The organism is Streptomyces sp. B5E4 (genome assembly GCF_039871555.1).
Lineage (GTDB): Bacteria > Actinomycetota > Actinomycetes > Streptomycetales > Streptomycetaceae > Streptomyces.
The window spans coordinates 1-461,373 of sequence record NZ_JBDPMI010000002.1; the positions used below are offsets into that span (position 1 = coordinate 1).

Sequence of the window (461,373 nt, forward strand, 5' to 3'; positions counted from 1 at the left end):
CCGTCCTGGCCGCGGTTTCCGCGCCGTCGTCCCTGGCCGTCGACCTCGCCGCGGAGACCGGCATGACACTGGTCGGCTTCCTGCGCGGCGACACCATGAACGTGTACGCAGGCGAACACCGCATCGCCTCGCACCGTACGGTCGCGGGTGTCTGATCGGCCCCGTCGCGTGCGCGGGCGCGGGGCCGGCCGGCGGGGTGCGCCCCCTGCGCCGGCCGGCCCCCGACGCCCGCGCGGCCGTGCCGCGGGCCGCCCTCCGGCGTGCCCTCTCGACCGGAGCTTTGGGCCGTCCCTCTTGTCCCGGCCGGGCGTTCACCGAAGACTTGACGCAATGAGCAAAATGCACACCTGCGTTGGAGCGTGAGCGACCACCGTGACCGGGAAGAGAACGCTGGGTCCTCGGGTGCGGCCACTCGGGCCCCGCCCCGGCCGTCCCGACACCAGGGCGGACATCATCCGCGCCGCCAAGCGCATGTTCGCCCGCGGCTACGGCGCCTGCAGCCTGCGCGCGGTCGCGCGCGAGGCGGGCGTCGACCCGTCCCTCCTCGTCCAGTTCTTCGGCAGCAAGGAGGGGCTCTACCTGGCCGCCATCGCCGACGTGATGCGCCCCGACGACGTGCTCGGGCGGATCATCGGCGACGCCTCCGACGGGCTGGGCGGGCGGCTCGCCGCCTATTACTTCGATCTGTGGGACGACGCCGAGACCAGGTGGCCCTTTCAGGCGATCCTGCTCTCCGCCGCGTCGTACCAGCCGGCGGCCGCCATCCTGCGCGACTTCATCACCCGTGAACTGGTCGCCCGCATCGCCTCCCGCGCCGTGAAGGACCGCGCGGAGCTGCGCGCCGGCCTCGCCGGCTCCCACCTCGTGGGCACCGCCCTGGTGCGCTACGTGGTGCGCTTCGGCCCGCTCGCCGAGTTGCCTCGGCCGGAGTTGGCCGAGATCGTGGGCCGTACCATCGACGGCTATCTCTTCGGCCCGCTCCCGGCCGCGCAAAGTTAGCGCGCCGAGTCAACCTCAGCGGTGTCTGCTGCGTCACGGGTGGGGGCAGTGGCGTGCGGGACCGGCCGCGATCTAGAATCCCGAGCTAACTCAACAGATGTTGATAAAGGGCTTCGTGCCGTGATGGACTCGGCGCAATCGGCGTATCTGCCGGAGGGAGAGCAATGGCCTTCGACATACCGGGCTACATCAACACGGCCGGACGCGTCCAGGTCGACGATCTGGACCTCGACGCGTTCGTCGAGCGCCCGCTGTCCGCGGAGGCCTTGCGCTGTCTGCGGTACATGTCGGACGTCGAGAGTCACACGGTCTGCTACCTGCGGGACGTGCTGGTCACCCCGTCGCACCGGGACCCGGACGTGACGGCGTTCATGTCGATGTGGGCCTTCGAGGAGTTCTGGCACGGCGAGGCGATCGACTCCGTGCTGCGCGCCCACGGGCAGAAGGCCGACTACGACCACATCCGCGAGGTGCGCGAGGCGCAAGGGCTCAAGGACCGGCTGGCGCCGATCTACCAGTCCATCGCGGCCAACGCCATCGGCGACGACTTCGTCGCCGTGCACATGACGTGGGGCGCCATAAACGAGTGGTCCGCGCACGCCGCGTACGGCAGCCTGATCGAGAAGGAACAGCACCCCGAGCTGACCAAGCTGCTCGGCCGCATACAGCGCCAGGAGTCCCGCCATCTCGCGTTCTACGCCAGTCAGGCCAAGGAGCGCCTGGAGCGCTCCCAGCGCGCCCGTTCGCTGGCCCGCTGGGTGACCGAGCGCTTCTGGCAGCCCGTCGGCTCCACCATCCAGCCGGTGGAGGAGACCCGGTTCGTGCTGCGGCACCTGCTGGGTGACGACGCGGGCGCCGACGCCGTGCGCAAGATCGACGAGAAGGTGCACAAGCTTCCCGGCATGGCCGGGCTCAACCTGGTCCAGCGCGGCGTCGCGGGCTTCGGGGCCGGCGTGCCGGTCGCCGACCTCGCCGCCGGTCGGCGCTCCCGCAAGCGCTTGGTCGCCGGCGCCGCGGTGGTCGCGGGCGCGGCCGGGATCGCCGCCGTACGACGTCGATCGGCGGGCTCACACGCATGACGGACGCCGGCCCCGCCGCGCACGACGGCCCCGCCGACCGGCGCGGGCCCACCGCAACCGGCGCCGGTGACCCCGCGGCCGCCCCCGCCGCGGGGCCGGCCGCCGCGGACTCCGGCGCGGCGGACGCGGACGCGGGCGCGGCCGCCGCCGCGCTGCTGGCGGAAGTCGGACGACTCGGCAGCGTCGCGGTGGCATACTCCGGTGGCGTGGATTCCACGGTCGTCCTCGCCGCGGCCGTACGCGCCCTCGGCCCCGGCCGGGCCGTCGGCGTCATCGCCGACTCGCCCGCCCTGGCCCGCGGCGAGCTCGCCCTCGCCCGTGACACGGCGGCGGACCTCGGCGCCGAACTCGTCGTGCTGGACACCGACGAGCTGTCCGTCGCGGGCTATCGCGCCAACGCCGGCGACCGCTGCTACTTCTGCAAGCAGACCGTCCTCGGCCGGGTGTCCGGCTACGCCGCGGAGCGCGGCTTCGCGCACGTCGCCACCGGCACCCACCTCGACGACCGCCGCGCCGCCCACCGCCCCGGGCTGCGCGCCGCCAAGGAACTCGCCGCCGCCGAGCCGCTGGCCGACGCCGGGCTCGGCAAGGCCGCGGTGCGCGCGGTCGCGCGGGCATGGGGGCTGCCGGTCGCGGAGAAGCCCGGCATGCCGTGCCTGGCGTCCCGCATCGCGGTGGGCATCACGGTCTCCAAGGACCGGCTGCACCTGGTCGAACGGGCCGAGGAGCGGGTGCGCGAGACGCTGGACGAGCACCGGGTGGGCGCCCGCGACGTCCGCGTACGCCTGCTGAAGCAGGGATTCCGGATCGAGCTGGACGCCCCCGCCCACCGCCGGGTCACCGCCGCCCACGGCCTCGGCGACACGCTGCTGCGCGAGGTCGCCGCCGTCGGCCCGCTCGGCGAGGGCAGCCTCGCCCCGTACCGTACGGGCGCCGTCAGCACCGCCGCCCGCGCCGCCTCCCGCACCGTCTCTTCCGATGGAGCGCCGACGCGATGAGCGAGCCGCGCGGCAGCGCCCTCGACGCCATCGGTCTGGCCGGGCTGCTGGACGGAGATGTCGCGGAGGTCGGCGACTTCGCCCGCCTCGACGTGGGCCGGCGCAGCCGCACCGGCGTGCCCGAGGTCGTCTACGCGGACGGCAAGACCCCGCAGCAGACGCTCCAGCTCCTCGCCGAACTGCGCCGCCGCACCCCGGACTCCCCGGCGCTGGCCACCCGCTGCCCCGAGGAGGTGCTGCGGGACGCGCCCGACACCTTCGCCGACGAGCCGGTACGGGTCGACACCCGCGCCCGCACCGTCACGGTGGGCCCGCTGCCGGCCCCGCGCGGCACCGTGGCCGTGCTCACCGCCGGCACCAGCGACCTGCCCGTGGCCCGCGAGGCCGTCACCACCCTCGACGCCCTCGGCACCGGCTCACGGCTCTACGCCGACGTCGGCGTCGCCGGGCTGTCCCGGCTGCTCTCGGTGCTCGGCGAGGTGCGCGCCGCGGACTGCGCGATAGTCGTCGCGGGCATGGACGGCGCACTCCCCAGCGTCGTCACCGGACTGCTCACCGCCCCCGTCGTCGGCGTCCCCACCAGCGTCGGCTACGGCTTCGCCGACGCCGGCCGCGCCGCCGCCGGCGCGATGCTCGCCTCGTGCGCCCCCGGGCTCACGGTCGTCAACATCGACAACGGCTTCGGCGCCGCCGTGCACGCCGCGAAGATCGTGGGGGTACGCGCCGGTGACTGAACAGCACAGCGCACGCCCGGCCTTCGCGTACGACGTCGCTCACACGGGGGAGGCCGCCCCGGGCGCCGGTGTGGCGGGGAAGACGTACGGGAAGGGCTCTCCCCGTGATCATGAACGGGACTCGTCGGGGGTGACGCACGGTGGCTGAGGGGACGGCCGCGGCCCATCTGGACTGCACCGCGGGGGTGGCCGGCGACATGCTGCTCGGCGCGCTGCTCGACGCCGGCGCGCGCCTCGACGCCGTACGGGACGCGGTCGCCGCGCTCACGATCGACGGACTCGACGTGTCCGTGGCACGCGACCGCCGCGGCGGCTTCGGGTGCAACCGCGTCACCGTCCACCGCCCCGCCGTCCCCGACCGCCACCGCCACCTCGCCGACGTCCTCGCCGACCTCGACCGCGCCACCGGCGCCGGACTCGCCGCGCCCGCCGCGGACTTCGCCGCCCGCGTCTTCCGGCTGCTCGCCGAGGCCGAGGGCCAGGCGCACGGCACCACCGCCGAGGAGGTCCACTTCCACGAGGTCGGCGCCTTCGACGCGCTCGCCGACGTGGTCGGCTGCGCCGCCGCGCTCGCCGACCTCGGGCTCCTCGCCCCCGGCGCCGCCGTCACCACCTCCCCGCTCGCCGCCGGCAGCGGGGAAGTCGACTGCGCGCACGGCCGGATGCCCGTCCCCGTACCCGCCGTGCTGCACCTGGCCGCCGCCGGCGGCCTCGCGCTCACCGGCGGCGGCCTCGCGGGCGAGCGCACCACCCCCACCGGCGCCGCGCTCGTCGCCGCCCTCGCCGCCCCGGGACCGCTGCCGGACATGGCGGTACGGGCCGTGGGCACCGGCGGCGGCCGCCGCGACACCCCCGACCGCCCCAACATCACCCGCGTCGTCGTCGGCACCCTCACCGCCCCCGCGGCGGGCGGGCCCGCCGAAGGTGAGGTCACCGTCGTGGAGAGCACCGTCGACGACCTCGACCCACGGCTGTGGCCCTCGGTCCTCGCCGCCCTGCGCGCCGCCGGCGCGTGGGACTGCTGGACCACCGAGACCGTCGGCCGGCACGGCCGCCCCGGCCGCGTCGTCACCGCGCTGTGCGCGGCGGAGATGCGGCCCGCCGTCGCCGACGCGCTGTTCCGCCACACCACCACGCTCGGCGTCCGCTGGTCCGCCCACCGGCGCGTGATGCTGCCCCGGCGCAGCGCCGTGGTCGCCGTGGGCCCGCCCGGCGCCGAGCAGCAGGTCACCGTCAAGGTCGCGGACGGCCCCGGCGGCGCGCTCACCGTACAGCCGGAACTGGCCGAAGCGGAGACCGCCGCGGCCGCGCTGGGCTGGCCCGTGCGCGCGGTGTGCGAAGCTGCCGCAGTCCGCTACCGGGGCGACCTGGCGGTGCCGCGGCCCGCCACCGGTTGACGCCGGTCCACAACAGAAACAGAGACCGGCATATGCAAGACCAGACCAGGGGAGGGCACGAGTGACGGGGACTTATCGCATCGGGCGACTCGACGACGCGCACGTCCTGCTGACCGGGGCCACCGGCTTCATCGGACAGGCGCTGCTGGAGCGGCTGCTGTCCGGCCATCCCGGCACCCGCGTCTCGATCGTCGTCCGCCCGCGGGGCAACGGCGGCGCCGCCGACCGCTTCCGCCGCCTGCTGCGCAAGGACGTCTTCCGCGCCTGGCGCGAACAGGTCGGCGCCGAGGCCGCGTTCGCCGAGGCGGAGCGGCGCGTCACCGTCATCGAGGGCGCGCTCGACCGGCTGGAGGACGTCGAGTTCCCCGCCGACATCGACGTCGCCATCCACTGCGCCTCGTCCGTCTCCTTCGACCCGCCCATCGACGAGGCGTTCCGCAGCAACGTCTCCGGCGCCGTCGCGCTGTACGAGAAGCTGGGCAGGCAGGAGCGCCCGCCGCACATCGTGCACATCTCCACCGCGTACGTCTCCAGCGGCGGCCAGGGCCTCGTACGCGAGGGCCGGCTCACCCACGACGTCGACTGGCGCGGCGAGCTGGCCCAGGGGCTGGCCGCGCGCGACGACGTCGAGCGCGCCTCCCGCCGCCCCGAGGTGCTGCGCAAGGCGCTGGAGAAGGCCGGCCGCGACCACGGCAAGGCCGGGCCGCAGATCGCCGCCAAGGACGCCGAGGACGCGCGCCGCGCGTGGGTCGAGGAGCGGCTGGTCGAACACGGCGCCATCCGCGCCGAGATCCTCGGCTTCTCCGACGTCTACACCTTCACCAAGGCGATGTCCGAGCGCGCCGTCGAGGAGCTGTGGGCGGACCGGCCGCTGTCGATCGTGCGGCCCGCGATCGTGGAGAGCGCGCTGCGCCACCCGTACCCGGGCTGGATCGACGGCTTCAAGATGGCCGACCCGCTGATCATCGCGTACGGCAGCGGGCTGCTGCGCGACATGCCGGGCCAGCCGGACACCGTGATGGACGTCGTCCCCGTCGACCTCGTCGTCAACGCCACCCTCGCCGCCGCCGCGGCACCGCCCGAGGAGGGCGCCGGGCCGCACTACTTCCACGTCGGCTCCGGCGCCACCAACCCCCTCACGCTGCGCGACCTGTACAAGCACGTGCACTCCTACTTCCGCCGCGACCCGCTGCCGGAGAGCAGCGGCCGCGGCCACGTCCGGCCGCCGTCGTGGACCTTCCCCGGTGCCTCCCGCGTGGAGTTCGCGCTCGGCGCCGGCGAACGCGCCGCGAACTTCGCCGACAAGCTCCTCGGCCAGTTGCCCGGCACCGAGCGCACCCAGGAGTGGGCGAGCAGGCTGCACAAGGAGAAGCGCTCGCTGGAGACGCTGCGCCGCTACTCCGACCTGTACGGCGTCTACACCCGTACCGCCGTCGTCTACGACGACCGCGAGCTGCGCGCGCTCAACGCCGCGCTGCCCGCGGAGCGCGCCGCCGAGCACGGCTTCGACCCCGCCGAGATCGACTGGTACACCTACCTCGAAGAGATCCACTGCCCCAAGGTCACCGCGCCGCTGCGGGCCAGAACCGGCGGACGCCGCAACGCCCCGCAAGCCGAACCCCGCCGTGCTCCCGCCCGGCGACGCCGCCGCGGGCAGCACCGCCGCCGTCTTCGACCTGGACGGCACGATCATCGCCTCCGACATCGTCGAGTCCTACGTCTGGACCCGGCTGGCGTCGCTGCCCCGCGGGCGCTGGGCCCCCGAGCTGTTCGACCTCGCCCGCAACGCGCCCCGCTACCTGCTCGCGGAGCGCCGGGACCGCGGTGACGTGATGCGCTCCTTCTTCCGCCGCTACGAGGGCGCACGCGCCGAGGAGTTGCGCGCCCTGGTCGCCGAACAGGTCGGCGACGCACTGCTGCACCGCATGATGCCCGAGGCCGTACGCCGCATCCGCGCGCACCGCGCCGCCGGCCACCGCACCGTGCTCATCACCGGCAGCCTCGACCTGCTCGTGGAGCCGCTGCGGCCGCTCTTCGACGACATCGAGGCCACCCATCTCGCCGAGCACGACGGCGTCCTGACCGGCTTCCTGCGCACCCCGCCGATCGTCGGCGAGGGCCGCGCGGCGTGGCTGCAGAGCCACGCCCGCGAGCGGGAGCTCGACCTCGGCGCCAGCTTCGGCTACGCCGACAGCTACTCGGACCGGCCGCTGCTGGAGGTCGTGGGCAAGCCGCACGCGGTCAACCCCGACACCCGGCTGTTCCGGCACGCCAAGCGCCACCGCTGGGAGATCGCCCGCTGGGGGACCCACACCGCGAGCCGCTGGGACGCGCTCGCGGGCACCGTGATCAGCCACACCCGGCCGCGTCCCGTACGGGCCCTGCCCGCGGCCGGCCGCACCGCATCCGACGGAGAGGCCCGATGAGCCTGGCGCTTCAGTACCACCGTTCGCCCGCGCGCTTCCTGGCCGCCCGCGGGCTCAGCCGCACCCGCAGCCGCGCCGCCGGCTCGCTGGCCGGCTCGCTCGCGCCGCTGCGGCTCACCCGCGACCGGCGCGATCTGCCCAAGGGCGACGGCTGGACCCGGCTGGCGCCCAGCCTGTCCGGCATCTGCGGCTCCGACCTCGGGATGCTGGGCGGCACCGTGTCGCCGTATCTGGCGGCACTGACGTCGACGCCGTTCGTGCCGGGGCACGAGGTCGTCGGCACCACCGTCGACGACCTGCCGACCATCCCGCGCGGCACCCGCGTCGTGCTCGACCCGGTGCTGTCCTGCGCGGTACGCGGCCTGCCCGAGTGCGGCGCCTGCCGCGCGGGGCACACCAACCGCTGCGACCACATCACCTCCGGGCACCTCTCGCCCGGTATGCAGACCGGCTACTGCGCCGACACCGGCGGCGGCTGGGCCCAGCGCATGGTCGCCCACGAGCACCAGCTCCGCCCGGTGCCCGACGACCTGCCGGACGAGCGCGCCGTGCTCGTCGAGCCGCTGGCCTGCGCGATCCACTCGGTACGCCGGGTGCCGATCGCGCCGGGCGCCTCGGTGCTGGTCATCGGGGCCGGCACGGTGGGGCTGTTCACCGTGCTGGCGCTGCGGCAGCTCACCGAGGCGGGCACCATCCACGTCGTCGCCAAGCACGGCCACCAGCGCGAACGGGCGCTGGCGCTGGGTGCGGACGAGGCCGTCGAGCCGGACCGTGCGCTGCGCGCCTTCCGCCGGATGACCTCGGCGCTCGCCCAGCGCCCGGAGATGGGTGCGGAGTTCCTGCTCGGCGGGGCGGACATCGCGTTCGAGTGCACCGGCGGCGGCGCCGGCCTCGACACCGCGCTGCGTACCGTACGGGCCGGGGGGACGGTCGTCGTGTCCGGCATCCCGGGGGGCGCCGACCTGACGCCGCTGTGGTACCGGGAGCTGAGCCTCGTGGGCGCGTACACCACCAGACGCCGCGAGGACGTCACCCCGGACGACCCCGACGCGGGCCCCGACGGTCGCGCCGGGACCGACTTCGACAAGGCGGTGCAGCTCGCTGCCACCGCGCCCCTGGACGGCTACGTCGAACGCTATGCGCTCCAGCAGTGGCGCCCTGCGCTGGAGCACGCGTTCGCGGCCGGCTCGGCGGGCTCCGTCAAGATCGCCTTTGATCCGACCCTGGACGGCTGACCGGGGACGAATGGCAGGGTAGGGGCCGATAGCGTAGTCGGCCGCCCCCCACCGCCGTACGCAGCCGCCGGGCACCCGACGCCCGCACCGCCGCCCGCTGCAGGCGCCGGCGACCACACTGAGGAGAGAGCGTGAGCAGACCAGGCTTCGTGCTGGAAGTCGACGAACGAACCCCGCCCCTGCTGGTGCACGAGGGCGAGAATTTCCGGCTGGAGCGGCTGCCCCACGGCACCCGGGTGATCTACCCGCCCGACTCGCTGCCCGGCATCCGCGACCTCGACGGGGTCATCCGCCGCGCGCTGCTCGAACCGCACGGCAGCGAGCCCCTGCCCGAGCTGCTGTTCGCCGGTATGCGGCTGACGATCGTCTTCGACGACCTGTCGCTGCCCCTGCCGCCGATGCGCCGGCCCGACGTGCGCCAGCGCATCATCGAGCAGGTGCTGGAGATGGCGGCGGCCAAGGGCGTCGACGACGTCGAGCTGATCGCCGCCAACGCCCTGCACCGGCGCATGACCCCGGCGGAGCTGCAGCACGTCGTGGGCGACCGGGTGTTCCGGTCGTTCTTCCCGCAGCACCTCACCAACCACGACGCCGAGGACCGCGACAACCTCGTGCACCTCGGCGACACCGCGGAGGGCGAGGAGGTCGAGATCAACCGGCGGGCGGCCGAGAGCGACCTCGTCGTCTACGTCAACATCACCTCGACGGCGATGAGCGGCGGGCCCAAGTCGGTGTCGGTGGGCCTGGCCAGCTACCGCAGCATCCGCCACCACCACAACGTGCACACGCTGCGGCACTCCCGGTCGTTCAACGACCCGCCGAAGTCGGCCATGCACCACTCGTACAACCGGATGCACGACCTGATCGGCGGCCAGGTCAAGGTGTTCACCGTCGAGACGACGCTGAACAACGACACCTTCCCGTCGGCCACGCGCTTCCTCAACAAGCGCGAGTGGGAGTGGAACTACGGCGACCAGGCCGCCTACCTCGCCTCCCGGCGCGGCAACGCGCTGATGACGCCGTCGATGCGGCGCCGGCTGTGGCACAAGACGGAGGCGCCGTACGGGGTCACGGGCGTCAACGCCGGCGCGCCGAGCGAGGTGCACCCGATCACCCTGCGCAACGTCCACCGCCAGCAGCTCACCGAGGTGCAGGGGCAGGCCGACGTCGCGGTGTACGGACTGCCGTACATCTGCCCGTACAACGTCAACTCGGTGATGAACCCGATCCTGACGATGTGCCTGGGTCTCGGCTACTTCTTCAACATGTATCTGAACAAGCCGATCGTGCGGGAGGGCGGCGTCGGGATCTTCTACCACCCGATGCCGAACGAGTTCCACCCCGTGCACCACCCCAGCTACATCGACTTCTACGAAGAGGTGCTGGCCGAGACCACCGACCCGGCGGTCATCGAGGCCAAGTTCGAGAAGCAGTTCGCCACCGACCCGTGGTACACGCACCTCTACCGCAAGAGCTACGCCTACCACGGCGTGCACCCCTTCTACATGTGGTACTGGGGCGCGCACGCGATGCAGCACCTGGGCCAGGTCATCTTCGTCGGCGCGGACCGCAGCGCGGCCTCCCGGCTCGGCGTGCAGTCGGCGTCGACGCTGAACGACGCGCTGCAACTGGCCTCGCAGACGGTGGGCACCAGCCCCTCGATCACGTACCAGCACATGCCGCCGCTGACCCTGGCGTCCGTCCGATGAGCGGCGCGAAGGGCCTGGGAAAGGGCGGCAAGCGGGGCAGGGGAAGCCTGCGCGGCGACCTCGCCATGGTGCGGTCGGGCCGCGACTGGCGCGGCCGGGCCCTGGCCCCCCGCGGCTACCGCACCCCGGGCGGCAGCGCCGCGGGCTTCGGGGCGGGGAAGGTCGAGCAGAAGACCTTCCCCACCGCGTGGGCGCGCACGCCCGCGGCCCGGGCGGTGCGCAACGTGCTGCAGCGCGGGGTGCTCAAGCAGTACGCCTGGGCCAAGACCCGGCCGCAGATCGAGGGCCTGGACCTGCTGGAGTCGCTGCGCGGCCCGGCGATCTTCGTCGCCAACCACTCCAGCCACCTCGACACCCCGCTGATCCTCGGCTCCCTGCCGCGGCGCATCGCCGACCGCACGGCGGTCGGCGCGGCGGCGGACTACTTCTTCACCTCCACGGCGGTCAGCATCACGACGGCCCTGATGTTCAACGCCTTCCCGGTGGACCGCCACGGCTCGCGCCGCGGCGGGGTGTCGCTGCCGGCGGAGCTGATCGACGACGGCTGGAGCCTGCTGCTCTATCCGGAGGGCACGCGGTCGCACGACGGGTGGATGAGCTCGTTCAAGATGGGCGCCTCGCGCCTGTGCGTGAACATGGGCATCCCGGTCGTCCCGGTGGCGGTCCGCGGCACGTTCGCCGCGATGCCCCGCGGCAAGGCCCTCCCCACCCGCACGGGCACGCGCCTGGTGGTCCGCTTCGGCCGTCCCCTGCCCCCGCAGACGGGCGAGTCGGTCACCGACTTCCGCGCCCGCATGCTGCGCCACATCGCCGCGCTGTGGGCGGAGGAGGACCTGGGCTGGTACCAGTCGCTCCGCGCGGCGGAGGAAGGTCGCCTGACGCTCCCCGAGGGCCGCACGACGGCGCTCCCGCTGACGGCGACGCCGGTGGAACAGGGCAAGCCGGTGGCGGAGTGGCGCCGGGTCTGGGAGGCGACGAGACCGTCGCTGGGAGACGGCCGCCGGAAGGTGTGGCGGGACGACTGAGGGTTCGGCACCGGGGTCCGGGACGGAGCCCCCGGCTCGGCCGCGCCGCAGGCGCGGTCGCGGGGGCCGGGGCGGAGCCCCGGTTTCTGGAAGGGGCGCCGTCGGGGGAGAGCAGCCCCGCCACCGGCACGGTGTCAGTGGGGGGTGCGAGACTCGGCCCCATGCGCTGGGCCATGGCCGACGGACCCCGCGGCGGGGTCATCGTCTGCCCCGTCGATGCCACAGGCAACCCCCACGGCCCCGAACACACCTACCCCCACCCCGCCGATGCCCTGAGCCACCACCCCACCGCCGACCGCTGGATCTGGTCCTCCACCGCCCGGTTCTATCCCCGCCTCCTCGACGCCGGCGGCTCCGTCCCCCGCTGCCACGACGTCGAAGCCGCAGAAGCCGTCCTCCTCGGCCACGAGGGGATGTGGGGCCTGCCCCGCTCCCTCGCCGCCGCCTGGGCACGACTCCGCGGACACCCCGTGCCCGAGGACCCGCCGCCCCGCTCGTTCGCCGGCGAGAGCGAGCCCACCCTTTTCGACGCCACCCCCGCCCGCCCCCACGGCACCGACGACCTGCCCGCCCTCCTCGCCGTCCACGCCGCCCAGCAGGACCGCATCGCCGCCTCCGCCCACCCGCACCGCCTGCGCCTCCTCGTCGCCGCCGAGTCCGCCGGCATGCTCGTCGCCGCCGAGATGCACCGCGCCGGCCTCCCGTGGCGCGCCGACGTGCACGACGCGTTGCTCACCGAGCTGCTCGGCGGCCGCTACCCGGGCGGTCTGGAGCCGCCGCGCCTCGCCGCGCTCGCCGACGACGTGTCCCGCGCGTTCGGCGAGCGGGTCCGCCCCGACCTGCCCGCGGAGGTCGTTCGCGCCTTCCGCAAGGCGGGCGTGAGGATCACCTCCACCCGCAAGTGGGAGCTGCAGGACGTCGACCACCCCGCCGTCGCCCCGCTGCTGGAGTACAAGAAGCTGTACCGGCTGCACACCGCCCACGGCTGGTCCTGGCTGCAGACCTGGGTGCACGACGGCCGGTTCCGCCCCGAGTACCTGCCGGGCGGTGCCATGTCAGGACGCTGGACCACGCATGGCGGCGGCGCGCTGCAGATCCCGCGGGTGGTGCGCCGCGCGGTGGTCGCTGACGAGGGCTGGCGCCTGGTGGTCGCCGATGCCGACCAGATGGAGCCGCGGGTGCTGGCCGCCGTCTCCGGCGACGCGGGGCTGATGGCGGCGGCGGACGGCACCCGGGATCTGTACGAGGCGCTGGCGGCCCGCGCCTTCGCGGGCGGGCGCGCGGAGGCGAAGCTCGCGCTGCTGGGCGCGATCTACGGTCAGACCTCGGGGGACGCGTTGAAGTACCTGGCGGATCTGCGCCGCCGCTTCCCCGTGGCCGTGGCGTACGTGGACGAGGCCGCCCGCGCCGGCGAGGAGGGCCGGCTCGTCCGCAGCCATCTGGGCCGTACGTGCGCGCCGTCGGACGCGGCGGACGACGGCGAGGCGGGGCTGCCGCAGGAGGACGACGGGGGCGGGCCGACGGCCCGCGGGGGCGCCGCGGCGCGGGCGCGGGGCCGGTTCGCGCGCAACTTCGTGGTGCAGGCGAGCGCGGCGGAGTGGGCGCTGTGCCTGCTGGCGGCGCTGCGTCAGGAACTGGCGGGGATGCGGGCGGAACTGGTCTTCTTCCAGCACGACGAGGTGATCGTGCACTGTCCGGACGCGGAGGCGCCGGCGGTGGAGAAGGCGCTGACGGCGGCGTCGGCGCGGGCGGGGGAGGTGATGTTCGGGGAGACGCCCGTGGTGTTCTCGTTCACGACGGCGGTGGTGCAGTGCTATGCGGACGCGAAATAAGGACGGGCAAAGCGTACGGACCACAAGGTAGAACGGGTACGTGCCAAAGACCCCGCCGCAGAACGGCCCGCACCGCGAAACCGCACGGCACGAGCCGGCACCGCGGAAAGCCGCACCACACGTACCCGCACCACACGTACCCGCACCGCAGGAACCCCCGCCGCCCCGGCCCGCCCCCCCCGCCCTCCTGGTCGCCCGCCTCCGCGCCGCCGGCTGCGTCTTCGCCGAGGACGAGGCCCGCCTCCTCCACGCCGCCGCCTCCACCCCCGCCGAGCTGGACGCCCTCGTCGCCCGCCGCGTCGCCGGCCGGCCGCTGGAACAGGTCCTCGGCCGGGCCGAGTTCTGCGGGCTGGACATCGCCGTCGAGTCCGGCGTGTTCGTACCCCGCAGGCGCAGCGAGTTCCTGGTCCGCCACGCCGCCGAGGCGGCGGCAGCGGCCCTCCGCCCCGTCGTGCTCGACCTGTGCTGCGGCTCCGGCGCCATCGGCGCCGCGGTCGCCGCCGCCGTGCCCGGCGTGGAACTGCACGCCGCCGATGTCGACCCCGCCGCGGTCCGCTGCGCCCGCCGCAACGTCGGGCCCGGCGGCACCGTCTACGAGGGTGACCTCTACGCGCCGCTGCCCGGACGCCTGCGCGGGCGCGTCGACGTGCTCGTCGTCAACGCCCCGTACGTACCCACCGCCGAGGTCCCGTTCCTGCCGCCCGAGGCCCGCGACCACGAGCCGCTGACCGCGCTGGACGGCGGCGCCGACGGGCTCGACGTCCAGCGCCGCGTGATCGCGGCGGCCCCGCGGTGGCTGGCGCCCGGCGGGCTGCTGCTGGTGGAGACGAGCGAGCGGCAGGAGCCCCGCACCCGCGCGGCCGTGGTCGCCGCCGGACTGACCGCCCGCACGGCGACGTGCGCGGACCTGGCGGCGACGATCGTCACCGGCCGCGTGCCGCGGGCGACAAGCCCGCGGCCCGCCGCGGGCCCGCCTACACGAACCCCCGCACCCGGTGCTGCATGACCCGGTACGGCCATCCCTCGGCCGTGTTCCACTGACTCACCGCCAGATGCAGGTTGTCCGGCGTCGACCCGGGGATGACATAGCCGCCGTACAACTGCGCCACGTGTGAGTCGTCCTCGTTGCCCCACTGCCCGCCCCACACCAGCGTGCGCCGGTGCGCCTCGTACAGGTTGGACGTCGGGGTGTCCATGAGGATGCCGTCGATGCGGTAGTCGGCCTCGTTGAACCACGTGAGGATCCACTTGCCCGCCATCGGCCGCAGGCACATCTCGCCGAAGCGCCCCTCCAGTACGGGGGTCGGCGGATTGCCCCACGCCCAGGCGCCGTTGCGGTAGCCCCACGGCTCGTACGCGCGCGGGTCGGCGATCCGGGCCGCCGGCACCCGTTGCAGGATCATCGGCTTGCTGCGGGTGAACTCCGTGGAGAACACGTACACGAAGCCGTCGTTCCCCTCCGCCCAGGTCAGCAACTGGAAGAGCCCGCCGTGCAGGTCGGGGGCGAACTTCGCGCCGGTGTGCACCCAGGTGGCGCCGTTGTCGTCGGAGCGCCAGATCTCCGTCCAGACGACGTTGCCGAGGCCCTTGTTGACCATGGCGTGCAGGTACATCGTCGAGCCGATGGTGATGACGTCGGACGGCAGGACGGTGGAGAAGACGGGGTTGTCGTGCTCGTACGCCCACAGTTGCTGTGCCGCCGCCCCGCCCACCGCACCGGACCAGGTGACGCCGGCGTCGAGGTTCGTCGTCCTGGAGTACAGCGCGACGGGCGAGCGCCACCAGCCGCCGCCGACGCGTGCTCCCTCGAAGGTGTCGCCGAAGACGAAGAGCATCCGGCCGTCCGGGGTGCGCACGGGGATCCCCAGGTCGGTGGCCTCCATCCGGTACGCGGTGGTGATCCCGGGCCCGGTGAGGTCCCGGATCTTGGTCACCTGCAGGGCCCGTGCGCCGCGCCCGGCGCCCGCCGGGTCCGCCGCCGCCCGCCCGCTCCCCAGCAGCGCCCCGCCGCCGACGGCGGCACCGGCCGCCGTTCTCAGGAACCGCGCCCTGGTCATGGGCGTGCGGCGCCCGGTTCCGACTTCGCGATGACTGCCCATGGGCCCTCCCGAAGGTCCCGAGAAATCGATTTCACGAACTCGGCAACCGAGCCTCCCACCGCGTTCCGGCACCGTCAACAACGCCGGCACACCCCCGCGCGGCAGCTCGCGATGAGTTCCGGCCGCCAGGCTGGTCGACACCCGTGAGGAAACGCAGCACACAAAAGGCCGCAAAAGAACGTGCACCCCAAGGAGTCACCATGGCGGAAAAGACACCCCGCGAGCCCGAGCCGGAGCTCCACCCCGACTTCAGCGACCCCGACGCCACCGCCACCCCCTGGCCCGACGCCCGCCGCGAACTGGAGACCGCCGGGGTCCTCTGGCTGACGTCCGTACGCCCCGAAGGCCGCCCCCACGTCACCCCGCTGATCGGCGTCTGGCTGGACGGCGCCGTGTATTTCTGCACCGGCGCCGAGGAGCGCAAGGCGCGCAACCTCGCCGCCAACCCGCACTGCACCGTCGTCACCGGCACCCGTGCCCTGGACGAAGGGCTCGACGTGGTCGTCGAGGGCGACGCCGCGCGGGTCCGCGACCGCGCCCGGCTCGGCCGGGTCGCGGACGCCTACATCGACAAGTACGGCCGTACCGTCACCTCGCCGGAGGGCACCTTCCACGGGCTGCCCGATTCCGTACGCAGCGGCGAAGGCCCGCTGGTCTTCGAGGTGGTCCCGCGGGTCGCCTTCGCCTTTGCCAAGGGCAAGCCGTTCGGCCAGACCCGCTACCGCTTCCCCGCCCGCCGGCCCGGCGGCGCCTGAGCCGCGGGCGCTCCGGCGCGGCGGCCGGCCCGCCGGGTCACGGCTTGCGGCCGACGCCTCCGGCCATCAGGCGCTCGTAGAGCTTCAGATCCGTGCGGACCGGCCTGTCGGGACGCCAGTGCGGCAGCGAGACCACGCCCGGCTCCAGCAGGTCGAGACCGGTGAAGTAGCTCTCGATCTCGGCGGCGGTGCGGAAGCGGCCGGTGCCGAGGAAGGACAGGAAGGTGTCCTGGAGGGCCCGGGCCTCCTCGCCGACGTCGCAGAAGGCCGTGATCACCAAGTGGCTGCCCGACGGGACCGCGTCCATGTACGCGTCCACGATGCCCTGCGGGTCCTCGTCGTCGTGGAGGTGGTGGAGGATGCCGACGAGCAGGATCGCCACCGGACGGGAGAAATCGATCAGCCGGCGCACGTCGGGGTGCTCCAGGATCTCCTGCGGGCGCCGCAGGTCGGCGGTGATGACGAAGGTGTCGTCGTTCTCCTGCAGCAGCGCGCGGCCGTGGGCGAGGACGATGGGGTCGTTGTCGACGTAGACCACGCGGGCGCCCGGCAGGTGGCGCTGGGCGACCTGGTGGGTGTTCTCCATGGTCGGCAGGCCGGCGCCGAGGTCGATGAGCTGGTCGATGCCCGCCTCGGCGGTCAGGTAGCGCACCGTGCGGCCGAGCGCCTCGCGGTTGAGCCACGCCAGGTCGTCGATGTGCGGCATGGTCTGGCGCAACTGGTCGGCGACGGCGCGGTCGACCTTGTAGTTGTCCTTGCCGCCGAGCACCACGTCATAGGCCCGGGCGATGCTGGGCTTGGTGGTGTCGATGTCGCCGGGTCCAAGTTTGGCCGCCCGCCCGTTGCCCTCGTCTTGCACAGCAGTCCCTTTCTGCCCGCCCGGTGACGTGGGAATGAGCCTAGCCGCTGGCACCGGGTGCCGCATCACGGGGCAACGACGTTGAGCCATGGGGCAATTGGGGATGGCGAGATGTGCGGGTTCGCCTTGACGGGCGGCGCGGGCGCTCAATAGCGTTCCGGTACATGCCAGCCCCGAACGAACCCGCCACCGAACAAGAAGCCCTCGTCGTGCAGTTCTTCGCCGACATGGGCAGCACCTACGCCGAGATGGTGCCCGCCTTCCGCCGCCATCTGGCCGACGACTGCGTCTGGGACAACCAGGGGCTGCCGGAGGTCCGCGGCACGGAACAGATCCTGGGCTTCCTCCAGCAACTCGTCGACCAGACCGGACTGGAGAGCGTCGGGGGAGAGGTGCTGCGGATCGCGAGCCGGGGCGGCACCGTGCTCACCCAGCGCCACGAGCACTGGACCGGCAAGGACGGCGCCGTCCTGGTCGAGTCGCTGCCGGTGATGGGCACCTTCGAGGTCGTCGACGGCAAGATCACGTCCTGGCGCGACTACTACGACTCCGCGCTCCTGGCCCCTCTGATGGCGGGCGACGCGTGACCGCGCAGACCGGGGACGCCCCCGGCGGGCGGTTCGCGGGCCGGACCGCCGTCGTCGCCGGCGCCAGCGAGGGCATCGGCCTGGCGGTCGCCGCCGGGCTCGTGGCCGGCGGCGCCAACGTCGTCCTGGTGGCCAGGCGCGAGGACGTGCTCGCCGAGGCCGCCGCCAAGCTCGGCCCGGCCGCCTCCGGCATCGCCGGCGACGTGGCCGACGAGACGACCGCCGCCCGCGCGGTCGCCCACGCCGTCGACACCCACGGCGGCCTGGACCTGCTGCTCTTCAACGCCGGCACGCTGCTGCCCGGCGACATCGCCGGCCAGCCGCTGGCACACGTCGACCGCATGCTCGCGGTCAACCTGCGCGGCCCCATCGCCTTCGTCCGCGAAGCGGCGCCGGAGCTGGCGAAGCGGCCCGGCGCGGCGGTGACCCTCACCTCGTCGGCCACCGGCCGGCTGCCCGTCCCCGGCCTCGGTGTGTACGGCGCCACCAAGGCCGCGCTGCACTACCTGGTGTCCACCTGGGCCATCGAGCTGGCACCCAGTGGCATCCGGGTCAACGCCCTGTGCCCCGGCGGTACGTACACGCCGTCGATGTACGAGGCGGCGAAGGCCATCCCGGGGCTGGAGGAGGCCACCATCGCCACCAACCTCGTCAAGCGGATGGCCACGCCGGAGGAGATCGCCCGGCCGGCCCTGACCCTGCTGGACAGCGCGGAGAGCGGGTACGTCACGGGCGCCGTCTGGGACATCGACGGCGGCTACCAGCGCGACCGTTCGGCCGGCTGAGCGCCCCCGGCGGTACGCGCCCATCCGCCCCGGACCGCGCGGCGGCCGGGGCGGGAGGGCCCGTACGCCGCGGCCTCAGTCGCCCTGCTGCGCCGCGACGAGCACCTCGCCGGCCGCCGTGCGGTAGTACAGCACCGACCGCCCCGCGCGCCGCCGCCCCACCAGCCGGGCGTCGCGGAGCACCCGCAGATGCCGCCCCACCGAGCCGAGGCCCTGCCCGGTGAACGCGACCAGCTGCGTGGTGGACTTCGGGGTGTCCAGCAGCGCCAGCACCGTCGCCCGCCCGGGGCCGAGCAGCCGGCCCAGCGACTCCGGCGGCGCGGCGGAGCCGGTGTCGGCCAGGGCGCCGGCGCAGGGGTAGACGAGGGCGTAGCGGTGCGGCGCCTCCCAGCAGACCCAGCCGGTGCGCGGCACGACGGCCACGAAGAGCAGTTGTGCGCCGGAGACGTCCCGCGGCGGGTAGTCGCGCACGTTTATCTGCAGCCGGCTCGCGCCCAGCCACCGCGTCCCCGGCCGCAGCGCGTCCAGCGCCGCCGCCCAGCCGCCCTGCCCCACCTGCGCGGTGCGCGCGACGATGTCCGCCTCGATGATCCGCCGGCGCCACGGCCAGTCGGGCAGGACCGTCTCCCGCCACACCCAGTCCATGATGTCCGCCGCCCGCTGCGGCAGGTCGTCGCGGCGCAGCCGCTCAGGCAGCCGGCCGTCGAGGGAGACGGCGACGTCGGCGCGGGCGGAGTCCGGGGGCGTGGCCCGTACCGCAGCAAGCTCCTCCTCGAAGGTCACCCCGGCCGCGCCCGTGGGCGTCGGGGTGAGGAAGTCCGCGTTCCACGGCCGCAGCAGCCCCACCCGGACCAGCTCGTCGGTCACGGGGTCCGCGGCCTGCCGTGCGCGGTACGCGGGCAGGTGGGCGTCGAGCCAGATGCGCTCGCCGGGGTGGGAGGGGGTGCCGCGCGCGAGCGTCTTCAGACACGCGAGGGTCTCGGCGAGCGGCGAGACCACGAACCGGCTGCCCGCCAGCGTGTCCGCGTCGACCTGCCACCACCCCATTGTTTCGCCTCCCGGCGAAACTCTAACCCCCGGGCCGCGGTCTCCCCGATGCTGCCCGGCATGCGCACGTATCGCGAGCTGTTCCGCGCCCCGGAGTTCACGCCGCTCTTCGCCACCTCCTCCCTGCAGGTCGCCGGGCTGACGATCAGCGGCCTGGCGCTGGGCACGCACATCTACGAGAAGACCGGCTCCCCGCTGCTGTCGGCCCTCGCGATGTTCGGCCCCTCGCTCGCGCAGGTGGTCGGCGCGACCCTGCTGCTGTCCGCCGCGGACCGGCTGCCGCCGCGCGGCGCGATGACCGCGCTCGCCCTCGTCTTCGCCGCCGCCACCGCCGCGCAGGCCGCGCCGGGGCTGCCGGTGTGGGCCGCGTTCGCGATCCTGTTCTGCCTCGGTCTGCTCGCCTCCGTGGGCGGCGGGGTGCGCTACGGGCTGCTCAACGAGATCCTGCCGCGCGACGGTTACCTGCTCGGCCGGTCGGTGGTCAACATGTCCGCCGGTGCCATGCAGATCACCGGCTTCGCGATCGGCGGCGTGCTCGTGACCGCCCTGTCCCCGCGCGGCACGCTCCTCGTCGCCGCCGCGGCGTTCCTCGCCGGCGCCGTCGTCGCCCGCGCGGGGCTCGGCCGCCGGGCGCCGCGTGCGGCGGGGCGGCCCTCGGTCGCGGAGACGTGGCGGGTCAACGGCCTGCTCTGGTCCTCGCGGCACCGCCGCATCCTGTATCTCGCGCTGTGGCTGCCCAACGGCCTCGTCGTCGGCGCCGAGTCGCAGTTCGTGCCGTACGAACCGGACCGCGCCGGCGTCCTGCTGGCCCTCAGCGCGCTGGGCATGCTCACCGGCGACGTCCTCGCGGGCCGGGTGCTCCCGGCCCGGTGGCGGCCCCGGCTCGGGGTGCCGCTGCTGTTGCTGCTGGCCGCCCCCTACCTGGTCTTCGCGCTGCGCCCGCCGCTGGCGGTGGCGGCGGTGGCCGTGACCGTCGCCGCGGCCGGCTTCGCCGCGAGCCTCGTCCAGCAGGAGCGGCTGATGGCGCTCACGCCGGACGAACTCAGCGGCCAGGCCCTCGGGCTGCACACCTCCGGGATGCTCACCATGCAGGGCGTGGCCGCGGCCCTCGCCGGCGGGATCGCGGAGCTGACCTCCCCGGCGACGGCGATGGCCGTGATGGCAGGGCTCTCGATCGCCGTCACGCTGGCCCTGACACCGGGCCTGCGCGCGGCCGGTACGGCGGCCCCGGCCCCGGCCGAGGACCCGGCCCCGCGTCCGCCCGGTGGCGGGGGCGGGACACGGGACCGGGAGTCGAAGGGCAGGCCGCGGGCACCGCGGGCCGGCCGGAGGTGACGACCGCCGGCGACGCCCGGTGGCCCGCGGCGGGCGGGCGCCGTGGAGGGCGCGGGGCGGGTGCCTCGTGCAGGGTGCGGCTCCTTGGAGATCGGGGGCGTGACCGCCCGGGTACGCCGTCGTGGTGGGGGGATGCCGTGCGGGGCACGCGGCGGCGGACCCGGGCGGAGCGTGGTGCCGCAGGGGCTACGCCGCGCGCCGCGCCGCCGCGCGGTGGCCGCGGATCAGCTCGGCGTAGCGCCGGCCGCTGCCCTTGACGGTGCGCCGCTGGGTGTCGTAGTCGACGTGGACGAGGCCGAAGCGCTTGTCGTAGCCGTACGCCCACTCGAAGTTGTCCAGCAGCGACCAGGCGAAGTACCCCGCCAGCGGCACGCCCCGGCGCACCGCCTCCGCGCAGGCGGCGAGGTGCTCCTCCAGATAGCGGGTGCGCTCCGGGTCGTCGATCTGGCCGTCGGGACCGACCGCGTCCGGGTAGGCGGCGCCGTTCTCGGTGACGTACAGGCAGCGGGCGCGGTAGTCGTCCGCCATCCGCTCCAGCGTCTTCGTCAGCCCTTCGGCGTGCACCTCCCAGCCCATCGCGGTGCGCCGCACGCCGGGCAGGTCGACCTGGCGCGCGTACGGCAGCGGGCCTTCCGGGTCGTCGGCGACGACCTGGCGGAAGTAGTAGTTCAGGCCCAGCCAGTCCAGCGGCGCGGCGATGGTCTCCAGGTCCCCGGGGCGCTCGGGCAGGTCCACGCCGTAGAGCCGGCGCATGTCCTGCGGGTAGCCGCGGCCGTGGACCGGGTCCATCCACCAGCGGTTGGTGTGCCCGTCGGCGCGTGCGGCGGCGGCGATGTCCTCGTCGCGGTCGGAGGCCGGCTCGCAGTGCGTGAGGTTGTTGACCAGCCCGATCCGGGCCCCGGGGACCGCGGCGCGCAGCGCCTGGACCGCGAGGCCGTGGCCGAGGTGCAGGTGGTACGAGGCCCGTACCGCCGCCGTCAGATCGGTCAGCCCCGGGGCCATCCGGCCCTCCAGATGACCGATCCAGGCCGAGCAGAGCGGCTCGTTGAGCGTGGCCCAGTCGGTGATCCGGTCGCCGAGCCGGCGGGCCACCGCGTCCGCGTACGCCGCGAACGCCTCGGCGGTCTCGCGCTCCGCCCAGCCGCCGCGGTCCTGCAGCGCCTGCGGCAGGTCCCAGTGGTAGAGCGTGGGGAAGGGGGTGATGTCGGCTTCGAGGAGCGCGTCGGTGAGCCGGTCGTAGAAGGCGAGGCCGGCCTCGTTGACGGGTCCCACGCCGCCCGGGACGACGCGCGGCCAGGCGATCGAGAAGCGGTACGCCTCGGCGCCCAGCCCTCGCATCAGCGCGATGTCCTCGGGCCAGCGGTGGTAGTGGTCGCAGGCGACGTCGCCGGTGTCGCCGCCGTCGACCTTGCCGGGCGTGTGCGAGAAGGTGTCCCAGATCGACGGGGAGCGCCCGTCCTCGCCTACGGCGCCCTCGATCTGGTACGCGGCGGTGGCGGTGCCCCACACGAAGTCGGACGGGAGGCGGTCGAGGTGCAGGTCGGTCACGGAGTTCCTTTCGGACAAGGTCACTTGACGGCTCCGGCGGTCAGCCCGGCGACGAGATAGCGCTGGAGCAGCAGGAAGCCGGCGACGACGGGGAGGCTGACGACGAGGGAGGCGGCCATGACCTGGTTCCAGTACACCTCGGTCTGGGTCGCGTACCCCTGCAGCCCGACGGAGAGCGTCCGGGTGACGTCGTTGGTCATCACCGAGGCGAAGAGCACTTCGCCCCAGGCGGTCATGAAGGAGTAGATGGCGACGGCGACGATCCCGGGGACCGCGGCCGGCACCACGACACGGAAGAGCGCCTTCAGCGGCCCGCAGCCGTCGACGAGCGCCGCCTCGTCCAGGTCGCGGGGGATGGAGTCGAGATAGCCGACCAGCATCCAGATCGAGAAGGGCAGGGTGAACGTCATGTAGGTGAGGATCAGGCCGCCGCGGGAGCCGTAGAGGGCGATCCCGGTGGTGTTCCCGATGTTGACGAAGATCAGGAACAGCGGCAGCAGGAACAGGATGCCGGGGAACATCTGGGTGGACAGCACCGTGACCGTGAAGATCCGCTTGCCGCGGAAGCGGTAGCGGCTGACCGCGTACGCGGCGAAGACGGCGATGACGACCGAGCAGGCGGTCGCGGCGCCCGCCACGATCAGTGAGTTCAGGAAGTAACGGGCCAGCGGCACCGTGTCCCAGATGTCGAGGTACGGCCGGATGGTCAGCCCGCTGGGGATCCAGCGGAAGGCCCCGGTGACGTCTTCGAGCGGCTTCAGGGAGCTGCTGAGCATCACGTACACGGGCGTGACCGCGAAGACCGTCAGCAGCGTGAGCACGATCCGCCGGGTCCAGACGAACGACCGCGGCGGCGCGGTGGGGGAGCTATGCACGGGCCGCCTTCCTTCCCCGGGAGGTGAGCAGCAGATAGCCGGCCGTGACCACCAGCAGGAAGAGCAGCAGCAGCACGGACATGGCCGAGCCGGCGCCGAAGTTCCAGGTGACGAAGGACGACTGGTAGATGTGGAGGGAGATGATGTCCGCGGACTCGGGTGCCGACTTGCCGAAGAGGATGTACGGCACGTTGAAGTCGTTGAAGGTCCACAGGAACAGCACCAGGACCAGCACCTGGTTGACCGGCCGCAGCGACGGCAGCGTGATCCGGCGGATCTGCTGCCAGATCCCGGCGCCGTCGATCGCGGACGCCTCGTACACCTCGCGCGGGATGTTCTGCAGCGCGGCGGTGAGCACGAGGAAGGCGAACGGCCAGGTGCGCCAGACCGAGACGACGACCAGCGAGACGAACGCGTTGTCGCCGATCAGCCAGAACGCCGGCTGGTCGGTCAGCCCCAACTGGTCGTGGATCACGTGGTTCACCAGGCCGTTGTCCCGCTGGAGCAGGAACGACCAGGTGATGACGGCGGTGTAGACGGGCAGCGCGTACGGGGTGAGGAAGAGCGCGCGCAGCAGTCCCCGGCCGCGGAAGGCGTCCTGCATCAGGATCGCCGCGGTGACGCCGAGCAGCCACGAGAGCCCGACCGCGAGCACCGTGAACGCGCACGTGAGGAAGAACGAGCGCAGCAGCGCCTCGCCCACGGGGGCGTCGAAGTCGACGGCGATACGGAAGTTGTCCAGGCCCGACCAGGGCGCGGCGCCCCAGTCGCGGATGTAGTGCTGGGTCAGCTCCTTGAAGCTCATCACCACACCGACGGCCATCGGCACCAGGTGGATCAGCAGCTCCAGCAGCAGCGCGGGCAGCAGCAGGAGGTACGGCAGGGCGCCGCGCCGTACGCGGCCGGTGCGGCGGCGCTTGCGGGCGGCGCCCCGGCCGGCGGGCGGCTTGTCGCCGGGGCCGGCCGGAGGCGTGTCGAGGGTGGTCGCGGTCATCCGGGGCCGCTCACTTCTGCATCTGCTGCTGGGCCTCGGTCAGCCGCTTCTGGACCGACTCCGTGGTCACCTCGTCGCCGGCGGCGGCGTCCGCGAACAGCTCCTTCATCGCGTCGCCGACGAGGGTCTCGAACTGTGCCTCGTCCGGCACCTGCGGCAGCGGCGCCGAGGTGGTGGAGAGCACCTCGCGCAGCACGGTCAGGTCCGTGCTGCTGAACGCCCTGTCCTCCTGCGCCTCCTTCACCGGCGGGATGGAGCCGTAGGTCGAGTTGAGGACCAGCTGCTCCTCGTTGGAGGTCATGAACTCCACGAAGTCCAGGGCGCCGTCGAGGTTGTCGGTGTTCTTGAAGACGGCGATGTTGATGCCCGCGACCATGGAGTTGACGTCTCGTCCCTCCGGCGGATTCTCGCTCTGCATGGGCACGGGCGCCACGCCGTACTCCTCGGGCTTCATGCCGTGTGCCTTGAGCGAGCTGCCGGCGGCCTGCCACAGGAGCATGCCGGCCTTGCCGGTGGCGAGGTCCTTGATCGACTGGTTCTGCGCGTACTCGGCGTTGCCGACCGCGGCGATCTTGTCGTTGGCGAGGAAGTCGACGTACTGCTTGACGGCCGCGACCGCCCCGGGGCTGTCGAACGTGGGGTTGCCCCGGGCGTCGAAGAAGTCCGCGCCGTGCTGCTTGCCGAAGACGAAGGCGTGGTGGGAGTTCTCCACCGGGTTGCCGCCCTCGACGGCGACGCCGTACTTGCCGTCCTTCGTCAGCCTCTTGCCGACCTCGACGAACTCCTCCCAGGTGGCGGGGGGTTCCTCGATGCCCGCCTCGGCGAACATCGCCTTGTTGTAGTAAAGGGCGTACGAGAGGGAGTACAGCGGCACCGCCGCCGGCGGCTGGCCCTCGGCGCCCGCGGCGGCCAGCGCGGCGGGCACGAACCGGTCCTTGCCGCCGATCTTGTCCAGCGTCTTGTCGTCCCAGGCGAGCAGCCCGTCGGTCGCCTGCAGCGAAGCGGACCAGGTGTTGCCGATGTTGAGCACGTCGGGGCCCTGCCCCGACGTGGTGGCCGCGAGGATCCGGTCGAGCAGGCTGTCCCAGGGGATGACCTCCAGCTTGACGTCGATGCCCGTCTTCTTCTCGAACTTCTCGATCTCCGGGGTCAGCACCTCTTTGTCGTGCTCCAGGCTGGTGCCCTGGTTGCTCGCCCAGTAGGTCAGCTCCTTGGGCTTGTCGTTGTTGCCCTCCGAGCCGGTCGAGCTGCCGCCGCCGCAGGCGGCGGCGGTCACGCTGAGGGCGGTGGCGAGTGCGGCGGTCGCCGCCAGGCGGATTCTGCGCATGGTCGTGGGGCCCCTCTCCGGGCACATGTCTTCAGGCTGTGAACGCGGAGCGTGCTTAATTCAGGGCGTGAGTTAAGTAGTGAAAGAAGTCCCCGTCAACCCTTCTCACACGCGTTTCCGGGCACGTATCTTTCCTCCGGGAAGGAGCCACATGGCGAGAAACAACGGCCGTACCGTGCGCGACCTGCGCCGTAGCAACCGCTCCGCGGTACTGCGCCACCTGTACTTCGAAGGGCCGCTGAGTCGCCAGGAGTTGGGCCCGGTCACCGGGCTCAGCTCCGGGTCGATCAGCAACGTCGCCGCGGAGCTGATCGCGGAGGGGGTGCTGGAGGAGGCCGGCGCGGTCGACTCCGACGGCGGCCGGCCCCGCACCCTGCTCCGGGTGGCGCCGCGCTGCGGGCACATGGTCGGCGTCGACGTCGGCGAGACCCGGGTGCGGGTGGAGCTGTTCGACCTCGCCCGTACCGAACTCGCCCGCGCCGAGCGCCCGCTCGACGACGGCGGCCGGGACGCCGGACGGGTCGTCGCCCACATCGCCGAGGGGCTGGCCGCCGTGCTCGCCGACGCGGGCGTCGCCGCCGGGGAACTGCTCGGGGTCGGCCTCGGCGTTCCCGGCATCGTCGACCGCGAACCGGCCCGCGGCGGGGCGGTGGTGTACGCGCAGACCATCGGCTGGGACGCCGTACCCCTGGAGGCGATGCTGCGCACGGCCGCGACCGGCCTGGCGGACGTGCCGTACACCGTGGCCAACGGCGCCAAGACCCTGGGCCAGGCCGAGATGTGGTTCGGCGCGGGACGCGGCGCGCGCAACGCCGTCATCGCGCTGATCGGCTCCGGCGTCGGCGCCTGCGTCGTCACCGACGGCACCGCCTACGGCGGCTCGTCCAGCGGCGCGGGGGAGTGGGGGCACACGACGATGCAGATTCGCGGACGGCGCTGCCGGTGCGGCGCCCGCGGCTGTCTGGAGGCGTATGTCGGGGCGGAGGGGATGCTGCGGCGCTGGCGGGAGGCGGGCGGTGAACCGGTCGCCGCCGACGAGGAGTCGGCGCTCGCCGAGCTGATCGCCGCCGACGACCCCGCGGCCCGCGCGGTGCTGGACGAGACCGCCGAGTACCTCGGCGCCGGCATCGCGGACCTCGTCAACCTCTTCAACCCGGAGCGCATCGTCCTGTCCGGCTGGGCCGGACTGCTGGCGGGTCCCCGGCTGCTGCCCGCCGTACGCGGGGCCACGGCCATGTACGCGCTGCGCTACCCGGCGGCGCGCGCGGCGATCGAGATGGGCGAACTCGGCACGGACGCCGTCACCGTCGGCGCCGCGACGCTCCCGCTGAGCCGCTTCCTCGACGCGGGCGGCACGTCGTACCGCGACACCGCGGCAGCCCCGGCACGCTGACGCCGCCCGGAGCGGGAGCGGGGCCGGGCCCGGTTCACTCTCGGCGCCCGGTCCCGCCGCCCCTTCCGCGGGGTCCGCGGCATGCGAGCGGCGGCCGGACCGGGGCATCCCCGGCCGGCCGCCGCCGTGCGGTGTGTCAGCTCACCGCCGGATCACTTCAGTTCACCGTCACCTGCACCGCACCGGTCGTCAGATCCCCGGTGTCGTCCGTGACGGTCAGATGGGCGGTGTACGTCCCCTTCCTGGTGTACGTGTGCGTCGCCGTCGCCGCACCGTCGCCGGTCGCGTTGTCCCCGAAGGTCCAGTGGTACGCCGTGGCCGTACGTCCCTCCGGCAGCGTCACCGCGCCCTCGAAGGAGAACCCCGCCGGCGCCGTCGCGCTCTCCGGCGAGGCCGTCACCGTCACCTTCGCGGCCGACTCCTTCTCCGCGCCGCGGCCGTTGAAGTGCAGCCAGTCCAGCGCCACCAGGTCGGGGCTCGTCGGGGTCCACGCCGGGTTGGTGAAGACCACGTAGACCTTCTCCACCCCGCCCGGGTCGGTCAGCGGCACCGTGGGCGAGACCACGTTGGCGAAGCTCCCCGTGTTCGGAATGGTCGCCTTGCCCAGCAGCTCGCCGTCCGGCGCGTTCGCGCGGAACTCGACGTCGCCGCCGAGCCCGCCGGAGGCGGCGCCGACCGTCACCGATTCGATCCCGCTCGGGGTTCCCGGGTCCAGCACGATCCAGTCGCCGTGCTCGATCTCGCCCAGCCGCTTGCCCCCGGAGGAGTCCTCCCTGGCCAGCGTCTCCACGCCGCCGTTCGCCCCGCCGGTGCCGTTGTGGTGCTCGGCCTCGCGGAACTTCTGCCGCAGGCTCAGCGAGTCGGAGCCGACCAGGCTCGGCACGCCCTCGGCGCCGTCGTCCTCGTACTGCGCGCTGATGCCGTAGTAGAGGTTCTGGCCGGGGCCGTGGCTGTCGCCCGGGTCGGTCGTGAACTCGCCCTCGCAGCCCGTGAGGTTGTCCAGCGGGTGCAGGTGGTCGTCGTGCCCGAGCTGCGTCTGCACCACCACGCGCGAGCAGTCGACGGCACCGTCCTCCGGGTCGTCGACCTCCACCTTGTACGGAACGGTGTCGCCGAAGTCGAACGCGGTGCCGTTCGCCGGTGTGATGACCTTCACCTCGGGACGGGTGTTGCCGACGGTGACCTCGTGCACCGCCATCGCCGTACGCTCCGGCGGCCCCTCCACCGTCAGCCGGGCGGTGAACCGGCCCTTCTCGGTGTAGGTGTGCGTCGGGTTGGGCTCCGTGGAGTCGGTCGTGCCGTCACCGTCGAAGTCCCAGGCGTAGGTGATCGGGTCGTCGCCCGGCGAGTGCGAGCCCTCCGAGGAGAACTCCACCGCCAGCGGCGCGGGCCCGGAGTCCGCCGACGCCGTCAGCTCCGCCACCGGCGGCCGGCCCTCGGCCACGTAGTCGATGCGGTAGATGCCCGCCTTCTCGTTGCTGCCGCCGCGGCCGGTGCCGCTGCCCTCGCCGAAGTCGATGACGTACAGCGAGCCGTCGGGGCCGAAGTCCGCCTCGAAGGGCTGGATCCAGCTCATGTCGCCGAAGATCCCGTTGATCGACTGCAGGTCGCCCTTCTTGGCGGGCGCGAACCTGGGGTCCTCGAACTCCTGGTCCTTCTCCTGGAACGAGAAGGTCTTGAACCACTTGCGGGTCAGCTCGTACGTGATCCACTTCCCCTCGAAGTACTCGGGGAACTTGTACGGGCTGTCGTTCTTCGCGTCGTAGTCGTAGACCGGGCCGCTCATCGGACCGCCGCCGCCGGTGCCCAGCTCGGGGAACTCCTGCGAGGCCGAGTACGCGTACCAGACCGTGGCGGGCTGCGCCGGCGGCAGGTTCTTCTTGCCGGTGTTGTTCGGCGAGTCGTTCACGGGCGCGGAGCAGTCGAACTTCTCACCGGCCTGGCCGGTGGCGAAGTCGTAGTCGTTGAACGGCGTGTTGTTGCCGATGCAGTACGGCCAGCCCTGGTTGCTCGCCCTGGTGAGCCGGTTGTACTCGACCGTGCCCTCGGGGCCGCGGTTCGGGTCGGCGCCGCGTGCGTCGGGGCCGTAGTCCGCCACCAGCAGGGCGCCGGAGACCGGGTCGGTGGTGATGCGGAACGGGTTGCGGAAGCCCATCGCGTAGATCTCGGGACGGGTCTTCGACTCGCCCGGCTTGAAGAGGTTGCCCTTCGGGACGGTGTAGCCGCCGCCGGTCGTGGGCTTCACGCGCAGCACCTTGCCGCGCAGGTCGTTGGTGTTGCCCGAGGTGCCCTGGGCGTCCCAGGCCCGCCGGCCGTCGCGCTCGTCGATCGGCGTGAAGCCGCTGGACTCGAACGGGTCGGTGTTGTCGCCGGTGGCGACGTACAGGTTGCCCTGGGTGTCGAACGTCAGCGAGCCCGCCATGTGCACGTTGGCCCGGCCCTCGCCGCGCCACGTCGGGACCGTCAGCAGCACCTTCTGCGACGCCGGGTCCGCGGTGTTCCCCTTCATGGTGAAGCGGGACAGGTTGATGAGGTTCTTCTCCTTGTCGGAGTGCAGGAGATAGACCCAGTTGTTGTGCGCGAAGTGGGGATCCAGGGTGAGCCCGAGGAGGCCGTCGGACTGGCTCGTCATCTCGGGGGTGTAGTCGAAGTCCAGGGCGGTGGTGACGTTCAGCGTCTCCTGGTCGACGACCTTCAGCTCACCGGTGCGCTGGGCGTAGAACACCCGCCGGTCGGGGGCGACGGCCAGCTCGAAGGGGTCGGCCAGGTCGTCGGTGACCAGCGGGGTGCGCTGGAAGTTGCCGGTCTGGGTGGCCGAGCAGTCGCCGGGCGCGGCGCCCGCGGCCCACCGGATGCCGCCGAGCAGGTGCTTGAGGAACAGCGGCTCGTCGAAGGACGACGCGTCGTGGCCGCCGGCGGTGAACCACGACCGGCCGCCGTCGTACTTCTGGCACCAGGAGAACGCGTGGTCGACGCCCTCGTCCAGGCCGGTGATGCCGTCGCGCACCTTGATCTGCGCGAGGGTGTGCACCTTGCCGGTCGGGTTGGCGCGCCAGTTGTACCACTCCTCGTTGCGCTCCCAGAGCTGCGGCAGGCCCTTGGTGGAGGGGTGGGCGTCGTCCAGCACCTTGATCCGGCCGGTCTGCGGCACGGGGTGCTTGTCGAAGATCGCCCCGACCAGGCCCTCGTACCAGTCCCAGTCGCGCTCGCTGGCGGAGGCGGCGTGCAGGCCGAGCCAGCCCCCGCCGCCCTGGATGTACGACTGCAGTGCGGCCCGCTGGTCCGCGTCGAGCAGATCGCCGCTCTCCGGCGTGGAGTTGGTGTTGTTGAAGAGGACGGCCTCGTACGTCGCGAGGTTCTCCTCGGTGAACGCGGCGGCGTCGTCGGTCGAGTCGACCTCGAACCCGTACTCCTCGCCGAGCTTCTCGACGGCCTCGATGCCCGCCGGGATGGAGTCGTGGTAGAAGTTCGTGACCTTGGAGAAGACCAGGACCCGGAAGTCGGCCTCCTCGTCCTGCGGGGCGGCCGTCGCCGAGGCCGTGCCCAGGAGCAGCGCCAGCAGCGCGGCCAGGACGGCGATGGGTGACAGGGGTGGTCTGGCTAGGCGTCTCATAGTGCTCCCAGTCGTGCCGGAACGCGGGCGCGTCGGAGGGCGGGCCCGCTGGGTAAGGCGTATAGAAAGCGCTTGCTGACGGTGCCCTGTCAAAGTAAGGCCTTACCTACGGGTGGTCAACGGTCGTGCGCGGACCGGGATCCGGCGGTCTTCCGGGGCGTACGGCCAAGGGCCGGAACCCCCGCCAGGTGGTGCCTCGGACGTCACCGCGCGCCCGGCACACCACCCGCCCGCGGCGTCACGCAGAGTTCAAGATCTCGTAGCCGGGTATCCTCACAGGATGGGCGAGGACCTGAGCGCGGCGGCGGCCAAGGGCTGGGCGGTGCGCTGGGAACTGCAGCGGGAGCAGCAGGAGGCCGGCCGCGAAGAGCGGTTCACCGTCGTCGGTGACCTCGTGGAGCTGGTCACCGACGGCCACGATCACCCCGCCGTCCTCGACCTCGGCTGCGGTACGGGCTCGCTGGCCGCCCGGCTCAAGCGCCGGATGCCCGCGCTCGACGTCGTCGCCGCCGACGCCGACCCCGTGCTCCTCGGCCTCGGCCGGCGGATGCACGGCACGCGGGTCCGCTTCGTCGACACGGTGATCGGCGGCATCGGCTGGCAGGACGAGCTGGAGCTCGACCGCCCTCTGGACGCCGCGGTCTCCGCCACCATGCTGCACCGCCTCCCCGAGCGCGTGCTGCTGGAGGTCTACGGCCGGCTGCACACCCTGCTCCGCCCCGGCGGACTGCTCGTCAACGCCGACCGGCTGCCCCAGGAGGACGAAGCCGTCGCGGAGCTGGCCGGCGAGGTCGGCAGCCGGCTGGCCGAGCGGCAGCGGATGCCGGGCGGCGAGGACTGGTCGTCGTGGTGGGACGCGGCGGCCGAGGCGCCCGAGCTGGCGCGGCTGTTCGCCGAGCGGCGCCGCCGCGGCGCGGCCCTCGCCGCGGACAACGGGCTGAGCCTGGCGCGCCACGTGGACCTCCTGCAGAAGGCGGGCTTCGCGTCGGTCGGCACGGTCTGGCAGCGCGGCGACAGGTGCGTGCTGGTCGCGGTCCGCGGCGAGTAGCCCCGGGCGCTCGCCGCCGCGGTGCTCAGCCGCCCCGGCGGACGTACGTGCCCCGTACTCTGCCCGCCTCCGCCGTCCCCACGCGGGCGAACGGCAACGGGCCGAGCGGGACTTCGCGATGCAGGGCGCAGGCGGCGGGGGCGCCGCGGGCCGGGTTCCGCGCTCCGGCCCCGCAGTGGCCCTGCCTGCGGTCGGTGCGCTGCCGGGCGGCCGGGCGCGTCACGGTAGCCGGCGGCTTCCTGCCCCCGTCGTTCCCGCGCCGAGGCGCCGAGCGCGGCCGGCGGTTCGCCGGGCGGGTGGCCCTGAAGGGCCGGGCCCGGCGGAAGAATCAGGAGGGGCGTACGCCGGCGGGCCTCAGGCCGCGGTCGTCAGCAGGCCGGGGCGCACCTCGCGCCGCGGCGCGACGACGGCGCCGGTCGGCAGCAGTTCACCCGTGTCGTCGAAGACGATCGTCCCGTTGCACAGCAGGCTCCAGCCCTGCTCGGGGTGGAAGGCCACGGTCTGCGCGGCATCACGGTCAGGGCGGTCGGCGGCGGGGCACTCGGGCCGGTGGGAGCACATCGGACACCTCTCGGTCGGGAGGCGGCGGCCCTGCCGGGCCGCCGGTGGCGGTGTGGTTCCTTCTGGAAGGTGAGACCCGGCGGGCGCCGGAAACTCATCGCCCATCCTCAGGAAACCACCGCCGAGTTGAGCCCCGGTCCGCGCGCGGTCACAGTCCCGTCTCAGCGCCCGCGGGTGCCCGGCCCCGTACCGGCACGCGCCGTACGCGGCCGGTGCGGGAACGCCGGGCGTCAGTCGCGCGGCTCGTCGCGCTTGTGCAGGTCGGGACCGTCCGGCGCCGCCTGCCCGGCACGGGCCAACTCACTGCGGCGGTAGGAGTACGCGAAGTACACGATCATCCCGACCGCGAACCACACGCCGAACCGCAGCCACGTCTCCCACTTCAGGAACGTCACCAGCCAGATGGAGAACCCCACCCCCACCAGCGGCACGACCGGCATCCCGGGGCAGCGGAACGTCCGCGGCAGGTCCGGCTGCCGGTAGCGCAGCACGATGACCGCGACGCACACCACCACGAATGCCAGCAGGATCCCGATGTTCGTCAGCTCCGCGGCCTCACCGATCTGCAGGAAGCCCGCGATCAGCGCCGAGCCGACACCCACGATCCACGTCACCCGCGTCGGCACGTGCCGGGTCCGGTGCGTCTTGGCGAACCACTTCGGCAGCAGCCCGTCGCGGCTCATCGAGAACCAGACGCGGGTGACGCCCAGCATGAAGGTGAACATCACCGTGAGGATGCCGATGATCGCCCCCACCGCGATCAGGTTCGCCAGCCACCCCAGCCCCACCGACTCGAACGCCGTGGAGAAGCCGCTCTCCGGGTCGACGCCCTTGTAGTTCTGCATCCCCGTCAGCACCAGGGTCGCGGCCACGTACAGCAGCATCGAGATCGCCAGCGAGTAGAGGATCGCCTTCGGCATGTGCCGCTGCGAATCCCTGGACTCCTCGGCGGCCGTCGACATCGCGTCGTAGCCGAAGACCGCGAAGAACACGGTCGCGGCGCCGGTGAACGCGCCGCCGACGCCGTAGGGGAAGAAGGGGTTGTAGTTGGCGGTGTCGATGTGGAAGACGCCGACCAGGATGACGACGAGCACGACCACGACCTTCAGCACCACCACGACGGTCTCGAAGCGCGCCGCGTTCTTGATGCCGAGGGTCAGCAGGTACGCGACCAGCAGGCACAGCACGACCGCGAACAGGTCGACCTTGTGCCCCTCGCCGGTGCCCGGGGCGCCGAGCATCCATGCCGGCAGGTCGGCGCCCATGTTCTCCATCAGGAAGGAGAAGTAGCCGGAGATGCCGATGGCCACCACCGCGACGATCGCGGTGTACTCCAGCAGCAGATCCCAGCCGATGAACCACCCGGCGAGTTCGCCGAGGACCGCGTAGCCGTACGTGTACGCCGAGCCCGCCTTGGGGATCAGGCCGGCGAACTCCGCGTACGACAGCGCCGCCGCCGCGCTCGCCACCCCCGCGATGAGGAAGGAGACGAGCACGGCGGGGCCCGCCGTGCCGTTGGCGACCGCACCGGCGAGCGCGAAGATGCCCGCGCCGATGATGCCGCCGACGCCGATCGCCGTGAGCTGCCACAGCCCGAGGACCCGGGTGAGCTGTTCGCCGCTCTCACCCTCGGTGGTCTCGATGTGCTCGATGGGCTTGCGGCGCAGTACGCCGTTCGTGCTCCAGAGCCCTGCCATGGTGCGTCCCTCTCCGTCGAGGCCGTTCGATCACAGGGGAGCACGATGACGGATGAGGTGCCTTTCAGGAAGAGGGGCGCGTGCTCACCTTGAAGACCCAGGCGTGCCTGCCCGCCCTGCGGGCCGCCGCGGGCACCTCGATGACCAGCGCGCCGCCGTCGGTGTCCCAGCTCAGCGGACGGTCGCCGTAGCCGAGCATGGTGATCTCGTCGCCGGCCCTGACGGGCACCGGGGCCTCGACGATGAGCCGGGACGAGGGTGCGGTGAGCGAGTGGATGTAGAAGGCGTCGCGGGTCATGGTGAACCGCAGGTCCTCGCCGAGCTGCGCCATGCGCGACCAGTAGGTGGTGCCGTAGATCGCCTCGCCGTTGACGCGCAGCCATTCGCCGGTCTCGCGGAGCCGCCGCTCCATGATCTCGGGGATGGTGCCGTCGGCGCGCGGGCCGATGTCGAGGAGGAAGTTGCCGTTCTTGCTGACGATGTCGACGAGGCTGTGCACGACCTCTTCCGTCGTCATGTACGCATCGTCGGGCGTCTCGGCGTTGTAGCCGTAGGACCGCGGGTCGAGCCCGCGGCTGGCCTCCCACTTGGCGACGACGGTGTTCTCGTACACCTCGTACTCGGGCGTGGTGAAGTCGTGCGGGCCGATGCCGGAGCGGTTGTTGACCGTCACCTCGATCGGCCGCGGCCGGTTCTTGGCGTGGTTGAAGAACTCGGCGAGCACCCGGTGGCTGTCGTTGTCGCCGCCGATGTCGCACCACATGATCTCGGTGTCGTACTCGCGGATCAGCTCCAGCATCTGCCCGGCCTGGTAGTGGCGGACGTAGTCCTGGCCCGAGGTGTAGCCGGTGTACGGCACGGGCTCCAGCGTGTACGGGTTGCGCGGGGCGTGGCCGTACCAGGGGTTGTCCGGGTTGAACCACTCCGGCATCGAGAAGTACAGCCCGCGGTGCAGGTCGGGGGTGTACCTGCGGGACGCGTCGAACAGCTCCCCGATCAGGTCGCGGCGCGGCCCCATCGCGACGGAGTTGCGGGTGGAGAGCTTGGTGTCCCACAGCGCGAAGCCCTCGTGGTGCTTGGAGGTGAGCACGTGGTACTGCGCGCCCGCGTCCCGGAACAGCTCGACCCACGAGCGCGGGTTGAAGCGCTCGGCCCGGAACATCGGGATGAAGTCGTCGTACGCGAAGTCCTCGCCGTACACCTCCCGGTGGTGCGCGTGCGTCGGGTTGTCCGGCTGGTTCATCTGCTGCCAGTACCACTCCGCGTACTGCTTGCCGACCGGCGCCCAGGCGGGGACCGAATACACGCCCCAGTGGATGAAGATGCCGAACTTGGCGTCGTTGAACCAGTACGGCGCCTGATGACTGCTCAGCGAGGCGTCGGTCGGCTCGAAGTCGGGCACCCCGAGGGTCAGCGGGCGGGTGACCTCGGCGGCCGTGCCGCCCCGCCCGGTGGCGACGACGCGGCCCTCCTCCACGGTGCCCGGCGCCACGCCCGCGCGGTTGCGGATGCCGACGGTGACCCGGGCCTGCTCGCCGGGGCCGAGGCGCGGCACCGGGACGGGGGCGACGGTGCGGGCGCCCTCGGTGTCGACGGTGACCGACAGGCCGTCGCGGGCGGCGATCCACACCGCGCCGGCGTTGATCAGCGTGGCCTCGACGGACTGCGCGCCGGAGCGCTCCAGCGAGGCGGTGGTGGAGCGGACGTGGCGCAGCGCGACGGCGCGTCCCTCGGCGACCGGCTGCAGGGAGAGCGCGAAAATGTGCAGCGCCGACTTGTCGGGCTCCGCCCGGTTGATGACCGGCAGGGTGAGCGCGACCGCCTCGCGCACCGGGTCCAGGCCGAGTTCGACGACGGCGATGGACACCTGGTGCGGGTCCTTGGTGCCGTCGGGAGCGTAGCGGTACGGGGCCCTGAGCGAGCCGCCGCCGGAGTACCAGTCGGGGGCGGACAGGCCGGCGGTGGCGGTGCTGCCGTCGGCGTAGTGCACGGTGGCCTCACCGGAGGCGGTGCCGTACGAGGAGGAGGCGAGGAACAGCACGCTCAGGTAGTGGCCCGGGGGCAGTTCGACGCGCTGCCCCATGGCGACGACGTTGTTCGGTGCGCCGGCGCCCGCGCCGGGGAAGTCGAAGGGGAAGCCGTCGACCTCGATCGGCCCCGCGGGCAGCTCCTCGCCGGGGTAGGTGTAGCCGCTGCCGTCGAAGTTCCCCCCGCGGGTGTCGGCGGTGTCGACGCCGTCGTTGTCGAAGTGGGCGGTCAGCGGCACCGGTACGGGGTCGGGGACCCTGCCCCAGTCGTCGGCGGTCGCGTTCTCGTCCGCGGCCCCGGCCGGGCCCTGTGGTGCGGCGCCGGCGGCGGTGGGCGCGATGCCCAGCGCGGAGCCCGCCGCGGCTCCGGCGCTGATCGCCAGCACGTGCCGTCGTGCAAACCCGTTCATCCCATTCTCCCTCAAGGACCTTGATCCATCCGATGTCTATGGGAGTTGTGCCAGATTCAAGCGCTTACTGGGGAGGGAACGTAGAGATTCATCGGATGAACGTCAAGGCTCGGCGCAACGGGCGGCACCGAGCGGCAACGCACCGGGGCCCGGTGGCGCGAACGCCACCGGGCCCCGGTCTGTTGTTCGTTGCGGTCCCGCGGTGCCGTGCACCGCGGGACGTTGTTCAGCGCACGCCGGTGGGCTCGGGCTCCCGCTCCTCGCCGGCCGTCGGCGGCGGCACGGAGGTCGCGGCGAGCTGCTTGTACAGCTTCTCGCCCTCCACGTCGACGTTCGGCAGGATCTTGTCCAGCCACTTCGGCAGCCACCAGGCGGACTTGCCGATCAGCGCGAGCACCGCCGGGACGATGGTCATGCGGACCAGGAAGGCGTCGAAGAGGACCGCCACCGCCAGACCGAAGCCCATCATCTTCACCATGTCGTCGCCCGCCCCGATGAAGCCGGCGAAGACGCTGATCATGATGACCGCGGCCGCGGTGACCACCCGGGCGCCGTACCGGAAGCCGGTGACGACCGCGTCGCCGGCCGACTCCCCGTGGACGTACGCCTCGCGCATCCGGCTGACGAGGAAGACCTCGTAGTCCATCGCCAGGCCGAAGACCACGCCGATCAGGAAGATCGGCATCATCGACATGATCGGACCGGTCTCCTCGATCCCGAAGACGCCGGACAGCCAGCCCCACTGGAACACCGCGACGACGGCGCCGAGCGCGGCCAGCACGGAGAACAGGAAGCCGAGCGCGGCCTTCAGCGGCACCAGCACCGAGCGGAACACCAGCATCAGCAGGACGAACGCCAGGCCGACCACCAGCGCCAGATACGGCACCAGCGCGTCGTCGAGCACCTTCGAGAAGTCGATGTTCACCGCGGTGCTGCCGGTGAGGTACAGCTCCGCGCCGGTCTCGTCCTGCAGCGAGGAGGACAGGTCGCGGATCTCGCGGACGACCTTCTCGGTGTCGGTGTCGCTCGGCCCGGTGGACGGGGTGACCATGACGGTCGCGGTGTCCCCGGCCTCGTTGAACCCGGCGGGGGTGACGGAGATGACACCGTCCACGTCGGAGATCCGCGCGACCACATCGTCGGCCGCCTGCTGCGGGTTCTCCGCCTCCGTGGCGTCGATGACGCCGGTGACCGGGCCGTTGAACCCGGGACCGAACGCCTCGGACAGCATGTCGTACGCCTTGCGCTGCGTGGTGTCCGTCGGCTGGCTGCCCTCGTCGGGCAGGCCCAGCTCCATGCTCGCCACCGGCGCGGCCAGCGCGCCGAGCCCGATGATCGCGGCACCCAGCACCAGGACCGGGCGCTTGAGCACCTGACGGGCCCAGCGGGTGCCCATGTTCGGCTTGGCGTCGTGGTCGGACGCCTTCGGGGCACCGGTCTCCGGGTTGGCCTTGCGCACCTTCTTGCCGTAGATCCGCTTGCCCACGATGCCCAGCGCGGCCGGGACCAGCGTGAGCGCGATGAGCACCGCGAGCGCGACCGTGCCGGCCGCCGCGAAGCCCATCTTCGTCAGGATCGGGATGTTGACGACCGCCAGGCCCGCCAGCGCGATGATCACGGTGAGGCCGGCGAAGACGACCGCCGAGCCGGCCGTGCCCACGGCGCGGCCCGCCGCCTCCTCGCGGGAGTGGCCGTCCGTCAGCTCCGCCCGGTAGCGGGAGGCGATGAACAGGGCGTAGTCGATGCCGACCGCGAGGCCGATCATCATCGCCAGGGTGGAGGTGGTGGCGGACAGGTCGAGCACGGTCGCCAGCGCCGTGATCGAGGAGATGCCGATGCCGACGCCGATGAGCGCGGTGATGATCGGCAGCCCGGCCGCGACCAGCGAGCCGAAGGTGATCACGAGCACGACCAGCGCGATGCCGACACCGATGATCTCGCCGTTGCCCATGTCGGGCTCGACCATCAGCGCGTCACCGCCGGCCTGGATGTTCAGACCGTCGTCGCGCTGTTTCTCCACCACGTCGGTGATGGCGTCGCGGGTCGAGTCGTCCAGCTCCATGGACGTGACCTTGTAGTCGATGACCGCGTAGGCCGTCGCGCCGTCCTCGCTGACGCCCGCGTTGTCCGCGAACGGGTCGCCGACCTGCTCCACCTGGTTCCCGGCGAGGCCGTCGAGCACGCCGTCGACCGCCTCGCGGTTGTCGGCGGCGGTGATCTTCTGGCCGTCGGGTGCCTCGAAGACGATGCGGGCCGTCGCGCCGTCGGCGGACTGCCCCGGGAAGCGCTCCTCAAGAAGGTCGAAGGCCTGCTGTGCCTCGGTGCCGGGCAGCGCGAAGTCGTCCTCGGGCGCGGTGCCCGCAGACGACGCGCCGAACCCGGCGAGGCCGAAGAGCAGCAGCCATATCAGCGCCGTGATGCGGCGCCGCCGGAAAGCTAGCCGGCCGAGTTTGTATAGGAAGGTGGCCACGAGCAGGTATCTCCTGATCTCGACTGTGGGTTGTGTTGAACCAGCCCGACGACGAGAGCGGCGTGCGCCAGGTGGAGCCGTGTTCTGTTGTGTAGGCGAACGACAGGTCAGTTCATATGCAGAGCGGGGAGAATCACTGCGTCGACATAACGGACAAGATAGTCGCTGGTGACCGGCGCGTTCTCGATGAGGGGCCGGGCCAGCATGGCTCCCAGCATCATGTGCGGGACGAACTCCGCGGCGGGGATTCCCGCGGTCAGCTCGCCGCGCGCGATGGCGCGATCGATCAGCTCGTGGAAGGCGGCCAGCTCCGGCTCGATCAAGAGCTGTCGCATGGCCTGCTGCAGTTCCTCGTTCGACTGCTGGGCGAAGGCGACCGCGCGCAGGAGGGCCGAGTCCTTCTCCGCGCTTTGGCACACCCCGTCGGCGAACTGCACCAGGTCTCCGCGCAGCGTGCCGGTGTCGATCCCGGCCGTCCTCACCGGCTTGCTGTGCCGGAGCGCCGTGGCGACCAAGTGCGGCTTGGAGTGCCACTGGCGGTAGAGGGTGGCCTTGCTCGACCGCGTACGAGCCGCGACCGCGTCCATGGTGAGGGCCTCGTAGCCGACTTCGCGCAGATGGTCGAGCACGGCCTCGAACAGCTCGTGCTCGCGCTCGGCGCTCAGCCGGCTGCGGCGCCCGGTGGTACTGGTGTCCTGCACGACCATCGGGCCCCCTCCCCAGTCAGCGGAACGAAACGGTTTCGTACTCAAAAAATGATAGCGGCTGTCAGAACCCGTTCACGCCAATAAGGGTGTGGTTTGCGTCACTCCGTGAAGACGACCCAGACCGGGCCGCGCGCGAAGCGCAGCCGCTCGCCGTCCGCGTCGGTGAACTCCGTGCCGTCGCCCGCCGATCCGCGCTCCCATCGCGCCTGATGCGACCTGCCGCCGCGCAGCACCTCCGCCTTCCCCGCGCCGACCGTCTCGGTGAAGGGGGAGACGTTGCCCGAGCGGTCGCCGAAGTCGGAGTCGCGGATCTTCACGTGCTGGACGACGACGGTCGCCGCCGACAGCCGCCCGCCCGCCGCGGTGGCGGCCGGGGTGCCGTCGAAGGAGATCAGCCAGCGCTTCTCGCCCGCGTCCCAGGTGAAGCCGAAGCTCGCGGCCGGGTAGCGCACGGTGCGCTCGGCGGTGGCCTCGCCACCCTTCGGCGCCGGGCCGAAGCGGAAGCCGATGTCGCGCGGCCGGTCCGCGTCGGGCGCCGCGGCCAGCGCCTGCTCCGGCCGTACGAAGAGGTTGTGCGGTACGGGCTTCGCGGGGTCGCGTACGTACGCGTCGCCCGCCTTGTCCGGCCCCACGGGGAACAGGGGCGCCTCGTCGATGACCGGGAGGAGCTTGGACTGCGCCCCGGAGAAGGCGAGCGCGGGCCTGCCGAACTGCTCCAGCAGTTCGACGTCGGACTCGCGGGCGCTGCGCACCGGGCCGGCCCGCTCCGGCCGGTGCGAGGAGTAGACCGCCAGCAGCCGGCTGAGGCCGGTTTCCACCCGTTCGACGTAGACGATGTCCGCGCGCTCCAGGCCCGCCTGCGGGCGGGCGGGCTCGGCGTTGTCGATCTTCACGCCCAGGACCGGCCCGCCGCGTCCCGCCAGTCCGGTGAACGGCGAGCCGCTGCCCAGGCCCTCCTCGGGTTTCCCGGGTTTCTGCGCCTCCTCCCTGGTGCACCCGCCCGCGAGCAGCAGCAGCGGCAGCAGAAGGAGGACGGCGGGCAGGGCAGCGGGCCCGCGCAGGAGACGGGGTATGCGGCTGGCGCCCATGGCGTCCCTTCCCGGGTTGAATGACCGTTTTATATGAATGTGGCCTGATTCTAGAATCGATCCGCGCGACCGGATAACGCCGGGCGTCCCCGGCTTCGAGTCGTTACCCTGTGGAAACGGACATCCCCGCCCGCGGGGAAGGGCCGACACCCTCGGACCGTCCGCGAGCCCAGCCGGCGCCACCGCGTCCGAACTGCCCACCCGAACAGCCCGGGGTGTCCGCCGCCGACACCCGACGCCCACGCAGGGGCTGACCAGTTCACATGACCCGGAGGAGTGCACCTTGACCACCGAAGCCGTACCGGAACGGGAAACCCGGCCCGCCCCCCGGCCGCACCCGCGCCCGCGAGCGGACGGGGAGTCCCTGACCAGCCTGGACGTGTGGGCGCGCTCGGCCCCCATCCGGCTCGCCGGATACGAGGACGACCCGGCCGACACCGCCGAGCTGCACATCCTGCGCGGCATCGACTGATCCGGCCGGGTCCCCGGCGCCCCTGCTCCCGGGCGCGCTAGCCGACGAACGTGCGGACCGCCGTCTTCAGATCGGCGAGCCCCTTCTTGGCGTCGGTGAAGAACATCCCGGTGTTCTCCGCGGTGTACAGCTCGTTGTCGATGCCCGCGTACCCGTGGCCCATCGACCGCTTGATCACCACCACGCTCTTGGCCCGGTCCACGTCCAGGATCGGCATGCCCGAGATCGCGTTGCCCGGCCGCCGCGCGGCCGGGTTGGTGACGTCGTTGGCGCCGATCACCAGCGCCACGTCCGCCTGCGGGAACTCGGGGTTCGCCTCCTCCATCTCCTTGAGCTGCGGATACGGCACGTTGGCCTCGGCCAGCAGCACGTTCATGTGCCCCGGCATCCGGCCGGCCACCGGGTGGATCGCGTACGTGACCTCCACGCCGTGCTCCTCCAGCAGATCGGCGAGGTCGCCGAGCTCGTGCTGCGCCTGCGCGGCCGCCAGGCCGTACCCCGGCACGATGACGACCTTGCCGGCGTACGCGAGCTGGATCGCCACGTCGTCGACGGAGACCGGGCGCACCTGGACGTCCCCGTCCGTGCCCACGGCCGCCGCCTCGTCGCCGGTGCCGAAGCCGCCGACGATGATGGCCGGAATCGAGCGGTTCATGGCGTCCGCCATCAGCTTGGTGAGGATCGTGCCCGAGGCGCCGACGAGCGCGCCCGCGATGATCAGCGCCGGCTCGTTCAGCACGAAGCCGGCCATGCCGACCGCCGTGCCGGTGAAGGCGTTGAGCAGCGAGATGACCACCGGCATGTCCGCGCCGCCGATGGGCAGCACCATCGTGACGCCGAACACCAGCCCCGCGAGGGTCAGCAGCGTCAGGGCCGCGACGCTGCCCGGGTCCACCACCAGCCAGACGCCCGCCCCGGCGAAGACCACGGCGAGCCCGGCGTTCAGCGCGCGGGTGCCCGGCAGGACGATCGGCCTGCCCGGGATCAGGCCCTGCAGCTTCCCGGCGGCGATCAGCGAGCCGGAGAAGGTGATGGCGCCGATGAGGATGTCGATGCCGCCCGGCACGGTGGTGCGCGCGCCCAGGTCTTCCGGGTGCGCGTGCTGGAGCACCTCGACGATGGCCAGCAGCGCGGCGGCGCCGCCGCCGACCGCGTTGAACAGGCTCACCAACTGCGGCATCGCGGTCATCTCGACGGTACGGGCCAGATACAGCCCGGCGCCGGAGCCGACGATGGTCGCGGAGAGCAGCACCAGCCAGCCGGTGGCGGTGATGTCGCCGCGCTCCGCCAGCAGCACCGCGGTCGCCGCGATCGCCACCGCCATGGCGCCGGCCGAGAGGGTGTTGCCGCGGCGGGCGGTGGCGGGGGAGTTCATCAGCCGCAGGCCGAGCACGAAGCACGCGGCGGCGGCCAGCAGGACGTACCGTACGGCGGTCTCCAGATCGCTCACTTCGCCGCACCTCCCTTGGCGCCGCCCGGCGTCGGCCGGGCGCGGAACATGTGGAGCATCCGGTCCGTGACGACGTACCCGCCGACGACGTTCATCGCGCCGAACGCGACGGCGACGAACGCCAGCGCGTACTCCAGCGGCTCGCTGGCCAGGGACGTCACCAGCATCGCGCCGATCAGCACGATCCCGTGGATCGAGTTGGCGCCGGACATCAGCGGCGTGTGCAGCGTCGCCGGCACCTTGCTGATCACTTCGAAGCCGACCAGCACGCTGAGTACGAAGATCGTGACGGCGGTGAGCAGATCGAGGTTCACCGGTTCCCTCCGTTCTGCGGGGCGACCGCGGCGCTGACGACCTCGCCGCCGTGCGCGACGACCACGCCGGCCTGGATGTCGTCGTCGAGGTCGATGTGCACCGCCTCGTCGGCCACCAGATGCGCCAGCAGCGCGCTGACGTTGCGGGCGTACGCGGTGGAGGCGGCCGTCGCCATCACGGAGGGCAGGTTGCCCGCGCCGATCAGCGTCACGCCGCCGGCGAGCACCGCGGTCTTGTCCGGCTCGGACAGCTCCACGTTGCCGCCGAGTTCGCTGGCGGCCATGTCCACCACCACCGAGCCGGGGCGCATCTGCTCCAGGGCCTCGGCCGTGACCATCAGCGGCGGCTTGCGGCCCGGCACCCGGGCGGTGGTGATCACCACGTCGAAGCGGGGCACCGCCGCCGTCAGCGCGGCGAGCTGCGCCCGCTGCTCCTCGTCGGTGAGCACACGCGCGTAGCCGCCCTCGCCCGCCGCCGAGGCCACGCCCTCCAGCTCCAGGAACTTCGCGCCCAGCGACTCGATCTCGCCCTGGGCCGCGGGCCGGACGTCGTACGCGGTGACGATCGCGCCGAGCCGGCGCGCGGTGGCGATGGCCTGCAGCCCGGCGACACCCGCGCCGAGCACGAGAACGGCGGCGGGCTTCGAGGTGCCCGCCGCCGTCGTCAGCATCGGAAAGTACCGGTCGTAGTTGTCGGCGGCGAGCAGCACCGCCTTGTATCCCGCGACGTTGGCCTGGGAGGTCAAGGCGTCCATCGTCTGGGCCCGGCTGAGCGTACGGGGCAGCAGGTCGAGGCTGACGACGGTCACCCCCCGGGCGGCCAGCTCGCCGATCAGGGGGGCCTGGCGGAGCGGGTCGAGCAGGCCGATGAGCGTCTGCCCGGAGCGCAGGGCGGCGGCGGTCTCACGGTCGGGTGGCGCGACGCAGAGCAGGACGTCGGCGCGGCGGATCAGCTCGTCCACGCCGACGACCTCGGCCTCCGCGGCCGTGTAGTCGGCGTCGGTGAACCAGGCGCTCGCGCCCGCGCCGGTCTCGACGAGGACGTCGACACCCGACCGGCGCACACGGGTGACGACTTCGGGGGTGAGGGCGACGCGGCGCTCGTCCGGCGCGCGCTCCCTCAGGACCCCCGCGGTGACGGCTTGGGCTCCCATGCTTCTCGCTCCCTCTTGGGCGACTTGCGGGCGACCTCAGGGTGCTGCCCTCGGTCCGCGGTGGGGACACCTCGGGCAGTGGTGGTGCGGTGTGCGGTGGGTGGTGCGGCGGGCGGTGGTGGTGCCGGGACGGGCACGCTATCGGATAACCGTTCCGTTCGGACCGCCCCGGACGTGCGGTTCCTGCGGGCCTGGACCGGCGGACGGGCCGGTGCCGACCGGGAGGTGAGCCAGGCTCTCGCCGGCCGCGAGCCGGCGGACGAGGTCCTGGAAAGTGGGGCAGCGGGTGAAGTCGTGCGCCTCGCACTCCAGCGCGTGGTCGATCATCGCCTTCGACCGCTCGATCTCCCGCATCCGCTCCTGCAGCTCCTCCCGGTGCCGTGCCAGCAGCGCGTGCCGGTCGCCGGGGCCCTGCGCGGCGAACAGCTCGCGCAGTTGCTCCAGGCTGAGCCCGCCGCGCTTGCCGCCGATGATCATGGCGACCCGGGAGACGTGGTCGGAGGTGTAGCGCCGGCGGCCGTTCACGCGTTCCGCCGGGGTGAGCAGGCCCATGGCCTCCCAGTGCCGCAGCACGTGGGCGGCGAGGCCGAAGCGCCCGGCCAGCTCGCCGATGGTCATGGACTCGCTCGACTTCATGTTGACATTAACTTGCAGAGTGGGCGTGGAGTCAAGGGAGGACACCCATGGACGACGTGATCACCGTGGGCAGCGGGCCCGCCGGGCCGGCCGCCGCCCTCACCCTGGGCCGCTCGCGCCGCAGCACCGTCGTGCTCGACGCCGGCGAGGGCCGCAACGCCCCCGCCCCCGCCGTGGGCAACTTCCTCACCCGCGGCTACGGGCTGCCGTACCCCTTCCCGGAGGTGGCCGCGGCTGCTGCGCCGGCCGGGTGAGCGCGTCCGATTCGTTCAAGACGCGCCCGCCCGCACCTTCCTAGGGTCGGAGCCATGACCGCACGATTCGACGCCATCGGAATGGTGACCGCCGACATGGCCGCCACCCTCGCCTTCTACCGCCTGCTCGGCCTGGACATCCCCGCCGACGCCGACGGACAGCCGCACGTCGAGGCGTCGCTGCCCGGCGGGCTGCGGCTGATGTGGGACGCGGAGGAGGCGATCAAGTCCTTCGCGCCCGACTTCGAGCCGCCGACCGGGGAGGGGCGCATCGGCCTGGCCTTCCGCTGCGACGGACCCGCCGACGTCGACGCGACGTACGCGATGCTCACCGAGGCGGGGTACAAGGGCGCCATGGCGCCCTGGGACGCGGCGTGGGACCAGCGCTATGCGCAGGTGCACGACCCGGACGGCAACGGCGTGGACCTCTTCGCCCCGCTCGGCTGACGGCCCGTGCCGAGAAGAGCGCGGCCGGGGCTCGCTACAGCAGCGCCGTCAGCGGCACCCCGGCCAGCGCTCGCATCTCGCGTGCCAGGTGCGCCTGGTCCGCGTACCCCGCCAGCGCCGCCGCCCCGGCCGGCGGCGTGCCCGCCCGGGCCAGCGCCAGCGCGCGGTTCATCCGCAGCACCCGGGCCAGCGTCTTCGGCCCGTACCCGAACGCCGCCAGGCTGCGCCGGTGCAACTGCCGCTCGCCGAGCCCCACCGCCCCCGCGACCTCGGCCACCGGCCGGCCCGCCGCCAGCGCCGCGACGACCGCCGGGACGTACGGCTCCGGCGGCTCCGCGTCCGCCAGGCGCGCCCGCGCCAGCGCCTCCAGCGCCGCACCCGGGTCCGCCGCCCCGGCGACCTGCTCCGCCGCGATCCGGGCCTGCCGCTCGCCCCACAGATCCGCCAGCGGCACCCGCAGGTTCCGCAGCTCGTGCGCGGGCGCGCCCAGCACCGCCGGGCCCTGCCCCGGGGCGAAGCGCAGCCCGGTGTACGTGTCGCCCGCGACGCCGGTGCCGACGTGCGCCCGGGTGTCGGGGCCGGCGACGAGCAGCCCGCCGGGCGCCAGGATCAGGTCGGTGCCGCCGTCCGGAAGCACCCGGTACGGGCCCGGGCTGACGTCCCGGCGGCGCCAGACGACCGCGCCGCCGAGCAGCGCCGGCCTCTCCTCGTACATCACTCCAGGATGCCGCAGACTGGAAGACATGCCCGAGCTTCCCGAAGTCGAAGCACTCAGCGGATTCCTGACCGAGCACCTGGTGGGGCGCTACGTCGCGCGGGTGCAGCCGGTCGCGATCAGCGTGCTCAAGACGTACGACCCGCCGCTGACCGCGCTGGAGGGCGCCGAGGTCACGGCCGTCGGGCGGCACGGCAAGTTCCTGGACCTCACGGTCGCCGACGAGCTGCACCTGGTGATCCATCTGGCCCGGGCCGGCTGGCTGCAGTGGAAGGACAAGCTGCCGGCCGCGCCGCCGCGCCCCGGCAAGGGGCCGCTGGCGCTGCGGGTGCGGCTGGCCGAGCCGGAGGGTGCGGGCTTCGACCTCACCGAGGCGGGCACGCAGAAGCGCCTCGCGGTGTACTGCGTACGGGACCCGCAGGACGTGCCCGGCGTCGCCCGGCTGGGGCCCGACCCGCTGGACGCGGCGTTCACGGCGGAGGCGTTCGCCGGGCTGCTGGCCGGCGAGCGGCGGCAGATCAAGGGCGTGCTGCGCGACCAGTCGACGATCGCGGGCATCGGCAACGCGTACTCCGACGAGATCCTGCACGTCGCCAGGCTCTCCCCGTACAAGCTCGCCGCGAACCTCACCGACGAGGAGACCGCCGTGCTCTACGCGGCGATCGGTGACACCCTGCGCGGCGCCGTCGAGCGCTCCCGCGGGGTGGCAGCGGGGCGGCTGAAGGCGGAGAAGAAGGGCGGGCTGCGGGTGCACGGGCGGGCCGGGGAGAAGTGCCCGGTCTGCGGCGACACCATCCGCGAGGTGTCGTTCGCCGACTCGGCGCTGCAGTACTGCCCCACCTGCCAGACCGGCGGCAAGCCGCTGGCCGACCGGCGGATGTCCCGGCTGCTGAAGTGACCGCGCCCGGGGGAGGGCTTTCAGGAGCCGTCCGGTTCCTCCAGCCGGAAGCCCAGCTTCAGGCACACCTGCCAGTGCGCCACGACACCGTCCTCCAGTTGTCCGCGCACCTGCGTGACCTCGAACCAGTCGAGGTGGCGCAGCGTCTGTGCGGCGCGCGCGACGCCGTTGCGGACGGCGTCGTCGACGCCGACGGGGGAGGAGCCGACGATCTCGGTCATGCGGTACGTGTGCTGGGTCATGAACCCACCGTGCCGCACACCAGCCGGGGGCGCGACACGGGCGATCCGCGTCCGGCCGCGGGGGCTACGGCACCACCGTCACCGGCCATCGGCCCGCCTTGACCAGCCGTACCGCCACCGAGCCGACGAGCCGGTGTCCCGCCTGCTCGGACGCACCGACGATCACCGCGTCCGCCTTGAGGTCCTGCGCCGCCTGCACCAGCCCGCCGTACGCGTCGCCGTGCAGGGTGTGGAACTCCCAGCGCACCTCGAACAGCCCGCGCAGCTGCTCCACCGCCCGCCGGATCTCCGCCACCAGCTCCTCGGCCACCTCCGCCGTCGTGCCCGCCACCGGCGCGCCGAGCGCCGCCGCGGCGGCCAGGGTCGGCTGCACGTACACCACCGCGAGCAGCGAGCCCTGCCGCCGGGCCAGCCCGGCGGCGTAGGCGGCGGCGCGCCAGGAGGTGTCGGAGCCGTCGACGCCGACGAGGATCACCTTGGGGCCGTCCGTGCCGCGCTCGAAACCGGACACGCCCTCGGGCCGGTCGGCTGGGCGTTCCCCGGTCGCGTCCCCCGGCCCGTCCGCCGACCTGCTCTCCGACCTGTCTTCGAGGTTGCCCTCGGCACCGGCTTCGCTCACAACCCGGACGGTACCCGACGCGCCGCATCACCGGCGCCGCCCGGTGCGGTGCGCGCGGCCGGGCGGTGCGGTTGACTGCGGGGCATGACGCAATCCCACCCGCCCGCCGGCGCACCCGCGGATCTACGGCTCGCGCAGCCGGCCGGGCGCTGGCTGCTGACCGCGGTGGTGATCGGCTCCGGCATCACCTTCCTCGACGCCACCGTCGTCAACGTCGCCCTGCCCACCATCGGCGACGACCTCGGCGCCTCCCTCGGCGGTCTGCAGTGGACCGTCAACGGCTACACCCTCACCCTCGCCGCGCTCATCCTCCTCGGCGGCGCCCTCGGCGACCGCTACGGCCGCCGCCGGCTCTTCGTCTTCGGCACCGTGTGGTTCGCGGTCGCCTCGCTGCTGTGCGCGCTGGCGCCGAACGTCGGCATCCTCATCGCCGCCCGCACCCTCCAGGGCATCGGCGGCGCCCTGCTGACCCCCGGCTCCCTCGCCCTCATCCAGGCGTCCTTCGCCCCCGAGGACCGGGCCCGCGCCATCGGCGTCTGGTCCGGCCTCGCCGGCATCGCCGGCGCCCTCGGCCCGCTGCTCGGCGGCTGGCTGGTGGAGGCGGCGAGCTGGCGGTGGGTGTTCGCCATCAACGTGCCGCTGGCCGCCGTCGTCGTGGCCGTCGCCGCCCGGCACGTCCCCGAGAGCCGCGACGAGACGGCCGCCGGACGCTTCGACTGGACCGGCGCCGCCCTCGGCGCGCTGGGCCTGGCGGGCGTGACGTACGCCCTGATCGCCGCCCCGGAGAAGGGCGTCTCCCCGCTGCTGCTGGCCGCGACCAGCGCCGTGGGGGTGGCCGCACTGGCGGCGTTCGTGGTCGTCCAGCGGCACGGCAGCCACCCGATGCTGCCCACCGGGATCTTCGGCTCCCGCCAGTTCACCGCGGCGAACCTGGTCACGTTCGTCGTCTACGCCGCCCTCGGCGGCGTGACCTTCTTCCTCGTGCTGGACCTGCAGATCTCCGCCGGCTACTCGCCGATCGCCGCGGGCTCCGCGCTGCTGCCCGTGACGCTCATCATGCTGGCGCTCTCGGAGCGGTCCGGGAAGCTGTCGGAGCGCATCGGGCCGCGCATCCCGATGACGGTCGGCCCGGCGATCTGCGCCGGCGGGCTGCTGCTGATGCTGCGCATCGGCGGTCCTGGCGCCGACGTGTCGTACGTACGGGACGTGCTGCCCGGCGTCGTGCTCTTCGGCTTCGGCCTGGCGACGACGGTCGCTCCGCTCACCGCCACCGTCCTCGGCGCGGTCGAGGACAGGCACTCCGGCATCGCCTCCGGCGTCAACAACGCGGTGGCCCGCGCCGCCGGGCTGCTCGCCGTCGCCGCGCTGCCGCTGGCCGCCGGGCTCTCCGGCGACGACTACCGCAACCCCGGGGCGTTCGGGGACGGCTTCCGCATCGCCCTGCTCATCTGCGCCGGGCTGCTCGCCGGCGGGGCGGTGCTGTCCTGGCTGACGATCAGCTCGGCGAGGGAGCCCGCGGCGGCGGCGCCGGAGCTGCCGTGCCACGTGCACTGCGCGGTGGCGGGCCCGCCGCTGCAGTCGCTGGTCGAGGAGCCGGCCGTCGACGACCCCGAGGAGCCGGAACGGCCTTAGGGCCTGTGGGGAGTCGCGATCAAGGTGTCGGTTGGAGGCTGTGACGCCAGATGACGGTGCCGCGGAGGTGGAGGGCGGCGAGGTAGCTGTCCGGCGTCTTGTCGTACCGGGCGGCGATCCCGCGCCACGCTTTGAGCTTGTCGATCAGGCGTTCGACGGTGTTGCGGTCCTTGTACAGGTCCGCATCGTGGGTGACCGGCCGTCCGCCGCGCCGTCCAGGGTCCAGTGGCCGGGACGAGCAAGCCATCGGACATGCCGACCCCTCGGGTGCCGGCCCGACCCGCTCGCGGGAACCTCGGCCAGTTCGAGCGGTGGATGCGCCGCCGTTCCGGCTTCGGTGGAGCAGTGGCCTACCTGGTGATCCTTGTAGACGTCATTCGTCCTACAACGTCACACACTGGCACGCGGGGCTCTCCCGGCTCACCGGAACCACCGCGGGCACCAGGCCCTGGCGCACGCCAGCCTCGACATGACCGCCGAGACCCTTACCAACTGACTGTCCGACCTGGGGTGCGACGTCCGCCGCAGCTACCGTGACCTCATCCATACCGCCTACGAGAACGTGGCAGTCGTCCCCGCCGTCCCGATCCCCGTCCACATCAGAAAGGGCCAGTATGCGATCAGCGGCTACGTCACCACCGGTACCGACCGGCGCGAGCGCGGGAAACCCCGTGCCGCGCCCCTGCGCGTCGAAGGAGGCAGGGGTGATTGGGAAGCGATCGACACCTCTGGATGACCGGCGAGCTCACCGACGCCGAGTTTGAGGACCACTTCATCGACGACGTCATCGTGCAGGACATCCGGAGGGGCGCCGCTTCGCCGGCGCGGCAGTGACAGAGCAGGAACACCGGCACCTGGTCTACCCCGAGGGCTTCGCTACGTGCGCACCGTGTGCCAGTCCAGGTCGGGCTCCCCGGCCACGGAAGGGCGGCTCCGGCCGGTGCGGGTCAGGGCGTGCACGTCCTCACAACAGCCTTCCGGCATGGTGCCTGACACGGGTGATCGGTCCCGTTGGACCGAAGGAATCGAGCACCTCGCGCAACTGTTGTTCTCCCGTATGAGCGAAACGATTGCAGTAGTGGCAGGCGCATATGGCGGCCCTGAGGTCCTGTCGGTGATCGATGTCGCCGTACCGGAGCCGAGGTCGAACGAGGTACGGATCAAGGTCCGCGCGGCCGGCGTCAATCCCTTCGACTACAAGTCGTACAGCGGTGCCTTCGGTGTCGATCCGGAGAGACTGCCGGTGCGGCTCGGTGTCGAGGCGGCGGGCGTGGTGACAGCGGTCGGTGCCGACGCGATCGGCCCCGCGGGTCCGATCGCGGTGGGTGACGAAGTGATCACCTACTCGGCGCCGGGTGCCTACGCCGCCGACATCGTGGTGCCGGCCTCGTCCGTGGTGCCGAAGCCTGTCGCCCTGTCCTGGGAGCAGGCCGGCGGGCTGCTGGCCGCCGGGGTCACCGCCGTACACACGCTTGAGGCGATCGGCTTGGGCAAGGGCGAGACGGTGCTGATCCACGGTGCCGCGGGGGGCGTCGGTCTCGTGGCCGTGCAGCTCGCGGTGGCACGCGGCGCGACGGTTGTGGCCACGGCGAGCCGGGGCAAGCACGACCTCCTGCGAGAGCTGGGAGCGATCCCGGTCGTCTACGGGCCGGGACTGGCGGACAGGGTGCGCGCGGTGGCGCCGGAGGGCGTGCACGCGGCTGCCGATCTCGTGGGCACCGAGGAGGCGGTGGACGTCTCTGTGGAGCTGGTGCCGGACCGCTTGCGTATCGCCACCATCGCGGGCCACGAGCGCGGGGTTCGCGTGGGAATCAAGCTCCTGGGTGGTGTGCCGGGCGCGGATCCCGGCACCGAGATCCGGGAAGCCGCCCGCCTGCAGCTCACGGAAGCCGCGACTGCAGGCCGCCTGCGCATCGTGATCGCGGACAGCTACCCTCTGCGCGAGGCCGCCACTGCCCACCGCGAGATCATGGCCGGCCACACCACGGGAAAGATCGTCCTGGTCCCGTAACCCGTTCCTGTCCCCGCACCGCTGAAGCCACACCGCGAGCGGCCGCCCGCGCAATCACCGGTCCCGGTACGCAACGGATCGGGTGCGTGGGCGGCATGCGACCGGCTCGTCAGGTGTCCATGTCCTCGTTCTTGGCACTCCATTCGATCAGCGGATGCAGGACACGCATCAGGCTGGCGCCTTGTTCGGTGGGCCGGTACGTGATCTGGACCGGCGTCGTCGGTACCACGAGCCGCTCAATGAGTCGGTGGCCCTCGAGCTCACGCAGACGCTGGGACAGAAGGTGGTTCGAGATTCCGGGGATCCGCGCTCGGTAGTCGACGAATCGGCGCGCGCCCCGCATCGCCGCCAGAAGCACCGCGGCGCTCCACTTCTTGCCCACGATCTCGACCGAGCGTTGAAAACTGCGGCACACGTCGTCGTCGATGTGTTCGTAGCCCGCTTCCGGGCGGCTCTGGCCCGCGGTGGCGGAGGAATCATCGGGCTGTCGAGGACCGGTCATACGGTCACGATACTGGAGCGTGTCACTTTTGATGACCTGGTCATGTCCCGTTTGTTTCCTGTGATCATCGGCGTGCAGCCTTGGTCCATGAACGCACACTCGGCCTGTCACCACGCGCGATGAACTACGGGCATGCGCTGAGGTTCGGGCTGCACCTGCCCTCTGACGCCGACTGCGGTCCCGGCCGGTTGGTCGCAGTGGCGGGCCTGGCCGAGCAGTGGGGACTGGACTTGCTGGTCGTCCCGGCCGGAACCGCCGGCGACGATCTCGAACCGTCGACTGTGGCGTCCTGGATCGCCGCGGCGACGGTCTCTCTCGGACTGGTGCTGGAGGCACGCCCCGCCACCCTCCATCCGGCGATGCTCGCACGAGCCGTCGCAAGCCTGGATCGGCTCACCGAAGGCAGGGTCGAACTGGCTTTCCGAGCGGGCCCGCCAACCGCCGCGTCCGGGACAGCCGATTCGGTCGCGGCACTGGGTGAAGCGATCGCCGTCGTTCGCGAGCTCTGGAATGTCCTCGACCGTGGCCTTGGCCGGTTCACCGGCCGCTTCTACCGTCTCGCGGGAGCTGAGAAGGCCGCGCCCGCGCACGACGTGCCGATCTCCGTGGACGGCCAGGGCCAAGACCTGCTCCGGCTGGTCGGGCTGCGGGCTGACGAGTGGTCGACGGGGTGCGACGCCGTCACGTTGACGCAGGGCAACCGCGCAGTCGACGAGGCGGCGCGAGGGGCAGGCCGCGATCCCCGCGAGATCCGCAGACGGGTCACGATCCGCGGTGGCTTCGGCGAGCGGACAGGCAGGTTCACCGGGACCGCCGCGGACTGGGTGAACGACCTGCTGCCACTCGTCGTCGAGCACGGGGTGGGCACCATCGTGCTGGACACGGTGGAGCGAGACGTCGCGGCAGGCTTCGCGAGCGAGGTCGCCCCGGCCCTGCGGGCGGCCGTGGACGCGGTGCTTCCGCGCGGATGGTCGGGCGCGCGGGTCCGGCGGTCCGCCGTGCGCGCCAGGCGCCGGCCGGGGATCGACTACGAGGGCGCTCCGCCGGAGATGGCCGAGGTCGTCGAGCCCGGTGATCCGGCCTACGCCCGGCTGCGGTCCGGGTACCTGCGCGGCGGTGCGCCCGGCATCATCCTGCGGGCGGCGACGAACGAGCAGGTGACCCAGGCGCTCGCGTTCGCCCGCCGGCATCCCGGCGTGGCCCTGTCTCGGCGCAGCGCCGGACACGGGGTCTCCGGCCGCTCCACCAATGACGGCGGGATCGTCATCGACGTGTCACTGATGAATGCGATCGAGGTGCTCGACAGGAAGACACGCCGGGTGCGCATCGGCCCGGGTGCGCGCTGGGCCGAGGTGGCGGCCGCACTGGAGCCCTACGGCTGGGCGCTGAGTTCGGGCGACTACGGGGGTGTCGGGGTGGGCGGCCTGGCCACGGCGGGGGGCATCGGGTACCTCGCGCGCGGGCACGGACTGACCATCGACCGCCTGCGGGCCGTGGAGATGGTGCTCGCGGACGGCTCCGTCGTGCGGGCGGACGATTCGGAGAACCCCGATCTCTTCTGGGCAGTGCGAGGGGCGGGCGCGAACTTCGGGATCGTCACTGCCTTCGAGTTCGAGGCCGACGACGTGGGCGCGGTCGCCTTCGCCCGGCTCACCCAGGACGCGAGCGACCTCGAGCGCTACCTCGTCGAGTGGGGCCGGGCGGTCGAGGACTCACCGCGGGACCTCACCAGCTTCGTCATCGTGCCGCCCCCGCGCGGCGGGCGACCAGCGCTCGCGGTGAGCCGCACCATGGTCGACTCCTCGGACCCGGAGACCGTGCGGGCCCGGCTGGAGCCACTGGCCGCGATCTCCGCGATGTACGACCAGGACATCGTCATCACGTCCTACGCGGCCGTGATGGACAACGCGAGCGATGACCCACCGGTCTCCCACGGTGAACCGGTCTCACGCAGCGGTCTGCTCCGGCACGTGACCCCGCAGTTCGCCGCGGCGGCGGCTCGCGTGATCCGCAGCGGTGCGATCGGATGGTTCCAGCTCCGCTCGGTCGGCGGCGCCGTCGCCGATGTTCCCGCGGACGCCACGGCCTACGCCCACCGCGACGCGAACTTCTCGCTCGTGGTGATGGGCGGTGCCGACGAGGTGGTCGACCGGGCCTGGGCCCGGCTGAGCCCCTTCCTCGACGGCCTCTACATCAGCTTCGAGTCCAGCCTCCGGGCCGAGCGGATCGCCGCGGCCTGGCCCCCACGGACCCTCTCGCGTCTGCGTGAGCTGAAGAGCGTCTACGACCCCGAGGGCGTGTTCAGCGACAACTTCGCCCTCACGCCCGCCGCGAACCACCCCGGAGGAAGCACCCCATGAGCGACTACGGCCACGAACTGTGGTTCGGCAGCTTCATCACCCCCACCGCCCGCCCGCCTCAGGCGCCGGTCGAGCTGGCCCTGACCTCCGAGAGGGCCGGCCTCGACCTGGTCAGCTTCCAGGACCACCCCTACCAGTCGGCGTTCCAGGACACCTGGACCCTGATGTCGTACGTCGCCGCACGCACCGAACGGATCCGGATCAGCGGCAACGTGCTGAGCCTTCCGCTGCGGCCCCCCGCCGTACTGGCCCGCGCCGCCGCGAGCCTGGACCGGCTGACCGGTGGGCGAGTCGAACTGGGCATCGGCGCGGGCGCGTTCTGGGACGGCATCGTCGCGATGGGAGGCCGCCGGCTCGAACCGGCCCAGGCCGTGCGGGCGGTGGAGGAGGCCGTGGACGTGATCCGGGGGCTGTGGGCCACCGACGAGACCGGTCCCCTCGGTGTCACGGGGGAGTTCTACACCGTGAACGGCGCCAAGCGCGGGCCGGCGCCCGCCCATCGCATCCCGATCCGCATCGGTGCCTACAAGCCGCGCATGCTCCGGTTGACGGGCAAGATCGCCGACGGTTGGCTGCCCTCCCTGGGATTCCTGCCCGAGGGCCCGGCATCGCTGCGCGCGATGAACCAACAGATCGACGAGGCCGCCTCCGCCGCCGGTCGGGAGCCCGCGGCGGTCAGCCGCCTGCTCAACCTGAGCGGCCGATTCACGTCCGGCGCCGGCGGCGGCCTGCTGCAGGGGACTCCCGGCGACTGGGCCGAACAGATCGCCGACCTCGCCCTGCAGTACGGCGTATCGGGGTTCATCCTCGCCTCGGACGAGCCTGCCGACCTGAACCTCTTCGGTCACGAGGTCGCGCCGCGCGCCCGCGAACTCGTCCAGTCCGAACGCGTGACGTGATGCGGTGGGCGCGTGGCGGGCCCGGTGACGGAGCTGCGACAGCGGCAGCGCCGACGGAGCTGTTCGGACGCCGCGAGGAGACCGCGGTTCTCGACGGGCTGCTTACGCAGGCCCGCGGCGGGAGCGGTGGCGCGCTCGTGGTGTGGGGCGAGCCGGGTATCGGCAAGTCAGCTCTGCTTCGCCACGTGCACGGCCAGGCCGCGGACTTCGTCCGGCTGGGCCACTCGGCCACCCGGCCCGAGTCGGACCTGGCTTTCGCGGGGCTGCACGGGCTGCTGCGACCGCTGGCCGATCGTGTCGAGCTGCTGGCGACGGCCCAGGCCGCCGCTGTGCGTACCGCGCTCGGGCTGAGCGGTGAGCCGACGGACCGCCTGGTGGTCGGGGCGGCCGTGCTGTCGCTGCTCTGCGGACTCGCCGAGCGGCAGCCCGTGCTCGTCGTGGTGGACGACGGGCAGTGGCTCGACGAGGCCACCGCGCTGTGCCTGGGGTTCGTCGCTCGACGCGTGGGAGCGCATCCCGTCGTCGTCGTGCTCGCCGATCACAGCGATCCGGCCGCCCGGCCCTGGGAAGGCGTGGCCGACGTGCGGGTCGACGGCCTGAGCGACGAGAGCGCGCGGCAGCTTGTGGCGGCCGTGGCGCCGCTCACCGACAAGGCGACGACGCGGAACATGGTCCGGGAGGCCGGGGGCAACCCCTTGGCGCTGCACGAACTGGCCGCGCTCGGGGGCGACATCGACGACGCCGAGCATCGCCGGAAGCGAGGACGACCGCCCGTCGGGCCGCGCCTGCAGCGGGCTTTCCGTGCCGGGATCGAGGCCCTGAGCCCTCCGGCGCAGTTGCTGACCGTGCTCGCGGCGGCCGAGGAGCACGGCGACCGGCTCACGGTGCAGCGGGCCGGCCGTGCGTCGGGTGCCGGTGACGCCGTCTGGGAGGAAGTGACCAACGCGGGCCTGCTCCACGTGGCGGGCAACCGCGTCGGTTTCCGGCACCCTGTCGTGAGCAGAGCCGTCTACGAGGGCTGCGGTGCCGCGACGAGGCGCCGGGCTCACCGCGCCCTGGCCGCCACGATGCCGGACGAGGCGGAGGAGCGCGCATGGCATCTCGCCGCCCTGGCCCACGGACGCGATGAGGACGTCGCGCGGCTCCTCGAACGGACCGCCGCCCGCTCCCGGCTCCGCGGGGCCACGAACACGGCGGCACGGGCGTGGTGGCGGGCCGCCGAACTGTCGGCCGCACCGATCGACGGCTCACAACGCCTTGCCGAGGCGGCCCGGGCTTCCTGGGACGCCGGGTGGGGAGCCACGGCGGAGCGCCTGCTCGATGACGCGGAACGGCTTGCCCCCGGTGCTCACGTCGCCCGGCGGAGCCGGGGACTGCGGGGGATCATGGAGTTCGCCCGGGGCATGCCCGAGATGGCGCACCACTTCCTGATCACCGACATGAAGCGCGTCCCGGAACCGGGAACGGCGCTGGAACTGGGCACGCTGGCCATGCGCGCCGCCTGGTCCGTCGGACGCGGCGACCTGCGGGACAGAGCGCTGGAACTGCTGCGCGAAGACGACGTCGCGGGCCGGACCGGATTGCCCGGCACGCTTGCCTGGTGGAGCGACGACGTGTCTGCCGACGCGGCGCCGGCGGACACCCCCGACCTCGGTGATGCCGCCGCGCGGGCCCGTACGACCATCCTGCCGTTGCTGCCGCCGACACCCCTCGCCCTGGCCTGGGGGATCGACAAGCCGATGGCGGATGCGCTGCGCCGCCGGCTACCGCACCTGCGGCGGCGCAGCGAGCGCGCTCGGCTCGCCGCCGCCCTGGCCCAGACCGCGATGCTCGACAACGCTGCCGGCCGCTGGCCGCAAGCGGAGTCCTCGGCCGCGGAGGGACTGCGGCTGGCCCAGGACCTCGGTGCCGACCACATCGCCTCCCACTGCCGCACCAGCCTGGGCTGGCTCGCCGCGGCGCGTGGTGACGAACGCGCCGTCGCGGAGGCCACCGCCAGGACTCTGGAGACGTCACTCCCGCAGGGCGTCCGCGCGCTGAGCGCCGCCGCGTACTGGAACCGCGGCATGGCCTCGCTGTTTCGCGAGCGTCCCGAGGAAGCACTGGACATCCTGGTGCGCCTGACCGAGCCGGGCCATGGCGCGGAACACCCGACCTTCGCGCTCCTGGCCGCTCTCGACACGGCCGAGGCGGCCGTGCGCGTCGGCAGAAGCGACCTCGCGGACGAACGGGTACGGGTGCTCGAAGCCTGGGCGCGGCGCACGGGAGCGCCGTGGGCCCGCTGTGCCGCGCACGTCACGCGCGGGCTCCTCGGCGGCGCCCGGGCCGAGGGTGCCTTCCGGGCCGCACTCGACGTGCCGGGTGCCCGATCCCACCCGCTGCTCTACGCGCGCGCTCAGTTGTCCTACGGCGAGTGGTTGCGACGGGGCCGCCGGCGGACCGATGCGCGCGTCCGGATCGGCGCCGCCTTGGAGGCGTTCGACCGGCTCGGTGCCGAGCCGCTGCGCCAACGCGCGCAGCGCGAGCAGGACCTCACCGGAGCGCCGGGACGCCGGGGAAGCTCGGACACCAGGGCGATGAACCGGCTCACCGCCCAGGAACAGCGAGTCGCCCAACTGGCCGCCGAACAGCTGACGAATCGCGAGATCGGCGTACAGCTGCGGATCAGCCACCGCACCGTGGGCCACCACCTCGGGAACGTGTTCGCCAAGCTCGGCATCAACACCCGAACCGAGCTGAGCCACCTCCACGCCGGTTGCGAGCCGACGTGAGCGCAGGTAGGCCGCGGCGGAGCGGGCACACGACACCGCCGGCGGAAACGACGGATTGCCCGCCCGATTCGCTCACCGGCCCTGATTTGTAGCGTCGCTGACGTTGTCCCGCGGACCCGCGGCGAAACGCCGTGCGACGCATGACGAGAGGTCACCTCATGCCCACGTCCGAAACCCTGCCCCACGCGCGCCACTACATCGACGGGCAGTGGCAGGACTCCGGCTCCCGCGGCGAGTCACGCAGCCCCGCGACCAACGGCCTGCTCGGCACCTTCGCCGACGGCGGTGCGCGGGAGGCGAGGGCCGCCGTGGCCGCGGCCCGAAGGGCCTTCGACTCCACCGCCTGGTCCCGCGACCGTCACCGGCGTGCGGCAGCGCTGCACGAACTGGCCGACCGGCTCGCGCAGCGCAAGGACGAACTGATCACCCTCCTGGCGCGGGAGAACGGGAAAGTACTCGCCGAGGCGGCCCTCGAAGTCGAAGGCACCGTGCCCAAGCTCCGCTACCACGCGGCGCTTTCCCTCACCGACCACGGCAGGGCCGGGGAAGTGCGGCCCGGCATGTACTCGATGACCCTGCGCGAAGCCGCGGGCGTCGCCGCGGTGATCGTGCCGTGGAACTCACCGGTCATCCTCTCGGCGCGATCCTTCGCACCCGCCCTGGCGGCCGGCTGCACCGTGGTCATGAAGATGCCGGCGCAGACCGGCCTCGTCAACGGAGTGCTGAGCGAGATCGTCGCCGACACGCCGAGCCTGGACCCGGGCGTGTTCAACGTCTTCACCGAGAGCGGCAACGCCGGGGCTCCGGAGCTGGTCTCCTCCCCGGACGTCGACGTGATCAGCTACACCGGCTCCACCGCGGTCGGCCGCGTGATCATGGAACAGGCCGCCCCGACGCTGAAAACGCTGTCCATGGAGCTGGGCGGAAAGACGCCGATGCTCGTCTTCGACGACGCCGACCTGGACGCCGTCGTGCCCGTGCTCACCAAGGCCGTCACCATGTTCGCGGGCCAGTTCTGCATGACGGGCAGTCGGATACTGGTCCAGCGCGGCGTGGCCGACGAACTCCGGCGGCGGCTCGTCGCCGCCCTCGAAACGGTCCGGGTCGGGCCCGGCGACGACCCCGCCAGCGAGATGGGCGCCATGATCGACGAAGGAAACGCCCAACGGGTCGAACAGACCGTGGCCGCCGCGGCCGACTACGCCACCGTCCTCGTGCGGGGCAAGCGGGATCGGGCGCTCCTCGGGCCGTCCCTGATCGAGGTCGCCGACGTGTCCTCGCCGATCGTGCAGCGTGAAGTGTTCGGGCCGGTCGCCACCTTCGAGGTGTTCGACTCCGAGGCCGACGCCGTGGCGCGTGCCAACGCCACCGAGTTCGGCCTGGCCGCGAGCATCTGGACCCGTGATGTCGACCGCCCCCTGCGCGTCGGCCGCGAACTGCGGGCCGGGACCGTCTGGACCAACACCTGGGCCATGGTCCACGACCAGTTCGAGGAGGGCGGCTTCAAGCAGTCGGGAGTGGGCCGCCTGAACGGCATCCGCGGGATCGAGGAATTCCAGGAGACCAAGCACCTCGTGCATGTGGCACCGCAGCTCTGACAGCTCTCGACGGCGGAATGAGAATCGATGACCGAGACGGACGACGTCGGCCCGGCCGACGTCACCCTGCTGACCGCGCGAGCTGTGGAACCCGGCTACGAGCAGGACTTCCGGGAGTGGTTCGGGCGGGTGACCGACACCGCCTCAGCGTTTCCCGGACACCTGGGGGACGGGTTGTTCCGGCCTGCCACGGCCGCCGGGCCATGGGTTCTGATCCACCGGTTCCGCGACCAGGAGTCCGCGCGGCACTGGACGACGTCACCTGAGCGGGCCGCACTGTTCGACCACTGCGAGGGCCATCATCAGAGCGAGGTGGCGCGTCGCGAACTCTCCGGCATGGAGACCCTGTTCACCACTGCGCACGACACGCCCACGACGGCGCCGCCTCGGTGGAAGATGGCGCTCGCCGCCTTCGCGGCCGTACTCCCGATCTCCCTGATCGGCAACGGTCTTTTGGGGCCGGCGCTCCGTGCGTGGCCGCTTGTGGCGCGGGTGCTGATGCTCGCGCTGCTGTTCAGTACGTTGATGACGTATCTGATGATGCCGGCTGTGACCCTCGTCCTTCGCCGTTGGCTCTATGCCGCCACCTCAACCGCGCGCGGGGGACCGACACGATGACGCGGCCCCCGGGGCGGACCGCGCCGTCTTGCGGCTCGGCGTTCAGCGGGACAGTTCCATCGTCTGACGCAGCAGTTCCAGGGCCTGGTCCACGCCTTGGCCGGCCAAGTGGACGAAGTCGACGAAGACGTGGTCGACGTCCGTCTCGTCTCCCGTACGGAGGATGACGTCCGCGATCTCCGGCACGGTTGACTCGATGGTGGGGTTGATCCTCAGGATGGCGTCGATGCCGGCCGGGTCGCGGCCCTCGGCCCCGGCGAGGCGGCGGACTTCCCGCAGCGGCTGGTTGATCACGGTGGCGGGGTCGAATGCGGAACCCCGGACGGGCACCGCGACGGGAAGTACGCCGTCCGTGCGGCGGGCCGCCCGGCGTCGGGAGGCCGGGGCGAAGCCGGACAGGCAGATCGGGGCCGGGGACGCTGGAGCGGCTTGGGCCCGATGTGGGCGGCGGGGAAGGTGTAGTGCCTGCCCTCGTGTCGCGCGACGGGCTCGGTGGTCCACACGGCTTCCAGCACGTCCAGACACTCGTCCAGCCACGCGCCCCGCTCCTGCCAGGGAACGCCCACTCCCTGGTACTCCTCGGGCGACCAGCCGGTTTCGAGGCCGGTGATGAGACGTCCCCCGCTCACCACGTCGACACCGGTCAGCGACCGGGCGAGCAGCAAGGGGGAGTACCAGGGTGCGACGAGGGCGGAAGTGCCCAGCAGCACCCGTTCGGTGACGCTCGCGGCAACGCTCAGCGCCACGAACGGGTCGAGCATGGTGCGCTGCTGCCACGGAATCGTGTCCGTGTCCATGTGGGGCTCTTCGCAATCAGGGGTGTAGTCGCGGTCTGAACTTCCATCTTGGAGGGCCTCGACCTCTACCCGGCGCCGATCGGGCGCCCCGTTACTACACCCTCATCTGCGAAGAGCCGCTTATCGGGACTGATCGTGACATTCGACACCGCATCGTCGAACTCGCGCGAGAGCGTCTCCATCTGCATATCCTCCTGAATCGCTGGGTCGTCGAATTCAGGCGGACTGCCACGCTCAAGCCTCTCCAGTTGGGATAGAGATTAGCGAGGGGCACCGACATCGGCGGCCGATATTATCCGGCTCGTTGGCTGGCCCGCTGTGGGACGTTGAGGTTGGTCTTGCGCAGCCAGCGCTTCAGCGGGTTCGTTCGCGCGTCGATCTCCGCCACAGCCCGCGCTCGCTCTGCTTCAGCCCGGTCGCGACCGCGTTCGATCGAGCGGCGCACGCTCGCCAGCGCCCACGCCTTGACCGTCCAGGTCACAGGCCGAGCCGCAGAGCGCCTCGGATACCGCAGCGCGATAAACCCGCCGACGATGATCAACAGGCTACTCGCGACTCCCGACCACCCCAGACGGAGCGCGAGTGCCAACGCCCCCTGAAGCATCGTCAGCACGATCATCACGAGCGGGATCACGATGCCGAATCGTTCTCGCCCTCGCGAGTCGTACCAGAGGTAGGCAGCGCCGACCCCGCCAAGCGCCAGCACGCCGCCGGTCAACCCCACGATCGCAGCCGCGATGGCTGCGTCGGCAGTGCCGCGGTTGAGTAACACCGTCGTGACCCCGACTGCCACGGCCGGGAACAGGACATGGGTGAGCGGCAGAAGCCATCCGGGCCTCGCCGTTCTCACCGGGAATCGCCTCAGCTTCGCCTCGGCCGCTGCGATCGCTAACTCCGCCGAGGCCTGCCGCTCCGCGGCATCTACAGTAGCTCGCGGATCGCCATCTCCTCGGGTCCTGCGGCAGTGCCTCTCCCGGGTTCAAAGATTGGAGTTCATTCGGTCGGGGCGGGACAGATGCTGCCGATGACCTGTTTCAGCGGCCCGTGTGATCGCCTCGAGTACCCGGTGGCGATCGATTGCGACCGCGAAATCCGGCGCATCGGCGGTTCCGCCGCGGAGGTCGGCGGCGAACTGGGCGTAGAGGCGGGCGACCCCCGCTGCGGGTGCGTCGAGTTGCAGGTCAGGAGCCGCATAAGCGGGGGGGACCTGTAGCACTTGGACAGGCTCGCTGCCGCGGCGCAGCATGATGGTGAAATCGGTGAAATGGATGTAGCCCGACGCCGACTCCACACGCACACTGCCCTCGGTGCCCTGGATCTCCCATACCATCGCCGAGCCGGCAGACTGCCCGGCGCTGTAGTGCAGCGAAGTGACGATCCCGCTTTCGAGAACGCCGGCGACGACGATCTCATCCGGCGCGTCCTTCGGCAGCGACGCGCCATCGGAGAGGCGGACGCCGTCACCGCGCTGATTGGCGACGACGGCGGACAGACTCTCGAACGTGCCGAGCACGCGCGCAAGCGGTTCGAGCCCGTGGCCGAGCATGATGCTCAGAAGCGTGGCGCCATGCTTTGCGTGAGCCATGTACTCGACCGGTGGGTCATATCGGCCGACCCACATGTCGTCGGTCAAATGCGCTCGGATGCTCGTGCTGAGCGGCTTGCCAATCACGCCTTGCGCGATGAGGTCGCGAAGGAAGAGGATCGGCGGGTGCAGGCCGCCCTGCAACCCGACAACCGTCCGCAGCCGCCGCTCGCGGGCAAACCCCTCCAGCGCTTCGGCCTCCGATAGGTTTCTTGCGAGCGGCCATTCGCAATAAACCATCTTGCCCGCGGCCAGCGCGTCGGAAACAATCTGCTTGTGCTCCGGCACCTTGACCGCAACCACCACCAGGTCGACCTCCGGTCGCACGACCAGAGCCTCATGTGTGTCGAAGGCGAGATCGGCGCCCAGCCGACGAGCGGTCGCGTTCGCGCTCTCCATACGAGTCGTACTGACGGCGCGGATCTGGAACGCGTCGAGCGCCTGCAGCGCCGGGACGTGAGCAATTCCGCCCCAACCCCGATCGGCACTAGCTCCGATAAGGCCGACGCCGATCCGGGTATTTGCTGAATTCGTCATTAGGATGCTCCTGCCGTGTGCAGCCCCGGCAACGCTCTCCGGGCTGCGTCACGATGATTCGTTTCCGGAAAAATGCGTGGGCACTCGGGCTCACCATGGCGAGCGAACAATTGTTGCCGTTCGCGTAGCGGCCGCGGGGTTTGAGCCCGAGTGACCCAAGCGCAGGTTTTACACGTGAGCCCAATGGGCCTCGAGTTCGCGCGCGACATCGGCCGGACGCTCTATCATCGGCCAGTGCGAGCTGCGCAGCTTGAAGACGGCACGTGCGCGTGTGGCATTACCGAGCTCGTCGGCGAAGCGGTGAGGAAGAAACGGATCGTCCAGGCCCCAGATCACTAGCGCTGGTGCGGTCACGTTGCTCAAACCTGGCTTCCACTCCGCCCCGACCTCGATCGCCGAACGGTAAAGGGCGAGAATGCTTGCTCTCATAGTGGCATCGAGATGCCGGACCGATTCGTTTGCCGCGTCGCGCGGCATCTGCGCCTCGTTGAGGCTTGCTGCGAACGCCTCAAGGTCGAGGTCCGCCATCCATTGCTCGCCCTCGCCTGGCGTTTGCCAGATCTTGGCAAGATAGTGCCACGGATACTCCGGATCGATTGGTCCGCTGATGCCTGTCCATGTCCGCACCAGATCTGGTCGGATAGACGCGAGACGGCCCGTGAGTAGAGACCCCCAATCATGACCGACCAGGTCGACGGGTTCGCCGATTTCTTCGATCTTCTTAATAAGCCAATCGAGATACTCTTCTTTCGTCGACGTGAATCCCGCTGGTAGGGGTATGCCAAACCCGGGGAGATCGATCGTCACAATATCTTCGCGTTGAAGATAGGAACGGACGGTGTCCCAAAGCCGGTGGGTATCAGGTACACCATGGACGAGGACTGCAGGCATTTCGGATTCTCCAATTGATTGTTGTCGTGGTTGAATGGCCGGTCGGCCGAGTCAGGGAAGGAGGATGACTTTGCCGTGGGTGTGGCCCGTGGCGACGAGGCGATGAGCCTCCGCGGCCTCGTCGAGTGGGAAGCTCCGGCCGATGCGTGCGGTCCATGCGCCGGCGGCGATCAGATTCAGGGCTTCCTGGACAGGGCCGCGGTCGCGGTTCCCGCTGCCCCCGGGGCTGAATGCGACGCCGTGTTGTGCGGCATCGCGGTCGGCGAGCGTCACAATCCGGTCGGGGCCGCCGAGAAGATCGACGAGGGCGGGAAGGAGCCCCTTGCCGGCGGTGTCGAGCGCGGCGTCGACCCCGCCCGGAGCGGCGGCACGGATGCGATCGACCAGGCCCGGGCCGTGGGCGACAGGGGTCGCTCCGAGACTCCTGACGAAGTCGGCGTTGGCAGTCCCGGCGACGCCGATCACCGTCACACCGCGCTGTCGCGCGAACTGCACGGCGGCGCCGCCCAGAGCACCGCTCGCGCCGGTGACCACGAGCGTTTCACCCGGGCGAATGTTCAGAAGCCCGAGAGCCCTCGCCGCGTTGTCGGCGCCGATGACAGTAGCCGCGGCCTCCTCGAAGGAAACGCCGTCGGGGATCGTCGCGAAGTGGCTGCTGACCGTGTACTCGGCGTAGGAGCCCTGGGTGGCGGAGTCCGGCCACCCGGCGACGCGGTCGCCGACCACGCCCTCGTCGACGCCCGGGCCGACCGCCTCGACGACGCCGGCGAACTCGAATCCGATGATGGCGGGAGCACGCAGGCGGAACGCTCCGGCGCGTGCCTGGATCTCCGCCGGGTTCACCCCGGCGGCGTGAACCCGCACCAGTACCTGACCCGGACCCGGCACCGGTCGCGGAGCCTCCGCGACCCGCAACACGGAGGGTTCGCCGAACGAGGTGATGACGGCGGCTTTCATGATGATCCTTCTCCTTCTCATATCGAGCCTGCGGCACTTCCGCTGCGGCGTGCTTCGGCGTGCTCGCTCACGCAGGCCCGGTAAGGGTCATTTGCTCGCACCGTTCAGAACGGTGTCAGGTCAGGAAGACCGGAGGATTCTCGCCCCGCAGGCGGTAGTCGGGCCGGGGCCGTTCGAGGCGGATCGATTCCAGCACGGTGTACGCGTGGTACTTGGTCTGGGTGGTGGCTCCTGCCAGCCGTTCCCACCAGAGCCGGCCGTCGCTCGTCTCCTTCTCGAGGACGTGGCAGGTGGTGTAGTTCGCCATGGAGCTGATCCAGTTCTCGGTACCGACGAAGATCCTGTTCCAGCCGGTGCCGGTCACGATGTCGGCGAGCGCATCCGAGCGGCTGAACCGCTCGACCGCCGCAGTCGCCCCCTCGAGCACGTCGGTGAAGTACTCCACGCACAGCTTCACCTGCTCGTAGGTGCCGTAATGCATGTGGTGCCCGCCGACGAAGTAGTCGAAGTCGTATTCGAGGATCTGGGACTGAGCTTCGTACCAGCCGGAGATGTTCTGCGAGGCGTCGCAGTGCATGAACGTGACGCTTCCCGGACTGACGATGTCGACGGCCGTGAGCACCTTCTGCCGCGGTGCGTAGATGAAGATGTTGCCGGGGCAGTGGTTCTCTCCCCTGTAGGAGAGCTGCAGGCTCACGCCGCCCACTTCGAGGACGAGTTCGTCGTCGAACGTCCTCGTCGGCAGGGGGCGCTTCGGGTCGGGGAAGCGCTCCAGGAGTTCCTTGGTGATGCGGTGGGCGACGATCTCGACGTCGGGACCGAACACGGAGGCCGCGCCGATGTGATCGGCGTGCCAGTGGCTGTAGATGACGTGCGTCACCGGTCGGTCGGTGACGTCCTCGATCGCCGCCAGCATGTTCTCGCCCAGCGTCGGGGGTGCGTCGATCGCGACCACGCCCTCCTCGGTCACCACGAATGCGGCGTCGTAGCCGGCACTGGTGACCCAGTAGAAGCCGCCGCGCAGTTCTTCCACGTGGTAGCCGTACTTCTGGAAGTGCTCGCTCTGGAAATACGGGGGGTAATAGCCCGCGGGGTCCAACGGGTCGTCCGCCCCCGCGCGGGGGAATCCATAGTGGTCGATCCCGTAGAAGCTCGGGGTTTCTTCGACGCTGATGGGTATCTGACTGCTCTGGCACATCGGCGGGACGCCTTTCTGCGTTCTTGGGAAGCTGTCGAACGGGTGGTCTATCCCGGTGACGTGAATCGAAGGACTGCCTTGGTGACGCGGCCTGAGCCCGCATCCTCGAACGCGGTGTTGATATCGGCGAAGTCGTAGAAGGACAGCAGTCGGTCGATGGGGAACCGGCCCGCTCGATAGAGCTGGGCAAGGTCGTTGATCAGGAGCGACGAGACGGCGTCGCCCTGGATGATGCCCTGAAGCGACTGGCCGAGCGTGAGCCGGCCGGCGTCGAGCACGGCGCCCGCTCCTTCGTGGAACGCCACGAAGCCGAATCGGCCCATCGGTGCCAGGGCGCCGACCCCGGCGTCGAGGTTCTCCGCGCGGCCGCTCGTGTCGAGGACGTACTCCAGACCGCGTTCGTCGACGGCGTGGAGCGCGCCGGTCAGATCCTCGACCCGGCCGGGGTCGACGAGGTGCGTCGCTCCGAGATCGCGGGCCAGATCGAGGCGGCCGGCGTCGACGTCGACGGCGACGATGGTGGTGGCACCCGCGACATGTGCCGCCATGACCGCCGCCAGGCCCACCGCTCCCACGCCGAAGACCGCGAAGGACGCTCCCGCCGGCACGGCGAGGGACTTGAGTACGGCCCCCGCGCCCGTCTGCAGCCCGCACCCCAGCGGAGCCATGACGTCGAGGGGCAGATCGCGGGGGACCTTGATCGTGTTCCGTTGGTGGGTCAGGGCGTGGGTGGCGAACGAGGACTGGCCGAAGAAGTGACCGTGCGGCTCAGCACCGTGGGCGACGTGGAGACCGTTCGAGCCGTCCAGGCGGGCACCTGCGAAGTTGGCCGCCCAGACGTTGTCGCAGTAGGCCGCGTGCGAGGACATGCACGGCTTGCAGCGGCCGCACGAGTGGTAGGAGAGGACGACGTGGTCACCGGGCTCGACGGTGGTGACAGCGGCCCCCACGCGTTCGACGACTCCTCCTCCCTCGTGCCCCAGCACCACCGGCAGCGGCGTCGCCATGCGCTGTGCCCGCACGTGAGCGTCGGTCGCGCATATTCCGGTCGCGACCATGCGAACGAGTACCTCGTCGGACCGCGGGTCCTCGATCTCGATGTCGCGGAATTCGAAGGGCCCGTCCTGCGCTTCGAGAACAGCGGCGCGCGCGGAGGTGGTCATACGCCGTGAGCCTGCCGCGAAGCGCCGCGAGGGCCATGGTGACGAGGGACTGACATCATCAACGACTCCCTGATCGGGGGTGGGCCTCAGGAACCCTTCAGCGGGTCCGAACCTATGTCGGCCGCCCGTGCCCGCGGATCGGTCGCCGTATCCGTCACGGCAGTAAGGCACGGTGCCGCGAGGTGCGGTGGCGTCAGTGCCGGACGCCGGTCCGGGCGGCTTGTTCGACTCGGGCGATGAGACGGCTGTTGTGGGCGGCGTGCTGGAATCCCGGGGTGTGGTGGGTGCCGTTCGTGATGTCGCGGGCCAGGCTGGCGTAGACCTCGCCGACGTTGATGGAAGCGCCCGTCCAGATGTCGGCGGCGGTGGGTCCCGCGCCGGTGGCGACCGGGCGGTCGGGCGCGGTGAAGTCGACGCTCGACGAGAGGGTGAGGTCGCCGACCTGAACGCCCGCGGGGTGGTCGCCCGTCAGCTTCAGCCAGCCCTCCGATCCGCGTACGTCCAGACTGAAGTGGGCGTCGGGGGCGGGCACGCCCGCCAGGATCTGCACCCCGACCGGCGCCCCCGAGGAGGTCTTGGCGATGGCGTCGAGGTGATCCGGGACCTCGCGGACGGATATCGCGCCGGTGTCGACCAACTTCACCTGGGGCCAGAGGAGTTCGGTGCGGGCGTCGATCTCGGTGATGTCGCCGAGAACGGCTTCGACCACATCCAGGACGTGGCCCGCGGCGATGGTGAGGAAACCGGCTCCGGACGCTGCCTTGTCGAAGTATTCGTACGCGCTCACCGACTCCGGGCCGTTGCCGAAGGTCGTCGCGGCGACTCGCGCCGAGAGCAGCCGCCCGAGCCGGCCCTCAGCGATGATCTCCCCCGCGCGGCGTACCGAGGGGTTGAGCCGGCCCTGCAGGCCGATCGCGGTGTGCAGAGAGCCGGCCGCGTCAGCCATCTCTTCCGTCTGCGCAACGGTCGCGCCCAGCGGCGACTCCGAATACACGGCCTTGTTCGCCGCAAGGGCCGCCAGGACGAGCTCGCGGTGAGCCGGGACCTTCACCGCGACGGTGACGAGGTCGATCGAAGGGTCACCGATGAGCGCGTAGGGGTCCGCGAACCAACGCTCGGCGCCGAACGCCGCGGCAGCGCCGCGTGCGCTCTCCTCGTGCCGCGTCGCCACACCGGCCAGATGGAAGTCGGGCTGTGCCGCCAGCGCGGGTATGTGCGATGCGCCCGCCCAGCTCGCCTTCGTGTCCGCGCCGATGATGCCGACCCGAATGAGATTGCCTGACATGATGTGGTGTTCCGTTTCTTTCGCTGAAGCAAGACGTGGTGTGGTGCGCGGGGCGAATCGGCGCGTTCGCGCTTTTCTCACTGGTCGACGGCGGCCATGTCGGGCTCGGCATGGCGTTCGCCGGACGCCGGTGTGAGGTTGTTCAGGCGGGCGATCTGGCCCGGGGTGAGTCGGATGCCGTCGGCGGCGCTGTTCTCCTTGAGGCGGTCGATGCGTTTCGTCCCCGGAATGGGCGCGATGCCGTGGCCTTGCGCGAGCAGCCAGGCCAGAGCGACCTGCGCGGGCGTGGCCCCGACCTCGTCGGCGACCTCGCGTACCTGGTCGACGATGCGCAGGTTGCGCGTGAGGTTGTCGCCGGTGAACCGGGGATTGGAACGACGCCAGTCGGCGGCGTCCAGGCCGTCCAAGGTGCGGATGTCACCGGCGAGAAAGCCGTGTCCCAGCGGTGCATAGGGAACCAGTCCGATGCCGAGCTCACGCAGCGTAGGCAGCACCTCGGTCTCCGGGTCCCGTGTCCACAGCGAGTACTCGCTCTGGACAGCGGCCACGGGATGGACCGCATGGGCCCGGCGGATGGTCGCCGCTGCCGCCTCCGACAGTCCGATGTGGAGGACCTTGCCCGCCTCCACCAGCTCACTCAGCGCCCCCACCGTCTCCTCGATGGGAGTGCCGGGGTCGACCCGGTGCTGGTAGTAGAGGTCGATGTGGTCGGTTCCGAGCCGTCGCAGTGAGCCGTCGACAGCCGTGTGAATGCTGGCGGGGGTGCTGTCCGGGCCCGGCCGACCGGTGTGGGAGACGAGGCCGAACTTGGTGGCGAGAACAACTTCGTCCCGGCGGCCTTTGATCGCGCGGCCCACCAGTTCCTCGTTGACGTAGGGCCCGTACACCTCGGCGGTGTCCAGATGGGTGACACCGAGGTCGACGGCACGATGAATGGTGCGGATCGACTCGGCTTCGTCCCGACCGGCGCCGGTGTAGTACGCCGACATCCCCATGACACCCAGGCCGATGCGCGAGACATCGAGCCTGCCGAGCGACGTGGACTGCATCTGTTGTCCTTTCCTGAACCTGTCCGCCGGCCCTGCGTTTCCCAAGGGCAGGCCTCAGCGCCGCAGAAGGGTGTGTAACGGCGTCGATGGCACATGGCGCCGCTATCGGTTACGCGCTCGGTCGGCAGCGAAGAGAACTTGACGCGTCAAGTTCTACTCCATCAAACTTGACGCGTCAATAAGCGTCTAGGATGTCCTCATGGCGAGCACGGCAGATGACACGAACGGCCAGCGACGCCGGCGTCCATGGACCGGGTCCGAGGCGGCGGCGCCTGCCGGAGAAAGCTCCGGCTTGAAGAAGTCCACTGGTCCGGTTGCCGAGACGCGATGGCTGAACGGCGACGAGCTGGCGGCGTGGCTGGCCAACTCCGCGATCATGATCAGCCTGCCGGCTGCGCTGGATGCGCGCATGCAGCGCGAGGCTCAGCTGACTTTCTTCGAGTACATGGTGCTCTCGGTCCTGTCCGAGCAGCCGGATCGCACCATGCAGATGAGCGCCCTGGCCGCGCGAACGGCGGCGTCGCTGTCGAGGCTGTCCCATGTCGTCGGTCGGCTTGAGAAGCGCGGACTGCTCGCACGGAAGCGGATCCCTGGTTCCGGAAGGCGCACCACTGCGACGCTGACCGAGGCCGGTTACGGGGTAGTCGTGGCAGCGGCGCCGGGACACGTCGCCGCAGTCCGCGAGTACCTGATCGATGGTCTCGAGCCCCAGGAGCTGGCGGCACTGCGCCGCATCGGTGCCGCAGTGGACGCGGCCATCAAGCGCGAGCAACCCGATGCGAGCTCTGCGGCTTCGCCTCCGCCCGAAGCGCCGACGATCCACAGCGGACCGAGGCGTACTGCGGACTGATGGAGGAGCAGCGCCACGCGGGTCCGCCAGCACGTCCGCGGCGCGTCCTCGGCGTTCTATGGCCTGTGGGGGTCGTGATCATTCGGTTGGTAGAACACTCGTGTGGCGAGGCGTGAACTGAGCGATGACGAATGGGCGTTGGTGGCGCCGCTGCTCCCGATAGGCACCTACGGCCCGTATCCGCACCGGCTGCGGGATCACTTCGAGGGCGTGATCTGGAGGTTTCGCTCCGGAGCCCAGTGGCGGGAGGTCCCGGAGGAGTTCGGGAACGGGTCCACGGTCTACGACCGGTTCCGCCAGTGGCGCGACGCGGGCGTCTTCCAGGCCCTGACGTTGGCGGTGATCGCTGAGGCCGCACGGCGGGACCAGGTGGACCTTTCCCTGGTCAGCGTCGACTCCACCACAGCGAGAGCGCATCACGACGCGGCCGGCATGAGGGTGGACGCCAAGACGCTGGCAGCGCTGGAGAAAGCACTGACGGAGGAAAGGGGGGCCGCGGCAAGGAACAAAAGGATCAATGTGCCGCAGAACCTGGCGATGCGGCCGAAATCGCCCGCCGGGACGAGCGCCGACGCCTGCACCAACGACGCCGGGCACGGCTGAAAACAGCCGCCCTGGGCCGCTCACGCGGCGGGCTGACCAGCAAGGTCCACGTGGCAGCCGACCGCCGCTGCCGCCCACTGGCCTTCACCCTCACCCCGGGGCAGGCCGCCGACAGTCCCCAGTTCGTCCCGGTCCTGGCCGAGGTCCGGGTCCGCGGCCGGGTCGGCCGCCCCCGCACCCGCCCCGACGCGGTGGCTGGCGACAAGGCGTACTCCTCCCACGCCAACCGCGCCCACCTGCGCGAACGCGGCATCAAGGCCGTCATCCCGGAGAAGAAGGACCAGGCGGCCAACCGGAAGAAGACGGGACGGCGCGGCGGACGGCCGGTCACCCACGATGCGGACCTGTACAAGGACCGCAACACCGTCGAACGCCTGATCAACAAGCTCAAAGCGTGGCGCGGGATCGCCGCCCGGTACGACAAGACGCCGGACAGCTACCTCGCCGCCCTCCACCTCCGCGGCACCGTCATCTGGCTTCACAGCCTCCAACCGACACCTTGATCGCGACTCCCCACAGGCCCTAGTCCGCGGGCCCGTAGACCAGGTGCAGCACGCCGGAGCCGAACGCCTTCGAGTCCAGCAGCTTCAGCGGGATCCCGGCGTCGCCCTCGTCGAAGAGCCGCTCGCCCCGGCGCACCGCGACGGGGTGGACCAGCAGGTGCAGCTCGTCCAGCAGCCCGTGCCTGAGCAGTTCGCGGATCACGGAGACCGAGCCGCCGACGGAGACGTCGCCGCCGGACTCCTTCTTCAGTGCGGTCACGCCGGTGACCAGGTCGCCCTGGAGTTTCTCGGAGTTGCGCCAGGACAGGTCGACCTCGCCGCGACTGACGACGATCTTGCGGGCGTCACCGAGGATCTTCGCGAACTCGGCGTCCTCGTGGTCGGTCCCCTCCCGCTGCGGCCACGCCTCCGCGAAGCCGTCGTAGGTCTTGCGGCCGTAGAGCATGGTGTCGGACATCAGCCCGCCGACCGCCTCGCCCATCTCGTCGTCGAAGTAGGACATGTGCCACTGGTCCGGCGCCTCCACGACGCCGTCGAGGGAGATGAACAGGCTGGCGACGATCTTTCTCACGAAGGGCTCCAGGAGGCGGGGGGTCGGCGGATGTGCAGTCCGTCGGGACGTTAGCGGGCGCCGGGCGTCAGGTCTTGTACAGAAGCGCCAGCGGCTGGGCGGGTTGCGGGTCGTCCCGCAGCCGGCCGGCGGTCCGGCCGATGAAGCGGGAGAGCGCGCGGGCCAGATGGGGCTCGTCGTAGTAGCCGAGGCGGTGGACGACGTCGTCGGCCGCCGCGCCTCCGCGGAGCAGGACGGCGGCGTGCCGCGCCCGTTCGATCTGCCGGGCGGCGCCGTGGGTGAACCCGGTCGCGGCCTGGAAGCGCCGCTGCGCGGTGCGCGCGGAGACGCCCGGCGTGCCGCCGCGCATCACGTCGGCGACGAGGGGGTCGCGGACGAGCACGCCGGCGCGCACCAGCCGGTCCGCGAACGCCTCGGCGTCGTCGGGTCCCGGCACCGGCCAGTGGGAGCCCTTCAGCCAGAACGACCGGCGCGTCGCGTCGGGTATGTCCACACTGGCATCGACCAGCCGGGACGCCGGCAGGTGCGTCAGCGTGGTGCCCAGCGCGAAGGTGATGCCGAAGAACGCGGCGTCCTCGGGCACCGGCGCCGTGCTCGTCCGCGACTCGGGGCCCGCCACCGCGGCCTGGAACCCGGCGGGCGACTCCCAGAACACCAGATCCCAGCAGGCCGACGCGACCGCCGTCATCCGGTCGACGCCCTCGCTGCGGCTGCGCCAGACGTACGAGAGGTACGGCGAGTCCGACGGCCGCCCCTCGATCTCCAGACCCATCGCGCCCCCTCGCGGCAACCGGCGCCCGGCACGGGCGCGCTCAGGGTGTGCAGTCTGGCACGCGCCACCGACAACGGGCCGGTGGCGACCGCGGCGGTCCCCGCGGGGCGTTCTCCGCCCGGTTCTCCGCCCCCGCTTCGGTGCTGGGGCAGGCCGATCCGACCGTTCGCACGCACCGCCTTGCGACTGCCGCGAACTGACGGATTCAACGTTCGGCCGTGCCCGGCGCGACATGGGTCTCCGCGCCGGAGCCGAGGGCAGAGGAAAGCAGACGGGGCCGGCGCGTTTATGCCCGCTTTCGGGGTCCAATGCTTCGATGCAGGCCGCGAACGACCCACCGAGCTCCCTGAGGGGGACCCCTTGAGACGTCTCGCCACGGCCCTGGTCGCCGTCCTCGCCGGCGCGTCCGCGCTGACCCCGCTCGCCCAGGCCGCCTCGTCCGCGGCAGCGCCCGACCCCGCGCCCGGCGGGCCGCAGCGCCCGTACGAACCGGATGTGGAGGGCACCGACAACATCGACACCCTGGACGTCACCGCGACCCGCGGGCCCGGACGGAGCGTGACCGTCGCCTTCGACCGGCGCAGCCGCGCCGCCGAGGGGGCGACGCCCGCCGGGGCCCGCCGCTTCGTCTTCCTCTTCGACCGTTCCGTCGGATTCCGGCCGGAGTCCTTCCCGACGTGCGCCCGCGCCGTCGTCGAGGCGGACGGCGTGGCGGCCTGCCCGCCGGGCTCCCGCGTCGGCGAGGGCCTCGGCACCTGGCCGGACGGCTCGGAGCACGAGGTGGCCGTGGTCAACTCGCGCGTCGACGGCACGCCCGGGGTGCTGGTGGTCATCCCCGGTGTCGACTCGATCCTGGAGCAGACCTTCGAGCGGGTACGGGACCCCTACCGCGGCGACTACCGGTGGGCGGCCGACGAGATCGTGCCGCCCAGCCCGGTGCCGCCGGGGGAGCGCGCGGGCACCACGCGCTTCCAGTTGTCGTTCGGCGCGACCCGCGAGGACCGGGGCCGCACCGTCGGCTACGTCGAGACCACCGCGCGGCCCGGTGACAAGCTGCGGTTCGGGCTGTGGAGCGAGTTCGTCACCGGCCAGGTCGTGCTGCCGACGGCAACCGTGCGCCTGCTGCCCTGACCCCGTCGCGCCCCGGCGGGCGGTGGCGTTCGGAAGTCCCGCAGCGTCACCGCCTCGCCGGGCGCCAGGCCCACCCGCCGCGTCCGCCCGCCGTCACCGTCCAGACGGCGCCGCCCTCGTGCACGTCAACACCGTCCCCGGATGAGCGGGGTGCTGCGGATCAAGGGCTTCGTGCCCGGGCGCACATCGAGGCGAGACGCTTCGTCCGTCTATGGTGGGGTCATGGCTTTCCTCTTCTTCGTCTGAGTCCGGGCACGGCCCCTGCCGCCGTTTCTGCTGCCCGTAGACCCTTCGTATGCGCAGGGAAAGTCCTATGCGCGACCGCGCTCATACCGCCCTGCCCACCGCCATCCCCGCTGTGGCGCAGCTGGCCGTCAGGTCCGTCACCAAGTCGTACGGCACCCGGACCATCCTCGACCAGGTCTCCTTCACCGTCCGGCCGGGCGAGAAGGCCGCCGTCATCGGTGAGAACGGCTCCGGCAAGTCCACCTTGCTGCGGCTGCTCGCCGCGGCCGAGACGCCGGACGCCGGGGAGGTCGCCGTCCGCTTCCCCGGTGGCACCGGCCACCTCGCCCAGACCCTCGCCCTCGATGCGGACCGCACCGTGGCGGTGGTCGCGGTCTCGCACGATCGCGACTTCCGCGCGCGCTTCGAAGCCGAGCGGCTGGAACTGCACGCAGGCCGCAGGCGCTGACCCGGTCCGGCCCGCCCCGCCCTCACGCTTCGCCGTCGGCATGAGCCCGTCGTCGTGAGCCGCGCCGGAGTTACGCAAGAAATAACCAAGAAATGTAAGTGAATTGCGCTCCTCCACCCCCCGGGATGCCCGTCGGTCACCGGGGTGTGGATGTTCCCAGCTCCACACGCTGCCAACTCGCGTGCACGCCGCCCTCGTCCGAGTGCTGTCATGTGCACGCAAGTCGGTCCGGCATGGCCGCGCACGGGGGGACGGCCGCCGTCGTGACCGTAGACTTACCATGATCGTTCTGCAATTCTGCGATATCTCAGCGCAATTAGCTAACTCACAGGTTGGACGACCCCCATGAGAAAGCACCGCTCGAGACATCGGCCCACCGTCGCCGCCCTCGCCACCGGACTGCTCCTGTTCGGCCTGCCCGTGCTCCCCACCGTCGCGGCGGCCGGCTCCGACGCCGCCGCCGGCCGGCCCGCCGCCGCGAGCAGCGCCGCGCCGCGGCACGCCGCCGCGGAGGTCACGGACGGCGACCGGGACACGTACTGGCAGAGCCGGGGCACGGGCCCGCAGTGGGTGCAGACCGACCTCGGCCGGCAGGCACGCGTCGACGAGGTCGTGCTCAAGCTCCCGGCGGACGCCGCCGCGCGCAAACAGAAGCTCGCCGTGCAGGGCAGCGCCGACAGCACCACCTTCCACACCCTGTCCGCCGAGGACACCCGCGCCTTCCGCCCCGCCGCGGACAACACCGTCACCGTCGGCTTCCCCGCCTCCCTGACCCGCTACGTGCGCGTGCAGTTCGCCGGCGCCACCGCCGACCGCCCCGCCCGCCTCGCCGAACTCGTCGTGCGCACCGCCGCGGACGGAGCCGACGACCTCGCCGCGGGCCGCCCGCTCAAGGCCAGCAGCCACACCGGCGAGCAGACCGCCGCACGGGCCGGCGACGGCGACCGCGACAGCTTCTGGCAGAGCGGGAAGAGCAAGCGCGAGCAGTGGCTACGGGCCGACCTCGGCGCCTCCGTCGGCATCGACCGCGTCGTGCTCAAGCTGCCCGAGGGCGGCGCCGCACGCGTGCAGAACCTCAAGCTCCAGGGCAGCACGGACGGCCGGGAGTTCACCGACCTGACCGCCGCCCGCGACATCGCCTTCGGCGCCGCAAGCGGCCACAGCGCGACCCTCTCGTTCGACACCGCCGTCACCCGCCACGTACGCGTCCTCTTCACCGCGGGCACCGGCAGCGCCCGGCTGGCCGAACTGGAGGTCTACGGCCCGGCCGAGGGCGACACCCGGCCGCCCGGCACCCCCCGCGACCTGACCCGCACCGCGCTGCCCGACGGCCGCGTCCAGCTCGACTGGCGGCCCCCGGCCGACGGCGCCGACGACATCGCCGGCTACGACGTCTACGCCGACGGCCGGCTGCGCACCGGCGTCGCCGCCGACGTGACGACGTACATCGACACCCCGGCGCCCGGCGAGTCCGTCACGTACCGCGTACGCGCCCGGGACGGCGCCGACAACCAGTCGCCGGACAGCGGCAAGGTGACCGCCGAGGCCCGCCCGGCCGCCACCGCCCCCGCCGCGCAGCCCGCCCCGCCGGGACCCGGCACCGCCGCCGCGACCGCGGCCGCCGCCGACCCCGACCTGGCCGGAGGCAAGCCGATCTCCGCCTCCTCCCACGTGCACAACTTCGTCGCCACCAACGCCAACGACGGCAACCGCGGCACCTACTGGGAAGGCGCCGGCGGCAGCTACCCCGGCACCCTCACCGTCCAGCTCGGCGCCAACGCCGACGTCAGCGCCGTCGTCGTCCAGCTCAACCCCGACCCCATCTGGGGCCCGCGCGCCCAGACCTTCTCGGTCCTCGGCCGGGAGCAGGGCGCCTCCTCCTTCACCACCCTCAAAGCCGGCGCCTCCTACGCCTTCGACCCCGCCACCGGCAACAGCGTCACCGTCCCCGTGACCGGCCGCGTCGCCGACCTGCGGCTGTCGTTCACCGCCAACACCGGCGCCCCGGCCGGCCAGGTCGGCGAACTCCAGGTCCTCGGCACCGCCGCGCCCAACCCCGACCTGGAGGTCACCGGCCTCACCCACACCCCCGCCGCCCCCGACGAGACCCAGTCCGTGACGCTCTCCGCGACCGTGCACAACGCCGGCGAGGAGCCCGCGGCGGCCACCGGCGTCGACTTCCTGCTCGGCGGCGAGCCGGCCGGCTCCGCCGATGTCGGCACGCTGGCCCCGGGCGCCACCCGGACCGTGACCGCGAACACCGGCGCGCACGACGCCGGTGACTACGACGTGGCCGCCGTCGTCGACCCCGACGACACCGTCGTCGAACAGGACGAGGACAACAACGAGTACACCAGCCCCACCCCGCTGCGCGTCTCGCCCGTGCAGAGCAGCGATCTCGTCGCCGCCTCGGTGGACTGGACGCCCAGCTCCGCGACCGGCGGGGAGTCCGTCGCCTTCTCCGTGACGCTGAAGAACCAGGGCACCCGGGCGTCGGCGAGCGGCAGCCACCCGATCACGCTCACCCTGCGCAACGCCTCCGGCGGTACGGTCACCACGCTGAACGGCGCGCACAACGGCACCATCGCCGCCGGCGCCGCCACCGCCCCGGTCGCCCTGGGCAGCTGGACGGCGGCCAACGGCTCGTACACCGTCGAGGTGACGGTCGCCGCCGACGCCAACGAGGTGCCGGTCAAGCGCGAGAACAACACCAGCACCGAGTCGCTGTTCGTCGGCCGCGGCGCCGACATGCCGTACGACACCTACGAGGCCGAGGACGGCGCCGTCGCCGGCGGCGCGCAGGTCGTCGGCCCGAACCGCACCATCGGCGACGTCGCGGGCGAGGCGTCCGGGCGGCGCGCGGTGACCCTCGACCAGACCGGCGAGTCCGTCGAGTTCACCACCAGGGCCAGCACGAACACCCTGGTCACCCGGTTCTCCATCCCCGACGCCCCGGGCGGCGGCGGCATCGACGCCACCCTGAACGTCTACGTCGACGGCACCTTCCACAAGGCCATCGGCCTCACCTCGAAGTACGCCTGGCTGTACGGGGCGGAAGCCAGTCCGGGCAACAGCCCGGGCGCCGGCCCGGCGCGGCACATCTACGACGAGGCGAACCTGATGCTGGACAGGACCGTGCCCGCAGGCAGCAAGATCCGGCTCCAGAAGGACGCGGCCAACACCACCAGCTACGCGATCGACTTCGTCAGCCTGGAGCAGGTCGCGCCCCAGGCCAACCCGGACCCCGCGGCGTACACCGTGCCCGCCGGAGTCACCCACCAGGACGTGCAGAACGCCCTGGACCGCGTCCGTATGGACACCACCGGGCAGCTCAAGGGCGTCTACCTGCCGCCCGGCAACTACCAGACGTCCAGCAAGTTCCAGGTGTACGGCAAGCCCGTGCAGGTCGTCGGAGCCGGACCCTGGTACACCCGCTTCCACGCGCCCCCGGGCCAGCAGAACACCGACGTCGGCTTCCGCGCCGAGCAGCAGGCGGCGGGATCCGCCTTCCGCGGCTTCGCCTACTTCGGCAACTACACCAGCCGCATCGACGGGCCCGGCAAGGTCTTCGACTTCCAGAACGTCTCGGACATCACCATCGACGACATCTGGAACGAGCACATGGTGTGCCTCTACTGGGGCGCGAACACCGACGACATCACCATCGAGAACTCCCGCATCCGCAACTCGTTCGCGGACGCCGTCAACATGACCAACGGCAGCACCGGCGCCCACGTCGTCAACAACGAGTCCCGCGCCACCGGCGACGACAGCTTCGCGCTCTTCTCCGCGATCGACGCGGGCGGCTCCGACATGCACAGCAACGTCTACGAGAACCTGACCTCGCTGCTCACCTGGCGGGCCGCGGGCATCGCCGTCTACGGCGGCTACCACAACACCTTCCGCAACATCCGCATCGCCGACACCCTCGTCTACTCCGGAGTCACGGTCAGCTCGCTGGACTTCGGCTATCCGATGAACGGCTTCGGCACCCAGCCCACGACCCTGGAGAACATCACCATCGAACGCTGCGGCGGCCACTTCTGGGGCGCGCAGACCTTCCCCGGCATCTGGCTCTTCTCCGCCTCGAAGGTCTTCCAGGGCATCAGGATCAACAACGTCGACATCGTCGACCCGACGTACTCCGGGATCATGTTCCAGACCAACTACGTGGGAGGCCAGCCGCAGTTCCCGATCAAGGACACGATCCTCACCGACATCACCGTCTCCGGCGCCCGCAAGAGCGGTGACGCCTTCGACGCCAAGTCCGGCTTCGGCCTGTGGGCGAACGAGATGCCCGAGGCCGGCCAGGGCCCGGCCGTCGGCCAGGTCACGTTCCGCAACCTGACCCTGAGGAACAACGCGCAGGACATCAAGAACACCACGTCCACCTTCGCCATCGACATCCAGCCCTGACCCACGGTCCCTCGCGGGCAGGCGCCCCGGCCGGAGTTCGACGCCCGGCCGGGGCGCCGTGGCGTCCCAGTCCTTGAGGTCGACGGTGCCCTTGCCGGTGCCCGGCGACGCGGTCAGCGCGCGGCCGCTCGCCTCGTGGCACATGTGGGAGCAGTCCGGCAGGTTGTTGGTGCCCGGTTCCCGGGCCATGGGCTGGTAGAGGAACGTGGCCTCGTTGCCGAGCCGGCCGGAGGTGTCGAACGCGGCCCGGCCCGGGTCCTCCGGCTCCCTCAGGGCGCGGCCGACCGTCTCGAACGCGTCGTTCCAGCCGACCGGTACGTAGTGGTCGGTGTCCGGGTCGTACGCCATGGGTTCCGTGAGCCGGCCCTGATCCTCCAGGGCGTGATCGGTCCACCCGGACAACTCGGTCACCGAGTGCGCGGCGAAGAACTCCCGGCCCACCCGCTTGGGGGTCATCTCCCAGGTGACGTGCTTGATGCCGTTCTCGCAGATGTCGACGTGCAGGCCCTTGAAATCGTCGGGCCAGGCGCACCCGGGGCAGTCGAACCCGCCGTCCTCGTGGTTCATCCGCCTGACGGCCCGCGCCCCCTCCACCGCCGAGCGCTGGTGCAGCAGCACCTCTGCGACGCCGCGCGCGGCGCCCCGGCCGGCGGAGGGCGGTGGTACGGCCGGGACCGCGGTTCGCCGTCGGGCACGGGCCGACGAGGGCCTGCGGAGTTCTCTCCGGGTCGTCGTGGGCGCTCACGGCTGTGATCCTCCGCGGTGGCGGGCAGAAGGTTCCGGGAAAGGGCTCTCGTGCACCTTAGGCCCCTTGGTCCCGGTTCGCCGCGTGGTCCGGTGCCCGTGTCCCCGCGTGCGGCGGGCCCCGTATGCCTGCACAGTCATCGCCGCAGGTGGCCGGATTGCGCCCTGGCGCAGACGGACCGCTTCGCAACTGCGCTACTGACGCGTAGTCTTCTGTTCGGGCCCCGTTGTTCCCCCGGCAGCGGGGCCCATAGCGTGCCCGGCCCTCAGCGCGGCTTGAGCGGCGTCGGCGGCAGGGGCGGCGCCTCCAGCCGGGGGCCGTCGTAGCCGTGGACCTCGCCGAAGCGGGTGCCGCTCATCCAGTCCTTACGGGCCCGGTCGATCTCGTCGTGGTGGCGGCCCACGAAGTTCCACCACACCACGATCCGCTCCGCGAACGGCTCGCCGCCCAGCAGCATCAGCGAGCTGTCCACGTCGGCGCGCAGCGGCAGTTCCGTACGGCCGCAGCCCAGGTAGACCATGGACTCCGGCGCCAGCCGCAGCCCGTCGACCTCCGCCTCGCCGGACATCGTCAGCGCCGCGTACTCGTAGTCCGGCTCCACCGGCAGCCGTGCCTCCGTGCCCGCCGCCAGAGTGACGTCAGCGCCGACGATCGGCGTGTACGTCGTCCCCGGGGATGCCGCTCCGGCCAGCTCGCCGAGGATCACCGTCGCCGACAGGCCGCCGCCGGCCAGGTGCGGCAGCTCGGCGTGGTGCTCGAAGGCGGGGGCGGTGGTGCGGTGGGCGTCGGGGAGCGCGACCCACAGCTGTGCGCCGTGCAGCAGCCGCGAGTGGTCGCGCGGCGACTCCTCCGAGTGGGCGATGGCCCGGCCCGCCGTCATCAGCCCCAGCTCCCGCGGCCGCACCGTCTGCAGGCTGCCGAGGCTGTCGCGGTGCAGGACCTCGCCGTCGTGCAGCCAGCTCACGGTCTGCAGCCCGGTGTGCGGGTGCGGCGGCACCTGCATCCCCGGCTCGCCGGCGATGTCGTCGGGGCCGTAGTGGTCGACGAAGCACCAGGCGCCGACCATCCGCCGGCCCAGGTTCGGCAGCAGCCGCCGTACCACCGTGCTCTCGCCCAGCGGCATGTGGCGCGCCTCCAGCACCTCGCGCACCGGCTCCGCCGTCACGCCCGCCCGCCCGCCGCAGGCGGCGACCGGGGGCTTCATGTCGAGATTGCTCATAGTGGCCATGGTAAGGAAAGCAGCCTTGAACTGCGATGATGTGAGCTTTTTGACGGGCTCCGCGAGCCCCTGGGACTTTTCAGGGACATCCGGCTCCCAGGTAGCCGGAGTGGACCGCGTGCCTGTCACCGAACGACGTCTTTCGGCTGGCGGCCCGCGCATCAGGACGCCCTCGCCGGGCTGGCGCAGGGCTGACCGCCCGTGATCCGGGCGTCGCGTCCCCTCACCCGGTCAGTCCGGCTGCTTCTCCATGTGGTCCAGGACACGCTTGGAGATCCGGGCGAGTGTGCTGAGCTGGTGCGGGGTCAGGGCATCGATGAACAGTCGGCGGACGTGCTCGACGTGCGGGGGTGCGGCCTCTTCGATCGCCCTGTAGCCGGCCGGAGTGGCGACGATGAATGCTCCGCGTCCGTCGTCGGGACATTCTTCCTTGGCCACGAGCCCGCGTTTCGCCATCCGCGTGACCTGGTGGGACATCCGACTCTTTTCCCACTCCACGAGTTTGGCCAGATCCAAGAAGCGCATACGCCCGTTGCCTCTTTCGGTGAGGCTGACGAGCACCAGGTAGTCGGAGGCAGACATTCCGGAGTCGGCCTGGATGCGGCGGGACAGCCGTCCGATGAGCGTCTCCTGCATACGGATGAAGCTGTCCCAGGCAGCCTTCTCTTCCGGGTTGAGCCAGCGCGGTGGTGCCTCCATAAGGGCAGTCTAGTAGCACCGGACCGGCGGCCGTCGGCGGCGCGGATCCGGTTCCGCGGCGTCTCGGTGTTCTGTCCGGATCGGCGGCGACCGACGTGATCGTCGCTCCCGGACGCGACTGGTCCAAACGTTGATGCATCAACCTGATGGGCTAGGGTCATTCCTGGCTGACGGGATTCTGTCGAGTCGCGCGGGATCAGATCCAAGAGGAGAACACATGGCGGTCGAAGTGAGCGATGAGCCCGAGGCGAAGCGCTACGAGGCCCGCGTCGACGGAGAGCCCAAGGTGGCGGGCGTCGCGGAGTACATCCGCACGACGGAACTCATCGCGTTCGTGCACACCGAGGTCGACGCGGAGTGCAAGGGCAGGGGAGTCGGGTCCGCGCTCGCCCGCACCGCCCTTGACGAGGCACGCGCCGCGCACCTGCGGGTGCTGGCCACCTGTCCCTTCTTCGCGGGCTGGATCAGCCGGCACCCCGAGTACCAGGACCTGCTGTACCAGTCCCGCAGCAAGGTCAGTGACTGAAAAGCCGGGCATGGCAATGACGACTGCCGGCATGAGCGGCGAATCCGAGAAGAAGGCATACAAGTCACCGCGAGCCCCGGGTGGGTGCGGCTCGTGGTACGGGCCCGGCTCATGACCGACAACCTCTCAAGCGCTGCCAAGGATGTGAGAAGCGATGACCACACCAACGACGAGCTGGCCGAGCCTCCGGGTCTCGGACTGGACCGCCACCCGCGACACTCTGCACCGTTTCGCGCGCCGCCGTCGCTGCTGCGGGGTCACCTGCCACCAGTGGCCTGCACACGCTCGATGAGCTCGGGATCGAGGCCCCGATCCATCCGCACCCCAACGAGTCGAACCGGCGATCCCCTTTGCCGAGGACCATGACCACGCCTCCTACGACGGTGAAGCGGCTGCCCTGTTCTGGCGCCAGCTGTTGCAGGCGAACCGGGTCATGGGCGAGTTCCGGTCGCACTTCGTCGGCAAGGTCAGCCCGGTGCACTTCTTCTGGGGGGCGATGGATCTGGCCTGCACCCGTTTCTCCGGGCGGTCGGCTCCTCTGCACCCCGGTGGGGCACCCAACTGCGGGGACTGGGTCATGGTCGAGGGCTGCTCCCGGGAACTGTCCAGCTGCGGGTTCTGGCCTGGCGGCGGAGAGGAAGGTGCCTTCTACGCCTACGCCTACCCCGAACCTGACGGGTTCGCCGATTACCCGGTCGGCCCCCAAGGCGCCCACTTCAGTTCCGAGTTCAAGCAGTTCCTTCTGCCCTACGAGGCCGTCCGCGCCGCACCCGACCCCGACCGCACTGTCGCCGAGTTTCTTCACACAACCTACGAAGCCGCCGCAGTGCGCGGACAGTGGGACCGCTCCGCGCTGGAAGACGACCCCTTCCGATGGGACGGAACCTCTTCGTCTCGGCGGGCCTCAAAGTAGCCAGGACCGACAAGTCGTCCACCCTGGCCGACCGCTTCAGGATGAGTCGAGGTGCGAGTCCTGTGTTCGGCGATCGTGGTCGGCGGGGTCCCTGCAACGTGTGCCGATCTCGTTCCTGATGACCTTGTGGGAGCGGGTGGCCCCCTACCGCCCGCTTCCCGGCGGAGCTGTGAAGAGGGGCGACCCTGACCGGCGGCGTGCAGCTGCACACGCCCATGCCGGAATCTAGTTGACATGTAAACCAAAATGCTGTCATGGTTTACATGTCAACTAGATCGGCGGGGGTGGTGGGGGTGGCCAAGGGGACTGCGAAGCGGGACATCCGACCGTTCGGCGAACAAGTTCCCCTCCCGTCCGTGCGTGAACCGCCGGCCGGAGACGGCAACACGCGGGACTCGGCGGCAGGGAACTCTCGCAGGTCGCCCGGGACGGACGTCCCGCCCGGCCGTCACGAACCGCGCACCGCCACACCCCGACACAACGAAAGCGTTGAGCGAAGTGAACACGACGGATGTTTCGCAAATCGAGTTCGGTATCGACAGCTTCGGAGACCTGCCCCGAAACGACCAGGGCGTGATCGTCTCGCACGCGCAGGCGATCCGCGCCGCGGTGACCGAAGCGGTCCTTGCCGACCAGGTCGGCATCGACAACGTTACGTTGGGTGAGCATCACCGACCTGAGTACGCGATCTCCAGCCCTGAGACGGTTCTGGCGGGTATCGCGACGGCCACGAAGCGCATCCGGCTCTCCTCGGGCGTGACAGTACTGTCCTCGGACGACCCGGTGCGGGTCTTCCAACGGTTCGCCACAGTCGACGCGCTGTCCAACGGCCGCGCCGAGGTGATCCTCGGACGCGGTTCCTTCACCGAGTCGTTCCCGCTGTTCGGGTACGACCTGAAGGACTACGAGGTGCTGTTCGAGGAGAAGATCGATCTTTTCCATCGGCTCCTGGACGAGAAACCGGTCACGTGGGAAGGCACCACGCGCGCCGCGCTGCACAATGCAGACGTGTACCCGAAGACCGATTCGGGACGCCTCAAGACCTGGGTAGGAGTTGGCGGGACACCGGATTCCGTGCTCCGCACCGCTCAACATGGCTTCGGGCTTATGCTCGCCATCATCGGTGGCTCCCCCGACCGGTTCGCTCCCTACGGAGATCTGTACCGGCAAGCGAGCCAGGAGTTCGGCACGATCGCGCAGCCGATCGGGATGCACTCACCCGGCTTCGTAGCCTCCACTGACGAAGAAGCCAAGGAGCTCTTCTACCCTGGGTACAGGGATATCCGCGACCGGATCGGGGCGCAGCGCGGCTGGCCGCCGCTCCGCCGGGAAGAATTCGCCGCCGAGGTGGACCGCGGGTCGCTGTATGTCGGCTCGGTCGAGACGGTCGCGGCCAAGATCGCCCGTGCCATCCGGGTACTGAACGCGGGCCGGTTCGACATGATCTACTCCGCCGCCGGCACCGTCTCAGCCTCCGCACGCCTGCGTTCGGTCGAGCTGTATGGCACCCGAGTCATCCCTCGGGTGCGCGAACTTCTGGCCGAGCAGCCCGCGGCCACGGCGGGAGCGAGGCGATGACCGACCCTGTCACCACGATCGGGATCCTGGGAGCCGGGAAAGTCGGCACCGTCCTGGCGCGCCTGGCGGTCGCCGCCGGCTATCGAGTCCTGATCTCCGGGTCCGGTGACCCCTCCAAGATCGCGCTTACCGCCAGAATCCTCACACCCGGAGCGACCGCCGTGTGGCCGGCCCAGGCGGCGGATGCCGCCGACGTAGTGGTCCTGGCTCTTCCGCTCGGCAAACACCGCGACCTCCCAGTCCGGAAGCTGGAGGGAAAGCTGGTCATCGACACGATGAACCACTGGTGGGAGGTCGATGGTCCCCGCGACGCGATCCTCCCGCCCGACACCTCGTCCAGCGAAGTCGTTCAGCGGTTCCTGACGGGCGCACGTGTGGTGAAAGCCCTCAACCACATGGGCTACCACGACCTCGAAGACGGGGCTCGTCCAGCCGGCGTCCCCGGACGCAGGGCCATCGCGATCGCCGGTGACTCGCCCGAGGATCTCGCCGTGGTGTCTGCGCTGATCGACACTCTCGGATTCGACCCACTCGCCGTCGGGGACCTTGCAGCGGGCGTCCGGCTCGAGCCTGGAACCCCCGCCTTCGGAGCCAATGTCGACGCCGACCGGCTTCGCGTGCTCACCTCCGCCCTTGCCCCGACAAGACTTTTTGAGCACTCGTCAACACAAGATCGGAAAACGTCACTCAGCCAAGCTGGGCCTTCAGCCACCGCAGGACGTCGGGCGTGACCGGGTCGGTGATGTCCGCGAACTCGTCGTGCCGCTTGAGGAACTTGGCGACGTAGGGGCAGACCGGGATGATCCGCATCCCGGATGCGCGTACGTCGACGAGTGCCTGCTGGACGAGCTGTGGGCCCAGCCCTTGGCCGGCGAAGGCCTCGTCCATCTCCGTGTGGAAGAAGACGCGTTGCCCGCCCAGGTCACGGTAGGCGGTCAGACCGGCCCGTTGGCCGTCGACCAGAATCTCGTACCGGCGATCGGCGTCCACACGCTCGACGGCCGTGGTGGTGGAGGACTTGCTCATGGTGTGCCCTTTCGTCGGGGAGGTCGGCGGGTTCCGGCGCGGTGTGATGACGGCGTTCGGCAGGGCCGGTGCGGGCAGGGGACCGCCGGGAAAGTCCTCGATGACGCCGAAGCGGTCGGAGGAGGCTTCCCAGTCCTCGCGGGCCTTCACCATGTCTTCGTGGCTGCGGCCGATGAAGTTCCACCACATGACGATCTCCTCCCCGAAGGGGGGTCCTCCGAGAAGGATGGTCCGCGCTGGGGCATGGGTCTCGTTCACCATCGTCAGGGTGTCCGCGCCGCGAGGGACGTAGCCGAGTTCGGCAGGCCGCAGCACAGTGCCGATCAGGCGAACGTCCCCGCTGTCCACAAGGAGGCCGTGCTCGAAAGCCGCGTCCACGGCGAGAGTGAGCGTCACGTGCGGTTCGATGACGATCTCGGCGCCGAGCAGGGGCGTGAAGGACCGGGCCGGGGAGGTCCGGCCGACGAGCGAGCCCAGAAAGACCCTGATTTCGGCCCCGTCGACCTGCGCGGGTTCGGGCACGTAGTGCTGGAAGTCCCGGGCGGTGTCGCGGTGTTCCTCGGGCAGCGCGACCCACAACTGGACGCCGTGGATGACGGCGGTGTTCGGGGTGGAGACCTCCGAGTGGGCGATGCCATATCCGCCGGTCATGAGGTTCATCTCGCCGGGCCGGACCAGGGCGTGGGTGCCGAGGGTGTCGCGATGTTCGACCTCTCCGCTGAACAGCCAGCTCACTGTCTGCAGTCCGGTGTGCGGGTGCGGGGGCATGTGCATGCCGCCCGAGACGGCGACCTGGTGCGGGCCGTAGTGATCGGCGAAGCACCAGGCGCCGATGAGTGTGCGCTCCCGCTGGGGCAACGTCCGCCGCACGCGCATCGCGCGCGGACCCCCGAGAGGGACCTCACGCGCCGACAGGACATCGACCCTGGGGGCTCCTGCCGGCCGGTCGCCTTCGACGGGCGCACCGCCGCGTAGAGCCGTGGCATCGGTCTCCGCGTTGCTCATCGGGAGCACCTTCCAAGCATCTGGTTGTCGTATCAACTATAATGCCACAGGTCAGGTGCATGTCCACAGCACCCGCACAAGACCGGGCCACTCCGAGTACGGCCCGAAGGAGGCCCCGACGTGACCGATCACACCCGCAGTTCACCACGCCGCCGGATCTTCATCGACAAACAGAGCCCCAAGGCCTTCCATGCCCTGGTGCAGGTTTCGGAGGTGGTCCGAGCAACAGCCTCCGAGGCCGGACTCGAGCGCACCACCGTGGAACTCATCAACCTGCGCGTATCGCAACTCAACGGCTGCGCCTACTGCCTCGACGCGCACACCAGAGCGGCCCTGCGCGCCGGTGAATCACCGCAGCGACTCGGAATCCTGAGCGCATGGCGGGACACCGACCTGTTCACTCCCTCGGAGCGAGCCGCCCTGGCGCTGGCCGAGGCCACGACCGATCCGGTGGACGCCGCGACCCGGGTATCCGCCATCGAGGCCACTCGACAGGTTCTCTCCGAAGACCAGATCTCAGCCGCGATCTGGGTGGCGGTCACCATTAATGCGTTCAATCGCGTGTCGATCATGAGCAAGCACCCCGTACCGCCGTTTTCATGACGAGTAGAGGCGGCCGGCCCGCCACGGCGGTGGCAGGGCGTCCGCCGGAAGAGCGGCATTCCCGGGGCATGGCCTGCCGGCCGTAGCGGGTCCGCCCACCTCGATGTTCGCGGCGTTCTCAGCGAGCCGGTGGCGGCCAGGCGAGTCGGCCGGTCGGCTCAGCGGGGCATTGCGGTGTGACTCAAGGACCTCCGTGTCGTGGTGCAGGTTGTGGTGACCCGCGCCCGACCCGGAGGTCCTCCCTCACTCCAAGAACAACCGCCTACGGGTCCCGGCGTTCACCATTTCCCCGGAGGGAACACCTGGGTTCAGGCTGGGGTGCGGACCGTCCGCAGGGCCTTCGTCCAGCTCACGAGCTGGTCGAGTGTGCTGTCCAGGGCCGCCTTCTGGTGGTCACCGGGCGTGAACACCGAATGATTCTCGAAGTCCGTGGCGAGGGAGAGCGTGACCTGGGCTCGTACGGTCGCCACCTGCAGCTCGGCCATGATCAGACGCAGGTGCTCGACGGCACGGGCGCCGCCGACGCTGCCGTAGCTGACGAAGCCGGCGGCCTTGTTGTTCCACTCGCCGTACACGAAGTCGATGGCGTTCTTCAGCGCGCCGGAGGTCGAGTGGTTGTACTCGGGGGTGATGAAGAGGTAGCCGTCGAAGGAGGCGACCTTCTCCGCCCAATTCTGGGTGTGGGCGTTCGCGTACTGGCCCATGGACGCGGGGACGGCCTCATCCAGCTGCGGCAGCTTGAAGTCGGCGATGTCGACGAGTTCGAACTCCGCATCGTCGCGCTGAGACGCGATCCCCTGGGCCCACTTGGCGACGGCCTCGCCGTTACGGCCCGGACGGGTGCTGCCCAGGATGATCGCGATCTTCACACTCATGTCCCGCTCCATGGTTGATACGTCAACTGACGGCTCATCTTGCTCATGGTTGAAGTCTCAAGTCAACCGGCCGCGGTGTCGGTCGGGACGGTCGAGGCGCCCCCGGACGGCGACACGCCGTGGCTCACCCCGACCGGGCTGGAGTCCTGGGTCCCGTTCGGCGGGATGCTGGTCGCGGCTGGCGTGCCGGTCGGCGAGACGGTGGTTCACCGCCGCTCTCACCGGTGCTGTCGATGCGGGTCCGCGGTTTCGGAAGCCGCCGACCTGAACTGGACGACGAGATGCCCGTGGTCCGCTGGTCCGGGCAGGGCCTGCCGGACGAAACGTCCCCGGGCGCACTGCGGGGCCGGGCGGTCGGAGGTGTCGAGGCGCTGTACTGGGTATTCCCGGCCTTTGCCGCTCCCTCGCTGATGAAGGCCGACGGATGCACGGCCCACCTTGCAGGGCTGGACGGCGAGCCGGTCGGAACCGGCATGACGGCGGTGACGGGGCACGTCACCGCTCTCTTCAACCTCGCGACACTTCCGCGCCATTGTCGGCCCGGAGCCAGCGCGCGGCAGTGAGGCCATCGCCGCCTCTTACCATGCCCACTTTGCCGCCCACGCCGAGATGAAGCACTTCTGGAACACCACGGTCCTTGATGACGGCACCCTCAGGGCCGAGTAGGTCTGCGCGGCACGCAAGACGGACGGCAGCCTCATCACCGTCGCCGGGGTGGAGCACGCCGCGCTCGATGCTCAGGGGCTCATCAGCCATCTCCGCAACGAGTTCACCCGTCTGCCCGGCTGAGCCGGCCCGGTCGTCACGGCTCCAGGCCGACTCCGCTTCGATCGCCGACGTCGCGCAGAACGCGCACGGTCTCCGCGTCCAGACGCCGCTACGGACGCTCCGTCATCGACTCCTTTCATACCGTCTGGTCGACCGGCGCTGTGCCCGGCGGCTCGATGACCGCCTTCTGCGCGATCGCTCTCGACAGCGCCCGGTCCACGGCGGCGGGCAGTGCGGTGTCGTCGTCGATACCGGCCCAGGCGACGTGCCCGTCGGGGCGGACGAGGGCGGCGCGCACGGTGGCCCATGCGGCCCGGCGGTCGGTCGAGGGCCGCGGTGTGCACCGCGAGACCCGGCCGCGTCCGGTCCGCCAGGACGCCCGCCGTCAGGTCGAGCAGGAGGTGGGTGTCCGGGCGCAACCGGGAGAACAGGCGCTTCTCGGAGCCGGTGAAGGCCAGGTCGGGGGCTCGGGTGCCGGTAAGCGGGCAGCGGCGCGACCATCACCCCACCCCGGAGCCCGAAGGTGCTGAACCCGGGAGGAGGCGGCCTGTCGAGGGTGACGTCGCCGAGCCAGCCCACGACGGTGGAGGGCGTACCGCTGAAGTCGATGCCGGCGGCGGTACGCACGGTGCTGCGGGAGCCGTCGCAGCCGATGAGGTACACCGCCTGGAGTGCGTACGACTCGTCCGGCCCGTCGACCTGCACGGTCACCGACTCCGTGTGCTCGGTGAACCCGCTGACGCGGCGACCGCGCACGAGGGTGGCGCCGAGCGCGAGCGCGTGCTCCCCCAGCTCATGCGCCCACGCTACGCGCGCGGGCGGCCGGAGTCCGCGTGCCGGCCCGGCCGTCCGCGCGTCACCCGGCGTCCGTCAGCCCGGTGCCGCGACCAGCCGCCACAGGTGGTCCGCGGTGCCGTTGTCGTCGTACTGCACCACCTGCGCGCTGTTCGCCGTCGACATGCCGTCCACGCCGAGCACCTTGCCGCTGTGCTCGTTGCGGATGCGGAACCAGCCGTCCGCGTCGGGCACGATCCGCCACAGGTGGTCCGGCCCACCGTCGTCCTCGTCCTGCACGACGGGCGCGCTGTTGGCGGTGGCGCCGCCGTCGACGGCGAGCACCTTGCCGCTGTGCCCGTTGCGGATCACGAGCAGCCCGCCCTCCCGCTCCAGCAACTGCCAGGAGTGGTCGGACGTACCCGAGTTGTCGAACTGGTGGACCCGCGCGCCGTCCGCCAGCGACATCCGGTCCACCGCCAGCACCTTGCCGCTGTGCTTGTTCTGCACCCGGTGGTGCGGCGGCTCCGGTGTCCACGGCGTGCCGTCCGGGTCCGCCGTCGGGAACGCGGTGATCCGCAGCCGGGCCGCGCCCATCGGTATCAGCGTCACCGTCTCCGGCGCCTCCGTGCTCCGGGCCGGGCTCTGCTGCAGCGGCGCGACGACGTGCTGCCGGTCGGCGACCCACTCCGGCAGCCGGCGCGCCCGGGCGGTGATGCGCACCGGGGTGTGCTCGTGGGTGAACGGGTCGCCGGTCAGCGGCCCGTCCTCGCGGTGGAACTCCAGGCCCGCCGGGGCGTCGGGGGCCAGGGCGTAGTTCCACGGGGTGGTGGCGTGCACGGCGAGGTGCGGGAAGTCGTCGCTGCCGCCGGTGCGCTCGTACGACTCGCCGATGCGCAGCGAGTACGTCAGCGGCCCCCGGTCGACGCTCACCGCGCCGCCGTTGGCGTCCCACACCCGCACCGACGTGCGCTGCGGCAGCCGCAGCACGACGGTGTCACCGCTCGCCCAGCTCCGCTTCACCCCGGCGAAGCCCGGCCCCGGAGCCGCCGCCACCGGCCGGCCGTTGACCGTCACCTCCGGCGCGTCGCACCAGCCGGGGACCCGCAGCCGCAGCGTGAAGGGCACCGTGCGCGCGGCGGTGACCCGCAGGGTGACCGTCTCGGTGAACGGGTAGTCGGTCTCCTCGGTGATCGTCACCTCGGTGCCGCGCACCCGGGTGCGTACCTCGCACGGGGCGTACATCGCCGCCGCGAGCCCGCCGTCCGGCGTGCTCAGCCACAGCTCCTCGGTGAAGTACGGCCAGCCCATGCCGTAGTTGTGCGGGCAGCAGCGGTACTGGTCCACGCCCGGCTGGAACGACTGCATCGCGAAGCCGTTCTGGAACTGGCCGTCGTTCTTGCGCACGTCGTCCAGGTCGATCGAGTTGGCGCTCGTCACGTAGTGCACGCCGCGGCCCGCCGGGTCGGTGGCGGCGGGCAGCAGGTTGAACGCCAGCTCCTCGCAGCGGTCGGCCCACAGCGCGTCGCCGGTGATCCGGGTCAGCAGCTCGTGGCTGGCCATGAACTCGACGACGCCGCAGGTCTCGAAGCCCTGCCGGGGGTCGCCGAAGCCGGGCCTGGCGTTCTCGTCGCCGGCGAAGCCGCCGCCGGGGAACTGCCCGTACTCCGCGAGGATCCGCTCGTAGCCGCGGTACGTCGCCCGGGTCAGCCCGGCGTCGCCGGCGCGCAGCGCGTACTGCGCGGGCTCCCGGAAGCCCTGCGCGACGTTGACGTTGTGCAGGTCGGGGAAGTTGTCCACCCAGTTCCCGCCCCACCGGTGCATCTTGTCCGTCAGCTCCAGCAGGAAGTCCTCGCCGGTGCGCGCGTGCATCCAGTACGCGATGTCGATGCCGTCGCCCCACCGCTTCGACACCCAACTGGAGTCGAACGCGCCCTTGCCCTGCGCGTTCATGTACCGCAGGAACGGCAGCACGAACGGCACGATCCGCTCGTCCCCGGTGAACTCCTCGTGGCTGCGCAGCGCCTGGAGCAGCGGCAGGTACGGCCAGAAGTCGGGGCCGCCGTTGAGAGCCGTGCGCAGCCGGGCGGGGCCGAAGAAGCCGTCGGGCTGCCCGGTGGCGAGGACGGCGTCGATCCAGCGGCGGGCGCTCGCCTGCGCGGCAGCGTCGCCGGTGAGCGCGGCGAGCGAGACGTAGCCGCGCAGCCAGTACGTGACCTCCTCCCAGCCGGCGCGGTCGGGATGCACCCAGCCGGAACCGTCGTGGTCGAGGAAGTGGGAGATCCGGTCGTAGCGGCCGAAGAGTCCGCCGAGGAGCGTGCCGAGCTGCCCGGCGAGCCAGCCGCGCGGGGTGACGCTGCCGAGCGGCAGCTTGCCGAAGGAGGCGGCGGCGTACGGGGTGCGCGCCGGCGGGCCGGCTGCGGGCCCGTACGCGTGGGCCGGGAGGGCGGTGGCGCCGAGTGCGAGCGCCCCGGCCCCGGCGGCGGAGGCGTGCAGGAAATGGCGGCGGTGCAGCGGAGGAGGCATGTCGGGTCCCTGGGTGCCTGGAAGGGGAGGGTGCCTGGTGCCTGGTGCTCGCGCCGGTGCCCGGCGGGGCCGCCGGGCGCGCGGGGGCCCGCCCCCGTCCCGGCCGCGGCGGGCGCCGCGGCCGGGGGTGCGGGGGCGGGCGGTGCGTCAGGAGGCGTCGCAGGTGAGGGTGTTGTCGGCGGCCCCCTCGATCAGCGCCTCGTGGGCGGCCCTGATGCGTTCCACATCGGGCTTGAGGACCTTGCGGTCGTAGGTGAGCAGTCCGTTCAGCTCGCCCTCCACATCCGTGATCTGGGTGTAGACGGCGCCGCTGCTGCCGTTGCAGGCGGCGAACCGCTCGACTTCGGCCAGCTTGATCAGGTACTCCTCGGTGTACGCCTCGCGGTCCACGCCCACGTAGGTGTGCCTGACCGGCCAGGCGTTGCCCGGGATGGCCAGCCCGAGGCCGCCGTACTCGCCGCTGACCAGCGCGCGTCTGCCGTCGGGCCGGGGCAGTTGGGCGCTCGGGTAGCCGTGCGCGTCGGAGATGTCGCCGTTGCCGCCGTCGACCGCGCCGCAGCAGTTGTGGCCGCTCATGTTGTTGACCAGCCGGGTCGGGTCCAGCTCCTTGGCGTAGTCGGCGATACGGGCCTGGTCGTACTGGCCCCAGCCCTCGTTGAACGTCACCCACATGACCACCGACGGGTGGCTGTCGTGCTGCTCGATCATCTCCTTCAGCTCGTGCTCGAACTGGGTGCGGGAGCTCTGCGAGGGCGTCTTGGTGTTCATCGACGGCATGTCCTGCCACACCAGCAGGCCCAGCTTGTCGGCGTGGTAGAACCACCGGTCGGGCTCGACCTTGATGTGCTTGCGCACGGAGTTGAAGCCCATCTCCTTGTGCATGTCGAGGTCGTACTTCAGCGCCTTGTCGGTGGGCGCGGTGTGGATGCCCTCGGGCCAGAAGCCCTGGTCGAGGGTGGCCATGGAGAACACCGGCTCGCCGTTGAGCGTCATCCGCTGCCGGCCGTCGACGGTCTCGACGCCCACGGTGCGCATGCCGAAGTAGCCGCGCACCCGGTCGGCGGAGTCGCCGCGGCCGACCGTCACCTTCAGGTCGTACAGATGCGGGTCGTCCGGGGACCACAGCTTCGGGTCGGGCACGGGCACGGTCAGCGGCTCGCCGGTCCTGCCGGTGGCGGTGCCGACCTCGCGGCGGCCGTCGTACGCGGTGGCGGTGACCGGCACCCCGTCGCGGACGCCGCGCACCTGGACGGCGGTCTGCTCACCGGCCACGTCGGGGGTGATCTTCAGGTCCTCGGCGCGGTCGGTGGGCACCGGCTCCATCCACACGGACTGCCAGATGCCGGAGGAGGAGGTGTACCAGATGCCGCTGGGCGACAGCCGCTGCTTGCCCATCGGCGGGTTCTCGCCGTCGGCGGAGTCGGTCGGGTCGTAGACCCCGACGATCAGCTCCTGCTTGCCGCTGCCGCGCAGGGCCTGGGTGACGTCGGCGCTGAACCGGTCGTAGCCGCCCTTGTGGGATGCGACCTGCTTGCCGTTGAGCCAGACGTCGGCCTTCCAGTCGACGGCGTCGAAGTTGAGCTGGAGCCGCTCGCCGCTCTGGCCGACGCGCCAGTCCCGCGGCACGGTGAAGGTGCGCTTGTACCACATGCGCTCCTCGTGCCGCTGGACGCCGGACAGCTCGGACTCGACCGGGTAGGGCACGACGATCTTCTCGTCGAGCGTGCGGCCGAACGGCGGGCTCTCGCCCTCCGTGGCGCCGGCGAACTGCCAGGTGCCGTTGAGGCTCTGCCAGTCCTCGCGGGTGAGCTGCGGGCGCGGGTACTCGGGGAGCGGGGCGCCCTCGTCGACGTCGTCGGCCCACTTCGTCCGCAGCTGGTACTCGGAGTCGTTCGCCCCCGAGGTCCAGAACTCGCCGATCTGCGAGCCGTCGGCGCCGGTCAGGCCGCCCTCGCCGTCGTAGCGCACGTCGGCGGAGCCGCCCTGGCCCACGACCGGCTCGTCGAGCGGGACGATCAGCCGCGAGGGGTCCTCGGGGTCCAGCCCGGCCGCGGCGCGCGGCCAGTCGGCGCCGCCGATGACGGTCTCCAGATGCTCGTCGAACGTCGCCGGGGGAGCGGCGAGCGGCTGGGCGAAGTCCAATGTCAGCGTGCGGCCGTCGGGCTGCACGGCGACGTCGGTGGGGCCGGTGTAGTCGAAGTCCCCGGGGAGCGAGAACGCGGACTGCGGCACGGCCTCCTTCGGGGCGCCGGGCTTGGTCCAGCGCAGGTGGAAGTTCGAGCCGCCGTGGTGCTCGAAGTACTCCACCTTGATGTCGTACGTGCGGCCCGCCTCCAGGGTCACGGGCTGCGAGGTCTGTTCCTTGTCCCAGTCGTCGATCCAGTGGTCGATGACCACCTCGCCGTCCACCCACAGGCGGAAGCCGTTGTCCGCGCTGACGTGGAAGGTGTGCGCGCCGGAGACCTCGGGGGTGATCCCGCCGGTCCAGCGGACGCTGACGTTGTCGGCCTGGCCGGCGCGGGCCGCCAGGCGCGGCTCCAGGTTGTCGAAGTCGAGCGACGGGTCGAAGGCGGTGGCCTTCAACTGGTCGAAGTCGAACGTGCCGGGGGCACTGTGGGTGTAGTACTCGCCCTTGAGGCCGTGGACCTCCGCGGCTGCGCGGGAGTCGGCGGCCTCGGCGGCGGCCGGGCGGTCGGCGCTCGTGACCGTGAAGCCCGGACCGGCGGGGACCAGGGTCAGGGCGAGTGCCGCGAGGATGGGCGTCGGCCAGCGGAGTAGTCGCCGCCGTACGCGTCTGAGGGAGGGGTGCACGGGTACCTCCGGAAGTCGGAGAATGCGGGTGCCAGGGCTGCCCTTTGCCCCCGGGCGTCTTGTATAACGTTGGAAACAAGGGCAGTTGGCATGACAGCACGCCTCCTGCGTTGTGTCCAGTGCATGACCAAACGGCGTAGGAGGAACGCGGTGAGAGTCAGCCTGAAGGATGTGGCCGAGCGGGCGGGCGTGTCGGTGAAGACCGTCTCGAACGTGGTCAACAACTATCCGCACGTCACGCCGGCGATGCGGGCGCGGGTGCAGCAGGCGATCGACGAGCTGGGTTACCGCCCCAACCTCACCGCCCGCCACCTGCGCAAAGGCCGTACGGGCATCATCGCGCTCGCCGTGCCCGAGCTGGGCAACCCCTACTTCGCCGAGCTGGCGGGACACGTCATCGACGAGGCCGCCCGGCACGACTTCACCGTCCTGCTCGACCACACCCAGGGCCGGCGCGAGCTGGAGCTGCTGGTCACCCAGGGCTTCCGGGCCCGGGTGATGGACGGGCTGATCCTCAGCCCGCTGGAGCTGGACACCGAGGATCTGCGCGGCCGGGCCGAGGAGAGCCCGCTGGTGCTCCTCGGCGAGCGGCGCTACGACCTGCCGTACGACCACATCGCGATCGACAACATCGCCGCCGCCCGGCAGGCGGTCGGCCATCTGCTGGACCTCGGCCGGCGCCGCATCGCGTTCCTCGGCGCCCGTGAGGACCGCGCCCATCAGCCCGCCCACCTGCGACTTCTCGGCTGGCGGGCGGAGTTGGCGGACCGCGGCGTGCCGGTCGACGAGGCGCTGGTGGCGTACATCGACGGCTGGGAGCGGGCGGACGGCGCGGTGGCCATGGCGGGCCTGCTGGACTCCGGCCAGCGGCCCGACGCGGTCTTCGCGTACAACGACCTGATCGCCATCGGCGCGATGCGGGTGCTGTCCGAACGCGGTCTGCGGGTGCCGGAGGACGTGGCGGTCGTCGGCTTCGACGACATCACCGAGAGCCGCTACGGGGCCGTCACGCTGACCACCATCGCGCCGGACAAGCAGGCCATCGCCAGGCTCGCCGTGGAGTCCGTCGTCAAGCGTCTCGACGCCGCCCACGGCGACGGCAGCGTGCCCGAGTCGCAGGAGATGAACCCCGCGTTCTCGCTGGTGGAGCGCGAGAGCACACGCGGCCGCGCCGGCGGCTGACCCCCGCGGAGCACCCCGCCCGGGACGGTCCCCGGGCAGGTGCCCCGGCCTGCCTCCGTTCGCCCTGACAGTTCGTCAATTCCCGTACGGCGCACGGGTGATGGCGATCTTCGCCGGACAAATCCGTGCTGCGGGAGGTGTTTACAGCGTCCTTCCAACGATGTAAAACATCCCCTGAATTCTTCCGGTCCCGCGCAGCGGCCCGGCCCTCGTACTCCACCGCCCGAATTGGGGTATCACCATGAAGCCGCACGCCCGTACCGCCGCCAGAACGCTCCTCGCCGTCGCGCTCAGCGCGAGCCTCGCGCTCGCGGCCGGCTGCGCCAAGTCCGAGGACGACGACGAGGGGAGCACCGGCGCCGCCGCCGGCTCCGAGGAGGCCGGGGGCGGCGAGCAGAAGGTCTCCGGGGGCTCGGGCCCGACCTGTGTGATCGGCGACTACGGCGCCGAGAAGACCGACCTCGCCGGCGCCACCGTCGGCTTCTCGCAGTCCGAGAAGGAAGCCAACCCGTTCCGTATCGCCGAGACCGCCTCCATCAAGGCCGAGGCCGACAAGCGCGGCATCGAACTGCTCACCGCCAACGCCCAGTCGCAGTTCTCCAAGCAGATCAGCGACGTCCAGGACCTCATCGCCAAGGGCGCCGACCTGCTGGTCATCGCCCCGCTGAACTCCGACGGCTGGGACCCGGTGCTGAAGTCCGCGGCGGACAAGAAGATCCCCATCGTCACCATCGACCGGAAGATCAACGCCGAGCCCTGCAAGGACTACGTGAGCTTCATCGGCTCCGACTTCACCGAGCAGGGCAAGCGGGCCGCCGACAAGATGATCGAGGCCACCGGGGGCGAGGGCGAGATCGCCATCCTGCTCGGCACCCCCGGCAACAACGTCACCACCGAGCGCACCGAGGGCTTCAAGGACCGGATCGCCGAGAAGGCCCCGGACCTGAAGGTCGTCTTCGAGCAGACCGGCGAGTTCGCCCGCGAGAAGGGCCAGCAGGTCACCGAGCAACTGATCCAGTCCAACCCGGAGATCACCGGGATCTACGCCGAGAACGACGAGATGGGCCTCGGCGCCGTCAACGCGCTCAAGGGCGCGGGCAAGGAGCCCGGCGCGGTCAAGATCGTCACCATCGACGGCACCCGCAACGCCGTCCAGGGCATCGTCGACGGCTGGATCGACTCCGTCATCGAGTCCAACCCGCGCTTCGGCCCGCTGGCCTTCGAGACCCTCGACGCCTTCACCAAGGGCGAGGAGGTCGGCCAGGACATCGTGATCGAGGACAGCGAGTACACCGCCGACAACGCCGAGGCCGACCTCGGCAAGGCGTTCTGACGCCGATGGCCGCAGCGAACGAGCCGCCCGAGCGGCCCGGACCGGGCGGGCCCGCCGGGCCGGCCCGGTCCGCCGGGCCGCGTCCGGCGGACGCCCAGGAGGTCCGCGACACCCCGGACGCCCGGGGCCCCCGGGACGGCGCGGCCGAGCGCCCCGCCGTCCTGGCCGTACGCGACCTGACCAAGCGCTTCCCCGGCGTCCTCGCCCTCGACGGCGTCGACTTCACCGCCCGCGCCGGCGAGGTGCACGCCCTCGTCGGCGAGAACGGCGCCGGGAAGTCCACCCTCATCAAGGTCCTCACCGGCGTCTACCAGCCCGACGAGGGCGAGCTGACCTACCGCGGCGAGCGGGCGTCCTTCGCCACCCCGCTCGCCGCCCAGCAGGCCGGCATCTCGACCATCTACCAAGAGGTCAACCTCATCCCGCTGATGAGCGTGGCCCGCAACCTCCTCCTCGGCCGCGAGCCGCGCCGCCGCGGCGGCCTCATCGACTTCGGCCGCATGCACCGCGAGTCCGAGCGCATGCTCCTCGACTACGGCGTCCGGGTCGACGTCCGCCGCCCGCTGGCGGAACTCGGCGTCGGCGCCCAGCAGATGGTCGCCCTCGCCCGCGCCGTCTCGGCGGCCGGCCGCACCGACGTCGTCGTCATGGACGAGCCCACCTCCTCCCTCGAACCCCGCGAGGTCGAGACCCTCTTCGGCGTCATCGGCCGGCTGCGCGCCGACGGCGTCGCCGTCGTCTACGTCAGCCACCGCCTCGACGAGCTGTACGCCGTCTGCGACGCCGTCACCGTGCTCCGCGACGGCCGCGTCGTGCACACCGGACCGCTCGCCGGGCTCGACCGGCTCCGGCTGGTCTCCCTCATGCTCGGCCGGGAGATGGGCGAGGTGCGCGCCGAGGGGCTGACCAAGTTCACCGGCGACCACGGCACCAGCGCCGAGCCGGTGCTGCGCGCCGAGGGCCTGACCCGCCGGCACGAACTGCACGACGTCTCGCTCGACGTCCGCCCCGGCGAGGTCGTCGGCCTCGGCGGACTGCTGGGCTCGGGACGTACCGAGACCGCCAAGGCCATCGCCGGAGCCCTCCCGCTCGGCGCCGGCCGCGTCACCGTCGCGGGCGTGCCGGTACGCACCGGCTCCACGCCCGCCGCGATCCGCGCCGGCATCAGCCTGCTCCCGGAGGACCGCAAGTCCGAGGGCATCGTGCCGGGGCTCTCGGTCCGCGAGAACATCGCGCTGGCCGCGCTGCCGCGCATGTCGCGCTACGGGCTGGTCTCCGAGGCCCGTATCGACGCCGTCGTCGAGACGTTCGTCAGCCGGCTGCGCATCAAGGCGGCGAGCCCGCACCAGAAGGTCGGCGAGCTGTCCGGCGGCAACCAGCAGAAGGTGCTGCTGGCCCGCTGGCTCGCCATGCAGCCCAAGGTGCTGCTGCTGGACGAGCCGACGCGCGGCATCGACGTCGGCGCCAAGGCCGAGGTGCAAAAGCTCGTCGACGAACTCGCCGAGGACGGCCTCGGCGTGCTGCTGATCTCCTCCGACGTGGAGGAGCTGATCGAGGGGTCCGACCGCGTGGTGGTGCTCAGGGACGGCGCCGTCGTCGGCGAGCTGACCGGCGACGACGTCACCGAGGACAGACTCATGGAGGCCATCGCGGCCGCCGCGGAACCGGGCGGCGACCCGGACCCGGCGCCCCGCGGAGCCGGTGCGCAGGCGGCCGGCCATGGCTGACCTCACGCTGCGCCGCGCGCTGCCCGCCGACCGCGAGCGGGTGCTGCGCTGGCTGCAGGAGTACGGCGTCTACGCCGGCGTCGCCCTTCTGCTGCTCGTCAACATCGCCTTCACCCCGCACTTCCTGTCCGCCGAGAACTTCCGCACCCAGGCCGTCCAGGTCGCGCCCGTCGTCATCGTCGCGCTCGGCATGGCGCTGGCCATCGGCAGCGAGGGCGTCGACCTGTCCGTCGGCTCCGTCATGGCCCTGTCCACTTCGCTGGTCGCGCTCTACATGGGGTACGGGCCGTGGATCGCGCTGATCGTCGCCGTCGTCGGCGGCGCCGCGGTCGGCCTGGCCAACGGCTCGCTCATCGCGTTCATCGGGGTCCAGCCCATCGTCGCCACGCTCGCGCTGATGGTCGGCGCCCGGGGCCTCGCGCTGGTGCTGCTGCCGCAGCTGGAGGACATCCGCGACCCGGGCATGGCCACCCTCGGCTCCGGCGAGTTCGCCGGCGTGCCGTACGTGGTGCTGATCGCGGCGGCGCTCGCGCTCGTCGTCGCCTTCGTCGTCCGCCGCACCACCTTCGGCCGCCAGTTGCTCGCCATCGGCGACAGCCGACCGGCCGCCAAGCTCGCCGGGCTGCCGGTGCGCCGGGTACTGATCGTGGTGTACGTCGTCTGCGGTGTGCTCGCCGCGGTCGCCGGCTTCCTGGCCACCGCCCGGCTGTCGGCCAGCGACCCCACCTCGCTGGGCAACCTGATGGAGCTGTCCGCCATCACCGCCGTCGTCGTCGGCGGCACCCCGCTGACCGGCGGCCGGGTCCGCATCGGCGGCACGGTGGCCGGCGCGGTGCTCATCCAGTTGCTGACGGCCACCCTGATCAAGCACGACCTGGAGCCGTCGTGGACGCAGATCGCGCAGGCCGTGGTGATCGTCCTCGCCGTCTACGCGGCGAGGGAGAGGGGGAAGCGGTGATGGATCCGCGGGATACGACCCGGGTCCCCAGCCGGGCGGATGCGGCCGTCGCACGGCGCGGGCGGACCGCGGTCGGCCGCTGCGGCGAGCAGTCCGCGGCGAGGGAGAGGGGGAAGCGGTGACCGTCGTGAAAGACGAACCCGTCGCCGTGGCGTACGGAGCCGACGAACCCGCGGGCTCCGGGCGCGGCGAGCGGCTGAGCGCCCTCGCGCAGCAGCACGGCGCGCTGGTCGCGCTCATCGCCCTCGCCGCCGTCGCCTCGCTGTCCTTCGACTCCTTCGCCACCACCGGCAACATCGAGAACATGGCGGTCTCCTCCGCCTTCCTCGCCATCGTCGCCCTCGGCATGACCTTCGTCATCGTCACCGGCGGCATCGACCTGTCGGTCGGCTCGGTGTTCGTGCTCGGCGGGGTGCTCGCCGCCTGGGGCTCACGCCACGGCACGCTGGTGGCGCTGCTGCTGCCACTCGCCGTCTGCGGACTCTTCGGCCTGGTCAACGGGCTGCTCATCGCCCGGCTCAGGCTCGCGCCGTTCATCGTCACGCTCGCCGCCATGCTCGGCGCGCGCGGCGTGATGCTGTCGATCACCGACGAGGGCGCCGACACCTACCTCGTCGCGGAGGGCTCGTTCTTCGCCGACCTCGGCCAGGGCAAGCTGCTCGGCATCGGCGTCCCGGTCTGGATCACCGCCGCGCTCTTCGTCGCCGGCGGCATCGTGCTCCGCCGCACCCGCTTCGGCCAGCACGTGTACGCCGTCGGCGGCAACGAGGACGCCGCCGCGCTGATGGGCGCGCCCGTGGCCCGTACCAAGACCCTGGTCTACACCCTCAACGGGCTGCTCGCCGGCTTCGCCGGGGCGCTCAACGCCGCCTGGCTCGACTCCGGCGTGACCATCCTCGGCTACGGCATGGAGCTGGAGGCGATCGCCGCCGTGGTCATCGGCGGCACCCTGCTCTCCGGCGGGATGGGCTTCGTCGGCGGCTCGCTGGTCGGCGTGCTGCTGCTGAAGGTGATCCAGAACGTCATCAACCAGATCGGCTCGCTCGACTCCGCCTACCAGCAGGTCGTCAGCGGCGGCTTCCTGGTGGTCGTCGTGATCGCGCAGACCTGGCTCGCCCGGCGCCGCCGGGTGCCCTGACCGGCCGCCGGGCAACCGGGCGGGTTGGCCCGGCGGCCGTACGGCGGCCGGTCGCGGCATGCACCGCGGCCGGCCGTCGACATCGGTCTGGACCAGTGCCGCCGCGCAGTTGGGCGGCAGCCGGGCTGACGTGCAACTTTCGTGCCCCTGGGAGGGATTGACGGGTACGCGACCGAGTCGGTACCCCTGATACGCACCGCACGCGCACGTCCTCGTCCCGACCCCCTGAGGAGTACCGTTGCCTCCCACCCCAGCCACCCGCCTGCGTGTGAACCTGCGAAGACGACCCTGGGCGACGGCCGCCGTCGCCGCCGGCCTGCTGCTGCCGCTGACCTCGGCGTCGCTCCCGGCCACCGCCGGCGACGGCGCGCAGGCGGCGCCCGCGACCCGGCAGGCGGCGTACGCCGCGGCGGCCGACGAGTACGGCGTGCCGGAGAGCGTCCTGCTCGGCGTGTCGTACCTGGAGTCCCGCTGGGACACCCACGCCGGCGAACCGAGCACCGACGCCGGCTACGGCCCCATGCACCTGACCGACGCGCCCACCGTGCTCGCCGAGGACCACCACTCCGGCACCGCGGAGGACCCCCGCGGCGACACCGAACGGCCCGTCGGGGACGAGACGTTCGGCCCCGCGCTCACCACGCTGTACACGGCCGCCGAGCTGACCGGCACCGACGTGGCGACGCTGCGCGCGAAGCCCGCCGAGAACATCGCCGGCGGCGCCGCGCTGCTGGCCGCGTACCAGGAGGACCTGGGCGCGCCGGCCTCCGCCGACCCCGCCGACTGGTACGGCGCGGTGGCGAAGTACGCGGGCGCCGCGTACGAGCAGGACGCGGCGACCTTCGCCGACGAGGTGTACGCGACCATCCGCGACGGCGCCGCCCGCACCACGGACGACGGCCATGCCGTCCGGCTCGCGGGCGACCCGTCCGTGGCGCCGCAGCAGCGGTGGCTCGGCGAACTCGGCCTGCCGCGGCTGGAGAACGAGGAAGTGGAGTGCCCGGTCCGGCTCGGCTGCGAGTGGATCCCGGCGACGTACCGCCAGACCGACCCGGCGAACATCCAGGCGTACGTCAACCACGACAAGGCCGACCGGCCGCGCGACCAGAAGATCGAGTACATCGTCATCCACGACACCGAGGGCCGCTACCCCGGCGTCATCAACATGGTCCAGGACCCCAACCGCGCCGCGAGCTGGCAGTACACGCTGCGCAGCTCGGACGGCCACATCGCCCAGCACATCAAGCACAAGGACGTCGCCTGGCAGGCGGGCAACTGGAACATCAACGCCAAGTCCATCGGCCTGGAGCACGAGGGCTTCGCCAAGGACCAGGGCACCTGGTACACCGAGGCGATGATGCGCAGTTCGGCGACGCTGGTGCGCTACCTGGCGGCCACGTACGACATCCCGCTGGACCGCACGCACATCATCGGCCACGACAACGTGCCCGGCACCACCACGGCGAACATCCGCGGCATGCACTGGGACCCGGGCCCGTACTGGGACTGGGAGCGGTACTTCGAGCTGCTGAAGGCCCCGCTGCGCAGCCCCGGCGGGTTCTCGAAGTCGATGGTGATGATCAAGCCGGACTTCGCGGAGAACAAGCCGCAGTTCACCGGCTGCAGCTACGAGTCGGGCTCCGACCCGAAGGAGCCGTGCCCGCTTTCGCCCTCGTCGTCGGTGATCCTGCACTCGCAGCCCGACGCGGACTCCCCGCTGCTGGCGGACATCGGTCTGCACCCCGACGGCCGGGCGTCCGACATGCACGTCTCGGACGTCGGCAGCCGGGCCTCCGCCGGGCAGTCGTACGCGGTCGCCGAGCGCAGGGGCGACTGGGTGGCGATCTGGTACCACGGCCTGAAGGGCTGGTTCCACAACCCCGCGGGTGCGCGGGTCGCCGACTACACCGCCGGGAAGATCGTCACGCCCAAGCCGGGCAAGGAGTCGGTGCCGGTCTACGGCCGGGCGTACCCGGAACAGGCGGCGTACCCGCCGGAGATCCCGTACCAGCCGATCTCGGCGCACCCGTACGAGTTCAAGGCAGGCCAGGCGTACTCCTACGGCGGCACGGTCCCCGGCGAGTACTACCGCGCCGTGTCCTTCGACGGCTCCGCGCCCGGGGACCGCACGGTGGTCCGCGGCAAGACGAAGTACCACATTATCCAGATCGGGCACCGCATCGGCTTCGTCAACGCCGATGACGTGAACGTGCGCCGGGTCCTCTGACCCGTCGCACACCGCGGCGCCGCCGGTCCCATGCCCGGCGGCGCCGCTCGCGTGCGCGCCCTGCCCGTCAGCCGCAGTCCAGCCGGTCGCCGGGGGCGACCCGGCCCGCCCAGCGGGGGGAGCGCCATGGGGGCCTTCCCGGTGGGGTACGGGACACCGGATGCTGCGGGGCGGAATGCTCAGTAATATCCCTTAAGCCCGTCGTATCCCATCCCGGGTCACCCGGCCGACGCAGGAAACGGGAGCCGTCCCGTCCGGCGCATGGTCGCTGACCTCGGCGGACCACCCGCCCACCGGGTGCCCACGGAGTGGACTCCTCATTGCGCGGTACACCGATCATGGGTTCTAATTGCGAACTGTTCGCAATAACAGCCGGCCTTCAACAGGGGAGTGGGCATGTCAGTCCGCGGCATACGCGCAGCGGTCTCGGTCACGGCGGCGGCGGCGGTGCTCGCGGGGGCCGCCGCCTGCTCGAACCCGGACGCCGACGACGACTCCGGCGGCTCCGGCGGGGACGGCAGCGCCGCCGTCATCGGCGTCGCCAGCGAGCCCGACACCCTCAGCCCGCTCCTCGGCTACGGTAAGGACGGCAACTCCAAGCTCTTCGACGGCCTCCTCGCCCGCGACAGCGACATGGAGCTGCGCCCCGCCCTCGCCCGCGCACTTCCCGAGATCACCGACGGCGGCACCACGTACACGTACGAGCTGCGCGACGACGTGACGTTCAGCGACGGCGAGCCCTTCACCGCCGCCGACGTCGTCTTCACCTACGAGACCATCCTCGACCCCGGCACCAACAACGCCTCCAAGGGCGACCTGGACGCCGTCGAGAGCGTCGAGGCCGAGGGAGACGACACCGTCGTCTTCACCCTGAAGTACCCCTACGCGCCCTTCGCCGAGCGCACCGTGCTGCCCATCGCGCCCGAGCACGTCGCCGGCAAGGGTGACGTCAACACCGGCGCGTTCAACACCGAGCCGGTCGGCACCGGCCCGTACGTCCTGGACGGCTGGCGCAAGGGCGAGAAGCTCACCTTCTCCGCCAACCCCGGCTACTGGGGCGGCAAGCCGAAGGTGCAGAAGCTGACCATGGCGATCATCGCCGACGACGACATCCGCGCCACCCGGCTGCGCTCCGGCGACCTCGACGGTGCCATCCTGCCGCCGAACCTCGCCAAGAGCTTCGCCGGGGACGACGACAAGCAGACCGTCGCCGCCACCACCGCCGACCACCGCGCCGTCACCCTGCCCACCGGCAACCCCGTCACCGGCGACGTCGCCATCCGCCGCGCGCTCGACGTGGCCGCCGACCGCGGCGCCATGGTCGACAAGCTGCTGGAGGGCCGGGGCAAGGCCGCGTACGGGCCGGTGCCCACCGACAGCGAGTGGTTCGCCGAGGGCACCGAGCGCCCCTATGACACCGGGCTGGCCGAGAAGATCCTCGACGACGCCGGCTGGCGTGAGGGGGACGGCGGCATCCGCGAGAAGGACGGGCAGCGCGCCTCGTTCACCCTCTACTACCCCTCCGGCGACAAGCTCCGCCAGGAGCACGCCCTCGCGTTCGCCGGCGACGCCAAGAAGGTCGGCATCGAGGCCAAGGTGGAGAGCGGCACGTGGGAGGTCATCGAGCCGCGGATGGGCGAGGACGCCGTGCTCGCCGGCGGCGGCAGCCCCGCCGACCCCGACTTCGACCTCTACCCGATGCTCTACTCCGAGCTGGCCGGCCAGGGTTTCAACAACATGGCCTCGTACGAGAACCCGGACGTCGACACCGCCCTCGTCGAGGGCCGGGAGTCCGGTGACAAGGCCGACCGCAAGCGGGCGTACGACAAGGTGCAGCGGGAACTCACCGAGAACCCGGGCTACATCTTCCTCACCCACATCGACCACATCTACGTCATCGCCGACACCTGGCGCGGCCTGAGCACCCAGGTCGAACCGCACGAGCACGGCTTCGGCAGCGGTCCCTGGTGGAACGTCGAGAGCTGGCAGCCCGCGCCGTGACCGGGCTGCCGCTGGCCCCGATGGCGCGGATGGCCGGACGGCGGCTGCTGTATGCCGTCCCCGTCCTGCTGGCCGTCACCTTCGGGGTGTTCGCCATCGCCGCCGCCTCGCCGTTCGACCCGGTGAAGGCGTACGCCGGCACCGCGGGGTTCAGCGCCTCCCAGGAGGCGCTGGACCAGCTCCGCGACAGCCTCGGCGCCGACGACCCGTTCGTCACCCGCTGGTGGGACTGGCTCTCCGCCGTCGTCACCGGCGACCTCGGCGAGTCGACCAGCATGCGCCAGCCGGTCGCCGACGTCATCGGCGAGCGCATCGGCTGGACGGTGCTGCTGTGCGCGGTCGCGTTCGCCGTCGCCATCGTCGTCGGCACGCTGCTCGGCGTGCTCGCCGCCCGCCGCCGCGGCGGGCTGCTCGACCGGGCCGTCACCTCCGTCGCGTACGCGCTGGAGGCGGCGCCGCCGTTCTGGCTCGGGCTGCTCGCCGTCTGGTTGTTCGCGCTCCAGCTCGACGCGCTGCCGGCCGGCGGGCTCACCGACACCGGCACGGACGTCGTCACCTTCGGGCAGGTCGCCGAGCACGTGCTGCTGCCCGCCTCGGTGCTCGCCGTCTCGCAGATGCCGTGGTTCGTGCTCTACGTCCGCCAGGGCGTCGGCGACGCGCTGGACGAGGACCCCGTGCGCGGCGCCCGCTCCCGCGGCCTCGCCGAGCGCACCGTGCTGCTGGGGCACGCGCTGCGCTCCGGGCTGCTGCCCGTGCTCACGCTGATCGGCACCCGGGTGCCGGAGCTGATCACCGGCGCGCTGCTCATCGAGACCGTCTTCAGCTGGCCGGGGATCGCCGCGGCCACCGTCGAGGCCGCGACGTCCGTCGACTTCCCGCTGCTCGCCGCGCTCACCGTGCTGGCGACGGCGGCGGTGCTCCTGGGCAACCTGCTGTCCGACCTGTTGTACGGGCTCGCCGACCCGAGAGTGGGCTTCGATGGCTGAGGCAGTAGGGAAGCCGGGCGCGCTCGACGACCCGCCGGACGCGACCCGTTGGCGCATCCGCGGGACCGGCCGCACGTCGGTGCGCACGCTGCGCGTGCGCACCTCGGCCGCGGTCGTCGCGCTCGCGGTCCTTGCGGTGCTCGTCGTACCGCCGCTGGTCCAACTCGACCAGCAGGCCGTCGACATCGGCAACAAGCTCGCCGCGCCGTCCCTCTCCCACCTCTTCGGCACCGACGACGTCGGCCGCGACGTGCTGCTGCGCTGCGTCTACGGGCTGCGCGTCTCGCTGCTCGTCGGCGTGGTCGCCGCGCTCGTCGCCACCGTGGTCGGCACCGCCGTCGGGGCGCTGGCCGGCGCGCTCGGCGGGCACGTCGACCGGGCCGTGATGCGGCTCGTGGACGTCTTCGCCTCCGTACCGCACCTGCTGCTCGGCATCTTCATCGTCGCCCTCTTCCAGCCCGGGGTCTGGCCGGTCGTCGCCTCCGTGGGGCTGACGCACTGGGTGTCGACGTGCCGCATCGTGCGCGCCGAGGTGCTGTCGCTGCGCGGCCGGCCGTTCGTGGACGCCGCCGTCTCCGGCGGCGCCTCGCGCACCCGGGTCGCGATCCGCCACCTCGTGCCCGGGGTGCTGCCGCAGGCGGGGCTCGCGGCCGTGCTGATGGTGCCGCACGCCATCTGGCACGAGTCCGCGCTGTCGTTCCTCGGCCTCGGGCTGCCGCCGCACCAGGCGAGCCTGGGCGCGATGGTGCAGGGCGCGCGCGGCGCGCTGCTGGCGGGGGACTGGTGGCCCACCCTCTTCCCGGGCCTGTTCATCATCATCCCGACCCTCGCCGTCGCGGGCCTCGCCGGCGCGTGGCGGGAGCGGCTGAACCCGCGCCGCCGATCGGAGCTGACGCTGTGACGGACCGCACGGATCGCAAGGACCGGAACGACCGCGACGACCGTGACACCGCAGGGGCCGCCCCACTGCTGGCCCTCGACCGGATGTCGGTCCGCTTCCGGATGCGCCGCGGCCGGTACGTCGCGGCCGTCACCGATGTCTGTCTGGCCCTCGCCCCCGGCGAGTGCGTCGCGCTCGTCGGCGAGAGCGGCTGCGGCAAGTCCGTCCTGGCCTCGGCGCTCCTCGGGCTGCTGCCCGAGAACGCCGAGACCGCGGGCGCCGCGCACCTCGGCGCGCTGGAACTCCTCGGCGCCGAGGAGGCGGAGCTGGCCCGCCGGGTCCGGGGCCGCCGCGTCGGCCTCATTCCGCAGTCCCCGGCCGCGCACCTCACGCCCGTACGGACCGTGCGCTCCCAGCTCCAGGAGGTCGTCCGGGAGCTGACGGACACCCGCGGCAGGGCCGGGCTGCGCGCCGCCGCCGAAGAGGCCGCGGAGCGGGCCGCGTTCCCCGCCGACCACCTCGACCGCTACCCGCACGAACTGTCCGGCGGCCTCGCCCAGCGCGCCGCCACCGCCCTCGCCCTCGTCGGCGGCCCGCCGCTGCTGCTCGCCGACGAGCCGACCACCGGTCTCGACCGGGACCTCGTCGAGCGCACGGTCGACGAGCTGCGCCGCCAGGTCGACGACGGGCACGGGCTGCTGATGATCACCCACGACCTGGCCGCGGCGGAGCGCATCGCCGACCGGGTGGCCGTGATGTACGCCGGGCGGATCGTCGAACTCGCCGACGCCGCCGCCTTCTTCGGCACCCCGGGACCCCGGCACCCGTACGCCCGCGGCCTCCTCGACGCCCTCCCGGAACGCGGCTTCACGCCCATCCCCGGCATGCCGCCGGAGCTGGGCGCGCTGCCGCCGGGCTGCGCGTTCGCCCCGCGGTGCACGTACGCCACGGCCGCCTGCGCGGCGGTGCCCGTCCTCACGGCGGGGGTGGCGTGCCACCACCCGCTGCCCGCCACCGTGTTCGTGGGGAAGCCCGGGAACACCGGGGCGAAGCAGTTGCCGACGCCGCGGACCGGCGAGCCCGGTCCGCCCCAGCAGCCGGAGGCCGTCGATGTCCGCTGAAGCCCCGCCGCTGCAACTCCGCGCCGTCACCGCCGGATACGACCGCCGCGCCCCCGTCGTCCGCGACGTCTCCTTCACCCTCGCCCCCGGCGAGGCCGCCGGGCTCCTCGGGCCCAGCGGGTGCGGCAAGTCCACCCTGGCCCGCGTCGCCGCGCTGCTGCACCGCCCGGACGCCGGCGAGGTGCTGCTCGACGGCGCGCCCGTACCCGGCTGGCGCCACCGCGCCCCCCGCGCCCAGCGCACCGCCTTCGGCGTCGTCTTCCAGCAGCCCCGCCTCGCCGCCGACCCGCGGCTGACCCTGGCCGCACTGATCGGCGAGCCGCTGCGTGCCACCGGCCGCCGCGCCGAGGCGCAGGGCCGCACCGGGGAACTGGCCGCGCTCGTCGGCCTCACCCCCGACCTGCTGGCCCGCCGGCCCCACGAGGTCAGCGACGGCCAGCTCCAACGGGCCTGCCTCGCCCGCGCGCTGGCGCTGCGCCCCCGGATCCTGGTGTGCGACGAGATGACGGCGATGCTCGACGCCTCCACCACCGCGGCGCTGGTCGCGGCGGTCGAGGACTACCGCCGCGGCTCGGGCGCCGCGCTGCTGGCCGTGGGGCACGACCGGACGCTGCTGGAGCGCTGGTGCGACCGCACGGTCGCCTGGGACGAACTGGCCCCGCAGGCGAAGCCCGCGCCGAGTGGCTGATTGCTTTCGTACGGACGGACGGTGCGTGAGGGCGCCGTCACGGACAGCCCAGCCGGTCGGCCAGATCGGTGAAGTCCGCCGCCGTGACATCGCCCGGCACGTCCGTGTCCCCGCCCGCCGGACCCTTCTCCCGCGGGCGGGTCACGAACGCCGTCCTGAGCCCCGCGCCGCGCGCCCCCGCCAGGTCCCAGCCGTGGCATGCCACCATCAGCAGCTCACCGGGCGCGACGTCCAGCAGGCCCGCGGCCGTCAGATACGGCGCCGGGTCCGGCTTGTAGCGCTGCGCCAGCTCGGCGGAGAGGATGCAGTCGAAGGGCAGCCCCGCCGCCTTCACCAGCCGCGTGAGCAGCGCGAAGCCGCCGTTGGACAGCGCCGCCACCACATACCGGCCGCGCAGCCGCGCCAGCCCCTCGGCCGCGTCGTCCCACGCGGGCAGCCGGTGCCAGGCGCGTACCAGCTCAGCGCGGTCGGCGTCGTCGAAGGCGGCCGCGACGCCGTGGCGTTCGAGCAGCTCGTCCAGCGACTCGCGGTGCAGCACGTCGAGATACGCCCACGCCCGCTCGCCCTCGTTGACCCGGCCCATCGACGGCAGGTACATCTCCCGCCACTCGTCGGCGAAGCGAGCGCCGTCCAGCTCCACCCCGCGCCGCCGCGCCAGATGCGTCACCTGCTCCGCGACGCCCGTACGCCAGTCGACCGTGGTGCCGAAGATGTCGAACGCGACGGCCCGTACCGCCCCCGGATCGAACTCCGCTCGCGTCACTCGCTCCCCGCCTTCCTTCCGACACCGCCGAACAGGTCGACCGGCTCCGGCTCCCCGCCGCCCTCCGGCCGCCACCGGGGACACGACACGACACCGGGAGCCAGCGGCTCCAGGCCCGTGAAGAAACCTTCTATCTCCTGCGGCGTGCGCAGCACATACGGCACCGCGCCGCTCCTGTTGTACGCGTCCTGCGCCCGCCTGGCCTCCCGGTGCACCACGCCCGTCCCGTCGCTCAGCACCAGATGGCTGCCCGCCGGCAGCGCGTCGACCAGCCGGGCGACGATCCGGCGCGCCTCGTCGTAGTCCGCGACGTGCCCCACGATCCCGCTGAGGATCAGCCCCACCGGCTCGTCGAAGTCCAGCGTCTTCGCCGCCCCGGCCAGCACCGCGTCCGGGTCGTGCACATCGGCGTTCACGTAGTCGCACACCCCGGTGGGCCGGGAGACCAGCAGGGCGCGCGCGTGCGCGAGGACCATCGGGTCGTTGTCGACGTAGACGACCCGCGCCGACGGATGCACCGCCTGAGCCACCTCGTGCGTGTTCTGGGCCGTCGGCAGCCCGGTGCCGACGTCGAGGAACTGGCGTGTCCCGGCCTCGACGGCCAGATGGCGCAGGGTGCGGGTGAGGAAGGCGCGTGAGGCGCGGGCGATGTCGACGATGGAGGGCGAGGCCCGCACGTACGCCTCGCCCGCGAGCCGGTCGACGCGGTAGTTGTCGCTGCCGCCGAGCCAGAAGTTCCAGATACGCGCCGACTGCGGCACGGTGGTGTCTATCACCGGTGCTCTTCCGCCGCCATCTGCGTCCCCCATCAGATCTCTCCCACCCGCCAGTCGCGCTGAAGCCCCACAAAGTAGTCCAACGGCCCGTGCACCGTAAGCGATCCGGCCACCCGGGCGCACGTCTTGCGGTCGTCGCGGGTGCGCCACCGTGGAATGATCCGGGTCCATGAGGCTGGACGGTGTCGGGCGGCGCTACGGCAGACGCGGACCGTGGGTGCTGCGCGGCGTCGATCTGCGGGTGCCGGCGGGTGCGCTCGTACGCGTCGAAGGCGCCAACGGCGGCGGCAAGTCGACGCTGCTGCGGCTGCTGGCCGGTATCGACCTGCCCAGCGCCGACCGCCCCGCGCGCACGGCGTACGTGCCGGAGCGCTTCCCCGCCGCCCTGCCGCTGACGGCTCTCGGCTACCTCACGCACCTGGGCCGGGTGCAGGGGCTGCGCGGGGCCGAGGCGCGGCGGCGGGCGGGGGAGTGGCTGGAGCGGTTCGGGGCGGGGGAGTCGGCGCGTACGCCGCTGGACGAACTGTCGAAGGGCGGCAGCCAGAAGGTCGCGGTGGCGCAGGCGCTGCTCGCGGAGCCGGAGTTGCTGGTGCTCGACGAGGCGTGGACCGGGCTGGACGCGGGGGCGCGGCGGAGCTGGACACGGCGGTGGCCGAACGGCTGGCGGCGGGCGGGGCGGTGGTCTTCGTCGACCACGACCCCCGGCGGCTGGCGGACGTGCCGTACGCCGCCTACCGCGTCGGCGGCGGGCGGGGCGTCGCCCGGCCGGCGGGCGGCGGCCCGGCGGTGGTGGTCGAGGCGGTCGGACAGCCGGGCGCGCGCGTGCCGGACGATCTGCCCGGGGCGCCGCTGTGCGAGGAACTGCCCGGCGGCGGCCGCCGGATGACGGTGCCCGCCGCGCACTCCGACGCCCTGCTGCGGGCCCTGCTCGATGCGCGCCCCGGCTGGCACATCCGCGGCGTGCACCCTCTGCCGTGCGCACCGCGGGAGGACCCGGCACCGTGACCGCGCTCGTGCGCTACCAACTCGCCCTGCTCGCCAGGTCGCACCGCTGGCTGCCGCCGCTGCTGGTGTACGCGGCGGCCGTGGCCGTCGGCGTCCAGCCGGGACAGGCGGTGCTGGACTCGCTCGGGGTGGCCGCGGCGGCGGTGCTGCCGGTCGCCGCGTGGCTGGTGCGGGTGTGCACGGGCGTGGAGCCGCCCGCCGCACGGGCCTGTCCGGCCGCTGCCGGGGGCCCGGGGCGGGCCCATCTGGCAAGCCTGGCCGCGGCGTTCGCGGCGGCCTGCGCGCTGGGCGCGGCGGGCGTGGCCGTCGTCGTGCTCCTCAGCGACGCGCACGGCTCGGACCGGGCCTCGGAGACGGCCGTCCCGGTGGCGGCGGCCACGGGCGCGGGGCTGCTGGCGACGCTGACGTGCGCGCTGCTGGGGACGGCGGTGGGCGCGCTGTGCAACCGGCCCCTGCTGCGCAGCCGGGCGTGGTCGGTGCCGGCGACGCTGGCCGGTGCGGGGGCGGTGCTGGTGGCGGCCGGCTCCCCGGCGAACGCCGCGGTGACCGGCCTGGTCAGCGGCTCGCGCGCGGCGGAGGTACCGCTGCCGCTGCTGCCGCTGGCGGGCGCGGCCCTGGCCGCGGCGGCGACGGCGGCACTGGCGGCGGCGCTGAGCGCCCGCCGCTGACCCGCCGCCCCCGACGACCCGGCCCGCCGCCGACGCGGCCCGCCGCGGTGCCGGGGTTTCGTCCCGTATGGACCGGCCCCCGCCGTCACACCACCCGCAGCCGCACCGGCGCCTGCGCCGCGGGCTCCGGCAGCCGCAGCGGCCGCGCGCCCGGGGTGATCGAGCCCAGCAGCGCCGCCTCGCGCGCGCCCGTCGCCGACGGGACCGACGCCGGCAGCCCGCACACCGACAGAAAGCCCAGCAGCGCGAAGAGATAACCCTCCTTGCCCTGCGACGACAGCCCGTGGTCCTCCATCCGCGACACCCGCGCCGGCGCGCACAGCTCGGCCAGCCGCGCCATCAGCGCCGGATTGCGCACCCCGCCGCCGGAGACGACCAGTTCCTCGACCCCGTACTCCCGGCACGCCGCCGCGACCAGCTCCGCGGTCAGCTCCGTGACGGTTGCCACCAGGTCGTCCAGCGCGAGCCGGGCGCCCGCCGCCGCCACCTGCTCGCGCAGATACGCCCCGTGGAACAGCTCCTTGCCCGTCGACTTGGGCGCCGCCAGCGCGTAGTACGGCTCGGCCAGCAGCCGGCGCAGCAGCTCCCGGTCCACCGTGCCGCGCCGTGCCCGCGCGCCGCCGGTGTCCATCGTCTCGGCGCCCCCCGTGCCGTCGGCCACCGCCGCGTCGATGAGCGCGTTGGCGGGACCCAGGTCGTACGCGACGACCTCCCCGGAGCCGCCGCGAACCGTGATGTTGGCGATGCCGCCCAGGTTCAGCGCCCCGCGCCGCGGGCCGGGCCCTTCGCCGAGGAGGAGCAGCGCGTCGAGGGTGGAGGCGAGCGGAGCGCCCTGGCCGCCGCGGGCGATGTCGCGGGTGCGTACGTCGGAGACGACCGGCAGCCCGGTGGCCTCGGCGATCCAGGCGGCGTTGCCGAGCTGGAGGGTGCCGCGGGCGCGGCAGCCCTCGACCCAGTGGTAGACGGTCTGGCCGTGCGAGACGACGAGGTCGGCGTGTCCGCCCGCCGCCGCGTCGACCGCCTCGGCGGCCACCCGGCCGAAGAACCGGCCCAGTTCGGTGTCGAGCCGGCACACCTCCGCCATCGTCGTCCGCGCCGGGGGCAGGCAGGCGGCGACGGCGCGGCGCAGCTCGCCGGGGAAAGGGACGCTGTGCAGGCCGCGGGGGTGCAGGAGCAGTTCGTCGCCGGCCAGGCGCAGGTCGCAGACTGCGGCGTCCACGGCGTCGTACGAGGTGCCGCTGAGCAGGCCGACGACGGTGAGCGCGGGGGCGGGGTGCGGGTGGGTCATCGGGCCATTGTCGTCGGCGCGTTCGCCGGGTGCCGGCGGCACGGGCCCGGGTGGCGTCGAGGTCGCAGGCCCGGCGGCCGGGTGCCGTCCTTGCGCAGAGGCGCGGCGACGGGCCTGCGACCCCGCTGTGCCAGAACTATACATTTCGGGCATTCTGCCGCAAGAAAGAGCGCGGCCCGACTTGTCAGGCCGTCTGCTGGAATTTCACTGCACGCCCATTGACGTCGGCCGCGGTCGGCCGTCAAGCTCCCTCCAGTGCGTGTTAACGATAACACGAGCACTGTGACCCAGGGAGCCGCCCGATGTCAGGTCGTCATCCGCCGATCCCCCCACCACCCGCCGACCCGAGCACGACCACCCCCCGTCGCAACCCCTTCGACCGCCGTACCCTGCTCCGTGTCTCCGCGGCCGGCGCGGCCGCCACCGCCACCGGCGGACTGGCCGCCGCCTGCGGCAGCGCCGCGGGCCAGGGGCCCGGCAAAGTCGCCATCCACGGCGACAACGCCACCTGGGAGGCGCCCCTGCAGGCCGCCGGCAAGGCGCTGGAGGCCACTGCCGGTTTGCAGCTCGTCCCCGAGGTCATCCCGTCACTGGAGTCCTTCGAGCAGATCGTCAAGTCCTCGCTCCGCACGAACAAGACCCCCGATCTGCTCAAGTACTGGTCCGGCTACCGGCTGCGCGACCTCGCGCGCACCGGCGGCATCGAGGACCTGTCCCGGCAGTGGGAGTCCGCCGAGTCCCAGGGCTGGGTCGACCCCTCGCTGCGCGAGGCGTTCACCTACGGCGACCGCGTCTACGGGCTGCCGATGAACCTCGCCTACTGGGTGATCTTCTACAACCCCGAGGTCTTCGCCGAGCACCGCCTCCAGAAGCCGGAGACGTGGGACGACTTCCTCACCGCCTGCACCCGGCTGAAGGACAACGGCATCACCCCGCTGCACGGCACCACGGCCGGCCGCTGGCCCGCGTTCATCTGGTTCCAGGAGATCCTGAGCCGTCAGGACCCCCAGTTCTACGACGACCTGATGAACGGGCGCGAGCGCTACACCGACCCGCGCGCCGAACGCGCGCTGCGCACGATCGCCGGCTTCTTCGACAAGAACTGGTTCACCAGCATGGACGTGGACCACAACGCCGCCGCCGCCGCGGTCGTCCACGGCGACATCGGGATGGTCGCCTGCGGCACGTGGCTGGGCGGCGTCTTCGCCGGTGCCGGCGCCAAGCCGGGCAAGACCGTCGACGCCTTCGTCCTGCCCATGGCCGACCCCGCAGCGCGCCCCTGCGTGATCTTCGAATCCAGCGCCTTCGCCGTCACGGTCAAGGGCCCGGACAAGGAAGAGGCGTTGAAAGCCGCCGGCGGCTGGCTGCACCCCGAGGTCGCCACCGCGTTCGCGCACGGCCTCTCCGACGGCAGCCCCAACCCGAAGGTCAAGCCCGCCAACGCGGTCATCGAAGGCGTCATCCGCCAGTCGAAGGACCTGTGGCTGCTCAACCGCTTCTGGGAACAGGGCCCGCCCGAACTCGTCGAGTCCACCGTGGACGACCTCGCGGGCATGCTCATCGACCCGCACTCGTACCGCGGCGGGCTGCGGACCATGCAGGAGCGCGCCGACGAGGCGTGGAAGGTGTGGCGGGAGGCGGAGAAGTCATGACCGACACCGTGGGCACGGCAGACGCCGCCAAGCCCGTACGCCTCCGCCGCCGCATACCCGTCCGCAGCCCGCACCAGGCCGCGAAGAACACCTCCGCCCGCCGCATGGGCGGCCCGTTCGCCGGCGTCCCCTGGGCGCTGCCCGCCCTCGCCCTCGTCGGCGTGCTGCTCGTTTATCCCTTCCTCCGCAGCATCTACGGCAGCTTCTTCGAGGACAACGGCTTCACCAGCAGCTTCACCGGCATCGACAACTACACGCGGCTCGCCGAGGACCCGATCTTCGGCCGCTCGCTGCTCAACACCTTCATGTGGGTCGCCGGCACCCTGCTGCTGCCCGTCGTCGCCGGCCTCGCCATCGCGGTGGCCACCCACCGGATGCGCCGCTTCGGCGGACTCGCCCAGCTCGTCATCGTGCTGCCGTTCGCGATCTCCGGCGCCGCCACCGCCTCGCTGTGGCGCTTCATGCTCACCACCGACGGCGCGGTCAACCAGGTGCTGCGCGGCGTCGGCCTCGACTCCTGGGCGCAGGGCTGGCTGCTGGAGTGGCCGCAGAACACCCTCTCGATGATCGTCGCCAGTACCTGGCAGGCCACCGGGCTGAACGTCGTCCTCTTCGCCATCGGCCTGCGCGCCATCCCGCGCGAGACGATCGAGGCCGCCGAGCTGGACGGCGCCACCGGCTGGCGGATGTTCCGCCACATCACGCTGCCGCAGTTGCGCGCCGTGACGGTCGTGGTCGTCGGCATGGCCATCGTCAACAGCCTCAAGGCGTTCGACATGATCTGGGTCCTCACCCAGGGCGGTCCCTCGCGCAGCTCCGAGACGCTGGCGCTGACCATGTACCGCGAGGCGTTCCGCCTCTTCCACGTCGGGTACGGATCCGCCGTCGCGCTCGTGCTCTCCGTGATCGTCGTCGCTTCCTCGTGGCTCTATCTGCGCCGCCAGATGCCCGGTGCCAAGGACTGAGAGGAGACACCGACATGGGACGCCACATGCGCAACCTCTTCGTCGCCGGCTGCGTGCTGCTCTGGCTGCTGCCGCTCTACATCCTGATCGTGAACTCGCTGACGCCGCCCGAGGAGTTCACCGGCTCGGTCGACTGGACCCCGCAGGGCTTCGCCATCTTCGACAACATCAGAGCCGCGTGGACCGACGCCGGCATCGGCGACGGCTTCGGCAGCTCCATGCTGTACGCCGTGGTGTGCGGAGGCGTGGCCGTGGTGGTCGCGGCGATGGCCGCGTTCGCCGTCATCGTGCTGCCGATACCCAGGCCCGCCCTGTGGTTCTGGGTGATCTTCTCCGGGACGCTGTTCCCGCTGCAGATGTTCCTGGCCCCGCTGTTCGGCATGTACGCCGACGCCAACCTCTACGACACCCGCCTGGGCCTGATGCTCGTCTACGCCGCCTGGGCCATCCCCTTCGCCTTCTTCCTCATCCGCAACCAGATGACGACGATGCCGCCGGAGATCACCGAGGCCGCGATGCTCGACGGGGCTTCCCTGCGCCGTATCTTCTGGCGCATCCACGTGCCCCTGATGCGCTCGGGGCTCGGCGCCGCGTTCATCTTCCAGTTCACCGCCGTCTGGAACGACCTGCTGTTCGGCATCACGCTCAGCCGCAGCCCCGAGGTCCAGCCGGTGATGGCCACCCTCAACTCCCTCACCCAGGCGTACAGCACCGCCGGGCCCCCGGTGGTCCTCGCCGGCGCGTTCATCGTCTCGCTGCCCACGCTGCTGGTCTTCCTGGTGTTCCGCGGCCTGTTCCTGCGCGGCATCACCGCATCCGCCCGCTGACCCACCCGCCCGCCGACCTATCCGCCCGCCGACCCCTGCCGGGCCCACGAACCCGCCCGCTTCACCGCCCGCATCGCCGCGGGAGAGTACGGAGACCACCGCATGACCACTCGGGCCCTCGTCAAGACCACCGACTGGGACAACGACCGCATCCGCGACAGCCTGCGCAGCAGCGTCGTCACCGCCGGGGGCAGCCTCGCCGGCACCGCCCTGCGCCTGACCCAGGAGCCGCTGCTCAAGCACGCCGAGGGCGGCGGGCTGCTGCAGAGCCTGCGCGTCGAGGCCACCGGCGGCGCCCTGCCGGACGGCTTCGCCGCCGGTCTCGTCGTACGCACCGAATCCGGCGCGGCGCTGCCCGCCGCGCCGGAACCGGGCCCCGGCGGGTCCGTACGGCTGCTGCTGCCCGCCGTCGACACCGCCCAGCGCGTCACCGTCGGCCTGGCTGCCGATGCCGGTGGCGGTGTCGCAGCCGACACCGGCATCGAGCTGACCCTCACCCCGCAGCGGCAGTGGACCCTGCACCTCGTCCACCACTCCCACCTCGACATCGGCTACACCGACCCCCAGGGCCGCGTCCTCGCCGAGCACCTGTCGTTCCTCGACTCCTGCCTGGAGCTGACCCGCGCCACCGACGACTGGCCCGCCGAGTCCCGGTTCCGCTGGTGCGTGGAGTCCCTGTGGTCCTTCCGGCAGTGGGCCGACGCCCGCCCCGCCGAGCAGGTCGAGGAGTTCGTGCGGCGCGTCCGGGAGGGCCGTATCGAGCTGACCGCCATGCCGTTCAACCTGCACACCGAGACCTGCTCCACCGACGAGCTGCACGAACTGCTGCGCCTCGCCGACGAGGTGCGCGACGAGCACGGCGTCGAGTTCACCTCCGCGATGCAGACCGACGTGCCCGGCGCCGTCGTCGGACTCGTCGACGCACTCGCCGCCGCGGGCGTCAGGTACCTGTCCGTGGCGCACAACTGGGCCGGCCGGTCCGTGCCCCACCTCGTCGGCGGCGAGAAGCTGCCCCGCCTCTTCCGCTGGCGCGCACCCAGCGGCAACAGCATCCTCGTCTGGGTCACCGACACCCCGCACGGCCTGGCCTACATGGAGGGCCCGCTGCTCGGCTTCGACACCGACTACGACAGCGTCGACGACCTGCTGCCCGCGTATCTGACGTCGCTGGCCAGCAACCCGTACCCGTACCGCGGCGGCATCTTCGGCTGGGCGATGGACCAGGCCGACGTCAAGCGCGAGCCGTACCCGTGGAACATCCTGCACCTGCGCGTGCAGGGCAAGTTCGGCGACAACGCACCGCCCCGGCGGATCATCGCCGACACCGTCCGCCGCTGGAACGAGACCTGGGCCTACCCGCAGCTCCGGCTCTCCCGCAACGAGGACTTCTTCACCGACGCCGAAGCCCGCCTCGGCGACGAGATCCGCACCTTCGAGGGCGACTGGACCGACTGGTGGGTCGACGGCGTCGGCTCCGGCGCCCGCCCGCTGTCCCTGGCCCGCACCGCACAGGCCACCGTCGCCGACGCGCAGACCCTCGGCACCTTCGCCGGCATCCTCGGCGCCGCCGGCGCCGCCGACGACAGCCGGGATTCCGCACCCGTCTACGAGGCCGTGTCCCTCTTCGACGAGCACACCTGGGGCGCCGGCGACCCCTGGACCCACGGCGACCACGGCGGCCACAGCGGCGAGGAGCAGTGGCACTGGAAGTACGGCCAGGCGCTGCGCGCGTACGACGACGGCAACTCCCTGCTCGACCGGGCCCGCGCCCGCCTCGGCCAGCGGCTCGCCGGTGCGCCCGACGCCGTGTCGTACCACGTCGTCAACACCTGCTCCTGGGCCCGCACCGACGTCGTACGGATCTTCCTGCCGGAGAGCAGCGTGCCGCTGGAGCAGCGCGTCGCCGTGCGCGACGCCCGCACCGGCGAGCGGCTGCGGCACGAGGAGCAGGCACAGGTCAACGACGACCACCGGGACGCGGGCCGGTTCCTGCTGGTGTGCGTCGCCGACGTGCCGCCCGCCGGCTCCGTCCGCCTCGACGTCGTCGCCGAGGGCGCCGAGGACGGGACGGCCGACGGCGAGGGCACCGTCCTGAAGGCCGCCACCGGCTGGAACCCCACCGGCGGCACCGAACAGGAGGACCCCGCCGAGACCGCGGCCGCCGCGCACGCCCAGGCCGACCCCACGCTGCTGGAGAACGAGCACCTCGCGGTCCGCGTCGACCTCGCCCGCGCCTGCATCGCCTCCCTCGTCGACAAGGCCACGGGACGCGAACTCGTCCGCGCTGACGCCGTCGCCGGCTTCAACGCCTACATCCACGACAGCTACACCACCGCCGGCGGCTTCAACCACAACTCCAGCCGCACCACCGGCTCCGAGCGCCTGGAGCACCTCGGCAACCGCTCCGTCGCGCCGCCCGCCGCGCTCATCGCGCGCAAGTCCACCGCCACCGGGGAGACCCTCACCTACGAGACCCGCCCGGCCGGCGCCAACCGGGTGCGGACGACACTGACGCTGCCCCACGGCGCCGCGCGCCTCGACATCGACAACCGCGTCGACAAGGACGCCACCCTCGGCAAGGAGAGCGCCTACTTCGCGTTCCCCTTCGACTTCGAGGCGCCCACCGTGCGCATGGAGGCCACCGGCGGCGCCACCGGCACCGGCCTGTCCGTCATCCCCGGCTCCGCGCAGCACATGCGGGCCGTACGCCGCTGGGTGACGCTCGCCGACGACGGGCTCGCGGTCGCCTGGGCCACCCAGGACGCGCCGCTGGTGCAGTTCGGGAACATCGCGCTGCCGTACGCTCCGTTCCCCAAGACGATGGGCCAGGACGAGTCCGCCACCGTCTTCTCCTGGATCCACAACAACCTGTGGGACACCAACTTCCCCAGCGAGCAGGGCTTCGAGTTCACCTTCCGCTACAGCCTGGCCTGCGGTCCGGGCGGCGCCACCCCGCACGGCGCTCTCGGCGCCCGCACCGCCGCGGGACTCAGCCGGCCGCTGCACGCCGTACGGGCCCGCGCCCCGCATGCCGGGGGCCCCGAGGCCACCGCCGGGCTGGCGTTCGCCGAGGTCGGCGACCCGCGGGTGCGGCTCGTCGGCGCCACCACCCCCGGCGGCGAAGCCGGCGAAGGCGCGGTGCTGCTGCGGCTGCAGTCCTTCGCCGAGGAGCCCGTGGCCTGCCCGGTACGCGCCCTCTTCCCCGTCACCGGGGCCGGGCTCGCCGACTACCTCGGCCGCCCGGGAGACGACCTGCCGGTACGGGACGGAGAGGTCACCGTCGACCTCCCCGCCCTCGGCACGACCGCGGTGCTCTTCCGGCGCCGCTGAACCACATCCGAAGGAGACTGCGTGTACCGGCTCGACCCGCGCTACGCACCCGCCCCGCCGGCCGTCCTCACCACCGGCTGGCGGGCCGTGGCGGCGGAACTCCCCCACGGCCCGGCGGTAGTGGCCGTCGAGGGACCCCCGTCCGCGGACTGGGACGCCCTCGCCGGCCGGCTCCGGCGCGAGCTCACCGCCCGCGGCACCCCCGTGGCCCTCCTCGACGTACGGCGCCACTACGCGCCCGCCGACGAGGTCAGGCGCCGCACCGAGCGGCCCGAGGACACCGCCGACCCGCACTACTGCAAGCTCGCCGAGAACCCCCTCGGCGACCTCTTCGACACCCCGCCCGCGGCGCGCCGCCCCGACGCCGGGCTGCTGATCGTCTACGGCCCCGGCGCCGCCGTCGTACCGCACGACCTGCTCTGGTACGCCGACGTGCCCAAGCGCTACGCCGAGGCCGCCGTCACCGCCGGCACCACCGGCGCCAACCTGGGCCTGCCCGGTGAAGCACCCGCCCACCGGCGGCTGTTCTACGTCGACTGGCCCATGCTCGACCGCCACCGCGACGCGCTGGCCGGCCGCATCGACGGCTGGCTCGACGTCCAGGACCCCGACCACCCCGCCCACCTCGACGGCGACGGGCTGCGCGACACCCTCGCCGCGCTCGCCCGCCGGCCCGTACGCACCCGGCCCTACTTCAACTCGACCCCCTGGGGCGGCCACTGGGCCCAGCGCGAGCTGGGCTTCGCCCCCGACGCACCCAACACCGCCCTCGGCTACGAGCTGATCGCCCCCGAGGCCGGCATCCTGATCGGCACCGGGCCGGACGCGCAGGCCGAGGTGCCGTTCCAGCTCATGTGCGTCCTCGCCCCCGAGGACGTCCTCGGGGCCGAGGTGCACGCGCGCTTCGGCACCTCCTTCCCGATCCGCTTCGACTACCTCGACACCGTCGACGGCGGCAACCTCTCGCTGCACTGCCACCCGCGCGACGCGTACATGCGTGAGCGGTTCGGCTGGTCGTACACCCAGCACGAGACGTACTACATGACGCTCGGCAGCGCCGGGACGAAGGTGTACCTCGGGCTGCGCGAGGACGCCGACACCGGGCAGTTCCGCAAGGAGATCGAGAAGGCGATCACCGACGGGGTGCCCATGGACCCCGAGGACCACGTGCTGGCCTTCCCGGGCGAGCGGGGGCAGTTGTTCATGATCCCCGCCGGCACGCCGCACGCCAGCGGCGCCGGCAACCTCGTCCTGGAGATCAGCGCCACGCCGTACCTCTACAGCCTCCGCTTCTACGACTGGCTGCGGCCCGGCGCCGACGGCAGGCCGCGGCCCATGCCGTACGAACACGGGCTGGCGAACCTCGACACCGCACGGCGCGGCGAGGCCGTGGCCCAGGAGCTGGTGCAGGACCCGCGCGAGCTGCGTTCGGGACCCGGCTGGCGCGAGGACCTGCTCGGTGCGCTCGACGAGATGTTCTACGAAGTCAGGAGGTACACGCTGGACGAAGGCGCCGAGGCCGGCGACGACACCGAGGGCCGCTTCCACGTCCTCAACGTGGCCGAGGGTGCGGGCGTCACCGTGCACACCGCGGCCGGCGACATCCACGAGCTGTCGTACGCCGAGACGCTGACCGTGCCCGCCGCGGTCGGCGGCTACCGGCTGGTGGCCACCGCGGGCGGCGGGCCCGTGCGGGTCGTCAAGGCCCTCGTCAGGAAGGCCGCCGAACGTTGATCCCCGTCCTGGAGATCGGCGGCACGCACGTCACCGCCGCGCTGGTCTCCCCGCGGACCGCCGCCGTCGCCACCCGCGTGCGGCGTCCGCTGGACGCGCGGGCCCGCGCCGAGGACATCCTCGGCGCGGTCCTGCGCTGCGCGCGCGCCCTGCCGGCGACGCCGGCGGGCGCGCGGTGGGGGGTGGCGGTGCCGGGTCCCTTCGACTACGCGACGGGCGTCGCGCTCTTCGCGGACGTCGGCAAGTTCGAGTCGCTGTACGGGGTGGACGTGCGCGCGGCGCTGCTCGACGGGTTGCCGGGGAGCCCGTCGGGCGTCGCCTTCCGCAACGACGCGCACGCCTTCCTCGCCGGCGAGTGGGCCGCGGGCGCCGCCCGCGGCCACACCCGCGCGGTGGGCGTCACCCTGGGCACGGGCGTCGGCTCGGCGTTCCTCGCCGACGGGACGCTGCACACGACGGGCCCCGGGCTGCCGCCGGAGGGCCGGATGGACCTGGCAAGGATCGACGGCAGACCGTTGGAGGAGGTGGTCTCGCGCCGGGCGATCCTCGCCCGGTACGGGGCCGCCGCGGGCGCCTCCGGCGGGTCGCGGCCCGCGGGAACCGGAGACGGGACGGGACCGGGCTCCGGAAGAGGGCCGGGCGCCACGGGCGGACCCGGAAGGGCGGGGACCTACGGCGGCCCGGAGGGTGCGGACGGCGCGATCGCCCCCGTCGGCGCGGACGTCGCCGTCGACGTACGCGAGATCGCGGAGCGGGCGCGGGCGGGGGAGGTGCGTGCGCGCCGGGTGCTCGACGCGGCGTTCGGCGCGCTCGGCGCCGAACTGGGCCCGCGGCTCGCCGCGTTCGGCGCCACGGCGCTGGTCGTCGGCGGGTCGATGGCGGAGTCCTGGGACCTGGTCGCCCCACCCCTGGCCGCGGCCCTCGCGGCGGGCGGCTGGCCGCCGGCCGCGGAGGACGCGGTGGGCAACGCGGCCGCCGCGCCGCGGCGCGGCACGCGAGCCGGCGGGGACCCGGGCCCGGCGGGCCGGGACGGCCCGTCGCGGCCCGGGAGGCCGGACGGACGCGACCGCCCGGCAGAACCCGGCCACCCGGCAGAACCCGGCCACCCGGCGGAACCCGGCCACTCGTCGCGAGCCGTCCGGCCGGCAGGACAGGACCACTTCGCGCAATCCGTCCGTGCGGCCGGAAGCCGGCCGCGAGGTGGCGAGCCCGACGGCGCGCCGGAGACGGGCCGCACGCCCGCCGAGCCCGGTCCCCCGACTCCACCGGCCCCCGCCGGCCCGCCCCCGGGCACTCGCCGGCTGCTACGTGCCCTCCTCGGCGAGGACGCCGGGCTGATCGGGGCCGCCGCCGCCGTCGGGGGTGCCGGGTGACGCCCGGGGCCGGCGGCGGGGCGGCGCCGCGGGACGCGCAGCCCACGCTGCGGGACGTCGCGGAGCGCGCCGCCGTCAGCGCCATGACCGTCTCGCGGGTGCTGCGCGACGACCCCAAGGTCCTGCCCGCCACCGCCGCCCGGGTCCGGGCCGCCGTCGCCGAACTCGGCTACCGGCGCAACGAGGTCGCCCGCAGCCTCCGCCTCGGCAGCGGCACGGGGCTCGTCGGCCTCGTCGTCACCAACCTGGCCAATCCCTTCTACTCCCGCCTCGCCCTCGGCGTCGACGCCGTCGTCGCCCAGCAGGGCCTGAAGGCCGTCATCGGCAACACCGGCCAGGACCCCGACACCGAACGCAGCCTCGTCGAAGACCTCGTCGCCCGCCGCGTCGACGGCATCGTCGCCGTCCCCGCCGGCGGCGACCAGCGGCACCTGGCCGCCGCCGCGGCCGAGGGCGTGCCCGTGGTGCTGGCGAGCCGGCCGCCCGTCGGGTTCGCCGCCGACCACGTCCTCGTCGACGACTACGGCGGCGCCCGCGCGGCGACCGAGCGACTGCTCGCCGCCGGGCACCGCCGCATCGGCTTTCTCGGCTCCCCGCCCGCCGTCTACACCGGCACCGAACGACTCCGCGGCTACGCCGCCGCCCTCGCCGCCGCCGGACTGCCCGCCGACGGCACGTACATACGGCAAGGCCAGCAGCAGACCGCGGAGGCCGCCCGCGCCGCCGCCGCCCTGCTCGCCCTGCCCGAGCCGCCGACCGCGCTGTTCTGCTCCAACAACCGCAACACCATCGGTGCCTTCCGCGCCATCCGCGAGGCCGGCACCGCCACCGCGCTGGCCGGCTTCGACGACTTCGAGATGGCCGACGCCCTCGGACTGCCGCTCACCCTCGTCGCGTACGACACCGATGAACTGGGCCGCGAGGCCGGCCGCCTGCTCCTCGCCCGCCTCGGCGAACGCGCCGCCGCCGGCGCCGGCCCTCGCGTGGACACCGCACCGGCGCCGCCCGAGCGCCGGACCATGGTCCCGACGACCCTCGTCTCCTACGGCACCCCCGACCCGTAACGGGTTCCGCGCACCCGACCCCTCTCATCCATGTAACATCCGCTATCTGGATGAGCCATCTTCCCGCCAGGGGAACGGGGGCCGGGACCGGGAGCGGAGGTCGCGATGGCGGCAACGGGAGGCACCGCGTCGGGCACGCAGAGCGTGGAGCGCGCCCTGTCACTGCTGTCGTACTTCACCGACGAGCAGCCGGAACGCCGCATCGCCGAGCTGGTCGAGCTGAGCGGGCTCGGCCAGTCCACCGTCTCCCGGCTGGTGGCCGCCCTGGAGTCGCTGGGCTATCTCGTCCGCGACGAGCGCAGCGGCCTGCACCGCATCGGCCCCAAGGTCGTCGAGCTCGCCGGCGTCGCCCTCAACCAGTCCGCCGTCCACCGCGCCGCCCGCCAGGTCGCCCAGAACCTCGCCCACGAACTCGGCCTCGGCGCCAACGTCGCCGAACGCCACGGCGACCGCATGTTCTACCTCTGCCACTTCGAAGGCCCCCTCGCCCCGCGGACCTTCACCCTCACCGGCCGCTCCGCCCCGCTGCACGCCACCGCCATGGGCAAGGCACTGCTCTCCGGGCTCGCGGAGGACGAGGTCCGCGACCTCATGGGCCCCGACTACCCCGCCTACACCCGCAGGACCCTCACCGATCTGCCGGGCCTGCTCGACGCGCTGGCCGAGACCCGCGCCCGCGGCTACGCCACCGAGGTCGAGGAGCTGGCCTTCGGCCGCGCCTGCCTCGCCGCACCCGTGCGCGACCGCTCCGGCGCGGTCGTCGCCGCGCTGTCCGTCTCCGGCTCGCTGTCCGCGATGGACCTGACGGCCCGCCAGGACACCCTCGCCGCCAGGACCGTCGAGTACGCCGACCAGATCTCCACCGGCCTCGGCTACCTGGCCCACGCCCGCCCCGCCGCGCTCTGAAAGCCGCCCGGCCGTACGTCCGTTCCGCACCGCCGGAGACGAGTGAGCCCGGTCCCGGGGTGCGGGCCTCGGGACCGGGCTCCGGCGGGCGTCGGCCGAACCCTCGACGGCGACGACCGCCCGCTTCACCCGCGGACGCTCAGGACCTCCCGCCCACCAGCCGGTAGTCGTGGCCCGCGCGCAGCGGGAACTCGACCGCCCCGGTGACCGGGTCCACGGAGAAGTCGACCGCCCGGCCGGTGGTCGTGTCCAGCACCCTCAGCGACTTCGCGTGCCAGCCCGCGTTCGCGTTCACGATCCGGGACGTGCGCTCCCCGTCACCGTAGCTGTACACCGAATCCCGCGTCACCGGGAATACCTGTGCCTGAAGCCGGGCCGAGGAACCCGCCTCCACGCGGCGCACCAGCACGCCCTTCCCGCCGACGAACGCCGGCACGTCGCCCCGGGCCACCTCGTGGTCCGCGAGCGTCACCGGGCCCTCGTGCCGCTCACCGGTGTTGACGTCGATCCACGTCCCCGCCGGCAGGTACACGTCCCGCCCGGTCGCCGTCGCGAAGTCCGCACCCCACACCGGCGCGGCGAGCAGCGACTCGCCGAGCATCCACTCGTACCGCCGGGTCGACTCGTCGACCAGGGTGTACGTCCGCTCGTCGGCCGGATACGCCAGGTGCAGCGGCGTCATCGCGTACGGAAAGCCGGACGCGTGGCCGTCGAGGACGGCGTCGTAGATGTACGGATGGAGCGCGTCGTGCCACAGCGCCAGCTTCTTGGCGTCCGCGGCCACGTCGTCGCCGAACCGCCACGGCCCCTGGCCGAAGCCGAGCACCGGGGTGAGCGCGTTGAACTGCACATTACGGGCGAAGTACGCGCGGTACGCCGGGTCGGTCGGCTCCGCCTTGCCCGGGGTGCCGCCGACGAAGTCCGGATAGAGGTTGCCGTAGCCGCTGGCCGCGATGTTCAGCAGGTTCACCGGCATCCGGTCGGGGTCCTCGTGGTACACCGCGCCCGTGCCGTAGATCGTGTCGTTGATCCGGGCCCAGTCGCCGGGCAGCGAATAGGCGGTGTTGCGCACCATCACCGCGTCCCCGGCGTCGTGCAGCGCCTTCAGCAGCGCGTTCCAGTTGCCGTCGCGCCACAGGTCGGGGCTGTAGAGCATGGTGTCCTCCTTCCAGCCGTCCACGCCCCACTTGCGGGTCTGCGCCACGTACCAGTCGACCGCCTGCGGATTCCGGCCGTCCAGCACGTACGACGCGCCGGAGGGGAACTGCGCCCTGGTGACCTTCACCGGCTCGCCGTCCGCGTCGGCGAGCAGATATCCGCGGCTCCTGGCCTCCTCCATGAACCCGGCGTCGGTGACCGGGTTGTGGTTGCCGCCGTCGTCCTTCGCGGCCTTGAAGTTGTTGCGCGCGCCGAGGAGGAGCGCCACGTCATTGCTCGCGAAGAGCCGCTTCAGCGCTTCCGGGTCCGGGTAGCGGGGGTTGGGCAGGTCGTCGTCGCGGCCCTCCTCGGCGGTGTCGTCCCACATCCCGAAGGAGTTCGTGGTGCCCTCCGCCGGATTGCCGCGCTCACCCGGCCAGAAGCCGGATCCGACCACGCCCCACCCCAGCGGGTAGCCGTGGTCGAGGAAGTCGCGCACCGTGGTCTCCACCGACGACTGGTACGTGTTCCAGCCCAGCGCCCCGTACGCCTCCCAGCCCAGTTCGAACATCCGCGGCCGCGGCCGGACGTCCGCGTAGCCGGCGGCGTGCCGGGCACGGCGGTAGTCGGCGTAGAGCTGCTTGACGTCCGTGCCGAGGAAGTAGTGCAGTCCGTCGACGCCGTCGGCGCCGGCCACTCCCAGCCGGTTCTCCGTCCCGGTCAGACCGACGCGCTTTTGCCCCTCGGCGAACAGCACTTCGGCGAAGCTCTGCCGGGGAAAGACCGCGAAGGTGGAGACGAAGCGCTTGCAGGAGCCCTGGTTGGTGACGTTGTCCAGGACCAGCCCGGTCAGCTCCGCCCGCGGGCGCGCCTCCACCTTGCCGCTGCACGGCGTGCCGGTCTCCGGCCGGCCGTCCCCGAACGAGCCGTGGTCGCCGAGCCCGTACGCCGGGCCGACGTGCCCCGTGCGCAGGTCGACGGTGCTCGACGCGGGCACCCCGGTCACCGCCACGCCCACCGAGCGGGCCTGCGGACGCAGCACGACGCGCACCGTGTCGCCGTCGGCGAGCCGCACGTCCAGCACCGCCGCCGACCGGCCCGCCGTGACGAGCCGGGCGGACTCCGCGTCCGCGAACTCCGCCTCCCCAGGGCTCTTCACCCGCAGCCCGGACGCGGCGTGCGGCGGCGCCACGGCCGTGCCGTCGCGCCGCTCGAAGCCGTAGCGGAAGCCGTCCTGCGCGATCGTCATCCGGTACGTCGCGCCCATGACGACCAGGTCGCGCCCCCGCTCGGTGACGCGGTACCCCACCGGGCTTCCGGCGGAACCCGCCACCCCGGGGACCCCGGCCCCCCGCTCCGCGGGCGCCGGCTGCGCGGCCTGCGCGGGCGGCAGCAGCGCCGGGAGCAGCGCGAGCGGCAGCACCGGCAGCAGCGTACGGCGCACCGCACGCGCTCTGGCACCTCTGCGCACGCTCACTCCTCGATCAGGCGGGCGACGTCGTCACCGGCCGTCCTCATCGCGTCCTTCGCCGAGGAGTCGCCCACCAGCACCGCCTGCACCTGCTTGGCCACCGCCTCCTCGATCTGCGCGTTGTTCGCGTACGTCCAGAACGGCCCCGGCGTCGCCGTCGCGGTGATCTTCTCCGTCCACTCCGCGGTGAACGTGTCCGACGCCACCTCGGGGGCCGCAAGCCCCTCCGCCGTCGTCGGCGGCAGCGCCAGCTTCCCGAAGTAGTCGACGACCGTGGCCTGGTCGGACGTGGTGTGCACGGCGAAGTCCGTCGCCGCGGCGGAGCCCTCGCCCTTCGTCACCACGAGGACGTGCCCCCACAGCAGCGCCTGGGGGTCGTCCCCCTTCTTCAGCACCGGCCGCGGCACCGCGACCATCGCCTCCGCGAGCGACTCGTCCGCCGCCTCCGCCAGCGTCGCGCCCTTGCCGACCAGCGCGTCGTCGTAGAAGCCGACCTTGCCCTGCGCGAACAGCGCGCGGGCGTCGAACCGGTCCACCGCCTTGGCGATCAGCTTCTCGTCGTAGAGCTTCTTGAACCACTCCACGGCGTCCACCGAGGCGTCGTCGCCGATCGCGACCTCGCCGTCCGCCATGATCGGGCAGCCGAAGGTCTGCATCCACGGGAAGATGTCCTTGAGCTGTTCCACCTTCGTCGCCGCCGCGTACGGCGTCACCCCACCGCCCAGGTCCTTCAGCGCCCGCAGCGCGTCCTCGAACTCCGAGATCGTGCCCGGCAGCCGGCGGATCCCGGCCTCGTCCAGCAACGTCCGGTTGCCGATCAGTCCGATGGAGCCCGTCGTCCACGGCAGCCCGTACTGCACCCCCTCGTACTGCCCGCTCTTCAGCGCCACGTCCGTGTAACCCGCGCCGGCCGCCGCGTCCCCCAGGTCCAGCAGGGTGCCCATCTGCGCCACCGCCGCCAGCCACGCGATGTCCAACTGCACCGCGCCGCTGATCTCCCCGCTGCTCAGCTTCAGCGTCAACTGCTTCAGGTACTCGTTGTACGGATACTCCGTCGTGGAGACCTCCACCTTGCCGGCCTTCTCCCAGGCCGTGATGATCCCCTCCACGACGGGCTTGCTGGCCTCCTCGTTGAGCGCCCAGGAGGTGAAGCCGAACTTCTTGGCGTCGGCGTCGCCGCCGTCGCCCGAGCCGCCCCCGGAGGGGGCGCAGGCGGCCAGGGCGCCGGGCACGGCGAGCCCGAGGGTGCCCAGGCCCAGCAATCTGAGGGTGTCTCGGCGGGGAAGTGCGTGGCGGGACATGCCGACTCCTTGAAGGTTGGGAAGCGTGGCGCGATAGGGGACGGGCGTGGCGGCGCCGGTCAGCTCTTGACGGCTCCGGCGGTCAGTCCGCCGACGAGGTACCGCTGCAGGAACATGAACGCGACGACCACCGGCACCGAGACGATCAGCGACGCCGCCATCAGCGCCGGCCAGGCCGTCTGGAACTCGCCGATGTAGGTGTTCACCAGGCCCGGCGGCAGCGTCATCGTGTCGTCGCCCGACAGCGTCAGCGCGAAGATGAAGTCGTTCCAGCCGCGGACGAACGCGAACAGCCCGGCCGCGATCATCCCCGGCGCCGCCAGCGGCGCGACGATGCTGTGCAGGGTGCGCCAGCGGGACGCGCCGTCGATGGCCGCGGCCTCCAGCAGAGCGTCCGGGACCGTGTCGAAGATGCCCTTCAGCATCCACACGCACAGCGGCATGGTGAAGGTGGTGAAGGACAGGATCAGCGCCGTGTACGTGCCGAGCAGGTCGAACTGGCGGAACACCGCGTACAGCGTGATCAGCAGCAGCGCCTGCGGGAACATCTGCGAGGCGAGCACGAAGTTCATCAGCGACTTGCGGCCGCGGTAGCGGAACTTGGAGAACGAGTAGCCCATGTACGTGGAGACCACCACGCTCAGCAGCGCGGTGAGACCGGCCACGATCATGCTGTTGACCATGTAGTCGAAGAGCTTGTCGTTCTCCGCGAACGCCCGGAAGTGCGCGAAGGTGATCTCGGTGGGGAAGAACCGCGGCGGGAAGCGGAACGCCTGCCCCGGCGGGCTGAGCGCGGTGACCAGCATCCAGTACATCGGCAGCAGGCCGAACAGCCCGATGACGCCGACCGCGGCCCACGCGGCGACGGAGGAGCGGACCTGGTCGGGGCGGCGGCGCGGGCGTCGGCCGCGGGGGCGGCCGCCGTCGGTGGACCCGGGGCCGCCGGCGGGCGGGGCCTTGGGGGACGCGCCGTCGGCGGCGGTGGACTGGGCGGTGGTCACGAGTGCTTGTCCTCCCGTTCGGAGGTCTTGAGGTACACCCCGACGAGGACCAGGAGCAGCAGCATCCACAACCCGCCGAGCGCGGCCGCGTGGCCGAGGTCGAAGCCCTTGAAGGCGTCCTGGTAGACGGCGACCGCGAAGGTCTCCGTGGCCCCGGCGGGCCCGCCGCCGGTGAGGACGTAGATGGTGTCGAAGTGCTGGAAGTTCCAGATGAACTCCAGCAGGAGCACGATGGCGGCCACACCCCGTACCCCCGGCCAGGTGACGGCGCGGAACCGGCGCACGGCCCCCGCTCCGTCCACGGCCGCCGCCTCGTGCAGCTCGCGCGGCACGGTCTGCAGACCGGCCAGCATCATCACCATCATCCACGGGAAGCTCGCCCAGGTCTTGGTGACGATCACCGCGACCATCGCCGTCGTCGGCTCGCCGAGCCACGACACGCTCTCGTCGATGAAGCCCAGCTCCAGCAACGCACCGTTGAGAACCCCGTAGTTCGCATTGAAGATCCACATCCAGAGGAAGGACACCACGACACCGGGGATCACCCAGGGGAAGAGGAAGAGACCGCGCAGGAACCCGCTGCCCTTCAGCCCGGTGTTGAGCGCCAGCGCGAGCGCGAATCCGACGGCGAACGGCGCGAGGGTGGCGCCGACGGTGAAGACGAGGGTGTTCTCCAGCACCGGCCAGAAGTCGCGGTCGAGCACGTCGGCGTAGTTGTCCAGGCCGACGAACGTACGCCCCGGCAGCCGGAGATCCTGGTCGAAGAAGCCGGTCACGAGGGAGGCGACGAGCGGGTAGAAGACGATCGCCGCGAAGAGCGCCAGGCCCGGCACAGTGAGGAGGAAGGCGAAGGCGCCGTTCGACAGGCGCTGCCCCTCGTGCTTGGACGGCCTGCGGGCGCGGGCCGGCGCGGGGGAGGCGACGGGCGGCACCGGGGCCGCCTGCTTCGGCGAGGCGGACGGGGGCGGCGTCACGGCCGGCTCCTCTCGGGCTCGCTCGGGTGGCCCTGCCCGTTCCCGGGTCCGCGGCCGGTACGGGTGGGCGGCGCGGCGCGCGGGCCGACGTAACCGAGGCCGACGCTCACGGAGTCGGCGGCCTCGACCGCGGCGCGGGACAGCTCCTCCTCGCGCCGGTCGAGCGCGACGGTGGACAGCGGCCCGGAGATGGAGATGGCCGCGACGATGTCGCCGGAGCGGTCCCGGATCGGCGCGGCCACGCAGGAGCGGCCGTGCGCCAGCTCCTCGACCTCGGTGGCGTAGCCGCGGCGGGCGACGGCCTCCAGCTCGGCGTCGAGCGCGGCGTGCGAGGTGAGGGTGGCCTGCGTGTAGCCCGGCAGTCCGTCCTCGGGGAGCAGCTCGCGGCGGCGCTGCGGAGCCAGGCCCAGCAGCAGGCACTTGCCGAGCCCGGTGGCGTGCAGCGGCTTGCGCTGGCCGGTGAGCACGGTGGACCTCGGGGCCAGCCTGCCTTCGAAGTTGAGCAGGTAGAACAGCGCGGCGCCGTGCCGGATGGCGACGTTGGCGCCGAGGCCGAGCCGGGCGGCGAGCTCCTGCGCGAGCTGGCGTGCCTCGCGGTGGACGGGGTGGTGGTTGACGGCGACGCCGCCGAGGGTGATGGGGGCGGTGCCCAGGCGGTACAGGCCGCTGACGGCGTCACGTTCGACGTAGTCCAGCGACTCCAGGGTGGCCAGCAGCCGGGAGGTGGTCGAGGTGCCGAGGCCGGTGATGCGTACGACGTCGGAGACCCGCAGCTCCGGGTGACCGTTCTGGAAGACCGCGAGCACGGCCACCGCGCGCTCCACGCTCTGATTGTTGCCCTGATCCGATGCCATCCGCGACTCCAGTGAATCTGCTTTGCAACATGCGGGATCGTTGCCCACATATTGCGACGGCGTCAACCCTTGTGGCGGAGCTTCTGCAGTAACGGGCTGCATCCGGGCCGCTGATGACGTCCGGTTTTCTCGTGCGGCGGGGGTTGACGGCCGTGCAGCATGTGGACACTCTTCCTGCATTACGGATGTCAGTTGCATTGTGGGGAGCGTGTCATCGATGCCCAGCCGCCGGAGCTTCGTGAAGGCCGCGGGAGTCACCGCCGTGGCAACGTCAGCCCAGGCAGGCGCGGTTGCCGCCGCCGCGGGAGACCGGGACGCGGGCCCGGACACCCTGCACCTCGACGGTGACCGCGTCCGCCTCACCTGGGGCCGCACCGACGCCGGCTGGCGCGCCGTCCGGGTAGGCGTCCGCACCGGCCGCGGCTGGCGCGAACTCCCGGGCGCCCTCGGCGAGTACGGCCTCACCCACCACGCGGGCGCCGAACCGCCCGACGCCCAGCAGGTCCGCCGCGAGGAGGCCGGCACCCACCACGCCTTCCTCCCCGCGGAAGCCGCCGTCGAGGGCACGTCCCGGAGCAAGGCGGTCGTCTTCCGCCACACCCACCCCCTCGGCACCCTCGAAGCCCGCTGGCGCATCGACGGCCGCCACCCCCACGACGTCCGCGTCACCCTCACCTGGACCGCCGCCCAGGACGGCTGGGTCAGCCTGCGCACCCCCACCCTGTGCGCCCTGCCCGAGCAGGCCCTCGCCTTCGGCTGCGTCCCCGGCGGCTGGTACGGCCACGAGACCAACCCCGACCTGCGCATGGCCGCCGAGTACGGCCACGGACTGCCCGCCGTCCCGCACCTCTTCTACGACGACCTCGCCACCACCCTCGCCCCGGTCCTCAGCACCACGGACGGGCTCACCCTCGCCGCCGTCGCCGAACCCGGCATGGCCCGCGACCCGTACGCCGCCGACCGCGTCACCCACCGCGACGTACGCCTGGCCCTGTCCACCCGCGACCCCGCCGGCCGCCTCACCCCGCACCTGGCGAGGCCCATCCTCGGCCGCGCCGACTCCCGCTGCACCGCGGGCGACCGACGGGTCCTCGACTTCCGCTTCACCCTCACCGACGCCGACTGGTTCGAGGCGCTGCGGCACGCCGCCACCGACGTCTACGGCTTCGGCCGCTACCTCGAACTCGCCGCCAACAAGCACGCCCTGACCGAGCGCCTCGCCCGCATCCAGGCCACCTACATCGCCGACCCCGTGCTGTCCCAGTGGCTCACCGACGAGTACGAGGGCACCACCATCGGCGCCCAGAAGTACAACGGCTTCGTCCAGGGCGCCGACAAAGACGCGATGAAGAACTCCGACATCGGTGCCATGTGGGGCCTTGCCGCCGCCACCTCCGACGCCCTGCTGGAGCGCGACCGGCTGCCGTACGTACGCAGCTTCAAGCTCGCCCAGCAGCAGACCGCCGCCGGCCACTACCGTGGGGCGCTCAAGGGCCAGTACTACCTCTTCAAGTCGGACCGCTTCGTCGAGGAGGGCAACCCCGACGCCGACATCGCGGACTACGTCGAGCCGCTGGCCACCGCGTACTACGTCATCACCGACCTCGCGCACATCCTGCTCTTCCAGCCCGGCGACGCCGAGTTGAAGGGCCGCATCCGGCTCGCCGCCGACCACCTCGCCGACGCCCAGAAGCCCGACGGCTCCTGGGAGGTCGCCACCGACAAGGAGCCGCCGTACGCGGTCACCTACCCGCACCTGACCGAGGACCTGCGGCCCACCTGGTACGGACTGCTCGTGGCCCACCACGCCCTCGGCGACCGGCGCTACCTCGACGGCGCCGTGCGCGGCGCCGACTGGTACGTGACGCACGCCGTCGAGCGCGCCCGCTACCTCGGCTCCACCGGCGACTCCGGCTTCCGCATGGACCTCTCCCTCTCCCAGGGCATCCAGGGCCTGCTCGACCTCGCGGACGCCACCGGCGAGCGCCGTTACCGCGACGCGGCCATCGAGGTCGCCCGCCTCCACACCACCTGGATCTACACCCACCCCGCCCCGTCCACCGAGCCGCGCACCCGGGCCGGCGCCACCTACGAGGCGTGGCAGCTCACCCAACTCGGCCTGCAGAAGGAACAGAACGCCAGCGCCCCCGGCAACGGCCCCATCCTGCTCTCCAGCTTCGCCGGCACCTATCTGCGCATCCACCGGCTGACCGGCGACCCGCTCTTCCGCGACATGGCCCGCGCCGCCGCGCTCGGCCGCGACGCCTTCGTCGCCGAGGCGCCGGGCGTGCACTCGTACTACTGGGTGAGCTTCACCGGCGGCATCGGCTCCTTCCCGCACCACGCCTGGTGGCAGATCGGCTGGATCCTGGACTACCTGCTGGAGGAGGTACGCACCCGCACCGGCGACCGGATCAGCTTCCCCCGCGGCTACTTCACGCCCAAGGTCGGCGGCCAGCTCACCTACGGGTTCGCGCCCGGCCGGGTCCACGGCACCCCCGCGACCCTGCGCATCCCGCCGCGGCTGCTGACCGCCGACACCCCGCACGCCGAGACCCTCGGCGCGCTGGCCACCTCCGGCGACCGGCTCTTCGCGCTGGTGCTGAACAGCAGCGCCCGGCCGCTGACCGCCACCGTGACCGTGGACCCGGCGCTGGCGCACCCGGACGGGCCGCGCACCGTCACCGGCATCAGCGCCGTCTCCGGCCGCCTCACCGCCGCCGATGCGCCGCGCTTCACCGTGGCGCTGAAGCCCCACGGCATCGCGGTCGTCGCGCTCGACCTCGCCGAGTAGCCCGTACGCCGACGCGACCGGAAGGACGCCCCATGCCCCGCGCCACCCCCCTCGCCGCGGTGATCGCAGCCGCCGCCCTGCCCCTGCTCGCCGTCGCCCCGCCCGCCGCCGCGGTCCCGGCCGCCCCCGCCGTGGAGCACGCCGCGGCGGGGGCGGCCGCCGGGCCGCCCGGGTCCGGCTGGACCCAGGTCTTCGGCGACGAGTTCGGCGGCGGCGCCGTCGACACCGCCAAGTGGAACTTCCGCACCGACGTGAAGGCCAACAGCGCCCAGCGCCCGCAGAACGTCACCCAGTCCGGCGGCGCCCTGCACATCGCGCTGAAGAAGGAGGACCACGCCGGCAAGCAGTTCACCGGCGGCGGCGTCGTCTCCAAGAAGCACCTGCGCTACGGCTACTACGAGACCCGCGCCAGGATCAACGACGGCGCCGGCTGGCACACCGCCTTCTGGCTCCAGGCCGGCGACGGCAGCACCACCTTCCCCGCCGAACAGCGCAGCGAGATCGACGGCTTCGAGACCGACTCGGTCAACCCCACCAGGACCTCGCACAACGTGCACGGCTGGGTGGGCAGCGGCGTCCACGGCCCGGTCACCTACGGCTCCGGGACGTACGACACCGGTCTCGACCTCAGGCAGTGGCACACCTACGGCATCGACTGGTCCGAGAGCGGCGCGAAGTTCTCCATCGACGGCGCCCTGAAGTACACGGCCCCGTACACCCCCGGCCAGTGGATGCACGACTACACCGCCGTCTGGCTCACCAGCATCGCCACCGGCGGGCTGCCCGACACGGGCAAACTGCCCTCGGCCGCCTCTTTCGACTACGTCCGCTACTGGCAGCGCGACTACTACGTCGACAACGACGGCGCCGCCGCCTACGGCTACTCCACCACCGGCACCTGGCAGCCCAGCGCGCTCACCGGCTGGACCAGGGACTCGCCCGTCTCCTACGGCTGTGCCGCGGGCGCCGAGGCGACGTGGCGGCCCCGGCTGCGGGCGGCAGGAGCGTACGAGGTGTTCCTCCACAAGTCCGTCTCCGCCACCGGCGGCGACCCGGCCGCGAAGGTGACCCTGGACAATGCCGGCGCCGTCATCACCCGCACGCTCGACGAGCGCTCCGGCAGCCCCGGTTGGGTCTCGCTGGGCACGCAGACGTACCGGGCCGGTGAGAGCGCGTCGGTCTCGCTCACCGCGAGCGGCACGGGCTGCGCACACGCCGACGCGGTGAAGTTCGTACGCCGATGAGGCCGGGAGCCGCGCCGCTGACGGCGCTCGTCGCACTCCTCGCGCTCGTGCTCCTCGTCCCGGCGGCGCCGGCTCCCGCCGTGCCCGCTGCGCCCGCGGGTCCCGCCGGGACGGGGTCGTCCCCGGCGGCCGGCCGCTGGACGGTCACCGCCCCCGGCGGCCGGACCGGCGCCACGCTGGAGCGGCTCGGCGACGGCGCCCTGCGGCTGTCCGTGAGCCGCGACGGGCGCACCGTGCTGCGGCCCGCACCCGTCGGGATCACCACCGCCCACGGCGACTTCACCCGCGGCCTCACCCTGCGCGGCACCGCCGGCCGCCGGGTCGACGAGCGCTACGACACCGTCGTCGGCAAGCGGCTGCGCCACCGCGCCGACGCCGTCGAGCACACCTTCCGGTTCGAGAACGCGGACGGCGGCCGGATGACGCTCGTCGTCCGCGCCGACGACGACGGCATCGCCTACCGCTATGTGCTGCCGCACGAAGGCCCCGTCACCGTCACCGCAGAGGCGTCCGCCTTCGCGCCGCCGCCGGACGCCACCGCGTGGCTCGCGCCGTACGGGGTGACGTACGCGCAGCGGCCCTTCGAGGCGGCGGTCGCCGACGTGCCGGACGGCGCGTACGCCTACCCGCCGCTGTTCCGCACCGCGCCCGGCACGTACGCGCTCGTCACCGAGGCCGACGCGGACGGCCGCTACGGCGGCACCCGGCTCACCCGCCGCGACGGCGCCTTCGCCGTCACCCTCCCCGACGCCGGCGGCGAGACCGCACCCGGACCGCTGGCCACCCCCTGGCGCGTCGCGGTCGTCGGCGACCTCGCCGGCGTCGTCGAGTCCGATCTCGTGCAGGATCTCGCCCCGCCCTCGCGCGTCGCCGACACCTCGTGGATCGGGCCGGGCGCCGCCGCCTGGTCCTGGTGGTCGGACTCCGCCAGCCCGCACAGCCTCGCGGCACAGAAGAAGTACGTCGACCACGCGGTCCGGCAGGGCTGGGAATACGTGCTCGTCGACGAGGGCTGGGACGCCGCGTGGGTGCCCGACCTCGTCGCGTACGCCCGCGCCCGCGGTGTCGGCGTGTGGCTGTGGAGCCGCTGGAACGACCTGGAGACGCAGGAGCAGCGGGACGCGAAACTCCCGCTGTGGAAGTCCTGGGGGATCAGCGGCGTGAAGCTCGACTTCATGGACTCCGACAGCCAGGAGCGGCTGGCCTGGTACGACGCCGTGCTGGCCGACACCGCGCGGCTGCGGCTCCTGGTCAACTTCCACGGCGCCACGCTGCCCCGGGGCATCGAGCGCACCTGGCCGCACGTGCTGACGGTGGAGGCGGTCGCGGGCGCCGAGCTGTACAAGATCGACCCGAAGCGCATCGGCCCCGACGTGAACGCCACGTATCCCTTCACCCGCAACGCCGTGGGCACGATGGACTACACCCCGGTCACCTTCTCCACCGCGGACCGGCGCACCAGCGACGCGCACGAACTGGCGCTCGCCGTGGTGTACGAGTCGGGGGTGCAGCACTTCGCCGACAGTCCCGAGTCGTACGCCCGGCACCCGGAGGCGGAGGACCTGCTCGCGTCGGTGCCGGCGGTGTGGGACGAAACCCGGCTGCTCGACGGCGAGCCGGGCGAGCGGGCGGTGCTCGCCCGGCGCAGCGGGGACGGGTGGTACCTCGGCGGGATCACGGCGGGGAACCGGGCGCAGGCCGCGGACTTCCGGCTCGGGATGCTGTCCCCGGGGCGGCATCTGCTGGAACTCTTCCGGGACACGGACACGGACACGGACACCGACGGCGGGAGAGGCGGCATCACCGTCGAGTGGCGCACGGTCGCCCGCGGTGACCGGCTGACCGTGCCGCTCGCCGCCGACGGCGGCTTCGCCGCCCGCCTCTGCCCCGCGGAGCCGGGGCGTACGACCTGCGGTCGCGGCCCCACCGACGCGCGGCTGACGGCCGACCCCGGTGGCGTCCTCGCCGCGCCCGGCCGGGCCGTCCCGGTCACCGCCGACTTCACCGCGCCCCCGGACGCCCCGGCCCGGAACGTCGTTCTCGACGCGGTGGTGCCGGACGGCTGGCGGCTTTCCGCACCCGACGGACCCACCCGGGCCCGTACCCTGCCCCCGGGCCGCACCCTGACCGCCACGTGGCGGGCCACCCCGCCGTCCGGCGCCGGACTGCGCTCGTACGAGGTCGTCACGCGCGCCCGCTATGACGCCGTGGACGTGCCGCGTGAGCACGCCCGGCGGCTCCTGGTCGACCCGGCAGAAGTCGTGCTGCCGCCGCCGGGGATCTCGCATGTCGAATCCGACGTGGGCCACGCGCTGACGCTCTCGTGGATCCACGCCACCGCCACCTCGGCGTACGTCGAGTGGCGGCGGGAGGGGGATGCGGAGTGGAGCCGTACGGACGCCGACTTCGACGGCGTACGCCACCGCGCCACCGTCGGGCCGTTCGAGGAAGGGCTGGTGGACCTGGAGTACCGCATCGTCGCGGGTGACGACGTCTCGCCCGCGTACACCGCGAGGCTCGTCGACCCCGGCGCCGTGACCGTGGTCGACGACGGCGCCGCCGGGCACACGGAGAACGGGCGCTGGCTGGGCAGCAGCGTCACGGGCTGGGACGGCGGCCGGACGCGCTACACCGGCACCGCCGGAGACACCGCCGCCTGGCGCGCGGAGCTGCCGGACGGCGTGTACGAGGTGGCCGCGTACGTGCCCGCGCACGAGAACTCCACCGCGGCGGCGTCGTACGCGGTGGGGGAGCGGACCACCGGGGTGGACCAGCGGGCGGCGGGCGGTACCTGGGTCGGCCTCGGCCGCCACCGGCCGGACGCCGGCGCGCTGGCCGTCCGGCTCACCGCGGGGCCCGGCCTCACCCGCGCCGACGCCGTCCGGTTCATCCGGGTCGACTGACCGCGCGGCCGACCGGCCGCCGGGCGCAGCGAGTCACGCCCGCGCGGCCTTCGGCTGCTCGCTCCGTACGGCAGAGAACCCATCCGTCATCGTCGATGCCTGCCCGTAGCCGTGAGAGAACCGCACCACGGAAAGGAATCCCACTCATGCGCAGACTTCTGCGCGCCGCCCTCGCCGCCGCACTCTGCGGGGCGATCACCGCAACCACCCTGTCCGCGGCGGCCGATGAGCGGGCCCCCGCGAACGTGGCCGCCGTCATGCCCGCCGCCGACGCGGGGGGACCCGGCCACCAGATACCGGCCGGGCAGCGCACCACCGACCTGGGCGGCACCTGGCGCTTCACCACCGACCCGGCCGCCGACCCCGCCGACTGGGACGCGATGCCCGTTCCCGGCAACTGGGACCAGCACGACGCGTACGCCGAGCACCAGGGCGACGCCTGGTACCGGCGGACGTTCGGCACCCCGCGGCTGGGCTCCGGCGAGGTCGCCCGGCTGCGCTTCGAGGCCGTCAACTACACCGCCACCGTCACCCTCAACGGCCGGGAACTCGGCACCCACGTCGGCGGCTACACGCCCTTCGAGTACGAGGTCGGCGACCTGCTGAAGCGCGACGGCACCCCCAACACCCTTACGGTGCGGGCGAACAACGACTACGCCGTCGGCGCCACCTGGCCCTGGGGCGGCATCTCCCGCCCCGTCACGCTCACCGTCGACCCGGCGGTGCGCATCGAGCGGCAGCACGTCGTCGCCGAGCCCGACCTCGACGCCGGCACCGCGGCCGTGACCACCGAGGTCACCGTCTCCAACGCCGGCGGCACCGAGCGCACGGTGCGCGTCGACGGCGCACTCACCGACACGCGTGGCCGGCCGCTGCCCGCGGGCGTCCTGCGCGGCCGGGACGTCACTGTGCCGGCCGGCGGGACGCGCACCGTGGAGCTGGCGGCCCGGCTGCCGCGCGGCTCGTACGGGCTGTGGTCGACCGACGACCCCCGCCTGTACCGCGCCACCGTCGCGCTGCGGCAGCAGGGCCGCGCCGGCTACGCCGTCTCGGACCGGTTCGGCATCCGCAGGATCGACATCGTGCCCGACGGGCTGCTGCTCAACGGCGAGCGGGTGCGCACCGCCGGGTTCAACCGGGTGCCCGGGGACCGGGTGCACGGCGCCACCGAGCCGATGTCCGTCGTACGCGCCGAGATCGACCGCATGAAGGAAGCGGGCGCCACCATGACCCGCATCCACCACGTGCCGCAGTCGCCCGAACTGCTCGACTATCTGGACGAGGTCGGCATGCTCAACATCGGCGAGATCTCCGTGTGGGGCAAGGACGCCTCGCTCGACCCCGAGCGCTGGCGGCCGGAACTGCGCGAGATGGTGCGGCGGGACGCCAACCACGCCTCGGTCATGGCCTGGTCGGTCGCCAACGAGATCGCCGGGAACACCGAGACGGGGCGGCACTTCGTCAGGTCGATGATCGACTACACCCGGGCCGAGCTGGACGACTCCCGTCCGCTGACGTACGTCAGCAACACCTTCAGCGGCATCGAAGGCCCGGAGGACGAGGCGCTGCAGTACGCCGACTTCCTCGCCGTGAACCTGTACGGCGGCTTCACCGACCGGGTGCGGGCGCTGCGCGAGCACTTCCCGGACAAGCCGGTGTTCGTCAGCGAGTTCAGCGCCGACGGCTACACCTTCACGCCGGACCGGGAGAGCGTGGAGTTCGTGTCGAGGAGCGACGGTGCCGTCCCGGCGCAGCTCTCCGCCCTGCCGTGGGTCATCGGCGTGTCCCGCTGGACCTTCGACGACTACCGCAGCCGCTACTCCGGCACCTCGCCCAACCAGTTGCGCGGCTGGGGCGTGCAGACCGACTGGGGCGGGCTGAAGCGCAACTACGACCAGATGCGCGCCGCATACGCCCCCGTGGCCGGACTGGACGTCGCGGCGGCGGACGGCGGCAGCGAGATCACCGTCACGCCGCGTGCGGCCGGTGAGCTGCCCAGCCACATCCTGCGCGGGTACCGGCTCAGGTGGAAGGCCCTTGCGGCGGACGGCTCGACGGTGGCGCGGCGCAGCATCCCGCTGCCGCGGGTCTGCCCCGGGGACGGGGCGCTCACCCGGCCGGTGGCAGGGGACGGCGGCGGTGCCGCGGCCGGGGCGGTCACCGAGCATGTCGGGCTCCTCGACCCGCAGGGGTACGAAGTCGCGGTCGCCGACCGGGACCTGGCGGCGCCGGCGGCACCGGAGGTCACGCAGACGGTGGCGGCGGCCGGCGCGGTCCGCGCCGGGTTCGCGCACGTCGCCGGCGCCGACTCGTACCGCGTCGAGGCACAGGCGGTGACCGGCGGGGCGGTGCGTTCGGCGGTGGTCCACAAGGACGACCACGGCGACGTCACCGGGCTGGCCGACGGCACGGCGCACCGGGTGCGTGTGGTGGCGGTGAGCGGGGCGGGCGAGACGGCCTCGGAGTGGACGGAGGTGACCCCGCGGGCCGGGGCCGGCGCGCTGCCGCCGGACGCGCAGTCGCTGGAGCCGGTCGCCGGCGGCACGGTCTTCCAGTGGCGGGGCGTCGCGGCCGACGAGGCGTACGAGCTGGAGGTCACGGACGCCGCGGGCGAGCCCGTCCGCTCGTGGACCACCCGGCTGCGCGGCTTCAGCCGCATCGAGGACCTGGCGGCGGGGACGGACATCCGGGTGCGCGTCCGCAGCGTCCGCGGCGACGCGACGAGCGCGTGGTCGGAGTGGACGGAGGTGTCAACGGGCTGAGCGGGGAGACCCGTTGCGGTGTCCCGGCCCGTACCCGGAGGGGACGGGCCGGGACACACGGGCGCCCGCAACGCGCGGCCGGTTCCCGTCATACAGGACTGGTCCCCGACATACGCGCACGGAATCCGCGTCCCGCGTCGGCATCGGCGCGGTGCAGCGGAGCGATCCCCGCCGGGGAGTCCAGGACCCCCGAGCAGGCGACGCGCACGCGGGGGATCCCGGCTACAGGAAGCGCTCCCGGAGGTCCGGGCGGAGCCAGGCGGCGGGGGAGGAGATGCTGAGCCCACCGTCCACCGGCAGCACCGTGCCCGTGATGAAGGACGCCCCGGGGGAGGCCAGGAAGTGCACGGCCGCCGCGACCTCCGGCGGGGTGCCGGTACGGCCCAGGGGGTAGCCCTCGGCGACGTGCGCCAGCGGCGGGGTGCCGATCATGCCCGGCGCCACCGCGTTGACGCGGACGCCGCGCGGGCCGTAGTCGAGGGCGAGTTGGCGCACCAGGCCCTCGACGCCCGCCTTCGCCGCCGCGTAGCCGGGCAGACCGGGGGCGGCGAGGAAGGCGTTCACCGAGGTGACGGCGACGATCGCGGACCCGGCCGGGAGCCGGGGGAGCGCCGCGCGGGCGACGTAGAACGCCGTGTCCAGCGTGGCGGACTGGGCAAGCCGCCACTGTGCGTCGGTGGTCTCGGCGGCACGCGCCACCGGCTGCGCCGCCGCGGCCAGCACCACGACGTCCAGCCGCCCCAGCGCCTCCGCCGCGGTCCGGACGCACCGGGCGGCGTCGGCCGGTTCTGCGCAGTCGGCGGTGACGTACGCGGCGTACGACGGGTGCGCGCAGTCCGTCAGCCCGCAGCCCGCGACCCGGTCACCGGCCTCCGCGAAGGCGTCGGCCACCGCCAGCCCGATGGCCGAGTCGCCGCCGACGACGAGCACTCCGCGCGCGTGCCCGCGCCCGACCGGTGCCGCCCCTTCGCCGGTGCCCTCGTCGGGGCCCATGTCCGCGCCCTCGCCCGGGGGCTCGTCCGCGCTTCCGGCCGGCTCCCCGCCCGCCCCGCTCACCGCGTCTCGCCCGCCGCCAGCGGCGGCAGCGCCAGCCGTTCCAGGATGCCGTCCAACTGCGCCCGCAGCGCCTCCGTCAGCCCCTTCGCCGGCAGCCGCACCGCCGCGGAGCCGATCACCCCGCGCCGTACCAGCACCTCCTTGTGCACCGCCCACGCGAACCCCGCCTGCATGCCGAAGCGGATCAGCGGCAGCAGCCGCTCGTACGCCCCGTGCGCGTCCGCCGTCCGGCCCGCGGCCCACGCGTCCAGCACCGGCCGCAGCACGTCGGTGAACTCGCACGCCGGCATCGTCCCCACCGCGCCCGCCGCCAGCTCCTCCAGCAGGAAGAAGGCGTTCTGCCCGCCGAGCACGTCGAACCCGGCGGGGGCCGCCGCGACCGTCTCCGCGATCTTCGGCACGGTCGGCGCCGACTCGACCTTCACCGAGTCCACCCCTTCGAGCTTGCCGAACTCCGTGATCAGCGGCACCGGCATCGCCACCCCCGTCGTCGCGGCGGCGTCCTGCACCATGACCGGCGCCCCGGCGCGCTCGCCCAGCGCGCCGTAGAAGTCGACGAGTTGCTGCGCGCCGGGCTTCGCGAGGTACGGCGGCAGCACCATCAGCGCGTCCGCGCCGCCCGCGACGGCCTGCCCGCACTGCTCCAGGGCCGTCGCCAGGCTCGTCGGGCTGACCCCCGCCACCACCGGCACGGCGCCGGCGACCACGTCCCGTACGTCCGCGAGGACCGCGTCCCGGTCCGCGGCGGTCAGCGCGAAGCCCTCGCTGGCCATGCCGAAGACCGCCACTCCGTCGGCACCGGCGCGCAGTTGGAACGCGGTGAGCCGGCGCAGTGAGGCGCGGTCGAGGCTCCCGTCCGGGTGGAAGGGGGTCGCGAGGACGGGGACGAGACCTCGTACGGGCCGGCTCATGCTGGGGTCCTTTCGTTCGCCCGGCCGGCCGCGCGGCGGGCGGCGCGGCCTCGTGGCGGTCGGGTCGGGGTGCGGTGTGCGGGGCGGGGGGTGCCGGGCGGCGGCCGGGCGGGCCGTCCCGGCCTCCCTCAGCCGGTGATCTCCTGCGCGTGCCGTACGACGAACTCCGCGTCCACCTCCACGCCCAGGCCGGGTCCCGCGGGCAGCGGGATGCCGGTGTCCGGGCCGCCGGCGAGCGGGGTGCGCAGGATGCGGCTCGCGACCTGCCAGGTGGTGGGCTGGTACTCGAAGTACGGCATGGCGGCGACCGCGGCGGCGAAGTGCAGCCCCGCGGCGGTGGCGACGCCGAGGCCCGTGGAGTGGTGCGGGGCCACGGGCACGTGGTGGGCGGCGGCCAGTTCGGCGATCGCCAGGGCCTCGGTCAGGCCCGTGCGGCCGGCGTCGGGCTGGGCCAGGGCCAGGGCGCGGCGGCCGAGCCAGTGGGCGAACTCGTAGCGGTTGCGCAGGGCTTCGCCGACGGCGACCGGGAGGTCGAGGCGGCGCTGCAGGTCGCGGTGGCCCTCGACGTCCTCGGGGGCCAGCGGCGCCTCCAGGAACAGCACCCGGCCGCGCCGCTGCAACTCGCGGCCGAGGCGGGCGGCTTCGGCGGGCGCGTACGCCCAGTGCGCGTCGACGGCGACGCGCAGCCGCTCGTCGGCGGCGAGCACCGCGTCGACGGTGGCGAGGTCGGCCTCGACGCCGCGGCCGAGGTGCAGCTTGATCCGGTACGCGCCGCGCCCGGCCCACTCGGCGGCCAGCTTCGCGCGTTCGGCGTCGGTGTCGCGGGGCAGCCCGGAGACGTAGGCGGGCTGGACGGTGCGGAACACGCCGCCCAGCAGCTCGGCGACGGGCAGGCCGGCGCGGTGTCCGGCGAGGTCCCACAGGGCGATGTCGACGGCGGCGAGCGCGTCGGCCTGATGTCCCGTCAGATGGCCGCGCTCGCGCATCAGGTCGCGCAGCCGGTGCCAGGCGGGGCGGACGGCGCCGGCGGGGGCGCCGAGCAGCGCGGGGCGCAGCAGCGTGGCGACGGCCTGTCCCGGCACCTCGGGGCCGACGGGCGCGAGCGCTTCGCCCCAGCCTTCGGTGCCGTCGTCGGCGACGACACGGACGAGCAGGGTCTCGAAGCGGGCGGAGTACAGGCTGCGCCAGGGTTCGCGCACCACGTACCCGCGCTCCTCGGTGAGATCGCTGCCGTCGTCGAGCCGGCCCAGATACGCCTCGCCGTGCGGCAACTTGAGCGCGTAGACGCGGACATCGGCGATGCGGGCCATGCTCACCATCCCTGCTTCGGTAACGGGCTCAGGCGATGGCAGATTCCCACATCATGCAAGCGATATGCAAGAAGTGCATTGGCCTTTACGAAAAAGGGAACCCGGTGAGCGGCAACACCCCTGAGCCGCCCACCGGGAGCTCGTGGACCCGGCGCCGAGCCTCAGGCGGCCCGTACCAGCGTCATGTACTTCGTCCAGTTCCAATGGGGGCCGGGGTCGGTGTGGGTGGCGCCGGGGACCTCGTTGTGGCCGATGATGTGGTCCCGGGTGCGCGGGATGCCGTAGCGGGTGCAGATCGCGGCGGTCAGTTGCGCGGACCGCCGGTACATCACGTCCGTGAACCAGGCCGGCTGGTCCACCCAGCCCTCGTGCTCGATGCCGATGCTGCGGGTGTTGTAGTTCCAGTTGCCGGCGTGCCAGGCGATGTCCTTCTCCCGGACGAGCTGGGCGATGTAGCCGTCGGCCGAGGCGATGAGGTAGTGCGAGGAGACGTCGCGGCTGGGGTTCTGGAAGATGTCCACGGCGTCCTGGAAGTACTCCTGGGTCACGTGCACGACCACGAAGTCCAGCGGGTACGCGGTCGGGCGGGTGGAGACCGTGTAGTTGGACCGGTCCGCCGGTATCCAGTGCGTCGGAGGGTACTGCGCCGCCTGCGCGGGGGTGGCGGCGAGGCCGCCGAGGCCGGCCGCGGCGGCGGTGGCGGCGGCGCCCTGGATCAGCCGCCTGCGAGGGAGGTTCGCGAAGTCCATGGGGCTCCTGACAGCGGAGGGACATTTGCGCGTACATGACATTCCGGAACCCATCATGAGGACACGTCAGGCCCTCTGCCAAGACATGGCCGGATATGCCAATGGGCGTACCAAAGGCGGTGGTCGGGGACGGCGGGCGCGGCGGGGGTCCTGTGGGGGGAGGGTCAGCCGGCGGCGATCGCGCCCGGCGCCTCCATGACGGCGTCGACCTCGCTCAGTGCCGCGCCGAGCAGCGGCCCCTCGGCGCCGAGCGCCGAGACGGCCAGCCGTACGGTACGGGCCGGGTCGGCGAGCCGGCGGGCCAGCTCGCGCTCGACGGCGGGTACCACCCAGGGCGCGAGGCCGGCGAGTGCGCCGCCCAGCACGACCGTCTCCGGGTCGAGGATGTTCACGGTGCCGGCGAGCGCGATCCCCAGCGCGCCGCCCGCCTCGCGCAGCGCCGTCCGCACCAGGGCGTCGCCGTCGGCGGCGCGGGCGGCGAGCATGGCGATCCGCCCGCCGGGGCCGGGGTGCGCGGCGCGGGCCTGCGCCGGGTCGATGCCGGAGGCCCGCAGTACGGCCTCCTCGCCGGCGTACTGCTCCAGGCACCCGCGCCCGCCGCAGGCACACGGCCGGCCCTGGGGCCGTACGGGCACATGGCCCAGCTCCCCGGCGAACCCGTGCGCCCCGCGCAGCAGTTCGCCGTCCATGACGACGGCGGCGCCGATGCCGATCTCGGCGGAGACGAAGAGAAAGTTCCGCCCGGGGCCGGGGGAGCGGCCGTCTCCCGCCGGGAGCGCCGCGGCCGGCTCATCCGCGGGGCCGGTGCCGGACTCCCCGTCCTCGCCGGTGCCGGGCGGCTCCGGCGTGCCGCGCTCCTGGCGCTGTTCCGCCAGCGCGCCGAGGTTGGCCTCGTTGCCCACGCGGGCCGGGGGGGCGGACGGGAGCAGCGGGCCGAGGTCGACGCCCTGCCAGCCGAGGTTCGGGGCCCGTACGACGGTCGACTCGTCGCGCGCGATCAGGCCGGGGACGGCCACCGTCAGCCCGGTCGGGGTGAGGCCCTCGTCCCGTAGCTCCGCCACGACCTGCTCGATCAGCCCGGCGAGCCGCGCCAGCACCGGCCCCGGCGGGTGGTCGCGGTTCGCGGCGTCGGCGGCGACCCGGGCCCGTACCCGGCCGCTGAGGTCCACCGCGCAGACCGCGAGGTGGTCCACGCCGATCTCGGCGCCGAGGCCGCACGGCCCGCGGTCGTTGAGCGCCAGCGCGCTGCCGGGCCGGCCGACCGTGCCGGGGCGGCCCGGACCCAGCTCCACCAGCAGCCCCGCGCGCAGCAGCTCGTCGACGACGGCCGCGACCCCCGCCCGCGTCATCCCGATCCGCGCCGCCACGGCCGCGCGCGACAGCGGGCCCCCGGCGGCCACGGCGCGCAGGGCCAGGGACAGGTTCCGCTGCCGCAGCGCCTGTTGCGTACGGGGTGAGGGCGCCGACACGGGCGACTCCTTCGGGGCGGTGAACGGGCGGTGAACGGCGGTGACGACCGTCACGTGGGGCTCGGGCACGACGACCCTACGGCCTGGCGGCGCGGTACCGGAGCATGTGGGGCAGGCCCGAAACCGCGAGTTGCGCGGACTGCGCAGAAAATCTTGAGTGGACTGCTTGTTTCACGCAGGTTGCGGATGCATGATGTGCGTGTCCGAACGGACGTCCACAGCAAAGTCGGAGGAGGATCGGCGTGGATCTTCAGCTCTTGGCGGCGCTCGTGCTAGGTATCGCCACGATCATCGTCATCGTGCTGCGCACCAGGCTCGACGCCTTCGTCGCACTGCTCGTCGCCTCGCTGGTGACCGGCTTCGTCGCGGGCGCGCCCGCCACGGAAATCCTCGATTCGATCACCGCGGGCTTCGGCACGACGCTGGGGTCCATCGGCATCGTGATCGGCCTGGGCGTGGGCCTGGGCAAGATCCTGGAGGTCTCCGGCGCCGCGGACGCGCTGGCCAGGATGTTCGTCCGGGCGTTCGGCAAGGGCCGGGAGCCGTGGGCGATGGGCACGACCGGCGCGGTCGTCTCCATTCCGGTGTTCTGCGACTCCGGCTACGTGATCATGAACCCGCTCGCGCGCTCCATAGCCCGCGTGAAACGCGCAGGTTACGTGACGCTCGCGCTCGCACTGGGCTGCGGCATGACGCTCACGCACCACCTGGTCCCGCCGACGCCCGGCCCGCTGGGCGTGGCCGGCATCCTCGGCGCCGAGCTGGGCGCGCTGGTGCTGGCGGGTCTGGCCTTCTCCGTGGTGCTGCTGCCCATCGTGATCGGGTACGCGCGCTGGATGGGGCCGAAGCTGGAGAGCGAGATCTCGGACGAGGTCCGCGAGGCCGTGTACGGCAAGGCCGCGGTCCCCGCCGGCGTCGGCGGCGGCTCGGGCTCCGCGGGGGCGCCGGCCGACCTGTCCAAGGCCGACGACACTGCCGACCCGGAGCCGGAGCCGGACCCGGCCGCCGCCCTCGGCACCCCGCCGCCCGGCGCCAAGCCGCACCGGATGACCCCCGGCCTCGCCGTCCTGCCGCTGCTGGTGCCGCTGCTGCTCATCGTCGCCAACACCGTGGCCTCCGCCATCGACCAGAACCGCCAGGACGCGATCGGCTCCGACGAGTACGAGCCCTCGGCCCTGCCGAAGGCCCTGGCCTTCATCGGCAGCCCCGTCGTGGCGCTCCTCATCGGCATCGTCCTCGCGGTCTACGTGCTGCTGCCCCGCTGGACGACCCGCACCCAGGTCGGCGGCTGGCTCTCCGAGGCTGCCGCGTCCGCCGGACTGATCATCCTCATCACCGGCGCGGGCGGTGCGCTCGGCCAGGTCCTGCGCGACACCGGCGTGGGCGACGAGCTGGCCGAGGCCATCTCGTCCTGGAGCCTGCCGGGCGTGCTGGTGCCGTTCCTCATCGCCTCACTGGTGCGCGTCGCCCAGGGCTCCGGCACGGTGGCGATGATCACCGCCGCGTCCGTCACCGCACCGCTCGTCGACGGTCTCGGGATCTCCGCGCTGCTCGCCGCGCTGGCCTGCTGCGCCGGCTCGATGGTCTTCAGCTACTTCAACGACTCCTACTTCTGGGTCGTCACCCGCTTCACCGGCCTGGACGGCGTCGCCGCCATCCGCGGCTGGTCGGGCATCACCACGGCCGTGTGGCTCGGCTCGCTGCCGCTGCTGCTCGTAGCGAGCACCTTTCTATGACAGGCCGGACGAGCGGAGCGGCGGCCGGCCCGAAGAAAGGGCCGGCCCCCGGGCGGGGTGCGGGCCGGCGGGCGGCCGTGCTGGTGGCCGCTGACGACCTGACGGGCGCGAACGCCACGGCGGCGGGCTTCGCCCGGGCCGGGCTGCGCGCCGTGACCGTCGGCGCCGACCAGGGTCCCGACGTCCTCGCCGGTCTCGCGGAGCGGTTCGACGCCGTGGTGGTCAGCACCGACAGCCGCCACAGCGCGCCCGCCGAGGCGGCGCGCCGGGTGGCCGAGGCCGTACGTGCCGGCTGGCCGGCCGAGCTGGTCAGCAACCGTGTCGACTCCACCCTCCGCGGCAACGTCGGTGCCTCCACCGAAGCCCTGCTGGAGGCCGTGCGCGCGGCCTCCGGCCGGCGGGCCGTGGCCCTGTGCGCACCGGCCCACCCCGAGGCGGGCCGGCACACCGTGCAGGGCACCCAACTGCTCGACGGAGCCCGGCTGGAGGAGACCGAGCTGGCCCGCGACCCGCGCTCGCCCGTGCCCACCTCGGACATCGCGGAGCTGCTGCGCCGCCAGGCGGACCTGCGGATCGCCCGCGTGCCGCTGTCGGTGGTCACCGCCGAGGCCGGGACGCTGCGGGCCCATCTGGACAAGGCCGTCGCCGACGGCGCCGAGGTGATCGTCGCCGATGCGCTGACCGTCGAGCACCTGGAGCGCACGGCCGCGGCGGCCGTCGCCGCCGGCGGCGACGAGATCGTGTGGACCGGCGTCGACTCCGGGCCCGGCTCGGTGGCGCTGGCCCGTGCGCTCGGCATCACCGGCCGCGCCGCGGGCGCCCCGGTGCTCGCCGTCTCCGGCTCCGCCACCGCGCTGACCCGCACCCAGCTCGCCCGGCTGCAGGCCGCCGAGCCGGTGCGCGTCGTGCGCCCCGTCACCGCACCCGGCTCGCCCGTCCCCGAGCCGGCCGCCACGGCCGAGGTGCTGGCGGCGGAGCTGGCCGCCGCGGGCCCCGGCGAGGTCGTGCTGCTCGCGACCGTGCTGGAGGAGGCCGACGTCGTCGCCCTCGACCCCGCGGACGCCGCCCGGCTCCCGGCGGAGCTGGCCCGTACGGTCCGTACCGCCCTGGAACGGCAGCCCGTCGACGGCCTCTTCGCCACCGGCGGCGATGTCTCCGCCGCCCTCTTCGCCGCGCTGGGCGCGGCCGGGCTCGACGTCGAGGAGGAGCTGGAGCCGCTGGCGGTCGCCGGCAGCTTCGTCGGCGGCGACTGGGCCGGGCTGCCGGTCGTCACCAAGGGCGGCCTGATCGGCGGCGCCGACACCACCGTCGCCTGCGTCGCCCATCTGCGCCGGGCCGCGGCCGCCGCCCGGCGGCACGTTCCGACCGCCACAAGACGTTGACCCCGTGAGCCCCGGCCACCCGAGCACACTGTGAACCCGTTGAGCCCCGTGCACACCGACCGGCCCGAGGAGTTCGGGCCGACCGCACCACACCGGACGGCGAGCGCGCCGCGCCGCCGCACCACGAGGAGGAACCACCGATGACCCGCCCCGTCCTCGCCGTCACCCTGGGCGACCCCGTCGGGATCGGCCCGGAGATCACGGCGCGCACCCTCGCCGAGGTCGCCGGGCAGACCGGGCACCACGGCATCGCCGTCGGCGACGCCGAGGCGCTGCGCCGCGGTGCCCGCGCCGCCGGCCTGGACGTCGAGGTGCGCGCGGTGAGCGGCTTCGACACCGAGCCCGCGGGCCCCGGCGTCATCGACGTCCTCGACACCGGCGAACTCGGCGCGGACGTACCGGAGTGGGGCAAGGTCGACGCCCGCGCGGGCCGCGCCGCCGTCACCGCCATCGAGGTCGCCACCCGCGCCGCGCTCGACGGCCGGGTCTCCGGGATCGTCACCGGTCCCATCAACAAGGAGGCCATCTGGAAGGCCGGCTCGAAGCACCTCGGCCACACCGAGATGCTCGGCGAGCTGACCGGCGTGACCCGCCAGGACACCATGTTCGTCGTGCGCAACACCGCGGCCGAAGGCCACCACCTGCGCATCTTCTTCACCACCCGGCACGTCGCGCTGCGCACCGCGCTCGACCAGATCACCGCGGAGCGCGTCGGCAAGTCGATCCGCGAGGCCGTCACCGCGCTGCAGGTCTTCGGCACCGAGTCGCCCCGGCTGGCCGTCGCCGCGATCAACCCGCACGGCGGCGAGAACGGTGCGTTCGGCGACGAGGAGATCGTGCACATCGCCCCCGCCGTCGAGGCGGCCCGCGCCGAGGGCCTGGACGTCAGCGGGCCCGTCCCCGCGGACTCGGTGTTCCACCAGGGCCTGGTCGGGCGCTACGACGGCGTGCTGTCCCACTTCCACGACCAGGGCCACATCCCCGCCAAGACCTACGACTTCGACGGCACCATCTCCGTCACCGTCGGGCTGCCGATCCTGCGCACGTCCGTCGACCACGGCACGGCGTTCGATATCGCGGGCACGGGCCGCGCCGATCACGGCACAATGCTCTCGGCGTATCTCGCGGGCGTGGACTACAGCCCGTTCGCCGAGCGGATCCGCCGGACGTACGGCTGACCCACCCCGCCCGCCACGGGACCCGCCGCGGCGGGCGGACACGACAGACGGAGGCACGTGTGGCCCACCCGACGGCGCGACGCGGCACGCGCGAGCGGCACGAAGCCCTGCTGCGGCTGCTCCGCGAAGGCACCACGCAGGTGGAGGAGCTCGCCGCGGCGCTCGCCGTGTCGCCGTCGACCGTACGGCGCGACCTGGGCCGGCTCACCGAGGGCGGCCGGGTGACGCGTACGTACGGCGGCGCGGTGGTGCCGGAGGCGTTCCCCGAGCGGCCGGTGGGGGAGAGCGCGCTCGTCCGGCTGCACGCGAAGGCCGCGATCGCGGAGTCCGCGCTCGCGCTGGTGCCGCAGAGCGGCGCGGTGTTCGTCGACGCGGGCACCACGTGCGCCGCGCTGGCCCGCCAGCTACTCGACGCCGACGCGCACGCGGGCGGCAGCGTCGTGGTCACCCGCGGCCTGGAGACGGCGCAACTGCTCGCCGGGGCGCCCGACATCGACGTGGTGATGCTCGGCGGCAGCGTGCGCCCGCTCAGCCACGGTCTCGTCGGTCCCCTCACCGACCTGGCGCTGGACCGGCTGTCGTTCTCGGTGGCGTTCCTCGGCGCGGACGCCGTCGACCCCGAACGCGGCATCGGCGAGCCGACGCTGGAGGAGACGGCGGTCAAGGAGCGCGTCGCCGCCCGGGCGCACCGCGTCGTGGTCCTGGCCGACGCGACGAAGCTGGCCGTCGACGACGCCCCGGCCTGGACCCGGCTGCCCCGGGGCTGGACGCTGGTGACCGACGCGGAGGCGCCGGCCGACCTGGAGGGACGCTGCGCGGCGGCGGGCGTGACGCTCGTCCGCGCGGGCTGAACCGACGCTCCGGTACGCGGCCGGACGGCGCCGCTCGCGCGGCGCTGTCCGGCCCGATCCGCCGCCCCGCACCGGCCGGTTCGTACGCGCCCGGCCGCCCGGTCCGTACGTCCCCTCAGCCCGCCCGGCGCAGCAGCGTACCCGCGTCCGCGAGCACCGCGCCGATCCGCTCCAGCGTCGCGTCGTCCCGCTCCACCGGCTCGTACGTGCGCCCCTCCGCCGTGCTCCAGCGCCGGGCCACCGCCGCCGGGTCCTCGTCCAGCAGCAGCCCCGCCGCCTGCGCCGCCGCGCCGAGGGCGACCAGCTCCTGCGCCCGCGGCACCTGCACCGCCCGCCCGGACAGCCGCCGTACCGTCTCCCGCCACGCCGCGCCCTGCGCCCCGCCGCCGATGAGCAGCAGCGGCGCGTCGGGGTCGGCGTCCGGACCGGAGACCTCCGCCAGCGCCGTCAGCAGCGCGTGGACCGCGCCGTCGTACGCGGCCTGGAGCACCTGCCCCGGGGTGGTGTCGTGGCGCAGCCCGTGGATCAGGCCGGAGGCGTGCGGCAGGTCGGGGGTGCGCTCGCCGTCGAGGAAGGGCAGCACGACGGCCGTGCCGCCGGGCCGCACCTCCTCGCGGTAGCGGCCGAGCAGCGCGGCGATCCGGTCCACGGCCTGCGTGCAGTTGAGGGTGCAGGCCAGCGGCAGCCAGTCGCCGCGTGCGTCGGCGAAGCCGGCGACGGTACCGGTGGGGTCGGCGGGGCGGTGCCCGGAGACGGCGTAGACGGTGCCGGAGGTGCCGAGGCTGAGCACCGGCTGCCCGGCGGCGAGGCCCAGGCCCAGGGCGGCGGCCATGTTGTCGCCGGTGCCGGCGGCGACGAGGGCGCCGCGGGGTACGGGCAGGTCGTCGGCGCGTACGGTGCCGGCCGCCTCACCCGGCCGCAGCACGCGGGGCAGCCGGTCGGGGGAGAGGCCGACGTGCTCCAGGGTCTCGGTGTCGTACGTCTCCGTCGCGGCGTCCCACCAGCCGGTGCCGGAGGCGTCGCCGCGGTCGGTGACGGCCTCGCCGGTGAGCCGTTCGGTGAGGTAGTCGTGCGGCAGCCGGACGGCGGCGGTGGCGGCGGCGGAGTCCGGCTCCTGCTCGGCGAGCCAGGCCCACTTGGTGACGGTGAAGGAGGCGACCGGCACGCTGCCGGTGCGCTCCGCCCAGCCCTTGGGCCCGCCCAGCTCCGTGACCAGCCGGTCGCGCTGGGCCGAGGAGCGCACGTCGTTCCAGAGCAGCGCGGGACGCACCGGACGCCCGCCGGCGTCCAGCGTCACCAGCCCGTGCTGCTGCGCGCCCACCGCGAGGGCCGCCGCCTCGCGGACCGGCTCGCCGCAGGCGGCCAGCGCGGCGCCGAGCGCCTCCCACCACTGCTCCGGATCGCTCTCCCGCCGGCCGCCGGTACTGACGGCGTGCGCGGCCTGGCCGTGCGCGACGACCTGCCCGGTCTCGCTGTCGACGACCAGCGCCTTGGTGGACTGCGTCGAGCTGTCGACGCCGATGACGAGGGGCCCCATGCTGTGTCCTCCGCGACTCGTTCGTGGGCCGGCTCTTCCCTCCGACCCGGTCGGCATCCTATTTTGTAAAGCGGCCTTACGAAATAGATCCGCCGAAGGAGCCGTCATGTCGTATACCCCCACCCCCGAGGACAAGTTCAGCTTCGGTCTGTGGACCGTCGGCTGGCAGGGCCGCGACCCCTTCGGCGAGGCGACCCGAGCGCCTCTCGACCCGGTCGAGAGCGTCCGCCGACTGGCTGACCTCGGCGCGTACGGCGTCACGTTCCACGACGACGACCTGATCCCCTTCGGCGCCTCCGAGACGGAGCGCGAGTCGCACGTCAAGCGCTTCCGGCAGGCGCTCGACGCCACCGGGATGACCGTCCCCGCGGCCACCACGAACCTCTTCACCCACCCCGTCTTCAAAGACGGCGCCTTCACCGCCAACGACCGCGACGTCCGCCGCTACGCGCTGCGCAAGACGATCCGCAACATCGACCTGGCGGTGGAGCTGGGCGCCCGCGTCTACGTCGCCTGGGGCGGCCGGGAGGGTGCCGAGTCCGGCGCCGCCAAGGACGTGCGCGTCGCGCTCGACCGGATGAAGGAGGCGTTCGACCTCCTCGGCGAGTACATCACCGGCCAGGGCTACGACCTCAAGTTCGCCATCGAGCCCAAGCCCAACGAGCCGCGCGGCGACATCCTGCTGCCCACCGTCGGCCACGTGCTGGCCTTCATCGAGCGGCTGGAGCGCCCCGAGCTGTACGGCGTCAACCCAGAGGTCGGTCACGAGCAGATGGCCGGGCTCAACTTCCCGCACGGCATCGCCCAGGCGCTGTGGGCCGGCAAGCTGTTCCACATCGACCTCAACGGCCAGAACGGCATCAAGTACGACCAGGACCTGCGCTTCGGCGCCGGAGACGTGCGGGCCGCGTTCTGGCTGGTGGACCTGCTGGAGACGGCCGGCTACGCGGGCCCGAAGACCTTCGACTTCAAGCCGCCGCGCACCGAGGACAAGGAAGGCGTGTGGGCGTCGGCCGCGGGCTGCATGCGCAACTACCTCATCCTCAAGGAGCGCGCCGCCGCGTTCCGCGCCGACCCCGCGGTCCAGGAGGCGCTGCGCGCCTCGCGCCTGGACGAGCTGGCGCAGCCCACCGCGGACGACTCCGGCCTCGCCGGGCTGCTCGCGGACCGCGGCGCGTACGAGGACTTCGACCCGGAGGCGGCGGCGCGGCGCGGGATGGCCTTCGAGCACCTGGACCAGTTGGCGATGGACCACCTGCTGGGCGTCTGACCCAGGCGGGGCGGCGTACGGGCCGCGTCACCGGGGCCCACGGCCCCGGCGAACCGGCCCGTACACACCCCCACTCCCCCAGTCCCGTCTGCCCCCGTCCCCTGGTCCCCGGGCCCCTCGTTTTCCGGCCCGCGTCCCTCTGGCCCCGCGTTCCTCTGGCCCCGCGTCCTTTGGCCCCCTGACCCTCGGCCCCCTGGCCCCTTCTGTCCTCCACGCCCCCGATGTCCCCACGCGCCCGCCCCAGGGTAGGCCGCCCCTCGGACAACGCCGGGTGCATGCCTGTAGCGCGGTCGCCGGTTCCACCCCCGGCGCCACCGGTCGCGTACGGGACCCGGCACGCCTGTACAGGGCCCCTGGCCCTCTGACCGGCGGCGGAGTGTCGCAACCCTGTCACGAGGCCGGCGGAGCCATCCCTTCCGCCGCCCCCGCGGGTGAAGCTGGGGCCATGAGTTACCCGCCGCCCGCAGACGCCCCGCCGCCGGACCACACACCCCCGCTCGGCAGCAGCACCCAGCACTGGCCCGCCCCGCCCCCGCCGCCCGACGGCGGCAACAAGAAGCGGTGGCTCGCGGTGGCCGCGGCGGTCGTGGTGCTCGCCGGCGGCGTCGGCGTGACGTACGCGCTCGTCAGCGGCGGCGACGACGAGAACGTGCCGTGTTCCTGCCAGCCGCCGCCCAGGGAGAGCCCGTCCGCCGGTCCGGACGACGCCAAGCTCCCCGACGACATCCCGACCGAGCTGCTGCCCAGCGGCCTGGACCCCGAGGATCTGCCCAGCGGGCTGAACCCGGAGGACATCCCGACCGAGCTGCTGCCCAGTGACCTCGACCTCGACGACCTGCCCAGCGGCCTGAGCCCGGAGGACATCCCCACCGAGCTGCTGCCGGAGGGGATCTCCTAGGCCGCGGCCCGCCGCAGGACGCCCCGCCGTAGGATCGATCATCATGACGACCCGGGCGGAGACCGTACGGCGAGCCGAGCGGCACGAGTTGACGTTTCGCGGGCGCCGCCGGCGCTTCCTGCTGCTCCGCCCCGAGCCTGAGCCCGGCACGGGCACCGGCACGAACACGGCCGTCCGCCCCGCGCCGCTCGTCGTCGACCTGCACCCCAGCGGACTCGGCCCCGCCGCCCAACTCCGCGGCAGCGGCCTCGGCGAGCTGACCGCGCGCGGATACGCCGTCGCGGCGCCCCAGGGAGTGCTGCCCTACCAGGCCGGCTGGGCCTGGTCCCTGCCCGGGGTGCCGCTGGCGGGGGAGGAGCGGATACGGGACGAGGCCGCCGACGTCGACGACGTCGCCTTCCTCGCCGCGCTGCTCGACACCCTCGACGGCATGCTCCCCCTCGACCCCGCCCGCCGCCACCTCTCCGGCTTCTCCGGCGGCGCCCGCCTCGCGAGCCAGGCCGCCGTCGCCTTCGGCGACCGCCTCGCGTCGGTCGCCTGCGTCGGCGGCGTCCGCCGCCCGGGCGGCCCCGGCGACACCGCTCCGCCGCTGCTCGCCGTGCACGGTCTACGGGACGACACCAACCCGTACCACGGCGCGGCCGGCCCTCGCTGGGACGAGCCCGTGCCCGACGCCGTCGCCCGCTGGGCCGAAGCCGCGGGCTGCGCGGCGGAGCCGGTACGGACCGAACCCGCGCCCGGCGTCACGGAGTTCCGCCACCGCGACGCCGCAGGCCGCGAACCCGTACGCCTCGTCGCCGTCGCGTCCCTGGGCCACGCCTGGCCGGGCACCCCCGACCCGCTGCTCGGCGGGCACCTCAGCGGCACGGGCAGTGACGCGTACGACGCCTCGGCGGCCGTGAGCAGCTTCTTCGACGAGTTCGACGGCGAACCGACCGCGCCCTGACCGGACGGCCCTTGAACGGTCCCTGAACAGCCCCAGGGCAGTACTCCGTCAGCCCCCGGACGCAGCGGAACAGCCCCGGGCAGCAACAGGGGCCCCGGACGCCCGCCGAAACCGCCCCTACAGCTCCGCGACCTCCGCCGCCGCCGGGTCCAGCACCCGCGCCAGGAACGTCCGCGTCCGCCGGTGCTGCGGGTTGCCGATCACCTGCTCCGGCACCCCCTGCTCCACGATGGCGCCCTCGTCCATGAACACCACCCGGTCCGCCACCTCCCGCGCGAAGCTCATCTCGTGCGTGACCACCAGCATCGTCATGCCCTCGTCCGCGAGATGCCGCATCACCGCCAGCACGTCGCCGACCAGCTCCGGGTCGAGCGCCGAGGTCGGCTCGTCGAAGAGCATCAGCTCCGGCTCCATCGACAACGCCCGTGCGATCGCCACCCGCTGCTGCTGCCCGCCGGACAACTGCGCCGGATACGACGTCTCCTTGTCGGTGAGCCCCACCCGCACCAGGTTGGCCCGCGCGACCTTCTCCGCCTCCGACCGGCTGCGGCCGAGTACCCGCCGCTGCGCGATGGTCAGGTTGTCCAGCGCCGTCAGATGGGGGAAGAGGTTGAACGACTGGAAGACCATGCCGATCCGGCGCCGTACCCGGTCGATGTCGACGTCCGGGTCGGTGACTTCGGCGCCGGCCACGCTGATCCGCCCCGCGCTCGGCTCCTCCAGCATGTTCACGCAGCGCAGCAGCGTCGACTTGCCGGAGCCCGAGGGGCCGATGACGCACACCACCTCGCCGCGGGCGACCGTCAGGTCGATGCCGCCGAGCACCTCCAGGTCGCCGAAGGACTTGTGCAGCCCCTCGACGCTGATGGCCGGCCCCTCAGGCGCGGTCTCGTCCGTGGCCTTGTCCACCGTGGTCACCTGGCCTTCGCCGCCTTCGCCTCTAGCCGCCGGACGAGGTGCCCGAGGGGAATGGTGATGATGAGGTAGCACAGCCCCGCGACGAGGATCGGCGTCAGGCTCAGGTTGTCGTTGAGCGCATCGCGCCCGAACTTCGTCAGCTCCTGCTCGTCCACCGCCAGCCCCAGCACATAGACGAGCGACGAGTCCTTGGTGAGCAGGATCAGCTCGTTCGTCAGCGGCGGCAGCACGATCCGGAACGCCTGCGGGATCACGATCGTGATCATCGCCCGCGTCTGCGACATACCCAGCGACCTGGCCGCCTCCAACTGCCCCTTCGGCACCGCCTGGATGCCCGCGCGGATGGTCTCCGCCATGTACGCGGCCCCGACCAGACCGAGCGCGAGCATGGTGGTGAAGAGCAGGTTGATGTTCACCTGGAAGGCCAGCGGCACGCCGTAGCCGAGGGCGATGAACACCAGCAGTGCGGGCACGCCGCGGAAGAACTCGATGTACGCCGTCGCCAGCCACCGGTTCGGCGGCACCGACGACAGCTTCATCAGGGCCAGCAGCAGCCCGAGCGCCAGCCCGAAGACGAAGCCGAGCGCGGTGTACGTGACCGTGTTGACGAGCGCGGTGGTGAGGACGTCGGGGAACTGGTCCTGCGCGACGTCGAGGTTGAAGAACGCGTCCTTGACCTCGCCCCAGTCGGCCAGCAGGCCGACCGCGACGGCGGCGGCGGCGAGCACCCCGTACTGCGCGCCGCGCGCCAGCTTCATCCGCTGCCGCCGCGTCAGGGACCTGCCGCCGCGCGTTGTGCCGGGCTCTTTCACTGGGGCGCCTCGCCGAACCACTTCTGGTAGATCTCGTCGTACGTGCCGTCGTCCTTCGCCTTGGCGAGGACGTCGTTGATCTTCTTCAGCAGTTCCTTGTTGTCCTTGCCGACGCCGATGCCGTACTGCTCGCCGGTGTCGAACTCGGTGGAGACCTCGAAGTCCGGGCGGTCCTTGACCCAGTCGTAGAGCACACCGTTGTCGTTGATCGCGGCCGGGATCTGCCCGCCCTCCAGCGCCTGCAACTGGAGCCCGAGGTCCTCGTAGTCCTTGACCTCGACACCCTCGGCGTTGTCCTGCGCGTACATCTGGCCCGTGGTGTCCATCTGCACGCCGAGCCGCTCGCCCTTCAGCGCCTCCAGCGAGTCGAAGCCGGAACCCTTCTTCGTGGCCAGCGCCTGGGTGGCGTCGAAGTACGGGTCGGAGAAGGCGAACTTCTTCTTCCGCTCCTCCGTGATGGTCATGCCGGCCGCGGACAGGTCGCACTTGTTGGAGGCGAACACCGCGCCGGACTCGATGCCCTCGAAGGGCGTGTCGATGACTTCCTGCTTGACGTCCAGTTCCTTCGCGACGAGATCGATCAGCTCGATGTCGAAACCGACGATGTCACCGCTCTTCTTGTCCTTGTACTCGAAGGGCTCGTACGGCAGTCCGGTGCAGTTGAGCAGCTTCCCGTCCTTGACGAGCGACACCTCGCCGCTCTGCCCGGACTTCTCGGTGCTGCTGCACCCGGCAAGGAGTACGGCCGCCGCGCCGATGGCTATGAGCGGCAGCGGGGGGCGGTACGACACGATGCCTCCTGGGCAGGTCTGCGCTGGTGATGTGCTGCTGGGAATGCGCATCCTGCCACCGGTCTACGCGCGTGTCGCCGCCCCGGTCATTGCGAGCATGTAACGGAGCCGTTCACATGATCCGTAACGCTCCCTATGGGAGGGGTTGTTCGGGGGGCGGACCGGTGTAGCGGCCGCTCGGACGCATGCGCAGGGGGCGCTCGGCGTACTCCTCCAGCGCGTGCGCGACCCACCCGGCCGTACGCGCCACCGCGAACACCGTCTCGCCCGCCTCCGCCGGCATGTCCGCCGATACCGACAGCACGGCGAGCGCCAGATCGACGTTCGGCCGTACGGACACGTGCCGCGCGGTGATCTCGGCGACCTCCCGGGCGGCGGCCAGCGCCGTGGCGGCCCGCGGGATCCCGTCCAGCAGTGCGAACAGCACCTCGGCGCGCGGGTCTTCGCCCGCGTACAGCCGGTGCCCCAGGCCCGGCACGCGCCGGCCCGCGCGCAGGTGGTCGGAGACCACGGCGGCCGCGCTGCCGCGCGCCAGTGCCTCGGCGAGCATGCGGTGCGCGAGGCCGCTCGCGGCGCCGTGCAGCGGGCCGTCGAGGGCACCGAGCCCGGTGGTGACGACGGCGTACGGGTGCGCGCGGGCGGAGGCGGCGACGCGGGTGGCGAGGGTGGAGGCCGCCAGGTCGTGGTCGATGAGCAGGGTGAGCGCGGTGTCCAGGCAGCGTACGGAGTCGGCGTCGGGCGGCAGCGCGGTCAGCCGCGCCCACAGCCGCCGGGCCACGGGGGCGGACGGGCCGTGCGCGCGGCCGGCCGGGGGGAGCGCGGTGGCCATGGTGGCGACCAGGCCGCGGGCGGTGGCGCGGACGGCGTCGTCGGCGAGGTCGAAGCGCAGCGGGTCGGCCGCGGCGGCGGCGACCACGGCGGCGCGCAGCCGGTCGACGGGACCGGCGTGGACGGGGAGCGCGGCGACGGCGGCGGTGGCGGCGGCCATCAGTTCGGGCGGGGCGGTGAAGCGGATGCCGGGGGTGAGCCGGCCGGTCCACAGCCAGTCGGCGACCTCCTCGTAGCCGTACGCGGCGGCCAGGGCGGTGGCGTCGACGCCGCGGAAGAAGTAGCGGTCGCGCTCGATGAGCGTGATGCCCGTACGGACCGGGGTGCCGGCCGGGGTCTCGCCGTCCTCCCCGGCGGCGGTGGCGACGGCGGCGTGCGGGCGGCGGTGGCGGCGGGCGAGCGCGTCGACCTCGCGGGCGTCGAACAGGCTGCCGCGGCCCCCGGGCGCCTTGCGGCTGCTCAGCAGGCCGCGGCTGACGTAGGCGTAGACGGTCTCGGGCTTCACGCCCAGCCGCTCGGCGGCCTCGCGCGTGGTCAGCTCGTCCATCGTCTCCTCGTGCTCCCATATTGATCGAATCAAGATTGACATCCATTGAATCAAGGGTGGACAGTCGAATCAATAGAGGAGAGAGGAAGACCGTCATGGCCACACCCCGGGCCGACGCCCCGGCCCCCGCCCCGCGGGGTCTCAGCGGCGTCGTCGTCACCGAGACCCGGCTGGGCGACGTACGCGGACGCGAGGGCTTTTACCACTACCGCCAGTACTCCGCGGTGGATCTCGCCCGCGAGCGCACCTTCGAGGACGTCTGGCACCTGATGTTCGAGGGCGAGTTGCCGGACGCCGCGCAGCGTGCCGCCTTCACCGCGCGCACCGCCGCGCTGCGCCACCTGCCGGCCGACCTGCGCGACGCGCTGCCGGGCATCGCCCGCTCCAGCGTGCTCGCGGGTCCGCTCGCCGGGCTGCGCACCGCGCTCTCCCAGGCGGGCGCGGCGGCGGACTTCCGGCCGCTGTACGACCTGACACCGGCGCAGCGCCGCGAGAACGCGCTCGCCGCGTGCGCGATGGTGCCCACGCTGCTGACCGCGCTGCACCGCATCGGGCAGGGGCAGGAGCCGGTCGAGCCGCGCGACGACCTGCCGTACGCGGCCAACTACCTGTACATGCTCACCGGCGAGGAGCCCGACCCCGCCCGCGCGCGGGCGATCGAGGCGTACCTGATCTCCACCGTCGACCACGGCTTCAACGCCTCGACCTTCACCGCCCGTACGATCGCGTCCACCGGCGCCGACCTGGCGGCGTGCCTGGTCGGCGCGATCGGCGCGCTGTCGGGGCCGCTGCACGGCGGTGCGCCGAGCCGCGCCCTGGACGCGCTCGACGCCATCGGCACGCCGGACCGCATCGACCCGTGGATCCGCGAACGGGTGCTGGCGGGCGAGCGGATCATGGGCTTCGGCCACGCGGTCTACCGCACGGAGGACCCGCGCTCGCGGCTGCTGCGGGGGTTCGCGGAGTCGTTCGGCGGGCCGCTGGCGGAGTTCGCGGTGGAGGTCGAGCGGCGGGTGGTGGAGATACTCGCGGAGCTGAAGCCGGGGCGGGAGTTGCACACCAACGTGGAGTTCTACGCGGGCGTGGTGATGGAGCAGTGCGGGCTGCCGCGGGACATGTTCACGCCGACGTTCGCGGCGGCGCGGGTGGTGGGCTGGAGCGCGAACGTCCTGGAACAGGCGGAGGACCCCAAGATCATCCGCCCGGCGGCCCGTTACGTGGGCCCGCCCCCGCCACAGCCGATCCCGCGCGCGGCCTGAACCGGCGCCCTCGCAAAGGCCCGGCCGGCGCGGGCGTCAGCCGGCGAGGAAGTCCCGTACCTCCGCCAGGAGCCGGTCGCGGCCGAAGGCGGGGCGCTCAAGGTGGAGGTAGTGGGACGCGCCGGGCAGGGTACGCACCCGGGCCTCCGCGGCGCGGGAGAGGTGCCGGCCGAGCAGTTCGGCGTCCTCGGGCCGGGACCAGAAGTCGCCCTCGCCGCGGAGTACGAGTGTCCGCGCGCGGATGAGCCCGGCGTCGTAGAACTGCCGCGCCTGCGCGAGGTAGAAGGCGTCGACGAGCGGCCCGGTCGGGTTGCGGAAGCTCGGCGGGGCGGGCCCGCCGGCCGGCAGCGCGGGGGTGCCGCCCGGCGGGCCGTGGCGCAGGGCGGCCTCCCGGTACGCGGCCCGTACTGCCGGGTCGCGGCGGACGTCGGGGTCCTGGCCGGCAGGCAGGCCCGCGTCCCAGCGGGCGGTCAGCGAGTCGGCGGTGACCGCCCGCCAGCCGGGCTGGGGAAGCGGCTCGCCGGGGCGGCCGGGGTCCGCCAACTCGCCCTGCAGCGGCCAGTCACTTGCGCCCGAGTAGAGGGTGTTGAGCACGATGAGGTCGGTGATCCGGCCGGTGTGCAGCGCCGCGTACATCCCCAGCCAGTGCCCGCCGGTCGCCCAGCCGAGGGCGGCGAGTCGCCGGGAGGGGTAGCGGCGGCGGAGGAAGGCGACGACGGTGCCGATGTCGGCGACGGCCTCGTCGGAGCGGACCTGTGCCTCGGCGTCGGCGACGGGGGTGCGCATGCCGGGCGGCAGGCCGGAGCGGCCGAAGCCGCGCAGGTCCATGACGTAGACGGGGCGGTCGGTGGCCCGTACGAGGTCGGCGGCGAGTGAGCCGCCGGGCACGGGCAGGTCGAACGCGGACGTGCCGTCGGGCCGGGCGCCGTGCACGAGGAGCAGCGGCGCGCCGCGTGGTTTTCGGCCAGGGGTGGTGACCTCGCGGACGAAGAGACGGAGGCCGTCGGCGCCCCGGGTCGTGAAGTCCCGGCGGGCGAGGCCGTCGTCGTATCCGAGGACGGCTGCCGTCCGGTCCGTGGCGGCTGCACGGGTGCTCGCCGCGGCGGCGGTGGGGCGAGCCGCGGCCGTGGCGGTGAGGCCGGCGGCGGCGCCGGTGCTGAGGAAGTGTCGTCTCCGCATGCCGGTGACCGTAGGCGGAGCCCGTGAGACGAACAATCTATCTCTGTCTGTCAATTGATTGACGATGCTTATAACTTGAGGTCATGGAGTTGCGCCAACTGCGGTATTTCGTCGCCGTCGCCGAGGAGTTGCACTTCGGGCGGGCGGCGGCTCGGCTGGGAATCGCCCAGCCCGCGCTCTCCCAGCAGATCCGGAAGCTGGAGACGGACCTCGGAGTGGAGTTGCTGACCCGCAACCGCCGCCGGGTCGCGCTGAGTCCGGCGGGAGCCGCGTTCCTGCCGGAGGCGCGGGAGGCGGTGGCCCGCGCCGCACACGCGGCCCGCGTGGCGCGGCGCACGGCGGCCGGCGAACTCGGACGGCTCGCGCTGGGGTTCGTCGGTTCGGCGACCGACGAACTGCTGCCGCGCGCGATGCCCGCGCTGCGGGCGCGGTGCCCCGGCCTGGACGTCACGCTGCGCGAGCTGACGAGCGCCGAGCAGGTGGCCGCCCTCGCCCGCGGTGAGCTGGACCTCGGTCTCCTCCGTCCGCCGTCGCCGCTCCCCGCGGGCCTGCGCACCCGGCTGCTCACCCGGGAACCGCTGGTCGCGGCGCTCCCCGCGGACCACCGCCTCGCCCGGCTGCCCCGCCTCACGGCCGCGGACCTGCGGGGCGAGCCCTTCGTCCGGTTCCCGCGGTCCAAGGGCGCGTGGATGTACGACCTCATCACCGACTACTGCCGCGGCGACGGCGGACCGCCGCCCGAAGTGGCGCAGGAGGCGGTGATGATGCAGACGATCACAGCCCTGGTGGCGGCCGGCACGGGCGTCTCCCTGGTACCTGCCTCGCAACGGAGCCTCGCCCGGCCGGGGGTGGCGTTCCGTCGCCTCGTGGGATCCCCGCTCCTGGACCTGGTGGCCGCCTGGACGGACAGCAACCCCAACACGGCGCGGGCGCCGGTCCTGGAGGTCCTGGCGGAGGCGAGCGGGGGGCGTGCCGCGGGTACGTGACCAGTCGGCGGTAGGGCGACGCCGGGCGGCGGGCCCACGGCCCTGCGGACCGGGGCGCGCCTTACGACGCACGCCGCAGGCGGCGGCGAGGCCCGCCTGCGGCGAGGTCAGGCGTCCTCCAGGACCGTTGCCAGGGCCGCCGCCGGGTCCGGGGCCGGGGGGCCCGCCGGGGTCCAGGTGGTGCCCTCTTTGCGGTACGGCCACCAGCGGCCGTCGGGGCCGAAACGGAGTTGGGCGCCGCGGCCCACCGCCGTCCAGCGGGTGCCCGTGGCGCGGAGGTGGGGGCGGGTGTCCGGGTCCCAGGCGGCGGCCAACTGGTCCGTCGCGCGGGCCAGGGCCGCCGGGTCCGGGGTCCAGTCGTCCTCCAGCACCGCGAGGCCCGCGGCGCCGCCGTGGCGCCAGGCCCGTACCGCACGCTCCATCCCGGCCCGGTCGCGACCGCTGCCGCCCGCCAGCCGGACGGCGATCCGCGCCGCCGCGCCGCCCGCGCCGGCGTACGTAGCGCCGCCCGGGCCCGCGGACTTCGCCGTCGCCGCCATCCGTACCGCGTCCTGCGCCACCGTCAGCTCCCCCGGCAGCGGAGCTTCCGCGTGGTCCGGTGCCAGGGCGTCGGCCAGCAGCCGCCGGGCCCGTACCGCCGTGTCCGCGACCAGGAATTCCAGCGCCGCCACGTCCAGCCCCGCCGCCGGTTCCGCGCCGCCGGTGAGCACCGGGGGCGTGCCCGCCTCCGCGACCGGTTCCGGAGGGGGCGGCAGCGGGGGCGGCGCCTTCGCGTACGCCTCGTCCGCCCGTACGCCCGCGGCCACCGCGGGACCCGCCTCCGGCTCCGCCCGCGCCGCGCTCCGCTCCTGCAGATCCGCCAGCAGCCTCGCCTCGCCACGCCCCCGCATCAGCAGCAGCACGAACGGGTCCGCGTCCAGCAGCCGCGCCACCAGATAACTCAGCGCCGCCGTGTGCTCGCAGTGGTCCCACTCGCCGCACCCGCACTCCGGCTGCAGGTCGCCGATCCCCGGCAGCAGCGACACCCCGGCCGCCGCCGCGTCCTCGTCCAGCTCCGGCGGCATGTCCCGGTCGAGCAGCGCCGCGATGTGACCGGCCCGGTCGGCGATCGTGTCCAGCAGCCGCTCCCAGTCGGCGTCGTCGAGCTGCTGCACCAGCACGTCGGTGCGGTACGGCGTACGGTCCGCGCCCAGCACCCGCGCCGTGAGCCGCCCCGGCCGCACCGCGACCGCGCCCACCGCGCCCGCGCGCGCGTGCCTGCGTCCGCGGCGAAGCAGCGTGCCGTCCAGCACCGTGTCCTCCAGCGCCTTCTGCCAGGCCAGCCCCCACCACGTACGGGCGAACCCGCGGCCCTGGCTCGGCGGCAGCGCCTCGAAGGTCAGCTCCTCCTGCTCCGTCATCACTCGCCCCCTCGCGGCCCGGCCAGCCGGACCAGCTCCGCCAGTTGCCCGTCGGACAGTTCGGTGATCGCCGCCTCCCCGCCGCCGCCGAGGACGGCGTCCGCGAGGCCCTGCTTGTGCTGCAGCATCTGTGCGATGCGGTCCTCGATCGTGCCCTCGGCGACCAGCCGGTGGACCTGCACGGGCTGCGTCTGCCCGATGCGGTACGCGCGGTCGGTGGCCTGCGCCTCGACTGCGGGGTTCCACCAGCGGTCGTAGTGCACGACGTGGCCGGCGCGGGTGAGGTTCAGGCCCGTGCCGGCGGCCTTCAGCGAGAGCAGGAAGACCGGCACCTCGCCGTCCTGGAAGCGCCGCACCAGTTCCTCGCGCTCCGGCACCGGCGTGCCGCCGTGCAGCAGTTGGGCGGGGACGCCGCGGGCCGCGAGATGGGTCCGGAGCAGCCGGGCCATCTGTACGTACTGGGTGAAGACCAGCGCGCTCCCGCCCTCGGCGAGGATCACCTCCAGGAGCTCGTCGAGGAGTTCGAGCTTCCCCGAGCGGCCGGGGATGCGCGGTGCGTCCTCCTTCAGATACTGCGCCGGGTGGTTGCAGATCTGCTTCAGCGCGGTCATCAGCTTCAGGATCAGCCCGCGTCTGGCCATCGCGTCCGCCTCGGCGATCGCCGCGAGGGTCTCGCGCACCACCGCCTCGTACAGCCCGGCCTGTTCTGCCGTCAGCGCCACCGCCCGGTCGGTCTCGGTCTTGCGGGGCAGCTCCGGTGCGATGCCGGGGTCGGACTTGCGGCGGCGCAGCAGGAAGGGGCGTACGAGCCGGGCCAGCCGCTCGGCGGCATCGGCATCCGCGCCCGATTCCGCGGCGTCCGCGTAGCGCGTGCGGAACCTCTTCAGCGGGCCCAGCAGTCCCGGCGTCGTCCAGTCGAGGATCGCCCACAGCTCGGAGAGGTTGTTCTCCACCGGCGTGCCGGTCAGCGCGACCCGTGCCCGGGACGGGAGGGTGCGCAGCGCCTTCGCGGTCGCGGAGAACGGGTTCTTGACGTGCTGCGCCTCGTCGGCGACGACGAGCGACCAGCCCGCCTCCGCCAGCCGCCCGGCGTCGAGCCGCATCGTCCCGTACGTCGTGAGCACGAACTCGCCGTCCGCCAGCCCCTCCAGCGACCGTCCGCCGCCGTGGAAGCGGCGTACGGGCGTGCCGGGCGCGAAGCGCTCGATCTCGCGTTGCCAGTTGCCGAGCAGCGACGCCGGGCAGACCACCAGCGTCGGGCCCGCGGTCTCCTTCTGCTCCTGCCGGTCGAGGTGCAGGGAGATGAGCGTGATGGTCTTGCCCAGGCCCATGTCGTCGGCCAGGCAGCCGCCGAGGCCGAGGGAGGTCATCCGGCGCAGCCAGCCGAGCCCGCGCAACTGGTAGTCGCGCAGGGTCGCGGCGAGGGCCGCGGGCGGGGCGGTCGGCTCGCTCTGCTCCTCGGGGTCCGCGATGCGCCGGCGCAGCGTGTCGAGCCAGCCGCTCGCGGCGACCTCGACGCGCCCGCCGGGCACGGCCGGGTCGTCGATCTCACCGGTGAGCGCCGCGCCGAGGGCGTCGACGGGGGTCAGGTCGGCGTCCTTGCGGTCCAGCGCGCGGCGTACGGACTCGGGGTCGACCAGCACCCAGCTGTCGCGCAGCCGCACCACCGGGCGGGCGGCCTCGGCGAGCCGGTCCAGCTCGGCGCGGGTCAGCTCCACGTCGCCGACCGCGTAGCGCCAGCCGAACGCGACGAGGGCGTCGGCGGAGAGGTAGGACGGTCCCGGACGGCGGCCGTCCGGGTCGTCGGCGGGGCCGACCACGGCGCGGGCGGTGAGGTGGCGGGTCAGGTCGCGGGGCCAGTGGATCTCGACGCCGGCGGCCGCAAGGCCGCGGGCGCCGGGGCCGAGAAGCGCGGCGAGGTCGTCGTCGCCGAGGTCGACGGCGTCGGGGACGGCGGCAGAAAGCAGCGGGGTGAGCGCGTCCCAGGCGTGGGCGGCGCGGCGCAGGGTGAGCAGGGCCTGCATACGGGCGCCGGGGCCGAAGTGGGCTGCCGTGCCGGCCCACACGTCGGCGGCGTCGGCGAGGAGGGTGGGGTCGGCGGTGCCGTGCAGCTGGACGACGGCGCGGAACGCGGGGCGGGCGCCGGTGGTGTCCATGTCGACGCGGAGCGAGACCCGTACGCCCGCGTCGTGCCCGGCGGCGACGTCGTCGGCCCAGGCGCGCTGCTCGGGGACGTGCCGCGGCTCGGGCGCGGCGAAGGCCCGGCCGCCGGCGGCCAGGACGGCGGCGGGGGAGCGGGGGAGGCCGTCGGCGACGGCGTCGAGGAAGGCGCGGAGCAGGTGCCCGGGGTCGGGGAGGAGCACGGGGCCGGCTTGGGCGCCGTCCGGCGGCTGCGGTGCCGCGTGTGCCTCCGGCGGCATCGCCGCCGCCAGCTCCCGCAGGTTCCGTACGTCGTCCTCGCCCAGCGGCCCGCAGCGCCAGGCGTCGTACGCGCCCTCGCTCAGCCCCGGCAGGAGCTTGCCGCGGGCGGCCAGGCGCAGCGCCAGCAGCGCGGCGGTGCCCCAGAACACGGCGGCCGGGTGCATGCCGTCCGCGCCGGCGGCGTGCGCCGCCCGGGCGCGGGTGAGTACGGGTACCGCGTCCGCAGCGGGCAGCAGCAGCGCCGGCACCTCGCGGGTGCCGCCACCGGGGCCGGCGACGGTCAGCGGGGCGCGGGTGCCGCGGGAGTGGTCGGGCGGGCAGGCGGCGGCGTCGCCCTCCCGGTCGGCGGCCCCGCCGTCGTCAGGGAGCCAGAAGGCCATACGGCCCGTACGGGCCGGGTCGGCGGGGAGGAACAGGGCGGCGCAGCGGGAGAGCGGGGGAAGGGCGGTCACGTACGGACGCACTCCTCAAGTTTGACTACCGGGCGGTCGAGGGTACCTCAGGCCTCGCCGCCCCGGACGGCGCCGCGGAGTGATCAACTTCACTTTTCGACTTGCGGGGCCGCACGGGGTGTATCTGGCACTACCTTGTGCCGGGTGGATTGCACCCGGGCGTTCCGGGTGCTGACGTCATCGCGCCGATCTGTCCGGTTCCGTAGCGTCGAGGTCCTCGCACTGAGAGACCGGAGGCGCCATGCCGCAGGCCACTGTCACGTCGACCGCCAAGGGGTCGGCGACCGCCAGGAGTTCGGAGTTCACACCCCTGTTGCGGGAGGTGAAGGCCGCCGGGCTGCTGCGCCGGCGGCGCGGCTGGTACGGGTTCAGCATCGCGGTCACGCTGCTGTCGCTCGCCGCCACCGGTGTCGGCATACACCTCCTCGGCAACACCTGGTGGACCCTCTTCCTCGCGGTGCCGGCCGCGGTCTTCACCACCCGTACCGCCTTCATCGGCCACGACTCCGGCCACGCGCAGATTGCCGGCACCCGCAAGGCCAACCGCGCTCTCGGGCTCTTCCACGGCAACCTGCTGATCGGCATGAGCTACCACTGGTGGACGGACAAGCACAACCGCCACCACGCCAACCCCAACCACATCGACAAGGACCCCGACGTCGGCGTCGGCGCGCTGGTCTGGACCCAGCGCCAGGCCGCGCAGCGCGAGGGCTTCTCCCGCTGGCTCACCCGCCACCAGGCCGCCCTGTTCTTCCCGATGCTGCTTCTTGAGGGCATCGCGCTGAAGGTGTCGAGCTGGCAGGACCTGCGCCAGCAGGGCAAGGGCGAGCGGCGGCTCGAAGCGCTGCTCCTCGGCGCCCACGTGATCGGCTATGCCGCCCTGCTGCTGACCGCCATGTCGCCCGGCAAGGCGGTGGTCTTCGCGCTCGTGCAGCACGCGGTCTTCGGCCTGCACCTGGGGATGTGCTTCGCGCCCAACCACAAGGGCATGGAGATGCCCGAGACCGGCGACGACGACTGGGGCCACCTGCGCCGCCAGGTGCTCACTTCCCGCAACGTGCGCGGCGGGGTCGTCACCGACTGGCTGATGGGCGGCCTGAACTACCAGATCGAGCACCACCTCTTCCCCAACATGCCCCGCCCCAGCCTGCGCCGCGTCCAGCCGCTGGTGCGCGCGCACTGCGCGGCGCTCGGGCTGCCGTACGCGCAGACCAGCGCGGTCGAGTCGTACCGGCTGGCGCTGGAGCACATGCACGAGGTCGGCGAGCCGCTGCGCACCCCGCCCGCCCCGTAGGGGGCGCACGCCCTTGCCCGCCCCGGTAGCGGCCTACCCTTCCTGCCCCCGGGGCGGGCACACCTCTCGTCCCGTAAAGGGTGCCCGTCCCGTAATGGGTCCCTCATCCACATGTATGACGCCCTCCGGCTCCGGTCATGGGATAAAGGAACCGGGGGAGCGGCGCTGCCGTTCCCCAGTCGAGGGCGGTGTGCCGCCGCTGTAGGAGGCAGAAGATGTCGAATCGAGGGAAGGTCGCGGCCGGTGGGGTAGCGGTCGGCTTGCTGCTGTGGTGGCTGACGTCGTTCTGGATCGCCGTGCTGGTGATCGTCGGTGTGCCGGTGGCCGCCTATCTGGCGCTCGACCCCGGGCAGCGCCGCAGGCTCAAGAGGGTGACACGCAAGGAGCTCGACCGCTGACCGTGCGCCCCTCTTGCGGAGGCCTACGGCCGGCGGGGCACATGCCGTAACAAATGTGCCAGGGGTGTGCCTCTTTAGGCGCTGCCCGATCGATCGAGGCCATGACTCTGTCAAATTCAGTCAGGTTTGGCATGCGCCCCGGTCGTGCGCCCCCAACCGGACTAGCGTCCCTGAGACATGGGACACCTCGACCACGCAGCCTACGGGTGGCTGACACCCGTCCTCTCGTACGCGATGGCGTGCATCGGCGCCGCGCTCGGGCTGCGCTGCACCGTCCAGGCGCTGGCGGCCCCCACCGCCCGCTCCCGGCGCAACTGGCTGCTCACCGCCGCGTCCGCCCTCGGGACCGGCATCTGGACGATGCACTTCATCGCCATGCTGGGCTTCAGCGTCAGCGGCACCGAGATCCGCTACGACATCCCCCGCACCGTCCTCAGCCTCGTGGTCGCCATGGCCGTCGCCGGAGCCGGCGCCTTCGCCCTGGGCTACGGGCGTGCCCGCGGCCCCGCCCTGCTGGTCGCCGGCCTCGCCACCGGGCTCGGCGTCGCCGCCATGCACTACATCGGGATGTCCGCCGTACGCCTGCACGGGACGATCTCCTACGACCTCCCGGCCGTGGCGCTCTCCATACTGATCGCGGTCGCCACGGCCACCGCCGCGCTGTGGGCCGCGCTCACCATCCGCTCCCCGCTTGCCGTGACCCTCGCCTCCCTCGTCATGGGGGCGGCGGTGACCAGCATGCACTACACCGGGATGGCCGCCGTGTCCGTGACCGTGATGCCCTCGCCCGAGGCCCTGGCCGGGGCCACCGCCACCCAGTTCGTCTTCCCGCTGACCGTAGGGCTCGGCTCGTACCTCTTCCTCACCTCGGCGTTCGTCGCGCTCACGCCGACCGCCGCGGAGCGTGCCGCCACCGTCTCCGCCCAGCGCCTGACCCGAGCGCCCGGCCCCGTCTAGCCGCGCCGCGCCCGCACCCCGGCCGGACGGACCCCGCGGGGCGGGCCGGTCCCCGCAAACCGATAGGAGGTGGCCATGCGAACCCCGGACAGCACCCCGCCGAGCGGCCCGTCCGGTACGCCGTCCGCGACCCCGGCCGAGCGAACCGCGGGGCCCGGCGCGGGCGGGGCGGCGCCGCCGGTGCCCGCGCCGGTACGGGGCCGGCGGGCGCACGCGGGTCCGCCCGCCGACGAGCCCGGGCCGCCGTCGGGGCCGAGCGCCTGGGAGCGGGCGTATCCGCCGGCCGGGCCAGGCTCGCAGAACGCCGGGGAATCGGCCGGCTCCGGAGGTTCGAGTGACGGGGGTGCACAGAAGACGCCGACGTTCGGGTACCGCGGGCGGCGCCGGCGGCTCGGGCCCCGTACCGTACGCGCGCGCGTCATCTGTCTGCTGACCGTGCCGGTCGTCTCCCTGATAGCGCTCTGGGGCTACGCCACCGTGGGCACCGCGCAGGACGTGACCCGGCTGCGCCAGCTCGAACAGGTCGAGACCGAGGTGCGGCAGCCGCTCGCCGCCGCCGTCGCGGCGCTCCAGGACGAACGGCGCGCCGCCGCCGGCTATCTCGCCGGCCCCGGCGGCGACCGCCGCGGCGCCTTCGGCGCGGCGACCGTCCGCACCGACCGGGCCGTCGACCGGCTGCGGCTCGACGGCAGCCACACCGTCGCGGAGGGCGCCGGCCTGCCCGGGGACGTCACCCGGCGGCTCGACGGCTTCGTCACGGGCGCGGAGTCGCTGGGCCGGTTGCGTACCGAGGTGGAGGCGCGGACGACGGACTGGTCCCGGACGTACGGGAAGTACACCGCGGTCGTCGATCGCGCCTTCGACGTCTCCGGCGCGCTCACGGGCATCCAGGGTGCCGAGGCGGCGTCCGAGGCCCGGGTGCTGCTGGAGTTCGGCCGGGCCGGCGAGATGCTCGCGCGCGAGGACGCGCTGCTGGCCGCCGGGCAGGTGCGCGGGTCGCTCAGCGCCGCGCACCACCGCGCCTTCGCCGACGCCGCCTCCGCCCGCGCCGTCCTGGAGGACGGCTCCGCCGCCGACCTCGGCGGCGAGGAGGCGGAGGTGTGGCGGCGGGCCGGCGAGAGCGAGGCGTACCGCACCCTCGGCGAGCTGGAGGAGGCCGTGGCCGCCGCGGACTCCGGCACCGCCGCCGTCGAGGCCGCCCCCGCGCGGGCGTGGGACGGCCCGTACGAGGACGTGGCCGGTGCCATCCGCGCCGTCGGACGGGAGCACGCCGCGCAGGCCGACCGCACCGATCCCTTCACCGACGGCGTGCTCACCCCCTCCGGCGCCGCGGCCATCCTGGGCCTCGCCGCCGTGGCCGCGGCGCTCCTCATCTCCGTACGGATAGGCCGCGGGCTGATCGTCGAACTCGTCGGCCTGCGCAACTCCGCGCTCGAACTCGCCCGCCGCAAGCTGCCGCACGCGATGCACAGGCTGCGCGCGGGACAGGAGATCGACATCGCCGGCGAGGCCCCCCGGGGCGATCCGGGCGACGACGAGATGGCGCAGGTCGGCGAGGCGCTGACCACCGTGCACCGGGCGGCCCTGCGCGCCGCCGTCGAACGGGCCGAGCTGGCGAACGGCATCTCCGGGGTCTTCGTCAACCTCGCCCGCCGCAGCCAGGTGCTCGTCCACCGCCAACTCGCCCTGCTGGACAGCATGGAGCGGCGCGCCGAGGACCCCGAGGAACTGGACGACCTCTTCCGGCTCGACCACCTCACCACCCGCATGCGGCGGCACGCCGAGAGCCTGATCATCCTCTCCGGGGCGGCCCCCGGCCGCGCGTGGCGGATGCCGGTGCCGCTGCAGAGCGTGGTGCGGGCAGCGGTCTCGGAGGTGGAGGACTACGCGCGCGTGGAGGTACGGGCGCTGTCGGACGTGGCCGTGGTGGGCGCGGCGGTGGCCGACCTGACGCATCTGCTGGCGGAACTGGTCGAGAACGCCGCGCAGTTCTCACCGCCGCACACCAAGGTGCGGGTGTACGGCGAGCAGGTCGGCAACGGCTACGCGATCGAGGTCGAGGACCGCGGCCTGGGGATGGGCAAGGAGGCGCTGGCCGCGGCGAACCGGCGGATCCGGCAGTCGGAGGCGCTGGACCTGTTCGACAGCGACCGGCTGGGGCTGTTCGTCGTGAGCCGGCTGGCGGCGCGGCACGGGATCCAGGTCAGCCTGCGGGAGTCGGCGTACGGGGGGACGACGGTGGTGGTGCTGCTGCCGACGGCGCTGCTGGAGGCGGCGGTGGCGGGGGCGGTGGACCCGGGGGCCGGAGCGCGGGGCGCGGCGGCGCGGCCGTTCCCGGGCGGGCCGGTGACGGCGGGGTCCGGTGGGTCCGTCGGGTCCGGTGGGTCCGTCGGGCCCGGCGGTTCCGGGATGGCGGCGCTGCCCGGGGTGCCGGTGCGGAACGGGGCGGACGGGGGCGGCGCCGGCGCGCGTGGTGCGGAGAACGGGGCGCGGGTCACGGAGAACGGGCTGCCGGAGCGGCGGGGCGGGCGGGCGCTGCCGGGGCCGTGGAGCACGGGGCCGGGGCCCGGCGGTCCGGCCGTCGGGCCGGTGGGGGAGCGGCCGGTGCTGGCGTCGCGGGAGGACGTGGTCCTGCTGCGGGCCCTCGGTGTGGATCCGGTGGGCGGGACGGCGGACGGGGACGGCGCGGGGGCGGACCCGGGCGGGGCGGCGGTGTCCGGAGGGCCTGCCGGCGGTGCCGGGACGTACGCGGGGCGTGCCGGGCAGGAGGCGGCTGCCGTCCAGTCGCCCGGGGACGTCACGGAGCTGCCCAGACGCGTACGACAGGCCAGTATGGCGCCGCAGTTGCGGCTGGAGCCGGACCCCGGCGGGGACACGGACACCGGGGACGGCGCGGACGACGTGGCGGACACCGGCGACGGGGGTGCCGGACCGCACGGGCATGCCGGACCGCGCGGGGAGACCGGCGCCGCGGGACGGTCCGCACCACGGGAGCGCACGCCGGAAGAGGCGCGCGCCCGCATGGCCGCGTACCGCAGCGGCTGGTTACGCGGCGGCGGCCTGCCTGCGGGCCGCCCGTACGACGGCGAACCGGGCGGCGAGCGCCCGGGGCCGGACGAGAGCGCGCACACGTCGAGGGAAGGGGATCGCCCATGATCGAGCCGGAGACCGTGCACACGCAGAGATCCGGGGGTCTCGGCTGGCTGCTGGACGACCTCGTCAGGCGCGTCGCCGACGTGCACCATGCCGTGGTGCTCTCCAGCGACGGCTTAGCGGTCGGCAACTCCAGAACGCTCTCCCGCGAGGACGCCGAGCACCTGGCGGCGGTCGCGTCCGGTTTCCACAGCCTCGCCAAGGGCGCCGGGCGGCACTTCCGCGCGGGCGGCGTACGGCAGACGATGGTCGAGATGGACGACGGCTTCCTCTTCGTGGCCGCGGCCGGGGACGGCTCCTGTCTTGCCGTCCTCAGCGCCGCGACGGCGGACATGGGCCTGGTCGCGTACGAAATGGCCCGCCTGGTCGCATGGGTGGGCGAACACCTATACACCGCCCCGCGAACGGCCGCAGCGAAGCCGCGGAATCCGGGCTGAGCACGGCGGTGACACGTGATGACTGAAGATATGAGTGGCACCCCTCCGCACCACGGCAGTCACTGGTACGACGCCGAGGCCGGCCCGCTGGTCCGCCCGTACGCGATGACCGGCGGCCGGACCCGGCCGGTGACGACCACCGTGCGGTTCGACCTCATCGCGCTCATCGACCTGGAGGAAGAGGCGCTGGAGGCCGCGGGGAAGGAGGCCGAGACGCTCGGGCCCGAGCACCGGGCGCTCATCGACCTCTGCCGGATCGAGACCCAGTCCGTCGCCGAACTGGCGGCGGAGACCGATCTGCCGGTGGGGGTGGTACGGGTGCTTCTCGGCGACCTGGTCGAACTCGGCTGTGTACGGGTCAGCAGGCCCGTACCGCCGGCGCAGCTTCCCGACGAGATGATCCTGAGAGAAGTGATCGATGGACTCCGCGCCCTCTGACCGCAGGGTCGACGACGCGCTGGCGCTGAAGATCCTCATCGCCGGCGGCTTCGGGGTGGGCAAGACCACCCTGGTCGGCTCCGTCAGCGAAATCCGTCCGCTGCGCACCGAGGAGCGGTTGAGCGAGGTCGGCACCGCCGTCGACGACACGGGCGGCGTGGACGAGAAGACCACGACCACCGTGGCGATGGACTTCGGCAGGATCACCATTCGCGCCGGTCTCGCGGTCTATCTGTTCGGCACGCCCGGTCAGGACCGCTTCTGGTTCCTCTGGGACGAGCTGGCCACAGGCGCGCTGGGCGCGGTGGTGCTGGCCGACACGCGCAGGCTGCAGGACTGCTTCCCGGCGGTGGACTACTTCGAGCACCGCAGCATCCCGTTCATCGTCGCGGTGAACTGCTTTCCCGAGTCGCGCAGTTTCGGGGCCCACGAGGTCGCCCGGGCCCTCGATCTCGACCAGGGCACTCCCGTCGTGCTGTGCGACGCCCGCGACCGCGACTCGGGGAAGGAGGTGCTGATCAGGCTGGTCGAGTACGCGGGGCGGGTGCACACCGCCCGGCTGCTCGACCCGGTCGGCTCGGAGCCGGTGGGGTGAGCGGGGCCCGGGGTGCCGGGTGTCATTCCGCGACGCGGGCCTCGGAGACCACCTTGTCGATCCCGACGCGGACGAGGAGTTCGCCGGGAACGGCGTTGCGCGCGCCGTAGGTCTCGGCGAGTTCCTTGTCCACGTAGCGGCCGGCGATGACCGTGGCCCAGTGGCGCATGTCGTCCAGGTCCTCGCTGATCCGGGCGCGCCCGGAAAGCACGGCGAAGGAGTACGGATAGCGCTCGTCGTCGACGCAGAGAGTGGCGCGGCCGTCGCGCACGAGGTTGCGGCCCTTGACGGTGCCGGAGCCCGTGTTGAAGACGAAGTCGTCGCCGTCGAGCACGAACCAGATCGGGGCCACGTGGGGGCTGCCGTCGGCGCGGACGGTGGCCAGCTTGCCGGTGCGGGTTCCTGCGGAGACGAAGGTGCGCCACTCTTCGTCGGTCATCTTCTCGCCCATGCGAGCACGTTATCCACAGGGGGAGGCGGGGCGGGGAGCGACGCGCTACTCTCGTCACTGAGAGTAACCGAGATGGAGCTTTTCGAGCGACGACGGGGGAGACGGTCATGGCGGTACGGACTGAGGCGGGCACGGGTGCGCGGACGGCCGGCGAGGCGGGCGAGCGGGCGGAGCCGCTGCCGTTCGGCCGGGCGGCGGCGGAGCTGGGGCTGCTGCCGCGGGAGTTGGAGCTGGCGGTGCAGCTCGGGCTGGTGCCGACGGAGCCGCCGCAGCGGGCCGGCGGCCGGCGCCGGGTGGCCCGGGCCGAGGTGGCGCGGCTGCGGGCGGAGGGCGCCGCCGGGGGCGCCGGGGAGGCGGCTGCGCTGCGTGAGCGGCTGCGGCTGGTGGGGACGGTCGCGGGGGCGGAGGAGCTGGGCATCTCGTCCATCCGCTTCACGCGGCTGGCGCGCGCGGGGTGCTTCGCGCCCGCGCGGTTCTATGTGAACCGGTATCGGGTCGTGGTCTGGCTCTATCTCGCGACGGAGGTGGAGCGGTTCGGGGAGCGGGAGCCGGGGCTGCTGCGCGGACCGCTGCCGCCGGCGATGCGGGTGGAGCTGGCCGAGGGCACCGACGTCCGGGCCCGCGGCTGGCGGCAGCGGCGGGTGGAGCAGTTGCTGTCGGAGCGGGTGGACCCGTGGGAGCGGGCGGGCGCGTATGCGGCGGTGCTGAGCGACGCGGAGCTGGCGGAGGAGGTGCCCGACGCCGGGGAGCGGGCGCGCGTCGTGGAGCACCGGGCGGAGCTGGTCGCCCCGGTACGCGGAGGCAGCGAGGCGGCACGGCGGGCGGCGGAGACCGTGCTGCTGGCGGAGTCCGACGCGGAGGCCCTGGGCTACCGGCTGGGCCTGACGGTGGAGCTCCAGGCCGCGCGGGCGGAGTACGCCATCTCGTCCGCGACCCCGCTCGCCGCGCCGTCCGCGACCCGGCGCCCGGCGTCGCCGGCACCTCCCGGCGGCGCCCCGCCCGCGCGCCCGGCCGGACGCACCCGACCACGCCGCGGCAGCCTCGCCTGGCTGCGCCGGGGCCGCCGGCGCCGCACCGGCCTGCCGTGCTGACGGCAGGTCAGCCGGCCGGTTGGCCGAGAGGGCCGACGTCGGTGACGCGGAGGACGGCGCGGGCCTCGGCGTCGGAGGAGGTGAGGTCCACCTCCGCGGAGATGCCCCAGTCGTGGTCGCCCTCCGGGTCGGCGAAGGTCTGGCGGACGCGCCAGAGGGCGTGCTCGGGGTCCTCCTCGATCCGCAGCAGCCGCGGCCCGCGGGCGTCCGGCCCGGTGCCGATGTCCTCGTACTCCTCCCAGTACGCGTCCAGCGCCTCACCCCAGCGCTCCGCGTCCCAGCCGGACTCCTCGTCCAGCGCGCCCAGTTCGTCCGCGTCGTCGAGCGCCGCCAGCTCCACCCGGCGGAAGAGCGCGTTGCGTACGAGGACGCGGAAGGCGCGCGCGTTGGCCGTCACCGGGCGCACCTGGTCGGCGTGCTCCATGGCCTGCTCGGCGGTCTCCTCCGCCGGGTTGGCCAGTTGCTCCCACTCGTCCAGCAGGCTGGAGTCGACCTGGCGGACCATCTCGCCGAGCCAGGCGACGATGTCCTCGAAGTCCTCGGACTTCCGCTCGTCCGGCACGGTGTGGTCCAGCGCCTTGTACGCGCTGGCCAGATAGCGCAGGACGATGCCCTCGGTGCGGGCCAGCTCGTAGAAGGAGACGAACTCGCCGAAGGTCATGGCCCGTTCGTACATGTCACGGATGACCGACTTGGGGGACAGGGGGTGGTCGCCGACCCACGGGTGGCTCTTGCGGTAGAGGCCGTAGGCGTGGGACAGCAGCTCCTCCAGCGGCTTGGGGTAGCTGACGTCCATCAGCCGCTCCATCCGCTCCTCGTACTCGACGCCGTCCGCCTTCATCTGCGCGACCGCCTCGCCGCGTGCCTTGTTCTGCTGGGCGGCGAGGATCTGCCGGGGGTCGTCGAGGGTGGACTCCACGACGGAGACCATGTCGAGCGCGTAGGAGGGGGACTCGGGGTCGAGGAGGTCGAACGACGCCAGCGCGAACGTCGACAGCGGCTGCTGCAGGGCGAAGTCCTGCTGCAGGTCGACGGTCAGCCGCACGATGCGGCCCTGCGCGTCCGGCTCGTCGAGCTGCTCCACCACGCCGCCGTCGAGGAGGGAGCGGTAGATCGCGATGGCGCGGCGGATGTGGCGGAGCTGCTTCTTGCGCGGCTCGTGGTTGTCCTCCAGCAGCCGGCGCATGGCGGTGAAGGCGTTGCCCGGGCGGGCGATGACGGACAGCAGCATGGCGTGGGTGACGCGGAAGCGGGAGGTGAGCGGTTCGGGATCGGCGGCGATGAGCTTTTCGAAGGTGTTCTGCGACCAGTTGACGAAGCCCTCCGGCGGCTTCTTGCGCACCACCTTGCGGCGCTTCTTCGGATCGTCGCCGGCCTTGGCGAGTGCCTTCTCGTTCTCCACGACGTGCTCCGGCGCCTGGGCCACCACCAGCCCGGAGGTGTCGAAACCGGCGCGCCCGGCCCGCCCGGCGATCTGGTGGAACTCGCGGGCCCGCAGGGTGCGCACCCGGCTGCCGTCGTACTTGGTCAGCGCGGTGAACAGCACCGTGCGGATGGGGACGTTGACGCCGACACCGAGGGTGTCGGTGCCGCAGATGACCTTCAGCAGCCCGGCCTGCGCCAGCTTCTCCACCAGCCGCCGGTACTTGGGCAGCATGCCGGCGTGGTGGACGCCGATGCCGTGCCGGACGTAGCGGGAGAGCTGCTTGCCGAACCGGGTGGTGAAGCGGAAGTTGCCGATGAGGGCGGCGATCTCGTCCTTCTCGGCGCGGGTAGACATGTTGATGCTCATCAGCGCCTGCGCCCGCTCCACCGCCTGCGCCTGGGTGAAGTGCACGATGTACACCGGCGCCTGCCGGTTCTCCAGCAGTTCCGTCAGCGTCTCGGTGAGCGGGGTGGTGCGGTACTCGTACGACAGCGGGACGGGCCGGGTCGCCGAGCGGACCACCGAGGTGGACCGGCCGGTGCGCCGGGCCAGGTCCTCCTCGAAGCGGGAGACGTCGCCGAGCGTCGCGGACATCAGCACGAACTGCGCCTGCGGCAGCTCCAGCAGCGGGATCTGCCACGCCCAGCCGCGGTCCGGCTCGGCGTAGAAGTGGAACTCGTCCATCACCACCTGGCCGATGTCGGCGTCCCTGCCGTCGCGCAGCGCGATGGACGCCAGCACCTCGGCGGTGCAGCAGATGACGGGCGCGTCGGCGTTGACGGAGGCGTCGCCGGTGAGCATGCCGACGTTCTCCGTGCCGAAGATCTTGCACAGGTCGAAGAACTTCTCCGACACCAGCGCCTTGATCGGCGCGGTGTAGAACGAGACCTCGTCCCGGGCCAGCGCCGCGAAGTGCGCACCGGCCGCGACCAGCGACTTCCCGGAGCCGGTGGGGGTGGACAGGATCAGGTTCGAGCCGGAGACGACCTCGATCAGAGCCTCTTCCTGCGCCGGATAGAGGGAGATGCCCCGCTCCTCGGTCCAGGAGGAGAACGCCTCGTAGAGGTCGTCGGGGTCGGCGGTGGGCGGCATCTGATCGATAAGGGTCACCCGACCATACTGCCCTCCACCGCCCCCGAAGTGTGAACCCCCGGTACGTGTGAAGATCACCCGCGCTAGGCTGTGCCGCCGACGGGCGGATCCTGTGGGGCCAACGGCCGTTCACCACACGGGCGGACAGGGGTGGGGGAGCTTTTCATGATGGGTCCAGCGCACTCGCTTTCGGGGGCGGCGGCGTGGCTGGGGGTGGGCGCGGCGGCCACCGCGACGGGCCACGAGATGCCCTGGCCGGTGCTCGTCGTCGGCGCCCTCATCTGCGCCGGCGCGGCCCTCGCGCCCGACCTGGACCACAAGTCCGCGACCATCTCCCGCGCCTTCGGCCCGCTGTCCCGCATCCTCTGCGGGGTCATCGACAAGCTCTCCGCCCGCGTCTACAAGGCGACGAAGAAACGCGGCGACCCCCGCCGCTCCGGCGGCCACCGCACCCTGACGCACACCTGGCTGTGGGCGGTCCTGATCGGCGCCGGGTTCTCCGCGCTCGCGGTCCTCGGCGGCCGGTGGGCGGTCCTCGGGATCCTCTTCGTCCACATGGTGCTGGCCATCGAGGGCCTGCTGTGGCGGGCCGCCCGGGTCTCCAGCGACGTCCTCGTCTGGCTCCTCGGCGCCGCCAGCGCCTGGATCCTCGCCGCCATCCTCGACGAGCCGGGCAACGGCTCCGGCTGGCTCTTCACCGAACCCGGCCAGGAGTACCTGTGGCTGGGCCTGCCCATCGTCCTCGGCGCCCTGGTCCACGACCTCGGCGACGCCCTCACCGTCTCCGGCTGCCCGGTCCTGTGGCCGATCCCGGTGGGCCGCCGGCGCTGGTACCCCATCGGCCCGCCGGACTTCCTGCGCTTTCGCGCCGGAAGCTGGATCGAGCTGAAGATACTGATGCCGTTCTTCATGCTGGCCGGCACCGCGGGCGGCCTCACCGCGATGGGCGTCATCGGCTGACGACGCCCCGGCCGGGGGCACGGAAGGATTCCCGGCCGGGGCGCGACGAGGGGGGCGGGGCGTGCCGCGGGGCGGCGGTCCCGTCGGCCGGCCGGCGGGCCCGTCAGCCGTGCCAGGAGCGCCACAGGGCGGCGTAGGCGCCGTCGGCTGCCACCAGTTCCTCATGGCTGCCCAGTTCGCTGATGCGGCCCTCCTCGACCACCGCGATCACATCCGCGTCGTGCGCGGTGTGCAGGCGGTGGGCGATGGCCACGACCGTGCGGCCGTCCAGGACCTTCGCCAGCGACCGTTCCAGGTGCCGCGCCGCCCGCGGGTCGAGCAGCGACGTCGCCTCGTCGAGGACCAGCGTGTGCGGGTCGGCCAGCACCAGCCGGGCGAGCGCGATCTGCTGCGCCTGCGCCGGGGTGAGGGCCGCGCCGCCCGAGCCGACCTCCGTGTCCAGGCCGTCGTCCAGCGCCCGGGCCCACTCGCCCGCGTCGACCGCGCCCAGCGCCGCCCACAGCTCCGCGTCGCTCGCCTCGGTACGGGCCAGGCGCAGGTTGTCGCGCAGCGAGCCGACGAAGACGTGATGCTCCTGGTTGACCAGAGCCACGTGCTCGCGCACCCGCTCGGCCGGCATCCGCGCCAGCTCCGCGCCGCCGAGCCGGATCTCGCCGCGCCGCGGCGAGTAGATCCCCGCCAGCAGCCGCCCCAGCGTCGACTTGCCCGCGCCCGAGGGCCCGACCAGCGCCAGCCGGCTGCCCGGCTGCAACCGGAGCGAGACCCCGTGCAGCACGTCCGCCCCCGCGCGGTAGCCGAAGCGGACCTCGTCGGCGTGGACGTCCCGGCCGCCCGGCTGCACGTCCGCGTCGCCGGGCTCCTCCTCGATGTCCCGTACGCCCACCAGCCGGGCCAGCGACACCTGGGCCACCTGGAGTTCGTCGTACCAGCGCAGGATCATGCCCACCGGCTCGGTGAGCATCTGCGCCAGCAGTGCGCCCGTCGTCAGCTCGCCGACGCTCATCCAGCCCTGGAAGACGAAGCCACCGCCGATCAGCAGCACCGAGCCGACGACCACGATGTGCGTGGCGTTGAAGACGGGGAAGAACATGCAGCGCAGGTAGAGCGTGTAACGCTCCCACGCCACCCACTCCTTGACCCGCCGGTCCGACAGCGCGATACGCCGCGCGCCCAGCCGGTGCGCCTCCACCGTGCGCCCGGCGTCCACCGTCTCGGAGAGCGCCGCGGCCACGGCGGCGTACCCCGCGGCCTCCGAGCGGTACGCGCTCGGCGCCCGCTTGAAGTACCAGCGGCAGCCCACGAGCAGCACCGGCGCGGCCAGCACCACCGCCACCGCCAGCGGCGGCGCCATCACCACCATGCCGCCGAGCACCAGCCCGACCCACACCACCGCGATCGTCAACTGCGGCACGGCCTCGCGCATCGCGTTCGCCAGCCGGTCGATGTCCGTGGTGATACGGGACAGCAGATCGCCGGTCCCGGCCCGCTCCAGCACCCCCGGGGGCAGGCCCACGGACCGGATGAGGAAGTCCTCGCGCAGGTCCGCGAGCATCCGCTCGCCCAGCATCGCGCCGCGCAGCCGCACCAGCCGGATGAAGAACGCGTGGAGCGCCAGCGCGATCGAAAAGAGCACCACCGCGCGCGTCAGATGAAGGTCCTCGACCCCCGCCGACAGATCCTCGACCAGACCGCCCAGCAGGTACGGGCCGGCCATCGAGGCGATGACGGCGACCGCGTTCACGGCGATCAGCAGCAGGAACGCCGTCCGGTGCCGGCGCAGCAGCTCCGCCACGTAGCCGCGCACGGTCGCCGGCGCGCCCACCGGCAGGGTGGTCGCGGTGCGGGGGGCGGCCGGGTCGTAGTCGGGCGGTCGCACGCCGATCATGCGGTCTCCTCCATCATCTGCGGCACGCCGCCCTCGTCGCGTACGGCGGCGCCGCCTTCCGGTACGCGGCCGGCCGCCTGCTTCTCGTCGTCCGTCTCCCGGGTGACCACGGCGCGGTACGCGACGTCCCCGTGCAGCAGCTCGCGGTGCGGGCCGTCGGCCACCACGGCGCCGTCCTGCACGAACACCACGGTGTCCGCCCGGTCCAGCAGCAGCGGGCTGGAGGTGAACACCACCGTCGTACGGCCAGCGCGGATCTCCCGCAGACTCTCGGCGATACGCGCCTCGGTGTGCGAGTCGACCGCCGAGGTCGGCTCGTCCAGCACCAGCACCTCCGGGTCGGCCACCAGCGAGCGCGCCAGCGCCAGCCGCTGGCGCTGGCCGCCGGAGAGCGACCGGCCGCGCTCGGTGATCGGCGCGCCCATCGGCGCCCCGTCGCCCTCCGGCGACTCCGCCGCCGCCTGCGCCAGCGCGGTCAGCACGTCACCGCACTGCGCGGCGGCCAGCGCGGCGGCGGGCTTGACCGATCCGGACGCGGGTACGTCCAGCAGGTCGGCCAGCGTCCCGGACAGCAGCATCGGGTCCTTGTCCTGCACGAGCACCGCCGCCCGCGCCCCCGCCAGCGGCACGTCGTCCAGCTCCACGCCGCCGAGCCGCACCGACGGCAGCTCGCCCGGCTCCGCCGGGTGCCCGCCGAGCCGGTCGGCGAGCCGCCCCGCGGCGTCGGGGTCGCCGCACACCACGGCGGTCAGCCGCCCGGCGCGGGCGCGCAGCCCGGTCGCCGGGTCGTGCATCTCGCCGCCGAGCGGGCCGTGGTCGGTGCCGGTGCCGCCGGTCGTGGTGCGGGCGAGCCCGAGGACGCGGGCGGCGCGCTTGGCGGACGGCCGGGAGAAGGAGTACGCCATCGCCAGCTCGGCGAAGTGGTGCATCGGGAAGAGCAGGAAGGTCACGGCCCCGTAGGCGGTGACCAGCTCGCCGACCGTGATCGTCCCGTTCCTGGCGAGCCCCACCCCGTGCCCGACGACGACCACCAGCAGCACCCCCGGCAGCGCCACCTGCACGGCGTAGATCAGCGCCCACATCCGCGCGCTGCGCACCGCCGCGGTCCGCACCTTCTGCGACGCCTCCCGGTAGCGGTCGAGGAACAGCTCCTCGCCGCCGATGCCGCGCAGCACCCGCAGCCCCGCCACGGTGTCCGCGGCCAGCTCGGTCGCCCGGCCGGCCTTGGCCCGCTGGTCGTCGGCGCGGCGGGTGGCGTACGGCAGCAGCGGCAGCGGCGCGAGCGCCAGGACGGGCAGCGCGAGGGCGACGATGACGCCCAGCTCCGGCGCGTAGACGACGAGGCCCGCGGTGACGGCGAGCGCGGTCACCAGCGCGGCGGTGAACCGCGAGAACGACTCGACGAACCAGCCGATCTTCTCCACGTCGCCCGTGCTCACCGCGACCACCTCGCCCGCCGCCACCCGCCGGGTGAGCACCGAGCCCAGGCCGGCCGCCTTGCGGGCCAGCAACTGCTGCACCCGGGAGGCGGCCGTGATCCAGTTGGTGACCGCCGCACGGTGCAGCATGCTGTCGCCCAGCGCCATCAGCGCGCCGAAGGCGATCAGCAGGGCGCCGGCGACCGCCAGCCGTCCGCCGTTCCGGTCCACGACCGCCTGCACGGCCATGCCCACGGCCAGCGGCATCGCGCCGAGGGGCAGCATCCACACCAGGCCCCAGAGCAGCGCGGCGACCTGGCCGCCGAGCTGCATGCGGCCGAGCCAGACGAGGAAGTGGCGGCCGGATCGGACGTCGGGTTCGCCGGGGTCCGTATGCGGCAGGTCGCGCAACTGCATGGCATCCCAAAATGGTGGTCTCGGGTGTGGGTGAGCCGTGCAAGGCTGGCGGTTCGCGGACGGGTTTTCAACCGGTTTTCCCCCGCGGCGTGCCCATTGCGCCACGGCCCGCGGGGGGCCGCCCGGCAGGATGCGGGAAGCGGCGTGTGACGATGGGCGTATGCGTGCGTACGGGACGAGCGGGCGGCTGCCGCGCCGGACGGCCGCCGCGGCGGTGGGGCTGATTCTGCTGGCGGGCTGCGGCAGTTCGGGCGACGGCGGTGACGGCGGAGGTCCGGGCGGTAGGGGCCCCGGGAAGGGCACGGACACCGGCGGGGCGAGCGCGTCGCCCCGCACCCCGCCCGGCGACATCCCCGGTGTCGGCGCCCGGTGGAACGACGAGGTGCCCGCGGACTCCCGCCAGGCCGTCGCCGTCTACGGCAAGGGCCCCGACTCCGCCGACGCCACCGTCGTGCTCTACGAGAAGCGCGGCGGGGACTGGCAGCGCCGGGAGAGCTGGCCCGCGCACAACGGCAGGAAGGGCTGGACCCCCGACCACCGCGAGGGCGACAAGCGCAGCCCCGTGGGGGTGTTCACGCTCTCCGACGCCGGCGGCGTGCTCGCCGACCCGGGCGCGAAGCTCCCGTACCTCCAGAGCCCGGCCTTCGCCGCGCCCCACTACTGGCCGAAGACGCACTGGAACGACTTCGACCTCGTCATCGCCATCGACTACAACCGGGTGCGGGGCACCTCGCCGCTCGACCCCACCCGGCCGCAGGGGCAGGGGAAGGGCGGCTCGATCTGGTTCCACATGGACCACGGCAGCGGGACGTCCGGCTGCGTCAGCATCTCCAAGTCCGGGATGACGGAGCTGCTGCGCACGCTGGACCCGCGGAAGGACCCGGTCGCCGTGATGGGCGACCGGGCCTCCCTGGCCGGCTAGCGGCGCCGCGCGCGGTCGGCCGGGCCGCGCGGCCGGTCAGCCGGCGCTCACGCCTCGTCGGGCTTCTCCGAATCGACGCCGGAGCGCTTGTCCTTCCACCCGCCGCGGGTGAAGTCCGGGATCTGCTGCGGCCTGCCGCCCGCCTTGATCGACTCGTGGCTGAGCGGCACCGGCGCGGTCCAGGTCACGGCGTCGTAGACGTCGAAGTCCGGGACCAGGCCGAGGCGCATGCACTGCATCAGCCGGAAGATCATGATGTAGTCCATGCCGCCGTGGCCGCCGGGCGGGTTGGAGTGCTCCTTCCACAGCCAGTGGTCGTACTCCGCGAAGTCCCCGAAGCTGTGCCACCGGTCGTCGGTGTGCATCGGCTCCAGGTAGATGCGCGGCTCGTAGTCCTCGAAGACGCCCTTCGTGCCCCCGAGGGAGTTGATCCGGCTGTACGGGTGCGGGGTGGAGACGTCGTGCTCCAGCCGGATGACGCGGCCCTTGGCGGTCTGCAGCACGCTGAAGGTGCGGTCGCTGCCGATGTACGTCTCCTTCCAGCTCGGGTCGCCGGAGGGCATGTGCTCCTCGCGGTACTCGGCCAGACCCAGGGCCGGGGTGCCGAAGCTGGAGATGTGCGTGACACGGTCGCCGCGGTTGACGTCCATGTAGTTGGCCGTCGGGCCGAAGCCGTGGTTGGGGTAGAGGTCGCCGCGCAGCCGGGTGTGCCACAGCCGGCGCCAGGGGCCCTCGTAGTAGTCGGGGTCGAACATCAGCCCGCGCAGGTCGTGGTTGTACGCGCCGGCGGCGTGCAGCAGCTCGCCGAAGAGCCCGGCGTGCGCCATGCGCAGCACGCGCATCTCGTTCTTGCCGTACGCGCAGTTCTCCAGCTGCATGCAGTGCCGGCGGGTGCGCTCGGAGAGGTCGACGAGGTCCCACAGCTCCTTCACGGTCATCGCGATGGGGCACTCGACACCGACGTGCTTGCCGTTCGCCATGGCCGCCTTGGCCATCTCGAAGTGCCAGTCCCAGGGGGTGGCGACGTAGACGAAGTCGATGTCGCTGCGGGCGCAGAGCTGCTCGAAGTCGTGGTCGCCCTTGGTGTACGTGGCGGGCGCCGGCTGGCCGGCGGCGACGACCTTCTTCGCGGCCCGCTCCACCTTGTCCACGACCGGGTCGCACAGCGCGGTCACCTGCACGCCCGGCTGGGCCAGGAACAGGTCGATCATGCCGCCGCCGCGGTTGCCGAGGCCCACGATCCCGACCCGTACGGTGCCGTGGGTCTCGAACGGCACGCCGATCATCGTCCTGCCGCGCCGCGGGGGCACGGCGGGTACGGCGGCTTCACCGGCTGCCCCGGCCTCCGCCGCCTGGGCCTGGGAGGCGCCGAAGGCCCCCAGGCCGAGCCCTGCACCGGCGATGCCCGCCGAGCGCAGCACCGAACGGCGGGAGTAGCCGTCGTCGGAATCGCCTGATCTCGGGGTGGCGTTCTCCTCGCGCATGCGTCCTCCGGAAGGTGTGCGGAAGGTTCGCCGCCACCCTCGCCGGACCCGGGCGCGCCGACAAGAGGTCTGCACCACTGAGGCGTTGGACTTACCGCCCGGGCCGGATGGACTTATCCGCGGCGCCCCGGGACACCCGCCGGGCGGGTGGCGCGCTCCAGCTCCAGCAGCACGGAACGGTACGAGCGGCCGGTCGCCCGGTCCATGCCGATCTCGCACATCCGGTTCGCCGACAGGTGCGCGTCGTAGCCGCGGGCGGTGACCTCCGCGGCCTCGCGCGCGGTCGCGGACGCGGTCAGCTCCTTGTGCAGCATGCCGCGGTCGCCGGCGAAGGCGCAGCAGGCCGCGTCGTCGGGCACGACGACCTCGTCCGCGACCGCCTCGGCCAGCGCGGTGAGCCGGCCGGTGTTGCCCAGGTGGCGCATCGAGCAGGTCGGGTGGACCACGGCGGAGGACGTCGTGCGCTCGATCGTCAGGTGGGGCAGCAGTTCGCCGGCGGCCCAGTCGAGCGAGTCCAGGACGGTGAGCTGTGCGTGCAGCTTGCGGCCGGCCTCCGTCAGATACGGCACGATCTCGTGCGCCAGGCCCAGGGTGCAGGACGAGGCGTCGACGACGACCGGCAGCCGGGCGCCGTCCGTCCACCGCCAGGCGGCCTCGACGATGCGGTTGGCCATCAGCCGGGTGCCGTCGTCGTAGCCCTTGGAGTGCCAGATGGTGGAGCAGCAGGTGCCGGTGACGTCGTCCGGGATCCACACGGGCCGCCCGGCGCGGGCGGAGACGGCGACGACGGCCTCCGCCAGGTTCGGTCCGCGGGCGTCGTCGGGGCCGCCGAAGATGCGGTTGACGCACGCCGGGAAGTAGACCGCGGCGGCGCCCTCGCGGACGGTGCCGGGCAGCCGGCGCGCGGCCGGACCGGGGATCTCCGGCAGCCACTCGGGTACGAGGTCGGGGCGCACCGCCCGGCGCGCGAGCCGGGTCGCGGCGCCCGGTACCCGGTCGCCGAGCCGGTGCGCCACGGCGACGGCCAGCCGCGCGGCCCGTTCGACCTGCCGGAAGCGGCGGGCGGTGCCGGCGGCGGCGCGCTCCTCGCGGGCGGAGTGCCGCGCGTGCCGGAAGTCCTTCATCATCTGCCCGGTGTCGATGCCGACGGGGCAGTCCAGGCTGCACGTCGAGTCGCCGGCGCAGGTGTCGACGGCGTCGTACCCGTACGCCTGGAGAAGGCTCCCGGTGACCGGGGCGTCCGGCGGCTGGCGCAGCATCTCCCGGCGCAGCACGATGCGTTGCCGCGGGGTGGTGGTCAGGTCGCGGCTGGGGCAGGTGGGTTCGCAGAAGCCGCACTCGATGCACGGGTCGGCGATGTCCTCGATCCGCGGGATGGTCTTCAGCCCGCGCAGGTGCGCCCGGGGGTCGCGGTCGAGCAGCACCCGCGGGGCGAGGATGCCGTGCGGGTCGATCAGCTCCTTGATCCGCCACATCAGCCCGGTGGCCCGCTCGCCCCACTCCAGCGCGAGGAACGGGGCGATGTTGCGGCCGGTGGCGTGCTCGGCCTTGAGCGAGCCGTCGAAGCGCTCGACGGTCAGCCGGCAGAAGTCGTCCATGAAGGCCGCGTACCGCTCGACGTCGGCGGGCTCCGCGGCGTCGAAGGCGAGCAGGAAGTGCAGGTTTCCGTGGGCGGCGTGGCCGGCGACGGCGGCGTCGAAGCCGTGCCGCGCCTGGTGTTCGAGCAGTGCCTCGCAGGCTTCGGCGAGCCGGCCGGGCGGCACGGCGAAGTCCTCGGTGATGAGGGTCGTACCGGCGGGGCGGGAGCCGCCGACGGCGGTGACGAACGCCTTGCGCGCCTTCCAGTAGCCGGAGATACGGCCCGGGTCGCGGGTGAACGCGTTGCCCGCGGCGGCCACGGACCCGACCGGCGCCACGAGGTCGAGCCCCGCCAGCACCTCGGCCGCCGCCGCCTCGTACGCCTCGCGCGCGGCCTCGTCCGGCGCCCGGAACTCCACCAGCAGGGCGGCCGTCTCCTTCGGCAGCTCCGCCCAGTCGGCGGGCACGCCGGCGACGCTGACCGAGGCGCGCAGCGTGTTGCCGTCCATCAGCTCCACGGCAAGCGCCCCGGCGGCGTTGAAGGCCGGCACCGCGGCCGCGGCGGCCTGGAGGGTGGGGAAGAACAGCAGTGCGGTGGAGGTGTGCCGGTCCAGCGGCAGGGTGTCGAAGACGGTGTCGGCGATGAAGCCGAGCGTGCCCTCGGAGCCGACCATCAGCCCGCGCAGGATCTGCACGGGGGTGGCGCCGTCGAGGAAGGCGTCGAGACGGTAGCCGTTGGTGTTCTTGATCTCGTACTTGGCGCGGATCCGGGCCGTCAGCTCCGCGTCCGCCTCGATCTCCGCCTTGAGCGCGAGCAGCCCGCGGCACAGCTCCGGCTCGGCGCCGGCCAGCCGCTCGTCGGCGTCGGGCGCGGCGGTGTCCACGACGGTGCCGGAGGGCAGCACGAAGGTCAGCGAGGCGAGGGTGCGGTACGAGTTGCGCGTGGTGCCGGCCGTCATGCCCGAGGCGTTGTTGGCGACGACGCCGCCGAGGGTGCAGGCGATGGCGCTGGCCGGGTCGGGGCCGAGCACGCGGCCGTGCCGGGCGAGGGTGGCGTTGGCCCGTACGACGGTGGTGCCCGGGCCGACGCGGGCGCGCGTCGCGGCGTCGTCGAGCACCTCGACGCCCGCCCAGTGCCGGCGGACGTCGACGAGGACGTCCTCTCCCTGTGCCTGGCCGTTCAGCGAGGTGCCCGCCGCCCGGAAGACCAGCTTCCGGCCGCGCTCGTGGGCGAACCGGAAGAGGGCGGAGACGTCCGCGACCGTCTCGGCGACGGCCACGGCCTGAGGCACGAACCGGTAGGGGCTGGCGTCCGAGGCGTACCGCACCAGGTCCGAGGCGCCTGTCAGCACCTTCTCCGTGCCCAGCAGCGCCGTCAGCTCGCCGCGCAGCGGCTCCGGCGTACCCGCGGCGAGGTCGTCGGCGACCCGGTCCGGCGCCGGCGCCGCTCCGCGGCCGGGGCGCAGGGCCGAGGGCTTGGGCTGGAGCAGCGGCATGGAACGGACTCCTCAGCAGGGGTGGCCGTGCGTGTCGACCAGGGGGGCGATGAGCCCGAGCAGTTTTTCACGCTGCTGTTCGGACAGCGGCTCCAGCACGTCCGCGGCGGCGGCGAGGCGTGCCCGGTGCAGCTCGGCGAGCGCCGTGCGCCCGGCCGCGGTGGTCTCGATCCGGATCACCCGCCGGTTGTCGGGGTCGGGTACGCGCCGGACGAGGCCGCTCGCCTCCAGCGCGTCCACGTGCGTGGTGACCGCGCGGGGCACGACGCCGAGGCGCTCGGCGAGGTCGGCCATCCGCGGCGGCTCCTCGTGGCGCTCCAGGGTGCGCAGCAGCCGCGACTGGGCGGGCGTGATCCCCAGCGGCTTGAAGTGGTGCTTCTGCGCGTAGTGGATCCGGCGGGTGAGCAGCAGGAGCTGCTCCGCCAACTGGCCGGTCACGTCTGCGGGGGGCGGGGGCGACTGGGACACGCTCCGAGGGTATCAGGAGTATATTCATTGTGTATATAGGTAACAATGAGCTACCCTCTCATAAGTCGTCACCCTCTTCTAGGAGGCCCATGCCGCACGATCCACTCGACGGGTGGACACCCCCGCCCTCCGATCCGGAGCAGCCCGCCCAGGTGCGCCGGATCGTCGCGCTCTTCCGTCCGTACCGCGGCCGCCTCGCCGTGGTCGGGCTGCTGGTGGCCGCGTCCTCGCTGGTCTCGGTCGCCTCGCCGTTCCTGCTCCGCGAGGTCGTCGACACCGCCCTGCCCGAGGGCCGCACCGGGCTGCTCAGCCTGCTCGCGCTCGGCATGGTCGGCGTCGCCGTGCTCGGCGGCGTCTTCGGCGTGCTCCAGACCCTCATCTCCACCACCGTCGGCCAGCGCGTCATGCACGACCTGCGCACCGCGGTCTACGCCCAGTTGCAGCGCATGCCGCTGGCGTTCTTCACCCGGACCCGCACCGGCGAGGTGCAGTCCCGCATCGCCAACGACATCGGCGGCATGCAGGCCACCGTCACCACCACCGCCACCTCGCTGGTCTCCAACCTCACCAGCGTCGTCGCCACCGTCGTCGCCATGCTCGCGCTCGACTGGCGGCTGACCGTCGTCTCGCTGCTCCTGCTGCCGCTCTTCGTCTGGATCGCCCGCCGCGTCGGCCGCGAGCGCAAGAAGATCACCTCGCAGCGGCAGAAGCAGATGGCCGCCATGGCCGCCGGCGTGACCGAGTCGCTGTCGGTCAGCGGCATCATGCTCGGCCGCACCATGGGCCGCTCCGACAGCCTCACCCGCGGCTTCGCCGACGAGTCCGAGAGCCTGGTGGACCTGGAGGTACGGGCCAACATGGCGGGCCGCTGGCGGATGGCCGTCATCGGCGTCGTCATGGCCGCCATGCCCGCCGTCATCTACTGGACCGCGGGCCTGGCCTCCGGCACCGCCGGGCAGGCCGTGTCCATCGGCACCGTCGTCGCCTTCGTCTCGCTGCAGCAGGGCCTCTTCCGGCCCACCGTCAGCCTGCTCTCCACCGGCGTGCAGATGCAGACCTCGCTCGCCCTCTTCCAGCGCATCTTCGAATACCTCGACCTGCCCGTCGACATCGCCGAGCCCGAGCGCCCCGTGCGGCTGGCCGAGCCCCGCGGCGAGGTGCGCTTCGAGAACGTCGACTTCGCGTACGAGCCCGGTCAGCCCACGCTGCACGATGTCGCGCTCACCGTGCCGGCCGGCAGCAGCCTGGCGATCGTCGGCCCCACCGGCGCCGGGAAGTCCACCCTGGGCTACCTGGTGCCGCGCCTGTACGACGTCACCGGCGGCCGGGTCACCCTCGACGGCACCGACGTACGCGACCTCGACTTCGACTCGCTCGCCCGCGCGGTCGGCGTCGTCGCCCAGGAGACGTACCTCTTCCACGCCTCCGTCGCCGACAACCTGCGCTTCGCCCGCCCCGACGCCACCGACGCCGAGATCGAGGCCGCCGCCCGCGCCGCGCAGATCCACGACCACATCGCCGCCCTGCCCGACGGCTACGACACCCTCGTCGGCGAGCGCGGCTACCGCTTCTCCGGCGGCGAGAAGCAGCGGCTGGCCCTCGCCCGCACCATCCTGCGCGACCCGCCGGTGCTCATCCTCGACGAGGCCACCAGCGCCCTGGACACCCGCACCGAGCGCGCGGTGCAGAAGGCCCTCGACGCGCTGGCCGCGGGCCGTACGACGATCACCATCGCGCACCGGCTCTCCACGATCCGCGACGCCGACCAGATCGCGGTCCTGCACGACGGCCGGATCGCCGAACTCGGCACGCACGAGAAGCTGATGGCCGCCGACGGCCGGTACGCGGCACTGGTCCGCCGCGACCTCGACGCGGACGCGAGTGCGGTGGCCGAGGGCGCGTCGGTGACGGTCTGAGCCGCCCTACGGGGCGGACGCCCGGTGCCGCCTCGCGCCCGTACTACGGTGGCGGCATGGGTGTGCTCACGGCCGTGCGCGGCGACATCACGGAGCAGCGGGTCGACGCGGTGGTCAACGCCGCCAACTCCTCGCTGCTGGGCGGCGGGGGCGTCGACGGCGCCATCCACCGCAGGGGCGGCAAGAGCATCGTGCGGGAGTGCCGCGAGCTGCGCGCCACCCGCTACCCCGACGGCCTGCCCGCGGGTGACGCGGTGGCCACCGCCGCCGGGCTGCTGCCGGCCCGCTGGGTGATCCACACGGTCGGCCCGGTGTGGTCCCAGACCCAGGACCGCTCGGCGCACCTGGCCTCCTGCTACCGCGAGTCGCTGGCCGTGGCCCGCGCACTGAGCGCCCGTACGGTCGCGTTCCCCGCGGTGTCCACCGGTGCGTTCGGCTGGCCGCTGGACGACGCGGCCCGGATCGCGGTGGCCGCCGTGCAGGAGGCCGTCGACAAGCGGGACTTCGACGAGGTCCGCTTCGTCCTCTTCGACGCGCGGGCCCTCGATGCGTTCGCCCGGCGCCTCGGCTGACGCGGCCGCGGCGGGCCCCGCCGGGCCGCGCCGCGCCGGCACTGCGATGCTGGCACCGTGCACCAGCCCGAGTCCGTCACCCCCGACGCCCCGCACGCCGTACGGTTCCCGCTGCTCACCCAGCGGTGGCTGGACCTGACGTTCGTGCACTGGGCCGTCGACCCGGACGCCGTGGCTCCGCTGCTGCCCCGGGGGACCGTGCCGGACACGCACGACGGGGTCGCGTACGTCGGGCTCATCGCGTTCCGGATGCACCGCGTCGGGTGGCTGCGGCTGCCCGCGGTGCCGTATCTCGGCTCCTTCCCGGAGACCAACGTGCGCCTCTACTCGGTCGACGCCCGCGGGCGGCGCGGCGTCGTCTTCCGCTCGCTGGACGCCGCCCGGCTGATTCCCGTGGTCCTGGGCCGGCTCGGCTTCGGGCTGCCGTACGCGTGGTCGCGGATGGCCGTCCGCCGGGCCGGCGACACGGTCGTCTACACCGGCGCACGCCGTCGGCCGGGGCCGCGCGGCGCGTACAGCCGCCTGACCGTGCGCCCGGGTGCGCGCATCGGTGAGCCGAACGAGCTGGAGCACTTCCTCACCGCGCGCTGGGGGCTGCACACCGCCTTCCTCGGCAGGACGGCCTACCTGTCCAACGAGCATCCCCGCTGGCCGCTGCACCGCGCCGAGCTGGTCGAGTACGAGGAGAACCTGGTCGCGGCGGCGGGCCTGCCCCGGCCCGCCGGCGACCCGGTCAGCGTCCTGTACTCGCCGGGTGTCCCGGTACGCCTCGGCCGCCCGCTGCGCGCCGCGGGCGGCGCCGGTCCGTAGGCCGGGTCAGCGGGTGCCGCCGACGATGGCGTCGATCCGGGACTTCACGGACGTGACGTCCCCGTAGATCGCGGGCGAGACGGCGCAGGTCCCCGCCGTGCCGCGGCTCGTGGCGCCGACCAGCCGCCAGTCGCCGGGGCCGCCGACGACCGCCGGCCCACCGGAGTCGCCGTAGCACGCGCCCCGGCCGCCGCCGCCGTTCACGCACAGCTCGTACGCGCCCTGGATGCCCGCGCAGGAGGAGTCGGCGAGGACGGTGGTGTCGAGCTGGCGCAGCCCCACCGGCGGGGCGCCGCAGCCGCGGGTCGGGCAGGTCTGGCCCCAGCCGATCAGCCGGGTCGCCGAGCCGGCGGGCGCGGAGGCGGCGATGGGGACGGGCGTCTTCGTCGAGGGGGTGGCGAGCCGCAGCAGGGTCATGTCGGCGGCGAGCTGGCGGCGTTCCACAACGCGGCGGACCTCGCCGCCCGCGGTGCGGTCGGTGGTGCCGATCCGCACCTGGTACGGGGTGCCGCAGTGCGCGGCGGTGACGACCCAGCTGGGGTCGACCAGGCTGCCGCCGCAGGTGTGGCCGCCTGACGCGCTCTGCAGCGAGGCCATGAAGGAGTACGTCTCGGAGGCGGGCTGGCCGCCCACGATCTGCGGCGTCGGCGGGGGCACGGGCCCGGTGCCGCCGGCGGCCGCGGCCGCGCCCGACATCGACAGAATGGCCACGACGGCGGTCGATAACCCGCCGAGCCGCATGATGGTACGCATTCGTCCGTTCATTCGCGTTTTCCTCCCATGGGGACATCGGCGTGTGTACGCCGGACGGGGATCGCCGGAATCGTAAACGCGAGTTCAGCGGGAGGTAAACAGCGCGCCGCGCGGAACGGTAATTCACTTACCCTGAAATCTCGGCGCTGAGCTGGGAGTTCGCCATCCGGAAATCGCGCTTCCGTGTCCTGTGCAGAAATCGCTTGCATCACGCGGTGATATGGCCACCGAAGAATGGAAGAGGGGGGGAGGAGGGAATTACTCCGGTCGGTCGTGGGGGTCGGGGTCAGGAAGCCAGCCGCGGCGCTGTGCCAGGATTCCCGCCTGGAAGCGGGTACGGGCGCCCAGTTCGTCCAGCAGCTCCGCCACCCGCCGGGTGACCGTCCGCGGGCTCACGCCCAACTGCCGGGCGATCGCCTCGTCCTTGACCCCCGCCGCCAGCAGCGTCAGCAGCCCCAGGTCCGAGCACGACGGCCGGTCCGGCGCCGGCCGCGGCAGCAGCGGCGCGGCCTGCTGCCACAGCAGCTCGAAGAGGCTCACCAGCGCGTCGAGCAGCGCGCACGGGCGGATCACCAGCGCGCTGTCCACCTGGTCGTCGAGCGCGATCGGCAGCAGCGCCACCGCGCGGTCCGCGAGCGCCAGCTTCATCGGTACCTGCGGATGGACCCGCGACTGCTCGCCGTTGGCCGCCGCCCGGCGTACCGCGGCCAGGGCGCCGGGGTACTCCAGCGACTCCGGGGCGTAGATGCCGCGTACCACCACCTGCTCGCGCAGCCGCGCCGTCACGCCCTCCTCCGAGGGCGTCACGTCCGCCGCGTACGGCGGCCGGTCGAAGACCAGCAACTCCCGCTCGCAGCCGCGGACGAGCTGTCCGAAGCGCTCGGCGATGGCCTGCCGGCCGGTGAGGATCTCCAGCAGCTCGTCGGGCTGCCGGCCGGCGCTCAGCGTCGCCGCCAGCGTCCGCGCGTTGCGCTGCAGTTCGCCCAGCTCCCGGCGGCGCCGCGCGACGAGCAGGTCGACGGCGGTGTCCGGGCGGGTGGCCAGCAGCCGCACCGGGCGCCCGGGCAGCCGGCTGACCAGGCCCACCTCCTCCAGCTCCGTGACGCTGCGCCGGGTGGCGCGCTCGGAGCGCCTCAGCTCCCCGGCGAGCTGGGCGACGGTGCGGCCGGGCGCCGCCAGCAGCGCGCGGTAGACGGACTCGGCATACGGCGGTATCCCCAGGGCCTCAAGCATCCGGCCATGGTGGCTACTTGTAGACGTGGCGACAAGACGCCACGAAGATTCGTTCCGCGGCGCAGGTCCGCCGGGGTAAGACCGGGATCATGTCCTCCCGACGGCTCCATCAGCACGTCCGCGCTGCCCTGACAGCCCTCCTCCTCGGCGGGCTGACGCTCCCGGCCCTGTCGGCCACGCCGGCTACCGCCGGCCCCCTGCCCCTCGCCGCACCGCCCGCGGGCGGCGCCGGCGCCTCCGCCACGGTCACCCTCGTCACCGGCGACGAGGTCACCCTCGACGCCTCCGCAGCGGACGGTCCCCCAGCCGTCTCCGTCACCCCGCGGTCCGGCTCCGCGGGGACCCGCTCCTTCACCACCCTGCGGGACGGCGACGACGTCTACGTCGTCCCGGACGCCGCCGCCGGTCTCGTCCCCGACGTGCTCGACCTCGAACTCTTCAACGTCACGGCCCTCGTCGCGATGGGCTACGACGACGCCTCCACCGACGCGCTCCCGCTCATCGTGCAGGGCCCCCGCCCGCTGGCCGCGGCCGGCGAGGCGGCCCGCGAGGACGCCCTGCCGCTGCCGGCCCTCGACGCCGTCGCCGTCGAGCTGCCCAAGAAGCGCGCCGGCACCTTCGCCGCGGCCCTTGACCGCCCGGCGGGTCCGGCCGCGGCCGGGGTGCGCCGGGTGTGGCTGGACCGCAGCCTGGAGGCCGCGGAGCTCGACGGCAACCTGAGCCAGATCGGCGCCCCCGAGGTGTGGGACGGCGGGCTGAGCGGCGCCGGTGTGGACGTCGCCGTGCTCGACTCCGGCGTCGACGCCGACCACCCCGACCTGCGCGGCAAGGTCGCCGACGCCGCCGACTTCACCGGGGAGGGCACCACCGAGGACCGCAACGGCCACGGCACCCATGTCGCCTCCCTCGTCGCGGGCAGCGGCGCCGCGTCCGGCGGCGCCCGCAAGGGCGTCGCCTACGACGCCCGGCTGCTGTCCGGCCGGGTCCTCGACGGCGAGGGCCAGGGCCGGGCGTCCTGGGTCATCGCCGGCATGCAGTGGGCCACCGCGCAGGGTGCCGACGTGGTCAACCTCAGCCTCGGCGGCACCGCGCCCGAGTACCCCGAGAACGACCCCGTCGCCCGCGCGCTCGACAGCCTGGCTGCCGACACCGGCACCCTCTTCGTCGTCGCCGCGGGCAACTCCGGCCCGTACTCCGGCACCATCGGCACCCCCGGCGTCGCGGAGAACGCGCTGACCGTGGGCGCCGTGGGCGCCGACGGCGGTGCGCCCCGGTTCACCAGCGTCGGCCCGACGACCGGCGCGTTCCTCTCCAAGCCCGACCTGACCGCCCCCGGTGTCGCCGTCACCGGCGCCCGCGCGGGCGGCGGTACGGCCGATCCGTACACGGAGATGAGCGGCACCTCGCAGGCCACGCCGCACGTCGCCGGCGCCGCCGCGCTGCTGCTGCAGAAGCACCCCGACTGGGACTGGCGGCGGCTGAAGACCGCCCTCATGACCACCGCGGACGGCGACGCCGCGGAGCCCCGGCCGCACACGGCCGGCGCCGGCGTCCTCGACCTTCCCGGGGCCGCCGGCGAGACGCTGCAACTCGACCGCGGCAACGTCGACTTCGGCTACCTGCGCTACCCCGGAGGCGGCAGCCCCGCGTCGATCGAGCTGACCCTGACCAACCACGGCACCGAGCCCCGCGCCCTCTCCCTCACCGACCTCGCCACCGAGCGCGCCGGCGCCCCCCTCGCCGACGACGCCGTGACCGTGACGCCCGCCGCCGTGACCGTCGCGCCCGGCGCCACCGAGCGGGTGACGGTCACGCTGACGCCCGAGGGCGTCGCGCCCGGCGTCTACTCCGGCGCCGTCGTCCTCACCGAGAGCGGGCACGACACCGTCACCCTGCCGCTCAGCTTCTACCTCGAACCGCCACGGCACGACGTGGACCTGACCGTCCTGGACCGGAACGGCCGGCCCTGGGCGGGCGGCAGCCTGTGGGTGCTCAACATGCAGGAGACGTACCCGGAGACCGGCGGCGGCTTCCGCACCGTCCACCTCGACGAGAACGGCCGCGCCAAGGCCCGCATGCTGCCCGGGCCGTTGTCGATGCTGGCCAAGGTGGAGACGCCCGAGGCGGACGGCGAGCCCGCCAGCGTGGCCTTCGCCGGCTCGCCCGAGGTCATGCTCGACGGCGACATCGCGTACACCATCGACGCCCGCAAGGCGCTGCCGCTGCGCCCGGCGACCGTGGAGGGCGCCGACACCGAGGTGCGGCACGCCTCCGTCCACTACGCCCGCCACGACGAGTCCGGCACCGGCGGGATGGACGAGGGGATCTACGCCTCCGGCGAGGAGATCGAGCAGGGGCGGGTCTTCCTCCAGCCCACCGAGCCGGTACGGCACGGCACCGCGGCGTTCGCGACCCGCTGGCGGCTGGCGGCCGACGGCAAGCCCCGCGCGCGGCAGGCCGACCTGTACGAGCTGGTCCTCGGCCGCGCCAGGACGATCCCCGACCCGCCGCGCTACCGCGTCACCCGCGCCGAGGCCCGCCGACTGGCGCGCGTCGAGGCCGACTACCGCTCGCTGCACGGCCGCGAGGACACGTACACCGAATCGCGCGAGGCACGCCCCGACGGCATTCACACCGCCGTGGTCTTCGAGTACCCGCTCGACGTGCCGCAGCGCCGCGTCGAGATGGTCACCGCGCGGCCGGACGTCAAGTGGCGCCACTGCGTGCTGGGCCCCGAGCCTGCACTCCCGCGGCTGTGCGCGCCCACGTTGCCGTTCGAGCCGGGGGAGAGCGCGGATCCGGTCTGGTTCGGCGCCCCGGCCCCGGCGGTCATCGCCGGGCTGCACTACGGCGACCAGCTCGACCTGCCGGTGTCGCTGAGCGACGGCGAACACCAGGGTTCGGTATGGAACATGGCAAGCGCCGGGAACGAGAGCCTGCGGCTCTTCCGCGACGGCACCGAGATCCCGGCCCGCCCCGGAACCAGCTTCTTCCCCGTCACGCCGGAGCCCGCCACGTACCGGCTGGAACACACCTCCCGCCCCGACCGCGAGGCGCTGCCCATCGGCAGCCGGACGCGCACGAGCTGGACCTTCCCGGCCCGCGGCCCGGCGGATCCGCTGGTGGGGCAGGAGCGGGTGCGGCTGCTGGGCGTCGACTACGCGCCCCGCACCGACCGCGACGGCGCCGTCCCCGCGCACCGGCCGCTCACGGTCGGCCTGCGGCTGACGTCCACCGCGGGTCCGGAGGACGCGATCAGGACCGAGCGCGGCAGCGTGCGGTTCTGGGCCTCCACCGACGGCGGCGAGCGCTGGCACGAGGCGCTGGTGCTCCCGGGCCGGGACGGTGAAGTGACCGCGCTGGTGCCGGGGGTGCGGCCGCGCCCGGGCCAGGAGGTCTCCGTCCGGGTACGCGGTACGGCCGCGGAGGGCCGGGCGATCGAGCAGACGATCCTCGACGCCTACCGCGCCGGCTGAGCCGCCGCGCCGGCCCCGGCGGACTGCCGCCGGGGCCGGCGCGCGTGCGCCTGCCGTCATCCCACGGACCGCAGGTTCCGGCGCCAAAACTAAGCGAACGGTCGTGCTATCTTCTATCCATGAAGCCTGTCGTCACCGCGCTCGTAGGCAAGGTCCTCAACGCCACCGCCGCCGTCTCCCCGGGTCTCGCGGGCCGCGGCGCCCTCGTCCTGTACCGCCATCCGCGCGCCGACCGCGCCTTCGACGACGCCGAACGCCGGCTGCTCGCGGGTGCGTTCACGGGCAGCCTCACCGTGGCCGGCAAGAACGTCGTCACGTACTGCTGGGGCGACGGCGAGCGGCCCGTGCTGCTCGTCCACGGCTGGCGCTCGCGGGCCGCGCACTTCGCGCCGTACATCGCCGCGCTGCGCGCCGCCGGCTACACGCCCGTCGCCTTCGACGCCCCCGCCCACGGCGCCTCCGAGGGGCGCCGCACCACCGTGCTGGAGTACCGCGAGATCATCGCGCGGCTGTACGAGGAGCACGGCAGGTTCGAGGCCGTCGTCGCCCACTCCCTCGGCGGCTCCGCCGCCTTCCTCGCGCTGCGCGGCGCCGCCGCGGCGGACCGGCTGGTGGTGATCTCCGGCGTCGCCGACTTCGACCACGTCGTCGACGTGTTCTGCGCCGGCCTCGGCCTCGGGCCCCGGGTGAAGGCCGCGCTGCGGCGGCGCGTCGAGATCGACATGTTCCCCGGCGAGCACGACCTGTGGCGGCGCTTCGACGTCACGTACCGGCCGGCCCAGATCACGCTCCCGATCCTGCTCGTCCACGACGAGAAGGACCGCATGGTCGCGGCCGCGCAGGCGGACAAGACCGCCGCGGCCTACGGCGAGCAGGTCAGCCGGCACCGCACCAGCGGCCTCGGGCACCGCCGGATCCTGGCGGACCCGGGCGTGGTGCGCACGGCGCTGGAGTTCGTCTCAGCCGGGGAGCGCGTCCGGGACTGAGTCCGGCTCCGCGGCCACCGCGCGCAGCCGCGCCACGACGGCGGAGGCGGCCAGGTCGTACGCGTCCTGCGCGCCGTGCAGCAGCGACAGCAGGTTGGCGTGTTCCAGCAGCGCGATCAGCTCGAACGCGAGCAGGCCCGGGCCGGTGTCCTGCCGCAGCTCGCCGGTGGCGCGGGCCTCTCCTCGACGGTCCGCTCCACGTACGCCGCCCAGTCGCGGTGCGCCGCGGCCACCGCGTCGTGCACGGCGCCGCTGCGGGAGGCGAACTCCGCCGCCGCGCCGTAGAAGAAGCAGCCGCCGGGGAAGACGCGCTCGCGCGAGTAGCGCAGCCAGTGGGAGCAGAGCGACAGCAGCCTGCCGACCCCCGGCGGCTGGTCCTGCACGGGCCCGACCACCGTCTTGGCGAACACCGCGCCCGCCGCCCGTACCGTCGCGAGCTGCAACTCCTCCTTGGAGCCGAAGAGCGCGAAGACACCGCTCTTGCTCAGCCCCAGCTCGCTCGCGATCCGGCCCAGCGACAGGCCCTCCAGGCCCTCCACCGAGGCGATGTCCATCGTCCGCTGCAGCACGAGCCGGCGCGTCTGATTGCCGCGCTCGACCCGCCCGTCCACCCGCGTACCGGCCACCCAGCTCGCCTCCTTTACCTACCCGCCAGTCTACTGACCAGCGCCGTACCCGCGGCCGGCCGCGAGGTCCCGGGCCGCGCACCGGTCGCCGCCTGCCCGGGGCCGTTGTCGGCGGCGGGCGGCACACTGGTCGGCATGGGTGTGACGCGAACCGCGATCGAGGAGCTGACGGGGCTGTGGTTCTCCAGCGGCGACGAGGACGGGCCGATACCCACGCGCGCGGTCCGGCCCCGCGCGAGCGGACGCCGCGGGGTCCGCGGTTGATCCTGGCCGGCGCCGTCGTGGCCGGCCTGCTGCTGGTCAGCGGGGTGTGGGCGGTGCTCGGGGACTCGCGGCGCAGCCCGGGCGTGCCGGTCCCGGGTGCCGACCTGGTGCACTTCGAGTCCGGTCACGGCTACGAGCCGGTGCGTACGGTGCTGCGCTCGCGCGCGGACGTCGCCGCCTTCGCGAAGCGCTACCCGGCGGCGGCGAAGGGCGCCGAGGGCGCCGGGGCCCCCGGCGGGCCGGCCCGGCGGGACTTCGGGACCGAGGCGCTGGTCGCCTTCGCCTGGAGCACCGGGTGCACCCGCGCCGACTCCGCAGATCTGCGCAGCTCCCAGAAGCAGGGCCTGTTCGCGGTGCCCGCCGACACCACGGCGTACCGGAAGTGCGCGGAGCCCTTCGACGCGCTCGCCGTGTTCGCGGTGCCGCGGGAGTGGGTGCCGCACGACGTCGAGCTGGCCGGTGAGGGGCCGGAGCCGCCCGCGCCCACCGAGGCGCCGGACGAGCCGTGACGGTCCGTCAGAAGAACTCGTCCAGCAGGGTGTAGAACGCCGTCCGCGCCGGGTCGACACGCACGTCACCCCCGCCGGCCGCACGGTACGTCCGCAAGAACAGCTCGGCGGCCGCCGGGCCGTGCTGCGGGTTCAGGTCCTCGTCCGTGAAGCTGCGGACGGCCAGGGCGAGGTCCTGGTGCCGGTCGGCGACGCCGAGGCGACCCAGGTCGATGACGCCGGAGACCTCCAGCGTCGCCGGGTCGACCAGCACGTTCGGCGCGCACAGGTCGCCGTGGCAGACGACCAGGTCCTCGGCGGCGGGCCGGGTGCGCTCCAGCTCGGCGAACAGGTCGGCGGCGCTCCGGCCCCGCCGGTCGTCGTCGAAGTCCTCCTCGTCGACGAGCCCCGCGGCGACCGCCGCACCCGCCAGCGGCACCGTCACCGACAGGTCCCGGGCGAACGGGCAGCCGGCGACGGGCAGTTCGTGCAGCCGGCGGGTGAACCGGGCCAGCGCCTCGACGGCCCCGGCCCGCAGGTCCGCGGGCCACGGCTCGGCGAGCGACCGCCCGGGGCGCGCCTGCGTCACCAGCCACGTGGTCCCGTCCGCCGCCCCGACGTCGACCACCTCGGGTGCGGGCAGCCCCTGTGTCCGCAGCCAGCGGGTGCACGCCGCCTCGTGCCGCAGATCGGCCCCGGCCTCGGGGTGCCCGCCGGAGGCCGCCGCGGTCTTCACGAACAGCTCGCCGGGTCCGCTGAGCCGCCACACGCCCGCGCCCGACATGCCGTCGGTCACCGGCTGCCAGTCGTAGGCGGCGTAGCGGGCCCGCAGTTCGGCCGTCACCGCTCCTCTTCGAAGACGCAGAACTCGTTGCCCTCGGGGTCGGCCATGACGTGCCACTCGATCTCGTCGTCGCGCCGGCGGAGCAGCGTCGCGCCCAGCGCCTCCATCTCCTTCGGCACACCCCACACGTCGAGGTGCATCCGGTTCTTGACCGTCTTCTCCTCCGGGACCGGGTTGATCCAGATCAGCGGGCCGTGCCCGGCCGGGTCGTGGATGGGCACCGGCCACTCGGGGGGCCACTCCTCGCTGGTGTCCTGCCGGCGGGCGTAGCCCAGGGCGGTGCACCACCAATCGGCGAGCGCCTGGTGGTCCCGGGCGTCCAGCGCGAGGTCCTTGAAGCGTGCGGGCATGCGGGCGATCCTAACCCGCGGGCCGCCGGCCGCCGGGGCCCCGCCGCGGCGCGGCCCCGGGGCGTGGCGCAGGTCAGCGGTAGAGCAGGTAGCGCCGGCGGCGTCGGGTGAAGTCGGCCAGTTCGTCCTTCCAGGCGGCCACGACCTCGGCCACGTCCCGCCCCTCGTCGATCATCGTGCGCATCCGCGGCGAGCCCGACAGCTTGTCGATCCAGAAGGGCCGCTGCGGGTCCCAGCTGTCCTGCCGCCAGGCGAACTCCGGGTAGCGGGCGGCCTCGACGAGCATCGCCACCGCGGCCGTCACCGGCTCGTAGCGGCGCCGGTCGGCGACGTGCACCTGCACGCCCGCGCACGTCGCGCCCACGTGCTTGCCGAACGTCGGTACGAAGTACGCCTCGCGGAACTCCACCCCGGGCAGCCCGCGGGCGTTGAGCCGGTCGCTGTAGTGGTAGTCCAGGTACGGCGCGCCGATCCACTCGAACGGGCGCGTGGTGCCGCGGCCTTCGGAGAGGTTGGTGCCCTCGAAGAAGCAGGTGCCCGCGTACGCCAGCGCCGTGTCGGCGGTGGGCATGTTCGGGGAGGGCGGCACCCAGGGCAGGTCGCCGTCCTGCGCGTACGACTCGGGGTCCCAGCCCCGTACCCGTACGACCTCCAGCTCCACCCGGCCGCCGGCGCCCTCGTCGGGCAGCAGTTCGCCGTTGAAGTAGCGGGCCAGCTCGCCGACCGTCATGCCGTGCTGCTGGACGATCGGCTTCAGGCCCACGCCCGAGGTGAAGCCCGGGGTCATCATCGCGCCGTCGGCGCGACGCCCGATCGGGTTGGGGCGGTCGAGCACGACGAAGGCGGCGCCGGTCTCGCGGGCGGCGACCATCGCGTTGTACATGGTCCAGATGTAGGTGTAGAAGCGTGCGCCGACGTCCTGGATGTCGAAGACGACGGTGTCCGCGCCGGCCTTGGCGAAGAGCTCGGCCATCTTCGCGGCGTTCGCGCCGTACGCGTCGTAGACGGTCAGGCCGGTGCGCGGGTCGATGGTCTCCGGCTCGGCCTCCCCGGCCTGCGCGCTGCCGCGAAAGCCGTGTTCGGGGCCGAAGACGCCGGCGATGTCGAGGGTGCCGGAGGCGTGCATGGAGTCGACGACGTGGCGGGTGTCGCGCAGGACGCCGGTCGGGTTGCTGACGATGCCCAGCCGGCGGCCGCGCAGCATGGACCAGTCCTGTGCGGCGGCGGCGTCGGCGCCGGTCAGCAGCGCGGCGGGGCGCCCGCCCGCGCGGGCGCGGGCGGCGGCCGGTGCGGCACCGGCGAGCAGGGGGACGGCCGCGCCGGCGGCGGTGCCCGTCAGGAGCGTACGGCGGGACGGTGCGGAAGGTCTCGGCATGGCGGAGAAGCTAACCGACCGCGGGGGAGGGGAACAGGGTCCCGGCCCGTCGCCAGTGGTGTACAGCTCTGGTGGCGGGGGGCGACTGAGGGCGCGTCAGCCCGTGGCGAGCACGACCTCCAGCGTCCGCGGCCCGTGCACGCCCTCCACCCGGTCCAGCTCGATGTCGCTGGTCGCCGAGGGGCCCGAGATCCACGTCTGCGGCCGGGCCGGATCCAGCCGCTCCATGGCCTGCGGCAGCGAGTCCACCACCTGCTCGGGGACCCGCACCACGCACACGTGGTGGTCCGGGATCAGCGTGATCCGCCGCCGGCCCTGCCCGGGCCCGGCGTCCAGCACGAGGGTGCCCGTCTCCGCGACGGCCAGCGCGCAGCCCGTCAGGACGCTGTCGACCGTGTCCAGGTCCCGGGCGGTGCTCGCGGCCCGGTCGGGGACGGACGTGGCGTCGACCGCTGCGGTCCAGGCGGCCGGCAGCCCGTCCGGGACGAGCAGGGTGCGGGTGCCGCGCGCGGCGAACAGCCGCGCCAGCAGCGCCGGCAGCCCTTCGGCGTCCGTACGGTGCACCAGGGCGCGGTAGTCGGCGAGGTTCTCCGCGAGCAGGTCCGCGGACTCGGCGGGGGAGCGGTCGCCGTGCACGCGCAGGTAGTCGCGTGGCACCGCCCGCTCCGGTGCGCCCGCGGCGTCGCGGGTGGCGGCCCGTACCCGCGCGAGGATCGTCTCCCTGCTGCTCACCGCGTGCTCCTCCCGATCCGCCGCCCGCGACCGGCCCGTACGGTACGGCCCTTCACGATCCCGCTCCGCGGGTGCGCTTCCACCACGCGCGGAACGACTCCTCCGGCACCGGCGGCAGGTCCCGCGTCGCCGACCACGCCTTCCCCGGCCCCGGCAGCCGGCGCGGATGCAGCCGCCGGGTGCCGGTCGTGGCGCGCAGCGCCGCGCCGTAGGCGCGCGGGTGGTCCATCGTCCAGCGCGCCGCGCGCATCGCGGCCCGCTCCGCGGCGTGTCCCTTCGCCGGCTTGATCACGGCCTTCGTTCCGCGCACCGTGTACGCGCCGCCCTCGGCGACCCGGGTGCGCAGGTGCACCAGCACCTCGGGGATGTCGATGGCGACCGGACACACTTCGTAGCACGCGCCGCAGAGCGTCGAGGCATACGGCAGCGAGGCGTCCAGCGCGCTTGCCGTGCCGCGCAGTTGGGGGGTGAGGATCGCCCCGATCGGGCCCGGGTAGGCGGAGCCGTAGGCGTGCCCGCCGGCGCGCTCGTAGACCGGGCAGACGTTGAGACACGCCGAGCATCTGATGCACCGCAGCGCCTGGCGTCCCACCTGGTCGGACAGCGTGTCGGTGCGTCCGTTGTCCAGCAGCACGAGGTGGAAGTCGCGCGGTCCGTCGCCCGCGGCGGGGCCGGTCCAGGTGCTCGTGTACGGGTTCATCCGCTCGGCGGTCGAGGAGCGCGGCAGCAGTTGGAGGAAGACCTCCAGATCCCGCCAGGTCGGCACGATCTTCTCGATGCCGACCACGGAGATCAGCGTCTCCGGCAGCGTCAGGCACATCCGGCCGTTGCCCTCGGACTCCAGCACCACCATCGTGCCGGTCTCGGCGACCATGAAGTTCGCGCCGGAGACGGCCACCCTGGCGCGGAGGAACTTCTCGCGGAGGTGCAGCCGCGCCGCCTCGGCCAGTTCGGCGGGCCTGTCGCCGAGCCCGGCGGGCGCGGGGCGGCCCCAGTCGGCCATGCGGTCGCGGAAGATGTCGCGGATCTCACCGCGGTTCTTGTGGATGGCGGGGACCAGGATGTGCGACGGCAGGTCGTCGCCGAGCTGCACGATCAGCTCGGCGAGGTCCGTCTCGTACGCCCGGATGCCGGCCGCAGCCAGCGCCTCGTTCAGCCCGATCTCCTGCGTGGCCATCGACTTGACCTTGACGACCTCGTCGGCGCCGGTCTCCCGGACCAGCCGGGTGACGATCGCGTTGGCCTCCGCGGCGTCCACGGCCCAGTGCACGTGCCCGCCCGCGGCGGTCACCGCCGCCTCCAACTGCTCCAGATAGCGGTCCAGGTGGCGCAGCGTGTCGTCCTTGATGGCGGCGCCCGCGGCGCGCAGCCGGTCCCAGTCGGCGAGTTCGGCGACGGCCGCGGCGCGCTTGCCGCGGATGGTGTGCGTCGCGTGGGTGAGGTTGCCGCGCAGGGTGGCGTCGGCGGTGGCGGCGGCGGCGGACTGCGGGAAGGCCGCCGGGCGGGTACGCGGCATGCCCAGGAACGTACGGGCCTCGCGGGTCTCGCTCACCAGACGTCCCCTTCCGTGCTCGCCAGGATCTCCGCGATGTGCACCGGCCGGACCGGCGAGCCGCGGCGCGCCAGCGTGCCGCCGATGTGCATCAGGCAGGAGTTGTCCGCCGCGCATACCGCCTGCGCGCCCGACTCCTCCACGTGCCGCGCCTTGTCGGCGCCCATCGCCGCCGAGACCGCCGGGTTCTTCAGCGCGAACGTACCGCCGAACCCGCAGCACTCGTCCGCGCCCTCCAGCTCGCGCAGCGTCAGCCCCTTCACCCGTTCCAGCAGTTGCTGCGGCCGGTCGCCCAGACCCAGCACGCGCAGGCCGTGACAGGTCGGATGATAGGTGACCGTGTGCGGGTAGTACGCGCCGACATCGGTCACCTGGAGGACGTCCGTGAGGAACTCCGTCAGCTCGTACGTGCGCGGTGCGACGGCCGCCGCGGCGGGCTCGTCGAGCCGCGGGTAGTTGTCGCGGACCATCGCCGCGCACGAGCCGGACGGCGAGACCACGTACTCGTAGTCCGCGAAGACGTCCGCGTAGCGGCGGGCGAGGGGCTCCGTCTCGCGCCGGTAGCCCGTGTTGAACTGGGCTTGTCCGCAGCAGGACTGCGCGAGCGGGAAGTCGACCGTCACCCCCAGCCGCTCCAGCAGGGTCACGACCGCGCGCCCGGTGTGCGGGTAGAGCGTGTCGTTGACACACGTCACGAAGAGCGCAACGCGCATTCCGCTTCCTCCCAGGCCGATCCGTCGCCGCCGGGTTCATACTCCCGCAGTGGCTGCGTTCTGTGAAGCAGAGATCGGAGGTCTGAAAGGGTGCCGTCGATCACGCCGGCCGCCCGCGCCTGGACGAGGACGTTGCCGAGCGCCGCCGCCTCCACCGGTCCCGCCACCACCGGCAGCCCGCAGGCGTCCGCCGTCAGCCGGCACAGCAGCCCGTTGCGCGCGCCTCCGCCGACGACGTGCACCACGCGTACCGTACGGCCGGAGAGCCGCCGCGCGTCGGCCACCGCGCGCCGGTGCGCGAGGGCGAGGGAGTCCAGCACGCAGCGCACGGTCTCCGCCGCGGACCGCGGCTCCGGCCGCCCCGCCCGGCGGCACGCCGCCGCGATCCGCTCCGGCATCCGGCCCGGGGCGAGGAACGCCGGATCGCCGGCGTCCACGTACGAGCGCAGCGGGGGCGCCGCGGCGGCGCCGGCGAGCAGCGCGTCCAGCTCGTAGGTGTGCCCCTCGGCGTCCCAGGCGCGCAGGCACTCCTGGAGCAGCCACAGGCCCATGATGTTGCGGAGGTAGCGGACGGTGCCGTCCACGCCCAGCTCGTTGGTGAAGTTGGCGGCGCGGCTCTCCTCGGTGAGCACCGGTGCGGCGAGTTCGACTCCCGCCAGCGACCAGGTGCCGGTGGCGATGTACGCGAAGTCCGCGTCCCGCGCCGGCACGCCGACGACCGCCGAGGCGGTGTCGTGCGAGCCGACCGCGGTCACCGGCACCGGACCGGTCAGGCCCGTCTCCTCCAGCACCGCGGGCAGCAGTTCGCCCGCCGGGTCGCCGGGGCGGCGCAGCGGCGGGAAGAGCCCGAGGTCGACACCCGCGGCCTCGGCGACCCGGCGCGAGAACGCGCCGGTGCGCGGGTCGACCAGCGCCGTGGTGGAGGCGTTGGTCAGCTCCGTGCCGGCCTCGCCGGTCAGCCAGTACGCGACGAGGTCGGGGACGAGCAGCAGTTGCCGCGCCGCGGCCAGCGCGGGGGTGCCGCGGGCCGCGAGGAGCTGGTACACGGTGTTGAACGGCAGGTGTTGCAGGCCCGTCGCCCGGTACAGCTCCGCCGCGGGCAGCACCGCGGCCAGCTTCTCCGCCATGCCCTCGGTGCGGGTGTCGCGGTAGTGCACCGGGTTGCCGATCAGCGCGCCGGAGGCGTCGAGCAGGCCGTAGTCGACGGCCCAGGAGTCGACGCCCACCCCGGCGAGCCGGCCCCCCGACCGCCGGCCCGCCGCGCGCAGGCCGTCCAGTACGCCCGCGTAGAGCGCCAGGACGTCCCAGTGCAGCGTGCCGGCCAGCCGGACGGGGCGGTTGGGGAACCGGTGCACCTCCTCGATGTGCAGTTCGCCGCCGCCCGCCCGGCCGAGCATCACGCGCCCGCTGGCGGCGCCGAGGTCGACGGCCGCGAACGGCAGCGAGTTCCCGCCGGCCCCGTCGCCGCCCGTCGTCGGCCCGTACGCCCCGCTCACCGCAGGAACGCGGCGGCCACGCCCGCGTCCACGGGGATGTGCAGCCCGGTCGTGTGGCTCAGCTCGCCGGCCGTCAGCGCGAACACCGCGTTCGCCACGTGCTCCGGCAGCACCTCCCGCTTCAGCAGCGTCCGCTGCGCGTAGAACTCGCCCAGCTTCTCCTCCGGCACCCCGTACACCGCCGCCCGCTTGGCGCCCCAGCCGCCGGCGAAGATGCCGGAGCCGCGCACGACGCCGTCGGGGTTGATGCCGTTGACGCGTACGCCCAGCTCGCCCAGCTCCGCGGCCAGCAGCCGCACCTGGTGCGCCTGGTCGGCCTTGGCCGCCCCGTACGCGATGTTGTTGGGCCCGGCGAACACGCCGTTCTTGGAGGCGATGTAGACGATGTCGCCGCCCATGCCCTGCGCGGCGAGCACCCGCGCCGCCTCGCGGGAGACGAGGAACGAGCCGCGCGCCATGATGGCGTGCTGGGTGTCCCAGTCGGCCGCCGTGGTCTCCGCCAGCGGCTTGGAGACCGAGATCCCGGCGTTGTTGACGACGAGGTCCACGCCGCCGAACGCGAGCGCCGCGGCCCGGAACGCCGCCGCGATCTGCTCCTCGTCGGTGACGTCCACCGGCACCGCGACGGCCCTGTCGGGACCGCCCAGTTCGGCGGCGACCGCCTGGGCGCCGGCCGTGTCCCGGTCGGCGACGACGACGCACGCGCCCTCCGCCGCCAGCCGCCGGGCGATGGCCCGCCCGATGCCCGAGCCCGCGCCCGTGACCAGCGCCACCCGGGTCGCCAGCGGCTTCGGCGGCGGCATGCGGCGCAGCTTGGCCTCCTCCAGCTCCCAGTACTCGATACGGAACTTCTCCGCCTCGGCGATGGGCGCGTACGACGAGACGGCCTCGGCGCCGCGCATCACGTTGATCGCGTTGACGTAGAACTCGCCCGCCACCCGGGCGGTCTGCTTGTCCTTGCCGAAGCTGAACATCCCGACGCCGGGCACGAGGACGATCGCCGGGTCGGCGCCGCGCATGGCCGGGGAGTCCGGGGCGGCGTGGCGCTCGTAGTAGGCGCGGTAGTCCTCGCGGTACGCCGCGTGCAGCTCCGTGAGCCGGGCGACCGCCTCCTCCAGCGGGGCGTCCGGCGGCAGGTCGAGCACCAGCGGGCGGATCTTGGTGCGCAGGAAGTGGTCGGGGCAGGAGGTGCCGAGGGCGGCCAGCCGCGGGTGGGCCTCGCGCGCCAGGAAGTCCAGCACCTCGTCGGTGTCGGTGAAGTGCCCGACCTGCGGCCGGTCGGCCGAGGCCAGCCCGCGGACGACCGGCGCCAGCGCCGCGGCCCGCGCCCGGCGTTCGCCGGCCGGCAGCGGCCCGTAGCCCTCGACGAGCGGGCCGAACGGCTCGGGCCGCCCCTGCTCGGCGAGGAACCGCTCGGCGGTGCGGATGATCTCCAGCGAGTTGCGCTCGCACTCCGCGGCGTCCGCGCCCCACGCCGTGATGCCGTGGCCGCCGAGGACCACGCCGATCGCCCCGGGGTGCGCCTCGTGCACGGCGGCGATGTCCAGGCCCAGTTGGAAGCCGGGCCGTCGCCACGGCACCCACACCACCCGCTCGCCGAAGCACCGCCGGGTCAGCTCCTCGCCGTCCGCGGCGCAGGCCAGCGCGATGCCGGAGTCGGGATGGAGGTGGTCGACGTGCGGGGCGCCGACCAGGGCGTGCATGGCGGTGTCGATCGAGGGCGCTGTGCCTTCTCCCCCCGGGAGCCATCCTCTCCCGTGCAGGCAGTAGTCGAAGGCGGCCACCATCTCGTCCTCGCGGTCCACCCCCGGATACGTGCCGGTCAGGGCCCGCAGCCGGTCGAGACGCAGCACCGCGAGGCCCGCGGCGGTCAGGGTGCCGAGGTCGCCCCCGGAACCCTTGACCCACATCAGCTCCACGTCGCCCCCGGTCACCGGGTCCGTCGCGGTGCCCTTCGCGGAGGCGTTGCCGCCCGCGTAGTTGGTGTTGCGCGGATCGGCCCCCAGCCGGTGCGCCCGCGCCAGCAGGTCGGCCACCGGGTCGTACGCGCCGGGCCCCCCGCTCACGCGCCCCACCCGGCCTGCGTGCCGCCGACCCGCTCCGCGACGATCCGCTCGGCCCACCCCGAGCGCCGGTAGGCGGCCATCGGATCCGGTTCGAGCCCCATCTCCTCGCGCACCTCTGCCAGCAGCGGCCGTACGTCGGTGTTGTAGGCGTCCATCAGGGCGGCGTTGGCGGCCAGCACGTCGCCCTCGCGCTGCGCGGCGGTCAGCGCCCCGCGGTCGACGAGCAGCGCCTTGGCGGTCGCCTCCTGGACGTTCATCACCGAGCGGATGATCGCCGGGATCTTCGGCTCGATGTTGTGGCACTGGTCGAGCATGAAGGCCACGTCGGGGCCGAGCCCTCCGCCCCGTATCACCTCGTACATGAGGCGGAACAACTGGAACGGGTCGGCCGCGCCGACCATCAGGTCGTCGTCGGCGTAGAAGCGGGAGTTGAAGTCGAAGCCGCCGAGCTTCCCCTCCCGCAGCAGCACCGCGACGATGAACTCGATGTTGGTGCCCGGTGCGTGGTGCCCGGTGTCCACCACCACCTGCGCCCGGTCGCCCAGGCGCAGGCAGTGCGCGTACGCCGTGCCCCAGTCCGGCACGTCCGTGTGGTAGAACGCCGGCTCGAAGAGCTTGTACTCCAGCAGCATCCGCTGCCCCTCGCCCAGCCGCTCGTACACCGCGGACAGCGCCTCGGCGAGCCGGTCCTGGCGCTCGCGCACGTCGTCCTGGCCGGGGTAGTTGGTGCCGTCGGAGAACCAGAGCTTCAGGTCCCGCGAGCCGGTGGCGTCCATGATGTCGACGCACTCCCTCAGGTGCGCCAGCGCCTTGCGCCGCACCGCCGGGTCCGGGTGGGTGACCGAGCCCAGCTTGTAGTCGTCGTCCTGGAAGACGTTGGCGTTGATGGCGCCGAGCCGCAGGCCCCTCTCCTTCGCGTACGCCGCGAGCGCCGCGTAGCCGTCGGCGCCCTCCACCCGGTCCCACGGGATGTGCAGCGCGACGGACGGCGCCACTCCGGTGTGCTCGTGCACCCGGGCGGCGTCGTCCAGCTTCTCCTGGGGCGTGCGCGGCACCCCCGGCTGCGCGAAGACCTTGAAGCGTGTGCCTGAGTTGCCGTACGCCCAGGAGGGTGTCTCGATTGCCTGGGACTTGAGTGCCGCTTTCACGGTCATCGCGAAGCCTTTCCGCGCGGGGTGTCGCTGTCGTGTGGGGTGTGGTCAGTTGGCGAAGCGGTGCGTGCCCGCGTCCGCGGCGAAGACGGCGCAGCCGTCCTCCATCCGCAGGAAGCGGGTGCGGCCGTGGGAGACGTCCGCCGCGGACCGGGCCGGGACCCAGACCTCGGCGGTGGTGTTGAAGGGGAGCGTCACGTCCAGCCGCAGCCGGCCGTCACGCTCCTGCCAGTCGGTGGTGACGGGGCCGTAGAGCGTGCTGAGCGTGCCAACGGCCCGGTCGACCCTGCCGCCGGGGCGGGGCCGGATGAGCAGCTTGCGAAAGCCCGGCTCGGCGGGGGCGATCCCGGTGATGTGGCGGTACATCCACTCGCCGACGCAGCCGTAGGCGTAGTGGTTGAAGGAGTTCATACCCGCGTCCTGGAAGGAGCCGTCGGGCTTGATGGAGTCCCAGCGCTCCCACATCGTGGTGGCGCCGTTGGAGATCTGGTAGCCCCAGCCCGGGAACGTGTCCTGGTGCAGCAGCCGGTACGCGACGTCGGTGCGGCCGGCGGCGGTCAGCACGGGCAGCAGCCGGGGGGTGCCGAGGAAGCCGGTGGACAGATGCCAGTCGCGGGCCTCGACGAGCGCGACGAGCCGGTCGGCGGCGGGCTTGCGGGCGTCCTCGGGCAACAGGTCCATGGAGAGCGCCAGCACGTACGCGGTCTGCGTGTCGCCCTTGATCCGGGCGCCGCCCTCGGAGACGTACGCGGCCGTGAACGCCTCGCGTACGGCGCCGAACAGCGTGTCGTACGGGGCCGGGTCGCGGCCGAGGACGCGGGCGATCCGGGCGACGAGGTCGGCGCTGTGCGCGAAGTACGCGGTGCCGATGACGTCCTTGGGGGTCTCGTCCTGGGTGTTGAGCCAGTCGCCGTAGCCCGAGGCGGGGCGCAGGTAGCCGTTGCTGTTGCGCTTCAGGTACTCCAGCCACTCCAGCATCGAGTCCCACGACTGCTCCAGCACCCGGGTGTCGCCATACGCCTGGTACAGCGCCCACGGCACCGTGGTGCCGGCGTCGCCCCAGCCGGCGACGCCCTTGCCGACGGGGCCGATCCACGGGGCGACGTCGGGGTACGCGCCGTCGTCGGCCTGGTCGTCGCGCAGGTCGTACAGCCACTTGGTGAGGAAGCGGGCGGACTCCATCGTGTACGCCGCGGTGGGCGCGAAGACGTTGATGTCGCCGGTCCAGCCGAGGCGTTCGTCGCGGGCGGGGGTGTCGGTGGGCACGGACAGGAAGTTGCCGCGCTGGCCCCAGGTGATGTTGGAGTGGAGCTGGTTCAGCGTCGGCACGTTGGTCTCGAAGTCCATCGTGAACGGCGCGGCGGTGTGCATGACCCGGCCGGTGACCGCGCTCTGCGGCGGCGGGCCCGGGTAGCCGGTGACCTCGACGTAGCGGAAGCCGTGGAAGGTGAACTTCGGCTCGTAGACCTCGCCGCCGCTCGCGCCGCGCAGGGTGTACGTGTCGGTGGCGCGGGCGGTGCGCAGATTGGCGGTGTACAGGGTGCCGTCGGGGTTGAGGACTTCGGCGTGGCGCAGCGTGACGACGGTGCCGGCCTTGCCCTGCACGCGCAGCCGGACGGCGCCGACCATGTTCTGGCCGAGGTCGAAGACGAACACCCCCGGCGCGGGCTCGGTGACCTTCTGAGCGGGCAGCTCGCTCTCCACCCGGGTCGGCGCGTCGACCTGCGCGACGATTGCCGTGCCACCGGAGTCGGCGGCCTCGGCGGGCCGCCAGCCGGAGTCGTCGAAGCCGGGCGCGGTCCAGCCGGGGGTCTCCAGCCGGGCGTCGTGGTCCTCGCCGGCCATCAGGTCCGCGGCGGTGACCGGGCCGCCGGTGCCGCGCCAGCCGGTGTCCGACAGGATCCGCTCGACGCTGCCGTCGGCGTACGTGACCTCCAACTGCGCGAGCAGCGCGGGGCGCTCGCCGTAGTGGTGCGGGCCGAACCAGCCGAGGTTGCCCGCGTACCAGCCGGCGGCCAGATCGACGCCGATGGCGTTGGCGCCGGGCCGCAGCAGGCCGGTGACGTCGTACGTCTGGTACTGCACCCGCTTGTGGTAGTCCGTCCACCCGGGCGCGAGCACGTCCTCGCCGACCCGGCGGCCGTTGAGATGCGCCTCGTACAGCCCGAGGGCCGTGGCGTACAGCCGTGCGCGGACGATGCGCCGCGTGGGCAGCCGGAACTCGTGCCGCAGTTGGGCGGCGGGCAGCGAGACCGGGACGCTGACCTTGCCCCACGGGCCCGTGCCCCACGCGGCGAGGACCTTGGCGGCGGCCCAGGCGGAGTCGTCGAAGTCCGGTGCGGTCCAGCCGGCGGCCGGCTCGGCGTCGGCGGACTTCCAGGTGCCGTCGGTGACCAGGGTGGTCACGCCGTCGGCGGTGGTGAGTTCGAGGGCGCCGAGCAGCCCGGCGGGGCCGACGGCGCCGTTGGTGGCGGAGACCGCGACGACCGCGGTGCCGGCGGTGAGCAGCTTGGTGACGTCCACGACGTCGGGGCGGTTCCAGGCGGTGCCGGAGGAGACCTCGGTGCCGTCGACGTACGTGGTGTGGCGGTCGTCGGCGGCCACGACGAGCCGGGCCCGGGTGACGCCTTCGGGGACGTCGAGCCGGGCGCGGAACCAGCGGGTCTCGGCGGGGGCGCTTGAGGCCGGGTCGCCCTCGGGGAACCAGATCCACGAGGAGCCGGTGATGTCGGGGGCGTCGGTCGGCAGGTCGGGCGCGGCGATCCAGCTCGCGTCCCACTCCTCGCCGCGCAGCCCGGTCTCCCACCAGGTGGGCTCGCTCCAGTCGGAGGCGGTGCCGTCCCGGTCCCAGACGCGGACCGTCCAGTGGTAGCGGGTACGGGGCCGCAGCGCCGGCCCGCCGTACGGCACGAGGACGGAGTCGCCGGAGGCGACCTTGCCGCTGTCCCACACGTCGGGGTCGCTCAGCTTGTCCGGGGCGGTGGCCACCCGGATCCGGTACGCGCTCTGCGCCCCGCCCGGCGTGCCGGACTCCACGGGCCAGCTCAGCCGGGGGCGGTCGACGTCGAGCCCGAGGGGCCGGCTGACGTACTCGACGGTCGGCCGGGTCACCGCCGCCTCCCGGACCGCATCAGTCCCGGCAGCCGTGGCAGCGCGGGCGGCGGGGACGGCGCCGGTGGCGGCGGCGGTGCCCAGGGCGGTGGCGGTGCCGAGGAGCGAACGTCTGCTGATCACGGGGTCCTCCGGGGGACGGCGCGAGCATGAATCGTTTCAGGTGACGAAGTTAGGGAGGTGCTGAGGGGGTGTCAAGGGGCCGTGGAGAACGTGACATTGCCCGGAAAGTTTCCATGTCCGACCCATTGACGTGCCTGTTGGGGGAGGTCTAGCTTCCGTGAAAACTCATTGAATCCTTTCATGAACTGCCGACCGCAACGGTGCTGACCATGACAGAAGTGCCCGTCCTGGCCGCGCGCGGCCTGAGCAAGTCCTTCGGGGCCGTACGCGCCCTGCAGGACGTCTCCCTCACGCTGCACGCCGGCGAGGCGCACGCCCTCGCCGGCGAGAACGGCGCGGGGAAGTCCACCCTCATCAAGACCCTCGCCGGTGTGCACCGCCCCGACGCCGGCCGACTGCTCCTCGACGACGCCCCGGTGGCCTTCCACGGCCCGGCCGACGCCCGCGACGCGGGCATCGCCGTGATCTACCAGGAACCCACGCTCTTTCCCGACCTGTCCATCGCCGAGAACATCTTCATGGGCCGCCAGCCCCGCCGCACCCTGCGCCGCATCGACCGCGCCTCGGTCCACGACGCCACCGCCGCGCTCATGCGCCGCCTCGGCGTCGACCTCGACCCCGACCGCCCGGCCCGCGGCCTGTCCATCGCCGACCAGCAGATCGTGGAGATCGCCAAGGCGCTGTCGTTCGACGCCCGCGTCCTGATCATGGACGAGCCCACCGCCGCCCTCACCGGCAGCGAGACCGCCCGCCTCTTCGCCGTCGTCGAGGCGCTGCGCGCCGAGGGCGCGGCGGTGCTGTTCATCTCGCACCGGCTGGAGGAGATCTTCCGGCTCTGCCGGCGCGTGACCACGCTGCGCGACGGCCGCTGGATCGCCACCGACGAGGTCGCCGCGCTCACCGAGGACGACCTCGTACGCCGCATGGTCGGCCGCGACCTGGACGAGCTGTACCCCAAGCAGGACGCCGAACTGGGCGAGACCGCGCTGTCCGTACGGCGGCTCACCCGCGAAGGCGTCTTCCACGACGTCTCCTTCGACGTCCGCCGCGGCGAGATCGTCGCGCTCGCCGGACTCGTCGGCGCCGGCCGCAGCGAGGTCGTCCAGGCCGCCTTCGGCGTCGACACGCCCGATGCCGGCGAGGTGCACGTGGCCGGCCGTCCGCTGCGCCGCGGCTCGCCGACGGCAGCCATGGACGCGGGCGTCGCCCTCGTCCCCGAGGACCGGCGGCAGCGCGGCCTGGTCATGGAGATGTCCATCGAGCGCAACATCGGCCTCACCGGCCTCGGCCGCCTCGGCTCCGCCGGGCTCGTCAAGCGGACGCTGGAGCGCGGCCGGGCCGCCGACTGGGCGGCGAAGCTGCGGTTGAAGTACGGACGGCTCACCGACGACGTCGGCGTGCTCTCCGGCGGCAACCAGCAGAAGGTCGTCCTGGCCAAGTGGCTGGCCACCGAGCCGTCGGTGCTCATCGTGGACGAACCGACCCGCGGCATCGACGTCGGCACCAAGGCCGAGGTGCACCGGCTGCTCTCCGAGCTGGCCGCCGGCGGCCTGGCCGTCCTCATGGTCTCCTCCGACCTGCCGGAGGTCCTCGGCATGGCCGACCGGGTGCTCGTCATGCACGAGGGCCGCCTCGTCGCCGAGATCCCGAGGGCCGAGGCCACCGAGGAGTCGGTGATGACCGCCGCGACCGGCCGCGGCGCCAGGGAGGCGGCGGCATGAGCGCGACCGTACAGAAGACCGAGCCCGCCCCCGCGGGCGGCACCGAACGCTCCGCGCGCTCGCTGACCGACATGGTCTTCCGCGCCCGCGAACTGTCCATCGGCGGCGCCCTCGTCCTGCTGATCCTGTGCACCTGGATCGCCAACCCCAGCTTCCTGGACGACCAGGGCGTCAAGGACCTGCTGCTCAACTCCTCCATCCTGGTCCTGCTCGCCGTCGGCCAGTCCGTCGTCGTCATCACCCGCAACATCGACCTCTCCGTCGGCTCCGTCGTCGGCCTCACCGCCTTCGCCTGCGGCGACTTCGTCTCCGGCACCGACCACAGCGCCTTCGTCGTCGTCCTGCTCGGCATCGCGCTGGGCACCGCGTGCGGGCTGGTCAGCGGGCTGCTGGTGAGCTTCGGCAAGGTGCCCGCGCTGGTCGTGACCCTCGGCATGCTCTACGTCATCCAGGGTCTGGACTACTGGTGGGCGGGGGGCGAGCAGATCAACGCGGCCAACCTCCCCGACGACGTCCTCTCCCTCGGCACCGGCAGCGTCCTCGGCATCCCGTACCTGCCGCTGATCACCGCGGCCGTCCTCGCCGGCACCGCGTACTACCTGCGCGCCTACACCGGCGGCCGGGAGCTGTACGCCATCGGGTCCAACCCCGAGGCAGCCCGCCTCGCCGGCATCCCCATCCGCCGCCGCGTGCTCGGCGCGTACGCCTTCTCCGGCGCCATCGCCGGCTTCGCCGGCGCGCTCTGGCTCGCCCGCTTCGGCACCGTCGTCGCGGACGCCGCCAACGGCTGGGAGCTGACCGTCGTCAGCGCCGTCGTCGTCGGCGGCATCGCCATCACCGGAGGCGTCGGCTCCGTATGGGGCGCCGCGCTCGGCGCCGCGCTGCTCACCACCATCGGCAGCGCGCTGGTCGTGCTCAAGGTCAGCTCCTTCTGGCAGCAGGCCATCACCGGCGTGCTGCTGCTCGCCGCCATCACCACCGACCGCATCGTGCAGCGGCGCACCACCAGCGCGCTGCGGAAGAGGAGGCGGCAGTGAAGTCGCTCGGCACCTACCTGCGGTGGGACACCGCCGTCGGCATCCTGCTGATTGCGGTGTTCCTGGCCGGCACCTCGTCCACCGACGGCTTCGCCTCCACCGGCAACATGTCCGCCGCACTCAACGACACCGCCGAGATCGCCCTCATCGCGCTGCCGATGACGCTGCTCGTCGTCGCCGGACAGGTCGACCTGTCGGTCGCCTCCATGCTCGGCCTGTCCAGCGCGCTCGCCGGCTCCCTGTGGGACGCGGGGTACGCCTTCGAGCTGATCGTGCCGGTCTGCCTGCTCGCCGGCGCGGCCGGCGGGCTGCTCAACGGCTGGCTCGTCACCCGCGTCGGGCTGCCGCCGCTGGCCGTCACCATCGGCACCCTCACGCTCTACCGGGGTCTGGCCTCGGTGGTCCTCGGCGACAAGGCCGTCGCGGGCTTCCCCGACACCTACTCGAAGTGGGCCTCCTCCACCGAGACCGTGCCGGGCACCTTCGTGCCGTACCCCATCGCGCTCTTCGCGGTGCTCGCCGTGCTCGCCGCCGTGCTGCTGCACATGACCGGCTTCGGCCGCTCCCTGTACGCCATCGGCGCGCAGGAGGACGCCGCCTGGTTCGCCGGTATCCGCGTCAAGCGCATCAAGCTCGCGCTGTTCGTCGTCTCCGGCCTGATGGCGTCCTTCGCCGGCATCGTCTACACCCTGCGCTACGGCAGCGCCCGCGCCGACAACGGCCTCGGCCTCGAACTCGTCGTCATCGCCTCCGTGCTCCTCGGCGGTGTCGACTTCAACGGCGGCAAGGGCACCCTCGGCGGCGCCGTGGCCGGCGTGCTCCTCATCGGCCTGCTCAACAACCTGCTCACCCTCAACGACGTCGCGAACGAGATCCGCGTGATCGTCACCGGGCTGCTGCTCATCGCCTCCGTACTCGCCCCGCGGGCCGTCTCCTCGCTCGCGGAGCGCCGCAACCGCCGCCTCGCGGCGGCCCCCTGACCCTCGTCCGACCTCCGCCCGCCCCCACCTGCCCCCTCCGCCTCCGCTCCGCGGATGCGGAAAACCGAACGCGAAAGGTTCACCCGCATGCGTAACAAGAGCCGCACCCTCGCCGCGACAGCCGCGCTGTGCGCCCTCACCCTGGCGGTCGGCGCCTGCTCTGGCACCACGAAGGACGACGCGGAAAACGACGCCAAGGAGCAGGCGTCCGACGCCACCGCGAACCCGGACGCGCCCCTGAAGAAGGGCCTGAAGATCGCGTTCCTGCCCAAGCAGATCAACAATCCCTACGAGCAGATCGTCGACGAGGCGGGCATCGAGGCGAGCGCCGAGTTCGACGCCGAGGCCAAGGAGGTCGGGCCCTCCGACGCCAAGGCGTCCTCGCAGGTCTCGTACATCAACACCCTCGTCCAGCAGCGCCAGGACGCCATCCTCATCGCCGCCAACGACCCCAACGCGGTCTGCGGCCCGCTGAAGACGGCCATGCAGCAGGACATCAAGGTCGTCGCCTACGACTCCGACACCGCCAAGGACTGCCGCCAGCTCTTCATCAACCAGGCCAGCTCCGAGGAGATCGGCCGCAGCCAGGTGCGGCGCATCGCGGAACAGCTCGACCACAAGGGCGAGATCGCCATCCTGTCGGCGACACAGAACGCCACGAACCAGAACACCTGGATCGACTACATGAAGGACGAGCTGAAGAAGCCCGAGTACAAGGACATGAAGCTGGTCAAGGTCGCCTACGGCGACGACGACGACCAGAAGTCCTTCCAGGAGACCCAGGGCCTTCTCAAGGCGTACCCGGACCTGAAGGGCATCATCTCGCCCACCACCGTCGGCATCGCCGCCGCCGCCCGCTACATCAGCACCTCCGACTACAAGGGCGAGGTCGTGCTCAACGGCCTCGGCACGCCGAACCAGATGCGCAAGTTCATCAAGGACGGCACCGTCGAGGAGTTCTCCCTCTGGGACCCCAAGGACCTCGGCTACCTCGGCGCCTACGCCGCCGCCGCGCTGGCCTCGGGACAGATCACCGGCAAGGAGGGCGAGACGTTCGAGGCCGGCCGGCTCGGCGAGTACACCGTCGGCAAGGACGGCGAGGTCATCCTGGGCCCGCCGACGGTGTTCGACGAGAAGAACATCGACGAGTACGACTTCTGATGGCCGGCGCCGGGCTGCGCCGCGTCTGCTTCCTGCTGAAGGTGCGCGCCGACCGGCTGGCGGAGTACCGCGAGCGGCACGCGGCCGTCTGGCCGGACATGCTCGCCGCGCTCTTTGCCGCCGGCTGGCGCAACTACTCGCTCTTCCTGCGCGACGACGGTCTCCTCGTCGGCTATCTGGAGACCGCGGACTTCGCCGCCGCGCAGGCCGCCATGGCCGCGAGCGACGTCAACGCGCGCTGGCAGGCCGAGATGGCCCCGTTCTTCGAGGCGCTCGACGGCGCCGCGCCGGACGCGGCCGTACGCCCCCTGACAGAGGTCTTCCACCTCGACTGAGGACCCCCACATGAGACTGCCGACCCGCTCGCTCGTGAAGCCCGCGCTCCTCGCCGCCGCCCTGCTGCTGACGGCGAGCGCCCTCCCGGCCGCCGCGGCGGATCCCCGCGCCGCCGCGGCGCCGGGGCCGCCCCCGGCGCCCGGCCCGTCGCTGACCCGGATCGCCGACACCGAACTCGACCCGGAGGCGGTCTACTTCGTCTCGTTCGACGGGCTGGTCAACAACAGCTCGTTCACGAAGAACGGCATCCTCACCCACGAGCGCCACCAGTACGCGGCGTGGTACACCGCCGACCGCAGCGCCGTCGTCGCCCGCCGCCCGCTCGGCGAACGGACGTGGGAGACCGTCACCCTGGACCACAGGCTGAAGTACGACGACTCCCACAACGTCATCTCCCTCGGCGTCTCCGCCGCCGACGGCCGGCTGCACGTCAACATGGACTCGCACTCCGACGGGTTCTTCTATCTCAAGTCCGCGCCCGGCCTGATGAACCGCCCCGAGGCGCACGACTGGACGGCGGACGCCCTCGGATCCGTACAGACCTCCCTCGACGGGCTCGCGCTCACCGGCCGCTTCACCTACCCGCAGTTCGTCGCCACCCCCGCCGGCGGGCTGCTGCTCAGCTACCGCGACGGCGTCTCCGGCAACGGCCGCAACGCGCTGGCCGCGTACGACGGGAAGCGGTGGCGGGCGCTCGGCCAGTGGTCGGGATCCACCGGCACGTACACGACCGCCCACGGCAGCAGCTCCGCCCGCAACATGTACCTGCACGGCATCGACTACGGGCCTGACGGCACGCTGCACGCCTTCTACACCTGGCGTGAGCAGAACACCGCCGTCATGTGCGCCCCCGGCGGACTCAGCAACCATGACACCGGCTACGTCCGCTCCACCGACGACGGCCGCACCTGGACCAACGCCGCCGGCCAGGTCGTCGGCACCACCGGCGGCCCCGACCTCGTCGCCTTCGACGACCCCGGCACCGTCGCCGACCCGCTCGACGCCGACCACGCGCTGATGAACCAGGAGCACCAGGCCACCGACTCCGCCGGCCGTCCCCACGCCCTCATCAGCTACGTCCCCGGCCGCTTCGGCCAGTGCTCCACGAACTACGTCGCCGACCGCAGGGCGAACGCCCGCGTCTTCCACGTCCACCGAGACGACGCGGGCCGCTGGCACAAGACCGAGATCCCCGTGCCCCTGGAGTCCACCCAGCGCTCCAAGCTCGCCTTCGACCGCCACGACAACGCCTACGCCGTGCTGCCCTACGGCCGGATCGTCGCCGCCTCCGCCGCCTCCGGCTGGACCGACTGGAAGGTCCTCTTCGACGGCGCGGACCTCGGCGCCTTCGGCGAGGTGAACCTCGACGAGACCCGGCTCGCCCAGGACGGCGTCCTGTCCTTCATGTACCAGCAGAAGTCCACCGGCACCACGCCCTCGCCGCTGCGCACCGTGGACTTCGCCCTGCCCCGCTAGGCGCGACCGCAAGGAGCCACCATGACGACCGCACGCACCCCCGCCACCGCCCGTCGTCCCCGCATCGGCCTGGTCGCCGGCGGACTCGGCGCGTACTGGCCGCAGTTCCCCGACCTGCTGCCGCAGCTCAAGCGCTCCGCCGCCCGGGTGGCGGAGCGGATGGCGGGGTTCGACGCCGAGGTCGTCGACGTCGGCTTCATCTCCGACGCCCCCGAGGGCGCCGCCGCCGCGGAGAAGCTGCGCGCCGCGGACTGCGATCTGATCGTCGGCTTCCTCACCACGTACATGACCGCGACGATGCTCGTCCCCGTCGCCCAGCGCAGCGGTGCGCCCGTGCTGCTGATCAACCTCCAGCCCACCGAGGCGATGGACCACGCGAGCTTCGACACCGGCCAGTGGCTCGCCTACTGCGGCGCCTGCCCGCTGCCCGAGATGGCCAACGCCTTCGAGCGCTGCGGCGTCCCCTTCCGCTCGGTCTCCGGTCACCTGGAGGACGAGCGGGCGTGGGCGCGGATCGGCCGCTGGATCCGGGCCGCGGGGGTGCGCGCCGTGCTGCGCGGCGGCCGGCACGGGCTGATGGGCCACCTCTACCCGGGCATGTACGACGTCTCCACCGACCTCACCATGGTCACCGCGAACCTCGGCGGCCACGTCGAGGTGCTGGAGTTCGACGATCTGCGGGTACGGGCCGAGAAGGCCGGCGACGCCGAGGTGGCGGCGAAGCTCGCCGAGACCCGCGAGGTCTTCGACCTCGACGCGGCCGTGGACCCCGACGACCTCGCGTGGGCCGCCCGGGTGTCGGTCGGTCTCGACCGGCTCGTCGCCGACTTCGACCTCGACTCCCTCGCGTACTACCACCGCGGTCTCGACGGCGAGGCGCACGAGCGGCTGGGCGCCGGCATGATCCTCGGCGCCTCCCTGCTCACCGCCCGAGGAATCCCCGCCGCCGGCGAGTACGAGCTGCGCACCTCGCTGGCCATGCTCGTCGCCGACCGGTTCGGCGCGGGCGGCTCCTTCACCGAGATGCAGGCGCTCAATTTCCGCGACGGCGTGGTGGAGATGGGCCACGACGGGCCCGGGCACCTGGCGATCAGCGAGGGCCGGCCGCTGCTGCGCGGCCTCGGCGTCTACCACGGCAAGCGCGGATGGGGGGTGTCGGTGGAGTTCGACGTACGGCACGGGCCCGTCACCGCCGTCGGCCTCGGCCAGACCCGCGACGGGCGCTACCGGCTCATCGCCTCCGCGGGCACCGTCACCGCGGGACCGCTGCTGGCCATCGGCAACACCACCTCCCGCGTCGACTTCGGCCGCGATCCGGGCGAGTGGTGCGACGAGTGGAGCGCCAGCGGCGTCGGCCACCACTGGGCGCTGGCGACCGGCCGTCTGCTGCCCGAGCTGCGGGCGCTCGCGGACCTCGCCGGGCTCGACCTGGTGGAGGTCGCGGGGAGTGGCGAAGGCGATGCGTAGCATGAGCGACGGGCCGCGGCCGGGGCGCGCCGCGTACGACCGGCTGGACGGCTGAAGGGGAACGCGCGTGGGGCGCATGGTGGGCATCAAGGACGTCGCACGGCACGCGGGCGTCTCCGTCGGCACCGTGTCGAACGTCATCAACCGGCCCGACAGCGTGGCCGCCGCCACCCGCGAGCGGGTGCAGGCGGCCATCGACCGGCTCGGCTACGTACGCAGCGAGTCGGCGCGGCAACTGCGCGCCGGACGCAGCCGCATCATCGCGCTGCTCGTCCTCGACATGACCAACCCGTTCTTCGTCGACGTCGCCACCGGCGCCGAGCGCGCCGCGCGCGAGGCCGGACTCGGCGTGATGCTGTGCAACAGCGCCCAGAGCCCCGCCGAGGAGGCCGAGTACCTGGGCCTCTTCGCCGAGCAGCGGGTGCGCGGTGTGCTCGTCACTCCCGCCGACACCAGCGGGCGCACCCTGGAGTCCTTCGGCCGGCACGGCATCCCGTACGTCTTCGTCGACCGCACCGTCGCCAGCGCCGACGCCTGCTCGGTCTCGCTGGACGACGTCCAGGGGGGTGTGCTCGCCGCCCGTCACCTGATCGGCGCAGGCCACGGCTCCCTGGTCTACGTCAGCGGGCCCATGCAGCTTCCCCAGTGCCAGGACCGCCACACCGGCGCCCTGGCCGCCCTCGCCGAGGAGGGGCTGGGCCCAAAGGCGCTGGTGCACGTCGAGACCGAGCAGATGGACGTCGCCGCGGGCCGCGACGCCGGGGCCCGGCTGCTGGGCATGTCGCCGCGCCCGTCGGCGGTGTTCTGCGCCAACGACCTCCTCGCGCTCGGCGTGCTCCAGACCCTCTTCGCGGCGGGCGTCTCGGTGCCCGGCGACATCGCGCTCGTCGGCTACGACGACATCGAGTTCGCCGCTGCGGCGGCAGTGCCGTTGACGTCGGTGCGCCAGCCGGCGCACCGGATGGGCCGGGAGGCGGCCGAACTGCTGATCGAGGAGACGGAACGGGGCGTGGAGGACCACGACCACCAGCGGATCGTGCTGCAGCCGGAGCTGGTGGTCCGCAGCTCCAGCCTCAGACAGCAGCGCTGACGGGGCCGGGCTCCGCGGATACGGGACCGGGCCGGGATACGGGACCGGAGCCGGGCGTGTCGGCGAGGAGGCGGGTCAGCTCGCGGACCGCCGTACGGCCCGCCCGGTTGGCGCCGATCGTGCTCGCCGACGGGCCGTAGCCGACGAGGTGGATCCGCGCGTCGCGGGCCGCGCGCGTGCCCTCCATCCGGATGCCGCCACCCGGCTCGCGGAGCCTCAGCGGCGCCAGGTGGTCGACGGCCGCGCGGAAGCCCGTCGCCCACAGGATCGCGTCCGCGCCGAAGACCGTCCCGTCCGCCCAGGCCACGCCCTCGGGCGTGATCCGCTCGAACATCGGCCGCCGCACCAGCACGCCCGCCTCGCGTGCCGCGCGCATCTCGTCCGTCAGCGGCAGTCCCGTCTCGCCGACCACGCTTGCGGGCGGCAGCCCGGCCCGTACCCGCTCCTCGACCCTGGCGACCACGGCCCGGCCCCAGTCCTCGTCGAACGGGCCCTCCCGCCACACCGGTGGCCGGCGCGTCACCCAGGCGGTCTCCGCCGCGGTCCCGGCCAGCTCCAGGAGGTGCTGCGTGCCCGAGGCGCCGCCGCCGACGACCACCACCCGCTGCCCGGCGAACTCCTGCGGGCCGCGGTACTGCGCCGTGTGGAGCTGCCGGCCGCCGAACGTCTCCTGACCCGGGTAGCGCGGCCAGAACGGCCGGTCCCAGGTGCCGGTGGCGTTGACCAGCGCGCGCGCCGACCACGTACCCGCGTCCGTGACGACCAGCAGCCGCCCCGCTTCCGTTCCGGCGCCCTCGCGCACCTCGGCCACGTTCACGGGCCGGCGCACCGGCAGCTCGAAGGTGCGCTCGTACGCGCCGAAGTACGCGGCGACGACCTCCGCGGCCGGCCGGTCCCCGTCCGCGTCCGCGGCGGCCAGCGGCAGGCCCGGAAGGTCGTGCACGCGGTGCGCCTTGCCGTACGTCAGCGTCGGCCACCGGAACTGCCACGCGCCACCCGGCCCGGGGGAGTGGTCCAGGACGACGAAGTCCAGTCCCGCGCGGCGAAGGAAGTACGCCGCCGACAGCCCGGCCTGGCCGGAGCCGATCACCACCACCTGCGTCCGCACGATGCCGCTCATGTGTGCGCCAACGTCCGTGGCGGCACGGATCTTCCCCATGCGCGATGCTGGCCCCATGACCGACGTCTTCACGACCCACGCGCTCCGGATCACCACCGGGGCCGGTGAGACCGTGCACGACCTCACCGCCGAGTGCGACGCCTTCCTGCGCGAGGCGGCCGACGGCCGCGACGGGCTGCTCAACGTCTTCGTCCCGCACGCCACCGCGGGCATCGCCCTCATCGAGACGGGCGCCGGCAGCGACGACGACCTCCTCGCCGCGCTGCACGACCTGCTGCCCGCCGACGACCGCTGGAACCACCGGCACGGCAGCCCAGGACACGGCCGCGACCACGTGCTGCCCGCGCTGGTGCCGCCGCACGCCACGCTGCCGGTGATCGGCGGCCGGCTGGAGCTGGGCACCTGGCAGTCGGTGGTGCTGGTCGACACCAACCGCGACAACCCGCAGCGCAGCGTGCGGTTGTCGTTCCTCGGCTGAGCGCGGTTCGCCCACCGGGGCGTGGCGCGGAGGTCGTCTGGTGCTGATCCACTTCGGATGACACCATTCCCAGCGATCACCCGCGCTACATCTCTCCCATCTGCCGCGTGCCGTAAGGCTGTTCGCGGCCGAGAAGGAAGGACGCTCCCATGCTGCGACGCAGGGTCCACGCCCTCGTGCCGGCACTGCTGCTCACCGTGGCCGCGGCGGCGCCGGCCGCCGCCGGGCCGGCACCCACGGAGACCGCATCCGAGACCCCCTCCGCGACCGTCTCCGACGCACCGGTCAGGTTCCTCACGTACAACATCTGCGGCAACAGCCCGAACACCGAGGACTGTTCCGCGACCCGCGAGGTGGAGAAGAGACGCGACGCGGTGGTTGCGCACGCCCGCGCGGGCAGGAGCGACTTCGTCTTCCTCCAGGAGGTCTGCTCGCAGCAGTTCGAGACGATAGGCCGGGCCCTGAAGGCCGACGGCTACGACGGCCACTTCGTCGAGACCTTCCAGCGGCCCGGCGTGTGCGACGTGAAGGAGCTGGACGGCACGGTCACCAAGGGCGTGTACGGCATCGCCGTCTACGCCAAGGGGCCGCTCACCCCCGGCGAGTCCGTCACGATCGACCCCGACGACGACTACACCCGGCAGTACTCCGGCCCGGAGGCCTGGCACGCCGCGTGTGTCGAGGCGGAGATCCGGGGCCGGAAGACCCGCGGCTGCTCGGTCCACCTCTACCCGCAGTACGACGGCAAGCCGCCGGACATCAACGCCAGGCAGGCCGCCAACCTCGCCGCCGACCCGTGGCTCGACGCCGGCACCCCGGTCGTCCTGGGCGGGGACTTCAACCCGCTGCACCGCACGGACACGATCCCCGACCGCAACACCAGCCCGCGGTCCACCGACCTCGACCCGTTCTACCGGCCCGCGCTCGGCGGCACCGGACGGCTCATGGAGGTCGACGAGACCGACGCGGCCCGCTTCGACGCCGCCTGCAAGGCCACCACGCCGCGGCCCCGCGCGTGCCGGTCGGGAGAGCCCACGCACGTCCGCCCGTCGGCGGAGGTGAAGGAGGCGAAGCTCGACTACGTCTTCGTGGACCAGGACCACTTCGCGCACGTCAGGGGTGACGCCCTGCCGCGCAACGGCGAGATCTCGGACCACTACCCGCTCGTGGGCTCCGCGACCGTCGCGCACGAGGACGACAACGACGAGCAGCGGTAGCCCGCGGCGGGCGGGCCCATTCGGGGACATCCCTGAGGAATACCTCCCGCCGCGCGCGGCATACTGATTCGTAAGCAACCCGGTCGAACCCGCCGGGTCGCCGCGGCGGTTCCCCGTTGACTGCCCCGCGACGGCCCGGCCGGCTCCCTCCGCTACCCGGGACCGAGTCGGGCGTGGCAGCCCCCACCGGGGGCGCGCGCACGAGGGGCGGAGGTGGAGCCGCTGATGGCGACCGAAGCGGAGCGGACGGCGGGCGCGGAGGGTCGGGAGCGCGCGGAACGGGCGGCGCGCGCGGCGCGTACGGAAGCGGCCGGGTGCGGGGCGTGGCCGGCGGTGCTGCCGCTGCTCACCCGCCCCGCCCGGGAGCCCGGCCGGGCCGGGGCCAAGGCCGCCAACCTGGCCCGCGCCGCCGCCGCGGGGCTGCCCGTGCTCCCGGGCTTCGTGCTCACCGACCCCGCCCTCGCGCCCGGCGCCCCCGCCGGGCCCGACGCGCTGCGCGCCGCTTGGCAGGACCTCAGCGAAGGCGGGCGGCGGCCGCTGATCGTGCGGTCCTCCTCGGCGTACGAGGACGCCGCCGACTCCTCCATGGCCGGCTGGTACGAGACCGTGCCGGACGTCCGCGGCTGGGACGACTTCGCCGCCGCCGTGCGCCGCGTGGTCGACTCCGCCGCCCGCGGGCTCGTCGGCCCCGCCGCCGCGGCCCGCGAGGCGCCGCTGCGGGCCGGGGCGCCCGGGCGCATGGCCGTTCTCGTGCAGCCCATGCTGCGGGCCGCCGTCGGCGGTGTGATGTTCGGCGCCGACCCCGTCGCGGGACGGCACGACAGGCTGCTCGTCAGCGCCGTCGACGGCGGCCCCGGCACCCTCGTCGACGGCACCGCGCAGGGCGTGCGCTACCAGCTCACCCGCCGCGGCCGGCGCGTCACCGTCGACCCCGCGGAGCCGCCGGGCACCGGGCTGCTCGGCCGCGGCCGGCTGGCCCGGCTGGCGTCGCTGGCCCGGCGCGCGGAGCGGGTCTTCGGCGGGCCGCAGGACGTCGAGTTCGGCTTCGACGCCGACGGGCGGCTGTGGCTCTTGCAGTCCCGGCCGATCACGGCGATGCCGCCGCGCCCGCCGCGTACCGCCCGGCTGCTGGGCCCGGGACCGGTCGCCGAGACCTTCCCCGCGGTGCTGCAGCCGCTGGAGGAGGACCTGTGGGTCGCCCCCATGTCGCACGGCCTGACCGTCGCACTCGACATCGCCGGCACCGCCCCCCGGCGGCACCTGCGCGCGCTGCCGGTCGTCACCACGGTCGACGGCCGGGCCGCGGCCGACCTGCGGCTGCTCGGCGCGGTGAAGTCCGCCCACCCGGTACGGGACTTCGTCAACCCGCTGCGCGGCGCCCGGCTGCTCGGCGCGGCATGGCGTGTGGGGCGGCTGCGCACCGCGCTGCCCGTGCTCGCGCTCGACCTCATGGCCGAGGTCGACGAGCAGCTCGCCGGACTGCCCGCGCCGGCGGCGATGGTCGGTGGCCGGCTGCTCGACGCCGCGGGCTGGGGCCGTACCGTGCTGTCCGCGCTGCACGCCCAGGAGTCGCTGGCCGGCGCGCTGCCCGGCGCGGGCGCCGGGGCGACCGCGGCGGGGGAGGCACTGGCCGTGCTGGCGGAGGTGGTGCGGCCGGACGGCCGGCACCCCGGCCACGACGACGCCGAGTTGATCGCCCGGCACCCGGTGCTGCTGGCGCTGCTGCCGCCGGCGCTCGGCGCGGCGCCGGCGCTGCCCGCGAGCACCCGGTGGAGCGGGGTGCCCCGCGGGGTGGGCGCGTTGCCGGTACGGGAGGGGCTGCGGCTGCGGATCCGGTGGGTGCAGGAGATGCAGAGCCGGGTCGTCGCGGAGCTGGCGGAGCGGCTGGCGGCGGCGGGGGTGCTGGAGGAGGCGGCGCGGGTGGCGCTGCTGCGGTGGCCGGAGCTGGTCGCGGTCGCGGACGGCAGGGGCCTGCCGCGGGACTTCGCGGAGCGGCTGCCGCGACCGGAGCGGCTCGGGCTGCCCGTGGCGTTCCGGCTGGCCGGCGGACGGCCGGTGGCGGAGCCGCGGGATCCGGTGGGCGCCGGGCCGGCGGCGGGCGGCGGGCAGGGCGCCGGGGGCGGCAGCGGCGCGGGGGTGGCGTGGGACGGCGCGGGGGAGCGGCCGGAGCGCGCGGTGCTGGTGGTGCCGGTGCTCGACCCGGGGCTCGCACCGCAGCTCGCCGGGCTCGCCGGGCTGGTTGCGGAGACCGGCAGCGCGCTGTCGCACCTGGCGGTGCTGGCACGGGAGTTCGGGGTGCCGACGGCCGTGGGCGTACCGGGCGCGGTGGAGCGCTTCCCGCCCGGTACGGCGCTGGCGGTGGACGGCGCCACGGGTGCGGTGACGACCACCGGGGGCGAGGCCCGTACCGGCGGCGACGCGGCCCAGGGGGACAGCCGGGAGGCGGCGGCATGACCGGCGGGCGCACGGCCCACTCCCTGCCCGACCGCACCCCCCGCGCGGCGGGGGAGGCGGCGTGAAGTACGCGGGCTACGTCTTCGGAGGGCTCTCCGGCGCCGCGGCCGGGGGCTACTTCGTGCTCTACCTCTACCGCTGGGAGTGGCAGCGCGCACTCATCAGCGGCGTGCTGCTGCTGGCCGTCGAGGTACTGCTCGTCGGCATCGTGCTCCACGCCCGCGTCTCCCGGCTCCGGCAGGAGGTCGCCGACGGCCGCGACCGCACCGAGGAGATCCTGCGCGGCCTGGAGCGCACCGGGACCGAGCCTTCGCCGCGGTTCCGCTGGCTGGAGGCCCACCGTCCGGACGGCACGCACCGCACGTACGTCTTCGTGCCCGTGCTGATGGCCGCGGGCGCGGTGATGTCGGCCGCCGCCTGGGCGGTGCAGAAGGCCGCCGCCGCCCTCGGCCGCCCCGCGGACCGCCGTACCGCCGCCCGCCTCGCCGGTCTCGCGGCGCCGCCGGGCGGGGTGGGGCGCGCGGTGTCGCTGGAGTCCCGTCCCGCGGTACGGCGCCCGCCCCGCCTCCGTACGCTCGTCGTCGCCGTACTGGCCCCGGCCGCCCTGGTCTTCGGCCTCGGCCGGCTCGCGGACGCCACCCAGACCCGGCCCCAGCAGCGCCCCGCCGCGGCGGCGACGACGGTCGTCTTCGAGGTCGCCGTGCGCGGCTCCGCCGACGCGGCGGCGGGCCGGCTGGCCGCGCGCGACCTGTGGGAGAGCTGCCGCCGCGCGACCCGCGTGCCCGCGCACCACGCGCCGCTCAGCCGGCTGGAGGGCGACATCTGGGTGGGCAGCGTCCGCCCGGCGCTCGGCGACCACGACCGCATGCGGCTGCGCGGCTGCCTGGACGACGCCACCGCCGAGCGTACGACGGCAAAGGTTCTCGGCGACGGCCAGATCGGCGGCTGAACACGCCGGGTAATTTCATGAGCCCACCAGGTGATGCCGTGCTGTTCCTTCCCTGAAGCCGGGAAAAGGCCGCGGTCAACTCCCGTGACGGCTCCCATCCGAGTAGTGCGGACTACTCGGTCACGCGGTGGACCGGACGGCCGAACTCAGTAGCCTTTGCACGGGGATTCGCGCGGCCCGTACGCGCTTCGCGTTCGACCACCCCGAGTATCCATCCCGTTCGGCGAGCAGTTCGGGGACCTGGCCTACGAGTTCGTGCAGCGGCATGTCAGGGGCGAGGTCGCGGAGGACTGACCCGGGCCGCCGGGACGCGGGAAGCGCGGGGCGGTGCGGATCCACGGCACCGCCCCGTGCCTGCGCGGCCCGTACACCCGGGTGCTCGGCGGCATCTCACGCCCCGTCCGTCACCCACGCGAACGCCCGCTCCGCCGAGAACTCCCGCTGCCCGCCCCGGAACACCAGCCCCGCGCCCGCCTCGACCGCCTCGTCCGCCTGCTCCGGCAGATACGGCACCGCCACGCACCGCATCCCCGCCCGGCGCGCGGCCTCCCACCCCGGCGGCGCGTCCTCCACCACCGCACAGTCCTCCGGCCGTACGCCCAGCCGCCGGGCCGCCTCCAGGAACACGTCCGGCTCCGGCTTGCCCCGCTCGACCTCCTCCGCCGAGACCAGCGTGCCGAACAGCCCGTCGAGCCCGGCCGCCGGCAGCACCGCCTCGATGGCGGCCCGCGAAGAGCCGGACGCGACGGCGATCGGCCGGCCGGCCGCGCGCAGCATCTCGGCGAACGTCCGCATCTGCGGGTACGCCTGGCTCGACGCCCGCGCCAGTTGCAGGTACGCGGCGTTCTTCTCCGTCAGCAACTCCTCCAACGGCGCCGCCAGCGCGTACCGCTCGCGCAGCGTGCGCAGCGTCTCCCGGGTGCCGACGCCCAGGAACCCGGCGTGCTCCTCCCAGGTGAAGCCCGTGACGCCGTGCTGTTCGAGCACACGGCGCCCGGCCTCGTAGTAGTTCGGTTCGCTGTCGACGAGGGTGCCGTCGAGGTCGAAGACGACGGCGGTGGTACCGGTGGCGCTCATACGACAAGCATGCCAAGTCCGGCACGAAGCGGACGGCCCGGGTGGTCGGCCGGGGGGAGAGGTCAGCCGGTGACCGGGATGCCGGGGTTGACCAGGCCGCGGCCGCCGGTGACGGTGTTGCTGCCGGAGACGGTCACGGGGCAGGTCTGCGCGTCGTAGTGGGTGACGTGGATGGCGTACCGGTCGGGCCCCGTCGCGCCGCCGAGGTCGGAGCTGTTGCCGCGGAACGTGGCGTTGCAGCCCCAGCCGTCCTGCACCTCGTGGGTCTGGTAGCCGTCGTTGGTCGTGCCGCGGCCGGTGTTGTCCGCCACGAGCACGTCGTTGCCCTTGATGTCGACCCACGAGTCGTCGTAGTTCGCGCCCGTCAGGCCGCTGCCGTCGAAGGTGTTGCCGATGATCCTGGCGCCGGTGGTGCCTTCCTTGATGTCGACGTTCTCGCCGCCGACACCGGGGCCGATCGTGTTGCCCTGGATCAGGATGCGGTCGCTGCGGTCACCGGTGCCGCCCGCGCTGCCGACGTAGACGCCCTCGCCCATGCCGCGGCCGTTCTGGCCGGTGTCGTAGATCAGGGAGTCGGTGAGGGAGCCGTCGGAGCTGGAGTTGCGGAAGTGCACGGCCTCCATGTCCAGGTCGTGCACGGCGACGGAGGCGATGTCCACGTGGTCGGCGGCGTCCATCACGATGCCCTTCTGACCGCCGGTGACCGTGAACCCGGTCAGGTTCCAGTACGAGGCGCCGTCCAGGTGCAGCCCGTAGCCGCCGCCGGCGACCAGCACCGCCGCGGCGGAGCCGGTCAGGGTGGCGGGCGCGGAGGCGCTGCCGGAGGCGGTGATGTCGAAGTTGCCGCGGTACGTGCCGTCCGCGAGGCGGATCGTGTCGCCGGGTCCCGCGGCGGCGAGGGCCGCCTCCAACTCGCCGGCCGTGGAGACGTCGATCACCTCGGCGGCGTCCGCGGGCCGGGCGGCGGCCGTCGACTGGATGCCGCCCAGCAGGGCGGCGGCGGACACCAAAGCGGCCGCGATACGGGTGCCGTGCGCTCCGTGCATGCCGAGTCTCCTCGTGTGGGGGGTGGTCTCACGGCGCGCGGCCCCTGCGCGGACAGCATTCTCCTGCACATCGGCCCGATCCGGTACGGGGCAGGCGGGCCGGGTCGGCCGGGGGTGCCATTGGAGAGACCGCCGGACGGGCGGGAGATCGTCGGGTAGGGTCGCGCGGACCGCCTCCGGGCCTGCTGAAAGGGGAAAGCGCATGGGTGAATCGGTTCTGCGGGCTTGTGTCGGCTCGTTCTCCAGCGGTGGCGGTGCCGGGATCACCGTCGCCGACGTCGACTCCGGCACGGGCGCACTCACCCCGCGGCACTCGACCGACGCCGTACGCGACCCCTCCTTCCTCGCCGTCGCGGACGGCGGCCTGCTGTACGCCGTGAGCGAGACCGAGGGCGGCAGCGTCGCCGCGTTCCGGCTCGCCGACGACAAGCCCGTGCCCGCCGGCGACCCCGTACCCGTCAGCGGCGACCACCCCACCCACCTCGCGCTCGCCGGCGGCCACGTCCTCACCGCCAACTACGCCTCCGGCAGCTTCAGCACCGTGACCGTCAGCCCCGACGGCACCCTCGCCGGACCCGCCGCCCTGCTGCAGCACGAGGGCAGCGGCCCGGTCGCCGAGCGGCAGGAGGGCCCCCACGCGCACCAGGTGGTCCCCGACCCCACCGGCCGCTGGATCCTCGGCGTCGACCTCGGCACCGACTCCGTGCTCGTCTGCGTCCTCGACGCCGACCGCGGCGCCCTGCGGCTGAACCACGAGGTGCCGCTGCGCCCCGGCACCGGCCCGCGCCACCTGGCCTTCCACCCGGAGGGACACCGCGTCTACGTCGCCTGCGAGTTGGAGCCCGTCGTCACGGTCTGCTCCTGGGACGCCGCCACCGGCACCCTCGAACCGCTCGCCGAGGCCCCGTTGCTGACGGACGAGACGGCCGCGGCGGACACGACCCCGTACGCCTCCGGCATCGCCGTCTCGCCCGACGGCCGCTTCTGCTGGACGGCCGTCCGCGGCCCCGACGTCGTCTCCACCCTCGCGCTCGACGCCGACGGCGGCGTCCGCGACCTCGTCTCGAACGTCCCCTGCGGCGGCACCTGGCCGCGGGACCTCGCGATCGACCCGGGCGGCCGCCACCTCTACGCGGCCAACGAGCGCTCCGGGGACGTCACATGGTTCGACATCGACGCGGAGACCGGCACCCCGCGGCGCACCGGCTCGGCCGCGCTGCCGGCGGCGTCGTGCGTCGTGTTCGGCTGATCCGGGCCCGTCGGCCGGGCCGCGTCCCCGGCCCGTGAAACAGCGGAGCCGCCGGTGCGCGCCGGCGGCTCCCGCTGTGGTACGTGCACGTCAGCGCAGCGGCGACCCGGCGGGCTGCGGCGCGATGCCCAGCGTCGTCGTGTACTGCGTCAGCGCCAGTTGCCCCACCGACGGGTACGGGCCCAGCGGCTCCGCCGCCTCGCACGCCGCCTCCTCGGCCGCGCCGGCCAGCATCCCCGCGGGCAGCTCCGGGCCCAGCGCATACGGCGCGAGCGCGAGCCGCGCGGAACCCGAACTCCGCAGCGACTCCGCCACCTTGGCCACCGCCCCCGGCCGGTCCAGCGCCGCCGCCATCACCGGCACCGCCAGCCGCGCCGAGAGCAGCATGCCCGTCACGCCCGCCGCCCGCACGGCCTCCTCGCCGCCCACGGCGCCGAGGATGATGCCGTCCGCGGCCGTCGCGACGGTGAACAGCCGCGCCCGGTCGGCGCGGGCGAGGCCCGCCTCGGAGAGCCGCACGTGCAGCGCCTCGGCGAGCAGCGGGTGCGGCCCGAGGACGTCGGTGAGCTCGACCGCCGTCCCGCTCGTCGTGATCGCGTCGCGCAGCCGGTCCAGCAGCACCGGGTCGGGGCCCGCGAGCATCGGCACCACGACGGCCACCGGCACGTCCTCGGCCACCTCCAGCGTCCCGGCCTCGGCGAGCGCGGCGCGCTGCGCCGTGGCCTGCGCGAGGACCGCCGTCAGCGGCGGGAACTCCTCGTTCTCGCCTTCGGCGTAGGCCACCCGGCCGTCGAGCCCCGGCAGGTCGGAGCGGGCGATGCTGAGCACCTCCTCCGCCATGCTGCGGGTGGCCGCAGACGGGGCCCCGGGCACGACCAGGACCAGCGCCGGCGCACCCTCGGGCGCGCTCGGCCGCTCCGGCTTACGATGCCGCCCCGGTTGACGGCGGGGCATACGTACGGGCAGACCGGCTGCGTGTCCATCGGCAGAGCTCATGGCGCCGCATGCTAACGCGTCAGCGCGGTCCGCCACATGCCCGGGGTCGCCATTCGCCCGCGGGCGTGACTGCGGGAGCACGGCGGCGGACAGGCGGTGACGGCTCTCGTACGGACCGTCTCCGCGCCGCTACGCGCGGTCCCCCGCACCCGCGCCGCCCGCCGCCCGGGGCACCGGGCTACCAGACGTCGAGCATGCCCCGTTCCACGGGCAGCAGCAGCTCGTCCGCCGCCAGCGCGGCGGCGATCCGCAGCGCCCCCGCCAGCGGCGTCGCCGTCGCGGTCGACACCCGGGCCCGCGGCAGCCGCACCGCCAGCTCCGCGCGCAGCGGCGCGAGCAGCGGCTCCCCGATGCCGAAGAGCCCGCCGGTGAGCGCGACCGCGCTGCCGGGGTCCGCGGGGCAGACCGCGACGGCCGCGGTGGCGATGTGCTCGCCCGCCTCCGCGAGGATCCCGGCCGCGACCGGATCGTGCGGCGCGCAGCGGGCGACCTCCGGGGCGAACGACGCCAGCACCGCCGGGCGGTCGGGCCGCGGGTACAGCAGGCCGGGCATCTGCGTGCCCGTGCCGAACACCGTCTCCATCCGGGCCAGCAACGCCGCAGAGCCCCCGCGGCGGCCGTCGAACGCCCGCATCGCCGCCTCCAGACCCGCCCGCCCGATCCACGCACCGCCCCCGCAGTCGCCGAGCAGGTGCCCCCAGCCGTCGGCCCGCCGCCAGCCCGCGGCGTCGAGTCCGGTGCCGACCGCGATCATGCCGGTGCCGGCGGCGACGACGGCGCCGGGGTGCTGCCCGATGGCGCCCGCGTAGGCCGTGACCCCGTCGGCGGCGAGCGCCAGGCGCCGTACGCCGAGGGCGTCCGCCAGCGCGTGCGGCAGCCGGGCGCGCAGATCGGCGCCGAGGGTGGCCATGCCGGCGGCACCGACACAGACGGCGGCGAACGACTCGGCGCCGGCCCCGTCCAGCAGCCGGTGCGCGGCGGGCAGCGCCTTGCCGAGGAAGTCGTCGGCGTCGATCCCGTTGTCCCCGGTGGCGACGGGCCCCGCGGTCTCCGGGGCGGCGTCGCTCTCCGCGGGGTCGCCGCCGTCCGCGGGGATGGCGGCCGCGGCGATGCGCAGCCCCGAGCCGCCGGAGTCGATGCCGAGCACCCATCGGGCCGTAGCGCTGGTCATGGCGGCTATCCGTTCGTCGGCAGCGTCCAGTCCACCGGGTCGGCGCCCTGCTTCTGCAGCAGCTCGTTGGCCCGGCTGAACGGGCGGGAGCCGAAGAAGCCGCGGTCGGCGGACATGGGGGAGGGGTGGGCGGACTCGATGGCGGGGTACTCGCTGAGCATCGGGCGCAGGTTGCGCGCGTCGCGGCCCCACAGGATCGCCACCAGCGGCCGGCCGCGGGCGGCGAGCGCCCGGATGGCCTGCTCGGTGACCTGCTCCCAGCCCTTGCCACGATGCGCGGCGGGGCGCCTGGGCGCGGTGGTGAGCGCCCTGTTGAGCAGCAGCACGCCCTGCGTGGTCCAGGGGGTGAGGTCGCCGTTGGCGGGGCGGGGATGGCCCAGGTCGCTGTGCAGCTCGCGGAAGATGTTCTCCAGGCTGCCGGGCAGGGGACGCACGTCGGGGGCCACGGAGAAGCTGAGGCCCACGGCGTGGCCCGGGGTGGGGTAAGGGTCCTGGCCGACGACGAGCACCCGCACGTCGTCGAACGGTTGCTGGAAGGCCTGTAGCACGTTCGGCCCGGCGGGCAGGTATGTGCGCCCGGCCGCCACCTCCGCACGCAGGAAGTCGCCCATGGCGGCGATCTGTTGGGCGACCGGTTCCAGGGCCTTGGCCCAGCCGGCTTCGACGATGTCGGGGAGAGGACGTCCAGCCATGGCCGGTCACTCTACTGGCTCCACGGCCGCTCACCCGCCACGTCTCAGACGGCCGCGGCCCGTACGCACAGCACGTCCGGCAGGTGCGCGGCGAGCTGTGTCCAGCTCTCTCCTTCGTCGGCGCTGGCGAAGACCTCCCCGTTGCGGTTGCCGAAGTACACCCCCGCGGGGTCGGCGTCGTCGGTGCACAGCGCGTCCCGCAGCACCGTGCCGTAGTGGTCCTCCGCCGGCAGCCCCGCCGACAGCGGCTCCCAGGTGGCCCCCGCGTCCGAGGTGCGGTAAACCCGGCAGCGGTTCTCCGCGGGCACCCGGTCCTCGTCGGCGGTGATGGGGAAGAGGTACGCGGTGTCGCCGCGCGAGGGGTGGGCGGCGACGGCGAAGCCGAAGTCCGAGGGCAGACCGGCGCCGATGTCGGTCCAGGTGGCCCCGGCGTCGTCACTGCGGTAGACGCCCCAGTGGTTCTGCAGGTAGAGCCGGTCCGGGTGCACCGCGTCCCGGGCGACCTTGTGTACGCACTGGCCGAACTCCGGGAATCTGTCCGGCTGGAAGACCACCTGTACCCCGGAGTTCGACGGGGCCCAGCTCGCTCCGCCGTCCACCGTGCGGTACACCCCGCCGGCGGACACGGCGACCGTCACGGACGCCGCGTCCCGTGGGTCGGTGACCACCGTGTGCACCGCGAGCCCGCCGCCGCCCGGCTCCCACTTCTCCCGCGTCGGGTGGTCCCACAGCGACCGCATCAGCTCGAACGTCTCGCCGCCGTCAGCGGACCGGAACAGACCGCCGGGCTCCGTGCCCGCGTACACCACACCGGGGGCCTCGGCCCCCGCGGGCTGCAACTGCCAGACCCGCTCCAGCGACGTGCCGGTGTCCTTCGGGTACTTCACGGGCTGCTGCCGGGGCTCCTCCCAGGCCGCGCCGAGGTCGTCGGAGTGGAAGACGGAGGGGCCCCAGTGCGCACTGTCGCCGCCGGCGAGCACCCGGGGCGCCGCCCCGCGGGTGTCGATGCCCACCGAATAGACCGCCTGGGCCCTGAAGTGCGGTCCGTCCAGCTCCCATGCGCCGCCGCGGCGCCGTCCCAGGAACAGCCCCTTGCGCGTTCCGACCGCCAGCACTACGTCCTGCATCCGGATCCACCTCCGTGCGACCTCGTCGTCGACCACGGGTCAGTCTGCACCCGGCCACTGACAACGCCCCCGGGACGCGCGGAAACCGCGGGCCGGAGCTAGGCCAGCTCCTCCATCCGCCCGATCTCGCTCACCTGCTGCGCGATCACGCCGGTCGCCAACTGCTCGACGTACTCGTTGTTGCCCTTGCCGAGCACCTCCTCGGCCATCTTCACCGCGCCCTCGTGGTGGGCGATCATCAGCTTGAGGAAGAGCGCGTCGAACTCCCCGCCGCGCGCCGCCCGCAGCCGGTCGAGGTCCGCCTGGCTCGCCATCCCGGGCATCGACTCGTGCCCGCCCGCGTGCCCGCCGTCGTGGCCGTCCTCCCCGCCGCCGCCCGGGTTCTCCTCCAGCCACGCCTCCATCACCGCGATCTCCGGCTGCTGTCCGGCCGCGATGCGCTCGGCGATGCTGCGTACGTCCTCGGAGTCCGCCTGCTTCTCGGCGATGTCGGTCATCACGATCGCCTGCCCGTGGTGCTCGATCATGTCGCGCATGTACGTGGTGTCCGCCGAGTTGGGCCGGTCGTCGCCGCGCGCCTCTTCGACTTCGTCCGCGGGGATCGTGGCTGCTTCCTCGCCGGGCTTCCCGGGCGCGATGACGGATGCCCCGCCGCCGTCCTTGGCGTCGTCGGACGAGTCGCCCCCCGTGCAGCCTGCCAGCAACAGCGCGGCGGTGAGCAGCGGAACGACTGAGGCGAGTGCGCGACGGTGCCGCAATGTGACCTCCGTACAGGTGGTTCCGGCGAGGTGCCAGGTACGTCCTAGCACGAGCGGGTGCTGACAGGACCAAAAGTTTCTATTACAACTGTGTTTCCGTCTGTTGTTCTGTACATGCTTGGCGAGATACTGCCTTGATTTCAATGCAGACGCGCACAACTGGGAGGGAATCACGTGACGTCGTTGCACAGATCACGCACGCGGCGCAGAGGTCTGGCCGCGGCCGCAGCCCTGATCGGGCTCGTCGGCTCGCTGCTGACCGCCGGCACCGCGGCGGCCGTTCCGGGCCCGGGCGACGGGCCGAACGCCCCCAAGAAGCTCAGCAGCAGTGAACGGTCGGAGGCGAAGGACGCCATCGCGCGCGGCGAGGTGCCGGGCGTGGACGAGATCGACAAGAGCGACAACATCGAGCACGTCGCCCACCTCGACAAGGGCGCCCTGAAGGGCACCAACTCGGACATCGCCTTCCAGGGCAACTACGCCTTCGCGGGCAACTACGACGGCTTCGTCATCTACGACATCGCCGACCCCAAGAGCCCCGAGAGGGTCAGCGAGGTGCTCTGCCCCGGCTCGCAGAACGACATCTCGGTCTCCGGCGACCTGCTGTTCCTGTCCACCGACTCGTCGCGCAGCGACGACTCCTGCAACAGCACCACCCAGCCCGCCACGGAGAAGGACTCCTGGGAGGGCATGAAGGTCTTCGACATCAGCGACAAGCGCAACCCCGAGTACGTCGCCGCCGTCGAGACCGCCTGCGGCTCGCACACCCACACGCTGGTGCCGGAGCGCAAGAACATCTACCTCTACGTCTCCTCGTACTCGCCCAGCGACACCTTCCCCGACTGCCAGCCGCCGCACGACGGCATCTCGGTCGTCAAGGTGCCGCGGTCCGCGCCGGAGCGCGCGGAGGTCATCGACTTCCCGGTGCTGTTCCCCGACGGCGGCAACCAGGGCAGCCCCGGCAAGTCGGCCACCACCGGCTGCCACGACATCACCGCCTTCCCCAAGCTGGGTCTCGCGGCCGGCGCCTGCATGGGCGACGGCATCCTGATGGACATCTCCGACCCGGAAGAGCCGGAAGTCCTCGATCAGGTACGTGACTCCGAGAACTTCGCCTTCTGGCACTCGGCGACGTTCAGCAAGGACGGCGGGAAGGTCGTCTTCACCGACGAGCTGGGCGGCGGCGGCGCCGCGACCTGCAACGAGGAGATCGGCCCGAAGCGGGGCGCCAACGGGATCTACGACCTGAAGAAGCGCGGCGAGAACTTCGACCTGGTCTTCCGCAGCTACTACAAGATCCCGCGGCACCAGGCGGACACCGAGAACTGCGTCGCGCACAACGGCTCGCTGGTCCCGGTGGCCGGCGGCCGCGACATCATGGTGCAGGCCTGGTACCAGGGCGGCGTCTCCGTCTGGGACTTCACCGACTCCCGCGAGCCGAAGGAGATCGGCTACTTCGAGCGCGGCCCGCTGTCCGACACCGCCCTCGTCGGCGGCGGCTCCTGGTCCGCGTACTACTACAACGGCTATGTCTACTCCAACGACATGGCCAAGGGCTTCGACGTCCTGAAGATCAACGACCGGCGCACCGACAGCGCGCGCTGGGTGCGGCTGCCCGAGCTGAACACGCAGACGCAGCCGGACTACCGCTGATCCGTGCGCACCGCCGGCCGGCACCTCGCCGGCCGGCGGGCCGCTGATCCGCGTACGGTCCGGTCCGCGTACCCGGCGGCGGCCGCTCCCCGCGGCTACCGCCGGTGCGCGGCCCGCACCGGTGTCCCGTCGGAGGGCAGCACGCCCTCCGGCGGGACGCCGAGGTGCCAGTCCAGCCCGTAGCGCCGGAACAGCTCGCCGCGCAGCCGGTCGAGCGGCATCGGCACCCCCGGCAGCAGCAGCGCGAAGACCGCGCCCATGAGCTGCGCGCGCAACATCGGGTACTCGGTGTCCGGGTCGGGCGAGCCCCAACTCGCCACGGTGTCGCGCAGCAGTACCGCGAGCTGCTGCTGCTCCGCGCACTGGATGAAGCCGTCCGCCTGCAGAATGCCGGCCATATGGTGCCGCATGAGCACCGGGTGGTCCTGCGAGAGGCCCAGGACCGCGTCGATGGCGCGGGCCATCCGCTCCTGACCGTCCTCCGTGTGCGACGGCCGCTCCAGGGCGGCGCCGAGCGTAAGATGCATCAGCCGGTGGACGGCCGACTGCACGAGCTGGCGTTTGCCCGGGAAGTAGTACGAGACGAGACCGCGCGCCGAACCCGCGCGTTCCGCGATGTCTCCCAAGGTCGTGCCCTCGAAGCCCCGTTCGTCGACCAGCTCCACCGTGGCCTGCAGCAGACGCTCCCGGGAACGGCGTCGGAGTTCTTCATTGACTGCGGGCCTGCGGGGGGACATCCTGTAACTCCTGCCTTCACTGGCTGAGAGCCAGTATACTCAGTGAGGCTTCCGGCACCGAGGCGCGCACGCCCGGTGCCGGGGGAGCGGTGGGCTCGGGCGATGCGGGGGATCGCCCGAGCCCGCGATGCCTGGGAGCAGATTTTTCGTCCTGCCGGGAACCCGGAGTCCACGTCGGCCGTTTGACGCTGTGAGGCCCCGCGCTCCCCCGTCGCGGGGCCTCACCAATTGCCGTGCCGGCCGGCTCGCCTCCCGGTAATGTGCCCGGGGGACGCGTACGGGAGGAAGGGCATGCTGACACCGGGCAGCGAGGTCGAGGTCACGCTGGTCAAGCAACTCCGGCCGGGCCTGAGCTACCCGGCCGTCGTCGTCCGCGACGACGGCAACCACGCGGTGGTGCGGGCCCCCTGGGCCGGCCCGAAGGAGCGCGACGCGGGGTACGTGCGCTTCGAGCACGGCGACGTGTGGACCGAGCACTTCTGGCGCGACCGCTGGTACTCGGTCAAGGAGATCCACGCCGCCGACGGCCGCCTCAAGGGCTGGTACTGCGACGTGGCCCGCCCCGCACGTGTCGAGGAGGACCGGGTCACCGTGCACGACCTGGAGCTCGACCTCTGGCTCTCCGGTGACCGGCAGACCCTTCTCCGGCTCGACGAGGACGAATTCGTGGCCAGCGGCCTGCCCGAGCGTGACCCCGGCACCGCCGCCCGCGCCCGCGCCGCACTCGACGAGCTGGAGGAGCTGGCCCGCGCCGGACTCGACGAGCTGCTGGCCGGCTGAGGTGACCGGACGCGACGCGGCCCGGCCGCTGCTCGACCGCTTCCTCGCCGCCCTGCGCGCCGCCGTGCCGCTGGAGGCGCTGTGGGCCCACGGCTCGCTCGCCCTGGGCGACTACCGCCCGTACCGCAGCGACCTCGACCTCATCGCCGTGGTCCGCGAGGACGTCGGCGCCGACCCCGCCGCCCGCGGGCGGCTGAAGGCGCTGCACCGCAGGCTCCACCGCGAGGTGCCGCTCGCCGCCAAGCTGCACTGCTCGTACATCGCCGTGGACCGCCTGGCCGGCGCCGGCCTCGACCACCTCACCTGGGCCCACGCCGAGCTGTTCAGCCGCCCCGTCACTCCGGTCACCCGGCGCGAGCTGCACACCGGCGCGCTGGTGCTGCACGGCCCCGGGCCGTCCGGGCTGCTCCCGCCGCTGCCGGACGCGGAGTTGACCGCGTTCATCCGCAAGGACCTCGGGGAGTACTGGCTGCCGGCGACGGCCTCGCGGCGGCGGTGGCTGCGCGACGTCTGGGTCGACCTCGGCCCGATCACCGTCGCCCGCGCCGGCGTCACCTTGCGCGAGGGCCGCCTGATCACCAAGGGCGAGGCCCTCGACGTGCTCGCCGCCACCGGCGCCCCCGCGGCCCTGGTCGACGACATCCGCGACCGCCGCTACGCGGAACACCCGGCCCGCACCGCTCCGCTCTGGCGCCTGCGCCGCGCCGCGCTGGCCCGTGACTACGTCCGCTCCCGCATCCCCGTCACCCTCGCGGACCCCGGCGCCACGCCTTGACAGGGCGGTTTACGGAGTCCAGTGTTCCGTGCACTTCCCCACCCCGAACGGGAGTCGCATGGCTGTCTACATCTGCTCACTCATCGTCAGCGAACCACAGGTCATACCTGCTGACGGCGAGTACCACATCGTCCGTTTCCCCTACGGCGCCCGCGAGTCGTTCGACGCCCACGGAATGCACCAGGCGGCCCAGCCCGACGGCAAGCGCTCCTCCTACCCCGACCGCCGCTCCGGCCTGATCTGGCCGAGCCGGGAGGGCTGGGGGTCGCTGACCGCGATGGTGTACTGGGAGAAGGGCGACTACACCGAGGTCCGGGACCGGTTCGTCCGCGACCCCCTCGGCCTGGCCGGCGGCTACGACGCCACCGCGACCGAGGACCACGCCGGCACCCCCGGCGGCGAGTACCGCCACAAGCACCACGAGATCTTCGTCCGGCCGCGCACGCCGCTGGCGTTCCTGGTCCGCCACAACGGCGGCAAGAGCGCGCGCATCAGCCACGCCCAGTTCAAGCTGGCCATCCATCCGGCCGCCGAGATGCCCCCCGCCGGAAGCTGAAGTCCCGCGCGGGCGGCGGCCGTACGCGCCCGCTCAGCCGACGAGATCCAGCACCGGCCGCAGTCCGTCCGGGCGTTCACCGGCCGGCAGATGGTCCACCGGGAGGTAGCCGCACCCCAGCGCCGTGGCACCGCCGTCGGCGCGGCGGTCGTCGCCCACCATCAGCACGTCCTCCGGCGCCCGCCCGACCGCCTCGCAGGCGGCCCGGAACAGCCGCGCGTCCGGCTTCTGCACCCCGTGCTCGTACGACAGCGTGTACGCGTCCACGTACGCGTCGAGCCCGTGCGCGCGGAACACCGGCCGCAGGTCCCAGCCGATGTTGCTCACCACCCCCACCCGCATACGGCGCTCCCGCAGTTCGCACAGCACGGCCGTTGCGTCGGGGTACGGCTCCCACGCCGCCGGCGTCATGTGCCGGTCGTACAGCGCGTCGTAGACCTCGTCGGGCCAGGGCAGCGGGACCAGCCGGGCCAGGCCCGTGTACGCGGCCCGGTGCCGCTCCGTGCTCCGGTCCCGGGTCCGCCACGCCTCCGCCAGCAACTCCGGTACGCGCTCGGGGAACCCGCCGCCCGGCAGCGCGCCCGCGCGTTCCAGCGCGGCGGCGTACCGCGCGATCGCGGCGTCGCCTGCGGCGATCCCCGCGGCGTCCAGCACGGCGCGCAGCCAGCGCACCGCGGGCTCGACGCGGAACAGCGTCCCGGAGAAGTCGAAGAGCACGGCCTTGGGGCTCATCCGCGTACCTCCACCCGCCCGTCGCGCGGGGACCGCTCCACCGCGCCGTACGCCACCGCGGCGATCGCCGCGACCGCCGCGCCCATCAGGGCGCCGCCGATCACGTCGCTCATCCAGTGCACCCCGAGCCACACCCGGGTGAAGCACACGCCCACCACCGAGACGGCCGCCGCCGCCCACGCGGCGTACCGCAGGCCCGTCGGTACCCCCGGCGTGCGGCTGAGCACCCACAACAGCAGACCGCAGACCAGCGCGGCGGTCATCGCGTGGCCGGAGGGGAAGGCGGCGTGCGAGGCGGAGTCCACCGGGTGGGCCCACGTCGGCCGGTCGCGGCCGACCCCCGCCTTCAGCCCGTACTGCAGCACCCAGCCCACCGCGACCGCGCCGGCCAGCCACAGCGGCAGCCACCGCGCGCCGCGCCACAGCAGCCAGAAGATCACGGCCAGGATCAGCAGCCGCATCGTCACGGTGTCCCAGATCCAGTCGGTCATGATCCGGTTCGCCTTCGTCCAGTCCGGTTCGGACAGCGCGGCGGAGTGCAGCCGGCGGGCGACGCTGCCGTCGGCGTCCATCAGCGGCTGCCAGGTGGCGGCCACGAGCACCGTGAGCACGACGCTCAGCAGCGTGAGGACGACGGCGGTGAGGCGCAGGGCGGGGGAGGGGTGGCGCGGCGCGGCGGCTGTCACGCCGCCGACCCTACGCGAGCGCGCTGAGCCCGGGGCCGAAAGCGACCAGCAGCGGTACGGCGGGCGCCGCCAGCGCGGCGACGGTCAGCCGAAGCCGGCGGGCCGGGGTGAACCGCGGCGCCGCCGCGAGCAGCCGGTCGACGCGCTGCGGGAGGTGGGCGTGGTGGCCGTGGCCGGGCCCGGGGCCGAACACGCCGCGCTCCTCGTTGAGTTCGACCAGCGCGGTGGCGAACGTCATCCGCCCGAAGCGGCGCGAGGCGACGTCGTCGGCGGCCAGCTCGCACAGCCGGTGCACCTCGTCGCGGAACGCCCGGAAGACCGGGAAGCTCGGTACGCCCGCCAGCGCGCCCGCGCAGTGCCGCAGCCAGTGGTGGCGGGCCCTGCTGTGCCCCTGCTCGTGCGCGAGCACCGCGTCGAGCTGGCGCTTCTTCAGCCGCCGCAGCGCGGCCGTGGTGATGATGAGCTGGGCGGCCTGGCCGCCGGGCAGCCACCAGGCGTCGGGGCGTTCGCCCTCCAGCACCACCAGCCGCTCGGCGCCGGTGTCCTCGCCGGGCAGCAGCGGCGCCCGCCGACGCAACTCCTCGCGGCGCCGGCGGCGCTGCGCGCGGGCGGTACGGACCTCGCGTACGAACATCACGGCCGTCCACAGCCCGCCCGCCGCCAGGGTCACGGCGAGCACCGCGGCCCACGGGGCGCCGGTGGCATCGCCGTACGCGTCCCGCACCGCCACCGGCGCCGGTGCGAAGACCCCGCTGTGCACCTGCGCCCACGCCACGGCGGCGCTCAGCGACATGGCCAGCCCGCAGCACAGCAGCACGGCGGCCACGACGCACTGCCACACCCACAGCGCGAGCACCGGCTCGCGGTCCGCCCACGCGGCGCGGGTCAGCAGCCGGGGCGCGACCGCGGCGACGAGGGCGGCGAAGGCCAGCAGCGTGAGCGGGATCACCATGTGATCAGCCTACGGAGCCGGAGGGCCGGCCGGTACGGCTCTGCCCGTGAAGTGACGGACGACACCGGGGAGTCAGAGGGCCAGGAGCATCGCGACCATACCCGCCCCCATGCAGACCCGGCAGGCGCCGGCCAGCTCCGGCCGCACCGTCCACCCGCCGCCCGTCCCGGCCCGGCCCCCGACCGCCCCCGGCTGACCTCCCGCCACCGCGGTGACCGGCTTCAGGCCCCCGTACAGCACATACAGCACGTAGTACGCCAGCAGCCCGGCGGTGACGACCGGCAGCCCGGCGGCGGCGCCGTGCCCGCCGTGGTCCGCCGCGCCCATGGCCACCGCCATGTACACCATCGCCAGCGCGCCGATCGCGTGATGCAGGTGGTGCCCCGCGGCGCGCAGCGGCAGCACGGCCCGTACGAAGGCGGCCCCGAAGACCGCCGCGAACGCGCCCGCCGTCCACGCCGCAGGACCGGGCAGCCCCGCGGGCAGCGCCATCGCCGCCATCCCCAGCCCCATGAGCGCGTCCCCGGCGGCGCCGCGCCGCTCCTCGGCGGCGACCGCCCGCATCCGAAGCAGACACAGCCCGGCGACGCCCGCGCACAGCGCGGTCAGCAGCAGGCCGGCGAGCGGCGGTCCGTGCATCCGCGGGCCCCCTCGGACGACGACGGCGGCCCCGCGGCACGACTGCGAGGGCCGGCCGGTGCCGGTCCCAAGGCACGGGGCGCTGTGACGGAAGGCTGCCCGCGCCCGTGCGCCCGGACGCGAGCGCACGGGCGCAAGGAGCGGGCGCAGGGGGAGCGCGCGGTGGCTCAGGCGGTGAAGCGCACCGAGTGCTTCATCCCGGGGAAGTCCGTCACGACGCCCTGAAGCCGCAGGCCGCGGGCGAGCTTCAGCTCTTCGGGGGTGTTGACGGTCCAGGCGATGACCTGCAGCCCCGCCCCGTGCGCGCGGTCCGCCAGCTCCAGCGTCAGCCGGCGGATGTTCAGCGACAGCATCCCCGCGCCGACGTCGCGGGCGCGGTCGACCACCCCGGGCCCGTAGTGGCTGGCGACCAGCACCCGCGGCACGTCGGGCAGCAGTTGCCGCATCTCGGCCAGCGCCTCGTCGTGGAACGACAGCACCTCGACGCGGCCGACGAGATCGTGCGCGGTCATCGCCTCGGCGAGGGCGTTCGCCGCGGCGACGTCCTTGATCTCGACCTGCAGCCGGCCCTTCACCGCCTCGACCACCTCGTCGAAGGTCGGGACGCGCTCGCCCTGGCCGGCGTCCAGCTCGCGCAGCTCGGCGAGCGTGAAGTCGGCGATGAGGCCCTCGCCGTTCGTCGTGCGGTCCACTTCGGGGTCGTGCATGACGACCAGGTGGCCGTCCTTGCTCAGATGCAGGTCGAGCTCGATGGCGTCCATGCCCTCGCGATCCGCGCGAACGAAGGAGCGGATCGTGTTCTCCGGCTCGACGCCCATCAACCCGCGGTGACCGATGGTCAGAAATGACACTGCGCTCTCGCCCTCCGTCGGCGGTCCGTCACAGACTGGCGCAAAGCCTAGGCCAAATCGGGGAGATCGACACCGGTCGTGCGCGGTCCGCACGGCGGGTCGCGGCAGAGCGGCGGGCGGGGTCACCCGGACGTGGCAGGGCCGTCCCCTGCGGCCACTCGGGCACCGGCACGGCACGGGTGACGGGAAGGACCAGGGGTTAAACCATGATTCGCCGGAAGATTTACGCTCTGTGCTGGGGGGCTGCGCAAGGTTTCCCGGAGGCCCGGTTGAGCGAGGTCCCACTCCAGAGATACGGTGGTCAAACAGGAAGTTCTTAACGTAGGAGTGGTCCATGACGGAAATTCTTGCTTCCGCGACGGTGGAAGGTGACGTTCTGTCCGCCACGGACGCCCCCCGTGTAGTCGCGCAGCCCGCCTGGGCGCGGCTGAAGGCGGCCGTCGAGGAGATCCGTCCGTGGCAGGCGAAGGACGGCTCGATCGACTTCGAGGCCGAGGGCGCCCCGGCGCGTCCCGCCGCCGAGGATGCCGTCGAACGGGTCGCCGCCGCGGTACGGGAGCTGTCCCCGCTGGTGCCGCACGACGCCTCCTACCACGACGCGGTCGTCGCCGACCTGCGCCGATGGGCCGCCGAGGGCTTCGGCGTGCCCGACTTCCTGGACTCGGTGCTGGCCTTCCACCCCGCGGACCACCGCGCCGACGGGCTCCAGCACCTCGTCGTCTTCCCCATGTACACCCAGAACGGCAACCCGGACCGCAACGTCGAGGCCGTCGTCATCCGCGTCGTCTGGCCCGGCTGGCTCGCCGAGCTGGAGCGCACCCGCTACGACAACCCCATGTTCCTCGGCATCACGTTCGAGGACTTCACCGCCGGGTACGACACGAACTCCGCCGTGCTCTTCCCCGAGACCATCGCCATGCGCGAGGTCCCGCCGCGCTTCACCTGGGGCGCCATCTTCTGCGACCGCGAGGCCGCCCGCTTCCGCCGGGTCAGCACCGCGGCCATCGGGGCCACCGGGCTGGAACTGCCCGAGGAGGCCCGCGGCCTGCTGACCGACCAGGAGCGCGCCCAGCAGACGTTCGTGCTGTGGGACATGGTCCACGACCGCACGCACAGTCACGGCGACCTGCCGTTCGATCCCTTCATGATCAAGCAGCGACAGCCGTTCTGGATGTACGGCATAGAGGAGCTGCGCTGCGACCTCACCGCCTTCCACGAGGCCGGCAAGCTCGCCGCCGACGGCTTCCCGCAGGGCCGCGACGTCCAGTACACGGTGCTGATGGACCGGCTGTTCCGCTTCCCCGTCACCGGCGAGCGCAACCGCAACTACGACGGCCTCGGCGGCCAGCTCCTCTTCGCGTACCTGCACAGGCACGACGCGCTGCGCTGGACCGACAACCGGCTGTCCGTCGACTGGGACCTGGCCCGCGAGGTCACCGGCCGGCTCCGCAACGAGATCGAGACGCTGTACCGCGAGGGTATCGACCGCCCGAAGCTGGTCCACTGGTTCAAGGCGTACGACCTGGTGTCCACCTACCTCGCCCCGCACCCCGGCTCCACCTGGGCCAAGGGCCCCGACGCCCTCGATCTGGCCAAGCCGCCGCGGAAACTCGTGGACGACGTGCTGCCCGACGAGTTTCCCCTCAGCATGTTCTATGAGGCCCTTGCCAAGAAGCTGCGCAAGGTGATCGAGTCGACGCGGGGCATCACGGCCGAGACCGCCGACATGGCGGACGCCGCGTGACGGACCCCGCGGTCGGCAGGGCAGCGGAGGAGGAGATCGTCATGAGCCCCGGGGCAAACGGCACGAACGGAAACGGCGGCCCGCTTTCGGGCGCGGTCGTGGCCGTGGCGGGAGCGGGCGGACCCGCGGGGCGGGCGGCGCTGTGCCGGCTCGCCAGGTCCGGCGCCGCCCTCGTCGGCTGCGACGCGGACGCCGAGCGCCTGGCCGAGTCCGTGAACGCGGCACGGGCCGCCGGCGGCGGCGCGGCGTCGGTCACCGGCGACACGGTCGACCTGCTCGACCTGCACGCCGCCCGGGCCTGGGCCGAGCGCATCGAGAAGGACTACGGCCGCGTCGACGGCCTGGTCCACCTCGTCGGCGGCTGGCGCGGCTCGCGGTCCTTCGCCACCACCGACCTGGCCGACTGGACCGTGCTGCACGACCTGCTCCTGCGTACGGTGCAGCACACCTCCCTCGCCTTCGACGAGCCGCTGCGCCGCAGCGGCCGCGGCCGCTACGTCCTCGTCAGCGCCGCCGGCGCCAGCCAGCCCACCGCGGGCAACGCCGCGTACGCCGCCGCCAAGGCCGGCGCCGAGGCGTGGACCCTGGCCATGGCCGACGGCTTCCGCAAGGCCGGGGAGGCCGAAGGGCTGGACGGGCCCGCCGGGGCGGCCGTCATCCTGGTCGTCAAGGCGCTGGTGAACGACGCCATGCGGCAGGCCAAGCCGAACGCGAAGTTCGCGGGCTTCACCGACGTGGACGACCTTGCCGACACCATCGCGGAGGTCTGGGACAGGCCCGCGCAAGAACTGAACGGGACCCGCCTGTGGCTCACCGCCCGGCCATGACCACGACGACCACGGCGGCCGCAGGACAGGCCCCGCGCAGCGACGCCAAGCGCCGCCACGACCCGGCGGCGCGCGGCTTCGCCAGCGACAACTACGCCGGCGCGCACCCGGAGATCCTCGCGGCGCTCGCCCTCGCCAACGGCGGCCACCAGGTCAGCTACGGCGAGGACGACTACACCGAACACCTGCAACACGTCTTCCGCGGCCACTTCGGCATGGACGCCGAGGTCTACCCGGTCTTCAACGGCACCGGGGCCAACGTCGTCGCGCTGCAGGCCGTCACCGACCGCTGGGGCGCGGTGATCTGTGCGGACACCGCGCACATCCACGTCGACGAGTGCGGCGCCCCCGAGCGTGTCGGCGGGCTGAAGCTGCTGACCGTGCCGACGCCGGACGGCAAGCTCACCCCCGATCTGATCGACCGCGAGGCGCGCGGCTGGGACGACGAGCACCGCGCCATGCCGCAGGTCGTCTCGATCGCCCAGGCCACCGAGTACGGCACGGTCTACACCCCGGACGAGATCCGCGCCATCTGCGACCACGCGCACCGCCGCGGCATGCGCGTCCACCTGGACGGCGCCCGGATAGCCAACGCGGCGGCGAGTCTGGACGTGCCGATGCGCGCGTTCACCAACGTCGTCGGCGTCGACATCCTCTCCTTCGGCGGTACGAAGAACGGCATGCTCCTCGGCGAGGCCGTCGTCGTGCTCGACCCCGGCGCCGTGCGCGCGATGAAGCACCTGCGCAAGCTCTCGATGCAGCTCGCCTCCAAGATGCGCTTCGTCTCGGCCCAGTTCGAGGCGCTGCTCGCCAAGGACCTGTGGCTGCGTAATGCCCGCCACGCCAACGCGATGGCCCGCCGCCTCGCCGACGGCGTGCGCGACGTCGACGGCGTCGAGGTGTTGCACCCCGTGCAGGCCAACGGCGTCTTCGCCCGGCTGCCGCACGACGTGTCGCTGGCGCTGCAGAAGGACTTCCGCTTCTACTTCTGGGACGAAGCGGAGGGCGTGGTGCGCTGGATGTGCTCCTTCGACACCACGGAGGAGGACGTCGACACCTTCGCCGCCGCGGTTGCGGAGGAAATGCGGAGGACGTAACCGCCGCATGCCTATACGCTCCCCTGCATGGAACTCCAGCAGGAGCGGCCCGACCTGTCCGCGTACCTCGCCGCCGACGCGGTCGTCGACCACGAGCACCCGCTCGTGGCGGGGACCGCGTTCCGGCTGCGCGAGGTCGCGGAGGAGCCGGAGGCGTACGCCAAGGGCGCCTACGAGTTCATACGGGACACGATCCCGCACTCCAACGACGCCGGGGACCTGCGCGTCACCTGCCGCGCCTCGGACGTGCTGAAGGCCCGCACCGGGATCTGCTACGCCAAGGCCCACGCCCTCGTCGCGCTGCTGCGCGCCCAGGGCATCCCGGCCGGCTTCTGCTACCAGCACCTCGGCGTGCTGCACGGCCTGGTCGCGCTACGGCTGCCCGGGCGGGACTGGATCCGGCAGGACCCCCGCGGCAACAAGCCGGGCGTGGACGCGCAGTTCCGCCTCGACCGCGAGCAACTGGCCTTCGCCCCCGACCTGTCGGCCGGCGAGCGCGACGACCCGCTGGTCCGTGCGACGCCCCACCCGGCTACCCTCGAAGCGCTCCGCGCGGCCGCCGACCGCCGCCACCTTGACCGCATCCTCCCCACCGCCCTGTGACGCCCGCGCCCCGCACTCCACACCCCAGGCCCCGCACCGCCCCCGGAACTCCGAGTCCCACAGCCCGAAAACCCCAAAAACCCCACACACCCCCGCACACCCGCCCAAGGGTAGGCCGCCCCGCTGACAAAGCCGCCGCCCGCCGTACCCGCCCCGAACCGCAGAAGGACCGCATGCCCCTCCGCACCCACGTCGCCGACGACGTACGCGCCCTCGCCCCCGGCTTCGCCCACGTCACCGTCCTCGCCCGCGGCCTCGTCGGCGGCCCCAGCGACGCCGCCGGCGCGGCGCTCCTCGACGACGCCGCCCGCCGCCTCGCCGCGCGCCTCGGCGACACCCCGCCGCAGCAGGACCCGCACATGCAGGCGTGGCGGGCCGCGTACGCCGCCTTCGGCGCCAAGCCGTCCAAGTTCCGCAACTCCGCCGAGGCGCTCGCACGCCGCGCCCTCGCCGACGCCGGTCTGCCCCGCATCAACCGGCTGGTCGACATCTACAACGCCGTCAGCGTCGCCCACCTCGTTCCCGTCGGCGGCGAGGACACCGACCACATCGACGGCGACATGCACCTCGTCCGCGCCACCGGCGAGGAGCGCTTCGACGAGGAGCACCCCGACCCGGGCGAGGTCGTCTGGCGCGACGGCGCCGGCGTGACCTGCCGCCGCTGGAACTGGCGCCAGGGCGTGCGCACCCGGCTCACCGAGGACTCCACGAACGCGCTGTTCCTCCTGGAGCGGCAGGAGCCGATGACGTACGAGGAACTGACCGCCGCGGCCCAGGAGCTGGCCGAGGCGCTGCAGAAGAGTTCACCCGGCGCCGACATCGAGATCCGCGACCCGGCCTGAGGCCCGCCCGCGCCGCGACCCCGGGTCCCACCCTCGACCTGAAGTCGGGATCGAGGGAGGGAGCGCGGCCGGTCGAGCCAGGCTCGGGGACACGTCCCGGGCCCCGCCCGGCGCTCAGCCCCGCCGCTCAGACCCCCTGCTCAGACCTCCGCCGCTCAGACCCCCGGTGCCGGCGCGCTGCCGCCCAGGTGCGCCGGCTGCCACCAGTCGTCCCCCGGCCCCCGCGGGCTGTCCGGATATGCGCGCTGCGCCGCCTCCAGCAGCTCCTGGATCCGGCCCTTGAGCCGCTCCGTCAGCTTCTCCGCATCCTCGTGCGCCGCCTCCGTCGGTGCGTCCGCCACCCCGTCCCCGGTCGGCACCGGCGCGCCCAGGCGCATCGTGATCGGCAGGTGGTTCCGCCCGAAGTCGCGCGGCCGGCCCTTGGTCCAGATCCGCTGCGTCCCCCACACCGCCATCGGCAGCAGCGGCACCCCGGCCTGCTGCGCCAGCCGTGCGGCGCCCGACTTGAACGACTTCAGCGTGAACGACTGCGAGATCGTCGCCTCCGGGAAGACCCCGACGACCTCGCCCGAGCGCAGCGCCCGCAGCGCGTGCGAGAACGCCTGCCCGCCCTGCGCGCGGTCGACCGGAATGTGCCTCATCGCGCGCAGCAGTGGTCCCGAGACGCGGTGGCGGAAGACCGAGTCCTTGGTCATGAAGCGCACGAACCGCTTCGCCGGCCGGGCCGCGTAACCGCAGAAGACGAAGTCCAGATAACTGATGTGGTTGCTCACCAGGACCGCGCCGCCGCGGCGCGGCACATGCTCCTGGCCCTTCAGGTCGATCCGCAGGTCCATCGCCTTGAAGGCGGTTTTGCAGATGCCGACGACGGGCGGGTAGACGAGGTCTGCCATGCCGGGCTGGTCCCTTCTCCGGCCCGGAGGGTCAGGAGCTCCCGGCGGAAGTGACGCGTGCGTAGCTACGTACACCCCCGATCGTGCACGACGTGCGCGCACCGCGCCAGACCCACCCATCGGCGTGACGGGATCTTGTCATCGCCCCCGCTGCGGTGCTGCATGCTGGAAGGCATGGCGGACGGCACGGCGGAACGGGCGGTGGCGGAGCGGCCGGTGGAGCGGCTGACGGCGGCCGACCTCGACGCGCCGGGGCTGGGGGAGCGGGCCACGCTCGTGCAGTTCTCCAGCGCCTTCTGCCGCCCCTGCGCGGCCACGCGGCGGATCCTCGCGGACGTGGCCGGCATGGTCGCGGGCGTGGTCTACGTGGACGTGGACGCCGAGAGCCACCTCGGGCTCGTCCGCAGGCTGGAGGTGGAGCGGACGCCGACCGTGCTCGTGCTGGACGCGGACGGCCGGGTCGTACGCCGTGCCGCGGGCCTGCCGCGCAAGGCGGACGTCATCGCCGCGCTGGGAGTGGCCGTGACCGGTGAGCCCGGACCCGCGGAACGGGTAGGAAATGTCACAGCCGAACGAGCTTGAGCGATGGGCGCCCGCACGGGTTTACTGGCGAGTAATAAACTGGACGGCGACCACCGGATCCGCCCGGTGGGAGCCGTCGATGGCGCCTATGCTGCCAGCACGGCAGTGTCTCGATACGAAGCGGTAGGAGAGCCGGCGTGAGCTTGAGGATCGTTGTCTGTGTGAAGTACGTGCCCGACGCCACCGGCGACCGGCACTTCTCCGATGACCTGACCACCGACCGCGAGGCCGTCGACGGCCTGCTGTCGGAGCTGGACGAGTACGCGGTCGAACAGGCCCTGCAGATCTCCGAGGCCGCGGACGACGCGGAGATCACCGTGCTGACCGTGGGCCCCGAGGACGCGCGCGACGCGCTGCGCAAGGGCCTGTCCATGGGCGCCGACAAGGCCGTGCACGTCGAGGACGACGAGCTGCACGGCACCGACGTGATGGGCACCTCGCTGGTCCTGGCCAAGGCCGTCGAACACGTCGGCTACGACCTCGTCGTCTGCGGCATGGCCTCCACCGACGGCACCATGGGCGTGCTGCCGGCGATCCTCGCCGAGCGCCTGGGCGTGCCCCAGGTGACCCAGCTCTCCACCGTCGCCGTCGCCGACGGCAAGGTCACCGGCCGCCGCGACGGCGACGCCGCCAGCGAGCAGTTGGAGGCGGCGCTGCCGGCCGTCGTGTCCGTGACCGACCAGTCGGGCGAGGCCCGTTACCCGTCGTTCAAGGGCATCATGGCGGCGAAGAAGAAGCCGGTGGAGACCCTGGACCTGGACGACCTGGGCATCGACGCCGCGGAGGTCGGCCTGGCGGGCGCCTGGACGAAGGTCGAGGACGCCACGAAGCGCCCGCCGCGCACCGCCGGCACGATCGTCAAGGACGAGGGCGAGGGCGGCAAGCAGCTCGCCGAGTTCCTCGCGGGCCAGAAGTTCATCTGAGTCCCCGCACCCCCTTCGCCGTTCCGCCTTCCGCCCTCGTATCGCAGGAGAACGAGATCCATGACTGAAGTCCTCGTCTACGTCGACCACGTCGACGGCGCCGTGCGCAAGCCGACGCTGGAGCTGCTGACCCTCGCCCGCCGGATCGGCGACCCGGTCGCCCTCCACCTGGGCCCCGGCGTCGACGCCGCGGCGCCCGTGCTCGCGGAGCACGGCGCGGTGCGCGTGCTGACGGCCGACGCCGCCGAGTTCGCCGACTACCTCGTCGTCCCGAAGGTCGACGCGCTGAAGGCCGCGTACGACGCCGTGCAGCCGGCCGCCGTGCTGCTGCCGTCGTCGGTGGAGTGCAAGGAGATCGGCGCGCGCCTCGCGGTGCGGATCGGCTCCGGCATCATCACCGACGCCGTGGACGTCGAGGCCGGCGATGGGGGCACCGCCCAGGGCGAAGCCTCTGGGGGAGGCCCGGTCACCACGCAGGCCGTGTTCGCCGCCGCGTTCACCACCAGGTCGCGCGTCTCGCGCGGCACCCCGGTCATCACCGTCAAGCCCAACTCCGCCGCCCCCGAGGCCGCCCCGGTCGAGAGCGCCGTGGAGCAGCTGACGTTCGGCTTCGGCGAGTCCGCGGGCGGTACGAAGGTCGTGGGCCGGACCCCGCGCGAGTCGACGGGCCGCCCCGAGCTGACCGAGGCGGCGATCGTCGTCTCCGGCGGCCGCGGCGTCAACGGCGCGGAGAACTTCCGCCTCATCGAGGAGCTGGCCGACTCCCTCGGCGCGGCCGTCGGCGCGTCCCGGGCGGCGGTGGACGCCGGCTGGTACCCGCACTCGCACCAGGTCGGCCAGACCGGCAAGACCGTCTCGCCCCAGCTCTACATCGCCGCCGGCATCTCCGGCGCGATCCAGCACCGGGCCGGCATGCAGACGTCGAAGACGATCGTGGCCGTGAACAAGGACAACGAGGCGCCGATCTTCGACCTCGTGGACTACGGCGTCGTCGGCGACCTGTTCGCGGTCGTCCCGCAGCTCACCGGTGAGGTCAAGGCCCGCAAGGGCTGAGCGGCGGGCGCGGCTCGCCGCGGCGCGCGGTAGCGGTTCGCGCGCAGTAGTTACTGCCGTTCGGAAGGGCCCGCGGTGCGCCGCGGGCCCTTCCGCGTGTCCGGAGACGCCGCGGAGGCGCCGCCGCGGCGCCGTGGTCGCGGGTGTGCGGCGCGTGGGAGGATGCGGCGCATGAGCGGGAGCGGTGGCACGAGCCCGTATGCCTGGCTGCCGCGCGGCGCACGGGAGTGGAGCCCGCCGTACGGCGGGCTGCCGGGCACCTGGCCGCGGTTCACGGTGGCCTACGCCCTGCTGGTGCTGCTGCGGCTCACCGGCGACGTGCCGGTGCCGTGGCTGCTCGGGGCGGCGGCCGTCGTGGGCGCGGCGAGCGTGGCGGGGTACTGGCTGCGGCGGCGCGGGTTCCGGCCGCGGGGCGGCAGTTGGCTGGTCGCGGGGGCGGGCGCGGCGTCGCTGGTGGTGCCCGCCGGTGCGGCGGGGGCGGCGGTGCGTACGACGGTCGCGGGCGGCGGCCGGATCCTGACCGGGGCAAAGGCGGCGGCCGCGGTGCGCGGGGCGGGAGCGCTGCTGCGCGCGGCGGACCGGGACCCGGCGCTGCTGACGGCGGTCGCGTCGGGGCCGGAGCGGGAGGGCACGGTGCCGTACGTCGTCTTCGACGAGGAGTCCGCGTTCGTGCTGCGGGCCGGCGGCCCCGGCGGTCCGCGCGGAGACCGGCCGGGCGGGAAGCCGGACCGGGGCACGGGCGCCCGACAGCGGACGCTCCTCGCGGACGTGGCCCGGGAGTGGGGCGCCGAGGTGCCGTCGGCGGACTGCTCGGGCGGCTCGGGCGGGGCCGACGGTGCGGGCCGCCCCGGTGACGTACCGGACGCGCTGACTCCGGCCGGACGAGCCGCCGCGTCCCTGGCGGCGGCCGCCGCCGCGGCCGCCGGGACCCCGCTGCCGGGCACGGATCCCGACGTACGCCCCCTGCCCTGGCCGCCGCACCGCACCGCCGCCGCGACGGCGGACGGCGCACTGCGCCTGCTGACGCTCGCGGTGCCGGTCACGCTGTGGATCGCGTGGCTCGCCGACGCCTGGTCCTGAGGCCCGGGACGTCACACGCGGCTCACCCGGCGGTGACCTTGCGGACGGCGGTCTCGTCGGGACGCAGCCGCCGCCCGTCCGCCGACAGCACCTCCAGCCCGCGCAGGCGCCGTCCCTCCCGCCGGTCGAGCAACTCCGAGTGCGGTTCGCCGGGCGCGAAGAAGTTCTCCTCGCCCCACTGCCGCAGCGCCACGATGACGGGGAAGAGCGCCTCGCCCTTCGGCGTCAGCACGTACTCGCGGTAGGCGCTGCCGTCCGAGGCGGGGACGGAGGCGAGGACGCCGCCGTCGACGAGGGTGCGCAGCCGCGCGGTGAGGATGTTCTTCGCCACCCCGAGGCTGCGCTGGAACTCCCCGAAGCGCCTGCTGCCGTCGAAGGCGTCCCGCACGATCAGCAGCGACCACCAGTCGCCGATCGCGTCCACCGACCGGGCGACGGGGCACTCGCTGTCGTCGAAGCGCGTCCTGGCCACCATGGCGTTCCCCTCTCGAAGTCAGTTGCAACATGCTACCAAGCCGGGCTACCGTCTCGCCGGTAGCAAGATGAAACCGGAAGCGAGGGGAGTGCCCATGTCCGGCAGCGCTGACGCCGCGACACGACACATCGAAGTCCATGGCGGGGAGGGGCCCGCCCTGTCCCGCGGCATCGTCATGCTGTTCGCCGTCGCCTGCGGCGCCGCGGTCGCCAACGTCTACTTCTCCCAGCCGCTTCTGGTGGCCATGGGGGACGACCTCGTCATGAGCCCCGCACTCGTCGGCGGCATCGTCACCCTCACGCACGTCGGCTACGGGCTCGGGCTCTTCCTCCTGGTGCCGCTGGGCGACATGGCCGACCGCAGGCGGCTCGTCGTGACCCAGTTGCTGCTCCTGGTGGCGGCGCTGGCCGCGGTGGCCGCCGCGCCCACGGCGGCGGTGCTGCTCGCGGGGATGGCCGCGATGGGGCTGCTGGCGGTCGTCACGCAGACGCTGGTGGCCTTCGCCGCCTCGCTGGCCCCGCCCGCCGCGCGCGGCCGCGTCGTCGGACTCGTCACCGGCGGCGTGGTCACCGGCATCCTCCTCGCCCGTACCGTCTCCGGCGTCCTGGCCGACCTCGCGGGCTGGCGCTCCGTCTACCTCGCCTCGGCCTCGCTCACCGCCCTGCTCGCCCTGGTCCTGTACCGCGTGCTGCCGCGGCACGGCGGTACCCCGCCGACGCACCTGCGCTACGGGCAACTCCTGTGCTCCACCGTCACCTTGTTCGTACGGGAACCGCTGCTGCGGCTCCGGGCGCTCTTCGGGCTCCTGATCTTCGCCGCGTTCAGCACCCTGTGGAGCAGCGTCGCGCTGCCGCTGAGCGAGGAGCCGTACTCCCTGTCGCACAGCGCCATCGGGATGCTGGGCCTGATCGGCGTCGTCGGCGCGCTGGCCGCGTCCGCGGCGGGCCGCCTGTACGACCGCGGGCTCTCCGGGCGGACCACGGGCATCGCCCTGGCGCTGCTCGCCGTCTCGTGGCTGCCGCTGGCCTTCACGCGCAGCTCGCTGTGGGCGCTGGTCGCGGGGGTGATCCTGCTCGACCTCGCCGTGCAGGCGGTCCACGTCACCAACCAGACTCTGATCCACGCGCTGCGCCCCGACGCCGGCAGCCGCCTCATCGGCGGCTACATGGTCTTCTACTCGGTCGGCAGCGCCACCGGCGCCATCGCCGCGACCTCCCTCTACGCGGCGGCCGGATGGGGCGCCGTCTGCGCGCTGGGTGCGGGGTTCAGCGGGCTGGGGTTCGTGCTGTGGCTGTGCACCCGGCACGGCGCGGCGGGTGCTCGCCGGGGGTGAGTGCGGTCCGTTGACGCTTCGCGGACGCCCGGATACGTTCGCTTCAACGTTTTGTTGAACGCCGGGAGGGTGCATGGTGGCACAGGACGACTCGGCCGCGACGTCGATCGGCGCCCCCGTGCGGGCCCGGATCGCCGCCGCCCTCGCCCCCGTCGACGCCGAACTCGCCCGCCGGTACCCCGGCGACCCCGGCACCCGCCAGCCCGTGCACACCGTCTACGTCCCCGCCGACGCCTTCGGCGCCCGTACCGCACGGGAGTGGGGGCGCCGGGCCCTCGACGCCCTCGACGCGCACGCGCCGGACGCCGGCGTGCTCGCCGCCGCGCTCGGGCTGCCGGAGGGGGCGGCGGCGGAGGTGTACGAGCGGGTGCGCGCCAAGCTCGCGCGCGAGCCGGTCGAGGACCTGCGCGTCGACTTCGAGGACGGCTACGGCCCGCGCCCCGACGACGAGGAGGACGCCGCCGCGGTGGCCGCCGCCCGGCTGGTCGCCGAGGCCGTCACCGGCGGTGGCGGGCCCCCGTACACCGGCATCCGGGCCAAGTGCCTGGAGGCCGCCGTCCGCGACCGCGGCATACGCACGCTCGACCTCTTCCTCACCGCGCTGCTGCGGGCAGGCGGCGGCACGCTGCCGGACGGGCTGGTGCTGACGCTGCCGAAGGTCACGTACCCGGAGCAGGTGAGCGCGATGGCCGCGCTGCTGGGGGAGTTCGAGCGGGCGCACGGCCTCGCGCTGGGGCGGCTCGGCTTCGAGATCCAGATCGAGACGACGCAGGCGGTCCTCGGCGCGGACGGCCGCGCCACCGTCGCGCGGATGATCGACGCGGCCGGCGGGCGGGCCACGGGGCTGCACTACGGCACGTTCGACTACAGCGCGGCGTGCGGGGTGAGCGCGGCGTACCAGTCGATGGACCACCCGGTGGCGGACCACGCGAAGGCCGTGATGCAGGTGGCCGCGGCGGGCACGGGCGTCCGGCTCTCCGACGGTTCGACGAACGTGCTGCCGGTGGGCGACACGGCGCAGGTGCACGCGGCCTGGCGGCTGCACTACGGCCTGGTGCGGCGGTCGTTGGCGCGCGGCTACTACCAGGGCTGGGACATGCACCCCGGCCACCTCCCGACGCGGTACGCGGCGGTGTACGCGTTCTACCGCGAGGGCCTGAACGCGGCGTGCGCCCGCCTGGCGGCGTACGCGGGGCGCGGCTCCGGGACCGGGGGCGGGGCCGGTGACGTACTGGACGAGCCCGCGACCGCGCGGGCCCTCAGCGGCTACCTGCTGCGCGGCCTGGACTGCGGGGCGGTGGACGAGGCTGAGGTCACGGAGCGCACGGCCCTGGGGCGGACGGAACTCGACGCGCTGGCGGGCCGTCCGCCGCGGGGGTGAGGACCGGGTGCGCGGCCGGCGGGAGGGAGGCACGGGCCCGCAGGGCCGGGCCGGCTGCCGGTGACGCGTGCTTGTCAGCGGAGCGGCCTACCCTGGGGCGGGCGTGCGGGGAGAGGTCATGACGTCGGCGTCCCGAGCAGGCCGCGGTGGGCGAGGTTGGCGTACAGGGCGCGGATGCCTGCCTGCCACGGGGGCGCCTGCTCGCTGGTGGTGACGGTGTTGCGCAGGGTGCCGAGGAGGGGTGTGGAGATCTCCACGAGGTCGCCCTCGCGGTGGGTGAAGCCGCTGCCCGGGGCGCCGCGGTCCGCGGTCGGGGCGAAGAGCGTGCCGGTGAACAGCACGACGCCGTCCGGGTATTGATGGCGGCGGTTCACGGCCTGGGCGACCAGGGTCTCCAGCGGGCGGCTGATGCGCGCCATGTCGGAGGAGTCGCGGAGGACGAAGCCGTCCTCGCCCCGCACCGACAGGGCGATCGTCGCGTCGCGTACGGAGTCGGCGGTGAAGGCATCGTCGGTGAGGCGGACGAACGGGCCGAGGGCGGTGGAGGCGTTGTTGTCCTTCGCCTGGGGAAGCAGGAGGGCGCTGCGGCCCTCGACATCGCGGAGGTTCACGTCGTTGCCCAGGGTGACGCCCGCGATGCGGCCGTCGGAGGCGACGACGAGGACCAACTCGGGCTCGGGGTTGTTCCACTCGGAGACCTCGGCCACGCCGATTCGCGCCCCGTACCCCACGGCCGACAGCACCGGGCCCTTGGTGAAGATCTCCGCGTCCGGCCCGAGGCCGACCTCCAGGTACTGCGACCACAGCCCCTGCTCGCGCAGCCACGCCAGCAGTTCGACGGCCTCCGGGCTGCCGGCCCGTACCGTCTCCAGCCGGGTGCCGAGCCGCGCGCCGATCCGCGCCCGGATCTCGTCCGCCGCGGCTGCGACGCCGCCCGCGCGCTCCTCGATGACCCGCTCCATCATGCTGTCCGCGAACGTCACCCCGGCCGCCTTGAGCACCTGCAGGTCCACCGGCGCCAGCAGCCGCGCCCGCCCGGTGTCCCCGGCGGCGGTGGCCGCCAGCACTTCTCCCAGCGGCCAGCTCCGCCCGCCCGCCACCCCGCGGACGCGCCCGGCGGCGTCGGGGTGCTCCAGCAGGTCCGAGACGGTCGGCCCGAGGGCGGTGACGTCGACGAGCGTGTCGCCGCGGACGGTGACGAGACTCGGTCCGCCGTCGGCGGGGTCGAGCAGGCGCCCGACCAGCAGGGCGGCCTCCGCGTCGGCGGGCAGGACGTCGGCGGGGGCGGAGGGGATCTCACGGGCGGCCATGGGTTCCGGCCTTTCTGTGCGCGTGGCGGCGGTGCTCGTACGGGCTTCGCATGATGATCGGAACACACCCGCCGGTGAAAGGGCGAGCCCCCGGCAGGAGTTCTACGCCCCTCACGCGACCCCGCGCCCGACGAATCCCCGCGCCCGCCCTGCCCCCGGGCCCGCCCCCCCGCCTGACGCACCGCCTGAGCGTCAGGGCGCCGGCGGGTGTTCGCCCGAGCCGCGGGTGATCAGGCGGGTCGGCAGCACCAGCCGCTCCGGGCCGCCCGCCGCGCCGTCGAGGCGCTGGAAGAGCCGGGCTGCGGCCCGGCGGCCCAGTTCCGCGGGGTCCTGGGCGACGACGGTGATCCCGGGGGAGAGCAGGTCGGCCATCTCGAAGTCGTCGAAGCCGACCAGCGCCGCCGTCCGGCCGCCGGCCGTCAGCGTCCGTACGGCGGTGACGGTGACCCGGTTGTTCCCCGTGAACAGGGCGGTCACCGGTTCAGGACCCGACGTCATCCGTACGCACTCCGCCGCCACCCGCGCCGGCTCCGTGCTGCCCGGCGAGGACCACTCCGCGGCCACCGGCAGGCCGGCGTCCGCCATCGCCGCCCGGTAGCCGCGCAGCCGTTCGGCGGCGGTGTGGATGCGGGGGTGGTCGCCGATGAAGCCGATCCTGCGGTGCCCGTGGCCGACGAGGTGGTCGACCGCGCGGCGGGCGCCCCCGTAGTTGTCGGACAGCACGGTGTCGGCGCTGATCCGCCCCGGCGGCCGGTCGACGAAGACGGCGGCCACGCCCGCGGCCAGCTCCGGCTCCAGATAGCGGTGGTCGGTGCTCGCCGGTACGACCACCAGCCCGTCCACGCGCCGCGCGCACAGCGCGAGCACCAACTCCTCCTCGCGCGCCGGGTCCTCGCCGCTGGAGCCGTGGATGAGCAGCGAGCCGTGCGCGCGGGCGACCTCCTCGACGGCCCCGCTGAGGGGTGCGTAGAACGGGTCGGCCAGGTCCTCCAGCACCAGCCCGACGGTGGCGGTACGGCCCTTGCGCAGGATGCGGGCGCTGTCGTTGCGGCGGAAGCCGAGCGCGTCGATGGCCTCCCGCACCCGCCGCTCGGTCTCCTGCGTGACGCCGGGCTCGCCGTTGACCACCCGGGAGACGGTCTTGAGGCCGACACCCGCGCGGGCGGCGACGTCCTTCATCGTCGGACGGCTGCCGTAGCGCGGCCGCTGCGGGCCGGTGAGGTGATCGGACACGCGCCTGATGATAGAGGCTAGACAACGTTGTCACAGTCCGGGCAGACTGACCGCGCACCGCAAACCGCCGCCCGCCCCGGCCCCCAGGAGACGCCACGATGGTCGCCGCCCAGCCGACCGAGCTCGTCGCCGCGCTCGACATCGGCGGTACGAAGACGGCCGCGGCCCTCGTCGACGTCGGGGGCCGGCTCCAGGCCCGGGCCCAGCGGCCCACGCCCGCCACCGCGGACGGCGCGACGATCGCCGCGGCCGTGACCGGCGTGCTGGGCGACCTGGCCGCCGCCGACCCCGCGGGCTGGGCCCGCGCGACCGCCGTGGGCATCGGCAGCGCGGGACCCGTGGACGCCTCCGTGGGCACCGTCAGCCCCGTCAACATCCCCGGCTGGCGCGACTACCCGCTGGTGGCCGCCGTGCGCGAGGCCGCCCGTGGACTGCCCGTGGTGCTCGTCGGCGACGGCGTCGCCATGGCCGCCGCCGAGCACTGGCAGGGCGCCGCCCGCGGCCGGTCCGCGGCGCTGTGCATGGTCGTCTCCACGGGCGTCGGCGGCGGGCTCGTCCTCGACGGCCGCCCGTATCCGGGACCCACCGGCAACTCCGGGCACATCGGCCACATCTCCGTCGACCTCGACGGCGACCCCTGCCCCTGCGGCGGCCGCGGCTGCGTGGAGCGGATCGCCTCGGGGCCCAACATCGCCCGCCGCGCCCTCGCCGCCGGCTGGACCCCGGGCCCGGACGGCGACGACACCGCCGTCGGCGTCGCCGCGGCGGCCCGCGCCGGCGACCCGGTGGCGCTCGCCTCCTTCGACAGGGCCGCCAGGGCCCTGGCCGCGGGCATCGCCGCCACCGCGACGCTGGTCGAGATCGAGGCCGCGGTGATCGGCGGCGGTGTGGCGGCCGCCGGTGAGTTGCTGTTCGCACCGGTGCGGCAGCACCTGAAGGCGTACGCCGCGCTGTCGTACGCCGCGGACGTGGCGGTGGTCCCGGCGCATCTCGGTACGGACGCGGGTCTGATCGGCGCCGCCGCGGCGGCGGCGCAGAAGCTGGGCCTCGCGAAGTTCACCGCGTCCGGCTGACGGCCGGGTGCGGTGCGGGGCAGCGGCCCGGCGCGTACGGCAGCGGGTGCTGCCGGGCCGGTGCCCCGCGGGCGGGTGCGGCGCCGCGTGCGTCAGGCGCGGCGGCGCACCCGCCCTCTCTCACAGCGGTGCGCGACGGGGCGTCAGCAGGCGAACTTCGCCTCCGCCCAGTCGCCGTGGTCGTGGTTCACGCCGTCGCCGCCGTCGGTGACGACCAGCCGTACGGTCTGGGCGCCGCCGACATCCGCGGACAGCGGCTGCGCCGCCTTGTCGCCCGTCAGCACGCCGGAGTCCGCGACCTTGGCGCCGTCCGCCCAGACCTCGAAGGACACCGAGCCGTTGTTCCCGGTCTCGTCGTCCACCCCGACCTGGGCGCTGAACGTCTCGCACTCCTCACCGGTGTAGAACCCGATGTCGCTGGCGGCGTGCACGCCCAGGCCCTTGGCGTACGTCCGGCCGCCGATGGTGAGGGGCTTGCCGTCGCCCGCCGGCTGCTCGCCGACGCTGGTGTCCCGTTCCACCGGACCCCAGCCGTTGCCGGCCTCCAGCCACTCCCAGTCGCTCGCGTACGTCGTCCCCGCGGGTGGGCTCGCGACCACGTACGCCGCGCCCGCCGAGGTCAGCGACACCGTCTGGCCGGACGGTGCGGTGTAGTCGGCGGAGAGCGGGAACTCCTGGCGGCCCGTATCGGCGTCCGCCGGGGCGGTGAGCCGCCACGTGGTGGTCAGCTCGCCGCCCGGATCGAGTTGCTTGGCGGTGGTGGGCGAGTCGGTCTCCGCCTGCCAGCCGGCGGGAGCGTCGAGCGCGACGCTGACGTTCTTCGCCGGGGTGATGCCGGTGTTGCGGAACGTCGTCGTCACCTCGGCCTCGTCGCCCGCCTCGACGTACGGGGTCGCGTCGGTGCCGAACTCGGCGGCCGGCGGGTAGGAGCCGGCGCCGTCACCGGGCCAGAGGCGGTAGAGCACGGTGCCGTGCGCGGGCACCGACGCGGAGATCTCGCCGCCGGTGTTGTAGTCCGCGTGCTGCCACAGGTCGCGCATCCGGTAGCCCTCCGCGGCCGGCAGCCCGACCGCCTCGGCGGTGGTGGAGATGCGCTGCGGCGCGTTCGACTCGTTGAAGAGCGCCACGGCGCGGCTGCCGTCCGCCATCTCCTTCGAGACGACCCACCGGCCGTCCTCGGAGGTGACCACGGCGCCCTGCTTGCCCAGCGGGTCCTGGTCGACGGCGATGACGTCCCTGTTCTCCAGGATCTCGAACGTCGCCTCGTCCACGGTGCGCAGGTCGGAGCCGATGAGCAGCGGCGCCGCCATGATCGACCACATCGAGAAGTGCGTGCGGTACTCGGTGTCGGTCATGCCCCCGTTGCCGACTTCCAGCATGTCCGGGTCGTTCCAGCGGCCCGGACCCGCGTACTCGGCGAGCGGCAGGTTCTGCTTCATGATGCCGAGCATGCTCGACCAGTTGTCGCTGATGTCACCGGTCGTACGCCACAGGTGGCCGACGTCGGCGGCCCACTCCCACGGCTTGTTCTGGCCCCACTCGCAGATGCTGTAGACGATGGGCCGGCCGGTGGTCTCGGAGGCGGCCTTCAGCGCGTCGCGCATCTTGGTGTAGCGCTGGACGGCGTCGACGCCCTGGTTGTTGCAGTTGTCGTACTTGAGGTAGTCGATGCCCCACTCGGCGAACTGCATCGCGTCGCTCTCCTCGTGCCCGAGGGCACCGGGGAAGCCGGCGGAGTTGCAGGTCTTGGTGCCGGCACTGGTGTAGATGCCGATCTTCAGACCCTTGGAGTGGACGTAGTCGGCCACGGCCTTGATCCCGTCGGGGAACCGCACGGGGTCGGGGACGAGCTTGCCGTTCGCGTCGCGCTCGGGGAGGGCCCAGCAGTCGTCGAGGTTGACGTACTCGTAGCCGGCGTCCTTCAGGCCGCGTTCGACGAAGATGTCGGCGATGCCCTTGACCATCTCGTGGTCGAACTCCGCCCGGCAGTGGGTGGAGTTCCAGTTGTTGAAGCCCATGGGCGGGGTCTTCGCCAGCCCGTCGGGCAGCCGGACCTCCTGCCGGGCCTCCGGTTGGGCCTTCGGCCGGGCTTCCGGCTGGGCCGCCGGCTTCGCGGCGGTGGTCGCGCTCTCCTTCTGGGCTCCCGTGGGCGCCGCCGCGGCCGGCACGGTGAGGACCGTGCACAGGGCGACCGCCCCCGCGGCGCCGATCACGGCGCGCGCGTACGGTCTGACGGCTCTTCGTGCGGATGGCAGTTTCCGCATCGGATCCACTCCTCTGGGTGGGGGTGCTGCGAACGGGACAGGTCATGGACGCGTCACACGAGCGTTTACGGTAGAGCTTGTTCGCTTCTGTCGGAAGAGATGCGGTAACAGTTGGCTGACACTCGGTCAAAACCCTTGACAGTGCCCGTGGGTGGAGGTGTGATCCCACAATCTTCGTTCGGTTGTGTTTGGTTAACACTCCACGGAAGGGGAGCGATGAGCGCCTCATCTTCTGCCAGCAGGACTGTAGGCCGCCCCACCACCGCACCACCGATGACGCGCCGGAGTCTGCTGCGAGGAGCCGCTCTCGGCGCCGGCGCCGTCACCCTCCCGACCCTGCTCGCCGCCTGCGGAAGCGGTCCGGGCGGGGACGGCAAGACCGTGACGCTGGGTTCGAACGCCTCCGACGAGGTGCCCCGCAAGGCGTTCCAGGACGCGTTCGACCTGTTCGAGAAGAAGTCGAAGAAGAAGGTCGAGGTCAACACCGTCGACCACAACACGTTCCAGGAGAACATCAACCGCTATCTGCAGGGCCGGCCGGACGACGTGTTCATGTGGTTCGCCGGCTACCGCATGCAGTTCTTCGCCGAGCGCGGGCTGCTCACGGAGATCAGCGACCTGTGGAAGGGCTTCGACGGGTTCTCCGGCGCGCTGAAGGACCAGTCCACCGGCGCCGACGGCAAGCAGTACTTCGTGCCGTACTACTACTACCCGTGGGCGGTCTTCTACCGGAAGAGCGTCTTCGAGCAGGGCGGTTACGAGATACCGACGACCTTCGACCAGTACACCGCCCTGGCCAAGCAGATGCAGAAGGACGGCCTGGTCCCCTTCGCCTTCGGCGACAAGGACGGCTGGCCCGCCATGGGCACCTTCGACTATCTCGACATGCGCGCCAACGGGTACGAGTTCCACAAGTCGCTGATGGCCGGCGAGGAGTCCTGGACCGACCCCCGGGTGCGCGACGTCTTCGACCTGTGGCGCGGCCTCATGCCGTACCACGACGAGGGCGCCAACGGCCGCACCTGGCAGGAGGCCGCCCAGTCGCTGGCGCAGAAGAAGACCGGCATGGCCGTACTCGGCCTGCCGCACCCCGGCCAGCAGTTCCCCGAGGCCGACCGCGAGGACCTCGACTTCTTCCCGTTCCCCGAGATATCCCCCGAGCACGGGCAGGACGCGGTCGAGGCGCCCATCGACGGCTTCCTGATGTCGTCCAAGGTCAAGAACGAGGAAGGCGCCCGGGAACTGCTGAAGTTCCTCGCCACCCCCGCGGCCGAGGACGCGTACCTGAAGTCCGACCCCAACAACGTCGCCGTGCACTCCGGCGCCGACACCTCCGCCTACTCGACCCTCCAGAAGAAGGCGGCGGAGATGGTCTCGAACGCCAAACAGATATCCCAGTTCCTCGACCGCGACACCCGCCCCGACTTCGCCTCGACGGTCATGATCAAGGCGCTGCAGGACTTCATCGACGACCCGGACGACATCGACGGCCTGCTGGGCGGCATCGAGAGCCAGAAGAAGACCATCTTCGCCGAGGGCCAGGAGTAGCCCGCCGTGCCGCTCGTCAACCACGCGCGGCGCACCCGACGGCGGGGTCCGCGGCGGTTCACCGCCCGCGACCTCGCCGTCATCGGCGTGCTGCTGGGCTTCGCCATCCTGCTGGACCTGTTCATCATCTGGGGGCCGACCGTCGCCTCCATCACCCTCTCCTTCTCCTCCTGGGACGGTCTGTCCGATCTGAGCTGGGTCGGCGGCGACAACTACGACACGCTCGCCGGCGGCGACTACCCGCCGTTCTGGCCGGCGGTGCGCAACAACCTGCTGTGGATCGCGTTCCTGGGGCTGGTCGCCACCCCCTTCGGGCTGCTGCTCGCGGTCGTCATCGACCGCGGCGTGCGCTTCTCGCGCTTCTACCAGTCCACGATCTACCTGCCGGTGGTGCTCTCCCTCGCCGTCGTCGGCTTCATCGCCCAGCTCGTCTTCTCCCGCGACCAGGGCGCGCTGAACGCCATCTTGGGCAACGAGAACAACCCCACCGACTGGCTCGGCGACCGCGACCTCAACATCTGGATGGTGCTGCTGGCCGCCGGCTGGCGGCACACCGGCTACGTGATGATCCTCTATCTGGCCGGGCTCAAGGCGGTGGCGCCGGAGCTGAAGGAGGCCGCAGCCATCGACGGTGCGAACGAGCGGCAGACCTTCCTGCGCGTGGTCTTCCCCACGATGCGGCCGGTCAACGTCGTCGTCCTCGTCATCACCGTGATCGAGGCGCTACGCGCCTTCGACATCGTCTACGCCATCAACAAGGGCAGAAACGGCCTGGAACTGCTCTCCGTGCTCGTCACCGACAACATCATCGGCGAGGCCAGCCGCATCGGCTTCGGCTCCGCCATCGCCGTGGTGCTGCTCACCGTCTCCCTGGGGTTCATCGTGACGTACCTGGTGCAGGAGATGCGCGGGGAGGCACGCCGATGACCGCCGACATCCCCACCGCGACCGCGTCGCGCCCCGCCGCGGCGCCGGCGAAGGAACCGGACCGGACGGCCGGGAAGCGGCCGCGCCGCGGCCGGTTCGGCGTGCACATCTTCCTCGGCGGGGTCTCGCTGGCCTTCCTGGCCCCGCTGCTGCTCGCCGTGTACGCCTCGCTGCGCCCGTACGAGGAGACCGCCGAGCACGGCTACTTCTCCTTCCCCCGCAAGCTGTCCTTCGACTACTACCGGCAGGCGTTCTCCGACTCGGAGATGAGCAAGTACTTCGTCAATTCGCTCATCATCGCCGTGCCCGGCGTGCTGATCGTGCTGTTCCTGGCGTCGTTCGCCGCGTTCGTACTGGCCCGGCTGCGCATCCGCGGCGGGTTCTTCCTGCTCATCCTCTTCACCGCGGGCAACCTGCTGCCGCAGCAGGTCATCGTCACGCCGCTGTACGTGATGTTCAACCGCATCGAGCTGCCGTACTGGATGTCCGAGTCGATGACGATGTACGACTCGTACTGGGCCGTCATCTCCGTCAACGTCGGCTTCCAGCTCGGCTTCTGCGTCTTCGTGCTGGCGAACTTCATGCGTGCGCTGCCCACCGAGATCCTGGAGGCCGCGGTCAAGTCGACGGCGCCGGAGTGTGGACCCAGTACTGGCGGATCACCCTGCCCCTGTGCCGCCCGGCGCTGGCGGCGCTGGGGACGCTGCAGTTCACCTGGATGTACAACGACTTCCTGTGGGCGCTGGTCTTCATCTCCGACGGCGACAAGCTCCCGATCACCTCGGCGCTCAACAACCTGCGCGGGCAGTTCTTCACGGACTACAACCTGCTCGCGGCGGGATCCGTGCTCGTCGCGCTGCCGACGATCACCGTCTTCCTGCTGCTCCAGCGGCACTTCATCGCCGGGCTGACGCTCGGCTCCACGAAGGGGTGAGGCGGCTGGGAAGCTCACGGCGGCCCGTCGGAGAAGGGCTACGGCGGCCCGGGGGGAGCCGTCGGTCAGCCCATCTGACCTCCGGACCGGGCCGCCGAACCCGGCCCGCGCGAAGCGGGCGGGTGAGCGCCATCCTGCTGGGTGGGCACCGTGCGGCGGAGGGCCGAACGGGCCCATGCCGGACCCCGGACGGCCCGATTGGACCGGGCACGCCGGCGTACGGGCACGGCGGTGGGCCGGGTTCGTACGCGACCCGGCGTCATTGCGCCGGGTTACGGCGGTGTGACGTAGCCCTGCGGCCAAACTCTTCGCCCGGAGTTTCCCCGGGAGCGGGTAGCGGGCAACTCTCTGGGGGCGGCTGAGAGGGGGAACATGTGATCGTCTGGTTGAACGGCGCATGGGATACGGGTCTGCGCCGCGTCGCGCACGAGCTGGTGGAGCTGACGCCGGGGAGCATTCTCTACGACCCGGAGCTGACGGGCGGACAACTGCGCGCGCTGCTGCCGCAGAAGCGCCTGGACGAGGTCGGTGACGAGCAGGAGCTGCCGTCGTGGCGCCGGCTGGTGGTCGAGACGGCGGCGGCGCTGCTGGCGGAGGCGGACGGTCCGCTGGTGGTGCCGGCGGCGCTGTGGCGTGAGGAGCACCGCGACGAGATCTTCGGCCGGCTGGCCTCGCGCGGCTTCGAAGTGCGCCATTTGCTGGTCGGGTTTGACGAAACGATCCTGCACACCGGGTCCATCCCGCCCTGGCTCACCGGCGATGCCCACCTGGTCGACGCCGCAGGTCAGAGCCCCCGCGAGGCCGCCGAGGAGATCGCGTCGTGCCTGCGCGCCGGGGCCGGATACTGCGACATCGTGCAGAACTCCGAGCCCACCGGCGAGACGCTCGCCGCCGGCGTGCTGCTCTTCGACGACGACGACCGGGTGCTCCTCGTCGACCCCACGTACAAGCCGGGCTGGGAGTTCCCCGGCGGCGTCGTCGAGCCCGGCGAGGCGCCGGCGCGCGGCGGCGTCCGGGAGGTGGCGGAGGAGCTGGGGCTGCGCCTGCGGCGGGCGCCGCGGCTGCTGGTGGTGGACTGGGAGCCGCCCCGGCCGCCCGAGTACGGCGGGCTGCGGCTGCTCTACGACGGCGGGCGGCTCGGCCCCGAGGAGGCGGCCGGCGTGCTGCTGCCGGGTCCTGAGCTGCGCGCCTGGCGGTTCGTCACCGAGGACGAGGCGGGCGGGCTGCTGCCGTCGGTGCGGTTCAGTCGGCTGCGCTGGGCGCTGCGGGCCCGGCAGCGGGGGGCGGCGGTCTATCTGGAGGGCGGGATGCCGGTCGCGGACGGGGCGTAGCGCGAGGGGGGACGCGAGCGGGACGCGAGGGGCGTGGCGGGGTGACGGTGGCAACCCTATTGGCCCTGCTATTGCCCCATTCGGCAGTTTTTGAGTGCGTGTCACTGCCTCTGGCTGCATAGCGTCTCTGCTAGCGGCGGCCCACGTCGTCGCATCCCCCCACTTCAGGAGCTAACGACCGATGCGGATCATATCCACGGCGCTGGCCGCCGCGGCCGTCGGTGCCGTCGCCGCCGGCCTCACGGCCACGGTGGCGACGGCGCAGGGCAACGACGACAACATCACCACCTTCGGCTTCTCCGTCACCCCCAAGACGGTCAAGCCGGGCGGCAAGGTCGAGCTGACCGTGACCGAATGCGGCAAGGAGGCCACCGCCTCGTCGGCGGTCTTCGACAGGACGACCCTCGGCACGGGCGGCGCCATCCAGAGCGCGCAGGTGAGGGTCGATCTGGACGCCAAGCCGGGCGCGTCCTTCGAGGTGACGTTCACCTGCGGCGACGAGTCCGGCACCGCGCCGCTGACCATCGCCGCCGCGGGTGGCGACAAGCCGGAGGTCGGTGCCACGTCCAGGCCGCGCCAGGAACAAGGCGAACAAGGCAAGGAGGCGACTCAGTCCGCGCTGCCCACGCAGGCCGGCAAGGAGGCCGCGGGCCGCTCCGAGCCGGGCAAGGAGGCGGTCCGGCCGGCCGAGACGGCGCAGCCGGTGAAGCCGACCCGGCCGGCCCGCGGCGGGCTGGGCGGCTCTCAGGAGGACCGCACCGTGATGCTCTCCGGCGGTGCGGGCCTCACGGCCGCCGGTGCCTTCGGCGGCGCCCTGCTGCTACGGCGCCGGCAGGGGCCGCCCGGCCGCGACTGACCCCGCGGCGCAGACACCGGTCCGCATCGCGCGTGCCGCCCCGCGGCCTCCGGCCCGCGGGGCGCACGACGCGGACCGTACCCGCATTCCCGCACAGCTCCCCGCGCCCCGCCCCACTCCCCGCGCACCTTCCCGCGAGGCTCCCCCTGCGCAGAAACGGTCCGCACCATGCACGAGCACCGCACCGCCGACCCCTACGCCACGATGCCCTACGGCATGACCCCCCACGGCACGCTGCCCCACGACACGACGGGGTACGGGGCCGCACCGAACGGCACCGCGCCCGGCGGCCCGCCCCCGGATCCCGGCGGCGACGGCGAGGGCGGCGGGAGCGCGGCCGGCGCACTGCGCAAGAGGTTCGCCGCGGGCGTCGTCATCTGCGTGATGCTCCTGGGCATCGGCATGATCCACACCGCACTCACCGGCGGCTTCGGCCCGCCGCAGCCCTCCGCGGAGAGCGCGATCACCGACGACGGCCCGCCCGCGCACCCGCCGCTGCCGGCCTCGGCGCCGGCCACCGTCCGGATCCCCGCCCTCGGCGTCGACGCGCCGCTGACCGAGGTCGGTCTCGACCCCGACGGCTGGCTCGCCGCGCCGCCCCCGGGCGTACCCAACCTCGCCGGCTGGTACCGGGACGCCGCCACCCCCGGCGCCACCGGCACCGCCGTCGTCACCGGGCACGTCGACGACGCGGCCGGGCCCGCCGTCTTCTACCGCCTCGGCGGCCTGAAGCGCGGCGAGGTCGTCAAGGTCGACCGGGAGGACGGTCGTACGGCGGAGTTCACCGTCTACGCCGTCGAGGTCTTCGACGCCGCCGACTTCCCCAGCCGCCGCGTCTACGGCGACTCCGACCGCGCCGAACTGCGCGTCCTCACCTGCGGCGGCGGCTACCGCGAGGGCACCGACCCCGGCTACGAGGGCAACGTCGTCGTCTTCGCCCGGCTCACGGACGTCGCCTGACGGCACCTTCCGGACCGGCTTCCCGGACGGCTTCCCGAAGCCGGCGCCCGGCCGCGGGGCGGGCCCGCGGCCTCAGGCGGGGCGGGCCCGCGGCCTCAGTCCGCGCGCCCGGCCGCGTACCGCTGCAGGAACAGCGCCTCGGCGAACGACAGCCGCTCCAACTCCTCCGGTGACACGCTCTCGTTCACCGCGTGGATCTGCGCCTCCGGCTCGGAGAGCCCGATCAGCAGGATCTCCGCCCGCGGGTACAGCTCGGCCAGGGTGTTGCACAGCGGGATCGTGCCGCCCTGCCCGGCGACCTGCATCTCCTCGCCCGGGTAGGCCGCGCGCAGCGCCTCGGCCATCGCGCGGTACGCCGGGCTGGTGACGTCGGCGCGGAACGGCTCGCCCGAGCCGTACGACTCGGTGGTCACCTGTACGCCCCACGGCGCGTGCGCCTCGAAGTGCGCCGTCAGCCGCTCCGTCGCCTCCGCCGAGTCGTGGCCCGGCGGCAGCCGCAGGCTCACCAGCGCCGCGGCGGTGGCCTGCACCGAGGGCGTGGCCTCGGCCACCGAGGGCACGTCCATCCCGACGACCGTCACCGCGGGGCTCGCCCAGATGCGGTCCGCGACGCTGCCCGAGCCGATGAGCTCCACGCCGTCCAGCACCTTGGCGTCGCTGCGGAAGACGTCCTCCGGGTACGCCAGGCCGTCCCACCGGGAGCCGGGCGCCAGGCCGTCGACCGTGGTCGAGCCGTCGGGGGCGCGCAGCGAGTCGAGGATCCGGATGAGCGCGGCGAGGGCGTCGGGGGCGGCGCCGCCGAACTGGCCCGAGTGCAGGTTCCCCGCCAGCGCGTCCACCTGCACGCGCAGCATCGTCATGCCGCGCAGCGTGGCCGTGACCGTGGGCAGCCCGACGCGGAAGTTGCCGACGTCGCCGATGACGATCGTGTCGGCCGCCAGCAACTCCGGGTGCTGCTCGGCGTACTGCTGCAGACCGCCGGTGCCCTGCTCCTCCGAGCCCTCCACGATCATCTTGACCGAGACCGGCACGCCGCCGTTCTCGCGCAGCGCGCGCAGCGCGGTCAGGTGCATGAGGACGCCGCCCTTGCAGTCCGCGGCGCCGCGCCCGTACCACCGGCCGTCGCGCTCGGTCAGCTCGAACGGCGGGCTGAGCCACGCAGATTCGTCGAGCGGCGGCTGTACGTCGTAGTGGGCGTAGAGCAGCACCGTGGGGGCACCGGCCGGTCCCGGCAGATAGCCGTACACCGAACGGGTGCCGTCCGGGGTGTCGAGCAACTGCACGTCCGTGAAGCCCTCGGCGGTCAGCGAATCCGCGATCCAGCGGGCGGCGGCGTCGGACTCGGTCGCCGGGAAACGCTCCGGATCGATGAGGGCGACCGAGCGGAAGGAGACCAGCTCGGCGAGTTCGGTACGGGCGCGCGGCAGCAGTCCGGCGACGGTGCCGGCGAGCCGATCGGTGTCCATGGGAACGCTCCTCGGGCGAACTGCGTTGTGTCCTGCGGTGTCGGGTCCCGGGATCGGGGCGAGCGGTGACGATCATCGCACAGCGGTACGTCGTTCTAGGATGCGGCAGGTGGGCGCCCCCGGGCGGGGGAGGCCGGAAACAGGAGCAGAGAGCCAACGTGACCAGCGAGAACGAGGCGGGCAACGGAACGGGCGAGGCGGCGGCCGGCCGCTCGCCGGGCGACGCACGGAACGCGGCCGAGGACGCGGTGCAGGACGCGGCGCCGGACGAAGCGCCGGACGAAGCGCCGGCCGAAGCGACGGACGCGGACGCGCGGGACGACGCGGCGCCGGGCTCCGAGCCCGACGCACCGGGCGAACCGGCGCCGGACGAACGGCCCGAGAAGACGCCGCCGGTGGCCCCCGGGGCGACGCCCGCCGCCGCGACCGGCGGCGAGGCCGGCGGGGAGCCGCGGGTCTGGGACGTCCTCGTGATCGGCGCAGGCCCGGCCGGGGCCTCCGCGGCGTGCGCCGCCGCCGGGCAGGGCCGCAGCGTCCTGCTCCTGGAGCGCTCGGAACTGCCCCGCTACAAGACCTGCGGCGGCGGCATCATCGGGCTGTCCCGCGAGGCGCTCCCCGACGGCGTCGAACTGCCGCTGCGCGACCGCGTCAACGCCGTGACGTTCACCATGCGCGGCCGGCTCGGCCGCACGCGCCGCTCCCGCCGCACCCTGTTCGGGCTCGTCAACCGTGCCGAGCTGGACGCCCGGCTCGCCGAGGCGGCGCAGCGCGCGGGCGCGCGGCTGCGTACCGGCGTGACCGTCGCGCGGGTCGAGCAGCACGGGCCCGAGGTGCCGGACCGGCGCACGGTGGCCGTGCATCTGTCGGGCGGCGAGAAGGTGCTGGCCCGCGCGGTGGTCGGCGCGGACGGCAGCGCGGGGCGGACCAGCAGCCACGTCGGGGTGGAGCTGGAGCAGGTGGACCTGGGGCTGGAGGCCGAGATCCCGGTGCCGCCGGAGGTCGCCGACGACTGGCGCGGCCGGGTGCTCATCGACTGGGGCCCGCTGCCCGGGAGTTACGGGTGGGTCTTCCCCAAGGGCGACACGCTGACGGTCGGCGTGATCTCCGCCCGCGGCGACGGCGCCGCGACGAAGCGCTATCTGGAGGAGTTCACCGCCCGGCTCGGGCTGGCGGGCTTCGAGCCGAGCCTGTCGTCGGGGCACCTCACGCGCTGCCGCGCCCACAACTCGCCGCTGTCCCGCGGCCGGGTCGTCGTCTGCGGCGACGCCGCGGGGCTGCTGGAGCCGTGGACCCGGGAGGGCATCTCGTACGCGCTGCGCTCCGGCCGGCTCGCGGGGGAGTGGGCCGTGCGGATCGCGGAGGCGCAGGACGCGGTGGACGCGCGGCGCCAGGCGCTCAACTACGCGTTCGCCGTGAAGGCGGGCCTCGGCGTGGAGATGGCGGTCGGGCGGCGGATGCTGTCGGCCTTCGAGCGGCACCCCGCGGTGTTCCATGCCGCGCTGACCGGTTTCCGGCCTGCGTGGCACATGTTCACGAAGGTCACGCAGGGGTCGACGACGCTCGGCGAGATCGTCCGCACCCACCCGGTGGCGCACCGGGCGCTGTCGATGCTGGACCGCAAGAGCGCGCTCAGCGGGTCTCGGTGAGGCGGAAGACCGGGTGGTCGGGGGCGGCGGCGAGCAGCTCCTCGTCGGAGGATTCCGCCGTCACGCCCTGGAAGTACTGGTTGACCTCCCAGCCCCAGCGTTTGAGGTAACCGCGCAGCACGGGCACGGCGACGGCGGGCGGCACCTCCTCGACGGTGAAGGCGCGCACTTTGCGGCCGACGCGCAGCTCGCCGCCGCCGGCCGCGCGCATGTTCCGGACCCACTGGGAGTGGCCACGGGCGGAGACGAGGTACTGCTCGCCGTCGTGGCGGTGCGGGTTGACGGGCAGGCGCAGCATCTTCCCGGACTTCCGGCCGCGTACGGACAGCTCCGCGGTGCCCATGAAGCTGAAGCCGTGGCGCGCGAGCCAGCCCACCACCTTGTTGAAGCGCGAGGCGACGCGGCCGGCCTTGAGGTAGTAGGGCTGCGTGGTCATCGTGACCTCCTGGAGTGAGCGCTGATCCGAACCGAGAGCAGTGCTCTCGCCTGAGAGCAGTGTGCATCAGGGCGGTGGTCTTAGGCAAGAGCACTGCTCTCGGTTCTGTGCACCGATCTCGTTTGTGTGCACTGCTCTCTCGGTGGCAGACTGCCCCCATGACGAGGGTCACAGGAGCCAGGGAGCGCGCCCGCACCGAGATCGCCGAGAGCATCAAGGCCGAGGCCAGACGCCAGCTCGCCGACGCGGGTGCCGCCCGCCTCTCGCTGCGCGCCGTAGCCCGCGAGCTGGGCATGGTCTCCTCGGCGCTCTACCGCTACTACCCCTGCCGCGACGACCTCCTCACCGCGCTGATCATCGACGCCTACGACGCCGTCGGCGGCGAGACGGAGCGCGCCCTCGCCGCCGCGCCCGGCGCCGACCCCGTCGCCCGCTGGACCGCCGCCTGCCACGCCGTACGCCGCTGGGGGCTGGCCCACCCGCACGAGTACGCCCTCCTCTACGGCTCCCCCGTCCCCGGCTACGCCGCCCCCGAGACCACCAACGACCCCGCCTCCCGCGTCGCCCGCGCGCTCATCGCCGTCGCCGAGGACGCCGCGGACGCGGGGCTGCTCGACCCGGGGACCGTCGAGTCCGCCGACGTGCTCCGCGACGCCGAGCAACTGGTGCGCCGCCTGGGCGTACGGCTGCATCCGGCGGCGATGGCGCGGCTGGTCGCCGCCTGGTCGCAGCTCTTCGGTCTCGTCGGCTTCGAGGTCTTCGGCCAGTTCCACGAGGTCGTCCACGCCCGTGAGGAGTTCTTCGACCGGGCCGCGGCGGACCTGGGCCGCGGTATCGGCCTGCGCACCCCCGCCGTGTAGCCGCCCCCGCCGCGGGCGCACCCCCCCGGCCCGGTGACCCCGGCCCGGCGGCCCCTGCTCCGTGCAACCACCGGCCTCACCCCCGCTGAGCAGGTACTCCACCGGGAGTACGCCGGGTGTCCGCGTACGGTGGACGCCCGAAGGCCCCGCCGCCGGTTAGCGTTTCAGCCATGCGACGCGGAGGACCCCCCTGGTGGGGGCGGGACGACGAGGCCGGCGGCCGGCGGTGGCCGGGGCCCCCGTTCGGCGGGCCCTGCGCACCCGGCGGCCCCGGCGCCCCGCGCCCCGCCGCCGACGGCGAGGACGGCCGCCCCCTGCCCGGCATGCTCCGCTGGCTGCCCAGCCGCGACCGCCTGCCCTGGCGCTCCACCCTGTTCCTGACCTTCTTCATGGTCGTCGGCACCCGCGGCGCCGCTCAGGCCACCGACCGCGTCGCCCCCTTCCCCGGCGCGCTCGGCTTCCTCTTCGCCGCCGCCGTCCTCCTCCTGCTGCGGCACCGCTACCCCCGTACCGCCGCCTTCGGCACCGTCGCCGTCTGCCTCGGCTATCTGGCCACGGGCTTCCCGTACGGGCCGATCTTCCTCAGCGCCGCCGTCGCCTGCTTCGCCGCCGTCTCGGTGGGGGAGCGGCACGCCGTCTGGGGGGCGCTCGCGCTGCTCTTCGCCGGCCACGTCGCGTACACCTCCGTCCTCTACCGCTGGCTGCCGCCGAGCGACGACGGCGGCGGCCACTGGGGCCAGGTGCTGTTCGTCATCGCCTGGGTGCTGGCGGTCGTCGCGGGCGGCGAGCTGATGCGTACGCGCCGCGAGCAGTGGGCCGCCGCACGGGCCGAGCGCGAGCAGGCCAAGCGCCGCCGCGCCGACGAGGAGCGGCTGCGCATCGCCCGCGAGTTGCACGACGTGCTGGCGCACAGCATCTCCGTCATCAACATCCAGGCGGGCGTGGGCCTCGCGCTCCTCGACCAGCAGCCCGAGAAGGCCCGCGAGGCGCTGATCACCATCAAGTCCGCCAGCAAGGAGGCGCTCGGCGAGGTCCGCCAGGTGCTCGACGCGCTGCGTGCCCCAGGCGGCGCCCCGCGCTCGCCCGCCCCCGGCCTCGACCGGCTCGGCGAGCTGAAGGAGCAGGCCGCCGCGGCCGGCCTCGCCGTGGACGTCACCGTCGAGGGCGAGCGGGCCCCGCTGCCCCCGGGCACGGAACTGGCCGCGTTCCGCATCGTCCAGGAGGCGCTGACCAACGTCGTCCGCCACTCCGGCTCGCGCACCGCCCGGGTCCTGGTCCGTCACGCCCCCGGCGAGCTGGAACTGCAGATCGACGACGACGGCCCCGCCACCGCGAGCGGCCTCACCGGCGGCGGCAACGGACTGGTCGGCATGCGCGAGCGCGCCTCCGCGCTCGGCGGCACCGTCGAGGCCGCCACCCGCCCCGACGGCGGCTTCCGGGTGCGGGCCCGGATCCCGCTGCCGGCGGATACCGTGAACGCCGGCCGCGAGACCCGCAGCCGCGACACCTCAGAGGAGCGCCAGTGATCCGCGTGATGCTCGCCGACGACCAGGTGCTCGTACGGGCCGGCTTCAGCGCTCTCCTCGACGCGCAGCAGGACGTGGAGGTGTGCGGCGAGGCGGCCGACGGCGAGCAGGCCGTGGCCGTCGTCCGCGAACGGCGCCCGGACGTCGTCCTCATGGACATCCGCATGCCGGTCCTCGACGGTCTGGAGGCCACCCGCCGGATCACCGGCGACCCGGACCTGGCGGAGGTGAAGGTCGTCATGCTCACCACCTTCGAGCTGGACGAGTACGTCTTCGAGGCGATCCGCGCCGGCGCCTCCGGCTTCCTGGTCAAGGACACCGAGCCGGAGGAACTGGTGCGCGCGGTACGGGCCGTGGTCGAGGGCGACGCGCTGCTCTCTCCGGGCGTTACCCGCCGGCTGATCTCCGAGTTCGCCGCCCGCTCCAAGGAACCCGCGGCGGCCGCGGCCCTGGACGAGCTGACCGAGCGGGAGCGGGAGGTCATGGCGCTGGTGGGCATGGGCCTGTCGAACGAGGAGATCGCCCGCCGGCTGGTGGTCAGCCCGCTGACGGCCAAGACGCACGTGAGCCGGACCATGGTCAAGCTCGGCGTACGGGACCGGGCGCAACTGGTGGTGCAGGCGTACGAGTCGGGGCTGGTGCGCCCCGGCTGGCTCGGCTGAAGGGGGCCGCCCCGCACCCGGACCCGTCCCGCGCCCCTCCAGCCGCGCCCGAACCCGGCCGCTCCCTCACCCCCCGGCCCACGCCCCCGGCCGCGCCGCCGCCGTGCCCAGCCCCGCCGGCGCCCCGCCCGGCAGCCCCGGACCGCCCGCGTACTCCGCCAGCTCCGCGGCCCCGTAACGCCGCACGTGCAGGTGCCAGTTGAGGATCCCGGCCATCCAGTTCTGGAGGTCGCGCATGTAGGCGTCCACCGCCTCGCGCTCCTTCCGCGAGACCGCGAGGTCCTCGTACAGCACCGGCAGTCCGGTCTCCAGCACGTGCTCGAACTGCCGCATCCGCCCTGTCGTGAGGTCGTGCACGATACGCACCGCGTCCGGGTAGCCGACGCCGAAGAAGTTCTGCACCACCAGCACGCCGTTGTGGATCTCCCCGTCGTACTCGATCTCCTTCTGGTACGAGAAGAGGTCGTTGAGGAGGCAGGCGTAGTCCATGGCGGAGTTCTCCAGCGCCCGCACCGGCCCGCTCTCGTAGATCTCCGGCGGCACGTCGCTCCCGCGGCGCAGCCGGCACAGGTATGTCGTCATGTCGGAGCCGAACGTCGCCCGGCGCATCTCGATGTAGTCGACCGGGTCCGGGACGCGGTGCTGCGCCTGGTTGGACAGCTCCCACAGCCAGGCGTCGAGCATGACGGACACCGTGGCCCTGAAGTGCGCCCGCTGCTCCGGAGCCATCGGCTCCGCCGTCCGCCGCCACAGGTCGGCCAGGCCGCCTTCCAGCGCGTTCGCCGGCGGGGGCGCCGGCGTCCCGTCGCATAGCGGCATGCACAGCTTCAGCCGGTCGTTCGAGGCCCGGGCCCCGGCCAGGTCACGGGCGCGGCCGAAGACGGCGGGGTAGTAGTCGTCCCCGTAGGTGCCCCAGGCCAGCCACAGCGAGGCCAGGGCCAGCTCCTCCTCGTCGGCGTCCGGGTGCAGCCCCGACGCGCAGAGCGGGAAGTCGTAGCCGCGCAGGCGCCGCGCGTCCCACACGTGCGAGCCCGGCACGCCCGGCTGGGGCTGCAGGAAGCCCATCCGGCTGCACCAGTCGACGGTCCGGGACCTGGCCATGTCGAGGTGCCGCGAAAGTCGCAGCCCGTACGGCATGCACATCTCCGGCACCAGCGACGGGCCGACGCGCCGGTGCGGCATATGCGCGTACGAGCGCAGCCGCACCGCCCCGGTCGCGGTCAGCAGCCCGCGCACGCCCACCCCCGGCCCCGCCGGCGCGTACGGCAGGGCGGGCGGGCCGGTGGCGGCGCCCGCGTTCATGTACCGGCTGGAGCGCAGGTGCCACTCGTGCCCGCCCGACTGCCAGTCCTGCATCCCCTTCGCGTACGCGGCCACCCGCGCGCACTCCGCAGGCGTCAGCTCCTCCTCGGCGAGGAGCACGGGCAGTTCGGTGAGCGCCGTGTGCTCGAACTGCTGCATCCGGGACGTCAACAGGTCGTTGACGCGTTCGGCGGCCTCCTGCGTACCGCAGCCGAGGAACGTCTCCATCACCAGCACGCCGTTGCTCAGCTCGCCCTCGTCCTCCACCTCGCGCTGGTAGGAGAAGAGGTCGTTGCGCAGGTGCACGGCGTCGGCGAAGGTGTCGCGCAGCACCAGCAGCGGCCGGGACGCGGCCACCCGGTCCGGTACCTCCGCCGCCGCCGCGTACTCCACGAGCCCCGCGGACCACGGCGCCCCGCCGACCTTGCGCCGCATCTCGACGTACTCGACGGGGTTGGCCACCCGCCCCTCGTCGATGTTCGCCAGTTCCCACAGCGACTCGTCGAGCAGGTTGACCGTGCTCTGCGCGAACCGCCGCCGCCACCCCGCCGACATCGCGGGCACCGTCCGGGCCCACAGGTCCGCGAGCCCCGCCTCCACCGGGTTGCGCGGCTCGGGGATGTCCGCGCCGGAAGGCTCCGCCGGCATGAACGCGGGGAGCCGGTCGAGGTACGCCTTGGCGCCGGCCCGGTCGCGGTCGCGCTTGAACGCCTCCACGAAGTGGTCGTCGAAGAAGAACACCCACACGTACCAGTCGGTGACCAGCGACAGCACGTCCGCCGAGCACTCGGGGTGGGTGTACGCGCACAGCAGCGCGTAGTCGTGCGCGTCGAGGTCGGCGGTGTCCCAGATGCCCGAGCCCTCCAGCATCCCCATCCCGCGCGCCCACGCCCGTGAGTGCCCCCGCGCCTGCTCGACGTGCGGGTTGAGCCGCGCGGGCCACGGCAGGTAGAAGGTCGGCAGTTCGAACGGCTGCTTAGGCGGCATCCGCCCCTCCCCGGGTTCGTTCGCGTCCAGCGCCCGGGGCAGCACTACCCCCGGCGTCGCCCCGGCACCCCGGGATGCACTCGTAGGGGTGACGCCCGGGCCGCATGTGCGGGTCGTGCACGGGGTCGTATACGGACGGCGGCCCCGGGCGTGCGGGCCCGCGCGCGTGCCCCCGCGCCGGCGCGCGGCCCCGCGCGTACGCTTCAGCCGGCCCAGCGGTAGCGGTGCTCGGGCCGCCCCGTGCCGCCGTACTTCAGCGACAGCTCGGCGCGGCCGGAGTCGGCGAAGTGCTCCAGGTAACGCCGGGCGGCCACCCGGGAGATCGCCGCCGCCTCCGCGCACTCGCTGGCAGACAGGCCGCCGGGGTGCTCGCGCAGCACCCGTTCCACCAGCTCGGCGGTGCGTACGTTGAGCCCCTTGGGCAGCGCGCCGGAGACGGTGGGGCGGGCGCTGAAGAGCCGGTCGACGTGCGCCTGCTGGACGCCGCCGGTGTCGTCGAGCGCGTCGAGCCGGGCGCGGGTGGCGGCGAAGTGGCGCAACTGCTCCTGCAGCGCGGCCTGGCTGAACGGCTTGATGACGTAGTGCAGCGCGCCCCCGTGCAGCGCGCCGCGGATGGTTTCGGCGTCCCGGGACGCGGTGATCACGAGTACGTCGGTGTCCGCGTGCTCCCCCGCGCGCAGCCGCCGCAGCACCCCGATGCCGTCCATGTCCGGCAGATAGACGTCGAGCAGCACCAGGTCGGGGCGCAGCCGCGCCACGGCGCGCAGCGCCTCCGCGCCGCTGTGCGCGACACCGGCCACCTCGAAGCCCTCGGTCGCCGCGACGTAGCGGCTGTGCAGCTTGGCCACCATGAAGTCGTCGTCGACCACCAGTACCCGGATCACGGCGGTCAGGCTAGCGCTCCGGGACGGTCCGCGCCGGGACCAGAACGACCAGAAGTTTCCTTGCGTTCACAAGCGCGACCTCTGGGGCCCCCGGCGGGAGCATGTGGCGACATCCGGACCCCAGTGATCATCCACGGCTCCGCGGAGCCGGCTCCTCGACGAAGAGGCGGTGACCGAACCGTGCGTCTGCCGGCCACTCTACGCACCCCGTTCGCGCTCGCGGCAGCGGCGCTGCTGGTGCTCCTCGGCCCGCCGCTCATCACGGAGGGGGACGGCGCGGCGGGCGGCAGCCGGATCCCCGGCCTGGAGCTGATGGTCCCCAACACCCCCGGCGGCGGCTACGACATCACCGCCCGGACCATCGCCCGGAACATCGAGGAGGCCGATCTCGGCAGCAACGTCGAGGTCTTCAACCTCCCCGGCGCCGGCGGCACCGTGGGCCTGTCCCGGCTGGTCAACGAACACGGCAACGGCAAGCTCGTGATGTCCATGGGGCTCGGGGTCAGCGGCGCGGTGCGTACCAACACCACCGACCACACGCTCGCCGACACCACCCCCATCGCGCGGGTGACCGAGGAGCCCGACATCGTCGTGGTCCCCGCCGACTCCCCGTACAAGACGTTCGGGGATCTGCTGGCCGACTGGAAAGCCTCCCCGGGCACGACACCGGTCGGCGGCGGCTCGTCCCCCGGCGGTCCGGACCACCTGGCACCGATGCTGATGGCCCGGGCCGCCGGGATCGTGCCCAAAGAGGTCAACTATGTGCCGTACGACGGCGGCGGCGAACTGCTCGCGTCGATCCTCGGCGGCAAGGTCGCCTTCGGCGTCTCCGGCGTCGGCGAGTACCTCGACCAGATCGAGGCGGGCGACCTGCGGGTGCTCGCCGTCACCGGCGGCGAGCGGCACCCGGGTCTGGACGCGCCGACGCTGCGCGAGACGGGCATCGACGTGGCGTTCACCAACTGGCGCGGCTTCGTCGCCCCGCCGGGGCTGTCCGGCACCGAACGCAAGAACCTGATCCACCTCTTCGAGAAGCTGCACGACACCGACGAGTGGCGGCAGTCGCTGAAGACGAACGGCTGGACCGACGCCTTCCTCACCGGCGAGAAGTTCGGCGACCACCTCGACGCGCAGGACCGGCGCGTGGTCTCGGTGCTGAAGGAGCTGGGCCTGTGACGAACGAGCCGACGACGAACGAGCCGACGGCGGACGAGAGCCGCACCCCCGCGGAGCCGCCGGGGGGCAAGGGAGCCCCGGACGGCAAGGAAGCGCCGGACGGCAAGGAAGCGCCGGACGGCAAGGCCGCCCCCGACCGCGGCTCCGGCGGGCCGCTCGCCCTGCTGCGCGGCAGGTCGGAACTCGGCGTCTGCGTCCTGCTGCTGGCCCTCGGCGTGCTCGTCCTGATCGACGCGCTGACCATGGACACCGACTACGCCCAGCGCGGCCCGGTCGGACCCGAGGCCGTCCCCACCGTCATCGGCATCGCCCTCCTCGTCGTCTCCGCCCTCCTCGCCGTCGACGTGCTGCGCGGCGGCAAGGGCGAGGCCGAGGGCGGCGAGGACATCGACCTCGACGCGCCCTCCGAGTGGCGCACCGTGCTGCTGCTCGCCGGGGTCTTCCTCGCCAGCGCCTTCCTCATCGGCGAGGTCGGCTTCCCCCTCGCCGGCGCCCTGCTGTTCTGGGGCGCGGCCTACGCGCTGGGCAGCCGGGCGTTCGCCAGCGACCCGCTCGTGGCCGCCGTGCTGTCGGTGATCACGTACACCGTCTTCACCAACCTGCTGGGTGTCCCGCTGCCCGGCGGGCCGCTCATGGAGGTGCTGTGAGATGGACTCCTTCGCCTCCCTCGTCGACGGCTTCGGCACCGCACTGACGCCCGCCCACCTCCTGTGGGCCGCCGTCGGCGTCCTCCTCGGCACCGCCATCGGCGTGCTGCCCGGCATCGGCCCCGCCATGGCCGTCGCGCTGCTGCTCCCCGTGACGTACGGGCTGGAGCCCACCGCCGCGCTCATCATGTTCGCGGGCATTTACTACGGCGGCATGTTCGGCGGCTCCACCACCTCCATCCTGCTCAACACACCGGGGGAGAGCGCCGCGGTGGTCGCCGCCATCGAGGGCAATCCGATGGCCAAGTCCGGCCGCGGCTCGCAGGCCCTGGCCGCCGCGGCGATCGGGCACTTCGCGGGCGGCGTGATCGGCACGATCCTGCTGGTCGCGCTGGCGCCGGTGATCGCGGACCTGGCCGTCGACATCGGTGCGCCGGACTACTTCGCCCTCATGGCCCTCGCGTTCATCGCGGTGACCTCCGTGCTGGGCCGCTCCCGCATCCGGGGCTTCGCCTCGCTGCTCATCGGGCTGACCATCGGCCTGGTCGGTCTCGACCAGATGACCGGCCAGGAGCGGCTGACCTTCGGCTCGCTGCAACTCGCCGACGGCATCGACGTCATCATCGTCGCGGTCGGCCTCTTCGCGGTCGGCGAGGCGCTGTGGGTGGCCGCCAGGCTGCGCTCGGGCAACCAGGGGCCGATACCCGTGGGCCGGCCGTGGCTCGCCCGTTCCGACGTGCGCCGCACCTGGAAGCCGTGGCTGCGCGGGCCCGCGATCGGGTTCCCGTTCGGGGCGATCCCGGCGGGCGGCGCGGAGATCCCCACCTTCCTGTCGTACGTGACGGAAAAGCGGCTGTCGAAGCACAAGGACGAGTTCGGCAAGGGCGCCATCGAGGGCGTCGCCGGACCGGAGTCGGCGGCGTCCGCCTCCGCGGCCGGGACGCTGGTCTCGATGCTCACGCTCGGCCTGCCGACGACCGCGACGGCCGCCGTGATGCTGGCCGCGTTCCAGCAGTACGGCATCCAGCCGGGCCCGCTGCTCTTCGACCGCGAACCCGACCTGGTGTGGGGCCTGATCGCGTCGCTGTTCGTCGGCATGTTCCTGCTGCTGCTCATCAACCTGCCGCTGGCGCCGGTCTGGGCGAAGCTGCTGCGCATCCCGCGGCCGTATCTGTACGCGGGCATCCTGTTCTTCGCGGCGGTCGGCGCGTACGCCGTCAGCGGTGAGGCGGTCGACCTGGTCATCCTGCTGGTGATCGGCCTGATCGGGCTCGGCATGCGGCGCTACGGGCTGCCGGTGCTGCCGGCGATCATCGGCGTCATCCTCGGCCCGGCGGCCGAGCAGCAGATGCGCCGGGCGCTGCAGCTCAGCGACGGCAGCCTGAGCGGCCTCGTCAACACCCCGTTCGCGGTCACGGTCTACGCCGTCATCGCGCTGATCCTGCTCTGGCCCCTGGTCAGGCGGCTGGTCACCAGCGACGCAGGACGAGCGCGACGCGGATCACGAACGCCATAGCCCCGGCCGCCTTCGCGGCCGTCAGCACCCCCACCCTTGCGTCGCCGCGCACCGTGTCGAAGAACAGCGCGGGCGCGGCGACGGCGAGGAACACCGCGCCCGCCAGCAGGGCCGCGGTGACGGCGGCGTACACGATCTCGACGGTCACGGCGTCCCGTTGGGTCTGCGTCCTCGGTCCCCGCATATCGAGCCCCCTCATGCTGGGAATGCTACCGCGCAGCGCCGTGTTCAATCCGTTGCACACCGGCCGTCACATCCCGCTCACGGGCTGGTACGGTGCCATGCCATGGCAACGGGGAGCGCCGAAGGCGCGGTGGTTTCTCAATGGCGGGAGATCCGCGCGGTGCACGCGCGGGCGGTGGGCGAGTTGGACCGTGAGCTGCATCGATACGGCATCGGGGCCAGCGACTTCGAGGTGCTGGACGTGCTCCTCGGCATGGCGAATTCGGGCGACAAGGCGAGCCTGCGGGTCCAGGAGCTCGCGGACCGGGTGCACCTGAGCCAGAGCGCGCTGTCCCGCCTCGTCGGCCGGCTGGAGAAGCACGGTCTGGTGACCCGCGGCATGTGCCCCGAGGACCGCAGGGGCGTGCAGGTGTGCGTCACCGACGCGGGCCGCAGTCTGCACGCCGAGGCGCTGCCGGTGCAGCGGGCGGTGCTCGCCCGCACCGTCGGCATCAGATGACCGGCTGACCCGGCTCCCCGGCCGGCTCGGCAGGCCCGGTTTCCTCAGGTCCGGCTCCTCAGTCCCCTCCCACGTCCCGCGCGGGCGCCCGGTGTGCTCACGGCCTGCATCGCGTACGCGATGAGCGCGGCCGCCCCGGCGAGCAGCGCGACCGTGCTCAGCGCGGCGCGCAGCGAGAACCAGTCGGCGAGGAAGCCGATCGCCGGCGGGCCGAGGAGCATGCCGCCGTAGCCGAGGGTGGACGCGGCGGCGACGCCGTTCGGGCCCGCCAGTTCGCCGGCGCGGCCGATGGCGATGGGGAATATGTTGGCCAGGCCGAGCCCGGTGAGGGCGAAGCCGGCCAGGGCGCCCCAGACGGACGGGGAGAAGGAGCCGAGCAGCATGCCGACGCAGGCGGTCGCGCCGCCGGCGACCAGGGCGCGGTTCTGGCCCAGCCGCAGCAGCAGCGCGGTGCCGGAGAGCCGGCCGGCGGTCATGGCGAGGGCGAAGACGGAGTAGCCCGCGGCGGCGAGGCCCGGACCGGCGTCCAGGGACTCCTTCAGGTGCAGTGCGCTCCAGTCGGCCATGGCGCCCTCGCCGTACGCGGTGCACAGCGCGACCAGCCCGAGCACGGCGACGAGCAGCCGGGTACGCCCGGCGGGGCGCTGCGCCGCGGCCGTTTTTCCGCCCGGCTCGGCGTCCGGCCCGTCCACGCCGTCCGCACCGTCAGCGACATCGGGCGCGGGCGGCCGCTTCGGGGCCGGGAGGGCGAGGAGCGCGGGCCCGGCGAAGGCGGTGACGGCGAGCCCGAGCAGCGCGAGGAGCAGCAGGTGCCGGGTGGGGGAGAGGTGGCCCGCGACGAGGGCCCCGAGCCCGGCGCCGAGCATCCCGCCGAGGCTGAACGCCGCGTGGAAGCTGGGCATCACCGGCCGCCGGAGGGCGGCCACCAGGTCGACGGCCGCGCTGTTCATGGCGACGCTGATCGAGCCGAACGCGGCGCCGAAGACCACGAGGACCAGGCCGAGCGCGAGGGCGGAGCGGGTCAGCGGCGGCAGCACCACGCCGGCCGACAGCAGCGCGGCGGTGCCCACGGTCACGGCGTGGGCACCGTAGCGGCGGATGAGCCCGCCGGTGAGCACCATGGTCGCCACCCCGCCCGCGGACACGCCGAGCAGCGCCAGGCCCAGGGCGCTGGGCGAGGCGCCGGTCTGGTCCTTGATGTCGGGGATGCGGACGACCCAGCCGGCGAAGACGAAGCCGTCGAGGGCGAAGAAGACGGTCAGGACGGTACGGAGGCGGGCGAGCTGGGCTCCGGCGGGGCCGCGGGGCACGGTGGTGCCGCGCAGTGACCGGGGGAGCGCCGCCCGTATTTTGTTTAGCGTCGGCACAAAGGCAGAATAGAAGCGTGACGCCGACTCGTACAAGGCCCGCGCGACCCGAGAGAGGCCGGAGCGCGCTGGGGCCCGCGCTGGAGCTCGTCCACACCGGCCGGGCGCCCACCCGCGCCGTGCTCACCGCCGAGCTGGGCGTGACCCGCGCCACCGCGGGCGCGGTCGCGGCGGAGCTGGCGGCGCTGGGCCTGATCACCGTGGACTCCCGGCCCGCCGCCGCCGGACACCAGGGCCGGCCCTCGCACGGCCTGTCCGTGAACCCCGAGGGCCCCGTCGTGCTCGCCGCGCAGGTGCACGCGGACGGATTCCGCGCCGCGCTCGTCGGGCTCGGCGGCCGTATCGTCGCCACCGCCCCCGGCTGCGGAACAGTCCCGGCCGACCCCGCGCATGTCCTCGCGGCCGTCGTCGAGGAGGGCGCGAAGCTGCTGCGCGCCACCGGGCGGACCTGCGTGGGCGCGGGCCTGGCCGTACCGTCCGCGGTCGCCGAGCCGGACGGCGAAGCGCTCAACCCGCTGCACCTCGCCTGGCCCGTGGGCGCGCCCGTACGCCGGATCTTCCACGACTGTCTGACCGCCTCCGGTATCGAATTCGCCGCCGCCCCACGGGCGTTCACCGGCAACGACGTCAACCTCGCCGCTCTGGCCGAGCACCGCCACGGCGCCGGCCGCGGCTCGGCGCACCTGCTGTGCGTCGCCACCGGCCACCGCGGCGTCGGCGGGGCGCTCGTCCTCGACGGGCGGCTGCACACCGGCAGCGCCGGGCTCGCGCTGGAAGTCGGCCACCTGACCGTCAATCCCGACGAGGGCCTGCCCTGCCACTGCGGCAGCCGCGGCTGCCTGGACGTCGAGACCGACCCGCTGGCGCTGCTGACGGCCGCGGGCCGCGCGCCCGGCCCGGAGGTCTCGCTGCTGCAGCAGGCCCGCGAGCTGGTCCGCGAGGAGTACGCGGACCCGGCGGTCGCCGCCGCCGTCGAACTGGTCGTGGACCGCCTCGGCCTCGGCCTCGCGGGCCTGGTCAACATCCTCAACCCCGACCGCATCATCCTCGGCGGGCTGCACCAGGTCCTGCTGGCCGCCGCCCCCGAGCGGCTGCGTGCGCGGGTGGCGGACCGCAGCCTGTGGGGGCGCAGCGGCGGGGTCCCGGTGCTGGAGTGCACGCTCGACCACAACAGCCTGGTCGGGGCGGCCGAACTCGCCTGGCAGCCGGTGCTCGACGACCCCCTCGGCGTCCTGGCGGGGTGAGCACGGGCGGGCCGCGGGGGCGCGGGCCGATGATTTACGGGCCCGCCGCCGGTCCCACCCTCAGGCCCGACTGACCGCAGACCACCGAAGGAGAGGCGCCCCATGGCCAAGCTGCTGTACTCGGCGACCATGTCGCTCGACGGATTCATCGCGGGACCGGGCGGTGACATGTCCTGGCTCGCCGACCACCTCGGGGACAACCCCACGGTCGACGGGCTGATCCCGCGGGTCGGCTCGATCCTCTCGGGCGCGCGCAGCTTCTTCGGCGACGACCCGCACCGCGGCACGGAGAACGAGGGCGAGGCGTTCGGCGGCGGCTGGGAGGGGCAGCAGTTCGTGCTCACCCACCGCCCGCCGGCCGAGCCCGTCCCCGGCGTCACCTTCTCCGACGACCTCGGCACCGCCGTCAGTGCGGCCAAGGCCGCCGCGGGCGACGGCTACGTGAACGTCATCGGCGCCGACGTCGCCCGCCAGTGCATCGAGGCGGGCCTGCTGGACGAGGTCCTGGTGTTCACCACGCCGGTGTTCCTCGGCGACGGCGTCCGGCTCTTCGACCGCCCCGGTGGTGCCCGGGTCCGGCTGGAGCAGGTACAGGTGTCCGCCCTGCCGCACTGCACCGGGATCTGGCTGCGCGTCGTCGGCTGAGCGGCCGTACGGCCCCGCCACCCCGGTCGCGAGCGGCCGCGGGCCGGACCGCCGTCCGGTCCGCGGCGCTCACGCCGGTGGGGGGTTGCCGCCCGCCCGGCCGGCCAGGTGCCGGGTCCGGCACGGCCGGGCGGGGCGGCTACGGAACCGCCGCCAGGCTGCGGGGAAGCGAGCGGACCCGATGCCGCACAGTCAACTCGCCACCCGCGCCCACCGGGAGGGCGCACACGCCACGACTGCGGGCGCGCACTTCACACCCCGTGTGAAAGTCCCTCGGTTACGCTGGCGAACACCCTGCTCGCAGGAGGGCATATGGAGCCCAACACCCTGCTCGACGCGGCACTCGACGAAGCCGGGATCTCCCACGCCGGGCTCGCCGCGCACGTCAACCGGGCCGGCGCGGCCCGCGGTCTGCGGCTGCGTTACGAGCACACCGCCGTGGCCCGCTGGCTGAAGGGACAGCGACCACGCGGCCAGGTGCCCGACGTCATCTGCGAAGTGCTCGCCGAACGGCTCGACCGCCCCGTCACGTTGGACGACATCGGCTTCGGGTCCGCCGGCGGCCCCTCGGCCGCCGCGCCGCTCGCCCGCTTCGTCGAGCGGGCCACCGCCCTGTGGCGCTCCGACGAGCAGCAGCAGCCGCACGTCGTCGGCGCCCGCGCGCTGACCGGCACCCCCGCCGTCATCCCGGTGTGGGAGTGGGAGAACCCGCCGGAGGACGGGGACGTCTCCCGTTCCGGCCCGGTGCACGTCAGCGAGGCCGACGTCACCACACTCAAGGCCGCCCGCGCCCATTACGAGCAGATGTACCGCAAGGCCGGCGGCATGGCGACCCGCGCCCGCGTCGTGCGCTTCCTCAACTCCGAGGCGGCGCCGCTGCTCCGCGGCTCGTACGGCGACGACCTCGGCCGCCGGCTGCACCGGGCCACCGGCGGCCTCGTCGCCGTCGCGGGCATCTGCGCGTACGACTCGGACGCCCTCGGCCTCTCCCAGCGCTACTTCCACCAGGCGCTGCGGCTGGCCAAGGCCAGCGGGGACCGCGGCTTCGGGGCATACGTCATCGCCATGCTCGTCAACCAGTCCCTGTTCCTCAGGGAGTACCGCCAGGCGGTCGCGTTCGCGGAGGCCGCGCTGCGGGCCGCCGACCAGGACGTCAGCCCCGCCTTGGCGGCCGATCTGTACGCGATGCAGGCCAAGGCGTACGCCTTCCTCGGCGACCGCTCGGGCACCCTGGACTGCATCCGTCGCGCCGAGTCCGCCGCCGGGCGGATCAGCGCACGCCAGGAGCCGGCCGAGACGGACTACGTCCAGCCGGGTCTGGTCAACGTGCAGGTCGCCGAGGCGCTCTTACGCATCGGGGACCTGCGCGCCGCCCGCGAACAGGCGGCGACCGCCGTGCACCGGCCCGCTCACGACCGGGGGCGGGTGCACCGGCTGGCGATTCTGAGCCACGTCGAACTGCGTCAGGGGGACGCCGAGGAGGCGGCGCAGGCGGCGCTGGAAATGGCAAGAGCGGCCAGAGGGATGGAGTCGCAGCGGCTGCGGGACAGGTTGCGCGCGGTCCGTCGCCATCTGACCGAGACCGGCGGAGGGGGGACCGCCGAGGCGGCAGAGCTGATCGACGCAGCGTTGCGCGTTCCGCTCTGAGGCGGGGGCCGTCACCGCCACTGGACGGCGACAAGGGGGACTACGTGCGATGGAGGAATCTCAGGGAGCACACCGTGTACGAAAACCGTTGGTTCCGCGTCAACCTGGCCGACGTGGAACTCCCGGACGGGCGCCACCTTGATCACTACCTGATCCGCCTGCGACCCGTCGCCGTGGCGACCGCGGTCAACGAGGCGAACGAGGTGCTGCTGCTCTGGCGGCACCGTTTCATCACCGACGTCTACGGATGGGAGCTGGCCGCCGGGGTGGTGGAGGACGGGGAGGACCCCGAGGCCGCCGCCGCCCGCGAGATGGAGGAGGAGACCGGCTGGCGGCCCGGCCCGCTCACGCACCTGATGACCGTCGAGCCGTCGAACGGCCTGACGGACGCCCGCCACCTCGTGTACTACGCCACGGAGGCGGTGCAGCTCGGCGACCCCGAGGACGACTTCGAGTCCGACAGACGCGAGTGGGTGCCCCTGAAGGGGGTGCCCGACATGGTCGGCCGCGGGGAGGTGCCCGCGGCGAACATGGCCGCGGCGCTGCTGATGCTCCATCACCTCCGCCTCGGCGCCTGATCTGCGCGTACCCGTCCGCCGGCCCCGCCACTGCGGGACCGGCGGCCGGTGCTCGACGGCCGTGTACGCCGCTCAGCGGCCCAGGGCCTGCCATAACGCCAGTGCCATCGCCGCCGCGCCGGTCAGCGCGGCGATCGAGGGCAGTGGCCAGCGCGAGTGCTCCAGCGAGGTGACGCGTGCCGTCAGTTCGTCGATCTCCCGCTCCATCTGCTGACTGCGCTGCGACAGCAGTGCGAGCCGCCCGTCGATGCGGGCCTGGCCCACGTCGAGGGAGCGCCGGATCTCGGCGAGCTCGGACACGACCGCACTCGTGTCGGGTTCGGTGGCCACGGTCTGCTCTCCTTTGTCCCGTCCTTGCCCCGTGTCCGCTTCCATGGAAGCGGACACGGGGGGCGCGCGGCAGCGTGTGGAGGGTGCATATGCACGTGCCCCGGACGCGCCCCGTGTGAATACATGACGCAGCGTGACGGCCGCGGGCGTACCCACCGGCGCACGCCCCCGCGGACGGCGGCGGGAAGCAGCCGGCGCCCGCCCGCATACTCCGCCGGGAGCAGGCCGGGTGCCGCTGGCCGTACGACGACCCGGACCCCCTTCCGGCGGGAGTCTCGATGGTGTCAGCACCACGGAAACCATCGAGGAGTCGAGACCGATGAACACACTGGCGCACGGGAACGACGGCGGACCCGGACCCTGGATCCTGCTCTTCCCGCTCATGTGGGCGCTGGTCCTCGGCGGGCTGTTCTTCTTCGTCCGCCGCGTCGTCTGGCGCGGCCGGGGCGCGCCCTGGCAGCGGTTCCCCGGCGGCCCCGGCGGTCCGGGCTACGGCGAGCAGTCGCCGATCGCCGTCCTCGGCCGGCGTTTCGCGGCCGGTGAGATCGACGAGGACGAGTACTGGCGCCGGCTGTCCGTGCTGAACGAGGAGTTCGGCCGCCGTGCCGAGGGCAAGGGCGGTGCGGCATGACCTCCGCGACCACCGCCCCGGTACGCGCCGGCGCGGCCGCCCGCGTGGTCGACGCGGTCAAGGTCTACGGCAGCGGCGACACCGAGGTCCGGGCGCTCGACGGCGTCGGGGTCGCCTTCCCGGCCGGCCGGTTCACGGCCATCATGGGTCCCTCGGGGTCCGGGAAGTCCACGCTGATGCACTGCGCGGCCGGCCTCGACACGCTCACCGCGGGCGCCGCCTTCATCGGCGACACCGAGTTGGGCGCGCTCGACGACAAGCGGCTGACGATGCTGCGCCGGGACCGGATCGGCTTCGTCTTCCAGGCGTTCAACCTGCTGCCGACGCTGACCGTCGCGGAGAACATCACGCTGCCGATGGACCTCGCGGGCCGCCGCGGCGACCTCGCGTGGACCGACTCGCTGATCGACGTGGTCGGCCTGCGCGACCGGCTGCACCACCGGCCCGCCGAGCTGTCCGGCGGCCAGCAGCAGCGCGTCGCCGTGGCCCGCGCCTTCGCCGGCCGCCCCGACGTGGTCTTCGCCGACGAACCCACCGGCAACCTCGACTCGCGCTCCGGCGCCGAGGTCCTGGGCCTGCTCGCCGACACGGTGCGCGAACTGGGCCGCACCGTCGTCATGGTCACCCACGACCCGGTCGCCGCGGCCTACGCCGACGAGGTGGTCTTCCTCGCCGACGGCCGCCTCGTCGACCGCATGGCCGCGCCCACCGCGGACCGCGTACTGGACCGCATGCAGCGCTTCGTGGGCGAGACCCCTCGTACGGCACGTTCCCTGGACACCACTGCGGAGAGGAAGAGTGCGTCATGAGCGGCACCCGCGCGTCGCTGCGGCTGAGCATGGCCGGACTGCGCACGCACAAGCGGCGGTTCGCCGGCACGTTCTTCGCCGTGCTCCTCGGCGTCGCGTTCCTCGGGGGCACCCTCGTCATGGGGGACACCCTCAGGTCCAGCTTCGACGCCATGTTCGGCCGCGCCACCAGCGGTACGGACGCGGTGGTGCGCGGCGACGACATGATCACCACCCCCGGCGAGTCGTTCGGCACCCGCAGGACCGTTCCCACGGAACTGGCGGACGAGATCGCGCGGATGCCGGGCGTCGCCGCGGCCGAGCCCCGCATCGAGGGCCCCGGGCAACTCCTCGACAAGGACGGCGAGCCGGTGGGCGGCGGTGGCCCTCCGACCCTGGCCGGCAACTGGATCGCCGACGAGGAGCTGAACTCGTACCAGATCGCCGAGGGCCGCGCGCCCGAGCGCTCCGGCGAGGCGGTCGTCAACAGGGGCGCCGCGAAGGACGCCGGCCTGGGCATCGGCGACACCACGACCGTGCGCACCCCCGACCCGCTGAAGGTGACGATCGTCGGCATCTCCACCTTCGGCGGCGAGGACGCGATGGGCCAGACCAGCTTCACGGCGCTGACCCGGGCCGACGCGGAGAAGTACCTGACGTCCGAGCCCGGCCGGGCCACCAGCATCCAGGTGCGCGCGGGCCCGGGGGAGAGCCAGGCCGACGTGGTCCGGTCCCTGTCCCCGGCGCTGCCCGAGGGCATCGAGGCCGTCACCGGGCAGGAGGTCACCGAGGAGAACCAGGACCAGATCGCCGGCCAGTTCCTCAGCGGCTTCACCGCCGGCCTGCTCGGCTTCGCGGGCGTGGCCATGCTGGTCGCGACGTTCAGCATCTACAACACCTTCGCGATCGTCGTCGCCCAGCGCACCCGCGACAACGCCCTGCTGCGGGCGCTCGGCGCCACCCGGCGCCAGGTCGTGGCCCAGACCATGGCCGAGGCCCTGGCCGTCGCCGTGCTCGCCTCGCTCGTCGGCCTCGCCGGCGGCGTGGGGATCGCAGCCGGGCTCCAGGCGCTCTTCCCGGCGGTCGGATTCCCCTTCCCCGACGGCGACTTGGTGATCAGCGGGCTGTCGCTCGCGCTGCCGTTCGCCACCGGCGTCCTGGTCTGCCTGGCCTCCGCGCTGGCCCCCGCGGTCCGCGCCGGCCGTACGTCGCCGCTGGCGGCGCTGCGCGAGACGGCCGTGGACGACTCGGGCTCCTCCCGGGTACGCGCCCTCGTCGGCGGCGTGCTCACCGCCGCCGGCGTCGTCCTGACGGTGTACGGGGCGTCGTCCGGCCCGTCGGTGATGCTCACGGTCGCCGGCGCGGTCGTCACGCTCGCCGCCTTCGTGGTGCTGGGCCCGGTGGCGTCCTCGTACGCCGTACGGATCCTCGGTGCCCCGCTGCGCCGCATGAACGGGCGCCTGGCCCGCCGCAACGCGCTGCGCAGCCCCAGGCGCACCGCGGCCACGGCGACCGCGCTGATGATCGGCGTCGCCGTGGTGTCGCTGTTCACGGTCTTCGGCGCCTCGCTGAAGTCCACGATGGACCAGACCGTCTCGCGCGCCTTCGCCGGCGACGTGGCGGTGCGGGTGCCCGCCTTCGGGCCGGAGAGCGGCGCGCTGAGCCCGAAGGTCGCCCCGGCGGTGGCGGAGCTGCCGGAGGTGGAGCACGCGCTCGGCCTCGGCAGCGGCGTGGCCCGGGTGGACGATGGGGGTACCGAGGCCGAAGGCAGTGGGGGAGGGCGGGCGCTGACCATCACGGATCCCGGGAGGATGGGCGAGGTGCTGGACCTCGGTACGGTCCAGGGCAGCCTGACGGGCCTGGGCACGGACGGGGTCGCGGTCTCCAAGAGCGAGGCGGACGACCACGGCTGGCAGGTCGGCAGCACCGCGGACTTCACCTTCACCGACGGTGAGAAGCAGCCGTTCACCGTACGCGCCGTCTTCGACCGGGCGGACCTGGCCGGGGACTACGTCCTCACCCGCGAGGCGTGGGAGCCGCACCGCATGCAGGACTCCGACTCGCTGGTCGCCGTCGCCTTCAAGGACGGTGTGGCCGAGGCGGACGGCAAGGCGGCGGTGGAGACCGTCGCCGAGCGGTACGGCAACCCGGAGGTGCAGACGCGGGACGAGTTCGCCGAGTCCTCCGCGGCGGGCGTCGACATGATGCTGACGCTGGTGTACGCGTTGCTGGCACTCGCCGTGCTCATCGCCCTGCTGGGCATCGCCAACACCCTGACCCTCGCCGTGCACGAGCGCACCCGCGAACTGGGCCTGCTCCGCGCGGTCGGCCAGACCAGGGCGCAGCTCCGCGCGATGGTCCGCTGGGAGTCGGTGCTCGTCGCCGCCTTCGGCACGGCGGGCGGGCTGACGCTCGGCGCGTTCCTCGGCTGGGCCATGACGAAGGCCACGGACTCCTCCGGCGACGGGGTGTTCACGGTGCCGCCGATGCAGTTGGCGATCGTGGCCCTGGTCGGCCTCACCGCGGGCGCCCTGGCCGCCTGGCGCCCGTCCCGGCGGGCGGCCAGGCTGGACGTCCTGGGCGCGATAGCGAGCGAGTGACCGGCGGAGGTACGCGGCGGACGGCCCGTTCGGCTCCTCGGGGAGCGGGACGGGCCCTCGTCACGTCAGCCGAAGTCCGCCGTGCCGCGTGCGGCGCGTACCGCTTCGAGGAAGCGGCCCGCCGCCTTCTCGCCCGACTCCTCGTCCTTGCCCCGCTCGCCCGCCAGCGTCAGGACGTACTGTCTGCCGTTGACCGACGCCACCGCCCGGTCACCGCGGCCGAACCACGGGCGGGCCGCGCGCACCTCCTTGACCGGGGCGCTGTCGATCTGGGTGCCGTAGCTGGTCAGCAACTCCAGCCGGCCGTCCTTGATATGCACCTGCCCCGCCCGGGTCAATGAGCGCAACCAGCGCCCTATCCGTACCCCGCGAGCCGTGTACTCCGTCTCCGCCACGCCGACCCTCCTCGGCTCCCCCACAGCGCTCCCCCTGGAGCGATGAGCGCGCATGGGCGGCACCACCCCGCGACAGCGGGCGGCACCAGCACTCCTGCCAGTGTGCCCACGACCGGCCGAGGTGGCCAGAGGCCCGCATATGATCAGGTGGTGACCGCCAGCGCACAGCCTCCGGCCGCCGCGCCCGGCGGCGCCCTTCCCACCCTCGACGTCGACCGCAGCGACCCCGCCGCCCGTGCCTGGCTGCAGGAGGCCGTCCGCAAGGTGCAGGCCGACGCCAACCGCACCGCCGACACCCATCTGCTCCGCTTCCCGCTGCCCGAGCGCTGGGGCATCGACCTGTACCTCAAGGACGAGTCCACCCACCCCACCGGCAGTCTCAAACACCGCCTCGCGCGCTCCCTCTTCCTCTACGGCCTCTGCAACGGCTGGATCCGTCCCGGCAAGCCCGTCATCGAGGCGTCCTCCGGCTCCACCGCCGTCTCCGAGGCGTACTTCGCCGACCTCATCGGCGTGCCCTTCATCGCCGTGATGCCGCGCACCACCAGCAGCGAGAAGACCCGCCTCATCGAGTTCCACGGCGGCACCTGCCATCTGGTGGACGACCCGCGGACGGTGTACGAGGTGTCCGCCCGGCTCGCCGAGGAGACCGGCGGCCACTACATGGACCAGTTCACCTACGCCGAGCGGGCGACGGACTGGCGCGGCAACAACAACATCGCCGAGTCGATCTACACCCAGCTCCGCCTGGAGCGCTTCCCCGAGCCCGCCTGGATCGTCGCCACCGCGGGCACCGGCGGCACGTCCGCCACCATCGCCCGTTACGTGCGCTACCTCCAGTACGACACCCGCGTCTGCGTCGCCGACCCGGAGAACTCCTGCTTCTTCGCCGGCTGGGAGAGCGGCGACCCGGACGTCACCGTGGACAGCGGCTCACGCATCGAGGGCATCGGCCGCCCCCGCATGGAGCCCAGCTTCCTGCCCGCGGCCATCGACCGGATGATGAAGGTCCCCGACGCGGCCACCGTCGCCGCCGTACGCGCCCTGGAGCGGGCCATCGGCCGCCGCGCGGGCGGCTCGACCGGCACCGGGCTCTGGAGCGCGCTGCGGATCGTCGGGGAGATGGTCGCCGACGGGACCAACGGCAGTGTCGTCACCCTGATCTGCGACCCGGGCGACCGCTACCTCGACAAGTACTACTCCGACGACTGGCTCGCCGAGCAGGGCCTCGACATCGGCCCGTACGCCGCGCACCTCGATGCCTTCCTCGCCACCGGCCGCTGGACCTGCTGACGCCCCGCCCGCTTCGCCCCGGCCCGGCCGCTCAGCCCTCCGACGGCTCCTGCGGCTCGCCCGCGACCACGACCTCCGGCAGATGCTCCGCCATCTCCGCCCGCGCGTCAGGACGCACCCCCGGGTCCGTCACCAGCGCGTCCACCGCGTCCAGCGAGGCGAACGAACTCAGGCCCACGGTGCCCCACTTGGTGTGGTCCGCGACCACCACGACGCGCCGCGCCGCCCGCACCAGGTGCCGGTTCGTCTCCGCCTCCGCCAGGTTCGGCGTGGAGAGACCGGCCTGCACCGATATGCCGTGCACCCCGATGAACAGCACGTCGAAGTGGAGCGTGCGGATCGCCTGGTCGGTCACCGGGCCGACCAGCGAGTCCGACGGCGTCCGCACCCCGCCCGTCAGCACCACCGTCGCACCGCGCGCCCCCGGCTGCTGCGCCGCGTAGAACACGTCGGCCACGCGCACCGAGTTGGTCACCACCGTCAGGTCCGGGACCTCCACCAGATGCCGCGCCAGCGCGAACGTCGTCGTCCCGCCGGAGAGCGCGATGGCCGCGCCGGGCGCCACCATCTGCGCCGCCGCGCGGGCGATCTCCTCCTTCGCGCCCGTCTCCCGGGAGGACTTGGCCTCGAAGCCCGGCTCATGCGTGCTCGCCTCGGCCAGCGGGACCGCGCCGCCGTGCACCTTCTCCACGACCCCCTGGCGCGCGAGCGCGTCGAGGTCGCGCCTGATGGTCATGTCCGAGACGTTCAGCCGGCGCGTCAGCTCGTTCACCCGTACCCCGCCGCGGCGCCGGACCTCGTCCAGGATGAGGGCCCGGCGCTGCTCCGCGAGCAGGTTCTGGTTGTCGCTCACGCCGTCCGCCCTTCGTCCCGGGGTCGCTTGTCCGGGTCATCTTCCCATGCGGGTACGACACCTGGCCGCGGGTGTTCGGCCACCGGGGGAACCCGGCGTCACGATTCTGCTTCGCCTGCCGCGCGGGAAGCTGCACCGGACGGCCGATCCCGGGATGCTGGACACCGGTAGTGACCGCAGGACGGTACGGGGGGGCGAGAGGCATGCAGCCGGAAGCGCTGAGCGCCAAGGGGCGCACACCGCCGGGCGGGACGGACGGACACGACGGCACGGCGCCGCAGCCGGCGCTGGAGCTGCTGGTCCACGGCGTCGGCGGGGCCACCCCGCAGGAGATGCTGGGGGACCCGCGCACGGAGCTGGTCACCGGCGACCGTACGGCCGGCATCCACCGCCGTACGGACGACGTGCGGGCAGAGGAGCTTGCGGGGGAAGCCGCGGGGGAGCAGCGCGGGGAAGGCGGCGGATCCCGTACGGAGCCGGTGCAGGAGGCGTACTGCTGGTCGAACCTGACCTCCGGCAACGGCGCCCGCGCGCTGTGGCTGGTCCTCCTTCCGTTCATGATCGCCAACCTCGCGCACTGGATGCGCCCCGCCGCCCCGGCGCGGCACGGCGCCCACCGGGCGTACGACGTGCTGGTGCGGATCTTCGCGCTCACGCTCACCGTGCAGCTCGTGCTGGCCGCCGGCGAGGTGACGCTCGACCTGCTGGCCTGGCAGTGCGCGGGCAGCGCGCACTGCGTCGCGGACAAGTCGTGGCTCGGCTTCATGTCCGCCGGCTCCGGCGGCTGGTTCGGGGCGCCCGGGAGGCGGCTCGCGCTGGCCGCGCTGGTGCCCGTGCTGCTGACGGCGCTGCTGTGGTGGCTGTCGCGGCGCACCTGGAGCATGTACGAGTCGGCCAAGCCCTCCCCTCGCGCGGGCGCTCCCGCCGCCGGTGGGGATCAGCCCGCGCTCTCCCTGCCCGGCTTCTGGTACGGGCGCCGCCTGGTGGCCCGGCTGCGCGCCGCGCACACCGCCACGGGGCTTCTCGCCGTCGCCTCCGCGCTCGTCACCGTCACCGTCGCGGCCGACGAGGACACCGGCGGCGGGCTCCGCGTCACCGGCTGGGTGCTCGGCGCCCTGACCGCCGCCGGCTGGGTCGCCGTCGTCGCACTCGTCTGCCGCTCGGGCCGGACGGAGGCGGAGCCGGACATGGGCGAGGACCGCCGCGCCGTGCGGGCCCTGCCCCTCGCCGCGCTCGCGCTGCTGGCCGCGGTGCTCGTGCACACCTCCTGGTCCCGGCCCGACTGGGTCGCCACCGGACGGCTGCCCGGCACGTCGGTCTTCGGCGGCCTCGCCGTGGCGCAGGGCGTGCTCGCGGCGGGGCTCGCGGTCACCGGCTGGCTGCTCCAGCGCCGCGCCACCGGCGAGCCGCCCGCGCTGCGCGGCCTCGGCGGCGCGTGCGTGGCGCTGCTGGCCAGCGCCGTGGCCGGGGTCTTCTCCGGCGGCGTCGCCCAGCGGGTCGCCGACTGGCTGGACCGCGGTGCCACCCCCGGCGAGAACGGCCCGCTCGCGGGCCCGCCCGTCGTGCTGTCCTGGCAGGCCACGGCGATACCCGTGATCGCCCTTCTCGTGCTGCTGCTGGCGCTGGCCGGCGGCTGGCGGACGTGGGTGGTGCGCCGCCGCATCGCCACCGAGGTCGCCGGGCTCTACCCCACCGAGCACCGTTACACCGAGGACAACGACCCGCGCACCGGACGCATCGCCGGTGCCATCGCCCGCGCCCGGCTCACCGACGACGCGCCGCCCGCGCTCGGCGCCGCCGCGCTGGCCACCCTGGTCCTCGGCGCGGGCGCCGTCCTCGGCGCCTGGCTCACCGACGAGGTCCCCGGCAAGGCCGCTCGCGGCGCCCCGGGACCGCTGCCCGGGCTGGCGCAGACCGGGCAGGCGCTCGGCTCCTGGATGATGGGCGCCGGGGTCATCCTGCTGCTGGCCATGGGACGGCAGGCGTACCGGGACCCCAAGTCGCGCCGTACGGTCGGGATCCTCTGGGACGTCGGCACCTTCTGGCCGCGCGCCGCCCACCCCTTCGCACCCCCCTGCTACGCCGAGCGCGCCGTGCCCGACCTCGCCTGGCGGACCAGCACCTGGACCAGCCGCACCGGCGGCTGCCTCGTCATCTCCGGGCACTCCCAGGGCAGCGTGCTCGCCGCCGCCGCGGTCTGGCAGCTCGACCCGGACATCCGCGGCCGGGTCGCGCTGCTGACGTACGGATCACCGCTGCGCCGGCTCTACGGGCGCTGGTTCCCGGCGTACTTCGGCGACCGGGCGCTGGCCGAACTCGACGACCAGACGCACGCCTGGCGCAACCTGTGGCGGCTGACCGACCCCATCGGCGGCCCGGTGCGGCCCACGCCGCCGGACGGGCGGCCCAGCGACGTCGACCGCAAGCCGCTCAAGGACCCACTGGCCTTCGAGCGCACGCCGGAACACCCGCTGCCCGCCGCGATCAACGCGCACTCCGACTACCAGGCCGACCCGGCCTTCGCCGTCGAACGCGCCGAACTGATCGCCCGGATCGCCGTCGCGCCCGCCGCGCGCGCGGAGGAGTGGCCGCGGCAGGTGCCGCGGCCCGCGGGGGAGCCGGGCGCCGAGACCGCGGACGGGGCGGCCGCTCAGGGCAGAACCGGGATGTCGTCCGCGTAGAGGAGCGTCAGCTCGTCGGTCGTGGGATCCGGAAGCTGGGCCACGCGGCCGGCGTGCCGCTCCACCATCGCCTCGAACGTCTGCCGGGCGGTACGGCCGTTGCCGAAGCCGGCGCCCTTGGGGATCACGGTGAAGTACTTCAGCAGCGCCTCGTCCGTACCGTCACCGAGGCGGTACTCGTGCTCCTCGGCCTGCTGCGTGACTATCCGCAGCAGTTCCTCGGCGGTGTAGTCGCCGAAGGTGATGGTGCGTGAGAAGCGCGAGGCCACGCCCGGGTTGACGGCGAGGAACCGCTCCATCTCCGTGGTGTAGCCGGCGGCGATCACCACCACCGACTCGCGGTGGTCCTCCATCAGCTTCACGAGCGTGTCGATGGCCTCGCGGCCGAAGTCGCGGCCGGAGTCCTCGGGCGCCAGCGCGTACGCCTCGTCGATGAACAGCACGCCGCCGTGGGCCCGTTCGAACGCCTGCTGGGTGCGGATCGCCGTCGAGCCGATGTGCTCGCCGACCAGGTCCACCCGGGAGACCTCCACCAGGTGCCCGCGCTCCAGCACGCCCAGCGACGACAGGATCTCGCCGTACATCCGCGCCACCGTCGTCTTGCCGGTGCCGGGGGAGCCGGTGAAGACCAGGTGGCGGCGGACCGAAGCGGCCTTCAGGCCCGCCTGCCGGCGCCGCCGGCCGACCTCGATCATGTCGGTCAGCGCCCGCACCTCGCGCTTGACGTTCTCCAGCCCGACCAGCGCGTCCAGCTCCGCCAGCACCTCCCGGGCGGGCCGGGTCGCGGGCGGCGCCTCGACGGCCGCCCGCGCGGCACCCGCCGCGCCCGCCTGCTGCGGCGCGAAGGCGCCCAGCAGGCCGTCCGGTTCCGGCTCGGTACGGGCGGCGGGCACCGTGGGGCGGGCGCTCGCCATCTCGGCGCTCTCGTCGCTCGTGCAGTCCTCCACGACGGGACCGCCGGCGGAGCCCTCGGGGGCGGACGGGCCCGCGTCCGCGAACTCGTAGCCGCCGCGCGCGCAGCGCTCCGTACGGCAGCGGGTCAGGGTCGAACGGCAGCCGTCGATGACGTGGAAGCCGTACCCGAGACTCCCGGTGACCCGGCAGCCCGTGAACGAGCCGCGGCCCGCGGCCGAGACGAACACCCCGGCCTCCGTGGGCGAGGTGATCGTGCACCCCTCGACCGCCGGGTCGGCGCCCTTGGTGACGATGATCCCCGAGGCGACCGAGTCGACCGTGGTGTCCCGCACCGTGCCGCCGCTGCCGTGGTCGCGGAACCACGCGCCGGTCGCCGCGTCCCGGATCCGGCACTGCTCCAGCGCGACGGTGGCGCCGTCGCTCACCGACACCGCCGTGCCGCGGATCTGCGCGAGGTCGGTGTCGGTCGCCTCGACCGCCGAGCCGCGGTCGAGGACGACGAGCGCGTCGGGCACGTCGTGCACCCGGCAGGACGTGAACGACGCGGCGGCGCCGTCGCTCACCCACACCGCGGGATAGTCGCCGGTGCTGTCGTGGACCTCGCACTGCGCCGCCTCGGCGCGCGTGCCCGCGTCCCACACCGACAGGCCGTTGCGCCCGAACCGGCGCACGGTGACCCGCGCCAGCCGCGCCTGCGCGCGCGAGCGCAGGTCCACGGCGTTCTCCGGGACGTCGTGGATCTCGCAGTCGGTGAGCTTGACGACCGCCTCGGTGTCGAGGGAGATGCCGTCACCCGAGGTGCGGTGCACCGTGCAGTCCGTCAGCTCCCCGGAGGCGCGGGACGTCAACTGCACGCCGGCGCCCTTGATCTCGTAGACCTCGCAGCCCACCGCCTCGACCGTGCTCCCCTCGCCGGTGAGCAGCAGCCCGGCGCCGCCCGCGTGGTGGATGCGGCACTGCGACAGGTGCGCGCTCGAACCGCCGCGCACCGCGACCCCGCTGCGCCCGGCGGCCAGCACCTCGCAACCCTCCAGCGCGCCGCCGGACCCGTCGGCGAACGTGACCCCCGTACCCACCGGGTTGTCGACGGCGCAGCGGCGGACCGTGGGCCGGGCGTCGCCGCGGATCTCTATGCCCGCTGCGGAGCGGGTGACCACCCGCAGCCCGGTCAGCTCCGGCCGCCCCGCCTCGACGAGCACCGCCGGGACCGCCGCGTCCTCCCCCTCGACGTGCAGCCCCTCGACCACCGCGGACGCCCGGACGGTCAGCGCCACGCCGTCGGCCGGCGCGATGCGGACGGAGCCGACCGCGCCGCCGGGGCCGCGCAGCGTCACCGCCCGCTCCAGCACGACGTTTTCCCGGTACGTGCCCGGGGCCAGTGACAGCACGTCACCGTCGCCCGCGGCCTCCAGGGCCGCCGCGAGCGACCCGTACTCCCCGGTGCGCCGGCGCCATCGCCCGGCCCGTGTGGAGCCGGTGTGCGTGACCTGGACGGAGCCCTGTGCCATGTCCTGCTCTGCCCCCACCTCGTGCGTCGGCTTGGCTGAGGCACCACCGTAGCGCGCGCGGCGAGGTCGGCCGGCCACTGTTCAGGGCCGGCCGGTGCTCAGTAGCGCTGTCCGTCCTGGTAGTACGGCCTGGCGTACTGATCCGCGTACGTCTGCGGGGACGCCGGCCGGGCGGGCTGGGCCGGCTGCGGCGGCGCGGGCCGCGGGGCGACGGGGCGCATCGCCTCGTACCCGGGCGGCGCCGACTGCTGCTGCGGGCGCGGCTGTTGCTGCTGGGGGCGCTGCTGCTCGTACCCCTGGTCCCAGCGGGCCGGCTGCGCCTGCTGCGGGACGAACGGCTGCGGCGGGGCCGGCTGGGGGGCGGGCTGGTGGCCGTAGACCGTCGGCTGCGGGGTGTGCGCGACCTGTGTCCCGTACGGCTGGTGGGGGTGCGGCGCGGGTGCGGGGGCCGGCGCCGGTACCGGGGCGGGCGGCAGGGCGGCGCGGGGCGCGGGCAGGGCCGGCAGGTGGGGGCCGGAGTCGTACGAAGGGACCCGGATCGGGGCGATCTGGGGGGTACCCCGCTCTTCGACCAGACTGTCGTAGATCGGGGTGTCGGGGAAGGCAGGCGCGGCATAGTAGCCACTGCCGTACGGGCGGGGGGAGGTCATACCCAGTAAGTTAAGCCCACCATGTGGTCGTTGGGGAGACCGATAAGAGGGTTGTTTTGCGGGTTCGAAGTGACCGACCCTTATCAATGCGTGTCAACAAGGGTAAAACGGGCTTCTCGACGTGTTGAGATTCTGTAAAGAGCAGGTGGACGGGGGGAGTTGGGCTACTCGCGCGTACGTCACACGTACGTTCACGCGTACGTACGGCCCTTCCAGGAGGCACCCTTGCCGCGGTGATGCCGTACGGCCGAGTCCACCGTCATGAGCAGATACAGCCCGGCGGTGAACGGCAGCAACGCGGCGGCCCACGGCGGCTGTCCGTAGTACCGCAGCACCGGCAGATACGTCCCCGCCATCACGGCCCACGCAAGCGTCCCCGCGACGGCGACACCGGGCGCGCCGCCGAGGAGCCCGGCCGCGACCGCCAGCGGCGGCACGAGGTACACCAGCGCCAGCCCGCCCACGGCGGCGGCCAGCAGCAGCGGACTGTGCCGCAGTTGGGCGTACGCGCTGCGCGAGACCATCCCCCACAGCTCGGCCAGCCGGGGGTACGGCCGCACGCTGTCGACCCGTTCGGCGAGCCCCAGCCAGATCCGCCCGCCCGTCCGCTTGACCTCACGGGCCACGGACACGTCGTCGATGAGCGCCCCGCGCACCGCCTCGGGGATCCCCGCCCGGCGGGCGGCGTCGGCCTTGAGCAGAACGCACCCGCCGGCCGCGGCGGCGGTCCTGCCGCCGGCGCGGTTGACCCAGCGGAACGGGTAGAGCTGGGCGAAGAAGTACACGAACGCCGGCACGACCAGTCGCTCCCAGCCGGTCGCGGTACGCAGCCGGGCCATCTGCGACACCAGGTCGTACCCCCCGGCCTCGGCGGCGGCGACCAACTCCCGCAGGCTCTCGGGCCGGTGGGCGATGTCGGCGTCGGTGAGCAGCAGATACTCGGCGTCGGCTCGGTACGCCTGCTCGATCCCGTGCCGCAGCGCCCAGAGCTTCCCGGTCCACCCCTCCGGAGGCTCCCCGGGGGAGGAGACGGTAAGCGGGAGGGCACCGTCCCCGGCGTGGGCGGCGAGCGAACGGGCGGTCTCGGCGGTGCCGTCGGTGCTGCCGTCGTCGACGAGGAACACCCGCGCGTCCCCCGGATACGCCTGCGCCAGCAGGGAAGGCAGGCTGTCGGGCAGCACGGCGGCCTCGTCCCGCGCGGGCACGACGACGGCCACGGAGGGCCACTGCGCGAGCGGCGGCCGCAGCGGCAGCCGCACGTCGGTCCGCCAGAAGAGCCCCTGCCCGACGAGCAACCAGGCCCAGGCGGCCAGGGAGAGCACGGCGATCCACGCCAGAAGAGTCACGCGCCCAAGTCTCCCGCGCGACCCCCCGCGGAGCGAGCACCGCGGCGCGGGTCGCGGCGGACGTCGCAGCGGAATCGCTGAGACGCGGGTGGACGCCGGCGCGGCACCTGCGGCCGTAGGGCACGTGGTGCCCCTGCGCGAACCCGTCCGTGCAACTCCCCGAGCCCCGCCGCCCGCCGCCCTGCTCCCAGGCACGTGCGGCGGTCTGCCTGGCCCGACCCGCCCGCGCGCGGTTGCCGTGACGGATCGTGCGCAGTCCGGGTTCGATGCCCACCGCGGCCCCATGTGTCCCTGGCCGGCGCCCCGCGGATCGGCCGGCCCCGCCCCGTGGGACCGTGGTCCGCCTCCCTGCCGGAGGCACTAAAGTGACCGGCGTGAAGATCGCGCTTGTGGATTCCGGGCTCGGACTTCTGCCCGCCGCCGCCGCGGTGCGGCGGTTGCGGCCCGATGCGGGGCTCGTGCTGTCCTCCGACCCCGACGGCATGCCCTGGGGGCCCCGGGAGCCCGGTGACCTGGGGGAGCGGGTGCTCGCGTGTGCGCGGGCCGCCGCGGCGTACGGGCCGGACGCGCTCGTCGTCGCCTGCAACACCGCCTCCGTGCACGCCCTGCCCGCGCTGCGCGCCGAGCTGGAGCCCGCGCTGCCCGTCGTCGGCACCGTGCCCGCCGTGAAGCCCGCCGCCGCCGGCGGCGGGCCGCTGGCCGTCTGGGCGACGCCCGCCACCACCGGCAGCGACTACCAGCGCCGGCTCATCCGCGACTTCGCCGGCGGTGCCGCCGCCACCGAGGTGCCCTGCCCCGGCCTCGCCGACGCCGTCGAGCACGGCGACGAGGCCGCCGTCGACGCCGCCATCGCGGCCGCCGCCGCCCGCACTCCCCGCGACGTCACCGCCGTCGTCCTCGGCTGCACCCACTACGAGCTGGTGGGCGAGCGCATCCGCGCCGCCGTCCGGCGGCCCGCCGCCCCGCCCCCGGCGCTGTACGGCTCCGCGGGGGCGGTCGCCGGGCAGGTCCTGCGCCGTATCGGCGCCGCCCCCGACCCCGCCGCGGCGCCCTCCGGCGACCTCACCGTCCTCCTCTCCGGCCGCCCCGGCACCCTGCCGCCCGCCGCCCTGGGATACGCGGAGGGGCGGCTTCTGGCCGGCGCCCCGGCCCGCTCCGGGGCCGTGCCCGGCTAGCCGCGGCGCGCTGCCGCCACCGCCCGGCTGGCGTACCCTCGGTAACATGAAGGACGACCGCCCCCGTGTCTGGACCGGGCGGGCCACGAGCCGTGTGCAGTGGCTGCTCGCCCTGATCGGCGCTGCCTGTATGGCCCTCGGCATCGAGCTGGCCATCGCGGCGCCCTGGACCGGCGGGCTCGCCCCGCTGGTCATGTCCGTCGTCGGCTGCATCGCCGCGGGACTGCTGGTGCTGTCCGGCACCCTGGCCTTCGTGCACGTGGCGGTCAGCGTCGACGACCACGCGCTGGAGATCCGCTGCGGGCACTTCGGCCTGCCGCGCCGCCGCATCCCCCTGACCGACGTGCTCGCCGCCGACTTCGAGCCCCGTGTCACGCCCCGCCACTGGGGCGGCTGGGGCTACCGCTGGCGCCCCGGCAAGGGCACCGCCGTGGTCGTGCGCCGCGGCGAGGGCCTGGTGCTGCGGCTGGCGAACGACCACGACTTCACGATCACCGTCGACAACGCGGAAGAGGCCGTACGCGCCATCCGCGACCGCCTGCGCCATCCCCTCACCGGCGGCCCCGCCGAGGCGTAGTCCGCCGGTCACACCGCGTTTCCCGGCCGCCTGCCGGGCCCGTTTACGCTTACGACCATGGCGACACCCGACTTCATCCGCGAACTGCGCGCGACCGCCGGCCAGCAACTGCTCTTCCTCCCCGGCATCAGCGCCGTCGTCGTCGACGACGGCCGGGTGCTGCTCCACCGGCGCGCCGACACGGGCCGCTGGTCGATCGTCGGCGGCATCCCGGAGCCGGGCGAGCAGCCGGCGCAGACGGCGGTCCGCGAGGTGCGCGAGGAGACGGGCGTCGTGTGCACGGTGGAGCGGGTCGTGGGGGTGGAAGGGCTGGACCCGATCCAGTACCCCAACGGGGACAAGTGCCAGTTCATGGACATCACGCTGCGTTGCCGCGCGACGGGCGGCGAGGCCCGGGTCAACGACGACGAGGGACTGGAGGTCGGCTGGTTCGACCCGGACGCCCTGCCGGCGGACCTGGAGGACTTCGCCCGCCACCGGATCCGGCTGGCGCTGGCGGACGGCCCGACGTGGTTTGCGGAGGCGGCGGCCACACCGGGCCCGTAGGCCGCGGCCCCGCCCTCCTCAGCCCTGCGCGCCGCCCGTCGTCGCGGCCGTCAGCTCCGCCAGCAGCTCCTCGCCGCCCCACCGGCGCGGCTCGGCCGACTTGCTGGACTCCGCCTCCAGGACCAGTTCCGCCAGCCTCGCGTTCGCCGGTGCCCGCAGGCCGTGGCGCGCCGCCAGCACCGTCACCTCGCCCTGCAGCGTGTCGATCTCCGTGGTGCGGCCCCGCTGGAGGTCGTCCCACATCGACGAACGGGCCTGGGCGTCGACGCGCAGCGTCGCCGCCGCCAGGCGGCGGAAGAGCCAGTCGGGCAGGCGCAGCACCAGCGGCATGAGGCCCGGCGGCACGGGGCTCAGCCGGGCGGGGGCCAGGTTCGCCGCGCGGAAGGCGGCCAGCGCCTCGCGCTGGCACAGTGCCAGGCACGCGCGGTACGAGCGCTGGCCGAGCTGCTCCCGCAGCGGCAGGCCGGACAGTGCGTTGATCGCGTTGTTGAGGTTCATCAGCAGCTTCGCGTGCTGCACGTCGGGCATGTCGTCGCGCTGCTCGATCTCCAGCCCCGCCTGCGCCATCGCCACCACCAGCGGCGCCGAGCGCTCACCCCCGTCGACCATCAGCACGCCCGCCGTGCCCTGGTGGTACACCCCGGGGGCCGCCTGCACCACGTTGTACGGGACCATGCCCGCCAGCACCGTCCGCCCCGGCAGGCCCTCGCGCAGCACCGCCGGGTTGCGCAGCCCGTTCTGGAAGCTCACGACCGTCGCGCCGGGCGCCAGATGCCCGGCCAGTTCGCGGGCGGCCTGCACGGTCGCCGCGGACTTCACGGTGACCAGCACGTAGTCCGCCCCGGCGGCGGCCTGCGCCCCGGTCGCCAGGCGTATCTCGGCCGGTGCGACCCGGCGCTCCGCCCGGCCGCCGCCGGTCAGCAGCAGCCCGCGGGAGCGCAGTACGTCCATCGCCGCCGGCCGGCCGACTAAGGTCACGTCGGCCACCTCCGCCAGCATGCCGCCGAGATGGCAGCCGATGCTGCCCGCGCCGAACACGGCTATTTTCACGATCCCGCCCCTTCGTATCCGGCGGCGCCTGCGCGCGCACGCCGAGTCCCGCGGCGCACGCGGGCGCCGCCCGTACCTCCGACTGCCTTCCCCGCGGAGAGCGCTCCCATCCGGACCACCGCCGACGGGATCCCCCCGGGCACACCTGCCCCGGCCGCCCCAGAGCGCCCGCGGGGCCGTGCTCACACCTTGCGGTATCCGTACGCCTCCTGCGCCGCCGCCTCCACCGCGTCCAGGTCCGCCCCCGTCGACGCCGTGACCACCGCGGCCACCGCGCCCTCCACGAACGGGGCGTCCAGCAGCCGCGCGCCCGCCGGCAGTTCTTCGTTCTCCACCAGCGACTTCACCGTCAGCACCGCGCTGCCCAGATCCACCAGCAGCCCCACGCCCGCGCCCCGGTCCGCCGCCCGCGCCGCCGCCGCGATGCGGTCGGCGTCCGTGCCGAAGCCGCCGTCCGCCGTGCCGCCCGCGTGCTCGACGGCCACCGTGCCCACGCCCGCCAGCGCGACCGCCATTCCGGCGACGGACTCGGCGACCGCGGCGCTGTGCGCGACCAGCACGACGCCGACCAGCGGGCCCTCAGTCACCGGACACCCCCTCGGCCGTGTCGGCCAGCGCGCCGACGAGCAGCGCCGACGACGTCGCGCCCGGGTCCTGGTGGCCGATGCTGCGCTCGCCGAGGTACGAGGCCCGCCCCTTGCGCGCCCGCAGCGGAATGGTGTCCTGCGCGCCCTTCTCCGCCGCCGCACGCGCCGCGCCGTAGCCGTCGGCGAGCGCCGCCACGGCGGGCGTCAGCGCGTCGAGCATCGTCTTGTCGCCGGGCGCCGCGCCGCCGAGCTTGGCGACCGCGCCCACCCCCTCGTCCAGCGCGGCGCGCAGCGCCTCGTCCGTGACCTCGGCGTCGTCGCCGAGGGCCTTGCCGGTGCCGCGCAGCAGCGTGCCGTACAGCGGGCCAGAGGCGCCGCCGACCTTCGAGATCAACTGCCGTCCGGAGAGCACCAGCACCGCACCCGGCGTCTGCGGCGGCTCCTCCTCCAGGGCCGTGCGCACGGCGGTGAAGCCGCGCTTCAGGTTCGCGCCGTGGTCGGCGTCGCCGATCGCCGAGTCGAGGTCGGTGAGGCGGTCGGCCTCCCGGTCGACGGCTGCCGCCGTGGAGAGCATCCAGCGGCGGAAGAATTCCGCGTCGAGCACCTGCCGCATCCCTTCTCGTACCTGCTTCTGCCAACCCTGCCGGACCTGCCGCTACGGGACCGTGTGCGGGCCCCGTACCGCCGGGCCTCAGATCCCCCAGCGCAGCCCCGGCGTCCGTACCGGCGCGTCCCAGAGCCGCAGCAGTTCCTCGTCCGCCTGGCACAGCGTGAGCGAGCACCCCGCCATGTCCAGTGACGTCACATAATTCCCGACGAGCGTACGGGCCACCGACACCCCCCGCTCCGTCAGCGCCCGGTGCACCTCCGCGTTGAAGCCGTACAGCTCGACCAGCGGGGTCGCCCCCATGCCGTTGACCAGCGCCAGCACCGGCCCCGAAGGCCGCAGCTCCTCCAGCACGGCGTCCACCGTCACGTCCGCGATCTCGCGCGAGGTCATCATCGACCGCCGCTCGCGGCCCGGTTCGCCGTGGATGCCGATGCCCAGCTCCAGCTCGCCGTCCGGCAGGTCGAACGTGGGGCTGCCCTTGGCCGGCGTCGTGACCGCGCTCAGCGCGATGCCGAAGCTGCGCGAGGACTCCACGACCTTGCGGGCCAGCGCCTCCACCCGCTCCAGCGGCGCGCCTTCGTCGGCCGCCGCGCCGGCGATCTTCTCGACGAACAGCGTCGCGCCGACGCCGCGCCGGCCCGCCGTGTAGAGGCTGTCGGTCACCGCCACGTCGTCGTCCACAAGCACCTTGGCGACCTGGATGCCCTCGTCCTGGGCGAGGTCGGCGGCCATGTCGAAGTTCAGCACGTCGCCGGTGTAGTTCTTCACGATGAACAGCACGCCCCGGCCGGCGTCCACGGCCGCCGCGGCGCGCGTCATCTGGTCGGGGACGGGCGAGGTGAAGATCTCCCCGGCGCACGCGGCGTCCAGCATCCCGCGGCCGACGAAGCCGGCGTGCAGCGGCTCGTGCCCGGAGCCGCCGCCGGAGACCAGGCCGACCTTGTCGGTGACGGGCGCGTCCCGCCGCACCACCACCCGGTTCTCGACGTCGACCGTCAGATCGGGGTGGGCGGCGGCCATGCCGCGCAGGGCGTCCGGCACCACGGTCTCCGGCACGTTGATGAGCATTCGCATGGGTACCTCCGGTGGCGTTCGCGCCGGGTGACGATCGGCTCTGGCTTGCCCAGTATCACGGCAGCGGGGGTCCCGGTCACGCCCTGGGCAGGCGTCGGAGGTACAGCCGTACGGGAGATTTCCCGACCGTCGCCCGAACGGCCGCTCGTCGGTGCGGCCCGCTTGCGTATGCGTGTTCGGCACCTAGACTCTGCGGCCACCGTCCGGCCCGCACGCCGCTCGTCCCACACCCGTCCCACGCACGTTCCACCGCGATCCACCTGGGGTGCACCTTGCCGCGGAAAAACCTCACAGCAAACCGGACCACCCTCACCCACCGCGTCCGCTACGCCGCCCGCCACCCGGACCGCGTCCCCCGCTACCTCGCCCGCGCCGGCCGCGACGCCTGGCTGCGGCTGCGCCACCCCCGCGACCACGTCGCGTACTACCGCGCCGTGATGCGCTCCGACTCCGCCGACCCCGAGGCGGCCGTGGGCAGCAGGTCGCACGACCGCTGGCTGGCGCTGGGCAAGATGCAGTTCGACTACCTCGTGGACCACGGGCTGCGGCCGGGGGACCGCATGCTGGAGATCGGCTGCGGCAACCTGCGGGCCGGCTGGCGCTTCATCGACTACCTGGAGCGCGGCCGCTACTACGGCCTCGACATCTCCCCGGACATCCTCTTCGCCGCCCAGGACACCCTCGTGCGGCACGAACTCCAGGACAAGCTGCCGCGCCTGACACCCGTACGCGACCTGACCTTCGCCTTCCTCCCGGCCGCGCACTTCCGCGTCGTCCACGCGCACAGCGTCTTCTCGCACTCCCCGCCGCACGTCATCGACGAATGCCTCGCGCACGTCGGCCGGGTGCTGCGGCCCGACGGCTGGTTCGACTTCACCTTCGACCGTACGGAGACCGAGGAACACCACGTGCTGCGGGAGGACTTCTACTACCGCACCGAGACGCTGGTGGCGATGGCGGAGAAGCACGGGCTGCGGGCGGAGTTCATGGCGGACTGGGAGAAGCTGCCGCACGGCCAGTCCAAGATCCGCGTACGCCCCCCTGCCGGCTCCTGACCCCGGGCGCTCCTTCCGCCCGTACGAACCGGGCCGGCACCCGGACCCGGGCGTGCACGCCCGGCGGGTGACAATGGGCCCAGCGCACGGCGGGCGCCCGCGCGCCGTTGGGGAGGGGTCCGTATGGGCGTGCCCGAAGGCGAACCGGATCCGGGGCTGTTCGGGCCCGCCTCTGTGACCTGGCAGTTGCACAGCGACCCGGTGATGTGGATCGGCGGAGTCCGCGCGCTCTACCTCCAGGCCCTGCACCCGCGCGCCGTACGCGGCGTCATGCAGAACTCCGACTTCCGCGCCGACGCCTGGGGCCGGCTCATGCGCACCGCCGCCTTCGTCGGCACCGTCACCTACGCCGCCGCCCCCGCCGCGGAACGCGCCGGCGCGCGCGTCCGCGGCATCCACCGCCGGCTGCACGCCGTCGACCCCGCCACCGGCGACCGCTACCGCGTCGACGAGCCCGCGCTGCTGCTCTGGGTCCACTGCGCCGAGATCGACTCCTACCTCCACGTCGCCCGCCGCTCCGGCCTGACGATCCCCGACGCGTACGCCGACGCCTACATACGCGAACAGCGCACCGCCGCCCGCCTCGTGGGCCTCGATCCGGCCGCCGTCCCCGGTGACACCGCCGCCCTCGCCGCCTACTTCGACGGCGTCGCCCCCGAACTGGCCGCCACCCCCGAATCCGCCGACGTCGACGCCTTCCTGCGCCGCCCGCCCGTCAACGCGCTCCTCGTCCCCGCCCGCACGCTCCTCTGGCGCCGGGTCGCCGGCCTCGCCTACGCCACGCTGCCGCCGATCGCCCACGCTCTCTACGGCCGCCCCGCGCCCCCGCCCGCCGTGGTCGACCGCAGGCTGCGCGCGACGGCCGCGCTCCTGCGCGCCATACCGGCCGGGCTGCGGTGGCGGCTGCCGCCGCGAAACATACTGAAAGCCATGGACCGTCTCGGTCCCCCGTCGCGGCCCTCACCTTCCACGCTCGTACGAACGGCAGCCATACTGGACGAGTCGGGGGATAAGGCCACGGGTAACAGCCACGAGTGACGACGAGGCGGCGACAGCGACAGCGGGGGCGGCAGGGGGAGATGGCGGAGACCAGGCTGATCCAGGGCCGCTACCGGCTGCTCGAACTCCTCGGCCGCGGCGGCATGGGCGAGGTCTGGCAGGCCCGTGACGAGTCCCTGGGCCGTCGCGTGGCGGTCAAGTGCCTGAAGCCCGCGGGCCCGCACCGCCAGGGGCACCCGCTCTCCACGGCGATACAGGAACGCTTCCGCCGCGAGGCCCGCGTCGCGGCGCTGCTCCAGCACCGCGGCGTCACCGTCGTGCACGACTTCGGCGAGGACGAGGGCGTGCTGTACCTCGTCATGGAGCTGCTGCAGGGCCGCAACCTCAGCCAGTTGCTGGAGGCGGGCGGGCACCGGCCGCTGCCGGTCGAGGAGATCATCGACATCGCGGAGCAGGTCGCGGCGGCCCTCGCGTACACCCATGACCAGGGCGTCGTCCACCGGGACCTGAAGCCCGCCAACATCATGCGCCTCGGCGACGGCACGGTGAAGATCCTCGACTTCGGCATCGCCCGCCTCGCGCACGACATCGGCTTCACCTCCCGCCTCACCGGCGCGGGCGGCATGGCCATGGGGACCCCGCACTACATGTCGCCGGAGCAGATCTCCGGCGGCGGGGGCATCGACCACCGCAGCGACCTCTATTCGCTGGGCTGCGTCCTGTACGAACTCGCCACCGGCGTCCCTCCGTTCGACATGGACGACGCCTGGGCGATCCTGGTCGGCCACCGCGACACCCCGCCCGAGCCGCTGCGCACGCACCGCCCGGAGATCCCGGAGCCGCTGGAACGGGTGGTGCTGGACCTGCTGGCGAAGGCCCCGGAGGACAGACCCTCGGACGCGGGCGACTTGTCGACGCGGCTGCGGCGCAGCCGCGCTGCGGCGGAGGCCGCGGGCCGGGGCAGCGAGGTGGGGCAGGGGAGCGGCGGAGGCCGGGAGAGCGGCGGGGTGCAGGGGAACGGAAACCACCGCGAGAGCGGAGTCGACGGGCAGGCCGGGGAGAGAGGGGCGACCCCGGGGGAGAGCCGGGGGAGCGGTGAGGCCGGGTTGCCGGCGTGGACGGCGGGCATCACCGCGGGCGCCCGCTCCGTACGCGCGCCCCGTGCGACCCCGGCGCACGGCCGTCCGGCGGACGCGCTGCTACGCACCTGGCCACCGACGAACGGCACGGCCCCCGCCCCGACGACGCCCCCGCCCACATGGCCCGAACGCGGCACGGGCCCCGGCATGCCCGCGAACGGCGCCTACGGCCCCGGCGGGGCGCACCCGGACCCGGGCACCGGCGGGGCCCACGGCTCCGGCGGCACGCCGCCCCCGGCCACCGCCTACGCCCCCGGCCCACCTCCGCCGTACGGTCCGGTCCCCGGCGGAGCCCACGGCCCGGGCGATACCCCCGAGCCCGGCCACCACCCCGGTGCGCACGCGCCGGGTCCCGGTGCCGCCCCCGGCTCCGGCGGGCCGTACGGCCCGGCCGGTGCCCCCAGCGTGCACGGCCCCCTCCCCGACGCCTCCGGTGGCGCCTCCGGGCACCACCCCTTCTCCCACGCGCCCCCCTCCTCCCACACCCCGCCCCACTCCACCCACCCGCCGCACCCCTACGCACCCCCCACCACCTCGCCCGGCAACCCCACCACCCCGCCACACGTCCTCGACGCCTTCGCCGGGCGCCACGACGCCGCCGTCAGCCTCGCCCGGCTCGGCCGGTGGGAAGAAGCCGCCGCCGCCCACCGCGCCCTCGGCGCGGAACGCGGCGCCGCGCTCGGTGCCGACCACCCCGACACCCTCGCCTCCCGCCACCAGACCGGCCTGTGCCTCGCCCGGCTCGGGCGCACCGCCGAGGCGCTGGAGGAGTTCAGGACCGCCGCCGCAGGCAGGGAGCGGCGCCTCGGCAGGGAGCACGTCGACACGCTCGCCGTCCGGCAGGAGACCGCGTATGCCCTCGGGCAGCTCAACCGGCACGCCGAGGCGCTGGAGGTCTACGGCGGCGTGCTCGCCGACCGCGAGCGGACCATGGGTTACGAGCACCCCGACACCCTGCGCTGCCGCCACAACCTCGCGTACACCCTCAGCCGCCTCGGCCGCTACGAGGAGTCGTACCGCGTCGCCAGCGAGGTCACCGCCGTCCGCACCCGCGTCCTCGGTGCCGACCACCCCGACACCCTCGTCACCCGCTACGAGGTCGGCCACGCGCTCGGGAGCCTCGGCCACTGGGAGCAGGCCCTCGCGACGTACCGCGAGGTCGCCGCCGCCCGCGCCGCCACCCTCGGCCGCGACCACCCCGACACCCAGGCCGCCCGCTACGAGGCGGGCATCTGCCTCGGCCGCCTCGGCCGGCACGAGGAAGCCCTCGGCCACTACGAGACCCTCATCGCCGACCGCACGCAGATTCTCGGCACCCGCCACCCCGAGACGCTCCGCGCCCGCCACATCCGCTGCGTCACCCTCGGCCGCCTCGGCCGCTGGCAGGAGGCCCTGACGGAGGCCCGCGAGGTCACGGCGGTACGCGAACGGGCCCTCGGCCCCGAACACGCCGACACCCTCGCGGGCCGCCGTGAGATCGCCGTCGCGCTGGGCTGGCTGAACCGCTGGGCGGAGGCGCTGACGGTCCACCGCGAGGTCGCCCGCGCCCGCGAACGCACCCTGGGCGCGGCGCACTCGGAGACCCTGTCCAGCCGCCACGACGAGGCCCACTGCCTGGAGCAACTGGGCCGCACGGCAGAGGCGGCGGAGGTCTACCGCCTGGCGGCCTCCCGCCGGGCATCGGGCTGAACCCCGGAGCCTCGCGCCTCTCCCTGCCGGCACCGCCCCTCCACCCACCTTCGGGCACCCACCTTCGGGCACCCACCTTCGGGCACCCACCTTCCGACACCCGCCCTTCCGCACCCGCCCCCCGGCACCCGCCCCCGGTCGCCGCCCGCAGGGCCCTCGTGTCCCCTGGCCCGCCGCGATCTTCCGTGTTACCAAGAGCCATGTCCCTCCGTAGCAGCTACGACGCCGTCGTCGTCGGCGGCGGTCACAACGGGCTCGTCGCCGCCGCCTACCTCGCCCGTGCCGGGCGGTCCGTGCTCGTGCTGGAGCGTCTGGACCACACCGGCGGCGCCGCCGTGTCCGCCCGTACGTTCCCCGGTGTCGACGCCCGGCTGTCGCGCTACTCGTATCTCGTCAGCCTCCTGCCCCGCGCCATCGTCGACGACCTCGGGCTCGCCTTCGCCGTGCGCAAGCGCGCCGTCTCCTCCTACACCCCCGCCGTCCGGGACGGCCGGCCCACCGGGCTCCTGGTCGAGACCGACCCCGGCTCCGTCACCCGGGAGTCCTTCGCCGCCCTGACCGGCGGTGACCACGAGTTCGACGCCTGGCGGCGGTTCTACGGCATGACGCAGGACGTCGCCGCGCGCGTCTTCCCCACCCTCACCGAGCCCCTGCCCACCCGCGGCGAGCTGCGCGCCCGGATCGGCGACGACGACGCCTGGCGCGCGCTCTTCGAGCGGCCCCTGGGCGAGATCGTGGAGGAGACCTTCGCCGACGACCTCGTGCGCGGTGTCGTCCTCACCGACGGGCTCATCGGCACCTTCGCCTCCGCCCACGACCCGTCCCTCGCCCAGAACCGCTGCTTCCTCTACCACGTCGTCGGCGGCGGCACCGGCGACTGGGACGTCCCCGTCGGCGGCATGGGCGCCTTCACCGACGCCCTCGCGACCACCGCGCGCGCGGCGGGCGCGGAGATCGCCACCGGTCACGAGGTCGTCCGCCTGGACACGGACGGCGAGCAGGCGGAGGTCACGTACCGGACGGCGGACGGCGAAGGGACGGTCGCCGCGGGCACCGTGCTCGTCGGCGCCTCACCCGTCGCCCTCGCCGCGCTCCTCGACGAGGACCCGCCGCACCCCGCCCCCGAGGGCGCGCAGCTCAAGGTGAACATGCTGCTGCGACGCCTCCCGCGGCTGCGCGACGAGCGCGTGGACCCCCGGCAGGCGTTCGCCGGTACGTTCCACATCGCGGAGGGCTACGCGGACCTGGAAAGCGCCTATCGGGAGGCCGCCGCCGGCGGGCTGCCGCAGGCGCCGCCGTCCGAGATCTACTGCCACTCGCTGACCGACCCGTCGATCCTCGCCGACGACCTGGTCCGCGACGGCTACCAGACCCTCACCCTCTTCGGCCTCCACACCCCCGCCCGCCTCTTCGCCGACGACAACGACGCCGCACGGGACGAGCTGCTGCGCGCCACCCTCGCCCAACTCGACGCCCACCTCGCCGAGCCCCTGGCCGACTGCCTCGCCACCGACGCCGACGGCCGCCCCTGCATCGAGGCGAAGACCCCGCTCGACCTGGAGCGCGACCTGCGGCTCCCGGGCGGCAACATCTTCCACCGCGAGCTGGCGTTCCCGTACGCGACCAAGGAGACGGGCCGCTGGGGCGTGGAGACGCAGCACGCGAACGTGCTGCTGTGCGGGGCGGGCGCGGTACGAGGCGGGGGAGTGAGCGGGATCCCGGGCCACAACGCGGCGATGGCGGCGCTGGGGCGGTAGGCCGGGGGCGCGTGCCCGCCACCCCGTCCCGTACGAAGCCGGCGCGGGGGCCGCCGTGAAGCGCCCCCCGCGCCCGCGGGCTCAGTCCGCCGACGCCGCCCAGCCGTCCAGCTCCACCCGCTCCGCGTCGCCCCGCCGCCCGTCGTCGAACAGCACCCGGTGCCCGTCCGTCACCCGTACGTCGTCCACGTACACCCCGCGACCCACGTACTGCCGGTCCGTCACATACCGCCACCGCAGCCACACCGGCCGCCCGCGCCACGTGCCCAGCTCCGCCGACGCCCGGTGCCACACCCGCCCGGACCACCCGTCCGCCGTGCCCTCCGCGTGCTGCTGCACGCCCCCGCCGCGCAGGCGGCGGCTCGTGAACGGCACCGGCTCCCACGTCCCGCCGTCGTCCGCCGACGCCTCCAGGTAGACCTTGTCCCACTGCGGCTCGGTGTCCCACCACAGGGCGAACTCCAGCGCCGCCCGCGCGTCCCGCACCGTCACTTCGGGCAGCGTGAGGGTCGAGGTCTTCTGATTCGCCATCCCGCTGAACCACGCGGTACGCCCGTCCTCCGGCCGTACGGCCACCGCACGCGCCAGGTTCTTCCCCGCCGCCACCCGCGGCGCGCTGCCGCTGCGCCAGCTGCGCACCGGATGGACGGAGTTGCCGAGGAGAACGAGGAAGGTGTCGGTCGTCGGGTCGACGACCAGCGCCGTGCCGGTGAAGCCCGTGTGCCCGGCGGACTCCGGCGTGGCCATGGCGCCCATGAACCAGTGCTGGTACAGCTCGAAGCCGAGCCCGTGCTCATCGCCCGGGAAGTCGGTGTTGAAGTCGGTGAACATCAGCTCCACCGACTCCCGCTCCAGGATCCGCGTCCGCCCGTACGCCCCGCCGTTCAGCAGGGTCCGGCAGAGGATCGCCAGATCCCACGCGGTGGAGAACAGCCCGGCGTGCCCGGCGACCCCGCCGAAGGAGTACGCGTTCTCGTCGTGCACCTCCCCCCGCACCATCCCCCGGTCGAGCCCCGACCACGGCTTGCGCGCGTCCTCGGTGGCGGCGATGCGGGGAAGCCATGAGGCGGGCGGGTTGTAGCGCGTGTGGTCCAGGCCGAGGGGACCGGTGATGTCGTCGGCGAGGAGGCGGTCGAGGGACTTCCCCGTGATCTTCTCCAGCACGAGCTGGAGGCTGATCAGGTTGAGGTCGGAGTAGAGGTATGTGGTCCCCGGCGGGTTGACCGGCGCTTCCCGCCACAGCCGCGCGAGCTTGGCCTCCCACGTCGGCTCGGCGTACAGCGGGATCCAGGAGGCGAACCCGGAGGTGTGCGTCAGTAGTTGAAGGATGGTGATGTCCTGCTTGCCCGCGGCGCCGAACTCGGGGAGGTAGGAGGCCACAGGCGCTTCGAGGGTGAGAGCACCGCGCTCGATCTGCTGCACGGCCAGGAGAGAGGTGAAGAGCTTGGAGACGGAAGCGAGGTCGAAGACGGTGTCCATCGACATGTCGACCTGCTGCTCCGGCGGCAGCTCGACACCGGTGTCGGTCGCCTCGTCGTACCGCTCGTAGCGCACGGCCTTCCCGATCGCCCGCTCCAGCGCGACCGTCCGCCCCCGCCCGGCGAGAATGACCGCCCCCGCGTACCACGGGTACTTCGGCGACGGCCCGAGGAACGTCTCGGCGTCGGCCACCAGTTGCCGCAGATGCGGCTCCAGCAGCCCGGCCCGCGAGCCGCTGCCGCGCTGCAGCACGGGCGCGCCGCCGGACGATGCCTGGGCGGCGTGAGCGGGGAGTCCCGTGGAACCGGGGACCACGAAGAGCGCACCTCCACTAGCAAGTACACCGGCGGCGAAGCGCCGCCGGCCCAACTGATCCCAACTTCTGCCAGACGGTGCATCCGTCATGATTCCGACCCCTCCTGAAAGAATCCTTCCGGGCGCGGCACGAACGGTGAAACTTTCTTCCAGGGGTCTGGTGCTGTCAAGACCACCGCACAGTGATGGTTGTACGCGCCTCACATGGCCTATCGGAAGTACCGCGTGATCTGTAGTCGCTACTGTCCGTTGTCAACCGATGACACAGGAGGTACTGGCGGTGGCGAACTCCGACCAGCGGTGGGTACGGCAGGATCCGTCCCAGTCCACGCGGGCGTTCTTCGGCGACGAACTCCGGTACTACCGGGAGGCCGCAGGGCTCAGTGCGAAACAACTCGGGGACATGCTGTTCATCAGCACGTCCATGGTGACCCACATGGAGTCGGGTCGGCGGCGGATGCAGCCGGAGATCGCCGAACTGGCGGACCGGGTGCTGGAGACGAACGGGTTCTTCGCCCGGCGATGCAACGACGCGAGGCCGGCGGGAATCGCGAACCACTTCACGGAGGCGTACGACGCGGAGCAGCGGGCGGTACGGATCAGGGAGTTCTCGGCGTTGCTGGTGCCGGGGTTGCTGCAGACGGAGGGGTACGCACGGGCGGTGTTCCGGGCGTCGCACCCGGTGCGGCCGGAAGACGAGATGGACTACTTGGTGCGGGCTCGCCTCGTGCGCGCACGGATCCTCGACAACCCCAGGACTCCCGAGTACGAGGTCCTTTTCGATGAATCTGTACTCCACCGACCCGTCGGGGGCCGACCCGTGATGGCCGCGCAACTGCGGCATCTGGCGAGCCTGATCCGCAACCACCGAGTGCGTGTACACGTCTTGCCGTACGCGATCGGAGGTCACGCGGCGCTCACCGGTCCACTCCGCCTCCTCACCTGCATGGATGAGCCTCCCATGGCGTACGTGGAAGGTTTGTCGAGCGGAAGGCTCCTGGACGAGCCCGTGGTCGTGGCTCACCATGAGGAGGTCTACGCACGGCTGTTGGTCGAAGCCTGGCCGTGCAAAGCCTCCCTGGAGCGGATCGAATCCGCGGCGAAGGAGCTGGATGACCACCCAAGACTGGCGCAAGAGTAGCCACAGTGGCGGCGACGGGGGTAACTGCGTCGAGGTGCACGACGGCCACCCCGACCGCATGTGCGTCCGCGACAGCAAGAACCCCCTGGGCCCACAGCTCGCCTTCACCTCCGACGGCTGGACCGCGTTCGTGTCCGCCGTCAAGACCGGCGAGTTCGGCGACGTCTGAGACCGAGGCGGGTGGCTGCTACCCGGCCACCCGCCCGGCGCCTTCTCACTCCGGTACGAGGCAGAACGGATGGCCGGCCGGGTCCTCGTAGACGCCCCAATCGCCCTCGTCCCGCAGGACCTTCGCGCCGTTGGCCAGCGCATCGCGCTCGGCCGCCGCGACGTCGTCCACGGCGATGTCGAGGTGGAACTGCTGCGGGTGGGCGGGGTCCGGCCAGCGCGGCGGCCGGTGGTCGTGGGCCCGCTGGAAGCCCAGCACCCCGCCGTCCGGCAGGTGCAACGTGGACCAGTCGTCGTCGAGGGACCACCGCGGGTCCGTCCGGTCGACCTCGCCGCCGAGAAGGGCTTGGTAGAACGCGGCGAGCTCACGGGGCCGCGGACAGTCCAGCACGGTGCACTGCAAACTGCGCGTCATCCTCCGACTCTATAAGCCCGTGTCTCCTTGATCGGCCTTCAGGAACGCGGAGCCGTGGATCGGTGAGTGCGGTCGGACTTCCCAGGTCGGCCGGTCGATGTGATCGTTGTACACGATGATGTCGGCGTGGTCGGTCGGACGGGCTGTGGCGAAGTAGAGCTGCTGGGCGGGGATATAGCGGTCGTTCCAGGACCGATCGATGATTTCTGCGTCGACGGTGGATTCCCGGTCCCGGGCACGCTCTACCGTCTGCTCGAAGGGGACGGACACGAAGATGCGCAGGTCCCACCGGTCGATGAGTTCCGGGCGCAGGAGGAAGACCCCGTCGAAGAGCAGCACGGCGTCTGCGGGGACGGTCGTGGCCGGTGGGGACGCGGGGGAGTCGGTGTCCCTGTCGTAGACCGCGTGCCGGAACCTCAGGTCTCCGCCTGGGCCCAGCGGGTCGAGCAGGAGCCGGCACAGCGCGGCGTGGTCGTGGGCGTCGAAGTAGCAGCCTTCGGCCGAGTACCGGCCGCGCCGGTAGCGCTGCGCACGGGGGACCAGGAAGTCGTCGATCGTCGCGCGGACGACGTCGCGGCCCTCCGCGCGCAGGACGGCGGCAAGCTCGTCGGCCAGCGTGGTCTTCCCGGCGGCGGGCGGCCCGTCGACGGCAACCCTCAGCGGATGCGCGATCGCGACGGACCTGATCGCCTCGCCCAGCCGACTGATGAACCTGCCCCGGGCACCTCGGCCCCTTGTTGCCTCTCTCACGGTGTCCCTGTCTAGCACCACCCTTGTCCGTTCACACAGTGCCCTCGAATGTCCGGCCACGACAGCATTGGTGGCGTAGTCCCACCCTCAAGGCGACCCGGCACCGGTCGAACGCAGCCAGTGTCCGCGAAGTGGCCCTGGCGTCGAACGGGACCAGGGGCCAGGGTCTTGAGCCATGCGTGCAGTCGTCTTCGATATGGACGGGACGCTCGTGGACAGCGTCCCCACGGTGTCCCGGGCATACGCCGACGCGATTCAATCGCTCGGCGGCCCGCCGGTGACGCCGGACGAGGTGGTCGCCGGCTGGCATGTCGGCCACACGGAGCTGGTTCTGGCGCACTTTCTCGGCCGCGCATGCGGCCCCGCCGAGGTCGAACGCTTCCACGCGCACCTGGACCCGGCGATCGCCGGGCTGCGCCCTTTCCCCGGCATCCCGGCCCTGCTCGACGACCTCACCGACGCGGGCCTGCGGCTCGGCGTGTTCACGGCGGCCACGCGGCGCGTGGCCACGAGCATGCTCGCTGCCGCCGGGATCGACATGCGGTTCGAGGTGGTCGTCGCCGGTGATGAGGTGGACCGGCCCAAGCCCGCGCCGGACGGGCTGTTGCTGGCCGAGCGGCGGCTCGGAGTTCCGGCCGAGGCGACCGCATACGTGGGCGACGCCGAAGTGGACCTCGGCTGCGCCCGCGCGGCAGGGTCGCAGGGCGTGCACGCCGCCTGGGGCGCACGCTCCGGTGTCCGTGTGGGAGCTCACCTGGTCGCCGTGCGTCCGCACGATCTGGTGCCCGTGCTGGCGCCGCCCGGCGGGCACACCGTCAGCCCTGTCATAGCCACTTCTTGATCACCGCGACCAGCACGGCCGCGTCATAGCGGACGGCAAGCCCGTCGTATCCGGTGGCAGCGCCGACAACACGTCGTGCACTCCGGCCCACGGCCGATACCACTCGGGGACATCTCGCCACGGCGCTGGATCGCCCCACCCGGCGACCGCGACCCCTTGCCTGTCTGCGCGGCCTCTTAAAGCCCGCGTATAAGCGGATTGCGGTGAACACTCTCGGGCGGCTTTCCGGCCGGGAGCGTTTCGTTTTCGGAACTCGTAAGACGATCTACACCGGGATCACCTGGCAGTGAGCCTTTTCCTGAACTGTGCGCGTATCTCCGCGCCGGGCACGGTGTCAGGCCGTGAGCGGCACCGGATGGATCTCGTCCGCCGGATGGCCGGCGCGCTCGTGAATGCGCCTCACCGCCTCCGCCGACGGCGCCTCCGACAGGCAGTAGGCCACGCCGGACTCGGGGTCCGCCCAGGCTTGCTTGAAGTGCACCCGCTCCTCGGCCTCGATGGCCCGGTCCGCGAGGTGCGCTTCCCGCAGTTGCTCGCTCGTGATCCCCTTCATTCCGTGGTGAACGTCCATGAACTCGGCCATGATCATGCACCTCCTGATCGCCGGTACCTCCATACTGCACCCGGCATCGGCAGCGCACCTGATGAGCGACTGAGCGTCACCGATCGAGCATCCAGGGTGGTCGAAACGGAGAGGTCGGCCCGAGCGGTCATCGGGTACGCGGCGTCGTGTGGAGTCCGCCGTCACGCTTCGGGTCCGGAAGAGGAGTCCTGGGGCGGGCTCCGCCGCACCGTGCGTGCCCTTCGGGTGAGGTGACAGACCCGTGTCCGCCTGCCGCCCGGCGAGGCGGCGATCCCTCCGCTGCGCGCTTCGCGACAATAACCTGGAAGACATCTGATTCCAGGCGAAAGGTGTGGACGCGGCATGGCCGACGGCCGGCTCAACCTCACCATGGTCGACACCGCGCGGGTGCCCCCGATGCTGGCCCTGACGGCCCTGGTGGTCACCTTCCTCGTCACCCGTGGCATCACCCGCATGATCCGCGCCGGCCGGGGACCGTTCCGGAACGTCGACCCCGGCGGGATGCACATCCACCACGTGGTGCCGGGGGTCGTTCTCATGGTGATCGGGGGCTTCGGCGCGGTCTTCGTGGAGGGAGGCGTGGTCGCCGAGTCCGTGGTCGCCGTCGTGTTCGGCATGGGCACGGGTCTGGTGCTCGACGAGTTCGCCCTGATCGTCCACCTGCACGACGTCTACTGGAGCGAGCAGGGCCGCGCCTCGGTCGAGGTCACCGTGCTGACGGCCGTGGTCGTCGGCATGGTGCTGATCGGCTCGTCCCCCTTCGACGTGGACGACCAAGGAGGACTGCACGAGCAGGGGGCGCTCCTGTGGTCGGTCAATCTCATCATCGGCGCCCTCATCGCCGTGGTCTCCTTCGCCAAGGGCAAGTTCCGCATGGGCGTGCTCGGCGTGGTCATCCCCCTGGTCGGAGCGGTCGGCGCGATCCGCCTGGCCCGTCCCCAATCGCCCTGGGCGCACCGCTTCTACACCCGCCGGCCGCACAAGCTCGCCCGCGCCACCCGCCGCGCGGCCCGTCACGACGCCCGCTGGAGTGGCCTGCGCACCCGCTTCCAGAACGCCATCGCCGGCGCCCCCGGCCAGCCCCAGCAGCAGGACCGGGACCGGGACCGGGACGACTCTCCTCCGCCGCCCGAGTGATCCTCGGTGGGAGGATCTTCTGGTGTTCGCCGGAGTGGACAGGCCGGGGCTTCACTGAGCTGTCAGCCCAACGCCCCCTCACCCGCACGAGGTTGGAAGAGGCTCTCACCCGCCCAGTGCCCGCCGCAGGCGGCGGGCCTCGCTCGGGGTGAGGTGGGGGTCGGCCAGGCGGGCGGGGAGGGCGTGGAGGTAGCCGGGGGCGGGGTCCGTGGGGGTCGTGCGGAGGAGGGTGCGCAGCAGGACGCGCAGACAGAGGGCTTCCGGCGGGTTGAGTTCGACGCCTCGCAGGATGCACACCGTCATCGCCACGTCGCACGCAGGGGCGCCCGTGGCCGCGTTGGTCCAATCGATGACGTACGGGCAGCCGGGCCTCCGCCTCGGCCCTCCGTACGCGCCCCGCCCGGTAGCGTCTCAGCACCCGGCCGTCGAGCAGCGCGTACACGTCCGCGTCCCGTCCGCGTCCGATCAGCTCCATCCCCGCGACTCTCGCACATCATTCCGGTCCCGTAGAGATAGCCTCTGATCCACAGTCGGCCGGTGGTTGGGATACGAACGCATGATCCGCGTCATGACCTGGAATCTCTGGTGGCGCTTCGGGCCGTGGCAGGAACGGAGCAAGGCCATCCTCAAGACCCTCCGCGACGCCCGCCCCGACGTCGTCGGACTGCAGGAGGTCTGGGGTCAGGGCGATGACAACATCGCCGGGTGGCTCGCCAAGGAGCTGGGCATGCACTGGGCCTGGGCCCCCTCGCCCGAACCCGGTCGCTGGCAGCGGCGTATCGACGATCCCACGGTCGACGTCGGCAACGCGGTACTCAGCCGCTGGCCGATCACCGAGCGGGAGAGCATCGTGCTGCCCCCGGGCGAGGAGGGGCCGGACGGCCAGCAAGCGCTGTATACGCGCGTGGCCGCGCCGAGCGGTGTGGAGGTGCCGTTCTTCACCACGCACCTGCTCTCCCACCCCTACGCCTCCGCCACCCGTTGTGCGCAGGTCTCGGCGCTCGCCCGCTTCGTCCACGAGCGGCGCGGCGACGGCGACTTCCCGCCCGTGGTCACCGGCGACTTCAACGCCGAGCCCGACTCCGACGAGATGCGGCTGCTGTCCGGTACGAAGACCGCGCCCGCCGTGCGCGGGCAGGTGCTCTACGACGCCTGGCGCTACGCCCGCCCGGGGGCCGCCGGGCAGACGTGGGATCTGGCCAACCCGCATGCGGCGCGGATACTGGAGTGGGACACGCGGATCGACTACGTGCTGGTGGGGCCGCCCGGCCCGGTGGGGGAGGGGCATGTACGGAACGTGCGGCGGGCGGGGGACGGGCCCGTCGACGGGGTCTGGCCGTCGGACCACTGCGCGGTCGTCGCGGACCTGGCCACGGAGGCCGACGGACTCGGCGGCTGAACCCCCGTTCCACCGGCCTCTACCACCTTTCCCGTCCCTCTATCGTGGCCTGTTCCGTCGCCCGTCGTCGTGGATACCCTGGCTGCGGACGACGCTCACCGGGAGGAGCAGGACGTGGCCAACAGCACCACTCAGCAGCCGGCGGCGGGCAGCGGGAAACCGCAGCTCGATCTGACAGGCGCCACGTGGCAGTCGAGCAGCCAGGGGGTAGGGGACGTCGAGATCGCGTTCGTCGAGGGATACATCGCCATGCGCGACGGGCGGAACCCGGAAGGGCCCGCGTTGATCTTCACCCCGGGGGAGTGGCGTGCCTTCGTCCTCGGTGCCCGCGACGGCGAGTTCGACCTGACGTGACCGACCCGGCGTGACCTGGCCGGCACCCCCGGCTGCCGGATCCGGGACCACCGGGGTGACCCGACCCGTCCGTCACGCCGGCGGTCCCGCCCGTCACACCAGCACGACGCAGCCCCGCTCGCGCAACGCGACGAGCGGGGCTTCGGTGCCTTCGACCTCGTTCCAGCGCAGATCCAGCTTCTCCAGCGCGGGCATGTGCGCCACCCACGGCGGGACGGCGCGGATCCGGTTGGCGCGGAGATCCAGGCGGCGCAGCATCGGCAGTTCGGCCAGCACGTCGGGCACGTCCGTCAGCGCGTTCTCGCGCAAGTCCAGCTCGCGCAGCTCACCGAGCCCCGCCAGCGAGTCGGGCAGCCGGCCGAGCGCGTTGCCGCGCAGCCACAACTCGCGCAGGGCCGGCAGCCGCCCGATCGACTCCGGCAGGAAGACCGGCCCTCTCGTCCCGCAGTTCTGCGCGCGCAGCTCCACCAGGCCCGCCATGTCGCCCACCTCCTCGGGCAGGGCGCGCAGCGGGTTCGAGCCGACGTTCAGGTAGCTCAGCGTGTGGAGTCCGCCGAGCGCGGCGGGGAGCACGGTGAGGTGGTTGTGGTGCAGATACAGGCAGCCGCTGAGAGCCGGCAGCTCCCCGATGACCTCGGGCACCGCGACGAGTGCGTTGTGCCCGAGGTCCAGGGTGTGCAGCCGGGTCAGGGCGGCGATGTCGTCCGGGACGTGCGTGAGCGCGTTCTCCGCCAGGACGAGCACTTCGGCGTCCGTCTCCTGCCACACCTTCTCCGGTACGGCGCTGAGGCCGGCCCGCCAGAAGTTCACGACACGGGTCACGGCCAGGGACCCAGTTCGGGCAGCCGGCCGTCGAGCCGCTGGTGCGGCTGGCGGCCGGCGAGCCACGAGGCGAGATCCGTGAGCCGGCCCCTGACCACCGGCCCGCGGCCGGTGGGGTCGGCACTCGCGTCACCGGCGTCCGGGCGGGCGCCTCCGGCGCCTCCGGCGCCGAACGTGTGCCGTACGGGCCCGTCCGATTCGACCAGCGTCAGCCCCGCGGGCGCACGCGGCGCGAGGAAGTCGAAGAGGTGCAGGCACAGCTCGCGCGGCCAGGCCGCCGAGCAGGTCGCCAGTTTCGCGTCCGCGGTGTGCACCTCCAGCTCCCGCCACCAGCAGTGCAGGGCGCCCAGCAGGTCGCCGTCGCGATAGCGCACCGGGCGGTCCCAGTCCGTGTCTCCCACCGACTCCCAGACGGCCTCCGCCTCCGCCAGGGTCGCCGTGACCGCCGCGGACAACTCCGCGGCGCTTCGTACCGCACCGGCCTCGATGCCCGCGTCGCGGGCCGGCCGGCCGCCGTCGTACACCTCGATCAGCTCGCCTTTCAGGGCGTATCGCGCCTGGCGCGTCTGCGCCCGGCAGATGCCTTCGATGTGCGACAGCACGTGCGCGCGTGTCCAGCCCGGCAGTCTGGACGATCCGCGCTCTTTTCCTTCGGTGAGCTCTGCCAGCGCGATGCGCAGACGTTCGTGCCCGTCCAGCACGTACGCCCACACCTCCGGTCCCCGCAGCAAGCCCCCGGCTTCCGCCATCCGACCCCTCCTCTGTCGTCGACGGGGAGACACTACTCGCGTAGCAGCGGGTGTACGCCTCTTCCGGCAATGCCGGATCGGCCGTGCGGTGGAGGCCGCCCCGGCGGTCGGCGGTGCCGCGGGACCCGTACGATTGGTGCATGGCATTTCTCCGCCGCCGCAGCAGCGCCGCCAAGCCCGCGGGCCCGGACTTCGACGTCCTGGCCATGGACCCGGGCGACTGGCCCGGCGACCTCGGCGCCGGCCTGCTGCCCGGCCCCGACGGGAGCTGCCAGGGCGTCTTTCTGCGGTACGACCTGTTCGGTGGCCGCGGCCCGGCGATGATCATCGGGAACCTGCCCGAGGGCTCACCCGCGCGCGACGTGCCCGAGGGCCAGCCGCCCTTCGAGGTGGCGCAACTGCTGCTGGCCCTGGAGCACGAGGAGCCGGTGACCGTCACCGAGGTCGAGGACGCGCCCGTGATGCAGGGCGACAATCTGCTGATCGTGCGCCGCCTCAAGCTCTCCGAGAGCCGCGTCTCGTGCGTGCAGTTCGACCGCAGTGACCACGTGCTCGTCACCATCGCCGCGTGGGACCGGCCGATCTCCGAGGACCTGTACGCGCTGCTCAAGCCGCTGCCCGCGGAGCTGTTCCAGCAGGGCTGAGATCCGCCCCCGCCCCACCTCACCCCTCCCACCGGCAACGTCCGGCATCGCGCGGTGTCTTGTCATGCAGTCATCGGACCTCTAGCGTGACGCGTCATGACTGAGGGGATCTCACGAAGAACCACTGTCAAGTCCGCTATCGGTGCCGCAGGCGCGATAGCCATGGGAACGGCCGCCTTCTCCGGGGAGGCGTCCGCTTCTGATTCCGTTGATTCCTCCGATGAATTGAGCCTCTGGTACGACAAGCCCGCCGCCGACTGGGAGCGCGAGTCGCTGCCGCTGGGCAACGGGGCCCTGGGCGTCGGGGTGTTCGGCACGCTCGGCTCCGAGCAACTCACGCTCAACGAGAAGACCCTGTGGACCGGCGGCCCCGGCTCCCCCGGCTACGACTTCGGCAACTGGACGGAGCCGCGGCCCGGGGCACTGGAGGCGGTGCAGGACCGGATCGACGCCGAGGGGCGGCTCAGCCCCGAGACCATCGCCGCGGAGCTGGGCCAGCCCAAGCACGGCTTCGGCGCATACCAGGTGCTCGGCCACCTCCGGCTCGACCTCGCCGCCGCACCCGGCGCTCCGGACGGCTCGTACCGCCGCGGGCTCGACCTGCGGCGGGCGGTCGCCACCGTCGCGTACGAGCACGACGGCGCCCGGCATCTGCGGGAGTTCTTCGTCTCGCACCCGGACGAGGTGGCTGTGGGCCGGCTGAGCGCGGACCGGCCGGGACAGGTGGCCTTCACCCTGCGCTACACCTCCCCGCGCAACGACTACACCGCCACCGCGAGCGGCGACCGGCTGACGATCCGCGGCACGCTGCAGGACAACGGGCTGGTCTTCGAGACGCAGATCCGCCTGGTCGCCGACGGCGGCACGGTCACGGCCGGGGACGGCACGCTGACCGTGACCGGCGCCGACGCGGCCTGGTTCGTGCTGGCCGCCGGGACCGACTACGCCGACACCTACCCGGACTACCGCGCCGCCGACCCGCACGAGCGGGTCACGCGCGCCGTCGACCGGGCGGCCGGCTCCCCGTACGCGACGCTGGTGCGGCGCCATGTCGCCGACCACGGGGAGCTGTTCGACCGCGTCGCGCTGGACGTCGGCGGGCAGGTGCCGGACGTACCGACGAACGCGCTGCTGGCGGGGTACGGCAGCGGCTCGGCGGCCGACCGGGCGCTGGAGGCGCTGTTCTTCCAGTACGGGCGCTACCTGCTGATCGCCTCCTCGCGGCCCGGGTCGACGCCCGCGAATCTGCAAGGCGTGTGGAACAACGTCACCAACCCGCCGTGGAGCGCCGACTACCACGTCAACATCAATCTGCAGATGAACTACTGGCCCGCCGAGATCACCAACCTCGCCGAGACCACGCTTCCCTACGACGAGTTCGTGGAGGCCCTGCGCGCCCCCGGCCGGGTCAGCGCGCAGGAACTGTTCGGCAGCGACGGGTGGGTGGTGCACAACGAGACCAACCCGTACGGCTTCACCGGCGTGCACGACTGGGCCACCTCCTTCTGGTTCCCGGAGGCCGCGGCCTGGCTGACGCAGCAGATGTACGAGCACTACCGGTTCAGCGGCTCGACGGACTACCTGCGCAAGACCGCGTACCCGGTGATGAAGGAGGCCGCCGCGTTCTGGCTCGCGAACCTGCGGACCGACCCGCGCGACGGCAAACTCGTCGTCACCCCCAGCTACTCGCCCGAGCAGGGCGACTTCACCGCCGGGGCGTCGATGTCGCAGCAGATCGTCTACGACCTGCTCACCTCCACGCTCGAAGCCGCCCGCACCCTGGGTGACGACCGGGCGTTCCGCGGCCGGCTGGAGCAGGCCCTGCGGGACCTGGACCCGGGGCTGCGGATCGGGTCGTGGGGCCAGTTGCAGGAGTGGAAGGCGGACCTGGACGACCAGAACAACGACCACCGCCACGTCTCCCACCTCTTCGCCCTGCACCCGGGGCGGCAGATCGAGGCCGGCAGCGAGTGGGCGGAGGCGGCGAAGGTGTCGCTGACCGCGCGCGGCGACGGCGGTACGGGCTGGAGCAAGGCCTGGAAGATCAACTTCTGGGCCCGGCTCACGGACGGCGACCACGCGCACAAGATGCTGAGCGAACAGCTCAAGTCCTCCACGCTGCCCAACCTGTGGGACACCCACCCGCCATTCCAGATCGACGGCAACTTCGGCGCCACCTCCGGCATCGCGGAAATGCTGCTGCAAAGCCAGCACGGCCCCATCGAGGTCCTGCCCGCCCTCCCCGGCGCCTGGCCCTCGGGTTCGGTACGCGGCCTGCGCGCCCGCGGCGGCGCCACGCTCGACATCACCTGGGCCGAAGGGCGGGCCACCCGCATCGCCCTGCACGCCGGCCGGACGCGGCGGCTCACCCTGCGCAGCGACCTGCTCCCCGGCGGGGAGGAGATCATCAACGCCCGTGCGGGGCGCACCTACACGTTCGGCTGACCGCCGCTCCGGGGCCGCGCCACGGTCACGTCCGCCGCCTTCACGTACCCGATCCGGTGGCCCACCTGGATCTGGTGCCACAGGGTGCGGCCCCGGATCACGCGGCTCGCGGCGCCGGTCTCGTCGGTGAGGCCGGGGGCGTGGAAGTGCTCGCCCGGCATGGTGTCGCCGACGACGTAGCGCTGGCCGGGGAGCAGCTCGTACGGCAGGGGCTGAGGCTGCTTCGGCTCGACGCCCTCCGGGTACGCGGACGCCTCCGGCAGCGCGCGGCCGTAGACCCGGACGGGGCCGGCGCCCGGACGCGGGGCGAGGGTGGTGCCGTCGCCCGCGATCGCCGTGGGGGCGGCGGTGGGGTTGTGGAACCACGCCTGGCGGCCCAGGTACCAGATCGCCGTCCAGTCGCCGCGGCGGCCGGCGACGGCGAACTGCTGGCCCGTCGAGGCGCGGGCCCCGGTGTCGTTGACGCCGGTGGAGGCGGGGGCGGCGCCGTGCAGTCCGGGGTCGCCGACCAGCGGGGCGTCGGGGGCGGGGCGGGTACGGAGGCGGACGGCACCGGAGCCGTGGGACGGGCAGAGGGCGGCGGCGTCCTGGGTGCAGCCGGTGTACTGGGGGCGGTGGGCGGCGTAGTCGGGGCGGATCGTCACGACGCGGCCGTCGGTCTGCGCGGCGGGCTCCAGCGGGGCGCCGAGCAGGTCGAAGTAGTGCGCCCAGTCCCAGTACGGGCCCGGGTCGGTGTGCATCTGCGGGACCTGCTCGGCGTCGGGGGCGGGGACGTTGTCGTGGCCGAGGATGTGCTGCCGGTTCAGCGGCACGTCGTACTCGTGCGCCAGATGGCGCACCAGCCGCGCCGACGAGCGGTACATCGCCTCGGTGAACCAGGCGTCCGGGTCGGTCAGCCGCGCCTCGTGCTCCAGGCCGATGGACTGCGCGTTGACCTGCCAGTTGCCCGCGTGCCAGGCGACGTCACCGGTGCGCACGTGCTGGGCGACATGGCCGTCGGAGGAGCGCAGGGTGTAGTGCCAGGAGACGAACTCGGGGTCCAGCACGGACTGGACGGAACCGTCGTAGCCGCCCTCGGTGTCGTGCACGACGATGTAGCGGATGCGCTGGTCGTGGGGACGGCGGGCCTTGTCGTGGTTGCCGTAGTCCGGCTCGCCGTCCTTGCCGTCGTAGACCTCGTACGGCGCGGGCAGCCATTCGCAGGCCAGCTCGCGGGGGCACTCGGCCTCCTCGGGGGCGGCCCGGTGGGAGGCGGGGGCGGCCGCCGTGCGGGCGGTGGTACGGATCGTGGCGTCCGCCGGCAGCGTGACGGTCTCGCCGGAGTCGGTCGTACGGCGCACACCCGCGTGCAGCACCGCGTACACCTCGTCGGCGAACACCCGCGCCGTCGCCGCGTCCGGGGCCTGCGCGTACGCCGCCACCGCCGCGTACCACCCGGCCGCCCCGTCGGCGTGCTCAGCACCCAGCCGGCGGCCGTGGTCGGCGAGCAGCGCCGCACCGCCGCGCACGTTGGCGCCGGGGTCCGTCCGCAGCCGGGCCGCCGGGATGCCCGACAGCCGCGCCGCGCGCTGCACCGTCTGCGTACCCCGCCCGCCGCCCTCGCCCGTCGCCGCGCGCAGGTCTGTCAGGTGCATCGGCCCGTAGCCGCCCGCCACGCTCGGCGCCCCGTCGTGCGCGTCCCAGCGCGACTCCAGATACGCCACCCCCAGCAGCACGCTCTCCGGCACGCCGTACTGCCGCGCAGCCGCCGCGAACGACTCCTGGAGCGCACCGGTTCCGGAAGGCACACTGCTTGCCGCGGGCGAGCCCGCGGCGAGCAGCGGCACGAGGACGGCGGTGGCGGCGGCGCAGCGCGCGAGGCGTCCTGGCACAGGGCCCTCCGGGGTGCGTAGGCGAACGATCACCCAGCACTATCGGTTCACCTGACGGACCGTCAATCCTGTGGGCGGCGAGTCGCCGCACGTCAGGCGGTTGCGCGGGGCCGCGGGGCAAGCGGGCGGGGTGGCGCTGTCACGGCGCGCCACCCCGCCTGGCTCACCGCGTTCCGACCGCCGCCCGCACCGCGCGGCGCGCCATCTGCACGTCGTCGTGGAGCCGTCGCAGCAGCAGCCGGTGCTCCTCCCCTGCGCTCATCCCGCTGTGCACGGCGACCGGCGGCGCCGGATCCTTCATCGCCCGCTGCACGGCGGCCTCGTAGGTACGGACCTCCCGCACCAGTACGAGCATCAGGTTGACCAGGAACCCGTCCCGGTGAACCGTTCCGCCTGCCTGGGCGAGCTGGCTGATCTGCCTGCGCGCGGGCGAGCCCTCGCCCAGCACGGCCCAGAGCGTCGCCAGGTCGTACCCCGGGAGGTACCAGCCGGCCTGCTCCCAGTCGACGAGGACCGGGCCCGCGGGGGACAGCAGCACGTTCGACAGCAGCGCGTCTCCGTGGCAGAACTGCAGGTGCCCGGGGCCGATGCCGTGCAACAGCGTCTGCAGGTCGCCCATGTCGCGGTCGGTGAGCAGGCCCAGCTCGTGGTACCGGCCGAGCTGCGTGCCGTAGTCGAGCGGCGCGCCGAACGCGCCGATGGGGGGCCGCCACATCCCGATCCGTACCAGCGCGGCGAGCGTCGCGCGCACGTCGGCGTGCGGCGGGACCTCCAGCGGGTGCCGCTGGAGCGCGGCGGCGCGGCCGGGGGTGCGCTCGATGACGAGCGTGCAGCTCTCCGGGTCGGCGGCGATGAGCCGCGGCACGCGCACGGGCGGCCGGGCCCGGACGAACGTGCGGTAGGCAGCTATTTCCTGCTGCAGCTTCGCCACCCGCGCGGCCGACTGGTCCACCAGGCACTTCGCCACCGCGGTGGTCCGGCCGGTGGAGCCGACCAGCAGCACCGTGCGGCTGCTGCGGCGCAGCACCTGCACGGGGTGGAAGTCGGGGACGACCCGGTGCACCGAGTCGACCGCGGCGCGCAGGAGCGCGCCCTGCGGTCCGGTCAGGTCGAGCCGCCCGCTGACGGGGCGGCGTGCGGTCGGGGGAAGCTGTCGCAGGCGTGCGCCGGCGGCCGGTGCGCGGCCCGGGTCGAGGAACGGCGCCCCGCCGGCCGCGGTCCGGTGCGGGGCCGGGGGGCGTACCGTACGGACGGGTGCGGACACGGATGCCGATGCTGCGTACATGGGCGAGACAGATCCCTTCAGGCACGGGCCGGTTGCGCGCCGCGGGCCACCGTCCGCTGCCGTATCCTTCCCTGGTCACTCGTCCGGGTGACCGGCTGGGGGCCCGGTCCCCGGCCGTCGAGCCCGGGATATGCGGAGGGACGGTGCGGCTGGCATGTGCCCCGATCTCCGGGGCCGGTTGGCGCAGTCATAGCCCACACCGCTATACGGGTGGCACACCATCTGGCGCACCCTGGCGAACCCTGGCGAATGCTCGCCGGGCCTTCGGCCCGTCGGTACTGTCAAGTGAGCCGAGACCCTGGGGGCTTGACGTGAGCAAGGAACCCAACACCAGGCTCGCCGACCTGTTCGGGATGACCGGCTGGTCGAAGGGCGAGCTGGCGAGGCTGGTCAATCGGCAGGCGGCGGCCACCGGCCACCCCCAGCTTGCGACCGACACCTCGCGGGTGCGGCGCTGGATCGAGACGGGCGAGATCCCGCGCGAGCCGGTGCCCAAGGTGCTGGCGGTCCTGTTCACCGAGCGACTCGGCCGTGTCGTGACCACCGAGGATCTCGGGTTCGAACGGGCCGGAGGGCCCGGGCGGGTCAGGCGGCAGTCCGATGACGCACTGCCCTGGGCACCCGAGCGGACGGCCGAGGTCCTCACCGAATTCACGGGAATGGACCTCATGCTCAATCGACGCGGCCTGGTGGGCGCGGGAACGGCGCTCGCGGCCGGCTCCGCCCTGACCAGTTCCCTGCACGAGTGGCTGCACGCCGAGCCCGTCGCCCCGGGCACCGCCGCCGGAAGCGGCCCTCTCGCCGTCGAACCGGCGCGCTACGGCAGATATGAGGCGACGCCGGTCGGCGCTCAGGAAGTCGACGCGCTGGAACGTTCCGTCGAGGTGTTCCGCGCCTGGGACGCCGAGCGCGGCGGCGGCCTGCAGCGCAAGGCCGTCGTCGGCCAGCTCAACGAGGTCGGCGGCATGCTCGCGTACCGGCACCCGGAGCCGCTGCAGAGCAGGCTGTGGGGCGTCGCGGCGAACCTCGCCGTACTGGCCGGCTGGATGTCGCACGACGTGGGCCTGGAGCCCACCGCCCAGCGGTACTTCGTCATCGCGGCCCACGCCGCGCGCGAGGGCGGCGACCGGCCGCGCGCCGCGGAGGCGCTGTCGCGCGCCGCCCGCCAGATGATCCACCTGGGCCGGCCGGACGACGCGCTGGAGCTGATCGGGCTGGCCAAGTCCGGGACGGGGCCCGGGACTCACCCGCGTACCCGCTCGATGCTCCACACCGTCGAGGCGTGGGCGCAGGCGGCGAAGGGCCGCACGGGCGCCGTGCAGCGCACGCTGGGCGAGGCGGAGGACCTGTTCGCCGCCGACCGCGGAGACGTGGCGGCGCCCACCTGGATACAGCTCTTCGACGAGGCCGACCTGCACGGCATGCAGGCGCTGGCCTACCGCACGCTCGCCGAACACGACCCCTCCGCGGCCCTGCGCGCGCGCGAGCACGGCGAACTGGCCCTCGCCAAGCGGCCGGACGGACGCCAGCGCTCCCAGATCCTGGACTACGTGTCCCTGGCCGCGGCCGGCTTCCTCGGAGACGACCCGGACCGGGGCGACGGCTACGCCCGGCTCGCGCTGGCGCGTATCGGCGAGAACTCCTCGCACCGCACCTGGGACCGGTTACGGGAGACGTACCGGCTGACCGCGCCGTTCTCCGACGATCCGGTGGTCAAGGAGCTGCGCGACGAGATCAAGGACACGCTGGCCAGGGCGCCGAAAGGGCGCACGAGCCCCATCTGACGGCGGCTTCGGCTCTGCCGGAGGCCGTCGTACGGGGACGGGTGGGGAGTGACGGGCCGGGCCGCCGGGCGCGGTGGCTCAGCCCGTCACCTTGGCCACGAGCACGCAGGCGTCGTCCCCGCGGCGTCCGCCGCCGAACTCCTCGACGACGGCGCGCAGGCAGTGCTGCGCACCGGGTGCGGCGGCGAACCGCGGGGCGAGCGCGAGCAGCCGCTCGCGGGCCGGTTCCGGGCTGCGGGCGCCGAGGCCCGCGGTGTGCAGCAGGAGCAGGTCGCCGGGCCGTAACTCCTCGCTGACCTGCGCGTACGACGTGTCCGCCGTGGCGCCCAGCAGCACGCCGTCGGGGGCGGTCAGGGGACGGCCGGTGCCGTCGCGGAAGAGCAGCGGCGGGACGTGCGCGGCGCGGGCCCAGTGCAGCGTGCGCGCCGCCGGGTCGTAGCGGCAGCAGACCGTGCCGACGAGCACGGGCTGCGCCGACACCTCCAGCAGCTCGTTGGCCCGGGCGAGGAGCGTGGCCGGCTCCGTACCGCCGAGGGCCATGCCGCGCAGGGCGCCGAGGAGCATCGTCATCCCGGCGGCGGCCGGGACGCCGCGGCCGGCGACGTCGCCGACGCCGAGGAGGGTGTGGCCGCCGGGCAGCGGCAGCGCGTCGTACCAGACGCCGCTGACAGGGGTGTCGGCGGCGGCCGGAAAGTGATGTCCGGCCACGGTCAGCGCGGCGGCGCTGCGGGCCGGCAGGTCCGCGGCCCCGCGGCGCGGCGGCAGCACCGACTCGTGCAGCTCCCGGGCGATGCGCCGCTCGGCGTGCGCGAAGTGCCGCTCACGCTGAAGGGCGGACTCCGACTCCCGCACCGTCTGGCGGCTGCGGCGCAGCTCGGTGACGTCGCGTACGACCGTCCACATCGACTCGGTCGCGCCCCCGGCATCCAGGACGGGCTCGCCGACGACGTGCAGGGTGCGGGGGGCGCCGTCCGGGCGGCGGATGCGGAACTCGCCGTCGATCGGCTTGCCGTCGACCAGGCAGTCCGTGACCATCGCCGTCAGCCGCGGCTGGTCGGCGGGGTCGAACCAGGACGGCAGATCGTCCAGCGACAGGGGGCCGTCGCCGGGGTCCCTGCCGAAGATGTCGAAGAGGTCGTCCGACCAGTCGACGATGTCCGAAAGCAGATGCCACTCCGCACTGCCGACCCGGCTCCGCGGCCGGCCCGGCGGATCCGCCGCGGACTCCCCTTCCGGTCCATCGCCCCCGGCGCGGTCCCCGCCGACAACGTGACCCGCGTACAACTGCCCGAGCTGCACCGTCAGGCAGTCGAGCTGCCGCGCGGCGAGATCGCACAGCGCGCGCTGCCAGCGCAGCTCGGCCTCCTCGGCGTCCCCCGCGGCGGCGATCGTCTCCCGCCGTACCGCCTCCAGGCTGCCGCGCAGCCGGGCGATCTGGCCGAGGAGGGTGGCCACGGCGCTGGGCTCGGGCTGCTGCGGTGCGTGCGGGCCCGCGGCGCGGGGGAGTCGTGAGGCGGCGGCCATGGCGTGATCTCCGATACCTTCCGGCCCGGGCTCCGGCGTCGTTGCCGGCCTGCGGTTCGCCGTTACGACTGTGGCACAGGCGGCGACGCTGCGTAAGGTGTTTCACGAGACCCAAGCAGATGCGTATGGCATATGCCCTTCGGCCGGTTCACAAGCGCACTTCACCCGGTCTCCCCACTCCAGTAAGCTGCCGCGGCAATGGAGCCGGCAGCCGGTCGGTGGCCCGGTCTGTCCGTTCCGCGGAAAATTCCGTTGCCAGCGGTCCCACCACCCCGGATGCTGACGTCATGTTCGAGCCAGCCATAGCGCCCAGCGGCACCCTCCTCGGCCTCCTCCAGCGAGGCCGGGGCGACGGGACCCTGCACGCACTCGCCGCGCCCAGGGCAGAAGCCCTCCAGGCGCTGTACGAGTGCGTGATCGACGACCCCAGGCACGACTGGCAGGTGGAGAACCGCTCGCTCTATTACGCCCGGCTCTACCTGGAGCTGGACGCCCCCGTGGACGCCCTCGCCGACCACCTCTTCGCCCCCGACGACGTGCTGCGCCCCGACGAGCAGCGCACCGGGCTCACCCTCTCCGTCCTCGGCCACCTCGCCTCGTACGGCCGCGACGACGCCCTGAAGCTCCTGCGCCGCTACGCCGCGGCCGGCGGCTGCTGGCAGTGGGCCCTGGACGAGCTTGCGCTGCGTGACGACGACGCCGGGCTGCGCGCCCTCGCCCCGCACGTGCTGGCCCGCTTCCCGCGCACCCCCGAGGGCGAGCGCGAGCTGGCCGAGGAGATGTGCGGCGCGTTCGAGCCCCGGCCCTGGCGGCTGTGGGCCGAGGACCCCGAGCTGGGCGCCCGGGTGCGCGCGGCGCAGGAGCAGGAGAGCTTCGACCGCTGGCAGCGCCAGCTCCGCTCCCGCGGCCCGCGGCCCGGCTGGAGCGTCGCCGAGATCCTCCAGTGGGCACAGGACGGCCTGGAGCAGTACCCGGCGCAGCCCCGGCACGCCGCCGCGGCCCGCTGCCTCGCCGCCGTCGCCGGGCCCGAGGACCGGCCGGAACTGCTCGCCGCCGCCCGCGCCGGCGGCGACGGCGCCCGGGCCGCCGCCGTCGCGCACCTCGCGGCGACCGGCGACCCCGAGACGTACGGCCTCATCGAAGCCGCCGCCTGCGGGCCGTCCGAAACCCTCGCCGAGGCCGCGCTCGCCACCTTCGGCCGGATGTGCTCCACCGGCGCCCTCGGCACCGCCCGCCGCTGGGCGGCCCGCGACGACGCGCTCGGCACCGCCGCCGGGGTGATGCTCGCCCGCCGCGGCGCCGCGCGCGACGCCCGTGCCGTACGGGCCGTGCTGCTGCGCCGCGTGCGCGACGGGGGTCCTGACGCGCCGGAGTTGTGCGATCTGGTCGCCGGCGCGGGACGGCTGGTGATCGCCTCCGCCGCCCCCGTGCTGCGGCACATCTACCGCGAGACGGGCAGCTCGCAGCTCCGCGGCGTCACCGCCCGCGCGCTGGCCGCCACCGACCCGTCGTTCCCCGCCTCCTTCGCCGTCGAATGCCTGTGGGACTGCGAGGACACCACCCGCGAGATCGGCGCCCGGCACGCGGAGACCGCCGATGCCCGGGTCGTCGCCCGGCTGCGCAGCCTCGCCGCCGACCCGGCGGAGGACGGCGATGTGCAGAGCACCGTGCGCACCCGGATCACCCCCGACGGCGCCCCCGGCTGACCCCCGTCACGCGTCCTTCACAAACGGTTGCGGCCTGCGACAATGGCCGAATGACGGCGCGCTGGCAGTTCTGGATCGACCGCGGCGGCACGTTCACCGACGTGGTGGGCAGACGACCGGACGGCGCCCTCGTCGCCCGCAAGCTGCTCTCGCACGACCCGGGGCGCTACGGCGCCCACGACGACGCGGCGGTCGCGGGCGTGCGGCTGCTGCTCGGCCTCGGCCCCGACGAGCCGGTGCCCGCGGAGCGCGTCGAGGTGGTCAAGATGGGCACCACCGTCGCCACCAACGCACTCCTCGAACGGAAGGGCGAGCCGACGGTCCTCGTCGTCACCGAGGGGTTCCGGGACGCGCTGCGGATCGCGTACCAGAACCGGCCGCTGCTCTTCGAGCGGCGCATCCTCAAGCCCGAGGCGCTGTACGAGCGGGTGATCGAGGTGCCCGAGCGCGTCGGCGCCCACGGCGAGGTCGTGCGCGCGCTGGACCTCGGCGCCGCGCGGGTCGCGCTGGCGGAGGCGTACCGCGACGGATACCGCAGCGTGGCCGTCGTCCTCGTGCACGGCTACCGCTACGCGGCGCACGAGCGGGCCGTCGCCGAGGAGGCCCGCCGGGAGGGCTTCACGCAGATCAGTTGCGGCCACGAGGTCAGCCCGCTGATGAAGCTCGTGCCGCGCGGCGACACCACCGTCGTCGACGCCTATCTGTCGCCGATCCTCCGCCGCTACGTCGACCGTGTGGCCGGCGAGCTGCCCGGCATCCGGCTGCAGTTCATGCAGTCCAACGGCGGCCTGCGCGAGGCCACCCGCTTCCGCGGCAAGGACGCCGTGCTCTCCGGGCCCGCGGGCGGGGTCGTCGGCATGGTCCGCTCCTCGGGGGAGGCGGGCCACGACCGCGTCATCGGCTTCGACATGGGCGGCACGTCCACCGACGTGTCGCACTACGCGGGCGAGTTCGAGCGCGACTTCGACACGCGGGTGGCGGGTGTACGGATGCGCGCGCCGATGCTCAGCATCCACACCGTGGCCGCAGGAGGCGGCTCCATCCTGCACTTCGACGGCCGCCGCTACCGGGTCGGCCCCGACTCCGCGGGCGCCGTCCCCGGGCCCGCCTGCTACCGCCGCGGCGGGCCGCTGACCGTCACCGACGCCAACGTCATGCTCGGCCGCGTCCAGCCGCGGCACTTCCCCGCCGTCTTCGGCCCCGGCGGCGACCGGCCCCTCGACGGCGAGGCGGTGCGGCGGGCGTTCACCGAGCTGGCCGAGACGTCCGCCGCGGCCACCGGCGACCGGCGCTCGCCCGAGGAGGTCGCGGCCGGGTTCCTCGACATCGCCGTGCTCAACATGGCCAACGCGGTCAAGAAGATCTCCGTGCAGCGCGGCCACGACGTCACCCGCTACGCGCTCACCAGCTTCGGCGGTGCCGGCGGCCAGCACGCCTGCGCGGTCGCCGACGTGCTCGGCATCTCCACCGTCGTCGTCCCGCCGCACCCGGGCGTGCTCTCCGCGTACGGCATCGGGGTCGCCGCGGCGACGGCCATGCGGGAGCAGGCCGTGGAGGCGGAGCTGACCGGGGAGTCGATGCCGCGGATCCGGCAGGTCTGCGCGGAACTGGCCGAGCGGGCCGCGGCGGACCTCACGGACGAGGGCATTCCGGCCGCGGCGGTCGGCACCGCCGCGCGGGTGCACCTGCGCTACGCGGGCACCGACTCGGCAATCGCCGTGCCGCTCGCGGCGGAGGCGGAGATGCGGGCGGAGTTCACCGCCGTGCACCGCAGGCGGTTCGCGTTCACGATGGACAAGCCGATCGTCGCCGAGGCGGCGTCCGTCGAGGCCGCCGCCGAGCAGGCCGCGACCACGCGGGAGGAGGTCGGCGGGGCAGCGCGTACCGGAGGCGGGCCTGAACCGACCGACAGCGTACGGATCTTCACCGACGGGCAGTGGTGCGAGGCCGGGCTGTTCCAGCGCGCGGAGCTGCGCGCCGACGACACCGTCACCGGACCCGCGATCCTCGCCGAGGAGGGCTCCACCACCGTCGTCGACCCCGGCTGGCAGGCCGCCGTGCACCACCGCGGCCATCTCACGCTCACCCGCGTCCGGCCGCGGCCCGCGACGCAGGCGGTCGGGACGGGCGTCGATCCCGTGATGCTGGAGGTCTTCAACAGCCTCTTCATGGCGATCGCCGAACAGATGGGCGTACGGCTGGAAAGCACCGCCCACTCCGTCAACATCAAGGAACGGCTCGACTTCTCCTGCGCCCTGTTCGACGCCGAGGGCAACCTGATCTCCAACGCGCCCCACATGCCCGTGCACCTGGGGTCGATGGGGGAGTCCATCAAGGAGGTGCTGCGGCGCAACCGGGACGGGGGCCACGGGCTGCGGCAGGGTGACGTCTACGCGATCAACGACCCGTACCACGGCGGCACCCACCTGCCCGACGTCACCGTCGTCACGCCCGTCTTCGACGACGCGGGGCGACAACTCCTGTTCCTCGTCGCCTCCCGCGGCCACCACGCCGAGATCGGCGGCATCACTCCCGGATCGATGCCCGCGTTCAGCCGCACCATCCAGGAGGAGGGCGTCCTCTTCGACAACTGGCTGCTGGTCCGCGACGGCGAGCTGCGCGAGACCGAGACGCGCCGGCTGCTGACCTCCGGCCCGTACCCCTCGCGGGCGCCCGACGCCAACCTCGCCGACCTGCGCGCCCAGATCGCCGCCAACAACAAGGGCATCGACGAACTGCGCCGCATGATCGGCATGTTCGGCCTGGACGTCGTCCGCGCCTACATGGGGCACGTACAGGACAACGCCGAGGAGTCCGTGCGGCGCGTGATCGCCGCCCTGGGGGACGGCACCTACCGCTACGAGACCGACGCCGGCGCGGCCATCGAGGTCGCCGTGCGCGTCGACCGCGACGCGCGCAGCGCGGTGGTCGACTTCACCGGCACCTCGCCGCAGCAGCCCGGCAACGCCAACGCGCCCAGCTCGGTCGTCATGGCCGCCGTGCTCTACGTCTTCCGCACCCTGGTCGCCGAGGACATCCCCCTCAACAGCGGCTGCCTGAAGCCCCTGGACGTGCGCATCCCGCCCGGCTCGATGCTGGCGCCGGAGTTCCCCGCGGCCACCGTCGCCGGGAACGTCGAGACCTCCCAGGCCGTGACGGGCGCGCTGTACGCGGCGCTCGGCGTACAGGCCGAGGGCTCCGGGACGATGAACAACGTCACCTTCGGCAATGACAAGGCGCAGTACTACGAAACCGTCGCCTCCGGCTCCGGCGCCGGCGACGGCTTCCCCGGCGCGGACGTCGTGCAGACCCACATGACCAACTCCCGCCTCACCGACCCCGAAGTGCTGGAGTGGCGCTATCCGGTGCGCGTCGAGGAGTTCGCCGTACGGGACGGCAGCGGCGGCCGGGGCCGCTGGGAGGGCGGCCGCGGTGCGGTGCGGCGCATCCGGTTCCTGGAGCCGATGACGGTGACGCTGCTGACCGGCCACCGGCGGGTGGCCCCGTACGGCATGGCGGGTGGCGCCCCGGGCGCACTCGGCCGCAACGCCATCGAGCGCGCGGACGGCACGGTGGAGCCGCTGGCGGGCTGCGACACGGTGGCGGCGGACGCGGGGGACGCGCTGGTGGTCGAGACCCCGGGAGGCGGCGGCTACGGCGAACCGGAGTGAGCGAACGCAGGCGCCGCTCGCCGGATCCGGCCGCCCTCCCGGCCCGCCGTCCGGGCCGGAGGCCGGTGCGTGCCGTTTCGGCTGATGTCGGTGGCACCGCCTAATCTGTCCGTCGTGACTGCTCCGACCACCGCGACGCCCGCCGCCGGCGCGCCGCGGCCCGCTCCGGGACCGGCCGCCGACGAGGGGCTGGCCCGCCGGCTGCGCGCCCTGGCGTGCACGGCTCCGCTGCACGACCTGGACGCCCGCAAGGCGATGCTCGCGGGCGAGTTCGGGGTGTACGCGATGGCGGAAGTGGCCCTCTCCGCCATCGATCTGGTCACGCTGCAGATGGACTTCGACACCGGCGCCGAGCCCGACGAGGTCATCGCCCGGCTGCTGCCGCGCGTCGCCGCCCAGGCGCCGCTGCGCCCGCGCGCCGAGCACGAGCGGGTGGCGCACTGGGTGCTGGACAGCCTCGTCAACGTCGGCAGCGTCGACCGCGGCTTCCGCGCCGTGTACGGCACCTTCGGCCACGACGGCGCGTACGTGCGCAGGGAGTACGACTTCAAGCTCCTCGAAGAGGTCCCCGGACCCGGGGGCGCCGTCTATCTGCGCACCACGGACGAGGCGGTCAACGTGCTGGTGGGCGCGCTCGACACCGACGTCACCAGCGCGCAGATCGCCGCCGAGGTCAAGCTCGAAGTCCTCATCAGCCGAGGCCGGCTCGCCGACGCCCAGCTCGCCGCCGAGCAGGCCCGCTACCGCACCGTGCAGTACGCCGAGACACTGCGCCGCGCCCTGGAGGCCACCCGGCGCAACGTGCGCGCGGTCGACTGGCTCCAGACCGTGCCGGCGATGATCGACGAGGCGCTGGACCACGTCGCCGACCGGTACCGGCACGAGAACGCCATCCTCACCAACATCCGCCGCGCCCGCGACGAAGCCGAGGACCCCGACCACAAGCGCCGCGCGGCCGAGCTGGTCGACATCGTCAAGGACTGCATCCGCCGCCACACCCAGCTCCAGAGCCGGCTGCTGGACGCCGGTCCGCTGTTCCGCGCCGAGCAGGACCGGCAGGCGTTCGCGCCGCCCGCCGCCCGCACCGGAGTCGACCTCTACGGCCAGCTCCTCGCGCCCGTGCTGCCGCTGCCCGTCTCCGCCGCCCACCGCGTCACCGACGCCTTCTTCGCCCGCGGCACCGGGCTGCGCGCCCCGCACGCCGTGCGCCTCGCGGATCTCGCCGAGCTGCTGCTCACGCCTCCGCTGGAACGGGCCCACCTGGGCGCCGAGATGCCCGAGCCGGATCTCGTCGCCACCCCGGACGACAGCCGGTTCAGCGAGGAGCAGCTCGCCGCCGCGGGCGAGCTGCTCGACCTGCCGCCGGACGCCCCGCGCCGGCTGTCCGGTCTGCTCGCCGACGCCCGCCAGCGCGACCCCGAGCTGCCCTATCTGGTCGCCCTCCTCGCGGTGCACGCAGCGGGCCCGGCCGTGGGGACGGCGTACCGGCAGGGTGACGAGCGGCTGTTGTTCGCCGTGGACGACGGGACGCAGATGGAGGACGCCGAGTTCGGCGGCGCGGACCTCATCGTCGGCACGGCACTGCTGGACGCCGCCGGGATGGCGGCAGGCCGAACGGAGGCAGCCTCGTGACCCCCGACCCCGCGACCGTACCCGGGGCCGCCGCCGCGGCCGGGAGCACCGAAGGGCACCCGCCCGCGGTCACCCCGGCCGACGCCGCCGACGCGGCCCGCCTGGTCTCCTTCGGCCTGCAGCCCAAGCTGCTGCCCGCCCGTGACCTGGAGTACGCCGAACTGCTCCGCCGCTACCGGGAAGAACCCCCCTTCGCCCGCCTCGCCGACGCCGTCGCCACCGGCCTCGGCCTCGTCGTGCTGGAGGTCTCGACCCGTACCGGCATGGCCGTCACGGCCGCCGAGGACTCCGTCTTCGCCGTCCGCATGGGCGACTACGCCCGCCGCGCCGCCACCGACTCCGCCGACCGCTTCCTGCACGGCCTGGCCCATCTCGCCGTCGCCGCCATGGCGTTCCCGCGCCCCGAGGACCTGGCCGACGACGGCTACATCGGCCGCGTCAGCGTCAACGGCGTCGACGCCTTCGTCCGCCAGGCGTGCCGCCGCCTGGAGGAGCGCGCCGAGGAGGCCGGCGAGAACACCGACCCCGCCGAGGGCGAACGCGGCCTGGAGGCCGCCTGGCGGGTGTACGCGCGCCGCAGCGCCACCGGCGCCACGAAGGACGCCCGCCGGCTCGCCGGCTCCACCACCGGCATCATCGGCAAGGCCATGGCGTTCCTCACCGACTCCGGCTTCCTCCAGCGCACGTCGGACGACGCGGGTGGCACGTATCGCACCACCGCCCGCTATCAGTTGCAGGTGCGGGACATGGCGGGCAGCGCGGCCATGTCCGAGCTGCTGGAGCTGGGCGTCGTGCCCGTCGCCGACGGCAGCGCAAGCCTGGTGCCCGCCGCCGACGACGCCGAGCCCGCCGGCGGCGCGCTGCCGTTCTTCCCCAGCCAGCACGAGCGGGCCTGACGGCCGGTCGAGACGTCACGAGCGAAGGCCGCAATCGCATGTACGAGCTGTCCCGCATCCGCCTCTACTCCATCGGACCCGCCGGTGCGCGGTACGCCGACACCGTGCTCGACCTGCGCGGCGTCGGCGGCGAGGTGCCCCATCCTGCGCCCGCCCAGGGCGACTTCTTCGCCGCCGAGCCCACGGGACCGCCGCGCCGGCCCGCGCCCGCGGGCGTGCTCTTCCTGGAGAACGGCGGCGGCAAGTCCGTCCTGCTGAAGCTGATCTTCTCCGTGATGCTGCCCGGCCACCGCAACACCCTGGGCGGCGCCAGCTCCGGCGTGCTGCGCAAGTTCCTGCTGGCCGACGACACCGGGCACGTCGCCCTGGAGTGGCAGCACACCGTCACCGGCGAGCAGATCGTCGTCGGCAAGGTGAGCGAGTGGCGCGGCCGGCAGGTCTCCGGCGACCCGCGGAAGTTCGCGGAGGCGTGGTATTCGTTCCGCCCCGGGCCCGGGATGGGCCTGGACGCGCTGCCCGTCGCCGAGTCCGCCGCGGTGCGCCCCGCCGCCGAGGGCGCCTCGGGCGCGCGCGGGCGGCGCCGCACGATGAAGGGCTTCCGGGACGTACTGACCGAGGCCGGCAAGGCGTACCCGCACCTGGACGTGGCGTGGGAGGAGATCCACGAGCGGTGGAACGAGCACCTGACGCGCCTCGGTCTCGACCCCGAACTCTTCCGCTACCAGCGGGAGATGAACGCCGACGAGGGCGAGGCCGCCGGCCTCTTCGCGGTGAAGAACGACTCCGACTTCACCCACCTGCTGCTCCGCGCCGTCACCGACACCCGCGACACCGACGGCCTCGCCGACCTCGTCCACGGCTTCGCGCACAAGCTGGGCCGCCGCGCGGAACTGACCGCCGAACGCGACTTCACCGCCGGTTCCCTGGACCTCCTGGAATACATCGTCGCGGGTGCGGAGCAGCGCGCCCGCGCCCGCGACATCCTCGGCGGCGCCGAGCGCCGGGCCCGGGCGCTCGGCGCGCGGCTCACGGCGCGGGCCGACGCGGAGCGCGCGCGGGCGGCGGAGCTGGCCGGGCAGGAGCGGACGGCCGGGGAACGGGTCACGGCGGCGGAGTCGTCCCGGCGCGGCAGCGAACTGATCGCCGCGGAGTTGGCGTACCGGCACGCGTCGCTGGCCCTGGCCGCCGCGGAGAAGAGCGCCGCGGGCAAGCGCCGCGAGCTGACCGACGCCCGTACGCTGCACGCCGCCTGGCAGGCCGCCGAGGCGGTGCTGCGGCACCGCGCCGCCGCCGACCGCGCGGCGCGCGTCTCCGTCGCCATCCGCGAGGCCGAGCGCGACGCCGCCCCGGCGCTGGCCGCCCGCGCGACGGCGGCCACCGCGCTCGTACGCGCGCTGCACGCCGCCGCCCGCGACGGCGAGACGCTGGCGGCGGAGCAGGAGGAGCGTTCGGCCCTCCTCCAGCAGGAGTCGGAGACGGCGCACGCGGACGCGGTCGCCGCCGCCACGCGCGCGCAGCGTGCCCGTAGCGAGACCGACCACCTGCGCCAGCGGCTCGCGGAGGTCGAGCAGGAGACGGCAGAGGCGGTACGGGCCGGCTGGCTCGACACCGACCCCGCCGCCCCCGACACCGACCCCGCCCGCGCGGCCCTCGTCGCCGGCGACGCCGAGAAGGCGGCGGTCGCCGCCTGGGACGAGGCCCGCGAGTCCGCCCGCACGGCGACGGACCACGCCCGTGAGACGGCGGCGGCCCTGACCCGCGCGGAGCTGGCGGCGGCCCGCGCGACCGACGCGGCACAGGCGGCGGACGCGGCGTACGACACGGAGTGCCGCGCGGCGGAGTCGCTGGCGGGGGAGCGGCGGCTGGTGGAGCTGCTGGGCCTGCCGGAGGCCGACGAGGAGGTGGCCTTCGGGCGGCCCGGCCGGGGCGCCGCGGGAGACGGGACGGCGGGCGGCGGCGACGCCCCGGAGGGCGGGAGCGGATCCGGTCCGCGCCGTGCTCGCGCGGCCGGTGGAGCGCGGGCCGGCTCCGATGCGCCCGGGCGCGGCCGGATCCACCGGCCGTTCCCGCACGAGGGCCCGGAGCAGCGTGCGCTGAGCGCCGTGGAGTTCGACCGGGCGGCCGACGAGCTGCGCACGCTGCTCGACGCGCGGGTCACGGAGGACGAGCGGCGGCTGTTCGACCTGCGCACCGCCGCCGGGGACGACGCCCGGATCCTCGCCGCGCTCGGCGACGGCGGGCTGCTGCCGCCCGGGCCGGACGTGCTGGCCGTCGTGGACTGCCTCGGCGAGCACGGCATCCCCGCGCTGCCCGGCTGGCGGTACCTCGCGCAGGCCATCGACCCGGCCGACCACGCCGCCGTGCTCGACGCCCGCCCGGAACTGGTCGACGGCGTCGTCATCACCGACCCGGACACGCACGCCCGCGCCCGCGAGGTGCTGCGCGAAGCGGCGCTGCTGCCCCGCTCGGCCCTGGCCGTGGGCACGGCCGCCGCGCTGCTGGCGCCACCGCCCACCGGGGAGCGCGACGGCGGCGTCTTCCTCGTGCCGCCCAACCCGGCCATGCACGACGAGCGTGCCGCCGACGACGAACGCCACGCCCTGCGCGCCCGCGCCGCCGACCGCGACGAGCAGATCCGCGGCCTGGCCGCCCGCCTCGCCGGCGACCGGACGCTGGCGGCCCGGCTGGCCTCGTGGCGTACGGGCTGCCCCGCCGGCCGCCTTGCGGAACTGTCAGTCGCCGCGGAGTCGGCCCGTACGGCATCGGCCGCGGCGGACGAGGCGCTGACCCGCGCCCGCGCCGAGGCCGAGGACGCCGCGGCCGCCGCCGAGGAGACCACCCGGGCCCGCGAGGAGCGCCAGGAGCAGGCCCAGCGCGCCCGCCGCAGCGCCGACGCCCTCGCGGGCCTGGCCCACCGCCTCCGCGAACGCTCCGGCTGGCAGGCCGGCCTCCGCGAACTCGCCGACGAGGCCCTGGAGTACGAAACCCGGGCCGCCGACTGCACCACCCGTGCCCGCGCCGCCGACGAGGACCGCCGCGACGCCCAGCGCGCCGCGGACGACGCCCGCCGTACCGCCCGCGCCCTGCGCGCGGAGCGCGCGGAGATCGCGGGCGTGGCGGAGGAGCTGGAGGCCGAGGTGGCCGACGAGGCGGCGGAGGCGGGCGGGAACCCGCGGCCCGGGGCGCTCCAGGGGCCGGGCGCGACGGCAGCGGACGACGGCACGGGTGCCGGGAGCGGGTCCGACGCCGGACGCGTGGACGCGGCCGCGTCCCGCCCGGCGGGTGCTCGCACCGATGCCGCCTCCGGCTCCGCCGACGCATCCGACCCCGCAGCCGACGCCCCCGCCGCCCGCCCCGAGGGCAGCGCCCGGCGCCGGGCCCGGCTCGCCCGGGCCGCCGCCGCGGACGCGGCCCGCGCCTCGCTGCCCGCGCTGCGGGAGGCCTACCGGGCCGCGTCCCAGGTCTACGAGAAGGTCGGCGTCGGGGCCGATCTCCGGGCCGAGCAGGCGCGGGCCGAGAGTGAGGAGTCCGCCGCGCTGGCGGAGTTGAACCGGCTGAGCAACAAGGTCCGTACCCGCGCCGCCACGCTGCTCGCCGGGCCGGACGGCGCCGACGCGCCGTCGCGGCAGGCCGCCGCCGCCCGCGCCGAGTCCCTCGTGCACCTGCTGGAGTCCCGCTCCGCCGCCGCCAGCGAAACCCTGGGGCGGCTGCGCGGGGACGCGGAACGGCTCGCGCCGGCGGCCGGCGAGGCGCACACCGAACTGCCCGGCGACCTCGTGCCGGACGGCGCCGAGCAGGCCCAGGCGCTGCTGCGGGCCGCCGCCGCCACCGCCGCCGAGCGCGCCGACGAACTCGCCGCCGCCACTGAGGCCCACGCCGAGCTGCGCCGCGCCTGCGCCGCCGCCGAGGACGCCGCCGGCGCCTTCGCCGAGACCGCCGCCATGCTGCGCGACCTGCTCCGTGGGCCCGCCGCGGGCGAGGAGCAGGACGACGCGGCCGAGGCGGAGCCCTTCCCCGGCGGGCTGGACGGCGCCCGGCAGGCCGCCGCCGAGTCCCGCCGTTCGCTGCGCGGCTGCGCCGCGGATCTGGCCACCGCCGAGTCCGCCCTGCGCGAGGCGTGCGACGTCCTCGTACGGCACGCCAACTCCACCCGCTACGAACAGGTCCGCACCCCCGCCCGGCAGCAGATCCGCGAACTGCCCGCCGCCGCCCTCCCGGAGCACGCCGCGGCCTGGGCCGCGGCCTTCGCGCCCCGGCTGCGCGTCCTCACCGACGAGCTGGCGCAGTTGGAGCGCAACCGCGACGGCATCGTCGACCGGCTGCGCGGCCTGGTCGAATCCGGTCTCGCCACGCTGCGCGCCGCGCAGCGGCTGTCGCGGCTGCCGGAGGGGCTGGGGGAGTGGTCCGGGCAGGAGTTCCTGCGTATCCGCTTCGAGGACCCCGACCAGGCGACCCTCTCCGAGCGCCTGGGCGAGGTCATCGACGAGGCCACGCGCGCTGCCGTGCGCAAGAACAGCGACCTGCGCCGCGACGGCACGACCCTGCTGCTGCGCGGCGTGGACGCCGCGATGGAGCCCAAGGGCGTGGCGGTGGAGATCCTCAAGCCGGACGCGGTGCTGCGCGCGGAGCGGGTGCCGGTCGGGCAGATGGGCGACGTGTTCTCCGGCGGCCAGTTGCTCACCGCCGCCATCGCGCTGTACTGCACGATGGCCGCCCTCCGCGGCAACGACCGCGGCGACGACCGGCACCACCACGCGGGCACGCTCTTCCTCGACAATCCCATCGGCCGGGCCAACGCCACGTACCTGCTGGAGCTGCAACGCGCCGTCGCCGACGCCCTGGGCGTGCAGCTCCTCTACACCACGGGCCTGTTCGACACCACGGCGCTCGCGGAGTTCCCCCTCGTGATCCGGTTGCGCAACGACGCGGACCTGCGCGCGGGCCTCAAGTACATCACCGTCGAGGAGCACCTGCGCCCGGGACTGCCGGCCCAGCGGGACGGAGAAGAGCCCTCGGTCGGTGAGGTGACGGCGACCCGCATCTTCCGCCGCCCCCCGCCCGCGGCGACGTAGCTGCGGGGCCTTCGGGTACGGAGCCGCCGGGCCGCACTCAGCGGCCGGGCTCCACCGCCCGCCCCGTCCCCCGGTCCCCGGCCAGCGCCTCGACCACCTCGGGCTTGTCCCGGTACCGCGTGCGCAGCAGCTCCTCGATCGCGCCCCGCAGGCGGCGGGTCTCGTCCAGGTGCCCGCCGTCGCGGTGCAGGTCGCGGTCGATGCGCAACAGCTCCGGTCCGTCCGCCTCCACGACGAAGCTGCGCAGCTCCGCCAGGTCCAGGCGGCGGTTGAACTCCCGTACCGCGTCCCGCCACTTGTGCAGCAGCGCCAGCAGCTCCTGGTGCTCCCGCCCGGCCAGCACGCCGGAGACCAGCGTCGCGTCGGTCGCGGACAGTACGGGCCGCGGGAAGACCCGGTGCACCGGGCGGGCCGGGTCGAGGGGCGCGAAGCGCGGGTCGTCGAGGATCGCGGTGTTCTTCACCAGCTCCTCGGCGAGTGCGCGCAGCGTCTGCTTCTCCCGGTCCCGGGCCGCGGCCCGCCGCTCCGCGATCACCCCGCTCATCGCCGCGAGGATCGCCGGCACCTGGATCGCCGGCTCCCACCGGCCGCCGTCCGAGGCGCGCACCAGCCAGGCGACGCACAGCCCGAGGGCGACGACGAGCGCGGTGGCCGTGAACACCCCGTAGAACGCGCTCCGTGACGGACGCACCATTCCCCGCGCGCCCCGCTCAGCCGAACGGGTTCGGGGCGGGGACCTCCGCCGGAGCCTCGTCGGCCGCCTCCGCCACGGGGCGCAGCAGCACCAGGTCCATGCCGAAGCCCGTCTCGCCGAACCCGGAGTGCAGGCCGGAGCTGGTCCGGGTCACCTCCGCGGCCCCGGCGTCGGCGAGCAGCTTGTCGAGCCCCGCCGCCGCGTACTTGCGGGTGGTCAGGAGGCGGATGGTGTCCCCGTCGGGGAACTCCACGCCGCTGCGGTCGGGCAGGGTGAGGAGCACCTGCTCGCCGGTGCGGTTGCGGTAGACGACCTTGACCTTCAGCGCCCGGTCGTCCTCGACCGACGGCTCGTAGGTGACGCTGGCCATGTCGATGTGCAGGTCGGTGTACTCCATGATCGCGCTGGTGACGAACTCGGCGAAGCGCGGGCTCGACCGGTACTCGCGGGCGGCCTCCTGCGCGGCGTCGTCGTCCAGCGTGGCGGAGCGGGCGACCTCCAGCAGGAACCGGTCCTGCGGCCGCAGCAGGCTGCCGGTCAGCATCGTCAGCAGCCCGGTGTCGTCGGTGAAGTTGGCCAGCGTGTTGCCCAGCAGCGAGTACAGCACCGGCTCGTCGCCGACGAGGTGCTCCACCAGCCGGCGCAGTTCGCGCACGCTGCGTACGTTCGCGAAGTCGAGCTGCACCGGTACGACCCCGCCCATCGGCAGATCGAGGTGGCGCAGCGCCTCCCGCTGTCCGAGCCGCAGCATCTCGGGGCTGACGTCCACGGGGACGTACGTCAGCGCACCGGGCTCCCGGCCGCGGCGCAGCCGGTCCAGGATCGTCTGGTCCTTCTGCCCGGTGCCGGTGCCCAGGCTCACGTAGTGGCGCGGCACGCCGTCGAGTTCGCCGGCCACCTGCCGCCAGCGCTGCGCGAAGGACTCGATGCTCTCCCGCATCACCGGATAGAACAGATCCGAACAGGCGTGTACCCACGCCATGGTCGAGGCGACGCCCCAGTACGAGAACCCGGACGAGATGTACTTCCCGTCGCCCGTCTCGGAGTAAGGCTCCCGCAGTGCGCTGCTCATCTGGGAGAACTTCTGCGACTGGTCCTCGCCGACCACGCAGAGGGACCAGGGGGAATCCCACCCGGACAGTGCGGCCTCAAGGCGGTGAAGCCCCCCGTTGCCTGTGGTCATACGAAATGGCCGCCCTATGAATAAGTTCCGACTCCTGCTGGTAGAACCGTAGTTGGCGGATGCAACGACAACAAGCCGAAACGGACCGGGGCGGCTGTCTTCGGCCGCCGCGGGGGAGCGCGGCCGCGCGGGCGGCCGCCGGCGGTGCGGTCAGACCCCCGCCGGTACCGCTCCGGGCGGCCGGTCCCGCTGCGTACGGCGGCCGCCGCGGCGCTCCCTGCGGGCGCGGCGGGCCGCGCTGCTGGGGCGCGACTCCACCCCGTACCGCTGCTTCCACACCTGCCGTGTCACCCACACGTCCAGCACGCCCCAGGTCGCGACCACGGTGCTCACGACCGTGCTCAGCAGCAGCGGAAAGGCGGGCCACGACCCGCTCACGGTGAACAGCAGGGCCGCCATCGCCTGGCTCAGGGTCACGGCCACGATGATCACGGCGCGTACGGCCGCCGTCCGCACCGGGTCCGGAAGCCTCGGTGTGCCGACCGGCTCCTCGACCCAGAGCGGCGATTCGGGGCGCCGCAGCTCCTCCTCCGCAGCCATCAGTTCCTCTCCCGCTCGACTGCCGGGTGCCCGGGGTCACTGCCCCGCACGCGGGGTGACGAAAGCCCCGGGTACCCATGTTCACACGTTCCGATGTGTCAACGTTCGAAGGGGGCTACGAGTTGCCGGGGCGACGGTAGTAGGCTGCGCCGACTGGGGAAGGGACGCGGGCATGGTTGTGCAGGGTGGGAACAGACGGCACCCGGCGGGGAGCCGGTTGAACTGGCTGCTCGACGATCTGGTGGGGCGGCTGGCGAGCGTACGGATGGCGCTGGTGCTGTCCTCCGACGGGCTGCCGATGAGCGTCTCCGAGGACGTGAGCAGGGAGGACTCCGAGCATCTGGCGGCGGTCGCCTCCGGCATCCACGGCCTGGCCAAGGGCGTGGGCACGCACTTCGAGGCGGGGTCCGTACGGCAGACGCTCGTGGAGCTGGACGACGCATTCCTCTTCGTCACCGCGGCGGGCGACGGCAGTTGCCTCGCGGTGATGGCGGCGTCGGACGCCGACATCGGGCAGATCGCGTACGAGATGACGCTGCTGGTCAAGCGGGTCGGTGAGCATCTGGCGGCGGCGCCGCGGGGCAGCCGGTCCTGACGGCGGACGGCCGCGCCGCGGCGCCGCGGCGTCAGCCGGCTCCGTCCTCCCGGTCGTCCTGCCAGCCGAAGCTGCGCTCGACGGCCTTGCGCCAGTTGCGGTACTCGCGGTCCCGCGTGCCCTCGTCCATGCGCGGCGTCCACTCGGTGTCGCGCTTCCAGTGGGACCGCAGTTCGTCCTGGTCCTGCCACACGCCCGTGGCCAGGCCCGCGGCGTAGGCGGCGCCGAGACACGTGGTCTCGGAGATCACCGGCCGCATCACGGGCACGCCGAGGACGTCCGCCTGGTGCTGCATCAGCAGATTGTTGGCGGTCATCCCTCCGTCCACCTTCAGGTCCGTCAGCCGTACCCCCGAGTCCTGGTACATCGCGTCCACGACCTCGCGGGTCTGCCAGCTCGTCGCCTCCAGCACGGCGCGCGCCAGGTGTGCCTTGGTGACGTACCTCGTCAGGCCGGTGACGACGCCGCGCGCGTCACCGCGCCAGTAAGGGGCGAACAGCCCGGAGAACGCCGGGACGATGTACGCGCCGCCGTTGTCGTCGACGCTCGCCGCCAGCGTCTCGATCTCCTCGGCGGCGGAGATGATGCCGAGCTGGTCCCGGAACCACTGCACCAGCGCCCCGGTGATGGCGATGGACCCCTCCAGGCAGTAGACGGGCGCCTCGCCGCCGATCTGGTAGCCCATGGTGGTCAGCAGCCCGTTCTTCGACGGCACCGGCCGGGTACCGGTGTTGAGCAGCAGGAAGCTGCCCGTGCCGTAGGTGTTCTTGGCCTCGCCGACGCCGTAGCAGGTCTGGCCGAAGATCGCCGCCTGCTGGTCGCCGAGCGCGGAGGCCACGGGCACGCCGTCGAGCTGGCCGGTGCACGTGCCGTAGACCTCGGCGGACGAGCGGATCTCCGGCAGTATCGCGGCCGGGAGGTTCATGGCCGACAGGATCGACGGGTCCCACTGATGGGTCTCGATGTTCATCAGCATGGTGCGGGAGGCGTTGGTGACGTCGGTGACGTGGACGCCCCCGTCCGCGCCGCCGGTGAGGTTGTAGATCAGCCAGGAGTCGACGGTGCCGAAGGCGATCTCGCCGTTCTCGGCACGGCGGCGCAGCCCCGGCACGTTGTCGAGCAGCCAGGCGGCCTTGGGTCCGGAGAAGTAGCTGGCGAGCGGCAGCCCGGTACGGTCGCGGAAGCGGTCCTGGCCGTCGTCGCCGCCGAGTTCGCTGCACAGGGCCGCGGTGCGGGTGTCCTGCCAGACGATGGCGTTGTGCACCGGCTTGCCGGTGGCCCGGTCCCACAGCACGGTCGTTTCGCGCTGGTTGGTGATGCCGACGGCACTGAGCTCGTCGGCTCGCAGCCCCGCCTTGGCCAGCGCCCCGGCCACCACGGCCTGGGTCTTGGCCCAGATCTCGGTGGCGTCGTGCTCCACCCAGCCGGGCCGGGGGAAGATCTGGCGGTGCTCGCGCTGGTCGACGGCGACGATGCCGCCGTTCTGGTCGAAGACGATGCAGCGGCTCGATGTGGTGCCCTGGTCGATGGCGGCGACGTACTTGTCCGTCATGACGTCCCCTTGCTGCTAGAAGGCGAGTTTGTAGATCAGCGCGCTCAGCACGCCGCCGATCAGCGGCCCGGCCACGGGTATCCAGGCGTAGTTCCACTCGCTGGTGCCCTTGTGGGGAATGGGCAGCAGCGCATGGGCGATACGGGGGCCCAGGTCGCGGGCGGGGTTGATGGCGTAGCCCGTGGGGCCGCCGAGCGACAGGCCGATGCCGACGACGAGCAGTGCGACGACGAGCACCTGGGTGCCGGACTCGGCCAGCCCCTCGGTGAGGCCGAAGGCGAGGATCGGCAGCACGAGGCCGACGGTGGCGATGATCTCGGTGACGAGGTTCTGCCACGGGTGGTATATCTCCGGGCGGGTGGAGAAGATGCCGAGCGTCTCGATGGACGTCTCACGGTTCGCGTTGCGCGCGAACTGGCCGTAGTAGACGAGCCAGGCGAGCACGGCGCCGATGAGCGCGCCGAGCATCTGCGAGACGATGTACAGCGGCACCTTCCCCCAGTTCTCGTTGCTCTCGACGGCGACGCCGAGGGTCACGGCCGGGTTGATGTGCCCGCCGGACAGCGGCGCGGCGGTGTACGCGCCGGCCAGCACGGCGAAGCCCCACCCGAAGGCGATGACGACCCAGCCGGACGCTTTGGCCTTTGATTTCTCCAGGGTGACGGCGGCGCAGACGCCCGCGCCGAACAGGATGAGAATGGCGGTGCCGATCACTTCACCGGCAAAGATGTCCCCATTGGGATAGTCCACTGCGGCTCCTCGATCAACCACCGGGATCGCGGTCCCGGCCGAGACGAAGGGTGCGTTCTTCCCTGGCTGTTGCCATGACGTCGAGCGCCGGCAGGGGAGGGAGGTGCACACCCCGACCGGCGTCGCTGCGAGCGCGCGTCAGCGAGGCGTATCGCCGGTGGGAGGCAGAGCGGCGGGGGCCGTCGTGCGGCGATGCCCGACTGACATCCGGCAGTGTTCACCTGCGCTGATGGACCGTCAAGACACTGGACACGACGGCCTCATATGTATTTTCGACACCGCTGGTCCGGGGCCGGACCGCGCACGTCACGCCGGGCGGAGGAGCCTCGCGCCGTCGCGTAGCAGGCGGTCGATCCCGTCGGCGGAGAGGGCGCCGGCCAGCGGCTCCCAGAAGCCGGCGTCCGGCTCGGCCACCACGTCGACGCGGCTGCCGTCGCGCCAGGAGGCGTCGAAGCCCAGCCGCCAGGAGTGCAGATGCGTCCGCAGGCCGGCCGCCGCGGCGGCCTTGTCGAAGAGGGGGTCGCCCAGGATCGGGTGGCCGATCCAGGCGAGGTGGACGCGGATCTGATGCCGTCTGCCGGTGACGGGACGGGCGATGAGCACCGAGTGCTCACCGTCGCTCCAGAGCGTCCGGAAACGGGTGGTCGACGGGTAGTTCTTCCCGTCGAGGACGTCGTCATCCGCGACCCACCAGCGGCCTTCCGCTTCGTCGCACCGGATCGCCTCGCGCGCCGCGGCGATACGCACCCTGTTCTTCCGCCCGATGCCGAGCGGCAGCTCGATCGTGCCCCGGTCGGGCAGGCCGGTGGTCGCGGTGACGACCAGATACGCCTTGTCGACCGTCCGCTTGTTGAACTGCCGGGTCAGGCCGCCGTGCGTGGCCAGGTCCTTGGCGAAGAGGATGACGCCGGAGGTGACCTTGTCGACGCGATGGGCCGGATAGAGCTGTTCTCCCGCCTCCGCGGCCAACTCCACGAGATCGGTTCCGTGCCGCTCGCCCATCACGGAAATCCCGGCGGGTTTGTTCAGGACCAGGACCGACTCGTCCTCCAGCAGCACGGAAGGGTCGCGGACTTCCCGCCAACTGGGCACCGTCATCTGCATGTCTCTCATCGAATTCGGGCGGTTCCGGATCAGCCTTCGGGATACTGCTTGCAGTACTCGTAGAGCGCCATCGCCGTCGCGGTCGCGACATTGTAGCTGTGCGGCATTCCCCAGACGGGAATCTCGACGCAGTCGTCGACGAACTTCAACTCCTCCTCGGTGAGGCCGAGCCGCTCGTTTCCGACGGCGAGGGCCGTTTTCCGGGGGAAGGAAAAGCTGTGCAGATTGTGCGAGTTGGTCGTCTGCTCCAGGCCGACGACCCGGTAGCCGGCCGCGCGGAGATCCCTCAGCACCGGGGGGAGGGTCCGGCGGACCTCGATCGTGACGTGGTCCGTGCTGTCCCGCGCGACGTCGGGGTCGACTTTCGCGTTACCGCACGCGATGACTCTGGTGATTCCGCAGCATCCCGCGGTGCGGACGATGCTGGACAGATTGGCGCGGGTGCGAAGCGGAGCACAGGCCACGACGATTTCGCGCTCTCTGACGAGCGTGGCCGGCGGCCGATGCCGAATGTGGTCGAACATAATCGGCCCAGTCTACAAGGGCGGACCCTGTCGGTACGCCGCCGGCCGCGCTCCGTCAGCGACCGTTACCCGGACAGCGAGCGGCGGTGGACCGGGAAGTCGAAGTACGTGTCCGGGAACGGCTCGTCCGCGAGCCCGAAGTGCCACCACTCGTTCGCGTAGTTCACGAAACCCGCCACCTCCAGGCCGTCCTTGAGCCGCAGCCGGTTCGCGCGCTGCTCGCCCTCGACCCGCTCGTCCAGGGTGTGGCTGAGAGTGTCGAAGCAGTCGTAGCCGGTGGCCATGTCGATCGAATTGTCCGGGAAGCGCTCCTGCTGCGGGGCCGCGCAGTCGACGAGCGGTTCGCCCGGCTCGTACGGGCGGGTGTGCCCGGCCGGCAGCTTCACCAGCGTGAGGTCCACGACGCTGCCCCGGCTGTGGCCGGAGCGGGCGGCGATGTAGCCGTCCTCGAAGAGCCGGGATTTGTCGACGCGCGGGTAGAACTCGTCCTTCATCGCCTGGTCGTCCAGGTCCTCGGCCCAGGTGACGAACTGGTCCACGGCGCGCTGCGGGCGGTAGCAGTCGTAGACCTTCAGGGAGTAGCCGTCCCGGAGGAACGCCCGCTGTGCCTTCTTCAGCGCCCGGGCGGCGTCCTCGGTGAGGATGCACATCGGCTTGCGGTAGCCGTCGATGCGCTCGCCGGTGAAGTTGTGCGGGGTGACGTAGCGGATGTCGTGCAGGATCGTCGGGTCCACGTCGGAGAGCGCGACGAACTCCTTCGGAGCCTTCGGCTCCGGCTGCGCGGTGGCCGGGGGCGCCACGGTGGCGGTGACGGCGAGAGCCGCGGCGGCGGCCAGGACGGCGAGCCGGGACAGGGGGCGCGCGAGGGCGGCGTTCATGGGCATGGCCCTTTCACTACCGCACCGGGGGCGCGCGGGGAAGGGGACGTGACAGGGCCGTTCGGATGGCCGGAACCGCGGGCCGGCGTGCCCGTACGGGCGGCTACCCGCCCCGTACCCGCACCGGCAGGTCGGGCTCCGCGCCGTCCTCGCTCCGCACCGTCGTCCGGCCCCCCGTCCACCGGGTCACGTACCGCTCCAGCCGCGGCGCCTCCCAGCCGTCGCCGTCGTCCCGTACGACCACGCCGCCGCCCGTGACGCCGGGCGGCGGCGCCCAGACCTCCAGCTCCGTCCCGCCGTCCGCACCCGCCACCGGCAGCACCGCGCCCGCCCGGGCCAGCACCGGCACCCGGGCGAGTGGTGCCTCCAGTTCCACGGTGCCCGGGCCCTGCAGGGCGCGGCCGGTCGCCGTGTCGTACCACCGTCCCAGCGGCAGCCGCACCGCCCGCCGCCGCGCCCCCGCGGCCAGCACCGGCGCCACCAGCAGCGCGTCGCCGAGCAGAAAGGCGTCCTCCGTCTCGCGCAGCGCCCGGTCCGCCGGGTCGTACCACCACGTGGGACGCACGTAAGGCGCGCCGGTGCGTTCCGCGAGCCGGGCGAGCGTCGAGAGATACGGGCGCAGGCGCTCCCGCTCGCGCAGCGCCGTGCCGGCGTGCGCCAGCACCTCGGGCCCGAACTCCCACGGCTCGCGCCGCCCGGCGTCGAACGCGCAGTGCGTGCGGAACAGCGGCAGGTACGAGCCGAGCTGGAACCAGCGCAGATACAGCTCGGGCTCCGGCCGCCCGCTGAACCCGCCGACGTCGGGGCCCGAGTAGGGCACCCCGCACAGGCCCAGGCCGACCACGAGCGCCAGCGACGCGGACAGCCCGGGCCAGCCCGTGGCCACGTCGCCCGACCAGGTGCCGCCGTAGCGCTGCAGGCCGGCCCAGCCGGAGCGGGAGAACAGGAACGGGCGGCGGTCGGGCTGCAGACCGGTCAGCGCCCCGTACGCGGCGCGGGCCATCTGCAGGGCGTAGACGTTGTGCGCCTCGCGGTGGTCGCCGCCGCGGCCCTCCAGGTCGTGCCGGGCGGAGCGGGGCAGGGTCTTCTCGCCGAAGGCGGTGAAGGACGCGGGCTCGTTCATGCCGTGCCAGAAGCCGGCGAAGCCCTGCTGCAGCCGCTCCGCGTAGAGCCCGCCCCACCACTTGCGTGCCCGCGGGTCGGTGAAGTCGGGGAAGACCGCGTCGCCGGGCCACACCACGCCGCGTACGGGCCGGCCGCGCGCGTCCCGGACGAACGCGTCGGCGGCCACGCCCGCGTCGTACACCGGACGGCCCGGCTCGGCCTTCACCCCCGGGTCGACGATCGAGACCAGGTGCACGCCGTCCGCGGCCAGCTCGCGGGCCAGCCGGGGCAGGTCGGGGAAGCGGTCGGGGTCGGCGGTGAAGACGCGGTGGCCGTCGTGGTGGTCGATGTCGAGGTGCACCGCCGCCAGCGGCAGCCCGCGCTCGCGGTAGCCGCGCACCACGCGGCGTACGCCCTCGGCGCCGCCGAAGTCCCACCGCGCGTGCTGGTAGCCGAGCGCAAACGCCGGGGGGACGGCGGGGGCGCCGGTGAGCGCCGTCCAGCTCTGCAGGACGCGGGCGGGGGTGCCGGCCATCACCCAGTAGCGCAACGGGCCGCCGTCCATGCGCACCTCGATGCGGCCGGGGCGGTCGTGGCCGGAGCCGGCGCCCTCCGTGCCGCGCTGCAGCTCGACGCCGCCGTCCCAGGAGTTGTCGTGGAAGAGCAGATGGCAGCCGGCGTCGGAGACGACGAACTGCACGGGCATCGTCAGGGACAGCGGGTCGTCGCCGGGGGCGAAGGCACCGCCGGGGTCGCTGTTCCACAGGCGGTAGCGGCCGTCCGGCAGGGAGGGGCCCGCGGAGCGGCCGCCGAGCCCGAAGAACCGGGCGTCCGGGGTGACGTGGGCGCGCTGCACCCAGCGCCGTGTGCCCTCGCCTTCGCCGTCTGCCGGGGAGCCGACCGGCGACTCCCACCAGCGCGGCGGCTGCTCCCGGCGCAGCACCACGCCCGCCGGCGTACGCACCTCCACCGCCCCGCGCCGTGACACCGCCACCGTGACCCGCTCCGACACCACCCGCCAGCCGCCGCCCGCCGCGTCCGGTTCGAGCTCCACGCGCGCGTCCGTCTCCGGCCCGCGGGCCAGCGCGTACGACGGCTCCGGCTCCGCGCCGTCCCAGCCGCAGAACACCGCACCGGCCGTCGTCACCCGCAGTTGCAGCGTGGAGCGGGCGAAGCGGATCACGCCGCCGCCCGGCGCCGGCTCGGCCGCGATCGCGAGCCCCGGCACCCGGGCCCGCTCCACACGGCGGCGGGGGAGCGCGGCGGCGTCGGCCCGCCGGTTCCGCACGGCGGCGCGCAGTGCGCGGACACGCCGGGTGAGGGCGGAGGGATCCATGCTGATCAGCCTGCCACCGCTCACCACGACGGGCGAACGAGTTCAACCGCTGTTCACCGGGAGTGCGGTCGCGCGCCCCCTGTGCCGCCGTACGACGGCACGGATACGGGTCGTACTGGTGCCGCATTCGATCACGTGGCATCGTCTCACCGGAGCACCGGCCACCCTCGCCGGGCGCTCCGTGAGCGCCGCGGCCGCCCCACCGGGCCGGCGGCGGCGCAGACCCTCATGCGGATGCCGTACCACGGGAGTCACGCCATGCCGAGCCAGCCGCCCACCGAGCCGTCCGCGCCACCGGCGCCGTCCGCGGGCTCCGCGTCGCCCGAGCCGCCCGCGGCGCTGTGGCGGCCCGGTCCCGAGCGCGTCGAGAAGGCACAGCTCACCCGCTTCCACCGCTGGGCCGCCGAGCACCACGGCGCGCCCGCGCCCGTGCCCGGCGACCCGGAGGCGAACTACGCGGCGCTGCACCGCTGGTCGGTGGCGCCGGACGGCGGTCCGGAGCGGTTCTGGCGGGCGGCGGCCGAGTGGTTCGACGTCCGGTTCTCCAGCCCGTACGAGACGGTCCTCGCGGACGCCGCCATGCCGGGCGCCCGCTGGTTCCCCGGCGCCCGGCTCAACTACGCGGAGCGCGCGCTGCGCGACCCCGGCACCGCCGCAGGACCCGCGCTGCTGCACGTCGCCGAGGGCGCCGAGCCGCAGCCCGTGAGCAGGGCGGAGCTGCGGGCGCAGGTCGGCTCGCTGGCGGCGGAGCTGCGCCGGCTCGGCGTACGGCCCGGGGACCGCGTGGGCGCGTACCTGCCGAACATCCCGCAGGCCGTCGTCGCGCTGCTCGCGACCGCCGCGGTCGGCGCCGTGTGGACCTCCTGCTCCCCGGACTTCGGCGCCCGCAGCGTCCTGGACCGCTTCCGCCAGGTCGAGCCGGTGGTGCTCGTCACCGTCGACGGCTACCGCTACGGCGGCAAGGAGCACGACCGCCGCGAGACCGTCGCGGAGCTGCGCCGCGAACTGCCCACCCTGCGCGCCGTCGTGCACGTCCCGCTGCTCGGCGCCCCGCCGCCCGAGGGCGCGCTGGAGTGGGACGCGCTGGTGGCCACGGGCGCCGAACCGGTCTTCGAGCAGGTGCCGTTCGACCACCCGCTGTGGGTGCTGTACTCCTCCGGCACCACCGGCCTGCCCAAGGCGATCGTGCAGTCGCAGGGCGGCATCCTGCTGGAACACCTGAAGCAGCTCGCGCTGCACTGCGACCTCGGTCCGGGCGACCGCTTCTTCTGGTACACCTCCACCGGCTGGATGATGTGGAACTTCCTCGTCTCCGGCCTCCTGGTGGACGCCACCGTGATCACGTACGACGGCAGCCCCGGCTACCCGGACGTCGGGGCGCAGTGGCGGGTCGCGGAGCGCACGGAGGCGACGTTCTTCGGCACCTCCGCGGCGTACGTCATGGCCTGCCGTAAGGCGGACGTGCACCCGGGCCGCGATCTGGACCTGGCGCGGGTGCGGTGCGTGGCGACGACGGGCTCGCCGCTGCCGCCGGACGGCTTCCGGTGGATCCACGACGAGTTCCACCGGGCGGGCCCGGAGGGTCCCGCCGACATGTGGATCGCCTCGGTCAGCGGCGGCACGGACGTGTGCAGTTGCTTCGCCGGCGCGGTGCCGACGCTGCCGGTGCACATCGGCGAGCTGCAGGCGGCGTGCCTGGCCACGGACCTGCAGGCGTGGGATCCGGCGGGCGAGCCGGTGACGGACGAGGTGGGCGAGCTGGTGGTGACGCAGCCGATGCCGTCGATGCCCGTACGGTTCTGGAACGACCCGGACGGCGAGCGCTACCGCGACAGCTACTTCTCGACGTACCCCGGCGTGTGGCGGCACGGCGACTGGATCACGCTCACCTCCCGCGGCTCGGTCGTCATCCACGGGCGCTCCGACTCGACGCTCAACCGGCAGGGCGTCCGCATGGGTTCCGCGGACATCTACGAGGTGGTGGAGCGGCTGCCGGAGGTACGGGAGTCGCTGGTCATCGGCGTGGAGCAGCCGGACGGCGGGTACTGGATGCCGCTCTTCGTCCAACTGGCCACGGGTGCACGGCTGGACGACGGCCTGCGGGACCGGATCCGCGCGGTGCTCCGCGAGCAGCTTTCGCCGCGGCACGTGCCGGACGAGGTGATCGAGGTGGAGGGCGTGCCGCACACGCTGACCGGCAAGCGGCTGGAGGTGCCGGTCAAGCGGATGCTGCAGGGCACGCCGCTGGAGAAGGCGGTCAACCCGGGATCGGTGGACCGGGTGGACCTGCTGAGGTTCTACGAGCGGCTGGCGCGGTCGCGGAGCTGACCGCGGGGATTGTCAGACTCCTCGATTACGGTGCGTAGTGACTGGTTGCGCTCCGTAGAGGGGGAGAGTCATGGCGCGTACGAGGACGGATGCCCGGCTGCTGCGCCGGGAAATGCCGGGTGCGGTGGGGCTGTTGGCGGATGCCGCGGACTTCGCGGCGATGCGGCGGTATGCGAGCTTTCTGTTCGACGACCACGCGGCGTATCTGCGGCAGGTCGAGGGCGTCCTGCGGGCCCGCGCCACGCAGGGGGCGTTCACGACGGTGGCGCTCTTCGACCCGCCGGGCTTCGCCCGCTTCTGCGCGGAACGGGGCCTGGAGCCGGACACCCCGACGAGCCGCTGCCGCTACGTGGCGGAGTCCGCCGCCCGCGGCCCGGCGGTGCCGTACGGGGGCCAGCCGATGGACCGCCTGGTGCCCCAACTGCTCGACGCGGCGGCCCGCAGCCGCTCCCGCGAACGCGCGGCGACGCTGCTGGCGGCGGCGGGCCGGTGCGAGGACTGCGGCGAACACCGCGCGGATGCGGCACTGGCCCGCGCGGGCCTGCTGGTCGACCGCCTGACGGAGGCCCTGGGCCCGGGCGCGCACCACGTGGTGAGTACGGTCCGCTCGGCTGGCTTCCCGCTGGTCGCGGTGGCCCGCAGCGCGGAGCCGGCGGGCCCGCCGCGCCTTCGCCCTCCGGACGGAGAGGGTCTGCGACTGGTGCTTGCGGCAGGGATCGCCACGTCGGGGACGGGCGGGGTGGTGGCCCGGACGACGGGGGCGGACGGCAGGGAGGGGGTACGGGGCTGGCGGCTACGGGACGGCTGGCTGGACCCGTTGACGGAGAAGGAGGTCTACGCGGCCTACTGCACCGACGCCAGAACGGGAGCCCCCCTGCCCCCGGAACCCGACGTCACCTACCGCGCCGGCGCCCCGCTGCCCCGCCCGGAGAAGGGCTGCCACCGATGACGGCGCGCCGGGGTCGGAAAACAGCCCCTACTCGCCCGACAGGACCGTTCGGGCGGCCTCCCGGGCCTCCTCCGCCGTGTCCGCGGCCCGGGCCGCGGACGCCGCGCGCTCGCACTGCGCCAGCGTGTGCTTCGCCAGTGTCGCCCGGACGTACGGGATCGCCGCCGCGCCCATCGACAGCGACGTCACCCCCAGCCCCGTCAGCACGCACGCCAGCAGCGGGTCCGACGCCGCCTCGCCGCACACACCGCAGCTCTTGCCCTCCGCCTTGGCGCCCTCCGCCGCGAACGACACCAGGTCCAGCAGCGCCGGCTGCCACGGGTCCTGCAGCCGCGACACCGCCCCGACCTCCCGGTCGGCGGCGAAGGTGTACTGCGCCAGGTCGTTCGTCCCCAGCGACAGGAACTCGACTTCCTGCAGGATCGCCCGCGCCCGCAACGCCGCCGCCGGGATCTCCACCATGGCCCCGGCCTTCGCCGCCAGCCCCGCGTCGCGGCACGCCGCCGCGAAGTCCGCGGCGTCCTGGCGGTCCGCGACCATCGGCGCCATCACTTCGAGGTACACCGGCAGCCCGACCGCCGCCTTGGACAGCGCGGTGAGCTGCGTGCGCAGCACGTCGGGGTGGGCCAGGAGCGACCGCAGTCCGCGGACGCCGAGCGCCGGGTTCGGCTCGTCGGCCGGGGTGAGGAACTCCAGCGGCTTGTCGGCGCCCGCGTCCAGGACGCGTACGACGACCCGCCCTTCCGGGAACGCCTCCAGCACCTGGCGGTACGCAGTGATCTGCGCCTGCTCCGACGGCGCCGTCCGGCTGTCGTCCAGGAACAGGAACTCCGTGCGGAACAGCCCCACGCCCTCCGCGCCCGCCGCGACGGCCGCCGGCACGTCCGCAGGGCCGCCGACGTTCGCCAGCAGCGGCACCTTGTGCCCGTCGGAGGTCGCCCCGGGGCCGGTGGCGGCCGCCAGCGCCGCCTTGCGTTCGGCGGCCATCTGCTCCATCTCCGCGCGCTTGTCGGGCCCGGGTTCGACGAACACCTCGCCGGTCGAGCCGTCGACCGCCACGACCGTGCCCTCCGCGAGCTCGACGGCGCCCGGCAGTGCCACCACCGCCGGGACACCGAGCGCCCGGGCGAGGATCGCGCTGTGGCTCGTCGGCCCGCCCTGCTCGGTGACGAAGCCGAGGACGAGCGAGGGGTCGAGGAGCGCGGTGTCGGCGGGCGCCAGGTCGCGGGCGATCAGTACGTACGGCTCGTCGCTGTCCGGCACCCCCGGCATCGGCACCCCCAGCAGCCGGGCGACGATCCGGTTGCGGACGTCGTCCAGGTCCGCGACCCGCCCGGCCATGTACTCCCCGGCCCCGGCGAGCAGTTCGCGGTACGCCGCGAAGGCGTCGTACGCCGCGCGCTCGGCGGAGGAGCCGACGGCGATCCGCCGCTCGACGTCCGCCGCCAGCTCCGGGTCCTGCGCGATCATGGCCTGCGCTTCCAGCACGGCCTGCGCCTCGCCGCCGGCCAGGTTGCCGCGCGCCACCAGGTCGGCGGCCACCGCCTCCACGGCCTTGCGCACCCGCTCCTGCTCGCGCGGCGCCTCGGCGGCGGGAATCTGCTTCGCGGGCGGTTCGAGCACCGCGGTGCCCATGTGCCGTGCCTCGCCGATCGCCACCCCGTGGCTCACGCCGACGCCTCGCAGTGTCGTCTCCATGTCACCAGTCTTCCGCAAGTGCGCGGCGGCGTCCCGCCGTGGCTGTCGTACGCGCACGGGCCGCAGCGCCGGGGCCCGCCGGTCGGTCACCGCCGACTCGTCACTTCCAGGTGAACAGCGCCTCGCCGGCCTTGATCTCTCCGTCCTCCGCCACCGCGGACAGCGCCCCCTCGGCCGCCTCCAGCGCCACCACCGGCGAGATCGGCGACTTGCCGGCCGCCTCGACGGCGACGGTGTCCCAGCGGACGAGGGGCTGCCCGCGCTCGACCCGGTCGCCCTTGGCGACGAGCAGTTCGAAGCCCTCGCCGTTGAGCTGAACGGTGTCGAGGCCGAGGTGGGTCAGCACGCCGTGCCCTTCGTCGTCCATGACGACGAAGGCGTGCGGGTGCAGGGAGAGCACCAGGCCGCCGATCGGCGCGACCGCCTCGGCGGGCCCGCGCTCGGGGTCCACGGCGGTGCCGGGACCGACCAGCGCCCCCGAGAAGACCGGGTCGGGCACGGCGGCGAGCCCGATGGCGCGGCCGGTGAGCGGGGACGAGACTTGGGTCATGCCGGGGCCTCCAGAAGACACAGGGGGGTCGGCGCCGCCCGCGTCCACGGGGGCCGCGCCGCTCCTGAAGCGTAACCAATCGGAATTTACCGTTCCGTATCGAGGGGAGTCCGCCGGTGCCCACCCCCACCCGGCCCCCGAGCTGCCCACCACCCAACCCCCCGGCCCGTCCCCCGCGCGAGCGCCCCGACCGTACCCCGCATCGCCCCCCGCCCGGCTCTCCGCACCTGCCCCCGATCCGGCCTGCGCGCGGGCCCGTTCCCGCCGGCGGGTAAGGTCAGAACGCGTCGCCGGCGCGTCTGGCGGCACCGGCGGGAACGGACGGGGAGGCACGCGGGTGGAGGTCCAGGAGAGGGCTGAATCGACGGACCGGATCTTCACCGTCCCCAACCTCCTCAGCATGTCCCGGCTCGTCCTGGTGCCCGTCTTCCTGTGGCTCATCCTCTGGCCGGAGTTCGGCGGCCCGAACGCCGACGGCTGGGCGCTGGCGATCCTGGCGTTCAGCGGCCTCAGCGACTACCTCGACGGCAAGCTCGCCCGGCGCTGGAACCAGGTCTCGAACCTGGGCCGCATCCTGGACCCGGCCGCCGACCGGCTGTACATCCTGGCCACGCTCGTGGGCCTGACCTGGCGCGGGATCCTGCCGCTGTGGCTGATCGTCCTGCTGCTGTCCCGCGACGCGATCGTCGGCGTGGCCGTCTATCTGCTCGGCCGGCACGGCTACCCGCCGCCGCAGGTGAACTTCCTGGGCAAGTCCGCCACCTTCTGCCTGATGTACGCCTTTCCGTTGCTCCTCCTCAGTGACGCAAGTGGATGGGTGTCGTCACTCTCTGCTATTTTCGGATGGGCGTTCGCCGGCTGGGGTACAGCGCTGTACTGGTGGGCCGGCGGCCTCTACCTCATCCAGGTGCGCCGTCTCATCCGGGAAGACGCCCGCGCGGACACCACCCCTGACTAGGCGGCAGCCGGCATCGCCGTCTCACGCCCAAGGAGGACGCTTCCGATATGAAGGCCGTCGTGATGGCTGGGGGCGAAGGCACCCGCCTGCGCCCCATGACCGCGAGCATGCCCAAGCCCCTGCTGCCGGTGGTGAACCGGCCGATCATGGAGCACGTCCTGCGGCTGCTCAAACGCCACGGGCTGACGGAGACGGTGGTGACCGTCCAGTTCCTCGCCTCCCTGGTGCGGAACTACTTCGGGGACGGCGAGGAGCTCGGCATGGAGCTCACGTACGCCAACGAGGACCGGCCACTGGGCACCGCGGGCAGCGTGAAGAACGCCGAGGAGGCCCTGAAGGACGACTCGTTCCTGGTCATCTCCGGCGACGCGCTCACCGACTTCGACCTCACCGACCTGATCGCGTTCCACCGCGAGAAGGGCGCCCTGGTCACCGTCTGCCTCACCCGGGTCCCCAACCCGCTGGAGTTCGGCATCACCATCGTCGACGAGGAGGGCAAGGTCGAGCGGTTCCTGGAGAAGCCCACCTGGGGCCAGGTCTTCTCCGACACCGTCAACACCGGCATCTACGTGATGGAGCCCGAGGTCTTCGACTACGTGGAGGCGGACACCTCCGTCGACTGGTCGGGCGACGTCTTCCCGCAGTTGATGAAGGACGGCAAGCCCATCTACGGCTACGTGGCGGAGGGCTACTGGGAGGACGTCGGCACCCACGAGAGCTACGTCAAGGCGCAGGCCGACGTGCTGGAAGGCAAGGTCGACCTCGATCTCGAGGGCTTCGAGATCTCGCCCGGGGTCTGGGTCGCCGAGGGCGCCGAGGTGCACCCCGAGGCCGTCCTGCGCGGCCCGCTCTACATCGGCGACTACGCCAAGGTCGAGCAGGGCGCCGAGGTCCGCGAGCACTCGGTCCTCGGCTCCAACGTCGTCGTCAAGCAGGGCGCGTTCCTGCACCGCGCCGTCGTCCACGACAACGTCTACATCGGCGGCCACAGCAACCTCCGCGGCTGCGTCATCGGCAAGAACACCGACGTCATGCGCGCCGCGCGGATCGAGGACGGCGCCGTCATCGGCGACGAGTGCCTGATCGGCGAAGAATCGATCATCCAGGGCAATGTGCGTGTCTACCCCTTCAAGACCATCGAAGCGGGCGCGTTCGTCAACACCTCGGTGATCTGGGAGTCGCGTGGTCAGGCGCATCTTTTCGGCGCCCGCGGCGTCTCCGGCATCCTCAACGTCGAGATCACCCCCGAACTGGCCGTCCGGCTGGCCGGGGCCTACGCCACCACGCTGAAGAAGGGCTCCAGCGTGACCACCGCCCGCGACCACTCCCGCGGCGCCCGTGCGCTCAAGCGCGCGGTGATCTCCGCGCTCCAGGCCAGCGCCATAGACGTACGGGACCTGGAGAACGTGCCGCTGCCCGTGGCCCGGCAGCAGACCGCGCGCGGCAGCGCCGGCGGCATCATGATCCGCACCACCACGGGCGTACAGGATTCCGTCGACATCATGTTCCTCGACGAGCGCGGCGCCGACCTCTCCCAGGGCGCGCAGCGCAAGCTCGACCGGGTCTACGCCCGCCAGGAGTACCGCCGCGCGTTCCCCGGTGAGATCGGCGACCTGAGCTTCCCCGCCAGCGTCTTCGACTCCTACACCGGCTCGCTGCTGCGCGCCGTGGACACCGGCGGCATCGCCGAGGCCGGACTCAAGGTCGTCGTGGACGCCTCCCACGGCAGCGCCGGCCTGGTGCTCCCGAGCCTCCTCGGCCGCCTCGGTGTGGACGCGCTGACCATCAACCCGGGCCTGGACGAGTCCCGGCCGACCGAGACACCGCAGTCGCGCCGCGCCGGCCTGGTCCGTCTCGGCGAGATCGTGTCCTCCGCGCGGGCCGCCTTCGGCGTGCGCTTCGACCCGGTCGGCGAGCGCATCTCGCTGGTCGACGAGAAGGGCCGGATCGTCGAGGACGACCGGGCGCTGCTGGTCATGCTCGACCTCGTCGCGGCGGAGCGCCGCAGCGGCCGGGTGGCGATGCCGGTGACGACGACGCGTATCGCCGAGCAGGTGGCCGCGTACCACGGCACACAGGTGGAGTGGACGACGACCTCACCCGACGACCTGGCCCGGGTGGCGCGGATGGACGACACCGTCTTCGGGGGCGACGGACGCGGCGGCTTCATCGTCCCGGAGTTCTCCTCCGTCTTCGACGGCGCGGCCGCCTTCGCCCGGCTCACCGGCCTGGTCGCCCGCACCCAGCTCACCCTCAGCCAGATCGACGCCCGCATCCCGCAGGCCTACGTGCTCTGCCGGGATCTGGCCACGCCGTGGGCCGTCAAGGGCATGGTCATGCGCCGGGTGGTGGAGGCCGCGGGCTCCCGCGACGTCGACACCACCGACGGCGTACGCGTCGTGGAGGCCGACGGCCGCTGGGTGCTGGTGCTGCCGGACCGCGGCGAGGCGGTGACGCACCTGTGGGCCGAGGGGCCCGACCAGGCGTCCGCCGAAGCCCTGCTCGACGAGTGGGCGGCAGTCGTGGACGGGAGCGGCGACTGACGCGGGCACAGCGGAGCGAGAGTTCACCCAACCCAGGGGTCGCGGCACCATAAGGGCTCCCGGCGTGCAACGATGTCCGGCATGCCGCAGCAGCCCCCCGAACGGAGCAGCGCACCGGCACGCCCCCGTCCGGACGCCTCCATGTCGCTGCTGACCCGGCTGATGGATCACAGCCTGGACGACGGGTACGCCGAGGCCGCCGCGCGCCACGGCGCCCGCCCGCGCGGCGAGCGGCTTCCGCAGCGCCTGCGCGGGCGGGCCTGGCTGGCCGCCGGCCTGGTGCTGACCGCGCTGGTCCTCACCGTCGGCGCCGCCGAGGCGCGGATCGATGCGCCCGACCTCGCCCGCGAGCGCGAGGAGCTGATCGAGCGGGTCGAGGACCGGACCGCCGCGGCGGACGACCTCGACCGGACGGTGGAGCAACTGCACGGCGAGGTGGCCGACCGGCAGCGCGAAGCGCTGGAGGAGAACGGCAGCGACCACGCGGCGCTGCTCGCGCTGCTGGCCGGAGCCGCCCAGGCCGAGGGCCCCGGCGTACGCCTCGTGGTCGACGACGCCGCCGACGCGGGCACCGGCGCGGCCGGCGGCCCGCGCAGCTCCACGAGCTTCGCCGACGACGGCCGGGTACGCGACCGCGACCTGCAGCGCATCGTCAACGGCCTCTGGCTCGCCGGCGCCGAGGCCGTCTCCGTCAACGGCCGCCGGCTCACCGCCCTGTCGGCGATCCGCGCGGCCGGCGACGCCATCCTCGTCGACAACCGCCCGCTGGCGCCGCCGTACACGGTGCTGGCCATCGGCGACGGCGAGCGCCTCCTGGAGCGGTTCCGGGAGAACGCCGACGGCCACTACCTGGACGTGCTCCAGGACAACTACGGCATCAGGGCCGGGATCTCCGCACGCGACGACCTCCGGCTGCCGGCCGCCACCGGCCTGTCCCTACGCCACGCAGAACCGAAGGAGAACAACCCCTCGTGATCGCCGTACTGGGCCTGGTCGCGGGCATCGTCATGGGCCTGGTGGTCCAGCCCGTGGTGCCGGCGGGCCTGGAGCCGTACCTGCCCATCGCCGTCGTCGCCGCGCTCGACGCGGTCTTCGGGGCGCTGCGGGCCATGCTCGACGGGATCTTCGACGACAAGGTCTTCGTGGTGTCGTTCCTGTCGAACGTCGTCGTGGCCGCGCTGATCGTCTTCCTCGGCGACAAACTGGGCGTCGGCGCGCAGCTCTCCACGGGCGTCGTGGTCGTCCTGGGCATCCGGATCTTCTCCAACGCCGCCGCCATCCGGCGGCACGTCTTCCAGGCGTGATGCCCGTGTCCGACGAGACTCCGCCGAACTCCCCGCACCCGGGCGACCCGCCCGCCGCGTACCCGCAGGGCACGCCGGGCGTACCGCCCACACCGCCGCGCCCGCCGGCGCCCCGGCACCAGCCGCCGCGGCACGCCTCGCGCGAGCATCCGCCGCCGCGCCACTCGCGCGACCAGCCGCCGGCACAGCCGCCACGCCACGCCTCCCGTGAGCAGCCGCCGCAGCCGCCGCGCAAGCCACCGCCGCAGCGGTCCGAGGGGCCGCAGCCGCCCGTACAGCGGCAGCCCGGACAGCAACCGCCCGCACAGCGGTCCCCCGGACAGCAGCCGCCCCGGAAGGCCCCGGCACCGCAGCCTCCGGGGCAGCGCCCCCCGGGGCAGCAGCGCCCGTCGGCGCAGCAGCAGCGTCCGCCCGTACAGCAACGGCCCGCCGCGCCGCAGCTCCCCGGGTCCCCGCCACCGGAGCGCACGGCGCCCGCGGAGCGCTCCGCGCCCCCCGAGCCGCCGGCCCCGCCCGAGCCGTCGCTCGGCGCCGGCCGGCGCCGCCTGGTCGACGCGGTGTGGCCGCTCCGGCTGACCCGCTCCCAACTGATCGTCGCCCTGCTGCTGTTCGTCCTCGGCCTGGGCCTGGCGATCCAGGTCCGCTCCACCGGCGAGTCCAGCGCGCTGCGCGGCGCCCGGCAGGAGGACCTCGTACGGATCCTCGACGAACTGGACGACCGCACCCAGCGTCTTGAGGACGAGCGCGAGCGGCTGGAGGACCAGAAGGCGGAGCTGGAGAACAGCTCCGACCAGGCGGAGGAGGCGCGCCGCCAGACGGAGGCCAAGGAGCGCCAGCTCGGCGTGCTGGCCGGCACCGTCGCCGCCGAGGGTCCCGGCATCGAGATCACCGTCCGTGGCCCCGAGGGCGCCGTCGAGGCGGACATGCTGCTGGACACCATCCAGGAGCTGCGCGCCGCCGGCGCGGAGGCGATCCAGATCAACGGCGTGCGCGTGGTCGCGGGCACGCACTTCGCCGACGCCGGCGAGAGCGACGTGGCGATCGACGGCCGCAGGGTCTCCCAGCCGTATGTCTTCCGCGTGATCGGCCGCGCCGAGGATCTGGAGCCCGCGCTGAACATCCCCGGTGGGGTGGTTCAGACCATGGAGGAGGAGCAGGCTACGGTGTCCATCGAGCCCCGGGACACGGTCCTCGTGGACGCCTTGCGGCGGGAGAAGCGGCCTGACTACGCTCGGTCGTCGTCGTAACCTCACGGTTACGAGGGGTCGACGCATCGGCTGCGGTCGCGTAAGGGAAACTGTCCGGGGGTTGTGGACGTTCAGTGAATGTCCGGTGCCGCTGATGCGCGTGTCGAGTGACCTGCTCGCGCACGGGTCTGTCCGACGGTCAAGGGGAAATCGCCCGTGAAGTTGTTCGCTAAGTTGTTCGGGAGGGGCTCGGCGGATCGGCCGGGTCGGCACCGCGCCGCGTCCCAGGGCGGCGAGGCCGGCGAGCGTGCCTTGTACCGGGATCAGGCGCCTCCGCCGCCCGGCGACATTCCGGGTGGTCAGGGCGAGTCATATGTTGACCCTGCCGCATCGGGCCGCATAGGTTTCGGGGAACCGTCAACCTCAAGTGCGGGTAGAGGGTTCGCCCCCGGCTCGCATCCGCCCGACGCCGCTGCGGGCGCTCCGCAGCAGGAGGCACAGTCCATGGACCTGCCGGTATGCAACAGGTGCGGGGCCCGGAACGCCCAGGCGAGCCGGTTCTGCTCCAACTGCGGCGCCCCGCTGCGGGCCGGTGTGGCCGAGCGTCCCTCGGAGACCACCACCACGATCTCCATCTCGGGCATCGAGGCGTACGAGGCCGAGGTCGCCAGCGGCGGGCAGACGCTGCCGCCGCTGTCGCCCGAGGCGCAGGCGGCCGTCGACGCGCTGCCGGCGGGCTCCGCGCTGCTCGTCGTCCGCCGCGGCCCCAACTCCGGGGCCCGCTTCCTGCTGGACAGCGAGCTGACCACCGTCGGGCGCCATCCGCAGAGCGACATCTTCCTGGACGACGTCACGGTCTCCCGGCGGCACGTGGAGTTCCGCAGGACCCCTGACGCCAGGTTCTCGGTCGCCGACGTCGGCAGCCTCAACGGCACGTACGTCAACCGCGAGCGGATCGACGAGTTCGAGCTGACCAGCGGGGACGAGGTGCAGATCGGAAAGTTCCGGCTGGTCTTCTTCGCCAGCCGGCGCACCGCCTGACGGCGGGGAGCAGACGACCACGGGACGGAAGCGATGGGCGACACCCCGAGGGGCGGCACCGCCGCTCCGGAAGCGGACCGGCCGGAACGACGCCGGGCGCGCGACCGGCAGTTGAGCATCGGGGGCGTCCTCGCCGTGCTCCGCGAGGAGTTTCCCGAGGTCACCATCTCCAAGATCCGCTTCCTGGAGTCCGAGGGCCTGGTGGAGCCGCAGCGCTCGCCGGGCGGCTATCGCAAGTTCGGCGCCGCGGACGTCGAGCGGCTGGCCCGGATCCTGCGCATGCAGCGGGATCACTACCTGCCGCTCAAGGTCATCCGTGAGCAGTTGGACGCCGAGCCCGTGGCCGGGACCGGGGCCTCCGCCGCCGCGGAGGCCCCGCACGATCCCCGTATCGACCGCGCGACGCTCCTGCGCACCGCCGCCGTCGGCGAGGACGAGCTGGCGTCCTGGGAAGAATTCGGCCTCGTCGCCCCGGACGCCGACGGGCTCTACGACGCGGACGCGGCCGCCGTCGCCCGCCTCGTCGCCGAGCTGGGCAGCTACGGGCTGCAGGCGCGCCACCTGCGCGGCCTCAAGGCCGCCGCCGACCGCGAGGCCGGCCTCGTCGAACAGGTCATCGGCCCGCTGCGGCGGCACCGCAGCCCGCAGACGCGGGCCCATGCGGAATCCACCGCCGAACGGCTGATCGAGCTGTCCGCGCGGCTGCACACGACCCTCGTACGGTCCTCACTGCGGGTCGCCGGCAACTGACCGGTCCCGTGCTCGACTACCCAAAACCGCCGGGGTCGGCCTAGGGTTGCTGTGTGAACGAGCTCGACGTTGTGGGTGTCCGCGTGGAAATGCCCTCGAACCAACCGATCGTTCTCCTGCGTGAAGTGGGCGGCGACCGGTACCTCCCCATCTGGATCGGTCCGGGGGAGGCGACGGCCATCGCCTTCGCGCAGCAGGGCATGACCCCCGCGCGCCCGCTGACCCATGACCTGTTCAAGAACGTGCTGGAAGCGGTCGGCCAGGAGCTGTCCGAGGTACGGATCACGGACCTGCGGGAGGGCGTGTTCTACGCCGAGCTGGTGTTCTCGGGCGGCGCCGAGGTGAGCGCCCGCCCTTCCGACGCCATCGCGCTCGCGCTGCGCACCGGCACGCCGATCTACGGCAGCGAGGGAGTGCTCAACGACGCGGGAATCTCGATCCCGGACGAGCAGGAGGACGAGGTGGAGAAGTTCCGCGAGTTCCTCGACCAGATCACGCCCGAGGACTTCGGTACGAACCCCCAGTGAGAGCCGCCCGCGGTGGCCCGCCCGGGCCTACCGTGCGAGCGGCGTCGTCAAACCACCCGTAGGGTGATCAGCACCCGGCGTGCCCCGTGTGGCGTTCGTTGACGCGCCCGGGGCGACTGCCTACCGTCGGGAGGCAGGTCAGGGAGCGGGAGGTCGGCGTGGTGGTCACGGGCGGCGGGAGATCGGCCGGAGGGGGCGGACCAGTTCCGCTGCACGGGCATGGCGCGGAGCCCGCGAGGCGGCCGCAGGCCGCCGTGGCGGCTCCGGACGAGGTCGGCTACCGGGGGCCCGCCGCGTGCGCCGCGGCCGGCATCACGTACCGCCAGCTCGACTACTGGGCCCGTACGGGGCTGGTCGAGCCCGGCGTCCGCCCCGCGCACGGCTCGGGCGCGCAGCGGCTCTACGGCTCGCACGACGTCGTCGTACTCAAGATCGTCAAGCGGCTGCTGGACGCGGGGGTCTCGCTGCAGAGCATCCGGACGGCGGTACGCCACCTGCGCGCCACCGACCCGGCCGACCTGCGGCGGATGACGCTCATCAGCGACGGCGCCACGGTCTACGAGTGCACGTCCCCCGACGAGGTCGTCGAGCTGCTCCAGGGCGGCCAGGGGATCTTCGGCATCGCCGTCGGCGTGGTCTGGAGCGACGTGCAGGCGGCCCTCGCACAGTTGCACGCGGAGCGCATCGACACCGGCGAGACGCTGGTCGGGCACAACGCCGCCGACGAGCTGGCACGCCGCCGCACCCGCGCCGGCTGACGCCCCTCCGGGGCCCCGTCCCGTAGGGCACGCACTCCCGGCCCGTACGGCGCCGTCAGGGGCCGCCGGACGGCCGCTGCGGGCCGATGTCGTACCCATGGGGGACCATCACCGTGTGAGAAGCGCGCCGTCGGTCCTGCACCTGGACATGGACGCGTTCTACGCCGCCGTCGAGCAGGTCGCCAAGCCGAGCCTGAAGGGCAAGGCCGTGATCGTCGGCGGCCTCGGCCCGCGCGGCGTGGTGGCCACCGCGTCGTACGAGGCGCGGGTCTTCGGGGTGCACTCGGCGATGGCCATGGGCATGGCCCGCCGACTCTGTCCGAACGCCGCGTTCCTCATCCCCCGCTTCCGGCTCTACCAGCAGGTAAGCGGCCAGGTCATGGCGCTGCTCGGGGCGCTGTCGCCGCTGGTGGAGCCGCTGAGCCTGGACGAGGCGTTCGTCGACCTCGAAGCCGGCGGCACGCCCGCCGAGGAGGAGGCGCTGCGGGGCGTGGCGCGGCGGCTGCGCGCGGACATCCACGCCGCCACCGGGCTGACGGGCTCCGTCGGGCTCGCCGCCTCCAAGATGCTCGCCAAGGTCGCCTCCGAGCTGGCCAAGCCGGACGGTCTCGTCGTGGTCCCGCCGGGCGGCGAGCGGGCGCTGCTGGGGCCGATGAACGTGCGGACGCTGCCGGGCGTCGGCCCGGCGACGGCGGACGCGCTGCGCCGGGCCGGGATCACCACGGTCGGGGAGGTCACGGACGCCGGCGAGGACGAGATGGTGCGGCTGCTGGGCAAGGCCCACGGCACCGGGATCCACGTGATGGCGCTGGGCCTGGACGAGCGGCCGGTGGTCGCGGACCGGGACACCAAGTCCGTCTCCGTCGAGGACACCTTCGACGTCGACCTCACCGACCGGGTCCGGATCCGTACGGAGGTCGAGCGGCTGGCGCGGCGGTGCGTGACGCGGCTGCGCGGCGCGGGGCGCTCCGGCCGCACGGTGGTCCTCAAGGTCCGGCGGTACGACTTCTCCACCCTCACCCGCTCCGAGACCCTGCGCGGGCCCACCGACGACCCGGCCGTGGTCACCGAGGCGGCGCTGCGGCTGCTGGACAGCGTCGAAACGACCGCGGGCGTGCGACTGCTGGGCGTCGGGGTGAGCGGGCTCGCGGACTTCACGCAGGAGGACCTGTTCGCGCAGGCGGGCCAGGCGCCGGAGGTGCGGCACGGGCCGGTGGACGCCGACGGGCCGGTGGCGCTGCCGCCGCCGGAGCCGCCCCCGTCGCCCGCCACGGCGGAGCCGGAGCCGGCGGCGCCGCGCTGGCTGCCGGGGCTGGACGTGCGGCACGCGGAGCACGGCCCCGGCTGGGTGCAGGGCAGCGGCGTCGGCCGGGTCACGGTGCGGTTCGAGGTACCGGGCTCGGCGCCCGGACGGGTGCGCACGTTCGCCTCGGACGACCCGGCGCTGGAGCCGGCGGACCCGCTGCCGCTGGTGCCCGGCGGCTGATCAGTCGTCGGAGCCGGCGACCTCGCCGAAGTCCCGGTCCTGCGCCCGCTGCTGCCGCGGGTGGGCGTTGGCGACGTCCGGCGGCAGCGTCATGCCGTAGTGGTGGTAGAGCTGGAGTTCCTGCGCGGGGGAGAGGTGCCGGCCGACGCCGAATTCCGGCGCGTCCTTGATCAGCTCCCGTTCGAACGGCACCCGCAGCCCCTCGTCCGCCAGCTCGCTCGGCCCCAGCGGCACGAACGCGTCCCGGTGGAACAGGCCCGTGCGCAGCGCCGCCCACTGCGGGGCGCCCGTGGCGTCGTCGAGGTACACCTCGTCGACGGTCCCGAGCTTGTCGCCGTTGCTGTCGTACGCGCGCACGCCGATCAGGCTCCGGGGGTCGATGTCGGTCTGCACGGTGCCTCCCACGTCTCGTCACAGCTCCGCTGCCTCCACGTAACGGCACATCGCGCCTCGCGGCCACTCGGCGGGCGCCGGCCGGGGCGCACGGGAACGAGCGCCCGCGCCGGGATGCGCGGGAGCGTGCGCTGGTACGCTGATCGTGGCTGCAGACCCCGTGCGGGAGAGTCCTCCGTCCGCCAGCCGGAGGCGCCGAAGGAGCAACTCCTCCCCGGAATCTCTCAGGCCCCCGTACCGCACGGACGAGGTCACTCTGGAAAGCAGGGCGGGCCGCCGCGCGGCCCTTCCTCACCGACGGTGCAAGCCGGGCCGCGCCCAGTCAGGGCGTACCGGTGAAGCTCTCAGGTCCGGATGACAGAGGGGGAGGCCGTACGGGTGCCCGGCCCAGGGGCATCCGCGAAGGTCCGCGCGACCAGGAGGCCCCTTTGTCCGAGACGAACGCCCACCGCATCCCGCTTTCCGCCCTGGAGCGCGGCACGCCCTTCGAGCAGCGCCACATCGGCCCGGACACGGCCGATCGGGCCAAGATGCTCGCCCAGGTCGGTTACGGCTCGCTGGACGAGCTGACGGAGGCCGCCGTACCCGGCTCGATCAAGGGCACCGGTGCGTTCACGCTGCCCACGGCGCGCTCCGAGGCCGAGGTGCTGGCCGAGCTGCGCGGCCTGGCGGCGCGCAACGAGGTGCTGACGTCCATGATCGGCCTCGGCTACCACGGCACCCACACGCCACCCGTCATCCTGCGCAACGTCATGGAGAACCCCGCCTGGTACACGGCGTACACCCCGTACCAGCCGGAGATCTCCCAGGGCCGGCTGGAGGCGCTGCTCAACTTCCAGACCGTCGTCTCCGACCTCACCGGGCTGCCCACCGCCGGTGCCTCGCTCCTCGACGAGGGCACGGCCGCCGCCGAGGCGATGGCCCTGTCCCGGCGCGTCGGCAAGGTCAAGGACGGCGTCTTCCTCGTCGACGCCGACACCCTGCCGCAGACCGTCGCGGTGCTGCGCACCCGCGCCGAGCCGACCGGCGTCGAGGTCGTCGTCGCGGACCTCGCCGACGGCATCCCCGCGGAGGCCGCGGAGCGCGGCGTCTTCGGCGTGCTGCTGCAGTACCCGGGCGCCTCCGGTGCCGTACGCGACCTCGCGCCCGTCATCGAGCGGGCGCAGGAGCTGGGCGCCGTCGTCACCGTCGCCGCCGACCTCCTGGCGCTGACCCTGCTGACCTCGCCCGGGGCGCTGGGCGCCGACATCGCGGTCGGCTCCAGCCAGCGCTTCGGCGTTCCGATGGGCTTCGGCGGTCCGCACGCCGGCTACATGTCCGTACGCGAGAAGTTCGCGCGCAGCCTGCCCGGGCGCCTCGTCGGCGTCTCCAGGGACGCGGACGGCGCGCAGGCGTACCGGCTGGCCCTCCAGACGCGCGAGCAGCACATCCGCCGCGAGAAGGCCACCAGCAACATCTGTACCGCGCAGGTGCTGCTCGCGGTGATGGCCTCGATGTACGCCGTCTACCACGGCCCCGAGGGCCTGGCGGCCATCGCCCGGCGCACCCACCGCTTCGCCGCGATACTCGCCGCGGGTCTGAGGGCCGGCGGCGCCGACGTGGTGCACGACGCGTTCTTCGACACCGTCACCGTCCGTGTCCCCGGCCGGGCCGCCGAGGTGACCGCCCGGGCCCGCAACGCCGGCGTCAACCTCCGTCTCGCCGACGCCGACCACGTCGGCATCTCCTGCGACGAGACCACCGTCCGCGACCATCTGGACGTCGTCTGGGACGCCTTCGGCGTCACCGGCCGGGACGTCGGGGAGCTGGACGCCGCCACCGACGACGCGCTGCCCGCCGGGCTGCTGCGCACCGACGAGTACCTGACCCACCCGGTCTTCCACCGGCACCGCTCCGAGACCGCCCTGCTGCGCTACCTGCGCACGCTCTCCGACCGGGACTACGCGCTGGACCGCGGCATGATCCCGCTCGGCTCCTGCACGATGAAGCTCAACGCGACCGCCGAGATGGAGGCCGTCACCTGGCCCGAGTTCGCCGGGCTGCACCCCTTCGCGCCCGCCGACCAGGCCGAGGGCTATCTGACCCTGATCCGCGAGCTGGAGGACGGCCTGGCCGCCGTCACCGGCTACGACAAGGTCTCCCTGCAGCCCAACGCCGGCTCGCAGGGCGAGCTGGCGGGTCTGCTGGCCGTACGGGCGTACCACCGCGCCAACGGCGACGAGCGCCGTACGATCTGCCTCATCCCGTCCTCCGCGCACGGCACCAACGCCGCCTCCGCGGTGATGGCCGGCATGAAGGTCGTGGTCGTCAAGACCGCGGAGAACGGCGAGGTCGACGCGGACGACCTGCGTGCGAAGATCGAGCAGCACGGTGCCGAACTGGCCGTGCTCATGGTCACCTACCCCTCCACGCACGGCGTGTTCGAGGAGCACATCACGGAGATCTGCGACGCCGTGCACGCCGCCGGCGGCCAGGTGTACGTGGACGGCGCCAACCTCAACGCGCTCGTCGGCCTCGCCGGTCCCGGGAAGTTCGGCGGCGACGTCTCGCACCTGAACCTGCACAAGACGTTCTGCATCCCGCACGGCGGCGGCGGCCCCGGGGTGGGCCCGGTCGCGGTCCGCGAGCACCTGGCCCCGTACCTGCCGAACCACCCGCTGCAGCCCGCCGCCGGCCCCGAGACGGGCGTGGGCCCGATCTCGGCGGCGCCGTGGGGCTCGGCCGGGATCCTGCCGATCTCGTGGGCGTACATGAAGCTCATGGGCGAGGGCGGGCTGCGCCGCGCCAGCCAGGTCGCGGTGCTCGGCGCCAACTACGTGGCCAAGCGTCTCGAACCGCACTTCCCGGTGCTGTACACGGGTCCCGGCGGGCTCGTCGCGCACGAGTGCATCGTCGACGTACGGCCGCTGACCAAGGCGACCGGCGTGTCCATCGACGACGTGGCCAAGCGGCTGATCGACTACGGCTTCCACGCCCCGACGATGTCGTTCCCGGTGGCCGGGACGCTGATGATCGAGCCGACCGAGAGCGAGAACCTGAGCGAACTCGACCGGTTCTGCGAGGCGATGATCGCGATTCGGCGGGAGATCGAGCGGGTCGGCACGGGGGAATGGGACAAGGACGACAACCCGCTGGTCGGCGCGCCGCACACCGCGGCGCAGCTCGCGGGGGAGTGGAAGCACCCGTACGGGCGCGAGGAAGCCGTCTTCCCGGCCGGGGTGACGCCCGCGGACAAGTACTGGCCGCCGGTGCGCCGGATCGACGGTGCCTACGGCGACCGCAACCTGGTGTGCTCCTGCCCCCCGCTGGACGAGTACGACGCCTGACGTACGCCCGTACACCCACTGCCCCGGCCCGGCGTCCCGCGCCGGGCCGGGGGCGTGCGGAGCTCGTGCGTGCGGGAAGGGTGCGCGGCCGCGCGCACCCGGCCGGCGTGCGCCTGCCGGGTGCGCCGCCTGAGCCGGCCGGGCCGGTCAGGCCGCGGCGGTCACGTCGTCGGCGTTCGGCGGCCGGTGCGGCGCGATGATCCGGCCGTCGGGCAGCAGCTCGCCCGTGTCCTCGAACAGCAGAACGCCGTTGCAGAGCAGGCTCCAGCCCTGCCCCGGGTGGTTCGCCACCGGGCGCGCCGCCTCCCGGTCGGTGGACTGGGCGGTGGGACAGGGTGGCTGGTGCTGGCACATGGCTGGGTACTCTCGCCGTTTCGTGGTCTCGGTCCTGCGGTCTGCAGATGTCATCGCCGCCCCCGTGTCGACTCGTTCCGCAACCAGTGTTCCCCCGCGCGCGTCAATCCGCAGGGATTTACCGGCAGGAGGTCTCCTGGGCAGAAGACGCATCACCCTCGCGGGCGGTTGCTCGGTGCAAGACCATCCTTTCGGGGGGTGCACCGGCCGGAGTGGACTAGTCCACAGCGGTGATCAGACCGTGACCTCGCCGTGATCAGGCGGAGGAGCCGAGCAGCCGCGCGCCCGCCAGCCGGTCGCGCAGCGCGGGCAGCAGGTCGCCGGCGCGGTGCGCGCCGTACGCCCGGATGCCGGGCGGGGCGGGCGCCAGCGGCACCAGCAGATCCGCCGGGTCGATCGCGCCCGACTCGGCCGGCGCGGCGGCGTCGGCGCGCAGCCAGAGCGTCACCATGTACAGCTCGGGCACGGACAGCAGCCGCGGCTGCAGCAGGGCGGGCAGCGACTCGGCCTGGCGCAGGGCGCGTTGGGTGGAGGCGACGTACGGGCCCTCGGAGAAGTGCGAGAACGCCCAGCCGTCCGGGGTGATCCGCGCTTCCGCGGCGGCGACGACCCGGCCCTCGGCGGCGAGGTGGAACCGCCAGCCGGTGAGCGCCGCGTGCGGCGCGGCGTCCGCGGCGCCGACCTCGTCGAGGACGTGGACGGGCAGCGCGTCCGTCGTGTCCGCCGGGCCCCCCGACACCGGCGCGAGCATGCGGGTCCCGCGCACCGCCGTCGGGGACTTCAGCGCGGCGTTGACGCAGCGCAGAGCCGGGGAGGGGGGCGTAAGGACGCTGAGCGGCATAGGGGTCGCCTACCTTCGACAGACGTGGAGCAGAGCAGGGGGCAAGATGCGGACGGCGCTGTCTGCTAGCGGGGTCAGAGGGGACCGCGTCCGTGCAAGGGGGCGCCAACTCTCTGCCTCGTTCGCGAATTTTATACGACTACCGGTGGAAGTCCTTCCACCCCGCCGTCCGGGTGAATTGCGCAAGAGGATTCTCGGTCGAATATCCTCTGGTGTTTCCGGAAGATCAGCGAGAATCGCCTGACGGGCGCGGTAACGGCCGGCACCCGGGGTCGGCCGGATCTCGTCGGTGATTGCGACCAATCGACGAGCGCTACCGCGTGAGTCCGACGGTGTGCAGTCGGAACGATGCCGTCCGGCGCGGGCGGCCAGCGTAGCCGACGATACGGCGGCTGCGGGCGTCAGGGTACCCGCGTCTGGGCATCATCCCGGGCAGCCGAGCCGAGGAGGAACCTCGATGGGCGAGAAGGTCGTGGCCGGCGGGTTCGACCTGTCCGACCGCCAGCGCTATCGGCAGCGGCTCCGCGAGTGTCTCGCGGGGCTGGAGCGACTGCTGGAGGAGAAGAGATTCGACCGCCCGCAGAATCTGATGGGGCTGGAGATCGAGTTGAATCTCGTGGGCGCGGACGGCATGCCGCGCATGATGAACACGGAAGTGCTGGAGCGCATCGCGAGCCCCGATTTCCAGACCGAGCTCGCCCAGTTCAACCTGGAAGTCAATATCGCGCCCCACCGGCTCGGCGGCCGGGTGCTCGACCAGCTCGCGGAGGAACTGCGCACCGGGCTCTGGTACGCCGACCGGCAGGCGCGCGAGGTGGACGCCGGGATCGTGATGATCGGCATCCTGCCGACGCTGACCGCCGCCGACCTGGTCTCCGCCAACCTCTCCGAGGTCGACCGCTACCACCGGCTCAACGAGCAGATCCTCGCCGCCCGCGGCGAGGAGATCCACCTCGACCTGCGCGGGGTGGAGGAGCTGACGTACACCACGGGCTCCATCGCCCCCGAGGCCGCCTGCACCTCCGTCCAACTGCACCTCCAGGTCACCCCCGGGAGGTTCGCGGACGTCTGGAACGCCTCCCAGGCGGCGGCGGCCGTGCAGATCGCGCTCGGTGCCAACGCGCCCTTCGTCTTCGGCCGCGAGCTGCTGAGCGAGTCGCGGCCCGAGCTGTTCCTCCAGGCCACCGACACCCGCCCGCCGGAGCTGCGCGCACAGGGCGTGCGCCCGCGGGCGTGGTTCGGCGAGCGCTGGGTCACCGAGCCGCTGGAGCTGTTCGAGGAGAACATCCGCTACTTCCCCTCGCTGCTGCCGCTGTGCTCCGCGGAGGAGCCGCTGCGCGTGCTCGACGAGGGCGGGGTGCCGGAGCTGTCCGAACTGGTGCTGCACAACGGCACCGTCTACCGCTGGAACCGGCCCGTGTACGACATCGCCGGCGGCGTCCCGCACCTGCGGGTGGAGAACCGGGTGCTGCCCGCGGGCCCGACCGTCACCGACGTCGTCGCCAACGCGGCGTTCTACTACGGGCTGGTGCGTACCCTCGCCGACGAGCAGCGGCCCGTCTGGGGCCGGATGCCCTTCGACGGCGCGGCGGCCAACTTCGCCGCCGCCTGCCGGGACGGCATCGACGCCACCCTCGTGTGGCCGGGGCGGCGGCGGCTCGGCGGGGTGGCGCGGATGCCGGTGGCCAAGCTCGTCCTGGACGAACTGCTGCCCATGGCCGCCTCCGGGCTGGACGCCTGGGGTGTCGACCCCGCCGACCGGGACCGCTACCTCGGCGTCATCGAGGAGCGCTGCCGGCGGCGGGTCAACGGGGCGTCCTGGCAGTCGGCGGCGTTCCACCGGGCGCTGGGCCGGGGGCTGGACCGCGGGGCGGCACTCGCGGAGATGACGCGGCGTTATGTGGAGCTGACCCGTACGGAGGAGCCGGTGCACCGCTGGCCGGTGGACTGACGCCGGGCCCGGTGGCGGACGCGGTGGGGCCGGCGCGTACGGCCGGAGCGGCCGTAGATACGGGCCGCGTCCGGGTCCGTACGGCCTGCGCCCCGGTCCGTACGGCTCAGGACAGCGCCGCCTTCGCGCCGGCGTCCGTCACCGCCCGCAGCAGCACCGCGTGGATCTCCTTCGGATCGGTCACCCGGTACGACTCGCCCCCGACCGCCTTCGCGATCCGCCCGCACGCCTCGATGTCCGCCTCCGGCCCGATGCCGATCGCGATCAGGCCCACCGGCCGCTCCGGGTCGGCGGCCTCGCGCAGCCGTGCGGCGAGGTCCGCCGCGGAGATGCTGCCCGGGTCCTCGTTGGTGCCGTCGGTGAGCAGCACGACCGCGTTGAAGCGGCCGGGCGTGTACTCCTTGACCTGCCGCTCGTATGCCGCAAGCGCCGTGTCGTACAGGCCCGTCGCGCCGTCCGGCACCGGCTGGAGGCCGCCGAAGGCGCTCGCGAGGCGTTCGCGGTGGCTGGTGCCGTCGTCGGTGCGCTGGGCCAGCCGCGTGGTGCCGGCGACCTCCTCGTAGTCCTGCTCGCCCTCCAGCCGGGTGGAGAACCGCCACAGACCGATCTCGTCCTCGCCGGTGAACTGCGAGAGCGCCTGGATGAGCGCGTTCTTCGTGACGTCCATCCGGGTCTGCCCCGGCTCGCCCGGCACCGGCTCGCCCATCGAGCCGGAGACGTCGACCACCGTCGTCAGCCGGGCGCTTTGCACCGTGACGGTCCACATGCCGAGGACCGAGGCCACCTCGTCGGGGGACGGCGGCTCGGCGGGCGGTGCGTCGAAGGGCTGCGGGGCGGCGCCGCCGGCGGCCGTCGCCAGATCCGCGTCGAGGCGCCCCTCGGGGGAGCGGAAGCCCTGCCGGCGCAGCAGGTCGGCCGCCTTGGGGTCGGTCAGGAGCCGCTGGAAGCGGCTGGCGGCGCGGACTCGGTCCATCGCCATGGCGTCGTTGTTGACGATGGTGTACGGGTAGTCGAGCGCGACCGTGCCGCCCTCCGGGTAGAACATGGCGAGCCGCCCGCCGGTGCCCGCGCCCGCGTTGTGGCGGAAGGCGGCCTGCTCGGAGAGGAACAGCGCGTCGTTGTCCCGCGGGTCGTCCAGGCCGGAGTCCGGGAGCGACGCCAGCACCGCCGTGTCGCCGGGCTGGACCCGCTCGGCGAGCAGCTTGGCGGTGGCGGCGGTCCGGGTGTCGGCGTTCTTGCCGCCGGCGCGGTGCATCGCCGTGAGCGCGAGCGCGCCGGTGGCGCTCACGGCCGGGTCGGCGGTGCCGAGACGCAGGCCGGCGTCGTCGCCCATCGCGGCGTCCGTCAGCGCGGCCCAGCCGTACGTCTGCTCGGGCCAGCCGAGTTTGCGGGCGCCCTCTGGGAGGGTGGCCACGCCCACGGGCGAGCTGGCCAGGCGCGTCACCTCGTCGATGCTCGCGCTCCCGCCGCCGGCGGTGACCATGCCCGTCCACATGCTGGAGTCGGGTATCCAGACCTGGAAGTCGGGCCGGGTGTCCTTGCTGCGCAGCGCCTGGGCCACCTCCGCGGCCGGCCGTGCGCTCACCTCGATGTCCAGGCAGCGGCCGTCCGACTTCAGCCCCGCCTTGCGGGCGCGGTCGGCGGTCTTGCGGACGACGGGGGCGATGTCGGGCGAGGCGACGACGGCGAGTTCGAGGTCCGCACCCGCGCACGGGTCGTCCTCCGGCAGCAGCCCGGTCTGCACGGCGACCACCGCCCCCGCGCCGATCGCCAGGACGAGGGCGGTCGCGATGACCACCGCGCGGCCCCGTACGCTGCGCCGCAGCACGGCGTCGTCCGTTCCGTACGCATCGGGCAAGCTGTGTCGTCCCATGGTCGTCCCCCCGGACAGCCGCATATTGGTCACGTGTTTTTTCCGCGACCCTAGCGACACAGTGGGGCCCATGGGGAGGGATTGACCAATTGGAGGAGCGAGTGCAGGACCAGTCCCGCAGGCTGCTGATCAGCGAAACGCTGCTGGTGCTGGCGCTGTCCCTGGGCGCGAGCGCGGTCTCGGCCCTGATCAGCTTCACCGGCTCGGTGACCCGGCCGGGCAGGCTGAAGGAGCAGTCGGCCAACCTCAACTCCTCGGCCGCGCCCGGGCGTCCATGGCTGGACCTCGCGTGGCAGCTCTTCGGGATCACCACCGCGCTGGTGCCGGTGGCGCTCGTGGCGTACCTGCTGGTGCGCGAGTACGCGGGCGGGCTGAGCGCCGTGGGGTTCGACCGCCGGCGGCCGGGCTTCGACCTGGGCTGGGGCGCCGTCGTGGCGGCGGTGATCGGCGGCACAGGGCTGGCGTTCTACCTGGGCGCGCGGGCGGCGGGGTTCAACCTGACCGTCGTCCCCGAGTCGCTGCCGGACGTGTGGTGGAAGATCCCGGTGCTGATCCTCTCCGCGGTGCAGAACTCCGTGGTGGAGGAGGTCATCGTCGTGGGCTATCTGCTGCGGCGGCTGGACCAGCTCGGCTGGACCCCGACGGCGTCGCTGGCGGCCAGCTCGCTGCTGCGCGGGACGTACCACCTGTACCAGGGGATCGGCGGCTTCATCGGCAACGCGGTGATGGGCGTGGTGTTCGTCCTGCTGTACCGGCGGTGGGGCCGTGTGGGGCCGCTGGTGGCGGCACACGCCTTCATCGACATCGTGGCGTTCGTGGGGTACGCGCTGCTGGCGGGGAAGGTGGGGTGGCTGCCTACGGACTGAACGGCTCCGGCCCGGTGGGCTGCTGCCGGCGGCCAATTCTCCCTGGTCCACAGTCTTGACGGTGGTCTGACAATAGATAAAGTCTAGACCAATGCCCCCCATGCAGGGAGAGACAAGATGCGCAGTCTCAAAAAGCGTGCAGCGATCGTCGCCGCGACCGTGACCCCGTTGGTCGTCCTCGCCCTCCCGGCCCCGCAGGCGAGTGCACACGGCTGGATCACCTCGCCGCCCAGCCGGCAGCAGCAGTGCAAAGCGGGCACGGTCTCGTGTGGTCAGATCCAGTGGGAGCCCCAGAGCGTCGAGGGTCCCAAGGGTCTGACGAGCTGCCACGGCGGCAACAGCCGGTTCGCCGAGCTCAACGACGACAGCAAGGGCTGGGCGGTCACCACCATCAACAGGACGCAGTCGTTCAACTGGCAGATCACCGCCAACCACCGCACGAGCACATGGCAGTACTTCGTCGGCGGCCAGAAGGTCGCGGAGTTCAACGACGGCGGCGCGCAGCCGCCCTCGCAGTTCAGCCACACGGTCAACTTCGGCAACATCACCGGCCGGCAGAAGGTCCTGGCCGTGTGGAACGTGTACGACACGTCCAACGCCTTCTACGCCTGCATCGACGTCAACATCCGCTGACGCCGAGACGGCCGTAACGGCGGCAACGGACCCCCGGGGAGCGAACGGCTCCCCGGGGGCTTCGTGTCGTCCGGGGCGGGGGGCCGTCCGGGATCACGCCCGGATCCGAAGCGTGTCCGCGCCGAAATCCGCGTGGAGGAGCGCCGTCGGCGCTGCGATACTTCCCCGGTGATCGAGATGCCCACCGCCGCGCTGGACTCGTTGCACGGGCTCGCCTTCGGTGACGCCTTCGGCGACCGCTGGTTCGGCATCCTGCGCCGGGACGGTCCGGCGGCCCTGGAGGCGCGGACGCTGCCCCCGGAAGCGGTGTGGCGGTGGAGCGACGACACGGCCCAGGCGCTCGTCCTCGTACGGGAACTCGCCGAGGGCGGCGGGGCCGTCGACCAGGACCGCCTCGCCCTGCGGCTGGCGGCGGCCTACACCGACGACATGCACCGCGGCTACGGAGCCTCGATGCACGACGTGCTCCGCCGGATCGGCGCGGGCGAGCCCTGGCGGGAGTGGTCTCCGGCCAGTTCGGCGGCCACGGTTCCTGGGGCAACGGCGCGGCCATGCGCGCAGCCCCGCTCGGCGCCTGGCACGCGGCCGACCTCGACGCCGTCGCCGAGCAGGCCGCCCTCCAGGGTGCGGTCTCGCACCATCACCCGGAGGCGGTCGCCGCGGCGGTGGCGGTCGCCCTCGCCGCGGCGCTGGCCACCCGCAGCCGGGGCGGGCACCCTCCGGCCCGGCCGGACTTCCTCCGGGCGGTCGCCGAACGGCTCCCCGACGGCGACGTCCGATCGGGAGTGCGGATCGCGGCCCGGATGCCGGAGAGCGCCTCGGTCCGGCACGCCGCGGAGGTCCTGGGGTCGGGCTACCGGATGTCCGGACCGGACACCGTCCCCTACGCGCTGTGGTGCGCGGCGGGGCACCTCGACGACTTGCACGAGGGTCTGTGGGCCACGGTCGCGGGGCGCGGCGACATCGACACCACCTGCGCGATGGCGGGCGGGGTGATAGCCGCCCGCACGGGCGTCGCCACCCTCCCCTCCACCTGGCACGCAGCCCGCGAACCGCTGCCGCCGGTGGTGCCGGAGTAGAACGCCTCTCAGGACGGTGGCGAGCGGGATGCCCGTGGCGTGGGTGATCCGGTGAGGCCCGCTGCCGGTCCACCCCTGGCCGACGAGGCGCCGGCGCACGACGAGTCCTTCGACGCGCAGACCCGGTGACGTGCCGTCGTGCACGCGCTGCTGAGCCGCGCGGACCGGATTCGGCGAAGCGCGCGAACCGCGCCTGCCGCGTGGAGTCCCGCCGCTGGACTCGCTCCCTCCTGCGCCGGACCGTACGGCGGGATTGCCTTGCGACTGTTGGCGATATATCGTTGACGTGTCGCAATCGATCGTAGAAGAGATCTGGAAGAGGTGATGTCCATGCGATCCCATGGACACGGATATGGCCCGCGCGACGGGCGTCGCTCGGCCTTCGGCGGGTTCGGGCCGCCGTTCGGGCCGCCCTTCGGGCGGGGGCGGGGCGGGCCGCGGGGGCGGGCGCGGCGCGGGGACGTGCGGGCGTCGATTCTGGCGCTGCTCAAGGACCGGAGCATGCACGGGTACGAGATGATCCAGGAGATCTCCGAGCGCAGCGGCGGGGCCTGGAAGCCGAGTCCCGGCTCGGTCTATCCGACGCTGCAAATGCTGGAGGACGAAGGGCTGATCGTCAGTGCCACGGAGGGCGGCAAGAAGCTGTTCTCGCTCACCGACGCGGGGCGCGAGGAGGCCGAGTCCGGGCCCGACGCGCCCTGGGAGGACGCCGGGCGCGGGGTCGACTGGGAGGCGCTGCAGGAGGTCCGGCAGTCGGGCTTCGCGCTTGCCGAGGCGTTTCGGCAGGTGTACACCACCGGCACTCCCGAGCAGCGCCAGGAGGCGCTGGCCGTCGTCAACGACGCCCGGAAGAAGCTCTACCTGATCCTCGCCGAGGAGCACTGAGCCCCGGCGCCCGGTTCGGCCGGCCGGGCGCCGCGGCTCAGCCGGGCGGTGGAGCCGCCGTCAGCGCGCCGGGCCGGGCCCCTTCGCCAGCGGCAGGGACTCGATGCGGCCCGCGTCGCAGACCTCGCCGAGTTGCCACGCGGTGTCCGTGTGGTCGTACGTGTCGGGCGGGATGACCTGCAGCTCCGCCGGCTTCGGCCGGCAGGCGCCGCTCGGGTCGTCCGAGTCGCCGGCCACCACCGTCCAGTGCAGCCGGCTCCACGCCGAGGCACCGGGCGCGAGGGTCTGCATCGACGGGGTGCGGCTGCCGTCCCGTACGACGTTGGTCGGGACGTCGGTGCCGTCGGCCCCGACCAGTTGCAGGCCGGTCCAGCCGCGGGTGCGGCAGGTGGCGTCCGAGTCGTTGGTGAGGACGAGCGCCGCGTAGCGGTTGCCCGCCGCCGAGTTGAGCGGGCGTACGGAGGCCGCCAGGTCGCCCGTACGGCACCAGGGGGCCGCCGCCGAGTCGTCGACCGCCGCGTTCGGCTCCGTCTTCGGCTCCGTCTTCGGCTTCGCCTTGAGCGGCTCCACGGCCGGGCCCTCGTCCGCCTTGCCGTCCTCCGCCGCGCCGGCTGCCTTCTCCCGTTCGGCGTCGTCCTTCGTGGGCACGTCCTGCTGCGCCTTGTCTCCGTCCGGCGCGCCCTGCGCCGGACCGGGCTTGGAGTTGCCCGCGGGGGCTGCGGACTCTCCGTCGGAACTCGTGCCGCAGCCTGCGGCCAGCAGCCCCGCCGCCGCGACGGCGGCGAGGGCGATGCGGGTGCGGGCGCGGCCGGGCTGTCTTCTCATGTCTTCCCCCTGGCTGCTCGGAGTGACCAGATCGTGGGGTGTCGGTCGTTGGACCCGCGCAGGGAGCGATCGGTTCCCCCTCAGTGAATTCCCGCGTACGGAGGGGAGGATGCGCGGTCTGCGCCCGCGCGCCTCATGTCAGCAGCAATGAAGAATGACACTCATGTACGGCGCTGACATAATCGCCCGCATGCAGCAGTCATTCGACAGGCGCGCCGGGCTCGGGCTCGCGCTGGCCTCCGCGCTCGCGTTCGGCGGATCCGGGGTGGCGGCCAAGCCGCTCATCGAGCAGGGCATGGACTCGCTGCACGTGGTGTGGCTGCGGATCGCCGGGGCCGCACTGGTGCTGCTGCCGCTCGCCTGGCGGCACCGCGCGCTGGTACGGGAGCGGCCGGCGCTGCTCGCCGGGTTCGGCGTGCTCGCGGTCGCCGGCGTGCAGGCTTTCTACTTCGCGGCCATCGCCCGGATCCCGGTCGGGGTGGGGCTGCTCATCGAGTTCTTCGGGCCGGCGCTGGTGCTGGGCTGGGTGCGGTTCGTCCAGCGGCGGCCGGTCACCCGGCAGGCGGCGGTCGGCGTGCTGTTCGCGGTCACCGGTCTCGCGTGCGTGGTCGAGGTCTGGGCCGGTCTGGGCTTCGACCCGCTGGGGCTGCTCCTGGCCTTCGGCGCGGCGTGCTGCCAGTGCGCGTACTTCGTCCTCGCCGGGCACGGCTCCGACTCCGCCGACGGTGCGGCGCCGCACCCGCTCGGCGTCATCGCGTACGGGCTGATCGTCGGCGCCGTCGTGCTCACCCTCGTCTCCCGGCCCTGGAACCTGGACTGGTCGCTGCTCGGCGAGCGCGCAGAACTCGGCGACATGCGGCCGCCGGCCTGGACGCTGATCCTCTGGATCGTCCTGGTCACGACCGTGCTCGCGTACCTTTTCGGCGTCCTCGCGGTGCGCCGGCTCTCGCCCCCGGTGGCGGGTGTCGTCGCGTGCCTGGAGGCCGTCGTCGCGTCCGTGCTGGCGTGGGTGCTGCTGGCGGAGCACCTGGGCGCGGCACAGATCGTGGGCGGCGCGCTGGTGCTCATCGGCGCCTTCACCGCGCAACTGGCGGCGCCGGCACCGGGCTCGGGGGAGCGCGGCGAGCCGGTCGCCGGAAACGTGCCGCGGCCGCCGGACGACGGCGAGGACCTGCCCGGCGACGCGCCCGCGGCATCCGCCGCCGACGCGCCGCCGCCGGGTCAGCCCGCGGGCAGGTAGCCGGGCGGCTCGACGCCCGGCGCCAGGTCGTCGGCCGGTACGGGCGCGCCGTACACGGGTGCGACCGGCACCACGCCCGTCCAATACGGCAGCTCCAGGTCCTCCGGCTCGTCCTCGGGGCCGCCGGTGCGTGTCTTGACCGAGACCTCCTCGATCGCGAGCCGGAGCACCGCCGTCTTGGCCAGCTCCTTGGCGTTCGCGCGCCGGGAGTCGTCGGCCCGGCCGGGGACGATGTGGTCGACGATCGCGTCGAGGGCCATGGTCCGCTCGTCGTGGTCGGTCACGGCGTACGCGTCGCCGTGCAGCACCGCGGAGCGGTAGTTGATCGAGTGGTGGAACGCGGAGCGGGCCAGCACCAGCCCGTCGACGTGCGTGACCGTCAGGCACACCGGCAGCCCGGCGTCCTCGGCCCGCCCGGCGGTGCGCAGGGGGCGGGAGCCGGTGGAGCCGTGCACGTACACCTGCTCGCCGACGCGCGCGTAGAGCGTGGGCAGGACGACGGGGCGGCCCTCGCGGACGAAGCCGAGGTGGCAGACGTAGCCGGCGTCGAGCACGGAGTGCACCACCTCGCGGTCGTACGACGCGCGCTCGCGGGAGCGCGTCAGGACGGTGCGGTCGGTGGGTCGGTAGGCGGCGGGGGGCGTGGTGGACACGGGGGCTCCCTCGGTACTCGGTGGTGCTCGGCGGTGCGTGCCGCCGGTGTGCGGCGGCGGTGTCGAGTTGCGGTTCTTGTTGCACTAGTGCAATATCCTATTTGTGCTAGGAGAGTATCGGATCGAAGGCCGGGGCGCAGCAGAGATCTCCGCCAGCATCGAGCGCGGCATCGGCGCCGGTGCACTGCAGCCAGGCGCCCCGCTGCCGCCGCTGCGCGCGCTGGCGGAAGAGCTGGCGGTCAACCCGAACACGGTGGCCGCCGCGTACCGCATGCTGCGCGAACGCGGCGTCGTCGAGACCGCCGGCCGGCGCGGCACCCGCGTGCGCGCCCGCCCCGCCACCGCCCCCCGCGAGCAGATCAGCGTCGCCGTGCCGCCCGGCGCCCGCGACCTGTCCACGGGCAACCCCGACCCCGCCCTGCTGCCCCCGCTCGCCGGCGCCCTCGCCGCGGCGGCCGCCCGGCACGCCACGAGCCCCGTGCTCTACGGCGACGAGGGCGTCGCCCCCGAGCTGGCCCGCCTCGCCCGCGCCGACTTCGACGCCGACGGCATACCGCCGGGACCCGTGGCCGTCACCTCCGGCTCGCTGGACGCGATCGAGCGCGCGCTCGCCGCCCATCTGCGCCCCGGCGACGCGGTCGCGGTCGAGGACCCCGCCTGGGGCAGCCTCCTCGACCTGGTGCCCGCGCTCGGCCTGCGGCCCGTGCCGGTCGAGCTGGACGACGAGGGACCCCTTCCGGAGCGCGCCGCCGCGGCGCTGGCCGCCGGCGCGCGCGCCCTCGTCGTGACCTCCCGCGCGCAGAACCCGACCGGCGCCGCGCTCACCCCGGCGCGCGCCGCCGAACTGCGCGCCGTCCTCGCCCGGCACCCGGACGTGCTGCTCGTCGAGGACGACCACGGCCACGCGATCGTCGACCTGCCGTTCCAGCCGCTGGCCGGCCCCGCGCGGCACTGGCTCGCGGTGCGCTCCGCCGCCAAGGCATACGGTCCCGACCTGCGGCTCGCGGTGCTCACCGGGGACCGGGTGACCGTGGACCGCGTCGAGGGCCGCCAGCGCCTCGGCCCCGGCTGGGTCAGCCGGCTGCTCCAGGACACGGTCGCCCACGTGCGCCGGAGCGGGATTCTGGACACCGCGGCGGTCGCCCGCTCGTACGGCGAGCGGCGCGAGGCGCTGCTGACGGCGCTGCGGCGGCGCGGGGTCGAGGCCACCGGGCGCAGCGGCATGAACGTGTGGCTGCTGGTGCCCGACGAGACCTCCGCGGTCACGCAGCTCCTCCGGTCCGGCTGGGCGGCGGCCCCCGGCGCCCGTTTCCGCCTCGCCTCGCCGCCCGGCATCCGGCTGACCGTCTCGCCGCTGGCGGGCGAGGACGTGGTGCCGCTGGCGGACGCGGTGGCGGCGGCGGTACGGCCCGCTCCCGGACGGCGGTGGGTCTGAGGGGCGTACGGGCCGCCTGCCCGACGCCCGTACGGAACGCTCGTACCCGCGCCGCTACCCGCGCTCCGCGCGCGGGCGGCTGCGCGAGAGCGCCGCGCCCGCCAGCACCACCGCCGCGCCCACCGGCGTGTTCCACGTCAGCTCCTCGCCGAGCAGCGCCACCCCCGCGGCCGTGGCGATCACCGGGATGACGTACGTGACCGTGTGCGCCGCCGTCGGCCCCACGTCGGCCACCAGCCCGTGCTGTACGAGCACCGCGAGCCCCGTGCCCAGCACCCCCAGTGTGACGACGGCCAGCAGCGGCCCGGCCGGGATCGCGGCCGGCACGGAGGTGAACAGCAGCGTGGCCACGGCCAGTTGGGCGGTGCCGAGCAGCAGTTGCGTTCCCGCGACCGACAGGTGGGAGTGCCCGAGGCCGGCGAGCGTGCGGCGGACGTAGATCCAGCCGACGGCGTAGCTGGCGGCGGCGAGCAGCGCGAGCACGGTGCCCAGCGGGTCCTGGCCGGTGAAGCCCCGCCACGCGCCCAGGACGATCAGCACCCCGGCGAACCCGAGCCCGAGACCCGCGACCCGGCGGCGCGTCGGCCGGTCCTCCCGCAGCGCGACGAGGGCGAGCAGCATCGCCCACAGCGGCGAGGTGGCGTTGCAGATCCCGGCGAGCGAGGAGCTGATGTGCAACTCGGCGTAGGCGAAGAGGGAGAAGGGCAGCGCGTTGATGAAGAACGCGGCCACCGCGATGTGCCCCCACGTACGGGCGCCGCGCGGCAGCCGCTCCCTGCGTATCGCGAGCGCGGCGACCAGGACGGCGGAGCCGAAGGCCATCCGGCCGAGCGTTACCTGCAGTGGGGCGAAGCCGTCGGTGCCGACCTTGATGAGCAGGAAGCTGAAGCCCCAGACGACCGACAGGGCGGTGAAGCGGACGCGCCAGTCGAGGAACGCGCGCCGGGGCGCCGGGGCCGGCTCGGTGGCCGTGTCGGTGGCTGCTGCCGATGCCGTGGTCATGGGAGCTACGGTGAGCCACGCCTTCCTCGTAGCACAAGCGAGACTTTATGGCAGCTATCTCGTAGCATTGCTTACATGTTGAATCTGGAACGCCTGCGCACCCTGGCCGCCGTCGCCCGGCACGGCTCCGTGAGCGCCGCGGCCGACGGGCTGCACATCACCACCTCCGCCGTCTCCCAGCAACTCGCCAAGCTGGAGCGGGAGACGGGGCAGCAGTTGCTCGCCAAGAACGGCCGCGGCATCCGCCTCACCGACGCAGGACGGCTGCTCTCCGAGCACGCCACCCGGATCCTGTCGCAGGTCGAGGCGGCGCAGTCCGAGCTGGAGGCGCACCGCGGGCGGCCCGTCGGGGAACTGGGGCTCGCGGCGTTCCCGACCGCCGCCCGCGGGCTGTTCCCCGCCGCGCTCGCGGCGCTGCGCCGCGACCACCCCGAGCTGCGCGTACGGCTGCGGGAGCAGGAGCCGGACGAGACGGTGCCCGGCGTCATGCGCGGCGACCACGACCTCGGCGTCGTCCTGGACTGGTACAACAAACCCCTGCCGCTGCCGCCGGGGCTGTCCCGGGCGCCGCTGCTCGACGACCTCGCGGACGTCGCCGTGCCCGCGGGGCACCCGCTGGCGGACCGCGCGGACGTGGTCCTGGAGGACTTCGCGGACGACGACTGGATCTCCTGGCCGGAGAGCGAGTTCTGCCACGACTGGCTGGTGTTCACCCTGCGCGCCAAGGGCATCGAGCCGCGCATCGCGCACACCGCCGAGGAACACCACACGCAACTCGCGCTCATCGCCGCGGGCCTCGGCGTGGCCGTCGCGCCGCGGCTCGGCCGCGGGGCGGTGCCCGCGGGCGTACGCATCCTGCCGGTACGCGGCGCGATGCACCGGCACATCTACGCGATCTGGCGCTCCGACGCCGACCGCCGGCCGTCGATCAGGGAGGCGGTACGCGCGCTGCAGGCGGCGGGCCGCGCCCTCTGAGCGCGGCCCGCGGGGCGCCGGGACGGTGGCCGCCCCACCCGCGGCCGCCCATCCTCGTACGCCCACATGCGCCTTGTGCGCCTCGCGCCCGTGATGCCCTCCGCCCGTGCGCTGTCAGCCCTGGCGCAGTACGTCCCCGTCGACCCGTACGTCCTCCGCCGGCAGCGGCTGCGTGGCCGGGCCCTTGGCGACACTGCCGTCCGCGATGGCGAACTTGCTGCCGTGGCACGCGCAGTTGATCGTGCCGTCCTCGACGCTGCTGACGAGGCAGCCCTGGTGCGTGCAGACCGCCGAGAACGCCTTGAACTCGCCCGGTTCCGGCTGCGTCACGACCACCTTCTGATCCTTGAAGATCTTGCCGCCGCCCTCGGGCACCTCGTCCGTGGTACCGAGCTGCGGGCCGTCCTCTCCGCCTTCCTCCGGCTTCAGCTCGGCGCTGCCGGAGTCGCCCGAGCCGCCGCCGTCGCCCGGGTCGTCGCCGCAGGCGGCGAGCGCGGCGGTGAGACCGCCGGCGCCGACGGCGGCCACGACGGTGCGGCGTGCGGTGAGCCGGGCCGGATTGCGGGAATGCGTCATGGTGGGGCCCTTTCCTGGTGCGCCGGTCGTCCGCCTAGGGCCGGCGGGCCCGGCGTTCTGTTCGTGTGCCTCAGGCCCCTCATACGTACGGCGGGGGGTCGGCGTTCAGCTCCCGCCGCAGGAACGCCAGCTCGCACCAGAGGAGATTCTCGGCGATCGCGTCGTCGGAGATCATGTGTGACGCGCCGGGCACCGGAAGGACGCTGTGCGGCTTGCCCGCGGCCAGCAGCTCACCGGAGAGCCGCAGGGTGTGGGCCGCGACGACGTTGTCGTCCGCGAGGCCGTGGACGAACAGCAGGGGCCGGCGCAGTCGGTGGCCGAGCCCCACGAGGGACGAACGGTCGTAGTGCTCGGGGTACTTCTCCGGGTGGCCGAGGAAGCGCTCCTGGTAGTGGGTGTCGTACAGCCGCGCGTCGGTGACCGGCGCGCCCGCGACGGCGGCGTGGAAGACGTCCGGCCGGGTGAGGACCGCCGCCGCGGCGAGGAAGCCGCCGAACGACCAGCCGCGGATGCCGACCCGGTCCAGGTCGAGGTCCGGATGGCCGGCGGCCGCCGCCTGCAGCCCCCGCACCTGGTCCGCGACGGCCGTATCCCGCTTGTCGCCGGTGTTCATCCGCTCCCAGGACGGCGCGCCCGGCGTGGCCCGCCCGTCGGTGACCAGCACCGCGAAGCCCTGCTCCGCGAACCACTGCGAGACCAGCGTCCACCACCCGCGCGCCGGCACCGCGAGCCGCAGCCCCGGCCCGCCGTACGGGTCGCACAGCACCGGCAGCGGGCCGTCGCCGGGGCTGTGCCACGACGGCAGGAACAGGTTGCTGCGCAGCCCCTCCGGCCCGTCGAGACGCTGCGGCCGGGGCCGGATCGCCGGCTCCTCGGCGCGCGAGAGGAGCGGCGTGGCCGGGCCGCCGGCGGCCAGCACCCGCGTCGTGGAACCGGCGGGCGTCACACTCTCCAGCACCGTCGTCCCGCCGCCGGCGGCCGCCGTGTGGTGCCCCTGCTCCCCGGTCAGCGGCTCGCAGCCCGGCCCCGGTTCGTACGACCACACGTGCCGCTCCGCCGGGTCCTCGGCCGCCGTGAACAGCACCCGCTCGCCCGCGACTCCCAGCACCGCGCGCACCTGCAGCCCGGCGGGCGAGACGGGCTCGCCGTCGCGCAGGAGGCGGTACGTGTCCGTGGCGGTGTCGTTCGTGACCTGCACCAGCGCGCCGGACGCGGTCCTGGCCGGGGTCCCCGGCACCAGCCGGGTCCAGTGCGGGTCGTGGGTCTCGGCGAGCACGCGGGTGTCGCCGGTCCCGGGGTCGGCGGCGAGCGTGAGCAGGGTGCGCTGGTCGCGGCTCTGGACGCCGAGGAGCGGGCCGTGGGCGTCCCAGCGGACCGTGGCCAGATACTCGTACGCCGCCCGGTCCCACCGCACCTCCGTACGGCGGCCGTCGAGCGTGACCACGTGCAGGGAGACGTCCGCGTTGGCCGTGCCGGCGAGGGGGTAGCGCACGGTGCGGGGCTCGGCCGCCGGCTCCGCGGGGTCGGCGAGGTGCCAGCGCTGCACCCCGGACTCGTCCACACGCGCGACGAGCAGCGCCTCGCCGTCCGGAGCCCACCAGTGGCCGCGGTCGCGGTGCATCGACTCGGCGGCGACATGCTCGGGCAGCCCGTACGTCACGTCGGGCCCCTCCGGCGCCGCGAGCAGCCGGCCGGCGCCGTCCGCGACGGATGCGACGTGCAGCGCACCGCCGGTGACGTAGGCGACGTGCGTGCCGTCGGGGGAGAGGCGCGGGTCGACGGCGGGCCCGGCGGCGGGCACCCGGAACGGTGCCGAGCCGTCGGTCCTTACCGCCCACAGCTCGCCGCCCAGCGCGAACACCGCGAGTCGCACGTCGGCGTCCGTGGCGTACGAGGTGACCCCCGCCGTCCGTGTCCGCGCCCGCTCCCGGCGCACCCGCTCCGCCTCGGGCTCCGCCGCGCCCCGCACCGGCCCGCCCGGACCCGCCAACTCCCGCTCCGCACCCCGCTCGTACAGCCACAGCCGCGCCACGGGATCCGTACCGCTCCCGGTGCGCAGGAACAGCACGCGCTCGCCGTCGGGCGAGACGGTCACCCCGTGGGGCAGGCCGAGCGTGAACTTCCGGGTGCGGGCGAGGTGGCGGGGGAACTCCGGCGCGCGGTTTGCGTTCATGCCCGAGACCATGCCCACAGATCGGCCGCCGCCACCAGGGGGACGGCCTGGCGGGCAGGGCATCACGGGGGATTCGGCGGGCCTCCGCGGCCGACCGGCGGCGGGGCCGGGCGGTGACCGGACAGGACCGTCACGCGCTACGCGACCCCTCGGGGCGGGACAGGGCGGTGGAGGGCGCGAGGAGGGTGCGGAGACGGCCCGGGGGCAGTCCGGACTCGGCGCGTACGACGTGCGTCATGTGCGCCTGGTCGGCGAAGCCGAGTGCGGCCGCGAGGCCGCCGAGGTCGCGCTCGCCGGCGGCCAGGCACTCCAGCGCCCGCGCGGCGCGCAGCCGGTTGCGGTAGCGGCTGAGCGTGGCGCCGGTCGCCGCCCGGAACACCCGGCTCAGGTGGTGCGGCGAGCAGCCCAGTTCGGCGGCGAGGGCGAGCAGCCCGAGCCGCGGGTCCGCGGCCAGCGCCTCCCGGGCGCCGTCGGCCAGCCGCCGCCGGGCCGCGGACGTGGCCGGAGCGCCGCTCGCCACCCGGCGCGTGTCGAGTTGCGCGAGCGCCGCCGCGGTCAGCGCGACCGCCGACTCGGCGGTTCCGAAGGCGTCCCCGGAATCGCGACCCGCGGAGGCGCACAGCAGACGGTGCCGCAGCGCCATCGCGGGCGTGGTGAACACCAGCCCCTCGGGTACGGCGGGATCGCCGCCCAGCAGGGAGGCGAGCAGCGGCTCCGAGGGCACCAGCTCGGTGTAGCGGTCGGCGCCGCGCGGGTGCGCGAACTGCTGCTCGCTGCCGAGCCGTTCGACGTACACCGACGCCGGGTCCATCGTCTGCTCCCTACCGTCCACCCGCGCTCGTACGACACCGTCGCGTACGAGGACGAGCCCGAAGACGTCCGCGGCGCGCAGGGGCGTCCACCCGGCGGGCGGATCGCCGCATCGGACGTCGATGACGCTGAGGTCGTCGCCGGTGAGGAGCGAGTGCCGGATCACCGCCATGCGCTTGAGCCTTGCACACGGGGGAGCCGGCCCGGGAGCGCCGCAGCGGGCGCGGCACGTGCGCGAAGCCGCACCCGGTCGTGCCGCGAGTCCGGCCGTCCGCGACGCCGCTGCGCGGACATGATCGTCTGCATGGACCGACTGGACGTCATCGACACCTGCACCCGTATGGTCTGGTACGCCGACCAGCGTGACTGGAACGCCCTCACCGGCGTCTTCGCCGACAACGTCACCCTCGACTACACCAGCCTCGACGGCGGCGAGCCCGCCGTCCTCACCCCCGGCCAGATCGCCGACGGCTGGCGGGAGCTGCTCGGCTCGTACGAGACCACCCAGCACCTGCTCGGCAACCACCTCGTCACCATCGCCGGCGCCTCCGCCGTGTGCACCGCGTCCTTCCAGGCGACGCACCGCAGGGCGGAGGCGTACGGTAGCGCGCTGTGGACGCTCGGCGGCAGCTACCGCTTCGACCTCGTCCGCACCGCGTTCGGCTGGCGGATCAGCGGGGTCGTCATGACCGCCCTGTGGGGCGACGGGAACCGCGGGCCGGTGCCGTGAGGGCGCGCGGAGATGAGCCGCCTCAGCCGGGTTCCGCCGAGGCGGAGAGGATGGCGTGCACCTTCACCGCCAGGTGCGTCTGCAGCCTGTGGTCCCCGTGCCGCCACTGCGGGCCGAGCAGCGAGGTGATGCGGTCGATGCGCTGGTAGAGGGTGTTGACGTGGACGTAGAGCTCGGCCGCGGTGCGGGTGAGGTTGGCGTCGCAGGCGAAGTAGGTCGTCATGGTGCGGGCCAGGTCGCCGCTGCGGCGCTCGTCGTAGTCGAGCACCGGGCCGAGCGTCCGGCGCACGAAGCGGCGCAGCTCGTCGCGGCCGGTCTGGTGGAACAGCAGGCCGTAGACGCCGAGTTCTTCGGGTGACGCGCCCTCGCCGTCGCGGTCCAGGGCCAGCAGGACGTCCAGACAGCGCACCGCGTCCGGGTGGGCTTCGACGATGGCCTCCAGCCCCGCGGACGCGGCCGCGGCACCGACGGTCACCGCCGCGTCCAGGGTGCGCCGCAGATGCTCGGCGAGGGCACGGGCCTTCGCCCCGGGGTCCGCGTCGCCGGAGAGCAGCACGACGACGTCGCCGTGGTGCTCCCCGGCCAGGCCGCCGTGGCGGGCCGCGTAGGGGGCCGCGGCGTCCGCGATGCGCCGGCGGGACGCGCCGTCCCGGGAGCGGGCGGTGAGCACGGTGTGCGGACGGCCGTGGGCGATGCCCATCAGGGCGGCCCTGCGGTGCAGCCCTTCCGGGTCCCGATGCGGAGAGGACAGCAGGTCGTCGAGGAACTCGCCGCGCAGCCGGTGCTCCGCCTCGGCCACGGTCCGCTCCCCGAGCAGCAGCAGTGCGGTGACCATCGCCGCCCGCTCCAGCAGCCGCACGTCGTCGGCACCGATGCGGCGGCAGAGCAGCAGCAGGACGCCCTGCACCTCGCCGCCGGCGACCACGGGGGTGGCGCAGGCGGCGCCGCCGCCGTCCGCGGCCGGCACCCGGCGCGTCCTGCGCGCGTCGGTGCTCAGCACACGCGCCTCGCGTACGGCGCGCGCCGCCGGACAGGAGTCGGGCAGCGCGCCTTCGGCGCGGGCCTGTTCGACCACCGGGTCGGTACCGGCCGCGGCCATGGTGCGGCCGCGCGGGTCGAGGACCAGCAGGCCGCCGCCGAGCACTTCCGCGAGGGTGTCGGCCACGTCCGCGAGGCCGCCGCCGTCCAGGACGATCGTGGTCAGCCGCTCGTGCAGGGCCGCGGCCCGCTCGATGGACTCGCTGTGCGCCTGGATGACCGCGTTGGCCTCGGTCAGTTCGTCGACGGTGCGGCGTACGTCCTGGAAGAGGGTCGCGTTCTCGATGGCGATGGCCGCGTGGTTGGCGAGGGACACCAGCAGCGCCACCTCGGCCTGCGAGAAGGGGCGGGCCCGGCGGTTGGCGGCGAAGAGCACGCCGATGACCCGGTCGCCCAGGGACAGGGGCACGCCCTGGATCGCCGTGACCCCTTCGCCGCCCACGGCGTCGTCGATGGTGTGGTCGAAGCGCGGGTCGTTGAGGTAGTCCGGTGTGTGGTACGGCACGCCCGTCTTGGCGACGAGGCCGCCGAGCCCCGCGCCCATCGCGAGCCGCACCTGCTTGAAGGAGTCGGTGCGGATGCCGTCGGTGACGCGCATGTACGTGTCGCCGCGGTCGTCGTCGTTGAGCATGAGGTAGGCGGCGTCGGTGCCGATGAGCTGGCGGACGCGGCGGACGATCGCCTGCAGCACGGCCTCCAGGTCGCGCAGCGAGGACAGGTCGCCCGCCGTCTCGTACAGCGCGGCCAGCTCCGCCTCACGCCGGCGGCGCTCCTCCAACTGCGCGCGCACCGCCAGGGCGTCGTCGACCAGGGGGCGCAGCGCCACCGCGGTCTCGCCCTGCGCGCCGGCGAGCAGCTCCTCGTACGCCCCCCTGGACGCGCCTTCGCGCAGGAGCCGCAGCAGGCGTTCGGCCGCCCTTCCTGCCGTGCCCGCGGCATGGGCGGTGGTGGGCAGGTCCGTGCCCATCGCGGCCTCCTCCCTCACGGCTCCCTTACCAGGGAGCGCTCCGGCCGGTCGCCGGCGGCGGGGTCACGCACCGTACCGTTCCCGGAGTCGGCGGACCCCATGCCCGTGGTGTCCCGGCGCGGCTGGAGCAGGTGCGACACGGTGCCCCAGATGCCGCGGCGGAACAGGAGGACGACCAGGATGAACAGGCTGCCGGTGACGATCCCGACCTCGTCGAACCCGGAGGTGGACAGCCAGTCCTCCAGCCGTACGACGGCCGCCGCACCCAGCAGACTGCCCCACAGGGTGCCGATGCCCCCGAGCACCGTCATCACGACGACCTTCCCCGAGGTCGTCCAGTACACCTCCTGCAGCGAGGCGAATCCGTGGTTGACGGCGTACAGTCCGCCGGCGAGCCCGGAGAGGAACGCGGAGACGGTGAAGACGACCACCTTGTAGCGGTCGACGGAGTAGCCGAGCGCCCGGGCGCGCGCCGGGTTGTCCCGTACGGCGGCGACGACGCGGCCGAACGGCGAGTGCACGATGCGCCAGGCGGCGGCCAGGCCGGCGAGGACCAGCGGCAGCGCGGCGTAGTAGTAGACGAAGGAGTCCGACAGGTCGAGGCCCGCCAGTTCGCGCGGGATGCCCTGGAGCCCGTTCTCGCCGCCCGTGACGTCCCCCCACTGGTTGGCGATGAAGTAGATCATCTGCGCGAACGCGAGGGTGACCATGGCGAAGTAGATGCCGCTGCGGCGTACCGCGAGCAGGCCGATGGGCACCGCGACGACCGCGGCCGCCACCGCGCCGCCGGCCACGGCCAGTGGAAACGGCACGCCGGCGTGGATGGCGATGAGCCCGGTGGTGTACGCCGAGGTGCCCCAGAACGCGGCGTGGCCGAAGGACAGCAGCCCGGCGTGCCCCAGCAGCAGGTCGAACGCGACGGCGAACAGGCCCCAGCAGAGGATGTCGGCGGCCACCGGGGGATAGAGCACCCACGGCAGTCCGAGGACGGACACGAGCCCGGCGGTCAGCAGCCCCCAGCGCAGCCAGGCGGGCCTGGTTCCGAGCCGGTCGAGCAGGGCGAGGATCATAGTGCGTGTTCCTCCTTGCCGAAGAGTCCGGCCGGCCGGACCAGCAGCACCACGGCCATCAGCAGGAAGACCGATGTCTGCGAGAGGACGGGGACGTAGAGGTTGCCGAGGGCCTGGAGCATGCCGATGGCGAAGCCGGCGAACACCGCGCCGGGGAGGGAGCCGAGGCCGCCGATGACGACGACCGCGAAGACCACGATGATCAGGTCCGCTCCCATGCCCGAGTTGACCGCGCGCATCGGCGCGGCGAGCACTCCGGCCAGCGCGGCGAGCGCGACGCCGAAACCGAACACGGGCATGACCCAGCGGGCGGTGTCGATGCCCAGCGCCCGGGTCAGCTCCGGTCGTTCGGTCGCGGCGCGCACCACCGTGCCGATGCGGGTACGGGTCAGCAGCAGCCAGACGGCGAGGCAGACGACCACGGCGGCGCCGAGGACGAAGACCTGGTAAGCGGGGTAGTCGAAGAGCCCGAGGTCGACGGTGCCCGGGAAGGGGCCCTCGTCGTACGGAGTGGACTGGGAGCCGTACTTCATGCGCAGCAGGTCCTGACAGACCAGCGCGATGCCGAAGGTGAGCAGGAAGTTGTAGAGCGGGTCGAGGGCGGCGAGCCGGTGGATGAGCAGCCGCTCCAGCAGCATGCCGGCCAGCGCCGCGGCGAGCGGCACCAGCAGCAGCGCCCACCAGAACCCGAGACCCGCTGAGTCCTGCAGGGCGACCGCGCCGAAAGCGCCGAGCATGTAGATGGCGCCGTGCGCGAAGTTGACGACGTGGAGCATGCCGAAGATGACGGCGAGGCCGAGGGCGAGCAGCGCGTAGAAGCCGCCCGAGACCAGGCCGTTGAACGCCTGTTGCAGGAAGGAGGTCATCGTGGTCCCGTCCGTCCGCCGCGGCCCGGGCGGGAGTTCCGCGGGCCGCGGCCGTGGGTTCGCCGGTCAGTTCATCGAGCAGTCGGGTGAGACCGGACCGAACGCCTCGTCGGCGGGGATGGTCTCCACCTTCTCGGTGAAGTCGCCTTCGGTCTCGCTGTCGGCGGGGTCCTTGACCCGCGCCAGGTACGCGTCGTGCACGACGCGGTGGTCGGCCGCGCGCACTTCGGCGTTGCGGGCGAAGAAGTCGTCGAACTTCATGCCCTCCAGCTCCTTGTTCACCTCTTCCGCGTCATCGGTGCCGGCCCGCTGCACGGCTTCGAGATAGTGCGTGGCGGCGGAGTAGTTGGCGGCGTGGTCGAACGTCGGCCACGTGCCCGCCTTCTCCCTGAACCGCTCGGCCCACTGCCGCGACTCCTCGTCGACGTTCCAGAACCAGGGGGAGGTGAACATCGTCCCGGCGAGCTTGTCCTGCCCGATCGCCTTGATGTCGGTGTCGAACATCAGGCCGATGGCGAGCTGGATGTCCTTGTCCTTGAGTTTGAACTGCTGGTACTGCTTGACGACGTTGACCAGGTCGCCGCCCGCCTGCAGGGTGCCGAGCACGTCCGGGGCCGGCTTCTTCGCCGACGCTTTGAGCAGGAACGTGGAGAAGTTGTCGTTGGGGAACGGGGTCGGGTCCTTGCCCACCACGTCACCGCCGGCCTCCTCGATGGCGGTGCTGAACTCCTTTTCCATGTCCTGCCCGAAGGCGTAGTCCGGGTAGATGAGGTACCAGCTCCGGCCGCCCTGCTTCGTCACCTCGGTGCCGGTCCCGTTGGCCAGCATGTAGGTGTCGTAGGCCCAGGCGTAGGTGTACGGGTTGCAGGACTCGCCGGCCAGCTCCGTGGTCGCCGCGCCGATGTTGAAGTACAGCTTCTTCGACTGCGCGGCGACGTTCGCCACGGCGAGCGCCGCGGACGACGTCGGCACGTCGAAGACGGCGTCGGCCTTCTCGCGGTCGTACATGTCCCGCGCCTGGGTGTTGGCGACATCCGGCTTGTTCTGGTGGTCCGCCGAGATGACCTCGATGTCGTCGGTCACCGCCTTGTCGCCGTGCTTCTTCTCGAAGTCCGCGACGGCCATCTCCACCGCCGTGACCGCGTCCTTTCCGGCCAGCTCCGCGTAGACGCCGGAGAGGTCGGTGAGCACGCCCAGGGTGATGCCGCCGTCGCTGATCTTCCCGCCGCCGGACCCCGGTCCGCCGCCGCCGCAGCCCGCCAGCAGCGATCCCGCCACCACCGTGGCCGTGGCGACCGCGGCTTTCGACCATGGGTGTCCCATGCTTCCTCCTTGAAGTGGTCGACGTTGCCGATAGGGCCCTTGCGATGGCCGGGCTACAGGCCCAGGTAGTCCAGGAGTTCGTGTTCGCGTTCCCGCACGTCGTCGTTGGCCAGCGATTCGGCGATCCGGCCGCGGTCCAGCAGGTAGTGGCGGTCGGCGACGGTGGTGGCGAAGCGCAGGTTCTGCTCCACCAGCAGCACCGCGGTGCCGTGCCGCTTGGCCTCGCGCAGGATCTCGCCGATGCGCTCGACGACGATCGGCGCCAGCCCCTCGGTCGGCTCGTCGCACAGCAGCACGCCGGCGCCGGTGCGCAGCACCCTGGCGAGAGCGAGCATCTGCTGCTCGCCGCCGGAGAGCTTGCCGCCCGGACTCCGGCGGCGCTCGCCGAGCGCCGGGAACTCCTCGTAGACGCGCGCGAGCGGCCAGGCCGAATCCGCCTTCGCCGGGGGCAGGGTGAGGTTCTCCTCGACGCTGAGACCCGCGTAGATGCCCCGGTCGTCGGGGACGTACCCGAGGCCGCGGCGGGCCCTGCGGTGCGACGGCACCGCGCCCAGGTCCCGGCCCGCCAGGCGGATCGTCCCGGACGTGCGCCGGTGCAGGCCCATCACGCAGCGCAGGAGTGTGGTCTTCCCGGCTCCGTTGCGGCCCACGAGGGTCACGACCTCGCCGGCGCCGACCGTCAGCGACACCTCGCGCAGCACCTCGGCCTCGTCGTAGTGGGCGGTCACGCCCTGCACCTCAAGCAACGCCGGCCCCCAGATACGCCTCGACGACCCGCGGGTCGGAGCGGACGGTTCGATAGGCACCCTCGACGAGCACCCGGCCGCGCTGCAGCACCGTGACGGTGTCGGCGAGCGAGCCGACGACGCTCATGTTGTGCTCGACGAGCACCACGGTGCGACCGGCGCGGATGCGGTCCACCAGCGCGACGGTGCGGTCCACGTCCTCCAGACCCATGCCGGCCGTGGGCTCGTCGAGCAGCAGTACCCGGGGATCGAGGGCGAGGGCGAGCGCCAGCTCCAGCGCGCGCTTCTGCCCGTACGGCAGGCTGCCCGCCGGCGACTCGGCCCGCTCGGCCAGGCCCACCTCGTCCAGCAGCTCCCGGGCGCGCTCCGTGAACCGCGCCAGCAGCTTGTCCGAACGCCAGAACCGGCGGCCCAGGTCGGTGCCCGCCTGCAGCGCGAGTTCCAGATGCGCGCGTGCCGTCACCCCGGCGAAGAGGCTGGTGACCTGGAACGAGCGGGCCACGCCCAGGCGCGCCACCCGCTCCGGGGGCAGCCCGGTGATGTCCTGCCCCGCCAGCTCGATCCGTCCCGCCGACGGCGGCAGGAAGCCGGTCAGCAGGTTGAACAGGGTGGTCTTACCGGCCCCGTTGGGGCCGACGAGGGCGTGGACGGTGCCCTCCCTCACCTCCAGGTCCACCTCGTCGACGGCACGGAAGCCCTGGAAGGCCTTGGTCAGGCCGTGGGTGGACAGGATGGCGCGCGGGAGCGCGGTGGTCTCACCGCTCGTCTTTCTCGTCGTGCTCGTCATGCCGACCTCGGATGCCGCGGGGTGGGTGGCCGACAGGGCGTCGGCGTCGGGGAGAACGTAGAAGCGGACGGCACGCGCGACTACAGAGGAGATCTCCACAAGCAGGCGGTCCGGAGTGTGGTATTCCTCCGTGGTCCGGGTCCCGGACCCCGGTCAACATGTCCGCCATGGCGATGATGGACATCCCGCTCAACAGTTGGCTGCTGTTCGACCACGGGCCGCGCTACTTCCACGACACCGAGGTCGTCACCCGCTTCCCGGACGGCAGCCGGCACCGCTACACCTACGCGGACTTCGGTCGCCGGGCGCAGCAGCTCATGCACGCCCTCGACGCGCTGGCACTGCCACCCGGCGCCAGGGTGGCCACGCTGGCCTGGAACGGCTACCGGCACCTGGAGGCCTACTGGGCGGTGCCCTGTACCGGCCGGGTGCTGCACACGCTGAACGTACGGCTGTCCGCCGACGAACTCGCCTACATCGTCAAGCACGCCGACGACCGGGTCGTGCTCGTGGACGCCGACCTGCTCCCGCTGCTGGAGCAGGTGGCGGAGCGCGGCGGCCTCGCGGGCGTGGAGCACGTGGTGGTCCTCGCCGACCGGGTGCCGGCGGGCACCACGCTGCCGGGCACCGTGGCCTACGAAGAGCTCATCGCCGCGCAGCCCGGGACGTACGAGCCGCGCGAGATCGACGAGCGGTCGCCGCTCGGCCTGTGCTACACCTCCGGCACCACGGGACGGCCCAAGGGCGTGGTCTACACCCACCGCTCGACCATGCTGCACGCCCTCGCCGGCTCCTCCCGGGCCGCGATGTCCATCGGCCCGGGCGACGCCGTGCTTCCGGTGGTGCCGATGTTCCACGCCAACGCCTGGGGCCTGCCCTACACCGCCACCCCGTACGGCGCCAAGCAGGTGTTCTACGGCGGGCCGCTGGAGGAGGCGGCGCTCGTGGAGCTGATGGCCGCAGAGCGCGTGACCGTCGCCGCCGGCGTGCCGACCGTGTGGATGGCCGTGGCGGACGCCCTGGCCGCCCGCGGCGGCGGGCTGCCGGACGTGCGGCACCTGCTGTGCGGCGGGGCCCGGCCGTCGCGCGCACTCATCGACCGCTACCGCACCGAGTTCGGCATCCCGCTGGTGCAGATCTGGGGCATGACGGAGACGTCACCGCTCGCCAGCTTCGCCTGGCCGAAGGAGCGCATGCGCGGCTGGGACGAGGAACGGCTCGCGGACGCCGTCCGCGGCATGGCGGGCCTGCCCCTGCCGGGGGTGCAGACGCAGATCCGCGACGCGGACGGGCGCCCGCTGCCCTGGGACGGCGCGTCGATGGGCGAACTGCTGGTACGCGGGCCCTGGGTGGCCGACGAGTATCTGGGCGAGGAGGGCGGCGGGCAGTTCACCGAGGACGGCTGGTTCGTCACCGGCGACATCGCGACCGGCTCGCCCGACGGCTACTTCGTCATCACCGACCGCGCCAAGGACCTCGTCAAGTCGGGCGGGGAGTGGATCTCCTCGGTCGACATGGAGTCGGCGGTGATGGCCATGGACGCCGTCGCCGAGGCGGCGGTGGTCGCGGTGCCGGACGAGAAGTGGTCGGAGCGGCCGCTGGTGTGCGTGGTCCTTCGCCCCGGCGCGACGGTGACCCTGGACGAGGTGCGTGCGCACCTGGAGCGGAGCGGATTCGCGCGCTGGCAGCTGCCGGACCGCGTCGAACTCGTGGACGCGGTGCCCCGCACCGGCACCGGCAAGTTCGACAAGAAGGCACTGCGGGCACGCTTCGAGTCCTGAGAGGCACCCGATCGCGGCGCGCGGTCCGGCGTTCTCCTACGTCACCTCGTGCCGCGCGTCCGCAGCGGCCGGCCGTTCCGCCAGCCGGATGCCAGGCCAGCGGTCCGCGGCGGCCAGCTCCCGGGTGACCTCGACGATGCCCCGGAGCACCGCAGCGACGCTGTCCCGCGGCTCGTAGCGGTCCGTGGCGGTGAGAACGGCGATGTGGCGGCGGAGCGCCGGTGCCACGATGCGGCGTACGCCGAGCCGGTGCGGGTCGTGGCCGGCGACCACCGAGCGCGGCAGGATCGTGCACGCCTCGCCGCTTTCCGCGATGCGGATGAGCGTGCCCAGCGACTCCACGTCGCCGACGTTGACGGGCACCATGCCGTGCGCGGCGAACGCCCGGTCCACCAGGGTCCGCAGGTTGCTGCGCGCGCCCGGCGTCACCAGCGGCACGTGCCGCAGATCGCGCAGGGGGACCTCGTCCGGCGCCGCGGGGGCGGCGTCCGGCCGGCCGATCAGGTACAGACTCTCGGAGTACAGCGGCAGCTCCGCCGGGCGCGGCGCGTCGTCCTCGCGGAAGACGGCGGCCAGGTCGAGCCGCCCGGCGAGCAGCAGTTCGTGCACGTAGCCGCTCATCGACTCGAACATCTGCAGGTGGATGCCGGGGTAGTGGGCCCGTACCCAGGTGAAGAGGGCCGGCGCGAGCGGCGCGGCGACCGTGGTCGGCAGCCCGATCGCGACCGGGCCGTGCACCGGCGGCCGGCTGACGGCGATGTCCTGCGCGAGCCGGTCGAACTGGCGCACCAACTGCTGCGCGTCTCGGTACAGCGCCCGGCCCGCGGACGTGGGCCGCACGCCCCTCGGGCCGCGGTCCAGCAGCCGGACCCCGAGATGCGCTTCGAGCTGGGCCATGCGCTGGCTGATCGCGGGCTGGGAGACGTGCAGCGCCCGGGTGGCCCGGGACAGGCTGCCGGCGTCGACGACGGCGATGAAATCACGCAGTTGAGCGATGTCCACGGGCTTCTCCGCACCGCCTTCCCACTGATGCCCCGATGCCGGGAGGTGTCCCGCTCGGCGTCTACGCGGAGGTGTGCCGTGCGGCCTGCGCGGCGATGCGGCGGGCGCGTTCGACGACCGGCCGGTCGATCATCTCACCGTCGACCGCCGCCGCGCCGTCGTGACCCGCGGCCAGCACGCGCCCGGCCCAGGCCAGCTCGGCCTCGTCGGGCGCGTAGGCGGCGTGCACCTGCTCCAGTTGCGCCGGGTGGATGCACAGCTTGCCGCCGAAGCCCCAGTCCCGGCCGCGGCCGGCGGCCCGGGCCACGGCCTGCGCGTCGCGTACCGCCGTGGTGACGCCGTCGACCGGCGCGGGCAGGCCGTGCGCCGCCGACCAGCGGACCAGCTCCGACCGCGCGGGGTCGAGCGCCAGGTCGTCGCGTACGCCCAGATCGAGGGCGAGGTCGACGCTGCCGAAGAGCAGCCGCAGGCAGTCGGGCTCCGCGGCGATGCCGTCGAGGCCGACCAGCCCGCGCGCCGACTCGATCAGGGGGAGCACGGGGGCGCCGCTCGCCCGGGCGGCCTGCCGTACCTGTGCCGCGGACTCCGCCTTGGGCAGCACGACCGCCGCGGGGGACAGCGCCCGGCACACGGCGAGGTCGTCGGCGAACTCCGCGGCCCGGGGACCGTTGACCCGCACGGCCACCGGCACGGCGGCATCCCGCGGCCAGCCGGCGTACAGGTCGTCGCGGGCGGCCGCCTTGTCGGCGGCGGCCACGGCGTCCTCCAGGTCGACGATCACGGCGTCGGCGCCGCTGCCGACGGCCTTCCCGAACCGGTCGGGCCGGGTGGCCGGGACGAAGAGCCAGCTCACCGCCGCGCCCAGCGCCACCGCGCGGCCGGTCATACGGTGCCCCCGGCGACCAGCTCGTCGATCTCGTGGTCCGCAAGACCCACCTCGGCGAGGATCGCCCGGGTGTGCTCGCCGAGATCGGGTACGGGATCCATCCGCGGGGCGTCGTCGACCGGGCCCGGCGGGGCCAGCGCCGGGATCGGACCCGCCGGGGTCTGCACCCGGTGCCAGCGGTTGCGGGCGGCAAGCTGCGGGTGCTGCCAGACATCGGCGAGCGAGTTGACCCGGGCGTGCGCCACCGGGACCGCCGCCAGCAGCTCGACGGCCGCGGCGGCGGTCAGCTCGGTGAAGCGCGCCGCGATGATCGCGCCGAGGGCCTCGCGGTGTGCGTTACGGGCCGCGTTGCCGGCGTAGTCCGGATGCGTCGCCAGCTCGGGCCGCCGCAGGAAGCGCTCGCAGAACGCCGCCCACTCGCGCTCGTTCTGGACGCACATCATGACGACCTTGCCGTCTCCGGCGGTGAAGGGGCCGTACGGATAGATCGTGGCGTGCGCCGCGCCGGCCCGCGGCGGCGGCGCGGCGCCGTCGTAGGCGTAGTAGAGCGGGAAGCCCAGCCACTCCACCGTGGCCTCCAGCATCGACACGTCGACGTGCGCCCCCTCGCCGGTCCGGCCGCGCCGGATCAGGGCGGCGAGGACCGAGCTGTAGGCGTACATCCCCGCCGCGATGTCGGAGACCGAGATGCCCACCTTCGCCATCTCCGCGTCCGAACCGGTCACCGACAGCAGTCCGGACTCGCTCTGCACCATCAGGTCGTACGCCTTCGCGTCGGCGTACGGGCCCGGGGTGCCGTAACCGGAGATGTCGCAGACGATCATCGCGGGGTGGGCGGCGTGCAGCTCGGCCCAGCCGAGCCCGGCGCGCCCGGCCGCGCCCGGTGCCAGGTTCTGCACGAAGACGTCGGCGCCGGCGAGCAGCCGGCGCAGCACGTCCCTGCCGCGCGGGTCCTTGATGTCGAGGGTGAGCGACTCCTTGTTCCGGTTGGCCCACACGAAGTGCGAGCTGAGCCCGCGCACGCGGCTGTCGTACGCGCGGGCGAAGTCACCGCCGCCGGGCCGCTCCACCTTGATCACGCGGGCGCCGAGGTCGGCGAGCTGGCGGGTGGCGTACGGAGCGGCGACGGCCTGTTCGAGCGAGACGACGGTGATTCCGCGGAGGGGTTGCATGTGTTTCCTTCTCCCGGGCTTGGCCGAGGACCGGTGGCGGTCCTCAGACCACGAAGCTCACGGCGATGACGAGGGCGAGCGAGACGACGGAGGCCAGCGCGGTGACGAAGGTGAGCGCCTTGAGCGCGCCCCGGGTTGTCACCCCGAGCAGCGGCTGGAACATCCAGAAGAAGTTGCTGTTCACCTGCAGGGCGAAGAGCGAGCCCGAGCCGATCGCCAGCGCCAGCACGGCGGGCTCCACGGCGAGTTCGCCCATGATCGGGGCGATGATCCCGGCCGCGGCGATGGCGGCGACGCCGATCGACCCGATGGCCAGGTGCAGGAGCGCCGCGACCAGCCAGACCAGCAGGATCGTCACCACGGTGGACATGCCCGCGTCGGCGGAGAAGATCCCGGAGAGCACGTCGTCGAGGCCGGTCTCGCCGATCACCGCGCCCAGCGAGCCGCCGACCCCGGTGACGAGCAGGATCTGCCCCGTGCTGTGGAAACCCTGGGTCATCGCCTCGCCCACCCGCTCGCCGGTGAGCACCCACTTCGCCAGGGCGTACGCGCCGACCAGGCCGGCGAACAGCGCGAACGCGGGGTCGCCGAGGAAGGTGAGCAGATCGGACTTCACGCCCGCGGCATCGCTGATCGCGCCGGTCGCGATGAGCAGCAGCGGGATGGCGATGGGCAGCAGCGAAAGGGACAGCGGCGGCATCGGCCGGCGGGCGCCGGGGACGTCGGCTTCGGGGGTGCCCGCCACGGACGTGGCCTCGGCGGGTGCCTCGGCGGTGGTGACCGTGCCGGAGTCACCTGCCGGGCTGGGGTCGGATCCCGGCGCCGCCGTGCTCCCGTGGGATCCGCGCGGGGGTACGGGCCTCGCGCCGCCGGCGCCGGTGGCGGGGCCGTCCCGGTGGCCCCGGCCGTCCTGCGCGTTCTCGGCGTCGGGCACCTCGTCGGTCGCCGCGTTCCACAGGCCGTGGCGCAGCAGCCGGCCGTAGAGGAACGTGGTCAGCAGCGCGGCGAGCGGGCCGAGGACGAACCCGTACACCAGCATCGTGCTGAGCGGTACGTGCAGGAGCCCGGCGATCGCCAGGGTGCCGAGGCCGGGCACGACGAACACGTAGCCGACGAGGATGCCCGCGCTCAGCGCGCCGCTCATCATCGGCAGGCCGTGGCGGCCCATGCGCGGCGCCGCCGACTTGGCCAGCGGGGCGGCGAGGACGAGTTGGACGTCGACGTAGATGGACGGGAAGACCGCGCTCAGGGCCCCGGCAAGGGCATAGGGGAGCTTTCCGGGCCCGAGGACGCGCAGCAGTTTTTCGACCAGTTTCTGCAGCGATCCCATGGAGTTCAGCAGCGAGCCGAGAAGCACGCCGAAGCCGATCAGCAGACCCACCTCGGCCATGATGTCGCCGAAACCGTCCACGATCGTTCGGATGGTGCTTTCGAAGCCGAGGCCGGACGCGATTCCGAGATAGAGGGAGCCGATGACCAGGGCGATCACCGGTTCGACCTTCGGTACCAGAATGAGCAGGATGACCACGAGAATGGCTATCGCGGTATGCAGTGCTGTCAAGGGAGTTCCTCTCACCACGGTGTGAGTGCATGAGATGGAAACACGGTGGTCACGGGGGCGGAAGGCGGAGATCTCCGATAGGGGTATCAGCCGTGGTGATGGCTTCCGCGGGCCGTGACGAAGCGCTGCCCGCCCGTGATTTCCGGATCGGGTCGTGAAGTCGTATGTCCCGCCATTGCCGGAAAACGCGGAGGGCCCGAAGTCCCGTCAGTGGGGAGCGGAGCCGGGGTCGCCGTAGCGAACGACCTTTGTGGGAACCACGATCCGCAGCGGCGCGGCGTCGTCCGGACCGGCATCCGGTTCGTTCATGCGGCGCAGCAGCAGTTCCGCGGCCCGCCGGCCGAGTTCGCGCGGATCGTACGCGACGATCAGCGGCACACCGAGCACGTCGGCCAGTTCGAAGTCGTCGAAGCCCGCGAGGCTGACGCGGTGCCCGAGCCGGCTCGTGGCGCGGAAGGCGCCGAGGGTGTTGCGGCTGTTGGCGCAGAAGAGCGCTGTCGGGGGCCGGGGGAGTTCGATCAGCTCCCGGGCGGCGGCCTCGGCGGCCGGGATGGTGCGCTGCCGCAGCCGCACGTACCGTTCGTCCAGCGCGACCCCGGCCTCCTCCAGCGCGACGCAGAAGCCGCGGAACCGTTCCGAACTGGTCCAGACGGACGGTGGCAGGCCGAGGAACCCGAGCCGGGTGTGGCCGGCCGCCAGGAGGCCGGCCGTCGCCTCGCGAGCGCCACCGAAGTCGTCCACCAGCACGCAGTCCAGCGGCACGCCCGACGGGGGGCGGGCGCCCAGGACGATGGGCACCGAGCCCGGCTGGGCGGCGAGGTGGGAGTGGTCGTTGCCGGCCGGTACGACGATCATGCCGTCGACCCGGCGGGCGGTGAGTTCTTCCACGAGCCGCCGCTCGCGTTCGACGTCTTCGTCGGTGTTCGTGAGGACGACCTTCAGACCGTGCCGGCTGACGCCCGATTCCACGCCCAGGGCGAACTGGGAGTAGAAGGGGTTCGCGAGGTTCGTGACCACGAGGCCGATCAGTCCGCTGGTCCGCCCCAGCCGGAGGTTGCGGGCGACCTCGTTGCGCCGGTAGCCGAGGGAGTCGACCGCGGCGAGGACCCGCTCCCGGGTCGCCTTGCTCACGCCGGGGTCGTCGTGCAGCACGCGGGACACCGTCATGGGGCTGACCGAGGCATGATCGGCGACGTCCCGCATCGTCGGAGGGCGACGAGATGGAGAGTCCTCGGTCACGTCTTCTCCCCCGCTGTGTCACGTCGAGGCACCCCCGCGCCCGGCCCGCCGCAGGACGGCGGAGAGAGGAGATTCCGCGATCCTGCCGCGACCTTCCGAGCGGCACCACGCTAGCACCGAACCACATCATCCGAGGCCGGAGAGCGACGCCAAGGGCACGGAACGTGCGGGTGGGTACGAGGCGGCGGCTCCGGCACCACCGGGCACCACCCGCGAGGAGCGTCATCGGCCTGTCTGCGACGTGGCGATGGTAACGCTATCTTCCCGGAGTGCGCGATGCCTCGGTGTACGTAGAGCCGGCTCGCCGCAGGGGATTTCGCCGGTTCGAATCGTCGATCTTCCTGCATGCCTGTTCAGAGGGGTGCAGCTGGATTCGAGGGGACGCACCCTCTTGACGCCGGTGGATGGGGCCTTTACGTTCCAACCGCACTGCAGCATGGTAACGATAACTCGCCTCCAAGCTCCGTCACTTGATCGACCGGCGCACCGGGCCCTTCGGCTCTCCGCACGTGCTCGCAGTCCGCTCTCCAGTGATCCTCCGTGCCGAGTCCCGAGCCGGTCGGCCGACTGCCAGGGGTGCGGAAGCACCGGCATCACCAGGGTTATCGACAACGCAGACGCACGGCACCGGACGGTCCCGTGCGCCGCCCCGAAGACAAGGCAGAGACATGTCGCAGCCCGATCCGTCCCCCCAGGCCACGTCCCGCCGCCGCTTCCTGGCCTCCACCGGCGGGTTGCTGGCCGTGAGCACCCTCGGAGCAGGCGCCCGCGGAGGCACGGCCGCCGCGGCCGGGCCGTGGGACGCGCCTTCGGCCGGGCCCTCCCGCGACTACGTACGCCTGGTCGACCCCTGGGTGGAGGCGGACGTCGGCCGGTTCTTCTTCTTCCAGTCGGCCGGCAACCCCTTCGGCATGGTCAAGCTGCGCCCGGACACCAGCACCCACTCGGTCTGGGGCACCGGCTACCGCAGGAGCGAGTCCCAGGTGAAGGGCTTCAGCCATCTGCACTGCTGGCAGATCTCCGGGGTGCAGGTGATGCCCACGACCGGTGAGGACGTGCCGAAGCTGGAGGGTGACACCGGTTGGCAGTCGTTCGTGAATCACGATGTCGGTGAGGTGGCGGAGCCCGGCTATCACAGGCTCCATCTGGACCGGTACGGCATCACCGCTGAGCTGACCTGCACCGACCGGGTCGGGCTGCATCGCTACACGTACGGCGAAGCCGGCCGGAGCGAGATCGTCGTCAACCTCGGCGGTGTGCTCGGCGAGGCCGAGATGCAGGACGCCCACGTCACCAAGGTCGGCGACCGGGTGATCGAGGGATACGTGGCACAGTCCGGCACGCTCACCGATGGCTACTACTACGGCCAGAGCGACGACAAGCACACCAAGCTCTACTTCAGCATCCGGTTCGACCGGGCCTTCGACTCCATGCACGGGTGGGCGGACGGCGATCTTGTCGACGGCGGGGCCGCGGTCGGCGAGGTCGAAGGTGATGGTGCGGGCTTCTACGTCCGCTACGGCCGTCTCGATGCGGGGGAGCAGGTGCAGGTGAAGGTCGCGTTGTCGTTCACCGGGGTGGCGGGGGCGCGGAAGAATCTGGAGGCGGAGCTGCCGGGGTGGGATTTCGAGGCGGTGAAGGCGGCGTCACAGGAGCACTGGAACCGGCTGCTGGGCCGTATCGACGTCGAGGGTGGCACCGAGCAGCAGCAGGTGAAGTTCTATACCGACCTGTTCCACGTGCTGTGCGGTCGCAGCGTGATCAGCGACGCCGACGGCACGTACCTCGACGACACCTGGAGCCGCGGGCGGATCGGTCGGCTCCCGCTCGACAGGTCAGGACGGCCGCGCTTCGCGATGTACAACTACGACGCGCTGTGGCTGACGCAGTGGAACCTCAACACCGTGCTGGGGCTGGCGTATCCGGAGATCTACTCCGGCATCGTGAAGTCGCAACTGCGGATGTACCAGGACGGAGGACTGCTGCCGCGCGGCCCGGTGGCCGGCAACTACTCGTTCGTCATGACCGGTTCCCCGGCCACCTCGTTCATCAGCGGGGCCTGGAACAAGGGCATCCGGGACTTCGACATCGACCTCGCGTACGAGGCCATGCTCGACGCCCACTCGCTCGGCGGCCTCTTCGACAAGGCACCGTACGAATACGCCACCTGGGGCGAGAACCACGGCGGCGGCCGCACGTACCTCGACCTCGGGTACGTACCCCACGACCTGCACGCCGGATGGCGGAGCCGCGGCGCCGGGGAAACCGTCGAGTACGCGTTCCAGGACTGGACGCTGGGTCAGTTGGCGCGGCGGTTGGGGAAGTCGGGTCTGAACGTGGCGCAGTTCGCCGAGGTGTCGGTGTCGTCGGAGGTGAACGATTCGACGTTGGCGGGTGTACGGGCGGTCGACGGCCGGCCGCCGCGTTCCAGCGTGCACGAGCCGAACACGGGCTGGGCGTCGCGGGAGCGGAAGCCGTGGATCAAGCTGAGCTGGGCGGAGAAGAAGCGCGTTCAGAAGGTGGTGCTCAGCGACCGGGCCGAGGGGGATTCGCGGGTGAACTCCGGTGTGCTGATGTTCAGTGACGGGTCGTCGGTCAAGGTGAGCGGTGTTCCTGCCGGAGGCGGGAACAAGGTGGTGGAGTTCCGGCCCAGGCGGGTGAGCTGGGTGAGGTTCGAGGCGACCGGTGGCACCGGTGAGAACGTGGGGCTCAGCGAGTTCGAGGTGTGGGACGACACCGACGCGGGCGCGTTCCTCATCGAAAGGTCCGGGAGCTGGCGCAACCTCTTCGACCGCTCCACCGGATTCATCCGGCCCAGGGATGCGAACGGCCGCTGGAAGGACCCCTTCGACCCGCTGTCCCCCGACGACTTCGTCGAGGCCAGCTCGTGGCAGGCCACCTGGTACGCCTCCTACGACGTCCTCGGGCTGGCCAGCAGACTGGGCGGCAGGGCCGCCTACGCCGACAAGCTCAACGGGGCCTTCGAGCGGTCCGAGGAAGCCGAGTTCACGGGGGCCGGCCAGAACGGCGACGAGGACGCGTACGTCAACTACGGCAACCAGCCCGGCCTTCAGATGGCCCACCTCTTCAACTACGTCGGTCATCCCTGGCTGAGCCAGTACTGGGTGCGCAAGGTCAAGGAGATCACGTACGGCCCCACATCCACGACCAAGGGATACGGGGGGCACGACGAGGATCAGGGTCAGATGGGCTCGATCAGTGCGCTGATGGCGATGGGGTTGTTCGAGGTGACGGGGGCGAGTCTGTCGCGGCCGGTGTACGACATCACGTCGCCGGTGTTCGACGCGGTCACCATTGAGCTGCACCCGGACTACTACTCGGGCGGCCGGTTCCGGATCGTCACCCACGACAACTCCGCCGAGCACATGTACATCCAGCGGGCCGCCCTCAACGGGCGGCCCCAGGACAACGCCTGGTTCCACCACGACCGGCTCGCCGCCGGCGGCACCCTGGAGCTGTGGATGGGCCCGGAGCCCAACAAGGACTGGGGCGTGGCGGAACTGCCGCCCTCGAAGTCGCCCGAAGCGCCCGCGGTGCTCTACACCACCCGCGACACCGTACGCCTCGACGCCGGCGAGAACGGCACCCTCACTGTGGCCGCACGCAACCTCACCAACCGACCGGTCAAAGCCACCTGGCGCGCCCAGGCCCCCGCCGGCATCACCGTCCAGCCCTCGACCGGAAACATCGACGCCCCCGCCGACGACAACGCCGAAGACGACCTCACCCTGCACGTCGCCGACGGCACCGCCTCGGGTCTGCACCGCGTCGTGTTCAGCGGCCAGGCCGCCGACGGCACCGAACTGCCCGACGCCATCATGTACATCCACGTGGCCCCCGCTCTCTCGATCGAGACCGAGCCCGCGGAACTGCACCTGCTGGAAGCCGCCCCCGTCACCTTCCAGGTGCGGCTGACCGGCAACGACGATCAGGCCCTCGGCGCCGATGTCTCGCTGCAGACCCCCGAGGGCTGGCACGTCGAGCCCGTGACCCGCACCGTGCAGGTCGCCGCCGGCGCGAGCGCCACCACGACCTTCACCGTCACCCCGCCGCAGGGCGTCGTCGGCCCGCAGACCCTCACGCTGCTCGCGCAGGGCGGATGGGGCAGCGTCGAGCACCAGCCCTCCGCGACCGTCCACCGGGTCGTCGCCCGTCTCGGCGACGCGGACCTGGGCACGGGGGAGTTCGCGCTGTCGCCGAACCGCTATGGCGACTACTCCGCGACCTTTCCCGACGGTGTCGACTTCATCCTCGGGAGCAGCGACCCCGCCACCGCCTGGAGCTACATCCACCCCGGACCCAGCGACGCGTGGGCTGGCGCCAAGCCCCACACCTTCACCCTCCGCTTCGACCTCGACCAGGCCCCCGCCGCCGACCTGGCCCTCACCGCCTGGCTCATCGACACCCAGCAGTCCGGACCCTCCCTCCGGCTGTCCCTCAACGACGGCCCGGCCACCACCGTCACCCTGCCCGGCGGCGGCGGTGACGGCTTCCACTGGGGCGACGGAGCCGGCGGAGCCATCCGCCCGGCCGCCTTCGACGTCTCCCTCCCCGCCGCCCAGCTCCGCGCCGGCCGGAACACCGTCACGCTCACCAACGCAGCCGGCTCCTGGATCGTCTACGACGCCCTCGCCATCCGGGAGACGTCGTAGCCGCAGTCCACCGTGTAAGACCGCGCATCGAGCTCGTCAACCGTGTCCCATCGATCGACAGGGGATTGCCATGCCTGCACGGAAAGCCTTCGGTGGAATGTCTCGTCGCCGTCTCCTCATGTCCACCGGCGGAATGCTGGGTGCCGGCGTGGTGGGCGCCTATGGACCGGGCAGCGCCTGGGCGGCAACGCCGGGGGAGGGCGCCGCGGGCGAGGCGGGCCGCGACTACGTGAAGCTCGTGAATCCCTGGGTGGAGGCGGACCGGGGCCGGTTCTTCTTCTTCCAGTCGGCCAGCAACCCCTTCGGCATGGTCAAGCTGCGCCCGGACACCAGCACCCATGCGACCTGGGGAACGGGCTATCTGCACAAGGAGAACCAGGTCAAGGGCTTCAGCCATCTGCACTGCTGGCAGATCTCCGGGGTGCAGGTGATGCCCACGACCGGTGAGGACGTGCCGAAGCTGGGGGGTGACACCGGTTGGCAGTCGTTCGTGAATCACGATGTCGCTGAGGTGGCGGAGCCCGGCTATCACAGGCTCCATCTGGACCGGTACGGCATCACGGCCGAGCTGACCTGCACCGACCGGGTCGGGCTGCATCGCTATACGTACGGCGAAGCCGGCCGGAGCGAGATCATCGTCAACCTCGGCGGTGTGCTCGGCGAAGCGGTGATGAAGAACGCCCGGATCACCCGGCGCAACAGCCGCGAGGTGGAAGGCTACGTACTCCAGCACGGCACCAGTTACCCCGCACACAAGAATCACCTCTTCTTCAGCATCCGGTTCGACCGGGCCTTCGACTCCATGCACGGGTGGGCGGACGGCGATCTTGTCGACGGCGGGGCCGCGGTCGGCGAGGTCGAAGGTGATGGTGCGGGCTTCTACGTCCGCTACGGCCGTCTCGATGCGGGGGAGCAGGTGCAGGTGAAGGTCGCGTTGTCGTTCACCGGGGTGGCGGGGGCGCGGAAGAATCTGGAGGCGGAGCTGCCGGGGTGGGATTTCGAGGCGGTGAAGGCGGCGTCACAGGAGCACTGGAACCGGCTGCTGGGCCGTATCGACGTCGAGGGTGGCACCGAGCAGCAGCAGGTGAAGTTCTATACCGACCTGTTCCACGTGCTGTGCGGTCGCAGCGTGATCAGCGACGCCGACGGCACGTACCTCGACAACACATGGCAGCACCGCAAGGTCCAGAAGATCCCGACGGATTCCCAGGGCGTGCCGCGCTTCGCGATGTACAACTACGACGCGCTGTGGCTGACGCAGTGGAACCTCAACACCGTGCTGGGGCTGGCGTATCCGGAGATCTACTCCAGCATCGTGAAGTCGCAGCTACGGATGTACCAGGACGGGGGGCTGCTGCCGCGAGGCCCCGTGGCCGGCGACTACTCATGGGTGATGACCGGCTCGCCCGTGACGTCCTTCATCAGCGGGGCCTGGAACAAGGGCATCCGGGACTTCGACATCGACCTCGCCTACGAGGCCATGCTCGACGCCCACTCGCTCGGCGGCCTCTTCGAAGCCGGTTCGTTCGAGTACGGGCGCTGGGGAAGCTGCGGCGGCGCCCGGCACTACTTCGACCTCGGATACGTACCCAACGAGATCTGCAGCGGACCGCTGGAAGGCGGAGCGGGTCAGACGCTGGAGTACGCGTTCCAGGACTGGACGCTGGGTCAGTTGGCGCGGCGGTTGGGGAAGTCGGGTCTCAACGTGGCGCAGTTCGCCGAGGTGTCGGTGTCGTCGGAGGTGAACGATTCGACCCTGGCGGGTGTACGGGCCGTGGACGGCCGGCCGCCGCGTTCCAGCGTGACCGAGCCGGTGAACGTGGAGTGGGCGTCCAGGGAGCGGAAGCCGTGGATCAAGCTGAGCTGGGCGGAGAAGAAGCGCGTTCAGAAGGTGGTGCTCAGGGACCGGGCCGAGGGGGATTCGCGGGTGAACTCCGGTGTGCTGATGTTCAGTGACGGGTCGTCGGTCAAGGTGAGCGGTGTTCCTGCCGGAGGCGGGAACAAGGTGGTGGAGTTCCGGCCCAGGCGGGTGAGCTGGGTGAGGTTCGAGGCGACCGGTGGCACCGGTGAGAACGTGGGGCTCAGCGAGTTCGAGGTGTGGGACGACACCGACGCGGGCGCGTTCCTCATCGAAAGGTCGGGGAGCTGGCGCAACCTCTTCGACCGGTCCACCGGATTCATCCGGCCGCGTGCCATGAACGGCCGCTGGCAGGACCCGTTCGACCCGCTGTCGCACGAGGACTTCGTCGAGGCGAACGCATGGCAGGCGACCTGGTTCACCTCTCACGACGTCATCGCCCTGGCCAACAGGCTCGGCGGACGGAAGGCGTACGCCGACAAGCTCAACTACGCCTTCGAGCAGTCCGCCGAGTCGAACTTCATCGCCGAGTACGGGAAGGGGCACGTCAGCTACGGCAACCAGCCCGGGCTGCAGGTGGCCCACCTCTTCAACTACGTGGGACATCCCTGGCTGACCCAGTACTGGGTGCGGCAGGTGAAGGAGAAGACCTACGGCGCGATCTCGACGACCGACGGCTACGGCCACTTCGACGAGGATCAGGGTCAGATGGGCTCGATGAGCGCGCTGATGGCGATGGGGTTGTTCGAGGTGACGGGGGCGAGTCTGTCGCGGCCGGTGTACGACATCACGTCGCCGGTGTTCGACGCGGTCACCATTGAGCTGCACCCGGACTACTACTCGGGCGGGCGGTTCCGGATCGTCACCCACGACAACTCCGCCGAGCACATGTACATCCAGCGGGCCGCCCTCAACGGGCGGCCCCAGGACAACGCCTGGTTCCACCACGACCGGCTCGCCGCCGGCGGCACCCTGGAGCTGTGGATGGGCCCGGAGCCCAACAAGGACTGGGGCGTGGCGGAACTGCCGCCCTCGAAGTCGCCCGAAGCGCCCGCGGTGCTCTACACCACCCGCGACACCGTACGCCTCGACGCCGGCGAGAACGGCACCCTCACTGTGGCCGCACGCAACCTCACCAACCGACCGGTCAAAGCCACCTGGCGCGCCCAGGCCCCCGCCGGCATCACCGTCCAGCCCTCGACCGGAAACATCGACGCCCCCGCCGACGACAACGCCGAACGCGACCTCACCCTCCGCGTAGACGCCGACGCCCCGCCGGGACTGCACCGGGTGGTGATCAGCGGCCAGGCCGCCGACGGCACCGAACTGCCCGACGCCATCACCTACGTCCACATCGCGCCCGTGCTCTCGATCGAGACGGTCCCGGATCGGCTGATCCTGCTGCAGGACACTCCGTCGACCGTCCTGGTGCAGGTGAACAGCAACGACGTCGACCGGGCGCATGCCGTCGATGCCGGTCTGAAGGCGCCGGAGGGCTGGACCGTCGAGCCCGCGAAGCGATCGCTCGACGTGCCCGCCGGCGGCAGGACCACGACCACGTTCACCCTCACCCCGCCGGCGGACGCATCCGGTGAGCGGTCCCTGACGTTCACCGCTCAATGGGAGGAGGGTGGCATCGAGCGTGAGCTGTCCGCGACCGTGAGCCGCAAGGTGGCCCTGGTCGGTGCCATCGACCTGGGCACCGGGGAGTTCGCGCTCTCGCCGAGCCGCTACGGCGACTACCCCGAGGCCTTCCCCGACGACGTCGACTTCACCGTCGGCAGCAGCGACCCCGCGACCGCCTGGAGCTACATCCACCCCGGACCCAGCGACGGCTGGGCGGGCGCCAAGCCCCACACCTTCACCCTCCGCTTCGACCTCGACCAGGCCCCCGCCGCCGACCTGGCCCTCACCGCCTGGCTCATCGACACCCACGAGTCCGGACCGCCGACCATGCAGCTCTCCCTCAACGACGGGCCTGCGACCACCGTCACCGTTCCCAAGGGCGGCGGCCAGGGCTACCACTGGGGCGACGGAGCCGACGGAGCCATCCGCCCCAGCACGCTCGACGTCGCCCTGCCCGCCGCCCAGCTCCGCGCGGGCCGGAACATCCTGACGCTCACCAGCGCAGCCGGCTCCTGGCTGGTCTACGACGCCCTCGCCATCCGGGAACGCCCGTAAGGGACCGGTCGCCGACCGGAGCCGGGCCGCCACAGGCCCGGCTCCGGTCCGCCTCGCGACGGCCGGGCAGCCGCCTTGCGGTCGGTGGCCTTTGCACTCCGGTCCGGGTTCACACTCGCCGCCCCGCACTCTCGGCCGGAAGGGACGGGGCAGGCGTCCCATTCGGATGTGCATGCGGCGCGGGGCTGTTAGGTTCGCCGTGTGCCCAAGCTGAATCAGATCATCGCAGTCGAAAAGGGCGTCAAGTCCAAGGCCCTCCAAGAGCTCACCCGGGCTCACCAGGACGTGCAGAAGCCCGCCCTGCTGGCCGGCATCTCCCGGACCTACCAGCCCAAGGACGAGGAGGGCGAGCAACTGCCGCCCGAGTCCACGCGGGTGCAGATCAAGGCCGAGGACGCTCTGCGGGCGACGGCCGGGACGCTGACGCGGCTCTTCGACGTGACCGCGACGAAGGACTGGGCGAACCGGTCCGCGGTCGCGGACGTGGTGGTCGACGGTGCGGTGCTGTTGCCCCAGGTGCCTGTCCCGTACCTGTTGTTCCTGGAGAAGCAGCTCACCGACCTGCACACCTTCGTGCGCAAGCTGCCGGTGCTCGACGCCTCCGAGTCGTGGAACCTGGACCCCTCGACGGACTCGTGGAAGACGGACCCGGTGCGGACCATCCGTACGAAGAAGGTTCCGCGCAACCACGTGAAGGCCGAGGCCACGGAGAAGCACCCGGCGCAGGTCGAGGTGTACTACGAGGACGTCCCGGTCGGCTACTGGACCACGGTGAAGTTCTCCGGCGCGCTGCCCGCCCGGCGGGTCAACGAGCTCCTCGACCGCGTCGAGAAGCTCCAGCAGTCCGTCAAGTTCGCGCGTGAGGAGGCGAACAACACCGAGGTCACCGACCAGCGGGTCGGCGACGCGGTATTCGGCTACCTCTTCCGGTAGCCCCCACATACGCCCTCCGTCGCGAGCGGAGGGTGCGCGATGAGCGCAAGCTGAAACTGATGGTGAAGCTGATGAGGGGTGTCAGTTGGGGGTTCGAATCCCTCTCCCCGCACCACGTGCGGGGGTGGCCCAAGCCTGGCAGAGGCGGCCCCGTGAAACTCAGATTCTCGCTCCAGTCTCAGTATTCGCCGCCGAACACCGGATCGACCGAGCGTGGGCGAACATCGACGGATGGGGGTTCAAGTCCCTCCGGCGCCTCTCTCGTGGCGCTGTGGTTCAAAGGCAGAACACGTCGATCTCAACATGACCCGCGGTTCTTCAACGCCGCCGGTGTGCGCACATGGGTGGCAAGCTGGAGCCCGGGAGCTGGACATGCTCCCGGGCTCCGTCAGCCGGACGCGGCCGGTGTGCAGACCAGAATGCTCAGCGGGCTCGGTGTCGCGATGATCTCGTCGAGTCGGAGATCGGCACTCCCGAGGAGCTCGCGGAACTCGTCGGCGGTGCGCTCCGCGCCGTTGAGGTTGATCAGCATGTTCAGGTCCTGGAACTTGCTGAGGTCGGGTTCGTTCGCGGGCCGGACCACACGCGTGATGATCAGCAGCGTCGCGCGGTCGACCATCGCCTCCCGGCAGGTACGGAGGAGCTGCGTGGCGCGTTCGTCGTCCCAGTCGTGGAGAACCGATTTCATGATGTAGCAGTCGGCTCCGGACGGGATCGTGGAGAACATGTCCCCGGCTATCGCCTGGCACCGGTGCCCCAGGCCGTTCGCGACGAACTGGTCGCGGGCCTCGCGGGTCACCTCGGGCTGCTCGAAGAGGATGCCTTCGACGTGCGGATACCTGTCGACGATGGCGGCCAGCAGGTTTCCCTGTCCGCCGGCGACGTCGACGACCGTGACGGCACCCGAGAAGTCGTAGTTGCCGAGGACGGCCCGGACCTCGGCCGTGGAGAACGCGCTCATCGACGAGTGGAACAAGGCGTGCGCGTCAGCGTTCGTGGCGAGGTACTCCCACATCGACATCCCGAAGACGTGGTCGAACGCCGGCTCCCCCGTCCTGACCGTGTGACCCAGGTTGCCGAGCGTCGGCCACTGCAGTTCCGAGCCGATCAGCCGTGCGATCGGCTGCAACGACCCGGGGACGTCGGAGCGCAGCAACTCGCCGGTGGCCGTGAGCTCGAAAGAGCCGTCGTCACGTTCGTGGAACACCCCGATACCGGCTAGGGCTCGCAGGAGCCGGTGCAGTGCGCGTGCGTCGCACCGCGTGTGGCGGGCGAGGTCGGACGGCTGCTGTGGCGCCTCGTGCACGTAGTCGGCAATCCTCAGATCGGCGGCCACCGCGATGCACTGCGACGCGTAACACCCCATCAGCAGCGAGAACATCTGTTGTCGGGGAACCGCGGCAGGAGCGGCCTGACCGCTTGCGCGCGACGCCGACGAGGATCCCTTGCGGCTACCAAGCTCTGAGGTCATCTTCTTGTTCCGATCACTGATCTAGTCATCGTCACAGGGCCACAGACAGTTGCGAGGACGAGCGGCTGCGCAACACTTCCCACGGGTGCTGACGGGCAACCCGTGCCGGACGGGCCGCCGGCCGGGCGATGCCACGCAACCGCGTCGGCCTCACTTCGCCGCCCGTCTTGGTGCTGGTGGGTCAGGCAGAACGCTGATCCCACAGGCCGATGGCGTTTCCGTCCGGGTCGGCGAACACGGCGATGTTGCCGAACCCGGGCAACTCGGTGGGCTCCATGACCTTCGACCCGCCGAGCTCCTCGGCCCGCTTGAGCGCGGCATCGAGATCAGGCGCGTGGAAGTACACCCGGACACCGGGCTCGCCCATGGCCGGACCGATCCCGCCCACGACGGATCCCTGGCCGGACTGCGTGTCGACGAGGGCGTAGCCCCCCATGTCGGGCAGTTGATTGACGTTCCAGCCGAACATGTCGGCATAGAAGGACTGGAGACGCTCCGCGTTCTCGGACGAGGTGATCTCGAAGTACGCGAGTGGCTGGCCCATTCCTGACCTCTCCCAGAAGGGTACTGTTTCTTAAGTCAGTCTGAACTTACCTTACGCTGAGTTGGGGCGTCAACGGCCCGCTCGGCGCCGGCGTGATCGGGCTCGATCCCCCCGTTCGCCTCGACCGGGATGTCCTCGACCGGGATGTCGCTGTCGAAGCCGGACGGCGAAGGGTCGCCATCGCATGGGCCCAGGGGAGTCAGCGTGAGCTTGCGGGAGTCCGCATCGGTGTCGATCCTGACGGTCTGGCCGGCTTCGACGCGTTCGGTGAGCACCATCTCGGCCAGCGGATCCTCGATGTGCGTCTGGATCGCCCGCCGCAGATGTCGCGCCCCTTCCGTCGCGTTGTGTCCGCGGGTCGCCAGGTGCTCACGAGCGGCCGGGGTGACGTCGATCGAGATGTTGTTGGCGCTCAGTCGTCGGTCCAGGCCGTTCAACAGCAGTCCGACGATGGCCCGGATGTCGTCACCCGACAGCTCGGGGAAGACGATGACGTCGTCGAGACGGTTGAGGAATTCCGGTCTGAAGTGCTTTTTGAGTTCGACGGTCACCACATTCTTCAGATGCTCATACCGGTGGTTGCCCGCGCCGTCGGCGAAGCCGAGACGGCCTCTGGCGAGGTCGCGCGAGCCGAGGTTGGTGGTCAGGATGATGACCGTGTTCGTGAAGTCCACTCGCCGGCCGGCCGCATCCGTCAGATGGCCGTCGTCGAGCACCTGGAGCAGTGTGTTGAACACATCGAGATGGGCTTTCTCCACCTCGTCGAACAGCACCACCGAGAACGGCTTGCGACGGACACGTTCGGTCAGCTGCCCGCCCTCGTCGTGGCCCACGTACCCGGGCGGCGAACCGACGAGGCGTGAAGCCGTGTGGCTCTCGCCGAACTCTGACATGTCAAAACGAACCAGGCTGTCCTGGTCATCGAAGAGGAACTCGGCCAGCGCTTTGGCCAGCTCCGTCTTACCCACACCCGTGGGGCCGGCGAAGATGAACGAGCCGGCCGGCCGGCGCGGGTCCCGGATTCCCGTGCGTGAGCGCTTGATCGCCTTGCTGACGGCCTGGATCGCCTCGTCCATGCCGACGATACGCCGGTGCAGGCGATCCGCCATCTGCCCGAGCTTCTGCGACTCGCTTCCGGACATCGTCGACACCGGCACGCCGGTCTGTTGCGACACGACCGTTGCTACGTCGTCGGCCACCACCTCGGTCGCCGTGGCATCGAGCCGAAGTGCGACTTCCGCCGCGGCCTCGTCCATCAGGTCGATCGCCTTGTCGGGAAGGAACCGCGTGGACAGATAGCGGCAGGACAAGTCGACGGCGGCCTGGACGGCCGCATCGGCGATCGTCACCTGATGGTGCTCCTCGAACAGCGGTTTCAGCCCCGTCAGGATCGCGACGGCGTGGGCCGGGGTGGGTTCGTCCACGCTGATCCGCTGGAAACGCCGGTCGAGAGCCGAGTCCTTCTCCAGCGACCTGCGGTACTCGCCGTGGGTGGTCGCTCCGATGAGCTTCATCTCGCCACGGCTGAGGAGGGGTTTGAGGATGTTCGCGGCATCGATCGACCCCTCCGCGGCACCCGCACCGACCAGCATGTGGATCTCATCGATGAACACGATGATGTCGCCACGGCCCTGAACCTCCTTGAGGACGTTCTTGAGACGTTCCTCGAAGTCGCCGCGGTAGCGCGAACCGGCGACCATCGATGCGAGGTCGATCGCGTAGAGCTGCTTGTCGGCGAGCGAGGGAGGCACCGCACGATCGACGATGTTGCGGGCCAGTCCTTCCACGATGGCCGTCTTGCCCACGCCAGCGTCCCCGAGAAGGACGGGGTTGTTCTTCATGCGCCGCGAGAGTACTTGGGTCAGCCGTCGGATCTCCGCGTCACGGCCGATGACGGGGTCGAGCTTGCCGTCGGCCGCTTCCCGGGTGAGATTGACGCCGAACTGATCCAGGAGCTGCGATCCCGCGGGCTTGAATGCGGCCGGCTCGGCCGCGGCGGGCTGGAGTTCGGACGGTGCGTCCACCGCCATCGCTTCCAGAAGTTCCGATCGCAGTTCTGCGGGGTCGAGACCGAGGCTCAGCAGAATGTCGACGCTGAGATTGTTCGACGTCTGGGCGAGGAGGGCCAGCAGGATGTGTGCGGGCTCGATCGTGGGATCACCACGGCGCCCTGCCTGAGTGGCCGCGGCGTGGAGTACCTCGGTGGCCTGCGGGGTCGTGTGCAGCTCCGTTGCCGGACGAGGCTCGGACTCTCCGAGGATGAAATGGACCTTCTCATGGAGAGTCTCCACGGAAGCGCCGTTGTCCCGGAGAACACGGGCGGCCGCCCCCTGTGAGTGATCGGCCAGTCCGAGGAGCAGGTGCTCGGGACCGATGTAGGGATGATTGAACCGTTGCGCCTGACCCTCGGCCGAGCTGAGCACTTGGTCGGCGGCGTTGCTGAACTTGGCCTGCACAGATCCTCCCCGGCTACTGATCGATAAGGCTGGACATGATGTAGGGGGCGGCCTCGATCTGGAAGTCCATATGTGGCGCCAGGGAATTGACGGTTCCCTCAAGGGCGATCAGGCACAGCAACGGGAACATCATCTCGGGCTCGGCGTAGTAGCCGTTGCTCTGCTGGATCTGAAAGAGCCGCGCGGCGAAGCGAGGTACCGAGAAGTGCGCAACGTCGAGTTCCGCGGACTCCTCCACGAGCTGAACGACCTCCGCCCGGAACCGATCCAGGTTCTGATCGTGGTGGTCGACCCCTTTCGTCGTGCTGAGCAGGATCTCCGCGCACTCCTGCCCGCGCCCGGTCACCATGCCGCCGAAGAACCGGGTGAAACGCTCACGGGAGAAGTCGCTCAGCACGTGGGCGAACCCGACGTCGAGCAGAACGAGCCGCCCGTCCGCGAGCAGGTACGCGTTTCCCTGGTGCAGATCGATATGCACGAAACCGTGCACGAAGACGAGCTCGTACATCGCGCGGACCAGAGTGGCGATGCCCTCGTCACGCAGGCGCGGTGCCGCGGTCGCGAACATCCCACGGTCCAACCCGTCGATGAACTCCATCGCGAGCAGTTCGGAGTTGGAGTACTCGTCGACCGGTGCCGGAACGACGATCTGTGCCTCGTGCGCCAGGGTCCCCCGAAGCCGGGCCAGCATGACGCGCTCGCGGTCCAGGTCGAGCTGCTGGAGAACGGCGGCGCACAGATCATCGACGATGGCGACGATCGGGCTGGAACGCATCCACGGAGTCTTCGCGAGCAGCCGTGCGAACCGACGCAGCATGGCCGTGTCGATGGGGACCGTCGCGGCCGCATCGGGCCGCCGTATCTTCAACGCGACGGGAGCGCCGGGCTCGGGTTCCCACCGGTACACGCAGGCGATCGATCCGCTTGCCACGGGACCCTTCGCCACCGCGGAAAAGGCACTCGCCGGCAGCGGCAGGCGGGAACGTTCGAGCACGGCAAGCGCATCGGCGCCGCTCATCGCGGCAACGTCGTCCTGCAGTCGCGACAGCCGATCCGCGAGTCGTGGACCGATGAGGTCCGGCCGGGTGGCCAGCAGTTGGCCCACCTTGATGTAGGCGCCTCCGAGCGACTCGACGCCGCGCACGAGGGAATCAGCGGCCGCATCCCCCGCCCGTCTCGGATGTACCACCACGGCACCGGCGACCCTTGCCGTCGCCGTCGCCACGGACAGGAGCCGACCCGTGGCACGCAAGGCGTTTCGGCGTCGATTCGCTGCGCGCTTCATACCGATCCCGTTCCGAAGAGTCGTCGATGGGCCTCATCCAAGAGCGGAACGGCGTCCTCGATGCCGGGATGCCGCGCGAGCGCCATCACCGCGGTCTCCCGTTCGAAGATCGTCGGATTCCTGACGCCGGCTCGACCGACCCGAATCCGCACGGGCACGCCGTGATCGGCTTCGCTGCCGAACTCCAGAACCTGCCAGGAGCGTTCGAGCACATCTTTTCTGTGCACCTGCCGAGCCACCGGCGTCGACCGGCCGTCGACCAGGAACTCGGTGATCGACACGTCGTCCATGCGATACGCCACCCGGTCCGACGCACCGAGCGACGTCACCCACTCCGACTCATCCGATGCCACTCCCGCACAGGTCTTCGGAAGCAGACTGGGGCAGATCGTGCGCATGAGGTCCAGATAGCTGATGTCGGTGAGCGGGAGGCAGTCGAACATCTGGGGCCGGTCGATGTCCTTGGGCGCGCGCATCGTCGGAATGAAGGTACGGATGCGGCAGCCGCCGGGCCGCGTCAGGTCTTCCCAGATCGCCACCTCAGTACCGCTCAGGCTCTGCGGGGCGTCGATCCGTACCGCGGTCAGGAACCGGTGGTCGACCGCGGCGCGGGCGAAGGTGTATCGCATCGCGCGATGACCTATGAGGGAGGAGACGCCGAAGGCATAAGCCGTGAGCGGGCCCGCGTCGAGGTTGGCGCGGGCCCGTCCACTTTCGTTCACCGCCGGTCGTTCCTAGCTCAGGCGGTTATGGTGGCGAACTCGACCGGGTTGGTCGCGTTCTTCACCGGGATGTGGTGCAGCAGGGCGCCGATTTCGAGGTCCGCCGCCAGCAGCGTCCCGACCTGACGGTCGCCGTCGTACAGCGCGTACGACGTCGACGTCCGGGACACGTCGCCGATCGGAGGAACCATGTTGACGCGCGACTCGACGTCGACACGGGTCTCGCCGGTGTCGATGACGGTTCCGAGGTTCTCGATGTCGAACCGCGGGTACAGCGCGGTCACGCAGTTCTTCATCGGGGTGATCTCGGGGTCCACCGGGCCGGGAACGAGATTCGGCGACACGGTGGCGCCTTCACTCTTGGACGGGGTGTTGGTCACCCTGACCTGCCCGAACACGTCGCTCTGGCCGACGACCTGCAGCGACAGGAACTGCGCACCGATGGTTGCGGTGCGCCACGTGAGCTCGGTCTCGCCCTCGGCGCCGATCCGCGGCTCGTGCCGGCGGTAGACGCCGATGCCGTGCAGGTCGACCAGGTCCTCACCGAGGCCGTCGATCACTACGTGGATGCGCTCGCGGACGGTGAAGGCCTCGAGTGCGGCCGGACCGAGGGTGTAGGGACGGATGGTGTAGAGGTCCCCGCCCCACGCGAGATCGTGTCCCTTGACTACTTCGGCATTGTGCAGCGCCGAACCTTCGGCGCCCTTGATCGCTGCGCCCTCGCGCAGCTCGTTCATGAGGCTCATCAGATCCTCCGTGTGAAGTTTTTCGCCGACTGGTTGAACTTGTTGTGTTGTGTCTGGGGGCCGAGCCTGGATCACGACTTGTTCGACAGCGACGCCATCAAGCCCTCCAGGGCATCGATGACGTAGGCGAAGTCGATGATCCGCTCAGGCAGATTCGTCGCGCTCGCGGTCTGTTGTCCGAGCTCGATCGCGAGTACGTCGATGAGGCGCTCAAGGTTGTTGTGCGCGATGGTCACCGGAAAGTAGCGGAGCTGGTCGGCGTACTTCGGGTCGGCCAGCGGAGGGCCCGGCTCGATGCCGTGGTCAGGTCCGTACGCGGCGCGCCAGGCCGTCTGGACGGCCCTCTCGTAGGTGAGGAACGAGCCTTGGAAGTAGGGCAACCAGATCTCGCGCAGAGCTCGTGCCGGCATGCGGCCTCGGACGAATTCGGTGGCCGCGGGCACCACCGTGGCACGGTACTCCTCCAGCAGAGCCGTGGTGTCGAGACTGTGAGGAGCGGCGAGGTCGGTCATGGCGGTTCCTTCCGCGAGTCGTCAGGCGGGCGGTGCTGCCGTCGGAGGGCTGCACCACGGTGACTGCTCAGGACTGTTCGTGACGTGCGGCTGAAGGTGGCCGTTGTTCGGTCCGAGCCGTGCACGGCGGTGACCGCGTACCGGATGCGGAAGCTGTGCTGCGGCTGCGGCCGCCTGACTCGCGCCGACGCACCCGGGGGCGTGACGGCGCCGATCCGGTACGGGCCCGGCGGGCACGCGCTCGCTGCCGGCCACGCGACCCGGCCCGGGGAGGGTCCGGCCCTGCGTTCCTGCCTGTCCACCACCTGCGAACACGGCCCGGCCTCCTCCCTGCCTCTCCGTGACCCCTGCACCGGCAAATCCCTGACCACGACCCGCTTGCCGCGCACGTGAATCAAGAGACCTGAGCAGCTACGCACCACCCACTAGATCACTCTTTTTTTCTATAGTCAACAGGTAACTGCCTACGAAATGCCGCGACTTGCGGGCGATCAGCGCATCGAGGGTGACGTGCTGCCCGCCTCGCGCCGCCCTTCGCGCGGTGACCTCGTGCGGTTGAACGCCGAGCAGGTGGAGACGATCACGCGGCTGTAAGCCGCGGACTGCGGAGCCGCGCAGCGCCCGGATGGCCGAGGCAGGGGCGGAAACCGCGCATCTGAAGCGGATTCCGGCGACGATCCCTCTCGGCTGACGTGTCGTCACATTCGGGAGGCCTCACGTCGGCAGCCGGCCGGCGAACTACGGCGGTGATGCCTCGTGCGAACGGGAAGCCACCGACGGCGGCCGTGCATGGCACCGGGTTCTTCGAGGTTGCTGAATGTTCCGGCGAGCTCATCAACGCCCGCTCAGGGGTTCCGAAGGCCGCACACTGTCGATAGAACATACGGTAGCGACCTGAGGGGGAGGCTTCCGTTGCGCTCATCCCATTACTGTCTCGCCGCAGGCACCGCGTCAGCCGTCGAACCACATCCTCGGGCTGCTGACCTGCCAGAATCACTCGGGGGCCGCGAGCCGCGGGCGACATCCGCCGCAGGAGTCGACACGGCGACCTTCACCCGCGCGCTCAGTCATTTCGTCACCGGACTGACCATCGTGACCGGAGCGACGCCGATAGGCCCCGTCGGCATGACCTGTCAGGCGTTCTGCTCGGTATCGCTCGAACCGCCGCTGGTCTTGTTCTGCGCACGAAACGGGTCCACCACCGGTCGGGTGATAATCGAGCTCGGTGCGTACAGCGTGAACATGCTCGGCAAGGACCAGCAGTGGATCGCAGAACGCATGGCCACCGCCGATGCCGACGGGGACCGGTTCCAAGGCATCGACTGGCAACCGAGCGGCTTCACGGGATGCCCGGTCCTGACCGGCACGATCGCCCACATCGACTGCGAGCTGCGCGACGTCCATCCCGCCGGCGACCACAGCGTCTACGTCGGGGAGGTCGTCGACGCCGGAACCGGCGAAGCCGACGCTCACCCGCTGACCTACTACCGCGGCACCTACGGGTAAGGCGAAGCCCATGCCCTGCGCCCTCGCGTACCCACGCCTTCCGCGGCCGTCAGGACGCCTCTCGGGCACACGCGAGGGCATCCGAGGAGGGTTGACTCGGCCAGACGGCCGGACTACCGTCTCAATGCCTAAACGTATAGCGACCTATGGCCCGTCAACTTCGGACAGCCCGGGCGGCCCGCGTGCGAGAAGCAGCGGGGCCGGGGCGGTTGGAGTTCCGACAGAGCTCGGAGTGCGCAGATGACGACCACCGCCGACTCGACCAAGCAGAAGTTCGGTGAGATGAGCGCGCTGTTCGCCGACCCGTACCCGCTGTACCGTCGCCTTCGTGACGAGGAGCCGGTCAAGTTCTCGCCCGAACTCAATGCCTGGGTGGTCAGCCGGTACGACGACATCAAAACCGTGTGCGGCGACCCGGAGACGTTCTCGTCGCAGGGGCTGACGCGCCCGTTCGACGATCCGCATCCCGAGGTCGCGGAAGTGCTGGCGACGGGCTACCCGATGGTGCCGATCGCGATCAGTACCGACGGCGAGGCGCACACGCGATTCCGCCACCCGTACGTGCAGGCCATGGCCCAGGCCCGGACCAAGGAGTTCAGCGCGGCCGTCGACCGTGTCATCGACAGGCACCTGGACCGCGTCGTTCCGTGGGGAAAGTGCGATCTGATCGCGGATCTGGCCCGGCCCGTGACCGTCGAGGTCATCCTGCGCTTCATGGGCATCTCGGCGGACCACATCGAGGACGCGTCCCGCTGGAGCAAGGACCTCGTCTCGTTCCTGTTCTCGCCCGCCGAACTGGACGAACGCGTGCGGCAGGCACGCAGTCTGGTGGCCTTCCAGCACTTCATCGCGGGCGAGATCGAGGAGCGTCGGGCCCGGCCCACGTCCGACGTCATCAGCGTCATGGTCCACGAGCAGCTCCCCGGCGCCGAACCCCTGTCGATGAACGAGATCGTCAGCGCCCTGTGCGGGCTGGTGATGGCGGGGCACAAAACGACCATCGACACCGTGGGCAACGGTATGGCCGTCCTCCTGTCGGAGCCCGCCCGCTGGGCACGCCTGTGTGCCGACCCGTCGGCCATCCCGACCGTCGTCGAGGAGATCCTGCGCTACGACGCCCCCCTGCAAGGCCTGTGGCGGACGACGACCCGGGACACCGCCCTCGGCGGCGTATCGATACCTGCCGGCCGCAGACTGTTCATCCTGTTCGGCTCAGGCAACCGGGACGAAGCCGCCTTCGACTCCCCCGACCAGGTGCGCGTCGACCGCACACCGAATCGGCACCTGTCGTTCGGACACGGAGCGCACTTCTGCATCGGGGCACCGCTGGCAAGGACCGAGGTGCAGAAACTCCTCGCGGGCCTGGCCGAACGGCTCCCGGATCTCTCGCTCTCGTCGGAGTTCACCGGCGAGCGTCACACGCCCGTGCTCGGGTTCCACGGATACACCCGGCTGCCGGTCGAATGGTAACGACCAGCCGATTGCCTACAAGGCTAGGAGCACGTGATGCCACACATCACCGTTAACGCCCAGATGCCCGGCATCTTCGGGCTGTTCAACTACCGCCCCGAAACCGCCAAACCACTCCTGGAATTCTGCGAGGCGCTGCTGCGCGACGAGACCTCCCTCTCACGAGGCGAGCGGGAGCTCATCGCCGGGCATGCGTCCAACCTCAACGCCAGTCCGTTCTGTGCCAACGGGCACTTCGCGATCGCGGCCGCCCAGCTCGACGACGGCGAGGCCGTCGTCGACGGCGTCAGGTCACGATCGACCGACGCCGCGATCAGCCCGAAGATGAAGGCGTTGCTCGACATCGCGACGAAGGTGACCGCCGACGGCAAGACCGTCCAGGACTCGGACGTCGCGAAGGCACGCGAGGCCGGGGCCACGGAGCGCGACGTGCACGACGCGGTCCTCATCGCCGCTGCCTTCGCCATGTTCAACCGCTACGTCGACGGACTGGGTGCCGTGGTACCCGAGGACCCGGGCTTCTACAAGTCCATGGCCGCGGGACTCGTCAGCCAGGGGTACGCCGCCGGCACCATCTCCAAGACCGAGCGCGAGCCGGCCTAAGCGCCACCTCTCTACGTACGCCGCGCCGATCAGACGCGGCGGCGGGATCGAACGGATCAGGTGGGAGATCATCAATGTGCGGAATCACCGGCTGGGTCTCGTTCGATTCAGGCTTCGGCGACCGGCCGAACGATGTCATCGAGTCCATGACGTCGGCCGTGTCGCACCGCGGCCCGGATGCGACCGGAACGTTCGTTCGCGAGAACGTCGCTCTCGGACACCGGCGTCTGGCCGTGATCGATCCGGCCGGTGGCCGGCAGCCGATGGTGGCGACCGAGACCGGCCAGGACGTCGCGCTCGTCTACAGCGGTGAGATCTACAACTACACCGAGCTGCGGGCCGAGCTCAGGACGCGCGGTCACAGATTCGAGACCAGCAGCGACACCGAAGTCCTGCTCCGGGGCTATCTGGAGTGGGGGGAGCCGGTCGTCGAGCGACTCAACGGGATGTTCGCGTTCGCGATCTGGGACCAGCGGCGAGAGCGGTTGTTCCTCGCCCGGGACCGCTTCGGTATCAAGCCCCTGTACTTCTACCGCACCCCCACGGGGATCGTCTTCGGGTCCGAGCCGAAGGCGATCCTCGCCCATCCGTCGGCCGACCGCACGGTCACCACCGACGGTCTGCGTGAGCTCTTCTCGATGACCGGTACGCCCGGCTGGTCACTGTGGCGCGACATGGACCAGGTCCGGCCGGGGACGACGCTCACAGTCGATCGCGCGGGCACCACTGCGCACACGTACTGGAGCCTGCAGACCCGGCAGCACACCGACGACATACCCACCACGGTCGAGCATGTGCGCGGACTGCTCGACGACATCGTCGAACGGCAACTCGTCTCGGACGTCCCCCTGTGCGTACTGCTGTCCGGCGGTCTCGACTCGAGTGCCCTCACCGGCCTCGCCACGGCGACCGACGCGGCGAAGCGCCAGGCGCTGCGCACCTTCTCCGTCGACTTCGAGGACCAGGAGTCGACGTTCATGCCCGACGAGATCCGCGATACGCCGGATGCGCCGTTCGTCCGGGAGGTCGTCGAGCTCGTCAGGACCAGCCACCACAGCGTCGTTCTCGACCAAAGCACGCTGTCGAGGCCGAGCGTGCGCCGTGCCGTCGTCGACGCCCGTGGCATACCCGCCGGCCTCGGCGACATGGACAACTCGCTGTACCTGCTCTTCCGCGCGATTCGTGAGCAGTCCACCGTCGCCCTCTCCGGCGAGTCCGCGGACGAGATCTTCGGGGGGTACATCTGGTTCCACCACCCGGCGTCGGTCAACGCGGACAACTTCCCCTGGCTGGCATTCCGCAGCGCCTTCACCGCCGACCGGTTCGCCCTGCTGAACCGCGACCTGAGGGCGAAGCTGGAGCTTGAGGACTTCATCGCCGACCAGTACGCCGTCTCCCGCAAGGAGGTTGAACACCTGCCCGGGGACGACGACCGGGAACGGCGGATGCGGCTCATCAGCCACCAGCACCTCACCCGGTTCCTTCCCATGCTGCTCGATCGCAAGGACCGTGCCTCCATGGCCGTCGGGCTGGAAGTCCGCGTTCCGTACTGCGACCACCGCCTGGTCGAATACGTCTACAACACACCGTGGTCGTTCAAGACCTTCGACGGCCGCGAGAAGAGCCTTCTCCGCGCGGCCTCCAGCGCCCTGGTGCCCCAGGCGGTTCGCGACCGGGTGAAGAGCCCCTATCCGACGAGCCAGGACCCCGGGTACGCCGCAAGCCTCGTCAGCCAGCTCTCCGGGATCCTCGCGCATCCCGACAACCCCGTCTTCGCGATCGTCGACCGGAAGTGGGCACAGGCGGCCACCGAGATCCCACCGGAGAAGATGCCCAGGGACGTCCGAGCGGGACTCGACCGGATACTGGACGTCTATCACTGGCTCGACCTGTACTCGCCCGACCTGCTGCTGTAGGTCTCATCGAGGCGTGATCGGCTTGTAGCTCCTCAAGGGACCTCGCCTGGAGTAGCGCACCGTCCTGGCGAGAGCCGAGGGGCTCAGCAGCGACGCGGGGGGCCTCACCATGTTGGCCACGTCCCACAGGCTCGTCGCGATACTCAGGTCATGCTGGCCGGCCACCACACATCTGCTGACGTACCGATTGATCATGTTCGTCGGCCAGGGTCGGCGGCCACGGGTCTCGGGATAGACGAAGTCGGCTCCGGTGGCCGTCGTCCACGCCGGCGACACCGCACGTGCCGACAATCGGTAGAAGGTGCGGGCGAACTCCGGATCCGTGACATCGGACCGTGCCAGGGCCTGCTGCAGCGCCACCACCTGAACCGCGGCAGACGTCATGCCCTGCCCGTACAGGGCGTTGAGGCTGCATACGGAATCGCCGACGCACACGAAGCCCCGGGGGTGGGCCGCGAGCCGGTGGAACAGCCGCCACTCGCTTCCTGGCAGCCGGTAGCGGACCGCCTCGCCGATGGGCCGTTCGTCTTCGATGATGGACGCTATTTTGGCGGTGGGCAGGGTCTGGGCCCAGCTCAGATATCCGGCCAAGTCGGTCGGCGCTCCCTCGCCGTGCAGCCCGGAGAGGGTGATGATCCATCTGTCGTCCTCGATCGGCATCGCTGTGCCGAAGCGCTTCTTGGCCTTCGGGTCGCTGATGACGAAGTAGCCGGCGGCGCCGTCGGTCCGCACGCTCGTCGACCGGTGAAAGATGCGGGTCGTGTACCGCACGTGCGATTCGACCAGCTCCACCTCGGGGCCGGGGTACCCGAGCCCGGTCAGCCAGTGGTCGGCCTTCGACCGGCGTCCGGAGCAGTCCACGACAAGATCGGCGTCGACCGCCGTCGAGGTGCCGGACGGATCGCGCACGCACACCCCGGTGACGGCGCCGTCGCTGCCGATCAGATCGACCGCTTCACCTGTGCGGAGTTCGACCACCGCGTTGCCCCTGACGCGCTCGCGCACCAGGCACTCCAGCAGCGGACGTGAGCACGAGATGATGGGGGCCGCCTCGGGAACCGTCGCCCGGTAGCCCCTGTGCTGCCACCACCACACCCGTTCCATGGGCATCACGACCGCACCGTGCCGGATCAGGTCGTCCGTGATGCCGGGGAAGAGGGTGTTGAGTATCTGCTCGCCGCGGCGCAGGAGCGTATGCGGGTGCCTTGCCTGCGGGACGCCGCGCCGGACCCTGCTCGTGCTGTCCAGGTCGTCGCGGTCGATCACGACGACCTGGTCGAAGCCGGCCGAGAGTACCTGCGCTGTCAGCAGGCCGGCGATGCTGCCGCCGATCACCACGGCTTTCTGCAAGGTGACCCCCGCCTTCTGTCTCAGCAACGCTCACGAGGCGGCAGACCGACGAGGCTGTCGGTGGTCTGGACGAAGTTCTGCCAGCTCAGCAGGAAGGAGTCGAAACGGGAAAGATCCTGGAAGTTGGAGACCGGTCCGAGCGAGATGCGCAGCGCGCCACCGGTCTGAATGCCGACCTCGTGCCGGTAGTGGTCGACCGAGTACTGGCCCTTGCTGAGCCGGCCGGCCCGCAGCAGATCGTCGGTGTCGAGGCCGAACGCGGTCTCTCCGACGCCGGGGTTGCAGAAGCAGCCGGTTCTCAACGCTATGTTCATGGCGACCGATCGGCTTTCGACAAGGCGTTCGTCGACCACGCGGCCGTTGCGGTCCATGATGTTGAACGCGATGGTGGGTCCCCTGTCGACGATGTCGGCAGGGCCATAGACGACGCACATGGGCATACCGTTGTCGTGCTTCAGTTCGGTGAGGCGATTCAGCGCGTACTGCAGCAGACTCGTCATGCGCGCCCGTGCCGGAGCCCGTTTGACGACGTTCGTGACGTAGCCCAGTCCGATGTCCACGCCGACGGCGCCGAGGAAGTTCGGCGTGCCGTCTTCGAACCCCTCGGCTCCGGGCGCCAGGGCGTGCCAGCCTCCCATCGCACTGGAGGCGATGACCGTGCCGCCCGAGAACCAGGGGCGCCGCAGTTCGGCCAGCGCCTCCTTCCTCGCGACGAGGCAGCCGATACCGGTGGGCCAGCCGAAGATCTTGTAGAACGATATCGGCACGAAGTCGGGTGTGTGCCGGGCCAGGTCGAGGTCCTGCGACAGCACAAGGGCCGCCGCGTCGAGCAGCACCCGCCAGCCGTGGGCGTGAGCCACGTCTATCCAGTCGAGCGAATGGCGTACCCCGGAGAAGTTGCTCTGGGCCGGGTAGGCGAAAAGCGAGGGGCCGTCTGTACCGCCGGCAAGCACCCGGGTCGTCTCGTCGACGTCGGCCCTCAAGTCCGCCGCGAGCGGCACGGTCGTCACCTCGGCGCCGAGCCGCTCGGCGTACTCACGAACGCCGAGTACGGAGTTGTGGTTGTCCTGGAGGAGGGCGAGCCGGGAGGGCGCGGTGAAGGGGAACGATTCGGCGACCAGCCGGATCGCGGCCGAAGCGTTCGCGCAGAACACGACGGTGTACTCGTCGGGCGACCCGTTCAGGAAGTCGAGCACGGCCCGCCGCGCCGCGGTGATCGCTTCCGTCGAGCGCCGCGAGGGCAGGTGCACCGAGTGCGGGTTGCCCCAGACGCCGTCGCAGACGTGGTCGCGGTATCTGTCCAACTGGTATCGACCGGGAAGCGCGCTGCCGGTGTAGTCCAGGTACACCTGGTCGAGGCGGTCCAGCTGTGAGAAGTCCCGGGCACGCACCTCGTCGAGATGATCCGCAGCAGCGTACTGCCCGTAATGGTGCGCGAAGTCCGCGAAACTCAGCTCGGCGGCCGACATGACGGGCTCCTCTCGGATCAAGCTGGCTCGGCAGACAACCACGGGCATTCAATACATAATTATTAAGCTATCTGCCGGGTCGGTGGCTTGTCAAGATCGGAAACAGATGACGTCCACGGCACAGTGACGGGCTCACCTCGGTGATCGAGGGTCCCCGGTACGGCGGATGAACCGCAGCGAAGGCAGTTCGACGCCGCCGTGGGGGAGCATTCCCGATGGCGGGCCGGGGCGTCGGCGCGCGAACAGCCAGGGCTGCATGATCGCAGCGGTGTCGGTCCTGCCGACCTCCGCGGCCGTAGCGAGAAACTGCGGCAGCGATCCGTGGTGGTGGCGGTGCTCGGCACACCACGTGCGCAGGCATGCGATGAACGCGTCGTCGCCGATCGACCGGCGAAGGACATGGACCGCCATCGCTCCTCGTTCATAGACCTGGGTCGACAGGAGATGCGCCGGTGAGGGGTCGCCGGGTGGGATCCGCCAGTAGTCCGTGTCGGCGGCCCGAAGGTGATAGAAGCTGCTGAACAGCTCATCTGTGGTGCCCTCGTCGTTCTTCTCCGACCACATCCACGACAGGTAGGTGGCGATGCCCTCGCTGATCCAGATGTCATTCCAGGCCGAGACGCTGACCGAGTTGCCGAACCAGTGATGGGCCATCTCGTGTGCCACGACGTACGAGTCGATGCTCTGGTGAAAGAAGCGGTCGCCGTAGATCGGATGGGTCTGGGTCTCCAGTGCATGTGGGCCGGCCATTCGGGTCACCACTCCGCCGAGGGCGTCGAACGGATAGGGGCCGAGGAGAGATTCCAGCCATGCGCATACCGCCGGCGTGGTCTCGATGGAGGCCCGGGCCGCGGGTGCATGGTCGTTGACCCCGTCACCGTAGCCTGAAACCCACTGCAAGCCGCGCTCGTCGAGGGCCTCGATCTCGATACGCATCCTGTCGATGAGCAGCGAGTAAAGGTAGGAGGCCACGGGTTCGGCTGTCACCCAGCGGAAGCGATGCCCATGTGAGGTGTGCGAGTGCTCGACGAGCCGGCCCGGGGCGACGGCGACGAACCCCCGCGGCACGGTGATCGTGAGGTCGTAGGTCCCCTTGCGCGACGGGTGGTCGTTGGTGGGGAACCAGAATGCCGCCGCGTGTGGTTCCCTCGCGGCCAGCGCACCCAAGGGCGTGTTCATCCAGGATCTTTCGCCCCGGATTTCCACGTCTCCGGGTGAGCCCGCGTAGGTGATGTCGAGATGGTGACTGCCGGCGCTGAGACCGGCGTCGGGTTCGATGACGAGCTTCCCGGGGACCGCCTTGGCGGGCAGTGGGGAGCCGTCGACGACCACTTCATGGGCCGGCAGTCCGAAGTCCAGTGCGATCGCCGGTACGTCCGCGCTGACGGCGATCTCCAGACGTGCCCGTCCACGCAGCACGCCACTGGCGACGTCGAAATCGACCTCGAGTGTGTGGTGGGTGAGGGTGAACAGGCCGGATCCGTCGACGGGGAAGTAGGGGTCTCCCACGCCGGCCAGGTCCGAGCCGGCGAGCGGCGAGGAGCCGGCGTGCAGGGCCGCTTCGGCCAGCACCCTGTCGAACTCTGTCTGGTCGGTCATGGCCGAGATCCCTCGATCGTGGTGGGCGGTGCCCGGCACGTACGACAGCCGGAGATTGCGACGTGATGTCGGGGTCTTCACCGGGCGTTGCCGGTTGACGCTCGGGCGGGTGACTGCTGGTGGCGGGTGACGAGGACGGCCTGGAGCGCCGCGGTGATCGCCGTTACAGACCGGCGACGGCGTCGATCGCGTCGTCGACGTCGGTTTCCGAGTTCTGGATGGTGGCGGCAAGCCGGGCGTATGACCTGGGGTACGGCGTTGTGGCCGATCGGATGTGCCGTGTCGCCAGCCCGGCCACGACTTCACGCGGGTCGAGCCCGTCGACCTCGAAGCACACGATGCCCGCGCTCATGTGCTCCGGCAGGGGAGTGATCAGGCGAACTGCGGGAAGAGCGGCCAGCCCTTCCCTGAGTCGCGTGTTCAGGCCGAGTACGCGTCGGGAGATCGCGCTCTTCCCGATGCCTGTCAGGAAGTCGACCGCCGCGGGAACGGCGTACAGGTACTCGTAGGCGACAAAGCCGCCGGGGGAGACGAAAGAGGCCCGCGTGGGCGGCAGGTGTCCCCGGCCGGCCCAGGTCCCGAACACGTCCGCGTCGATTTCGAAGGTCGGGATCGTCGGTTCCACATACCGCCAGCTCGCCGTTTCACCCCAGATGAAGCCCGTGCCGCGGGGGCCGTGCATCCACTTGTGGACTCCTGACACGAAGAAGTCCACGCCCAGCCCGTCGAGTGGTTCGTCGAGTACCCCGCAGCCATGGACGCCGTCGACCACGATCAACGGATTCGGACGTGCCCCGTACCAGGAGCGGATCGCATCCGCCGCCTTGCGTATCGGCATCCGCACCCCGGTGCCGGAGTACACCCAGCTCAGTCCGACGACGCGGGTGCGGGCGGTGAGTGCACCGGTCACGCGCTCGATCAGTTCGTCCTCCGTGAGCGCCGCGCCGTCCTCGTAGAGCGACACGAATCGCACGGCGGCACCGCATTTCTCGGCCTTGCGCCGGGCCGCCTCGTGATGAGAGTAGTGGTCGTGCTCGGAAAGCAAAATCTCATCGCCCGGGTGGAGTTGCAGACCGGCGTACAGCAGACCCAATCCGGCCGTTGTGCTCTGCACGAGTGCGAATTCGTCCGGCTGTGCCCCCACGTACCCGGCGATTGCAGACTTCACCTGAAATATCATGTTCGCTTCGCCGGATTCGAGTGCGGCGAGTTCGGCCCACTCCGGGCGCGCGTCGATACGACGGGCCAGTTCCGTGATCGCTTCGCGAACGGGCCTCGGATGCGAGGACAACATGAACGAGGTGAAATCAGCCCAGCCCGGCTGGAGATTGAAGTTCGCCCGCACTCCCGCCCAATCGATGCCCTCCGTTGGGGGCTGGCCTCGATTGTCGCGTGCTTGGCCGGAGGTCGTCTCCGATGAGGGGGTGCTCTCTCGCATCGTGAGGTCGGTGTGCTTCTGCATAGGCACGTCGTTCCTCCGCAAGCACGAGGGTTGGTGGGTCGCTATATGTTAGATATAGTGGCATGCTGTCGGTGTTGCCCGCAAGGCATGGGTGGAAGCGGCCTGTCCCATGCAGGAGGGAGCCGGGAGTGAGTAACCAGTCGACGGAACCGAGCGCAGGCACATCCAGTGCCGATCCGGCGCAGGTTGATTCTGCTGCGGATGTCCGCGAACACATCACCCGTCTTGATGCGGCCCTGGGGTTCATGGCGACGACGCTGCCGCCCGCGCAACCCCGGCCGGCAGCGCCATTCGACGGCGAGCCGCTGCTGGTCAAGGATCTCGACCTCAAGCTGACCGGTGCGCCGCTGTGGCGCGGGAACCATGTCCTGCGCAAGCACGGCGCCGTCTCGGACCACGACGACACTCTGGGGCGACGTCTGCGGGAGCTCGGGTTCGACATCGTCGGACGGACCAAGTCCGCCGAGTTCGGGCTGGCGGTGACCACCGAGCCGCTCGCCTACGGTCCGGTGCGCAACCCGTGGGATCACGATCGCAGCGCCGGAGGATCGTCCGGCGGCTCGGCGTGCGCGGTGGCGGCCAGAGCCGTGAGGGTCGCACATGGGACGGACCTGGGCGGGTCTCTGCGCATTCCGGCGGCTCATTGCGGAGTCTTCGCATTGAAGCCCGGTCTCGCGGGGCCTGCCGCGACGCCGTCGTTCGCGGCCTGGAACCAGCACGGGTTCCTGACGAGCAGGGTCGACGACCTGCGCCGTATGCTCACGGTGCTGGGCCTCGACAAAACGTCGGACGCCGGGCGTTCCGGTACGGCTCAGCCCATCCGCGTCGGTGTACTCGCCTCGCCTGTCAGTTCCGCGATCGAACTCGGCGGCGGCTCCGCCGAGGCGGTCGAACGGGTGGCGGACAGGCTCAGCGACCTGGGTCACCATGTCGTCCCGGCCCATCCCGGTGCTCTTGAGCAGTTCGACCAGTTCACGATGAAAACCACTCCTATGCTCGCCGGTTGGCTCGCGAAGGAGGTGGCGGACGCGTCGAAGGACCTCGGCAGACCGCTGACCGAAACCGACATGGAGCCCGGAACCGCCCACATGCTGGGCATGGCGGCCCTGGCGACGCCCGAAGCACTCGGGGACACGGCGGAGTGGCTGGGCGGACTCATCACCGAACTCACGGCATGGTGGGACCGCTTCGACATCCTGTTGAGCCCGACCGTGCCTGTTCAGGCACCGCAGCTCGGGTGGATGAACGATCCCGCAACCGCGATGCAACGCACCTACGGCATGATGCAGTACACCGCGATGTTCAACGCGAGCGGACATCCGGCCGTCAACGTTCCCTGCGTGGGGTCGGGCAGCCTGCCGTACGGCGTGCAGCTCGTCGGGGCGCACGGATCTGAGGCGAACCTCCTGGACCTTGCCGAACAGCTGGGCCCCGGAGAGGCGCCGGCGCCGCCGGTCTCCTAGCCACGAGCGGGGCCAGCCCTGCGACCTGCGGGAAATCGTGAACGCGATCTTCACCGCGACCGGACCGGCGGCCAGGGGCGCTCTCCGCCCTACGGCTTTCCGGCCCGGTCGGCGGTGTACTGCCCGTCGACAGGACCCCGGCCCGGTAGAGGCCTCAGGCTAGGAGACGGCCTCGACAAGACCCTTGCCGGTCGGCGGTGTATCCCCGCCCGAGTTGAGACTGAGACCCAGAAGTCTCAGACAACGCGACAGCGCCATCGAGTCGCCGATGATCGACATCTTCCCGGACAGTACCGCGTCGAGCGGGCTGACCTGTCCCGTCCCGATCCTTATGAACGTCTCCGGATCGGAGTCGACGACCAGCGCCGCCTCCCGCGGGGCGGATCCTTCAACGACCCTGGCGGTGCCCTTCTCGCACACCACGCAAAAGACATGGTCCGCGATGCGGAACTCGTAGGCCTCGTCCACCTCTGGTGCCGGCCCGCCCGCCACCATCGCCTCCACCGCCAATATGCCCCACTCGGCACGTACGAGATCGGCGGGCTCATAAGAGGTGATGTGCGACAGACCCCATGAAGCCAGGCCAAGGATGACCGGCCTGAGTGCCTCACCGCTCGCTGTCAGCCGGTACTCGACTCCACGACCGTCGCCGGGAACCGGCTCCCGTTCGATCAGCCCCTCGTCGGTCAGCATCTGCAAGCGCGACGCGAGGAGATTCGGTCCGATACCGACCAGAGTCTCTCCGAGGAGCTGGTTGTACCGCTTCGGTCCGTTGACCAGGTCGCGGATGATGAGCAGGGTCCAGCGCTCCCCGACAATGTCGAGCGCCGCCGCGACAGCGCACATCTGCCGATATCGCTTCGTTCCCATATATCGTCACCTCCGCGCAGTTCAGCCACGCACTCTACAGTGTACTCACGAACATGAGGACAGTTTCTGGTAGCGACTTCGTCCGTGTTCGGTGAGGAGGCCTGGGCGGGTGAGGCGCCCGAGGCGGCTGCGGGTGGTGTCGACGCTTGCCTCGTCGTCGGGGATGCCGAGGAGTTCGCGCAGGTCACAAGCCCTGAGGGCTCGCCAGGGGGTTGGTTGAAGGCGTTCATGACGGGGCGGGTCGGGCTCGGACGCTGTGGGTGCGGACTTTGCGATGCCCTTCGTGTAGTGGCCAGGACCGTGAGTCGGACCTCCGTCTCGGCGAGGGCACGCGGCGGCAGCGCCGACAGGGATGACCGTTCCACCGCACCGTGGAGGGCTCTACGCCACGTTGTAGGGTTCGAGCGCCTGCCGCAGGCTCTCGGGGACGCGGGTCGGCCTGGCATGGTCGCCGTCGCCGCGCATGCACGCGACACGTTGTCGACCTCTGGCGACGAGGTGCTCGGAGCCGTCCTTCTCGTCGATCTTGACGTAGGCGAACTCGAACTCGATCTGGGTCTGGGTGAGGTCGACGAGCGTCATGCGGATCGACAACTGGTCGAATGCCGTCAACTCGGCGAAGTACTCGCACTCGCACTTGATCGTGAACAGCTTGAGATCGTGTGCGATCTCGTCCAGCACCCCCGGGGCCTTCTCCTTGAGGAACACCTCCCGGCAGCGACCCTGCCAGCGGAAGTAGTTCACGAAGTAGACGTTGCCCACGAGGTTGGTTTCCTCGAAGCCGACGAGGTGGGGGATATCGAAGCTCGGCACGGTTCAGCCCTTCTCGGTCACGGCGATCACGATCACCTCGTCCGGCGTGGGCGCCGCCAGCGTGGCGGAGAACGTCCACACCGAGTCGCGGCCATGACGCAGTACGAGCCAGCCGTCGTCGAGGGCTCGATCGTCCAAGATCAACTTTGGCTGCGTCACGGTCACGCCGAGCTTCATCACAGCCTCGCGCGCGCTCCACACTCGGGTGGCGGCGACGGCGAACGACTCGTTCCCCGCACTGCTGCACATTTCTGCGAGTGCGACGCCGGACAGCCCGAGGAGGTCGCGCCACTGCTGCATGGTGCGGTCCTGGACCGCTTCGATGTCGCAGCCGACGGGACGGGAGGAGGCGACGGCGGCGGTGAGGCCGGAGCCGTGGGTCGCGCTCATGGGTTCGGTCGTCTCGGGCCGGCCGTCGGGGCGATGCTGCAACGCCACCGGGTGTCCGAACGCGGCAGCCAGCGCGCGCTCGGTGGCGTCTCGACGGCTCGGCAGGCGCTGGGCTCTGCCGGCACTGCCGGCCGTCCCGCTTCCGCGGGATCCCGAGGAGGCCGAGGGGCGATCCCGAATGACCGCGAGACGCAGCGGTTCGGGGAGCACATCGTCGAGATAGCGTTGCAGGTACGGACCGAGGAGTTCGGGTGTCCAGGAGCTGTCCGTGCGAGGTGACGGGACGGCGGTCAGTTCGAGTGACTCCCAGATCGCGACCAGTGCACCCTGCTTGTCGCGGACCACGACGTCGTAGACGTAGATGCTCCCGTCCTGGGCCCGTTCGGCCGCCACCAGGGTGAACTCCTCGACCTCCTGCCCGTGGGGGAACGACCGCACCCGGCCGACCTTCGACGGGAGCAGGGTGGAGTCGGGGACACACACCTGCAGCGCATGCATGAACGCATCCCTCGCGGCCGGATCTGCGAGCAGCAGCGCATCCGGCAGGACGGGAGAGAACCACTGGCTGTCGGAGCGACGGATATTCGCGACACATCGCCGCGCCGCTACCAGGCGGAAGTCGGTCACCGAGCGGAACCGGGGACCGTGGAACATGATCCGGTCATAGAAGTCGACTTCGAGGTTCATCGTCGTCGGAGCGATGGTCTCGGCGCAGTCGGCAGCCTTGAGCAGCGGATCCCAGCGCTGCATCTCCGCGGCCATCTCCGACACCTGGTCCTCGTGCCCGGTGAGGTCGAAGCCGGAATCACCTCGGCGCAGGCACCGCCCGCGGAAGTGATCGACCTGAAAGAGCGTTTCGGACGATCGGATCGCGACCTGAACCTCGTCGCCGGCCCGCAGTGCGGCGAGCCGGATGGTCGTCGTCTCACCTGCGGAGACCGCGAGGGGACGGTTGAACTCGATGTCGCGGAACTCCACGGGGCCGTCGTCACCGAACAGCGCCGTTGCGGCCTGAGCCATCGCTTCCATGCCCATGACCGCCGGGAACAGGGCATGCCCCGACAATTCGTGGTCGTTGAGATACGGGTCGGCCGTCGAGGAGAGATCGGCCTCGACGATCAACTCGATTCCGGGGAAGTGGAGCCTCGGGCGTTCGAGGAAGCGCAGCAACGGCAGCTCGGCCTTTTCGAACGCGAGGGTCGGGAGGCCGACGGCCCTTCCGAGTACCACCACGTTCGAGGGGGACGGCCGGGTGCGAAGCAGATCGAGCATGACCGCAACCCCGACGTCCGTGGGGATCGGTTCGATCCCTTGCCGGGTCAGTACGTCGAGCACGCCGAGTCGCTCGCCCATTCCGGTGCCGGACCACACCGACCATTCGATGTTCAGGCAGCGGCACTGCGATAGCTGTTCGTCGAGCGAGTCGATCGACCGTCGCAGCCAGTCGTTCGCGGTGGCGTAGTGACCTTCGCCTCGCAGACCCGCGCGTCCGATGATGCTGCCGAACCCGACGACGAGTCGCAGGTGGGAGAGGTCCACCTGGTCCAGGACGTTGCGGAATCCGTCGACCTTGGTGGCAACGGTTCTTTCGAGTTCGTCGACGGTCAACGAACCGATGGCGACGGGCGTGTTGATGCCGGCTCCGTGGAGGATTCCGGTGATTTCTCCCAGTTCCTTTCGGATCGCCCCCGTGACTGCGGCTACCTGCCCGGCGTCGGTGACGTCGGCGGAGTAGTAGCTCACCTTGGTGCCCGAGTCGCGCAGACGCGCGAGGTTCGCCGCGACCTCCTCGTCGGCGGCAGCATCGGCCCGCCCCATCAACGCCAGGGTGCAGCCCGTCTCGTCGGCCAGGGCGGCGGCGCACTCGACGGTGATGCCGCGCGCGCCTCCGGTGACGACGACGACGTCGCCGGCACCGACCGGATAGTCGTCGTGCCCGGTGGTCAGCTCGCGGAGAACGGGTTCTGTCCGCCGGGAATCGTCGTCGTAGGAGACCTCGCGGAAGGAACCGGTGGCAGCAACCTCGGCGCAGACCAGCTGCGCTGCCTGATCCGGCGCGATGCGGTCGGCGAGGTCCACGATCGTCGTGCGCACCGCCGCCGCCTCCAGATGGGCCGTCTTGGCCAGCGCGGAGGCACTGTGACCACGGTTGACGACGACGAGCCGGGTACCGCGCTCGACGGCCAGCCTTGCCGCGTTCACCATGCGGGCATACACGTCGGCGGGGTCCTCATCTCCGGATGCGCCGCTGACGAGCAGGACCCCCTCGCCCACAAGGGCGGCCTCGAGTCGCTGCCGCACGGTGTCCGCAAGCGATTCATCGGGGGGAGCGAACACCTCCCACGTGCCCGGCTCCTCCTCGTCCAGGCTCGGCGGGAGCGGGGACGGGATCTGCTCGACCACGAATGGCCGGACCCAGGTACTGATGCCCGCCAGGTCGTCGCCGGCGTTGCCGTCCGCTTCGTCACCGGCTCTGTGAGCGACGTCCTCGATCGCCTCCGCGAGCTCGGCGATGGTGGCGGTCGCGACGCTGGTGCTCGGCTCGAGCATCGGCGCACCGAACATCTTGAAGACTTCACCCATCAGCTGGGTGATCGTGATGCTGCTCAGATGCAGATCGTCCAGTGGGCGGGTCTCGGGTTGAATCTCGGCGACCGGGAGCTCGACCCGCTCGGCTATGAGGTGGCGCAGCGTGTCCAGTGGATTCTGCGCATCAGCCGTAACGCCGCTGCGGTCGGCCTTGGGAGGCTGGGCCTCCAGCTCGGGGACATGCGAGGCGTCCGGCGCTTGTTCGCACGGGCTCTCGATGAAGGTGAAGTGCTTGTCCAACGGGAGCGGCCGGTTGAACCGCTCGGCCGCGAGGGCCGCCAGATCAGGACCCGAGCCCAGAACGTAGCAGGCTGCGAGCGTTCGGAGGACACCGGCGACAGATCCACCGTCGGTGTCCATCGAGACGACCGGAACGGTCGGGCATATCTCCCTCGCCAGACCGGACAGGATGGTGCCCGGCCCCACTTCGATGAGCAGTTCACATTCTTCGGCCAGTTGCTCGAGAGCATCGGCGTACCGCACCGGTGCCACGACCTGCCGTTCCAGGAGATCGACGACGCTCGATCCGATCCGTATCGGTTCCGCGGTAACCGTCGAGAACACGCCGGCTCGTTTGACCTCGCCGATGTCGGCCTCGTCCAGGTATCCGCGCAGCTTTCGGGCGGCTGGTGCCACGAGCGGCGAGTGGAAGGCATGGGAGACGGCGAGCTTGGCGCCGTGCAGCCCGGCTTCCCTCGCCGCGTCGACTACCGCGTCGACGGCGTTGACGGGGCCGGCGATGACGGTCTGTTTCGGGCCGTTGTAGCCGACGATGACGGCCTGGGTTCCGGTGAGCAAGGGCTGAACCTGCGCCGCGGAGGCGCGGAGGGACGCCATCGCCCCGGTCTCTGTCGGCGCCGCCGGGGGAGTGGTGCCCGCAGGCCCCGAGGTGGCGTTGTGCATCGCCTCGCCGCGGAAGGCCGCGACCTCGACGACGGACGTCTCGTCGAAGACCCCCGCCCAGTACAGGCAGGTGAGTTCGCCGAGGCTGTGTCCGACACAGCCGGAAGCCGACACTCCCGCCCGGTCGAGGACCCGCAACCCGGCAAGGGACGCGGTGACGATGCGCGGCTGGGCGTCCTCGGTTGCGGCACCCGGGGGCCTCATGCCCACCTGCCGGTAGAGGTTCCCGACGACTTCGAACCTGCGCGCGGGGCCTCCGCCGTCACCACGTCCCGGGGCGCCTTGGCCCGGGAACAGAAAACCGATCCGGGGGGCTGTTGCGGCGTGGGCCAGGAACTGACCACGATCCGGCGCGAACAGATACGTTTCGCCGGCTGCGATGGCATCGGCGAGCGCGCGGAGGCCTGAAGCTGCCGCAGCGGGCTCGGATGCGACGACCGCGGCCTTGAACGGGAGCTCGGAGTCGGTGCGCGTGAGTTCGGCGGAGAGATCGCCGAGCTCGGCGTAGGAACATATCGCCGCGACGTCCGCGGTGTGACGAAGGCCGGCCTGGAGGTCGTCGAAGCCGGATGCCGACAGCACCAGCAGTTCGGCGTCCTGGGCCGTGTGGATCAGATGCCTGTGGGCTGCTGCGGGAAGCGCCTTTGCGGGCTCGGTGGACTCCAGGACAACGTGGGCGTTGATCCCCCCGAATCCCAGCGACGACGTGCTCGCGCGGCGCGGCGGCCCGCCTGCCCCGTTGCGCGGCGTCGCTGACGGCTGCGGTGCCGGCCACGGCCGCGGCGTACGGGGAAGCCGCAGCCGGGTGTCGGGGGTGTCGAGTGCCGGGTGTGCCTCGACGTTGCCGGCCACGGGAGGGATGGTGCCGTGGTGAAGGGCAAGGGCGGCCTTCATCAGACCGGCGATGCCGGCGGCTGCCTTCGTGTGTCCGATGTTGCCCTTGATGGTGCCGATGTAGACGGGCTCGCCACCGGTCGGCCTGTCCGCGATCACGCGATTGAACACGTCGAGCTCGGTCTGGTCGCCCAACGCCGTACCGGTTCCGTGCCCCTCGAAGTAGTCGACGGTCTCGACACCGAATCCGGCCATCTGGTAGGCGCGTTCTATGGCTCGTACATGGCCGTCGGCCTCGGGCCGGGAGATACCGCCGTGGCCGTCGGAGGACACTCCCCAGCCCGCGATGCTCGCGTAGATTCGCAGGCCGCGGCTGATCGCGTCCTCCTCACGGACGAGCACCAGCATGCCGCAGCCCTCGCCGGGCCAGAAGCCGTTCGATCTTCGGTCGTAGACCCTCATTTCCGAGGTCGCGAGTGCTCCGGTCTTGGCGAAGCCGACGAGCTCGAACGGGTCGATGGAGGTGTCGACTCCACCGACGACGGCGGTGTCGATCTGCCCGCCGGCGAGAGCGTTGCCGGCGTTCGCCACGGCGAGCAGAGACGACGAGCAGGCGCCGTCCACGATGAAGCCGCCGCCTCCGAAATCGAAGTGGTTGCAGATGCGTCCTGCGATCGTGTTCGCCAGGCCGCCGGCCAGGCTGTCTTCGTTGATGCCGGGGTAGGGGGCCTTGTACTGGGTCTCGTACTCGTCGAGGAACCCGGCGATCTCCTCGACCGACCAGTTCTTGGCCTCCAGCGCCTTCGCCAAGGTGCGTCGTACGTACGGCCATCGGAGCCTCATGCCGGTGGCACGAGTCATGTCTCCGGTCAGGGTGTTGCCGAGGATGACGCCGGTGCGGGCACGGTCGAGTCGCTCGCCTTCGGGAAACCCCGCGTCTTCCAGCGCTGCCGCGGCGGTGTCCAATGCCAGCCAGTGCGCGATGTCGGTGGACCGGTACACGCTCGCGGCGACACGGTGCTTCGTCCGGTCGAACTCCCAGCCTTCGATGACCGCGGCATGAGTGGCGTAATGCCGGTCCGGTGTGGCCGGATCGGCGGAGTAGTAGTCCGCCGAACTCAGGCGTACGTCTGGCAGTCGTCGGAATGCCCGGCGGCCGGCAAGAACGTTCTCCCACAGCTGCCTCGGGTTCTCCGCGTCGGGGTATCGACAGGCCATTCCGACGATCGCCAGTCGTGTCATGGTCCTAGGCCTCCTGTGCGCTGGGCCGTCCGGTCGGGGCTGCTGACGATTCGGCCAGGGATCTGCGCTTCGCGATGAGTACGCCGATCCACGCGCTGATTCCACGGATCGCGCAGACGATCGTGAGAGCGAAGAAGAGCGTGAAGACCACGTTCCACCACATCAGCAGTCCGTAGACCATCGCGGACGAGGCGCCGAACATGAACTGGGCCTTGGGCTTGAACGGCGTGGTACCGGGGTCGGTGATCATGTAGTTGGTGAACAGGAGGAAGGCCGTGCCCGTCATGGTGCCGAGTGCCGCCATCAGCGCAACGTCGAACAGGGCATTGCGCAGGATCGCCTGAATCACGAACCCGCCGAGCCACCCTATGATCAACGGAATCTTGCCGGTGAGCTTCGCGTTCAGAACCGTGCCCGCGGTGGCGAGGATGACGGGAATCGCGATCCGGAACAGCGAGTTGATGTTCTCACCGAACTGATAGGGCGGCGCAACGCTGACCCAGGAGCCGAAGCACAGCAGGGTGACGGTGATGCCGAGGTTCGACGGGTTCATGTAGTGGCGCATGCGGCCGCCGATCGGCGCCTGGAACACGTACTTGCCGGTGACGCCCACGGCGACGCCGAAGAGGACAGGCCAGAACTGATTGTTCGCGTACAGCAGCATGTTGACCGCGAGCGCCGTGATGTGCGCGGGGAGCAGGAACTCGTAGACCCCGCGGAAGCCCCGGCCGAGGAAGCGGGGCGTCCGGCGCTGTGCCCACGCGCTGAGGGACTCGAAGCCCAGATCGATGGCGTACGCGCTGGCCACCGCCAAGAACGGCCAGAGGGGCGGCTGTTCGAACCCCAGCAGGGTGTAGCCGATGATGTTGAAAACCGAGATGGAGATCGCGAAGTTCCGCAGTGCGAGGTAGCGCGGATCCTTCCCGGCCGGCCGGGCGGCCGGCGGTTTGGAGTCGGAGCTGGGCGGCTTGGCCGGCGAGGGCGTCGGTGACGGTGGAGTCGGCTTGGGAAGAGGGGACTTCTCGCGAACGCTCCGGCCGACGCGCTTGGGGATATCGGTGGTCACGGGACGCTGACCTCCTCGGCCGTGTCGGTGAGCATGAAGGTGTGCGTGCCCGGGTCGAGCCGGACGGTCTCCTGGTGGCGCCCGCCTTCGTTGTCGAGCCATGCGAGGGTGGCGCTCACCGGTCGGGCGTCGTTGCCCAGGCCGAAGTGCACGTCGAAGTCCCGCTTGCCGCCATGGCCGCTACCGCCGTCGAGCTGGCTTTGCATCGTGCGGCCGTCGGCGGTTCGCAGGGTGACCTTCGCGTTGTAGGCGGGTGTTCCGGCTGCGGACGGGGTGCTGTTCTGCTCGTCGGCGGGCCTGTACAGCTGGAGTTCGAGGTAGCGGCCCGCCTTCGGCGAATCGTTCCTGTAGAAGGCCGGCGGGCCCCATTGCCGCGCGACGGCGAAGTCCAGCGTTCCGATTCCCCGGGTGTCACCGAGGGCGACCCCGCGGGTCGGGGTTTCGGAGTCGATGCCGACGTGATCGGCGATGTCGACGTACTCCCCGGAGTCGGCCGGTGCATACACCGCCATCGGCTGGTGACCGGCGATGTCGTCGCCGGGGCCCACCTTGGGCCACATGCCGGGCTCCCGCAGGAGGACGTCGTTGCTGGTGGCCAGTTCCTGCAGCCAGGCCCAGCGGTTGTGCCCATCGCCTTGGACGAACCCGGCGGTCTGCAGGACGTTCAACTTGCCGGAGTTCCGTAGATCGGCACCCTTGATGTCCCAGGTCCATCCGGTCCAGGCCAGGCCGACCTCCTGTGCCTGCTGGGTGAAGGGGGCATTCCCGTCATCGAGTTCGGAAGCCATGTCCTCCGGGGTGTCCGCGTCGTTGCGCCACACGTAGTTGCTCTCTTCGAGGCCCCACGCCGTCGTGATGTTGCTTGCGATCATGTCGAACTTGCCGCGGCCGTAGAGGTCGACGAAGTCCACGCCCATCCCTTTGAACGAGTCGTTACCCAGGACGAACGACTTCGGTGTGGTCCAGCCGCGGTCTCCCGTCGCGGTGCTGAACCGGATGTCGCCGGGCTTCGACTCGTTGTAGAACAGGTGGTCGTGTCCGAAGTCGTTCGCCGCATAGACCTCGGGGAGGAGGTCGTCGGTGAGGTCACCACCGCCCAGCGCAAGCGTCCACCCGGTCGCGTCGTCGTACGGGACGGCCTTCTTGTCCTCGACGTACACGGGCTTTCCGTCGTCGTTGCGTACCCATCGCAGGACCCGCAGTCCGCCGCCGTTCCTCGCGTCCGACATGGAGTCGTTCATGACGACGTCGTTCTGGCCGTCGGGGTCGAGAACGGCAGAGTTCGGGAAGTAGTTACCGATCATCAGGTCGGGGTGGCCGTCGCCGTCGTAGTCCGCGACCGATACGGCGTTGGTGTTCCACTGTTCGCCCGTGTAGCCGTCCACTTCTTGGGTTGCGGGAACCACTTCGGTCGGGCGGTACACCGGTGCGGAAGCGGATGCGGGCTCCTCGCCCAGGAACAGGACGGGTGTGCGTCCCCAGTAGTAGACCAGCAGGTCCATCCGCCCGTCGCTGTTGAAGTCGCCCGGGGCACAGCCCATCGGCGCCATCGTCGAGTCGAACGGGAGAGGGCCGGCGTCGAGGACGAACGGAGTGAATCGGTCGGCTGCCGGAGCGGTCGGAGTGTGGGTGACGATCACCGAGTCGGTGCGGGTGTCCACGAGACACATACCGGTTGCCCGGCCGTTCCCGGTCAGGTCGTTGATGGCGACGCTGGCGCCTACGGAAGAGATCCATGAACGGATCTTCTGATAGGCGGGGTTGACCTCTCGGACCGTCTTCTTCGGAAGCTCCTCGTAGCCGGGCGGCATCGGGATCGACATGGGCGAGAACTTGTAGCCGGGCGCGACCCCCGACGGATCCGGGGTGGCGACCGCCGCTCGGGTCACCGCAAACAACGACGCGGCGAGCAGGACCGCGCAGATGGCAGGCGAAAGCATTCGGATGCGCTCTTTCATGAGCCGTCCTCCACCCTGTTCGCGTCGGGCTGTCGAGGTTTCACGGGTGAATCGGTTTCGGCCGCCGCCCTGTCGTCCCCGACGGCCGCTCTTGACTGCGCCCGTATGCGAGGTGGTGAGTCGGCGCTGAAACCTGCTTCGGAGACCCAGCGCTGCATGATGCGGCGACGCCACACCTCGAACGACAGTTGCCCGTCGACCGTGTCTCCCGACGGGCGGCTCTGCGTGGCGATGGCGGCTGCTTCGGTGACGTGAAGTCCGGTCATCGCCAGGACCGCCGCCTCGGTGTGGGGCTGTGCGATGCGTGCGCGTGCCCGTGCTTCGGCGGCGAATACGGACCCTTGGGCAAGGGCGGGCCGGTATCTGCCGGCGCGTTCGGCGAGCTCCTCGAGCTCCTCGGGAGCCGCCCCGCCCGCGTAGGTCGCTGCCAGCCCGATTCCGGCGAAGAGATCCTCGCGCCGCTGCGGGGAGAACGCCTCGATCAGCCGCAGTGCGCGGTTCGGATCGGCACCCGCAACGAACCACAGGGCGCGTCCGATTCCCTGGTCGATCGCGCGAGGGGCGTACTCCGGGTGGCCGCCCGTGGGCAGGGGCGGATCCGGGTCGACGTACTGCCGTCGTACGTACTTCTCCGTGTGGAAGAAGGCCTGATGGAAGCCGTAGCCGTCCAGGGCCAGCCACGTGAGGGTGGCGTCGGTCAGCCCGGCCGTCGCCGCCCGCCGCAGGCGTCGGGGCAGTCGGGCGAGGGACCAGCCGACGCCGACGTGGATCATGTAGTTGTGCTCGTCGGCCGCCGCGAGGAGGTCGGCGGCGTGGTGGCGGTGGCCCAGCGGCAACGCGTCGCGGATGGCCATCGCCATGGCTGCGCCCTCGAACGCGAATCCTCGCCGGACACCGTCGATCTTCGCCAGCGTCGCGGTGGCCTCACCGGTGGTCGAGCTCTGGGCCGCGATGCCGAACCCCTCGATGAACGAGCCGCCGGCCATCTCCAGGCACGTCTTCGCCTGCAGATCGCGCTCGGGGAAGCCGCGCTTGCGCAACGAGGCCTCATTCGCGTTGGGAGTGAGCACTATGCGACGGATGTGTCCCGGCCACGACGCCATGTCGGCCCCTCGCGTTGACTTGACTACGCCACGTCACCACGAGACTGACATCGAAGGGGCGTCGAGCGCTTCTCTCTCGTTGCTCAATCCTAAAAAAGGTACTAATCTCTCCCAGGGTCGCTGGTCGACCAGTGCGGGGAGCGATGTGGGCACTGGTCAGGCGGCGCCTCGTGTGGACGCGTTACGAGAAGGTTACGGAGGGTGGCGTCCCAGCGCGTGGTGTGGGGAAGTGGATTCCCCGGTTCCTGTTCCGGCAAGGCCGGCCGACCGGCCGGACTCTGCGGTGCCTGCATGCCGCCCTCATCGCTCAGGCGCTTTGAACGGACGGGCACCGAGTTTCCGGCGTCGCGCTGACCCGCGGCGGCTCAGGTCCTGCACCGCCTGGTGGGACGCCACCTCACGGAGGGAGGCCGGTAGCCGCCACTGACGCGAACTCCGAACGGGGACGACTTGCGCCGGCCCGGCACGAAGGGCCGAGGCCGGCGCCGGTCACCTGGTTTGAACTGCAGCGTGCCGTTGCGCAGTGGCCATGGTTCTTGGGCTTTACACAAGCGCATCAAAGGTATTCCGGTCTTGGACCGTTGAGCTGCACGGTACGGGTGGGCATCGGACCGTAAGTCGTTCTTACCGCAGCGTCGTACTGCTGCAGCGGAACACGATCCACATGAACGTCTGATCTTTCTGCGAGCAGGTGGATGCGGGTGTGTTTCCTTTGATGGGACGCATACGCCTGACCTGTTCGACGGCCGTCGAAACCCAGAGCATCGTCGCGGCAATGCAGTATTGCCGTGCGATGGCGAGTTGCGCCTTCTTGTAGAAACGCACCCGATAGATCCACCGGCAGGTGTTCGATCACGAGATCGGAGGGAGCCATGTCTGATCCGGTTGGGGACAGCATGATCTACATGTGGGAGAACTGCGGACACCAGCTCAACCTCGGCGACATCGCCGCGTTCGTGAGGTACAGCAAGTTCCATTTCGCCCGGAAGTTCCGAAGAGAAGCAGGGTGCTCACCTGGGCGCTTCCTCTGCACCGTCCGGATGGCGCGAGGCAAGCAACTGCTGTCGACGAGCATGGCGACGGTGTCCGACATCGCGCCTGCAGTCGGCTACCAAAGTCTGGGAACCTTCACCACTCGGTTCACCGAAGTCGTCGGGCTCACTCCGTCCCAGTACAGGCGCTCATCCCAAGCGGACCTCACGCCCTTCGACTTGGCCGCCCCGGGAATTTTACATGATGTCAACCCGCGTGGCTGCGTCACGGGTCGGCTGATCGGCACGCCACGAAATCGGGGGACGCGCACCCACGTGAGCGTGTTCTCGAGTACGAGGCCGCTCAAGCCGCCTATCGCCGCGGGGTTCGTGGACCCCGACGGTGGGTTCTGCTTCGCCGGTCTGCCGTGCGGCAAGTGGCTGATGCGGGCGATTGCGGTCGAGAAAGGATCCGAGGATTCGTTGGCGGAAGTGCTTGTCGGAGTGAGCGAAGAGTTGGACGTTCGACCAGCCGACCAGATCACCGCCGACGTCGTGCTCCAGGAGCCGACGACGGGGATGGTGCCCGCGCTGCTTTCGGTCCCGGGGCTCGATCGCTATCTCTCCAGTCTCCTGCGGAGCAGTACGCGAGTGTGACTGCTCAGGACCGTTCGTGTGGATGGATCGGCGGTGGGAGCAGGCGCGGGTGAAGGCGTCGGCCGGCCGGCCCCTCCACGTCTCCTCCGCCGTGGGGCACCTGGCTGCTGCTGAAGGGGCAAGGCGGGTCGTGGCAGCAGCCGGGCCCGGTTCACAGGAAGCAACCGGTGACTGACACACCCTCAGCGGCGCCAGCGCACGCCCTCCGCTGCGCTCCCACCTGCCCATCATCCGCAGAAACGGCCCCAGCCTCCTGGCGGCACACAGCGACCCCGGCACCGGCAGACCCGACCGCCGCTGCTCGGGCTTGACTCAAGTGAAAGTCCACACTAACGTAAAAATTCACTAGGGAGCTTGAACTGTGCTTGACCGTTCTGCTGAGGTGCAAGACAGGAGCAGAGTTGATGCAGCCAGCACGAGACGCCTATCCGAAACAGCAGGTGGCCTGGACCATCGCGCTTGCTGCACTGACCAACTTCATGGTGAGTCTGGACAACCTGGTCGTGGCGACCGCGTTGCCGACGCTGCACGAGGATCTCGGAGGTGACGCGGCCAATCTGAGCTGGGCGGTCAACGCGTACACGTTAGCCTTCGCCTCCCTCATCCTCACGGGTACGACCCTGGCTGACCGGTTCGGTCGCCTGCGGGTGTTCTCGATCGGCCTCTCGGTGTTCACGCTCGGTTCCATCCTGTGTGCCGTCAGCCCGTCGCTGGAGTTCCTCATCGGTGCGCGGGTCGTGCAGGGCATCGGTGGCGGGGTCGTGCTCCCGCTGACCCTCGCGTTGATCACCTCGGTGACCCCGCCTGAGGAGCGAGGAAAAGCCATCGGTATCTGGGGTGGCGTCATCGGCATCGCCGTCGCGTCCGGACCGGTCGTCGGCGGCGCGATCATCCAGGGCTTCAGCTGGCATTGGATCTTCTGGCTGAACGTACCCATCGGGATCGCCGTCATCGCATTCGCCCGCACGCATGTACCCGAGTCCTTCGGTGGCTCCAGAAAGATCGACCCGGTCGGCCTCCTCCTGGTCACCTCCGCGGTTCTCCTCATCGTGCAGGCGCTGATTCGCGGTCCCGAGCGCGAGTGGACCGACATCACGGTTCTCGGCGGGCTCATCCTGGGGCCCCTCTTCCTCCTGGGCTTCATCCTGTGGGAACGCAGGGTGTCGGAGCCCATGATCAATCTCAGTTTGTTCCGGAACCAGAACGTGTCTGCAGGATGTGTATCCAACTTCATCCTCAACGCAGGAATGTTCGGTCCGGCGTTCCTTCTTACTCAGTACATTCAGCTCGGGCTCGGGAACAGTCCTATCGAAGTGGGTGTGCGACTACTGCCGTGGACCGCGCTGACCTTGGTGATTTCCCCGTTTGTCGGTCAGTTGGCGGACAAGATCGGTGAGCGGTATCTGGTCACTGTCGGTCTGCTGTTGCCGGGGGTGGCATTCCTGTGGATCGGCATGGAAATGTCCGATTCTGCCGTGGGGTACGGTAGCCTGTGGCTTCCGCTCCTCTGTGCCGGCGTGGGCACCGCGATTGCGTTCCCCTCGGTCTCCTCCGCGGTGATGCGGTCGGTAACTCCCAAGCAGGCCGGGATGGCATCCGGATCCAGCGAGACGTTCGCGTATGTCGGCGCGGTATTCGGCGTCGCGATAGTGACCGCGTGGTTCGCCGCATTCGGGGACTACGGCACTGCTGATAGTATGGCCGAAGGAGTCAGTCCCGCGTTGCTCGGGATTGGTGTGCTCAGTGTCATCGGAGCGATTGTTGCCGTACTAGTCATCCGACAGCAGAAGATGGCGGCGCCTGACCATGACAGGGATTTCGAAACAGCCGGATGAGGTATCGACTGCCGCGATCCTGCGTGCGTTCTCGGACGAAAACCGCCGCACCATGCTCGAATTGGTGGCGAGTACAGAGATGTCCGCCGGTGAGATCGCGGGGCACTTCACGGTCACCCGCCAGGCCGTCTCGCAACACCTTCGAGTGCTCAAGGAGGCGGGACTGGTCGAGGAGCGTCGTGACGGAAGAAGCCGGTTCTACCGCACGAGGGCCGACGGGATCGCGATACTTCACCAGTACTTCGACAACCTCTGGTCCAACAGCCTCGCACTCGCCAAGGAAATCGCGGAGGAAGCCGAGATCGACGCGCATGGCGGCAGCGATCATCGGGACGACTCGGCCGATCGGGAGAAGGGGATGCCCGTCTAGGGCACGGACGGTATCCTGGCGGCGCCACGGACCGTCAAGGTGAGCCGAGAGGCGTTGGCGACGGCCAAGCCGAACAGGGGAGTCGAGTGCGCGAACCGATGTGCCGACTGTCGAACGGCGTCGTGATCAAGCACGTGGGCGACAAGACCGATATAGCGGCGTTCTCGGGATGCTTGATCTCATCTGCACGGCAGCCATCGCGGCGAGTCTTCCACCCAGGGCGTCATGGATTCGCATAAAGCGGACATGACGCCAGGATGCTCGCCGCTACCGAACAACATCAAGGGCCAGGGATGAGTTCAGTAAACGCTAGGCAGCCGAGTGTCGTAGTCGACCAGCACGTCGTGAAGGCGAGCGTTGTCGTGAACTGCGGTCAGGAGTCGGCATTCTCGACTTTCGTCGGTCGGGTTGCGGACTGGTGGCCGCTGCAGTCCTATTCGCTCGGGCGGGATCAGATCAAGACAGTTGTTGTCGAGAAGCATGTCGGCGGCCGCATGTACGAGGTCCGTCCGGACGGCGAACGTAATTGGGGTGTGTTCACCAGCTGGAATCCACCGCATGGTTTCGTGCTTCGGTGGGAGGTGATCCCCGACGCCGCGACCTATGTGGAGCTGATCTTCGAGAAGGTGACCGACCGTTCGACGCGGGTATCGGTCGAACACACCGGCTGGGAGAATGTCGACCCCTCCCTGCTGCCCCCGGACTGCAATTACGGGGAAGGCTGGCAGGTAACCCTGAACAACTTCGCCGAGGAATGCGCGAAGCCCTCTGCTGCGGGGCCGGCCTGATCGGCAAGCCGCCGCAAGGCGATGCGGTCACATCGGTCACTTTCGACTCGGCTCCATGCTCTCCTTGCGCGGTGGCCGTGCCCTCGCCGGCGGTCGA

Annotated in this window: 369 protein-coding genes, 14 pseudogenes and 1 riboswitch; of the genes and pseudogenes, 204 read left to right on the forward strand and 179 right to left on the reverse strand. The window is 72.9% G+C overall.

The window, feature by feature from the left end:
* From ABGA99_RS02630 to ABGA99_RS02690, 13 genes and pseudogenes are all read left to right on the forward strand, one after another.
* A partial coding sequence (locus ABGA99_RS02630; protein WP_347582214.1) for a formate dehydrogenase accessory sulfurtransferase FdhD occupies positions 1-155 on the forward strand: 155 nt, incomplete at its 5' end.
* Positions 156-372: 217 nt separating this feature from the next.
* Positions 373-999, forward strand: a complete 627-nt coding sequence (locus ABGA99_RS02635; RefSeq protein WP_234380570.1) for a TetR family transcriptional regulator — start codon at positions 373-375, stop codon at positions 997-999.
* 164 nt (positions 1,000-1,163) lie between these two features.
* A complete protein-coding gene (locus tag ABGA99_RS02640) occupies positions 1,164-2,078 on the forward strand; it encodes a ferritin-like domain-containing protein (protein ID WP_347576773.1) in 915 nt (304 codons plus the stop codon).
* On the forward strand, positions 2,075-3,076 hold the full coding sequence (locus ABGA99_RS02645; protein ID WP_347582083.1) for an ATP-dependent sacrificial sulfur transferase LarE: 1,002 nt from the start codon (positions 2,075-2,077) through the stop codon (positions 3,074-3,076). The genes ABGA99_RS02640 and ABGA99_RS02645 overlap by 4 nt, the downstream gene beginning before the upstream one ends.
* Positions 3,073-3,810, forward strand: a complete 738-nt coding sequence (gene larB, locus ABGA99_RS02650; RefSeq protein WP_347576775.1) for a nickel pincer cofactor biosynthesis protein LarB — start codon at positions 3,073-3,075, stop codon at positions 3,808-3,810. Before ABGA99_RS02645 ends, larB begins: the two co-directional genes overlap by 4 nt.
* Before the next feature lie 140 nt (positions 3,811-3,950).
* On the forward strand, positions 3,951-5,207 hold the full coding sequence (gene larC / locus ABGA99_RS02655) for a nickel pincer cofactor biosynthesis protein LarC (RefSeq protein WP_347576776.1): 1,257 nt from the start codon (positions 3,951-3,953) through the stop codon (positions 5,205-5,207).
* Between the two features lie 61 nt (positions 5,208-5,268).
* Positions 5,269-6,204 (forward strand): annotated as a pseudogene (locus ABGA99_RS02660) (SDR family oxidoreductase); the annotation flags it as partial.
* A gap of 628 nt (positions 6,205-6,832) precedes the next feature.
* Positions 6,833-7,633, forward strand: a complete 801-nt coding sequence (locus tag ABGA99_RS02665; RefSeq protein WP_347582084.1) for an HAD-IB family hydrolase — start codon at positions 6,833-6,835, stop codon at positions 7,631-7,633.
* Positions 7,630-8,868 (forward strand): zinc-binding dehydrogenase, encoded by a 1,239-nt coding sequence (locus tag ABGA99_RS02670; protein WP_347582085.1) that lies wholly within the window; start codon positions 7,630-7,632, stop codon positions 8,866-8,868. Before ABGA99_RS02665 ends, ABGA99_RS02670 begins: the two co-directional genes overlap by 4 nt.
* A 131-nt stretch (positions 8,869-8,999) precedes the next feature.
* A complete protein-coding gene (locus ABGA99_RS02675) occupies positions 9,000-10,577 on the forward strand; it encodes a lactate racemase domain-containing protein (RefSeq protein WP_347576779.1) in 1,578 nt (525 codons plus the stop codon).
* A complete protein-coding gene (locus tag ABGA99_RS02680) occupies positions 10,574-11,602 on the forward strand; it encodes a lysophospholipid acyltransferase family protein (protein ID WP_347576780.1) in 1,029 nt (342 codons plus the stop codon). The genes ABGA99_RS02675 and ABGA99_RS02680 overlap by 4 nt, the downstream gene beginning before the upstream one ends.
* A gap of 161 nt (positions 11,603-11,763) precedes the next feature.
* Entirely contained in the window at positions 11,764-13,434 is a 1,671-nt protein-coding gene (locus tag ABGA99_RS02685; protein WP_347582086.1) for a bifunctional 3'-5' exonuclease/DNA polymerase, read from the forward strand.
* Between the two features lie 187 nt (positions 13,435-13,621).
* Positions 13,622-14,440, forward strand: a complete 819-nt coding sequence (locus ABGA99_RS02690) for a putative protein N(5)-glutamine methyltransferase (RefSeq protein WP_347582215.1) — start codon at positions 13,622-13,624, stop codon at positions 14,438-14,440.
* On the opposite strand, the gene ABGA99_RS02695 is transcribed toward ABGA99_RS02690, so the two are convergent.
* On the reverse strand, positions 14,409-15,491 hold the full coding sequence (locus tag ABGA99_RS02695; RefSeq protein ID WP_347576782.1) for a DUF4185 domain-containing protein: 1,083 nt from the start codon (positions 15,489-15,491) through the stop codon (positions 14,409-14,411). The genes ABGA99_RS02690 and ABGA99_RS02695 overlap by 32 nt on opposite strands.
* A gap of 242 nt (positions 15,492-15,733) precedes the next feature.
* Here ABGA99_RS02695 and ABGA99_RS02700 point away from each other — a divergent pair, with 242 nt between their 5' ends.
* Positions 15,734-16,288, forward strand: coding sequence for a pyridoxamine 5'-phosphate oxidase family protein (locus ABGA99_RS02700; protein WP_347582087.1), 555 nt, complete (start codon positions 15,734-15,736; stop codon positions 16,286-16,288).
* Positions 16,289-16,325: 37 nt separating this feature from the next.
* On the opposite strand, the gene ABGA99_RS02705 is transcribed toward ABGA99_RS02700, so the two are convergent.
* On the reverse strand, positions 16,326-17,147 hold the full coding sequence (locus ABGA99_RS02705) for an SAM-dependent methyltransferase (RefSeq protein WP_347576784.1): 822 nt from the start codon (positions 17,145-17,147) through the stop codon (positions 16,326-16,328).
* Positions 17,148-17,311: 164 nt separating this feature from the next.
* Here ABGA99_RS02705 and ABGA99_RS02710 point away from each other — a divergent pair, with 164 nt between their 5' ends.
* Both ABGA99_RS02710 and ABGA99_RS02715 read left to right on the forward strand, forming a co-directional pair.
* On the forward strand, positions 17,312-17,734 hold the full coding sequence (locus tag ABGA99_RS02710; RefSeq protein WP_347576785.1) for a limonene-1,2-epoxide hydrolase family protein: 423 nt from the start codon (positions 17,312-17,314) through the stop codon (positions 17,732-17,734).
* Complete coding sequence (locus ABGA99_RS02715; RefSeq protein ID WP_347576786.1) at positions 17,731-18,519, forward strand: SDR family oxidoreductase; 789 nt, start codon at positions 17,731-17,733, stop codon at positions 18,517-18,519. Before ABGA99_RS02710 ends, ABGA99_RS02715 begins: the two co-directional genes overlap by 4 nt.
* A 75-nt stretch (positions 18,520-18,594) precedes the next feature.
* Here the strand turns inward: ABGA99_RS02715 and ABGA99_RS02720 are convergent, their stop codons facing one another.
* Positions 18,595-19,566 carry a winged helix-turn-helix domain-containing protein gene (locus ABGA99_RS02720; protein ID WP_347582088.1) on the reverse strand — a complete coding sequence of 324 codons (972 nt, stop codon included), beginning with the start codon at positions 19,564-19,566 and terminating at the stop codon, positions 18,595-18,597.
* 60 nt (positions 19,567-19,626) lie between these two features.
* Between ABGA99_RS02720 and ABGA99_RS02725 the strand changes: the two genes are divergently transcribed.
* A complete protein-coding gene (locus ABGA99_RS02725) occupies positions 19,627-20,901 on the forward strand; it encodes an MFS transporter (RefSeq protein ID WP_347576788.1) in 1,275 nt (424 codons plus the stop codon).
* Between the two features lie 186 nt (positions 20,902-21,087).
* On the opposite strand, the gene ABGA99_RS02730 is transcribed toward ABGA99_RS02725, so the two are convergent.
* Genes ABGA99_RS02730 through ABGA99_RS02745 form a run of 4 tightly spaced genes read right to left on the reverse strand, consistent with a single transcriptional unit; the run spans position 21,088 to position 25,645 of the window.
* On the reverse strand, positions 21,088-22,449 hold the full coding sequence (locus ABGA99_RS02730) for a GH1 family beta-glucosidase (protein ID WP_347582089.1): 1,362 nt from the start codon (positions 22,447-22,449) through the stop codon (positions 21,088-21,090).
* A 20-nt stretch (positions 22,450-22,469) separates the two neighbouring features.
* Positions 22,470-23,324: a carbohydrate ABC transporter permease gene (locus tag ABGA99_RS02735; RefSeq protein WP_347576790.1), complete on the reverse strand. Its 855-nt coding sequence runs from the start codon at positions 23,322-23,324 to the stop codon at positions 22,470-22,472.
* Entirely contained in the window at positions 23,317-24,318 is a 1,002-nt protein-coding gene (locus tag ABGA99_RS02740; RefSeq protein WP_347582090.1) for a sugar ABC transporter permease, read from the reverse strand. The genes ABGA99_RS02735 and ABGA99_RS02740 overlap by 8 nt, the downstream gene beginning before the upstream one ends.
* A gap of 10 nt (positions 24,319-24,328) precedes the next feature.
* Positions 24,329-25,645, reverse strand: coding sequence for a sugar ABC transporter substrate-binding protein (locus ABGA99_RS02745; protein WP_347576792.1), 1,317 nt, complete (start codon positions 25,643-25,645; stop codon positions 24,329-24,331).
* Positions 25,646-25,796: 151 nt separating this feature from the next.
* Here ABGA99_RS02745 and ABGA99_RS02750 point away from each other — a divergent pair, with 151 nt between their 5' ends.
* A complete protein-coding gene (locus ABGA99_RS02750) occupies positions 25,797-27,038 on the forward strand; it encodes an ROK family protein (protein ID WP_347576793.1) in 1,242 nt (413 codons plus the stop codon).
* 157 nt (positions 27,039-27,195) lie between these two features.
* On the opposite strand, the gene ABGA99_RS02755 is transcribed toward ABGA99_RS02750, so the two are convergent.
* Positions 27,196-30,651: a ThuA domain-containing protein gene (locus ABGA99_RS02755; RefSeq protein ID WP_347582091.1), complete on the reverse strand. Its 3,456-nt coding sequence runs from the start codon at positions 30,649-30,651 to the stop codon at positions 27,196-27,198.
* A 280-nt stretch (positions 30,652-30,931) separates the two neighbouring features.
* Here ABGA99_RS02755 and ABGA99_RS02760 point away from each other — a divergent pair, with 280 nt between their 5' ends.
* Positions 30,932-31,699, forward strand: a complete 768-nt coding sequence (locus ABGA99_RS02760; RefSeq protein WP_347582092.1) for a class I SAM-dependent methyltransferase — start codon at positions 30,932-30,934, stop codon at positions 31,697-31,699.
* A 354-nt stretch (positions 31,700-32,053) separates the two neighbouring features.
* Here ABGA99_RS02760 and ABGA99_RS02765 read toward each other — a convergent pair whose 3' ends face one another.
* The 6 genes from ABGA99_RS02765 to ABGA99_RS02790 all read right to left on the reverse strand — a co-directional run bounded on the left by ABGA99_RS02765 (position 32,054) and on the right by ABGA99_RS02790 (position 40,659).
* On the reverse strand, positions 32,054-32,260 hold the full coding sequence (locus ABGA99_RS02765; protein WP_101425633.1) for a DUF5999 family protein: 207 nt from the start codon (positions 32,258-32,260) through the stop codon (positions 32,054-32,056).
* 230 nt (positions 32,261-32,490) lie between these two features.
* The gene (locus tag ABGA99_RS02770) at positions 32,491-33,957 is read right to left on the reverse strand and encodes an amino acid permease (RefSeq protein WP_347582093.1); all 1,467 of its coding nucleotides are present in this window, start codon (positions 33,955-33,957) and stop codon (positions 32,491-32,493) included.
* Positions 33,958-34,021: 64 nt separating this feature from the next.
* Entirely contained in the window at positions 34,022-36,394 is a 2,373-nt protein-coding gene (locus ABGA99_RS02775) for an alpha-L-fucosidase (protein ID WP_347582094.1), read from the reverse strand.
* Positions 36,395-36,620: 226 nt separating this feature from the next.
* A complete protein-coding gene (locus ABGA99_RS02780) occupies positions 36,621-38,864 on the reverse strand; it encodes an MMPL family transporter (protein ID WP_347576798.1) in 2,244 nt (747 codons plus the stop codon).
* A 107-nt stretch (positions 38,865-38,971) separates the two neighbouring features.
* Positions 38,972-39,571, reverse strand: a complete 600-nt coding sequence (locus ABGA99_RS02785) for a TetR/AcrR family transcriptional regulator (protein WP_347576799.1) — start codon at positions 39,569-39,571, stop codon at positions 38,972-38,974.
* Positions 39,572-39,669: 98 nt separating this feature from the next.
* Positions 39,670-40,659 carry a DUF3048 domain-containing protein gene (locus ABGA99_RS02790; RefSeq protein ID WP_347582095.1) on the reverse strand — a complete coding sequence of 330 codons (990 nt, stop codon included), beginning with the start codon at positions 40,657-40,659 and terminating at the stop codon, positions 39,670-39,672.
* 283 nt (positions 40,660-40,942) lie between these two features.
* On the opposite strand from ABGA99_RS02790, the gene ABGA99_RS02795 reads away from it, so the two are divergent.
* Positions 40,943-41,131 carry a hypothetical protein gene (locus ABGA99_RS02795; protein WP_347576801.1) on the forward strand — a complete coding sequence of 63 codons (189 nt, stop codon included), beginning with the start codon at positions 40,943-40,945 and terminating at the stop codon, positions 41,129-41,131.
* Between the two features lie 37 nt (positions 41,132-41,168).
* Here the strand turns inward: ABGA99_RS02795 and ABGA99_RS02800 are convergent, their stop codons facing one another.
* From ABGA99_RS02800 to ABGA99_RS02815, 4 genes are all read right to left on the reverse strand, one after another.
* Positions 41,169-42,581 (reverse strand): NAD(P)(+) transhydrogenase (Re/Si-specific) subunit beta, encoded by a 1,413-nt coding sequence (locus ABGA99_RS02800; protein ID WP_347576802.1) that lies wholly within the window; start codon positions 42,579-42,581, stop codon positions 41,169-41,171.
* A complete protein-coding gene (locus tag ABGA99_RS02805) occupies positions 42,578-42,895 on the reverse strand; it encodes an NAD(P) transhydrogenase subunit alpha (protein ID WP_347576803.1) in 318 nt (105 codons plus the stop codon). The genes ABGA99_RS02800 and ABGA99_RS02805 overlap by 4 nt, the downstream gene beginning before the upstream one ends.
* A complete protein-coding gene (locus tag ABGA99_RS02810; protein WP_347576804.1) occupies positions 42,892-44,049 on the reverse strand; it encodes an NAD(P) transhydrogenase subunit alpha in 1,158 nt (385 codons plus the stop codon). Before ABGA99_RS02810 ends, ABGA99_RS02805 begins: the two co-directional genes overlap by 4 nt.
* A gap of 138 nt (positions 44,050-44,187) precedes the next feature.
* Positions 44,188-44,685 (reverse strand): MerR family transcriptional regulator, encoded by a 498-nt coding sequence (locus tag ABGA99_RS02815; RefSeq protein ID WP_347576805.1) that lies wholly within the window; start codon positions 44,683-44,685, stop codon positions 44,188-44,190.
* Positions 44,686-44,732: 47 nt separating this feature from the next.
* Between ABGA99_RS02815 and ABGA99_RS02820 the strand changes: the two are divergent.
* Both ABGA99_RS02820 and ABGA99_RS02825 read left to right on the forward strand, forming a co-directional pair.
* Positions 44,733-44,879 (forward strand): annotated as a pseudogene (locus tag ABGA99_RS02820) (FAD-binding protein); the annotation flags it as partial.
* Between the two features lie 114 nt (positions 44,880-44,993).
* Positions 44,994-45,386 (forward strand): VOC family protein, encoded by a 393-nt coding sequence (locus ABGA99_RS02825; RefSeq protein WP_347576806.1) that lies wholly within the window; start codon positions 44,994-44,996, stop codon positions 45,384-45,386.
* Between the two features lie 34 nt (positions 45,387-45,420).
* Here the strand turns inward: ABGA99_RS02825 and ABGA99_RS02830 are convergent, their stop codons facing one another.
* A complete protein-coding gene (locus tag ABGA99_RS02830; RefSeq protein ID WP_347576807.1) occupies positions 45,421-46,101 on the reverse strand; it encodes a helix-turn-helix domain-containing protein in 681 nt (226 codons plus the stop codon).
* Positions 46,102-46,129: 28 nt separating this feature from the next.
* On the opposite strand from ABGA99_RS02830, the gene ABGA99_RS02835 reads away from it, so the two are divergent.
* Positions 46,130-46,999 (forward strand): DNA-formamidopyrimidine glycosylase family protein, encoded by an 870-nt coding sequence (locus ABGA99_RS02835; protein WP_347576808.1) that lies wholly within the window; start codon positions 46,130-46,132, stop codon positions 46,997-46,999.
* Between the two features lie 20 nt (positions 47,000-47,019).
* Here the strand turns inward: ABGA99_RS02835 and ABGA99_RS02840 are convergent, their stop codons facing one another.
* The gene (locus ABGA99_RS02840) at positions 47,020-47,241 is read right to left on the reverse strand and encodes a dodecin (RefSeq protein ID WP_347576809.1); all 222 of its coding nucleotides are present in this window, start codon (positions 47,239-47,241) and stop codon (positions 47,020-47,022) included.
* Positions 47,242-47,305: 64 nt separating this feature from the next.
* Complete coding sequence (locus tag ABGA99_RS02845) at positions 47,306-47,752, reverse strand: universal stress protein (RefSeq protein WP_347577028.1); 447 nt, start codon at positions 47,750-47,752, stop codon at positions 47,306-47,308.
* Positions 47,753-47,944: 192 nt separating this feature from the next.
* Here ABGA99_RS02845 and ABGA99_RS02850 point away from each other — a divergent pair, with 192 nt between their 5' ends.
* Entirely contained in the window at positions 47,945-49,492 is a 1,548-nt protein-coding gene (locus tag ABGA99_RS02850; protein WP_347582096.1) for an MFS transporter, read from the forward strand.
* 19 nt (positions 49,493-49,511) lie between these two features.
* On the opposite strand, the pseudogene ABGA99_RS02855 reads toward ABGA99_RS02850, so the two are convergent.
* Positions 49,512-49,700: pseudogene (locus ABGA99_RS02855) on the reverse strand (IS5/IS1182 family transposase); the annotation flags it as partial.
* Positions 49,701-50,200: 500 nt separating this feature from the next.
* On the opposite strand from ABGA99_RS02855, the gene ABGA99_RS02860 reads away from it, so the two are divergent.
* Entirely contained in the window at positions 50,201-50,326 is a 126-nt protein-coding gene (locus tag ABGA99_RS02860) for a hypothetical protein (protein WP_347582097.1), read from the forward strand.
* 244 nt (positions 50,327-50,570) lie between these two features.
* The gene (locus ABGA99_RS02865) at positions 50,571-51,503 is read left to right on the forward strand and encodes an NADP-dependent oxidoreductase (protein ID WP_347577029.1); all 933 of its coding nucleotides are present in this window, start codon (positions 50,571-50,573) and stop codon (positions 51,501-51,503) included.
* Positions 51,504-51,612: 109 nt separating this feature from the next.
* Here the strand turns inward: ABGA99_RS02865 and ABGA99_RS02870 are convergent, their stop codons facing one another.
* Positions 51,613-52,005 (reverse strand): helix-turn-helix domain-containing protein, encoded by a 393-nt coding sequence (locus tag ABGA99_RS02870; RefSeq protein ID WP_023536348.1) that lies wholly within the window; start codon positions 52,003-52,005, stop codon positions 51,613-51,615.
* A gap of 119 nt (positions 52,006-52,124) precedes the next feature.
* Between ABGA99_RS02870 and ABGA99_RS02875 the strand changes: the two genes are divergently transcribed.
* From ABGA99_RS02875 to ABGA99_RS02895, 5 genes are all read left to right on the forward strand, one after another.
* The gene (locus ABGA99_RS02875) at positions 52,125-54,365 is read left to right on the forward strand and encodes an LLM class flavin-dependent oxidoreductase (protein WP_347576811.1); all 2,241 of its coding nucleotides are present in this window, start codon (positions 52,125-52,127) and stop codon (positions 54,363-54,365) included.
* Positions 54,362-55,264: an LLM class flavin-dependent oxidoreductase gene (locus tag ABGA99_RS02880; protein ID WP_347576812.1), complete on the forward strand. Its 903-nt coding sequence runs from the start codon at positions 54,362-54,364 to the stop codon at positions 55,262-55,264. Before ABGA99_RS02875 ends, ABGA99_RS02880 begins: the two co-directional genes overlap by 4 nt.
* Positions 55,264-58,035 (forward strand): AAA family ATPase, encoded by a 2,772-nt coding sequence (locus ABGA99_RS02885; protein ID WP_347576813.1) that lies wholly within the window; start codon positions 55,264-55,266, stop codon positions 58,033-58,035. The genes ABGA99_RS02880 and ABGA99_RS02885 overlap by 1 nt, the downstream gene beginning before the upstream one ends.
* A gap of 158 nt (positions 58,036-58,193) precedes the next feature.
* Entirely contained in the window at positions 58,194-59,633 is a 1,440-nt protein-coding gene (locus ABGA99_RS02890; protein WP_347576814.1) for an aldehyde dehydrogenase family protein, read from the forward strand.
* A gap of 27 nt (positions 59,634-59,660) precedes the next feature.
* Entirely contained in the window at positions 59,661-60,251 is a 591-nt protein-coding gene (locus tag ABGA99_RS02895) for an antibiotic biosynthesis monooxygenase (protein WP_347576815.1), read from the forward strand.
* A 42-nt stretch (positions 60,252-60,293) separates the two neighbouring features.
* Here the strand turns inward: ABGA99_RS02895 and ABGA99_RS02900 are convergent, their stop codons facing one another.
* The 10 genes from ABGA99_RS02900 to ABGA99_RS02945 all read right to left on the reverse strand — a co-directional run bounded on the left by ABGA99_RS02900 (position 60,294) and on the right by ABGA99_RS02945 (position 69,713).
* Positions 60,294-60,545 carry a hypothetical protein gene (locus tag ABGA99_RS02900; protein ID WP_347576816.1) on the reverse strand — a complete coding sequence of 84 codons (252 nt, stop codon included), beginning with the start codon at positions 60,543-60,545 and terminating at the stop codon, positions 60,294-60,296.
* On the reverse strand, positions 60,542-61,048 hold the full coding sequence (locus ABGA99_RS02905; protein ID WP_347576817.1) for an LLM class flavin-dependent oxidoreductase: 507 nt from the start codon (positions 61,046-61,048) through the stop codon (positions 60,542-60,544). Before ABGA99_RS02905 ends, ABGA99_RS02900 begins: the two co-directional genes overlap by 4 nt.
* Before the next feature lie 292 nt (positions 61,049-61,340).
* Positions 61,341-61,841, reverse strand: a complete 501-nt coding sequence (locus tag ABGA99_RS02910; protein ID WP_347576818.1) for a hypothetical protein — start codon at positions 61,839-61,841, stop codon at positions 61,341-61,343.
* 186 nt (positions 61,842-62,027) lie between these two features.
* The gene (locus tag ABGA99_RS02915) at positions 62,028-63,170 is read right to left on the reverse strand and encodes a Gfo/Idh/MocA family oxidoreductase (protein ID WP_347576819.1); all 1,143 of its coding nucleotides are present in this window, start codon (positions 63,168-63,170) and stop codon (positions 62,028-62,030) included.
* 168 nt (positions 63,171-63,338) lie between these two features.
* Positions 63,339-64,061 carry an alpha/beta hydrolase gene (locus ABGA99_RS02920; protein ID WP_347582098.1) on the reverse strand — a complete coding sequence of 241 codons (723 nt, stop codon included), beginning with the start codon at positions 64,059-64,061 and terminating at the stop codon, positions 63,339-63,341.
* 51 nt (positions 64,062-64,112) lie between these two features.
* A complete protein-coding gene (locus ABGA99_RS02925; protein WP_347582099.1) occupies positions 64,113-65,018 on the reverse strand; it encodes an NADP-dependent oxidoreductase in 906 nt (301 codons plus the stop codon).
* A gap of 115 nt (positions 65,019-65,133) precedes the next feature.
* Positions 65,134-66,216 (reverse strand): MBL fold metallo-hydrolase, encoded by a 1,083-nt coding sequence (locus ABGA99_RS02930; RefSeq protein ID WP_347582100.1) that lies wholly within the window; start codon positions 66,214-66,216, stop codon positions 65,134-65,136.
* 47 nt (positions 66,217-66,263) lie between these two features.
* The gene (locus tag ABGA99_RS02935) at positions 66,264-67,379 is read right to left on the reverse strand and encodes an NAD(P)-dependent alcohol dehydrogenase (protein WP_347576822.1); all 1,116 of its coding nucleotides are present in this window, start codon (positions 67,377-67,379) and stop codon (positions 66,264-66,266) included.
* Positions 67,380-67,572: 193 nt separating this feature from the next.
* A complete protein-coding gene (locus tag ABGA99_RS02940; RefSeq protein WP_347576823.1) occupies positions 67,573-68,664 on the reverse strand; it encodes a Gfo/Idh/MocA family oxidoreductase in 1,092 nt (363 codons plus the stop codon).
* 77 nt (positions 68,665-68,741) lie between these two features.
* Positions 68,742-69,713 carry an aldo/keto reductase gene (locus tag ABGA99_RS02945; protein WP_347582101.1) on the reverse strand — a complete coding sequence of 324 codons (972 nt, stop codon included), beginning with the start codon at positions 69,711-69,713 and terminating at the stop codon, positions 68,742-68,744.
* A gap of 199 nt (positions 69,714-69,912) precedes the next feature.
* Between ABGA99_RS02945 and ABGA99_RS02950 the strand changes: the two genes are divergently transcribed.
* Positions 69,913-70,563: a MarR family winged helix-turn-helix transcriptional regulator gene (locus tag ABGA99_RS02950; protein ID WP_347576825.1), complete on the forward strand. Its 651-nt coding sequence runs from the start codon at positions 69,913-69,915 to the stop codon at positions 70,561-70,563.
* A 102-nt stretch (positions 70,564-70,665) separates the two neighbouring features.
* Positions 70,666-71,669: pseudogene (locus tag ABGA99_RS02955) on the forward strand (IS5 family transposase).
* A 19-nt stretch (positions 71,670-71,688) separates the two neighbouring features.
* Here the strand turns inward: ABGA99_RS02955 and ABGA99_RS02960 are convergent.
* Both ABGA99_RS02960 and ABGA99_RS02965 read right to left on the reverse strand, forming a co-directional pair.
* Entirely contained in the window at positions 71,689-72,240 is a 552-nt protein-coding gene (locus tag ABGA99_RS02960; protein ID WP_347576826.1) for a dihydrofolate reductase family protein, read from the reverse strand.
* 67 nt (positions 72,241-72,307) lie between these two features.
* The gene (locus ABGA99_RS02965; protein WP_347576827.1) at positions 72,308-73,012 is read right to left on the reverse strand and encodes a helix-turn-helix domain-containing protein; all 705 of its coding nucleotides are present in this window, start codon (positions 73,010-73,012) and stop codon (positions 72,308-72,310) included.
* Between the two features lie 360 nt (positions 73,013-73,372).
* Between ABGA99_RS02965 and ABGA99_RS02970 the strand changes: the two genes are divergently transcribed.
* The 3 genes and pseudogenes from ABGA99_RS02970 to ABGA99_RS02980 all read left to right on the forward strand — a co-directional run bounded on the left by ABGA99_RS02970 (position 73,373) and on the right by ABGA99_RS02980 (position 79,253).
* Complete coding sequence (locus ABGA99_RS02970) at positions 73,373-74,143, forward strand: hypothetical protein (protein ID WP_347576828.1); 771 nt, start codon at positions 73,373-73,375, stop codon at positions 74,141-74,143.
* Positions 74,144-74,456: 313 nt separating this feature from the next.
* Positions 74,457-74,780, forward strand: a pseudogene (locus ABGA99_RS02975) (ATP-binding cassette domain-containing protein); the annotation flags it as partial.
* A gap of 402 nt (positions 74,781-75,182) precedes the next feature.
* The gene (locus ABGA99_RS02980) at positions 75,183-79,253 is read left to right on the forward strand and encodes a discoidin domain-containing protein (protein ID WP_347582102.1); all 4,071 of its coding nucleotides are present in this window, start codon (positions 75,183-75,185) and stop codon (positions 79,251-79,253) included.
* A gap of 60 nt (positions 79,254-79,313) precedes the next feature.
* On the opposite strand, the pseudogene ABGA99_RS02985 reads toward ABGA99_RS02980, so the two are convergent.
* The 3 genes and pseudogenes from ABGA99_RS02985 to ABGA99_RS02995 form a co-directional block, all read right to left on the reverse strand.
* A pseudogene (locus ABGA99_RS02985) lies at positions 79,314-79,998 on the reverse strand (formate dehydrogenase); the annotation flags it as partial.
* Positions 79,999-80,263: 265 nt separating this feature from the next.
* Complete coding sequence (locus ABGA99_RS02990) at positions 80,264-81,217, reverse strand: pirin family protein (RefSeq protein WP_347582103.1); 954 nt, start codon at positions 81,215-81,217, stop codon at positions 80,264-80,266.
* Positions 81,218-81,448: 231 nt separating this feature from the next.
* Entirely contained in the window at positions 81,449-81,916 is a 468-nt protein-coding gene (locus ABGA99_RS02995) for a MarR family transcriptional regulator (protein ID WP_347576831.1), read from the reverse strand.
* Between the two features lie 217 nt (positions 81,917-82,133).
* Here ABGA99_RS02995 and ABGA99_RS03000 point away from each other — a divergent pair, with 217 nt between their 5' ends.
* From ABGA99_RS03000 to ABGA99_RS03015, 4 genes are all read left to right on the forward strand, one after another.
* Positions 82,134-82,442, forward strand: coding sequence for a GNAT family N-acetyltransferase (locus tag ABGA99_RS03000; protein WP_347582104.1), 309 nt, complete (start codon positions 82,134-82,136; stop codon positions 82,440-82,442).
* A gap of 343 nt (positions 82,443-82,785) precedes the next feature.
* Positions 82,786-83,355: a DUF5996 family protein gene (locus ABGA99_RS03005; protein ID WP_347582216.1), complete on the forward strand. Its 570-nt coding sequence runs from the start codon at positions 82,786-82,788 to the stop codon at positions 83,353-83,355.
* A gap of 489 nt (positions 83,356-83,844) precedes the next feature.
* Entirely contained in the window at positions 83,845-84,933 is a 1,089-nt protein-coding gene (locus tag ABGA99_RS03010) for an LLM class flavin-dependent oxidoreductase (RefSeq protein WP_347576834.1), read from the forward strand.
* Positions 84,930-85,664, forward strand: a complete 735-nt coding sequence (locus ABGA99_RS03015; protein ID WP_347582105.1) for an NAD(P)-binding domain-containing protein — start codon at positions 84,930-84,932, stop codon at positions 85,662-85,664. The genes ABGA99_RS03010 and ABGA99_RS03015 overlap by 4 nt, the downstream gene beginning before the upstream one ends.
* Here ABGA99_RS03015 and ABGA99_RS03020 read toward each other — a convergent pair.
* Positions 85,621-86,964 (reverse strand): pirin family protein, encoded by a 1,344-nt coding sequence (locus tag ABGA99_RS03020; RefSeq protein WP_347582106.1) that lies wholly within the window; start codon positions 86,962-86,964, stop codon positions 85,621-85,623. The genes ABGA99_RS03015 and ABGA99_RS03020 overlap by 44 nt on opposite strands.
* A gap of 120 nt (positions 86,965-87,084) precedes the next feature.
* On the opposite strand from ABGA99_RS03020, the gene ABGA99_RS03025 reads away from it, so the two are divergent.
* A complete protein-coding gene (locus tag ABGA99_RS03025; protein ID WP_347582107.1) occupies positions 87,085-87,567 on the forward strand; it encodes a carboxymuconolactone decarboxylase family protein in 483 nt (160 codons plus the stop codon).
* Positions 87,568-87,875: 308 nt separating this feature from the next.
* Here ABGA99_RS03025 and ABGA99_RS03030 read toward each other — a convergent pair whose 3' ends face one another.
* Positions 87,876-88,442, reverse strand: coding sequence for an NAD(P)H-dependent oxidoreductase (locus tag ABGA99_RS03030; RefSeq protein WP_347576837.1), 567 nt, complete (start codon positions 88,440-88,442; stop codon positions 87,876-87,878).
* A 224-nt stretch (positions 88,443-88,666) separates the two neighbouring features.
* Here ABGA99_RS03030 and ABGA99_RS03035 point away from each other — a divergent pair, with 224 nt between their 5' ends.
* Both ABGA99_RS03035 and ABGA99_RS03040 read left to right on the forward strand, forming a co-directional pair.
* Positions 88,667-89,005 carry a hypothetical protein gene (locus ABGA99_RS03035; RefSeq protein ID WP_347582108.1) on the forward strand — a complete coding sequence of 113 codons (339 nt, stop codon included), beginning with the start codon at positions 88,667-88,669 and terminating at the stop codon, positions 89,003-89,005.
* Positions 89,006-89,268: 263 nt separating this feature from the next.
* Positions 89,269-89,395, forward strand: a pseudogene (locus ABGA99_RS03040) (MFS transporter); the annotation flags it as partial.
* On the opposite strand, the pseudogene ABGA99_RS03045 reads toward ABGA99_RS03040, so the two are convergent.
* The 3 genes and pseudogenes from ABGA99_RS03045 to ABGA99_RS03055 all read right to left on the reverse strand — a co-directional run.
* Positions 89,347-89,523: pseudogene (locus ABGA99_RS03045) on the reverse strand (hypothetical protein); the annotation flags it as partial. The pseudogenes ABGA99_RS03040 and ABGA99_RS03045 sit on opposite strands and share 49 nt — an antisense overlap.
* A 557-nt stretch (positions 89,524-90,080) precedes the next feature.
* Positions 90,081-92,510, reverse strand: coding sequence for an RICIN domain-containing protein (locus ABGA99_RS03050; RefSeq protein WP_347582109.1), 2,430 nt, complete (start codon positions 92,508-92,510; stop codon positions 90,081-90,083).
* 147 nt (positions 92,511-92,657) lie between these two features.
* Positions 92,658-95,243 carry a PA14 domain-containing protein gene (locus ABGA99_RS03055; RefSeq protein ID WP_347582217.1) on the reverse strand — a complete coding sequence of 862 codons (2,586 nt, stop codon included), beginning with the start codon at positions 95,241-95,243 and terminating at the stop codon, positions 92,658-92,660.
* Positions 95,244-95,471: 228 nt separating this feature from the next.
* Between ABGA99_RS03055 and ABGA99_RS03060 the strand changes: the two genes are divergently transcribed.
* The 11 genes from ABGA99_RS03060 to ABGA99_RS03110 all read left to right on the forward strand — a co-directional run bounded on the left by ABGA99_RS03060 (position 95,472) and on the right by ABGA99_RS03110 (position 109,562).
* Positions 95,472-96,503 carry a LacI family DNA-binding transcriptional regulator gene (locus tag ABGA99_RS03060; protein WP_347576839.1) on the forward strand — a complete coding sequence of 344 codons (1,032 nt, stop codon included), beginning with the start codon at positions 95,472-95,474 and terminating at the stop codon, positions 96,501-96,503.
* A 241-nt stretch (positions 96,504-96,744) separates the two neighbouring features.
* Complete coding sequence (locus tag ABGA99_RS03065) at positions 96,745-97,836, forward strand: ABC transporter substrate-binding protein (RefSeq protein ID WP_347576840.1); 1,092 nt, start codon at positions 96,745-96,747, stop codon at positions 97,834-97,836.
* Positions 97,837-97,841: 5 nt separating this feature from the next.
* Positions 97,842-99,563 (forward strand): sugar ABC transporter ATP-binding protein, encoded by a 1,722-nt coding sequence (locus ABGA99_RS03070; RefSeq protein ID WP_347582110.1) that lies wholly within the window; start codon positions 97,842-97,844, stop codon positions 99,561-99,563.
* Positions 99,556-100,521 (forward strand): ABC transporter permease, encoded by a 966-nt coding sequence (locus ABGA99_RS03075; protein WP_347576842.1) that lies wholly within the window; start codon positions 99,556-99,558, stop codon positions 100,519-100,521. The genes ABGA99_RS03070 and ABGA99_RS03075 overlap by 8 nt, the downstream gene beginning before the upstream one ends.
* A gap of 118 nt (positions 100,522-100,639) precedes the next feature.
* A complete protein-coding gene (locus ABGA99_RS03080) occupies positions 100,640-101,659 on the forward strand; it encodes an ABC transporter permease (RefSeq protein WP_347576843.1) in 1,020 nt (339 codons plus the stop codon).
* Between the two features lie 238 nt (positions 101,660-101,897).
* Positions 101,898-103,886: an N-acetylmuramoyl-L-alanine amidase gene (locus ABGA99_RS03085; RefSeq protein WP_347576844.1), complete on the forward strand. Its 1,989-nt coding sequence runs from the start codon at positions 101,898-101,900 to the stop codon at positions 103,884-103,886.
* A 396-nt stretch (positions 103,887-104,282) separates the two neighbouring features.
* Entirely contained in the window at positions 104,283-105,887 is a 1,605-nt protein-coding gene (locus tag ABGA99_RS03090; protein WP_347576845.1) for an ABC transporter substrate-binding protein, read from the forward strand.
* A 20-nt stretch (positions 105,888-105,907) separates the two neighbouring features.
* Positions 105,908-106,873 carry an ABC transporter permease gene (locus ABGA99_RS03095; RefSeq protein ID WP_347577032.1) on the forward strand — a complete coding sequence of 322 codons (966 nt, stop codon included), beginning with the start codon at positions 105,908-105,910 and terminating at the stop codon, positions 106,871-106,873.
* Positions 106,866-107,774, forward strand: coding sequence for an ABC transporter permease (locus tag ABGA99_RS03100; protein ID WP_347582111.1), 909 nt, complete (start codon positions 106,866-106,868; stop codon positions 107,772-107,774). The genes ABGA99_RS03095 and ABGA99_RS03100 overlap by 8 nt, the downstream gene beginning before the upstream one ends.
* Positions 107,775-107,857: 83 nt before the next feature.
* Positions 107,858-108,874 (forward strand): ABC transporter ATP-binding protein, encoded by a 1,017-nt coding sequence (locus ABGA99_RS03105; protein WP_347582218.1) that lies wholly within the window; start codon positions 107,858-107,860, stop codon positions 108,872-108,874.
* Entirely contained in the window at positions 108,864-109,562 is a 699-nt protein-coding gene (locus ABGA99_RS03110; RefSeq protein WP_347576847.1) for an ATP-binding cassette domain-containing protein, read from the forward strand. The genes ABGA99_RS03105 and ABGA99_RS03110 overlap by 11 nt, the downstream gene beginning before the upstream one ends.
* A 37-nt stretch (positions 109,563-109,599) precedes the next feature.
* Here ABGA99_RS03110 and ABGA99_RS03115 read toward each other — a convergent pair whose 3' ends face one another.
* Positions 109,600-110,325, reverse strand: coding sequence for a haloacid dehalogenase type II (locus tag ABGA99_RS03115; protein ID WP_347576848.1), 726 nt, complete (start codon positions 110,323-110,325; stop codon positions 109,600-109,602).
* Positions 110,322-111,134, reverse strand: a complete 813-nt coding sequence (locus tag ABGA99_RS03120; RefSeq protein ID WP_347582112.1) for an SAM-dependent methyltransferase — start codon at positions 111,132-111,134, stop codon at positions 110,322-110,324. Before ABGA99_RS03120 ends, ABGA99_RS03115 begins: the two co-directional genes overlap by 4 nt.
* Positions 111,135-111,270: 136 nt before the next feature.
* Between ABGA99_RS03120 and ABGA99_RS03125 the strand changes: the two are divergent.
* Together ABGA99_RS03125 and ABGA99_RS03130 are read left to right on the forward strand one after the other, a co-directional pair.
* Positions 111,271-112,106 (forward strand): annotated as a pseudogene (locus ABGA99_RS03125) (ATP-binding cassette domain-containing protein).
* Positions 112,103-112,774, forward strand: coding sequence for an ABC transporter (locus tag ABGA99_RS03130; RefSeq protein ID WP_347576851.1), 672 nt, complete (start codon positions 112,103-112,105; stop codon positions 112,772-112,774). The pseudogene ABGA99_RS03125 and the gene ABGA99_RS03130 overlap by 4 nt, the downstream one beginning before the upstream one ends.
* 85 nt (positions 112,775-112,859) lie before the next feature.
* Here ABGA99_RS03130 and ABGA99_RS03135 read toward each other — a convergent pair whose 3' ends face one another.
* Entirely contained in the window at positions 112,860-114,062 is a 1,203-nt protein-coding gene (locus ABGA99_RS03135; RefSeq protein WP_347576852.1) for an anhydro-N-acetylmuramic acid kinase, read from the reverse strand.
* A gap of 302 nt (positions 114,063-114,364) precedes the next feature.
* Between ABGA99_RS03135 and ABGA99_RS03140 the strand changes: the two genes are divergently transcribed.
* The 8 genes and pseudogenes from ABGA99_RS03140 (at position 114,365) to ABGA99_RS03175 (ending at position 125,913) form a co-directional block, all read left to right on the forward strand.
* Positions 114,365-115,714, forward strand: a complete 1,350-nt coding sequence (locus tag ABGA99_RS03140) for an extracellular solute-binding protein (protein WP_347576853.1) — start codon at positions 114,365-114,367, stop codon at positions 115,712-115,714.
* Positions 115,711-116,679, forward strand: a complete 969-nt coding sequence (locus ABGA99_RS03145) for a sugar ABC transporter permease (RefSeq protein WP_347576854.1) — start codon at positions 115,711-115,713, stop codon at positions 116,677-116,679. Before ABGA99_RS03140 ends, ABGA99_RS03145 begins: the two co-directional genes overlap by 4 nt.
* A gap of 14 nt (positions 116,680-116,693) precedes the next feature.
* Complete coding sequence (locus tag ABGA99_RS03150; protein ID WP_347576855.1) at positions 116,694-117,506, forward strand: carbohydrate ABC transporter permease; 813 nt, start codon at positions 116,694-116,696, stop codon at positions 117,504-117,506.
* Between the two features lie 102 nt (positions 117,507-117,608).
* The gene (locus ABGA99_RS03155; RefSeq protein WP_347576856.1) at positions 117,609-120,836 is read left to right on the forward strand and encodes an alpha-mannosidase; all 3,228 of its coding nucleotides are present in this window, start codon (positions 117,609-117,611) and stop codon (positions 120,834-120,836) included.
* Positions 120,837-120,857: 21 nt separating this feature from the next.
* Positions 120,858-122,570 carry a hypothetical protein gene (locus tag ABGA99_RS03160; RefSeq protein ID WP_347576857.1) on the forward strand — a complete coding sequence of 571 codons (1,713 nt, stop codon included), beginning with the start codon at positions 120,858-120,860 and terminating at the stop codon, positions 122,568-122,570.
* A pseudogene (locus ABGA99_RS03165) lies at positions 122,567-123,514 on the forward strand (ROK family protein); the annotation flags it as partial. The gene ABGA99_RS03160 and the pseudogene ABGA99_RS03165, both read left to right, overlap by 4 nt.
* Positions 123,515-123,939: 425 nt before the next feature.
* A complete protein-coding gene (locus tag ABGA99_RS03170; protein ID WP_347576858.1) occupies positions 123,940-125,007 on the forward strand; it encodes a LacI family DNA-binding transcriptional regulator in 1,068 nt (355 codons plus the stop codon).
* 105 nt (positions 125,008-125,112) lie between these two features.
* A complete protein-coding gene (locus ABGA99_RS03175) occupies positions 125,113-125,913 on the forward strand; it encodes an IclR family transcriptional regulator (protein ID WP_347576859.1) in 801 nt (266 codons plus the stop codon).
* 139 nt (positions 125,914-126,052) lie between these two features.
* Here ABGA99_RS03175 and ABGA99_RS03180 read toward each other — a convergent pair whose 3' ends face one another.
* From ABGA99_RS03180 to ABGA99_RS03200, 5 genes are read right to left on the reverse strand one after another with little or no spacing between them, the layout of a single operon-like run.
* On the reverse strand, positions 126,053-128,521 hold the full coding sequence (locus ABGA99_RS03180) for a TIM-barrel domain-containing protein (RefSeq protein ID WP_347576860.1): 2,469 nt from the start codon (positions 128,519-128,521) through the stop codon (positions 126,053-126,055).
* Positions 128,522-128,523: 2 nt separating this feature from the next.
* Positions 128,524-129,822: an extracellular solute-binding protein gene (locus ABGA99_RS03185; protein WP_347576861.1), complete on the reverse strand. Its 1,299-nt coding sequence runs from the start codon at positions 129,820-129,822 to the stop codon at positions 128,524-128,526.
* A 59-nt stretch (positions 129,823-129,881) separates the two neighbouring features.
* Positions 129,882-130,823, reverse strand: coding sequence for a carbohydrate ABC transporter permease (locus tag ABGA99_RS03190; RefSeq protein ID WP_347576862.1), 942 nt, complete (start codon positions 130,821-130,823; stop codon positions 129,882-129,884).
* A complete protein-coding gene (locus ABGA99_RS03195; protein ID WP_347576863.1) occupies positions 130,820-131,797 on the reverse strand; it encodes a sugar ABC transporter permease in 978 nt (325 codons plus the stop codon). Before ABGA99_RS03195 ends, ABGA99_RS03190 begins: the two co-directional genes overlap by 4 nt.
* A complete protein-coding gene (locus ABGA99_RS03200) occupies positions 131,794-132,651 on the reverse strand; it encodes an IclR family transcriptional regulator (protein ID WP_347576864.1) in 858 nt (285 codons plus the stop codon). The genes ABGA99_RS03195 and ABGA99_RS03200 overlap by 4 nt, the downstream gene beginning before the upstream one ends.
* Before the next feature lie 262 nt (positions 132,652-132,913).
* On the opposite strand from ABGA99_RS03200, the gene ABGA99_RS03205 reads away from it, so the two are divergent.
* The 4 genes from ABGA99_RS03205 (at position 132,914) to ABGA99_RS03220 (ending at position 142,354) form a co-directional block, all read left to right on the forward strand.
* Complete coding sequence (locus ABGA99_RS03205) at positions 132,914-135,445, forward strand: hypothetical protein (RefSeq protein WP_347576865.1); 2,532 nt, start codon at positions 132,914-132,916, stop codon at positions 135,443-135,445.
* Between the two features lie 32 nt (positions 135,446-135,477).
* Entirely contained in the window at positions 135,478-136,689 is a 1,212-nt protein-coding gene (locus ABGA99_RS03210) for a glycoside hydrolase family 16 protein (RefSeq protein ID WP_347576866.1), read from the forward strand.
* Positions 136,686-139,592, forward strand: a complete 2,907-nt coding sequence (locus ABGA99_RS03215; protein ID WP_347582113.1) for a glycoside hydrolase family 97 catalytic domain-containing protein — start codon at positions 136,686-136,688, stop codon at positions 139,590-139,592. Before ABGA99_RS03210 ends, ABGA99_RS03215 begins: the two co-directional genes overlap by 4 nt.
* Positions 139,593-139,738: 146 nt before the next feature.
* Positions 139,739-142,354 (forward strand): glycoside hydrolase family 2 TIM barrel-domain containing protein, encoded by a 2,616-nt coding sequence (locus tag ABGA99_RS03220; protein ID WP_347582114.1) that lies wholly within the window; start codon positions 139,739-139,741, stop codon positions 142,352-142,354.
* A gap of 222 nt (positions 142,355-142,576) precedes the next feature.
* Here the strand turns inward: ABGA99_RS03220 and ABGA99_RS03225 are convergent, their stop codons facing one another.
* From ABGA99_RS03225 to ABGA99_RS03245, 5 genes are all read right to left on the reverse strand, one after another.
* Positions 142,577-143,410, reverse strand: a complete 834-nt coding sequence (locus tag ABGA99_RS03225; RefSeq protein ID WP_347582115.1) for an SDR family oxidoreductase — start codon at positions 143,408-143,410, stop codon at positions 142,577-142,579.
* A complete protein-coding gene (locus tag ABGA99_RS03230; protein ID WP_347576870.1) occupies positions 143,407-144,321 on the reverse strand; it encodes a dihydrodipicolinate synthase family protein in 915 nt (304 codons plus the stop codon). Before ABGA99_RS03230 ends, ABGA99_RS03225 begins: the two co-directional genes overlap by 4 nt.
* Before the next feature lie 128 nt (positions 144,322-144,449).
* Positions 144,450-145,631, reverse strand: a complete 1,182-nt coding sequence (locus tag ABGA99_RS03235) for a mandelate racemase/muconate lactonizing enzyme family protein (RefSeq protein ID WP_347576871.1) — start codon at positions 145,629-145,631, stop codon at positions 144,450-144,452.
* Between the two features lie 161 nt (positions 145,632-145,792).
* Positions 145,793-146,380 carry a peptidoglycan recognition family protein gene (locus ABGA99_RS03240; RefSeq protein WP_347576872.1) on the reverse strand — a complete coding sequence of 196 codons (588 nt, stop codon included), beginning with the start codon at positions 146,378-146,380 and terminating at the stop codon, positions 145,793-145,795.
* Positions 146,381-146,544: 164 nt separating this feature from the next.
* Positions 146,545-147,849 (reverse strand): ROK family protein, encoded by a 1,305-nt coding sequence (locus ABGA99_RS03245; RefSeq protein ID WP_347582219.1) that lies wholly within the window; start codon positions 147,847-147,849, stop codon positions 146,545-146,547.
* Positions 147,850-148,091: 242 nt separating this feature from the next.
* Here ABGA99_RS03245 and ABGA99_RS03250 point away from each other — a divergent pair, with 242 nt between their 5' ends.
* From ABGA99_RS03250 to ABGA99_RS03265, 4 genes are all read left to right on the forward strand, one after another.
* Positions 148,092-149,585, forward strand: a complete 1,494-nt coding sequence (locus ABGA99_RS03250) for a GntP family permease (protein ID WP_347582116.1) — start codon at positions 148,092-148,094, stop codon at positions 149,583-149,585.
* A gap of 83 nt (positions 149,586-149,668) precedes the next feature.
* Positions 149,669-150,967, forward strand: coding sequence for a four-carbon acid sugar kinase family protein (locus tag ABGA99_RS03255; RefSeq protein ID WP_347582117.1), 1,299 nt, complete (start codon positions 149,669-149,671; stop codon positions 150,965-150,967).
* Between the two features lie 140 nt (positions 150,968-151,107).
* Positions 151,108-152,145, forward strand: coding sequence for a 4-hydroxythreonine-4-phosphate dehydrogenase PdxA (pdxA, locus tag ABGA99_RS03260; RefSeq protein ID WP_347582118.1), 1,038 nt, complete (start codon positions 151,108-151,110; stop codon positions 152,143-152,145).
* Positions 152,146-152,204: 59 nt separating this feature from the next.
* The gene (locus tag ABGA99_RS03265; RefSeq protein ID WP_347576876.1) at positions 152,205-152,996 is read left to right on the forward strand and encodes a DeoR/GlpR family DNA-binding transcription regulator; all 792 of its coding nucleotides are present in this window, start codon (positions 152,205-152,207) and stop codon (positions 152,994-152,996) included.
* A gap of 115 nt (positions 152,997-153,111) precedes the next feature.
* Here the strand turns inward: ABGA99_RS03265 and xylB are convergent, their stop codons facing one another.
* The gene (gene xylB, locus ABGA99_RS03270) at positions 153,112-154,533 is read right to left on the reverse strand and encodes a xylulokinase (protein ID WP_347576877.1); all 1,422 of its coding nucleotides are present in this window, start codon (positions 154,531-154,533) and stop codon (positions 153,112-153,114) included.
* 106 nt (positions 154,534-154,639) lie between these two features.
* On the opposite strand from xylB, the gene xylA reads away from it, so the two are divergent.
* From xylA to ABGA99_RS03285, 3 genes are all read left to right on the forward strand, one after another.
* Positions 154,640-155,803 carry a xylose isomerase gene (gene xylA, locus ABGA99_RS03275; RefSeq protein ID WP_347576878.1) on the forward strand — a complete coding sequence of 388 codons (1,164 nt, stop codon included), beginning with the start codon at positions 154,640-154,642 and terminating at the stop codon, positions 155,801-155,803.
* A 445-nt stretch (positions 155,804-156,248) separates the two neighbouring features.
* A complete protein-coding gene (locus ABGA99_RS03280; RefSeq protein WP_347582119.1) occupies positions 156,249-156,701 on the forward strand; it encodes a hypothetical protein in 453 nt (150 codons plus the stop codon).
* A gap of 43 nt (positions 156,702-156,744) precedes the next feature.
* Positions 156,745-157,647, forward strand: coding sequence for a hypothetical protein (locus tag ABGA99_RS03285; RefSeq protein WP_347582120.1), 903 nt, complete (start codon positions 156,745-156,747; stop codon positions 157,645-157,647).
* Positions 157,648-157,764: 117 nt separating this feature from the next.
* On the opposite strand, the gene ABGA99_RS03290 is transcribed toward ABGA99_RS03285, so the two are convergent.
* The 4 genes from ABGA99_RS03290 to ABGA99_RS03305 form a co-directional block, all read right to left on the reverse strand.
* The gene (locus tag ABGA99_RS03290) at positions 157,765-158,556 is read right to left on the reverse strand and encodes an amino acid ABC transporter ATP-binding protein (RefSeq protein ID WP_347582220.1); all 792 of its coding nucleotides are present in this window, start codon (positions 158,554-158,556) and stop codon (positions 157,765-157,767) included.
* A gap of 5 nt (positions 158,557-158,561) precedes the next feature.
* On the reverse strand, positions 158,562-159,323 hold the full coding sequence (locus tag ABGA99_RS03295; protein WP_347576881.1) for an amino acid ABC transporter permease: 762 nt from the start codon (positions 159,321-159,323) through the stop codon (positions 158,562-158,564).
* Positions 159,324-159,373: 50 nt separating this feature from the next.
* Entirely contained in the window at positions 159,374-160,168 is a 795-nt protein-coding gene (locus ABGA99_RS03300; RefSeq protein ID WP_347576882.1) for a basic amino acid ABC transporter substrate-binding protein, read from the reverse strand.
* A gap of 133 nt (positions 160,169-160,301) precedes the next feature.
* A complete protein-coding gene (locus tag ABGA99_RS03305; protein ID WP_347577036.1) occupies positions 160,302-161,543 on the reverse strand; it encodes a citrate synthase family protein in 1,242 nt (413 codons plus the stop codon).
* Between the two features lie 95 nt (positions 161,544-161,638).
* Here ABGA99_RS03305 and ABGA99_RS03310 point away from each other — a divergent pair, with 95 nt between their 5' ends.
* Positions 161,639-162,802: a citrate synthase/methylcitrate synthase gene (locus tag ABGA99_RS03310; protein WP_347582121.1), complete on the forward strand. Its 1,164-nt coding sequence runs from the start codon at positions 161,639-161,641 to the stop codon at positions 162,800-162,802.
* 36 nt (positions 162,803-162,838) lie between these two features.
* On the opposite strand, the gene ABGA99_RS03315 is transcribed toward ABGA99_RS03310, so the two are convergent.
* Entirely contained in the window at positions 162,839-163,981 is a 1,143-nt protein-coding gene (locus tag ABGA99_RS03315) for an alpha/beta fold hydrolase (RefSeq protein WP_347576884.1), read from the reverse strand.
* Between the two features lie 83 nt (positions 163,982-164,064).
* Between ABGA99_RS03315 and ABGA99_RS03320 the strand changes: the two genes are divergently transcribed.
* Positions 164,065-164,967: a LysR family transcriptional regulator gene (locus ABGA99_RS03320; RefSeq protein ID WP_347582122.1), complete on the forward strand. Its 903-nt coding sequence runs from the start codon at positions 164,065-164,067 to the stop codon at positions 164,965-164,967.
* A 107-nt stretch (positions 164,968-165,074) separates the two neighbouring features.
* On the opposite strand, the gene ABGA99_RS03325 is transcribed toward ABGA99_RS03320, so the two are convergent.
* Together ABGA99_RS03325 and ABGA99_RS03330 are read right to left on the reverse strand one after the other, a co-directional pair.
* Complete coding sequence (locus ABGA99_RS03325) at positions 165,075-166,367, reverse strand: SWF or SNF family helicase (protein ID WP_347582123.1); 1,293 nt, start codon at positions 166,365-166,367, stop codon at positions 165,075-165,077.
* Positions 166,367-169,240 (reverse strand): DEAD/DEAH box helicase, encoded by a 2,874-nt coding sequence (locus tag ABGA99_RS03330; RefSeq protein ID WP_347582124.1) that lies wholly within the window; start codon positions 169,238-169,240, stop codon positions 166,367-166,369. The genes ABGA99_RS03325 and ABGA99_RS03330 overlap by 1 nt, the downstream gene beginning before the upstream one ends.
* Positions 169,241-169,481: 241 nt before the next feature.
* Between ABGA99_RS03330 and ABGA99_RS03335 the strand changes: the two genes are divergently transcribed.
* The 7 genes from ABGA99_RS03335 to ABGA99_RS03365 all read left to right on the forward strand — a co-directional run bounded on the left by ABGA99_RS03335 (position 169,482) and on the right by ABGA99_RS03365 (position 176,512).
* Positions 169,482-170,534, forward strand: a complete 1,053-nt coding sequence (locus ABGA99_RS03335; protein WP_347582125.1) for an acyl-CoA desaturase — start codon at positions 169,482-169,484, stop codon at positions 170,532-170,534.
* A gap of 215 nt (positions 170,535-170,749) precedes the next feature.
* Complete coding sequence (locus ABGA99_RS03340) at positions 170,750-170,932, forward strand: hypothetical protein (protein ID WP_101425701.1); 183 nt, start codon at positions 170,750-170,752, stop codon at positions 170,930-170,932.
* A gap of 177 nt (positions 170,933-171,109) precedes the next feature.
* Positions 171,110-171,889, forward strand: a complete 780-nt coding sequence (locus ABGA99_RS03345; protein WP_347576889.1) for an MHYT domain-containing protein — start codon at positions 171,110-171,112, stop codon at positions 171,887-171,889.
* A 75-nt stretch (positions 171,890-171,964) separates the two neighbouring features.
* Complete coding sequence (locus ABGA99_RS03350; RefSeq protein WP_347582126.1) at positions 171,965-175,045, forward strand: ATP-binding protein; 3,081 nt, start codon at positions 171,965-171,967, stop codon at positions 175,043-175,045.
* Positions 175,042-175,479: a roadblock/LC7 domain-containing protein gene (locus tag ABGA99_RS03355; RefSeq protein ID WP_347582127.1), complete on the forward strand. Its 438-nt coding sequence runs from the start codon at positions 175,042-175,044 to the stop codon at positions 175,477-175,479. Before ABGA99_RS03350 ends, ABGA99_RS03355 begins: the two co-directional genes overlap by 4 nt.
* An 18-nt stretch (positions 175,480-175,497) precedes the next feature.
* Complete coding sequence (locus ABGA99_RS03360; protein ID WP_347576892.1) at positions 175,498-175,917, forward strand: DUF742 domain-containing protein; 420 nt, start codon at positions 175,498-175,500, stop codon at positions 175,915-175,917.
* Positions 175,898-176,512, forward strand: coding sequence for an ATP/GTP-binding protein (locus ABGA99_RS03365; protein WP_347576893.1), 615 nt, complete (start codon positions 175,898-175,900; stop codon positions 176,510-176,512). Before ABGA99_RS03360 ends, ABGA99_RS03365 begins: the two co-directional genes overlap by 20 nt.
* A gap of 22 nt (positions 176,513-176,534) precedes the next feature.
* On the opposite strand, the gene ABGA99_RS03370 is transcribed toward ABGA99_RS03365, so the two are convergent.
* Complete coding sequence (locus ABGA99_RS03370) at positions 176,535-176,963, reverse strand: PPOX class F420-dependent oxidoreductase (RefSeq protein ID WP_347576894.1); 429 nt, start codon at positions 176,961-176,963, stop codon at positions 176,535-176,537.
* A gap of 107 nt (positions 176,964-177,070) precedes the next feature.
* Between ABGA99_RS03370 and ABGA99_RS03375 the strand changes: the two genes are divergently transcribed.
* Positions 177,071-178,054 carry a DUF6397 family protein gene (locus ABGA99_RS03375; protein WP_347576895.1) on the forward strand — a complete coding sequence of 328 codons (984 nt, stop codon included), beginning with the start codon at positions 177,071-177,073 and terminating at the stop codon, positions 178,052-178,054.
* 7 nt (positions 178,055-178,061) lie between these two features.
* Here the strand turns inward: ABGA99_RS03375 and ABGA99_RS03380 are convergent, their stop codons facing one another.
* A complete protein-coding gene (locus tag ABGA99_RS03380; protein WP_347576896.1) occupies positions 178,062-180,590 on the reverse strand; it encodes a DUF3516 domain-containing protein in 2,529 nt (842 codons plus the stop codon).
* A 147-nt stretch (positions 180,591-180,737) separates the two neighbouring features.
* Here ABGA99_RS03380 and ABGA99_RS03385 point away from each other — a divergent pair, with 147 nt between their 5' ends.
* The gene (locus ABGA99_RS03385) at positions 180,738-181,532 is read left to right on the forward strand and encodes a metal-dependent hydrolase (RefSeq protein ID WP_347576897.1); all 795 of its coding nucleotides are present in this window, start codon (positions 180,738-180,740) and stop codon (positions 181,530-181,532) included.
* Between the two features lie 103 nt (positions 181,533-181,635).
* On the opposite strand, the gene ABGA99_RS03390 is transcribed toward ABGA99_RS03385, so the two are convergent.
* A complete protein-coding gene (locus ABGA99_RS03390) occupies positions 181,636-183,417 on the reverse strand; it encodes an ABC transporter ATP-binding protein (RefSeq protein ID WP_347576898.1) in 1,782 nt (593 codons plus the stop codon).
* Complete coding sequence (locus ABGA99_RS03395) at positions 183,414-185,252, reverse strand: ABC transporter ATP-binding protein (protein WP_347576899.1); 1,839 nt, start codon at positions 185,250-185,252, stop codon at positions 183,414-183,416. The genes ABGA99_RS03390 and ABGA99_RS03395 overlap by 4 nt, the downstream gene beginning before the upstream one ends.
* A gap of 160 nt (positions 185,253-185,412) precedes the next feature.
* Here ABGA99_RS03395 and ABGA99_RS03400 point away from each other — a divergent pair, with 160 nt between their 5' ends.
* On the forward strand, positions 185,413-186,174 hold the full coding sequence (locus tag ABGA99_RS03400; protein ID WP_347576900.1) for a L,D-transpeptidase family protein: 762 nt from the start codon (positions 185,413-185,415) through the stop codon (positions 186,172-186,174).
* A gap of 47 nt (positions 186,175-186,221) precedes the next feature.
* Here the strand turns inward: ABGA99_RS03400 and ABGA99_RS03405 are convergent, their stop codons facing one another.
* From ABGA99_RS03405 to ABGA99_RS03415, 3 genes are all read right to left on the reverse strand, one after another.
* Positions 186,222-187,658 carry a Gfo/Idh/MocA family oxidoreductase gene (locus ABGA99_RS03405; RefSeq protein ID WP_347576901.1) on the reverse strand — a complete coding sequence of 479 codons (1,437 nt, stop codon included), beginning with the start codon at positions 187,656-187,658 and terminating at the stop codon, positions 186,222-186,224.
* A 113-nt stretch (positions 187,659-187,771) separates the two neighbouring features.
* Entirely contained in the window at positions 187,772-190,732 is a 2,961-nt protein-coding gene (locus ABGA99_RS03410; protein WP_347582128.1) for an FAD-binding and (Fe-S)-binding domain-containing protein, read from the reverse strand.
* A gap of 12 nt (positions 190,733-190,744) precedes the next feature.
* The gene (locus tag ABGA99_RS03415; RefSeq protein ID WP_347576903.1) at positions 190,745-191,200 is read right to left on the reverse strand and encodes a MarR family transcriptional regulator; all 456 of its coding nucleotides are present in this window, start codon (positions 191,198-191,200) and stop codon (positions 190,745-190,747) included.
* An 89-nt stretch (positions 191,201-191,289) separates the two neighbouring features.
* Between ABGA99_RS03415 and ABGA99_RS03420 the strand changes: the two genes are divergently transcribed.
* From ABGA99_RS03420 to ABGA99_RS03430, 3 genes are read left to right on the forward strand one after another with little or no spacing between them, the layout of a single operon-like run.
* Positions 191,290-193,116 (forward strand): ABC transporter ATP-binding protein, encoded by a 1,827-nt coding sequence (locus ABGA99_RS03420; protein WP_347576904.1) that lies wholly within the window; start codon positions 191,290-191,292, stop codon positions 193,114-193,116.
* A 56-nt stretch (positions 193,117-193,172) separates the two neighbouring features.
* On the forward strand, positions 193,173-193,688 hold the full coding sequence (locus ABGA99_RS03425; RefSeq protein WP_347576905.1) for an O-acetyl-ADP-ribose deacetylase: 516 nt from the start codon (positions 193,173-193,175) through the stop codon (positions 193,686-193,688).
* Positions 193,689-193,745: 57 nt separating this feature from the next.
* Positions 193,746-194,498, forward strand: a complete 753-nt coding sequence (locus ABGA99_RS03430; protein ID WP_347576906.1) for a DUF2071 domain-containing protein — start codon at positions 193,746-193,748, stop codon at positions 194,496-194,498.
* 6 nt (positions 194,499-194,504) lie between these two features.
* On the opposite strand, the gene ABGA99_RS03435 is transcribed toward ABGA99_RS03430, so the two are convergent.
* Both ABGA99_RS03435 and ABGA99_RS03440 read right to left on the reverse strand, forming a co-directional pair.
* A complete protein-coding gene (locus ABGA99_RS03435; RefSeq protein WP_347576907.1) occupies positions 194,505-195,251 on the reverse strand; it encodes a trypsin-like serine protease in 747 nt (248 codons plus the stop codon).
* Between the two features lie 258 nt (positions 195,252-195,509).
* The gene (locus ABGA99_RS03440; protein ID WP_347576908.1) at positions 195,510-196,484 is read right to left on the reverse strand and encodes a helix-turn-helix domain-containing protein; all 975 of its coding nucleotides are present in this window, start codon (positions 196,482-196,484) and stop codon (positions 195,510-195,512) included.
* 89 nt (positions 196,485-196,573) lie between these two features.
* On the opposite strand from ABGA99_RS03440, the gene ABGA99_RS03445 reads away from it, so the two are divergent.
* Both ABGA99_RS03445 and ABGA99_RS03450 read left to right on the forward strand, forming a co-directional pair.
* On the forward strand, positions 196,574-199,960 hold the full coding sequence (locus tag ABGA99_RS03445) for a S8 family serine peptidase (RefSeq protein WP_347582129.1): 3,387 nt from the start codon (positions 196,574-196,576) through the stop codon (positions 199,958-199,960).
* A gap of 119 nt (positions 199,961-200,079) precedes the next feature.
* Positions 200,080-200,946: an alpha/beta hydrolase gene (locus ABGA99_RS03450; protein WP_347582130.1), complete on the forward strand. Its 867-nt coding sequence runs from the start codon at positions 200,080-200,082 to the stop codon at positions 200,944-200,946.
* Here ABGA99_RS03450 and ABGA99_RS03455 read toward each other — a convergent pair.
* Positions 200,920-201,572: pseudogene (locus ABGA99_RS03455) on the reverse strand (TetR/AcrR family transcriptional regulator). The gene ABGA99_RS03450 and the pseudogene ABGA99_RS03455 overlap by 27 nt on opposite strands.
* 135 nt (positions 201,573-201,707) lie before the next feature.
* Here ABGA99_RS03455 and ABGA99_RS03460 point away from each other — a divergent pair.
* Entirely contained in the window at positions 201,708-201,836 is a 129-nt protein-coding gene (locus ABGA99_RS03460) for a hypothetical protein (RefSeq protein WP_347576912.1), read from the forward strand.
* Positions 201,833-202,345, forward strand: coding sequence for a hypothetical protein (locus ABGA99_RS03465; RefSeq protein WP_347582131.1), 513 nt, complete (start codon positions 201,833-201,835; stop codon positions 202,343-202,345). The genes ABGA99_RS03460 and ABGA99_RS03465 overlap by 4 nt, the downstream gene beginning before the upstream one ends.
* Before the next feature lie 7 nt (positions 202,346-202,352).
* Here ABGA99_RS03465 and ABGA99_RS03470 read toward each other — a convergent pair whose 3' ends face one another.
* The 10 genes from ABGA99_RS03470 to ABGA99_RS03515 form a co-directional block, all read right to left on the reverse strand.
* The gene (locus tag ABGA99_RS03470) at positions 202,353-203,168 is read right to left on the reverse strand and encodes an APH(3') family aminoglycoside O-phosphotransferase (RefSeq protein WP_347576914.1); all 816 of its coding nucleotides are present in this window, start codon (positions 203,166-203,168) and stop codon (positions 202,353-202,355) included.
* Positions 203,165-203,518, reverse strand: a complete 354-nt coding sequence (locus tag ABGA99_RS03475; protein WP_347576915.1) for a VOC family protein — start codon at positions 203,516-203,518, stop codon at positions 203,165-203,167. Before ABGA99_RS03475 ends, ABGA99_RS03470 begins: the two co-directional genes overlap by 4 nt.
* A gap of 73 nt (positions 203,519-203,591) precedes the next feature.
* Complete coding sequence (locus ABGA99_RS03480; protein ID WP_347576916.1) at positions 203,592-204,893, reverse strand: DUF1343 domain-containing protein; 1,302 nt, start codon at positions 204,891-204,893, stop codon at positions 203,592-203,594.
* Positions 204,894-204,989: 96 nt separating this feature from the next.
* Positions 204,990-205,625 carry a lactate utilization protein C gene (locus tag ABGA99_RS03485; RefSeq protein WP_347576917.1) on the reverse strand — a complete coding sequence of 212 codons (636 nt, stop codon included), beginning with the start codon at positions 205,623-205,625 and terminating at the stop codon, positions 204,990-204,992.
* A gap of 52 nt (positions 205,626-205,677) precedes the next feature.
* Positions 205,678-207,141 (reverse strand): lactate utilization protein B, encoded by a 1,464-nt coding sequence (locus ABGA99_RS03490; protein ID WP_347577037.1) that lies wholly within the window; start codon positions 207,139-207,141, stop codon positions 205,678-205,680.
* Between the two features lie 32 nt (positions 207,142-207,173).
* Positions 207,174-207,890: a (Fe-S)-binding protein gene (locus ABGA99_RS03495; RefSeq protein WP_347576918.1), complete on the reverse strand. Its 717-nt coding sequence runs from the start codon at positions 207,888-207,890 to the stop codon at positions 207,174-207,176.
* Positions 207,869-209,287 carry a rhamnulokinase family protein gene (locus ABGA99_RS03500; RefSeq protein ID WP_347582221.1) on the reverse strand — a complete coding sequence of 473 codons (1,419 nt, stop codon included), beginning with the start codon at positions 209,285-209,287 and terminating at the stop codon, positions 207,869-207,871. Before ABGA99_RS03500 ends, ABGA99_RS03495 begins: the two co-directional genes overlap by 22 nt.
* A gap of 95 nt (positions 209,288-209,382) precedes the next feature.
* Positions 209,383-211,461, reverse strand: a complete 2,079-nt coding sequence (locus tag ABGA99_RS03505) for a bifunctional aldolase/short-chain dehydrogenase (protein WP_347576919.1) — start codon at positions 211,459-211,461, stop codon at positions 209,383-209,385.
* Entirely contained in the window at positions 211,449-212,606 is a 1,158-nt protein-coding gene (gene rhaI / locus ABGA99_RS03510; protein WP_347576920.1) for an L-rhamnose isomerase, read from the reverse strand. The genes ABGA99_RS03505 and rhaI overlap by 13 nt, the downstream gene beginning before the upstream one ends.
* Before the next feature lie 45 nt (positions 212,607-212,651).
* Positions 212,652-215,837, reverse strand: coding sequence for an alpha-L-rhamnosidase (locus tag ABGA99_RS03515; protein WP_347582132.1), 3,186 nt, complete (start codon positions 215,835-215,837; stop codon positions 212,652-212,654).
* Positions 215,838-216,046: 209 nt separating this feature from the next.
* Here ABGA99_RS03515 and ABGA99_RS03520 point away from each other — a divergent pair, with 209 nt between their 5' ends.
* The 8 genes from ABGA99_RS03520 (at position 216,047) to ABGA99_RS03555 (ending at position 225,105) form a co-directional block, all read left to right on the forward strand.
* Positions 216,047-217,558 carry a sugar ABC transporter ATP-binding protein gene (locus tag ABGA99_RS03520; RefSeq protein WP_347576922.1) on the forward strand — a complete coding sequence of 504 codons (1,512 nt, stop codon included), beginning with the start codon at positions 216,047-216,049 and terminating at the stop codon, positions 217,556-217,558.
* Positions 217,555-218,595, forward strand: coding sequence for an ABC transporter permease (locus ABGA99_RS03525; RefSeq protein WP_347576923.1), 1,041 nt, complete (start codon positions 217,555-217,557; stop codon positions 218,593-218,595). Before ABGA99_RS03520 ends, ABGA99_RS03525 begins: the two co-directional genes overlap by 4 nt.
* Positions 218,592-219,575: an ABC transporter permease gene (locus ABGA99_RS03530; protein WP_347576924.1), complete on the forward strand. Its 984-nt coding sequence runs from the start codon at positions 218,592-218,594 to the stop codon at positions 219,573-219,575. The genes ABGA99_RS03525 and ABGA99_RS03530 overlap by 4 nt, the downstream gene beginning before the upstream one ends.
* Before the next feature lie 87 nt (positions 219,576-219,662).
* Complete coding sequence (gene rhaS, locus ABGA99_RS03535; protein ID WP_347576925.1) at positions 219,663-220,736, forward strand: rhamnose ABC transporter substrate-binding protein; 1,074 nt, start codon at positions 219,663-219,665, stop codon at positions 220,734-220,736.
* Between the two features lie 14 nt (positions 220,737-220,750).
* Entirely contained in the window at positions 220,751-221,071 is a 321-nt protein-coding gene (locus ABGA99_RS03540) for an L-rhamnose mutarotase (RefSeq protein ID WP_347577039.1), read from the forward strand.
* A gap of 10 nt (positions 221,072-221,081) precedes the next feature.
* The gene (locus ABGA99_RS03545) at positions 221,082-222,548 is read left to right on the forward strand and encodes a BNR repeat-containing protein (RefSeq protein WP_347576926.1); all 1,467 of its coding nucleotides are present in this window, start codon (positions 221,082-221,084) and stop codon (positions 222,546-222,548) included.
* 21 nt (positions 222,549-222,569) lie between these two features.
* The gene (locus ABGA99_RS03550; protein WP_347582133.1) at positions 222,570-224,015 is read left to right on the forward strand and encodes an L-fucose/L-arabinose isomerase family protein; all 1,446 of its coding nucleotides are present in this window, start codon (positions 222,570-222,572) and stop codon (positions 224,013-224,015) included.
* 76 nt (positions 224,016-224,091) lie between these two features.
* A complete protein-coding gene (locus ABGA99_RS03555; RefSeq protein WP_347577040.1) occupies positions 224,092-225,105 on the forward strand; it encodes a LacI family DNA-binding transcriptional regulator in 1,014 nt (337 codons plus the stop codon).
* Here ABGA99_RS03555 and ABGA99_RS03560 read toward each other — a convergent pair.
* Positions 225,089-226,225 carry an NAD(P)-binding domain-containing protein gene (locus ABGA99_RS03560; RefSeq protein WP_347582134.1) on the reverse strand — a complete coding sequence of 379 codons (1,137 nt, stop codon included), beginning with the start codon at positions 226,223-226,225 and terminating at the stop codon, positions 225,089-225,091. The genes ABGA99_RS03555 and ABGA99_RS03560 overlap by 17 nt on opposite strands.
* Positions 226,226-226,280: 55 nt before the next feature.
* Between ABGA99_RS03560 and ABGA99_RS03565 the strand changes: the two genes are divergently transcribed.
* The 4 genes from ABGA99_RS03565 to ABGA99_RS03580 all read left to right on the forward strand — a co-directional run bounded on the left by ABGA99_RS03565 (position 226,281) and on the right by ABGA99_RS03580 (position 231,323).
* Positions 226,281-226,703 (forward strand): secondary thiamine-phosphate synthase enzyme YjbQ, encoded by a 423-nt coding sequence (locus ABGA99_RS03565; RefSeq protein ID WP_347576929.1) that lies wholly within the window; start codon positions 226,281-226,283, stop codon positions 226,701-226,703.
* 149 nt (positions 226,704-226,852) lie between these two features.
* Complete coding sequence (locus tag ABGA99_RS03570; RefSeq protein WP_347576930.1) at positions 226,853-227,920, forward strand: endonuclease/exonuclease/phosphatase family protein; 1,068 nt, start codon at positions 226,853-226,855, stop codon at positions 227,918-227,920.
* A 225-nt stretch (positions 227,921-228,145) separates the two neighbouring features.
* On the forward strand, positions 228,146-230,374 hold the full coding sequence (locus tag ABGA99_RS03575; RefSeq protein WP_347582135.1) for a PEP/pyruvate-binding domain-containing protein: 2,229 nt from the start codon (positions 228,146-228,148) through the stop codon (positions 230,372-230,374).
* Between the two features lie 61 nt (positions 230,375-230,435).
* Positions 230,436-231,323, forward strand: a complete 888-nt coding sequence (locus tag ABGA99_RS03580; RefSeq protein WP_347576932.1) for a hypothetical protein — start codon at positions 230,436-230,438, stop codon at positions 231,321-231,323.
* A gap of 390 nt (positions 231,324-231,713) precedes the next feature.
* Here ABGA99_RS03580 and ABGA99_RS03585 read toward each other — a convergent pair whose 3' ends face one another.
* On the reverse strand, positions 231,714-232,400 hold the full coding sequence (locus tag ABGA99_RS03585) for an HAD family phosphatase (RefSeq protein WP_347582136.1): 687 nt from the start codon (positions 232,398-232,400) through the stop codon (positions 231,714-231,716).
* 62 nt (positions 232,401-232,462) lie between these two features.
* Positions 232,463-233,446, reverse strand: coding sequence for a sheath polysaccharide-degrading enzyme (locus ABGA99_RS03590; protein ID WP_347582137.1), 984 nt, complete (start codon positions 233,444-233,446; stop codon positions 232,463-232,465).
* Between the two features lie 202 nt (positions 233,447-233,648).
* Here ABGA99_RS03590 and ABGA99_RS03595 point away from each other — a divergent pair, with 202 nt between their 5' ends.
* Positions 233,649-234,695: a lactonase family protein gene (locus ABGA99_RS03595; protein ID WP_347576935.1), complete on the forward strand. Its 1,047-nt coding sequence runs from the start codon at positions 233,649-233,651 to the stop codon at positions 234,693-234,695.
* Between the two features lie 90 nt (positions 234,696-234,785).
* On the opposite strand, the gene ABGA99_RS03600 is transcribed toward ABGA99_RS03595, so the two are convergent.
* The 5 genes from ABGA99_RS03600 to ABGA99_RS03620 form a co-directional block, all read right to left on the reverse strand.
* Positions 234,786-235,691 carry a hypothetical protein gene (locus ABGA99_RS03600; RefSeq protein WP_347576936.1) on the reverse strand — a complete coding sequence of 302 codons (906 nt, stop codon included), beginning with the start codon at positions 235,689-235,691 and terminating at the stop codon, positions 234,786-234,788.
* A gap of 178 nt (positions 235,692-235,869) precedes the next feature.
* Entirely contained in the window at positions 235,870-236,862 is a 993-nt protein-coding gene (locus ABGA99_RS03605) for a BadF/BadG/BcrA/BcrD ATPase family protein (RefSeq protein ID WP_347576937.1), read from the reverse strand.
* A gap of 5 nt (positions 236,863-236,867) precedes the next feature.
* Positions 236,868-237,554 (reverse strand): uracil-DNA glycosylase, encoded by a 687-nt coding sequence (locus ABGA99_RS03610; protein WP_347576938.1) that lies wholly within the window; start codon positions 237,552-237,554, stop codon positions 236,868-236,870.
* Between the two features lie 44 nt (positions 237,555-237,598).
* The gene (locus ABGA99_RS03615) at positions 237,599-238,681 is read right to left on the reverse strand and encodes an exo-alpha-sialidase (RefSeq protein ID WP_347576939.1); all 1,083 of its coding nucleotides are present in this window, start codon (positions 238,679-238,681) and stop codon (positions 237,599-237,601) included.
* 98 nt (positions 238,682-238,779) lie between these two features.
* The gene (locus ABGA99_RS03620; protein ID WP_347576940.1) at positions 238,780-239,439 is read right to left on the reverse strand and encodes a DUF305 domain-containing protein; all 660 of its coding nucleotides are present in this window, start codon (positions 239,437-239,439) and stop codon (positions 238,780-238,782) included.
* Between the two features lie 183 nt (positions 239,440-239,622).
* On the opposite strand from ABGA99_RS03620, the gene ABGA99_RS03625 reads away from it, so the two are divergent.
* Positions 239,623-241,092: a hypothetical protein gene (locus ABGA99_RS03625; RefSeq protein ID WP_347577041.1), complete on the forward strand. Its 1,470-nt coding sequence runs from the start codon at positions 239,623-239,625 to the stop codon at positions 241,090-241,092.
* Positions 241,093-241,187: 95 nt separating this feature from the next.
* Here ABGA99_RS03625 and ABGA99_RS03630 read toward each other — a convergent pair whose 3' ends face one another.
* Positions 241,188-241,829: a helix-turn-helix domain-containing protein gene (locus tag ABGA99_RS03630; protein WP_347576941.1), complete on the reverse strand. Its 642-nt coding sequence runs from the start codon at positions 241,827-241,829 to the stop codon at positions 241,188-241,190.
* A gap of 291 nt (positions 241,830-242,120) precedes the next feature.
* Here ABGA99_RS03630 and ABGA99_RS03635 point away from each other — a divergent pair, with 291 nt between their 5' ends.
* The 3 genes from ABGA99_RS03635 to ABGA99_RS03645 are packed head-to-tail and all read left to right on the forward strand — an operon-like array spanning position 242,121 to position 243,940.
* Positions 242,121-242,609, forward strand: coding sequence for a DUF402 domain-containing protein (locus tag ABGA99_RS03635; RefSeq protein WP_347582138.1), 489 nt, complete (start codon positions 242,121-242,123; stop codon positions 242,607-242,609).
* 1 nt (position 242,610) lies between these two features.
* Positions 242,611-243,384: a nucleotidyltransferase domain-containing protein gene (locus ABGA99_RS03640; protein WP_347582139.1), complete on the forward strand. Its 774-nt coding sequence runs from the start codon at positions 242,611-242,613 to the stop codon at positions 243,382-243,384.
* Between the two features lie 58 nt (positions 243,385-243,442).
* Entirely contained in the window at positions 243,443-243,940 is a 498-nt protein-coding gene (locus ABGA99_RS03645; RefSeq protein ID WP_347582140.1) for a hypothetical protein, read from the forward strand.
* A gap of 33 nt (positions 243,941-243,973) precedes the next feature.
* Here ABGA99_RS03645 and ABGA99_RS03650 read toward each other — a convergent pair whose 3' ends face one another.
* From ABGA99_RS03650 to ABGA99_RS03670, 5 genes are all read right to left on the reverse strand, one after another.
* Positions 243,974-244,672 carry an HAD-IA family hydrolase gene (locus ABGA99_RS03650; RefSeq protein WP_347576945.1) on the reverse strand — a complete coding sequence of 233 codons (699 nt, stop codon included), beginning with the start codon at positions 244,670-244,672 and terminating at the stop codon, positions 243,974-243,976.
* Entirely contained in the window at positions 244,669-245,358 is a 690-nt protein-coding gene (locus ABGA99_RS03655; RefSeq protein ID WP_347582141.1) for a phosphatase PAP2 family protein, read from the reverse strand. The genes ABGA99_RS03650 and ABGA99_RS03655 overlap by 4 nt, the downstream gene beginning before the upstream one ends.
* Positions 245,359-245,368: 10 nt before the next feature.
* A complete protein-coding gene (locus ABGA99_RS03660) occupies positions 245,369-246,310 on the reverse strand; it encodes a M56 family metallopeptidase (RefSeq protein WP_347576947.1) in 942 nt (313 codons plus the stop codon).
* Positions 246,311-246,382: 72 nt separating this feature from the next.
* Positions 246,383-246,949, reverse strand: a complete 567-nt coding sequence (locus tag ABGA99_RS03665) for a DUF5134 domain-containing protein (protein WP_347576948.1) — start codon at positions 246,947-246,949, stop codon at positions 246,383-246,385.
* 167 nt (positions 246,950-247,116) lie between these two features.
* The gene (locus ABGA99_RS03670) at positions 247,117-247,800 is read right to left on the reverse strand and encodes a glycerophosphodiester phosphodiesterase family protein (protein WP_347576949.1); all 684 of its coding nucleotides are present in this window, start codon (positions 247,798-247,800) and stop codon (positions 247,117-247,119) included.
* Between the two features lie 334 nt (positions 247,801-248,134).
* Between ABGA99_RS03670 and ABGA99_RS03675 the strand changes: the two genes are divergently transcribed.
* From ABGA99_RS03675 to ABGA99_RS03695, 5 genes are all read left to right on the forward strand, one after another.
* On the forward strand, positions 248,135-249,544 hold the full coding sequence (locus ABGA99_RS03675; protein WP_347582142.1) for a DUF6421 family protein: 1,410 nt from the start codon (positions 248,135-248,137) through the stop codon (positions 249,542-249,544).
* Between the two features lie 41 nt (positions 249,545-249,585).
* A complete protein-coding gene (locus tag ABGA99_RS03680) occupies positions 249,586-250,371 on the forward strand; it encodes an SDR family NAD(P)-dependent oxidoreductase (protein WP_347576951.1) in 786 nt (261 codons plus the stop codon).
* Positions 250,368-251,468 (forward strand): low specificity L-threonine aldolase, encoded by a 1,101-nt coding sequence (locus ABGA99_RS03685; protein ID WP_347582143.1) that lies wholly within the window; start codon positions 250,368-250,370, stop codon positions 251,466-251,468. Before ABGA99_RS03680 ends, ABGA99_RS03685 begins: the two co-directional genes overlap by 4 nt.
* 27 nt (positions 251,469-251,495) lie before the next feature.
* A complete protein-coding gene (locus ABGA99_RS03690; RefSeq protein WP_347576953.1) occupies positions 251,496-252,071 on the forward strand; it encodes a transglutaminase family protein in 576 nt (191 codons plus the stop codon).
* A gap of 173 nt (positions 252,072-252,244) precedes the next feature.
* Positions 252,245-252,913: a phenylalanine--tRNA ligase beta subunit-related protein gene (locus ABGA99_RS03695; RefSeq protein WP_347576954.1), complete on the forward strand. Its 669-nt coding sequence runs from the start codon at positions 252,245-252,247 to the stop codon at positions 252,911-252,913.
* A gap of 155 nt (positions 252,914-253,068) precedes the next feature.
* Here ABGA99_RS03695 and ABGA99_RS03700 read toward each other — a convergent pair whose 3' ends face one another.
* Entirely contained in the window at positions 253,069-253,806 is a 738-nt protein-coding gene (locus tag ABGA99_RS03700; protein WP_347576955.1) for a lysophospholipid acyltransferase family protein, read from the reverse strand.
* A 174-nt stretch (positions 253,807-253,980) separates the two neighbouring features.
* Here ABGA99_RS03700 and ABGA99_RS03705 point away from each other — a divergent pair, with 174 nt between their 5' ends.
* From ABGA99_RS03705 to ABGA99_RS03720, 4 genes are all read left to right on the forward strand, one after another.
* On the forward strand, positions 253,981-254,388 hold the full coding sequence (locus tag ABGA99_RS03705) for a thioredoxin family protein (RefSeq protein ID WP_347576956.1): 408 nt from the start codon (positions 253,981-253,983) through the stop codon (positions 254,386-254,388).
* A 137-nt stretch (positions 254,389-254,525) separates the two neighbouring features.
* Positions 254,526-255,311 (forward strand): electron transfer flavoprotein subunit beta/FixA family protein, encoded by a 786-nt coding sequence (locus tag ABGA99_RS03710; protein ID WP_347576957.1) that lies wholly within the window; start codon positions 254,526-254,528, stop codon positions 255,309-255,311.
* 60 nt (positions 255,312-255,371) lie between these two features.
* Positions 255,372-256,364, forward strand: a complete 993-nt coding sequence (locus ABGA99_RS03715; RefSeq protein WP_347582144.1) for an electron transfer flavoprotein subunit alpha/FixB family protein — start codon at positions 255,372-255,374, stop codon at positions 256,362-256,364.
* 171 nt (positions 256,365-256,535) lie between these two features.
* Positions 256,536-257,444, forward strand: coding sequence for a hypothetical protein (locus ABGA99_RS03720; protein ID WP_347576959.1), 909 nt, complete (start codon positions 256,536-256,538; stop codon positions 257,442-257,444).
* A gap of 22 nt (positions 257,445-257,466) precedes the next feature.
* Here ABGA99_RS03720 and ABGA99_RS03725 read toward each other — a convergent pair whose 3' ends face one another.
* Positions 257,467-257,919 carry a helix-turn-helix domain-containing protein gene (locus tag ABGA99_RS03725; RefSeq protein ID WP_347576960.1) on the reverse strand — a complete coding sequence of 151 codons (453 nt, stop codon included), beginning with the start codon at positions 257,917-257,919 and terminating at the stop codon, positions 257,467-257,469.
* Between the two features lie 175 nt (positions 257,920-258,094).
* On the opposite strand from ABGA99_RS03725, the gene ABGA99_RS03730 reads away from it, so the two are divergent.
* Both ABGA99_RS03730 and ABGA99_RS03735 read left to right on the forward strand, forming a co-directional pair.
* Positions 258,095-259,252 (forward strand): MFS transporter, encoded by a 1,158-nt coding sequence (locus ABGA99_RS03730; protein WP_347582222.1) that lies wholly within the window; start codon positions 258,095-258,097, stop codon positions 259,250-259,252.
* Between the two features lie 73 nt (positions 259,253-259,325).
* Positions 259,326-260,633, forward strand: coding sequence for an aldolase (locus ABGA99_RS03735; protein WP_347582145.1), 1,308 nt, complete (start codon positions 259,326-259,328; stop codon positions 260,631-260,633).
* A 116-nt stretch (positions 260,634-260,749) separates the two neighbouring features.
* Here the strand turns inward: ABGA99_RS03735 and ABGA99_RS03740 are convergent, their stop codons facing one another.
* Entirely contained in the window at positions 260,750-261,943 is a 1,194-nt protein-coding gene (locus tag ABGA99_RS03740; RefSeq protein ID WP_347582146.1) for a fumarylacetoacetate hydrolase family protein, read from the reverse strand.
* Positions 261,944-262,135: 192 nt separating this feature from the next.
* A complete protein-coding gene (locus ABGA99_RS03745; RefSeq protein WP_347582223.1) occupies positions 262,136-263,122 on the reverse strand; it encodes a LacI family DNA-binding transcriptional regulator in 987 nt (328 codons plus the stop codon).
* A 152-nt stretch (positions 263,123-263,274) separates the two neighbouring features.
* Between ABGA99_RS03745 and ABGA99_RS03750 the strand changes: the two genes are divergently transcribed.
* On the forward strand, positions 263,275-264,249 hold the full coding sequence (locus ABGA99_RS03750) for an ROK family protein (RefSeq protein ID WP_347576963.1): 975 nt from the start codon (positions 263,275-263,277) through the stop codon (positions 264,247-264,249).
* Positions 264,250-264,392: 143 nt separating this feature from the next.
* Here the strand turns inward: ABGA99_RS03750 and ABGA99_RS03755 are convergent, their stop codons facing one another.
* The gene (locus ABGA99_RS03755; RefSeq protein WP_347576964.1) at positions 264,393-266,513 is read right to left on the reverse strand and encodes an NPCBM/NEW2 domain-containing protein; all 2,121 of its coding nucleotides are present in this window, start codon (positions 266,511-266,513) and stop codon (positions 264,393-264,395) included.
* Positions 266,514-266,786: 273 nt separating this feature from the next.
* Between ABGA99_RS03755 and ABGA99_RS03760 the strand changes: the two genes are divergently transcribed.
* From ABGA99_RS03760 to ABGA99_RS03785, 6 genes and pseudogenes are all read left to right on the forward strand, one after another.
* A complete protein-coding gene (locus tag ABGA99_RS03760) occupies positions 266,787-268,061 on the forward strand; it encodes an ABC transporter substrate-binding protein (protein ID WP_347576965.1) in 1,275 nt (424 codons plus the stop codon).
* 6 nt (positions 268,062-268,067) lie between these two features.
* Entirely contained in the window at positions 268,068-268,988 is a 921-nt protein-coding gene (locus ABGA99_RS03765) for a sugar ABC transporter permease (RefSeq protein WP_347576966.1), read from the forward strand.
* A pseudogene (locus ABGA99_RS03770) lies at positions 268,985-269,922 on the forward strand (carbohydrate ABC transporter permease). Before ABGA99_RS03765 ends, ABGA99_RS03770 begins: the two are co-directional and overlap by 4 nt.
* Before the next feature lie 374 nt (positions 269,923-270,296).
* A complete protein-coding gene (locus ABGA99_RS03775) occupies positions 270,297-271,253 on the forward strand; it encodes an NUDIX hydrolase (RefSeq protein WP_347576968.1) in 957 nt (318 codons plus the stop codon).
* Positions 271,254-271,434: 181 nt separating this feature from the next.
* Entirely contained in the window at positions 271,435-272,109 is a 675-nt protein-coding gene (locus ABGA99_RS03780) for a hypothetical protein (RefSeq protein WP_347576969.1), read from the forward strand.
* A 168-nt stretch (positions 272,110-272,277) separates the two neighbouring features.
* The gene (locus ABGA99_RS03785; protein ID WP_347576970.1) at positions 272,278-273,069 is read left to right on the forward strand and encodes a class F sortase; all 792 of its coding nucleotides are present in this window, start codon (positions 272,278-272,280) and stop codon (positions 273,067-273,069) included.
* A gap of 95 nt (positions 273,070-273,164) precedes the next feature.
* Here the strand turns inward: ABGA99_RS03785 and ABGA99_RS03790 are convergent, their stop codons facing one another.
* On the reverse strand, positions 273,165-274,535 hold the full coding sequence (locus tag ABGA99_RS03790) for a dipeptidase (protein ID WP_347576971.1): 1,371 nt from the start codon (positions 274,533-274,535) through the stop codon (positions 273,165-273,167).
* A gap of 158 nt (positions 274,536-274,693) precedes the next feature.
* Between ABGA99_RS03790 and ABGA99_RS03795 the strand changes: the two genes are divergently transcribed.
* On the forward strand, positions 274,694-276,181 hold the full coding sequence (locus ABGA99_RS03795; RefSeq protein ID WP_347582147.1) for a geranylgeranyl reductase family protein: 1,488 nt from the start codon (positions 274,694-274,696) through the stop codon (positions 276,179-276,181).
* Here ABGA99_RS03795 and ABGA99_RS03800 read toward each other — a convergent pair.
* Positions 276,165-276,617, reverse strand: a complete 453-nt coding sequence (locus ABGA99_RS03800) for a nitroreductase family deazaflavin-dependent oxidoreductase (protein WP_347576973.1) — start codon at positions 276,615-276,617, stop codon at positions 276,165-276,167. The two genes, ABGA99_RS03795 and ABGA99_RS03800, sit on opposite strands and share 17 nt — an antisense overlap.
* 158 nt (positions 276,618-276,775) lie before the next feature.
* Between ABGA99_RS03800 and ABGA99_RS03805 the strand changes: the two genes are divergently transcribed.
* From ABGA99_RS03805 to ABGA99_RS03815, 3 genes are all read left to right on the forward strand, one after another.
* Positions 276,776-277,477 (forward strand): TetR/AcrR family transcriptional regulator, encoded by a 702-nt coding sequence (locus tag ABGA99_RS03805; RefSeq protein WP_347576974.1) that lies wholly within the window; start codon positions 276,776-276,778, stop codon positions 277,475-277,477.
* A 170-nt stretch (positions 277,478-277,647) separates the two neighbouring features.
* Positions 277,648-279,003 carry a sensor histidine kinase gene (locus ABGA99_RS03810; RefSeq protein ID WP_347582148.1) on the forward strand — a complete coding sequence of 452 codons (1,356 nt, stop codon included), beginning with the start codon at positions 277,648-277,650 and terminating at the stop codon, positions 279,001-279,003.
* Entirely contained in the window at positions 279,000-279,665 is a 666-nt protein-coding gene (locus tag ABGA99_RS03815; RefSeq protein WP_347576976.1) for a response regulator transcription factor, read from the forward strand. Before ABGA99_RS03810 ends, ABGA99_RS03815 begins: the two co-directional genes overlap by 4 nt.
* 66 nt (positions 279,666-279,731) lie before the next feature.
* On the opposite strand, the gene ABGA99_RS03820 is transcribed toward ABGA99_RS03815, so the two are convergent.
* Together ABGA99_RS03820 and ABGA99_RS03825 are read right to left on the reverse strand one after the other, a co-directional pair.
* Positions 279,732-281,954 (reverse strand): germacradienol/geosmin synthase, encoded by a 2,223-nt coding sequence (locus ABGA99_RS03820; RefSeq protein WP_347582149.1) that lies wholly within the window; start codon positions 281,952-281,954, stop codon positions 279,732-279,734.
* Positions 281,955-282,157: 203 nt separating this feature from the next.
* The gene (locus ABGA99_RS03825; protein WP_347576978.1) at positions 282,158-282,838 is read right to left on the reverse strand and encodes a response regulator; all 681 of its coding nucleotides are present in this window, start codon (positions 282,836-282,838) and stop codon (positions 282,158-282,160) included.
* A 180-nt stretch (positions 282,839-283,018) separates the two neighbouring features.
* Between ABGA99_RS03825 and ABGA99_RS03830 the strand changes: the two genes are divergently transcribed.
* From ABGA99_RS03830 to ABGA99_RS03840, 3 genes are all read left to right on the forward strand, one after another.
* Complete coding sequence (locus ABGA99_RS03830; RefSeq protein ID WP_347576979.1) at positions 283,019-284,014, forward strand: tripartite tricarboxylate transporter substrate-binding protein; 996 nt, start codon at positions 283,019-283,021, stop codon at positions 284,012-284,014.
* A gap of 161 nt (positions 284,015-284,175) precedes the next feature.
* Positions 284,176-284,661, forward strand: a complete 486-nt coding sequence (locus ABGA99_RS03835; protein WP_347577044.1) for a tripartite tricarboxylate transporter TctB family protein — start codon at positions 284,176-284,178, stop codon at positions 284,659-284,661.
* Position 284,662: 1 nt separating this feature from the next.
* The gene (locus tag ABGA99_RS03840; protein WP_347576980.1) at positions 284,663-286,177 is read left to right on the forward strand and encodes a tripartite tricarboxylate transporter permease; all 1,515 of its coding nucleotides are present in this window, start codon (positions 284,663-284,665) and stop codon (positions 286,175-286,177) included.
* Here ABGA99_RS03840 and ABGA99_RS03845 read toward each other — a convergent pair.
* On the reverse strand, positions 286,131-286,376 hold the full coding sequence (locus ABGA99_RS03845; RefSeq protein WP_347576981.1) for a DUF6332 family protein: 246 nt from the start codon (positions 286,374-286,376) through the stop codon (positions 286,131-286,133). The genes ABGA99_RS03840 and ABGA99_RS03845 overlap by 47 nt on opposite strands.
* An 87-nt stretch (positions 286,377-286,463) precedes the next feature.
* Here ABGA99_RS03845 and ABGA99_RS03850 point away from each other — a divergent pair, with 87 nt between their 5' ends.
* A complete protein-coding gene (locus ABGA99_RS03850; RefSeq protein WP_347576982.1) occupies positions 286,464-286,859 on the forward strand; it encodes a MarR family transcriptional regulator in 396 nt (131 codons plus the stop codon).
* A gap of 44 nt (positions 286,860-286,903) precedes the next feature.
* Here the strand turns inward: ABGA99_RS03850 and ABGA99_RS03855 are convergent, their stop codons facing one another.
* Positions 286,904-288,169, reverse strand: a complete 1,266-nt coding sequence (locus ABGA99_RS03855; RefSeq protein WP_347577045.1) for an MFS transporter — start codon at positions 288,167-288,169, stop codon at positions 286,904-286,906.
* Positions 288,170-288,243: 74 nt separating this feature from the next.
* On the opposite strand from ABGA99_RS03855, the gene ABGA99_RS03860 reads away from it, so the two are divergent.
* From ABGA99_RS03860 to ABGA99_RS03875, 4 genes are all read left to right on the forward strand, one after another.
* Entirely contained in the window at positions 288,244-289,470 is a 1,227-nt protein-coding gene (locus ABGA99_RS03860) for an ROK family protein (protein WP_347576983.1), read from the forward strand.
* A gap of 102 nt (positions 289,471-289,572) precedes the next feature.
* The gene (locus tag ABGA99_RS03865; RefSeq protein WP_347576984.1) at positions 289,573-290,115 is read left to right on the forward strand and encodes a dihydrofolate reductase family protein; all 543 of its coding nucleotides are present in this window, start codon (positions 289,573-289,575) and stop codon (positions 290,113-290,115) included.
* A 312-nt stretch (positions 290,116-290,427) separates the two neighbouring features.
* Entirely contained in the window at positions 290,428-291,762 is a 1,335-nt protein-coding gene (locus ABGA99_RS03870) for a transcriptional regulator (protein ID WP_347576985.1), read from the forward strand.
* Between the two features lie 44 nt (positions 291,763-291,806).
* The gene (locus ABGA99_RS03875) at positions 291,807-292,340 is read left to right on the forward strand and encodes an NUDIX domain-containing protein (protein ID WP_347576986.1); all 534 of its coding nucleotides are present in this window, start codon (positions 291,807-291,809) and stop codon (positions 292,338-292,340) included.
* A 72-nt stretch (positions 292,341-292,412) separates the two neighbouring features.
* Here the strand turns inward: ABGA99_RS03875 and ABGA99_RS03880 are convergent, their stop codons facing one another.
* Positions 292,413-292,670: a hypothetical protein gene (locus ABGA99_RS03880; protein WP_347576987.1), complete on the reverse strand. Its 258-nt coding sequence runs from the start codon at positions 292,668-292,670 to the stop codon at positions 292,413-292,415.
* Positions 292,671-292,989: 319 nt separating this feature from the next.
* On the opposite strand from ABGA99_RS03880, the gene ABGA99_RS03885 reads away from it, so the two are divergent.
* The 3 genes from ABGA99_RS03885 to ABGA99_RS03895 are packed head-to-tail and all read left to right on the forward strand — an operon-like array spanning position 292,990 to position 296,689.
* Complete coding sequence (locus ABGA99_RS03885) at positions 292,990-293,301, forward strand: SHOCT domain-containing protein (protein WP_347576988.1); 312 nt, start codon at positions 292,990-292,992, stop codon at positions 293,299-293,301.
* Positions 293,298-294,110: an ABC transporter ATP-binding protein gene (locus tag ABGA99_RS03890; protein WP_347576989.1), complete on the forward strand. Its 813-nt coding sequence runs from the start codon at positions 293,298-293,300 to the stop codon at positions 294,108-294,110. The genes ABGA99_RS03885 and ABGA99_RS03890 overlap by 4 nt, the downstream gene beginning before the upstream one ends.
* Complete coding sequence (locus ABGA99_RS03895; protein ID WP_347576990.1) at positions 294,107-296,689, forward strand: FtsX-like permease family protein; 2,583 nt, start codon at positions 294,107-294,109, stop codon at positions 296,687-296,689. Before ABGA99_RS03890 ends, ABGA99_RS03895 begins: the two co-directional genes overlap by 4 nt.
* A 65-nt stretch (positions 296,690-296,754) precedes the next feature.
* Here ABGA99_RS03895 and ABGA99_RS03900 read toward each other — a convergent pair whose 3' ends face one another.
* On the reverse strand, positions 296,755-297,084 hold the full coding sequence (locus tag ABGA99_RS03900; RefSeq protein ID WP_347576991.1) for a hypothetical protein: 330 nt from the start codon (positions 297,082-297,084) through the stop codon (positions 296,755-296,757).
* Positions 297,085-297,234: 150 nt separating this feature from the next.
* Here ABGA99_RS03900 and ABGA99_RS03905 point away from each other — a divergent pair, with 150 nt between their 5' ends.
* Positions 297,235-298,377 carry a PLP-dependent cysteine synthase family protein gene (locus ABGA99_RS03905; RefSeq protein ID WP_347576992.1) on the forward strand — a complete coding sequence of 381 codons (1,143 nt, stop codon included), beginning with the start codon at positions 297,235-297,237 and terminating at the stop codon, positions 298,375-298,377.
* A gap of 31 nt (positions 298,378-298,408) precedes the next feature.
* Here ABGA99_RS03905 and ABGA99_RS03910 read toward each other — a convergent pair whose 3' ends face one another.
* On the reverse strand, positions 298,409-299,230 hold the full coding sequence (locus ABGA99_RS03910; RefSeq protein WP_347576993.1) for a DeoR/GlpR family DNA-binding transcription regulator: 822 nt from the start codon (positions 299,228-299,230) through the stop codon (positions 298,409-298,411).
* Between the two features lie 203 nt (positions 299,231-299,433).
* On the opposite strand from ABGA99_RS03910, the gene ABGA99_RS03915 reads away from it, so the two are divergent.
* Complete coding sequence (locus ABGA99_RS03915) at positions 299,434-301,911, forward strand: hypothetical protein (RefSeq protein ID WP_347582150.1); 2,478 nt, start codon at positions 299,434-299,436, stop codon at positions 301,909-301,911.
* On the opposite strand, the gene ABGA99_RS03920 is transcribed toward ABGA99_RS03915, so the two are convergent.
* The 3 genes from ABGA99_RS03920 to ABGA99_RS03930 form a co-directional block, all read right to left on the reverse strand.
* Positions 301,881-304,334: a right-handed parallel beta-helix repeat-containing protein gene (locus ABGA99_RS03920; RefSeq protein ID WP_347576995.1), complete on the reverse strand. Its 2,454-nt coding sequence runs from the start codon at positions 304,332-304,334 to the stop codon at positions 301,881-301,883. The genes ABGA99_RS03915 and ABGA99_RS03920 overlap by 31 nt on opposite strands.
* 98 nt (positions 304,335-304,432) lie before the next feature.
* A complete protein-coding gene (locus ABGA99_RS03925) occupies positions 304,433-304,984 on the reverse strand; it encodes a DUF6643 family protein (protein ID WP_347576996.1) in 552 nt (183 codons plus the stop codon).
* A gap of 191 nt (positions 304,985-305,175) precedes the next feature.
* Entirely contained in the window at positions 305,176-306,330 is a 1,155-nt protein-coding gene (locus ABGA99_RS03930; protein WP_347576997.1) for a glycosyltransferase, read from the reverse strand.
* 374 nt (positions 306,331-306,704) lie between these two features.
* On the opposite strand from ABGA99_RS03930, the gene ABGA99_RS03935 reads away from it, so the two are divergent.
* From ABGA99_RS03935 to ABGA99_RS03945, 3 genes are read left to right on the forward strand one after another with little or no spacing between them, the layout of a single operon-like run.
* Positions 306,705-307,505, forward strand: coding sequence for an aspartate/glutamate racemase family protein (locus tag ABGA99_RS03935; RefSeq protein ID WP_347576998.1), 801 nt, complete (start codon positions 306,705-306,707; stop codon positions 307,503-307,505).
* A gap of 46 nt (positions 307,506-307,551) precedes the next feature.
* Entirely contained in the window at positions 307,552-308,082 is a 531-nt protein-coding gene (locus ABGA99_RS03940) for a hypothetical protein (protein ID WP_347576999.1), read from the forward strand.
* A gap of 57 nt (positions 308,083-308,139) precedes the next feature.
* Complete coding sequence (locus ABGA99_RS03945; protein ID WP_347577000.1) at positions 308,140-308,628, forward strand: NUDIX domain-containing protein; 489 nt, start codon at positions 308,140-308,142, stop codon at positions 308,626-308,628.
* An 18-nt stretch (positions 308,629-308,646) separates the two neighbouring features.
* On the opposite strand, the gene ABGA99_RS03950 is transcribed toward ABGA99_RS03945, so the two are convergent.
* The 4 genes from ABGA99_RS03950 to dhaK all read right to left on the reverse strand — a co-directional run bounded on the left by ABGA99_RS03950 (position 308,647) and on the right by dhaK (position 311,949).
* Positions 308,647-309,678 (reverse strand): 2-dehydropantoate 2-reductase, encoded by a 1,032-nt coding sequence (locus ABGA99_RS03950; protein WP_347577001.1) that lies wholly within the window; start codon positions 309,676-309,678, stop codon positions 308,647-308,649.
* Positions 309,679-309,860: 182 nt separating this feature from the next.
* On the reverse strand, positions 309,861-310,265 hold the full coding sequence (locus ABGA99_RS03955) for a PTS fructose transporter subunit IIA (RefSeq protein ID WP_347577002.1): 405 nt from the start codon (positions 310,263-310,265) through the stop codon (positions 309,861-309,863).
* Positions 310,258-310,869, reverse strand: coding sequence for a dihydroxyacetone kinase subunit DhaL (gene dhaL / locus ABGA99_RS03960; RefSeq protein WP_347577003.1), 612 nt, complete (start codon positions 310,867-310,869; stop codon positions 310,258-310,260). The genes ABGA99_RS03955 and dhaL overlap by 8 nt, the downstream gene beginning before the upstream one ends.
* Positions 310,870-310,956: 87 nt before the next feature.
* The gene (gene dhaK / locus ABGA99_RS03965; RefSeq protein ID WP_347577004.1) at positions 310,957-311,949 is read right to left on the reverse strand and encodes a dihydroxyacetone kinase subunit DhaK; all 993 of its coding nucleotides are present in this window, start codon (positions 311,947-311,949) and stop codon (positions 310,957-310,959) included.
* A gap of 272 nt (positions 311,950-312,221) precedes the next feature.
* Between dhaK and ABGA99_RS03970 the strand changes: the two genes are divergently transcribed.
* The 4 genes from ABGA99_RS03970 (at position 312,222) to ABGA99_RS03985 (ending at position 318,588) form a co-directional block, all read left to right on the forward strand.
* On the forward strand, positions 312,222-313,004 hold the full coding sequence (locus ABGA99_RS03970; RefSeq protein WP_347582151.1) for a class I SAM-dependent methyltransferase: 783 nt from the start codon (positions 312,222-312,224) through the stop codon (positions 313,002-313,004).
* A gap of 123 nt (positions 313,005-313,127) precedes the next feature.
* Positions 313,128-314,042, forward strand: a complete 915-nt coding sequence (locus ABGA99_RS03975) for an oxygenase MpaB family protein (RefSeq protein WP_347582152.1) — start codon at positions 313,128-313,130, stop codon at positions 314,040-314,042.
* Positions 314,043-314,083: 41 nt separating this feature from the next.
* Positions 314,084-316,831 carry a serine/threonine-protein kinase gene (locus ABGA99_RS03980; RefSeq protein ID WP_347577007.1) on the forward strand — a complete coding sequence of 916 codons (2,748 nt, stop codon included), beginning with the start codon at positions 314,084-314,086 and terminating at the stop codon, positions 316,829-316,831.
* Positions 316,832-317,031: 200 nt separating this feature from the next.
* Entirely contained in the window at positions 317,032-318,588 is a 1,557-nt protein-coding gene (locus ABGA99_RS03985; protein ID WP_347577008.1) for an NAD(P)/FAD-dependent oxidoreductase, read from the forward strand.
* An 81-nt stretch (positions 318,589-318,669) separates the two neighbouring features.
* Here ABGA99_RS03985 and ABGA99_RS03990 read toward each other — a convergent pair whose 3' ends face one another.
* A complete protein-coding gene (locus ABGA99_RS03990) occupies positions 318,670-320,472 on the reverse strand; it encodes a serine hydrolase (protein WP_347582153.1) in 1,803 nt (600 codons plus the stop codon).
* Between the two features lie 169 nt (positions 320,473-320,641).
* On the opposite strand from ABGA99_RS03990, the gene ABGA99_RS03995 reads away from it, so the two are divergent.
* Positions 320,642-321,523, forward strand: coding sequence for a helix-turn-helix transcriptional regulator (locus ABGA99_RS03995; protein ID WP_347582154.1), 882 nt, complete (start codon positions 320,642-320,644; stop codon positions 321,521-321,523).
* Complete coding sequence (locus ABGA99_RS04000) at positions 321,495-321,692, forward strand: DUF397 domain-containing protein (RefSeq protein ID WP_347582155.1); 198 nt, start codon at positions 321,495-321,497, stop codon at positions 321,690-321,692. Before ABGA99_RS03995 ends, ABGA99_RS04000 begins: the two co-directional genes overlap by 29 nt.
* A gap of 45 nt (positions 321,693-321,737) precedes the next feature.
* Here ABGA99_RS04000 and ABGA99_RS04005 read toward each other — a convergent pair whose 3' ends face one another.
* A complete protein-coding gene (locus ABGA99_RS04005; protein ID WP_347577012.1) occupies positions 321,738-322,106 on the reverse strand; it encodes a VOC family protein in 369 nt (122 codons plus the stop codon).
* Between the two features lie 9 nt (positions 322,107-322,115).
* On the reverse strand, positions 322,116-322,856 hold the full coding sequence (locus tag ABGA99_RS04010) for a cytidylate kinase family protein (protein WP_347582156.1): 741 nt from the start codon (positions 322,854-322,856) through the stop codon (positions 322,116-322,118).
* A 175-nt stretch (positions 322,857-323,031) separates the two neighbouring features.
* Here ABGA99_RS04010 and ABGA99_RS04015 point away from each other — a divergent pair, with 175 nt between their 5' ends.
* Positions 323,032-323,697 (forward strand): HAD family hydrolase, encoded by a 666-nt coding sequence (locus ABGA99_RS04015; RefSeq protein WP_347582157.1) that lies wholly within the window; start codon positions 323,032-323,034, stop codon positions 323,695-323,697.
* 334 nt (positions 323,698-324,031) lie between these two features.
* Here the strand turns inward: ABGA99_RS04015 and ABGA99_RS04020 are convergent, their stop codons facing one another.
* Entirely contained in the window at positions 324,032-324,280 is a 249-nt protein-coding gene (locus ABGA99_RS04020; protein ID WP_347577046.1) for an SCO4226 family nickel-binding protein, read from the reverse strand.
* 342 nt (positions 324,281-324,622) lie between these two features.
* Here ABGA99_RS04020 and ABGA99_RS04025 point away from each other — a divergent pair, with 342 nt between their 5' ends.
* Complete coding sequence (locus ABGA99_RS04025) at positions 324,623-325,417, forward strand: hypothetical protein (protein ID WP_347582158.1); 795 nt, start codon at positions 324,623-324,625, stop codon at positions 325,415-325,417.
* Positions 325,418-325,522: 105 nt separating this feature from the next.
* Here the strand turns inward: ABGA99_RS04025 and ABGA99_RS04030 are convergent, their stop codons facing one another.
* Positions 325,523-325,720: a hypothetical protein gene (locus ABGA99_RS04030; RefSeq protein ID WP_347577016.1), complete on the reverse strand. Its 198-nt coding sequence runs from the start codon at positions 325,718-325,720 to the stop codon at positions 325,523-325,525.
* 253 nt (positions 325,721-325,973) lie between these two features.
* Here ABGA99_RS04030 and ABGA99_RS04035 point away from each other — a divergent pair, with 253 nt between their 5' ends.
* Both ABGA99_RS04035 and ABGA99_RS04040 read left to right on the forward strand, forming a co-directional pair.
* Positions 325,974-326,816: an endonuclease/exonuclease/phosphatase family protein gene (locus tag ABGA99_RS04035; protein WP_347582159.1), complete on the forward strand. Its 843-nt coding sequence runs from the start codon at positions 325,974-325,976 to the stop codon at positions 326,814-326,816.
* Between the two features lie 114 nt (positions 326,817-326,930).
* Complete coding sequence (locus ABGA99_RS04040) at positions 326,931-327,170, forward strand: DUF397 domain-containing protein (protein WP_027757485.1); 240 nt, start codon at positions 326,931-326,933, stop codon at positions 327,168-327,170.
* A 93-nt stretch (positions 327,171-327,263) separates the two neighbouring features.
* Here ABGA99_RS04040 and ABGA99_RS04045 read toward each other — a convergent pair whose 3' ends face one another.
* Both ABGA99_RS04045 and ABGA99_RS04050 read right to left on the reverse strand, forming a co-directional pair.
* Entirely contained in the window at positions 327,264-327,980 is a 717-nt protein-coding gene (locus tag ABGA99_RS04045; protein ID WP_347582224.1) for a leucine-rich repeat domain-containing protein, read from the reverse strand.
* Positions 327,981-327,988: 8 nt separating this feature from the next.
* Positions 327,989-328,741: a maleylpyruvate isomerase family mycothiol-dependent enzyme gene (locus tag ABGA99_RS04050; protein WP_347577018.1), complete on the reverse strand. Its 753-nt coding sequence runs from the start codon at positions 328,739-328,741 to the stop codon at positions 327,989-327,991.
* A gap of 140 nt (positions 328,742-328,881) precedes the next feature.
* Between ABGA99_RS04050 and ABGA99_RS04055 the strand changes: the two genes are divergently transcribed.
* Together ABGA99_RS04055 and ABGA99_RS04060 are read left to right on the forward strand one after the other, a co-directional pair.
* A complete protein-coding gene (locus ABGA99_RS04055) occupies positions 328,882-329,385 on the forward strand; it encodes a hypothetical protein (RefSeq protein WP_326794563.1) in 504 nt (167 codons plus the stop codon).
* Positions 329,386-329,547: 162 nt separating this feature from the next.
* Positions 329,548-331,830: a glycoside hydrolase family 95 protein gene (locus ABGA99_RS04060; RefSeq protein ID WP_347582160.1), complete on the forward strand. Its 2,283-nt coding sequence runs from the start codon at positions 329,548-329,550 to the stop codon at positions 331,828-331,830.
* On the opposite strand, the gene ABGA99_RS04065 is transcribed toward ABGA99_RS04060, so the two are convergent.
* Complete coding sequence (locus tag ABGA99_RS04065; RefSeq protein WP_347582161.1) at positions 331,815-333,701, reverse strand: N-acetylmuramoyl-L-alanine amidase; 1,887 nt, start codon at positions 333,699-333,701, stop codon at positions 331,815-331,817. The genes ABGA99_RS04060 and ABGA99_RS04065 overlap by 16 nt on opposite strands.
* A gap of 163 nt (positions 333,702-333,864) precedes the next feature.
* A complete protein-coding gene (locus ABGA99_RS04070; protein ID WP_347577021.1) occupies positions 333,865-334,986 on the reverse strand; it encodes an aminoglycoside phosphotransferase family protein in 1,122 nt (373 codons plus the stop codon).
* 311 nt (positions 334,987-335,297) lie between these two features.
* Here ABGA99_RS04070 and ABGA99_RS04075 point away from each other — a divergent pair, with 311 nt between their 5' ends.
* Positions 335,298-336,770 carry a hypothetical protein gene (locus ABGA99_RS04075; protein WP_347577022.1) on the forward strand — a complete coding sequence of 491 codons (1,473 nt, stop codon included), beginning with the start codon at positions 335,298-335,300 and terminating at the stop codon, positions 336,768-336,770.
* A gap of 78 nt (positions 336,771-336,848) precedes the next feature.
* Here ABGA99_RS04075 and ABGA99_RS04080 read toward each other — a convergent pair whose 3' ends face one another.
* Positions 336,849-338,294: a SpoIIE family protein phosphatase gene (locus tag ABGA99_RS04080; protein ID WP_347582162.1), complete on the reverse strand. Its 1,446-nt coding sequence runs from the start codon at positions 338,292-338,294 to the stop codon at positions 336,849-336,851.
* 287 nt (positions 338,295-338,581) lie between these two features.
* On the opposite strand from ABGA99_RS04080, the gene ABGA99_RS04085 reads away from it, so the two are divergent.
* The 5 genes from ABGA99_RS04085 (at position 338,582) to ABGA99_RS04105 (ending at position 351,271) form a co-directional block, all read left to right on the forward strand.
* Positions 338,582-340,000, forward strand: coding sequence for a HEAT repeat domain-containing protein (locus ABGA99_RS04085; RefSeq protein WP_347577024.1), 1,419 nt, complete (start codon positions 338,582-338,584; stop codon positions 339,998-340,000).
* A gap of 50 nt (positions 340,001-340,050) precedes the next feature.
* The gene (locus ABGA99_RS04090) at positions 340,051-343,671 is read left to right on the forward strand and encodes a hydantoinase B/oxoprolinase family protein (protein WP_347582163.1); all 3,621 of its coding nucleotides are present in this window, start codon (positions 340,051-340,053) and stop codon (positions 343,669-343,671) included.
* A gap of 84 nt (positions 343,672-343,755) precedes the next feature.
* Positions 343,756-345,303 carry a hypothetical protein gene (locus ABGA99_RS04095; protein ID WP_347577048.1) on the forward strand — a complete coding sequence of 516 codons (1,548 nt, stop codon included), beginning with the start codon at positions 343,756-343,758 and terminating at the stop codon, positions 345,301-345,303.
* Positions 345,300-346,199, forward strand: a complete 900-nt coding sequence (locus ABGA99_RS04100) for a hypothetical protein (RefSeq protein WP_347577026.1) — start codon at positions 345,300-345,302, stop codon at positions 346,197-346,199. Before ABGA99_RS04095 ends, ABGA99_RS04100 begins: the two co-directional genes overlap by 4 nt.
* 38 nt (positions 346,200-346,237) lie before the next feature.
* Entirely contained in the window at positions 346,238-351,271 is a 5,034-nt protein-coding gene (locus ABGA99_RS04105; RefSeq protein ID WP_347582164.1) for a hypothetical protein, read from the forward strand.
* 37 nt (positions 351,272-351,308) lie between these two features.
* Here ABGA99_RS04105 and ABGA99_RS04110 read toward each other — a convergent pair whose 3' ends face one another.
* The 3 genes from ABGA99_RS04110 to ABGA99_RS04120 all read right to left on the reverse strand — a co-directional run bounded on the left by ABGA99_RS04110 (position 351,309) and on the right by ABGA99_RS04120 (position 353,688).
* Entirely contained in the window at positions 351,309-351,965 is a 657-nt protein-coding gene (locus tag ABGA99_RS04110) for a hypothetical protein (protein WP_347579124.1), read from the reverse strand.
* 16 nt (positions 351,966-351,981) lie between these two features.
* Positions 351,982-353,148, reverse strand: coding sequence for an L-histidine N(alpha)-methyltransferase (locus ABGA99_RS04115; RefSeq protein WP_347579125.1), 1,167 nt, complete (start codon positions 353,146-353,148; stop codon positions 351,982-351,984).
* Positions 353,149-353,298: 150 nt separating this feature from the next.
* The gene (locus ABGA99_RS04120) at positions 353,299-353,688 is read right to left on the reverse strand and encodes a hypothetical protein (RefSeq protein WP_347579126.1); all 390 of its coding nucleotides are present in this window, start codon (positions 353,686-353,688) and stop codon (positions 353,299-353,301) included.
* A gap of 172 nt (positions 353,689-353,860) precedes the next feature.
* Here ABGA99_RS04120 and ABGA99_RS04125 point away from each other — a divergent pair, with 172 nt between their 5' ends.
* On the forward strand, positions 353,861-354,283 hold the full coding sequence (locus ABGA99_RS04125; RefSeq protein ID WP_347579127.1) for a roadblock/LC7 domain-containing protein: 423 nt from the start codon (positions 353,861-353,863) through the stop codon (positions 354,281-354,283).
* 31 nt (positions 354,284-354,314) lie between these two features.
* On the opposite strand, the gene glpK is transcribed toward ABGA99_RS04125, so the two are convergent.
* From glpK to ABGA99_RS04155, 6 genes are all read right to left on the reverse strand, one after another.
* On the reverse strand, positions 354,315-355,835 hold the full coding sequence (gene glpK / locus ABGA99_RS04130) for a glycerol kinase GlpK (RefSeq protein ID WP_347582165.1): 1,521 nt from the start codon (positions 355,833-355,835) through the stop codon (positions 354,315-354,317).
* 15 nt (positions 355,836-355,850) lie between these two features.
* Positions 355,851-356,585, reverse strand: a complete 735-nt coding sequence (locus ABGA99_RS04135) for an MIP/aquaporin family protein (RefSeq protein ID WP_347579129.1) — start codon at positions 356,583-356,585, stop codon at positions 355,851-355,853.
* Positions 356,586-356,891: 306 nt separating this feature from the next.
* Positions 356,892-357,689, reverse strand: coding sequence for an RNA pseudouridine synthase (locus ABGA99_RS04140; protein ID WP_347579130.1), 798 nt, complete (start codon positions 357,687-357,689; stop codon positions 356,892-356,894).
* Between the two features lie 29 nt (positions 357,690-357,718).
* Positions 357,719-358,213 (reverse strand): RNA methyltransferase, encoded by a 495-nt coding sequence (locus ABGA99_RS04145; RefSeq protein ID WP_347579131.1) that lies wholly within the window; start codon positions 358,211-358,213, stop codon positions 357,719-357,721.
* Between the two features lie 65 nt (positions 358,214-358,278).
* Positions 358,279-359,097: a M15 family metallopeptidase gene (locus tag ABGA99_RS04150; RefSeq protein ID WP_347579132.1), complete on the reverse strand. Its 819-nt coding sequence runs from the start codon at positions 359,095-359,097 to the stop codon at positions 358,279-358,281.
* Positions 359,098-359,194: 97 nt separating this feature from the next.
* Positions 359,195-361,531: a TIM-barrel domain-containing protein gene (locus ABGA99_RS04155; protein ID WP_347582166.1), complete on the reverse strand. Its 2,337-nt coding sequence runs from the start codon at positions 361,529-361,531 to the stop codon at positions 359,195-359,197.
* A 258-nt stretch (positions 361,532-361,789) separates the two neighbouring features.
* Between ABGA99_RS04155 and ABGA99_RS04160 the strand changes: the two genes are divergently transcribed.
* Both ABGA99_RS04160 and ABGA99_RS04165 read left to right on the forward strand, forming a co-directional pair.
* Positions 361,790-363,859, forward strand: a complete 2,070-nt coding sequence (locus tag ABGA99_RS04160) for an acetoacetate--CoA ligase (protein WP_347582167.1) — start codon at positions 361,790-361,792, stop codon at positions 363,857-363,859.
* A 70-nt stretch (positions 363,860-363,929) separates the two neighbouring features.
* A complete protein-coding gene (locus ABGA99_RS04165) occupies positions 363,930-364,808 on the forward strand; it encodes a hypothetical protein (RefSeq protein ID WP_347579135.1) in 879 nt (292 codons plus the stop codon).
* 27 nt (positions 364,809-364,835) lie between these two features.
* On the opposite strand, the gene ptsP is transcribed toward ABGA99_RS04165, so the two are convergent.
* On the reverse strand, positions 364,836-366,506 hold the full coding sequence (gene ptsP, locus ABGA99_RS04170) for a phosphoenolpyruvate--protein phosphotransferase (RefSeq protein ID WP_347579136.1): 1,671 nt from the start codon (positions 366,504-366,506) through the stop codon (positions 364,836-364,838).
* Positions 366,507-366,606: 100 nt separating this feature from the next.
* Positions 366,607-367,056 (reverse strand): PTS glucose transporter subunit IIA, encoded by a 450-nt coding sequence (locus ABGA99_RS04175; RefSeq protein WP_347579137.1) that lies wholly within the window; start codon positions 367,054-367,056, stop codon positions 366,607-366,609.
* Positions 367,057-367,393: 337 nt separating this feature from the next.
* On the opposite strand from ABGA99_RS04175, the gene ABGA99_RS04180 reads away from it, so the two are divergent.
* From ABGA99_RS04180 to ABGA99_RS04225, 10 genes and pseudogenes are all read left to right on the forward strand, one after another.
* Positions 367,394-368,014, forward strand: coding sequence for a CDP-alcohol phosphatidyltransferase family protein (locus tag ABGA99_RS04180; protein ID WP_347579138.1), 621 nt, complete (start codon positions 367,394-367,396; stop codon positions 368,012-368,014).
* A 47-nt stretch (positions 368,015-368,061) separates the two neighbouring features.
* A complete protein-coding gene (locus ABGA99_RS04185; protein WP_347579139.1) occupies positions 368,062-370,557 on the forward strand; it encodes a mannose-1-phosphate guanyltransferase in 2,496 nt (831 codons plus the stop codon).
* A gap of 81 nt (positions 370,558-370,638) precedes the next feature.
* Positions 370,639-371,532, forward strand: a complete 894-nt coding sequence (locus tag ABGA99_RS04190; protein ID WP_347579140.1) for a DUF881 domain-containing protein — start codon at positions 370,639-370,641, stop codon at positions 371,530-371,532.
* Positions 371,529-371,861, forward strand: a complete 333-nt coding sequence (locus tag ABGA99_RS04195; protein ID WP_027744874.1) for a small basic family protein — start codon at positions 371,529-371,531, stop codon at positions 371,859-371,861. Before ABGA99_RS04190 ends, ABGA99_RS04195 begins: the two co-directional genes overlap by 4 nt.
* A 533-nt stretch (positions 371,862-372,394) precedes the next feature.
* Positions 372,395-373,108: pseudogene (locus ABGA99_RS04200) on the forward strand (DUF881 domain-containing protein); the annotation flags it as partial.
* A gap of 162 nt (positions 373,109-373,270) precedes the next feature.
* On the forward strand, positions 373,271-374,089 hold the full coding sequence (locus ABGA99_RS04205; RefSeq protein ID WP_347579286.1) for an FHA domain-containing protein: 819 nt from the start codon (positions 373,271-373,273) through the stop codon (positions 374,087-374,089).
* Positions 374,090-374,122: 33 nt separating this feature from the next.
* Positions 374,123-374,839, forward strand: a complete 717-nt coding sequence (locus ABGA99_RS04210) for a MerR family transcriptional regulator (protein ID WP_347579141.1) — start codon at positions 374,123-374,125, stop codon at positions 374,837-374,839.
* 53 nt (positions 374,840-374,892) lie between these two features.
* Entirely contained in the window at positions 374,893-375,366 is a 474-nt protein-coding gene (locus ABGA99_RS04215; protein WP_027769953.1) for a bifunctional nuclease family protein, read from the forward strand.
* A 209-nt stretch (positions 375,367-375,575) separates the two neighbouring features.
* Complete coding sequence (locus tag ABGA99_RS04220) at positions 375,576-376,124, forward strand: MerR family transcriptional regulator (protein ID WP_347579287.1); 549 nt, start codon at positions 375,576-375,578, stop codon at positions 376,122-376,124.
* Positions 376,125-376,239: 115 nt separating this feature from the next.
* Positions 376,240-377,610 (forward strand): DNA polymerase IV, encoded by a 1,371-nt coding sequence (locus ABGA99_RS04225; protein WP_347579142.1) that lies wholly within the window; start codon positions 376,240-376,242, stop codon positions 377,608-377,610.
* On the opposite strand, the gene ABGA99_RS04230 is transcribed toward ABGA99_RS04225, so the two are convergent.
* A complete protein-coding gene (locus ABGA99_RS04230) occupies positions 377,611-378,015 on the reverse strand; it encodes a PRC-barrel domain-containing protein (protein WP_347579143.1) in 405 nt (134 codons plus the stop codon).
* A 141-nt stretch (positions 378,016-378,156) separates the two neighbouring features.
* Positions 378,157-378,253, forward strand: a riboswitch (glycine riboswitch).
* 178 nt (positions 378,254-378,431) lie between these two features.
* Here ABGA99_RS04230 and gcvP point away from each other — a divergent pair.
* The gene (gcvP, locus tag ABGA99_RS04235) at positions 378,432-381,329 is read left to right on the forward strand and encodes an aminomethyl-transferring glycine dehydrogenase (protein ID WP_347579144.1); all 2,898 of its coding nucleotides are present in this window, start codon (positions 378,432-378,434) and stop codon (positions 381,327-381,329) included.
* 147 nt (positions 381,330-381,476) lie between these two features.
* On the opposite strand, the gene ABGA99_RS04240 is transcribed toward gcvP, so the two are convergent.
* Both ABGA99_RS04240 and ABGA99_RS04245 read right to left on the reverse strand, forming a co-directional pair.
* Complete coding sequence (locus ABGA99_RS04240; protein WP_347579145.1) at positions 381,477-381,683, reverse strand: DUF5999 family protein; 207 nt, start codon at positions 381,681-381,683, stop codon at positions 381,477-381,479.
* 256 nt (positions 381,684-381,939) lie between these two features.
* Positions 381,940-382,524 carry a hypothetical protein gene (locus ABGA99_RS04245; RefSeq protein ID WP_347582168.1) on the reverse strand — a complete coding sequence of 195 codons (585 nt, stop codon included), beginning with the start codon at positions 382,522-382,524 and terminating at the stop codon, positions 381,940-381,942.
* A 457-nt stretch (positions 382,525-382,981) separates the two neighbouring features.
* On the opposite strand from ABGA99_RS04245, the gene ABGA99_RS04250 reads away from it, so the two are divergent.
* Positions 382,982-384,475 (forward strand): glutamate--cysteine ligase, encoded by a 1,494-nt coding sequence (locus tag ABGA99_RS04250; RefSeq protein WP_347579147.1) that lies wholly within the window; start codon positions 382,982-382,984, stop codon positions 384,473-384,475.
* A gap of 106 nt (positions 384,476-384,581) precedes the next feature.
* Here the strand turns inward: ABGA99_RS04250 and ABGA99_RS04255 are convergent, their stop codons facing one another.
* Positions 384,582-386,348: a substrate-binding and VWA domain-containing protein gene (locus ABGA99_RS04255; RefSeq protein WP_347579148.1), complete on the reverse strand. Its 1,767-nt coding sequence runs from the start codon at positions 386,346-386,348 to the stop codon at positions 384,582-384,584.
* A 101-nt stretch (positions 386,349-386,449) separates the two neighbouring features.
* Here ABGA99_RS04255 and ABGA99_RS04260 point away from each other — a divergent pair, with 101 nt between their 5' ends.
* The 4 genes and pseudogenes from ABGA99_RS04260 to ABGA99_RS04275 all read left to right on the forward strand — a co-directional run bounded on the left by ABGA99_RS04260 (position 386,450) and on the right by ABGA99_RS04275 (position 389,811).
* The gene (locus ABGA99_RS04260; RefSeq protein ID WP_347582169.1) at positions 386,450-387,214 is read left to right on the forward strand and encodes a CPBP family intramembrane glutamic endopeptidase; all 765 of its coding nucleotides are present in this window, start codon (positions 386,450-386,452) and stop codon (positions 387,212-387,214) included.
* 117 nt (positions 387,215-387,331) lie between these two features.
* Entirely contained in the window at positions 387,332-387,847 is a 516-nt protein-coding gene (locus ABGA99_RS04265) for a lytic polysaccharide monooxygenase auxiliary activity family 9 protein (protein WP_347579149.1), read from the forward strand.
* Between the two features lie 177 nt (positions 387,848-388,024).
* A pseudogene (locus ABGA99_RS04270) lies at positions 388,025-388,926 on the forward strand (ADP-ribosylglycohydrolase family protein).
* Positions 388,927-389,256: 330 nt separating this feature from the next.
* Complete coding sequence (locus ABGA99_RS04275; protein WP_347579150.1) at positions 389,257-389,811, forward strand: PadR family transcriptional regulator; 555 nt, start codon at positions 389,257-389,259, stop codon at positions 389,809-389,811.
* Between the two features lie 60 nt (positions 389,812-389,871).
* Here the strand turns inward: ABGA99_RS04275 and ABGA99_RS04280 are convergent, their stop codons facing one another.
* Positions 389,872-390,636, reverse strand: a complete 765-nt coding sequence (locus ABGA99_RS04280) for a DUF4232 domain-containing protein (RefSeq protein WP_347582170.1) — start codon at positions 390,634-390,636, stop codon at positions 389,872-389,874.
* Positions 390,637-390,799: 163 nt separating this feature from the next.
* On the opposite strand from ABGA99_RS04280, the gene ABGA99_RS04285 reads away from it, so the two are divergent.
* A complete protein-coding gene (locus ABGA99_RS04285) occupies positions 390,800-391,876 on the forward strand; it encodes an EamA family transporter (RefSeq protein WP_347579152.1) in 1,077 nt (358 codons plus the stop codon).
* Here the strand turns inward: ABGA99_RS04285 and ABGA99_RS04290 are convergent.
* Entirely contained in the window at positions 391,858-392,529 is a 672-nt protein-coding gene (locus ABGA99_RS04290) for a pyridoxamine 5'-phosphate oxidase family protein (protein WP_347579153.1), read from the reverse strand. The genes ABGA99_RS04285 and ABGA99_RS04290 overlap by 19 nt on opposite strands.
* Before the next feature lie 103 nt (positions 392,530-392,632).
* Here ABGA99_RS04290 and ABGA99_RS04295 point away from each other — a divergent pair, with 103 nt between their 5' ends.
* Positions 392,633-393,964, forward strand: coding sequence for an aminotransferase class I/II-fold pyridoxal phosphate-dependent enzyme (locus ABGA99_RS04295; RefSeq protein WP_347579154.1), 1,332 nt, complete (start codon positions 392,633-392,635; stop codon positions 393,962-393,964).
* 54 nt (positions 393,965-394,018) lie between these two features.
* Here ABGA99_RS04295 and ABGA99_RS04300 read toward each other — a convergent pair whose 3' ends face one another.
* Positions 394,019-394,966 carry an EamA family transporter gene (locus ABGA99_RS04300; protein WP_347579155.1) on the reverse strand — a complete coding sequence of 316 codons (948 nt, stop codon included), beginning with the start codon at positions 394,964-394,966 and terminating at the stop codon, positions 394,019-394,021.
* A 75-nt stretch (positions 394,967-395,041) separates the two neighbouring features.
* Between ABGA99_RS04300 and ABGA99_RS04305 the strand changes: the two genes are divergently transcribed.
* Complete coding sequence (locus ABGA99_RS04305; protein WP_347579156.1) at positions 395,042-395,941, forward strand: LysR family transcriptional regulator; 900 nt, start codon at positions 395,042-395,044, stop codon at positions 395,939-395,941.
* Positions 395,942-396,055: 114 nt separating this feature from the next.
* Here the strand turns inward: ABGA99_RS04305 and ABGA99_RS04310 are convergent, their stop codons facing one another.
* From ABGA99_RS04310 to ABGA99_RS04320, 3 genes are all read right to left on the reverse strand, one after another.
* Entirely contained in the window at positions 396,056-396,517 is a 462-nt protein-coding gene (locus ABGA99_RS04310; protein ID WP_347579157.1) for a Rieske (2Fe-2S) protein, read from the reverse strand.
* A gap of 79 nt (positions 396,518-396,596) precedes the next feature.
* Entirely contained in the window at positions 396,597-398,690 is a 2,094-nt protein-coding gene (locus ABGA99_RS04315) for a prolyl oligopeptidase family serine peptidase (protein ID WP_347582171.1), read from the reverse strand.
* A gap of 130 nt (positions 398,691-398,820) precedes the next feature.
* The gene (locus ABGA99_RS04320) at positions 398,821-399,672 is read right to left on the reverse strand and encodes a helix-turn-helix transcriptional regulator (RefSeq protein WP_347579159.1); all 852 of its coding nucleotides are present in this window, start codon (positions 399,670-399,672) and stop codon (positions 398,821-398,823) included.
* Positions 399,673-399,804: 132 nt separating this feature from the next.
* Here ABGA99_RS04320 and ABGA99_RS04325 point away from each other — a divergent pair, with 132 nt between their 5' ends.
* A complete protein-coding gene (locus ABGA99_RS04325; protein ID WP_347579161.1) occupies positions 399,805-400,230 on the forward strand; it encodes a nuclear transport factor 2 family protein in 426 nt (141 codons plus the stop codon).
* A 22-nt stretch (positions 400,231-400,252) separates the two neighbouring features.
* Here ABGA99_RS04325 and ABGA99_RS04330 read toward each other — a convergent pair whose 3' ends face one another.
* The 6 genes from ABGA99_RS04330 to ABGA99_RS04355 form a co-directional block, all read right to left on the reverse strand.
* A complete protein-coding gene (locus tag ABGA99_RS04330; RefSeq protein WP_347582172.1) occupies positions 400,253-402,235 on the reverse strand; it encodes a GAF domain-containing protein in 1,983 nt (660 codons plus the stop codon).
* A 14-nt stretch (positions 402,236-402,249) separates the two neighbouring features.
* Entirely contained in the window at positions 402,250-403,305 is a 1,056-nt protein-coding gene (locus tag ABGA99_RS04335; protein ID WP_347579163.1) for a branched-chain amino acid ABC transporter permease, read from the reverse strand.
* On the reverse strand, positions 403,302-404,171 hold the full coding sequence (locus tag ABGA99_RS04340; RefSeq protein ID WP_347579164.1) for a branched-chain amino acid ABC transporter permease: 870 nt from the start codon (positions 404,169-404,171) through the stop codon (positions 403,302-403,304). The genes ABGA99_RS04335 and ABGA99_RS04340 overlap by 4 nt, the downstream gene beginning before the upstream one ends.
* A gap of 66 nt (positions 404,172-404,237) precedes the next feature.
* Positions 404,238-405,494, reverse strand: coding sequence for an ABC transporter substrate-binding protein (locus ABGA99_RS04345; RefSeq protein ID WP_347579165.1), 1,257 nt, complete (start codon positions 405,492-405,494; stop codon positions 404,238-404,240).
* A 53-nt stretch (positions 405,495-405,547) separates the two neighbouring features.
* Positions 405,548-406,222, reverse strand: coding sequence for an ABC transporter ATP-binding protein (locus ABGA99_RS04350; protein ID WP_347579166.1), 675 nt, complete (start codon positions 406,220-406,222; stop codon positions 405,548-405,550).
* 10 nt (positions 406,223-406,232) lie between these two features.
* On the reverse strand, positions 406,233-407,126 hold the full coding sequence (locus ABGA99_RS04355) for an ABC transporter ATP-binding protein (protein ID WP_347579167.1): 894 nt from the start codon (positions 407,124-407,126) through the stop codon (positions 406,233-406,235).
* A gap of 68 nt (positions 407,127-407,194) precedes the next feature.
* Between ABGA99_RS04355 and ABGA99_RS04360 the strand changes: the two genes are divergently transcribed.
* A complete protein-coding gene (locus ABGA99_RS04360; RefSeq protein ID WP_347579168.1) occupies positions 407,195-408,808 on the forward strand; it encodes a long-chain fatty acid--CoA ligase in 1,614 nt (537 codons plus the stop codon).
* A gap of 36 nt (positions 408,809-408,844) precedes the next feature.
* Here ABGA99_RS04360 and ABGA99_RS04365 read toward each other — a convergent pair whose 3' ends face one another.
* The 5 genes from ABGA99_RS04365 to ABGA99_RS04385 all read right to left on the reverse strand — a co-directional run bounded on the left by ABGA99_RS04365 (position 408,845) and on the right by ABGA99_RS04385 (position 414,632).
* Positions 408,845-409,810 (reverse strand): LysR substrate-binding domain-containing protein, encoded by a 966-nt coding sequence (locus tag ABGA99_RS04365; RefSeq protein ID WP_347579169.1) that lies wholly within the window; start codon positions 409,808-409,810, stop codon positions 408,845-408,847.
* Positions 409,811-409,871: 61 nt separating this feature from the next.
* Complete coding sequence (locus tag ABGA99_RS04370; protein ID WP_347579170.1) at positions 409,872-410,696, reverse strand: CoA ester lyase; 825 nt, start codon at positions 410,694-410,696, stop codon at positions 409,872-409,874.
* Positions 410,693-411,868, reverse strand: coding sequence for a CaiB/BaiF CoA-transferase family protein (locus tag ABGA99_RS04375; protein ID WP_347579171.1), 1,176 nt, complete (start codon positions 411,866-411,868; stop codon positions 410,693-410,695). Before ABGA99_RS04375 ends, ABGA99_RS04370 begins: the two co-directional genes overlap by 4 nt.
* A gap of 43 nt (positions 411,869-411,911) precedes the next feature.
* Positions 411,912-413,429, reverse strand: coding sequence for an SLC13 family permease (locus ABGA99_RS04380; RefSeq protein WP_347582173.1), 1,518 nt, complete (start codon positions 413,427-413,429; stop codon positions 411,912-411,914).
* A gap of 207 nt (positions 413,430-413,636) precedes the next feature.
* The gene (locus ABGA99_RS04385; RefSeq protein WP_347579290.1) at positions 413,637-414,632 is read right to left on the reverse strand and encodes a LacI family DNA-binding transcriptional regulator; all 996 of its coding nucleotides are present in this window, start codon (positions 414,630-414,632) and stop codon (positions 413,637-413,639) included.
* A 704-nt stretch (positions 414,633-415,336) separates the two neighbouring features.
* On the opposite strand from ABGA99_RS04385, the gene ABGA99_RS04390 reads away from it, so the two are divergent.
* The 3 genes from ABGA99_RS04390 to ABGA99_RS04400 all read left to right on the forward strand — a co-directional run bounded on the left by ABGA99_RS04390 (position 415,337) and on the right by ABGA99_RS04400 (position 424,313).
* Positions 415,337-419,341 (forward strand): glycoside hydrolase domain-containing protein, encoded by a 4,005-nt coding sequence (locus ABGA99_RS04390; RefSeq protein WP_347582174.1) that lies wholly within the window; start codon positions 415,337-415,339, stop codon positions 419,339-419,341.
* A 118-nt stretch (positions 419,342-419,459) separates the two neighbouring features.
* Positions 419,460-423,380: a glycoside hydrolase domain-containing protein gene (locus ABGA99_RS04395; RefSeq protein ID WP_347582175.1), complete on the forward strand. Its 3,921-nt coding sequence runs from the start codon at positions 419,460-419,462 to the stop codon at positions 423,378-423,380.
* A gap of 201 nt (positions 423,381-423,581) precedes the next feature.
* Positions 423,582-424,313 (forward strand): hypothetical protein, encoded by a 732-nt coding sequence (locus ABGA99_RS04400; RefSeq protein WP_347579175.1) that lies wholly within the window; start codon positions 423,582-423,584, stop codon positions 424,311-424,313.
* 388 nt (positions 424,314-424,701) lie between these two features.
* Here the strand turns inward: ABGA99_RS04400 and ABGA99_RS04405 are convergent, their stop codons facing one another.
* From ABGA99_RS04405 to ABGA99_RS04435, 7 genes are all read right to left on the reverse strand, one after another.
* Positions 424,702-425,694 (reverse strand): methyltransferase, encoded by a 993-nt coding sequence (locus ABGA99_RS04405; protein WP_347579176.1) that lies wholly within the window; start codon positions 425,692-425,694, stop codon positions 424,702-424,704.
* A gap of 271 nt (positions 425,695-425,965) precedes the next feature.
* Entirely contained in the window at positions 425,966-426,328 is a 363-nt protein-coding gene (locus ABGA99_RS04410; RefSeq protein ID WP_347579177.1) for a VOC family protein, read from the reverse strand.
* A 35-nt stretch (positions 426,329-426,363) separates the two neighbouring features.
* The gene (locus ABGA99_RS04415; protein WP_347582176.1) at positions 426,364-428,784 is read right to left on the reverse strand and encodes an ATP-dependent Clp protease ATP-binding subunit; all 2,421 of its coding nucleotides are present in this window, start codon (positions 428,782-428,784) and stop codon (positions 426,364-426,366) included.
* A gap of 13 nt (positions 428,785-428,797) precedes the next feature.
* Positions 428,798-430,009 (reverse strand): AarF/UbiB family protein, encoded by a 1,212-nt coding sequence (locus ABGA99_RS04420; protein ID WP_347582177.1) that lies wholly within the window; start codon positions 430,007-430,009, stop codon positions 428,798-428,800.
* A 56-nt stretch (positions 430,010-430,065) separates the two neighbouring features.
* Positions 430,066-430,791: a hypothetical protein gene (locus ABGA99_RS04425; RefSeq protein WP_347582178.1), complete on the reverse strand. Its 726-nt coding sequence runs from the start codon at positions 430,789-430,791 to the stop codon at positions 430,066-430,068.
* Positions 430,792-430,808: 17 nt separating this feature from the next.
* Positions 430,809-431,528: a DUF6073 family protein gene (locus ABGA99_RS04430; RefSeq protein WP_347579181.1), complete on the reverse strand. Its 720-nt coding sequence runs from the start codon at positions 431,526-431,528 to the stop codon at positions 430,809-430,811.
* Positions 431,529-431,608: 80 nt separating this feature from the next.
* Positions 431,609-432,049 carry a hypothetical protein gene (locus ABGA99_RS04435; protein WP_347579182.1) on the reverse strand — a complete coding sequence of 147 codons (441 nt, stop codon included), beginning with the start codon at positions 432,047-432,049 and terminating at the stop codon, positions 431,609-431,611.
* Positions 432,050-432,520: 471 nt separating this feature from the next.
* On the opposite strand from ABGA99_RS04435, the gene ABGA99_RS04440 reads away from it, so the two are divergent.
* The 5 genes from ABGA99_RS04440 to asnB all read left to right on the forward strand — a co-directional run bounded on the left by ABGA99_RS04440 (position 432,521) and on the right by asnB (position 437,544).
* Positions 432,521-432,643: a hypothetical protein gene (locus ABGA99_RS04440; protein ID WP_347579183.1), complete on the forward strand. Its 123-nt coding sequence runs from the start codon at positions 432,521-432,523 to the stop codon at positions 432,641-432,643.
* 195 nt (positions 432,644-432,838) lie between these two features.
* On the forward strand, positions 432,839-433,555 hold the full coding sequence (locus ABGA99_RS04445) for a flavin reductase family protein (RefSeq protein WP_347579184.1): 717 nt from the start codon (positions 432,839-432,841) through the stop codon (positions 433,553-433,555).
* A 240-nt stretch (positions 433,556-433,795) separates the two neighbouring features.
* Positions 433,796-435,025, forward strand: a complete 1,230-nt coding sequence (locus tag ABGA99_RS04450; RefSeq protein ID WP_347579185.1) for a cytochrome P450 — start codon at positions 433,796-433,798, stop codon at positions 435,023-435,025.
* A 63-nt stretch (positions 435,026-435,088) separates the two neighbouring features.
* Complete coding sequence (locus ABGA99_RS04455; RefSeq protein WP_347582179.1) at positions 435,089-435,628, forward strand: peroxidase-related enzyme; 540 nt, start codon at positions 435,089-435,091, stop codon at positions 435,626-435,628.
* 74 nt (positions 435,629-435,702) lie between these two features.
* Positions 435,703-437,544: an asparagine synthase (glutamine-hydrolyzing) gene (asnB, locus tag ABGA99_RS04460; RefSeq protein ID WP_347579187.1), complete on the forward strand. Its 1,842-nt coding sequence runs from the start codon at positions 435,703-435,705 to the stop codon at positions 437,542-437,544.
* Between the two features lie 3 nt (positions 437,545-437,547).
* Here the strand turns inward: asnB and ABGA99_RS04465 are convergent, their stop codons facing one another.
* The 4 genes from ABGA99_RS04465 to ABGA99_RS04480 all read right to left on the reverse strand — a co-directional run bounded on the left by ABGA99_RS04465 (position 437,548) and on the right by ABGA99_RS04480 (position 443,424).
* Positions 437,548-438,894, reverse strand: a complete 1,347-nt coding sequence (locus tag ABGA99_RS04465) for an FAD-dependent monooxygenase (protein ID WP_347579188.1) — start codon at positions 438,892-438,894, stop codon at positions 437,548-437,550.
* A 20-nt stretch (positions 438,895-438,914) separates the two neighbouring features.
* Positions 438,915-440,363 (reverse strand): aminotransferase class V-fold PLP-dependent enzyme, encoded by a 1,449-nt coding sequence (locus tag ABGA99_RS04470; RefSeq protein WP_347579189.1) that lies wholly within the window; start codon positions 440,361-440,363, stop codon positions 438,915-438,917.
* Positions 440,364-440,495: 132 nt separating this feature from the next.
* Positions 440,496-441,962, reverse strand: a complete 1,467-nt coding sequence (locus tag ABGA99_RS04475) for a M1 family metallopeptidase (RefSeq protein WP_347579190.1) — start codon at positions 441,960-441,962, stop codon at positions 440,496-440,498.
* A 163-nt stretch (positions 441,963-442,125) separates the two neighbouring features.
* A complete protein-coding gene (locus ABGA99_RS04480; RefSeq protein WP_347579191.1) occupies positions 442,126-443,424 on the reverse strand; it encodes an aminotransferase class V-fold PLP-dependent enzyme in 1,299 nt (432 codons plus the stop codon).
* A 128-nt stretch (positions 443,425-443,552) separates the two neighbouring features.
* Between ABGA99_RS04480 and ABGA99_RS04485 the strand changes: the two genes are divergently transcribed.
* The gene (locus ABGA99_RS04485) at positions 443,553-444,887 is read left to right on the forward strand and encodes an amidase (RefSeq protein ID WP_347582180.1); all 1,335 of its coding nucleotides are present in this window, start codon (positions 443,553-443,555) and stop codon (positions 444,885-444,887) included.
* Between the two features lie 159 nt (positions 444,888-445,046).
* Here ABGA99_RS04485 and ABGA99_RS04490 read toward each other — a convergent pair whose 3' ends face one another.
* From ABGA99_RS04490 to ABGA99_RS04520, 7 genes are all read right to left on the reverse strand, one after another.
* Positions 445,047-445,757, reverse strand: a complete 711-nt coding sequence (locus ABGA99_RS04490) for a winged helix-turn-helix transcriptional regulator (RefSeq protein ID WP_347579193.1) — start codon at positions 445,755-445,757, stop codon at positions 445,047-445,049.
* Positions 445,758-446,138: 381 nt separating this feature from the next.
* Positions 446,139-446,570: an acyl-CoA thioesterase gene (locus tag ABGA99_RS04495; RefSeq protein ID WP_347582181.1), complete on the reverse strand. Its 432-nt coding sequence runs from the start codon at positions 446,568-446,570 to the stop codon at positions 446,139-446,141.
* 3 nt (positions 446,571-446,573) lie between these two features.
* On the reverse strand, positions 446,574-452,528 hold the full coding sequence (locus tag ABGA99_RS04500; protein ID WP_347579195.1) for an SDR family NAD(P)-dependent oxidoreductase: 5,955 nt from the start codon (positions 452,526-452,528) through the stop codon (positions 446,574-446,576).
* A gap of 4 nt (positions 452,529-452,532) precedes the next feature.
* Positions 452,533-453,594, reverse strand: coding sequence for an enediyne biosynthesis protein (locus ABGA99_RS04505; protein ID WP_347579196.1), 1,062 nt, complete (start codon positions 453,592-453,594; stop codon positions 452,533-452,535).
* On the reverse strand, positions 453,591-455,534 hold the full coding sequence (locus ABGA99_RS04510) for a CRTAC1 family protein (RefSeq protein ID WP_347579197.1): 1,944 nt from the start codon (positions 455,532-455,534) through the stop codon (positions 453,591-453,593). Before ABGA99_RS04510 ends, ABGA99_RS04505 begins: the two co-directional genes overlap by 4 nt.
* 14 nt (positions 455,535-455,548) lie before the next feature.
* Positions 455,549-456,655 carry a DUF1702 family protein gene (locus ABGA99_RS04515; protein WP_347579198.1) on the reverse strand — a complete coding sequence of 369 codons (1,107 nt, stop codon included), beginning with the start codon at positions 456,653-456,655 and terminating at the stop codon, positions 455,549-455,551.
* A gap of 556 nt (positions 456,656-457,211) precedes the next feature.
* Complete coding sequence (locus ABGA99_RS04520; protein WP_347579199.1) at positions 457,212-457,511, reverse strand: hypothetical protein; 300 nt, start codon at positions 457,509-457,511, stop codon at positions 457,212-457,214.
* Positions 457,512-457,551: 40 nt separating this feature from the next.
* Here ABGA99_RS04520 and ABGA99_RS04525 point away from each other — a divergent pair, with 40 nt between their 5' ends.
* The 4 genes from ABGA99_RS04525 to ABGA99_RS04540 all read left to right on the forward strand — a co-directional run bounded on the left by ABGA99_RS04525 (position 457,552) and on the right by ABGA99_RS04540 (position 461,276).
* The gene (locus ABGA99_RS04525) at positions 457,552-458,283 is read left to right on the forward strand and encodes a helix-turn-helix transcriptional regulator (RefSeq protein ID WP_347579200.1); all 732 of its coding nucleotides are present in this window, start codon (positions 457,552-457,554) and stop codon (positions 458,281-458,283) included.
* A gap of 404 nt (positions 458,284-458,687) precedes the next feature.
* Positions 458,688-460,118, forward strand: a complete 1,431-nt coding sequence (locus tag ABGA99_RS04530; RefSeq protein WP_347579201.1) for an MFS transporter — start codon at positions 458,688-458,690, stop codon at positions 460,116-460,118.
* Positions 460,090-460,488, forward strand: coding sequence for a metalloregulator ArsR/SmtB family transcription factor (locus tag ABGA99_RS04535; RefSeq protein ID WP_347579202.1), 399 nt, complete (start codon positions 460,090-460,092; stop codon positions 460,486-460,488). Before ABGA99_RS04530 ends, ABGA99_RS04535 begins: the two co-directional genes overlap by 29 nt.
* Positions 460,489-460,832: 344 nt before the next feature.
* Positions 460,833-461,276 carry an SRPBCC domain-containing protein gene (locus tag ABGA99_RS04540; RefSeq protein ID WP_347579203.1) on the forward strand — a complete coding sequence of 148 codons (444 nt, stop codon included), beginning with the start codon at positions 460,833-460,835 and terminating at the stop codon, positions 461,274-461,276.
* Positions 461,277-461,373: the final 97 nt, after the last annotated feature.

Bases quoted from the DNA above. Each gene is read 5' to 3' on its own strand.
- ABGA99_RS03475 (WP_347576915.1), bottom strand. From the start codon at position 203,518: ATGCCCGCACGCTTCAAGGACCTCGCGCTGGACGCCCGGGACCACCAG.
- ABGA99_RS03310 (WP_347582121.1), top strand. From the start codon at position 161,639: ATGGCCACACCCCGGGCCGACGCCCCGGCCCCCGCCCCGCGGGGTCTC.
- ABGA99_RS03320 (WP_347582122.1), top strand. From the start codon at position 164,065: ATGGAGTTGCGCCAACTGCGGTATTTCGTCGCCGTCGCCGAGGAGTTG.
- ABGA99_RS02770 (WP_347582093.1), bottom strand. From the start codon at position 33,957: ATGGCAGGGCTCTGGAGCACGAACGGCGTACTGCGCCGCAAGCCCATC.
- ABGA99_RS02875 (WP_347576811.1), top strand. From the start codon at position 52,125: ATGAACTACGGGCATGCGCTGAGGTTCGGGCTGCACCTGCCCTCTGAC.
- ABGA99_RS03705 (WP_347576956.1), top strand. From the start codon at position 253,981: ATGGCGGACGGCACGGCGGAACGGGCGGTGGCGGAGCGGCCGGTGGAG.
- ABGA99_RS03090 (WP_347576845.1), top strand. From the start codon at position 104,283: ATGTCAGTCCGCGGCATACGCGCAGCGGTCTCGGTCACGGCGGCGGCG.
- ABGA99_RS03390 (WP_347576898.1), bottom strand. From the start codon at position 183,417: ATGATCGGCGTGCGACCGCCCGACTACGACCCGGCCGCCCCCCGCACC.
- ABGA99_RS03615 (WP_347576939.1), bottom strand. From the start codon at position 238,681: ATGCAGGACGTAGTGCTGGCGGTCGGAACGCGCAAGGGGCTGTTCCTG.
- ABGA99_RS04250 (WP_347579147.1), top strand. From the start codon at position 382,982: ATGGGCGAGAAGGTCGTGGCCGGCGGGTTCGACCTGTCCGACCGCCAG.
- ABGA99_RS03890 (WP_347576989.1), top strand. From the start codon at position 293,298: ATGACCTCCGCGACCACCGCCCCGGTACGCGCCGGCGCGGCCGCCCGC.
- ABGA99_RS03015 (WP_347582105.1), top strand. From the start codon at position 84,930: ATGACCGACCCTGTCACCACGATCGGGATCCTGGGAGCCGGGAAAGTC.
- ABGA99_RS04320 (WP_347579159.1), bottom strand. From the start codon at position 399,672: ATGGCGGTGATCCGGCACTCGCTCCTCACCGGCGACGACCTCAGCGTC.
- ABGA99_RS04005 (WP_347577012.1), bottom strand. From the start codon at position 322,106: ATGACGCGCAGTTTGCAGTGCACCGTGCTGGACTGTCCGCGGCCCCGT.
- ABGA99_RS03760 (WP_347576965.1), top strand. From the start codon at position 266,787: ATGACGCGCCGGAGTCTGCTGCGAGGAGCCGCTCTCGGCGCCGGCGCC.
- ABGA99_RS03680 (WP_347576951.1), top strand. From the start codon at position 249,586: ATGAGCCCCGGGGCAAACGGCACGAACGGAAACGGCGGCCCGCTTTCG.
- ABGA99_RS03850 (WP_347576982.1), top strand. From the start codon at position 286,464: ATGGCAACGGGGAGCGCCGAAGGCGCGGTGGTTTCTCAATGGCGGGAG.
- ABGA99_RS04035 (WP_347582159.1), top strand. From the start codon at position 325,974: ATGATCCGCGTCATGACCTGGAATCTCTGGTGGCGCTTCGGGCCGTGG.
- ABGA99_RS03785 (WP_347576970.1), top strand. From the start codon at position 272,278: ATGCACGAGCACCGCACCGCCGACCCCTACGCCACGATGCCCTACGGC.
- ABGA99_RS04470 (WP_347579189.1), bottom strand. From the start codon at position 440,363: ATGTCGGCCGCCGAGCTGAGTTTCGCGGACTTCGCGCACCATTACGGG.
- ABGA99_RS02945 (WP_347582101.1), bottom strand. From the start codon at position 69,713: ATGCAGTCCACGTCGCTCGGCAGGCTCGATGTCTCGCGCATCGGCCTG.
- ABGA99_RS04265 (WP_347579149.1), top strand. From the start codon at position 387,332: ATGCGCAGTCTCAAAAAGCGTGCAGCGATCGTCGCCGCGACCGTGACC.
- ABGA99_RS04315 (WP_347582171.1), bottom strand. From the start codon at position 398,690: ATGAACGCAAACCGCGCGCCGGAGTTCCCCCGCCACCTCGCCCGCACC.
- ABGA99_RS03570 (WP_347576930.1), top strand. From the start codon at position 226,853: ATGCTGCGACGCAGGGTCCACGCCCTCGTGCCGGCACTGCTGCTCACC.
- ABGA99_RS03525 (WP_347576923.1), top strand. From the start codon at position 217,555: ATGAGCGCGACCGTACAGAAGACCGAGCCCGCCCCCGCGGGCGGCACC.
- ABGA99_RS02870 (WP_023536348.1), bottom strand. From the start codon at position 52,005: ATGACCGGTCCTCGACAGCCCGATGATTCCTCCGCCACCGCGGGCCAG.
- ABGA99_RS02935 (WP_347576822.1), bottom strand. From the start codon at position 67,379: ATGACCACCTCCGCGCGCGCCGCTGTTCTCGAAGCGCAGGACGGGCCC.
- ABGA99_RS02965 (WP_347576827.1), bottom strand. From the start codon at position 73,012: ATGGGTCTGGAGATCGAGGGGCGGCCGTCGGACTCGCCGTACCTCTCG.
- ABGA99_RS02940 (WP_347576823.1), bottom strand. From the start codon at position 68,664: ATGTCAGGCAATCTCATTCGGGTCGGCATCATCGGCGCGGACACGAAG.
- ABGA99_RS04500 (WP_347579195.1), bottom strand. From the start codon at position 452,528: ATGACACGACTGGCGATCGTCGGAATGGCCTGTCGATACCCCGACGCG.
- ABGA99_RS04085 (WP_347577024.1), top strand. From the start codon at position 338,582: ATGTTCGAGCCAGCCATAGCGCCCAGCGGCACCCTCCTCGGCCTCCTC.
- ABGA99_RS04450 (WP_347579185.1), top strand. From the start codon at position 433,796: ATGACGACCACCGCCGACTCGACCAAGCAGAAGTTCGGTGAGATGAGC.
- ABGA99_RS02950 (WP_347576825.1), top strand. From the start codon at position 69,913: ATGGCGAGCACGGCAGATGACACGAACGGCCAGCGACGCCGGCGTCCA.
- ABGA99_RS04285 (WP_347579152.1), top strand. From the start codon at position 390,800: ATGTACGGCGCTGACATAATCGCCCGCATGCAGCAGTCATTCGACAGG.
- ABGA99_RS03350 (WP_347582126.1), top strand. From the start codon at position 171,965: ATGCGAACCCCGGACAGCACCCCGCCGAGCGGCCCGTCCGGTACGCCG.
- ABGA99_RS03975 (WP_347582152.1), top strand. From the start codon at position 313,128: ATGGGCGTGCCCGAAGGCGAACCGGATCCGGGGCTGTTCGGGCCCGCC.
- ABGA99_RS03820 (WP_347582149.1), bottom strand. From the start codon at position 281,954: ATGCCGCCTAAGCAGCCGTTCGAACTGCCGACCTTCTACCTGCCGTGG.
- ABGA99_RS04490 (WP_347579193.1), bottom strand. From the start codon at position 445,757: ATGGGAACGAAGCGATATCGGCAGATGTGCGCTGTCGCGGCGGCGCTC.
- ABGA99_RS04020 (WP_347577046.1), bottom strand. From the start codon at position 324,280: ATGGCCGAGTTCATGGACGTTCACCACGGAATGAAGGGGATCACGAGC.
- ABGA99_RS03385 (WP_347576897.1), top strand. From the start codon at position 180,738: ATGATGGGTCCAGCGCACTCGCTTTCGGGGGCGGCGGCGTGGCTGGGG.
- ABGA99_RS02850 (WP_347582096.1), top strand. From the start codon at position 47,945: ATGACGCAATCCCACCCGCCCGCCGGCGCACCCGCGGATCTACGGCTC.
- larB (WP_347576775.1), top strand. From the start codon at position 3,073: ATGAGCGAGCCGCGCGGCAGCGCCCTCGACGCCATCGGTCTGGCCGGG.
- ABGA99_RS03945 (WP_347577000.1), top strand. From the start codon at position 308,140: ATGGCGACACCCGACTTCATCCGCGAACTGCGCGCGACCGCCGGCCAG.
- ABGA99_RS04430 (WP_347579181.1), bottom strand. From the start codon at position 431,528: ATGAACGAGCTGCGCGAGGGCGCAGCGATCAAGGGCGCCGAAGGTTCG.
- ABGA99_RS04030 (WP_347577016.1), bottom strand. From the start codon at position 325,720: ATGACGGTGTGCATCCTGCGAGGCGTCGAACTCAACCCGCCGGAAGCC.
- ABGA99_RS03805 (WP_347576974.1), top strand. From the start codon at position 276,776: ATGACGAGGGTCACAGGAGCCAGGGAGCGCGCCCGCACCGAGATCGCC.
- ABGA99_RS03405 (WP_347576901.1), bottom strand. From the start codon at position 187,658: ATGCGCGAGGAGAACGCCACCCCGAGATCAGGCGATTCCGACGACGGC.
- ABGA99_RS04090 (WP_347582163.1), top strand. From the start codon at position 340,051: ATGACGGCGCGCTGGCAGTTCTGGATCGACCGCGGCGGCACGTTCACC.
- ABGA99_RS03000 (WP_347582104.1), top strand. From the start codon at position 82,134: ATGGCGGTCGAAGTGAGCGATGAGCCCGAGGCGAAGCGCTACGAGGCC.
- ABGA99_RS03100 (WP_347582111.1), top strand. From the start codon at position 106,866: ATGGCTGAGGCAGTAGGGAAGCCGGGCGCGCTCGACGACCCGCCGGAC.
- ABGA99_RS02755 (WP_347582091.1), bottom strand. From the start codon at position 30,651: ATGAGACGCCTAGCCAGACCACCCCTGTCACCCATCGCCGTCCTGGCC.
- ABGA99_RS03985 (WP_347577008.1), top strand. From the start codon at position 317,032: ATGTCCCTCCGTAGCAGCTACGACGCCGTCGTCGTCGGCGGCGGTCAC.
- ABGA99_RS03865 (WP_347576984.1), top strand. From the start codon at position 289,573: ATGGCCAAGCTGCTGTACTCGGCGACCATGTCGCTCGACGGATTCATC.
- ABGA99_RS03635 (WP_347582138.1), top strand. From the start codon at position 242,121: ATGCTGACACCGGGCAGCGAGGTCGAGGTCACGCTGGTCAAGCAACTC.
- ABGA99_RS03340 (WP_101425701.1), top strand. From the start codon at position 170,750: ATGTCGAATCGAGGGAAGGTCGCGGCCGGTGGGGTAGCGGTCGGCTTG.
- ABGA99_RS02915 (WP_347576819.1), bottom strand. From the start codon at position 63,170: ATGACGAATTCAGCAAATACCCGGATCGGCGTCGGCCTTATCGGAGCT.
- ABGA99_RS03020 (WP_347582106.1), bottom strand. From the start codon at position 86,964: ATGAGCAACGCGGAGACCGATGCCACGGCTCTACGCGGCGGTGCGCCC.
- ABGA99_RS02980 (WP_347582102.1), top strand. From the start codon at position 75,183: ATGAGAAAGCACCGCTCGAGACATCGGCCCACCGTCGCCGCCCTCGCC.
- ABGA99_RS02765 (WP_101425633.1), bottom strand. From the start codon at position 32,260: ATGTGCTCCCACCGGCCCGAGTGCCCCGCCGCCGACCGCCCTGACCGT.
- ABGA99_RS03755 (WP_347576964.1), bottom strand. From the start codon at position 266,513: ATGCGGAAACTGCCATCCGCACGAAGAGCCGTCAGACCGTACGCGCGC.
- ABGA99_RS03070 (WP_347582110.1), top strand. From the start codon at position 97,842: ATGGCCGCAGCGAACGAGCCGCCCGAGCGGCCCGGACCGGGCGGGCCC.
- ABGA99_RS02995 (WP_347576831.1), bottom strand. From the start codon at position 81,916: ATGGAGGCACCACCGCGCTGGCTCAACCCGGAAGAGAAGGCTGCCTGG.
- ABGA99_RS02880 (WP_347576812.1), top strand. From the start codon at position 54,362: ATGAGCGACTACGGCCACGAACTGTGGTTCGGCAGCTTCATCACCCCC.
- ABGA99_RS03420 (WP_347576904.1), top strand. From the start codon at position 191,290: ATGCCGCACGATCCACTCGACGGGTGGACACCCCCGCCCTCCGATCCG.
- ABGA99_RS03495 (WP_347576918.1), bottom strand. From the start codon at position 207,890: ATGCGCGTTGCGCTCTTCGTGACGTGTGTCAACGACACGCTCTACCCG.
- ABGA99_RS03690 (WP_347576953.1), top strand. From the start codon at position 251,496: ATGGAACTCCAGCAGGAGCGGCCCGACCTGTCCGCGTACCTCGCCGCC.
- ABGA99_RS03050 (WP_347582109.1), bottom strand. From the start codon at position 92,510: ATGCCTCCTCCGCTGCACCGCCGCCATTTCCTGCACGCCTCCGCCGCC.
- ABGA99_RS04525 (WP_347579200.1), top strand. From the start codon at position 457,552: ATGATCTACATGTGGGAGAACTGCGGACACCAGCTCAACCTCGGCGAC.
- ABGA99_RS03715 (WP_347582144.1), top strand. From the start codon at position 255,372: ATGACTGAAGTCCTCGTCTACGTCGACCACGTCGACGGCGCCGTGCGC.
- ABGA99_RS03345 (WP_347576889.1), top strand. From the start codon at position 171,110: ATGGGACACCTCGACCACGCAGCCTACGGGTGGCTGACACCCGTCCTC.
- ABGA99_RS04160 (WP_347582167.1), top strand. From the start codon at position 361,790: ATGCCGAGCCAGCCGCCCACCGAGCCGTCCGCGCCACCGGCGCCGTCC.
- ABGA99_RS03940 (WP_347576999.1), top strand. From the start codon at position 307,552: ATGAAGGACGACCGCCCCCGTGTCTGGACCGGGCGGGCCACGAGCCGT.
- ABGA99_RS02905 (WP_347576817.1), bottom strand. From the start codon at position 61,048: ATGGACACGGACACGATTCCGTGGCAGCAGCGCACCATGCTCGACCCG.
- ABGA99_RS04070 (WP_347577021.1), bottom strand. From the start codon at position 334,986: ATGTACGCAGCATCGGCATCCGTGTCCGCACCCGTCCGTACGGTACGC.
- ABGA99_RS03285 (WP_347582120.1), top strand. From the start codon at position 156,745: ATGACGACCCGGGCGGAGACCGTACGGCGAGCCGAGCGGCACGAGTTG.
- ABGA99_RS03135 (WP_347576852.1), bottom strand. From the start codon at position 114,062: ATGACCCACCCGCACCCCGCCCCCGCGCTCACCGTCGTCGGCCTGCTC.
- ABGA99_RS02710 (WP_347576785.1), top strand. From the start codon at position 17,312: ATGCCAGCCCCGAACGAACCCGCCACCGAACAAGAAGCCCTCGTCGTG.
- ABGA99_RS03520 (WP_347576922.1), top strand. From the start codon at position 216,047: ATGACAGAAGTGCCCGTCCTGGCCGCGCGCGGCCTGAGCAAGTCCTTC.
- ABGA99_RS04145 (WP_347579131.1), bottom strand. From the start codon at position 358,213: ATGTTCGACCACATTCGGCATCGGCCGCCGGCCACGCTCGTCAGAGAG.
- ABGA99_RS03895 (WP_347576990.1), top strand. From the start codon at position 294,107: ATGAGCGGCACCCGCGCGTCGCTGCGGCTGAGCATGGCCGGACTGCGC.
- ABGA99_RS04435 (WP_347579182.1), bottom strand. From the start codon at position 432,049: ATGACCGACCTCGCCGCTCCTCACAGTCTCGACACCACGGCTCTGCTG.
- ABGA99_RS03545 (WP_347576926.1), top strand. From the start codon at position 221,082: ATGAGACTGCCGACCCGCTCGCTCGTGAAGCCCGCGCTCCTCGCCGCC.
- ABGA99_RS04510 (WP_347579197.1), bottom strand. From the start codon at position 455,534: ATGCTTTCGCCTGCCATCTGCGCGGTCCTGCTCGCCGCGTCGTTGTTT.
- glpK (WP_347582165.1), bottom strand. From the start codon at position 355,835: ATGACGGACAAGTACGTCGCCGCCATCGACCAGGGCACCACATCGAGC.
- ABGA99_RS03110 (WP_347576847.1), top strand. From the start codon at position 108,864: ATGTCCGCTGAAGCCCCGCCGCTGCAACTCCGCGCCGTCACCGCCGGA.
- ABGA99_RS04115 (WP_347579125.1), bottom strand. From the start codon at position 353,148: ATGACCACAGGCAACGGGGGGCTTCACCGCCTTGAGGCCGCACTGTCC.
- ABGA99_RS03175 (WP_347576859.1), top strand. From the start codon at position 125,113: ATGGCGGCAACGGGAGGCACCGCGTCGGGCACGCAGAGCGTGGAGCGC.
- ABGA99_RS03555 (WP_347577040.1), top strand. From the start codon at position 224,092: ATGGTGGGCATCAAGGACGTCGCACGGCACGCGGGCGTCTCCGTCGGC.
- ABGA99_RS04210 (WP_347579141.1), top strand. From the start codon at position 374,123: ATGGGCGACACCCCGAGGGGCGGCACCGCCGCTCCGGAAGCGGACCGG.
- ABGA99_RS04165 (WP_347579135.1), top strand. From the start codon at position 363,930: ATGGCGCGTACGAGGACGGATGCCCGGCTGCTGCGCCGGGAAATGCCG.
- ABGA99_RS02830 (WP_347576807.1), bottom strand. From the start codon at position 46,101: ATGTACGAGGAGAGGCCGGCGCTGCTCGGCGGCGCGGTCGTCTGGCGC.
- ABGA99_RS04050 (WP_347577018.1), bottom strand. From the start codon at position 328,741: ATGGCGGAAGCCGGGGGCTTGCTGCGGGGACCGGAGGTGTGGGCGTAC.
- ABGA99_RS04240 (WP_347579145.1), bottom strand. From the start codon at position 381,683: ATGTGCCAGCACCAGCCACCCTGTCCCACCGCCCAGTCCACCGACCGG.
- ABGA99_RS02930 (WP_347582100.1), bottom strand. From the start codon at position 66,216: ATGTGCCAGAGCAGTCAGATACCCATCAGCGTCGAAGAAACCCCGAGC.
- ABGA99_RS02925 (WP_347582099.1), bottom strand. From the start codon at position 65,018: ATGAAAGCCGCCGTCATCACCTCGTTCGGCGAACCCTCCGTGTTGCGG.
- ABGA99_RS03400 (WP_347576900.1), top strand. From the start codon at position 185,413: ATGCGTGCGTACGGGACGAGCGGGCGGCTGCCGCGCCGGACGGCCGCC.
- ABGA99_RS02815 (WP_347576805.1), bottom strand. From the start codon at position 44,685: ATGAAGTCGAGCGAGTCCATGACCATCGGCGAGCTGGCCGGGCGCTTC.
- ABGA99_RS03240 (WP_347576872.1), bottom strand. From the start codon at position 146,380: ATGGACTTCGCGAACCTCCCTCGCAGGCGGCTGATCCAGGGCGCCGCC.
- ABGA99_RS03365 (WP_347576893.1), top strand. From the start codon at position 175,898: ATGGACTCCGCGCCCTCTGACCGCAGGGTCGACGACGCGCTGGCGCTG.
- ABGA99_RS04150 (WP_347579132.1), bottom strand. From the start codon at position 359,097: ATGCCCATGAACGCCGCCCTCGCGCGCCCCCTGTCCCGGCTCGCCGTC.
- ABGA99_RS04345 (WP_347579165.1), bottom strand. From the start codon at position 405,494: ATGGGACACCCATGGTCGAAAGCCGCGGTCGCCACGGCCACGGTGGTG.
- ABGA99_RS04530 (WP_347579201.1), top strand. From the start codon at position 458,688: ATGCAGCCAGCACGAGACGCCTATCCGAAACAGCAGGTGGCCTGGACC.
- ABGA99_RS03490 (WP_347577037.1), bottom strand. From the start codon at position 207,141: ATGCCGCGTACCCGCCCGGCGGCCTTCCCGCAGTCCGCCGCCGCCGCC.
- ABGA99_RS04515 (WP_347579198.1), bottom strand. From the start codon at position 456,655: ATGGCGTCGTGGCCGGGACACATCCGTCGCATAGTGCTCACTCCCAAC.
- ABGA99_RS02645 (WP_347582083.1), top strand. From the start codon at position 2,075: ATGACGGACGCCGGCCCCGCCGCGCACGACGGCCCCGCCGACCGGCGC.
- ABGA99_RS03425 (WP_347576905.1), top strand. From the start codon at position 193,173: ATGGGTGTGCTCACGGCCGTGCGCGGCGACATCACGGAGCAGCGGGTC.
- ABGA99_RS04475 (WP_347579190.1), bottom strand. From the start codon at position 441,962: ATGACCGACCAGACAGAGTTCGACAGGGTGCTGGCCGAAGCGGCCCTG.
- ABGA99_RS04060 (WP_347582160.1), top strand. From the start codon at position 329,548: ATGGGAACGGCCGCCTTCTCCGGGGAGGCGTCCGCTTCTGATTCCGTT.
- ABGA99_RS04000 (WP_347582155.1), top strand. From the start codon at position 321,495: ATGACCACCCAAGACTGGCGCAAGAGTAGCCACAGTGGCGGCGACGGG.
- pdxA (WP_347582118.1), top strand. From the start codon at position 151,108: ATGACCCGCCCCGTCCTCGCCGTCACCCTGGGCGACCCCGTCGGGATC.
- ABGA99_RS04480 (WP_347579191.1), bottom strand. From the start codon at position 443,424: ATGCAGAAGCACACCGACCTCACGATGCGAGAGAGCACCCCCTCATCG.
- ABGA99_RS03790 (WP_347576971.1), bottom strand. From the start codon at position 274,535: ATGGACACCGATCGGCTCGCCGGCACCGTCGCCGGACTGCTGCCGCGC.
- ABGA99_RS03325 (WP_347582123.1), bottom strand. From the start codon at position 166,367: ATGACGGAGCAGGAGGAGCTGACCTTCGAGGCGCTGCCGCCGAGCCAG.
- ABGA99_RS03075 (WP_347576842.1), top strand. From the start codon at position 99,556: ATGGCTGACCTCACGCTGCGCCGCGCGCTGCCCGCCGACCGCGAGCGG.
- ABGA99_RS03665 (WP_347576948.1), bottom strand. From the start codon at position 246,949: ATGCACGGACCGCCGCTCGCCGGCCTGCTGCTGACCGCGCTGTGCGCG.
- ABGA99_RS02740 (WP_347582090.1), bottom strand. From the start codon at position 24,318: ATGACCGCGACCACCCTCGACACGCCTCCGGCCGGCCCCGGCGACAAG.
- ABGA99_RS03355 (WP_347582127.1), top strand. From the start codon at position 175,042: ATGATCGAGCCGGAGACCGTGCACACGCAGAGATCCGGGGGTCTCGGC.
- ABGA99_RS04275 (WP_347579150.1), top strand. From the start codon at position 389,257: ATGCGATCCCATGGACACGGATATGGCCCGCGCGACGGGCGTCGCTCG.
- ABGA99_RS04390 (WP_347582174.1), top strand. From the start codon at position 415,337: ATGTCGCAGCCCGATCCGTCCCCCCAGGCCACGTCCCGCCGCCGCTTC.
- ABGA99_RS03480 (WP_347576916.1), bottom strand. From the start codon at position 204,893: ATGCCGAGACCTTCCGCACCGTCCCGCCGTACGCTCCTGACGGGCACC.
- rhaS (WP_347576925.1), top strand. From the start codon at position 219,663: ATGCGTAACAAGAGCCGCACCCTCGCCGCGACAGCCGCGCTGTGCGCC.
- ABGA99_RS02840 (WP_347576809.1), bottom strand. From the start codon at position 47,241: ATGACCCAGCACACGTACCGCATGACCGAGATCGTCGGCTCCTCCCCC.
- ABGA99_RS03315 (WP_347576884.1), bottom strand. From the start codon at position 163,981: ATGCGGAGACGACACTTCCTCAGCACCGGCGCCGCCGCCGGCCTCACC.
- xylB (WP_347576877.1), bottom strand. From the start codon at position 154,533: ATGGGGCCCCTCGTCATCGGCGTCGACAGCTCGACGCAGTCCACCAAG.
- ABGA99_RS02745 (WP_347576792.1), bottom strand. From the start codon at position 25,645: ATGCGCAGAATCCGCCTGGCGGCGACCGCCGCACTCGCCACCGCCCTC.
- ABGA99_RS04155 (WP_347582166.1), bottom strand. From the start codon at position 361,531: ATGGATCCCTCCGCCCTCACCCGGCGTGTCCGCGCACTGCGCGCCGCC.
- ABGA99_RS03565 (WP_347576929.1), top strand. From the start codon at position 226,281: ATGACCGACGTCTTCACGACCCACGCGCTCCGGATCACCACCGGGGCC.
- ABGA99_RS04375 (WP_347579171.1), bottom strand. From the start codon at position 411,868: ATGCAACCCCTCCGCGGAATCACCGTCGTCTCGCTCGAACAGGCCGTC.
- ABGA99_RS03395 (WP_347576899.1), bottom strand. From the start codon at position 185,252: ATGCAGTTGCGCGACCTGCCGCATACGGACCCCGGCGAACCCGACGTC.
- ABGA99_RS04120 (WP_347579126.1), bottom strand. From the start codon at position 353,688: ATGGCTGCGGAGGAGGAGCTGCGGCGCCCCGAATCGCCGCTCTGGGTC.
- ABGA99_RS03215 (WP_347582113.1), top strand. From the start codon at position 136,686: ATGAGGCCGGGAGCCGCGCCGCTGACGGCGCTCGTCGCACTCCTCGCG.
- ABGA99_RS03445 (WP_347582129.1), top strand. From the start codon at position 196,574: ATGTCCTCCCGACGGCTCCATCAGCACGTCCGCGCTGCCCTGACAGCC.
- ABGA99_RS02670 (WP_347582085.1), top strand. From the start codon at position 7,630: ATGAGCCTGGCGCTTCAGTACCACCGTTCGCCCGCGCGCTTCCTGGCC.
- ABGA99_RS03120 (WP_347582112.1), bottom strand. From the start codon at position 111,134: ATGGGGGACGCAGATGGCGGCGGAAGAGCACCGGTGATAGACACCACC.
- ABGA99_RS02885 (WP_347576813.1), top strand. From the start codon at position 55,264: ATGCGGTGGGCGCGTGGCGGGCCCGGTGACGGAGCTGCGACAGCGGCA.
- ABGA99_RS03720 (WP_347576959.1), top strand. From the start codon at position 256,536: ATGAGCGGGAGCGGTGGCACGAGCCCGTATGCCTGGCTGCCGCGCGGC.
- ABGA99_RS03140 (WP_347576853.1), top strand. From the start codon at position 114,365: ATGTCAGGTCGTCATCCGCCGATCCCCCCACCACCCGCCGACCCGAGC.
- ABGA99_RS03065 (WP_347576840.1), top strand. From the start codon at position 96,745: ATGAAGCCGCACGCCCGTACCGCCGCCAGAACGCTCCTCGCCGTCGCG.
- ABGA99_RS02750 (WP_347576793.1), top strand. From the start codon at position 25,797: ATGGCGAGAAACAACGGCCGTACCGTGCGCGACCTGCGCCGTAGCAAC.
- ABGA99_RS03450 (WP_347582130.1), top strand. From the start codon at position 200,080: ATGAAGCCTGTCGTCACCGCGCTCGTAGGCAAGGTCCTCAACGCCACC.
- ABGA99_RS03740 (WP_347582146.1), bottom strand. From the start codon at position 261,943: ATGGCCGCCCGTGAGATCCCCTCCGCCCCCGCCGACGTCCTGCCCGCC.
- ABGA99_RS03235 (WP_347576871.1), bottom strand. From the start codon at position 145,631: ATGGCCCGCATCGCCGATGTCCGCGTCTACGCGCTCAAGTTGCCGCAC.
- ABGA99_RS02825 (WP_347576806.1), top strand. From the start codon at position 44,994: ATGACCGCACGATTCGACGCCATCGGAATGGTGACCGCCGACATGGCC.
- ABGA99_RS02760 (WP_347582092.1), top strand. From the start codon at position 30,932: ATGGGCGAGGACCTGAGCGCGGCGGCGGCCAAGGGCTGGGCGGTGCGC.
- ABGA99_RS03980 (WP_347577007.1), top strand. From the start codon at position 314,084: ATGGCGGAGACCAGGCTGATCCAGGGCCGCTACCGGCTGCTCGAACTC.
- ABGA99_RS03030 (WP_347576837.1), bottom strand. From the start codon at position 88,442: ATGAGTGTGAAGATCGCGATCATCCTGGGCAGCACCCGTCCGGGCCGT.
- ABGA99_RS04185 (WP_347579139.1), top strand. From the start codon at position 368,062: ATGAAGGCCGTCGTGATGGCTGGGGGCGAAGGCACCCGCCTGCGCCCC.
- ABGA99_RS03105 (WP_347582218.1), top strand. From the start codon at position 107,858: ATGTCGGTCCGCTTCCGGATGCGCCGCGGCCGGTACGTCGCGGCCGTC.
- ABGA99_RS04360 (WP_347579168.1), top strand. From the start codon at position 407,195: ATGGCGATGATGGACATCCCGCTCAACAGTTGGCTGCTGTTCGACCAC.
- ABGA99_RS03220 (WP_347582114.1), top strand. From the start codon at position 139,739: ATGCGCAGACTTCTGCGCGCCGCCCTCGCCGCCGCACTCTGCGGGGCG.
- ABGA99_RS04110 (WP_347579124.1), bottom strand. From the start codon at position 351,965: ATGGTGCGTCCGTCACGGAGCGCGTTCTACGGGGTGTTCACGGCCACC.
- ABGA99_RS03210 (WP_347576866.1), top strand. From the start codon at position 135,478: ATGCCCCGCGCCACCCCCCTCGCCGCGGTGATCGCAGCCGCCGCCCTG.
- ABGA99_RS03295 (WP_347576881.1), bottom strand. From the start codon at position 159,323: ATGAAGCTGGCGCGCGGCGCGCAGTACGGGGTGCTCGCCGCCGCCGCC.
- ABGA99_RS03435 (WP_347576907.1), bottom strand. From the start codon at position 195,251: ATGCGTACCATCATGCGGCTCGGCGGGTTATCGACCGCCGTCGTGGCC.
- ABGA99_RS03660 (WP_347576947.1), bottom strand. From the start codon at position 246,310: ATGGTGATCCCGCTCACGCTGCTGGCCTTCGCCGCCCTCGTCGCCGCG.
- ABGA99_RS03305 (WP_347577036.1), bottom strand. From the start codon at position 161,543: ATGGACGAGCTGACCACGCGCGAGGCCGCCGAGCGGCTGGGCGTGAAG.
- ABGA99_RS04300 (WP_347579155.1), bottom strand. From the start codon at position 394,966: ATGACCACGGCATCGGCAGCAGCCACCGACACGGCCACCGAGCCGGCC.
- ABGA99_RS02680 (WP_347576780.1), top strand. From the start codon at position 10,574: ATGAGCGGCGCGAAGGGCCTGGGAAAGGGCGGCAAGCGGGGCAGGGGA.
- ABGA99_RS03650 (WP_347576945.1), bottom strand. From the start codon at position 244,672: ATGAGCCCCAAGGCCGTGCTCTTCGACTTCTCCGGGACGCTGTTCCGC.
- ABGA99_RS03575 (WP_347582135.1), top strand. From the start codon at position 228,146: ATGGCGACCGAAGCGGAGCGGACGGCGGGCGCGGAGGGTCGGGAGCGC.
- ABGA99_RS03370 (WP_347576894.1), bottom strand. From the start codon at position 176,963: ATGGGCGAGAAGATGACCGACGAAGAGTGGCGCACCTTCGTCTCCGCA.
- ABGA99_RS03990 (WP_347582153.1), bottom strand. From the start codon at position 320,472: ATGACGGATGCACCGTCTGGCAGAAGTTGGGATCAGTTGGGCCGGCGG.
- ABGA99_RS03995 (WP_347582154.1), top strand. From the start codon at position 320,642: ATGACACAGGAGGTACTGGCGGTGGCGAACTCCGACCAGCGGTGGGTA.
- ABGA99_RS03155 (WP_347576856.1), top strand. From the start codon at position 117,609: ATGACCACTCGGGCCCTCGTCAAGACCACCGACTGGGACAACGACCGC.
- ABGA99_RS03800 (WP_347576973.1), bottom strand. From the start codon at position 276,617: ATGACCACGCAGCCCTACTACCTCAAGGCCGGCCGCGTCGCCTCGCGC.
- ABGA99_RS03230 (WP_347576870.1), bottom strand. From the start codon at position 144,321: ATGAGCCGGCCCGTACGAGGTCTCGTCCCCGTCCTCGCGACCCCCTTC.
- ABGA99_RS03150 (WP_347576855.1), top strand. From the start codon at position 116,694: ATGGGACGCCACATGCGCAACCTCTTCGTCGCCGGCTGCGTGCTGCTC.
- ABGA99_RS03610 (WP_347576938.1), bottom strand. From the start codon at position 237,554: ATGGCTGGACGTCCTCTCCCCGACATCGTCGAAGCCGGCTGGGCCAAG.
- ABGA99_RS04255 (WP_347579148.1), bottom strand. From the start codon at position 386,348: ATGGGACGACACAGCTTGCCCGATGCGTACGGAACGGACGACGCCGTG.
- ABGA99_RS03605 (WP_347576937.1), bottom strand. From the start codon at position 236,862: ATGACCAGCGCTACGGCCCGATGGGTGCTCGGCATCGACTCCGGCGGC.
- ABGA99_RS03585 (WP_347582136.1), bottom strand. From the start codon at position 232,400: ATGAGCGCCACCGGTACCACCGCCGTCGTCTTCGACCTCGACGGCACC.
- ABGA99_RS02785 (WP_347576799.1), bottom strand. From the start codon at position 39,571: ATGGTCGTGCAGGACACCAGTACCACCGGGCGCCGCAGCCGGCTGAGC.
- ABGA99_RS04340 (WP_347579164.1), bottom strand. From the start codon at position 404,171: ATGACCTCCTTCCTGCAACAGGCGTTCAACGGCCTGGTCTCGGGCGGC.
- ABGA99_RS03735 (WP_347582145.1), top strand. From the start codon at position 259,326: ATGGTGGCACAGGACGACTCGGCCGCGACGTCGATCGGCGCCCCCGTG.
- ABGA99_RS04535 (WP_347579202.1), top strand. From the start codon at position 460,090: ATGACAGGGATTTCGAAACAGCCGGATGAGGTATCGACTGCCGCGATC.
- ABGA99_RS03410 (WP_347582128.1), bottom strand. From the start codon at position 190,732: ATGCCGCTGCTCCAGCCCAAGCCCTCGGCCCTGCGCCCCGGCCGCGGA.
- ABGA99_RS02775 (WP_347582094.1), bottom strand. From the start codon at position 36,394: ATGAACGGGTTTGCACGACGGCACGTGCTGGCGATCAGCGCCGGAGCC.
- ABGA99_RS04335 (WP_347579163.1), bottom strand. From the start codon at position 403,305: ATGATCCTCGCCCTGCTCGACCGGCTCGGAACCAGGCCCGCCTGGCTG.
- ABGA99_RS03440 (WP_347576908.1), bottom strand. From the start codon at position 196,484: ATGCTTGAGGCCCTGGGGATACCGCCGTATGCCGAGTCCGTCTACCGC.
- ABGA99_RS04330 (WP_347582172.1), bottom strand. From the start codon at position 402,235: ATGGGCACGGACCTGCCCACCACCGCCCATGCCGCGGGCACGGCAGGA.
- ABGA99_RS04310 (WP_347579157.1), bottom strand. From the start codon at position 396,517: ATGACGCATTCCCGCAATCCGGCCCGGCTCACCGCACGCCGCACCGTC.
- ABGA99_RS03675 (WP_347582142.1), top strand. From the start codon at position 248,135: ATGACGGAAATTCTTGCTTCCGCGACGGTGGAAGGTGACGTTCTGTCC.
- dhaK (WP_347577004.1), bottom strand. From the start codon at position 311,949: ATGCGAATGCTCATCAACGTGCCGGAGACCGTGGTGCCGGACGCCCTG.
- ABGA99_RS03335 (WP_347582125.1), top strand. From the start codon at position 169,482: ATGCCGCAGGCCACTGTCACGTCGACCGCCAAGGGGTCGGCGACCGCC.
- ABGA99_RS02890 (WP_347576814.1), top strand. From the start codon at position 58,194: ATGCCCACGTCCGAAACCCTGCCCCACGCGCGCCACTACATCGACGGG.
- ABGA99_RS02725 (WP_347576788.1), top strand. From the start codon at position 19,627: ATGCGCACGTATCGCGAGCTGTTCCGCGCCCCGGAGTTCACGCCGCTC.
- ABGA99_RS04095 (WP_347577048.1), top strand. From the start codon at position 343,756: ATGTCGGTGGCACCGCCTAATCTGTCCGTCGTGACTGCTCCGACCACC.
- ABGA99_RS03730 (WP_347582222.1), top strand. From the start codon at position 258,095: ATGCTGTTCGCCGTCGCCTGCGGCGCCGCGGTCGCCAACGTCTACTTC.
- ABGA99_RS03145 (WP_347576854.1), top strand. From the start codon at position 115,711: ATGACCGACACCGTGGGCACGGCAGACGCCGCCAAGCCCGTACGCCTC.
- ABGA99_RS03920 (WP_347576995.1), bottom strand. From the start codon at position 304,334: ATGGCACAGGGCTCCGTCCAGGTCACGCACACCGGCTCCACACGGGCC.
- ABGA99_RS02790 (WP_347582095.1), bottom strand. From the start codon at position 40,659: ATGGGCGCCAGCCGCATACCCCGTCTCCTGCGCGGGCCCGCTGCCCTG.
- ABGA99_RS03745 (WP_347582223.1), bottom strand. From the start codon at position 263,122: ATGAAGGACGTCGCCGCCCGCGCGGGTGTCGGCCTCAAGACCGTCTCC.
- ABGA99_RS04445 (WP_347579184.1), top strand. From the start codon at position 432,839: ATGGCACCGGGTTCTTCGAGGTTGCTGAATGTTCCGGCGAGCTCATCA.
- ABGA99_RS02685 (WP_347582086.1), top strand. From the start codon at position 11,764: ATGCGCTGGGCCATGGCCGACGGACCCCGCGGCGGGGTCATCGTCTGC.
- ABGA99_RS03200 (WP_347576864.1), bottom strand. From the start codon at position 132,651: ATGGCATCGGATCAGGGCAACAATCAGAGCGTGGAGCGCGCGGTGGCC.
- ptsP (WP_347579136.1), bottom strand. From the start codon at position 366,506: ATGGAGACGACACTGCGAGGCGTCGGCGTGAGCCACGGGGTGGCGATC.
- ABGA99_RS03500 (WP_347582221.1), bottom strand. From the start codon at position 209,287: ATGCTCGGCCGGGCGGGCGGCGGCGAACTGCACATCGAGGAGGTGCAC.
- ABGA99_RS04405 (WP_347579176.1), bottom strand. From the start codon at position 425,694: ATGTTCTCGCTGCTGATGGGGTGTTACGCGTCGCAGTGCATCGCGGTG.
- ABGA99_RS03780 (WP_347576969.1), top strand. From the start codon at position 271,435: ATGCGGATCATATCCACGGCGCTGGCCGCCGCGGCCGTCGGTGCCGTC.
- ABGA99_RS03600 (WP_347576936.1), bottom strand. From the start codon at position 235,691: ATGAGCTCTGCCGATGGACACGCAGCCGGTCTGCCCGTACGTATGCCC.
- ABGA99_RS04410 (WP_347579177.1), bottom strand. From the start codon at position 426,328: ATGGGCCAGCCACTCGCGTACTTCGAGATCACCTCGTCCGAGAACGCG.
- ABGA99_RS03095 (WP_347577032.1), top strand. From the start codon at position 105,908: ATGGCGCGGATGGCCGGACGGCGGCTGCTGTATGCCGTCCCCGTCCTG.
- ABGA99_RS03460 (WP_347576912.1), top strand. From the start codon at position 201,708: ATGGGTGTGACGCGAACCGCGATCGAGGAGCTGACGGGGCTGTGGTTC.
- ABGA99_RS02695 (WP_347576782.1), bottom strand. From the start codon at position 15,491: ATGACCAGGGCGCGGTTCCTGAGAACGGCGGCCGGTGCCGCCGTCGGC.
- ABGA99_RS03840 (WP_347576980.1), top strand. From the start codon at position 284,663: ATGGACTCCTTCGCCTCCCTCGTCGACGGCTTCGGCACCGCACTGACG.
- ABGA99_RS03870 (WP_347576985.1), top strand. From the start codon at position 290,428: ATGGAGCCCAACACCCTGCTCGACGCGGCACTCGACGAAGCCGGGATC.
- ABGA99_RS03185 (WP_347576861.1), bottom strand. From the start codon at position 129,822: ATGTCCCGCCACGCACTTCCCCGCCGAGACACCCTCAGATTGCTGGGC.
- ABGA99_RS04105 (WP_347582164.1), top strand. From the start codon at position 346,238: ATGTACGAGCTGTCCCGCATCCGCCTCTACTCCATCGGACCCGCCGGT.
- ABGA99_RS02720 (WP_347582088.1), bottom strand. From the start codon at position 19,566: ATGGGGTGGTGGCAGGTCGACGCGGACACGCTGGCGGGCAGCCGGTTC.
- ABGA99_RS04015 (WP_347582157.1), top strand. From the start codon at position 323,032: ATGCGTGCAGTCGTCTTCGATATGGACGGGACGCTCGTGGACAGCGTC.
- ABGA99_RS04190 (WP_347579140.1), top strand. From the start codon at position 370,639: ATGCCGCAGCAGCCCCCCGAACGGAGCAGCGCACCGGCACGCCCCCGT.
- ABGA99_RS03375 (WP_347576895.1), top strand. From the start codon at position 177,071: ATGGCGGTACGGACTGAGGCGGGCACGGGTGCGCGGACGGCCGGCGAG.
- ABGA99_RS03280 (WP_347582119.1), top strand. From the start codon at position 156,249: ATGAGTTACCCGCCGCCCGCAGACGCCCCGCCGCCGGACCACACACCC.
- ABGA99_RS02810 (WP_347576804.1), bottom strand. From the start codon at position 44,049: ATGGGAGCCCAAGCCGTCACCGCGGGGGTCCTGAGGGAGCGCGCGCCG.
- ABGA99_RS04385 (WP_347579290.1), bottom strand. From the start codon at position 414,632: ATGCGGGACGTCGCCGATCATGCCTCGGTCAGCCCCATGACGGTGTCC.
- ABGA99_RS04305 (WP_347579156.1), top strand. From the start codon at position 395,042: ATGTTGAATCTGGAACGCCTGCGCACCCTGGCCGCCGTCGCCCGGCAC.
- ABGA99_RS03885 (WP_347576988.1), top strand. From the start codon at position 292,990: ATGAACACACTGGCGCACGGGAACGACGGCGGACCCGGACCCTGGATC.
- ABGA99_RS02700 (WP_347582087.1), top strand. From the start codon at position 15,734: ATGGCGGAAAAGACACCCCGCGAGCCCGAGCCGGAGCTCCACCCCGAC.
- ABGA99_RS03725 (WP_347576960.1), bottom strand. From the start codon at position 257,919: ATGGTGGCCAGGACGCGCTTCGACGACAGCGAGTGCCCCGTCGCCCGG.
- ABGA99_RS03630 (WP_347576941.1), bottom strand. From the start codon at position 241,829: ATGTCCCCCCGCAGGCCCGCAGTCAATGAAGAACTCCGACGCCGTTCC.
- ABGA99_RS04055 (WP_326794563.1), top strand. From the start codon at position 328,882: ATGGCATTTCTCCGCCGCCGCAGCAGCGCCGCCAAGCCCGCGGGCCCG.
- ABGA99_RS04080 (WP_347582162.1), bottom strand. From the start codon at position 338,294: ATGGCCGCCGCCTCACGACTCCCCCGCGCCGCGGGCCCGCACGCACCG.
- ABGA99_RS03560 (WP_347582134.1), bottom strand. From the start codon at position 226,225: ATGAGCGGCATCGTGCGGACGCAGGTGGTGGTGATCGGCTCCGGCCAG.
- rhaI (WP_347576920.1), bottom strand. From the start codon at position 212,606: ATGACCGTGAAAGCGGCACTCAAGTCCCAGGCAATCGAGACACCCTCC.
- ABGA99_RS03915 (WP_347582150.1), top strand. From the start codon at position 299,434: ATGCAGCCGGAAGCGCTGAGCGCCAAGGGGCGCACACCGCCGGGCGGG.
- ABGA99_RS04440 (WP_347579183.1), top strand. From the start codon at position 432,521: ATGCCGCGACTTGCGGGCGATCAGCGCATCGAGGGTGACGTGCTGCCC.
- ABGA99_RS02990 (WP_347582103.1), bottom strand. From the start codon at position 81,217: ATGAGCAATCTCGACATGAAGCCCCCGGTCGCCGCCTGCGGCGGGCGG.
- ABGA99_RS04175 (WP_347579137.1), bottom strand. From the start codon at position 367,056: ATGACCCAAGTCTCGTCCCCGCTCACCGGCCGCGCCATCGGGCTCGCC.
- ABGA99_RS04455 (WP_347582179.1), top strand. From the start codon at position 435,089: ATGCCCGGCATCTTCGGGCTGTTCAACTACCGCCCCGAAACCGCCAAA.
- ABGA99_RS04025 (WP_347582158.1), top strand. From the start codon at position 324,623: ATGGCCGACGGCCGGCTCAACCTCACCATGGTCGACACCGCGCGGGTG.
- ABGA99_RS02835 (WP_347576808.1), top strand. From the start codon at position 46,130: ATGCCCGAGCTTCCCGAAGTCGAAGCACTCAGCGGATTCCTGACCGAG.
- ABGA99_RS03590 (WP_347582137.1), bottom strand. From the start codon at position 233,446: ATGCACGGAGCGCACGGCACCCGTATCGCGGCCGCTTTGGTGTCCGCC.
- ABGA99_RS03845 (WP_347576981.1), bottom strand. From the start codon at position 286,376: ATGAGGGGGCTCGATATGCGGGGACCGAGGACGCAGACCCAACGGGAC.
- ABGA99_RS04280 (WP_347582170.1), bottom strand. From the start codon at position 390,636: ATGAGAAGACAGCCCGGCCGCGCCCGCACCCGCATCGCCCTCGCCGCC.
- ABGA99_RS02895 (WP_347576815.1), top strand. From the start codon at position 59,661: ATGACCGAGACGGACGACGTCGGCCCGGCCGACGTCACCCTGCTGACC.
- ABGA99_RS03685 (WP_347582143.1), top strand. From the start codon at position 250,368: ATGACCACGACGACCACGGCGGCCGCAGGACAGGCCCCGCGCAGCGAC.
- ABGA99_RS03360 (WP_347576892.1), top strand. From the start codon at position 175,498: ATGACTGAAGATATGAGTGGCACCCCTCCGCACCACGGCAGTCACTGG.
- ABGA99_RS03925 (WP_347576996.1), bottom strand. From the start codon at position 304,984: ATGACCTCCCCCCGCCCGTACGGCAGTGGCTACTATGCCGCGCCTGCC.
- asnB (WP_347579187.1), top strand. From the start codon at position 435,703: ATGTGCGGAATCACCGGCTGGGTCTCGTTCGATTCAGGCTTCGGCGAC.
- ABGA99_RS04395 (WP_347582175.1), top strand. From the start codon at position 419,460: ATGTCCACCGGCGGAATGCTGGGTGCCGGCGTGGTGGGCGCCTATGGA.
- ABGA99_RS04245 (WP_347582168.1), bottom strand. From the start codon at position 382,524: ATGCCGCTCAGCGTCCTTACGCCCCCCTCCCCGGCTCTGCGCTGCGTC.
- ABGA99_RS03595 (WP_347576935.1), top strand. From the start codon at position 233,649: ATGGGTGAATCGGTTCTGCGGGCTTGTGTCGGCTCGTTCTCCAGCGGT.
- ABGA99_RS03700 (WP_347576955.1), bottom strand. From the start codon at position 253,806: ATGGCAGACCTCGTCTACCCGCCCGTCGTCGGCATCTGCAAAACCGCC.
- ABGA99_RS02640 (WP_347576773.1), top strand. From the start codon at position 1,164: ATGGCCTTCGACATACCGGGCTACATCAACACGGCCGGACGCGTCCAG.
- ABGA99_RS04325 (WP_347579161.1), top strand. From the start codon at position 399,805: ATGGACCGACTGGACGTCATCGACACCTGCACCCGTATGGTCTGGTAC.
- ABGA99_RS03695 (WP_347576954.1), top strand. From the start codon at position 252,245: ATGCCCCTCCGCACCCACGTCGCCGACGACGTACGCGCCCTCGCCCCC.
- ABGA99_RS04140 (WP_347579130.1), bottom strand. From the start codon at position 357,689: ATGCAGATGACGGTGCCCAGTTGGCGGGAAGTCCGCGACCCTTCCGTG.
- xylA (WP_347576878.1), top strand. From the start codon at position 154,640: ATGTCGTATACCCCCACCCCCGAGGACAAGTTCAGCTTCGGTCTGTGG.
- ABGA99_RS04370 (WP_347579170.1), bottom strand. From the start codon at position 410,696: ATGACCGGCCGCGCGGTGGCGCTGGGCGCGGCGGTGAGCTGGCTCTTC.
- ABGA99_RS02920 (WP_347582098.1), bottom strand. From the start codon at position 64,061: ATGCCTGCAGTCCTCGTCCATGGTGTACCTGATACCCACCGGCTTTGG.
- ABGA99_RS03645 (WP_347582140.1), top strand. From the start codon at position 243,443: ATGGCTGTCTACATCTGCTCACTCATCGTCAGCGAACCACAGGTCATA.
- ABGA99_RS03750 (WP_347576963.1), top strand. From the start codon at position 263,275: ATGGTCGCCGCCCAGCCGACCGAGCTCGTCGCCGCGCTCGACATCGGC.
- ABGA99_RS04125 (WP_347579127.1), top strand. From the start codon at position 353,861: ATGGTTGTGCAGGGTGGGAACAGACGGCACCCGGCGGGGAGCCGGTTG.
- ABGA99_RS03810 (WP_347582148.1), top strand. From the start codon at position 277,648: ATGCGACGCGGAGGACCCCCCTGGTGGGGGCGGGACGACGAGGCCGGC.
- ABGA99_RS03550 (WP_347582133.1), top strand. From the start codon at position 222,570: ATGACGACCGCACGCACCCCCGCCACCGCCCGTCGTCCCCGCATCGGC.